This is a genomic window from Pseudomonas sp. Z1-12, from assembly GCF_051132015.1.
In the GTDB taxonomy this organism is placed as follows: domain Bacteria; phylum Pseudomonadota; class Gammaproteobacteria; order Pseudomonadales; family Pseudomonadaceae; genus Aquipseudomonas; species Aquipseudomonas zanjanensis.
In genome coordinates this window covers 2,927,852-3,389,224 of sequence record NZ_CP071647.1, presented here as the reverse complement: position 1 = coordinate 3,389,224, position 461,373 = coordinate 2,927,852, and the positions used below count along the sequence as shown (strand labels likewise).

General features: G+C 61.9%; 375 protein-coding genes, 3 tRNA genes and 3 pseudogenes (2 of these 381 only partly in view). 174 read left to right on the top strand and 207 right to left on the bottom strand.

Going from position 1 to position 461,373, the window contains the following annotated elements:
• The 8 genes from J3P85_RS14325 to ribBA all read right to left on the bottom strand — a co-directional run.
• Nucleotides 1–560, bottom strand: the 5' portion of a protein-coding gene (locus J3P85_RS14325) for an acyltransferase family protein (RefSeq protein WP_434706282.1). 439 nt of this gene lie to the left of the window's left edge; the window shows 560 of its 999 coding nt (coding positions 1–560); the start codon lies at nucleotides 558–560; its stop codon lies beyond the left edge, outside the window.
• Between the two features lie 519 nt (nucleotides 561–1,079).
• Nucleotides 1,080–2,123: an LLM class flavin-dependent oxidoreductase gene (locus tag J3P85_RS14320; protein WP_186710464.1), complete on the bottom strand. Its 1,044-nt coding sequence runs from the start codon at nucleotides 2,121–2,123 to the stop codon at nucleotides 1,080–1,082.
• 30 nt (nucleotides 2,124–2,153) lie between these two features.
• Nucleotides 2,154–2,639 carry a flavin reductase family protein gene (locus tag J3P85_RS14315; RefSeq protein ID WP_434706281.1) on the bottom strand — a complete coding sequence of 162 codons (486 nt, stop codon included), beginning with the start codon at nucleotides 2,637–2,639 and terminating at the stop codon, nucleotides 2,154–2,156.
• Nucleotides 2,640–2,685: 46 nt separating this feature from the next.
• A complete protein-coding gene (locus tag J3P85_RS14310; protein ID WP_434706280.1) occupies nucleotides 2,686–3,837 on the bottom strand; it encodes an ABC transporter ATP-binding protein in 1,152 nt (383 codons plus the stop codon).
• Between the two features lie 17 nt (nucleotides 3,838–3,854).
• Complete coding sequence (locus J3P85_RS14305) at nucleotides 3,855–4,664, bottom strand: ABC transporter permease (protein ID WP_434706279.1); 810 nt, start codon at nucleotides 4,662–4,664, stop codon at nucleotides 3,855–3,857.
• Nucleotides 4,665–4,670: 6 nt separating this feature from the next.
• A complete protein-coding gene (locus J3P85_RS14300; RefSeq protein ID WP_250965467.1) occupies nucleotides 4,671–5,603 on the bottom strand; it encodes an ABC transporter permease in 933 nt (310 codons plus the stop codon).
• The gene (locus tag J3P85_RS14295; protein ID WP_434706278.1) at nucleotides 5,600–6,625 is read right to left on the bottom strand and encodes an ABC transporter substrate-binding protein; all 1,026 of its coding nucleotides are present in this window, start codon (nucleotides 6,623–6,625) and stop codon (nucleotides 5,600–5,602) included. The genes J3P85_RS14300 and J3P85_RS14295 overlap by 4 nt, the downstream gene beginning before the upstream one ends.
• Nucleotides 6,626–6,958: 333 nt before the next feature.
• Nucleotides 6,959–8,068: a bifunctional 3,4-dihydroxy-2-butanone-4-phosphate synthase/GTP cyclohydrolase II gene (ribBA, locus tag J3P85_RS14290; protein WP_434706277.1), complete on the bottom strand. Its 1,110-nt coding sequence runs from the start codon at nucleotides 8,066–8,068 to the stop codon at nucleotides 6,959–6,961.
• 80 nt (nucleotides 8,069–8,148) lie between these two features.
• On the opposite strand from ribBA, the gene J3P85_RS14285 reads away from it, so the two are divergent.
• A complete protein-coding gene (locus tag J3P85_RS14285; protein ID WP_434570620.1) occupies nucleotides 8,149–8,442 on the top strand; it encodes a DUF1330 domain-containing protein in 294 nt (97 codons plus the stop codon).
• A 6-nt stretch (nucleotides 8,443–8,448) separates the two neighbouring features.
• Here the strand turns inward: J3P85_RS14285 and J3P85_RS14280 are convergent, their stop codons facing one another.
• The 7 genes from J3P85_RS14280 to J3P85_RS14250 form a co-directional block, all read right to left on the bottom strand.
• On the bottom strand, nucleotides 8,449–9,012 hold the full coding sequence (locus J3P85_RS14280) for an NUDIX hydrolase (RefSeq protein WP_053125541.1): 564 nt from the start codon (nucleotides 9,010–9,012) through the stop codon (nucleotides 8,449–8,451).
• Nucleotides 9,013–9,014: 2 nt separating this feature from the next.
• Nucleotides 9,015–9,767 carry a GntR family transcriptional regulator gene (locus J3P85_RS14275; RefSeq protein WP_434706276.1) on the bottom strand — a complete coding sequence of 251 codons (753 nt, stop codon included), beginning with the start codon at nucleotides 9,765–9,767 and terminating at the stop codon, nucleotides 9,015–9,017.
• 60 nt (nucleotides 9,768–9,827) lie between these two features.
• Complete coding sequence (locus J3P85_RS14270) at nucleotides 9,828–10,232, bottom strand: carboxymuconolactone decarboxylase family protein (protein WP_003201685.1); 405 nt, start codon at nucleotides 10,230–10,232, stop codon at nucleotides 9,828–9,830.
• A 134-nt stretch (nucleotides 10,233–10,366) separates the two neighbouring features.
• Nucleotides 10,367–10,852, bottom strand: a complete 486-nt coding sequence (locus tag J3P85_RS14265; RefSeq protein WP_186710455.1) for a flavin reductase family protein — start codon at nucleotides 10,850–10,852, stop codon at nucleotides 10,367–10,369.
• A gap of 12 nt (nucleotides 10,853–10,864) precedes the next feature.
• Nucleotides 10,865–12,346: an aldehyde dehydrogenase gene (locus J3P85_RS14260; RefSeq protein ID WP_434706275.1), complete on the bottom strand. Its 1,482-nt coding sequence runs from the start codon at nucleotides 12,344–12,346 to the stop codon at nucleotides 10,865–10,867.
• Nucleotides 12,343–13,176: an alpha/beta fold hydrolase gene (locus J3P85_RS14255; RefSeq protein ID WP_186710451.1), complete on the bottom strand. Its 834-nt coding sequence runs from the start codon at nucleotides 13,174–13,176 to the stop codon at nucleotides 12,343–12,345. Before J3P85_RS14255 ends, J3P85_RS14260 begins: the two co-directional genes overlap by 4 nt.
• A 45-nt stretch (nucleotides 13,177–13,221) precedes the next feature.
• Nucleotides 13,222–13,812, bottom strand: coding sequence for an amino acid synthesis family protein (locus tag J3P85_RS14250; protein WP_003182108.1), 591 nt, complete (start codon nucleotides 13,810–13,812; stop codon nucleotides 13,222–13,224).
• A 203-nt stretch (nucleotides 13,813–14,015) separates the two neighbouring features.
• On the opposite strand from J3P85_RS14250, the gene J3P85_RS14245 reads away from it, so the two are divergent.
• The 24 genes from J3P85_RS14245 to nudC all read left to right on the top strand — a co-directional run bounded on the left by J3P85_RS14245 (nucleotide 14,016) and on the right by nudC (nucleotide 45,953).
• Nucleotides 14,016–15,503 carry a hypothetical protein gene (locus J3P85_RS14245; protein ID WP_434706274.1) on the top strand — a complete coding sequence of 496 codons (1,488 nt, stop codon included), beginning with the start codon at nucleotides 14,016–14,018 and terminating at the stop codon, nucleotides 15,501–15,503.
• 493 nt (nucleotides 15,504–15,996) lie between these two features.
• A complete protein-coding gene (locus J3P85_RS14240; protein WP_434706273.1) occupies nucleotides 15,997–17,406 on the top strand; it encodes a circularly permuted type 2 ATP-grasp protein in 1,410 nt (469 codons plus the stop codon).
• A 3-nt stretch (nucleotides 17,407–17,409) separates the two neighbouring features.
• Complete coding sequence (locus tag J3P85_RS14235; RefSeq protein ID WP_003201699.1) at nucleotides 17,410–18,360, top strand: alpha-E domain-containing protein; 951 nt, start codon at nucleotides 17,410–17,412, stop codon at nucleotides 18,358–18,360.
• Entirely contained in the window at nucleotides 18,357–19,154 is a 798-nt protein-coding gene (locus J3P85_RS14230; protein ID WP_186710444.1) for a transglutaminase family protein, read from the top strand. The genes J3P85_RS14235 and J3P85_RS14230 overlap by 4 nt, the downstream gene beginning before the upstream one ends.
• 1,654 nt (nucleotides 19,155–20,808) lie before the next feature.
• Nucleotides 20,809–21,756, top strand: a complete 948-nt coding sequence (locus tag J3P85_RS14225; protein WP_434706272.1) for an IS110 family transposase — start codon at nucleotides 20,809–20,811, stop codon at nucleotides 21,754–21,756.
• 543 nt (nucleotides 21,757–22,299) lie between these two features.
• Complete coding sequence (locus J3P85_RS14220) at nucleotides 22,300–22,902, top strand: transposase (RefSeq protein ID WP_411384592.1); 603 nt, start codon at nucleotides 22,300–22,302, stop codon at nucleotides 22,900–22,902.
• Between the two features lie 68 nt (nucleotides 22,903–22,970).
• Nucleotides 22,971–24,533, top strand: coding sequence for a ShlB/FhaC/HecB family hemolysin secretion/activation protein (locus J3P85_RS14215; protein ID WP_434706371.1), 1,563 nt, complete (start codon nucleotides 22,971–22,973; stop codon nucleotides 24,531–24,533).
• A 17-nt stretch (nucleotides 24,534–24,550) separates the two neighbouring features.
• Nucleotides 24,551–26,350 carry a DUF2341 domain-containing protein gene (locus J3P85_RS14210; RefSeq protein ID WP_434706271.1) on the top strand — a complete coding sequence of 600 codons (1,800 nt, stop codon included), beginning with the start codon at nucleotides 24,551–24,553 and terminating at the stop codon, nucleotides 26,348–26,350.
• A gap of 10 nt (nucleotides 26,351–26,360) precedes the next feature.
• Nucleotides 26,361–26,786 carry an ExbD/TolR family protein gene (locus J3P85_RS14205; protein WP_003201710.1) on the top strand — a complete coding sequence of 142 codons (426 nt, stop codon included), beginning with the start codon at nucleotides 26,361–26,363 and terminating at the stop codon, nucleotides 26,784–26,786.
• Nucleotides 26,787–26,788: 2 nt separating this feature from the next.
• The gene (locus J3P85_RS14200; RefSeq protein ID WP_411384594.1) at nucleotides 26,789–27,493 is read left to right on the top strand and encodes an energy transducer TonB family protein; all 705 of its coding nucleotides are present in this window, start codon (nucleotides 26,789–26,791) and stop codon (nucleotides 27,491–27,493) included.
• A 39-nt stretch (nucleotides 27,494–27,532) separates the two neighbouring features.
• The gene (locus J3P85_RS14195) at nucleotides 27,533–29,224 is read left to right on the top strand and encodes a putative porin (protein WP_434706270.1); all 1,692 of its coding nucleotides are present in this window, start codon (nucleotides 27,533–27,535) and stop codon (nucleotides 29,222–29,224) included.
• Nucleotides 29,225–29,239: 15 nt separating this feature from the next.
• On the top strand, nucleotides 29,240–29,887 hold the full coding sequence (locus J3P85_RS14190) for a DNA repair protein (protein WP_434706269.1): 648 nt from the start codon (nucleotides 29,240–29,242) through the stop codon (nucleotides 29,885–29,887).
• 22 nt (nucleotides 29,888–29,909) lie between these two features.
• Entirely contained in the window at nucleotides 29,910–30,389 is a 480-nt protein-coding gene (locus tag J3P85_RS14185; protein ID WP_434706268.1) for a YbjN domain-containing protein, read from the top strand.
• Nucleotides 30,386–31,330: a peptidylprolyl isomerase gene (locus tag J3P85_RS14180; RefSeq protein ID WP_434706267.1), complete on the top strand. Its 945-nt coding sequence runs from the start codon at nucleotides 30,386–30,388 to the stop codon at nucleotides 31,328–31,330. The genes J3P85_RS14185 and J3P85_RS14180 overlap by 4 nt, the downstream gene beginning before the upstream one ends.
• A gap of 217 nt (nucleotides 31,331–31,547) precedes the next feature.
• On the top strand, nucleotides 31,548–32,528 hold the full coding sequence (locus J3P85_RS14175) for a LysR substrate-binding domain-containing protein (protein WP_434706266.1): 981 nt from the start codon (nucleotides 31,548–31,550) through the stop codon (nucleotides 32,526–32,528).
• A 278-nt stretch (nucleotides 32,529–32,806) separates the two neighbouring features.
• Nucleotides 32,807–33,304 (top strand): GNAT family N-acetyltransferase, encoded by a 498-nt coding sequence (locus tag J3P85_RS14170; protein ID WP_434706265.1) that lies wholly within the window; start codon nucleotides 32,807–32,809, stop codon nucleotides 33,302–33,304.
• Between the two features lie 86 nt (nucleotides 33,305–33,390).
• Nucleotides 33,391–34,062, top strand: coding sequence for a DUF3313 domain-containing protein (locus tag J3P85_RS14165; protein WP_186705747.1), 672 nt, complete (start codon nucleotides 33,391–33,393; stop codon nucleotides 34,060–34,062).
• Nucleotides 34,063–34,187: 125 nt separating this feature from the next.
• Nucleotides 34,188–34,688: a thiol peroxidase gene (gene tpx, locus J3P85_RS14160; protein ID WP_018602018.1), complete on the top strand. Its 501-nt coding sequence runs from the start codon at nucleotides 34,188–34,190 to the stop codon at nucleotides 34,686–34,688.
• A 191-nt stretch (nucleotides 34,689–34,879) separates the two neighbouring features.
• Nucleotides 34,880–36,196, top strand: coding sequence for an MdtA/MuxA family multidrug efflux RND transporter periplasmic adaptor subunit (locus J3P85_RS14155; RefSeq protein ID WP_434706264.1), 1,317 nt, complete (start codon nucleotides 34,880–34,882; stop codon nucleotides 36,194–36,196).
• Complete coding sequence (locus J3P85_RS14150) at nucleotides 36,193–39,288, top strand: MdtB/MuxB family multidrug efflux RND transporter permease subunit (RefSeq protein ID WP_434706263.1); 3,096 nt, start codon at nucleotides 36,193–36,195, stop codon at nucleotides 39,286–39,288. Before J3P85_RS14155 ends, J3P85_RS14150 begins: the two co-directional genes overlap by 4 nt.
• A 202-nt stretch (nucleotides 39,289–39,490) precedes the next feature.
• Nucleotides 39,491–42,595, top strand: a complete 3,105-nt coding sequence (locus J3P85_RS14145) for an efflux RND transporter permease subunit (protein WP_434706262.1) — start codon at nucleotides 39,491–39,493, stop codon at nucleotides 42,593–42,595.
• Nucleotides 42,592–44,073, top strand: a complete 1,482-nt coding sequence (locus J3P85_RS14140) for an efflux transporter outer membrane subunit (protein WP_434706261.1) — start codon at nucleotides 42,592–42,594, stop codon at nucleotides 44,071–44,073. Before J3P85_RS14145 ends, J3P85_RS14140 begins: the two co-directional genes overlap by 4 nt.
• 230 nt (nucleotides 44,074–44,303) lie before the next feature.
• Nucleotides 44,304–45,116, top strand: coding sequence for a crotonase/enoyl-CoA hydratase family protein (locus J3P85_RS14135; protein ID WP_434706260.1), 813 nt, complete (start codon nucleotides 44,304–44,306; stop codon nucleotides 45,114–45,116).
• 6 nt (nucleotides 45,117–45,122) lie between these two features.
• Complete coding sequence (nudC, locus tag J3P85_RS14130; protein ID WP_411384605.1) at nucleotides 45,123–45,953, top strand: NAD(+) diphosphatase; 831 nt, start codon at nucleotides 45,123–45,125, stop codon at nucleotides 45,951–45,953.
• On the opposite strand, the gene J3P85_RS14125 is transcribed toward nudC, so the two are convergent.
• The 3 genes from J3P85_RS14125 to J3P85_RS14115 all read right to left on the bottom strand — a co-directional run bounded on the left by J3P85_RS14125 (nucleotide 45,921) and on the right by J3P85_RS14115 (nucleotide 48,834).
• The gene (locus J3P85_RS14125) at nucleotides 45,921–46,700 is read right to left on the bottom strand and encodes a TSUP family transporter (protein WP_053188200.1); all 780 of its coding nucleotides are present in this window, start codon (nucleotides 46,698–46,700) and stop codon (nucleotides 45,921–45,923) included. The genes nudC and J3P85_RS14125 overlap by 33 nt on opposite strands.
• A 140-nt stretch (nucleotides 46,701–46,840) precedes the next feature.
• The gene (locus J3P85_RS14120) at nucleotides 46,841–48,013 is read right to left on the bottom strand and encodes a zinc-dependent alcohol dehydrogenase (protein WP_434706259.1); all 1,173 of its coding nucleotides are present in this window, start codon (nucleotides 48,011–48,013) and stop codon (nucleotides 46,841–46,843) included.
• The gene (locus J3P85_RS14115; protein WP_434706258.1) at nucleotides 48,013–48,834 is read right to left on the bottom strand and encodes an SRPBCC family protein; all 822 of its coding nucleotides are present in this window, start codon (nucleotides 48,832–48,834) and stop codon (nucleotides 48,013–48,015) included. The genes J3P85_RS14120 and J3P85_RS14115 overlap by 1 nt, the downstream gene beginning before the upstream one ends.
• Nucleotides 48,835–49,194: 360 nt before the next feature.
• Between J3P85_RS14115 and J3P85_RS14110 the strand changes: the two genes are divergently transcribed.
• From J3P85_RS14110 to J3P85_RS14100, 3 genes are all read left to right on the top strand, one after another.
• Nucleotides 49,195–49,268, top strand: a tRNA-Cys gene (locus J3P85_RS14110).
• Nucleotides 49,269–49,453: 185 nt separating this feature from the next.
• Nucleotides 49,454–49,540 (top strand) — tRNA-Leu (locus tag J3P85_RS14105).
• Between the two features lie 228 nt (nucleotides 49,541–49,768).
• Complete coding sequence (locus J3P85_RS14100) at nucleotides 49,769–50,236, top strand: hypothetical protein (RefSeq protein WP_250964701.1); 468 nt, start codon at nucleotides 49,769–49,771, stop codon at nucleotides 50,234–50,236.
• 96 nt (nucleotides 50,237–50,332) lie between these two features.
• Here the strand turns inward: J3P85_RS14100 and J3P85_RS14095 are convergent, their stop codons facing one another.
• On the bottom strand, nucleotides 50,333–50,695 hold the full coding sequence (locus tag J3P85_RS14095) for an NUDIX hydrolase (RefSeq protein WP_186705735.1): 363 nt from the start codon (nucleotides 50,693–50,695) through the stop codon (nucleotides 50,333–50,335).
• A 282-nt stretch (nucleotides 50,696–50,977) separates the two neighbouring features.
• On the opposite strand from J3P85_RS14095, the gene J3P85_RS14090 reads away from it, so the two are divergent.
• Together J3P85_RS14090 and J3P85_RS14085 are read left to right on the top strand one after the other, a co-directional pair.
• Nucleotides 50,978–51,163, top strand: coding sequence for a hypothetical protein (locus J3P85_RS14090; RefSeq protein ID WP_186705734.1), 186 nt, complete (start codon nucleotides 50,978–50,980; stop codon nucleotides 51,161–51,163).
• 85 nt (nucleotides 51,164–51,248) lie between these two features.
• Entirely contained in the window at nucleotides 51,249–51,476 is a 228-nt protein-coding gene (locus J3P85_RS14085) for a PLD nuclease N-terminal domain-containing protein (protein ID WP_186705733.1), read from the top strand.
• Between the two features lie 29 nt (nucleotides 51,477–51,505).
• Here the strand turns inward: J3P85_RS14085 and J3P85_RS14080 are convergent, their stop codons facing one another.
• The 3 genes from J3P85_RS14080 to J3P85_RS14070 form a co-directional block, all read right to left on the bottom strand.
• Entirely contained in the window at nucleotides 51,506–51,931 is a 426-nt protein-coding gene (locus J3P85_RS14080; protein ID WP_434706257.1) for a hypothetical protein, read from the bottom strand.
• Nucleotides 51,932–52,052: 121 nt separating this feature from the next.
• A complete protein-coding gene (locus tag J3P85_RS14075; protein WP_057450824.1) occupies nucleotides 52,053–52,283 on the bottom strand; it encodes a hypothetical protein in 231 nt (76 codons plus the stop codon).
• A 151-nt stretch (nucleotides 52,284–52,434) separates the two neighbouring features.
• Nucleotides 52,435–52,689 carry a DUF6555 family protein gene (locus J3P85_RS14070; protein WP_047226592.1) on the bottom strand — a complete coding sequence of 85 codons (255 nt, stop codon included), beginning with the start codon at nucleotides 52,687–52,689 and terminating at the stop codon, nucleotides 52,435–52,437.
• A 238-nt stretch (nucleotides 52,690–52,927) separates the two neighbouring features.
• Here J3P85_RS14070 and J3P85_RS14065 point away from each other — a divergent pair, with 238 nt between their 5' ends.
• Nucleotides 52,928–53,827, top strand: a complete 900-nt coding sequence (locus J3P85_RS14065; protein WP_434706256.1) for a polysaccharide deacetylase family protein — start codon at nucleotides 52,928–52,930, stop codon at nucleotides 53,825–53,827.
• Between the two features lie 85 nt (nucleotides 53,828–53,912).
• Nucleotides 53,913–54,104, top strand: a complete 192-nt coding sequence (locus tag J3P85_RS14060) for a DUF2188 domain-containing protein (RefSeq protein WP_434706255.1) — start codon at nucleotides 53,913–53,915, stop codon at nucleotides 54,102–54,104.
• A gap of 149 nt (nucleotides 54,105–54,253) precedes the next feature.
• On the opposite strand, the gene J3P85_RS14055 is transcribed toward J3P85_RS14060, so the two are convergent.
• The 3 genes from J3P85_RS14055 to J3P85_RS14045 all read right to left on the bottom strand — a co-directional run bounded on the left by J3P85_RS14055 (nucleotide 54,254) and on the right by J3P85_RS14045 (nucleotide 57,381).
• On the bottom strand, nucleotides 54,254–56,050 hold the full coding sequence (locus tag J3P85_RS14055) for a DAHL domain-containing protein (RefSeq protein ID WP_434706254.1): 1,797 nt from the start codon (nucleotides 56,048–56,050) through the stop codon (nucleotides 54,254–54,256).
• Nucleotides 56,051–56,314: 264 nt separating this feature from the next.
• Nucleotides 56,315–57,169 (bottom strand): prohibitin family protein, encoded by an 855-nt coding sequence (locus J3P85_RS14050; protein ID WP_250964684.1) that lies wholly within the window; start codon nucleotides 57,167–57,169, stop codon nucleotides 56,315–56,317.
• Nucleotides 57,170–57,293: 124 nt separating this feature from the next.
• Nucleotides 57,294–57,381, bottom strand: a tRNA-Ser gene (locus tag J3P85_RS14045).
• Between the two features lie 124 nt (nucleotides 57,382–57,505).
• On the opposite strand from J3P85_RS14045, the gene J3P85_RS14040 reads away from it, so the two are divergent.
• From J3P85_RS14040 to J3P85_RS14030, 3 genes are all read left to right on the top strand, one after another.
• Complete coding sequence (locus J3P85_RS14040) at nucleotides 57,506–58,177, top strand: Bax inhibitor-1/YccA family protein (protein WP_014338124.1); 672 nt, start codon at nucleotides 57,506–57,508, stop codon at nucleotides 58,175–58,177.
• 323 nt (nucleotides 58,178–58,500) lie between these two features.
• The gene (locus tag J3P85_RS14035) at nucleotides 58,501–60,027 is read left to right on the top strand and encodes an alpha-amylase family glycosyl hydrolase (protein WP_434706253.1); all 1,527 of its coding nucleotides are present in this window, start codon (nucleotides 58,501–58,503) and stop codon (nucleotides 60,025–60,027) included.
• A 10-nt stretch (nucleotides 60,028–60,037) separates the two neighbouring features.
• Nucleotides 60,038–61,645 (top strand): alpha-amylase family protein, encoded by a 1,608-nt coding sequence (locus tag J3P85_RS14030; RefSeq protein WP_434706252.1) that lies wholly within the window; start codon nucleotides 60,038–60,040, stop codon nucleotides 61,643–61,645.
• On the opposite strand, the gene J3P85_RS14025 is transcribed toward J3P85_RS14030, so the two are convergent.
• Together J3P85_RS14025 and J3P85_RS14020 are read right to left on the bottom strand one after the other, a co-directional pair.
• Complete coding sequence (locus J3P85_RS14025) at nucleotides 61,634–62,617, bottom strand: SDR family oxidoreductase (protein ID WP_434706251.1); 984 nt, start codon at nucleotides 62,615–62,617, stop codon at nucleotides 61,634–61,636. The genes J3P85_RS14030 and J3P85_RS14025 overlap by 12 nt on opposite strands.
• A gap of 29 nt (nucleotides 62,618–62,646) precedes the next feature.
• Nucleotides 62,647–63,060 (bottom strand): CBS domain-containing protein, encoded by a 414-nt coding sequence (locus J3P85_RS14020; RefSeq protein WP_434706250.1) that lies wholly within the window; start codon nucleotides 63,058–63,060, stop codon nucleotides 62,647–62,649.
• 558 nt (nucleotides 63,061–63,618) lie between these two features.
• On the opposite strand from J3P85_RS14020, the gene nirB reads away from it, so the two are divergent.
• From nirB to J3P85_RS14005, 3 genes are all read left to right on the top strand, one after another.
• Entirely contained in the window at nucleotides 63,619–66,180 is a 2,562-nt protein-coding gene (gene nirB / locus J3P85_RS14015) for a nitrite reductase large subunit NirB (RefSeq protein WP_434706249.1), read from the top strand.
• The gene (gene nirD / locus J3P85_RS14010; protein WP_186706795.1) at nucleotides 66,180–66,551 is read left to right on the top strand and encodes a nitrite reductase small subunit NirD; all 372 of its coding nucleotides are present in this window, start codon (nucleotides 66,180–66,182) and stop codon (nucleotides 66,549–66,551) included. The genes nirB and nirD overlap by 1 nt, the downstream gene beginning before the upstream one ends.
• A gap of 189 nt (nucleotides 66,552–66,740) precedes the next feature.
• On the top strand, nucleotides 66,741–67,181 hold the full coding sequence (locus J3P85_RS14005; RefSeq protein ID WP_018610425.1) for a CBS domain-containing protein: 441 nt from the start codon (nucleotides 66,741–66,743) through the stop codon (nucleotides 67,179–67,181).
• A gap of 236 nt (nucleotides 67,182–67,417) precedes the next feature.
• Here the strand turns inward: J3P85_RS14005 and J3P85_RS14000 are convergent, their stop codons facing one another.
• Nucleotides 67,418–68,455 (bottom strand): AraC family transcriptional regulator ligand-binding domain-containing protein, encoded by a 1,038-nt coding sequence (locus J3P85_RS14000; RefSeq protein ID WP_434706248.1) that lies wholly within the window; start codon nucleotides 68,453–68,455, stop codon nucleotides 67,418–67,420.
• Nucleotides 68,452–69,366 (bottom strand): GGDEF domain-containing protein, encoded by a 915-nt coding sequence (locus J3P85_RS13995; RefSeq protein ID WP_411384617.1) that lies wholly within the window; start codon nucleotides 69,364–69,366, stop codon nucleotides 68,452–68,454. Before J3P85_RS13995 ends, J3P85_RS14000 begins: the two co-directional genes overlap by 4 nt.
• Before the next feature lie 458 nt (nucleotides 69,367–69,824).
• On the opposite strand from J3P85_RS13995, the gene J3P85_RS13990 reads away from it, so the two are divergent.
• The 5 genes from J3P85_RS13990 to J3P85_RS13970 all read left to right on the top strand — a co-directional run bounded on the left by J3P85_RS13990 (nucleotide 69,825) and on the right by J3P85_RS13970 (nucleotide 76,485).
• A complete protein-coding gene (locus J3P85_RS13990) occupies nucleotides 69,825–72,353 on the top strand; it encodes a TonB-dependent receptor (RefSeq protein WP_434706247.1) in 2,529 nt (842 codons plus the stop codon).
• Nucleotides 72,354–72,524: 171 nt separating this feature from the next.
• Entirely contained in the window at nucleotides 72,525–74,441 is a 1,917-nt protein-coding gene (locus tag J3P85_RS13985; protein WP_434706370.1) for a phytase, read from the top strand.
• Nucleotides 74,442–74,505: 64 nt separating this feature from the next.
• A complete protein-coding gene (gene tolQ, locus J3P85_RS13980; RefSeq protein WP_411384619.1) occupies nucleotides 74,506–75,213 on the top strand; it encodes a protein TolQ in 708 nt (235 codons plus the stop codon).
• 13 nt (nucleotides 75,214–75,226) lie between these two features.
• Nucleotides 75,227–75,673, top strand: coding sequence for a protein TolR (gene tolR, locus J3P85_RS13975; protein WP_186706804.1), 447 nt, complete (start codon nucleotides 75,227–75,229; stop codon nucleotides 75,671–75,673).
• Nucleotides 75,670–76,485: an energy transducer TonB gene (locus tag J3P85_RS13970; RefSeq protein WP_434706246.1), complete on the top strand. Its 816-nt coding sequence runs from the start codon at nucleotides 75,670–75,672 to the stop codon at nucleotides 76,483–76,485. The genes tolR and J3P85_RS13970 overlap by 4 nt, the downstream gene beginning before the upstream one ends.
• A 187-nt stretch (nucleotides 76,486–76,672) precedes the next feature.
• Here J3P85_RS13970 and J3P85_RS13965 read toward each other — a convergent pair whose 3' ends face one another.
• From J3P85_RS13965 to J3P85_RS13945, 5 genes are read right to left on the bottom strand one after another with little or no spacing between them, the layout of a single operon-like run.
• Nucleotides 76,673–77,569, bottom strand: a complete 897-nt coding sequence (locus tag J3P85_RS13965) for a helix-turn-helix domain-containing protein (RefSeq protein ID WP_434706245.1) — start codon at nucleotides 77,567–77,569, stop codon at nucleotides 76,673–76,675.
• Between the two features lie 32 nt (nucleotides 77,570–77,601).
• Complete coding sequence (locus J3P85_RS13960) at nucleotides 77,602–78,069, bottom strand: response regulator (protein WP_053187808.1); 468 nt, start codon at nucleotides 78,067–78,069, stop codon at nucleotides 77,602–77,604.
• Entirely contained in the window at nucleotides 78,066–80,378 is a 2,313-nt protein-coding gene (locus J3P85_RS13955) for an ATP-binding protein (protein ID WP_434706244.1), read from the bottom strand. Before J3P85_RS13955 ends, J3P85_RS13960 begins: the two co-directional genes overlap by 4 nt.
• Complete coding sequence (locus tag J3P85_RS13950; RefSeq protein ID WP_411384622.1) at nucleotides 80,375–81,043, bottom strand: response regulator; 669 nt, start codon at nucleotides 81,041–81,043, stop codon at nucleotides 80,375–80,377. Before J3P85_RS13950 ends, J3P85_RS13955 begins: the two co-directional genes overlap by 4 nt.
• Complete coding sequence (locus tag J3P85_RS13945) at nucleotides 81,040–82,224, bottom strand: sensor histidine kinase (RefSeq protein ID WP_434706369.1); 1,185 nt, start codon at nucleotides 82,222–82,224, stop codon at nucleotides 81,040–81,042. The genes J3P85_RS13950 and J3P85_RS13945 overlap by 4 nt, the downstream gene beginning before the upstream one ends.
• A gap of 171 nt (nucleotides 82,225–82,395) precedes the next feature.
• Between J3P85_RS13945 and J3P85_RS13940 the strand changes: the two genes are divergently transcribed.
• The 4 genes from J3P85_RS13940 to J3P85_RS13925 all read left to right on the top strand — a co-directional run bounded on the left by J3P85_RS13940 (nucleotide 82,396) and on the right by J3P85_RS13925 (nucleotide 87,301).
• Complete coding sequence (locus J3P85_RS13940) at nucleotides 82,396–82,917, top strand: SgcJ/EcaC family oxidoreductase (RefSeq protein ID WP_186706812.1); 522 nt, start codon at nucleotides 82,396–82,398, stop codon at nucleotides 82,915–82,917.
• Nucleotides 82,918–83,195: 278 nt separating this feature from the next.
• A complete protein-coding gene (locus J3P85_RS13935) occupies nucleotides 83,196–83,705 on the top strand; it encodes a sigma-70 family RNA polymerase sigma factor (RefSeq protein WP_186706814.1) in 510 nt (169 codons plus the stop codon).
• Nucleotides 83,705–84,649, top strand: coding sequence for a FecR domain-containing protein (locus J3P85_RS13930; protein ID WP_434706243.1), 945 nt, complete (start codon nucleotides 83,705–83,707; stop codon nucleotides 84,647–84,649). The genes J3P85_RS13935 and J3P85_RS13930 overlap by 1 nt, the downstream gene beginning before the upstream one ends.
• Before the next feature lie 228 nt (nucleotides 84,650–84,877).
• A complete protein-coding gene (locus J3P85_RS13925) occupies nucleotides 84,878–87,301 on the top strand; it encodes a TonB-dependent siderophore receptor (protein ID WP_434706242.1) in 2,424 nt (807 codons plus the stop codon).
• A gap of 36 nt (nucleotides 87,302–87,337) precedes the next feature.
• Here the strand turns inward: J3P85_RS13925 and J3P85_RS13920 are convergent, their stop codons facing one another.
• From J3P85_RS13920 to J3P85_RS13910, 3 genes are all read right to left on the bottom strand, one after another.
• Entirely contained in the window at nucleotides 87,338–87,739 is a 402-nt protein-coding gene (locus J3P85_RS13920) for a hypothetical protein (protein ID WP_192260232.1), read from the bottom strand.
• A 329-nt stretch (nucleotides 87,740–88,068) separates the two neighbouring features.
• Nucleotides 88,069–88,548: a DUF1348 family protein gene (locus tag J3P85_RS13915; RefSeq protein WP_434570198.1), complete on the bottom strand. Its 480-nt coding sequence runs from the start codon at nucleotides 88,546–88,548 to the stop codon at nucleotides 88,069–88,071.
• A gap of 44 nt (nucleotides 88,549–88,592) precedes the next feature.
• Nucleotides 88,593–89,156 carry a TetR/AcrR family transcriptional regulator gene (locus tag J3P85_RS13910; protein WP_434706241.1) on the bottom strand — a complete coding sequence of 188 codons (564 nt, stop codon included), beginning with the start codon at nucleotides 89,154–89,156 and terminating at the stop codon, nucleotides 88,593–88,595.
• 121 nt (nucleotides 89,157–89,277) lie between these two features.
• On the opposite strand from J3P85_RS13910, the gene pssA reads away from it, so the two are divergent.
• The 7 genes from pssA (at nucleotide 89,278) to J3P85_RS13875 (ending at nucleotide 97,557) form a co-directional block, all read left to right on the top strand.
• Entirely contained in the window at nucleotides 89,278–90,621 is a 1,344-nt protein-coding gene (pssA, locus tag J3P85_RS13905; RefSeq protein ID WP_186705578.1) for a CDP-diacylglycerol--serine O-phosphatidyltransferase, read from the top strand.
• An 11-nt stretch (nucleotides 90,622–90,632) separates the two neighbouring features.
• Nucleotides 90,633–91,649: an AraC family transcriptional regulator gene (locus J3P85_RS13900; protein WP_434706240.1), complete on the top strand. Its 1,017-nt coding sequence runs from the start codon at nucleotides 90,633–90,635 to the stop codon at nucleotides 91,647–91,649.
• Between the two features lie 337 nt (nucleotides 91,650–91,986).
• The gene (locus J3P85_RS13895; RefSeq protein ID WP_434706239.1) at nucleotides 91,987–93,651 is read left to right on the top strand and encodes an AMP-binding protein; all 1,665 of its coding nucleotides are present in this window, start codon (nucleotides 91,987–91,989) and stop codon (nucleotides 93,649–93,651) included.
• A gap of 16 nt (nucleotides 93,652–93,667) precedes the next feature.
• Nucleotides 93,668–94,429: an SDR family NAD(P)-dependent oxidoreductase gene (locus J3P85_RS13890; protein ID WP_434706368.1), complete on the top strand. Its 762-nt coding sequence runs from the start codon at nucleotides 93,668–93,670 to the stop codon at nucleotides 94,427–94,429.
• A gap of 13 nt (nucleotides 94,430–94,442) precedes the next feature.
• A complete protein-coding gene (locus J3P85_RS13885) occupies nucleotides 94,443–95,633 on the top strand; it encodes an acetyl-CoA C-acyltransferase (RefSeq protein WP_434706238.1) in 1,191 nt (396 codons plus the stop codon).
• Between the two features lie 9 nt (nucleotides 95,634–95,642).
• Entirely contained in the window at nucleotides 95,643–96,770 is a 1,128-nt protein-coding gene (locus J3P85_RS13880) for an acyl-CoA dehydrogenase (RefSeq protein ID WP_250963739.1), read from the top strand.
• Between the two features lie 13 nt (nucleotides 96,771–96,783).
• On the top strand, nucleotides 96,784–97,557 hold the full coding sequence (locus tag J3P85_RS13875; RefSeq protein WP_024617255.1) for an enoyl-CoA hydratase: 774 nt from the start codon (nucleotides 96,784–96,786) through the stop codon (nucleotides 97,555–97,557).
• Nucleotides 97,558–97,949: 392 nt separating this feature from the next.
• Here J3P85_RS13875 and J3P85_RS13870 read toward each other — a convergent pair whose 3' ends face one another.
• The 12 genes from J3P85_RS13870 to J3P85_RS13815 form a co-directional block, all read right to left on the bottom strand.
• Complete coding sequence (locus tag J3P85_RS13870; RefSeq protein ID WP_434706237.1) at nucleotides 97,950–99,101, bottom strand: acyl-CoA dehydrogenase family protein; 1,152 nt, start codon at nucleotides 99,099–99,101, stop codon at nucleotides 97,950–97,952.
• A 3-nt stretch (nucleotides 99,102–99,104) separates the two neighbouring features.
• Complete coding sequence (locus tag J3P85_RS13865; protein ID WP_434706236.1) at nucleotides 99,105–100,211, bottom strand: enoyl-CoA hydratase/isomerase family protein; 1,107 nt, start codon at nucleotides 100,209–100,211, stop codon at nucleotides 99,105–99,107.
• 134 nt (nucleotides 100,212–100,345) lie between these two features.
• Nucleotides 100,346–101,053 carry an HPP family protein gene (locus tag J3P85_RS13860; protein WP_411384634.1) on the bottom strand — a complete coding sequence of 236 codons (708 nt, stop codon included), beginning with the start codon at nucleotides 101,051–101,053 and terminating at the stop codon, nucleotides 100,346–100,348.
• Nucleotides 101,054–101,229: 176 nt separating this feature from the next.
• Nucleotides 101,230–102,609 (bottom strand): UDP-glucose dehydrogenase family protein, encoded by a 1,380-nt coding sequence (locus J3P85_RS13855; RefSeq protein ID WP_434706235.1) that lies wholly within the window; start codon nucleotides 102,607–102,609, stop codon nucleotides 101,230–101,232.
• 93 nt (nucleotides 102,610–102,702) lie between these two features.
• A complete protein-coding gene (locus tag J3P85_RS13850; RefSeq protein WP_434706234.1) occupies nucleotides 102,703–103,476 on the bottom strand; it encodes a metal-dependent hydrolase in 774 nt (257 codons plus the stop codon).
• Nucleotides 103,477–103,479: 3 nt separating this feature from the next.
• On the bottom strand, nucleotides 103,480–104,448 hold the full coding sequence (locus J3P85_RS13845; RefSeq protein WP_434706233.1) for a fatty acid desaturase family protein: 969 nt from the start codon (nucleotides 104,446–104,448) through the stop codon (nucleotides 103,480–103,482).
• Complete coding sequence (locus J3P85_RS13840) at nucleotides 104,441–105,718, bottom strand: MFS transporter (protein WP_434706232.1); 1,278 nt, start codon at nucleotides 105,716–105,718, stop codon at nucleotides 104,441–104,443. Before J3P85_RS13840 ends, J3P85_RS13845 begins: the two co-directional genes overlap by 8 nt.
• Nucleotides 105,715–106,302, bottom strand: coding sequence for a hypothetical protein (locus J3P85_RS13835; protein ID WP_225917576.1), 588 nt, complete (start codon nucleotides 106,300–106,302; stop codon nucleotides 105,715–105,717). The genes J3P85_RS13840 and J3P85_RS13835 overlap by 4 nt, the downstream gene beginning before the upstream one ends.
• 297 nt (nucleotides 106,303–106,599) lie before the next feature.
• A complete protein-coding gene (locus tag J3P85_RS13830; protein WP_434706231.1) occupies nucleotides 106,600–107,520 on the bottom strand; it encodes a LysR family transcriptional regulator in 921 nt (306 codons plus the stop codon).
• Between the two features lie 199 nt (nucleotides 107,521–107,719).
• Entirely contained in the window at nucleotides 107,720–108,259 is a 540-nt protein-coding gene (locus tag J3P85_RS13825; RefSeq protein WP_434706230.1) for a hypothetical protein, read from the bottom strand.
• Nucleotides 108,260–108,289: 30 nt separating this feature from the next.
• A complete protein-coding gene (locus tag J3P85_RS13820) occupies nucleotides 108,290–109,081 on the bottom strand; it encodes a putative hydro-lyase (protein WP_434706229.1) in 792 nt (263 codons plus the stop codon).
• Between the two features lie 91 nt (nucleotides 109,082–109,172).
• The gene (locus J3P85_RS13815; RefSeq protein ID WP_186705595.1) at nucleotides 109,173–110,120 is read right to left on the bottom strand and encodes a LysR family transcriptional regulator; all 948 of its coding nucleotides are present in this window, start codon (nucleotides 110,118–110,120) and stop codon (nucleotides 109,173–109,175) included.
• Nucleotides 110,121–110,362: 242 nt separating this feature from the next.
• On the opposite strand from J3P85_RS13815, the gene J3P85_RS13810 reads away from it, so the two are divergent.
• Nucleotides 110,363–111,604, top strand: a complete 1,242-nt coding sequence (locus J3P85_RS13810) for an OprD family porin (protein ID WP_434706228.1) — start codon at nucleotides 110,363–110,365, stop codon at nucleotides 111,602–111,604.
• Between the two features lie 198 nt (nucleotides 111,605–111,802).
• A complete protein-coding gene (locus J3P85_RS13805; protein WP_434706227.1) occupies nucleotides 111,803–112,483 on the top strand; it encodes a phosphoglycerate mutase family protein in 681 nt (226 codons plus the stop codon).
• Here J3P85_RS13805 and J3P85_RS13800 read toward each other — a convergent pair.
• The 3 genes from J3P85_RS13800 to J3P85_RS13790 all read right to left on the bottom strand — a co-directional run bounded on the left by J3P85_RS13800 (nucleotide 112,454) and on the right by J3P85_RS13790 (nucleotide 114,565).
• Complete coding sequence (locus tag J3P85_RS13800) at nucleotides 112,454–113,125, bottom strand: class I SAM-dependent methyltransferase (protein ID WP_434706226.1); 672 nt, start codon at nucleotides 113,123–113,125, stop codon at nucleotides 112,454–112,456. The two genes, J3P85_RS13805 and J3P85_RS13800, sit on opposite strands and share 30 nt — an antisense overlap.
• Before the next feature lie 57 nt (nucleotides 113,126–113,182).
• Complete coding sequence (locus tag J3P85_RS13795) at nucleotides 113,183–113,812, bottom strand: LysE family translocator (RefSeq protein ID WP_434706225.1); 630 nt, start codon at nucleotides 113,810–113,812, stop codon at nucleotides 113,183–113,185.
• A gap of 135 nt (nucleotides 113,813–113,947) precedes the next feature.
• Nucleotides 113,948–114,565, bottom strand: a complete 618-nt coding sequence (locus tag J3P85_RS13790) for a TetR/AcrR family transcriptional regulator (protein WP_434706224.1) — start codon at nucleotides 114,563–114,565, stop codon at nucleotides 113,948–113,950.
• A 110-nt stretch (nucleotides 114,566–114,675) separates the two neighbouring features.
• On the opposite strand from J3P85_RS13790, the gene J3P85_RS13785 reads away from it, so the two are divergent.
• The gene (locus J3P85_RS13785) at nucleotides 114,676–115,674 is read left to right on the top strand and encodes an NAD(P)-dependent oxidoreductase (RefSeq protein ID WP_434706223.1); all 999 of its coding nucleotides are present in this window, start codon (nucleotides 114,676–114,678) and stop codon (nucleotides 115,672–115,674) included.
• Nucleotides 115,675–115,723: 49 nt separating this feature from the next.
• Here J3P85_RS13785 and J3P85_RS13780 read toward each other — a convergent pair whose 3' ends face one another.
• Nucleotides 115,724–116,482, bottom strand: coding sequence for an SDR family oxidoreductase (locus J3P85_RS13780; RefSeq protein ID WP_434706222.1), 759 nt, complete (start codon nucleotides 116,480–116,482; stop codon nucleotides 115,724–115,726).
• 122 nt (nucleotides 116,483–116,604) lie between these two features.
• Between J3P85_RS13780 and J3P85_RS13775 the strand changes: the two genes are divergently transcribed.
• The 6 genes from J3P85_RS13775 to J3P85_RS13750 all read left to right on the top strand — a co-directional run bounded on the left by J3P85_RS13775 (nucleotide 116,605) and on the right by J3P85_RS13750 (nucleotide 120,890).
• Nucleotides 116,605–117,183 carry a TetR/AcrR family transcriptional regulator gene (locus J3P85_RS13775; protein WP_186705757.1) on the top strand — a complete coding sequence of 193 codons (579 nt, stop codon included), beginning with the start codon at nucleotides 116,605–116,607 and terminating at the stop codon, nucleotides 117,181–117,183.
• Between the two features lie 80 nt (nucleotides 117,184–117,263).
• A complete protein-coding gene (gene gcvA, locus J3P85_RS13770; RefSeq protein ID WP_411384646.1) occupies nucleotides 117,264–118,169 on the top strand; it encodes a transcriptional regulator GcvA in 906 nt (301 codons plus the stop codon).
• A gap of 68 nt (nucleotides 118,170–118,237) precedes the next feature.
• Nucleotides 118,238–119,065 carry an EamA family transporter gene (locus J3P85_RS13765; RefSeq protein WP_434706221.1) on the top strand — a complete coding sequence of 276 codons (828 nt, stop codon included), beginning with the start codon at nucleotides 118,238–118,240 and terminating at the stop codon, nucleotides 119,063–119,065.
• A 34-nt stretch (nucleotides 119,066–119,099) separates the two neighbouring features.
• Complete coding sequence (locus tag J3P85_RS13760; RefSeq protein WP_434706220.1) at nucleotides 119,100–119,861, top strand: SDR family oxidoreductase; 762 nt, start codon at nucleotides 119,100–119,102, stop codon at nucleotides 119,859–119,861.
• Between the two features lie 122 nt (nucleotides 119,862–119,983).
• Nucleotides 119,984–120,472 (top strand): AAA family ATPase, encoded by a 489-nt coding sequence (locus J3P85_RS13755; protein ID WP_250963722.1) that lies wholly within the window; start codon nucleotides 119,984–119,986, stop codon nucleotides 120,470–120,472.
• Nucleotides 120,465–120,890, top strand: a complete 426-nt coding sequence (locus J3P85_RS13750; RefSeq protein WP_250963721.1) for a MarR family winged helix-turn-helix transcriptional regulator — start codon at nucleotides 120,465–120,467, stop codon at nucleotides 120,888–120,890. The genes J3P85_RS13755 and J3P85_RS13750 overlap by 8 nt, the downstream gene beginning before the upstream one ends.
• Here J3P85_RS13750 and J3P85_RS13745 read toward each other — a convergent pair.
• Genes J3P85_RS13745 through J3P85_RS13735 form a run of 3 tightly spaced genes read right to left on the bottom strand, consistent with a single transcriptional unit; the run spans nucleotide 120,887 to nucleotide 125,440 of the window.
• Nucleotides 120,887–122,002 carry an NAD(P)/FAD-dependent oxidoreductase gene (locus J3P85_RS13745; RefSeq protein WP_434706219.1) on the bottom strand — a complete coding sequence of 372 codons (1,116 nt, stop codon included), beginning with the start codon at nucleotides 122,000–122,002 and terminating at the stop codon, nucleotides 120,887–120,889. The genes J3P85_RS13750 and J3P85_RS13745 overlap by 4 nt on opposite strands.
• 46 nt (nucleotides 122,003–122,048) lie before the next feature.
• Nucleotides 122,049–124,970 (bottom strand): DUF4132 domain-containing protein, encoded by a 2,922-nt coding sequence (locus J3P85_RS13740; RefSeq protein ID WP_434706218.1) that lies wholly within the window; start codon nucleotides 124,968–124,970, stop codon nucleotides 122,049–122,051.
• Between the two features lie 29 nt (nucleotides 124,971–124,999).
• Entirely contained in the window at nucleotides 125,000–125,440 is a 441-nt protein-coding gene (locus J3P85_RS13735) for a hypothetical protein (RefSeq protein ID WP_434706217.1), read from the bottom strand.
• A gap of 299 nt (nucleotides 125,441–125,739) precedes the next feature.
• Here J3P85_RS13735 and J3P85_RS13730 point away from each other — a divergent pair, with 299 nt between their 5' ends.
• The gene (locus tag J3P85_RS13730; RefSeq protein ID WP_434706216.1) at nucleotides 125,740–126,285 is read left to right on the top strand and encodes a hypothetical protein; all 546 of its coding nucleotides are present in this window, start codon (nucleotides 125,740–125,742) and stop codon (nucleotides 126,283–126,285) included.
• A 42-nt stretch (nucleotides 126,286–126,327) separates the two neighbouring features.
• On the opposite strand, the gene J3P85_RS13725 is transcribed toward J3P85_RS13730, so the two are convergent.
• From J3P85_RS13725 to J3P85_RS13715, 3 genes are all read right to left on the bottom strand, one after another.
• Nucleotides 126,328–126,963, bottom strand: coding sequence for a hypothetical protein (locus J3P85_RS13725; protein ID WP_411384652.1), 636 nt, complete (start codon nucleotides 126,961–126,963; stop codon nucleotides 126,328–126,330).
• A 128-nt stretch (nucleotides 126,964–127,091) separates the two neighbouring features.
• Entirely contained in the window at nucleotides 127,092–128,123 is a 1,032-nt protein-coding gene (gene rtcA / locus J3P85_RS13720; protein WP_434706215.1) for an RNA 3'-terminal phosphate cyclase, read from the bottom strand.
• Nucleotides 128,124–128,127: 4 nt separating this feature from the next.
• Complete coding sequence (locus J3P85_RS13715) at nucleotides 128,128–129,354, bottom strand: RtcB family protein (RefSeq protein WP_434706214.1); 1,227 nt, start codon at nucleotides 129,352–129,354, stop codon at nucleotides 128,128–128,130.
• 205 nt (nucleotides 129,355–129,559) lie between these two features.
• Here J3P85_RS13715 and rtcR point away from each other — a divergent pair, with 205 nt between their 5' ends.
• Nucleotides 129,560–131,167, top strand: coding sequence for an RNA repair transcriptional activator RtcR (gene rtcR, locus J3P85_RS13710; RefSeq protein ID WP_434706213.1), 1,608 nt, complete (start codon nucleotides 129,560–129,562; stop codon nucleotides 131,165–131,167).
• Between the two features lie 29 nt (nucleotides 131,168–131,196).
• Here rtcR and J3P85_RS13705 read toward each other — a convergent pair whose 3' ends face one another.
• The 13 genes from J3P85_RS13705 to J3P85_RS13645 all read right to left on the bottom strand — a co-directional run bounded on the left by J3P85_RS13705 (nucleotide 131,197) and on the right by J3P85_RS13645 (nucleotide 141,271).
• Nucleotides 131,197–131,823, bottom strand: coding sequence for a hypothetical protein (locus J3P85_RS13705; RefSeq protein WP_434706212.1), 627 nt, complete (start codon nucleotides 131,821–131,823; stop codon nucleotides 131,197–131,199).
• Complete coding sequence (locus J3P85_RS13700) at nucleotides 131,823–132,521, bottom strand: hypothetical protein (RefSeq protein ID WP_186705612.1); 699 nt, start codon at nucleotides 132,519–132,521, stop codon at nucleotides 131,823–131,825. The genes J3P85_RS13705 and J3P85_RS13700 overlap by 1 nt, the downstream gene beginning before the upstream one ends.
• Before the next feature lie 93 nt (nucleotides 132,522–132,614).
• A complete protein-coding gene (gene pstB / locus J3P85_RS13695) occupies nucleotides 132,615–133,376 on the bottom strand; it encodes a phosphate ABC transporter ATP-binding protein PstB (RefSeq protein WP_025214260.1) in 762 nt (253 codons plus the stop codon).
• Between the two features lie 75 nt (nucleotides 133,377–133,451).
• Nucleotides 133,452–134,363: a phosphate ABC transporter permease PstA gene (gene pstA / locus J3P85_RS13690; protein ID WP_186705613.1), complete on the bottom strand. Its 912-nt coding sequence runs from the start codon at nucleotides 134,361–134,363 to the stop codon at nucleotides 133,452–133,454.
• Nucleotides 134,363–135,328: a phosphate ABC transporter permease subunit PstC gene (gene pstC, locus J3P85_RS13685; protein WP_434706211.1), complete on the bottom strand. Its 966-nt coding sequence runs from the start codon at nucleotides 135,326–135,328 to the stop codon at nucleotides 134,363–134,365. Before pstC ends, pstA begins: the two co-directional genes overlap by 1 nt.
• A gap of 67 nt (nucleotides 135,329–135,395) precedes the next feature.
• Complete coding sequence (gene pstS / locus J3P85_RS13680; protein ID WP_434570382.1) at nucleotides 135,396–136,427, bottom strand: phosphate ABC transporter substrate-binding protein PstS; 1,032 nt, start codon at nucleotides 136,425–136,427, stop codon at nucleotides 135,396–135,398.
• 165 nt (nucleotides 136,428–136,592) lie between these two features.
• A complete protein-coding gene (locus J3P85_RS13675) occupies nucleotides 136,593–137,177 on the bottom strand; it encodes a flavin reductase family protein (RefSeq protein ID WP_186728327.1) in 585 nt (194 codons plus the stop codon).
• A gap of 16 nt (nucleotides 137,178–137,193) precedes the next feature.
• Nucleotides 137,194–137,631, bottom strand: a complete 438-nt coding sequence (locus J3P85_RS13670; protein WP_434706210.1) for an SRPBCC family protein — start codon at nucleotides 137,629–137,631, stop codon at nucleotides 137,194–137,196.
• A 115-nt stretch (nucleotides 137,632–137,746) separates the two neighbouring features.
• Nucleotides 137,747–138,133, bottom strand: a complete 387-nt coding sequence (locus J3P85_RS13665; protein ID WP_250963709.1) for a nuclear transport factor 2 family protein — start codon at nucleotides 138,131–138,133, stop codon at nucleotides 137,747–137,749.
• 86 nt (nucleotides 138,134–138,219) lie between these two features.
• Nucleotides 138,220–138,606: a nuclear transport factor 2 family protein gene (locus J3P85_RS13660; protein WP_434706209.1), complete on the bottom strand. Its 387-nt coding sequence runs from the start codon at nucleotides 138,604–138,606 to the stop codon at nucleotides 138,220–138,222.
• 83 nt (nucleotides 138,607–138,689) lie between these two features.
• On the bottom strand, nucleotides 138,690–139,433 hold the full coding sequence (locus J3P85_RS13655; protein WP_434706208.1) for an SDR family oxidoreductase: 744 nt from the start codon (nucleotides 139,431–139,433) through the stop codon (nucleotides 138,690–138,692).
• A gap of 100 nt (nucleotides 139,434–139,533) precedes the next feature.
• On the bottom strand, nucleotides 139,534–140,637 hold the full coding sequence (locus J3P85_RS13650) for an alkene reductase (RefSeq protein WP_434706207.1): 1,104 nt from the start codon (nucleotides 140,635–140,637) through the stop codon (nucleotides 139,534–139,536).
• Between the two features lie 55 nt (nucleotides 140,638–140,692).
• Nucleotides 140,693–141,271, bottom strand: coding sequence for a TetR/AcrR family transcriptional regulator (locus J3P85_RS13645; RefSeq protein ID WP_434706206.1), 579 nt, complete (start codon nucleotides 141,269–141,271; stop codon nucleotides 140,693–140,695).
• 133 nt (nucleotides 141,272–141,404) lie between these two features.
• Here J3P85_RS13645 and J3P85_RS13640 point away from each other — a divergent pair, with 133 nt between their 5' ends.
• Complete coding sequence (locus tag J3P85_RS13640) at nucleotides 141,405–142,280, top strand: LysR family transcriptional regulator (protein WP_186728320.1); 876 nt, start codon at nucleotides 141,405–141,407, stop codon at nucleotides 142,278–142,280.
• A 103-nt stretch (nucleotides 142,281–142,383) separates the two neighbouring features.
• Here J3P85_RS13640 and J3P85_RS13635 read toward each other — a convergent pair whose 3' ends face one another.
• The 5 genes from J3P85_RS13635 to gabT all read right to left on the bottom strand — a co-directional run bounded on the left by J3P85_RS13635 (nucleotide 142,384) and on the right by gabT (nucleotide 146,933).
• The gene (locus J3P85_RS13635; protein WP_434706205.1) at nucleotides 142,384–143,634 is read right to left on the bottom strand and encodes a cation:dicarboxylate symporter family transporter; all 1,251 of its coding nucleotides are present in this window, start codon (nucleotides 143,632–143,634) and stop codon (nucleotides 142,384–142,386) included.
• A gap of 111 nt (nucleotides 143,635–143,745) precedes the next feature.
• A complete protein-coding gene (locus J3P85_RS13630) occupies nucleotides 143,746–144,171 on the bottom strand; it encodes a VOC family protein (protein ID WP_411384658.1) in 426 nt (141 codons plus the stop codon).
• A 188-nt stretch (nucleotides 144,172–144,359) separates the two neighbouring features.
• The gene (locus J3P85_RS13625; RefSeq protein WP_008146530.1) at nucleotides 144,360–144,848 is read right to left on the bottom strand and encodes an Lrp/AsnC family transcriptional regulator; all 489 of its coding nucleotides are present in this window, start codon (nucleotides 144,846–144,848) and stop codon (nucleotides 144,360–144,362) included.
• A gap of 46 nt (nucleotides 144,849–144,894) precedes the next feature.
• On the bottom strand, nucleotides 144,895–145,551 hold the full coding sequence (locus J3P85_RS13620) for an HAD family hydrolase (RefSeq protein WP_434706204.1): 657 nt from the start codon (nucleotides 145,549–145,551) through the stop codon (nucleotides 144,895–144,897).
• An 89-nt stretch (nucleotides 145,552–145,640) separates the two neighbouring features.
• Nucleotides 145,641–146,933, bottom strand: coding sequence for a 4-aminobutyrate--2-oxoglutarate transaminase (gene gabT / locus J3P85_RS13615; RefSeq protein WP_434706203.1), 1,293 nt, complete (start codon nucleotides 146,931–146,933; stop codon nucleotides 145,641–145,643).
• A gap of 286 nt (nucleotides 146,934–147,219) precedes the next feature.
• Between gabT and J3P85_RS13610 the strand changes: the two genes are divergently transcribed.
• The 3 genes from J3P85_RS13610 (at nucleotide 147,220) to J3P85_RS13600 (ending at nucleotide 149,969) form a co-directional block, all read left to right on the top strand.
• Entirely contained in the window at nucleotides 147,220–148,146 is a 927-nt protein-coding gene (locus J3P85_RS13610; RefSeq protein WP_434706202.1) for a 2-hydroxyacid dehydrogenase, read from the top strand.
• Between the two features lie 224 nt (nucleotides 148,147–148,370).
• Nucleotides 148,371–149,228, top strand: coding sequence for a GNAT family N-acetyltransferase (locus tag J3P85_RS13605; protein ID WP_434706201.1), 858 nt, complete (start codon nucleotides 148,371–148,373; stop codon nucleotides 149,226–149,228).
• A 36-nt stretch (nucleotides 149,229–149,264) separates the two neighbouring features.
• Nucleotides 149,265–149,969 carry a cupin domain-containing protein gene (locus tag J3P85_RS13600; protein WP_434706200.1) on the top strand — a complete coding sequence of 235 codons (705 nt, stop codon included), beginning with the start codon at nucleotides 149,265–149,267 and terminating at the stop codon, nucleotides 149,967–149,969.
• 624 nt (nucleotides 149,970–150,593) lie between these two features.
• Here the strand turns inward: J3P85_RS13600 and J3P85_RS13595 are convergent.
• From J3P85_RS13595 to J3P85_RS13550, 10 genes are all read right to left on the bottom strand, one after another.
• Nucleotides 150,594–151,673: a tartrate dehydrogenase gene (locus J3P85_RS13595; protein ID WP_434706199.1), complete on the bottom strand. Its 1,080-nt coding sequence runs from the start codon at nucleotides 151,671–151,673 to the stop codon at nucleotides 150,594–150,596.
• 34 nt (nucleotides 151,674–151,707) lie between these two features.
• Nucleotides 151,708–153,165, bottom strand: coding sequence for an NAD-dependent succinate-semialdehyde dehydrogenase (locus tag J3P85_RS13590; RefSeq protein WP_434706198.1), 1,458 nt, complete (start codon nucleotides 153,163–153,165; stop codon nucleotides 151,708–151,710).
• Between the two features lie 131 nt (nucleotides 153,166–153,296).
• Entirely contained in the window at nucleotides 153,297–154,454 is a 1,158-nt protein-coding gene (gene argE, locus J3P85_RS13585; protein WP_434706197.1) for an acetylornithine deacetylase, read from the bottom strand.
• Complete coding sequence (locus J3P85_RS13580) at nucleotides 154,451–156,292, bottom strand: ABC transporter ATP-binding protein (RefSeq protein ID WP_434706196.1); 1,842 nt, start codon at nucleotides 156,290–156,292, stop codon at nucleotides 154,451–154,453. Before J3P85_RS13580 ends, argE begins: the two co-directional genes overlap by 4 nt.
• 1 nt (nucleotide 156,293) lies before the next feature.
• Nucleotides 156,294–157,169 (bottom strand): ABC transporter permease, encoded by an 876-nt coding sequence (locus J3P85_RS13575; RefSeq protein WP_434706195.1) that lies wholly within the window; start codon nucleotides 157,167–157,169, stop codon nucleotides 156,294–156,296.
• Entirely contained in the window at nucleotides 157,166–158,122 is a 957-nt protein-coding gene (locus J3P85_RS13570; RefSeq protein WP_186728398.1) for an ABC transporter permease, read from the bottom strand. Before J3P85_RS13570 ends, J3P85_RS13575 begins: the two co-directional genes overlap by 4 nt.
• A gap of 40 nt (nucleotides 158,123–158,162) precedes the next feature.
• Complete coding sequence (locus J3P85_RS13565; protein ID WP_434706194.1) at nucleotides 158,163–159,809, bottom strand: ABC transporter substrate-binding protein; 1,647 nt, start codon at nucleotides 159,807–159,809, stop codon at nucleotides 158,163–158,165.
• An 83-nt stretch (nucleotides 159,810–159,892) separates the two neighbouring features.
• Nucleotides 159,893–161,167, bottom strand: a complete 1,275-nt coding sequence (locus J3P85_RS13560) for an NAD(P)/FAD-dependent oxidoreductase (RefSeq protein ID WP_434706193.1) — start codon at nucleotides 161,165–161,167, stop codon at nucleotides 159,893–159,895.
• Between the two features lie 36 nt (nucleotides 161,168–161,203).
• Nucleotides 161,204–161,872 (bottom strand): haloacid dehalogenase type II, encoded by a 669-nt coding sequence (locus tag J3P85_RS13555; protein WP_434706192.1) that lies wholly within the window; start codon nucleotides 161,870–161,872, stop codon nucleotides 161,204–161,206.
• Nucleotides 161,873–162,243: 371 nt separating this feature from the next.
• Nucleotides 162,244–163,569, bottom strand: a complete 1,326-nt coding sequence (locus J3P85_RS13550; protein WP_434706191.1) for an NAD(P)/FAD-dependent oxidoreductase — start codon at nucleotides 163,567–163,569, stop codon at nucleotides 162,244–162,246.
• A gap of 771 nt (nucleotides 163,570–164,340) precedes the next feature.
• Here J3P85_RS13550 and J3P85_RS13545 point away from each other — a divergent pair.
• Complete coding sequence (locus J3P85_RS13545; protein WP_434706190.1) at nucleotides 164,341–165,819, top strand: aldehyde dehydrogenase family protein; 1,479 nt, start codon at nucleotides 164,341–164,343, stop codon at nucleotides 165,817–165,819.
• Here the strand turns inward: J3P85_RS13545 and J3P85_RS13540 are convergent.
• Entirely contained in the window at nucleotides 165,808–166,785 is a 978-nt protein-coding gene (locus J3P85_RS13540) for a helix-turn-helix transcriptional regulator (protein WP_250963814.1), read from the bottom strand. The genes J3P85_RS13545 and J3P85_RS13540 overlap by 12 nt on opposite strands.
• Nucleotides 166,786–167,067: 282 nt before the next feature.
• Between J3P85_RS13540 and J3P85_RS13535 the strand changes: the two genes are divergently transcribed.
• Nucleotides 167,068–169,065: a TonB-dependent receptor gene (locus J3P85_RS13535; RefSeq protein WP_434706189.1), complete on the top strand. Its 1,998-nt coding sequence runs from the start codon at nucleotides 167,068–167,070 to the stop codon at nucleotides 169,063–169,065.
• Between the two features lie 24 nt (nucleotides 169,066–169,089).
• On the opposite strand, the gene J3P85_RS13530 is transcribed toward J3P85_RS13535, so the two are convergent.
• From J3P85_RS13530 to J3P85_RS13520, 3 genes are read right to left on the bottom strand one after another with little or no spacing between them, the layout of a single operon-like run.
• Nucleotides 169,090–171,237: a TonB-dependent receptor gene (locus tag J3P85_RS13530; protein ID WP_434706188.1), complete on the bottom strand. Its 2,148-nt coding sequence runs from the start codon at nucleotides 171,235–171,237 to the stop codon at nucleotides 169,090–169,092.
• Nucleotides 171,238–171,270: 33 nt separating this feature from the next.
• The gene (locus J3P85_RS13525) at nucleotides 171,271–174,366 is read right to left on the bottom strand and encodes a hypothetical protein (RefSeq protein WP_434706187.1); all 3,096 of its coding nucleotides are present in this window, start codon (nucleotides 174,364–174,366) and stop codon (nucleotides 171,271–171,273) included.
• The gene (locus tag J3P85_RS13520; protein WP_434706186.1) at nucleotides 174,363–175,247 is read right to left on the bottom strand and encodes an ABC transporter ATP-binding protein; all 885 of its coding nucleotides are present in this window, start codon (nucleotides 175,245–175,247) and stop codon (nucleotides 174,363–174,365) included. The genes J3P85_RS13525 and J3P85_RS13520 overlap by 4 nt, the downstream gene beginning before the upstream one ends.
• Nucleotides 175,248–175,549: 302 nt before the next feature.
• On the opposite strand from J3P85_RS13520, the gene J3P85_RS13515 reads away from it, so the two are divergent.
• From J3P85_RS13515 to J3P85_RS13455, 13 genes are read left to right on the top strand one after another with little or no spacing between them, the layout of a single operon-like run.
• Nucleotides 175,550–181,987 (top strand): amino acid adenylation domain-containing protein, encoded by a 6,438-nt coding sequence (locus J3P85_RS13515; RefSeq protein ID WP_434706185.1) that lies wholly within the window; start codon nucleotides 175,550–175,552, stop codon nucleotides 181,985–181,987.
• Between the two features lie 38 nt (nucleotides 181,988–182,025).
• Nucleotides 182,026–187,500, top strand: coding sequence for an amino acid adenylation domain-containing protein (locus tag J3P85_RS13510; RefSeq protein ID WP_434706184.1), 5,475 nt, complete (start codon nucleotides 182,026–182,028; stop codon nucleotides 187,498–187,500).
• Entirely contained in the window at nucleotides 187,497–189,236 is a 1,740-nt protein-coding gene (locus tag J3P85_RS13505) for an ABC transporter ATP-binding protein (RefSeq protein WP_434706183.1), read from the top strand. The genes J3P85_RS13510 and J3P85_RS13505 overlap by 4 nt, the downstream gene beginning before the upstream one ends.
• Entirely contained in the window at nucleotides 189,233–190,978 is a 1,746-nt protein-coding gene (locus J3P85_RS13500) for an ABC transporter ATP-binding protein (protein WP_434706182.1), read from the top strand. The genes J3P85_RS13505 and J3P85_RS13500 overlap by 4 nt, the downstream gene beginning before the upstream one ends.
• Complete coding sequence (locus J3P85_RS13495) at nucleotides 190,972–192,075, top strand: saccharopine dehydrogenase NADP-binding domain-containing protein (RefSeq protein WP_434706181.1); 1,104 nt, start codon at nucleotides 190,972–190,974, stop codon at nucleotides 192,073–192,075. Before J3P85_RS13500 ends, J3P85_RS13495 begins: the two co-directional genes overlap by 7 nt.
• Nucleotides 192,072–193,103: a class I SAM-dependent methyltransferase gene (locus J3P85_RS13490; RefSeq protein ID WP_434706180.1), complete on the top strand. Its 1,032-nt coding sequence runs from the start codon at nucleotides 192,072–192,074 to the stop codon at nucleotides 193,101–193,103. Before J3P85_RS13495 ends, J3P85_RS13490 begins: the two co-directional genes overlap by 4 nt.
• On the top strand, nucleotides 193,103–194,815 hold the full coding sequence (locus J3P85_RS13485) for a class I SAM-dependent methyltransferase (RefSeq protein ID WP_434706179.1): 1,713 nt from the start codon (nucleotides 193,103–193,105) through the stop codon (nucleotides 194,813–194,815). Before J3P85_RS13490 ends, J3P85_RS13485 begins: the two co-directional genes overlap by 1 nt.
• On the top strand, nucleotides 194,812–195,957 hold the full coding sequence (locus tag J3P85_RS13480) for a Gfo/Idh/MocA family oxidoreductase (protein ID WP_434706178.1): 1,146 nt from the start codon (nucleotides 194,812–194,814) through the stop codon (nucleotides 195,955–195,957). The genes J3P85_RS13485 and J3P85_RS13480 overlap by 4 nt, the downstream gene beginning before the upstream one ends.
• Entirely contained in the window at nucleotides 195,954–196,673 is a 720-nt protein-coding gene (locus J3P85_RS13475) for a VOC family protein (RefSeq protein WP_434706177.1), read from the top strand. Before J3P85_RS13480 ends, J3P85_RS13475 begins: the two co-directional genes overlap by 4 nt.
• Nucleotides 196,666–198,264, top strand: a complete 1,599-nt coding sequence (locus J3P85_RS13470) for a (2,3-dihydroxybenzoyl)adenylate synthase (protein WP_434706176.1) — start codon at nucleotides 196,666–196,668, stop codon at nucleotides 198,262–198,264. Before J3P85_RS13475 ends, J3P85_RS13470 begins: the two co-directional genes overlap by 8 nt.
• Nucleotides 198,261–199,019 (top strand): thioesterase II family protein, encoded by a 759-nt coding sequence (locus J3P85_RS13465; protein WP_434706175.1) that lies wholly within the window; start codon nucleotides 198,261–198,263, stop codon nucleotides 199,017–199,019. Before J3P85_RS13470 ends, J3P85_RS13465 begins: the two co-directional genes overlap by 4 nt.
• Nucleotides 199,016–199,324, top strand: a complete 309-nt coding sequence (locus J3P85_RS13460) for an isochorismate lyase (protein WP_411384686.1) — start codon at nucleotides 199,016–199,018, stop codon at nucleotides 199,322–199,324. Before J3P85_RS13465 ends, J3P85_RS13460 begins: the two co-directional genes overlap by 4 nt.
• Nucleotides 199,321–200,682, top strand: a complete 1,362-nt coding sequence (locus J3P85_RS13455) for an isochorismate synthase (protein WP_434706174.1) — start codon at nucleotides 199,321–199,323, stop codon at nucleotides 200,680–200,682. The genes J3P85_RS13460 and J3P85_RS13455 overlap by 4 nt, the downstream gene beginning before the upstream one ends.
• A gap of 268 nt (nucleotides 200,683–200,950) precedes the next feature.
• Here J3P85_RS13455 and J3P85_RS13450 read toward each other — a convergent pair whose 3' ends face one another.
• The 8 genes from J3P85_RS13450 to J3P85_RS13415 all read right to left on the bottom strand — a co-directional run bounded on the left by J3P85_RS13450 (nucleotide 200,951) and on the right by J3P85_RS13415 (nucleotide 207,670).
• Entirely contained in the window at nucleotides 200,951–201,643 is a 693-nt protein-coding gene (locus J3P85_RS13450; protein ID WP_434706173.1) for a type 1 glutamine amidotransferase domain-containing protein, read from the bottom strand.
• Nucleotides 201,644–201,749: 106 nt separating this feature from the next.
• Nucleotides 201,750–203,096, bottom strand: a complete 1,347-nt coding sequence (locus tag J3P85_RS13445; RefSeq protein ID WP_434706172.1) for an NTP/NDP exchange transporter — start codon at nucleotides 203,094–203,096, stop codon at nucleotides 201,750–201,752.
• 67 nt (nucleotides 203,097–203,163) lie between these two features.
• A complete protein-coding gene (locus J3P85_RS13440) occupies nucleotides 203,164–204,219 on the bottom strand; it encodes an oxidoreductase (protein ID WP_434706171.1) in 1,056 nt (351 codons plus the stop codon).
• Between the two features lie 45 nt (nucleotides 204,220–204,264).
• Nucleotides 204,265–204,525, bottom strand: coding sequence for a DUF2790 domain-containing protein (locus J3P85_RS13435; protein WP_434706170.1), 261 nt, complete (start codon nucleotides 204,523–204,525; stop codon nucleotides 204,265–204,267).
• 341 nt (nucleotides 204,526–204,866) lie between these two features.
• Entirely contained in the window at nucleotides 204,867–206,246 is a 1,380-nt protein-coding gene (locus J3P85_RS13430; protein WP_434706169.1) for a heavy metal sensor histidine kinase, read from the bottom strand.
• Nucleotides 206,246–206,950, bottom strand: a complete 705-nt coding sequence (locus J3P85_RS13425) for a heavy metal response regulator transcription factor (protein WP_207967290.1) — start codon at nucleotides 206,948–206,950, stop codon at nucleotides 206,246–206,248. Before J3P85_RS13425 ends, J3P85_RS13430 begins: the two co-directional genes overlap by 1 nt.
• Nucleotides 206,951–207,116: 166 nt before the next feature.
• Nucleotides 207,117–207,410, bottom strand: coding sequence for a type II toxin-antitoxin system RelE/ParE family toxin (locus J3P85_RS13420; RefSeq protein ID WP_434706168.1), 294 nt, complete (start codon nucleotides 207,408–207,410; stop codon nucleotides 207,117–207,119).
• Nucleotides 207,398–207,670, bottom strand: a complete 273-nt coding sequence (locus J3P85_RS13415) for a CopG family ribbon-helix-helix protein (protein WP_186705666.1) — start codon at nucleotides 207,668–207,670, stop codon at nucleotides 207,398–207,400. Before J3P85_RS13415 ends, J3P85_RS13420 begins: the two co-directional genes overlap by 13 nt.
• Before the next feature lie 525 nt (nucleotides 207,671–208,195).
• Between J3P85_RS13415 and J3P85_RS13410 the strand changes: the two genes are divergently transcribed.
• From J3P85_RS13410 to J3P85_RS13375, 8 genes are all read left to right on the top strand, one after another.
• Nucleotides 208,196–210,421, top strand: coding sequence for a type VI secretion system Vgr family protein (locus J3P85_RS13410; RefSeq protein ID WP_434706167.1), 2,226 nt, complete (start codon nucleotides 208,196–208,198; stop codon nucleotides 210,419–210,421).
• Between the two features lie 16 nt (nucleotides 210,422–210,437).
• A complete protein-coding gene (locus tag J3P85_RS13405; protein WP_250963841.1) occupies nucleotides 210,438–210,896 on the top strand; it encodes a DUF6484 domain-containing protein in 459 nt (152 codons plus the stop codon).
• 15 nt (nucleotides 210,897–210,911) lie between these two features.
• The gene (locus J3P85_RS13400; protein ID WP_434706166.1) at nucleotides 210,912–212,024 is read left to right on the top strand and encodes a DUF2169 family type VI secretion system accessory protein; all 1,113 of its coding nucleotides are present in this window, start codon (nucleotides 210,912–210,914) and stop codon (nucleotides 212,022–212,024) included.
• Complete coding sequence (locus J3P85_RS13395) at nucleotides 212,021–213,061, top strand: beta-ketoacyl synthase N-terminal-like domain-containing protein (protein WP_434706367.1); 1,041 nt, start codon at nucleotides 212,021–212,023, stop codon at nucleotides 213,059–213,061. Before J3P85_RS13400 ends, J3P85_RS13395 begins: the two co-directional genes overlap by 4 nt.
• Nucleotides 213,061–214,149: a PAAR-like domain-containing protein gene (locus tag J3P85_RS13390; RefSeq protein WP_434706165.1), complete on the top strand. Its 1,089-nt coding sequence runs from the start codon at nucleotides 213,061–213,063 to the stop codon at nucleotides 214,147–214,149. The genes J3P85_RS13395 and J3P85_RS13390 overlap by 1 nt, the downstream gene beginning before the upstream one ends.
• A 9-nt stretch (nucleotides 214,150–214,158) precedes the next feature.
• Nucleotides 214,159–215,067 (top strand): hypothetical protein, encoded by a 909-nt coding sequence (locus J3P85_RS13385; protein WP_434706164.1) that lies wholly within the window; start codon nucleotides 214,159–214,161, stop codon nucleotides 215,065–215,067.
• Between the two features lie 148 nt (nucleotides 215,068–215,215).
• Entirely contained in the window at nucleotides 215,216–216,400 is a 1,185-nt protein-coding gene (locus J3P85_RS13380; RefSeq protein WP_434706366.1) for a TIGR02270 family protein, read from the top strand.
• 59 nt (nucleotides 216,401–216,459) lie between these two features.
• Nucleotides 216,460–217,239 (top strand): SDR family NAD(P)-dependent oxidoreductase, encoded by a 780-nt coding sequence (locus J3P85_RS13375; RefSeq protein ID WP_434706163.1) that lies wholly within the window; start codon nucleotides 216,460–216,462, stop codon nucleotides 217,237–217,239.
• 149 nt (nucleotides 217,240–217,388) lie between these two features.
• On the opposite strand, the gene J3P85_RS13370 is transcribed toward J3P85_RS13375, so the two are convergent.
• Complete coding sequence (locus J3P85_RS13370; protein WP_434706162.1) at nucleotides 217,389–218,270, bottom strand: LysR family transcriptional regulator; 882 nt, start codon at nucleotides 218,268–218,270, stop codon at nucleotides 217,389–217,391.
• Between the two features lie 116 nt (nucleotides 218,271–218,386).
• Here J3P85_RS13370 and J3P85_RS13365 point away from each other — a divergent pair, with 116 nt between their 5' ends.
• The 3 genes from J3P85_RS13365 (at nucleotide 218,387) to J3P85_RS13355 (ending at nucleotide 222,616) form a co-directional block, all read left to right on the top strand.
• On the top strand, nucleotides 218,387–219,586 hold the full coding sequence (locus tag J3P85_RS13365) for an MFS transporter (RefSeq protein WP_434706161.1): 1,200 nt from the start codon (nucleotides 218,387–218,389) through the stop codon (nucleotides 219,584–219,586).
• 303 nt (nucleotides 219,587–219,889) lie between these two features.
• A complete protein-coding gene (locus J3P85_RS13360) occupies nucleotides 219,890–220,363 on the top strand; it encodes a (2Fe-2S)-binding protein (protein ID WP_250965082.1) in 474 nt (157 codons plus the stop codon).
• Between the two features lie 12 nt (nucleotides 220,364–220,375).
• Nucleotides 220,376–222,616, top strand: a complete 2,241-nt coding sequence (locus J3P85_RS13355) for a molybdopterin cofactor-binding domain-containing protein (protein WP_434706160.1) — start codon at nucleotides 220,376–220,378, stop codon at nucleotides 222,614–222,616.
• Nucleotides 222,617–222,990: 374 nt separating this feature from the next.
• On the opposite strand, the gene J3P85_RS13350 is transcribed toward J3P85_RS13355, so the two are convergent.
• Nucleotides 222,991–223,953: an AraC family transcriptional regulator ligand-binding domain-containing protein gene (locus J3P85_RS13350; RefSeq protein ID WP_434706159.1), complete on the bottom strand. Its 963-nt coding sequence runs from the start codon at nucleotides 223,951–223,953 to the stop codon at nucleotides 222,991–222,993.
• A 67-nt stretch (nucleotides 223,954–224,020) separates the two neighbouring features.
• Here J3P85_RS13350 and J3P85_RS13345 point away from each other — a divergent pair, with 67 nt between their 5' ends.
• Both J3P85_RS13345 and J3P85_RS13340 read left to right on the top strand, forming a co-directional pair.
• On the top strand, nucleotides 224,021–224,875 hold the full coding sequence (locus J3P85_RS13345; RefSeq protein WP_411384700.1) for a sterol desaturase family protein: 855 nt from the start codon (nucleotides 224,021–224,023) through the stop codon (nucleotides 224,873–224,875).
• Nucleotides 224,872–225,465, top strand: coding sequence for an NADPH-dependent FMN reductase (locus J3P85_RS13340; RefSeq protein WP_434706158.1), 594 nt, complete (start codon nucleotides 224,872–224,874; stop codon nucleotides 225,463–225,465). The genes J3P85_RS13345 and J3P85_RS13340 overlap by 4 nt, the downstream gene beginning before the upstream one ends.
• 16 nt (nucleotides 225,466–225,481) lie before the next feature.
• Here J3P85_RS13340 and J3P85_RS13335 read toward each other — a convergent pair whose 3' ends face one another.
• Entirely contained in the window at nucleotides 225,482–226,993 is a 1,512-nt protein-coding gene (locus J3P85_RS13335) for a methyl-accepting chemotaxis protein (protein ID WP_434706157.1), read from the bottom strand.
• A 179-nt stretch (nucleotides 226,994–227,172) separates the two neighbouring features.
• On the opposite strand from J3P85_RS13335, the gene J3P85_RS13330 reads away from it, so the two are divergent.
• Nucleotides 227,173–228,321: a MalY/PatB family protein gene (locus tag J3P85_RS13330; protein WP_434706156.1), complete on the top strand. Its 1,149-nt coding sequence runs from the start codon at nucleotides 227,173–227,175 to the stop codon at nucleotides 228,319–228,321.
• A gap of 174 nt (nucleotides 228,322–228,495) precedes the next feature.
• Here J3P85_RS13330 and J3P85_RS13325 read toward each other — a convergent pair whose 3' ends face one another.
• On the bottom strand, nucleotides 228,496–228,900 hold the full coding sequence (locus J3P85_RS13325) for a VOC family protein (protein ID WP_434706155.1): 405 nt from the start codon (nucleotides 228,898–228,900) through the stop codon (nucleotides 228,496–228,498).
• 187 nt (nucleotides 228,901–229,087) lie between these two features.
• On the opposite strand from J3P85_RS13325, the gene J3P85_RS13320 reads away from it, so the two are divergent.
• Nucleotides 229,088–229,945, top strand: coding sequence for an SDR family oxidoreductase (locus J3P85_RS13320; protein ID WP_434706154.1), 858 nt, complete (start codon nucleotides 229,088–229,090; stop codon nucleotides 229,943–229,945).
• Nucleotides 229,946–230,135: 190 nt separating this feature from the next.
• Here the strand turns inward: J3P85_RS13320 and J3P85_RS13315 are convergent, their stop codons facing one another.
• From J3P85_RS13315 to J3P85_RS13305, 3 genes are read right to left on the bottom strand one after another with little or no spacing between them, the layout of a single operon-like run.
• Nucleotides 230,136–230,585 carry a DUF421 domain-containing protein gene (locus tag J3P85_RS13315; protein WP_434706153.1) on the bottom strand — a complete coding sequence of 150 codons (450 nt, stop codon included), beginning with the start codon at nucleotides 230,583–230,585 and terminating at the stop codon, nucleotides 230,136–230,138.
• Between the two features lie 7 nt (nucleotides 230,586–230,592).
• Nucleotides 230,593–231,111, bottom strand: a complete 519-nt coding sequence (locus tag J3P85_RS13310; RefSeq protein ID WP_434706152.1) for a hypothetical protein — start codon at nucleotides 231,109–231,111, stop codon at nucleotides 230,593–230,595.
• Nucleotides 231,112–231,120: 9 nt separating this feature from the next.
• Nucleotides 231,121–231,621 (bottom strand): CinA family protein, encoded by a 501-nt coding sequence (locus J3P85_RS13305; RefSeq protein ID WP_434706151.1) that lies wholly within the window; start codon nucleotides 231,619–231,621, stop codon nucleotides 231,121–231,123.
• Between the two features lie 167 nt (nucleotides 231,622–231,788).
• Here J3P85_RS13305 and J3P85_RS13300 point away from each other — a divergent pair, with 167 nt between their 5' ends.
• Together J3P85_RS13300 and J3P85_RS13295 are read left to right on the top strand one after the other, a co-directional pair.
• A complete protein-coding gene (locus tag J3P85_RS13300) occupies nucleotides 231,789–232,400 on the top strand; it encodes a Yip1 family protein (protein ID WP_434706150.1) in 612 nt (203 codons plus the stop codon).
• Nucleotides 232,401–232,551: 151 nt separating this feature from the next.
• A complete protein-coding gene (locus J3P85_RS13295; RefSeq protein ID WP_434706149.1) occupies nucleotides 232,552–236,697 on the top strand; it encodes a CheR family methyltransferase in 4,146 nt (1,381 codons plus the stop codon).
• Nucleotides 236,698–237,016: 319 nt separating this feature from the next.
• Here the strand turns inward: J3P85_RS13295 and ligD (J3P85_RS13290) are convergent, their stop codons facing one another.
• The 4 genes from ligD (J3P85_RS13290) to J3P85_RS13275 are packed head-to-tail and all read right to left on the bottom strand — an operon-like array spanning nucleotide 237,017 to nucleotide 243,173.
• A complete protein-coding gene (gene ligD, locus J3P85_RS13290) occupies nucleotides 237,017–239,632 on the bottom strand; it encodes a DNA ligase D (protein ID WP_434706148.1) in 2,616 nt (871 codons plus the stop codon).
• Nucleotides 239,629–240,792, bottom strand: coding sequence for a carboxylate-amine ligase (locus tag J3P85_RS13285; RefSeq protein WP_434706147.1), 1,164 nt, complete (start codon nucleotides 240,790–240,792; stop codon nucleotides 239,629–239,631). Before J3P85_RS13285 ends, ligD (J3P85_RS13290) begins: the two co-directional genes overlap by 4 nt.
• Nucleotides 240,764–241,777, bottom strand: a complete 1,014-nt coding sequence (locus J3P85_RS13280; RefSeq protein WP_434570166.1) for a methyltransferase — start codon at nucleotides 241,775–241,777, stop codon at nucleotides 240,764–240,766. The genes J3P85_RS13285 and J3P85_RS13280 overlap by 29 nt, the downstream gene beginning before the upstream one ends.
• 10 nt (nucleotides 241,778–241,787) lie before the next feature.
• Nucleotides 241,788–243,173: an iron-containing redox enzyme family protein gene (locus J3P85_RS13275; RefSeq protein ID WP_434706146.1), complete on the bottom strand. Its 1,386-nt coding sequence runs from the start codon at nucleotides 243,171–243,173 to the stop codon at nucleotides 241,788–241,790.
• A gap of 337 nt (nucleotides 243,174–243,510) precedes the next feature.
• Here J3P85_RS13275 and J3P85_RS13270 point away from each other — a divergent pair, with 337 nt between their 5' ends.
• The gene (locus tag J3P85_RS13270; RefSeq protein WP_434706145.1) at nucleotides 243,511–244,848 is read left to right on the top strand and encodes a cation:proton antiporter; all 1,338 of its coding nucleotides are present in this window, start codon (nucleotides 243,511–243,513) and stop codon (nucleotides 244,846–244,848) included.
• A gap of 147 nt (nucleotides 244,849–244,995) precedes the next feature.
• Here J3P85_RS13270 and J3P85_RS13265 read toward each other — a convergent pair whose 3' ends face one another.
• Entirely contained in the window at nucleotides 244,996–245,532 is a 537-nt protein-coding gene (locus J3P85_RS13265; protein WP_434706144.1) for a hypothetical protein, read from the bottom strand.
• Between the two features lie 153 nt (nucleotides 245,533–245,685).
• On the opposite strand from J3P85_RS13265, the gene J3P85_RS13260 reads away from it, so the two are divergent.
• Nucleotides 245,686–245,916, top strand: coding sequence for a hypothetical protein (locus J3P85_RS13260; RefSeq protein WP_186706776.1), 231 nt, complete (start codon nucleotides 245,686–245,688; stop codon nucleotides 245,914–245,916).
• A 133-nt stretch (nucleotides 245,917–246,049) separates the two neighbouring features.
• Here the strand turns inward: J3P85_RS13260 and J3P85_RS13255 are convergent, their stop codons facing one another.
• The 3 genes from J3P85_RS13255 to J3P85_RS13245 form a co-directional block, all read right to left on the bottom strand.
• Nucleotides 246,050–247,978 carry a PAS domain S-box protein gene (locus J3P85_RS13255; RefSeq protein WP_434706143.1) on the bottom strand — a complete coding sequence of 643 codons (1,929 nt, stop codon included), beginning with the start codon at nucleotides 247,976–247,978 and terminating at the stop codon, nucleotides 246,050–246,052.
• A 165-nt stretch (nucleotides 247,979–248,143) separates the two neighbouring features.
• A complete protein-coding gene (locus J3P85_RS13250) occupies nucleotides 248,144–250,474 on the bottom strand; it encodes an ATP-dependent DNA helicase (protein ID WP_434706142.1) in 2,331 nt (776 codons plus the stop codon).
• Complete coding sequence (locus J3P85_RS13245) at nucleotides 250,471–252,225, bottom strand: VRR-NUC domain-containing protein (RefSeq protein ID WP_434706141.1); 1,755 nt, start codon at nucleotides 252,223–252,225, stop codon at nucleotides 250,471–250,473. Before J3P85_RS13245 ends, J3P85_RS13250 begins: the two co-directional genes overlap by 4 nt.
• Nucleotides 252,226–252,448: 223 nt before the next feature.
• Here J3P85_RS13245 and J3P85_RS13240 point away from each other — a divergent pair, with 223 nt between their 5' ends.
• Entirely contained in the window at nucleotides 252,449–252,673 is a 225-nt protein-coding gene (locus J3P85_RS13240) for a YgdI/YgdR family lipoprotein (RefSeq protein WP_186706770.1), read from the top strand.
• A gap of 127 nt (nucleotides 252,674–252,800) precedes the next feature.
• On the opposite strand, the gene J3P85_RS13235 is transcribed toward J3P85_RS13240, so the two are convergent.
• The 8 genes from J3P85_RS13235 to J3P85_RS13200 all read right to left on the bottom strand — a co-directional run bounded on the left by J3P85_RS13235 (nucleotide 252,801) and on the right by J3P85_RS13200 (nucleotide 266,425).
• Entirely contained in the window at nucleotides 252,801–254,654 is a 1,854-nt protein-coding gene (locus tag J3P85_RS13235; RefSeq protein WP_434706140.1) for a polyurethane esterase, read from the bottom strand.
• Between the two features lie 242 nt (nucleotides 254,655–254,896).
• On the bottom strand, nucleotides 254,897–257,917 hold the full coding sequence (locus J3P85_RS13230) for an autotransporter domain-containing protein (RefSeq protein ID WP_434706365.1): 3,021 nt from the start codon (nucleotides 257,915–257,917) through the stop codon (nucleotides 254,897–254,899).
• A gap of 699 nt (nucleotides 257,918–258,616) precedes the next feature.
• Nucleotides 258,617–259,966, bottom strand: coding sequence for a TolC family outer membrane protein (locus tag J3P85_RS13225; protein WP_434706139.1), 1,350 nt, complete (start codon nucleotides 259,964–259,966; stop codon nucleotides 258,617–258,619).
• Between the two features lie 14 nt (nucleotides 259,967–259,980).
• Nucleotides 259,981–261,315: an HlyD family type I secretion periplasmic adaptor subunit gene (locus J3P85_RS13220; RefSeq protein WP_434706138.1), complete on the bottom strand. Its 1,335-nt coding sequence runs from the start codon at nucleotides 261,313–261,315 to the stop codon at nucleotides 259,981–259,983.
• Entirely contained in the window at nucleotides 261,312–263,096 is a 1,785-nt protein-coding gene (locus J3P85_RS13215; protein WP_434706137.1) for a type I secretion system permease/ATPase, read from the bottom strand. Before J3P85_RS13215 ends, J3P85_RS13220 begins: the two co-directional genes overlap by 4 nt.
• A gap of 140 nt (nucleotides 263,097–263,236) precedes the next feature.
• Nucleotides 263,237–263,674, bottom strand: a complete 438-nt coding sequence (locus J3P85_RS13210) for an AprI/Inh family metalloprotease inhibitor (RefSeq protein ID WP_434706136.1) — start codon at nucleotides 263,672–263,674, stop codon at nucleotides 263,237–263,239.
• Nucleotides 263,675–263,730: 56 nt separating this feature from the next.
• Complete coding sequence (locus J3P85_RS13205) at nucleotides 263,731–265,185, bottom strand: serralysin family metalloprotease (protein WP_434706135.1); 1,455 nt, start codon at nucleotides 265,183–265,185, stop codon at nucleotides 263,731–263,733.
• Between the two features lie 343 nt (nucleotides 265,186–265,528).
• Nucleotides 265,529–266,425 (bottom strand): LysR family transcriptional regulator, encoded by an 897-nt coding sequence (locus tag J3P85_RS13200; RefSeq protein ID WP_434706134.1) that lies wholly within the window; start codon nucleotides 266,423–266,425, stop codon nucleotides 265,529–265,531.
• Nucleotides 266,426–266,556: 131 nt separating this feature from the next.
• Between J3P85_RS13200 and J3P85_RS13195 the strand changes: the two genes are divergently transcribed.
• Nucleotides 266,557–268,020: an MFS transporter gene (locus J3P85_RS13195; protein ID WP_434706133.1), complete on the top strand. Its 1,464-nt coding sequence runs from the start codon at nucleotides 266,557–266,559 to the stop codon at nucleotides 268,018–268,020.
• Nucleotides 268,021–268,213: 193 nt separating this feature from the next.
• On the top strand, nucleotides 268,214–268,492 hold the full coding sequence (locus J3P85_RS13190) for a DUF1652 domain-containing protein (protein WP_003201764.1): 279 nt from the start codon (nucleotides 268,214–268,216) through the stop codon (nucleotides 268,490–268,492).
• Between the two features lie 853 nt (nucleotides 268,493–269,345).
• Here the strand turns inward: J3P85_RS13190 and J3P85_RS13185 are convergent.
• On the bottom strand, nucleotides 269,346–271,811 hold the full coding sequence (locus tag J3P85_RS13185) for a UvrD-helicase domain-containing protein (protein ID WP_434706132.1): 2,466 nt from the start codon (nucleotides 271,809–271,811) through the stop codon (nucleotides 269,346–269,348).
• Between the two features lie 235 nt (nucleotides 271,812–272,046).
• On the opposite strand from J3P85_RS13185, the gene J3P85_RS13180 reads away from it, so the two are divergent.
• The gene (locus J3P85_RS13180; RefSeq protein WP_207966929.1) at nucleotides 272,047–272,742 is read left to right on the top strand and encodes a pirin family protein; all 696 of its coding nucleotides are present in this window, start codon (nucleotides 272,047–272,049) and stop codon (nucleotides 272,740–272,742) included.
• A gap of 163 nt (nucleotides 272,743–272,905) precedes the next feature.
• Here J3P85_RS13180 and pgm read toward each other — a convergent pair whose 3' ends face one another.
• From pgm to J3P85_RS13160, 4 genes are all read right to left on the bottom strand, one after another.
• Nucleotides 272,906–274,552, bottom strand: coding sequence for a phosphoglucomutase (alpha-D-glucose-1,6-bisphosphate-dependent) (gene pgm / locus J3P85_RS13175; protein WP_434706131.1), 1,647 nt, complete (start codon nucleotides 274,550–274,552; stop codon nucleotides 272,906–272,908).
• 91 nt (nucleotides 274,553–274,643) lie between these two features.
• A complete protein-coding gene (locus tag J3P85_RS13170) occupies nucleotides 274,644–276,041 on the bottom strand; it encodes a PLP-dependent aminotransferase family protein (RefSeq protein ID WP_434706130.1) in 1,398 nt (465 codons plus the stop codon).
• A gap of 96 nt (nucleotides 276,042–276,137) precedes the next feature.
• A complete protein-coding gene (locus tag J3P85_RS13165; RefSeq protein ID WP_434706129.1) occupies nucleotides 276,138–277,628 on the bottom strand; it encodes a hypothetical protein in 1,491 nt (496 codons plus the stop codon).
• Between the two features lie 680 nt (nucleotides 277,629–278,308).
• A complete protein-coding gene (locus tag J3P85_RS13160; RefSeq protein ID WP_053119386.1) occupies nucleotides 278,309–279,334 on the bottom strand; it encodes a zinc-dependent alcohol dehydrogenase family protein in 1,026 nt (341 codons plus the stop codon).
• A gap of 258 nt (nucleotides 279,335–279,592) precedes the next feature.
• Between J3P85_RS13160 and J3P85_RS13155 the strand changes: the two genes are divergently transcribed.
• A complete protein-coding gene (locus J3P85_RS13155) occupies nucleotides 279,593–280,507 on the top strand; it encodes a LysR family transcriptional regulator (RefSeq protein WP_072405519.1) in 915 nt (304 codons plus the stop codon).
• 105 nt (nucleotides 280,508–280,612) lie between these two features.
• Here J3P85_RS13155 and J3P85_RS13150 read toward each other — a convergent pair whose 3' ends face one another.
• Both J3P85_RS13150 and J3P85_RS13145 read right to left on the bottom strand, forming a co-directional pair.
• Nucleotides 280,613–281,167, bottom strand: coding sequence for a hypothetical protein (locus J3P85_RS13150; RefSeq protein ID WP_434706128.1), 555 nt, complete (start codon nucleotides 281,165–281,167; stop codon nucleotides 280,613–280,615).
• A 98-nt stretch (nucleotides 281,168–281,265) separates the two neighbouring features.
• Nucleotides 281,266–281,961 (bottom strand): B3/B4 domain-containing protein, encoded by a 696-nt coding sequence (locus J3P85_RS13145; RefSeq protein WP_434706127.1) that lies wholly within the window; start codon nucleotides 281,959–281,961, stop codon nucleotides 281,266–281,268.
• Nucleotides 281,962–282,126: 165 nt separating this feature from the next.
• Between J3P85_RS13145 and J3P85_RS13140 the strand changes: the two genes are divergently transcribed.
• Nucleotides 282,127–282,729, top strand: a complete 603-nt coding sequence (locus tag J3P85_RS13140) for a helix-turn-helix domain-containing protein (RefSeq protein WP_434706126.1) — start codon at nucleotides 282,127–282,129, stop codon at nucleotides 282,727–282,729.
• 40 nt (nucleotides 282,730–282,769) lie between these two features.
• Here J3P85_RS13140 and J3P85_RS13135 read toward each other — a convergent pair whose 3' ends face one another.
• The 3 genes from J3P85_RS13135 to J3P85_RS13125 all read right to left on the bottom strand — a co-directional run bounded on the left by J3P85_RS13135 (nucleotide 282,770) and on the right by J3P85_RS13125 (nucleotide 286,339).
• Nucleotides 282,770–284,218, bottom strand: coding sequence for an APC family permease (locus tag J3P85_RS13135; RefSeq protein ID WP_434706125.1), 1,449 nt, complete (start codon nucleotides 284,216–284,218; stop codon nucleotides 282,770–282,772).
• Nucleotides 284,219–284,600: 382 nt separating this feature from the next.
• Nucleotides 284,601–285,341: an IclR family transcriptional regulator gene (locus J3P85_RS13130; protein WP_434706124.1), complete on the bottom strand. Its 741-nt coding sequence runs from the start codon at nucleotides 285,339–285,341 to the stop codon at nucleotides 284,601–284,603.
• Nucleotides 285,342–285,370: 29 nt separating this feature from the next.
• On the bottom strand, nucleotides 285,371–286,339 hold the full coding sequence (locus J3P85_RS13125) for a helix-turn-helix domain-containing protein (RefSeq protein WP_434706123.1): 969 nt from the start codon (nucleotides 286,337–286,339) through the stop codon (nucleotides 285,371–285,373).
• A 214-nt stretch (nucleotides 286,340–286,553) separates the two neighbouring features.
• Here J3P85_RS13125 and J3P85_RS13120 point away from each other — a divergent pair, with 214 nt between their 5' ends.
• From J3P85_RS13120 to J3P85_RS13110, 3 genes are all read left to right on the top strand, one after another.
• Nucleotides 286,554–287,927 (top strand): aspartate aminotransferase family protein, encoded by a 1,374-nt coding sequence (locus J3P85_RS13120; protein WP_434706122.1) that lies wholly within the window; start codon nucleotides 286,554–286,556, stop codon nucleotides 287,925–287,927.
• A 39-nt stretch (nucleotides 287,928–287,966) separates the two neighbouring features.
• The gene (locus tag J3P85_RS13115) at nucleotides 287,967–289,427 is read left to right on the top strand and encodes an aldehyde dehydrogenase family protein (protein WP_186706734.1); all 1,461 of its coding nucleotides are present in this window, start codon (nucleotides 287,967–287,969) and stop codon (nucleotides 289,425–289,427) included.
• A 98-nt stretch (nucleotides 289,428–289,525) separates the two neighbouring features.
• A complete protein-coding gene (locus tag J3P85_RS13110) occupies nucleotides 289,526–290,089 on the top strand; it encodes a cytochrome b (protein WP_434706121.1) in 564 nt (187 codons plus the stop codon).
• A 63-nt stretch (nucleotides 290,090–290,152) separates the two neighbouring features.
• Here J3P85_RS13110 and J3P85_RS13105 read toward each other — a convergent pair whose 3' ends face one another.
• From J3P85_RS13105 to J3P85_RS13060, 10 genes are all read right to left on the bottom strand, one after another.
• Nucleotides 290,153–290,560, bottom strand: a complete 408-nt coding sequence (locus J3P85_RS13105; RefSeq protein WP_434706120.1) for a hypothetical protein — start codon at nucleotides 290,558–290,560, stop codon at nucleotides 290,153–290,155.
• Nucleotides 290,557–291,543: an acrylyl-CoA reductase (NADPH) gene (acuI, locus tag J3P85_RS13100; protein WP_434706119.1), complete on the bottom strand. Its 987-nt coding sequence runs from the start codon at nucleotides 291,541–291,543 to the stop codon at nucleotides 290,557–290,559. Before acuI ends, J3P85_RS13105 begins: the two co-directional genes overlap by 4 nt.
• Before the next feature lie 72 nt (nucleotides 291,544–291,615).
• Nucleotides 291,616–292,449, bottom strand: coding sequence for an oxidoreductase (locus J3P85_RS13095; RefSeq protein WP_434706363.1), 834 nt, complete (start codon nucleotides 292,447–292,449; stop codon nucleotides 291,616–291,618).
• Nucleotides 292,450–292,666: 217 nt separating this feature from the next.
• The gene (locus J3P85_RS13090; protein WP_434706118.1) at nucleotides 292,667–295,273 is read right to left on the bottom strand and encodes a M10 family metallopeptidase C-terminal domain-containing protein; all 2,607 of its coding nucleotides are present in this window, start codon (nucleotides 295,271–295,273) and stop codon (nucleotides 292,667–292,669) included.
• A gap of 115 nt (nucleotides 295,274–295,388) precedes the next feature.
• Nucleotides 295,389–296,702 (bottom strand): TolC family protein, encoded by a 1,314-nt coding sequence (locus J3P85_RS13085; RefSeq protein WP_434706117.1) that lies wholly within the window; start codon nucleotides 296,700–296,702, stop codon nucleotides 295,389–295,391.
• Nucleotide 296,703: 1 nt separating this feature from the next.
• Complete coding sequence (locus J3P85_RS13080) at nucleotides 296,704–298,014, bottom strand: HlyD family type I secretion periplasmic adaptor subunit (RefSeq protein ID WP_434706116.1); 1,311 nt, start codon at nucleotides 298,012–298,014, stop codon at nucleotides 296,704–296,706.
• A gap of 19 nt (nucleotides 298,015–298,033) precedes the next feature.
• Nucleotides 298,034–299,749, bottom strand: coding sequence for a type I secretion system permease/ATPase (locus J3P85_RS13075; RefSeq protein WP_434706115.1), 1,716 nt, complete (start codon nucleotides 299,747–299,749; stop codon nucleotides 298,034–298,036).
• Nucleotides 299,750–301,087: 1,338 nt separating this feature from the next.
• The gene (fabF, locus tag J3P85_RS13070) at nucleotides 301,088–302,374 is read right to left on the bottom strand and encodes a beta-ketoacyl-ACP synthase II (RefSeq protein ID WP_434706114.1); all 1,287 of its coding nucleotides are present in this window, start codon (nucleotides 302,372–302,374) and stop codon (nucleotides 301,088–301,090) included.
• Nucleotides 302,375–302,420: 46 nt separating this feature from the next.
• Nucleotides 302,421–305,501 (bottom strand): efflux RND transporter permease subunit, encoded by a 3,081-nt coding sequence (locus J3P85_RS13065; RefSeq protein WP_434706113.1) that lies wholly within the window; start codon nucleotides 305,499–305,501, stop codon nucleotides 302,421–302,423.
• Complete coding sequence (locus tag J3P85_RS13060; protein ID WP_434706112.1) at nucleotides 305,498–306,607, bottom strand: efflux RND transporter periplasmic adaptor subunit; 1,110 nt, start codon at nucleotides 306,605–306,607, stop codon at nucleotides 305,498–305,500. The genes J3P85_RS13065 and J3P85_RS13060 overlap by 4 nt, the downstream gene beginning before the upstream one ends.
• A gap of 212 nt (nucleotides 306,608–306,819) precedes the next feature.
• Between J3P85_RS13060 and J3P85_RS13055 the strand changes: the two genes are divergently transcribed.
• The gene (locus tag J3P85_RS13055; RefSeq protein WP_434706111.1) at nucleotides 306,820–308,280 is read left to right on the top strand and encodes an efflux transporter outer membrane subunit; all 1,461 of its coding nucleotides are present in this window, start codon (nucleotides 306,820–306,822) and stop codon (nucleotides 308,278–308,280) included.
• 115 nt (nucleotides 308,281–308,395) lie between these two features.
• Here J3P85_RS13055 and J3P85_RS13050 read toward each other — a convergent pair whose 3' ends face one another.
• Nucleotides 308,396–309,016, bottom strand: coding sequence for a TetR/AcrR family transcriptional regulator (locus J3P85_RS13050; protein ID WP_434706110.1), 621 nt, complete (start codon nucleotides 309,014–309,016; stop codon nucleotides 308,396–308,398).
• A 273-nt stretch (nucleotides 309,017–309,289) separates the two neighbouring features.
• Here J3P85_RS13050 and J3P85_RS13045 point away from each other — a divergent pair, with 273 nt between their 5' ends.
• The 7 genes from J3P85_RS13045 to J3P85_RS13015 all read left to right on the top strand — a co-directional run bounded on the left by J3P85_RS13045 (nucleotide 309,290) and on the right by J3P85_RS13015 (nucleotide 321,320).
• The gene (locus J3P85_RS13045; protein ID WP_434706109.1) at nucleotides 309,290–310,054 is read left to right on the top strand and encodes a substrate-binding periplasmic protein; all 765 of its coding nucleotides are present in this window, start codon (nucleotides 309,290–309,292) and stop codon (nucleotides 310,052–310,054) included.
• Between the two features lie 529 nt (nucleotides 310,055–310,583).
• Nucleotides 310,584–311,837: a multidrug efflux RND transporter periplasmic adaptor subunit MexE gene (gene mexE / locus J3P85_RS13040; protein ID WP_434706108.1), complete on the top strand. Its 1,254-nt coding sequence runs from the start codon at nucleotides 310,584–310,586 to the stop codon at nucleotides 311,835–311,837.
• Nucleotides 311,838–311,852: 15 nt separating this feature from the next.
• Nucleotides 311,853–315,032, top strand: a complete 3,180-nt coding sequence (locus tag J3P85_RS13035) for an efflux RND transporter permease subunit (protein ID WP_411384758.1) — start codon at nucleotides 311,853–311,855, stop codon at nucleotides 315,030–315,032.
• The gene (locus J3P85_RS13030) at nucleotides 315,029–316,453 is read left to right on the top strand and encodes an efflux transporter outer membrane subunit (RefSeq protein WP_434570052.1); all 1,425 of its coding nucleotides are present in this window, start codon (nucleotides 315,029–315,031) and stop codon (nucleotides 316,451–316,453) included. Before J3P85_RS13035 ends, J3P85_RS13030 begins: the two co-directional genes overlap by 4 nt.
• Nucleotides 316,454–316,753: 300 nt before the next feature.
• On the top strand, nucleotides 316,754–317,812 hold the full coding sequence (locus tag J3P85_RS13025) for a tetratricopeptide repeat protein (protein ID WP_434706107.1): 1,059 nt from the start codon (nucleotides 316,754–316,756) through the stop codon (nucleotides 317,810–317,812).
• Between the two features lie 338 nt (nucleotides 317,813–318,150).
• Entirely contained in the window at nucleotides 318,151–319,653 is a 1,503-nt protein-coding gene (locus tag J3P85_RS13020; protein WP_434706106.1) for an ATPase domain-containing protein, read from the top strand.
• The gene (locus J3P85_RS13015; RefSeq protein ID WP_434706105.1) at nucleotides 319,650–321,320 is read left to right on the top strand and encodes a response regulator; all 1,671 of its coding nucleotides are present in this window, start codon (nucleotides 319,650–319,652) and stop codon (nucleotides 321,318–321,320) included. Before J3P85_RS13020 ends, J3P85_RS13015 begins: the two co-directional genes overlap by 4 nt.
• Nucleotides 321,321–321,523: 203 nt before the next feature.
• Here J3P85_RS13015 and J3P85_RS13010 read toward each other — a convergent pair whose 3' ends face one another.
• The 5 genes from J3P85_RS13010 to J3P85_RS12990 are packed head-to-tail and all read right to left on the bottom strand — an operon-like array spanning nucleotide 321,524 to nucleotide 328,061.
• A complete protein-coding gene (locus tag J3P85_RS13010) occupies nucleotides 321,524–321,901 on the bottom strand; it encodes a response regulator (protein ID WP_053119494.1) in 378 nt (125 codons plus the stop codon).
• A complete protein-coding gene (locus tag J3P85_RS13005; RefSeq protein WP_434706104.1) occupies nucleotides 321,894–323,174 on the bottom strand; it encodes a hybrid sensor histidine kinase/response regulator in 1,281 nt (426 codons plus the stop codon). The genes J3P85_RS13010 and J3P85_RS13005 overlap by 8 nt, the downstream gene beginning before the upstream one ends.
• Nucleotides 323,175–323,179: 5 nt before the next feature.
• Nucleotides 323,180–323,767: a chemotaxis protein CheB gene (locus J3P85_RS13000; RefSeq protein ID WP_434706103.1), complete on the bottom strand. Its 588-nt coding sequence runs from the start codon at nucleotides 323,765–323,767 to the stop codon at nucleotides 323,180–323,182.
• Nucleotides 323,764–324,579, bottom strand: coding sequence for a CheR family methyltransferase (locus J3P85_RS12995; protein WP_434706102.1), 816 nt, complete (start codon nucleotides 324,577–324,579; stop codon nucleotides 323,764–323,766). Before J3P85_RS12995 ends, J3P85_RS13000 begins: the two co-directional genes overlap by 4 nt.
• Nucleotides 324,579–328,061 carry a response regulator gene (locus tag J3P85_RS12990; RefSeq protein ID WP_434706101.1) on the bottom strand — a complete coding sequence of 1,161 codons (3,483 nt, stop codon included), beginning with the start codon at nucleotides 328,059–328,061 and terminating at the stop codon, nucleotides 324,579–324,581. The genes J3P85_RS12995 and J3P85_RS12990 overlap by 1 nt, the downstream gene beginning before the upstream one ends.
• 261 nt (nucleotides 328,062–328,322) lie before the next feature.
• On the opposite strand from J3P85_RS12990, the gene J3P85_RS12985 reads away from it, so the two are divergent.
• The 10 genes and pseudogenes from J3P85_RS12985 to J3P85_RS12940 all read left to right on the top strand — a co-directional run bounded on the left by J3P85_RS12985 (nucleotide 328,323) and on the right by J3P85_RS12940 (nucleotide 339,868).
• Nucleotides 328,323–328,694 carry a response regulator gene (locus tag J3P85_RS12985; RefSeq protein ID WP_434706100.1) on the top strand — a complete coding sequence of 124 codons (372 nt, stop codon included), beginning with the start codon at nucleotides 328,323–328,325 and terminating at the stop codon, nucleotides 328,692–328,694.
• Between the two features lie 72 nt (nucleotides 328,695–328,766).
• Nucleotides 328,767–330,059, top strand: coding sequence for a glycosyltransferase (locus tag J3P85_RS12980; protein ID WP_434706099.1), 1,293 nt, complete (start codon nucleotides 328,767–328,769; stop codon nucleotides 330,057–330,059).
• Between the two features lie 70 nt (nucleotides 330,060–330,129).
• Nucleotides 330,130–331,035, top strand: a complete 906-nt coding sequence (locus tag J3P85_RS12975) for an AraC family transcriptional regulator (RefSeq protein WP_186709372.1) — start codon at nucleotides 330,130–330,132, stop codon at nucleotides 331,033–331,035.
• 299 nt (nucleotides 331,036–331,334) lie between these two features.
• Nucleotides 331,335–332,645, top strand: a complete 1,311-nt coding sequence (locus J3P85_RS12970; RefSeq protein WP_186709373.1) for an ABC transporter substrate-binding protein — start codon at nucleotides 331,335–331,337, stop codon at nucleotides 332,643–332,645.
• A gap of 167 nt (nucleotides 332,646–332,812) precedes the next feature.
• A pseudogene (locus J3P85_RS12965) lies at nucleotides 332,813–333,744 on the top strand (carbohydrate ABC transporter permease).
• A 10-nt stretch (nucleotides 333,745–333,754) separates the two neighbouring features.
• Nucleotides 333,755–334,585 (top strand): carbohydrate ABC transporter permease, encoded by an 831-nt coding sequence (locus J3P85_RS12960; RefSeq protein WP_434706098.1) that lies wholly within the window; start codon nucleotides 333,755–333,757, stop codon nucleotides 334,583–334,585.
• Nucleotides 334,586–334,624: 39 nt separating this feature from the next.
• Nucleotides 334,625–335,728, top strand: coding sequence for an ABC transporter ATP-binding protein (locus J3P85_RS12955; RefSeq protein WP_411384767.1), 1,104 nt, complete (start codon nucleotides 334,625–334,627; stop codon nucleotides 335,726–335,728).
• 15 nt (nucleotides 335,729–335,743) lie between these two features.
• Complete coding sequence (locus tag J3P85_RS12950; RefSeq protein WP_434706097.1) at nucleotides 335,744–337,225, top strand: mannitol dehydrogenase family protein; 1,482 nt, start codon at nucleotides 335,744–335,746, stop codon at nucleotides 337,223–337,225.
• Between the two features lie 204 nt (nucleotides 337,226–337,429).
• Nucleotides 337,430–338,917, top strand: a complete 1,488-nt coding sequence (xylB, locus tag J3P85_RS12945) for a xylulokinase (protein ID WP_434706096.1) — start codon at nucleotides 337,430–337,432, stop codon at nucleotides 338,915–338,917.
• A 12-nt stretch (nucleotides 338,918–338,929) separates the two neighbouring features.
• Nucleotides 338,930–339,868: a carbohydrate kinase family protein gene (locus J3P85_RS12940; RefSeq protein ID WP_434706095.1), complete on the top strand. Its 939-nt coding sequence runs from the start codon at nucleotides 338,930–338,932 to the stop codon at nucleotides 339,866–339,868.
• An 84-nt stretch (nucleotides 339,869–339,952) separates the two neighbouring features.
• Here J3P85_RS12940 and J3P85_RS12935 read toward each other — a convergent pair whose 3' ends face one another.
• From J3P85_RS12935 to J3P85_RS12920, 4 genes and pseudogenes are all read right to left on the bottom strand, one after another.
• Nucleotides 339,953–340,234, bottom strand: a complete 282-nt coding sequence (locus J3P85_RS12935) for a DUF1652 domain-containing protein (RefSeq protein ID WP_053119524.1) — start codon at nucleotides 340,232–340,234, stop codon at nucleotides 339,953–339,955.
• A gap of 566 nt (nucleotides 340,235–340,800) precedes the next feature.
• A pseudogene (gene ilvA, locus J3P85_RS12930) lies at nucleotides 340,801–341,799 on the bottom strand (threonine ammonia-lyase, biosynthetic); the annotation flags it as partial.
• Between the two features lie 347 nt (nucleotides 341,800–342,146).
• Nucleotides 342,147–343,295, bottom strand: a complete 1,149-nt coding sequence (locus J3P85_RS12925) for a PQQ-dependent sugar dehydrogenase (RefSeq protein ID WP_434706094.1) — start codon at nucleotides 343,293–343,295, stop codon at nucleotides 342,147–342,149.
• A 41-nt stretch (nucleotides 343,296–343,336) separates the two neighbouring features.
• The gene (locus J3P85_RS12920) at nucleotides 343,337–343,678 is read right to left on the bottom strand and encodes a hypothetical protein (RefSeq protein ID WP_434706093.1); all 342 of its coding nucleotides are present in this window, start codon (nucleotides 343,676–343,678) and stop codon (nucleotides 343,337–343,339) included.
• 262 nt (nucleotides 343,679–343,940) lie between these two features.
• On the opposite strand from J3P85_RS12920, the gene J3P85_RS12915 reads away from it, so the two are divergent.
• Nucleotides 343,941–344,831, top strand: coding sequence for a Ku protein (locus J3P85_RS12915; RefSeq protein WP_186709391.1), 891 nt, complete (start codon nucleotides 343,941–343,943; stop codon nucleotides 344,829–344,831).
• Nucleotides 344,832–344,864: 33 nt separating this feature from the next.
• Nucleotides 344,865–346,849, top strand: a pseudogene (gene ligD / locus J3P85_RS12910) (DNA ligase D).
• 15 nt (nucleotides 346,850–346,864) lie between these two features.
• Here ligD (J3P85_RS12910) and lpxO read toward each other — a convergent pair.
• Nucleotides 346,865–347,764: a lipid A hydroxylase LpxO gene (gene lpxO / locus J3P85_RS12905; RefSeq protein WP_434706092.1), complete on the bottom strand. Its 900-nt coding sequence runs from the start codon at nucleotides 347,762–347,764 to the stop codon at nucleotides 346,865–346,867.
• 406 nt (nucleotides 347,765–348,170) lie between these two features.
• On the opposite strand from lpxO, the gene J3P85_RS12900 reads away from it, so the two are divergent.
• Nucleotides 348,171–349,760, top strand: coding sequence for an ABC-F family ATPase (locus tag J3P85_RS12900; protein WP_003181279.1), 1,590 nt, complete (start codon nucleotides 348,171–348,173; stop codon nucleotides 349,758–349,760).
• A gap of 766 nt (nucleotides 349,761–350,526) precedes the next feature.
• Nucleotides 350,527–351,720, top strand: a complete 1,194-nt coding sequence (locus tag J3P85_RS12895; protein ID WP_434706091.1) for an MFS transporter — start codon at nucleotides 350,527–350,529, stop codon at nucleotides 351,718–351,720.
• A gap of 613 nt (nucleotides 351,721–352,333) precedes the next feature.
• Here the strand turns inward: J3P85_RS12895 and J3P85_RS12890 are convergent.
• The 3 genes from J3P85_RS12890 to J3P85_RS12880 form a co-directional block, all read right to left on the bottom strand.
• A complete protein-coding gene (locus J3P85_RS12890) occupies nucleotides 352,334–352,498 on the bottom strand; it encodes a hypothetical protein (RefSeq protein ID WP_163006746.1) in 165 nt (54 codons plus the stop codon).
• A 195-nt stretch (nucleotides 352,499–352,693) separates the two neighbouring features.
• A complete protein-coding gene (locus tag J3P85_RS12885) occupies nucleotides 352,694–353,731 on the bottom strand; it encodes an alpha/beta hydrolase family protein (RefSeq protein ID WP_434706090.1) in 1,038 nt (345 codons plus the stop codon).
• A gap of 183 nt (nucleotides 353,732–353,914) precedes the next feature.
• Nucleotides 353,915–354,523 (bottom strand): FMN-dependent NADH-azoreductase, encoded by a 609-nt coding sequence (locus tag J3P85_RS12880; RefSeq protein ID WP_434706089.1) that lies wholly within the window; start codon nucleotides 354,521–354,523, stop codon nucleotides 353,915–353,917.
• 129 nt (nucleotides 354,524–354,652) lie between these two features.
• Here J3P85_RS12880 and J3P85_RS12875 point away from each other — a divergent pair, with 129 nt between their 5' ends.
• Together J3P85_RS12875 and J3P85_RS12870 are read left to right on the top strand one after the other, a co-directional pair.
• Nucleotides 354,653–355,561, top strand: coding sequence for a LysR substrate-binding domain-containing protein (locus J3P85_RS12875; RefSeq protein WP_434706088.1), 909 nt, complete (start codon nucleotides 354,653–354,655; stop codon nucleotides 355,559–355,561).
• The gene (locus tag J3P85_RS12870) at nucleotides 355,558–355,920 is read left to right on the top strand and encodes an MmcQ/YjbR family DNA-binding protein (RefSeq protein WP_434706087.1); all 363 of its coding nucleotides are present in this window, start codon (nucleotides 355,558–355,560) and stop codon (nucleotides 355,918–355,920) included. Before J3P85_RS12875 ends, J3P85_RS12870 begins: the two co-directional genes overlap by 4 nt.
• Here the strand turns inward: J3P85_RS12870 and J3P85_RS12865 are convergent.
• Both J3P85_RS12865 and J3P85_RS12860 read right to left on the bottom strand, forming a co-directional pair.
• Nucleotides 355,912–356,331: a DUF1294 domain-containing protein gene (locus J3P85_RS12865; protein WP_434706086.1), complete on the bottom strand. Its 420-nt coding sequence runs from the start codon at nucleotides 356,329–356,331 to the stop codon at nucleotides 355,912–355,914. The two genes, J3P85_RS12870 and J3P85_RS12865, sit on opposite strands and share 9 nt — an antisense overlap.
• Nucleotides 356,328–357,158 (bottom strand): undecaprenyl-diphosphate phosphatase, encoded by an 831-nt coding sequence (locus tag J3P85_RS12860; protein ID WP_434706085.1) that lies wholly within the window; start codon nucleotides 357,156–357,158, stop codon nucleotides 356,328–356,330. Before J3P85_RS12860 ends, J3P85_RS12865 begins: the two co-directional genes overlap by 4 nt.
• Nucleotides 357,159–357,432: 274 nt before the next feature.
• On the opposite strand from J3P85_RS12860, the gene J3P85_RS12855 reads away from it, so the two are divergent.
• The 9 genes from J3P85_RS12855 (at nucleotide 357,433) to J3P85_RS12815 (ending at nucleotide 365,734) form a co-directional block, all read left to right on the top strand.
• The gene (locus J3P85_RS12855) at nucleotides 357,433–359,067 is read left to right on the top strand and encodes a methyl-accepting chemotaxis protein (RefSeq protein ID WP_434706084.1); all 1,635 of its coding nucleotides are present in this window, start codon (nucleotides 357,433–357,435) and stop codon (nucleotides 359,065–359,067) included.
• Nucleotides 359,068–359,197: 130 nt separating this feature from the next.
• A complete protein-coding gene (gene pnuC, locus J3P85_RS12850; RefSeq protein ID WP_186729858.1) occupies nucleotides 359,198–359,761 on the top strand; it encodes a nicotinamide riboside transporter PnuC in 564 nt (187 codons plus the stop codon).
• Nucleotides 359,758–360,282, top strand: coding sequence for an AAA family ATPase (locus J3P85_RS12845; protein WP_434576524.1), 525 nt, complete (start codon nucleotides 359,758–359,760; stop codon nucleotides 360,280–360,282). The genes pnuC and J3P85_RS12845 overlap by 4 nt, the downstream gene beginning before the upstream one ends.
• Before the next feature lie 310 nt (nucleotides 360,283–360,592).
• Nucleotides 360,593–361,039, top strand: a complete 447-nt coding sequence (locus J3P85_RS12840) for a hypothetical protein (protein WP_434706083.1) — start codon at nucleotides 360,593–360,595, stop codon at nucleotides 361,037–361,039.
• A 1-nt stretch (nucleotide 361,040) separates the two neighbouring features.
• Nucleotides 361,041–361,634: an adhesin gene (locus J3P85_RS12835; protein ID WP_186707661.1), complete on the top strand. Its 594-nt coding sequence runs from the start codon at nucleotides 361,041–361,043 to the stop codon at nucleotides 361,632–361,634.
• Between the two features lie 62 nt (nucleotides 361,635–361,696).
• A complete protein-coding gene (locus J3P85_RS12830; RefSeq protein ID WP_434706082.1) occupies nucleotides 361,697–362,686 on the top strand; it encodes a heme utilization protein in 990 nt (329 codons plus the stop codon).
• 235 nt (nucleotides 362,687–362,921) lie between these two features.
• Nucleotides 362,922–363,602 (top strand): C39 family peptidase, encoded by a 681-nt coding sequence (locus tag J3P85_RS12825; RefSeq protein WP_434706081.1) that lies wholly within the window; start codon nucleotides 362,922–362,924, stop codon nucleotides 363,600–363,602.
• A 58-nt stretch (nucleotides 363,603–363,660) separates the two neighbouring features.
• The gene (locus J3P85_RS12820; RefSeq protein ID WP_411384779.1) at nucleotides 363,661–364,407 is read left to right on the top strand and encodes a hypothetical protein; all 747 of its coding nucleotides are present in this window, start codon (nucleotides 363,661–363,663) and stop codon (nucleotides 364,405–364,407) included.
• Nucleotides 364,408–364,453: 46 nt separating this feature from the next.
• Complete coding sequence (locus J3P85_RS12815) at nucleotides 364,454–365,734, top strand: hypothetical protein (RefSeq protein WP_186707657.1); 1,281 nt, start codon at nucleotides 364,454–364,456, stop codon at nucleotides 365,732–365,734.
• Between the two features lie 161 nt (nucleotides 365,735–365,895).
• Here the strand turns inward: J3P85_RS12815 and J3P85_RS12810 are convergent, their stop codons facing one another.
• On the bottom strand, nucleotides 365,896–367,221 hold the full coding sequence (locus J3P85_RS12810; RefSeq protein WP_186707656.1) for a sigma-54 dependent transcriptional regulator: 1,326 nt from the start codon (nucleotides 367,219–367,221) through the stop codon (nucleotides 365,896–365,898).
• 341 nt (nucleotides 367,222–367,562) lie between these two features.
• Here J3P85_RS12810 and J3P85_RS12805 point away from each other — a divergent pair, with 341 nt between their 5' ends.
• The 3 genes from J3P85_RS12805 (at nucleotide 367,563) to nhaB (ending at nucleotide 370,899) form a co-directional block, all read left to right on the top strand.
• Nucleotides 367,563–367,829 carry a hypothetical protein gene (locus tag J3P85_RS12805; protein WP_013693488.1) on the top strand — a complete coding sequence of 89 codons (267 nt, stop codon included), beginning with the start codon at nucleotides 367,563–367,565 and terminating at the stop codon, nucleotides 367,827–367,829.
• 183 nt (nucleotides 367,830–368,012) lie between these two features.
• On the top strand, nucleotides 368,013–369,302 hold the full coding sequence (locus J3P85_RS12800; RefSeq protein WP_434706080.1) for a hypothetical protein: 1,290 nt from the start codon (nucleotides 368,013–368,015) through the stop codon (nucleotides 369,300–369,302).
• A gap of 94 nt (nucleotides 369,303–369,396) precedes the next feature.
• On the top strand, nucleotides 369,397–370,899 hold the full coding sequence (nhaB, locus tag J3P85_RS12795) for a sodium/proton antiporter NhaB (RefSeq protein ID WP_434706079.1): 1,503 nt from the start codon (nucleotides 369,397–369,399) through the stop codon (nucleotides 370,897–370,899).
• A 172-nt stretch (nucleotides 370,900–371,071) separates the two neighbouring features.
• On the opposite strand, the gene J3P85_RS12790 is transcribed toward nhaB, so the two are convergent.
• From J3P85_RS12790 to gnd, 3 genes are read right to left on the bottom strand one after another with little or no spacing between them, the layout of a single operon-like run.
• Nucleotides 371,072–371,893: an HAD family hydrolase gene (locus tag J3P85_RS12790; RefSeq protein WP_434706078.1), complete on the bottom strand. Its 822-nt coding sequence runs from the start codon at nucleotides 371,891–371,893 to the stop codon at nucleotides 371,072–371,074.
• Nucleotides 371,890–373,410 carry a glucose-6-phosphate dehydrogenase gene (gene zwf, locus J3P85_RS12785; protein ID WP_434706077.1) on the bottom strand — a complete coding sequence of 507 codons (1,521 nt, stop codon included), beginning with the start codon at nucleotides 373,408–373,410 and terminating at the stop codon, nucleotides 371,890–371,892. Before zwf ends, J3P85_RS12790 begins: the two co-directional genes overlap by 4 nt.
• Nucleotides 373,407–374,387: a phosphogluconate dehydrogenase (NAD(+)-dependent, decarboxylating) gene (gene gnd / locus J3P85_RS12780; protein ID WP_434706076.1), complete on the bottom strand. Its 981-nt coding sequence runs from the start codon at nucleotides 374,385–374,387 to the stop codon at nucleotides 373,407–373,409. The genes zwf and gnd overlap by 4 nt, the downstream gene beginning before the upstream one ends.
• Nucleotides 374,388–374,663: 276 nt before the next feature.
• Between gnd and J3P85_RS12775 the strand changes: the two genes are divergently transcribed.
• Both J3P85_RS12775 and J3P85_RS12770 read left to right on the top strand, forming a co-directional pair.
• Nucleotides 374,664–374,837, top strand: a complete 174-nt coding sequence (locus J3P85_RS12775) for a DUF6026 family protein (protein ID WP_434706075.1) — start codon at nucleotides 374,664–374,666, stop codon at nucleotides 374,835–374,837.
• Between the two features lie 367 nt (nucleotides 374,838–375,204).
• Nucleotides 375,205–376,944: a phosphoethanolamine transferase CptA gene (locus J3P85_RS12770; RefSeq protein ID WP_434706074.1), complete on the top strand. Its 1,740-nt coding sequence runs from the start codon at nucleotides 375,205–375,207 to the stop codon at nucleotides 376,942–376,944.
• Between the two features lie 24 nt (nucleotides 376,945–376,968).
• Here J3P85_RS12770 and J3P85_RS12765 read toward each other — a convergent pair whose 3' ends face one another.
• The 4 genes from J3P85_RS12765 to J3P85_RS12750 form a co-directional block, all read right to left on the bottom strand.
• The gene (locus tag J3P85_RS12765) at nucleotides 376,969–377,463 is read right to left on the bottom strand and encodes a GNAT family N-acetyltransferase (protein WP_434706073.1); all 495 of its coding nucleotides are present in this window, start codon (nucleotides 377,461–377,463) and stop codon (nucleotides 376,969–376,971) included.
• Nucleotides 377,464–377,519: 56 nt separating this feature from the next.
• Nucleotides 377,520–378,641 carry a cell division protein ZapE gene (zapE, locus tag J3P85_RS12760; RefSeq protein WP_434706072.1) on the bottom strand — a complete coding sequence of 374 codons (1,122 nt, stop codon included), beginning with the start codon at nucleotides 378,639–378,641 and terminating at the stop codon, nucleotides 377,520–377,522.
• Between the two features lie 250 nt (nucleotides 378,642–378,891).
• Nucleotides 378,892–379,233, bottom strand: coding sequence for a nuclear transport factor 2 family protein (locus J3P85_RS12755; RefSeq protein WP_053122268.1), 342 nt, complete (start codon nucleotides 379,231–379,233; stop codon nucleotides 378,892–378,894).
• A 51-nt stretch (nucleotides 379,234–379,284) separates the two neighbouring features.
• Entirely contained in the window at nucleotides 379,285–380,001 is a 717-nt protein-coding gene (locus J3P85_RS12750) for a helix-turn-helix transcriptional regulator (protein WP_434706071.1), read from the bottom strand.
• A 318-nt stretch (nucleotides 380,002–380,319) separates the two neighbouring features.
• On the opposite strand from J3P85_RS12750, the gene J3P85_RS12745 reads away from it, so the two are divergent.
• On the top strand, nucleotides 380,320–380,790 hold the full coding sequence (locus J3P85_RS12745; protein WP_250963548.1) for an LEA type 2 family protein: 471 nt from the start codon (nucleotides 380,320–380,322) through the stop codon (nucleotides 380,788–380,790).
• Nucleotide 380,791: 1 nt separating this feature from the next.
• On the opposite strand, the gene J3P85_RS12740 is transcribed toward J3P85_RS12745, so the two are convergent.
• On the bottom strand, nucleotides 380,792–381,715 hold the full coding sequence (locus J3P85_RS12740) for a carbon-nitrogen hydrolase family protein (RefSeq protein ID WP_186707645.1): 924 nt from the start codon (nucleotides 381,713–381,715) through the stop codon (nucleotides 380,792–380,794).
• Nucleotides 381,716–381,810: 95 nt separating this feature from the next.
• Between J3P85_RS12740 and J3P85_RS12735 the strand changes: the two genes are divergently transcribed.
• Entirely contained in the window at nucleotides 381,811–382,710 is a 900-nt protein-coding gene (locus J3P85_RS12735) for a LysR substrate-binding domain-containing protein (RefSeq protein ID WP_434706070.1), read from the top strand.
• A 3-nt stretch (nucleotides 382,711–382,713) separates the two neighbouring features.
• Here the strand turns inward: J3P85_RS12735 and J3P85_RS12730 are convergent, their stop codons facing one another.
• The gene (locus J3P85_RS12730) at nucleotides 382,714–382,968 is read right to left on the bottom strand and encodes a hypothetical protein (protein ID WP_003181187.1); all 255 of its coding nucleotides are present in this window, start codon (nucleotides 382,966–382,968) and stop codon (nucleotides 382,714–382,716) included.
• A gap of 160 nt (nucleotides 382,969–383,128) precedes the next feature.
• Between J3P85_RS12730 and J3P85_RS12725 the strand changes: the two genes are divergently transcribed.
• Nucleotides 383,129–383,446, top strand: a complete 318-nt coding sequence (locus tag J3P85_RS12725; protein ID WP_186707644.1) for a DUF883 family protein — start codon at nucleotides 383,129–383,131, stop codon at nucleotides 383,444–383,446.
• Between the two features lie 146 nt (nucleotides 383,447–383,592).
• On the opposite strand, the gene J3P85_RS12720 is transcribed toward J3P85_RS12725, so the two are convergent.
• From J3P85_RS12720 to J3P85_RS12710, 3 genes are all read right to left on the bottom strand, one after another.
• Nucleotides 383,593–385,470, bottom strand: coding sequence for a feruloyl-CoA synthase (locus J3P85_RS12720; RefSeq protein ID WP_434706069.1), 1,878 nt, complete (start codon nucleotides 385,468–385,470; stop codon nucleotides 383,593–383,595).
• A 141-nt stretch (nucleotides 385,471–385,611) separates the two neighbouring features.
• Nucleotides 385,612–387,060 (bottom strand): aldehyde dehydrogenase, encoded by a 1,449-nt coding sequence (locus J3P85_RS12715; RefSeq protein WP_434706068.1) that lies wholly within the window; start codon nucleotides 387,058–387,060, stop codon nucleotides 385,612–385,614.
• Between the two features lie 109 nt (nucleotides 387,061–387,169).
• Entirely contained in the window at nucleotides 387,170–388,000 is an 831-nt protein-coding gene (locus tag J3P85_RS12710) for a p-hydroxycinnamoyl CoA hydratase/lyase (RefSeq protein WP_003202420.1), read from the bottom strand.
• Between the two features lie 213 nt (nucleotides 388,001–388,213).
• Between J3P85_RS12710 and J3P85_RS12705 the strand changes: the two genes are divergently transcribed.
• Complete coding sequence (locus J3P85_RS12705) at nucleotides 388,214–388,699, top strand: MarR family winged helix-turn-helix transcriptional regulator (RefSeq protein ID WP_434570673.1); 486 nt, start codon at nucleotides 388,214–388,216, stop codon at nucleotides 388,697–388,699.
• A 174-nt stretch (nucleotides 388,700–388,873) separates the two neighbouring features.
• On the opposite strand, the gene J3P85_RS12700 is transcribed toward J3P85_RS12705, so the two are convergent.
• Nucleotides 388,874–390,181 carry an OprD family porin gene (locus tag J3P85_RS12700; RefSeq protein WP_434706067.1) on the bottom strand — a complete coding sequence of 436 codons (1,308 nt, stop codon included), beginning with the start codon at nucleotides 390,179–390,181 and terminating at the stop codon, nucleotides 388,874–388,876.
• A gap of 313 nt (nucleotides 390,182–390,494) precedes the next feature.
• On the opposite strand from J3P85_RS12700, the gene mhpT reads away from it, so the two are divergent.
• The gene (mhpT, locus tag J3P85_RS12695; protein ID WP_434706066.1) at nucleotides 390,495–391,721 is read left to right on the top strand and encodes a 3-(3-hydroxy-phenyl)propionate transporter MhpT; all 1,227 of its coding nucleotides are present in this window, start codon (nucleotides 390,495–390,497) and stop codon (nucleotides 391,719–391,721) included.
• Nucleotides 391,722–392,131: 410 nt separating this feature from the next.
• Here the strand turns inward: mhpT and J3P85_RS12690 are convergent, their stop codons facing one another.
• From J3P85_RS12690 to J3P85_RS12660, 7 genes are all read right to left on the bottom strand, one after another.
• A complete protein-coding gene (locus J3P85_RS12690; RefSeq protein WP_434706065.1) occupies nucleotides 392,132–394,552 on the bottom strand; it encodes an efflux RND transporter permease subunit in 2,421 nt (806 codons plus the stop codon).
• A gap of 52 nt (nucleotides 394,553–394,604) precedes the next feature.
• Nucleotides 394,605–395,708: a WD40/YVTN/BNR-like repeat-containing protein gene (locus J3P85_RS12685; RefSeq protein ID WP_434706064.1), complete on the bottom strand. Its 1,104-nt coding sequence runs from the start codon at nucleotides 395,706–395,708 to the stop codon at nucleotides 394,605–394,607.
• Between the two features lie 69 nt (nucleotides 395,709–395,777).
• The gene (locus J3P85_RS12680) at nucleotides 395,778–397,139 is read right to left on the bottom strand and encodes a DUF1329 domain-containing protein (protein ID WP_434706063.1); all 1,362 of its coding nucleotides are present in this window, start codon (nucleotides 397,137–397,139) and stop codon (nucleotides 395,778–395,780) included.
• A 15-nt stretch (nucleotides 397,140–397,154) separates the two neighbouring features.
• Nucleotides 397,155–398,804 carry a DUF1302 domain-containing protein gene (locus J3P85_RS12675; protein ID WP_434706062.1) on the bottom strand — a complete coding sequence of 550 codons (1,650 nt, stop codon included), beginning with the start codon at nucleotides 398,802–398,804 and terminating at the stop codon, nucleotides 397,155–397,157.
• A gap of 91 nt (nucleotides 398,805–398,895) precedes the next feature.
• The gene (locus tag J3P85_RS12670; protein ID WP_434706061.1) at nucleotides 398,896–399,663 is read right to left on the bottom strand and encodes a coniferyl-alcohol dehydrogenase; all 768 of its coding nucleotides are present in this window, start codon (nucleotides 399,661–399,663) and stop codon (nucleotides 398,896–398,898) included.
• Nucleotides 399,664–399,731: 68 nt separating this feature from the next.
• Nucleotides 399,732–401,204 (bottom strand): benzaldehyde dehydrogenase, encoded by a 1,473-nt coding sequence (locus J3P85_RS12665; protein ID WP_207966582.1) that lies wholly within the window; start codon nucleotides 401,202–401,204, stop codon nucleotides 399,732–399,734.
• Nucleotides 401,205–401,417, bottom strand: coding sequence for a hypothetical protein (locus J3P85_RS12660; RefSeq protein ID WP_434706060.1), 213 nt, complete (start codon nucleotides 401,415–401,417; stop codon nucleotides 401,205–401,207).
• A 72-nt stretch (nucleotides 401,418–401,489) separates the two neighbouring features.
• Between J3P85_RS12660 and J3P85_RS12655 the strand changes: the two genes are divergently transcribed.
• On the top strand, nucleotides 401,490–403,262 hold the full coding sequence (locus tag J3P85_RS12655) for a sigma 54-interacting transcriptional regulator (protein WP_434706059.1): 1,773 nt from the start codon (nucleotides 401,490–401,492) through the stop codon (nucleotides 403,260–403,262).
• 544 nt (nucleotides 403,263–403,806) lie between these two features.
• Here the strand turns inward: J3P85_RS12655 and J3P85_RS12650 are convergent.
• A complete protein-coding gene (locus J3P85_RS12650) occupies nucleotides 403,807–404,442 on the bottom strand; it encodes a hypothetical protein (protein ID WP_434706058.1) in 636 nt (211 codons plus the stop codon).
• The gene (locus J3P85_RS12645; protein WP_434706057.1) at nucleotides 404,426–405,355 is read right to left on the bottom strand and encodes a helix-turn-helix domain-containing protein; all 930 of its coding nucleotides are present in this window, start codon (nucleotides 405,353–405,355) and stop codon (nucleotides 404,426–404,428) included. Before J3P85_RS12645 ends, J3P85_RS12650 begins: the two co-directional genes overlap by 17 nt.
• 408 nt (nucleotides 405,356–405,763) lie before the next feature.
• On the opposite strand from J3P85_RS12645, the gene J3P85_RS12640 reads away from it, so the two are divergent.
• Both J3P85_RS12640 and J3P85_RS12635 read left to right on the top strand, forming a co-directional pair.
• A complete protein-coding gene (locus J3P85_RS12640; protein ID WP_434706056.1) occupies nucleotides 405,764–406,537 on the top strand; it encodes an L-iditol 2-dehydrogenase in 774 nt (257 codons plus the stop codon).
• A 193-nt stretch (nucleotides 406,538–406,730) separates the two neighbouring features.
• Nucleotides 406,731–407,585: a CAP domain-containing protein gene (locus J3P85_RS12635; protein WP_411384802.1), complete on the top strand. Its 855-nt coding sequence runs from the start codon at nucleotides 406,731–406,733 to the stop codon at nucleotides 407,583–407,585.
• A 254-nt stretch (nucleotides 407,586–407,839) separates the two neighbouring features.
• Here the strand turns inward: J3P85_RS12635 and J3P85_RS12630 are convergent, their stop codons facing one another.
• Nucleotides 407,840–408,736 (bottom strand): LysR family transcriptional regulator, encoded by an 897-nt coding sequence (locus tag J3P85_RS12630; RefSeq protein WP_434706055.1) that lies wholly within the window; start codon nucleotides 408,734–408,736, stop codon nucleotides 407,840–407,842.
• 101 nt (nucleotides 408,737–408,837) lie between these two features.
• On the opposite strand from J3P85_RS12630, the gene J3P85_RS12625 reads away from it, so the two are divergent.
• From J3P85_RS12625 to J3P85_RS12615, 3 genes are read left to right on the top strand one after another with little or no spacing between them, the layout of a single operon-like run.
• Nucleotides 408,838–410,187: an acyclic terpene utilization AtuA family protein gene (locus J3P85_RS12625; protein ID WP_434706054.1), complete on the top strand. Its 1,350-nt coding sequence runs from the start codon at nucleotides 408,838–408,840 to the stop codon at nucleotides 410,185–410,187.
• Nucleotides 410,187–410,510 (top strand): AtuA-related protein, encoded by a 324-nt coding sequence (locus tag J3P85_RS12620; protein WP_434706053.1) that lies wholly within the window; start codon nucleotides 410,187–410,189, stop codon nucleotides 410,508–410,510. Before J3P85_RS12625 ends, J3P85_RS12620 begins: the two co-directional genes overlap by 1 nt.
• Before the next feature lie 52 nt (nucleotides 410,511–410,562).
• Entirely contained in the window at nucleotides 410,563–411,870 is a 1,308-nt protein-coding gene (locus tag J3P85_RS12615; RefSeq protein ID WP_434706052.1) for a CitMHS family transporter, read from the top strand.
• A 16-nt stretch (nucleotides 411,871–411,886) separates the two neighbouring features.
• Here J3P85_RS12615 and J3P85_RS12610 read toward each other — a convergent pair whose 3' ends face one another.
• Nucleotides 411,887–412,783 (bottom strand): NAD(P)/FAD-dependent oxidoreductase, encoded by an 897-nt coding sequence (locus J3P85_RS12610; protein WP_434706051.1) that lies wholly within the window; start codon nucleotides 412,781–412,783, stop codon nucleotides 411,887–411,889.
• Nucleotides 412,784–412,929: 146 nt separating this feature from the next.
• Here J3P85_RS12610 and J3P85_RS12605 point away from each other — a divergent pair, with 146 nt between their 5' ends.
• Nucleotides 412,930–413,397, top strand: coding sequence for an Rrf2 family transcriptional regulator (locus J3P85_RS12605; RefSeq protein ID WP_434706050.1), 468 nt, complete (start codon nucleotides 412,930–412,932; stop codon nucleotides 413,395–413,397).
• Between the two features lie 251 nt (nucleotides 413,398–413,648).
• On the opposite strand, the gene mqo is transcribed toward J3P85_RS12605, so the two are convergent.
• The 10 genes from mqo to pedF all read right to left on the bottom strand — a co-directional run bounded on the left by mqo (nucleotide 413,649) and on the right by pedF (nucleotide 425,726).
• Nucleotides 413,649–415,292 carry a malate dehydrogenase (quinone) gene (gene mqo / locus J3P85_RS12600; RefSeq protein ID WP_434706049.1) on the bottom strand — a complete coding sequence of 548 codons (1,644 nt, stop codon included), beginning with the start codon at nucleotides 415,290–415,292 and terminating at the stop codon, nucleotides 413,649–413,651.
• 515 nt (nucleotides 415,293–415,807) lie between these two features.
• Nucleotides 415,808–417,178, bottom strand: a complete 1,371-nt coding sequence (locus J3P85_RS12595) for a hybrid sensor histidine kinase/response regulator (RefSeq protein ID WP_411384807.1) — start codon at nucleotides 417,176–417,178, stop codon at nucleotides 415,808–415,810.
• The gene (gene ercA / locus J3P85_RS12590; RefSeq protein ID WP_434706362.1) at nucleotides 417,162–418,319 is read right to left on the bottom strand and encodes an alcohol dehydrogenase-like regulatory protein ErcA; all 1,158 of its coding nucleotides are present in this window, start codon (nucleotides 418,317–418,319) and stop codon (nucleotides 417,162–417,164) included. Before ercA ends, J3P85_RS12595 begins: the two co-directional genes overlap by 17 nt.
• A gap of 132 nt (nucleotides 418,320–418,451) precedes the next feature.
• Entirely contained in the window at nucleotides 418,452–418,523 is a 72-nt protein-coding gene (gene pqqA / locus J3P85_RS12585; protein ID WP_003243383.1) for a pyrroloquinoline quinone precursor peptide PqqA, read from the bottom strand.
• Nucleotides 418,524–418,807: 284 nt separating this feature from the next.
• Nucleotides 418,808–420,328 carry an acetaldehyde dehydrogenase ExaC gene (exaC, locus tag J3P85_RS12580; RefSeq protein WP_186731009.1) on the bottom strand — a complete coding sequence of 507 codons (1,521 nt, stop codon included), beginning with the start codon at nucleotides 420,326–420,328 and terminating at the stop codon, nucleotides 418,808–418,810.
• A gap of 276 nt (nucleotides 420,329–420,604) precedes the next feature.
• Nucleotides 420,605–422,380, bottom strand: a complete 1,776-nt coding sequence (locus tag J3P85_RS12575; RefSeq protein ID WP_434706048.1) for a PQQ-dependent methanol/ethanol family dehydrogenase — start codon at nucleotides 422,378–422,380, stop codon at nucleotides 420,605–420,607.
• 282 nt (nucleotides 422,381–422,662) lie between these two features.
• Nucleotides 422,663–423,601: a quinoprotein relay system zinc metallohydrolase 1 gene (locus tag J3P85_RS12570; RefSeq protein ID WP_434706047.1), complete on the bottom strand. Its 939-nt coding sequence runs from the start codon at nucleotides 423,599–423,601 to the stop codon at nucleotides 422,663–422,665.
• Nucleotides 423,602–423,617: 16 nt separating this feature from the next.
• Complete coding sequence (locus J3P85_RS12565) at nucleotides 423,618–424,373, bottom strand: quinoprotein dehydrogenase-associated SoxYZ-like carrier (protein ID WP_434706046.1); 756 nt, start codon at nucleotides 424,371–424,373, stop codon at nucleotides 423,618–423,620.
• A 10-nt stretch (nucleotides 424,374–424,383) separates the two neighbouring features.
• On the bottom strand, nucleotides 424,384–425,259 hold the full coding sequence (locus J3P85_RS12560; RefSeq protein ID WP_434706045.1) for a substrate-binding periplasmic protein: 876 nt from the start codon (nucleotides 425,257–425,259) through the stop codon (nucleotides 424,384–424,386).
• A gap of 5 nt (nucleotides 425,260–425,264) precedes the next feature.
• Nucleotides 425,265–425,726 carry a cytochrome c-550 PedF gene (gene pedF / locus J3P85_RS12555; protein ID WP_434706044.1) on the bottom strand — a complete coding sequence of 154 codons (462 nt, stop codon included), beginning with the start codon at nucleotides 425,724–425,726 and terminating at the stop codon, nucleotides 425,265–425,267.
• Nucleotides 425,727–425,979: 253 nt separating this feature from the next.
• On the opposite strand from pedF, the gene exaA reads away from it, so the two are divergent.
• Nucleotides 425,980–427,845, top strand: coding sequence for a quinoprotein ethanol dehydrogenase (gene exaA / locus J3P85_RS12550; protein WP_434706043.1), 1,866 nt, complete (start codon nucleotides 425,980–425,982; stop codon nucleotides 427,843–427,845).
• Nucleotides 427,846–427,991: 146 nt separating this feature from the next.
• Nucleotides 427,992–428,636, top strand: a complete 645-nt coding sequence (locus tag J3P85_RS12545; RefSeq protein WP_434706042.1) for a pentapeptide repeat-containing protein — start codon at nucleotides 427,992–427,994, stop codon at nucleotides 428,634–428,636.
• Between the two features lie 179 nt (nucleotides 428,637–428,815).
• On the opposite strand, the gene J3P85_RS12540 is transcribed toward J3P85_RS12545, so the two are convergent.
• Nucleotides 428,816–429,454, bottom strand: coding sequence for a response regulator (locus J3P85_RS12540; protein WP_434706041.1), 639 nt, complete (start codon nucleotides 429,452–429,454; stop codon nucleotides 428,816–428,818).
• The gene (locus J3P85_RS12535; RefSeq protein WP_434706040.1) at nucleotides 429,454–430,707 is read right to left on the bottom strand and encodes a HAMP domain-containing sensor histidine kinase; all 1,254 of its coding nucleotides are present in this window, start codon (nucleotides 430,705–430,707) and stop codon (nucleotides 429,454–429,456) included. Before J3P85_RS12535 ends, J3P85_RS12540 begins: the two co-directional genes overlap by 1 nt.
• Nucleotides 430,708–431,085: 378 nt before the next feature.
• Here J3P85_RS12535 and J3P85_RS12530 point away from each other — a divergent pair, with 378 nt between their 5' ends.
• From J3P85_RS12530 to J3P85_RS12505, 6 genes are all read left to right on the top strand, one after another.
• The gene (locus tag J3P85_RS12530; protein ID WP_434706039.1) at nucleotides 431,086–432,252 is read left to right on the top strand and encodes an ABC transporter substrate-binding protein; all 1,167 of its coding nucleotides are present in this window, start codon (nucleotides 431,086–431,088) and stop codon (nucleotides 432,250–432,252) included.
• A gap of 26 nt (nucleotides 432,253–432,278) precedes the next feature.
• The gene (locus J3P85_RS12525) at nucleotides 432,279–433,283 is read left to right on the top strand and encodes a YVTN family beta-propeller repeat protein (RefSeq protein ID WP_434706038.1); all 1,005 of its coding nucleotides are present in this window, start codon (nucleotides 432,279–432,281) and stop codon (nucleotides 433,281–433,283) included.
• Complete coding sequence (locus J3P85_RS12520; RefSeq protein ID WP_434706037.1) at nucleotides 433,280–434,011, top strand: ABC transporter ATP-binding protein; 732 nt, start codon at nucleotides 433,280–433,282, stop codon at nucleotides 434,009–434,011. Before J3P85_RS12525 ends, J3P85_RS12520 begins: the two co-directional genes overlap by 4 nt.
• The gene (locus J3P85_RS12515; RefSeq protein ID WP_434706036.1) at nucleotides 434,008–434,799 is read left to right on the top strand and encodes an ABC transporter permease; all 792 of its coding nucleotides are present in this window, start codon (nucleotides 434,008–434,010) and stop codon (nucleotides 434,797–434,799) included. The genes J3P85_RS12520 and J3P85_RS12515 overlap by 4 nt, the downstream gene beginning before the upstream one ends.
• A 264-nt stretch (nucleotides 434,800–435,063) precedes the next feature.
• Nucleotides 435,064–435,597, top strand: a complete 534-nt coding sequence (locus J3P85_RS12510) for a PQQ-dependent catabolism-associated CXXCW motif protein (protein ID WP_434706035.1) — start codon at nucleotides 435,064–435,066, stop codon at nucleotides 435,595–435,597.
• A 59-nt stretch (nucleotides 435,598–435,656) separates the two neighbouring features.
• On the top strand, nucleotides 435,657–436,322 hold the full coding sequence (locus J3P85_RS12505; RefSeq protein ID WP_186731030.1) for a response regulator transcription factor: 666 nt from the start codon (nucleotides 435,657–435,659) through the stop codon (nucleotides 436,320–436,322).
• Nucleotides 436,323–436,494: 172 nt separating this feature from the next.
• On the opposite strand, the gene nahK is transcribed toward J3P85_RS12505, so the two are convergent.
• The 9 genes from nahK to J3P85_RS12460 form a co-directional block, all read right to left on the bottom strand.
• Nucleotides 436,495–439,137, bottom strand: coding sequence for a hybrid sensor histidine kinase/response regulator NahK/ErcS' (nahK, locus tag J3P85_RS12500; RefSeq protein WP_434706034.1), 2,643 nt, complete (start codon nucleotides 439,135–439,137; stop codon nucleotides 436,495–436,497).
• Nucleotides 439,067–440,224 carry a nitric oxide-sensing protein NosP gene (gene nosP, locus J3P85_RS12495; RefSeq protein ID WP_411384821.1) on the bottom strand — a complete coding sequence of 386 codons (1,158 nt, stop codon included), beginning with the start codon at nucleotides 440,222–440,224 and terminating at the stop codon, nucleotides 439,067–439,069. The genes nahK and nosP overlap by 71 nt, the downstream gene beginning before the upstream one ends.
• A gap of 607 nt (nucleotides 440,225–440,831) precedes the next feature.
• Nucleotides 440,832–441,359 carry a nitrous oxide reductase accessory protein NosL gene (locus J3P85_RS12490; RefSeq protein ID WP_434706033.1) on the bottom strand — a complete coding sequence of 176 codons (528 nt, stop codon included), beginning with the start codon at nucleotides 441,357–441,359 and terminating at the stop codon, nucleotides 440,832–440,834.
• A 32-nt stretch (nucleotides 441,360–441,391) separates the two neighbouring features.
• Nucleotides 441,392–442,222: an ABC transporter permease gene (locus tag J3P85_RS12485; protein WP_434706032.1), complete on the bottom strand. Its 831-nt coding sequence runs from the start codon at nucleotides 442,220–442,222 to the stop codon at nucleotides 441,392–441,394.
• A complete protein-coding gene (locus tag J3P85_RS12480; protein ID WP_434706031.1) occupies nucleotides 442,219–443,136 on the bottom strand; it encodes an ABC transporter ATP-binding protein in 918 nt (305 codons plus the stop codon). Before J3P85_RS12480 ends, J3P85_RS12485 begins: the two co-directional genes overlap by 4 nt.
• The gene (locus J3P85_RS12475; RefSeq protein ID WP_434706030.1) at nucleotides 443,133–444,446 is read right to left on the bottom strand and encodes a nitrous oxide reductase family maturation protein NosD; all 1,314 of its coding nucleotides are present in this window, start codon (nucleotides 444,444–444,446) and stop codon (nucleotides 443,133–443,135) included. Before J3P85_RS12475 ends, J3P85_RS12480 begins: the two co-directional genes overlap by 4 nt.
• Before the next feature lie 25 nt (nucleotides 444,447–444,471).
• Nucleotides 444,472–446,391, bottom strand: coding sequence for a TAT-dependent nitrous-oxide reductase (nosZ, locus tag J3P85_RS12470; RefSeq protein ID WP_434706029.1), 1,920 nt, complete (start codon nucleotides 446,389–446,391; stop codon nucleotides 444,472–444,474).
• Between the two features lie 53 nt (nucleotides 446,392–446,444).
• The gene (nosR, locus tag J3P85_RS12465; RefSeq protein ID WP_434706361.1) at nucleotides 446,445–448,595 is read right to left on the bottom strand and encodes a transcriptional regulator NosR; all 2,151 of its coding nucleotides are present in this window, start codon (nucleotides 448,593–448,595) and stop codon (nucleotides 446,445–446,447) included.
• 611 nt (nucleotides 448,596–449,206) lie between these two features.
• Entirely contained in the window at nucleotides 449,207–450,685 is a 1,479-nt protein-coding gene (locus J3P85_RS12460; protein WP_434706028.1) for a hypothetical protein, read from the bottom strand.
• Nucleotides 450,686–450,879: 194 nt separating this feature from the next.
• Between J3P85_RS12460 and J3P85_RS12455 the strand changes: the two genes are divergently transcribed.
• Together J3P85_RS12455 and J3P85_RS12450 are read left to right on the top strand one after the other, a co-directional pair.
• Nucleotides 450,880–453,534, top strand: coding sequence for an excinuclease ABC subunit A (locus J3P85_RS12455; RefSeq protein WP_434706027.1), 2,655 nt, complete (start codon nucleotides 450,880–450,882; stop codon nucleotides 453,532–453,534).
• A 389-nt stretch (nucleotides 453,535–453,923) separates the two neighbouring features.
• Nucleotides 453,924–454,652, top strand: a complete 729-nt coding sequence (locus tag J3P85_RS12450) for a helix-turn-helix transcriptional regulator (protein WP_434706026.1) — start codon at nucleotides 453,924–453,926, stop codon at nucleotides 454,650–454,652.
• 36 nt (nucleotides 454,653–454,688) lie between these two features.
• On the opposite strand, the gene J3P85_RS12445 is transcribed toward J3P85_RS12450, so the two are convergent.
• On the bottom strand, nucleotides 454,689–455,288 hold the full coding sequence (locus tag J3P85_RS12445) for a LysE family translocator (protein WP_434706025.1): 600 nt from the start codon (nucleotides 455,286–455,288) through the stop codon (nucleotides 454,689–454,691).
• A gap of 627 nt (nucleotides 455,289–455,915) precedes the next feature.
• Here J3P85_RS12445 and J3P85_RS12440 point away from each other — a divergent pair.
• Both J3P85_RS12440 and J3P85_RS12435 read left to right on the top strand, forming a co-directional pair.
• The gene (locus J3P85_RS12440; RefSeq protein ID WP_434706024.1) at nucleotides 455,916–456,689 is read left to right on the top strand and encodes an acyl-homoserine-lactone synthase; all 774 of its coding nucleotides are present in this window, start codon (nucleotides 455,916–455,918) and stop codon (nucleotides 456,687–456,689) included.
• A 29-nt stretch (nucleotides 456,690–456,718) separates the two neighbouring features.
• On the top strand, nucleotides 456,719–457,585 hold the full coding sequence (locus J3P85_RS12435) for a helix-turn-helix transcriptional regulator (RefSeq protein ID WP_434706023.1): 867 nt from the start codon (nucleotides 456,719–456,721) through the stop codon (nucleotides 457,583–457,585).
• A gap of 69 nt (nucleotides 457,586–457,654) precedes the next feature.
• On the opposite strand, the gene J3P85_RS12430 is transcribed toward J3P85_RS12435, so the two are convergent.
• Both J3P85_RS12430 and J3P85_RS12425 read right to left on the bottom strand, forming a co-directional pair.
• Nucleotides 457,655–460,729 (bottom strand): efflux RND transporter permease subunit, encoded by a 3,075-nt coding sequence (locus tag J3P85_RS12430; RefSeq protein ID WP_434706022.1) that lies wholly within the window; start codon nucleotides 460,727–460,729, stop codon nucleotides 457,655–457,657.
• On the bottom strand, nucleotides 460,726–461,373 hold the 3' portion of the coding sequence (locus tag J3P85_RS12425; protein ID WP_434706021.1) for an efflux RND transporter periplasmic adaptor subunit. The gene runs 456 nt beyond the window's last position; only the last 648 of its 1,104 coding nucleotides appear in the window; its start codon lies beyond the right edge, outside the window; it ends in the stop codon at nucleotides 460,726–460,728. The genes J3P85_RS12430 and J3P85_RS12425 overlap by 4 nt, the downstream gene beginning before the upstream one ends.

Here is a 461,373-nt window from a genome sequence, read left to right as displayed (position 1 = left end):
CTGCCGCAGAGGAAAATGAACAGTACTCCCGGCAGCAGGCGGTAGCCGTAGATGTCGGTGTCGAGGTAGCCCAGCGAGGCGACCATGAACACCGTCACGGACAGCGCAAAGGCAATACCCCGCGTCTTGTAGAGAATCAGGAACGGGATCAGCAGGTAAAAACCCATTTCCAGGCCCAGGGACCAGGCCGGTGGCAGGATCTCGGGTACGGTGATGCCGAACATGTAGAAGCCCAGCGGCAGGATCGGCAGGCTGGTGGCGATGTTCTCGAGGGTCAGGGCGGCGGCCTGGGGTGTGCCCGGCAGGAGGAAATGGATCACGACGCAGGACAGGACGAAGTACAACAGGAACTGCGGGTACAGCCTCAACAGTCGATCGATATAGAACAGGCCGATCTGGCCCGGGGTGTTGTAGGTCTTCTCGATCAGCGAGGTCATCACGAAGCCGCTGATGATCAAGAAGGACACCACGGCAACGACGCCGGGGTTCAATCCAAGAAAAGTCACGCCCATGTGCGAAACGGCCACCAACATGGCCAACAGCAACCGATAAGCCCCCAACGCGCATCATCCTTAATCAGAGTCGATCCGTTTGCGCGGTACGTTAGGTGGCTTTGCGAGCCGTTTATAGTGGTTTGCGAGGGGATGGCGGGGCAGTGGGGTCAATTGTCACATTTGACACATATGTGTCAGTGGGATGGCCATCGCGAGCAAGCTCGCTCCCACAGGGATCGGGGGGCATACACAAACATTGCATACACCGCAGGCCTCATTGTGGGAGCGAGCTTGCTCGCGAAAGCGGTGTAACTGTCACAGAGACGCTGAATGTGCCACCGCCATCGCGGGCAGCCCGGCTCCCACAGGGATCGGGGCATACATAAACATTGCATACACCGCAGGCCCCATTGTGGGAGCGAGCTTGCTCGCGAAAGCGGTGTAACTGTCACAGAGACGCTGAATGTGCCACCGCCTTCGCGGGCAAGCCCGGCTCCCACAGGGGGCGGGGGGCATACATGAACATTGCATACACTGCAGGTCCCATTGTGGGAGCGAGCCTGCTCGCGATGGCGATGTAACGGATCACCGAAACGCCGGCACCACCTGTTGGATGAACAGTTCCAGGGATTTTTTCTTCTCGGCATGGGGCAGGCTGTTGTCGCACCAGAAGCTGAACTCATCCACTCCCAGTTCCTGGTAATACTTGATCCGCTCGATGATCTGCTGCGGCGTGCCGATCATGGTGTTCTTGCGGATGTTCTCCAGCTGGAATTCCGGACGCTCGGCGAATTTTTCTTCCGGGCTCGGCGCGAGGAAGCCGTTTACCGGTACCTGCTTGTTGCCGAACCAGGCATCAAAGGTGCGGTAGAACTTCGAAATCGCCTGGGCACCGATTTTCCAGCCTTCGGGATCGTCCACTGCGTGTACGTGGGTATGGCGCAGCACCATCAATTGTGGGCGTGGCACGTCGGGGTTGTTGTCCAGGGCGGCCTGGAACTTGTTCTTCAGGTCCAGGACTTCCTCATCGCCCTTCATCAACGGCGTGACCATCACATTGCAGCCGTTGGCGACAGCGAAATTGTGGGAGTCCGGGTCGCGGGCGGCGATCCACATCGGCGGATGAGGCTTGCGGATTGGCTTGGGCACGCAGGTGGAGGTGGGGAATTTCCAGATCTCGCCATCATGGGCGTAGTCGCCTTGCCACAGGGCGCGCACCACCGGGACCATTTCCCGCAGGGCCTGGCCGCCGGAGGATGCGGGCATGCCGCCGGCCATGCGGTCGAACTCCACCTGGTAGGCACCCCGGGCCAGGCCGACTTCCATGCGGCCATTGCTGATCACGTCCAGCAGCGCGCATTCGCCGGCCACCCGCAGCGGGTGCCAGAACGGCGCGATGATGGTGCCGGCGCCCAGGTGAATGGTGGTGGTCTTGCCGGCCAGGTACGCCAGCAGCGGCATCGGGCTCGGCGAGATGGTGTATTCCATGGCGTGATGCTCGCCGATCCAGACGGTGCTGAAACCGCCGGCCTCGGCCAACAGGGTCAACTCGCTCAGGTCTTCGAACAGCTGGCGATGGCTGACGCTTTCGTCCCAGCGCTCCATGTGTACGAACAGGGAAAATTTCATGGCGCTTTCTCTTGTTTGTTGACGATCGGTTCAGGCGAGGACGGGCAGGGCGCCCATCTTGCCGTGGCAATAAACCAGCGGTCCCGGTGTGTGCTGCGGCACGATCAGGTTCTTCACTGCGCCGACCATGATGGCGTGGTCGCCGCCTTCGTATTCGCGCCACAGTTCACACTCGATGATGGCGGTGGCGTTGCTCAGCAGCGGATTACCCAGTTCACTCAAGGTCCATTCGATGCCTTGGGCCTTGTCCTTGCCTTTGCGGGCGAAGGCATAGGCTTCGTTCTGTTGGCCGCCGGAGAGGACATGGATGGCGAAGCGCTTGTTCTTGATCAGCACCGGGTAGGAATCGGAGCCGTAGTTGGGGCAAAACAACACCAGCGCCGGCTCCATCGACAATGAGCTGAAGGCACTGGCGGTGAGGCCGACGATCTGGCCGTCGTCATCGAGGGTGGTGATCACCGTCACCCCGGACGGGAACGAGCCCATGACTTGTTTGTACACGTTGGCATCGATCATCGGACGATCCTCGGGCTGTAGCGGTTGTGGGCGCGCGCGATGTTCATCAATGGGCACCCGCGGCTTTGTTCAGGTCGCTCTCGGCCCATTGGGTGTAGACGCACGCATCGGCGGTGGCCCAGCGCACGCGCACCGGGTCGCCAGCCTTGAGTGGCATGCCGGCGGCGGACAGCGCCTTGACGGTCATGGCCGTGCCGCCGGAGGTCACGACGCTGCAGGTCTGGCTTTCGCCTAGGAACAGCACTTCGACGACCTTGGCCGAGACCTCATTCCAGCCGGCCGCCAACGGTTCCTGGGCCGCTTGCGCGACGCTCAGGGCGAGGGCTTTTTCCGGGCGCACCATCAGCAGCACGTCCTGGTCCGTTTGCAGGCCGGCGGTCAGGCGGATCGACAGCGATTGGCCTTCGAAACTCGCCACGGCATTGCCCTGGGCCTTGAGCTTCAGGAAGTTGGAGTTGCCCAGGAATGACGCGACAAAGGCGTTCGGCGGGTTCTGGTAGAGGTCATAACCGCTGCCCAGGCCGACGATTTTGCCGTGGCTGAAAATGGCGATGCGCTGGGACAGGCGCATGGCTTCTTCCTGGTCGTGGGTGACGTAGACGATGGTGATGCCCAGCCGGCGGTGCAACTGGCGCAGTTCGTCCTGCAAATCTTCACGGAGCTTTTTATCCAAGGCCCCGAGAGGCTCATCCATCAGCAGGATGCGCGGTTCATAGACCAGTGCCCGGGCAATCGCCACGCGCTGTTGCTGGCCGCCGGACAGTTGCGAAGGGCGACGATGGGCGAACTCTCCCAGTTGCACCAGCTTGAGCATGGCGTCGACCCGGCGTTCGCGCTCGGCGCTGGCCAGTTTGCGAATCGCCAGGGGAAAGGCAATGTTGTCGCGCACCGAGAGATGAGGGAACAACGAGTAGCGCTGGAACACCATGCCAATGTCGCGTTTGTGCGGCGGCACGTTGACCAGGGATTTGCCGCTCACCAGGATCTCGCCGCTGCTGGGGGTTTCGAACCCGGCCAGCATCGACAGCGTGGTGCTCTTGCCCGAGCCGCTGGAGCCGAGGAAGGTCAGGAATTCGCCATCCTGGATCTCCAGGGAAATATCGTCCACGGCGGCAAAGTCGCCGTAGTGCTTGTTCAGGTTGCGCAGGCTGACCAGGGTCTTGTTGTTTTGTTGTGCGGGGTCTTTGACGGCACTCATCGTGTTCTCCTAGGCGCTCAGGCGCTGATTTCGTTGCGCCGGCGCAGGGCGGCGGCGATCACCATCACCAACACCGAGAGGCCGATCAGCAGCGTCGAAGCGACGGCGATCACAGGCGTCAGGTCCTGGCGCAGGGTGGTCCACATCTTGACGGGCAGGGTTTGCAAGGTCGGGCTGGCCATCATCACGCTCAACACCACCTCGTCCCACGACACCAGGAACGCGAACAGCGCACCGGCGACCATGCCCGGGCGAATCGCCGGGAATGTCACTTTGAACACCGCTTGCAGGCGCGAGGCACCGCAGATCACTGCCGCATCCTCGATGGATTGGTCGAACAGCTTGAGCGAGTTGATGATCGAGATAATGGTGAACGGCAGCGCGACGATCACATGGCTGACCACAAAGGCGAACATCGTCCCGGTGTAACCGAGCTTGAGGAACAGCGCGTACACCGCCACCGCAATGATCACCAGCGGCACGATCATCGGCAGGGTGAACAGGCCGTAGAGCATTTCCCGGCCCGGGAAGCGCCCGCGCACCAGGGCAAACGCCGTCGGCAGGCCCAGCGCCACGGCGCAGACGGTGGTCAGCAGCGCAACCTTGAGGCTGGTCAGCGCTGCGCTCATCCAGTCGGGGTTGGAAAAGAACTGGCCGTACCATTTCAGGGTCCAGCCCGGTGGGGGGAAGACCAGCCATTGGGACGAACCGAACGACAGCAGCACGATGAACACGATGGGCAACAGCAGGAACAGCGCGATCAGCCCGGTGGTGAAATACAGGCCGAACCGCATGCGCCGGCTCATGGCATTTGGGGTCAGGAGCATGACGGCTTACCTCGCGTTGCTGGCGCCCACCGGGGATTCCGGCTGGAGCTTCAGGTAGAAGTAGAACAACACCAGGGTGATCGCCACCAACAAGGCAGCACCGGCACTGGCCAGGCCCCAATTGAGGAACGACTGCACCTGCTGGATGATGAATTCCGGCAGCATCATGTTCTGCGCGCCGCCCAACAGGGCCGGGGTCACGTAGTAACCGAGGGACATCACGAACACCATCAGCCCGCCGGAGAACAGCCCCGGCCGGCACAGCGGCAGGAACACCCGGAAGAAGTTGGTCCAGGGGCTGGCGCCGCAAATCGAACCGGCCTGCAGGATCATCGGGTCGATGGCCTGCATGGTCGCCTGCAACGGCAGGACGATGAACGGGATCATGATGTAGCTCATGCCGATCACCACTCCGGTGAGGTTGTGCACCATCTCCAATGGTTGGTCGATGATGCCCAAGGCCATCAATGCCTTGTTCACTACCCCGGAGGCCTGCAACAGCACCAGCCAGGAATAGGTGCGGGCCAGCAGGCTAGTCCACATCGACAGCAGCACGATGTTCAACATCCAGCGGCCCCAGCCACGGGGCACCAGGGTGATGGCCCAGGCCAGGGGGAAACCCAGCAGCAGACTGAACAACGTCACGAGCCCGGCCACCGAAAAGGTGTTGAACAGCACCCGGGCATAGGCCGAGTTGGCGAACAATTGCTCGTAGTTGCCCAACCCGGGCACCGGCTCCAGCACGCCGCGCAGCAGCAGGCCGATCAGCGGCGCCAGAAAGAACAGGCCGAGGAACAGCAGGGCGGGCAACAGATTGCCGGCGCCGCGCCAGCGCTGCAGCCGCGACGGCGCTTGCGGTGCAATGGCCGGGACGGTCGCCACACCGGCAGCGCCAGCGGCGCCCCCGGTGTGCTGGGTTGCCGTTGCCGACATTTTCATTTGACCAGCCATTCGTTCCACCGTGTCGCGATGTCCTGACCGTTCTTGGCCCAGTACGCGAAATCAAGCGTGATCTGATCCTTGGCGTAGGCAGTCGGCAAGTTGGGGGCGAGCACCGAATCCAGGCGTGCGACGCTGTCGACGTTGACCGGCGCGTAGGCGGTCAGGTTGGAGAAATCGGCCTGGCCCTTGGCGCTGCTGGCATTGGCCAGGAACTTCATGGCGGCGGCCTTGTTTTTCGAGCCTTTTGGAATGACCAGGATGTCGGCCATGACCAGGTTCTGCTTCCAGCTCACGCCGACCGGAGCGCCGTCTTGTTGCAGGGCATAGATACGGCCATTCCAGAATTGGCCGATGCTGGCTTCGCCGGACGCGAGCAGTTGCTGGGACTGGGCGCCGCCGCCCCACCAGACGATGTCTTTCTTGATGGTGTCGAGTTTCTTGAAGGCGCGGTCCAGGTCCAGCGGATAGAGCTTGTCTTGAGACACGCCATCGGCCAGCAGGGCCAACTCAAGCACGCCGGGGCTTGGCCATTTGTAGAGGGCGCGTTTGCCGGGATAGGTCTTGGTGTCGAACAGTGCCGACCAATCCGTTGGCTTGCCCGCGCCGAGCTTGCCTTCGTTGTAGCCGAGCACAAACGAGAAGTAGAACGAGCCGACACCGTGGTCGGAGACGAAACGCGGGTCGATCTTGTCGCGTTGGATGACCGAGAAATCGAGGGGTTCGAGCAGGCCTTCGGCTGCGGCGCGCAAGGCGAAGTCCGCCTCGACGTCGACCACGTCCCACTGCACGTTGCCGCTTTCGACCATGGCCTTGAGCTTGCCGTAGTCGGTGGGGCCATCCTGGACCACGGTGATGCCGCTGGCCTTGCTGAATGGGTCGGCCCAGGCCTGCTTCTGCGCGTCCTGGGTGCTGCCGCCCCAACTGACGAAGTTGACGCTTTCAGCGGCCATCGTCGCCTGGCTGGTGATACTCAGCAGGCCGGCAAAAAGAATTGCGGCTGCACGTTTCTTCAACACCATTTTCACGCCCTCATTGTTGTGTTTATTGAGCGGGCTTTTGTTCGCCCACTTATCGGGAGCATTGGTCCAACTGGCCTTGCGGGGGACCGTGCCAAAGGTTGGCTGGAGCGTTCGGTCTATGGAATATCATATTATGGTATTCCAAACTTTCTGCAAGGGTTTTGCCGTACCGGCTATCTGTCCGGGGGAGATTTTCCCTTCCATTCCTGAGTCGAATCCTTGTGGGAGCGAGCTTGCTCGCGATAGCGGTGTGTCAGTCTCCATTCATGTCGGCTGGTTAATTGCTATCGCGAGCAAGCTCGCTCCCACAGGGGATTGTGCGTGGCCTCGGGTTTATCCAGTGAAGGGAATACTTTCCACCACTTCCAAGTCATAGCCGGTCAACCCCGCATACTTGAGCGGTGGTCCCAGGTGCCGCAATTTACCGACGCCCAGGTCCTGGAGAATCTGCGCGCCGGTACCTACTTCAGAATAGATGCGCGATTGCGACCGACTGAACTGTCGTGGCGGCTGGGTCAGTTGCGGCACACGCTCGAGCAGCGCCTGGGACGACTCGTGGTTGGCCAGCACGACCACCACGCCGCAACCTTCTTCCGCCACCCGCTGCAGGGCCGCCCACAACGTCCAATTGGACGGGCCGTTGTATTCGGCACCCACCAGGTCCCGCAATGGATCGATCACATGCACCCGCACTAGGGTCGATTCTTCCCGACGGATATCGCCCATCACCATCGCCATGTGCACGCCGCCTTCGATGCGGTCTTCGAAGGTGAACAAGCGGAAGGTGCCATGCACCGTCGGCAGTTCCCGCTCGCCGATGCGCACCACGGTGTGCTCGGTGCTCAGGCGGTAGTGGATCAGGTCGGCGATGGTGCCGATCTTGATGCCATGCTTGCGAGCGAAAATCTCCAGGTCCGGGCGGCGGGCCATGGTGCCGTCATCGTTCATCACTTCGACGATTACCGATGCAGGTGTGAAACCCGCCAGGCGCGCCAGGTCGCAACCGGCTTCGGTGTGCCCGGCCCGGGTCAGCACGCCGCCTTCCTTGGCCCGCAGCGGGAAGATATGCCCCGGTTGCACAATGTCGGTGGGCCCCGCATCGGCGGCCACGGCGGCGGCGACGGTGCGCGCCCGGTCGGCGGCGGAAATGCCGGTGGTCACACCGGTGGCAGCCTCGATGGACACCGTAAACGCGGTGCTGAACACGCTGCCGTTGCTCGGTACCATTTGCTCAAGTCCCAGGCGCTGGCAGTGCTCGTCGGTCAACGTCAGGCAGATCAGCCCCCGGGCTTCGCGCGCCATGAAGCTGATGGCCTGGGCATTGCAACAGTCGGCGGCCAGCAGCAGGTCACCTTCGTTTTCCCGATCTTCGTCATCCACCAGCAACACCATCTTGCCCAGGCGGTAGTCTTCGATGATTTCCTGAATGCTGTTAAAGGCCATGTCGGGCTCTCTTTGTTTTGAGGGGCTTGCTGGAACGATATTGTGGTATACCATAATACAAAACAAACCGAGAGGTCACTATGAAGGCGTACTGGATTGCTCATGTGGATGTCACCGACCCCGATCAATACAGCCAATACACCCAACGGGCGCCGGCGGCGTTCGCCTTGTATGGCGGTCGGATGTTGGCCCGGGGCGGGCGCAGCGAAGCGATGGAGGGCAGGGCCACGCCGCAGCGCAGTGTGGTGATCGAGTTCGATTCCTACGAACAGGCGCTGGCCTGCTATCACTCGGCGCAGTATCAGGAGGCCAAGACGCACCGTGAAGGCGTGGCCCGGGCCGAGGTGATCATCGTCGAGGGTGTGGCGCCCTGAGATTCGTCAGCGGATGAAATGAATCTTGCCGCTGTCGTCGTTGCCCATGTAGATGCCGTAGACCCCGGCCTGGCGTTCCTCGATATAACGTTCGAGGATCTGCCGGATGGCCGGGTAGTAGATGCTGTCCCAGGGAATGTCTTCAGGGGCGAAGAATTGGCAGGCGAGGGTTTCCGGGCCGAACTGGCCGGTGATCTCCAGCGCGATGGCGCGGAAGATGATGTACACCTCGCTGATCTTCGGCACGCTGAAGATCGAGTAGGGCGAGACGATTTCAGCGCGTACGCCGGTTTCTTCCCAGACTTCCCGCAGTGCCGCCTGTTCAGTGGTCTCGTTGCCTTCCATGAAGCCGGCCGGCAGCGTCCAGGTGCCCGGGCGCGGCGGGATGGCGCGCTGGCACAGCAGGTACTTGCCGTCCTGCTCGATGATGCAGCCGGCAATGATCTTCGGGTTGACGTAGTGGATGTAGCCGCAACCACCACACATCAGTCGCTCATGGGTATCGCCCGCTGGCAGGCGGTGATCGAGGTCACTGCCGCCGCACTTTGGACAAAAGCTCGGGCTGAACATGGCTAGCGACCTATGCGCGGTTCTTTGAGGGCGATGGGCGGGATGATCTCGGGGATTTCACCGGTCTCTTCCTGTTGGCGCTTGAGGTAGTCCAGGGCGACCTTGGCAGCGGCGCGCACGTGGTCGACGCAGGCTTGGTGGGCGGCCAGGGGGTCGCCGCTCTTGATCGCCTCGACCATCCGTTCCATTTCCTGGTTACTGCTGCCGCGACGGTTTTCCTGGGACACCGAGGTCGCCCGCAGATAGCTGATGCGCGCCTGCAACTGGCGCAACTGGGTGGCGGCCACTTGGTTGCCGGAGCCTTCGAGCAACACGTCGTAGAAGCCTTGCACCGAATCGATGACCTGTTGCAGCTCGCCTTCCTTGAGGGCCTTGCGGTTTTCCTCGAGGGCTTTCTCCAGGGCCTTGATGTCCTTGGCCTTGGCACGCAAGGTGAACAGTTGGACGATCAGGCCTTCGAGCACGCAACGCAGTTCATAGATGTCCACGGCATCGGCCAACGTGATGATGGCGACCCGTGGGCCCTTGGCATCGGCAAATTCCACCAGGCCTTCGGATTCCAGGTGGCGCAGCGCTTCGCGTACCGACGTGCGGCTCACGCCCAGGCGATCGCACAGATCCCGTTCGACCAGGCGATCGCCCGGCAGGAGCTGGAAGTTCATGATGGCGCTTCGCAACTTATCCAGCACGATCTCGCGCAGGGTAACGGGGTTGCGATTGACCTTGAAGCTGTCGTCGAGTGGCAGGCGTTTCATGGGGTCCGCTCTGTAATATGGCTGTCCATGCCAAACGGGCAACATCCGTGCACGTTCAGATCAAACAGCCGAGGGTTGACTGGAGGCCTCGGCATCGGCTTCGGCGAAGGCTTCACGGGCAAGCCGGAAACTGTCCACGGCAGCGGGAACGCCGCAATAGATACCGACCTGAAGCAGAATTTCGCGTATTTGCTCACGACTCAAGCCGTTACGCAAGGCGCCACGCACATGCAGCTTGAGTTCGTGTGGACGATTGAGCGCGGAGATCATCGCCAGGTTGATCATGCTGCGCTCCTTGAGCGATAAACCCTCGCGACCCCAGACATGACCCCAGCAATACTCGGTGACCATTTCCTGCAGCGGCCGGGTGAAATCGTCGGCGTTCTCGATGGAACGGTTGACGTAGTCCTGGCCCAGCACTTGGGTGCGGATCTTAAGGCCTTGTTCGTATTTATCATTGCTCATGGGCGATCCCTGGAAAAGTGCTGAACCTGTGGGAGCGAGCTTGCTCGCGATAGCGGTGTATCAGTCACAGTAATATTGGATGTGCTGCCGTCATCGCGAGCAAGCTCGCTCCCACAGGGGGATGTGTAGGGTCATCAGGCCAGCGCGGGCAGTGGGCCCAGCTTGCCCTTGTGGTAGATCATCGGCGTCACCGGCTGCGCGGGCAGGATCAGGTTCTTCACCGCGCCGACGATGATCGCGTGGTCGCCGCCATCGTATTCGCGCCACAGCTCGCATTCGATGATCGCCGTGGCTTTGCCCAGCAACGGATTGCCCAGCTCGCTCAGGTGCCAATCGATGCCCTTGGCCTTGTCCTTGCCTTTACCGGCAAAGGCGTAGGCTTCGGCGGTCTGGTCGGCGGACAGCAGGTGGATCGCGAACTGCTTGCTGTCGCGCAGCACCGGGTAGGTGTCAGACGCATAGTTGGGGCAGAACAGCACCAGCGCTGGGTCGATCGACAGCGCGCTGAACGCGCTGGCGGTGATGCCGACGATATTGCCCTCAGGGTCCAGGGTGGTGACCACCGTGACGCCGGACGGGAAGGAGCTCATGACTTCTTTGTAGATGCCGGGTTCGATCATTTTTCAGGACTCCTAGCGCATCACGAACGGATCAGGCATGGGCGCCTGGGACAGGTTGATCCACACCGTTTTCAGTTCGGTATAGGCCAGCACCGAATCGATGCCGCTCTCGCGTCCATAGCCGCTGTTCTTGAAACCCCCGATGGGCGCCATGGCCGACACCGCGCGATAAGTGTTGACCCAGATGATCCCGGAGCGCACATCCCGGGCCAGGCGATGGGCGCGGCCCAGGTCGCGGGTCCAGATGCCGGCGGCGAGGCCGAACTGCGAGTCGTTGGCGATTGCCAGGGCCTCGGCTTCGTCCTTGAAACGAATCACCGAGGCCACCGGGCCGAAGACTTCCTCCTGCATGATCTTCATCGAGTTGCGGTCGCATTCGAACAGGGTCGGCTCGTAGAACCAACCGTCGCCCAGGTTCGGCGGACGCTTGCCGCCCAAGCGCAGGCGCGCACCTTCGGCAATCGCGTCGGCCACCAGGCCCTCGACTACGGCCAGTTGCTGGGCGGTGGCCATGGGGCCCATTTCGCTGGCGTCTTCCTGAGGATTGCCGATGCGGATGCGCTGGGCGCGCTCGACCAGCCGCGAGACGAACTCATCATAGATCTCGTTCTGCACCAGCAACCGAGAGCCGGAGACGCAGCTTTGACCGGATGCCGCATAAATCCCGGCGATTGCCCCGTTGATCGCACTGTCCAGGTCGGCGTCGGCGAAAATGATATTCGGTGATTTGCCGCCCAGCTCCAGCGAAAGCTTGGCGAAGTTCTCGGCGCTGCTGCGCACCACATGGCGGGCCGTGGCCGCGCCGCCGGTGAAGGCGATCTTGCGCACCAGCGGATGGCGGGTGAGGGCGGCGCCGGTGCTCGGGCCGTAGCCGGTGATGACGTTGACCACGCCCGGCGGGATCCCGGCTTCCAGGGCCAGGCGAGCCAGTTCGAGAATGGTTGCCGAGGCGTGCTCGGACGGTTTGATCACAATGGTATTGCCTGCCGCGAGGGCCGGCGCCAGTTTGATCGCGGTGAGGTACAGCGGGCTGTTCCAGGGAATGATCGCCGCCACCACGCCCATGGCTTCATGCACCGTATAGGCAAACATGTCCGGCTTATCAAGGGGCAGGGTGCCGCCTTCGAGCTTGTCGGCCAGGCCTGCGGTGTAGTGGAAGAACTCCGGCAGGTAGCCGACCTGGCCGCGGGTTTCGCGAATCAGTTTGCCGTTGTCGCGGCTTTCCAACTGGGCCAATTGTTCTTTGTTTTCGGCGATCAGGTCACCGAGGCGACGCAGCAATTTGCCACGGGCGGTGGCGGTCAGCCCGCGCCAGGCCGGGCTGTCGAAAGCGCTTTGTGCTGCCTGGACGGCACGGTCCACATCGGCTTCGCCGGCGTCAGGCAACTCGGCCCAGGGTTGGGCCAGGGCCGGGTTCAGGCTTTCGAAGGTCTTGCCGGACAAGGCATCGACCCATTCACCGCCGATGCACATCGAAAAGCGTGCGAGTGTCATGCAACGATCCCCTTTATTTGGTTTTGTCGGGCGCTTGCCGTGTCGAGGAATTCCAGCAACAACTGGTTGACCAGGCGCGGCGACTCTACCGGCATCATATGCCGCTGTTCGGCGAGCACCGCAACACTGGCGCCGGGAATGCGCTCGGCCAGTTGCCGGGCCATTTCAGGTGTCGAGCCGGGGTCCAGTTCACCGGTGGCGATCAGCGTCGGAACCTGGATATTGCCCAGGTCATCGGCGCGGTACATGTCCTGGGTGGCGAACAGCTCGTAGGTAGTCAGGTAACCCTGGGGGTCATTCCCTGCCAGGGTCTGGCGCAGCGCGGCGATCTGCGCGGGGTTGGCGGCCTGGTACTCACGGCTGAACCAACGTGACAGAGCGGCTTCGGCGTTGGCGTCCGGCCCATGCTCGGCGGCCTGGGCGGTGCGGGCGATGACGCCGGCGCGCTGTTCGGCGCTGCGGTTGAACACACTGTTGAGTACCACCAGGCCTTGCAGGCGCTGCGGGTAATGCAAGGCAAACGCCCGGGCCACCAGGCCACCCATGGAAAAGCCGATCACCGTCGCCTGGGGCAGTTGCAAGTGATCGAGCAGCTCCAGCAACTGGTCGGCGTAGCCCAGCAACGCGGTACCGCTGGGTGGGCGCGGGCTGGCACCATGGCCGAGCATGTCGTAGGCAATCACTTGGTATTGCGTGGCCAGGCCAACGACCTGGCCACCCCACATTTCTTTGTTCAGGCCCACGCCATGGATCAAGACCACGGGTTGGCCTTGACCGGTGGCCAGGTAGCTGGTGCCGGCCGGGGTGAGTTCAGCGGTGAGCCGAATCATGGAGCGCTCCTGCATGGCTTTTTTATTGTGGTTGCCCAGGCTGGATCACTGCGCATTCTCGGCGGCCAGTTCTTCCAGGTCGATGTAGCGGTTACCGATGCGCGGGTGCAGGCGGCCGCCATCGGCGCAGCCCAGCACCACGACGATTTCGTCGGCGCGCGGGGCGTCTTCAATCTGCATTTCCAAGGTGATGTAATGCGAGCGCAGGCCTTCGTCGTCCTTGTGCATCATCGGGATCTGGATCGAGGTGCCAGGGCCGCCGCGCTTGTTGGTGAAGCTCAGGTAGCTCTTGGCCTTGACCGCTTCGCGGTAGTGGTTGCCGAAGCGCAGGGTGTGGATCACGGCGGAGGCGTGCTCGATTTCGCCGTCGGCACCCACCACCGCGGCCTTGCCATACGCTTCGATTTTCTCGGCGCCGCCGATGATGCCCACCAGGCGCTCGACCATCAGTGCACCGAGATCGGAGCAGTTGGCGCGGATCTCCGGTTTCAGGTCTTCGACGAAACCGCGGCCTAGCCAAGGATTCTTCATGACGACCGCCAGCCCGACCATGGTCACCGGTTTGTCGGTGGCTTTGCCGCCTTCAATGAATGTTTCTTCGACATAGCTGACGATCTTGCGAATTTCGAAACTCATGGGCTGCTCCGTCATTGGGTGAATAAGTGTATGCGTATGATGGTATACCATAATACTGGGTGCGCAAATCCCTACAACAGGTTTGTGTTCGGGAGGCGACCGAAGGCAGCTCGCCCGCGACCCCGAAAAAATTGGTCTACGCTTTGTGCGCGGACACTCGAATGTTTTTGGATAGCCCTGCAACGTGTCCCGGGGGAGGAAGGATGCCCTTCGAAATCGCCGATGTTTCAATTACCGTCTGGTCATTGTTGAGCCCAACCTACGTGACGCTCAAACCCCACGAAGCCCTCATCAAGCGTTTCCTGGGTAACGACCTGAAGGTTCGCTTTCTGACAACCCAGGCGGCCGTCCAGGCGCTGGCCCAGCCCGATCAAGCCTTTCCCCTCGAGTGGCGGGTGGGGGCTACTCCACCGGCCCAGGCCAATCAAAGCGTCAACCAGTGTCTGGAGGCGCTGGCGCTTTATTTACGGGGCCAGGACAAACGCAAATACCAAGACATGCTGGACGAGGCGAATACCAAGGGTGACTCGCTGTTCACCGATGCGCGGAACAACACACCGGCGCAATTCGTCGCCCAGAAGTGCATCTATTACTACCAGGGCGCGTACATGTCGGGTGATCAGTTCGCTGTCGGCGCGGCGTTGCGCCATGACCTCACCTCACAGCTGATCCTGTTCTACGCGGCCGCTGACGAGACGGCGGCCAAGCGGTTGGTCAAGTTCTATGGCACTTCCTGTGGGGTAAAGGCCGCTCGGTTGCTGCCGGTGTTGGTCACCGATGCCAAGGCTGCCTGCGAAACCTGTCGCCTGGTGGTCGACGCCAGGATCAATAAAAGTGCGCTGCCGCCCTTCACCGATGCGGCACTGGCATTCCTGGCCGGCGTCGCCAAGGGTGCAAAACTGTGCCCGGTGGGTGGCGCCACCACCGATGTGGCTGCGTCAGTGCTCAATGGCGACGGCAAGGGCAGCATCGCCCAGTGGGACAATGTCGATCCCAATGCCAATCGCTACTGGGCGTATCGCCTCGACAAGTTCCTGGGGCTCAAAGGGGTGGTCAAGGGCCAGAGCTACGTCATTGTCTGGACCCGCTTCAGCGGCAAGGACGGGGGTGCCCATCCGGAGCTGGACGACAGTTGGACGGGGTTGGGGCAGGTGTGTCACCAGTTGTTGAAAAAAGGGCGGAACGTCATCGTGGTCGGACGCCCGAGGACCAACCGGGACCTCAATGCGAAGCTGACGACCCACCTGAATAAACTCGACCAGGATGCGGGGGCGGTGTCCCGGGACAATCTTCAGGTCTGGGGTGAGTATTGGAAGCTGGACAACGGCAACCCCAACCAGAAGATCATCGGGCCCAACCGTGCTGCCGAATATGCCATTTTCCTGCGCATGAAAAGTGCCGAATGGAACTGCAAATTGGTGCACCTGGGCATGCGCAGCGGTGCGATGGATGCCGCGGCCTTGCTGGGGATGCGCACTCGATTCATCGAAGACGCCGGCAACCAGCAGATCGCGCGAACGACCAAATGGACCGGGGCGACCAATACCAACCGTCTCTACCAGCGTATCCCGGTGGCCGAATTGCCTACCTGGAGCGCGCGAGGCCATAAGGAAAACCTGGCGGTCAAGCGAGGTTACCTGCCCACTGACCTGGCGATGATCGTCGCCAGCGTCGAGGCTGCGTTTACTTGAGGTGAACGGCCGTGCTGCTTCAAGGTGGGGCGAGGGGTATGAATCCGTGCATTTTCCTGCAACGTTGCAGTGCGCTCAGGTTTTCGTCGTCTGGGGATGAGCGCGGGTAGCCATGGATGAATGAGTAAAAACTTCCCCCCTTGTGGGGCACGGCTTTCCCATTCCACCCGCTCAAGAGCCGTTCAAGCCGCGTTCGAGAGAAAGGGCGCCAGCATTTATGGTCATTGATGTCGCCAGATCGAAAAATAATTTCGCCTTTTAGTGGTTTTGCAATGCTTTTTCTATCCAGAGCCTGACGCCGTGACGCTTAGGCACACCCTTTGCTAAGCATTGAAAAGCCGGCCTCCCAGGCCAGGACACACCATCCATGAAGAAACAGAGGGGAATCCCAGGACCGCACTCGATAAAGCAGGGCTCAAAGCAAGGCAAGGCCGAACCGTCGGAATGACGAAGTGATAAGAAATGCCGTGTAGAACGCGGCAGGGAGTTGGCTATGCCCCACGCTTTTTTTAATGAAATGTATGACGCCCAGGGTGACTGCCGCCCGCACTACCAAGCCTTCTCGCGCTGGCTGGCGGACACGCCGCTGGAACTGTTGGAGCAACGCCGCCGCGAAGCCGACCTGCTGTTCCATCGCGCAGGCATCACTTTCACCCTCTATGGCGACGAGCAGGGCACTGAACGGTTGATTCCGTTCGACATCATCCCGCGCAGCATCAAGGCCAGTGAATGGCAAATAGTCGAGCGTGGTTGCATCCAGCGGGTCCAGGCCCTGAATATGTTCCTGGCCGACATCTACCATGGTCAACACATCCTCAAGGAAGGCATCATTCCGGCCGAGCAAGTGCTCGCCAACGAGGGTTACCAGATCGCGATGCAGGGCCTGGACCTGCACCGGGGCATCTATGCCCATATCGCCGGTGTCGACCTGGTTCGCGACGGTGACGGCAGCTACTACGTGCTGGAAGACAACCTGCGCACTCCCAGCGGCGTGAGCTACATGCTCGAAGACCGCAAGATGATGATGCGCCTGTTCCCCGAACTCTTCGCCGCCCAGCGCGTGGCCCCTATCGATCATTACCCGAACCTGCTGCTCGATACCCTCAAGACCTCGAGCCCACTGGAAAACCCTACCGCCGTGGTGTTGACCCCAGGACGCTTCAACAGCGCCTATTTCGAGCACGCGTTCCTGGCCCGTGAAATGGGCGTGGAGCTGGTGGAGGGGGCCGACCTGTTCGTGCGGGACGACCACGTGTACATGCGCACCACCGCTGGCCCCCGGCAGGTGGACGTGATTTATCGTCGCCTCGACGATGCCTACCTCGACCCACTGTCGTTCAACCCCGATTCGATGTTGGGCGTGCCCGGGCTGATCGCTGTTTACCGAGCGGGTAACGTGGTACTGGCGAATGCGGTCGGCACGGGCGTGGCCGATGACAAGTCGATCTACCCCTACGTCGACGAAATGATCCGTTTCTACCTCACCGAAGAGCCGATCCTGAAGAACGTGCCCACCTGGCAATGCCGCAAGCCTCAGGACCTGTCCCATGTGCTGGCCAACCTGCCGGACCTGGTGGTCAAGGAAACCCAGGGCTCCGGTGGCTACGGCATGCTGGTCGGGCCGGCCGCCACTGCCGCGGAAATCGAGGATTTCCGCGCACGTCTCAAGGCCCGTCCCGAAGCCTACATCGCCCAGCCGACCTTGAGCCTGTCCACGTGCCCGACCTTTGTCGAGAGCGGCATTGCGCCGCGCCACATCGACTTGCGTCCGTTCGTGCTGTCGGGCAAGGAAACGCGCCTGGTACCCGGCGGGCTGACCCGTGTGGCGCTGCGCGAGGGCTCGCTGGTGGTGAACTCGTCCCAGGGCGGCGGCACCAAAGACACTTGGGTAGTGGAGGACTAAGACATGCTTTCAAGAACTGCTTCGGACCTCTATTGGATGTCCCGCTACCTGGAGCGCGCCGAGAACCTGGCGCGCATGCTCGAAGTCAGCTATTCGCTGTCGCTGATGCCCCAGGCCGGCCGCAGCGATGGCCATGCCGAGCTGGCGATGTCGCTGCTGGCGGCCGGTACGCTGGATGACTACAACGCCCGTTATGACGCGCTCAACACCGAGCGCATGCTGCATTTCTTTGCCCTGGATGAAACCAACCCCGGCAGTATCTACAGCTGCCTGCGTGCCGCGCGGACCAATGCCCATGCGGTGCGCGGGCGCATCACTGCCGATATGTGGGAGAACATCAACGCTACTTGGCTGGAAATGCGCAACATCGCCAGCAACGGCCTGGGGCGCTACGGCATCAGCCACTTCTGCGAGTGGGTCAAGGAGCGTTCGCACCTGTTCCGGGGCGCAACGTCGGGCACCATCATGCGCAACGATGCCTACTGCTTCATTCGCCTGGGGACCTTTATCGAACGGGCCGACAACACCCTGCGCCTGCTGGATGCTCGCTACGAGATGTTCGGCGAGGAATCGGAGGAGGTCAGTGACAACTCGGCCCGTGGTTATTACCAGTGGAGTGCCTTGCTGAGGGCGTTGTCTTCGTTCGAGGCGTTCAACGAGATCTATCGCAACGCGCCCAATGCCGAGCAGGTGTCCGAGATGCTGCTGTTGCGGGCCGACGTCCCGCGTTCGCTGCATGCCTGTATCGAGGAACTGGACCATATCCTCGCCAGCTTGCCGGGCAACAACGGCCGGCCGGCGCAACGCCTGGCCGCCGAGCTGAATGCGCGACTGCGTTATTCCGGAATCGACGAGATCCTGGCCTCGGGCCTGCATCAATGGCTGACGGACCTGATCGGGCAAATCCGCCACTTGGGCCAGACGGTCCATGAGTCTTACCTGGAGGTCGTATGAAACTGTCCATACGCCACGACACCACCTACAGCTACGCCGATGAAGTCTGCACCAGCATCCAGTTCCTGCGCCTGACGCCTCGGGACACCCAGCGCCAGCGCATCCTGGAGTGGCACTTGGAACTGCCGCGTCTGGTGCGCAGCCAGCTTGATCCTTACGGCAACATCCTTCACGTCATGACTATGGACGAACCCCACGGTGCCTTGGTCTTGACGGCTTATGGCGAGGTTGAAATCCATCAGTCGATAGCGATGGAGCCGGACAGCCAGTCGCCGCTACCATTCTTGCGCACCAGCCGTCTCACCGAGGCGGATGAGACCCTCAGCGCCTTCGCCGTCGAGCAATGCGCAGGGCGACGGGATCGTTCGGCCTTGACCGATCTGATGAACGGCCTGGCCGCGCGGATGCCCTACAGCCCCGGCACGACGGCGGTCAACAGCACTGCCGCCGAGGCGTTTGCCGGTGGAACGGGGGTTTGCCAGGACCATACCCACGCCTTCCTGGCCTGCGCCCGCAGCCTGGGCGTTCCCGCGCGTTATGTATCCGGCTACTTGTGCACCGAGGATGAAAGCCACCTGGCGAGCCACGCCTGGGCGGAAGCCTGGCTCGATGACGGCTGGTACAGTTTCGACGTGACCAACCGCCTGACCCTTCCAGACCGCCACCTGAAACTCGCGGTCGGCCTGGACTACCTCGACGCCTGCCCGGTCCGCGGCATGCGCCGGGGTGGCGGGGCGGAACAGATGCAGGCGCGGGTGCAGGTGAGCTCGATGGTGCAGGTGCAGCACCAATAAAGGCGCAAAGCCTCATCGCGAGCAAGCTCGCTCCCACACTGGAGTTGACGGTGGACACAAACCTTGTGGTCACTCGAGGACCCAATGGGAGGGCCCTATGGTTTGTAGCCTCAACCAAACTGCCTTTGTGGCGAGGGAGCTTGCTCCCGCTGGGCTGCGCAGCAGCCCCAAAACCAAGCACCGCGTGGTGTCAGGCAGATCGCATGCAGATTATTGGGGCCGCTTCGCGCCCCAGCGGGAGCAAGCTCCCTCGCCACGGGGTTGAGTACCTGGCATCAGGTCTGGAAACACCCGAGTCCCCTGTGGGAGCCGAGCTTGCTCGCGATGACGGTTGCCCAGCCGACATCACCGCCAACGGACCCACCGCTTTCGCGAGCAGGCTCGCTCCCACACTGGAATTGGCGGTGGACACAAACCTTGTGGTCACTCGAGAGCCCAGTGGGAGGGCCATAGGATTTTGTAGCCTGAACGAAACTGCCTTTGTGGCGAGGGAGCTTGCTCCCGCTGGGCTGCGCAGCAGCCCCAAAACCAAGCACCGCGTGGCGTCAGGCAGATCGCATGCAGTTTATTGGGGCCGCTTCGCGCCCCAGCGGGAGCAAGCTCCCTCGCCACGGGGTTGAGTACCTGGCATCAGGTCTGGAAACACCCGAGTCCCCTGTGGGAGCCGAGCTTGCTCGCGATGACGGTTGCCCAGCCGACATCACCGCCAACGGACCCACCGCTTTCGCGAGCAGGCTCGCTCCCACACTGGAATTGGCGGTGGACACAAACCTTGTGGTCACTCGAGAGCCCAGTGGGAGGGCCATAGGATTTTGTAGCCTGAACGAAACTGCCTTTGTGGCGAGGGAGCTTGCTCCCGCTGGGCTGCGCAGCAGCCCCAAAACCAAGCACCGCGAGGCGCCAGGCAGATCGCATGCAGTTTATTGGGGCCGCTTCGCGCCCCAGCGGGAGCAAGCTCCCTCGCCACGGGGTTGAGTACCTGGCATCAGGTCTGGAAACACCCGAGTCCCCTGTGGGAGCCGAGCTTGCTCGCGATGACGGTTGCCCAGCCGACATCACCGCCAACGGACCCACCGCTTTCGCGAGCAAGCTCGCTTCCACACTGGAATTGGCGGTGGACACAAACCTTGTGGCCACTCGAGAACCCAGTGGGAGGACCATAGGGTTTTGTAGCCTCAACCAAATTGCCTTTGTGGCGAGGGAGCTTGCTCCCGCTGGGCTGCGCAGCAGCCCCAAAACCAAGCACCGCGTGGTGTCAGGCAGATCGCATGCAGATTATTGGGGCCGCTTCGCGCCCCAGCGGGAGCAAGCTCCCTCGCCACGGGGTTGAGTGCTCGGCATCAGGTCTGGAAACACCCGAGTCCCTGTGGGAGCCGAGCTTGCTCGCGATGACGGTTGCCCAGCCGACATCACCGCCAACGGACCCACCGCTTTCGCGAGCAAGCTCGCTTGTATGGTAGGACTTGAAGGGAGGAGGAGAGACAAAGCTCGATTCTGACTGTTAGCCGCAGTACAGACCGTGGGAGATTTCACCCCTCCTCCTTTCACCCAAGCGCCGATAAAGAATGCATCTGGCCTAGACCGACGATAGGAACAAGCCTGCGCCTCTGGGTGAACCCTTCAAGTGTTCAAACCTTAGCCCGGAGGATTTTCAATGGCAATGCCGGTTTCTGTCGCAAAGCCGATCGTGGGTGTCGATGTCGCCAAAGATGAGTTGGTGATTTATCACGCAGAAACAGATCGACTGGAAGCGATCCCCAACACCAAAACAGCGATCAAGAAGTGGCTCAAGGAATTGCCCGCGCCAGTGGATGTCGCCATCGAAGCCACCAATATCTATCACCAGGAATTCGCCGACCTGGCTTATGCGCAAGGCTGTGTGATCTACATGATCGGCGGCTACGAACTCAGCCATTACCGCAAAGGTGTGAAAGTTCGCGCTAAAACCGATGCGCTGGATGCTCGGTTGTTGGCTCGCTACTTGAACAACGAAGGTCACCAGTTGCACCCGTGGACCCCGCCATCGCCCCTGTATTGCCGGCTTATAAGCCTTTTCCGGCGCCGGGCAGCCTTGGTTCAGGCGCGTGTCAGCCTCAAGCAAAGTTGGTCGAACGAACCGTTGCTCAAAACGGCCTTTGAGAACCAGATAAAGGCCATGCAACGATTGGAAATCTTGCCCGAGAAAACAATCCAGACGCAGTTGGAAGTAGCTGGCTTGGGCGCTCAGCTCAAGCGTTGCATGAAAGTTGAAGGCATTGGCCTGTTGAGCGGTGCCCGTTTACTCACGTCGTTTCAGCGTGGGGATTTCAGAAATGCCGATGCCTTCATCGCTTTTCTGGGCCTAGACCTGCGTATATCGGATTCAGGTAAAAAGAAGGGACGCCGCTGCCTGTCTAAGCGAGGTGACCCGGAGGCTCGCCGATTGATGCACAACGCCGCGATGTCGGCGAGGCGCACAGCGGCATGGAAGGGTTTTTATGAGGCACTGAGGGCCCGGGGTCTCAGCACAACCGAAGCATTGGTGGCACTGGCCCGCAAGCTTGCCCGAGTGGTATTCGCCCTGCTGAAGAACCAGAGCGAATACTTACCGAAAGGCATTTAAGGGGTAGCCCTGCACCATAGAATCTCCCACACTGGAATTGGCGGTGGACACAAACCTTGTGGCCACTTGAGAACCCAGTGGGAGAGCCATAGGGTTTTGTAGCCCCAACCAAACAGCCTTTGTGGCGAGGGAGCTTGCTCCCGCTGGGCTGCGCAGCAGCCCCAAAACCAAGCACCGCGTGGCGTCAGGCAGATCGCATGCAGCTTATTGGGGCCGCTTCGCGCCCCAGCGGGAGCAAGCTCCCTCGCCACGGGGTTGAGTGCCCGGCATCAGGTCTGGAAACACCCGAGTCCCCTGTGGGAGCCGAGCTTGCTCGCGATGACGGTTGCCCAGCCAACATCACCGCCAACTGACCCACCGCCATCGCGAGCAAGCTCGCTTCCACAAAAAGCTCACTCACTCCAAACCCTCTCAAATGAAGCTTTCATGACAAAAGTTCGGTAGCACATCGCCATTCCCGTCATGCCTGTGTGACGTGTTCGAGGGGACCTTTCAGGTCGTTTGGAGCCGGGGCGCGAAGCCGGGAGTGAGGCGATGGGGACTATGGAACGTTATTCGAAAGTGGGCATGCAGGAGCTTGACCAGCGGCTGTCGAAGATCGTCGAGGCGGCGCGCAAGCAGCCGGTCTCGGTGTATCGCTACGGCGCGCCGTGGGTCTGGATCGTTTCCCAGGATGACTGGCAGGGCGCGCTCAAGGAAGTGTCCAGCTACATTCCGCAAGGCCATTCACTGGTCTTGCTGCGTCCGCAGATCGACGACCTGCTGGACGACCATCGCGATGTGCTGCAGGGCCTCAATGCCCGCGCCCAGATGCTGATCGCACCGCAAACCGCCATGCACATCCTCCTGCTGCAACTGCTCTATTCGGTGCCCAGCGAGCAGCAACTCTACGAACAACTCAATTACAACCTGCTGTTCCGCTGGTTCGTCGGCCTGGACCTGAACCAGAAGGTCTGGAGCTTCAACGTCCTGAGCAAAGACCTTGCCACGCTGCTGGGCGATGCGCAGGCGGTGCGGCTCATCCAGAAAATCATCGGTGAAGTGTTCTGTGGCGCCTTGCTGCAAATGCCGGAGTTCTCCTTGAACTTCGCGCTGCTGCACACCTGGCTAGCCCGGCACGCCACGACATCGACCGCAAGCAATTGAGCCGTACTTTGAATTCAGGGGGTGGTGTGGAGCATTTCTTCAAGTCGCGGCCAGCGCTGTGGGGCTGGCTGCTGTTGGCGGTCGGGGGACCGTCGGCAATCGCCGCCGAAGGAGGGCAGGAGGCCGAAGCGGCGCCGGCGCGCCTGGTGGACGTGAACGAGTATTTCGTGCGCGGCAACACGGTGCTCGATGCCCGGGCCATCGAGGAAGCGGTGTACCCGTTCCTCGGCCCGCAAAAGGCCTTGAGCGACATCGAGGGCGCCCGGGAAGCCCTGCAGAAAGCCTATCAGGCACATGGTTATCAATCGGTCTTCGTCGAGTTGCCGGAGCAGAAAGTCGAAGACGGCATCGTTTACCTGCAAGTCAGCGAGACCAAGGTCGGCCGGGTCCGTGTGGTGGGAGCCAAGCACTATTCTCCCGTGGAAATCCGCGAGGACGTGCCGGCACTCAAGGAAGGCGAGGTACCCGACTTCGCCCAGGTCCAGGCAGAGCTGGCGCAGTTGAACAAAACCCCGGGACGCCAGGTCATGCCGTTGGTGCGCGAAGGCCAGCGCCCCGGCACCATGGACGTGGATTTGCAGGTCGAAGACCAAGACCCCTGGCAAGCCAGCCTGGGCCTGAACAACGACTACAGCGCCGACACCGAAAAGCTGCGCACCGTCGCGAGCCTGGGCTACAACAACCTCTGGCAACTGGGCCACAGCGTTTCCCTGACGTTCTTCACCGCGCCCCAGGACACCGAAAACGCCAAGGTCTGGTCGGGTTCCTACACCGCGCCGCTGAGCGAACGCTGGAGTGTGCAATTCTCCGGTTACCAATCCGACAGCAACGTGGCCACCGTCGGCGGCAGCAACGTATTGGGCAAAGGCCATTCCTATGGGGTGTCGGCGATCTACAGCCTGCCATCCACGGGGGCGTGGGCCAACAGCTTTTCAGTCGGGGTGGATTTCAAGGACTTCGAGGAGGAACTCAACCTCGGCGGCGCCAGCGACAAGGCGCCGCTCAAGTACGCGCCGTTCACCTTCGCCTACAACGGCTTTCGCTACACCGAACACAGCCAGTTGGGCCTCGGCCTGAGCCTGGTGGCGGGTACCCGCAGCCTGCTGGGCTATGGCAGTTCCGACGAAGAGTTCGACTATAAGCGCTATCGCGCCAGCCCCAGCTTCGCCGTGCTCAAGGGCGACGGCAACTACACCTTCACCTTCGGCAACGACTGGCAGACCGCCTCCAAGGCCGCCTTCCAACTGGCCTCCGGGCCGTTGGTTTCCAACGAACAATTTTCCGCCGGTGGCGCCACCTCGGTGCGCGGCTACCTGGCCGCCGAGCGCACCGGCGATGACGGCTACCTGCTGTCCCAGGAGCTGCGCACGCCGTCCCTGGCCAAGTTCCTCGGCAGTTATGTCCAGGAGTGGCGCTTCTATGCCTTCGCCGAAGGCGCGCAGCTGTACCTACGCGACGAGCTGCCCGACCAGGAAGCCGACTACAGCCTCGCCAGCGTCGGCCTCGGCACCCGCGCGAGCCTGAGCAAATGGCTGTCCGGCAGCCTCGACTGGGGCTATCCGCTGCTCGACGGGCCGAACACCTCGAAACAGGAATCGCGCCTGCACTTCAACCTGCAAGCGACGTTTTGAACCCAGGAGTCATGTCCATGCAACGCTTATTGTTATCCCTGTTGATCTGCCTGGGGCTGGTGCTTCCGGCGACCGCCAATGCCTGGTGGCAGGACGATTGGCACTATCGCAAACAGATTTCCGTGGACACCACGCCCCAGGGTGCCGCCATCGCCCAGGCCTTGGGCCGCACGGCGCTGCTGGTGCGCCTGCACACCGGCAACTTCACCTTCGACGGCGTCAAGGACGACGGTTCGGACCTGCGTTTCGTCAGCGCCGATGACAAGACCGTGCTCAATCACCAGATCGAAAGCTTCGACCCGCTGATGGGCATGGCACTGATCTGGGTCGACGTGCCGAATGTGGAGGGTGGTCAACGCCAGGACCTGTGGATGTACTACGGCAACCAGAAGGCGCCGGCCACGGGCAGCGGCCAGTTGACCTTCGACCCGGACTACACCGCGCTGTACCACTTCGACGGCGCCACTGGCGTACCGCCCCGGGATACCACGGCCTACGGCAACAACGCCCAGGGCGCGGCTGGCGTCAGCATCGACGGGGTGATCGGGCGTGCCTTGCAGTTCAACGGCCAGCCGTTGCTGTTGCCCGCCAGCCCATCGTTGCAACACAGCGCCGGTGCGGCATTCACCTTCAGCACCTGGCTGCGCCAGGACCAGGCCAGTGGTGAGCAAATCATTCTGGCCCGTCGCGAAGCGGCGACCAGCCTGTTGGTGGGTGTCAACCAGGGCGTACCGTTCGTAGCGATCAACGACCAGCGCGCGGTCTCGACCCAACCACTGAACCCCGGCCAGTGGCAGCACTTGGCATTGACCGCCTCGGGCGACCGCGTCGTGCTGTACGTCAATGGGCGTGAAACCGCGAGCCTCGCCGTGGCGATGCCGGCATTGAATTCGTCGGCGGCCTTGGGCGCTGACGTTTCCGCCGGCACCTTCGCGCCTTTCAGCGGTGCCATGGACGAAGCGCGGCTGTCCAAGGTCGCCCGTCCGGCACCGCTGCTGTTGGCTGACGCCAATGCCCAGGGCGCCGAATCGAAACTGGTGGCCTACGGCGTCGATGAGGAACAGTCCGGCTTCGGTTTCGGCAGCCTGGGTTTCCTGCTCAACGCCGTGCCGCTGGATGCGTGGGTGATCATCGGCGTACTGGTGCTGATGATGTTCCAGTCGTGGATCATCATGATCCGCAAGAATCGCATGGTCAGCCGCCTCAGCGCCGCCAACGAAGCCTTCCGCGAGCAATTCGCCAGGATCGGTACGCGCCTGGAGATGTTCGCCGACGACCAGGACCTCGCCCAGCGCCTGCAACACTCGTCGCTGTGGCGCTTGTACCTGGTGGCGGTCAAGGAAATCCGCACCCGCCGCGAGCAGGGCGCTGACACCTCGTCAGTGTCGGCGGCCACCATCGAAGCGATCCGCTGCTCCATGGACGGCGTGCGCACCCGGGAGAACCAGGCGCTGAGTTCGAAGCTCTCGACCCTGTCCAACGCCATCGCCGGCGGTCCGTACATTGGCCTGCTCGGCACCGTGCTGGGGATCATGGTGGTGTTCCTCGGCACGGCCATGGCCGGTGACGTGAACATCAACGCCATCGCCCCGGGCATGGCTGCGGCCTTGCTCGCCACCGCCATGGGCCTGTTCGTCGCGATCCCGGCGCTGTTTGGCTACAACCGCCTGATCACCCGCAACAAGGAAGTCAGCGCCGACATGCGGGTCTTCGTCGACGAGTTCATCACCCGCCTGGCGGAGATGCACGGCGAAGGCCAGTCCGGTGAAGCGGCGCATCGCCGCGGCCATCACGTCCAATCGTCCGTACCGGCCTGAGGGAATCGCCATGGCTAGCGTAAACGCTTCACACGATGACGACGATGATGCGGCCGTCGACAGCATCAACATCACGCCGCTGGTGGATGTGCTCATGGTGGTGCTGGTGATGTTCATCCTCACGGCCACGGCCCAGGTGTCGGGTATCCAGATCAACCTGCCCAAGGCCAGCGCCTCGGTGTCGTTGTCCGAAGCCAAGACCAAGGCGATTTCGGTGAACGATGGCGGCCAGGTGTTCCTCGATGCCTATCCGGTGACCCTGGCCGAGCTGGAAGAGCGCCTGCGCATCGAAAAGGCCCAGAGCCCGGACTTCCCGGTGATCGTGCGCGGCGACGCGACGGTGCAGTACCAGAAAGTCATTGAAGTGCTGGACCTGTTACGGCGCCTGGAACTGTCCCAGGTCGGTCTCGTGACCGGCAAACCGAGCCAGGGCTGATCATGACCGCCAGACTTCCCATCGATCCGCCCCCGGTGAAGACCGCGCCGTTGCGCCTGCTCAAGTGGGCCGCCGGCCTCCTGTTGGGCGCTGTGGCGGCCTGGTTGCTGTGGCAGTGGGCCAACGACATGAGTGGCGTGCGCCGCGAAGCGCCGAAGGTGCCGACCATCATCCCGCTGCCACCGCCGCCACCGCCGCCGCCGGAAAAGCCCAAGGAACCGGAGCCCCAAGTCGAGGAGAAGGTGGTCGAGCCCGAACCGACCCCGGAACCCGAAGAGGTCAAGCCCGAAGAAGAAGCGCCGCCGTCGCCGGTCGATGACCTGGCGAACCCGATGCAGATGGACGGCGACGCCCAGTCGGGCAACGACGCTTTCAACATTGGCGCCGGCAAGGGCGGTGGCATGGCCGGGGCAGGGGGCGGCCGTCTGGGCAATGGCACCTACAGCCAGTTCCTGGCGTTCACCTTCCAGCGCTTGCTGCGGGAAAACCCCGACTTGCGCAGCCTGGCGTTCTCGCTGCAGGCCGATGTCTGGCTCAGTGCCGTGGGCGAAATCACCCGGGTCGAGCTGGTCAAGTCCAGCGGCAACCCGCAGGTGGACGAGCAAGTGATTTCCGCCCTGCGTACCGCGCCCCATTTGACCGAGCGGCCACCGGCCTCCCTGACCTTGCCCGTGCGCCTGTCCTTGCAGGGACGGCGGCCGGGTTAACCGACTATTTGACAGTTTGCCAACAGGAGTTGTGTGCAGATGATTTCCAATGTGAATCGATTGTCGTGGGCGATCGGCCTGGTGGTCTTGAGCCTGGCCGGACACGCGGCGGCCGCCCCGGCGCCGTCGGAAAACGCCACGATCAATCTGATCCGCCTGCTGGTGCAGCAGGGCGTGTTGAAGCAGGAGCAGGCCGATGGCCTGATCGCCCAGGCCGAACGGGAAGCCGTGCAGGCCCGCCAGGCGGCTACGGCAGTTGTCGCAACCCCGGCCGGTGCGCCGGGGGATGTGCGGGTGCAATACGTGCCGAACATCGTCCGCGAGCAGATCCGCGACCAGGTCAAGGCCGAAGTCATGGCCACCGCGAAGCAGGAAAACTGGGCCCAGCCCAACACCTTCCCGGATTGGGTCTCGCGCATCAGTTTCGATGGCGACATTCGCCTGCGGGATGAGTCGCGCTATTACTCGGGCACCAACAGCAACGAGATCGTCGACTTTGCCCGACTCAATGACAGAGGCCCTTACGATGTCAATCCCAACAGCAGCTCCAGCCTGCCGCCGTTGCTCAACACCCGCGAAGACCGGGAAAACCTGTTCCGCCTGCGCGCCCGCCTGGGCATGAAGGCTGTGATTGCCCCGCAATGGACGGCGGGCATCCGCATCGGCACCGGCTCGGACAACAACCCGGTGTCCACCACCCAGACCCTGGGCGGCGGCTTTGGCAAGAAAGACATCTGGCTCGACCAGGGCTACCTGAACTGGAAACCGTCGGACGAATTGACCCTGACCGGCGGGCGTTTCGCCAACCCGTTTTTCTCCACCGACCTGTTGTATTCCGGTGACCTGAACTTCGATGGCGTGGCGGCGAATTTCAACCACAAGCTCAATCAGGATTGGAGCGTGTTCGGTACTGTCGGGGCGTTCCCGGTGGAGTACACCAACGACACCAGCACCAGCAATGGCAGCGACAAGGAAGAGAGCGACAACAAGTGGCTGTACGGTGCGCAACTGGGGGCCAACTGGGCCATCAACGACAGCAACCGGATCAAGGGGGCCATGGCCTATTACCGCTTCGACGACATCGAAGGCCAGCGTTCCTCGCCGTGCGAGCCCTGGGCCGGTGATCCAGGCTGCGACAGCGACGGTTCGCGGGTGGCGTTCATGCAGAAGGGCAACACCGTGTTCCTGCTACGCGACATCACGCCCAATCCGCTCAACCCGTCCGCCACGCCGCAGCCGCAATACGTCGGCCTGGCCTCGGAGTTCAACCTGCTGGACCTGAACGTCGCCTGGGACACCGATCTGCCTGAAGATCTCAAGCTGCGCAGCCAGGCCCACTACGTCCACAACCTCGGCTACGACGAAGGTGAAATGCGCAAGCGCTCCGAAGGGCAGTTCGCCAACAACCTGGACGAAAACGGCGAGGTGGAAAGCGGCGCCAACGCCTGGATGCTCCAGTTCACCCTTGGCAACTCCCTGGAACTCAAGCGCGAGGGCGACTGGAACCTGTTCGCCGGCTACAAGTACATCCAGCCGGACGCCTTGCCGGACGGCTTCAACGATTCGTCATTCCATCTGGGGGGCACCAATGCCAAGGGGTATTTCCTGGGCGGCAACTATGGCCTGGCGAGCAACGTCTTTGCCACCGGCCGCTGGTTGAGTTCCGAAGCGGTGTACGGCGCGCCGTACGACATCGATGTCTTGCAGCTTGAAATCAACACGCGCTTCTAAGCGCTGGGAGGCCTCATGAAAAGGCGAGCCAATTATCAATGCCCGGCCGCGTTGCTGATGCTGGGCCTGGTGCTCAGCGGCATGGCTCACGGCGAAGGCCTGGAAGAGCGCTTGCGGGCACAATTGCGCAGCACTACCGCGCAGTTGCAAGCCCTGCAGAGCGAGCAGGCCCAGGCCAGCGCTGCCCGCCAGGCAGCAGAGAATCAGGCCAAGGACGCCCAGGCGCAGATCAAGCAATTGACTGCGCAACTGAGCAAGGCCCAGGCCCTCAGCGAACAACTGGCCGGGCACCAGCAAAACCTGCAAAGCCAGGCCCAAGCCCAAGTGGCGGCCAGCAATGAGCAAGTCGGCAAGTTCAAGAAAGCCTATGAAGAACTGCTGGCCCTGGCCCGTGGCAAAGAGGCCGAGCGCGCCCGCCTGGAAGGGCAATTGACCGAGCGTGACACACAAGTGCAGCAATGTTCGGTCAAGAATCAGCAGATGTACGAAGTCGCCAAGACGCTGCTGCATGCCTACGAAACCATCGATGTGACCGACATCATGAAGATCCGCCAGCCGTTCGCGGCCAAGGCCCGGGTGCGTTTCGAAGAGCTGGCCCAAGGGTTTGGCGATGATCTCTACAAGAACCGTTTCGATGCGCCCCAGGCCTCGATCACTCACTGAACAGCACAAGGAAGAACCGAACATGACCGCAATGATTGAATTCGTCGGCGCAAAATCCCTCACCGAGTTGTTGCAGGCGGCCGGTTATCGGGTCAATGAAACCGAGCAGAACGGCATTGTGCAGTTGCTCAGCGCCAGCCAGGGCATCGGCTTTGCCGTGCGATTCGGCAATCCGGCAGCGACGGCGGGCGAATACCTGGACTTCACCTTCAGCTGTGCCTTGCGGGTGCAGGGCGAATTGCCGGCCGGTCTGGCTGAACGGTGGAACGCGTCGCGGCGCTTTGCCCGGTTGTCGCTGCAGGGCGAATTCCTGGTGATGGAAATGGACGTGGTCGTCGCGGCGGGCGTGAGCGCCGATCATCTGCGCAGCCACTTGGAACTGTGGGACCGCCTGTTGCAGGAGTTCATTGTCTTCCTGCGTGAATACAGCCAGAACGCGGCGGGGATGCAAACCCCGGCCGAGCCCGTCGAGGCGCCGTTGGAGGAGGCCGTCGCATCGTGAAAAAGCCGACCGTCGTCATCAGCGCCGCGGCGCTGGGTCTGATCGCCGTGGCGCTGGTGCTGGGCCTGCGGCCGGGAAGCGATCCGGTCGCCGCGGTGCAGACTGCCAGCGTTGTTTCGGCCGACACGCCGGGTCTGGCCCGCTTGGGCAACCAGCAGGTCAGCCCCGACGAACTCAAGGCTTTGCTGGCTGCGCTGGCTCCCGAGGTTCGCCAGCAAATGCGTGGCAATCGGGCTGCGCTGGAAGGCTGGATCCGTGCGCGCCTGGCGGAAAAAGCCGTGTTGGAACAGGCCGATGCCCAGGGCTGGCGCCAGCGCCCCGAGGTGGAGCGTCAGACCCGAGCGGCGGCTGAGCAGATCGTGTTTCGGGACTACTTGCAGTCGGTTAGCCAAGTGCCGGCCGGCTACCCCAGTGAAGAGGAGTTGAAGCAGGCCTACGACGCAGGGAAAGCCAACTGGACCGCGCCAGCGCTGTACCGCGTCAGCCAGATTTTCCTGGCAGCCACCGAACCGCAGACCGTAGAGGCGGTGCGTCGGCAAGCGCTGGAGCTGAGCAAGAAGGCCCAGGCGTCGCCGGCCGAGTTCGGCGCACTGGCCAGTCGTTTTTCCCAGGACCGCACCAGTGCCGAACGGGGCGGGGACAGTGGTTATCAGCCGTTGCAGCAACTGGTTCCCCCTGTGCGTGAGGCAGTGGCGCGCTTGAAAGTCGGCGCGGTGTCGGACCCAGTGCAGAGCCCGGCGGGCTTCCATGTCATCAAGCTCACCGAACAGCAACCGGCCCGGGAAGCGACCCTGGACGAAGTCCGCGAACGCCTGACCCAGGCGCTGCGCGCCGAACGCCAGGAACAAATCGCCAAGGCGTACCTGGACGGCATGCTCGACACGGCGACGTTGAGCATCGATGGCGCGCAGTTGAGCAAGGTATTGGAGGAGGGGCTCTAGTGGAGTCCACACCCAGCCCGTGGCGAGGGAGCTTGCTCCCGCTGGGCTGCGTAGCAGTCCCACCGAAATGACCGCGATCTTTCAACAAGAATCGGGGACAGTCTTTTGGGGCTGCTGCGCAACCCAGCGGGAGCAAGCTCCCTCGCCACAGGGGTGCTTGCCTGGCTGAAGACCCCGCGCAACCTCATGTATTCGTACCACCGACAGGGAGTCACCCATGACCTTCATCGAGCCCGCAGGACGCCAGGCTGTCAGCCCATACCGCACACCGTTGCGTGCCCCCGACCCTTGGCTGGCCATGGCTGGCGATATCGAGCCGCAGGTGGTGCAGTGTTTCCTCGTCAGCGCCCGCTGCGGCTGCTTCATGCAAGCGGCCCGCAGCCTCAACGTCAAGGCGACCTGGCTGCGCAAGCAATTGGCGCAGTTGGAGGGGCGGCTGCAACGATCATTGTTCAGCTTCCAGGGCAGCGCCTTGACCCTCAGTCGCGAAGGCCGGCAGTTGCAGGCGCGATTGATCGGCCTGGCCCATGAAAACTCGCCGCCCCTGAACGATCAGCCCTTGATTCGCCTGGCCGTGGCCGAGTCGATTCTGCATGACATCCTCGGGCGTGACCTGATTTCGTTGTTGCGGCGCAACGCCAGCGTGCGATTGCAGATCATCACCCTGGACAGTGAGTTGGCGCTGCAAGCCGTCAGCGCCGACCTGGTGCTGTGGTTGAGTGATGCCCACGCGTCGGCGCCGGGGCCGAGCTTCGCCACATTGCCCGCGGATCGACTGGCGCGGTTGGATTATCTGCCGCACATCGCCAAACGCTATTCACGACCGGCCACGCGCCCGGACTGCCTGGACGACCTGAATGACTACATGCTGGTGCAATGGCAGCCGGATCGGCACGTGGACGGTTTCGCACCGTGGAACGCCCTGATAGAACAGCGCCGGGCCGGTGTGGTGCAGGTGCAATCCTACGAACTGATGCTGGAAATGATTCGCTGCAGCGCCTGCATCGGCCTTTTGCCACAGTACATGAGCCGCTTCGACCGAGGCCTGGTGGCGTTGCCGGACGTGTTCGGCCTGCCCATGCAGCGGCATTTGTGGATGGCCGTCAATGCCCAGGCCGAAGGCTCGCCAGAGGTGCAGATGCTGCGTGAGCTGATCCAACACACACTGGCTGAGCGCCGGGATTGGTTCCAGGCCTGACTGGCATCACAGTAACCCTGTGGGAGCCTGCTCGCGCTAGCGGTTGTTCATTCAACATCAATGCTGGCTGAAAGGGCCTCATCGCGAGCAAGCTCGCTCCCACAATGAGTGGTGTACCGGACACAAGATTTATCCTCGCTGAAGATCCAGGGTGGGAGCGAGCCTGCTCGCGATGAGGCCGGCAAATCTGGCATCACAGCAATTGGCCCACAGGTTCCCTCGGCAGACTGGCGCGGCTTATAGTGCTTGGCCTTGTCGCGCCTCCAGGAAGGAGCCCCATGTCTGACTCTTCGATCACCCTCGAACGCTTCACCGAAGTTCATATCCCCGGCGTCACCGCGCTCTACAACGACCCAGCGGTAACGCGTCAGGTTCTGCAAATGCCTTTCCAGTCCGCCGAAGTCTGGCGCAAGCGCCTGGCGACGGATGACGAGCGCCTGTTGAAACTGGTGGCCCTGCACGAAGGTGAAGTCATCGGCAACCTGGGGCTGGAGCAGTTCACACGGGTGCGTCGGGCTCACTGCGGCAGCCTCGGCATGGGCGTGGCCGTCGCCTGGCAGGGCGAGGGCGTGGGTTCGATGTTGCTGGCCGCCGCGCTGGATGTCGCGGACAACTGGATGAACCTGCGGCGGGTCGAACTGACGGTGTACGCCGACAACGAAGCGGCCATCGGGCTCTATCGCAAGTTCGGCTTCGAAACCGAAGGCCTGCTGCGCGACTATGCCGTGCGTGACGGTCGCTGGGTGGACACACTGGCCATGGCACGGTTGCGCTGAAAACCGCACCGGAACAGGCAAAAAACCGCCCATTGGCTATACCTGTAGTTCCGGCCCCGCCTCGTGTGGCTTACAGGAGTGACAGCATGAAGTTTTCGTCCATGATCGGCTGTGTTTGCATCGCCTCGCTCGCCTTGGCGGGTTGCTCGAGCAAAGTGACCCAGCCGGATGAGTATTCTGGCTTCCTCGGCGATTACAGCCGGCTCAAGGAAGAGAAGTCGCCGTCGGGGGCCGTGGTCATGCGTTGGATCGATCCGAAGATTGATCCGGGCAAGTACACCCATCTCTACATCGAGCCGACGCAGCTTTACCCCAAGCCGCAGCCGACCGTGAAAATCCCCCAGGCCACGCTGTCGGGTATCACCGCGTACTACGATCAGGCCCTCAAGCGGGAAGCGGAAAAATCCTTGCCCCTGGCGACCGCTCCGGGGCCGGGTGTTCTCGTGGTGCGTGCGGCGATCACGGCTGTCAGCAGCAAGACCGAAGGCTTGAAACCTTATGAGGTGATCCCGATTGCGCTGGTGGCGGCGGCTGTCAGCACCGCCAGCGGTATTCGCGACCAGGAAACCACCTTGGGCACCGAAGCGGTTTTCCTCGACGGTGGCACTCACGCGGTGGTAGCCCAAGTCGTGCGCAAAGGCACCGGCAAGCCGCTGTCCAACGAGTCCCAGGTCATGAAGCCCGATGACGTCAAAGGGGTCATCGATGGCTGGGCGTCGGATCTGCATCAGTCATTCCTGAAACTCAAGGCCAAATAGTCACCGTCGTGGTGCAGGAGGTGAGGTCGACGTCGTGTCTTTTTATGTCCGGGCGTAGGTCGCGCAAGCATTTCGTGGTTAACTCCGGCCTCACCATTTTCAAACCTGTCAGAAGGAATCCGTTCATGGCTCAAGTCACTCTCAAAGGCAACCCGGTCCAAGTCAACGGCCAGTTGCCACAAGCCGGTTCCAAGGCGCCAGCCTTTTCCCTGGTTGCCGGCAATCTGTCGGACGTTTCCCTGAAGGACTTCGCCGGCAAGCGCAAAGTGCTGAACATTTTCCCAAGCGTCGACACGCCGACCTGCGCCACCTCCGTGCGCAAGTTCAACGCCCAGGCCAACGAGCTGAACAACACCGTGGTGCTGTGCATCTCCGCCGACCTGCCATTTGCCCAGGCGCGTTTCTGCGGCGCTGAAGGCCTGGAAAACGTCCAGAACCTGTCGACCCTGCGCGGTGCCGAATTCATCCAGGACTACGGCGTAGCGATTGCCGACGGCCCACTGAAAGGCCTGACCGCCCGTGCCGTGGTGGTGTTGGACGAAAACGACACCGTGCTGCACAGCGAGCTGGTCAAGGAAATCGCGGAAGAGCCGAACTACGACGCGGCCCTGGCTGTCCTGAAATAAGTGGATTGAAATAAAGTATTTATTACAATTGTTAACGGCCTGGCCCTGCCCAGGCCGTTTTCTTTTGTGCTTCAAGGCGTTAGCCGACTATCCGAAAGGTAAGCCCAAGGTAAATTGCCGGTAAAGGCGCTTTGCTAAATAGCCGCCAGTGCTTATCGTTCAGCCTCCCGTAAAAGAAGCCCACGCGCCCAATGGTTGATCACTCCATGCAATCCTCTGTTTCCCGCAATTCCCGTCGCTGGCTGTTTGGCTTGTTCGTCCTGCTGGTCATCGCAGCGCTGGCCTGGAAGTTCTGGCCCAGTGGCTCGGCCGAAAAAAATGGGGCAGGGGAGAAAGCAGCCGCGGGGCATGTGGGACGCTCCGGTAGCATGCGCCCGGGGTTCGGTGGGGCGACGGGGCCGATTCCGGTGCGCGTGGCGCCGGTGGCGACCGGGGACTTCCCGCTGTACTTCAAGGCGCTGGGTACGGTCACGGCCCTCAACACCATCAACGTGCGCAGTCGCGTGGGTGGCGAACTGGTCAAGATCGCCTTCGAAGAGGGGCAAATGGTCAAGGCCGGGGACTTGCTGGCCGAGATCGACCCACGCCCGTACCAGAACGCCTTGCTCCAGGCCGAAGGCACCTTGTTGCAGAACCAGGCCCAACTGAAAAATGCCCAGGTAGACCTTGAGCGCTATCGCGGCCTGTACGCCGAAGACAGCATTGCCAAGCAGACCCTCGACACCGCCGCGGCGCTGGTGGGCCAGTACCAAGGCACGGTCAAGACCAATCAGGCGGCCGTCAACGACGCCAAGCTCAACCTCGAATTCACCAAGATCCGCGCACCGATTACTGGCCGCGTCGGCTTGCGTCAACTGGACGTCGGCAACCTGGTGTCGGCCAACGACACCACCGCCCTGGCGGTCATCACCCAGACCCAACCCATCAGCGTCGTGTTCACCTTGCCGGAAAACAACCTCGACACGGTGCTCGCCCGTTACCGCAGCGGGGCGAAACTTCCCGTCGAAGCGTGGGATCGCGGCGACGTGAAGCGCCAGGCCAGCGGCGTATTGCAGAGCCTGGACAACCAGATCGACGTCACCACCGGCACCCTGAAGTTCAAGGCCCGCTACGAGAACCGTGACCAATCGCTGTTCCCCAACCAGTTCGTCAACGTCCACCTGCTGGCCGACACCCTCAAAGGCGTGACCCTGGCGCCGACGGCCGCCATCCAGTTCGGCACCAACGGCACCTTTGTCTATGCCCTGGAAGGTGACAACAAGGTCACCATCAAGAAGCTGAAGATCGGCGCCAGCGACGGCACCAGCACCGTGGTCACCGAAGGCCTGGCCGCCGGCGATCGGGTGGTGCTCGAAGGCACCGATCGCTTGAAGGAAGGCAGCGAAGTGGAAGTGGTCAATGACAGCCAGGACGTGCCCACCACGCCCACCGAGCACCTGCAGGGCAAGTCCGCGGCAGCACCGACTGAGCCGGCCGCGGCCGACAAGGCGAACAAGGGCGGCGCATGAATATCTCGCGGCTGTTCATCCTTCGCCCGGTCGCCACCACCCTGAGCATGCTGGCGATCATCCTGGCTGGCCTGATCGCCTATCGGCTGCTGCCGGTGTCGGCGTTGCCCCAGGTCGATTACCCGACCATCCGCGTGATGACCCTGTACCCGGGCGCCAGCCCCGACGTGATGACCAGCGCTGTCACCGCGCCCCTGGAGCGGCAGTTCGGGCAGATGCCAGGCCTGACGCAGATGGCCTCCACCAGTTCCGGCGGCGCCTCGGTGATCACCCTGCGCTTCAACCTCGACATCAACATGGACGTCGCCGAGCAGCAGGTGCAGGCCGCCATCAACGCGGCCACCAACCTGCTGCCCACGGATCTGCCGGCGCCGCCGGTGTACAACAAGGTCAACCCGGCCGACACCCCGGTGCTGACCCTGGCGATCACGTCCAAGACCATGCTGCTGCCCAAGCTCAATGACTTGGTGGACACCCGCATGGCGCAGAAAATCGCCCAGATCAGTGGCGTCGGCATGGTCACCATCGCTGGCGGCCAGCGCCAGGCGGTGCGCATCAAGGTCAACCCCGAGGCCCTGGCGGCCAACGGCCTCAACCTGGCGGATGTGCGCACGCTGATCGGTGCGTCCAACGTCAACCAGCCCAAGGGCAATTTCGACGGCCCGACCCGGGTCTCGATGCTCGACGCCAACGACCAGCTGACGTCGCCCAAGGACTACGCCGAACTGATCCTGGCCTACGCCAACGGCGCGCCGTTGCGGCTCAAGGACGTGGCGCAGATCGTCGACGGCGCCGAAAACGAACGCCTTGCCGCCTGGGCCAACGAAAACCAGGCCGTGCTGCTGAACATCCAGCGCCAGCCCGGCGCGAATGTCATCGAGGTGGTGGACCGGATCAAGGCCCTGCTGCCGAGCATTACCGACAACCTGCCGGCCGGCCTGGACGTCACTGTGCTGACCGACCGTACCCAGACCATCCGTGCCTCGGTCACCGATGTGCAGCATGAACTGCTGATCGCCATCGCCCTGGTGGTGATGGTGACGTTCCTGTTCCTGCGTCGCGTCAGTGCCACGATCATTCCGTCGGTGGCCGTGCCGTTGTCGTTGATCGGCACGTTCGGCGTGATGTACCTGGCCGGTTTCTCCATCAACAACCTGACCTTGATGGCCCTGACCATCGCCACCGGTTTCGTGGTGGACGATGCCATCGTCATGCTGGAGAACATCGCCCGTTTCATCGAAGAGGGCGACAGCCCGATGCAGGCTGCGCTCAAGGGGGCGAAGCAGATTGGCTTCACGCTGATTTCCCTGACGTTGTCGCTGATTGCCGTGCTGATCCCGCTGTTGTTCATGGCCGACGTGGTCGGGCGCTTGTTCCGCGAGTTCGCCATCACCCTGGCCGTGGCGATCCTGATTTCCCTGGTGGTGTCCCTGACCCTGACGCCGATGATGTGCGCTCGCTTGCTCAAGCGCGAGCCCAAGGCAGAAGAGCAGGGCCGTTTCTATCGCGCCAGCGGCGCCTGGATCGACTGGCTGATCGCCGCCTACGGGCGCAAGTTGCAATGGGTGCTCAAGCATCAGCCACTGACCCTGCTGGTGGCGGTGGGTAGCCTGGTGCTGACGGTGGTGCTGTACCTGGCCGTGCCCAAGGGCTTTTTCCCGGTACAGGACACCGGGGTCATCCAGGGCATTTCCGAAGCGCCGCAATCGATCTCCTTTGCCGCCATGAGCGAGCGCCAGCAGCTACTGGCCAAGGTGATCCTCGCCGATCCGGCGGTGCAGAGCCTGTCGTCCTACATCGGCGTGGACGGCGACAACGCCACGCTCAACAGCGGGCGCCTGCTGATCAACCTCAAGCCCCATAGCGAGCGGGATGACAGCGCCACCGAAATCATTGCCCGTTTGCAGCCCCAGCTGGACCGGCTGGTGGGCATTCGCCTGTTCATGCAACCGGTGCAGGACCTGACCATCGAAGACCGGGTCAGCCGTACCCAGTACCAGTTCAGCCTGTCATCGCCGGACGCCGAGTTGCTCAGCCTCTGGAGCGGGCGCCTGGTCGAGGCCCTGGGCCGCCAGCCGGAACTCACCGACGTCGCCAGCGACTTGCAGGACAAGGGCCTGCAGGTCTACCTCGTGATCGACCGCGACGCGGCGTCACGCCTGGGCGTCTCGGTGTCGAACATCACCGATGCGCTGTATGACGCCTTCGGCCAGCGGCAGATTTCCACTATCTACACCCAGGCCAGCCAGTACCGCGTGGTGCTGCAAGCCCAGGCCGGGGAGCGGATCGGTCCGCAGGCGCTGGACCAGATTCATGTCAAGACCACCGATGGCGGGCAGGTGCGGCTGTCGAGCCTGGCCCGGGTCGAAGAACGTCAGGCTCAGTTGGCGATTGCCCACATTGGTCAGTTTCCCGCGGTGATGATGTCGTTCAACCTCGCGCCGGGGGTGGCCCTGGGGCATGCGGTGGAGGTGATCGAAAAGGTCCAGCAGGACATCGGCATGCCGGTGGGGGTGCAGACCGAGTTCCAGGGCGCGGCCCAGGCATTCCAGGCGTCGTTGTCGAGTACCTTGCTGCTGATCCTGGCGGCGGTGGTGACCATGTACATCGTCCTGGGCGTGTTGTACGAAAGCTACATCCACCCGATCACCATCCTTTCCACCTTGCCCTCGGCGGCTATCGGTGCCTTGCTGGCGTTGATCCTCAGCGGCAATGACCTGGGGATGATCGCGATCATCGGCATCATCCTGCTGATCGGCATCGTCAAGAAAAACGCGATCATGATGATCGACTTCGCCCTCGACGCCGAACGCAACCAGGGCATGGACCCGCAGACGGCGATCTATCAGGCGGCGTTGCTGCGCTTCCGCCCGATCCTGATGACCACCCTGGCGGCGTTGTTCGGTGCCGTACCGCTGATGCTCGCCACCGGTTCCGGCGCCGAGCTGCGCCAACCCCTGGGTCTGGTAATGGTGGGCGGGTTGTTGGTGAGCCAGGTCTTGACGTTGTTCACCACGCCGGTGATCTACCTGTATTTCGATCGGCTGGGGCGCCGGTTTGCCAGGCCTGAGGCGGATGAGGTGCGAGTATGACCGCTTCCCTGGAATGTAGCGGGCTTTTGTGGCGAGGGAGCTTGCTCCCGCTGGGCTGTGGGAGCAAAGCTTGCTCGCGAAACAGACGCCTCGATTCTGCGAGACCGCATCGCCTTCATCGCGGGCAAGCCTTGCTCCCACATAGCGTGAGCAAGCTCCCTCGCCACAAAAGCCTGTCCGTTGAAGCAAGGGGCTGTGGCCGATGAACCTCTCCGGCCCCTTCATCCGCCGCCCGGTAGCAACCATGCTCCTGAGCTTCGCGATCATGCTGCTCGGCGGCGTGTGCTTCGGCCTGCTGCCGGTCTCGCCCTTGCCGCAAATGGATTTCCCGGTGATCGTGGTCCAGGCCAACCTGCCAGGCGCCAGCCCCGAGGTGATGGCTTCGACGGTGGCCACGCCACTGGAGCGTTCCTTCGGCGCCATCGCCGGGGTCAACACCATGAGCAGCCGTTCCAGCCAGGGCTCCACGCGGGTCATCCTGCAATTCGACCTGGACCGCGACATCAACGGCGCGGCCCGGGAGGTGCAGGCGGCCATCAATGCCTCGCGCAACCTGTTGCCCAGCGGCATGCGCAGCATGCCTACCTATAAGAAGGTCAACCCGTCCCAGGCGCCGATCATGGTGCTGTCGCTGACCTCGGATGTGTTGGAAAAAGGCCAGCTCTACGACTTGGCGTCGACCATCCTGTCCCAGAGCCTGTCCCAGGTGTCGGGCGTCGGCGAGGTGCAGATCGGTGGCAGCTCGTTGCCGGCGGTGCGCATCGAACTGGAGCCGCAGTTGCTCAATCAGTACGGCGTCGCCCTGGACGATGTACGCACCGCCATTGCCGATAGCAACGTGCGCCGGCCCAAGGGCTCGGTGGAGGACGACCGGCGCATGTGGCAAGTCCAGGCCAACGACCAGTTGGAAAAGGCCAAGGACTACGAAACGCTAATCATCCGTTACCAGGATGGCTCGGTGCTGCGGCTCAAGGACGTGGCGAAAGTCACCGACAGCGTCGAGGACCGTTACAACAGCGGTTTCTTCAACGACGATGCCGCCGTATTGCTGGTGATCAACCGCCAGGCCGGCGCCAACATCATCGAGACGGTCAACGAGATCAAGGCGCAACTGCCGGCGTTGCAGGCGGTGCTGCCGGCCAGCGTCAAGCTGAACCTGGCGATGGACCGCTCACCCGTGATCAAGGCCACCCTGCATGAAGCGGAAATGACCTTGCTGATCGCCGTGGCCCTGGTGGTGCTGGTGGTGTTCCTGTTCCTCGGCAACTTCCGCGCTTCGCTGATCCCGACCCTGGCGGTGCCGGTGTCCCTGGTGGGCACGTTTGCGGTGATGTACCTGTACGGTTTTTCCCTGAACAACCTGTCGCTGATGGCGTTGATTCTGGCGACCGGGTTGGTGGTGGACGACGCCATCGTGGTGCTGGAGAACATTTCCCGGCACATCGACGAAGGCGTGCCACCGATGCAGGCGGCGTACCGGGGGGCCGAGGAGGTGGGCTTTACCCTGCTGTCGATGAACGTCTCGCTGGTGGCGGTGTTCCTGTCGATCCTGTTCATGGGCGGCATCGTCGAGAGCCTGTTCCGTGAATTTTCCATCACCCTGGCGGCGTCCATCGTGGTGTCGCTGGTGGTCTCGCTGACCCTCACGCCGATGCTTTGCGCCCGCTGGCTCAAGCCCCATGTGCCCGGGCAGGAAAACCGCTTGCAGCGTTGGAGCCAGGGGATCAATGAACGGATGGTCCGTGGTTACGCCACCAGCCTGGACTGGGTGCTGCGCCATCGACGCCTGACCTTGCTGAGCCTGCTGGTGACCATTGGCGTGAACGTCGCGTTGTATGTGGTGGTGCCGAAGACCTTCATGCCCCAGCAGGACACCGGCCAACTGATCGGTTTTGTCCGTGGCGACGATGGGCTGTCGTTCGGCGTGATGCAGCCGAAGATGGAAATCTTCCGCCGCGCCGTGCTCAAGGACGAGGCCGTGCAAAGCGTTGCCGGCTTCATTGGCGGCAACAACGGCACCAACAACGCCTTTATGTTGGTGCGCCTCAAGCCGATCAAGGAACGTAATATTTCCGCGCAAAAGGTCATTGAGCGCCTGCGTAAGGAAATGCCCAAGGTACCCGGTGCCCAATTGATGTTGATGGCCGACCAGGACCTGCAGTTCGGTGGCGGTCGCGAGCAGACCACTTCCCAATATTCCTACATCTTGCAAAGCGCCGACCTGGCGTCGCTGCGCACCTGGTACCCCAAGGTCGTGGCGGCCTTCCGGGCCTTGCCGGAACTGACCGCCATCGACGCCCGCGACGGTGGCGGGGCGCAGCAGGTGACGCTGGTGGTGGACCGCGACCAGGCCAAGCGCCTGGGCATCGACATGGACATGGTCACGGCGGTGCTCAACAACGCCTACAGCCAACGACAGATTTCCACCATCTACGACAGCCTCAACCAGTACCAGGTGGTGATGGAAGTCAATCCCAAGTATGCCCAGGACCCGAGCACCCTCGAACAGGTCCAGGTGATCACTGCCGATGGCGCGCGGGTGCCGCTGTCGGCCATTGCCCATTACGAGAACAGCCTGGAGGACGACCGGGTCAGCCATGAAGGCCAGTTCGCCTCCGAGGGCATCTCCTTCGACATGGCCGAAGGCGTGACGGTGGAGCAGGGCACCGCGGCCATCGAGCGGACGATCGCCAAGCTCGGGATGCCCGAGGATGTCATCGTGAAAATGGCTGGCACCGCCGACGCGTTCGCCGCCACCCAGAAGAGCCAGCCGTTCATGATTTTGGGCGCGTTGCTCGCGGTGTACCTGGTGCTGGGGGTGCTGTATGAAAGCTACATTCATCCGCTGACCATCCTGTCCACCTTGCCGTCGGCCGGGGTCGGCGCGTTGCTGTCGATCTACGCGCTGGGCAGCGAGTTCAGCCTGATCTCGTTGTTGGGGCTGTTCCTGCTGATCGGCGTGGTGAAAAAAAATGCCATCCTGATGATCGATCTGGCCTTGCAACTGGAACGTGCCGGGCAGACGCCGCTGGAGTCGATCCGCAGCGCTTGCCTGCTGCGGTTGCGACCGATCCTGATGACCACGCTGGCGGCGATCCTTGGCGCCTTGCCGTTGCTGCTCGGCGCCGCCGAAGGCTCGGAAATGCGCCAGCCGCTGGGCCTGACCATCATCGGGGGCCTGGTGTTCAGCCAGGTCCTGACCCTCTACACCACGCCAGTGGTTTACCTTTATCTCGACAAGCTGCGCCATCGCTTCAACCGCTGGCGTGGCGTGCGCACTGATGCTGCCCTGGAAACTCCGCTATGACCGACCGTTCGCCTTTCAATCTTGTCGCCGTGCTGGCGACCGCCCGTGGCTCGCGGGTGCTGAGCCTGGCGCTGTGCGTGGCGATGCTCAGCGCCTGCGCCATCGGCCCGGATTACCAGCGTCCCGCGGCCGCCGCCCCGGTGCAGTACAAGGAGGCCCAGGGCTGGCGCCAGGCCAACCCCAGCGATGCGATGGCCCGGGGCGCCTGGTGGGAGCTGTACGGCGATGCGCAACTCAATGGCCTGGTGGACACGCTCAATACATCCAACCAGACCGTGGCCCAGGCTGAAGCCCAGTACCGGCAGGCCCGGGCGCTGGTGCGTAATGCCCGTGGCGCCTTCTTCCCCACCGTGGACCTGACCGTTGGCAAGACGCGCTCCAGCCAGGGCACCGGTAGCAGCAGTTCGAGCCTGAGCAGTTCCTCCAGCGGCATTCGCGACACCTACAGCGCCCAGGCCGGCGTCAGTTGGGAGGCGGATGTGTGGGGCAAGTTGCGCCGCACCCTGGAAGCCGACGAGGCGAGTGCCCAAGCCAGTTTCGCCGACCTGGCGGCGATGCGCCTGAGCCAGCAATCGGAACTGGTGCAGAATTACTTGCAGTTGCGGGTGATCGACGAACAGAAGCGCTTGTTGCAGACCACCGTCGACAACTACCAGCGCTCCCTGAAAATGACCGAAAACCAGTACCGCGCCGGGGTGTCCGACAAGGCCGCGGTGGCCCAGGCGCAGAATCAGCTCAAGACCACCCAGGGCGACCTGATCGACCTGATCTGGCAACGGGCCCAGTTTGAAAATGCCATCGCCGTGCTCATCGGCCTGCCACCGGCCGAATTCAACCTGGCCGAGACCCGAGACATCCCGACCCTGCCACAAATCCCGGTGGCGCTGCCCTCGCAACTGCTCGAACGCCGGCCAGACATCGCCTCGGCAGAGCGCTCGGTGATGGCCGCCAACGCCAACATCGGCGTCGCCAAGGCCGCGTATTACCCGGACCTGACCCTGAGCCTCAGCGGAGGCTACAGCAGCAGTACCTATGACAACTGGGTGAGCGTGCCGAACCGCTTCTGGTCGGTAGGCCCGCAACTGGCGATGACACTGTTCGATGGCGGCCAGCGTTCGGCGGAAGTCGACCGCACCGTCGCGGCCTATGACCAGACCGTCGCCACCTACCGCCAGACGGTGCTCGACGGCCTGCGGGAGGTGGAAAACTACATGATCCAGCTCAAGGTGCTGGAAGACGAAGCCCGTGTGCGCCAGGAAGCCCTGGACGCCGCCCGGGAATCCCTGCGCCTGACGCAGAACCAATACAGGGCCGGGCTGATCGCCTACCTCGACGTCGTGACTGTCCAGGCCACGGCGCTGAGCAACGAACGCAGCGTGCTGAGCCTGCAACAGAGCCGCTTGATTGCCAGTGTGCAATTGATTGCGGCGCTGGGCGGGGGGTGGGATGGGCAGTTGCAGGCGGAGGAGAAACCCTGAGTGATTGGGTAGCGCCGCAAGGTGCTTTTGTGGCGAGGGAGCTTGCTCCCGCTTGAGTGCGCAGCGCTCATAAAATGGGGACTGCTACGCAGTCCAGCGGGAGCAAGCTCCCTCGCCACAGAGTTAATGAGTGTCAAACAGTCCCGCTTTTGGCCGATGCACTGCCTACGTGCCATCGCGATGGCTTGTTATAGTTCAGGCCTCTTTTCAGCCGGTAAAGGATCCCTGCCATGTCGCAATACCAAGCGTTCAACGTCGAACTTGCAGACAACATCGCCCATGTGCAGATCAATCGGCCGGAAAAGATCAACGCGATGAACGCTGCCTTCTGGCGCGAGATCATCGAGATCTTCCAATGGATCGACGACACCGATGAGGCGCGGGTGGTGGTGCTCAGCGGTGCCGGCAAGCATTTTTCCTCCGGCATCGACCTGATGATGCTGGCAGGCGTGGCCAACGAATTGGGCAAGGACGTGGGGCGCAATGCGCGGTTGCTGCGGCGCAAGATCCTGCAGCTGCAAGCCTCGTTCAATGTCGTGGACAATTGCCGCAAGCCGGTGCTCGCGGCCATCCAGGGCTATTGCCTGGGCGGTGCCATTGACCTGATCTCTGCTTGCGACATGCGTTATGCCACCGAGGACGCCCAGTTCTCCATCAAGGAAATCGATATCGGCATGGCCGCCGATGTTGGCACATTGCAACGCTTGCCGAGGATCGTCGGGGACGGCATGCTGCGTGAACTCGCTTATACGGGGCGCACTTTTGGTGCCGACGAAGCGCGCAGCATCGGCCTGGTCAATCGTGTCTACAGCGACTCCGCCAGCCTGCTCGACGGTGTGATGGGCATTGCCCGGGACATCGCCGCCAAGTCGCCGATTGCCGTGACCGGCACCAAGGCAATGATCAGCTACATGCGCGACCACAGCATCGATGACGGCCTGGAATACGTCGCCACGTGGAACGCCGCCATGTTGCAATCGACCGACCTGCGCGTGGCCATGGCCGCCCATATGAGCAAACAGAAACCCGAATTTCTGGATTGACTGATCATGATTTCACGCTGGACCACCGCAGTACTCGACACCGACGTTCCCGGCGGCTGGGCCGTGGCCCGTAGCCCGGAAGGCTTTCTGTTCGATGACAACGGCGCGCTGTTTCCCCGCGAATGGCTCAAGCGCCAGGACCTGTCGATCCTCGCCGAACACGGCATCGGTCACCTGGATGGCGAGCCGGTCTACCTGCTGGAATTGCACAGCCCGCTGGACATCCCCGGCTGCAACTGGAAAGGCCTGCGGGCGTTCATGCTCGAGGACGACCACACGTTGTACAAGGTGTTGGGTTATGCGGCACAGATTGGCACCTGGGCCCGGGAGCATCGCTTCTGTGGCAGTTGCGGCAAAGCCATGAGCCAGATTCCGCTGGAGCGGGCGATGTATTGTGATGCCTGCGACCTGCGCCATTACCCGCGGATTTCACCGAGCATGATCGTGTTGATTACCCGTGGCGATGAAGTCCTGCTGGCCCGTTCGCCGCGTTTCGTCACGGGTGTCTACAGCACCCTGGCGGGGTTTGCCGAACCCGGCGAGTCGGCCGAGGACTGCCTGGTCCGCGAAGTGCGTGAAGAAGTCAGTATCGAGGTGAAGAACATCCAGTACATGGGCAGCCAGTGCTGGCCGTTTCCCCATTCGATGATGCTCGGTTTTCACGCCGAATATGCCAGCGGCGACATCGTGCCCCAGGAAGATGAGATCGAGGACGCCCAATGGTTCAACGTCCACGACTTGCCACCGTTGCCGGCCTCGCGCTCGATCGCCCGCTACCTGATCGACCTGTATGTGGCGCGGCGCTTAGGCCACGCTGAACCAGTGCTGCCAGGCTAGGCGCACGGTCAAGCCCAGCACCACGGTGATGAACACCGGTCGGATGAACTTCGCGCCGCCGCTGATGGCGGTGCGAGCGCCGAAGAACGCGCCGACCATTACCGACAGGCCCATGCTCAGGCCGATGACCCAGTCTACCTGCCCGGAAAAGATGAACACCGACAGCGCCGCGATGTTGCTGACGAAGTTCATGCTGCGGGCCACGCCACTGGCCTTGACCAGGTCGATGGGGTAGAGCAGCAGGCTGCTGACGGTCCAGAACGCACCGGTACCCGGCCCGGCCACGCCGTCATAGAAACCCAGGCTGAAACCCTGGGATGACTGCCACGTCTTCTTGATCGGCGCATCGCTGTCCAGCGGCGCTTTGGGCGTGCCGCCAAACAACAGGTACAGGCCGCAGGCGAAGACGATCACCGGCAACATCTTGTTCAGCCACTCGGCTGGCAGGTAGTGGGCGACGATGGCGCCGGCCAGGGCACCGACCAGTGTGCCGACGAGGGCATGGGTCCACTGCCTTGGGTGGAACAGCTTGCGCTTGTAGAACGTGAAGCTGGCCGTCGCCGAGCCAAAGGTCGAACTGAGCTTGTTGGTCCCCAGGACCAGGTGGGGCGGCAAACCCGCAGTCAGCAGCGCTGGCGTGGTCAATAGCCCACCGCCCCCGGCAATGGCATCGATAAAACCGGCAATGAAGGCGACAACGGCGAGGATAGCGAGGGTAGTGAGGTCAACGCTGAGTTCGAAAGGCATGGAATGGGCTTATTTGGCAGGACGCAGAAGGGCTGCGGGAAGGCCGGTATGTTACCCATAATGGTGCAGGGCTGCGACTGCCTAAGGCCTGTGACATTCCCGTGGCGAGGGAGCAAGCTCCCTCGCCAAAGGTTCGATCGTCACTCCGGCCGAAACACCGCTCGCAGACAGTTCTGCGTCTTCTCCTTGAACATTGCATAACCTTCCACCGACTGCTCCAGTCCCATCGGATGGGTCAGCAGATAGGACGGGTCCAGCTCACCTTTCTGGATGTGCTCGAACAACCGTCCCACGTAACGCTGTCCAGGCTGTTGGCCGGAGCGCAGGGTCAGGGATTTGTTGACGATGGCGCCCATGGGGAATTTGTCCAGCAGGCCGCCATAGACACCGACCACCGACACGGTGCCGCCTTTGCGACAGGCGCGGATCGACTGGCGCAGCACCGTCCCGCGTTCGGTGTGCAGACGCATCATTTGCTTGGTCTTGTCGTAGAAATAGTCGATCTCTGTGCCGTGGGCCTCCATGCCCACGCAGTCGATGCAGCGATCCGGGCCCCGGCCACCGGTCAGTTCCAGCAAGGCGGCATGCACGTCAGTCGTTTCATAGTTAAGGGCGATGGCACCGGCCTTTTCTTCCGCCAATTGCAAGCGATCAGGCAGGCGGTCGATGGCAATCACCCGTTCGGCTCCCAGCAGATAGGCACTGGCAATCGCCATCAACCCGACTCCGCCGCAACCCCATACCGCCACGGTATCGCCCCGTTGGATGTCGGCGTTATCGGCGGCGAAATAACCAGTGGGCACCGCGTCGGAGACGAATACCGCCTGTTCATCAGTGATGCCCTCGGGGATCTTGAACAGATTGACGTCGGCGAACGGCACGCGGATATAGGTTGCGTGGCTGCCGGCATAACCGCCAAACGCATGGCTGTAGCCGATGATGCCGCACGCCGGTTGGCCGTAGGCGATGTCCGTTGCACTGGGATTGGGGTTGGAGTTGTCGCAGCAGGAAAAATCCGAGCGCCTGCAATGTTCGCATTCTCCGCAACCGATGATCGAAACGGTGACAACCCGGTCGCCTTTGTCGAAAGCCCTGACGGCGGAGCCGATCTCCACGACTTCACCCATGAATTCATGGCCAATGATGTCGCCGGCCTGCATGGTCGGCACATAGCCGCCCAGCAAATGCAGGTCTGACCCGCACACCGACGACATCTGCACCCGCACGATCGCGTCGCGGGGATTGAGAATGGACGGATCATCGACGGTTTCAACTTGTAGCTTGTTCGGGCCTTGCCAAGTCAATGCGCGCATCAGGCGTTACCTCCGGTGGAAGGCGTGTGGACGGACGTGTGAGGGGCCTCTGTGGCCGGATGAACGAACAGGAAATCCTTCGTGCCGGCGGCGTGCATGCGGTTGGTGCTCACCTCGCCGGTTTCCAGTTGTTGCTTGATGCTGCGCAGCAGGTGCAACAAGGCTTTGTCCGAGAACTTGGAAATCGCCGCGGCCAAGGCATAACCGGCGGCACCGAGGGGCGCTTGGCAGGCGATAATGACCTTCAACTGCGTGCCACGGCCGGCCGGCGCGTCGCTGAAGTGCATCTGGATGTCATGCTTGAATCGTGTCTCCGGGCCGGCAGTCCAGTGCAGCTTGCGACCGTCCTTGGGCTCGTCCTGTTGGATGTCACAGTGCAGGGTCTTGTCCATGGGACCGTGGGCGACCCAGCGGTAAGTGCCTTCACCGGTTTGTTCGATGGCATCGACCCAGGGCACCAGCGCACCCAGGTTGCCCGGGTTGCGACAGAACGCGAAGACCTCTTCCCTGGGTTTGCCCACGGTAATGCTGCGAGAAATGACTTTGCTGCCGCTCCAGTCCCGATCCTGTTCAAAGGCTTGTTCGAACGGACTATGGGTCAGCGCGTGCTTGATCCTGCATGTGCCTGAATAGCCGCGCCAGGCGGCACAGGCGCCGAGCAGCACCTGCGGCCAGCCCTGGAGCCCGCCTTGGCGTAGGCCGTTAGCGATCAACAAGGTGCCGGCCAGTAGCGATACGGCACGTTCCGGCGTGCCGAGATTGGGGTGCGACGGGGTCGGCACCGTAGCCCGGCTCGCAACCAGTTGGGGTCGTTCAGACATGATGGTTTCCTCATTCTCCAGGGGCGACATAAGGAATGAACCGAGGGGAGGCGCGGTTGTTCCATCAACGTGGGGGCTTTCCGATGAGGCGAATGCTGGCGGCGGTTCAAGCGTTCGCCAGGACAGTCCGGGATTCGCCGGCAGGTTTGGCCAGGGAAGGGCAGGCCGACCGTTCGACGATTTTTTTTTGAAATCAAGGGGTTGTCAGCCTAGGCAAATGAGTACATAATTGCGCCCATCGAACGCACTGGGACGTAAAAAATCTCAATGTTTTCAAGGAGATAGCGCTGAGTAAGTGCCATGTTTCCCGATCAGGTTTGTACTGCGGTTGATGTAGCGACATCGCATCAAGCGTCTTGAGGCCGAATAGCAAAATGGTTATGCAGTGGATTGCAAATCCACCTACGCCGGTTCGATTCCGACTTCGGCCTCCACTATTAAAAAGCTCTGTAGATCTATGATTTACAGAGCTTTTTTATTTTCGAAGCCTTGAAAGGTTTTGTCTTGAAAAGGGCATAAGCTGCCTTGCTTCAAAGAGGAGGGATGTATATATTCCCCCTCTTGCTGCACCAGCCAGGTCATCGGTTTTTGCCGATGCCCCATGGCTAACCGCGCTACCGCCCGAATGGCGAAACTGGTAGACGCATGGGACTTAAAATCCCCCGCTCGTAAGGGCGTGCCGGTTCGATTCCGGCTTCGGGCACCATCTAAAATCAAGGGTTTGCGGGCGAAAGCTAATGCAAGCCCTTGTTTGTTTCTACTACTGAAAACTACCGAAGTAACGGAGCCCAGCCTCCGGGTATTTTCATGGGCAAACCTCTACACTCGGTGTTGAGATTAGCAAGGTGTGGCCAGGCGGTATCTTCCGTCCCGGCCAGCCCGGTGCGCTAATCCTTTGACCATGGAGAGGTATCAAGTGAAAATAATCGCAACGATGAGCCTGTTGGCCTTGATGAGCAGCGGCGCCGCATACGCTGGGGAGACAACGTCCGCCGATGGGAAAACCCTTGCCGTTAACTTTGGCGAGCCGACCGTCAAGCAAGTGCTGCACTATCGGAAAATGTACGACAAGAAGCCCTTTCCCGATGCGGAAATTTATTACTACAGCAACGGTTTGTACAAAATCATCTCCCAGGGAGAGAATCACTACGGTGTCTACGTCTTGCAGGGTCAACACACTGACGAGACCTATACGGTGAAGTTTATCTCCCTGCCTTCCCCGGACTGGGGAAATAAAACTGCGTTTCACCAGCTCACCTTCATTCGAGGTGATGGGCAGAACGTGTTTATCCAGAACGCGATTGTCGACACTGGCGAGGCCATAGCGCAGCAGAACGGGACCTATACGCAGGAAAAGAACACGGTGCTCAATCCCATCAGTACCGCTTGGCGCAAGCAGTGAGTCCGCCGTACAAAAGCTGATATTTATCAGTCTAAACAATAGGTTGTGTGAGTATTCTCATGCAACCTGTCAGGTGTAAACCATAGGCGTCGGCTTTCACAATCGTCGGCGAAACGCCTCAAGAATATCCCGCGTGCCCTTTTTCATTTGCAGTTGGGCAATGGCATCCAGCGGGTGCCAGAGGCAATCGCTGATTTCATTCTGTGGCCTGGCCGCCGTCAAGTCGCTGACCGACGCTTCGAATACGTGATGCTCGGTTTGCCCGTCATTGATTCGCATCAGGTAGAGCAGGTTTTCGACGTCCAGGCCCGTTTCTTCTGCCAGTTCCCGGATGGCTGCCCCAGCATGGGTTTCGCCGCGTTCAACGGCACCGCCTGGCAGTGCCCAGCGGCTGTTGGCTTTGCGAACCAGCAAAATGTGGCGATTGTCCTCGCAGATGACGGTCGCTCGAATTTTCATGGCGGTACTCGATCTGTGACTGTCATTAAATTGAAATATATCTGCAATATTTGAGCTTGGCATTACTTGCTCGTTCAAATAGGATTTTTTCAGAGTCTTATCAGTACGACCGTGGCGGGGCGGGAAAGACTGAGTTCATTTGCGCTGTCATCCTTCTGATCGGTCTGCTCGACCGCCAGCGCCAGGCTTTTGACCGGTTATCGCCTCAAATTGAATCAGCTGCAAAAAAATGAATCCATGTTGGGTGCAATGGCTGGCCCCGGCATGGGGAAGGACAGGCAGATGACCACCGTTGAAGACTTCAAGATCAAATCCCATGAGCTCCTGGTGGAGCTCGATACGGCCACAGCGGAAATGATGAAGCTCATATGTGTCCATCAAATGAGCGGATCGACCTGGGATGAGGCGGTCCAGCGTCAACATGAAGCCTATGAGCAATGGGTCGCTTATCTGAATGGGCGGGAATAGGTGTCACGCCCGCCCTGGGCGCAAATTCTTTGAACGGCGCTTGAACGGCTGTGCCTAATCCTTAAACCGCCAAGAGGATTGAGCCATGTCTGAATTAGCCAGTTACTTCTGGATCGCTGTCGCGGTGCTTCTGCTGCTCGTGGACCTATGGGCGATCATCAGCGTGTTTCGAAGCGACAAGTCGGCCGGAACCAAGGCTGGCTGGGCGCTGCTGCTGATCATCCTGCCGGTGTTGGGCCTTGTCATCTGGGGCGTGGCCGGGCCGCGCGGTATCAAGGAGCCACCGTCGTCACCGGAGCACAGCAAGGGCTAGCGAGAACACTGCGCTGCGTGACCGGCCCGTCACTGGTTCTTCCACTCGCCGCCGGTGGTTTCGCAGTCTTGCTGAGCCTGCTGCAACTGCTCGACCCCATAGTAGTACCACGTCACTTTGGCGTTGTCGGGAAGGTTGGCCGATCCACCGCTCTTGTCTTTACTGGTTGAGCGCGGGTTGGCCAACGCTTCCTGGGTCAGCCTGGCTTGGCATGTCGCCACATACCCCGCGTCACAACGCTCGACTTTGTGCTTTTGGGTACTGACCGTTCCCTTGCTTTCATTGCTGCAAGACCAGTCCAGGGTTTCGGCGGGCACGCCTTTGTATTCGTAGCAGCTACGGCTTTCGATCACCGGAACCGACTGGCTCTGGGATCGGGTGATGACGTCGCAGCCTTGGGCCATGACGGCGGTGGGGCTCGCACAAGCGATCAATAGCAGGATTCTGGCATTCATGTGATTCTCCCTTTGCGGCTTTTGCACCGGTGCCTATCCATTTCGAGGCGCAAAAAAAGCCCGCGTTCCATCAGTTTTCCAACCGGTAGAACTCAGGGGGAAACATCGCTGGCGTGGCGCGTCAGCGGAACTTGGGCAGCGGCGGTTCAGTGGGCTTGAGCGAGGTCAGTGCGCTCTGGATCGACGGGGCGTCCTTGTCGATGTCGTTGAGCCGGTCTCGAATGCGCACGGCGGTGGGGTGCCCGCCTTGGTGGTCGACCCAGTCGGCGATTTCCTTGCAGGCTGCCGTGAGCCTGGCCTGACGCGATTCCAGCAAGGTGAGCAGGGTGGTGATGGACTCTTTTTCGGACATGTCACACCTCCATTCAGGGTTGATGAGGCAGCACAAGACCCGCCAGGGGCGGGTCTTGCTGTGGTTTAAGCGTAGTTGAGTTATTTCGGATCTGTCGAAGAAACCGGCGCTCGGTCGGACAACCGGTGGGCCGGAAACGGTACGCGATATTTCAGCCGGATTCCTTGACCCAGGCCGGCGCGACGCTTGCCCGCCAGCGCACGTCGGTAATGCCGTATTTTTCCGCAAGGGGCTTGGAAACCCGCTTGACCTTCTCCCTGCCGAATTTCGGTATGCGTCCGACCCCCGCATCGCAGCTGGCCCAATGCCAAGCCTCGGAGTTATTCATTACTTCTGCACGAATAATGAATGACTTGGGTTCGCCATGAAGCATGTAGTCAATGATGTAAAGCGATGGCCCGCCCATAAATCCTCCCTAATTAGTCCTATACGGATGGATACAAAGGCATTCGGAAAATTCCATCGAATTTCCAGACGGTCAAATTTATGCCGCCGAGGCTCAAGCGCGGTGCAAGCGCAAACTTTGCGAGCAGCCATTGTTCACAGCAAGGAACCAAACCCGGTTACCCTTCTCCAAGGTGGGCTTCAACACCGTCGGCCAGGGATCTAAGGCGAGGCAACGCGGCATCAATTAAAGGCAAAACATGAAAAACATCGCCAGGCTGCTGTTCATCGCAGCCCTCGCCATCGGTTTGTCGGGCTGCATTGGCGCCCCCATCGAACTGACGCCGCAAACCGAGCAACGCTTGCATGAACAACCCCCGATCCGTTTCCTGCTGACATTCGATGATGGGCCCAGCGCATCGTCTTTCTGGAACCCTAGCCTGGCGGTGCTGGACGCCCTGGCGGACAACCCGGTACAGCCCGGCATCAAGGCAGTGTTTTTCCTGCAGACCCGCTCGCCACGCGCCGGTGGCAGCGAGATTGGCCGCTCGATCATGCGTCGGCAGCAGGAGGAGGGCCATGTGTTGGCCTTTCATACGGCCACCTACTGGCACACCAATCACCGGTTCCTGAGCCCTGATGAGCTGGAGCAATCGCTCGTCCACGGTGGCAGTGATATTGCCGCCATGACCGGCGCGGCGCCGTCCCTGGTCAGGCCACCGTTCTGGAGCTTCGACAGGCGCACTGCCGCGGCTTACCGAGCACATGGCCTGCACATTCTGCTGACCGACTTGAGCGCAAATGATGGCAAGGTCTGGGGTGTCACGATGAGCCCCCGGCGGCGCATCAACCTGGTCCGACAACTCTCCGAGGTGCGCGAGCGCATCGCGGCCGGGCAACTGCCCGCGGTGGACGGGGTGATCCCGGTGGTGGTGACGTTTCACGACATCAATCGTTATACCGCGCGGCATGCCCGCGAATACCTGCAGATACTACTCGACAGCGCCAACGCGACCGGCATGAGGACCGCCGCCAAGCCATTCTATGATGACCATCAGGCGCTGGAGCGAGCGGCGCTGGCCCGGACGGTCGATCACAGCACTGAGCCCGTACGTTTGCCGGGGCTGTGGGACTGGTTGTGGGATTCCGACGCCCACTGAGGTCGCGACCGACGTCCGGTCGCTACCCATGGACAATCAGCGTGTATGGTAGGCGATGCACCCTTGGTTGAAGTCGGAGGTGACTATGAGTACAGCGATGATGACGAAAATGCACATCAATGGTTATGACGTGCTCAGCGTAAACAGCGGTCCGTGGAGGGTCTGCACCCAGGCTGACCGGTTGGGCTCCTTCGCTTCTCGCGAGGAAGCGCTGGCCTACGCCGCCGCGTTGCCGACCCGGAGAAGCCGTAGCGGCCGGGCTGGGAACACGAAATAGGTGGATGCTCACCAATACTGTTCAGGCGACAAACCCGTGGCGAGGGAGCTTGCTCCCGCTTGAGTGCGAAGCGCTCACAAAAGGGGCCGCTACGCGGCCCAGCGGGAGCAAGCTCCCTCGCCACAGGGACGCGTTTTTCTCCGACCCAGTCAGGTACGCGCCAACTCCAACGGGATCTCCAAGGTAAACAGCGCCCCTTGCCCCGGCCCATCGCTATGGACATGCAAGCGGCCATTCATTTCTACCGCCGCCAGGGCGCAGCTGTGCAGGCCAAACCCATGGCCGTCCTTGCGTGTCGTAAAACCGTGATTGAAGATGCGCGCCAGATTTTCCGCGGAAATCCCTTCGCCACGGTCCTTGACGCTCAGGCAAAGCGTTGTTTCGTCGAGAATGCGAATCCCCAGGGTTATTTCCCTTGGGTGTTCATTTATGTGCGACATGGCAAACTTGGCATTGCTGATCAGATTGATCAGGACCAGCAACAGCCTGTGCTTGTCGCCCATGATCATGGGAACGTCCTGGTAATCCTTGATGACGGTGACGTGGTGCCTGCTGAGGGCGCCCGAATTCATTCGTAGTGCATCTTCGAACAGGTCGCTGACCTTGAGCGGTTCGATCAGCCTGGCGGCGCCCGCATAGGTTTGTTGGGTCGTGACGATTTCCTTGATGTGATCGATGCTCTTGGTCAACTGCGCCAATTCATCGATCAGCAACGTCTGTTCGGCGGCGATGGAATCGACCAACTCGTTGAAATAGCGCGGCAGCAAGCGGCCTTTTTCATCGTGGCTAATGAAGTGGCCAAGGTCCTCCGCATGTTCATTCATCATGTTGACCGCTTTCGTGAGCCCGAGCGTCTTGCTGTGCCTCAACTTGCGGGTTACCACCTCGGCTGAAATATTGACGCTGTTGAGCACATTCCCGACGTTGTGCAGCACGTTCGTCGCGATTTCGGCCATGCCCGCCATCCGGGCCGCCTCCACCAGCTCGCGTTCGGCTTCCATCAGCTTACGGGTGCGCTCCTGCACGCGCTCTTCCAGGCGTTCGTTGGACGATTGCAGCGCCTGGTTGATCTGGTTGATCGTGGCGTAGCTGCGAACCAACCGCACCGCCAGGTAGATCATCAACAGCGCCATCAGGCTTGCGCACACGGCCAGGTAGATGTGGTATTGACGGTCCGTTGCGGCGGTCCTGCGCTGCGTCTCGTTCAACAATTCATTGATGCTGTCCAGTTCCTGGGCAACCGGAATGACGCTGATGCGGTCAAGCAGGTCGTTGACGACCGGTTGTTCCTGGACGATGGTCTTGACGTGCTGGGTCAGGGTTATGAAGGGCGCCTGGTCAGTCGCGGGCAATCGTTCGATGTAAGGCTCCAGCTCAGTTAACTTGCCTTGCAACTCCCTGGCTTTGTCCGTCGTGACATAAAGCGCGAACTCCAATGTTGTCAGGGTCAACTCAAGCACATTGGACGCCACGGTCATGCGTTCCAGCGGGCTTTCGATATTCATGTCCTTGAGCCGCGTTTGTATCTGGTCTTCAACCTGCGGCAGCGCATCCAGGGAGGTGCGTAGATCGGCGTTGTGTCGTTCGAATTGCTCCACCAGCAAGGATTTGTTCTTGACGGCTTCCACATAGCCCTGGCGCCGAGACATCCAAAGTGTCGCCAAGGGCCCGGTGTTGTTGAGCTGCTCCAATTGCTGCCAGCGACTGTCGGCCTCCGGTGGCGGGGCCAGGGAGAGGTTGTTGTTGATGCCGATCTTTTTCCTCAGGATCTTGCTGTTCCAGTTCGCATCGGATTGTTTGAGTTGGCGAATGAAGTCGCGGGATTCGAAGTAGGTCGATGAGTCGTAGGTGTATGACTTGATCAGAAAGAATATCAGCGCAGAAAACACAATAAGCGCGACGGCCAACAGGGCGGGCCATTTATATTTTTTTATAAGCGTGGTCACGCTGTTCTCCTATGCGGGGTGCTGATCGATGCGTAGGTGAATTCCCGAGGCGGGAGATGCTCAAGACTTGAGCCGAAGGGGAGGCGAGGTAATCGTCGTATGGTGGGTCGTGTCGGTCTGCTTTTGCCTGGATGCACGTTGAGCTCCCTGCTAACGATGAACGTCGGGTTCATTGCCGAGTGTAGCGCTAACGAGCGGGATGATGTCTGTCGGGGGGGCTCCCGGGATGGAGCAGGCGCGGCCAGGCAGGCCGCGCCGATGGCGTTACTTGATGTCGATGAAGGGCAGGGCGCTGTTTGGCAGCACCGTGGTTGGCAGCACGCCATTCCAGCGCTCGGCCTTGGTCAGCTCCACCAGGTTCTGGTTGCTGGCCAGGGCCTGGGCCCGCGCCTTGATGGCCTCGGCTTCGGCTTTGCCGCGCAGTTCGGTCGCCAGCGCGTCTGCCTTGGCCTGGGCCACTTGCGAGTCAGCTTCGGCCTGGGCCTGGGTTACCCGGATCTGTGCCTGGACCTGCTCGGTGGCGAGCTGTTGTTCGCGGGTCTTGACTTGGACTTCCGCGGCCATGCGCGCTTCGATGGCCTTTTCGTAGGCGTCACTGAAATCGATGTTCTCGACCTGGACACTGTCGATGATGACCGGGCCGGTAATGGTGGCCTTGATAGCCGTGGAAATATCGTTGACCAGTTGGACGCGGTTCTGCACGGCAGCCACGGCGTTGAACTTGCCAAAGACGTTTTCCACCTGGGTCGGCACCTGGCGGCTGATCATCCGGTCGCGGATGCCTTCGAGGTCCTTGAACTGGGTGTAGACCTTCGCCACATCGGAAGGCGCGATATGCCAGGACACGGACACCTTGAGCTCGGCGGACTGTTGATCCTTGCTGTAGGCCTGCAGGTCTTCGTAGGCCGTGACCTGGCTCTGGACGCTGATCATGCGTACGGATTCGATGAATGGCGTCTTGAAGGACAGGCCCGGTTCAACCACCCCGACCAGCGCACCGTTACGCAGCAGTACACCGCGCTCGGTCTCGTCGACCGTATACCAGCTGCCGAACAATACACACAACAGGACGATGCCCATGATTGCAGCAACGATGGAGCCGATGGTTTTGCTGGTCACTTTTCTTTCCTTGAGTGGCGGGGTGGGGGTTGCCATAGCGTTGTCCGATGCTGAAGCTGCAATAGGCATTCTGAATGCCGGACACGAAAAAGCCCTGATAAATCAGGGCTTTAACGTTAGAAGATGGCGGAGGCGATGGGATTCGAACTCATGGACCTGTTACAGTCGACGGTTTTCAAGACCGTTGCCTTAAACCACTCGGCCACACCTCCGTATTGCGTTGCGGGCGCCATAATACCCGAATGAAACACACTGTCAAACTCTCTACGTAGCTTGTTACAGAGCGTCTGTTATGATCCTTGCCACTGAATGTTTCAAAACCGGAGGAGTGTCGCCATGCGCGAACAGGATTACGCAGTGAACAACAGCGTGCAGGCTGAGCAGCTAGAGGTTAGCCGCGTCCTGCGCAACACTTATGGCCTGCTGGCACTCACACTCGCTTTCAGCGGTGTGATGGCCTACGTCGCACAACAGATGCGGGTGGGTTACCCGAACATCTTCGTCGTGCTGATCGGTTTCTATGGCCTTTTCTTCCTTACCAACAAACTCCGTGACTCGGCATGGGGCCTGGTGTCGGCTTTCGCCCTGACTGGTTTCATGGGCTTCCTGCTCGGCCCGATCCTCAATCGCTACCTGCAAATGCAGGGCGGCGCCGAAGTGGTCAGCTCGGCCTTCGCAATGACTGCCCTGGTATTTGGCGGCCTGTCGGCCTACGTGCTGATTTCCCGCAAGGACATGAGCTTCCTCGGCGGTTTCATCACCGCAGGTTTCTTCGTCCTGCTGGGCGCGGTGCTGGCCAGCTTCTTCTTCCAGATCAGCGGCCTGCAACTGGCGATCAGCGCCGGCTTCGTGCTGTTTTCGTCGGTCTGCATCCTGTATCAGACCAGCGCCATCATTCATGGCGGTGAGCGTAACTACATCATGGCGACTGTCAGCCTGTATGTATCGATCTACAACCTGTTCGTCAGCCTGCTGCAGCTGTTTGGCCTGATGGGGCGTGACGACTGATTGCTTGCGATGAGTGAAGAGTCCGCTTTGGCGTGATGCTGTTCACATAGAGACAACGGCGCTTCTTTCAGCAATGGGAAGCGCCGTTTTTTTTTGGCGCATTTGGAAGGGATGATGGGTATCCCCGTTTTTTCGGTAACGGCCAGTTAGGGGCCGCAGCAACACCGTCAACAATCCCCGGCTGACTATAAGGTCGCCTGGCCCCTCAAGAAAAAACGAACCCCAAGTGATTTATCGGGTTCTTACACTATGTTCCGCGATAAACGGGGCGTCCGGCGGGGCTGCGGTCTTGCCCACCAAACACTGCGATCAAAGGAGGCGACATGCCCAACTCCTTCCCTTCGCCCTGGTGGAAGAACGCTGTGATCTACCAGGTTTATCCACGTTCCTTTGCCGATGCCAACGGCGACGGCATCGGCGATCTTTCCGGCTTGACCGCACGCCTGGATCATCTGCAACGCCTGGGCGTCGATGCGTTGTGGCTGTCCCCGGTCTTTCGTTCCCCCATGTGCGATGCGGGCTACGACATTTGCGACTACACCGATGTCGACCCGCTGTTCGGCACCCTGGCTCACCTGGATGAATTGATCGCCCAAGCCCACGCGCGAGGCCTGAAGGTGTTGCTGGATTTCGTGCCCAACCACACTTCGGACCAACATTCCTGGTTCATCGAGTCGCGCGCAAGCCGCGACAATCCCAAGCGCGACTGGTACATCTGGCGCGACCAGCCGAACAACTGGCGTGCCTCGATCGACGGCGGCAGCGCCTGGACCTGGGACGAAACCAGCCAGCAGTACTACCTGCATTTTTTCCTGCCGCAACAACCCGACCTCAACTGGCACAACCCCGACGTGGTGGCGGCCATGCACCAGGTGTTGCATTTCTGGCTGGAGCGAGGCGTGGACGGGTTCCGTGTCGATGTGGTGCATTGCGTCGGCAAGGACCCGAGCTTTGCCGATGATCCGCGCTGCATGGCCGGTGAAACCATGGTCAAGATCAACGACCAGCCATACAGCCACGAAGTGTTGCGCGGCTTGCGCCGGTTGGTGGACAGCTACCCCGGCGAGCGGGTGTTGATCGGCGAGGTGAACATTCGCTCCACGGCCCAGGTGGCGGCCTATTATGGGGCGAGCGACGAACTGCACATGTCGTTCAATTTCCCGCCTTTGGACGCCCCCTGGGACCCGGTGGTATTCCGGATGTGCATACGCGAGGTGGAGAACGATCTTGGCCCGTTGCAGGCGTGGCCAACCTGGGTGCTGTCCAATCACGACAATAGCCGACATCGCAGCCGCTACGGCGGTTCGCTGCGCCGGGCCCAAGCCGCTGCGGTCCTGCTGCTGACGCTGCGCGGCACGCCGTTTATCTATCAAGGCGAAGAGCTGGGCCTGGAAGACACCGTGGTCACGGCCCAGACCCGCGTCGACCCGGGCGGCCGGGATGGCAGCCGGGCGCCGTTGCCCTGGACCGTCCAGGCGCCCCATGGCTGGGCCGGGGCCGCGCCGTGGTTGCCCTTTGCGCCACAAGCCGGCGTGTTGGCCGTCGAGGCGCAGGAACGAACACCCGATTCCACCCTGGCGCTGTACCGGCGCCTGCTGGCCTGTCGTCGCGCCAGCCTGGCGTTGCGCCTGGGCGCCTGGGAGGAACTGCCATCGCACCCACAAGTGCTGGCCTATCGTCGCCACTGTGAGGGCGATGAACGGCTGGTCTGCATCAACTTCGCCGACAGCGAACATACGTTCCCCCTGGCTGACGCCTGGCAGGTCGAAATCGCCAGCGACGGGGCGGGCGAAGGTCAAGTGTTCAGCGGCCGACTGGCTGCCGAGCAGGCTGTGATCCTGTGCCGATGAGGAGTGACCGATGAAAGCCAACTGGCACCGAAAGACCCTGATTTACCAGATCGATCCGTCCTTGTTTTCCGACAGCAATGGCGATGGCCGCGGCGACCTGAAGGGCATCATCCAGCGCTTGGATTATCTGAAGGCACTGGGCGTTGGCGCTCTCTGGCTGATGCCGGTGTACCGCTCGCCATTCAAGGACGCGGGTTATGACGTCAGCGATTTCATGGCCCTGGACCCACGCTTCGGCAGCGAAGAAGACCTGCGCCAGTTGATTGTCCAGGCCGGGGAGCGCGGCATGCGCGTCATCCTTGAACTGGTGGCGCAACACACCAGCGACCAACATCCCTGGTTCCAGAGGGCGCGGCGCGACAAGGACAGCGTCTACCGGGATTATTACGTCTGGTCCGACACTCCGGTGGACGACGGCAACCAACCGATCTTTCCGTCGGTGGAAGACAGCATCTGGCAATGGGACGAACAAGCCGGGCAGTACTACCGCCATCTGTTCTATCGCCATGAGCCGGACCTCAACCTGGCGAACCCACGTGTGGTCGAGGAAATCGAGCGCATCATGGTCCACTGGCTCGAGCTCGGCATCGCCGGTTTTCGCCTGGATGCCGCTTCGCACCTGGTGGAACAGGCCGGTGGCGAAGATGAAGAGAAGGGCGTCTGGGTACTGGACCGGCTGTTCAAGTGCATGACCGCCATCAACCCCGAAGGCGTGTTGCTGGGGGAGGTCGACGTCGAACCGGAGCGCTATAGCCATTACTTCGGAAACGGCGAACGCTTGGGGTTGGTGCTGGATTTCTGGGTTAACAACCATGTGTTCCTGGCGTTGGCTCGCGGCCAGGCCGAACCCTTACAGCGTGCCATCGCCCGGCGTCCCGCACCGCCGGACGGTGCCAGCTATGCGGTGTGGCTGCGCAACCATGACGAACTCGACCTGGAGCGCTTGAGCGCTGAGGAACGTGAGGAAGTGATGCAAGTCTTTGCCCCGGACCCGGACATGCGCCTGTATGGCCGGGGCATTCGCCGACGCCTGGCGCCGATGCTGGACGGCGATGTGCGCCATCAAGCGCTGGCCCAGGCCTTGCTGTTGTCGCTGCCCGGCACGCCCATCGTGCGTTACGGTGAGGAAATCGGCATGGGCGACGATTTGTCCCGTCCCGAGCGGCTCTCGGTGCGCACGCCCATGCAGTGGAGCAGCCAGGCCAACGCGGGCTTTTCATCGGCCCAGCGCCTCGTCGCTCCGGTGATCGATGAAGGCGCGTTCGCCTACACCCAGCTCAATGTCGAGGACCAGCTGAATGCCCCAGAGTCGTTGTTGGGCCGGGTGCGGCCATTGCTGTTGGCCCGCGCCGGCCTGCCTGAGGTGGGCGACGGCGAAGCCCGGCTGCTGACGGTCGATCACCCGGCGGTATTCGCCGTGGCCCATGTCGGCGAGGCCACTTCGGTGATGCTGGCCAACCTGAGCAACGACACGCTGACCGTGAAGCTGGACGGCCTGGACTTGCAAGGCTTCAAGGAAATCATTTCGGACAGCCAGTACCCGGCCGCCTTGGATCGGCAACTGACCTTGAATGGCTATGGCTATCGTTGGTGGCGCCGCACCGGATCAGAACAATAGCAGCACTACGGCCAACACCCCGCCGATTGCCAGCAACAGCGCCGATACTTGGGTGGAACTGAGGGCCAGCGCCGTATCCCGCGAACGACCGGAGAACCGCCCGCGTGTGCGGTGCAGGGACTCCTGCGGTTCGAACAGATTGTCCGGCCGTTGGCTGTTGTCGTCTTCGTTGGTCATTTGTCCGGAATACGCGTTGCGGGCCATCAGGCGATCGAGCAGTCCCGGCATCAGGCAGGTGCCAACGATGGCTTTCACGGAGGCGGCGCCGAGCCACAGCTCCCGGGGTGTGCGCTTGACCACGCTGAAAATCGCCCGGGCGGCCACGTCTGGATCGTGAATCGGCGGCACCGGCTGCACGCGCTTGCTCAACTTGTTGCGTGCCCAATCGAACTGCGGTGTGTTGATCGCCGGCAGTTGCACCATGCACACCCGGATGTCGCTGTGGTCGTGGAGCAGTTCGCAGCGCAGTGAATCGGTGAAACCCCGCACCGCGAACTTGGCCGCGCAATACGCTGCTTGCAGCGGAATGGCTCGGTAGGCCAGCGCGGAGCCGACTTGGATGATCACGCCGCGATTACGCGGGGCCATGAGCTCCAGCGCTGCCAGGGTGCCGCGCACGGTGCCCAGGTAGGTCACGTCCGTAACCCGGTGGATCTCGTCGGCACTCAGTTGGCGAATGGGAGAGAACACAGTGACCATCGCGCAATTGACCCAGACGCTGATCGGGCCGAGTTCGCGCTCCATTCGCTGGGCCGCGTCGGCTATCGCCTGGGCATCGGCCACGTCGACGCTGATCGCCAGGCAGGTCGCTCCCAATTGCGTCAACTCTTCTGCCGTGGCCGCCAGCGCCTGTTCGCCCCGGGCCAGCAACCCGACCCGGTAGCCGGCGACGGCAAACCGATGCGCCGTGGCGCGGCCGACGCCGGCGGTGGCACCACAGATCACCACGACAGGTGGGCTTTTTTCCTCCATGGCGCTCGCTCCGCAGTTCCTTGGCTGAGTCAGTGAGGCCGCGCGACGCCGCGCAGCAGGTTGGCGCTGAGCTTGTCGGCGTTGCAACTGGCGACATTGGCCAGCGAGACCATGCCCACCAGGCGCTTGTCGCGATTGACCACCGGCAGGCGGCGTTTTTCGATCTGGGCCATGTTCTTGGCCACATGGTCGATCTCTTCGTCGTCGAAGCAGTAGCGCACCTCATCGCTCATGATCCGACTGACGGGCATGTTCAGGTCCATGCCGTCGGCCATGGCCCGGACCACCAGGTCGCGGTCGGTGATCATCCCGGCCATGCGGTCGTCCTGGTTGATGATCAAGGCGCCGATGTCGGCCTGACGCATGATTTGCGCAACTTCGCTCAGGGGGGTATCGGGGGAGATCGTGCGTACTTCCCGACTCATGATTTCATTGATTTTCATCGTTGAATCTCCTTTCTCTCGGGTTTGACAGTGAGCCACGGCCCGGGCGGCGTGAGTGGCTTTACGGCGACCGGACGGGCTCCTCACTTATTGTGAAAATCCGGGTTGGCGATGGTTCAGGATTTTTGCCGGTGGGTTTGAAAGGCTGCACTTTTATGAAGCCGCTCGTGCAGGCTCGCACCATCGCAAGGCAGTTGTTGGCGCTTGCGAGACCGAAGTGAATACCGCTCGGCTTGCGGTGACTGGGCGGGCGTCTTCGCGGGCAAGCCCGCTCCCACAGGGGATCGTCGGTGGAGGGGAGGGCGTGGATAGGGTTGCCGATGAGGTTTGGCACGCTCGCTGCAAGAGGCTATCCAGGCCCGCCGCGAACACAGTCGAGTGGGCAGCCCCGTCGGTCAACGAAGATCGAGTGCCAGCAGGCCGGGGGATAACGGTAGGTCGGGGCGCAGTCGCCGGGCCGATACCGCACAGAACAGGCAAAGACGCCTGGAACCGCAAGGTTTCAGGCGTCTTTTTTTTGCTTTCAAAATCGTGATGGGCTTTTGTCGGGTGCTTTTTATGAATTCCAACGTTGCTTCTCTGAACAAGCTGCAAACGCTGATCGTGATCGGCAATGGCATGGTCGGCCATCACTGCGTCGAACAATTGATCGAGCGCGGTGCCCTCAATCATTACCGCGTGCATGTGTTCAGCGAAGAGCCGATGCGTGCCTATGACCGCGTGCATCTGTCCGAGTATTTCTCCGGGCGTGATGCCGAGTCCCTGGCCTTGGGCGAAGCGTCGTTGTACCAGACCCCAGGCGTCACGTTGCACCTGGGTGTACCGGTGCTGGAAATCGACCGCCAGGCCCGTGAAGTCGTGACAGCCGGCGAGCGTGTCAGCTACGACAAGCTGGTGCTCGCGACCGGTTCCTATCCCTTCGTGCCCCCGATCCAGGGCGCTGAAGGCGATTCGTGCCTGGTCTATCGCACCCTGGAAGACTTGGACGCGATCCGCGCCGCCGCCAGCAACGCCCGCCGTGGCGTGGTGGTGGGGGGTGGTTTGCTGGGCCTGGAAGCGGCCAACGCCCTCAAGACCCTCGGCCTGGAAGCCCATGTGGTGGAATTCGCCCCACGGCTGATGCCGGTGCAGTTGGATCCGCAGGGTGGCTTGGCCCTCAAGGCGCGCATCGAAAGCCTGGGCGTCGGCGTACACCTGTCCAAGGGCACCCAGTCCATCAGTGCCGGTGAGCAGTACCGTTATCGGATGAATTTCGGTGACGACGACTTCCTGGAAACCGACCTTGTCGTGTTCTCTGCCGGTATCCGCGCCCAGGATGCCCTGGCTCGCCAGAGCGACCTGCAGATCGGCCCACGCGGTGGCGTGGCGATCGACGATCATTGCCAGAGCAGCGATCCGGACATCTACGCCATCGGCGAATGCGCGGCCTGGAACGGCAGCATTTTCGGCCTGGTCGCCCCCGGCTACCAGATGGCCCGCAATGTCGCGGCCACGTTGTGCGGCGAAAGCGCTGAAGCCTTCACGGGTGCCGACATGTCCACCAAGCTCAAGTTGCTCGGTGTGGATGTCGGCTCCATCGGCGATGCCCATGGCAACACGCCGGGTTCGCGCAGCTTCCAATTCATCGATGAAACCAGCGCCAGCTACCGGCGACTGGTGGTGGACGCCGCCGGCAAGCACGTGATCGGCGCAGTGCTGGTGGGTGACAACAGCTACTACGACACCTTGCTGCAATACATGCAGAACGGCATCGCCTTGCCCAAGGATGCCGCCAGCCTGATCCTGCCATCGTCCGAGGGCGCTCCGACCCTGGGCCCGGCGGCGCTGCCCGAAACCGCTACTATCTGCTCGTGCCACAACGTCACCAAGGGCTCGATCTGTTCGGCCATCGACGGCGGTTGCACCGATCTTGGCCAGCTCAAATGCGACACCAAGGCCGGTACCGGTTGCGGCGGTTGCGCGGCGCTGGTCAAGCAGGTGTTCGAGCATGAGTTGATTGCCCGTGGCGTCAGCGTCGACAAGAGCCTGTGCGAGCATTTCGCCTACACCCGCCAGGAGTTGTATGCACTCGTGCGGGTGGAAGGCATCATCAGTTTCGAAGAACTGTTGGCCAAGCACGGCCGTGGCCACACCGGCTGCGACCTGTGCAAACCGGCGGTGGGCTCGATCCTGGCGTCGTGCTGGAACCAGCCGATCATGGACCCGTCCCTGGTGGCGTTGCAGGACACCAACGACACCTTCATGGCGAACATGCAGAAAAACGGCACCTACTCGGTGGTGCCGCGGATTGCCGGTGGGGAGATCACCGCTGACAAACTGATCGCCATCGGTGTGGTCGCCAAGAAATATGACCTTTACACCAAGATCACCGGCGGCCAGCGCATCGACCTGTTCGGCGCCCAGTTGCACCAGTTGCCGGACATCTGGTCCGAGCTGATCGAAGCCGGCTTCGAAACCGGTCACGCCTACGGCAAATCCACGCGCACGGTGAAATCCTGCGTGGGCAGCACCTGGTGCCGCTACGGCGTGCAGGACAGCGTGCAAATGGCGCTGACCATCGAGGACCGCTACAAAGGCCTGCGCTCGCCGCACAAGCTCAAGTTCGCGGTGTCCGGTTGCACCCGCGAGTGCGCCGAGGCCCAGAGCAAGGACGTCGGCGTGATCGCCACCGAGAAGGGCTGGAACCTCTACGTGGCCGGTAACGGTGGCATGCGTCCGCGTCACGCCGAGCTGTTCGCCACGGACCTGGACGACGCCACGCTGATCCGCTACATCGACCGCTTCCTGATGTTCTACATCCGCACCGCCGACAAGCTGCAACGCACATCGGTCTGGCGCGAAAGCCTGGAGGGCGGCCTGGACTACCTCAAGGACGTGATCATCCACGACAGCCTGGGCCTGGGCGCCGAGCTTGAAGCGCAAATGCAACTGGTGGTCGACCGCTACGAATGCGAATGGGCCAATGCCCTGAAGGATCCGGAGAAGCTCAAGCGTTTCCGCACCTTCGTCAACGACAAGCGCGGCGATCCGGACGTTCACTTCGTCCGCGAGCGCGGCCAGCGTCGGCCAGTGCATGCCCATGAACTCCACCTGATTCCCGTTACCGAGGAGGTGCTCTGATGAGCCAGTCAAACGTCGTTCGTATCGCTCAAGAATCCCTGCAATGGCGCGCCCTGTGCAGCCGTGAGGACCTGGTGCCCAACTCCGGCGTGGTCGCCTGGCACGACGGCAGCCAAGTGGCGTTGCTCTATCTGCCGGAACATGAGGACAAGCCGCTGTACGCCATCGACAACCGCGACCCGAAGTCCGGCGCGAACGTCATCGGCCGCGGACTGTTGGGCAGCATCAAGGGTGACCTGGTGATTGCCTCGCCGATGTACAAGCAGCATTTCCGCCTGGAAGACGGTCATTGCCTGGAATACCCGGAACAAAGCCTGCGGGTGTGGCCGGTGCGGCTCAACGGGGATGTGGTGGAGATTGGTGAAGACTGATCCACACCTGTGAATGAGTTAAAACCGCATGAAAACCTGTGGGAGCGAGCTTGCTCGCGATAGCGGTGTATCGGTCATTACTGATGCTGCTGACCCAGCGCCATCGCGAGCAAGCTCGCTCCCACAGGTAATGCCTTGACTGACAGGCCTGGGTTCAACCATGCCTTTAGCTGAATCTGGGGATGAACAATGAAAACCGCCGCCCAACTGGTCAGGCTCAAGAGCGTGCAGAACCAGCAGGTCCACAGCATCGCCCCCGAGCAGACGGTGCTCGAAGCCCTGCAAATCATGGCCGAGAAAAATGTCGGCGCATTACCCGTGATCGAGGACGGCCAGGTGGTGGGGGTGTTCAGCGAGCGGGACTATGCACGCAAGATGGTGCTCAAGGGACGCTCATCGGTGGGCACGACCGTGCGCACCATCATGAGCGCCCCGGTGATCACCGCCGACAGCCAGCAGAGCATCGACCGCTGCATGGAAGTCATGACCGACAGCCATTTGCGGCACCTGCCGGTGCTGGATAACGGGCAATTGATCGGCCTGTTGTCCATCGGCGACCTGGTGAAAGAGGCGATTGTCGAGCAGGCGGACTTGATCCGGCAGTTGGAGCATTACATTCGCGGGCATTGACCCCGATTCGTTGTCGCGGTGAATCGCTCCGCTGTTGTGGCGAGGGAGCTTGCTCCCGCTGGGCCGGTCCGACGCTTCGGGCGCAGCGGCCCCAAGCTTTTGCGGTTGCTGCACAACCGAGCGGGAGCAAGCTCCCTCGCCACAACAGCAGTTCACCGCAAGCCTACTTTGCATCCACCCCAATCCAGTGTGGGAGCGAGCTTGCTCGCGATAAGGCCTTTTTCAAGCCGCTCCCTTCAGCCCAACATCAACAATTGCCGAACCAGATTCGGTGTACTGCCAGTCCAGCGCTTGAACGAGCGCCGGAAGTTCGCCGTGTCGTTGAAGCGCAGGTACTGCGCCACTTCCTCGTTGCTGAACCCCTTGATCTGATACAGATACAAGGCCACATGGGTGTGCACCCGGTCCACCTGTTGCTGGAACCCGGTGTGGTGCTTGTGCAATTTGCGCTTGAGGGTCGCCGGGCTCATGGCGAAGGCCTGGGCGGTCTGTTCCAGGCTCGGCGTCTGCTGCACATGGGCGTGCAGGTAGTCGTAGAGGCAATCCAGGAAACTTGAGGCGAAACCCAGTTGATCGAGCTGGTCCCGGGCTTCGATCCGCGCCACCTGGCCGGCGGTGGCCGAGACGTTGGGCCAGGGCTGGGCAAGGCAGCGGCGGGGCAGGCGCATCAGGTCCAGCGGGCGGTCGAATTGGGTGTGCTCACCCAGGTGCACCCAATATTGTTCGACGTAACGCGGCTCGCCGTGGCGAAAACTGCACTGCCAGGGCAGGCGTTCGCCGCTGAGCCAGGCACTCATCGCCACCATTGAGGTCATGCTCGCTTCCAGCACGAAGCGCCATTGTTCGTCGGCACCGCAGCTGTCCAGCCAATGGACATAGGCGTAGTGCTCGTCCAGCAACAGGCGCGGAGCCGCCAACGGGCTGAGCAGCGTCTGCTGGTCGATCAGGGTCTGCAGGGCCTGATGCAAGTTCTGCGCGTGACGCAAAGCGTGGCTCGCGGGGCCGTAATGCCCCGGCAACAGCCGCTGGCCAAACAGGAAACTGCTGTCGCTGGCATCCAGCAGGCGCCGGCTGTTGTCGATCAGGCCGAGGAACTGCTGCGGGCTGATGCGGCTCTGCCCGGCGAGAATATCGTCATGGAACAGCCCGGTGCCGCGCAGGAGGCGGTGGCTGTCGATGTCCCGCGACAATGCCAGGTCGATCAGCGCGGCGGGTTGATAGTGTCCCGGAATGAAGCGGCTGTCGGTTTCGTACCAGCAGGTCTTGAGCGTCATGCACTTTTCGCCAACAGGGTCCGGGACTGGGCGAGCGCCAGGTTCAGGCGTTTGAGCAAGGCGTCGGGGGATTCGTCGAACGCCATCACCACCGCTGTGCTGGCGGCCAGTTGGAGCCGCTCGCCGTGTTGTCGAGTCTTGTGAGCCAGGCTGCGCACTGCGATTTCCAGTTCCAGGGCCAGGCGTCGGGCCTGGCTTTCGCCGGTGTCGGGCAGCAGCACCACGAAGCGATCACCGGCCAGGCGGCACAGCAGGTCCTGGCGGCGCAGGTTCAAGACCAGTAACTGGCTGATCGCCTGCAATACCGCATCGCCTTCGCCGTGGCCGAAACGCTGGTTGATAGCGGTGAAGTTATCCAGGTCCAAGGCCAGCAGCGACAGCGGTTGTTGGCGACGGCGGCTGTCCTCCAGGCTGGCGGACAGCTCATGCTTGAGAAAATCAGCGCCACCCAACGGTGTGAGCTTGTCGAACAGACGGTGCTCACGGAACAGTCGCTCGCGCTTCTCCATCTGACCATTGATTGCCAATTGTTCGCGGTGCCAGTGGTAGATGCCGAGGGTCAGCAGGATCATGCCCAGCGGCATCGGTCCGGATTCGAGCCAGTGATCCCAGGTGATGCTATCGGGCAGGCGGATGAATTCGTCGAGGCTGTCGATCCACCAGGAAAAGAAGATGCAGCCCAGGCCCAGGACCAGGTAGTTGGTGACCCGGCCAGCCGGGCGGCTTTTGAGTACCAACCCCAGCCAGACCAACGCCAGCAGCGCCGAGCCACCTTCACCGAGGATATCCAGCCAGACCCATTCGGCGATGGGTTTGAGTTCGCCGCTGGCCAAGTGCAGGAGCAACCCGAAGTTGGCCGCCAGCAGGAGCAGGGCGAGTTTGAAACGGTGCGGGCGGAGCACGGAGAACATGGCCGGAATCCTTTGCCAGAAGCGGAATGCGGCCCAGCACAGCAGATGAATGTGACAGTGCGGTGACGGCAGGTAATGGGGTGGGGGAGGTCGAATCAGCTCATCGGTTATCCGGATTTTTTTGACGCAATCCTTGTGTCGAGGGAGCTTGCTCCCGCTGGGGTGCGAAGCGCCCCTCCAAAAAACCAAGCGCCACGATACTTGCAGGTACGCCGCATCGTCCGATCTGCGGCTGCTGCGCAGCCGAGCGGGAGCAAGCTCCCTCGCCACGAGGACCCGCACCCGTCGTAAAAGAGGGTCGTATCAGCTCATTGTGTGCCACGAATCCACTCAAAACCTACCCGCTTGGCTTCTGCGACCCCTGCCTGTCACAGAACCGTCATTCCCCACCCCTAGCGTGCCCTCCCAGTTGCCGGGCCATTGCCTGGCGGATTTCCGGATTCCTGGGGAGGATCACCATGTATCACCGCACAAGCACTGTCGGGCTCGTCGGTTTCACCTTCACCGCGTTGGCCATGGCGATTGCCAGTGAGCGACTGAGCGCCGCCGAGCAGGCGGCCGGTGCCATGGAATACGTTGAAGTGGTCGGCCAGGCGGCCAGTATCGACCAGGCCCTCAAGGAGCAGCGCAGCGCCGACAGCATCAAGAGCGTGGTGCACGCCGACGGCGTGGCGCAATTGCCCGATGAAAACGTCGCCGAAGCGGTGCAGCGCCTGCCCGGTGTCAGCGTCGAGCGCGACCAGGGCGAAGGCCGGTTTGTCAGCGTGCGCGGCCTGGGGCCGGACCTCAACAGCGTGACCATCAACGGCACCCTGGTACCGGCGCCGGAAAGCGAGCGTCGCGCCGTTGCCCTGGACGTGTTGCCGTCGGAGCTGGTGCAGTCGTTGTCGGTGATCAAGACCCTGACGCCGGACATGGACGCCAACTCCCTGGGCGGAACGGTGGACGTCAAGAGCCTCTCGGCCTTCGATCACAAGGGCCTGTTCTATACCGGCAGCGGCGAAGCCAGCTACGACAAGAACACCGGCCAGACCAGCCCGAAATTTTCCGGCGCCATCAGCGACCGTTTCAGCCTTGGCGATGGCATCGACAACTTCGGCGTGGCCGCGGCACTGAGTTGGCAGAAACGTGACTTCGGCTCGGACAACGTCGAAACCGGCGGCGCCTGGGACTTCGAACAAGGCTCACGCCTCGAAGAGTTCGAACAGCGCGACTACGACATCCGTCGCGAGCGAGCCGGCGGCGGCTTGAACTTCGATTACAAGCCCGATGACGTCAGCAGCTATTACCTGCGCACGCTCTACAGTCGCTACAAGGACAGCGAAACCCGCAACGCCACCAGCATCGCTTTCGAAGACCCGCAGGCCGCCGGTGAACTGGGCGACGCCGAGGGCCAGCGCAGGCTCAAGCAACGGGAAGAGACCCAGGAAATCCAATCCTACGTGCTCGGCGGCGAACGGATGTTCGGTCTGTGGACCCTGAGCGGCCAGGGTGGCTACAGCCAATCCAGCGAAGACAGCCCCGGCCACATTGCCGGTGCCACCTTCGAAGGTATCGATGGTTTCGACGGCGGTTTCCATGACAACGACAAGCCGCGGCCAATCATCGGTTCGGGCTTCTACGATCCGGCCAACTTCAGCCTCGACAAGGTGGACTGGGAAGCGCAAAAAACCACCGATACCGAGAAAAACCTGCGCCTGGACCTGGCCCGGGACTATGACCTCGGGGGATATGCCTCCCAGGTCAAGTTCGGCGGCAAAGTCAGCCGGCGGGACAAGGACAACGACCTGAACGCGTGGGTCTACGAGGACTTCGGCGACCTGGGTTTCACCGACGAGCAACTGAACCTTGGGCAGTTCCAGAAAGGCAACGTGGATTACCGCCTCGGCCGCTTCGGCCCAGGCATCAGCGCCGATGCCATCAAGCAGTTGTTGGGCGGCCTCAATCGCGATGATTTTTTTGATGAGCAAGAGTCGCGTGTCAACGACTTCAAGATGAGCGAGGACATCAACGCCGGCTACCTGATGAACACCGTCGACATCGATGACTGGCGTTTCATCGCCGGCATGCGCTACGAAGGCACCGAGTTCGAAGCCAAGGGCACCGGCGCCACCGATGGGGTATTTACCGATACCGAGACCCGACGCAAGTACCACCACTGGCTGCCGGGACTGCATGCACGCTACCAACTGGACAAGAACACCCAGGTGCGTGCTGCGTGGACCAAATCCGTGGTGCGCCCGACCTTCGGGCAACTGGCGCCGGGGTTTGTCATCGACGATGACGAGGCCACTTTCGGCAACCCGGACCTCAAGCCGCTGGAATCGAGCAACCTGGACCTGGGCATCGAGCACTTCATGGGTCACGCGGGCACGGTCTCGGCCTTTGTGTTCTACAAGGACATCAAGAACTTCGTCTACAACACCGACCTGGCCGGCACCGGCGCCTGGGCTGATTTCGCCGAAGCCCACAGTTACGCCAATGGCGACAGCGCCAAGCTGTATGGCCTGGAATTGGCCTACTCGCAAAAATTCGATTGGCTGCCAGCACCCTGGAACGGCCTGCTGCTCGGCGCCAACACCACCTTCAGCCGTTCGGATGCCGAGATCGAGGGTTTCGACCAGGCCAGTGGCACCCAGCGCAAGCGCAGCATCGACTTGCCGAATCAGTCGGACACGGTCGGCAACCTGATGTTGGGTTGGGAAAACGACAAGCTGAGCCTGCGGTTGTCGGCCAACTACAAGTCAGCGTACCTGTTCGAGCTGGCATCCATCAGCGACCGCGACCATGACCTGCACGTCGACGCCCAGACCTTCGTCGATTTCAGCGCGCGTTATTCCCTGACCAAGAACCTGCAAGTCAGCCTCGAGGCCCAGAACCTCACCGACGAGTCGTATTTCGTCTACACCGGCCACCGCTCCTATAACGGCCAGTACGAAGAGTACGGCCCGACGTACAAGCTGGGGCTGACGTTTACCCATTTCTGACCACCGATGCCAATCCCTGTGGTGAGGGCGCTTGCTCCCGCTGGGCTGCGCCGCAGACCTTTCTTGTGGGCGCTACGCACCCAAGCGGGAGCAAGCTCCCTCGCCACGGAAAATAGCGAACCTGCGATTTCTGAGTTCGGCCCAACGACAAGGATTTTCCCGTTGAACACGATGTTGTCTTTACCCACACGCTACCTGCTGGCGATGCTTGTCAGCCTGGCATCGGTCACCGCCCTGGCCGCTTCCCCAGCGCCCAAGCTGAAGCTGCGACCTTGGCCTCAAGCCCAGCAACTGTCGCTCAATACCCTGGGATTCTTGCCAGGCGCTGCAACGACCGAGCGGCTGGCCAGTGCCCGCGAAGGCTTGTTCTTGCTCGATGACCAAGGTCGCGAATTGACGCGCCTGAAGGGCGCCTTCGACGGCCTCGACAGCCGTGCGCTTGGCGCGAACGTGCTGGTCGCCAGCCTCGACAGCACGCGCCAGCAAGCGTTGGTCGTCAGCCTCGATCCACACCACCGCCAGTGGGGTACGCCGTTATACCTGCCCACGCGGGACTTCCCGGTAAACGGTCTATGCCTGTACCGCGACGAAGCGAGCAACGTGTTTGTGTTCCTGGTGGGCGAAGAAGGCAAGGGTGAGCAATGGCTGGTCGGCGCGGGCGAGCACCTGAGTGCGACTGCCCACCGAGTACGTGGCTTGCCGCTGCCACCCGATGCGAAGACCTGCCAGGTACAGGACGACAGCCAGCAATTGTTTGTCAACGAAGAACAGGTCGGCTGGTGGGCCTACCCGGCATCCTCCGAAGCCGAGACCGTGCGGTTGCCGGTGGCGATGCGTGCGCCGTTCGGCGATATCCAGCAGGCGGCCGGCGCCCTGGCCGTGGTGTCCGGCGGTGTAGTGGGCCTTGACCCCAACGCCGCGCAGTTGCATCTGTATCAGCAGGACGGTGAACGCTGGGCACCACGCGCCAAGCTGTCGTTACCAGGCCTGAAGGAGCCGGAAAGCCTTGCGGCACGCCGGACGATAACCGGTATCGAAGTGCTGCTGCGCGACGATGACGACGGACACCTGTACCAGGGTGAACTCGACTGGCAACCCAGCCCCGCGCCGTTGGCGCCGGTCCTGCCGAGTGTCGCCGCCATCGCCCAGAGTGAACCAGTGGCCCGTCAGGGTGATGCCGCGGATGACCCGGCGATCTGGGTACATCCGACCGCGCCCGGGTTGAGCCGGGTGTTGGGCACCAACAAGAAGCAAGGCCTGCTGGCCTACGACCTGCAAGGCAAGTTGCTGCAGGAGCTGCCAGTCGGGCGCCTGAACAACGTCGATGTGCGGCCTGGCTTCAAGCTGGGCACGCAAACCGTCGACCTGGCGGTGGCCAGCAACCGTGATCGCAACAGCTTGAGCCTGTTCAGCATCGACCGTGCCAGCGGCGAGTTGCGCGAAGCTGGGGAGATTGCGACGTCCTTGAAAGACATCTACGGCATCTGCTTGTACCAACCGGCCGAAGGTGAACTGTATGCCTTCGCCAACGGCAAGGACGGGCGCTTCGAGCAGTACCGCCTCAGCGCGCCGGACGGCGTAGTGCGCGGCCAGTTGGTGCGCCAGTTCAGCGTCGCCAGCCAGCCCGAAGGGTGCGTGGCCGATGAGCAGCGCCAGCGCTTGTTTCTGGGTGAGGAGGACGTGGGCGTCTGGACAGTGGATGCCCGGGCCGAACAACCGGCCACGTTGAACAGTGTGATCAAGGTCGGCCCGTCGTTGCACGCTGACGTCGAAGGCATGGCCTTGTATCAGGCCGAGGGCCGCGACTACCTGGTGATCTCCAGCCAGGGCAACGACAGCTACCTGGTGCTCGATGCCGAGCCGCCCTTCGCCGTGCGCGGCGCCTTCCGAGTCGGCCTGAACGCGGCCGCAGGGATTGATGGCGCGTCGGAAACCGATGGCCTGGAAGTGATTTCGGTGAACCTCGGCGGGCCGTGGAGCCAGGGGATGCTGGTGGTCCAGGATGGCCGCAAGCGCATGCCCGAGCAGACCCAGAACTTCAAGTTCGTGCCCTGGGCCGACGTCGCGAAAGCGCTGGGCCTGCCTTGAGCGACGTTGTCATCAACCGGTCACGAACATTTCATCGAATAACCGCCAGACAGGAGTTTCAACCATGCAAGCCACTTTGGAACACATGACGATCTGGGGCCTGATCAGCGATGCGAGTCTGCTGGTCAAGGCGGTCATGCTCACGTTGCTGCTGGCCTCGTTATTGAGCTGGTACCTGATTATCCAGCGCAGCGCCGTGCTGCAGCGCTACGAGCGGCAGCTCAACGGTTTCATGCAGCGTTTTCGCGGCGCACAGGACCTGTTGCCCTTGTACCGGGAACACGCACAAGTGCGCGAAGAAGACGGTGGCGTCACGCCGATTTTCCAGGCGGGTTTGCTGGCTTTCACTCAGCTCAACCAGCCTTCCAGCACGCCCGAGGTGGTGCTGGAAGGCGTCGAGCGGTCGCTGCAGGTGGCGATCAGCGAACAGGAAGTCCACTTGGAGAAGGGTTTGCAGTTTCTTGCCACCGTCGGCTCGGTCAGTCCTTACATCGGTTTGTTTGGCACGGTGTGGGGGATCATGAATGCGTTTATCGGCCTGTCCCAAGTGCAGCAGGCCAGTCTCTCCACCGTGGCGCCGGGCATCGCCGAGGCGTTGATCGCCACGGCCATCGGCTTGTTCGCCGCGATCCCGGCGGTGATTGCCTATAACCGTTTCGCGGCCCGTGGCCAGACGCTGCTGACCCGTTACTACGCGTTTGGCAACGAGCTGCAGGCGCGTCTGCACCGCAAGCTGCACGGTGCCCCGGCGAACATGGCCGCGGCCGCTTGAAAGGAGAGGGCAAATGCTCGTCAAGCCACAACGAAAGCACGGCCCGAAGGCCGAAATGAACGTGGTGCCGTACATCGACGTGATGTTGGTGCTGCTGGTGATTTTCATGGTCACCGCGCCGATGCTGACCCAGGGCGTGAAGATCGAACTGCCCAAGGTCGCCAGCGAAGCATTGGCCACCGACAGTCGCCAGCAAATCCTCACCCTGTCGGTCAAGGCCGAGGGCGGTTACTACTGGAACCTGGGCGGTGAACTGGACACCCATCACCAGACCGACAGCGCCGTGGATCTGGAACAGATGCGCGCCAAGGTGGCGCAGGTCGTGGCCGAGCGCAGCGATACCCAGGTGTACATCCGAGCCGACGAGCATGCCGATTACGGCCGGGTCGTCGCGGCCATGGCCGCGTTGCAGCAGGGCGGCGTGAGCAACCTGGGACTGGTGACCGAGGCGCCGCAATGACGGCGATGATCATGCACAGTCCTTCCTTGAGTGTGCCTGCCCTGGGGCGCAGCTTCTGGAAAAACAGCCTGGCGGCAGGGCTCGCCGTGGCTTTGCACGCCGCGATAGTCGGGGCGTTGGTGTTGGGATGGCGCGTGGAGAAACCCGCCGCCGAAACGCCGCGGGTGCTGCGCACGCAACTGGTGATGCTGCCGGCGGCAGCGGTACCCGAAGCGCCTGTACCGGCGGCTGTGACCCCTGTTGCACCCGCCGCGGTCGAATCTGTTCCGCCACCCATGGACGCGCCGCGCCCTGTCCCCACCAAGCCATCGGTGGACCCGCGAGTCCAGGCGCAGAAGCTGGAACAGGCGACACTGGCCCGCAAACGGGTCGAGGAGCAAAGGCGCGAGCAACAGGCCCAGCAGCAGCGCGAACGCCAGGAAAGCGAACGACGCAGGCAAGACGCCGAGCGGCAGGCTGCCGAACAGCAGCACCAGGCCCGGCAAGCGCAGGAACTCGCCCAACAACGCCACGCTGAGCAGGCGCGCCAGGCCGCCGCCGACAGCCGCAGCTACCAACCGCTGAGCAAGCAAGCCCCGGATTATCCGCAACGCGCGCTGGACAAGGGCCTGGAGGGCGATTGCACGGTGGAATACAGCGTGATGCCGGACGGGCGGATCGACAGCCCCAAGGTCATCGACGGTTGCCATCCATTGTTCATCCGCCCGTCCCTGGCCGCTGCCCAGGCGTTTCGTTATCAGCCACGGATCATCGATGGCAAGGCGGTGACGGTGCCAGCGGTGCGCAATACGTTTCACTACCGGATCAAATGAAATACCTGTTCCGGGCAGGCACCGAAATACCTGTGGGAGCGAGCTTGCTCGCGATAGGGCCAGGCCAGTCAACATCAACGGTGGCTGATGCACCGCTATCGCGAGCAAGCTCGCTCCCACAGAAGTCTGTGTGTCGCCAGTCGATCGCCCCTGCACTCAAGAGCCTGATTGCTGCGCTATAAGGCCTTTACTTACGGTAATGACTCGGCGCCACGCCCACTTCGCGGCGGAAGATCTGCGAGAAGTGACTGGCGCTGCCATACCCGACTTCCAGGCCGATATCGATGACGCTGCGCTCGGTTTCCATCAACAATTGGCGGGCCCGGGCCATTCTCAGCTGGATGAAGTACTGCGAGGGTGAGCGGCCGGTGGCGCGCTTGAACTGGCGGCTGAAGTGGTACTCGCTCAGGTCAATGGCCTGGGCCAGGTCAGCGAGGCAGAAAGGTTCGGCCAGACGTTGCTCCATCAAGCCGATGACGCGCTTGAGCTTGAAGGCGGGCAGGGCGTTGCGGCCGGACATGTCCTCGGCCTCGGCATCGAGGTAATGCCGCGCCAAATGCACCGCCACACATTGCGCCACGCCCTGGATCAGCAAAGCACTGGGTTCACCGCGTCGGGTCAACTCTGCCCGAATCTGTTCGAGCAAGGCCGAAAGGACTTCGTCCTGCCCGCCGGAGACTTCCCGCAACTGGATTGCGCCGCTGCCGCCGGCTTCGGCGATGGCGCGCTCCAGCAATGCCAAACCCAAGTACACGTGCATGACCACGAACGGCTCGCGGCTGGTCACGTGCCAGCGCATCTCATAGGGATCTGGGGACGCGGTCAGGAAAAAATCTGCGCGGCGCACCGTATTCGCTTCCCACTCACCGTGGCCGGCGCGTTCCTCGACAATGGCCTCCCCGGATAACACCCAGACGAGCAACGGCTCGGCCACCGCCGGCACGACGACGTGGGCTTCGCTGCGCTCACGGACAAAGATCTCCACCAGGATATCCTTGCTCGATACGCCGTCGGAAGTGGCCAGGCGTTCGCCGCGAATGTGCGCTTGCAGGCCGTTTGCCGATGTTCGTTCGGTGACTTCCATGCTTCGATGGCCTCGCTGAAACGGCCGCCAGGCTAGGCCGGGTCGGCGGCGGGACGGTGCTGGCGCAACAGTTCGATCTGCTGGGACGGGATCAACTCGCGCAACGCTTTATAGAGCGCGCGAGTTTCCAGCAGGTTCCAGATGCGCAGCATGGTTTCCAGCGCATCCAGGGGTTTGCTGATGAAATCCCGGGCACCGAGGGCCAGGGCCCGCAGGCGGGTATCACGGGTCGCGTCGGCGGTGAGGACCAGGATCGGCAGGTAATCGTTGGCCGGGATGCGCCGGTTCAGTTGCTCCAGCACGGCGAAGCCGTCGAACGCCGGCATGTGCAGGTCGAGGATGACCAGGTCCGGCTCGAAGCTGTTGAACAGGTCCAGCGTGCGCAACGGTTCGGTGCTGCTCAGCACGTTGTGCAACCCTTCGCGGGCCAGCAGTTGCTCCATCAGGTCCAGGTTGGGGCGCTGATCGTCGACGATCAGAATGCGCAAGTCGCGATTCATGCGGGCTCCGGTAGATAGTGTTCGAGGTGGCCGAGGAAGGCCTGGATATGGATAGGTTTGGTCAGGATCGCCGTGGCCCCGGCGTCACGCAGGGCACGATGGGTCAGGTCGCTGGCATCGGCGGTGATCATCAGCACGGGCGTGGCCGCAGTGGCCGGGGACTGGCGCAGGCGCCGCAGAACTTCCAGGCCTTCCAGGTCCGGCAGGGTGACGTCCAGCAGGATCAGTTGCGGGCTGTGCTGGCGGGCCAGGTCCAGGCCCATCTGGCCTTGCATGCTCGACAATAGCTGGATGCCGGGCCGGCGCTGCATCAGGGTCTCGATCAATGCGAGGCTCGACAGGTTGTCTTCGATGCAGAGGATTTTGCCGTGATAGTCCACGGGGGCGCGCGTCACGGCCAAGGCGGCGATGGGTGGCAAGTGCATGCCGATCACCTGGGTGGCGGGCAGTTGCAGGGTAAAGCAACAGCCGTGCCCGGGCTCACTGTGGACCTGCAGGTTGCCCTGCATCATCTCCAGCAGGTTCTTGCTCAAGGACAAGCCAAGGCCGGTGCCTTCGACCTGCGGATCGGCGCCCAGGCGTTCGAAGGGCTTGAACAGTTGGCCCAGCTGTTCCGGGGCGATGCCATGGCCGGTATCGTGGACGGCGATGCTCACCTGATGGGGCTGGACGTTCACTTCGATGCGCACCTCGCCGCCGGGCCGGTTGTACTTGATGGCGTTGGACAGCAAATTGAGCAACACCTGTACCAGGCGCTGGCGGTCGGCAAGCACCCCGCTGTCGTCGGGCAGTGCGGGCAGGTCGACCAAGTGGATCCCGGCGTCGGCGGCCATGGGTGAAACCAGCGTCAAGGCTTCGTGCAGCACCGTCGCCAGGGCGATCGGTTCGATGTTCAAGGGCAGGCGCCCGGCCTCGATCCGGGCGATGTCCAGCACCTCGTTGATCAACGCCAGCAAGTGCTGGCCGGCCCGAAGGATGTGGCTGACCTGGGGGCGTTGACCGGCGGTGGAATCCATGTCCAGCAGTTGCGCGAAACCGAGGATGGCGTTCAAGGGCGTGCGCAGTTCGTGGCTCATGCGCGACAGGAACTCGCTCTTGGCCCGGCTGGCGCTTTCCGCTTCCTCGCGGGCGGTGCGCAGGGCGATTTCGGCGGCGCGTCGGTCGGTGATGTCGCGGGTGATCTTGGAAAAACCGCGCAACGCGCCCGTGCCGTCGTACTGGGCGGTGATGACCACGCTGGCCCAGAAGCGGCTGCCATCCTTGCGACAACGCCAGCCTTCTTCCATGTAGTGGCCGTCGCGGGTGGCTTCGCGCAGGGCCAGGTCCGGGTGTGCCGGGCATTCCTCGGGCAAGTAGAACAGGGAGAAATGCTGGCCGAGGATTTCCTGCTCGGTGTAGCCCTTGATCCGCTGCGCGCCAGCGTTCCAGGTGGTGACGTAGCCTTGGGCATCCAGGGCGAAGATCCCGTAGTCCTTCACCCCGTCGATGATCAGCCGCAAGCGCTCTTCGTTATCGCGCAGGGCCCGCTCGCGTTCGGCGAGCAACTGCCCGGCCTCCACCAGGCGCGTGCCGAGCTGGCCGATTTCGTCCTGCTCCGGCGGTTGTGGCAACAACGGTTGGCCCAAGGCCAGGCGCTGGGCGTTGCCTTGCACCTGCTGGACCCGGGCGACAATGCCCTTGGACAGGAACAGCACCGCGACAATGGCCCCCAGCAGCCCGCACACCGCCGCCAGCAGCGTGGCGAACAACAGCCGCATGCGCGTGGCCGAGGCGGCGGCGCTGCGTTCGGCCAGCAGGCCATCCTCGCGTATGCGCATGGCGCTGATCTGCTCGCGCAGCACGTCCAGCACCTGTTTGTTTTCGATCAGGATCGCGGTGATGGCCTCGGGGTCGTCGCGCTTGCCGTTGCGCAACGCGAGCAAACCGTCGAGCTTGTCGGCGATCAGTGGGGTGATGGTCTTGAGATGCTCGCGCATCCTGGCATCGCGAATGTTCTGGTCCAGGCGTTGCAACGCAGCCTGGATCAACGGCGTGGCCTGTTCGTAGCTGGGCAGGAAGTCTTCGCGCCGGGTCAGCAGGTAACCGCGCACGCTGGCCGCGGCCTCGGCCAGCAGGGTATGGACCGTCTGGATATCACCCTGGACCAGCAGCACCCTGCGCACGTCTTCTTCGGCCCGTGCGGTCTGGCGTTCGGTGATATAGATCAGCACCAACGACAGCAGCAAAACCACCAGGGGCAGGGAAATCACCACCAGGGCCTTGCCCCGCAACGGCAGGTCGGCCCAGCGGCGGGCGGCGAGAAACCTCATGGCCATTGCCCGGCAGGTTGTGCCACCAATCCGAGGGCCACGCCGCGCACGGCGGCCTGGGTCCGGTCGGCGGCGCCCAGCTTGCCGATGACGCGCTCGACATGGGCCTTGGCGGTGCCGGGTGCGATGCCCAGTTTTTCACCGATTTCACGATTGCTGAAACCGCTGGCCACCAACCCCAATACCTGGCGCTCGCGGGCGGTCAGGGCCTGGACCTGTGGGGCGTTACCGGCACCGCGCTCGGCCATGCGGCGCAGCAGGCGCGCGCTGACCGAGCTGTTCAGCGCCTCGTCGCCTTGGGCGACCCGCTTGAGGGCATCGAGCACTTCATCGCGACTGGCATCCTTGAGCAGGTAGCCGACCGCACCCGCACCAATGGCGGCTTCGAGGTGATCGGGGCTGTCATCCATGGTGAAGATCACCACCTTGATCCCGGGCTGGCGCTGCTGCAGGATCCGCGCCGCGCCGAGGCCGTTGAGGACGGGCATGCGGATGTCCAGGATCGCGATGTCCGGCTGTAGCCGCTCGCACAGGTCGAGGGCTTCTTGACCGTCGCGGGCCTGGCCGACGACCTCGAATCCGGGGCTGTCGGCCAGCATGCTGATAAAACCGGTGCGGGTCACTTCGTGGTCATCGGCCAGCAGCAGGCGCAAAGGGCGGTTCATGGCTGTACTCCGGGGGACGGTAGCGGCACGCTGGCGAGCAAGCGAGTGCCACCGCCGGGTTGGCTGCAACAGGCCAGATGGCCCCCCAGCAAGTTGGCGCGCTCCTGCATGGCGGCCAACCCCAGGTGGCAGCTGCCGTTGGTCTCGACGGGTTGTTCCAGGGCAAAGCCACGCCCATCGTCTTCCACTCGCAGGCACGCGTGGCCATCTTTCACCGCCAGCCCCAAGTGCACATGGCTGGCCTGGGCGTGCTTGAGGATGTTGTTGATACCCTCCTGGGCGATGCGAAACAGGGCGATCTCGGTGTTCCCCGGCAGGCGCGCGCTGCTGTGCTCGGTCCAGCTTACGCTCAGGCCCGCGTCGCGCAGGCGATCGGCTTCCTTGTCGACGGCTTTGTACAGGCCGAAATCATCCAGCACATGAGGGCGCAGGCCCCCGATCAACTGCCGCCCCTCGCCGACGCAGCCTTGGGCCAGGTCGAGGATGGCCTGCAACTCGCTCGCCAGCGCCGGTGGCAGGGATGGACAGCGACCGGCGAAACCCTGCAAACGCTGGTGCAACCCGGCCAGGTTTTGCGCCAGGCCGTCGTGCAGGTCGTAGGCCACGCGCTTGCGTTCGTCTTCCTGGGCGCTGAACAAGCGGTGGACCAACTCGGACATGGTCCGCTCGCGGGCTTGCAGGGCTTCGACCAGACGACTGTTTTCCAGATGCGCCGCCAACAGCGTCGCCAGTAATTGCAGCGACTCGATGTCTTCGTTGTCTGGCGCGCCGAGGGCGACGCTGTTGCCCAGCAGCAAGGCCCCGAACGTCACGCCATCGGAGGTACGCAATGGAATCCGCAGGACCTGGGGCAAGGTGCTGCCGGGGGATTCGAGCCAGTGCGGGCCGGGTGTCTGCGGCTGGGCCAGCTTGGCGAGCAGGTCGACGCGTTCCGCGCTGCCGTGGCTGGCGAGGGTGCGCAACGTGTTATCCGGTGCCCACTCCAGCAGCAGGCCATGGTCCATCGCCATGAACGCGCACGCCCGTTGCAGTGCCCGCTGGCGCATGGCCGGCAGCGGCAACTGCATCAGTTCATGGCCGGTGCCCAGCAACAGCCCCAGGCGCGCCGCGCGGCTTTGCGACTGGCGATACTGACTGCGGATGGCCAGGGCACTGCCGGGATCATGGGGTGGGCTTTGCATGGGGAACTCCAGCGTGAAAAAGATCGGACGGTTCGCGGTGGCGCCATTAAAACGTGTCACCGGCAACGGGCCTATCTGCCGAATGGCATAGGCGATTGGCACCGGTTGGCCGATGGCGAAGGTGGGGAAGGCCGGCAAAGTGGGCTCATTGAAACCCAAAGGAGCCTTCCGATGAAAATGAAAACCTGTGCCATCGCTGCTTTTTTCCTGCTGACCGCGCCGCTTGTCCAGGCTGTCGAGGCCACACCCTACGTGTATCGCACCGTGGCCGAACAGCCCAAGAACGTGAATGATCGGGAAATCGCCGCACTGTTCGACCGCTGGAACGCCGCGCTGCAAACCGGTAGCGCCACCGCCGTGACCGGTCTCTATGCCCCGGATGCGATTTTGCAACCGACCGTTTCCAACAAGGTGCGCAATACGCCGGCGCTGATCCAGGATTACTTCGAGCACTTCCTGGCGGGCAAGCCGGTGGGGCAAATCAACTACCGCGAGATCCGTCACCTGGGGCCTGACGCGGCGATGGACAGCGGTGTCTATACCTTCACCCTGACCCAGGCCGATGGTTCCAAGCGCGAAGTCCAGGCGCGCTACACCTTCCTTTACGAGCGCCTCGATGGCCAGTGGAAGATCATCAACCACCACTCTTCGGCCATGCCGGAAGTGCCGAAGACGTTGCATGCCAGTCACTGATGGCATTGCTCGCAAAGCTCGGGCTGTGGGACCCAACTGTGGGAGCGAGCTTGCTCGCGATGGCGGCAGACCAAACGGCATTGAAGCAAGCTGACCCACCGCTATCGCGAGCAAGCTCGCTCCCACAATGTAGTGTCTCTGAGTTCCCTCCTGTGGCGAGGAAGGCGTAGCAGCCCCATCAATCCCCTTTTAGACACACTTTGCATAAACAACTTGGATTCATGCGCGAACATTAATTAGAATCAGTCTCATTTAAGACCTTGCGCAGGCTTCTGGACATGTGTGATGCAGTTACGCCGACGGAGCAATCCCTCCATGCGTTGTACCGTGACCACGGGAGTTGGCTGGAAGGCTGGTTGCGACGGCGCATGGGCAATGCCTGGGATGCGGCGGACCTGCGCCAGGATACCTTCCTGCGGGTGCTTTCCAGTGCCCAGCCATTGGCTGACCTGCAAGAACCCCGGGCTTACCTGCTGACTGTCGGCAAGCGCCTGCTGAGCAACTTCTACACCCGCCGCAATCTGGAGCAGGCGTACCTCGACGCGTTGGCGAACCTGCCTGAAGCTTGCGCGCCGTCGCCGGAACAGCGTTGGCTGCTGCTGGAAACCCTGCAAGCCCTGGACGAATTGCTCGATGGCCTGCCGCCCTTGGTGCGGCGGGCTTTTTTATGGAGTCAGCTCGAAGGCCTGGGTTATCGCGAGATCGCCGAGCGCTTGCAAGTCTCCGAGCGCACCGTGAAGCGCTACATGGCCCAGGCCTACGAGCATTGCCTGTTGGTGGACTTCTGATGTCGTCGACGCCATCACCCGAGGCCCGTGAAGCGGCACGGGCGGCTGCCCGCTGGTTGACCCTGATGGAATTCGACGGCGACGCGTTCGACTCGGCGGCCCTGCAACGCTGGCGCGACAGCAGCGCTCACCACGAGGCGGCCTGGCAGAAGGCCCAGCGATTGCGCCAGCGCTTTGCCGGGGTGCCAGCCTCCCTGGGCATGGCCACCCTGGACCGTCCGGCGCTGGCCCGGCGCGCGGTGCTCAAGCGCGCATTGGGCGTCGCTGCATTGGTCCCGGCTGCCTGGCTGTTGGGGCGAGAGCTGCCGTTGGAGGTCTGGCGCGCCGACTTGCACACCGCCACGGGGGAGCAACGGCGCTGGACGCTGGTCGACGGCAGTGCGCTGCAACTGAACACCGACAGCGCCGTTGACCTGGATCTCAACGCTCGGCGCCTGGTGTTGGTGCGCGGGGAGATGGCCCTCAAGCTCGCCGGGAGCACGCCGCTGTCCGTTCAGTCCCTCTATGGGCTCATCACCCTCAATCGTGGCGAAGTCTGCCTGCACTTGGGTGAGGGTGACTGCCGGGTGTCGGTGCTCAGCGGCTCGGCGCAACTGCAACCCTTGCGCGGGCCTTCGCTGAGCTTGGAAGAGGGCCAGCAGGTCAACTTCCAGGCCTCGGGCGCAGGGCCGGTGCGGGCGTTCGATGTGGCCCAGCTGGGTTGGCGTGACGGGATACTGGTTGCGCAGGACCAGCCGCTGGGGCATTTCCTGCGGGAGCTGGACCGTTATCGTCCTGGTGTTTTGCGCTGGGACGAAACCCTGGAACCGCTGCGAATCACTGGCAGCTTCCGCCTGGACAACACCGATCGAATCCTCACGCTGCTTGCCGCCAGCCTGCCGTTGGACGTGCACATGCGTACTCGTTACTGGGTGACGTTGACGCCTCGCAAAAAAATGGCCTGAGGCCGCCCCCTGTGGCGAGGGAGCTTGCTCCCGCTGGGTTGCGCAGCGACCCCTAAGCCAGCCGCCGTGGTGTGTCAGATGGATGCTATTTGCTTCATTTTGGGGGCGCTTCGCACCCCAGCGGGAGCAAGCTCCCTCGCCACGGAGGGGTGTCGTTTCGAGGCCTGTCCCCTTTTTTTGTCTCGCTTGTCATTCAAGGCAACTGAACAAAAACGAGAGCGCTTTCCAATGTCCGCAGTTGTTCCTTTGCGTTTGCGCCCGGCCTTTGCCGGCTGGCGTCCGCTGTTGAACCTGAGCCTCATGCTGAGCCTGGGTGCCAGCCCTTTTTTCATCTCATCGAGCCAGGCCGAAGAAACCGTCCGGCGCAGTTACCAGGTGCCGGCTGGCAGCCTCAGCGCGGCGTTGACCCGGTTTGCCGGGCTGGCCGGGGTCAACCTCTCGGTGGACCCAGCCTTGGTGAGCGGGCGCAACAGCGCCGGGCTCTCGGGGGAGTTTGGTGTGGAAGAGGGGTTTGCCCGGCTGTTGCGAGGCTCGGGCCTGCAATTGCAGCCGGTGGGGGAGCAGGCGTACATCCTGATGCCGGCGCCAGAGGGCGGCAGCCTGCAGTTGGCGCCCACTTCTATTTTCGGCGCCGCGGCGTCGACGGACAGCCCGGTGTATGCCGGCGGCCAGGTGGCACGGCGCGGTTCCCAAGGCTTGCTGGGCTCGCGGGATTTCATGGAAACGCCGTTCAGCATGACCACTTACACCAGCACTACGGTCAAGAACCAGCAGGCGCGGACCCTGGGCGACCTGATCGCCAGCGACCCCTCGGTCCGCGCCACCAACCCGGCGGGCGGACGCTACGAGCAGTTCACCATTCGTGGGTTCAGCCTGTTCAACAGTGATGTCGCCTACAACGGCCTCTACGGCATCCTGCCGACGTACACCATCGATATGGAGATGGCCGAACGCGTCGATATCCTCAAGGGGCCGAGCCAGCTCATCAACGGTGTCTCGCCGCGGGGCAGCGTGGGGGGCGGGATCAACGTGGTGCCCAAGCGCGCCACCGACAAGCCCATCACCTCATTCACCGGCAGCTACGCCTCCAATAACCAGTTGGGCGGGGCGGTGGATGTCGGTCGGCGCTTTGGGGAGGAGGACAAGTTCGGTATCCGCTTCAACGGCGTGAAGCAGGCGGGCGACACCGAATGGGATCACCAGAGCGTGGACCGCGAGATGGCGGTGCTGGGCCTGGATTTTCGCGGGGAACGCCTGCGACTGTCGACCGACATTGGCCACACCGAACGTAACACCGACGCGCCCCAGGAACGTGTGCAGGTCGGCGCCAACGCGCAGGTTCCTCACGCCAGCGATGTGCGCGACAACTACGCTCAGCGGTGGAGCAAGGCGCGCACCCAGGACACTTTCGGCGCCGTGAATGCTGAGTTCGATCTCAGCGATTCCGTGATGCTGTATGGCGGTGTCGGCGCGCGTAAAAGTGACCACGACTTCCTTCGGCACAACGTTTCGGTCACCAATGACGCGGGCGACTTCACCGTCCAGCCCCGTGACTTTACCCGGGAGGAAAATGTCCGCACGGCCACGGCCGGGGTACGCAACTGGTTCCATACCGGTCCGGTGAGCCATGAGGTCAACCTGGCGGCCAGTTATTTCTATATGGACTTCGAAAATGGTGGCGCTCGTTACGCCAACGGCCGCAGCAACCTGTACGACCCGGTGCAGACCCCGACGCCGAGCAACCCGACGCGACAGGACGATAAGGTCTACACCGAGAACCGCTTCAGCGGCGTGGCGTTGTCTGACACCCTGGGGCTGTTCGAGGACCGCTTGCTGCTGACCCTCGGCGCTCGCTGGCAACGGGTGAAGGTTGACGACTGGACCAATGACGTCAAGGGCGACACCGCCTACGATGAAGAAAAGGTTTCGCCGTCGGGCGGCATCCTGTTCAAGGCGACGGACAAGCTGTCGCTGTATGCCAACTACATGGAAGGCATGAGCCAGGGCAAGATCGCGCCGTCGACCTCGGTGAACGAGGATGAGATTTTTCCGCCGTTCATCAGCCGTCAGGTCGAGGTGGGCGCCAAGTACGACGCCGGCCCGTTCGCGGTCACCGCCGCGGTGTTCCGGATCAAGCAACCGGCCTACGCGACTGACGCCACGACTCGCGTCTTCGGCCCCAACGGCAAGCGCGAAAACACCGGCGTGGAGTTGAGCGTGTTCGGCGAACCGCTGAAGGGCACCCGCTTGCTCGGCGGTGTGATGTTCATCGACAGCGAACTGACCGACACCACCAATGGCGCCTTCGATGGCAACCGTGCACCGGCCACGCCCAAGTACAACGTCAACCTCGGTGCCGAATGGGACGTGCCGACTGTCCAGGGCCTGACATTGACCAGCCGAGGCATCTACTCCAGCGGGCAGTACCTGGATCAGTCCAACACCAAGGAGATCGATGCCTGGACGCGTTTCGACGTGGGCGCTCGCTACGGCTTCAAGATCGACGAGAAGAACATCACCCTGCGGGCCAACATTGAAAACGTGGCCGACAAGCGCTACTGGAGTTCGGCCGGTGCGTCGGATGACAGTGAGCCTGGGCTTACGCTGTCGACTCCGCGCACCTACCTGCTGTCCGCGACGGTGGATTTCTAAGTCGACGTGCCGCTCCAGGGAGGGAGCTGCCCGGGTTCAGGTATCGCGAAACAGGTCGTGGGCATCCAGCAGTCGCCAGGCGATCTCGGGGCGTTTTTCCAGGCCGCGGCGAATGGCGGCAGGGATCGACTGGCGGATCTTGCGACACAGGCCGGGCTGGTCCTGGAATTCGATGGCGATGCCGCGCATGGTCCGCACTTCGTTGTAGCCGGGCTCGACGCGCAAGCGGATACCCAGGTTCTCGTACAAGCGTTGTTGCAGGCGCTGGAGTTCATCGAGGCTCTGGATGTTCTCCAGGCGTTCGAGCAGGCGTTTTTCTTCCTGGCGGTTCAGGCAAAGGATGCGCAGGTCGCTGCCGGGCGCTTGCAGCAACGCATCACGCCCGCAATCGCAGACGCCGGGCGGGCAGGGGGGACGGATCGGAATCGACGCGGTCATGGGCTCCACAAAAAATGCTGCACAACGAAACAGCAGGCTTATCGCCGACCCAGGCAATGTGATGCCTGGCGGCATGTGGGTCAAGCCTGTTGGAGGGGCCGCTGGTCTGGCGTTGCTGTGCACTCCACAGTTTCACTGTGGGGGCGAGCTTGCTCGCGATAGCGGTGGGTCAGCTTGCAGGGATGTTGAATGTTCCACCGCCATCGCGAGCAAGCTCGCTCCCACATTTGAATTTCTGTGAACACAAAATGCTGTGCTCGACCTGGATTCTCTGTGGGAGCGAGCTTGCTCGCGACGACGGCGGTTCAGTTGGCGAAAATGCCAGCAAATTACAACCCCAACTCAGACAACCCCGGATGATCATCCGGCCGGCGGCCCAGGGGCCAATGGAACTTGCGCTCGCTTTCCTTGATCGGCATGTCGTTGATGCAGGCGTAGCGGTTGGACATCAGGCCTTGCTCGTCGAACTCCCAGTTTTCGTTGCCGTAGGAACGGAACCAGTTGCCCGAGTCGTCGTGCCATTCATAGGCATAGCGCACGGCGATGCGGTTATCGGTGAAGGCCCAGAGCTCCTTGATCAGCCGATAATCCAACTCCTTGGCCCACTTGCGGGTCAGGAATGCCTTGGCTTCTTCGCGGTTATGGGCGAATTCGGCGCGGTTACGCCATTGGGTATCCAGTGTGTAGGCCAGGGATACTTTTTGTGGGTCGCGAGCGTTCCAGCCATCTTCGGCCAGGCGAACTTTCTCGATCGCCGATTCACGGGTAAACGGCGGCAACGGCGGACGAACTTCAGAAGAGGCAGACATGGCGGATCTCCAGTGAGGTGATGAACTGCACAGGGCTTAACGGGTCAGGCGTGTAACAACTTTTTCAGCATGTCCTGGGCATGATCAGCCGCGCTGTGGTCGCCCATGACCAGCGCCACGGTAATCGCGCCATCGATCAGGATCAGCAGTTGGCGGGCCAGGGTATCCGGGCGCTCGACACCTTGTTCGACACATAGCCGGGTCACGTAGTCGAGCAACTTCTGTTTGTGCAGCTTCGCCACCTGGCGGACCGGATCTTGCGGATCACCGGTTTCGCCGCTGGTATTGATGAAGGCACAGCCACGAAAGCCGTCGCTGTCGAACCAGCCCTTGAGCACGGTGAACAGGTTGAGCAGCCGTGCGGTGGGGGTGGGCGCCTTGTCCACCTCGCTGCTGAACCATTGCATCCAGCGCTCGTCCCGTCGCTTGAGGGCGGCCACGATCAGGTCGTCCTTGTTGGCGAAGTAGCGATAGACACTTTTCCTGGAGACGCCGGCGGTTTTCACCAGAAGGTCCATGCCGGTGGCAGCGATGCCACTTCTATAGATCAACTTTTCGGCGACATCGAGGATGATGTCTCGTGTTTCATTACCAGTGATATCGTTCATGAATTGAAAGTAGAATGATCGTTCTCCTTGGTCAAGTCTTTTTTTCTTGACGACAGGAAGACCCGAACCCATCCATGGTGTAAGCTCATCCGTTCTTCGGAATCGACCTTTTGCGAGCCCTATGCCGTCGCTCTTCAAACGCTCCCTGCTGCCCAAGCTGCGCAGCTTTGCACTGACCGCCGACGCGGTGACCATCCTCGATGGCGCTGCTCAATTCCGCCGTTGCCTGCTGGAGAAAATCGCCCAGGCGACCCAGCGCATCTACATCGTCGCCCTGTACCTGCAACAGGACGAGGCCGGCCAGGAAATCCTCGACGCCCTGCATGCCGCCAAAGCGGCGCGTCCGGAACTGGACGTGGTCGTGGTGGTGGACTGGCTGCGGGCCCAGCGCGGGCTGATCGGCGCCAAGAAGCAGCCCGGCAACTCGGCGTGGTACCAGGAGCAGACCCGCACCCATGCCAGCGAAGTGCCGATCTACGGCGTGCCGGTGCAGACCCGCGAGCTGTTCGGCGTGCTGCATTTGAAAGGTTTCGTGATCGATGACTGCGTGCTGTACAGCGGCGCCAGCCTGAACAACGTGTACCTGCACAAGTTCGACAAATACCGCTACGACCGCTATCACCTGTTGCAGAACACGGCATTGGCCGATTCGATGCACCACCTGGTGCAGCATGGCCTGGTCACGTCCCGGGCCGTGCATCGCCTGGACCTGCCGAACCTGCCCAGCACCCGCAGTTTGCGCAAGGACATCGGTGACCTGCGCAGTCGCTTGAAGTACGCGACCTATGACACCAGCGCCGGCAGCCTCGACAAAAGCGGCCTGTCAGTGAGCCCACTGCTGGGCGTGGGCAAGAACAATCCCCTGAGCCGGGTGATCGGTGAACTGATCGCCAGCAGCCGCCAGCAACTGACGATCTGCACCCCATATTTCAACCTGCCCCTGGCCGTGACCCGGGAGCTCAACCGCGCCCTGGCCCGCGGGGTCAAGATCGACATCATCGTCGGTGACAAGACCGCCAACGACTTCTACATTCCGCCAAGCGAGCCGTTCAAGATCATCGCGGCGCTGCCCTACCTCTACGAAATCAGCCTGCGTCGCTTCGCCAAGCGACATCAGCGGGCGATCGACAGCGGTCAACTGAACCTGCACTTGTGGCGCGACGGGGACAACACCTATCACCTCAAGGGCATGTGGGTCGACGAGCGCTACACCTTGCTGACCGGCAACAACCTCAACCCCCGGGCCTTTCGTCTGGACCTGGAAAACGCGCTGTTGCTGGACGACCCCAAGGGCGAGCTGCTTGCGCCGCGCCAGGCCGAACTCGAGCAGATCTACCGCCACACCCAGCGAATAGAGCGTTACCTGGACCTGGAAACCCTGCCGGACTACCCCGAGGCCGTGGCCAGGTTCCTGAAGCGGGTCAGCCGGGTGCGGATCGAACGGCTGCTCTACCGGATCCTGTGAACATCCGCGCCATGTCGGAAAAAGACACCATTTCCATCCAGTTGGTACGTGAGGCGCTGCTGCAAAGCTGCGCCCCCGGGGCCGCTACCGATGAGGTCCTGAGCAAGGTCGGCATAGCCCCGGCACTGCTCGACGATCCCCAGGCGCGGGTCCCGGCCCATGCCTATGCGCGGCTCTGGCGTTTACTGGCCCGGCGGTTGGATGACGAGTTTTTCGGCATGGACCCGCGCAAGCTCAAGTCCGGCAGCCTGGCGTTTCTCTGCCAGTGCGCCATGGCCCAGCCCACGCTGGCGACGGGTTTGACGGCGGGGCTGGGGTTTCTGTCGCTGATGCTCGAACACCTGCCGGCTCAATGGGTGCGCCAGCAAAGCCTGGCGGAGATCGTGCTGCTGGAAGATGACCAGGCGCCGCGCCGGGCCTTTACGTATTTCACCTACTGGATGATCGTCCATGGCGTGGCCTGTTGGCTGGCCGGGCGACGTATTCCCATTCTGTCCGTCGAACTGCGCTGCCCGGCGCCGGATTTCTGCGACGACTATCGCGTGATGTTTTCCCAGAACCTGCGCTTTGACCGGCCACGCACGCGGATGATTTTCGCCGCCGAATGCCTCGACCTGCCTATCCGGCGCAACGCCGATGAGCTCAAGCGCTTCCTGGCCCAGGCTCCGGCCAACATCCTGGTCAAATACCGCAACCCGCAAAGCCTGGCCAGCCGTATCCGCCACGACCTGCGGCAACTGCCCGCCGACCAGTGGCCGGAAACCGAGGCCCTGGCCCAGCAGTTGTGTGTGTCCGCCTCGACCCTGCGTCGACGCCTGGCGGAAGAGGGCCAGACTTACCAAGGGCTCAAGGACAGCGTGCGCAAGGACCTGGCGATCACCTGGCTGGCCGAGCCCTCCATCAGCTTCGTCGAAATCGCCTCGCGCCTGGGTTTCGCCGATGCCAGTTCCTTCTACAAGGCGTTTCGCAAATGGTCCGGGTCCAACCCGGGGCATTATCGCAGCCTGATTCTCAACGAGAGCGACTGATCCGCTGAATCCGACACTGCCCTCCTGTGGGAGCGAGCTTGCTCGCGATAGCAGTGTGTCAGTCGACATCAATGCAACTGATCCGGCGCCATCGCGAGCAAGCTCGCTCCCACAATGGATTGGAGGTGGGCCGCGACTCTGTGACTGCCCAAGCCTCCCTGTGGGAGCGAGCCTGCTCGCGATAGGGCCATTACAGGCAACACATCCCTCCAACCATGGCCAAACCAGTCAAGCAACTTGATGGCTTTGACCATTGCCGCCACCGCCCTTCGGCGCGAGTATTTACCTGCTCTTCACGGTTCCCCCACCCAATAAAAAGTACAGAGGGATTCTGGTCATGCGCGATTATTCGTCCGCCACGTCGCAGTTCGATTACCTGCACACCGTCAACGCCGCATTGCACGGCTCGCTCGAGGCGCTCAATGCCTGCGTCGAGTGTTGCGACCGGCATGCGTTGCCGGGGCGCATCGCCTTGTTCTGGGAGGGCCGTGACGGCAGCGAGGCCACCTGGACTTACCGCGACCTGCAGGACAACGCCGCGCAGTTCGCCAATTTCCTGCGCGCCCAAGGCGTCGGCAAGGGTGACAAAGTGGCCGGCCTGCTGCCGCGCACCGCTGAACTGCTGATCGTGGTCCTCGCCACCTGGCGTATCGGCGCGGTGTATCAACCGTTGTTCACTGCGTTCGGCCCCAAGGCCATCGAGCACCGCCTCGGCAGCTCAGGGGCGCGCATTGTCGTCACGGATGCCGTCAACCGTCCCAAGCTCAACGAAGTCGCCGGTTGCCCCACCGTCGTGACGGTCGGCGGCGAAAAGGGCCAGGGCATCGTGCGCGGCGACTATAGTTTCTGGGCCGAAGTGGCGAACCAATCCAGCCAATGCGAACCGCTGATGCTCACCGGTGAAGACCCGTTCCTGCTGATGTTCACCTCTGGCACCACGGGGCCTGCCAAGGCGCTGTCGGTGCCGCTCAAGGCCATCGTGGCGTTCCAAAGCTACATGCGTGACGCGGTGGACCTGCGCCCGGAAGACGCCTTCTGGAACGTCGCCGACCCGGGTTGGGCCTACGGCATCTATTTTGGCGTGACCGGACCGCTGGCCATGGGGCATCCGATCACCTTCTACGATGGCCCATTCACTCTCGAAAGCACCTGCCGAATCATCAACAAATACGGCATCACCAACCTGACCGGCTCGCCCACGGCCTATCGCTTGTTGATCGCCGGCGGCGAGCAGTTCGCCCGCTCCATCAAGGGCAAACTGCGCATCGTCAGCAGCGCCGGCGAGCCGTTGAACCCCGAGGTGATCCGGTGGTTTGCCGACAACCTCAACGTGGTGATCCATGACCATTACGGCCAGTCCGAACTGGGCATGGTGCTGTGCAATCACCATGGGCTGGAACATCCCGTTCACCTGGGCGCGGCCGGTTTCGCCTCGCCGGGCCATCGCATCGTCGTGCTGGATGAAAACCAGCGCGAACTGGGTGTGGGCCAGCCGGGTATTCTCGCGGTGGACCGCAGCCAGTCGCCCATGTGCTGGTTCGCCGGTTACGAAGGCGGACCGACCAAGGCCTTCGTCGGTGACTACTACCTCAGTGGCGACACCGTGGAGCTGAACCCGGACGGCAGCATCAGCTTCGTCGGCCGCAGCGACGACGTGATCACCACCTCCGGTTACCGGGTCGGTCCGTTCGATGTGGAAAGCGCGCTGATCGAACACCCAGCCGTCGTGGAAGCGGCGGTAATCGGCAAGCCGGACCCGGAGCGTACCGAGTTGGTGAAGGCCTTCGTGGTGCTCGGCGCCCAATACCGCGCCTCACCGGAGCTGGCCGAGGAGCTGCGCCTGCACGTGCGCCAGCGCCTGGCGGCCCATGCCTATCCCCGTGAAATCGAATTTGTCAGCGACTTGCCGAAAACCCCAAGCGGCAAGTTGCAGCGCTTTATCTTGCGCAACCAGGAAATCGCCAAGGTTCAAGAGACTTTGGCGCAGAACGTTTCAGCTTGAATCCAAGGAAACCATGATGCAGATCGACAACAAGATTTTCCTCGTCAGCGGCGGTGCTTCCGGCCTCGGCGCGGCCACCGGTGAAATGCTGGTCAAGGCCGGCGCCCAGGTGATGCTGGTGGACCTCAACGCCGACGCCGTGGCTGCCCAGGCGCAAAAACTGGGTTGCCGGAGCGTGGTGGCTGATATCAGCAACGAGGCGGCGGCAGAAGCGGCGGTCAAGGCCACGGTCGATGCGTTTGGTGGTCTGAATGGCTTGGTGAATTGCGCCGGTATCGTGCGCGGCGAAAAGATCCTCGGCAAGAACGGCCCCCACGCTCTGGATAGCTTCAGCCAAGTGATCAATGTCAACCTGATTGGTAGCTTCAACCTGCTGCGCCTGGCCGCCGCGGCCATTGCCGAAACCGAAGCCAACGCGGACGGCGAGCGCGGGGTGATCATCAACACCGCTTCCGTGGCGGCCTTCGACGGGCAGATCGGCCAGGCGGCTTACGCGGCCTCCAAAGGCGCCATCGCCAGCCTGACGTTGCCGGCCGCTCGTGAGTTGGCGCGCTTCGGTATTCGGGTAATGACCATTGCGCCGGGGATCTTCGAAACCCCGATGATGGCCGGCATGACTCCGGAAGTGCGCGATTCCCTGGCCGCCGGCGTGCCGTTCCCACCGCGCCTGGGCAAACCTTCCGAGTACGCGGCACTGGTCAGGCATATCATTGAGAACAGCATGCTCAACGGCGAGGTGATCCGTCTCGACGGTGCCTTGCGTATGGCAGCCAAATAAGTCAGGAGGATTCATGATGTCCAACGATCCTATTGTTATTGTCAGCGCCGTCCGCACCCCCATGGGCGGTTTTCAGGGCGAATTGAAAAGCCTCACCGCGCCACAACTGGGTGCCGCCGCCATCAAGGCCGCCGTGGAGCGTGCCGGCGTCGCGCCGGACGCGGTTGAAGAGGTGCTGTTCGGTTGCGTGCTCGCCGCCGGCCAAGGCCAAGCCCCGGCGCGTCAGGCCGCGCTGGGCGCCGGGCTCGCCAAATCGACCCGCTGCACCACGCTCAACAAGATGTGCGGTTCGGGCATGGAAGCGGCGATCCTGGCCCATGACATGCTCATCGCCGGTAGTGCCGAGGTGGTGGTGGCCGGTGGCATGGAGAGCATGTCCAACGCGCCGTACCTGCTGGACCGTGCCCGCGGTGGTTACCGCATGGGCCATGGCCGGGTGCTTGACCACATGTTCCTCGACGGCCTGGAAGACGCCTACGACAAAGGTCGGCTGATGGGCACCTTCGCCGAAGATTGCGCCGAGGCCAACGGTTTCAGCCGCGAGGCCCAGGACGCCTTCGCCATTGCTTCCACGACCCGCGCCCAGCAGGCGATCAAGGACGGCAGTTTCGACGCCGAGATCGTGCCGTTGCAAGTCATGGTCGGCAAGGAACAAGTGACCATTCGCCACGACGAACAACCGCCGAAAGCGCGGATCGATAAGATCGCCTCGCTCAAGCCGGCGTTCCGCGACGGCGGCACGGTGACGGCAGCCAACGCCAGTTCCATTTCCGATGGCGCCGCCGCCCTGGTGCTGATGCGCCAAAGCCAGGCAGCCGAGCGTGGCCTCAAGCCATTGGCGGTGATCCACGGTCACGCGGCGTTCGCCGATACCCCGAGCCTGTTTCCCACTGCGCCGATTGGTGCCGTGAAGAAATTGATGCAAAAGACCGGATGGTCGCTGGATCAAGTCGATCTGTTTGAAGTCAACGAAGCCTTCGCCGTGGTGGGGCTGGTGACCATGGCCAAGCTGGAAATCGCCCATGACAAGGTCAACGTCCACGGCGGTGCCTGTGCGTTGGGCCACCCGATTGGCGCGTCTGGCGCACGGATCCTGGTGACGCTGCTGTCGGCCCTGCGCCAGAAAGGCTTGAAGCGCGGCGTCGCGGCGATCTGCATCGGCGGCGGCGAAGCCACGGCCATGGCCGTCGAATGCCTGTATTAAGGAATCACCATGCTCCCGACTGAAGAACAGACCCAAATCCGTGACATGGCCCGGCAGTTCGCCGAGGAGCGGCTGAAACCGTTCGCCGCCGAATGGGACCGTGAACACCGTTTCCCCCGGGAAGCCATCGGTGAAATGGCCGAACTGGGCTTTTTCGGCATGCTGGTGCCGGAGCAGTGGGGCGGTTGTGACACCGGTTACCTGGCCTATGCCATGACCCTGGAGGAAATCGCCGCCGGCGATGGCGCATGCTCGACCATCATGAGCGTGCACAATTCGGTGGGCTGCGTGCCGATCCTCAAGTTCGGCACCGATGAGCAGAAGGCGAAATTCCTCACGCCCCTGGCCAGCGGCGCGATGCTGGGCGCGTTCGCCCTGACCGAGCCCCAGGCCGGGTCGGACGCCAGCAGCCTCAAGACACGGGCGCGGCTGGAGGGTGATCATTACGTGCTCAACGGTTGCAAGCAGTTCATTACCTCCGGGCAGAACGCCGGGGTGGTGATCGTGTTCGCGGTGACCGATCCGAGCGCCGGCAAGCGGGGCATCAGTGCCTTCATCGTGCCGACCGATTCGCCGGGCTACAGCGTGGCGCGGGTGGAAGATAAACTCGGCCAGCACGCGTCCGACACCTGCCAGATCCTGTTCGAGGATGTGAAGGTGCCGGTGGGCAATCGCCTGGGTGAGGAGGGCGAGGGCTACAAGATCGCCCTGGCCAACCTGGAAGGCGGCCGGGTGGGCATCGCGGCGCAAGCGGTGGGCATGGCCCGCGCCGCGTTCGAAGCGGCCCGGGACTATGCGCGGGAACGCTCCAGTTTTGGCAAGCCGATCATCGAGCATCAGGCGGTGGCGTTCCGCCTGGCGGACATGGCGACCCAGATCGCCGTGGCCCGGCAAATGGTGCATTACGCCGCCGCCCTGCGGGACAACGGCCAGCCAGCGTTGGTGGAAGCGTCCATGGCCAAGCTGTTCGCTTCGGAAATGGCCGAGAAGGTCTGCTCCATGGCGTTGCAGACGCTGGGCGGTTACGGTTACCTCAATGATTTCCCGCTGGAGCGTATCTACCGCGACGTGCGGGTCTGCCAGATTTATGAAGGCACCAGCGACATTCAGCGCATGGTCATTTCGCGCAATCTTTGAATAGGAGTCCTGCATGAGCTACGAAACGATTCTATTGGAGATCAAGGACCGCGTCGGCCTGATCACCCTCAACCGTCCCCAGGCCTTGAACGCCTTGAATGCGCAGATCGTCAGCGAGCTGAACCAGGCCCTGGACAGCCTGGAGGCGGATCCGAAGATTGGCTGCATCGTGCTGACCGGCTCGAAAAAGGCCTTCGCCGCCGGAGCCGACATCAAGGAAATGGCTGAGCTGACCTACCCGCAAATCTACCTGGACGACCTGTTCAGCGACAGCGACCGCGTGGCCAACCGCCGCAAGCCGATCATCGCCGCGGTGAACGGTTTTGCCTTGGGCGGTGGCTGCGAGCTGGCGTTGATGTGTGATTTCATTCTGGCCGGGGACAACGCCAAGTTCGGCCAGCCGGAGATCAACCTCGGCGTCCTGCCGGGGATGGGCGGCACCCAGCGCCTGACCCGTGCGGTGGGCAAGGCCAAGGCCATGGAAATGTGCCTGACCGGGCGTTTCATCGACGCGGTGGAAGCCGAGCGTTGCGGCATCGTCGCGCGGATCGTACCGGCCGATGAACTGCTGGACGATGCGCTGAAAACTGCAGCGTTGATCGCCTCCAAGTCGGTGCCCATTAGCATGATGGTCAAGGAAAGCGTCAACCGCGCCTTTGAAGTCAGCCTGTCCGAAGGCGTGCGTTTCGAGCGCCGGGTATTCCATGCGGCGTTTGCGACGCAGGACCAGAAGGAAGGCATGGCGGCGTTCGTGGCCAAGCGTGCGGCGGAGTTTCAGGACAAGTAATGCGGCGTTCCGACTGGCGCCATCGCGAGCAAGCTCGCTCCCACAGTGGATCGGGGGTGTGCGCAGCCTGTGTACGCCGCTGAACCCTGTGGGAGCTGGGCTTGCCCGCGATAGCGGCGGTACATTCGGCATTGTTGTGACAGATGCACCGCTTTCGCGAGCAGGCTCGCTCCCACAATGGATCTGGGGTGTACGCAGCATTTGAGTACGCCGCTGAACCCTGTGGGAGCTGGGCTTGCCCGCGATAGCGGCGGTACATTCGGCATTGTTGTGACAGATGCACCGCTTTCGCGAGCAGGCTCGCTCCCACAGTGGATCGGTGGTGTACGCAGTATTTGTGTACGCCGCTGAACCCTGTGGGAGCGAGCTTGCTCGCGATGCTTTTCCTGCCGCTACACCAGGTAGTGTTTCAGTTCCCGGGCGATGACCATTCGCTGTATTTCGCTCGACCCTTCGTAGATCTGGGTAATCCGTGCATCGCGGTAGTAGCGTTCTACCGGATAATCCTCGAGATACCCGTACCCGCCATGAATCTGTATGGCCGAGGAGCAGACCTTTTCGGCCATTTCCGAGGCGAACAGCTTGGCCTGGGAGGCTTCCGACAGGCACGGCTTGCCGGCGCTGCGCAACCGGGCGGCGTGGAGGATGAGCAGGCGGGTGGCGTTGATGCGGGTGTGCATGTCGGCCAGCAGGTTGGCGATGCTCTGGTGCTCGATGATCGGCTTGTCGAACTGGACACGATCGCGGGCGTAGGCCAGCGCCGCTTCAAACGCTGCGCGGGCGATGCCCAGGGCTTGCGCCGCGATGCCGATGCGGCCGCCTTCCAGGTTGGACAGGGCAATGGCCAAGCCCTTGCCACGCGCGCCCAGCAGATTGGCCTCGGGAATGGTGCAATTGTTCAAGGTAACCGCGCAGGTGTCCGAGGCGCGGATGCCCATCTTGTGTTCAGTGCGATCGACGATGAATCCCGGCGTATCGGTAGGCACCAGGAACGCCGAAATACCTTTTTTGCCCAGCTCCGGATCGGTGACGGCAAACACAATCGCCAGTTTCGCCCGCTTGCCGTTGCTGACGAACTGCTTGGCGCCACTGATCACCCATTGGCCATCGCGCAGTTCGGCCCGGGTGCGCAGGTTGTGGGCTTCGGACCCGGCCTGGGGTTCGGTCAGGCAGAAGCAGCCAATGGCCTGGCCACTGGCGAGCTCCGCCAGCCACGTCTGCTTCTGTTCATCGGTGCCGAAATTCAGCACCGGCCCGCAACCCACCGAGTTGTGGATGCTCATCAGCGCCCCGGTGGCACCGTCGCCCGCGGAGATTTCCTCCACCGCCAGGGCATAGGCCACGTAGTCGACATAGGTGCCGCCCCATTCTTCCGGCACCACCATCCCCAACAGGCCTAGTTCGCCCATCTTTGCCACCAGGCCGTCATCGATCCAGCCGGCCTTTTCCCAGGCCTGGGCATGGGGGGCGATTTCACCACGGGCGAAGTCCCGGGCCATGTCGCGGATCATCACTTGTTCTTCGGTCAGTTCGAGGTCGTGCATGGCTCAGTTCCCGTGGTCATCGAAGCCGTCGAAGAAACTCGCCACATGGTCGGCGTCCAGCGCCTCCAGGGTCGGCGGGTTCCAGCGCGGGTTCTTGTCTTTGTCGATCAGCAAGGCGCGCACGCCTTCGATCAGGTCTCCGCGTTCGAACCATTGCCGGTCCAGGTGCAGCTCCAGGGCAAAACAGTCTTCCAGGCTCAAATGTCGGCCGCGCCGCAGCATTTGCAAGGTCACGGCCATGGCCAGGGGCGAGCGGCTGTCCAGCAGGTCGGCGGTCTTCACCGCCCATTCATGGCTGTTGGCGACGGTGACCTGGCGCAACTGCTCGACCATGCTCGGTACGTCGGGCAGGGCAAAGAAATGGTCGATGGCTGGGCGCAAGTCGGCCAGGGGCGGGGCAGGGAGCTGTTGCTGGCCGAGTTTGGCCAGCAGGCTTTGCAGATCCTTGAGCGGTGTGTCGTGCCATTCCAACCGATCGAGGCGCTCGTCCAGTTGCTTGAGCTTGCGGCTGTCGAGGTACCAGTCGGCAAGCCCGCAGTACAACGCGTCGGCGGCGCGAATCTGTACGCCGCTGACCCCCAGGTAGATCCCCAGCTCACCGGGAATGCGCGGCAGGAAATAACTGCCGCCGACGTCGGGGAAATAACCGATGGCGACTTCTGGCATGCCCAGGCGACTGCGTTCGGTCACGACCCGCAGGTCGGCGCCTTGCACCAGGCCCATGCCGCCGCCCAGCACGAAGCCGTCCATCAAGGCGAGGATCGGTTTGCGGTAGTGGTGGATCGTCAGGTCGAGGGCGTATTCCTCGACGAAGAAATCTTCATGCAGGGTATCGCCTTGTTTGTGACTGTCGTAGAGCGAGCGGATATCACCGCCGGCGCAGAACGCTTTGTCACCGGCGCCACGCAGTACCACGGCGCGGATCTGTGGGTCGAGTGCCCACGTATCGAGTTGTTGTTGCAAGCTGCGCACCATGCCCAGGGTCAGGGCATTGAGGCCGGCGGGGCGGTTCAGGGTCAAGTGGCCGACGTGATTGCGAACGTCGACCAGCACCTCATGGGCCACGGCTTCGATGGTTTCCGCAGCTTGGGATGAAACCTGAGCTGTCATCGCTAACTCCCTGCTTTTATTGTTTTTTATGAATTGTGTCGCGCGTACCCGATCAGGATCGTACCAGTGCAAATTTGCCTTGCACAACCGGGATACGTGCAGGTCCTGTCTGCATATTTATAGCAGCCACAGGCTCAACCGCGACTTGAAAGGACCTCCGTGATGCTGCGGCGCTTGGCATTTCGCTCGCTGACGTGGATGAGTTGTTCCAGATCTTCCGGGGTGACGTCGAAGAATGCCTCCATTTCCGCCAAGGCCAACTTCAGGTCTTCGGCGGTGATGGCCTGGCGGTCGACGGGAGGGTGGTCAGCCGGTATGACGGCCACCGGTTCGCTGGCGCGCTTGGGATAGCGCACCCGCGTCAGGTTGTTGTAGGCCAGCGCAAAGGTGAGCAACCCGGAGCCGGCCAGCATGGCCGCGCCAACCGCCTGCCAGTCCAGGGCAACGATAGACGGATCCGCCAGCACCAACGTCGCCGCCAGGGCACCAGCCGGCGGGTGCAGGCAACGCAGCCAGCACATCAGCACCAGCGCCATGCCGGCCGCCAGGCAGGCGCTGCCCAGCGTACGCCCCAGCACATGGGCCACCAGCAGCGCCACGACCGACGCACACAGGTAACCGCCGACAATCGACCACGGCTGGGCGAGGGCGCCCGATGACACGGCAAACAACAGCACGGCCGAAGCCCCGAGGGGCCCGATCAGGTGTTGTGCCACCTCAAGGCCAAAGACCTGGCCACATAGCCAGACGCTGAACAGTGTCCCCAATGCCATGCCGATGGCGGCGCGGCTCCATTCGGTGGGACGGGTATTGATGGCGGCGGGGATCCAGCGAGAAAGCATTAAGCGAAAATCCAAAAAACGAACAAAAAAAGGGGCTTACGGGGAGGTCCCAGAAAGCCCTTTAAGTGTTCCAACAGTTGGGGGAGGAACGGTGCACAGTGTGCCGGTCACAACCCTCGCTTACAAATTCATATTAATGCTGCTTGAGTGCATTAATTTTGAGGTAACGATCTCGCTCAAGCACTTCTGGAGGCAGGGAACCAGGTCTGCTGGGCAATGGGCAGGCCGCGGGATTGCCCGCGGCCCATCGGGAAATAGGTGAAGCCCTTGTCGGCCATGCGCTCCGGGTCAAACAGGTTGCGACCGTCGAAAATCACCGGGGCCTTGAGCCGCTGCCGGAGCAGGTCGAAGTCCGGCGCCTTGAAGGGCTGCCATTCGGTGCAGATGACCAGCGCGTCGGCGCCCGGCAACACCGATTCCGGCGTGCCCATCAACATGAGTCGGGTCTCGTCGGGGTAGAGCAGTTGCGTCTGCTGCATCGCCTCCGGGTCATACGCACGGACGCTGGCCCCCGCGGCCCAGAGCGATTCCAGCAGGGTGCGGCTCGGTGCGTCGCGCATGTCGTCGGTGTTGGGCTTGAAGGCCAGGCCCCATAGCGCGAACGTCTTGCCGCGCAGGTCGCCCTGGAAGAACGCGTTAATCCGTTCGAACAGTTTGTGTTTCTGCCGCCCGTTGATGGCTTCCACTGCTTGCAGCAAGTCGCTGGAACAATGGGCCTGCTCGGCGGTGTGGATCAAGGCGCGCATGTCCTTGGGAAAGCACGAGCCGCCGTAGCCGCATCCCGGGTAGATGAAGTGGTAGCCGATGCGCGAGTCGGCGCCAATGCCCAGGCGCACGGACTCGATGTCGGCCCCCAGGTGTTCGGCCAGTTCGGCGATCTGGTTGATGAAGCTGATCTTGGTCGCCAGCATGCCGTTGGCGGCGTATTTGGTCAGTTCGGCGCTGCGCAGGTCCATGAACAGGATCCGGTCGTGGTTGCGGTTGAACGGCGCGTACAGGTCACGCATGGTTTCGCGCACTTCATCGCGCTCGCACCCGATCACGATGCGGTCCGGACGACGGCAATCGGCGACCGCCGAGCCTTCCTTGAGAAATTCCGGGTTGGAGACGATATCGAACTGCAGCAAGCGACTGGCCTTGAGCAGGCATTTGTCGATGTGCGCCCGCAGGACGTCGCCGGTGCCCACCGGCACGGTGGATTTCTCCACCACAATGAGCGGTTGCTCGCGATAACGGGCAACCGCCTCGCCGACGGCCAGGACCTGGCTCAAGTCCGCGCTGCCATCGTCCCTGGAGGGCGTGCCCACCGCGATAAACAACACCTGGCCGTGTTGCACGGCAAGTTGTTCGTCACAGGTGAAGTGCAAGCGCCCGGTCTCCAGCCCTTCACGCACCAGCGCGGCCAGGCCGGGCTCGAAAATACTCACCTGGCCTTGCCGCAGGCTGTCGACCTTGCGCTCGTCGATGTCCATGCACACCACGTCATGGCCCACTTCGGCCAACACGGCGGCTTGGACCAACCCTACGTAACCACTTCCGAATACACTGATCTTCATGGCGGATTCCCTGGATCATTCCGAGTGGGCGACCTGCACAACCCGCGTTCGCCGCAGTGCGCTGGGCTCAGAATAAGTCGGGGATATTGCAGTTCACTTACAGTCCGCCGCCGCAGGTGCTTTCAGCGGTAGAAAGTAGGCGGCCCATCCAGCGGCCAGCAACGCCAGGTTTGCGCCATCGCGTAGCAGCAGCCGGCCCGTCGCCTGTCGCAGTCGTTTAGCGCTGACGCGGCCTCGGGCGATGTCCAGGCGAGCAAAGCCGTACAGATGACGCAGGACATCGAATGTCATGAGCGCCGACGCTGCCAGAAAATAAAGAATGCGCTGCCAATAGGGGACACCCAGCGCCTGCAGCAGGTCGGTGGTGACATGCTGATGGGCGACTTCCTCGGCGCAATGCCAGCGCCACAGGCGTGTTTGTGGTGAGACGCGGGTTGATAGCAGCCCGCCGTCGCGCAAGGCGATCCGGGACGTGACCGCTGTCACGTGTTCAAACGCAGCGGCCAAGGACAACTGCGCATTGAGTGACAATTTGCTGCGCAAGGCATCGAGATCCTTTTCGATCCCGTGTTCGTATTTTCGGACCTCAAACCCCTGCTTTTCCAATTGCTGGTTGTACAACCGGTGCGCTCGCTGGTGGGCGCGTTCCTCGGCCACGAAGCGGCGCGATTGTTCAGCCAGCGTCGAGGTTGGCGGCAAGCGCAAGGCGGATGACTCCACCACCAATATCACGAACTGTTCGCCAGCGGGCAGCAGCACCGAGAACGCGTCGAACAGGTAGGTCTTGATCGGTGTGTCGTTCCAGAAGGGTTCAATGCAGATGCCAGCGTCAGGACGATCGGTGGCCTGCTGTCGGATGGAGTCCATCGGTCAGTTCCTCGTGCGTGAGCTTACAGCGGTATAGGCAGCGACTTCGCGTATCAGCCCCGTGCAATAGCCACGGGTGACGTGCGCTCGCTCGACGTACGCCGGGTCTTCCATGAGCGCCGTGTGCACCTGTGCCAGGCGAAAACCGGGTACGGCGGGATACCGATGGTGCTCGGCATGAAAGCCCACGCCATGAGGAGCAATCAACAGGCGCTCCCACCAAGGGGCAATGACGGTTCGAGAAACACCGTGGCCGGGTTGGGGCAGTGCAAAGTGTTCGGCCACATCGCGCCAATACAACAGCGCCATCAGCACCGTGAACATAGGAACCAGCCAGTACACCAGGGCCGCCAGCCATAAGTGGAACCCGGTGAGGAGCGCGGCCACCACGATTGCAAAGATCCATTGCCGGTATTGAGTAGAAGGGGGACATTGCGAGGCCATTTTCGACGTCACCAAGGCCGTTTTGAATTCGTGCAGGCTGTACAGGCCGCCGCAATGCTTGATCAGCAGGATGACCACATCGAAACTGGACTTGGGGAAGGTGAACCGATCCTGTCCTATGCACGATGCCCAGTTGGGATCACGCTCGGTGGCCGTATGCAGGTGGTGGGCGGCGTGGTCTCGCCGGAAGCCGAACAAGGTGATGGTGAAAGGAAGCGCCGTCAGGAGATCCCCCAGCGTGTCGTTGAGTACCGGGCGGGTCCGGCTGAATTGGCGGTGTGAAAACTCGTGCATGAGAATGAGCAACGCATGTTGCCGGGTGCCGATGAGCACAACGGCCAGCACCGTGGCGAAAATCGATTCCGCCTGGATAGCCAGGCCAGCCGCCCCCACAATGAGCACCCATTCGAAAACCGTACAGGCAAGCAGGCGCAACGGGGCGGGGCGTCCCCACTCCAGCAACCGGGCGCGTTCAACGCTACGGTCGGGCCGCGAGGCTTGGACAGGTTCATGGGTTTGGTTAAACATCCGAGAGCCTCCTCAGGCCTGACCCGAAATAGGAGAAAAACACCACCGCCAGGAGTAGGGCGCCAGTGGCCAGGAACAGGATCTCGATGGAAGCCCATTGCAAGACCCAACCCGATATCGCCGCCGAGACGGGTGCCAACCCAAAAAACACCAGCATGAACAGGCTCATGCCGCGTCCAAGCAAATGTGCTGGCAAGGCCCGCTGCAGCCAGGTGAACGCCATGACCTGCACGAAGCCGCCAAAGACGCCAATGGCAAACAGCAAGGCCACCCCTTGCCAAAGGGCATGGACCCACCCCAGCGGCATTACCAGCAAGGCGATGGCGGCGTCGACAGCGAGTAGCGTGACGCCCAGGTTGACGATTCGCAGTTTTGGGCTGGCGGTAAACATCAGCATGCCGAGTAGCGTGCCGGCCCCTTGGGCGCCGAACAGCCATCCCAATGCGGTGGCCTCAGGCGTGAAGCGTGCGTGAGCCAGCAATGGCAAGGCGACCTGCACCGGCCCGCTCATGAGCAGTGTCATGGCTGCCATGTAGCTCAGGTACGTGCGCAGAGGGCGATTGTGAAAGAAATAACGCAAGCCTTCTGTGGTGCTATGGCGGCTTGTTTCGGCCCCAGGAATCAGACGGATAGGCAAGGTTCGCAACCCGAATGCGGACAGCGCGAAGGTCAGCGCATCGAGGGCAAACGCGATGACATAACCGTCCAGGGCAGCGTTGGCCGCCGGTCGCGTGCCGAGGGGTAGGAAGGCATGGGCGATGAGCCCGCCGGCGGCGACCGGTCCGATGGCGATGGTCAACTGCCTGAGGGCCAGGAAAATGCCGTTGGCCCGTTCTAGGTTGCGCGGGTCCACAATACCAGGCACCAGCGCGCTGCCCGCCGGCAGCGTGAGCGCGCTAAACAGCCCCAACAGTGCCGCCGCCCCATAGATGATCGGTAACGTGGCATGGCCGGTGTAGAGCGCCCAGGCCAGGCCGACCAGGGTCAGCGCACTGCCGTAGCAGCCGGACATCCAGATCGAACGGGCACCGAACCGGTCGACCAGCGAGCCGCCGGTCAACAGGAACAGGGCCCGCGGCAGAGCCAGCGCGGCGAATGCCCAGCCAAGCGTCATGGGCTCTGGCGATATCGCCATGATGAGCAAGGGAAAGGCGACCAGGGTGAATTGATCGCCCACCATCGATGCCACGGCGCACGCCAGCAGACGGCGGAAATTGCGATCATGAGCCAGTGGTCGCGCCTGGCCCTCCAGCGCAAGGGAGGTATTCACAAGCACACGAAAAACAGTTTTTTCATGCGCTGCAACCAGCTCAGCGGGAGCCTTTTCCAGATGAACGACAGCCCCGACAGCGGCACCTTGCCCTGGATCAGCACGCCGACGTCCAATGAGGGCTCATGGGGAAAGTAGTTGTCCCGGATCGCGACAATTCGCCGAAATCCCTTTTTGAAGTAGTAGCGCAGTTGGGGATCCAGTGGCAGCCCCTGGCGCTGGCTTTGCACGTAGCGGGTGACCGGTGTATCCGGATTCTTCGACAGCCAGTCGCGCAGGCCCGGAACGGGGGAACCAAGGTAGACGTCCGACCAGCCCTGTTTCAGGGCGTAGGGCCAGAAAAACTCGAAAACGGCGTTCGCGGCCTTGGGGTCGACACTGCTCAGGCTGATGCCAAACAGCGCGCCAGTCCTGGCGGATTCATCGCCGTGCTGCTTCCTGGCGCAGTCGGCCCAGGTCGAGCATTGGCGAATGTGATCGTGCCGGGTCGGCTTCATGAACAACGACGCCCGCGCCGTGCCGCTGCGTGCGCAAAACGCACCGACACTCAGGGCCGGGAATGCGGCGATTCGCGATGCAAGCATGGCGGCATCGGCTCGTTGATCGTCCGTCCATTTCTTTTGTTCGAGCTCCAGCAAGGAAGGGATGTCTGCGCATGACAGGAACCGAACGCAGACCTCCTCCTCACGGGACATCTCGCCGCGCTGCGCGTCATGTCTGCGTGGCGGGTGAATCGGGGTTTTAATCGGTGCTTTGGGCGTTCTGTTTTTCAGGAATGCTTGCATCAGCTGGAGGGCTCACCGATTGAAGTGGACGGGGATCAATCGGTGCCCACGGTATGTCAGCGGTGTGAAAATCTGATGACGGAATGAATGCCCGGCTTAATTCATGTCGAGCCGATAGCCGGCCGGCAGTTGCGCGACGAACTCGCCAACCACTTCCCGGGTCAGGCTGACGATGTCCTCCACTCGCTCCATGCCGGCACCGGTTCGCCAACTGGCGACGATGTCCATGACCGAGGGCAGCGGCACGCCATCCACCAACGTCAAGGTGCCTTGGGCCAGTTCACCGACCACCAGCGCCGCGGGCATGGCGCCAATGCCGAAGCCGTCGCGAACCAGGCGCGTGATGGCCGATGCCGAGTTCACGCAGTTGATGCGTGGCGAGACGATGTTGGCCAAGTGCAGCAGGTTGAGGATGTCCTGGTGGGGCCGGGAGTTGCGCGAGAAGGTCACGATGCGTTCCTGGGACAGATCTTCCAGCGACCCATAGGCGCGGTCGTAGGCGGAGCCGGTGCGTACCACCCAGTGCATCGGATAACGGGTCAGCACTGCATTGCGCACGCTGTCCAGGCGCAGGATGTCGGTCTGGAAAATGATGTCCTGGTAGCCTTTTTCCAGTTGTGAGCAGAGGTTGCTCGCGGTGTCGGCCGACAGTTCGATTTCCAGGGCCGGGTAGCATTCCATCAGGCGTGTGACCAAGGGGCTGAGCCAGGTGTGGATCACCGTATCCATCGCACCGATGCGGATCCGGCCGCGCACCTGGCGCGGATCCTTGATCGCGGCTTTCATGCTTTGCATGGTATCCATGATGCGCTCGGCGTATTCCAGCACGCGCTGGCCTTCGGAGGTCAGCGACACCCCTTTGGAGTCGCGCACGAACAGCCGCACACCCATTTCGTCCTCCAGGGCGGCGATCCGGCTGGAAATGGACGCCTGGGTGGTGAACAGCTTCTCCGCGGTGAGGCGAAAGCTCTTCAGGCGGGCCACCCAGACGAAGGTTTCGAGAAACTTGATGTTCACTTGGGGCGGTTCCTTGGCGCAGTCATGGAAAGCATGGAAACTGTGGCGAGAGGAGTATCACCCACCCTCTGTGGGAGCAAGGCTTGTCCGCGATGAAGACAACTCGGTCTTACTTGAACTCGAGGTGTCCGTATCGCGAGCAAGCTTTGCTCCCACAGGGAAGTCTCCTCCCACAGTCGCTAGGCAGGTTTCATATTCTTCACTGTTCGGCATTAGCCATATACAAGACCACTTCTTGCAACTCATGCAGATCCGGCACGTTATCGACAGCCGCCTCCGGCAGGCACCACGGATAGTCCAGCCTCGATGCCCAGGCCATGATCATCGGCAGATCGGTCGCCGGCAGGGTCTTCATGTGTTCAATGGTGATGGTCAATCCCTCGGCCAGTCGCGACTGCGGATCGAACTGCCAGTCATACAGGCCACAACCGACCCGCGCCTCGCCACTGCTCTTGTCCGACATCGCGACCAGCCATTTGCACTGGAACGTTTCGGCGTCTACTGGCGGCGGGGCGGCCAGGCAGAACGTGTAGACGTTTTCGAAGGTCTGGCCGAAGCGACTGACCAGCACATCGCCAATGGCGGTACGGCCTTCAACGTGGCCAGGAAACGTAATGGCGCCGGTGCGCACGACCATGTCCAGAATAGCAGTCGGCGTAAAGGCCTGGTCCAGCAGGTGCGGGCGATTGCCGTCCTTGGCATTGATGTACTGTTGAATCGATTGCTGAGTCGTGTTCATCGTGTATCCCTTCAGATTGTCATGCGTGGCTTACAAATCACTGTTCCACAAGTCCGTCACCAGCATGCAGCCCGGGGCGTGGGTGATGCACAACGGTGGGCGCGAGGCCTGGACCACCGATTGAGGCGTCACGCCGCAGGCCCAGAAGACCGGGATTTCGTCCGCTTCCACTGGCACGGCGTCGCCGTAATCCGGCGTGTCCAGGGATTGAATGCCGATCAGTGACGGATCGCCGATATGCACCGGAGCGCCGTGAACGTTGGGCATGCGTCCGGTGATCTGGATCGCCTGGATGGCCGCGGCGGCCTTCATCGGCCGCATGGTCACCACCATCTTGCCAGACAGTCGGGCGGTGGGGCGTGTGTCGATGTTGGTCTGAAACATCGCCACATTGCGCCCCAGTTCAATGTGCCGCAAACGGATGCCGGCCTCCAGCAAGGGTTGTTCGAAGGAGAACGAACAACCGAGGGCGAAGGCCACCAGGTCATCCTGCCACAAGTGTTCGATGTCCAGCGGCGACTCGCTCAACTCACCGTTGCGGTAGACCCGGTATTGAGGCACTTCATGACGGATATCGATGGCGGCACCCAGGTTGCGAAAGGACGGGTCCCCTGGCTCGGTCACGTCCAGCACCGGGCAGGCCTGGCGGTTGAGGGTGCAATAGCGCAGGAATTCATTGGCCCAGTCGCCGGGCAGAATCACGATATTGGCTTGCACGCGACCCTGGCCCAGGCCGCTGGTATGGCCTTGGTATTGGCCGGCGGCGATGCTTTGGCGCAGGGCAACGGGTGAGCATTGTTGTAATTGTTCGAAGGACGTCATCACGGGTTCTCCAAGTGTTCGTTCGCTACTTTGAGAACAGCGTGGCGATGCCGTCCAACAAGGAATATTGGTACCCCGCAACAACTAAAAGTTATTCGAGAGGCGCTTGGCTGTTCAGCCCGGGGGCCGCCACCATGCGCAATGGCCCGACATCGACGGCGTACTGACTGACCACCTGGCGGCTCATCTGGACGATGTTTTCGATCAACTCCAGGCCGACACCAGCGCGCCAGGACGCCACGACGTCCAGTTGGGGCAGGGCGGTGCCGGGGTCGAGTTGGATCAATTCGCCACTGGCCAGGGGCTTGGCCACCAGCGCGGCCGGCAAGGCGCCGATGCCGAAGCCGTCGCGAATCAGCCGGGTCATGGCCGAGACCGAATTGACGCAACTGACCCGCGGCGCACTCACGCCGTGGGCGTACAGCAGGTTGAGCACGTCCTGGTGCGGACGCGAATGCTTGACGAAGGTGATGATGCGCTCGCCGGCCATCTCCACCAGCGACGCATAGGGCCGGGCATAGATCGATTGGCTCGCGGCGATCCAGTGCATGGGATAGTGGCCCAGTTCCAGGTTGCGCACGCTTTCGTGGCGGACCAGATCGGTCTGGAACACGATGTCCAGGTAGCCTTTCTGCAATTGCTCACAGAGGTTGCGCGCGGCATCGGCGGTGATCTCGATTTCCACGGCGGGGAAGGCTTGCATCAGCATCGACATCAGCGGGCTGAGCCAGGTGTGGATCACCGTATCCATGACCCCGATGCGCACCAGGCCTTGCTGCGGGCTGCTGGTGTCCAGGGACTGCTTCAACGCGCGCTGGACGTCGAGCATCTGCTCGGCGTAATCGAGCACCTTGAGGCCTTCGGGCGTCAGCGAGACCCCACGGGAATCCCGCACGAACAGGCGCAGGCCCAACTCCTCTTCCAACGAGGCGATCCGGCTCGAGATCGCCGCCTGGGTGCTGAACATCTTCTCGGCGGTGAGGCTGAAGCTTTGCAGCCGGGCAACCCAGACGAAGGTTTCGAGAAATTTGAGGTTCATGGAGGCTCTCTGGGGGCGTGTGGTTCTTATGGTTGCAATTGTTACTCCAGATCGGGCCATCGGGCGCATCAAATTTTCTTATGGCCGATCCGGCTTTTTTCCCGTTTGACGCTGCGCCGATTCGACACAAAGAATCCGCTCCACGACGCAAGCCCACTGCGCCGGCATCCCCAATGACAACAATAACGAGGCGTGCGCAGAGCCCCTGGGGGGTTCGCTCGCGTCCATAAAAGGAGCGCGCCATGCAACACGCCACATTCCCTCGATGGACCTGGACCTCGGCGGGCACCTTGCTCGGCCTGAGCCTGATCGGCGTGCCGAACGCCCAGGCCGATTTCATCGCCGACAGCAAAGGCAACCTGGAAGCTCGTAACTTCTATTTCAACCGCGACTTCCGCCAGGACGGTGCACGGGACAAGGCCGAGGAATGGGCCCAGGGTTTGCTGCTGCGAATGGAATCGGGATACACCGCCGGAACCTTGGGTTTCGGCCTCGATGCCTTGGGCATGGCCGGTTTCAAACTGGATTCCGGCGGCGGCACGGCGGGCACCAATCTGTTGCCGGCGGATCTGTCGGGCGGTTCCCAGGACCGTTATGGCGAACTGGGCGTGACCGCCAAGGTGCGCCTGTCCAAGAGCACCTTGAAGCTGGGCACGTTGCAGATCAAGGACCCGGCGGTGAGTTCCAACGACACGCGCCTGTTGCCGGGCACGTTCAAGGGTGGCTTGCTGAGCATGCAGGAAATCGATCGCTTGAAGCTGACCGCCGGACAACTCACCCAGATCAACGTTGTCGACTCCACCGACTACCAGGACATGACCGCCAACCGCATTGGCGGCAGCAGCGAAAGGTTTCAGTTCGCCGGGGCGGACTATCAGTTCCTGCCGAACCTCACGGGGCAATACCGCTATAGCCAGTTGGAAGACATCTACCAGCAAAACTACCTCGGGTTCGTCCACACGCTGGACCTGGGCGCAGGACAGTCATTCAAGAGTGACGTGCGTTATTCGCGCAGTACCGAAGACGGCAGTTTCCGCGAACTCGACAACCAGGCTTTCGGCGCCTTGTTCACCTACAGCCTGGCGGGTCATGCGTTGGGCCTGGGTTATCAGCGCATGAGCGGTGACGATCCGTTCCCCTACATCGGCCGCAGCGATCCGTACCTGGTCAACTTCGTGCAGATCGGCGATTTCGCCAACGTCGACGAGCGTTCCTGGCAAGCGCGTTATGACTACAACTTTGCCGCCTTTGGCGTACCCGGGTTGACCTTCATGACCCGCTACATCACTGGCGACAACGTTCAGCGCAGCGCCCCTGGCGAAGGCAAGGAGTGGGAGCGCAACACCGATATTGCCTATGTGGTGCAAGACGGCAGGTTGAAAGGGCTGGGCTTGAAATGGCGCAACGCGACGGTGCGCTCCAATTTTGGCAATGACCTGGATGAGAATCGGTTGATCGTTAGCTACACCGTGGCGCTTTGGTAAGAAACCCTGCGGTACATTGTGGCGAGGGAGCTTGCTCCCGCTCGGCCTGTAGGAGCTGTCGAGCGGAGCGAGGCTGCGATCTTTCAGCAGCCACTTGAATCTCAAGCGAAAGATCAAAAGATTGCAGGCTTCGCCAGCTCCTACAGCCCAGCGGGAGCAAGCTCCCTCGCCACAGATGTATCCCCTGGATAAAACGGCATGGCACTCGCTGAATGGCGTCGTAGCCTGTATACAGGTGCGCTTCGAAAGGGATTTGCCGGGAAACAAGGAGCTGTTGCCGTGATTTACCTGATACGCCATGCCACACCATTGATCGATTACAACTCCTGCAATGCCCGTTCGGCCAAGCTTCGGCTGGATGAATACAACCAGACCTCATCCATCGATGAGGCTGAAATTGCAGCCTTCCTGAGCCAGCCAAACGTATCTCAGATGCTCCTGGCGAGCGAAGCCAACATCATGTCCTCGCCCGTCAACAGAGCCTACGCGACGGCCTGCCGGTTGTTCGACGTGGCGCGTATCCAACAGGATGCTCGATTGCGTGAGTTTGACCTGCGGTTGAGCAACATTCCCGTCCTGAAGATGGGCTTGAGGCATTGGTTCGCGTTGCACAGGATCCTTTGGGTGTTGGGGATTTCACTGGGGGCCGCCAGCCGAATAGCCGAACACCAGCGGGCGCTCGGTGTGGCCGCTGAGCTTTACAAAATCGGCGGCGAGGCTGGGAAGACCACAATCATCGTCTCCCACGGCATGTTCCTCAGAACCATCAGGAAAGCCATGCAAAAGCGCGGCATGCAGGCGCACAGGGTGTTTCGCTCGGGCTGTTTTACCGTCGAGTCGCTAACGCCATCAGCGGGATTGCTCGGCCACCAGCAATAACGACTGCGGCACCGGGCTTTGCGGGTGCTGTGGCTCCTGCAGGCTTACCAGTCGGAAACCCGCCATCTCCAAGGCATTGAACCAACTGGATAAGGTGCGCAAGTACCATGGCATGGGCTGCCATTGGCCTTTGAACCCATCGAAGGTTTCTTCTCGCCAACCGTCCTGATAATTGCCCGCCGCCACGGTCCAGGGATGCAGCGTCTGGAGCACCAGCGCGCCGCCTGGGCTGAGCAGGGCGTTCATCGCGGCGAGCAAAGGGATGATGTCCTGATGCAACAGGGCGAAGTTGGCGCAGATCAGGTCGTAGCCGCTGCCGACGTCCACCGTCGCCTCCACCAGTGCTTCATAACTTGCCAGATGCACCGGCGAGGAACCTGACGCCCGCGCCGCTTCGACCAGCGTCGCGTCGCCATCCACACCCACCGCTTCGATGCCCCGTTCCGCCAGCGCCCGCAACAACCAACCTTCGCCGCAGCCCAGATCCAGCGCGCGTTCGGGTCGGCGGCTCTGCACTGCCAATAGCATGGCCTGGTCGGTGACGGTCCGGCGGCTTTCGATGGCACCGCTGCGGATGGCTTCGATCCAGGCCTGGGCATTGTGGTGCCAACTTTGGAGGAGTTTGGTTTCGGGTGACGACATTGATCCAGCTCCGCAGTGGATGAGCTAAGCATAGGACAGCCCCTGAGGCGTCGCGGGTCAAAGCGGTCGATCAAGAAACAACAGGCGTGCCGCCAGCGCTGCCATGACCCCGGCAAAACCATACGTGCCCAGGCGTCTTGAAATCCCGCCGTTCGCCAGTTTCGTCCTGAGCTGTGCGGCGCAAACACCCAGCAGGGTATGGAAGACGAGGGCAATCAGTGCCAGCAACGCTCCGAGGAAGATCAATTGCAGGCCCACGCCGCCAGCCTTGACGTCAACGAACTGAGGCAGGAACACCATGAAGAACAGCAGCGCCTTGGGATTCAAAAGGCTGTTGAGGGCGCCTCGGCAGAAGATTTTCCACAGCGAAGCTGCCTGCAGTTGGCTGTCCTGAGTCGCGGCCGGCGTTCTCAGTGCTTGCCAGGCCAGCCACAGCAAATAACCGGCCCCGGCCAAACGTAGCACATCGAACGCCGGCGCCCAGCTCATCACCAGCGCGCCAATGCCAGCGCTGACCATCATCGTCATCAGCAGGTCCGAAAAGGAAATGCCGAGGGCCGCAGCGACGCCGGCACGCCAGCCGTGGGCCAACGCATGGCTGGTGACAAAGGCCATGTTGGGCCCCGGAACGATCAGCAGAAGCACGACAGCAACCACGAACAGGTAGAGATTGGCGGTGTCCGGCATGGGGATCACTCCGAGGGAAGAGCCTCGACAGTAAGCGAAGGACGAGGAGGGCGTCAGTTACAGTGCGGGACTATCTGATAGCAACAGTCGTCCGGACATGTAAGCATCCCGGGGCCGTTACCGCAGCGCCCAAAGCTACGCCACCGTCGGCTTTACGACGCTGCGAATCAGGGAAGCGAATGTGCCAATGACCTTGTCCTCGTCGTGCCGCCCCCGCACCAACGCGCCGGACAGGGCTTCTCCCGCGCCGATGAGGCCAATGCAGCATCGCTCAAGTTCGTCAGTCGACCACATTGTGTGAGGCTCGAGCACGGCCATGAACATCTGCACACAGTTGTCCAGAAGCTCTTGGAACACCGCCGCCTTTTCCTCGCTGCCTGCCAGGGCTGCGCCCACTGCATGGAATTCGTCGGTGTTATCGGCCGCGCAATGAATGTAGGCGCTGGCCAGGACGAGGGCCGTTTCCTCCAGGCTCCGCGCAGTGTTGGACATGGCGTCACGAAAAGCGGTGACCCGCTCGGTATCGATCCACTTGTAAAGCTCGATCAACAGACCCGAGCGAGTGCCGAAATGATCGTAGACGACCGGTTTGGACACGCCAGCGCGAGCAGCCAAATGCCCCAAGGTCAACCGATCGGCATCTTCCTCACGCACGATCAATAGCGCGGTATCCAGCAATTGTCGCCGCCGTTCGGCTTTCGCTAGCCGGCGGGGAGGGTAGCCGAGAGGGCTATGCTCAGTGTTTTTCTGCACGTTTTCGTTCCTGGTCGATAAAAACCTACCAATGGTAGGTTTAAGTACGTGATGGTGTGTTAGCTTACCTACTGAAAGTAGGTTTTAACCAGAGACAAGGAGAACACACCATGTCACTTGATCCTATCTTGCTAATGGGCGGTTCCGGCGCTATTGGCCATCACACCGCCCGGGCGCTACGAGCCGCCCATCCCGACGTACCCCTGCTGATTGGTGGCCGCGACCTTGCCAAGGCTCAGCGGGCCGCAGAGCACATTGGCGGGGCACAGGGTGTGGTGATCGACTCCACCGCAGACGACCTCGGTCTCGGCGATCACCCGGTCAGCGCCGTCGTGGTCTTTTACATGGACCATGCCCTTGCCGGATTGCGTTTCGCGCAAAAGCGCGGCGTGCCGCACCTCAGCATCTCCTCCGGCGTTTTCGAGATCGCGCCGGAAATCGCAACGTACATGCACACGCCTGATGCTTCGCCGATTGTCCTCGGTTACGAATGGATGGCCGGCGCGACGACAGTGGCGACACTAAGCATTGCCCGAGCCTTCGGCCGAGTCCAAGACATCCGTATCAACGCCCTGGTCGATGAGCAGGATACTGGCGGTCCGACCGTCGCCACCGATTTTGAACATTTGAACAAGATGCTGCCCGCCGCGCTGACACGGCGCGACGGTGTGTTCGTCTGGCGCGAAGGAGAGGATTCCAAGGCAGGATTCCACGCGGTGGATGGTACGAAGATCGAGGCCACCGGCTTCTCGTCCATTGATGTCGTTGGCCTGGCGGCTGCGACGGGCGCGCCGGATGTCCAGTTCAACCTGGCCACCGCAGTAAGCTCAACCCGCCGCCAGGGCAGGCCGATGTCCACCGAGATCATTATCGAACTCGTCGGCGAAGACCGCCAGGGCGAGCCGCTGCAGACACGTCATGCGCTCATCCATCCGGCAGGCGCGGCCCCCTTGACCGGCCTCAGCGTCGCGATGATTCTTGAACGTTTGATCGGGTTGGACGGCCAGCCACCGATTCCGCCAGGGCTGTACTTTCCTTATCAACTGCTGGATGCCACTGCGTATCTGGAGCGTCTGAAGCAGGAGGGTGGCGAATTGCGCAAGCTATAGGGGCCTCGCTGCAGGCCATTTCCGGACTGCAGCGATGGCATGGTCAATATCACTCTGTCGGTGGTTTGTAGCCCGCAAGCATGTTCAATATCTCATCATGCGAGCCGCTCGCCTCAGCAAACCGCAAGGGTTTTGCGCGCTCGACGACAAGCTCTTGTGGGGTTGGAGAGATCTCGAGCAGCTCGAAGATTTCATTCAAGAACTCATCCAAAGGCATCGCGTGCTCGTCATTTTCCTGACCGAGCAACGTGGTGCGCACACCTGGCGGTGCAAGCTCGATCACCTGGACGGGCGAGGCTTCCAGTTGCACGCGAAGGCTTTGAGTGAACGAATGGACGGCCGCTTTGGTTGCGCTGTAAGTCGGTGTCGCAGGTAGCGGGACGAATGCCAAAGCCGAACTGACGTTGATGATTGTCGCACTGGGCTGCTTGATCAGTTGGGGGATGAATGCGTACACCATGCGAATCGTGCCGAGCAGGTTCGTTGTCACGATATTTTCGGCGATGCTCAGGTCTTGCGCAGCGGTCAGATCCTCCCAGTGCATGATGCCGGCGTTGTTGATGAGAACGTTCAGTTTCGGGTGACTGATCGCCAGCGTTTCGCAAGTGCGCTGGATGGATTGCGGATCAGAGACGTCCAGTAATACCGATTCAATACCTGGATGTTCTGACACGATCTTGTCGAGCAGCGCCTTGCGACGTCCCGCGATGATGACGGTGTTACCCGCCTTGTGCAGCCTGAGCGCCAAGCCAAGGCCTATGCCTGAGGTGCTGCCGGTAACCAGGATCGTGTTGCCCGTGCTGTTCATAGTAAACTCCGGTAAGGGTACGCAAGCGGACAGCTGTCCACTTGCTAAAAAAACTACCGGACAACTGTCCGCTTTGCAATGCAGCGCAGGAAAGAACTTTGCCCAAGAATGATGAATTGGCGATGCGTTCTGACGCCAAGAAAAATCGAGAACGAATTCTGAAGGTCGCTGTGGCAGAGCTGACACTCGATCCTGCGGTCCCGCTGAGCGCGCTTGCGAAGAAAGCCGGCGTGGGGCAGGGCACGTTCTATCGCCATTTCGCCAATAGGGAGGAGCTGGTATTCGAGGTTTATCAATTCGAAATGCAGCAAGTGGCCTCGTTGGCGCAAGAGCTGCTCGCGACAAAACCCCCAAAGCAAGCCCTCCGGGAATGGATGGACTGCCTCGCGGAATATGCAATGACCAAGGCTGGGCTTGCGACCGCGATACGACAAGCCGCCTCCACTTACGAGTTCCCAGGGAAGTCGGGATACGCCCCCGTCCAGGCCGCTGCCGAGTCGCTTTTGAGGGCTAATGAAAAGGCCGGAACGATTCGTAGCGGGGTTACCCACGATGACTTTTTCCTAGCCACTGCCGGAATTTGGCAAATCGATTCCCAGAGCGATTGGCGCTCGCGTCTCGCCAGATTGATGGACCTGGTCATGGATGGTCTCTGCGCTGGCAGTCCCGAAAGCCGGAAGGATCAACCGTCTGACACCTGACTCAGTGGCTGGCGAACAGCTGGCTATAATGAGCGATGCAAAGGCGCTAGCATGAAGGTTTACTCATGGAAGGGACCTTCATGCGAAACCTCCCGCCCTCTTCGAGCCTGCGAGCCTTTGAAGCCGCCACGCGGCACGCCACGTTCACCGCGGCAGCAGAGGAATTGCATGTCACACAAAGCGCAGTGAGCCACCAACTCAAGCATCTGGAGCAGCTCTGGGGATTGCAGTTGTTTCATCGCGGTAACGCGCTGCACCTGACTTCGGCCGGTGCAGCACTCGCGCCCATCGTGCGCGAGTTCTTCATGAAGCTCGAGGCCACCCTGGCCGATTTGCGCGAGCAAAACGGGCGGCAGCGGTTGAGCGTCAGCACGACCTATTCCTTCGCCTTGAAGTGGTTGCTGCCCCGGCTTGCGGATCTGGCGCAAGCTCATCCGGAAATCCTGCTGACCCTGGACAGTACCGACAACCCCATTAACTTCTCGACGGCAGACCCAGACGTTGCTATCCGCCTGGGCAACGGTCATTTCCCTTCGCTGTTCTCAGAGTTTCTGTTCCGCGAGCAGATTTTTCCTGTCGCCAGCCCAGCGTTGCTCGCACGTTTTGGTACGCCTCAAACGGCAGCCGAATTGCTGCGCTATCCACTGCTGACGCGCGATGGCGCAGCGCTGGTGCCGAAATGGGAGCAGTGGTTTGCCCAGGTGGGTGTCGAGGTCACGACCTTGAAGGAAAGCATCCGCTACGCCGACACCAACATGACCATCGAGGCGGCGCTGTTGGGGCAAGGTATCGCCCTGGCACGCAGCGGGCATGTCGAAGCCGAGCTCAATGACGGCCGCCTTGAAAGGCTTTTCGAACTGCCGGTCGCATCGCCCTTGGCGTATTACTTTGTCTGTCCCAAAGGGATCGAGACCCAACCGCACATTGCCAGCTTTCGTCGTTGGCTGGTGACCCAGGCAGTTGGCGCTCAGCAGGCTTATGCATGAGCTTTTCATCATGTACGGATGAAGAGACTTTGCTTCTATAGCGCTACTTTAGCGGTCTAGGATGATGCATGCCCTTACACATCATCTGCCTCGTCTTGTTCGCCGCGCTGCTGCACGCCAGTTGGAATGCCATGCTGCGCGGGGGCGCCGACCGTTTGTGGTCCATGACCATCATGTGCATGGCGATCGCTGTGGCGAGCGTCATCGTGGCGGCGCTACTGGCGCCGCCCGCCCGGGCAAGCTGGCTTTACGCCGGCCTCTCCGCGGTATTGCACGTGGGCTACAACCTGTTCCTGGTGCGCAGTTACAAGTCCGGGGATCTCGGCCAAACCTATCCCATCGCCCGCGGTGTCTCTCCGATCCTGATTGTCCTGGCCGCTTCGCTGTTCGCCGGTGAGCGGGTCGCGCCGAGTGGACTGCTGGGGATTACGTTGGTGTCGACTGGAATCCTATCGCTGGCCTTTACCAGGCGTCGGCGGACGTTGCCCAACTTGCCCTACGCACTGGGAACCGGTTTTTTCATCGCCGCCTACAGCGTTGTCGATGGCATCGGTGTTCGCCTCTCCGGGGCGCCGATGGCCTACACCGCCTGGATGTGCCTGTTGTGGGGCGTGATGATGCCCGTGGTTTACATCGGGCTGCGAGACACTCAAAGCCTCTTTGCCCTGCGACCAGGGTTCGCTGTGGCCGTCGCTGGCGGGCTGGTTTCGTTATTGGCCTACGGGGTCGTGATCTACGCCATGGCTCATGCACCGATGGGCGCGGTGTCTGCGTTGCGAGAAACCAGCGTCATGTTCGCGGCGTTGATCGGGTACGCCTTTCTTGGCGAGGCATTGACCTTGCGCAAGCTGCTGGCCTGTGCCGTCATTGCCCTCGGTACGCTGGTCATCGGCTGACGTTGCTTTTTTCATCCAGTCGTGAGGATTGACCATGAATGAACGTTCGCAAAAGCCCGTAATCCTGATCACCGGAGGCGGGCGCGGGATCGGGGCGGCGACGGCCATACTGGCTGCTGAGCAAGGTTACGACGTCGTGCTGACCTATATCGCCCATGAAGCGTCGGCTTTGGCGGTGGCCGCGAAGGTCGAGGCCAAGGGCGCTCGTGCCTTGGCAGTACGTGCCGATAACGCCGAACCAGCACAGGTTGCCGAACTGTTCGCCACCCTTGACCTGCACTTCGGGCGAATCGATGTGCTGGTCAACAACGCCTCGATACTCGCCCAGCAGTCTCGCTTGGAGGATCTTGGCTTTGAGCGCATGCAGCGAATATTCGCGGTGAACACCTTGGGCCCGATGCTTTGCGCGCAGCAGGCTACCCGGCGCATGGCCTATCGTTATGGCGGGTGTGGCGGTGCCGTCGTCAATGTCTCCTCGGCGTCAGCCCGTCTCGGTAGCCCGAATGAATACGTCGACTACGCAGCGTCCAAGGGCGCGGTCGAAACGTTCACGACCGGTTATGCCAAGGAAGTGGCACGGGAAGGTATTCGGGTCAATTGCGTTCGACCCGGGCATATCTATACCGAGATGCATGCGAGCGGGGGAGAGCCGGGCAGAGTCGATCGGGTGAAGGACACGATTCCCATGGGGCGCGGTGGCCAGCCGGAGGAGGTCGCGCGGGCCATTCTCTGGTTGGCGGGGGAGCAGGCTTCGTTTGTGACGGGAACCTTCCTGGATGTGACTGGAGGGAAGTAGGCTGAGGGGATATCGGCTGCCTCATTTCATGTTCGGGTAACTTCAGCCGTTCGTCGACCATAGGTCACGTCATTCTTATTTCTTGATACTGTAGCATTCAAGTATCTAGAAAGTAGAAAGTCATGCAATCAGTCCATATGGTTTTTGGCCCTTTGGGGGCAGGGAAGTCGACGTTCGCCAGGCAACTGAATGCCGAAGTGACTGGCGTACGCTTCTCCATCGATGAGTGGATGAACGAGCTTTATGGCCCGGACCTGCCGAAGCCCATGAACCTGGCGTGGATCATGGCCCGTGTACAACGCTGTGAAGCCCATATATGGAAGACGGCTATACAGGTCCTGGGAGCAGGGCGCGACGTCGTGCTTGATCAAGGCTTCATGAGTGAAGCTGATCGCACACGCATTCGTTTGTTGGCCGGCCAAGCGGGCTATCAGGTGTCCAGCTATTTCATCGATGCTGCCCCCCAACTGCGGCGTGAGCGGGTCATGCAAAGAAATAGTGAAAAAGGCGAGACCTACGCTTTCGAGGTAACGGGGCCAATGTTTGATTTCATGGATTCCCGATTTGAACGTCCTTCCCCACAAGAATTGGAGCAATGCTGCAATGTCTGACAACGAATCTACCGCACCTGCCGCGAATGGCTCGATACTCGACCGCTGTGTTCGTTTCTCACGCGCCTACACTTCAGCCGCACGGCGAGTGGATGCCAAGCTCTCTGCCGTGCACGGCCTGAGCTTCAGCGATTTCATGATCCTGTACCACTTGAAACATGCACACAATGCTCGACTGCGGCGAGCGGACCTGGCTGACAGCATGGGGCTGACGGCATCGGCGGTCACCAAATCCCTACTGCCGCTTGAAAAAATAGGCTTGGTGTCTCGCCAAAGTGACCCACGGGATGCGCGCGTAGGCTACGCCTGCCTCACGTCAGCAGGCGACCAGGTTTTTGCCGATGCGAAGGTCTCGGCGGAGTTCGCTTGCCAAGAGGTTTATGAGGCGATGGTGGGGGAGTGGAGCAAGCCTGGTTAAGCGTGACGCCGTTCAATCAGCTCACGTACGTGCTTGGCAATGGCCAGGCATGACGTCAGTCCGGGAGACTCTATGCCAAACAAATTGATCAGCCCCGGGACGTCGTGCTCGCGCTGGCTGCTGATCATAAAATCGCGGGCTGGCTCGCCAGGCGCCGAGATCTTCGGGCGAATCCCGCTATAGGCCGGCTGCAGGCTACCGTCCGGCAAGTCGGGCCAGTAGCTGCGAATGGCCGCATAGAAACTGTCTGAGCGAGCCGGATTGACTTGGTAGTCCTCGGTTTCGACCCATTCGGTATCTGGACCAAAGCGTGCCTGTCCGCCCAAGTCGAGGGTCATGTGCACCCCGAGACCATCGGCTTCCGGCGCCGGGTAAATGAGATGGGTGAAGGGCACTCGTCTGGACACGTTGAAGTAACTGCCCTTGCACAAATAGTCACGCGGCACCGCATCAGACGGCAATCCGTCTATTCGCCGTGCCAATGCCGGCGCATGAAGGCCCGCGGCATTGATTAGCCGGCGGCATGCAAGCTCCATGGGAGCTTCCCCACCCACATGAAGGAGAAAACCGTCCGCTGTCACCTTTGCACCGAGGAACGGGGCATGGAACGCGATGCTGGTGCCGGCCGCCTCGGCGTCCCCTTGCAACGCCAACATCAGCGCATGGGAGTCGACGATGCCGGTCGAAGGTGAATACAACGCAGCGATGCATTCAAGCGCAGGCTCCAGCGCCATGGCCTGATTACGATCAAGCAGGCACAGATCATCCACACCGTTTTCATGCCCTCGCTTGAGCAAGAACCGAAGCTGATCTACCTGCGCGTCAGTATTGGCGACGATCAGCTTTCCAATTCTGCGCGTACTGACACCGTGACTATCGCAATACTCGTAAAGTGCCTGTCTGCCCTCGACGCACAGCCGGGCTTTCAAGCTCCCGGGAGGGTAATAAATCCCCGCGTGGATGACCTCCGAATTACGCGAGCTTATGCCAATACCGATTGCCGCCCCAGTTTCAATCACCAGGACTTCGTGACCCGCCAAGGCCATTTCCCGCGCGATGGCAAGACCGACGACACCCGCACCCACGACTATGCAATCGATATCGACACTCACCGTCACGGCTCCTTTCAAATCGTTAGATGTCATCGAGCAGGTACCCTCAACCGAGTTGTATCTGCTCCAGTATCAGGCTGTCGGTGATGTTCATGTCGTCCAGCAACAGAAACATCTTGCTTAGCACCTCAGCCATTTTCTTGTCGGTATCGGCAAACGGCAGGTAGAACTCGGTAAAACTGCTACCAGCGGGCACGATGCACAGGTAGTTGCCAGGTTCGATATGGATGGCGGCGCTGCCCAGGTGAATGCGGTAGTTCGCACGCCGACCGGTAATATGCAGAAAATGTCCTTCGCATCCAACGTTTTGCAAGCCCAGCTCTTGGATCAACTCGCCGATCAGTTCCGCGCGTCGTTGCACGGTTTCGTGGCTAGTGCTGTAGTCGTCTGCGGCGTGGGCTACGGAGACCAGCAGATCGGCGTCACGCATGACTTCTGAGAACAGCAGCGGTGGTACTTGCTCAAGGGGGATAGCTTTCTGGTCGCGATGGAATGCAATGGTGTCGAAGGTAAAGTGTTCCGTTTCCGAGAGGTAATGACCGGTATCCAAAAAGTTGAACAGGGCGTAAATGCCGTGCTCTTTGCTCTCGTAATAGATCTCCTCGACGCTGGAGGTCGACCAGTTGCGGACCTGCAGCAACCGCGCGGCAACTTGGGCTTTCAGGCGGTGGCCGGCAAATCGATTGGACCACAGGCCGGTGTCTCGCTCTGCAGGTGTGAGCAGGTACAGCTCGCGAAAGGCCTGTTTGAACGGCTGCACGCGGCGATGGGTCACCACGTCTTTCTGCCAGGCTGACAGTTGCCCTGCCGTGAACAGATGAAAGGGGTGAGCGATACGCATATTCCTCTCAGCGACGTGTTGGCGGCCTTCAAGATCAGTCACCGTCAGCGTCGCGGCATCAAGCCAGCCCAGCACCGCGTCGTCGACCTGCACAATCAGTTGCTCCAGCAGCAGACGAACAGCAGGCATTTTCAACAATTGTTTCAGATCGTCCAAAGCCAGGGTTTCGCCGCTGCTCATCATCGTTTCCAGGGTGCGGCCGAAGCGGGCGATCTGTTCCTTGAGCTGGGTCTGCTGCGCTTTGAGGGCAATGAAGTCTGCGTGTTTGCGAACCGCAGGCGGTGCGGTCTTGAGCGTCTTTGCGGCTTTGCTGATGTGCAACGTGGGCGACAAGCCGTCGATGACGAGCGTGACGTCATAACCATCGATGGTAGCGGCCGTCAGGGCGGATTCGGCGATTTCCGATTCCATGGCCCATTCCAGTCGGATCGCCGAGGGGTAACCGGCGACACGCGCCAAGTTTTCCAGTCCAGCCTGCACCGCTGCGTGGGAGTTGGCTTGTCGTTCGGCGCCGTATTTACGCACCTCGTTGTGCAGCTTCTTGAGCCTCAGATAGCGCTGGCGTACGTCGTCCGAATCCGTGACGGGCAGCACGCCGTAGATGCGCATAGCCGCCTGTGCATGGCGGGCCAGCTTCTTTTCCAGGGTCGGTCGGCCGATGCCTTGGTAGGCGTCGAGCAGCACACGCGTCTCGGGAAACGCCCAGGGCGAGGGTTCGAGTGCCCCGAGGTACTCACGCAAGTGGTCCGGGTTGGCCTCGGCCAGCGCCTTGTCCAGCAGATAGCGGTCCACCACGCCCACGGTTTCATCCAGCGTATTGGGCAGGTCGGTGCCCCAGCCGGAGCGAGGCGCCAAGGCCATGTTCAGGTACTCACGCTGGAAGGCTCGCAAATCACTCCAACCGAGCGCGTCGAGCATCACCCGGCTGGCTTGTCCAGCATAGGGCAGGGCGGCCAGCAGGGTATTTCTTGAAAAACCGGTCAGCACTGGGAGCAGTTCTGCCGATTGATCCTTGGGCAGTGCCTGAAGCAACAGAAAACGTTCGAGCACCGCGGCCGTATGGCCGAAGCCGTCGAGGAAGTTATCCGGCGTCATGCCCAGTCGCTCAATGACCGCCAAGGACTGCAGTAACCAGCGGGTCTCATAAACCTCGACCGAACGGAAGGTGTCAGCCAGTCTCTCGGCGTTATAGGGCAATCCAGCCAGGGCTTCCTCGACATAACGAACGGTGAAGTTCGCCAGTTCAGGGGAGGCGACAGCGGATTCTTCAGTGGGAATTTCCTCACTTTGGGATGACTCGACATCCATGTCTTCCGAGGCCTCGTCGCTTGAATCGTCCTCGTCAAACTCCTCATCCGCGTACTGATTCAGGTCCACATCATCGCTGCCCAGTCCGGCGTCGCCTGCGTAGAACATCATGGCGCGGCCCCAGGTATTGGCTGCCCGGACGAAGCGAGGGTAATCGAGGCGGCCCGCTTCCATCAGGCCCCGCGCAATGCGCTTGATTTCCTTGTGCCCGTAGATATACGCGTCGGCGATTTTCCTTTGTTCACCACAAGGCGCGGACGGGGGCTGCTCGCGGTTCCAGCTGCCGTCCAGTAACCATTCGGCGAGGGTCTGCCAGGCCGGGGTGGACGGGTAATTGCTCAGACGATTGATGCAGGCCTGAACATCAGGGAAGGCCCAGGCCTGGTCCGGACTTCTTCGGTAGTAGGCAGGTCCATCTTCGTCAGTGGGCAGCGGATAATCACTGTCCTCGAAGGCAAATTGCAGCATATGCCGTAGTCGCGCCCCGATCTGCTCCAGTGCATAAGCATCTGGGCGGGCCGTGATCCACGCATCGCAGAGTCGATATTGCAGGCCATAGCGCTGTTGATCGCGGCGGTCCTCCAGATCGTCCCACACGGTAGGGAACACAAAACCATCAGCCAGTGCCTTGGGCCCATCCTCGGGATGCTGCCTGACCCAGTCAGCCGCTATATATAGGCAGTCGATGCCGTCCCAGAAATCGGGCTCGAATTCGTCATATAGATCAAGCTCGGGATAGTCATCCAATGCTCTATCGCAGAATGCTCGCAGCGCTGCGAGACGTTCGGTTTGTTCGGGTACTGGACGGCGTGATTGCATAAGGATATCCGAGAACTGAGTGACGAGGATCAACCGCCAACCAGCGGCACCAGGCGGATAAACGCGAGCGTGGAAGGAAGACTCAATTCGATTGACTCGTCGAGTCTTTGCAGCATGACGCCATTGTGCAGAACGCGGAACGCACGGGTTTCAAAACCCTTCAAAGCTCGCTCGACCTCAACGCTGACATCCAGGACTGGAGGCGCGCTGGCCTGAGGCATGACAATCGCGCCTTCACTGGCTTGCTGAAGAATATCCCGCTCGCTCAGGTATTGGCGGTCGAGCACTTCACGCATCGACGCTTGTTCCAGCCCGTGCTGAGCTGACAGCGCGGCGATCTGTTCGGCAACGGTCAGGCGAATGAGCTCGGCGACCGTCAAGGTCAATGAAATGGGTGCGAGGGTGACAGGAGGCAGTAAAAGCTCCTGGCGTGCGCCTTTAAAACAATAGCTGTGAACCACGAACTCCATGACCCATTCCTTGCAAGCCGGGTTAGTCGAGCGGATGGGACCTTAGCATAATCGTTCATTAGGCATGAGCCAGTCGCTCGGCGAGCGCCTGGTAAAGGCACAACATTATTCACCGTCGTGGTCGACAACGGCGGCGCAGCGGAAAAAGCCTGCAAAGGACGTCGACTGGTCCAGCATATGAGTACACATAATGTATATTATGTTAAACGAGATGTTTACGTATCCCACAAACCCTCATTGATGGCTTAAGGCTATCCAACGATAATCACCCCTTCTCAAAAAGCACATAAGGATTTGCTGTGAAGAAGCTCTACCTGGTTCTACCGTTCTGCGCGCTGCTGCTTCAAGGCTGTGGTGTGACCATGACCCGCTATGAACCCAACTTTCAAAACGTTCAGCAGCTCAAGAAAAATGAGCCCATGCAACTCCTGCGCGAAACACAGGTGAATGCTGATTCTGGTCAAGGGTCTTTGATGGTTCGCCTGAACCCGATTTCTTCGCCCGTGGGCAGCGTTCCACTGCACATCCAGGCAGCGATCAACGATGAGCTCCGTCAGGCTGGTTTGCTGGACCCTCGTGCTGACCGACAACTGCAGATTCAATTGGTCAAGAGCCAGCTCACCGCTGGCATGAGCAACGGCCATGGCGAGCTGGCTGCGCGCTTCACATTGCGTAAAGGTGACCAGGTTTTATACGAAACCACCAAAGACGTGCAGCGTGATTGGGACAGCAGTTTCTTCGGCCCGATCGCCATTCCGGCTGCGGCGAACAACTACAACCCTATGGTGCAAGACTTGCTCAAGAGCTTGTACAGCGATCCACAGTTCACTCAAGCGTTGAAGTGATCAAAAAAAGAGCCGCGGTTGCGGCTCTTTTTCTGTCGGCTGTCAGCCCCGTGGAATGTGGGTATCGACAGCGGAGTATTTCATGCGGTTGTTGTCGACCCAGTTTTTCAACAGCGCATTGACCTGCCGGTTGAAGGTATCGGTGATGGCAGCTTTGGGCGTATTACCTGCCAGGGGTAGGAACCAGATACCCAGCCACGTGTTGACCGCATCGTGGTTGCTGGTCTTGCCCACCGGCTGACCCTGCTCATCCAGGGTTTCCAGGCTCACCGTGTACTGGTCGGTTGCCAGCGCAGGAATGATCGTGAACGTGAAGCCGCTGATGAATGCCAGGACCATTTGCCCACCACCTGGTGCGTGGTTGTAGACCTTCAATCGAAGACTGTAGTCGCCCGGTTGCTTCTGGAATTCGTCGAAGACTACGCGCCCGAAAAGCCCTGATTCGTCGAAGGTCCGCTTCAGATCAGGCTTGAGCATGTCCCGAGCCTGCGGCACCTCGGTGGCTTTGGCATTGCCAGGTTCGCCCTGATAGAAATCGAAGTCGACATAGACGTTCGGTTTGTTCGAGTAGCTGGCCATCGAAGGCAGATTCACCGGGGCTACTTCATCTTTGGTGAAACTGGCACATCCACTGAGGCTCAAGGCCAAGACGAGGCCCATGGCTTTTGCAAATTGCATATCGACTTCCTTGCGTAATTTTTACTAATGCCGCTCACAGAGAGGGGGGCGAATTCTAGCGGGATCCGTTTATAAGCAAAAGGCCATCATGCCGCGCTCCCCCACCCGTTTTTTTCCAATGCGTGAAATTAACGAGTATGAAGCTCAACAACAGCGCTCCCTTGATCACAAGATTGAGCAAGGCACACCTCAACATTGAGGAACTGCTGGATAACAGCGGCGTTCGTTCGAATATGATTGCTCAGGCGTACCGTCGTTAGTTTGCCAGCGCCGGCGATGGCCATCGGCAACATCAATTGATCCGCCAGGTGGTTTCCCACCGCCGTGTTCGAATGGGCCCATTCTGTGAATTCGTCTATCGCCACGTCAGCGAGCTGCTCCGCGCGAACGCGTTCTTGGCCAATGCTGGCGAACACTTCGGTAACGCCAGCTTTCATGGCCGTGATCGACACGACATTTCCGGGCCCTGCCTGGTCACCCAGGTCGTTGACAAAGAGATCGTGCCGTCCGATCTTCAGCCTCGCTGAAAGCCGATCGACTTCTCGGTTCCCAATCGATACCGGAATGGCCGAAACCAGCGCTCCGGCCGACACGATGGTGACGGGGTCCATTCCACCGTCCAGCTCCAGCGGCTTGAGAATTGAAGGTTCAACAGTGGCTTCGACCAGCCCCCCTCCGCCGGGGACAAAGCCATGATTGAGCAGCGTCAGTTCCACCTGCGCGCCCATACGCCGTACCAGCGGTAACCAAGCGTGTTGTATGAATTCGAAGGGCGGCGCCGCGGGGTTATGCGTCCCTCCAGTGATCCGGACGGTGCTCGGCCCATCAGCACGCAAAAGTGCAGGCAACAGCGTCTGCAATACCAACATCGTGCTGCCCGCCGTTCCGATTGCGAATGAATATTCTCCGGCTTTTACACGTCCGGGATGGAACTCAATGGCTGTCGAGTTAAGTTCCGCCCCAAGGGTTTCAGCGCCACAAATCTCAGTCGCCGCGCGTACGGCGGTCAGGTGCTGGCGCAACAATCCGGGACGGGAACGCTTGCCGCGTATCCCCGTCATCCGGAACGCCCGCCCGGTGATTATCGAGAGACTGAGGGCCGTACGAAGCACCTGCCCTCCTCCCTGGGTGCCGTCGATCAGAATCAGGTCCTGGTCCATCACGTCACCCCTTCACGCATACGACTTGGCGCAAGGTATGAACCACTTCGACCAGGTCGTGTTGGGCAGCCATCACCGCATCGATATCCTTGTAAGCCATCGGAATCTCATCGATAACAGCCGCATCCTTACGACACTCCACATGAGCGGTCGCCCGCACCTGGTCCTCGACCGTAAACACCGCCTTCGCCTTGGTGCGGCTCATCACCCGGCCCGCACCATGGGAACAACTGCAGAATGCCTCCTCGTTCCCCAGGCCACGCACGATGAAGCTCTTTGCGCCCATCGATCCCGGAATGATCCCCATCTGCCCCTTCTGTGCGGAGACGGCGCCTTTGCGGGTGAGAAGAATGTCCTCCCCAAAATAAGTGCCCCGCTCCACGTAGTTATGGTGGCAGTCGACAGCGATCAGCCGTGCGTCGAAGGGCTTGGTGATAATCGATCGGACGGCGTCCAACACCGCCACCATCATCACCGCGCGGTTCTGTTTGGCGAAGTCCTGGGCCCACTCAACAGCCTCGACGTAATCATCGAAGCTGGACGTTCCTTCCCGCAGGTAGGCGAGATCCCGGTCGGGCAAGTTCACCATGTGCTTGCGCATCTCTTCACGGGCCTTTTCGATGAAATAGGTGCCGATCATGTTCCCTACGCCACGGGAGCCGGTGTGCAGCATGACCCACACGTGGTCGGTCTCGTCCAGGCACACTTCTACGAAGTGGTTGCCTGTGCCTAGCGTTCCGAGGTGTTTGCGGTTGTTGGATTTTTCCAGGCTGGGGTGTTTGTCGGTGATGAGGTTGAAACGCCCCTCAAGGGCCGACCATGCCTGATCGACAAGCGCCGGGGCGGTCTCCCAAGCGCCTTTATCCCGGCCGCTACGCCCCGAGGTGCGTCCGTGCGGCACCGCCTTCTCGATTGCGCTACGCAGGCCAAACAGACTGTCGGGAAGATCGCCGGCGCGCAGCGAGGTGCGCACAGCCGACATCCCGCAACCGAGGTCGACCCCGACGGCAGCGGGAATCACCGCGCCTTTGGTAGGAATCACGCTTCCGATGGTCGAGCCTTTTCCCAGATGAACGTCGGGCATGACAGCCATGTGCTTGAACACGAACGGCATCTGCGCTGTGTTCATCAATTGTTGCTTGGCTTCCGGCTCAACCGGGACGCCTCGGGTCCACATTTTGATGGGCTTGCCGTTTTCGACCTCAAGCAGCTCGAAGGTTTGAGTGGTCATTATTTTCGCTCCTGTGATGTTCTGTTTGGAGCTCTATAGCGAGCGGCATGCCAAAGTCACTAACGGTGAACTATATTTTCTGTATTTCATTGATATATAACGATTAATTAAGAAATGACGACCTACAGCCCAGTGAAGTCTATTCAATACAAAGACATAAAAACTATACTGCATTATCGAATGCTATCTTTTGAGATATCCCGCAATGCAAATCAAGAAGACAGTCGCCATTGGAATCCTGGGCTCGAAGCTCGACCGCGTTGGCAAGGGTGAGCAGCGCTGGAACAAATGGCGCCCGACTGTCTCACTTTGCCAGCAGCCCGACCTGGTGATTGATCGCCTTGAGCTGATTCACGGGGAGGCGCGTTTTGACACGGATCTGGCGTTGAAGGTAGCGGCTGATATCGCTCAGGTGTCGCCAGAGACCGAAGTCCGCCTGCACACCATGGCGATGCGAAACGCCTGGGACTTCGAGGAAGTGTATGCCGCACTCCATGACTTCGCGGCTGACTACCCCTTTGACACAGAGCGTGAGGATTATCTTGTTCACATCACCACGGGCACCCATGTTCAGCAGATCGTCTGGTTCCTGCTGGCCGAGTCCCGGCACGTCCCGGCCAAACTGATACAGACACAGCCGAGCAGCCTGCGGAATGATGACTCGGTGCCGGCTGGCAAACACGTTGTCACCGACCTGGATCTTCAGCGCTACGACCAGATCGCGAAGCGATTCCACGCTGAGCGGCTGGAAGGTACGCAACTGCTCAAGTCCGGCATTGCTACCCGCAACACGGCCTTCAACCGTACGATAGAGCAGATCGAACGGGTCGCCGTTCGATCCAAGGCGCCGATTTTGATCAGCGGCCCCACAGGCGCCGGCAAGTCCTTTCTGGCACGACAGGTCTATGAGCTTAAACGGGGCCGACACCAGATCGGTGGCCCGTTCGTCGCAGTGAACTGCGCCACGTTGCGCGGTGATACCGCGATGTCGACGCTTTTTGGCCATGCCAAAGGCGCGTTCACTGGCGCTCAACAGGCGCGCGAGGGCTTGCTGCGCTCGGCTCACAAAGGGGTTTTGTTCCTTGATGAGATTGGAGAGCTGCCGCTCGATGAGCAAGCGATGCTCCTGAAGGCGATTGAGGAAAAGCGGTTCCTGCCGATGGGTTCTGACAGGGAGGTCGAGTCCGATTTCACCCTGATAGCAGGTACCAATCGAGACCTGCAAACACGAGTGACCGAAGGCCAGTTTCGCGAGGACTTGTTAGCCAGGATCAACATTTGGACATTTGTACTGCCCGGGTTGGCCAACCGAAGGGAAGACATCGAGCCGAACATCGATTTTGAACTGCAGCGCTATGCCCGGGATCACGGCTACACGGTTCGTTTCAATGTCGAAGCTCGGCGCCGATATGTGTCCTTTGCTACCGGCGGGGACGCCCGTTGGCCAGGAAACTTCCGACAACTCTCTGCGTCGATCACCCGGATGGCTACCTTGGCCGACAGCGGCCGGATCGACATGGCGCTGGTGGAGGATGAATTGGAACGACTGCGCCTGGACTGGCGGATGCCGACCACCTCCGACCCGCTGTCGGAGCACCTGGCGAAAGCAGGTCTTGAAATTGATCTGTTCGATCGCCTTCAGCTGGAGTCGGTCTTGAAGGTGTGCAGCACAGCGGCAAGTCAGGCGGAGGCCGGTCGCAAGCTCTTTTCACAGAGCCGATCAGCCAAGGCATCGCCTAATGATTCCGATCGTATCCGTAAGTTTCTGGGTCGATTCAACATCCCATGGAGCCAAGTCAGCGAGCTTGTATAGAAGGCACGCGGTACGGAATCACTCACCGGTTAAATAGTCGGCACCCGGCGCAAGGAAGCTCGCTGTACAGGCCTCTGCTGCCAAGCCAATTGCGCCTGGACAACGGCGACCGCGTCCAGCACTTTGTGCGCCCAACCCTCATCCTCCGGATGCACCACGACCACGCGAAAGCCATGGTCATCCCCTTCAATCTGCACCCCTTCGGAATCATCGACGTGCAAGTCGATATCGAACGCTGGCGGATATTTCGAAGGCGAGTTGGACAGTCCATGCACCGTCAGCGCACGATTGTGCAGCACGCTGTTGACCACGCCATCGACGCGAATGCCATACAGCAGCAGCCAACGACGGATATAGGACGGTGTGCGACCGGACGAGGTATAGACCCAGATGCTGCAATCCTGGCGGCGCAGCTCTCGGATCAACGAACGTGTGCCCCTGCGCAACGGTTCACCCAACCAACGATGGACACTGGCCGGCAGTCTGCTGTGTTCAACTTCGCAGTGGTGGAGCTGGCAGGCGAGCGTGTCATCGATATCAAACGAAATGCGGATGCGTTGGCGCCTGGACATTTGCAGCGGGACAGCGTTGCGGATGGCCTGCCCTACCCGGCTACCGACGGTTTTGCATTTGGCGAGCGCGGTATACCTGCCCATCAATGGCCACCTAGAGAGAAGGACGACGGCTTGCCCTTGAGAAAGAACTTCATCGGGTCAGGCGCCTGTTCTTCCAGGAAAGCTGCGTATTTTTTCTTGATCTTGGGCAATTCGTACAACGCCTTGACTCCATGTTTGGCAGAGTTGCGTATGACTGATGAGGGGTTGAAGTAGCCCTCGGCGTTTTCCAGCGTCAACACGAAAGGCGGCAAGCCCGCGCGCATGAGCAGGTAGCTGACGATGAGCGACCCGCTGCGGTTGTTGCCTTCAATGAACAACTGCGGCTTGCTGAGAATGCGCACATAGACGCCAGCCGCACGCTTCCAGACGGATTCGCTGCGATACGCACAATACCAGTTGTACAAGTCCTTGATGCCTCCCTCAACGTTGTTGAAGAAATGCGCCTCGGTCGCGGCCAGGTGCTGGGCGTACTCCAAGCGGCGCGCCGGGTCTCGGCCACACAGCACCGTGGCGTTGATCTCAAGCATCAGGTTCAGTTGCTGGAGGTCGAACAGATCAACGCCGCGGGCAACATAGTCGTCAACCAGCGCATAACCTTCAAGCACATTGTGCAGCACCTCGTCGGTCAAGGGATCGCGCGGCTCCGTGAAGTGTCGGCTCAGCGCGGCGAAGCGCTCTTGCACTTCCCGCAGTGCACGTTCAATCGCAGGCAAATCAAGGCGGTGCGTAGCAGGCATTGGTGCTCCTTGGAAACGCTTGGTAAATGTCTACCGGATGCCCGCCAAATCCATTTGGCTTCTGCAGGTATGCGGCCTTGACCGGAAGTGGGCTCAGCTGAACTTGCCGCTGATGTAGTCGCCGGTCATCTGTTCACGAGGGTTGTCGAAAATCTGCGTCGTCGGGCCCATTTCGACCAGGTAGCCGGTGCGCGTGCCCTGGGAAATATCCACCGAGAAGAACGCCGTGGTATCAGCGACGCGGATGGCTTGCTGCATGTTGTGGGTGACCAGCGCGATGGTGTAGTCCTTCTTCAACTCGACCATCAACTCTTCGACCCGCCGGGTAGCGATCGGGTCGAGCGCCGAGCACGGCTCATCCAGCAGCAGGACTTCAGGCTCGGTGGCGATGGCGCGGGCAATGCACAGTCGTTGTTGCTGGCCGCCGGACAGCGACAGGCCACTGACCTTGAGCTTGTCCTTGACCTCATCCCACAGCGCGGCGCCTTGCAGGGCATGTTTGACCCGATCGCCGATATCGCCCTTGTAGCGATTGAGGCGCAGGCCAAACGCGACGTTGTCGAAGATGCTCATCGAGAACGGGTTGGGCTGTTGAAACACCATGCCGATGTAGCGGCGCACGACCACCGGATCGACGCCCTTGCCATAGACGTCTTGGCCAAGGAAGTGCACGTGGCCCTCGAAACGGAAACCTTTCACCAGATCGTTCATTCGGTTGAGGCTGCGCAGCACGGTGCTCTTGCCACAGCCGGAAGGCCCAATGAAGCCGGTGATCTTGTTTTTTTCGATCGGCACATGGCTGTCACGTACCGCCATGAAGTTGCCGTAGAAAATCTTGTCCAGTTTGCAGTCCATGACGACAGGGGCCTGGGTGACAAACGGAGCGGCTATTTGCGCAGTGGATACGTTCACGATCAGATGCTCCCGTTCTTAATACTTGGGCTTGCCGAAAATACGGCTGATGATGTTCACGACCAACACGATCATCACCAGCACCAGGGAGGCCGCCCATGCGAGCTCAAGCTGGTTGTCGAACGGCATGCCGGAGAAGTTGTAGATCAGTACTGCCAGCGATGCCGTCGGGTTCATCACCTCGAGGCTGCCTTGGTGGTAGATCCAGTAGTTGCTGAACAGCGCGGTAAACAACAACGGCGCGGTCTCGCCCGCGGCACGGGCCACGGCCAGCATGACGCCGGTCAGGATCGCTGGCATGCCGGTGGGCAAGATGATTTTCCAGATGACCTGCGAGCGGGTGCAACCCATGCCGTAGGCGGCATCCTTCATGATCTTGGGCACCATCCGCATCGACTCTTCCGCCGTCAGCACGACGATAGGCAGCATCAGTACCGCCAGCGCGACGCCGCCCGCCGGTGCCGAATAGGTTCCGGTGGTCATCACCACCAAGGCGTAGGCAAACACCCCGGCCAGGATCGACGGCAGCCCCGTGAGCATCTTGGCCGCAAAGCGCGCGGCATTCGCCAGCTTGCTGTCCGGCCCCAGTTCAGCCAGGAAAATCGCCGCCATGATGCCGACCGGCACCGCGATTGCCGCCGCGATGCCCACCATCACAAACGTACCGGCCAGCGCGTTGCCGAAGCCCCCACCCATCTCGAAACCGGTCGGCGGCAGTTCGGTAAAGACTTCCAGGTTCAGGCGCGCGCCGCCGCGGGTGATCAGCATGTAGAGCACGGAAATCAACGGCACGCTGGCCAGCAGCGCCCCGCTCCAGACCAGTGTGGTCAAGATCAGGCTGCGCAGGGCACGGCCCTCGAACTTGCGCTGCAGGCTGGGCATCGCGCCTGCTGGAGCCGTCAAGTCTGTTGCAGCAGTGAGATCGGTCATCACTTATTACCCCGTTGGGCATACATCATGATCAAGGAGCCGAAGACGTTCACGACCAACGTGATGAACATCAGCACCAGCGCGGCATACATCAGGACTTCAATCTCGTTCGGTCCGGCTTCGGGGAAGTTCAAGGCCAGCAAGGCCGCCAAGGTGTTGGCCGGGGCGAACAGCGAAAGGGAGATGTTGTTCGCGTTGCCGACCAGCATGGCCAGTGCCATGGTTTCACCCAGCGCACGCCCCAGGCCCAGCACCAGGGAGCCGAAAATACCGGTGGCGGCGGACGGCACCATGACCTTGAGAATCGCTTCCCAATGGGTGGTCCCCATGCCGTAGGCAGCCTGCTTGGTTTTCATCGGTACGGCCGTGAGCGCATCCTGCGAAACGGCGGCAATGGTCGGCAGGATCATGATGGCAAGCACCAACGCTGCGGGAAGCAGCCCCGGCCCGCTCAAGGACGTGCCGAAGAACGGTATCCAGCCCAGCTCGCTGTTCAACCAGGTGGTCAGCGGCCGAATTGCCGGGATCACCACGTAGATCCCCCACAGGCCGTAGACGACGCTGGGGATGGCCGCGAGCAATTCGACGATGGTGCGAAAAATGGCGGCGAGCTTGGGGGGGAGGAAATCCTGGGTCAGGAAAATCGCCATGCTGACGCCGAAGAACCCGGCGATCAGCAACGCGATAAAGGCGCTGTAGAGTGTGCCCCAGATAGCCGGCAGGATGCCGTATTTACCCTGGTTGACGTCCCAGACAGTGCCGAGCAGCACATCAAACCCGTGCTTTTCCATGCCGGGAAGCGCCTTGCGTCCGACCTCGAACACGAGGGCAAACACCAGCGCCAGAACCAGGACCACCCCTATGCGAGCAATCGCACGAAAGGTGCGATCCACCAGGAAGTCCTTCGCGGACGGTGGCTGGCAGGCAGAATCTGGATTAACCGGTACGACAAAGGGAGTGTTCATTGGCTAATTCCGGAACAGGGGGAAAGCTCTCCCAGCATGGCTGCCACACCGGGAGAGGCCTCAGGCGTTACTGAATGTTGGCGGAAGCTTTGCGAACCTGATCGACAACCGACGCCGGCAACGGGATGTACCCCATCGAGTCGGCAATTTTCTGGCCTTCGGTCAGGCTGTATTCGACCATTTCACGCATGGCCTTGGCCTTGGCCGGATTGCCGTTGTCCTTGCGGAAAATCATCCAGGTGTAGGACGTGATCGGGTACGACTTGGCGCCGTCTGGATCAGGCAACCAGGACACCAGGCTTTCTGGCATCTTCACCGCCGCCAGGGCCTCGGCACCACTCTCGGCGTTTGGCACGACGTATTGGCCGGCCTTGTTCTGCAACTGGGCGAAGTCAACCTTGGCGAGCTTGGCGAAGCCGTATTCGATGTAGCCAATCGCGCCCGGGGTCTGACGCACGGTAGCGGTCACACCATCATTCTTCGGCGACTTGATGAATTTGTCACTGGCCGGCCAGTTGACGGTGTTGCCCTCCCCCAGCGCCTGTTTGAAGTCTGGGTTGATGGTCGCCAGGTGTTTGGTGAATACCGCAGTCGTACCGCTGGAATCGGCACGCACGACAACCGTGATCGGCGTATCGGACAGCTTCAGGTCCGGGTTGGCCGCCACGATTTGCGGATCGTTCCAGCGAGTGATCTTGCCGAGGAAGATGTTGGAGTACACGTCCCGTGGCAACTTCAGGCCCTTGGGATTGCCCGGCAGGTTATAGGCCAGCACGATTTCCCCAGCGGTCATCGGCAGCAACTGCACGCCTTCGGCGACCTTGGCGATGTCTTCGTCTTTCATCGCCGAATCGCTGGCGGCGAAATCAACGGTCTTGTTCAGAAAGTCCTGTACACCCGCACCGCTGCCCTTGGACTGGTAATCCACGGTGACGCCGTCGGATTTCTTGCTGAAATCCTTGAACCAGGTGAGGTAGATCGGCGCTGGGAAGCTCGCGCCGGAACCCGTCAGACGGACGTTCTCTGCAGCGAAGGTCGCCGAAGTGGCACAAAGAGAAAGCGTAACGGCGAGCGCAGCAGACTTCATCAAACTTTTCATTGAAAGAAATTCCTTGTGATGACGGGCCGGAGAACTCTGCAACAGTTGTGTTACGTTTTTATGAAAATCGAATGGCAAAAGGGAGCAAATGCTCCCTTTTGTGCAGCCGCACCGATGGGCGCAGCTGGAACTGTTTGGCAAGACACTGAAACGGTGTGCTGCTGATCAGTCGAGTTTGTCTCGCGAGTCCAAGGCCTCACCAATCGCGTAGAAACGCCCACCCGCAATGTAGTGCAGGCTACGCCAGGCCGGTTCGGCGCTCTCGAAATGCCAATGACCGTCGCGAAATACCCGAGTGTCGGCCCAGGCGCCGATAACCTCGCCAATGAACAGGTCGTATCGCTCCTGGTTGTGTGGTTCGGCGATCAAGCGGCAGGCCAGCCAGGCCGAGCAGCCGCTCACGAACGGCACGTCTTGGCCATCGATGGCGAACAACTCAACGCCGCTACGCGTCAGCTTGTCCGCCTCGTCAGACAGGCTGCGGTGGCCCACTTGGTACGTGAGGTCGAGCTGGGCGAGCGTGGGCACCTGGATAACGAAGTGGCCGCTGTGCTCTACCAGCTCTCGCGTCTTGGCGACCTTGTCCAGCACCACGGTCAACTTTGGCGGTGAGTAGTCCAGAGCGCAGGCCCAGGACGCGGCCATGACATTGTCCACGCCGTCGTGACGGGCGGAGACGAGGACGGTGGGGCCGTGATTGATCAGGCGAAAGGCCTTCTCCAGCGGTACCGGGGCGATGTGTTTGTTCATCGGCAACCTCCAGCGTTCAACGATCCAGATACGCTTGCAGGCTGTCATGCCCACTGACAATCAGACCACGGATAATGTCCAGCTGCAGCCCTTGGGGATCCGGCTCTTGGTTGTCGAAACACGCCGACCACTGGATCAAGGTCTTGTCCTGGCCACTGACGGGGATCAGCTTTACCGTCATCACGTAGTCGTCCACCGGCAATGGCGCCTCCTCGAAACGGTAGGAAAAGCTCAACTGACTGTCGTCCATCGCCAGCAGGCGCTCGCGCAAGATGGCGCCATCCTGCAAGGTCAGGGTGCGGATGCAGCCGACCAGGCCGTCGGGCTGGCCGTCCTCGATCAGGCTCCGGGTAACGACCGGATGCCATTGGCTGATGTTTGCGAATTGCTTGATGACGCTCCACACCTGGGTGGCGTCGCTGTTGACCAGCGCGTTGTGGTGAACCGAAGGCATAGCAGGACTCCTGACAGGCCGCTGCCTGCCTGATTTCAATGAGAATAAGGGTGGGGAACGTCTGGGGTCACGCGCTCGGCGGGCATGACCCCAGACCAGTGGTTCGTGACGGCGCTCAGCCTTCGAACTGGTGATAAACCTTGGCGATGACCTTCCACGTGCCATCAATCCGGATCAACGTCAGATAGTCGTTGTAGTCGGCGCCGATGGCGTCTTTTTCCATGTCCACACGTACTACCGCGGTGGTTGGCGTAATCGCCAACACATCCAGGCGGGTCTTGATCTCCGGGGCTTTACCGTTCTTCTCGATGAAGCCAAACAGATTGGCAATCGGGCCACCCAATAGCGCCCCGTTGGTGAAGCCGTACATGACCGCATCCTTGTGGAATGCCTGCGCCACATCTTCAACGCTACCGATGCGCAGGCCATCGACATATTTCTGCGCTACCGCGATCACAGCATCGTATTCGGCCGTAGGAACGGCCTTGATGTTCTTGCTCATGATTTTCTCTCCAGTCAAATGCGACGCAGGACGCGCCAGTGGGACGCCGGCATCGCTTGACGCCGGGCTCATTGAAAAACCGCCAATTACGGAGCGATATGGGTGTGGTAAATCTTGCTGACCACCGTCCACTTGCCTTCAACCTTCAGCAAGTTGAAGAAATCGGTGAAACAGAAGCCCGAGATATCGTTGGTATCGATGCGGGCACTGGCGGCGGTACCAACGATGTCAACGTTGACGATGACACCTTGGGCTTCCGGGGAAGGACGGAACGGTGGGTTGTCGATGGTATCGAACAGACCTTGGATCGCACCGCCGACCAACTTGGCTTCGCCATCGACACCGAAAATGGTTGCCTGCTCGCTGAAGGCCGGTTTCATGACGCTGCTCTTGGCCTGCTTGCCGCCTTCGTTGTACTGGTTCAGCACGTCGACGATGGCTTGGTATTCCTGCACGTAATTGGGTTTGTTCATGGTGTTTTTCCTGGTTTTAAATGTGTGAAAAGTGCTCGGGCGTCCACGGGGGAATCCCGTCGGGTTTCCAGCACGATGCGCCCTTACCAATCCTGCCGGGTCGGGGACACAATCAGGTCGTTTACAGTGACGTTGGCAGGTTGATTGAGGGCGTAGACCACCGCCCTGCCGATGTCGTCCGGGGAAATGGCGATCTTGTTAAGCGCCCTTGCGGCGTTGCGGCCCTCGGGGTCTTCAACCTTGTCCGCCCAACCGGTGTTGATCACGCCGGGGCTGATCGTGCCGGCACGAATACCGTGCTTGACCCCCAGCTCCTTGCGCATCGACTCGGTCATCGCTTGCACGAAAAACTTGCTGGCGCTGTACACGCCAGCGGCCTCGCCTACCTGATGGCCAGCCACAGAGGCCATGTTGAGAATGTGGCCAGACTTCTGCTCGAGCATCTGTGGCAGTACCGCGGCGATCATGTTGAGATAGCCCTTGATGTTGACGTCGATCATCTTGTTCCAGTCGTTGACAGCCATATCGGTCCAGTTGGAGAACAGCATCAGGCCGGCGTTGTTGACCAGGATGTCGAGGGCGCCGTAGGTATCCATGGCGAATCGAGCCAGGGCGCGGGACTCGTCCAGGTCGGTCACGTCAGTGACCTTGCCAACTGCGTCCACACCGCTGGCACGCAAATCCGCAACGAAAGCGTTCAGCCCTGGCCCATCGATGGCGGCTGCGACGATACGTACTCCACAAGCAGCCAAGGCACGCGCGGAAGCTGCGCCGAGACCGGAAGAGGCACCGGTGATGACGACGACTTTCTGATCCAGATAATTCATGTTTTGATCCTTCTACCTGCGCCCGGGAATTGGGCACATGGGGGTAACGAGAGCCGTGGCGATCCCCATGGACAGCACTGGGGTTACTCCGCCAGCAGCCTCAGTAGTTGCCATTGGGCCAGTCGATGTAGCCCTTGGCGCCGCCACCGTAGTAACTCTCACGCGGAGCAATCGTCAGCTCGGCACCCAGGCGCAGGCGCTGGACAAGATCAGGGTTGGAGATGAACAGGCGGCCGAAGGCCACGGCGTCGATCTTGCCCTGAGCGCGGCGTTCGATGGCCATGTCCAGGTCGTAGTTGTTGTTACCGATATAAGGCCCGGTGAACAGGCCGCTCAAGGCATCCATATCGACGCCTTCGGGCACTTCTCGGCTGGTCGCCGTGGCGCCCTCGACAAAGTGCAGGTAGGCAAGGTCGAGCTTGTTCAGCTCGGGCACAAGGTAACCGAACAGGCCCATGACGTTGCTGTCCGGCGGCGTGTTACCTGCGTCGGGCGTCACTGGCGAAAGACGGATACCGACTCGGTCGCTGCCCCAGATATCGATCACCGCGCGAGTGACTTCAAGGGTCAGGCGCGCCCGGTTTTCGATCGAGCCACCGTAACGGTCGGTACGCTGGTTGGTGGAGTCACGTAAGAACTGGTCGAGCAGATAGCTGTTGGCCGAGTGCACTTCTACCCCGTCGAAACCGGCGCGCTTGGCATTCCGTGCGGCCACGCGATATTGCTCAATGATTCCGGGAATTTCGTCGGCTTCCAGAGCTCGCGGCATGGACACCGGAACGAAACCTCCGGCCGTGTAGGTACTGCCTTCGGCCTTGATTGCAGACGGTGCCACCGGTGCCTGGCCGTCAGGCTGTAGTTCGACGCTGGAGAAGCGGCCGACGTGCCACAACTGCAGCACAATCTTGCCCCCTTCAGCGTGCACGGCCTCGGTGACTTTCCTCCAGCCAGCGGTTTGCTCATCGCTCCAGATTCCCGGGGTGGCGGCATAACCCCGGCCCTGGGCGGAAATATTGGTCGCCTCGGCAATGATCAGGCCGGCCGACGCGCGCTGGGCATAGTAGGTGGCGTGCAGTTCGTCAGGGACACCGTCTTCGGCGTAACGGCTACGAGTAACCGGCGCCATTACGAAACGGTTGGCGAGTTCGATGGCCCCCATGCGAGTGGGCTCGAACAGATCAGTGCGGGGATTGTGATCAATCATATGTGCCTCACTTTAGTAGACCAGTCGTCTAGTTCCCAGGCAAAAAAAAGCGAGCTCAACCGAGCAAGCTTTTTGTCAGGGTCATTGCCGATTCAAAGGGTTGAGTGGAACGGTTCACTTTCGCCATCAGCGAGGCGCCCAACCACAATTGGTAAAGCGACTCAGCCAGCGCAACACTGTCACGGGTAACGATGCTGCCGTCCTTGATACCGCGCTCGATGCTGTCCGTGATCAGCTTCACGATCCGGGTCGTGCCTTTCTCCAGCACCTGCCGCATAACCTCGGAGAGGTCGCAGACTTCAGCGCCAAGCTTCACGACCAGGCATTTGTTATCGACCGAGTCGTCATGCTGGGTTTCGCTCCAATACTGGAAGTACGTCAGAAGACTCTCTGCCCCGCTGGCCGGTTGCTTGAGAATCGGGCCGATACGCGACAGATATTCGTCAAAGTACTCATCAAGGAGTGCCTGGCCGAATTCTTCCTTGGATTTGAAATAGTAATAGAACGACCCCTTGGGCACACCCGCCGTGCTCAACACTTCATTGAGACCTACGGCGGTATAGCCTTTATGGGTCATGAGCGCCCTGGCTACATCAAGGATGTGCTCGCGCATTTCATTAGCGGGTTTCTTCATAGTGAGTGCAGCCTACCGGAAATTAGACCAGTCGTCTACAAGCTTCTAAGAAGGATAGGCGATGACGAAGTCTGCCCTGCAACCACAAAAAAAATGAATATGTTTCCCGCCAAAACAACATTATTATTTTCGAATGATCAAAGAACTGAAAACACTTATCGCGGTGGCCAGAGAAGGCACGTTTGCTGCGGCGGGCAGCAAAATCGGGCTTACCCAAGCCGCCGTCAGTGCACAGATGCAACGTCTTGAGGCGGAGCTTGGCGTGGCGTTATTCGACCGCAAGGGACGCTCCGCCCAGCTCAACCGCATGGGACATCAAGTGCTATTGCAGGGCCAGGAGCTGGTGCGCCAGTTCCAAAACCTGGGTACGACATCGGTGGGCCTATCGGCCAGTATCTTGGTCACCATTGGCGCGATTGCCTCCGTTCAACGCTCCTTTTTGCCGGAAGCACTCGCTGAGTTTCACCAACGCTCCCCACAATGCAGGACCCGCGTCGTTCCCGGCCTTTCGATGGAACTGGTGAACCAGGTCGATTCAGGTGAAATCGATATGGCCGCAATCATCCGCCCACCCTTCTCCCTGCAGAGTGACCTGCGCTGGACCACCTTGGCCCGTGAACCGTACCGCCTGATCGTTCCTGCCGATATGCCAGGAGACGACTGGGCGGAGCTGTTATCAAGCCAGCCCTTCATTCGGTATGACCGCTCATCTTTTGGCGGGCGTCAGGTTGATCGGTTCTTGCGAGAAACTCATATACCGCTGCATGAAGTCTGCGAGCTCGATGAGCTGGATGCGATTATCAAGCTGGTGGCAAACGGAGTCGGCGTGGCGTTGGTGCCGGAAATGGCAGCCCACCAGCAATGGTCTGCCGGGGTTCGCCCCATCGACCTGAAACAACGCACATTTCATCGCGACATTGGCCTGGTCCATCGTGCGCGCCGTAGCCTCAGCGAGCCGGTAAAGTTATTAGTCCAGTTGATTACCGACCAGGTTCTGAAAAGCCCGTAGGGCAAGGAGCGATGTCTGCCCGACGATGAACCTTATCAGCAATAAAATAAGGGCTCTCGACGCTGTTACGTGGAGAGCCCTTTTGTGTCGCTGCCCCGGCGTTCTAAGCGCCCACGGCATTTTTCCGTACAAGCGGTGCCTTTTCCCACTTGGCGATCACCAAGGGCGCAATCGCGTTACCCAAGACGTTCAAGGTGGTGGTTCCACTGTCGATAATCCTGAAAACCCCGGCGATCAACGCGACCCCTTCCAATGGCAGCCCGGCTGACGCCAGGGTCGCAGACAGAATAATGATCGCGAAACCAGGCACACCTGCAGCGCCCTTCGACGTCAATACCATCGTGACTACGAGCAAGATCTGCTGAGTCAATGAAAGATCGATGCCGTACAGCTGGGCAATGAAGATCGTCGCCACACCGAGGAAAATCGAAGCCCCGTCCAAGTTGAAGGCATAGCCCACTGGCACGACGAAACTGACGATACGCGCAGGGACGCCGTACGCTTCAAGCTTGGTCATCAATTGTGGCATGACCGCTGCTGAGGCAGCGCTAGAAAACGCCAGAATCAACTCATCCCGGAAATACTTGATCAACTTGAATACATTCTCACCGATCAAGTAGCAAACGCCCCCCAGTAAAACCAATGCAAAAGTAATCAGCGCGAGATAGACCACGCCAATCAACTTGAGCAAGGGTAACAACGAGGCGAATCCAAAAGTCGCAACGGTTGCTCCGATCATGCCAAACACACCAATCGGTGCATACGCCATGACAAACGACACGACCTTGAACATGGCATCAGAAAAGCCTTGGATGATTGCAATGACGGGTGCGCTCTTCGCTTTGGGCAATGTATTCAGCGCCATTCCGAGCAGGACGGAAAAAAACAGCACCGACAACAACTTCGCTTCCGACATCGCCACGATCACGTTATCCGGCACGATGTTTTGCAGGATGACCAGTGCACCTTTGGACGGTTCAATGGTGACCGCCGAGCTACCGCTGTGGGCGATGCCAGCAATCTGGGTGCCCTGACCAGGCTCGAACAGATTGGCAAAGCACAGCCCCAGCACGATGGCCAGGGTGGTAATCGCAAAAAAGTAAATCAGGGACTTTGCCCCCATAAGACCGAAGGACTTGTTATCGCCGCCCCCGGCAATGCCGAGGATCATGCAGCAAAAAACAATGGGAACAACGACCATTTTCATCATCTTGATGAAAATGTCGCCGAGGGGTTTAAGCACTTCGGTACTGACCCAAACCTGATGTTGCGGGTGGGTATTGAAGTACCAACCAACGAGCACGCCGAGCAACAGACCCGCAACGATCTGCCAAACCAATGGGATACGTTTCATGTCTAGCCTTTTTTTTGGAATGAAAGGACTGCTTAAGGGCAGTAGCTAGATTCATGAGCTTCCAGCTCATTTGAAATTTCCTGGCGCGATGTATTCGCGCCAGGTTTTTTATTATTTTGCGAAGAGCTGACTCATATCTTTGAAGGCTTTGAACTCAAGTGCATTACCACAGGGGTCGAACAAGAACATGGTGGCCTGTTCCCCCACCTGCCCTTTGAATCGGATGTAGGGTTCAATGACGAACTTGGTGTCGAAGGCTCTCAAGCGCTCGGCCAGCGCTTCCCATTGTGCCCATTCCAGAATGATCCCGAAATGAGGCACCGGTACGTCGTGACCGTCCACGGGGTTGCTATGGACGCTTTCTTGAGAAGCGGTTTTAGGGTGCTCATGGATGACCAATTGATGGCCGTAGAAATCGAAGTCTACCCACTGGGTGCTGGAGCGCCCTTCGGAAAGACCAAACACTTCACCGTAGAATGTGCGTGCGGCGGCCAGGTCATACACGGGGATTGCGAGGTGGAAAGGAGAAAGACTCATCGGGACTCCGGGCTGCAATTTTTATTGATTTCCAAACGGACAACGGGCTCGCTGTCTGCCGGGCTTCTTAGGCCATATTCATGCTAAAGCCGCATACGCCTAAAAAAAATCAATATAAATTTTCTACAAGCACAAATTTTTTTGTTGCTTGTGAGCAGTCCAAAAGCTCGGTTTGCCGCCAGGATGTATCAGTGACGCAACAACCTACGCAACGGCACCCCATCCTTTAGCACCGGAGACTTGATGACGATGTAACTGAAGTACTTGGAAATGCCGATGTTCTTGTCCAGCAACCCTTCGATGACTTCCTGATAATGCTGGATGCTGCAGGTCATGAAACGCACGAGGTAGTCGTAGCCGCCGCTGATCAGATGACACTCCAGTACCTCATCGACCAAGCGAATATTGGATTCGAACTTGGCGAAGTCCTCCCGCTTGTGGTCGCTCAGCGTGATTTCAGTGAAGACCGTGACCGAGTCAGTGATCTTGGCCAGGTTGAGATGAGCCCTGTAGCCGGAAATATAACCCGCCGACTCAAGCCGCTTGACGCGCTGCAGGCAGGGGCTGGATGACAGCCCCACGGCATCGGCGAGACTGACGTTGGTCATTCGACCGTCCTTTTGAAGTTCAACAAGGATACTGATATCAATTCGGTCTAGTTTTATTAAACCTTCCATCGTGTACCCCTCGGTTGTCTTCAGGTTGACAGTGGTTTTAGCAAATTCAACGGCGCAAAGATAGCTGATGCTGAGCGACCAGGTCGGCCATGCTGGTGATGTAGAAATCGGCAGAATATTCTTGATTATCAGGCTCATGGCCACGGCGGATCAGGCACAGGCCCGCTGACGTTGGCGCTTGTGCCGGTGGCCTGGACACTTGCATGATGTTTTCTGGCTTGAGCGTGTTCGCCTGCAGCCATGCCCCATCTTCCAATGGATTGTTCGCTCGGGAATGCAAGTCCTCGGGAGGGATTCCCAAACGCTCGCAGAGGGGCTCGCGATCCTCGGCATCGCGGTCGCAATACACCAGCAACCGATAGAATTTGCGCAGGTACAACATCGCGCCGGGCGCGTCCTCGAACAGCGACCAGTTGCCTGCCGAACGGGCAAAGCTCATGCCCTCCTCCCAACTGACCTTGAGCCCCAGTCGCTCTGCCAGTTGACGATGGGCAAAGCACAACAAACCACTGAAGCCGAGTTCGGAGAAACGCGGATAAAGCCCGCGCACCGCCGCGTCGAATTCCGCCAACACGGCGTCCCTGTCCGGCATGCCCGGGTGGTTGTCGAGCAAGGGTTGCAGGGCCGTCCAGACACCGGAGTCCCTATCGACCAGGACTTCGTCGCAATCGATCAGCAGCGCACGATAATCAGTCAGGTGCATGTGTCGCCTCCCATGATGCATTCATCAATCCATCTGCGCTAAATGCCCTCGGTCGGCACCTCGTTACAGGCGCCGACCGAGACCTGAGATTAATCCAACACGCGTAGCAAAGCTGCTTCAAGAATGTTCAGTGCTTCGTCGATCTGGCTTTCTTCGGTGACCAAGGGAGCCAAGAAGCGCAGGACATTGCGGTACACCCCGCATTTGATCACCAACAGCCCGCCTACCCTGGCCTGGTCGATCAGTTGCTGGGTGAGTTCGGCGTCGGGGCTGCGGGCCTCATCGTCCTTGATCAATTCGATGGCGAGCATGAAGCCGGTGCCGCGTACGTCACCGATACGTGGGTGACGTGCCTGCAAGCGCAGCAGGCCCTGACGCAGCCGCTCGCCCAAAGCCTTGCCACGCTCGAGCAGTTGCTCCTGTTCGTAAGCTTCGATCACCGCCAACGCGGCCGCACACGCCAAGGCATTACCGCCGTAGGTGCCGCCGAGGCCGCCGGGCAATGGCGCGTCCATGATGTGTGCTCGCCCCACTACGCCGGAAATGGGCAAACCACCTGCAAGGCTCTTGGCGACAGTGACCAGGTCCGGCTGAATTCCGGCGTGCTGGAAACCGAACCACTTGCCGGTACGGCCGAAGCCGGTCTGGATTTCATCAAGGATGAGCACGATGCCGTGTTGCTCGGTCAGGGCCCGCAGCGCCTGGAGAAATTCTGGCGGCGCGGACAGGAAGCCGCCGTCGCCCTGCACCGGCTCGATGATGATTGCTGCAACGCGATCCGGAGCGACTTGGGTCGCCAGCAATTCGTTGAGGGCCTTCAACGCCATCTCGCTGCTGAAACCGCGGTAGGCATTCGGGTACGGAGTATGGAAGACCTCCGGCGCGAGGGGACCGAAATTCTGCTTGTAGGGCTGGCTCATGCCCGTCAGCGTCGTACCCAGCAAGGTACGCCCATGGAAACCGCCACGGAAGGAAATGATGGCGGGACGATTGGTGTGGGCGCGGGCGATTTTCACCGCGTTCTCCACCGCCTCCGCGCCGGACGTGAACAGCGCCGCCTTGTAGGCCTGCTCGCCACCCACCAGTTCGCACAGGCGCTTGACCAGGTCGAGGTAGGGTTTGTAGGCCACGACTTGGAAGCAAGCATGGCTGACCTTCTGCAGTTGGGCCTGCACCGCCGCGACCACCTTCGGGTGATTGTGGCCAATGTTCAAGACGCCAATGCCGCCGACGAAGTCCAGATAGCGCGCCCCGTCCACGTCCCACAGCTCGGCACCCTGGGCCCGGTCGATGACCAGTGGGTGTGCGGTGACCAAACCCCGTGGCACGAATTGATCGCGTTGACGGAGCAAGCTTGGGGTTTCTTCGACTTTACTGTTCATGGCATCTCCCACAGTGAACCAGGCAACCGGGAAACGGTTGCGATGTGTTCCACAGGTTAAGCGTTCGACGCAATTGTCTAAGCCGAACTTGGCCTCTGGGAAATTCGGATCGACTGTTTTCACCCTGGCAAACAGCAGATTCCTTCAGCCGCCTCCAGCCCCATGGAATCTGCCGGCAAACGCCCCATACAACGCAGTGTCGCCGGATTACGCAGGCTCTTTTGATACATCCTGCTTTACCACTCGGGCATGCTGGATGTTCCCTATCCTTTACGAGAAGTGACCCATGGCCCTGCTTTATAAAGCCGACCCGGTACGCGGCGAACAATGGAAACGTCTGTTCGCCGAGCACGCGCCGGATATCGAATGGCGTGCCTGGCCGGAGATCGGCGATCCGAAGGACATTCGCTACCTCGCCGCTTGGCAGGCGCCGGACGACCTCGAAGCATTGTTGCCGAACCTGGAAGTGCTGTTTGCGTTGTCGGCCGGGGTCGACCAGCTTGACCTTGATCGCCTGCCGATGTCCTTGCCGGTGGTGCGTCTGCTCGACCCCGGCATCACCCGGGGCATGTGCGAATACGCCAGTTTCGCCGTGCTCAGCCTGCACCGGGATATGCTCCGTTATCGCCAGCAACAGCTCGCCCGGTGCTGGCAGGCGCACTTGCTGCAACCGGCGGCCCAGCGTCGGGTCGGTGTCATGGGGCTTGGCATGCAGGCCCAGCAGATCCTGGCCACCTTGAAGACCTTTGGTTTCGCCTTATCCGGCTGGGCTCGCAGCGAACACACTATCGTTGGCGTGGATTGCTTTGCCGGTGACGAACAACTCCCGGCGTTCCTCGGCCAATGCGACATCGTGATCTGTGTCTTGCCATTGACCGAGCAGACCCAAGGGATTCTCAACCGTCGATTGTTCCAACACCTGCCCAAGGGCGCAGCCCTGGTCAACATGGGCCGGGGTGGGCACCTGGTAGAAGAGGACCTGCTCGAGGCGTTGGCCAGCGGCCAGCTCAGTGCCGCGGTGCTCGACGTCTTGCAACAGGAGCCGGCCGCACCGGATCACCCGTTCTGGCAACATCCTCAGATATTGCTGACGCCGCATATCGCGGCGATGACCCAACCCGAAAGTGCCTTTGGCGTGCTGCTGGAAAATATCCGTCGGCATCAACGCGGCGAATCGATGCTCGGCCAGATTGACCGTCAGCGACGTTATTGACCCGCGCAGCCCATGCGCCTGCATAAGCACCGACGAAAAAACCACTGATATTTGCTGCTGGGCCGGCTGCGGATTTGAGCAATAACTGCGGCGCGTGAAGCCGCAACTTATGCAATCTACCGAATCGATGCCGGCCTCTTGTCAGGCCTGGCGGCAGGTGAGATACCCATACTTTCAGCGGAGAAATCCGACCGGTCACGCTCCCTTGTCCATGGAGATCTGTCATGTCCAACTCGCAACGCCCTGTCTATGCCTATCGCCCCATGACCGCTGCCGATGTGGCGGCGGCCCATGCCTTGTCCGTGCAGTTGAAATGGCCCCACCGTTTGGAAGACTGGGCCATGCTGCAGCGTACCTCCCAAGGCTTTGTCGTAGAGGACGAAGGGCGTTTGATCGGTACCGCGTTCACCTGCCCGCAGGGTGATTACGCCACGATTGGCCTGGTGATCGTCAGCGATGAGTACCAGGGCCAGGGCATCGGGCGCAGATTGATGGAGCTGGCGCTCGAAGCGTGCGGTTCGCGGACCGCCGTGCTCAATGCGACGCTGGCCGGCGCGCCCCTTTATGCCAGCCAGGGATTCGTTGACTTTGGGCATATCCAGCAGCATCAGGGCAACGTATTGCCCCCTGCCCCCACGGACCTGCCATCCGGTGAGCGCCTGCGCCGCCTGACCGACACCGATCGAAACGAGGTGATCGAACTCGCCAATGCCGGCAGCGGCCTGGACAGGCATGCCGTGCTCAACGATCTGTTCGACAGTGTCGACGACATCGTCGGCATCGAGCGCGATGGACAACTGCGCGGATTCGCCATTCTGCGTCCCTTCGGCCGCGGTCGTTACATCGGCCCGGTCGTGGCAGAAAATCCAGAGCAGGCCAGGTCCTTGATCGCAGTGTTATTGGCGCAAGTACCGGATGCTTTTGTGCGCATGGATGTACCGCCCGACAGCGGCCTCGGTCCGTGGCTGGAAACAGCCGGGCTGAAGCAAGTCGACACCGTCGCCCAAATGGCCCGCGGGACCCCGCCCCAGGCCAGCGGCGGCGTGTACCAATTTGCGCTGGTGACCCAGGCCATCGGCTGATCCCCCTATACCGTCCACTCCCGGAGAAACACCCTCATGCTAGAACCCACTGCCATGCTGTTGGCCCATGCCAACGGCACTCCTGCGTCAACCGCATTCACCACCGGCTCATTGGGAGCCAACGATCCTTTTGACCGGCGGATCGCTTATATCGGGACGGATGACATGGCTGCCGGCATCGTCCAGGCGAGCGGGCAATTCAGCGTTGATGAATACCCCTACAGTGAAACGATCGTGGTCCACGCGGGGCACGTCACCCTGCAGAGCCAGGATCACTCGCTCCAACTCAACCCGGGTGACAGCGCCGTGATTGCCCGCGGTACTTCGGTTCGGATCGAGGCGCAACCTGGTTCGCTCTGGGCGTTCTGTGCCGATATCCAGCCTGTTGAAGTGGGTAATGTCGGGCTGACCGCTTTGCCCCCGCACACCCTGCTCTCCCCTTCGACGCCACCGCCTGAGGAGTTTTTGCTAAGCCCGACACCGCAATGTCGCTCGAACAACTTGTTCGTGGAGGACGCGACCAACCTGCGCATCGGCATTTGGGATTCGACACCTTATGTCCGTAGGGCGCGGCCACATACGATGCATGAGTTGATGTACCTGGTCGAAGGCAGCATCACTCTCCAAGTCGATGGGACCCAACTGGCGGTCAACACGGGCGATACAGTGTTCGTACCGCGAGGCGCTCCCTGCGCGTGGAAGAGCAGTGTCTATGTGCGCAAGTTCTATGTTTGCAAGTGATCGCCTGGTGTAGCTTTTCTTGGTGTGAATATCCGTTCCCAGTCGAAAGTAACCAAAGCGCTCCTGCCCCACCACTCGGTGCTGAGGTCAGGCGGCCTTAAAGCTGACCTGGCTCTCCCAGTCGTATACCCATCAGATCCGTGGGAGCAAAGCTTGCTCGCGATAACGGTGGTTCAGTCGCATGGATGCTGGGCTGACTGGCCTCATCGCGAGCAAGCTCGCTCCCACAGGGGCTCTGTATTGGACATGAGTTTTGTGTTCACTGGAGATTGCATGTGGGAGCGAGCCTGCTCGCGATGGCGATGGCTCATTCAATGAAAATGTTGAAGGTGCCGGCCCCTTCGCGAGCAGGCTCGCTCCCACAGGGAAACTGGGCGCATATGTGTTAAGTGTCTGCCGAAAATCCAGTGTGGGAGCGAGCTTGCTCGCGATGGCGGTGGTTCAGTCACATGGATGCTGGGCCTGCTGGCCTCATCGCGGGCAAGCCCGGCTCCCACAGAGACCGGTGACGTACACAAATTTCGTGTACACCACAGCCCCCCCTGTGGGAGCGAGCTTGCTCGCGATGGCGGTGGTTCAGTCACATGGATGTCGGACTTGCCGGCCTCATCGCGGGCAAGCCAATCAAAGCGCCATCGCCACAGCCAGACCAACCTCCTGGGTAGAACCCTGCCCGCCCAGATCAGGCGTAATCGGCCCCTCGGCAATAACCTGTTCGATAGCCTTGAGAATCCCATCATGAGCCGCACGATAACGCTCATCGCCATTGCCAAGGAAATCCAGCATCAAGGCCCCAGACCAGATCATTGCAATCGGATTAGCAATGTTCCGCCCATAGATATCCGGCGCCGAACCATGAACCGGTTCAAACAGCGAGGGAAAACGTCGCTCCGGGTCGAGATTGGCCGACGGGGCGATGCCGATGGTGCCGGCGCAGGCCGGCCCGAGGTCGGACAGGATGTCGCCGAACAGGTTCGAGGCCACGACCACATCGAAACGATCAGGCTGAAGCACGAAGCGCGCGCACAGAATGTCGATGTGTTGCTTGTCCCAGGTGACGTCCGGGTACTGCTGTGCCATGAGGGCCGTGCGTTCGTCCCAGTACGGCATGCTGATGGAAATGCCGTTGGACTTGGTCGCCGCGGTCAGGCGCTTGCGCGGCCGGGTCTGGGCCAGGTCGAAGGCGAACTTGAGAATCCGGTCCACGCCACGGCGGGTGAACACCGACTCCTGCAGCACGAACTCGTGCTCGGTGCCTTCGAACATTTTGCCGCCAATCGAGGAATACTCGCCCTCGGTGTTTTCGCGAATCACCACGAAATCGATGTCCCCGGCTTCGCGCCCTGCCAACGGGCACGGCACACCGGGAAACAACCGCACCGGACGGATATTCACGTACTGGTCGAAGTCCCGACGAAACTTCAACAGCGAACCCCACAGGGAAATATGATCCGGCACCTTGTCCGGCCAGCCCACGGCGCCAAAGTAGATCGCGTCGAAGTCCTTGAGCTGCTCGAACCAGTCGTCGGGCATCATCTGCCCGTGCGCCAGGTAATAATCGCAGTTGGCCCAGTCGAGCACTTCGATGCTCAAATCCAATTGCCATTTCTTCGCGGCCTGCTCCAATACCCGCAGCCCTTGCGGCAAGACTTCCTTGCCAATGCCGTCACCGGCAATCGCGGCGATTCTGAATGGTTTGCTCATCAACCGTGCCTCCTCTCTTCAAACGCTGATCGGATCACAACCCACCCATATGGAAGGCTTTGACTTCAAGGAATTCGTCCAGGCCGTACTTGCTGCCTTCACGCCCCAGGCCCGATTGCTTGATCCCACCAAAGGGCGCGACATCCATGGAAATGAGCCCGGTATTGAGACCGATCATGCCGAACTCCAACGCCTCGCCGAACCGCCATGAACGGCGCAGGTCCTGGGTGAAGAAATACGCGGCCAAGCCATAAGGCGTTGCGTTGGCCGAGGCCAGGGCCTCTTCTTCAGTGCTGAAGCGCATCAGCGGTGCCACTGGGCCGAAGGTTTCTTCGTTGGCCAGCAGCATCCCGGCATGGGTTTCGCCGAGCACCGTCGGCTGGACGAACTGGCTGTCGCCCTGGGGAATCTCACCACAGAGTAGACGCGCGCCCTGGCTCAACGCCTCGTCGATGTGTCGAGCGACCTTGCTGACCGCCGCCGCGTTGATCAGTGGGCCTATGTTTACGCCGTCCTTCAGGCCGTCACCGACCTTGAGTTTGCCCACCTCCTCCACCAGGCGCTGGGCGAAGCGCTCGTAGATCCCGTCCTGCACCAGGATTCGGTTGGCGCAGACGCAGGTCTGTCCCGCGTTGCGGAATTTGCTGAGCATGATGCCGGTCACCGCCTGTTCCAGGTCGGCGTCGTCGAACACGATGAACGGCGCGTTACCCCCCAGCTCCAGGCTCAAGCGCTTGATGTGTTCCGAACTCTGGCGCATCAGCAGCCGACCGACCGCGGTGGATCCGGTAAAGGAAAGCTTGCGCACCGTTGGGTTGCCGGTCAGCTCTTCACCAATGCCGACAGGCATGCCAGTGACGACATTGAACACCCCGGCGGGAATGCCGACCCGCTCGGCCAGTACGGCCAGGGCCAGGGCCGACAGCGGGGTCAGGTCCGAGGGCTTGACCACGATCGTGCAGCCGGCGGCCAGGGCCGGCGCGCATTTGCGGGTGATCATCGCGTTGGGGAAGTTCCACGGGGTGATCGCGGCGCAAACGCCGACCGGTTGCTTGAGGGTCAGCAAGCGGCGGTCACCGCTGGGGGCCTGGATGGTTTCGCCGTACACCCGCCGGGCTTCTTCGGCAAACCATTTGACGAAGCTGGCACCGTAGCGAATCTCGCCCTGGGCTTCCGCCAGTGGCTTGCCCTGTTCGCAGGTCAGGATCAACGCCAGGTCGTCGAGGTTGTCGATCATGGCCTGATACCAACGATCCAGCAGCGCTGCCCGTTCTGCTGCCGGACGTGCACGCCAGGCCGGCCAGGCACGGTCGGCGGCTTCGACGGCGCGCCGGGTTTCGCTGCCTTGTATTGCCGGCACCTTGGCGAGCACTTCGCCGGTGGCCGGGTTGATGACGTCCAGGGTCTCGGCGTTGTCGGCGCCGACCCATTGACCGTCGATGTAAGCGAGTTCTACCAGCAGGCTGGGGTCGTTCAGGCGATTCTTGAGCATGATGTCGAGTCCTGTTTTGAGACAGGCTTCAGTCTATTGTTTCGCCCTGGACGAGGATGCTGAAAACGCTGTTCCTACAGCCGTCGAATGCTGAAAATCAGCATTCGACGGCAGGCTTTACCGCGAAGGGTTCAAAGGCGGATTGAGCCCAGCAGACCTTGCAGAAAATGCTCGCCAGCTTGCATCTGGCTGATCTCGATGAACTCGTCAGGCTTGTGCGCCTGTTCTATCGAGCCCGGGCCGCAGACCACCACCGGCACGTCCAGGCGTTGTTTGAACAACCCGCCCTCGGTGCCGAACGAGACTTTGGCGGTGCCGGTATCCGGGGCAGCAAAGTTTTTCAGGAAACTCACCGCTTCGACGCTCGGATGGGTATCGAGGCCCGGGTAGACATTCAAGGTCTCGATTTCGATGGCGGCCACGCTGGAAAGCTTCTTGGCTTCGTCCACGATCGTTTCGGCCCGCTCGCGCATCTGTTCCAGGAAGCGGTCCAGGTCGTCCGCCGGCAGGTTACGCACTTCAAAGTCCAAGGTGCATAGGTTAGGCACGATGTTCAGTGCCTTGCCGCCGACGATCTGTCCAACATGAACCGTGCTGTAGGGCACGTCGTAATCGGTATCCCGGGCGCCCTGTTCTTGCAACTCCTGCTGGCTCTGGCGCAGCGCGGCGATGAAATCGCAGGCCACGTGAATCGCATTGACCGAGCGCGGCGCCAGCGATGAGTGCGCCTCCAGGCCACGGCAATAGGTGCGATAAGAGCCCTTGCCCTTGTGCCCAAGCACGAACTGCATGTTGGTTGGCTCGCCGATGACGCACAGAAACGGCCGCACCGGTGCCAGGTGCAGCACATCGAGCAAACGACGCACCCCTACGCACCCGATCTCTTCATCATGGGACAGCGCCAGTTGCAATGGCCGGCTCAATGGCTGCTCGCTGGCATCGAGCATGGCGTCGATGGCCAGTGCGATAAAGCCCTTCATGTCGCAACTGCCGCGGCCGTAGATCCGTCCGTCCCGTACCGTCGCCTCGAACGCAGGGAAAGTCCAGGCCTGCCCCGCCGCCGGCACCACGTCGGTATGCCCGGACAGGAGGATCCCCGGCACGTCCCGTGGTCCGGTGCTGGCAAACAGGTTGGCTTTCTTGCCGCTTTCATCCTGGACAATCAGTGACTCGATGCCCTTGGTCAGCAGCAGATCGCGCACATACTCGATCAGGGCCATGTTCGACTCCGAAGAGACGGTATCGAAGGCCATCAGCCGTTTGAGAATCTCCAATACACGGGGTTTCATGCGTACGCCGCCACGGTCAGATTGTTCGATTGCTGGGTTTTCATCAGTTCGGCGCTGTCGTGATGGCATAGGATTTCACTGCCGCCGACAATCATCCGCCGCTCCGGCGCGACGCAATTGCACAGCCCGTCTACCCGTACCGGGCAGCGACTGAGGAAGGTACACAGCCCGGGCACGTTGGCTTTCGGGCCAACGGGCGGCAGCGTCTGGCACGTCGTAGCCCCGCAGGTTTCCAGCCAGCCCTGGCGCAGTTCCGGTACGGAATGGATCAGCAGATCGGTATACGGATGGAACGGTGCTTCGGCATAGGATTGGCGAGTTCCAGCCTGGATCTTGTGCCCGCTGTACATCACCACGATGTCGTCGCACAAGGCGCGTACGGTGGAGATGTCGTGGCTGATGAACAGATAGGAGACCCCCAGTTGCTGGCGCAGATCGCGCAGCAGTTCGAGAATCGCCGCGCCGACCACGGTATCCAGCGCCGACGTCACTTCGTCGCAGAGGATCAGGTCCGGCTTGGCCGCCAAGGCCCGGGCCAGGTTGACCCGCTGCTTCTGGCCGCCGGACAGTTCGTTCGGGCGTCGGTCCGCCATCGTGCGCGGCAAACGCACCAGGTCCAGCAATTCGCCGATACGCTCGCGCAACGCCGCGCCCTTGAGGCCGAAGTACATCTTCAGCGGACGGCTCAGGATCGTGCTGACGCTGTGCATCGGGTTGAGGGCAGTGTCGGCATTCTGGAAGACCATTTGAATACGTCGGAACTGCTCATTCGTGCGCGACGACAAGCTGCCACCCAAGGGTTGACCATCGAAGGTCAATCCGCCCAGGGCCGGCACCAACAACCCGGCCACGACCCGCGCCAGGGTCGATTTGCCAGAGCCTGACTCGCCAATGACGCCAATGGCCTGGCCTCGGCGAACCGTCAGGTCGATGTCTTCCAATACGCGAATGGCTGGCATGCCCTGGGCATTCTTGTTGCCGTAGCCGGCGGTCAGCCCCTGGATGGTCAGCAGTGGCGTGTCCTGGGCGATGTCGCTCGGCGGACGGATCGTCGTGTCCGGCCGCGCCGCCGCCAACAAGCTGCGAGTGTATTCGTGGGCCGGGCCCTTGAGCAAAGGGGCCGTGGCGCTGTGTTCGAAGATTTCGCCGCCATTGAGCACGACGATCTGGTCAGCCATCTGCGCCACCACCGCGAGGTCGTGGGACACGTAGACGGCCGTGGCCCCCCGTTCACGCACCACTCGTTTGAAGGCCCGCAGTACATCGATCTGGGTCGTCACGTCCAGGGCCGTGGTCGGCTCGTCGAGCACCACCAGCAACGGATCGCTGATCAGCGCCATGGCCGCCATCACCCGTTGCAGTTGCCCGCCGGACACCTGGTGGGGATAGCGCTGGCCGATGCGTTCAGGGTCTGGCAAGGCCAGGTCGCGGAACAATTCGATGGCCTTGGCCTCAAGCTCCGCGCTACTACCCAGGCCATGAATCAGGGCGCCTTCCACCACTTGGTCGATGAGTTTTTTCGCCGGGTTGAACGCTGCTGCGGCGCTCTGGGCGATATAGGACACCCGATTGCCGCGCAACTTCTGCAACTGGCTTTCGCCCAACGCCAGCATGTCATGCTCGCCGATTTGCACGACGCCGCCCGCCAGCCGACACCCGCGCCGGGCATAACCGAGCAGCGCCAGGGCGATGGTGGTCTTGCCGGAACCGGACTCGCCGATCAACGCCAACACTTCGCCTTTTTCCAAGGAGAAGCTGACGCCCTTGACGATGTCCACCTCACCACGCTCGCCACAGGCGACCACGCGCAGGTCCTGTACTCGAATCAACTCGCTCATTTCAATGACCTCCCGAACGTCGGCTACGTCGCGACGACAACCGGTCGATGAACAGATTCACGCCGATGGTCAGGGTGCCGATGGCCAATGCTGGAATCACGATGGCCGGTGCCCCTTGATTGAGCCCACCGATGTTCTCGCGCACCAGCGAGCCCAGGTCGGCATCCGGCGGTTGCACGCCCAGCCCGAGGAAACTCATGCCACTGAGCAGCAGCACGATGAAACCGAAGCGCAGGCCCAGGTCCGCCAGCACCGGGTTGAGGATGTTCGGCAGGATTTCCACGCAAGCGATGTACAGCCGGCGCTCGCCCCGGGTACGGGCCACTTGCACGTATTCCAGGGCCTCGATATTCACCGCCATGCTGCGGGCGATGCGGAAGGCGCCGGGGGTGTAGCTCAACACCGCCGTGCAGATCAGCAAGGTGACCGAAGAGCCGAAGGCCGAAACCATGATCAGCGCGAGCATCTTGCTGGGGATCGAAATGAACGCGTCCATCAGGCGACTGACCAACTCATCCAGCCACTTGGGCGACACCACCGACAACAGCGCCAGACTGGTTCCCAGGGTGCTGGACAACACTGCGGCCACCAACGCCAGGCCGACGGTGAAGCGCGCGCCGACGAGGATCCGGCTGAGCATGTCGCGGCCCAGGTAATCGGTGCCTAACGGGTACGTGGCGCTGAGGCTGTCGAACACGTTGTCGGAGACCACCTCCCCCACCGGATGTGGCGCCAGCCACGGGCCGAAGATGGCCACCAGCAACCAGATCACACACATCGCAGCACCAACCAGGCCCAGCCAGGACTTGGCGTGGGCGTCTTTGCCCAACCCCAGCGCAACGGCCGCCGTCGGGGACTTCACAATGAGGTTGTTCATTGGTTTCTCAGCCTCGGGTTGGAAAGAATCGCGCACAGGTCGGCAATCAACACCAACGCCAGGTACGCCGTACAAAACAACATGGTGCAGGCCTGGACCAGGGCCATGTCGCGGTTGGTCACGGCATCGACCATCAGGCTGGCGATGCCGGGGTAGTTGAAGATCGTTTCGACGATCACCACCCCGCCCAACAAGTAGGACAGGCTCAGGGCGATGGCATTGGCGATGGGACCGATGGCGTTGGGCAAGGCGTGCCGAAGCACGATCCGAATATTGCTCACACCCTTGAGACGGGCCATCTCCACGTAAGGGCTGTCGAGCTGATCGATCACTGCGGCCCGGGTCATGCGCGACATTTGCGCGACAATCACGCAGCACAGCGTCATGACCGGCAATGCGTAGGTGCGCATGAATTGCCAGGGTGAGGTGATGTCACTGGCGTAGGACAGCGCCGACAACCAGCCCAGGTTCACCGCGAAGATCAACACCGCCAAGGTGGCGACCAGGAATTCCGGCACTGCCACCATGGTCAAGGTGAAAAAACTCAGGAAGCTGTCGATGCGCCCGCCCCGGCCCATGGCGGAACCGATGCCCAGGGCCAAGGCCACGGGCACCGACACCAACGCGGTGGCAGCCGCCAGCATCAACGTGTTGGGGACCCGGCCGGCCATCAGGTCGATGACCGGCATGGCGTTGGACATCGACATGCCCAGGTCACCGCTGAGCAGGCTGGTCAGCCAGTGCAGGTATCGCAACACACCGGGCTGGTCCAAACCCATTTTCGTCCGCAGGGCCGCCACTTGTTCCGGCGTGGCGAACTGCCCCAGCGCCTGTTGCGCCGCGTCTCCCGGCAGTACCGCCGTGATGGCGAATACCACCATGGAGACAATCAACAAGGTCACGACCGCCGCCCCCAGGCGGCGGCCAATCAACCAGAGTGTGTTGCTGTTCATCATCCGACCCTCATGCAATATGGCCCAAACCCGACGTTCATCAGGCGTCCAGCCAGACTTGCTCGGCAAACATGTAGCCCATGAAACCGCCCAGGGGGTTGGCGCCGTAGCCCTTGACTCGCTGGTCGGCGCCATCGATGTTGCTGATGAACACCGGTACGCCAATACCGCAGTGCTCATGCACCAGCACTTGCATGTCGCCGTACATCTTGCCGCGCTTGGCCTCGTCGGTTTCACCGCGGGCCTGGATCAACAACTGGTCGAACTGTTCGTTTTTCCAACCGGATTCGTTCCACGGTGCACTCGACTGGAAGAACTGCGAAAACAGCATGTCGGCATTCGGCCGTGGGTTGATGTTGCCAAAGCTCAGCGGGTGCTTGGCCCAGTGGTTGGACCAGTAGCCATCGCTCGGCAGGCGGTTGACGTTGAGCTTGAGCCCGGCCTCCTTGGCGGACTGCTGCAGCAACACCGCGACGTCCACCGAGCCGGTCGCCGCTGGCGAGCACATCAGCGGCATGCTGATGTCTGCCATGCCGGCCTTCTTGAGCAGGAACTTGGCCTGTTCCGGATCGTAGGCCCGTTGTGGCAACTCGGCATTGTAGAAGCGTGCACCAGGCGCGATCGGATGATCGTTGCCGACCCTGGCGTAACCCCGGAAGATCGCCGACTTGATCTGTTCCCGATCCAGCAGCAGCTTCATGGCCTGGGTAAATTCCGGACTTTTGCCAGGCATCTGGTCCTGACGGATGATCAAGTCAGTGTAGTTGCCCGACGGCGAGTCAATGACCCGGTGCTTGGCACTGTCCTTGATGCGAGTGGTCGAACGCGGGTTGACCTCGTTGACGATGTGCACGTCCCCCGACAACAGGGCGTTGATCCGCGAGGATTCGTCGGCAATGCCGATGAATTCGATTTCGTCCAGGTACGGCAAGCCGGGTTTCCAGTAATTGGTATTGCGCACGCCAATGGAACGCACCCCCGGCTTGAACTCCTTGACCTTGAACGGACCGGTCCCGATGCCCTGGCTGAAATCGCTGGTGCCTTCGGGAATGATCAGCATGTGAGAAACGGCAAGCACCGACGGCAATTCAGCGTTGGGGCCGGTCAACTGGATCTGCACTTCATGGGGGCCGACGGCTTTGACGTCAGCGAACTGCGACGCCAGCGGCAAGACCTTGGAGCCGGTGATCGGGTCCTTGTGCCGCAACAGCGAAAACACCACGTCGGCGGCGGTCAGTGCCTTGCCATTGTGGAAGGTCACTTCCTTGCGCAGGCTGATCACCCAGAGCGTGGCGTCGGTGGTTTCGATACGCTCGGCCAGTTCCAGTTGCGGCACCATGTGGCTGTCGAAACGCGTCAGCCCGTTATAGAACATGTAGTGGCGCACATAATCGGTGGACGACGAACCTTTGGCCGGGTCCAGGGTGTCGGCGGTGGAACTGGTCGAGCCTGCGACACGGATGCGACCGCCAGGCTTGCCTTTGCCAGGGGTTGCGGCCTGCTCATCGGCGAACAACTTGCCGGCGACGCCGAACAGGCTACCCGCGCCCGCCACCGTCACGCCGGCCAAGCCGAGCATTTGCAAAGCATTGCGGCGTGACATGCCGCGATTGAGCCCTTCGAAGATGCGCAGACTTTCCGTACCTGTTATCAGCTGGGTGTCGATACTGTTTTTTTTGTCAGTCATGTCAGTTCTACCTTTCGGAAGTGATAAGGCTCGATGGCTCGCGATTAACGCAATGTGTTGAAACGTGAAGCGTCCCCCGCAACTCAGTGCAAATAGTCTTGAAGGCGGTAATACGCACCGACCAGAGGCAGGAACCAGGGCTTGCCAAAATGTCCGGGGATGGCTGGCCAGTCGAGTTCGCGCCAAGGGTTGGCCTCGACCTTGCCGGCCATGACGTCGGCCATGACCTGGCCCATGTGCACCGACATCTGCACACCATGGCCGCTGTAGCCCATGGAGTGATAGATGCCACCGTGCTGGCCGGCCCGGGGCAGTCGGTCGGACGTCATGTCCACCAGTCCACCCCAGCAATAATCGACCTTCACGTGAGCCAACTGCGGGAACATCTGCACCATCGCCGCGTGCAGGACTTTGCCGCTCTTGGCATCCGACACGCTGTCAGACATGGCGAACCGCGCACGCCCACCAAACAGCAGGCGGTTGTCCGGCGTCAGGCGAAAGTAGTTGCCGATCATGCGGCTGGTGACATAGGAGCGATGGGCCGGCAGCAAGTTGTCGATCAGCGCCTGGGGCAACACTTCGGTGGCGATCACGAAACTGCCCACGGGCACGATCCGCCGCCGATACCAGCCCAACCCACCCTGCTGAGAGGTGCCAGTGGCCAGCAGGACCTGCGTGGCCTGGAGCGAACCCTTGGTGGTATTGACCCGATAGCCGCCGGCACTGGCTTTCCAGTCCGTGACGGACACGCCCTGGAAGATCAACGCGCCGTGACGGGCTGCGGCTTCGGCCAACCCGACCCCGAAGCGCCCGACATGCATCTGCACGCCGTTGCGTTGCAGCAAGCCGCCATGGAACTGGGCCGAATTGACTTCAGCGCGGGTCTCCTGGGCAGACAGCAACTCGACCTCGGCATCGACCTCCCGCCGGATCAATTCGCAGGTGCGCGCCAAGCCTTCGTAATGCAGGGGCTTGGCCGCCAGCTTGAGCTTGCCATTGCGCTTGAGGTCGCAGGCAATCTGCTCCTGCTCCACCAGCGAGACAACGCTTTGCACGGCGCTTTCATAGGCCTGGTAATAGGCGCGAGCTTTATCGGCGCCGAGACTGGCGCTCAGTGCCGCGTAGTCCTGGGCAACGCCGGTATTGCATTGGCCGCCATTGCGCCCCGAGGCTTCGCCAATGACCCGCCCGCCTTCCAGCACCACCACATTGGCGCCCTTCAAGGCCAGGGCCCGGGCCGCTGCCAGGCCAGTGAAACCACCCCCGACGATGGCCACGTCGACCTGCCCAGGCAACGCACCGAGCTGGGCACCGGTGAATGTCGGTGCGGTATCGAGCCAATAAGACTCACTGCCCATGTCTAACCCCTTATGCCTTGAAGAGTGCCCAGAGACTCAGAGACCGACCAGACCGGCCAATCCGCCGATATCCGGGATCTGGTGGTAGCTGTAGCCAACGTTCCCAGGCAGCTCATGACCGCGGGCCACGAACGCTTTGTTTTTGATCTTCATGTCGTGGGCCGACATCAGGTCATAGCGGAAGCTCGACGACACGTGCAGGACATCCTCCGGCCCGCAGCCAAGGTTATCGAGCATGTACTCGAAGGCGGCCAGGCGCGGCTTGTAGGCTTGGGCTTGTTGAGCCGTGAAGACTTTATGGAAAGGCGCGCCGAGCTTGTCGACGTTGGACATGATTTGCTCGTCCATCGCGTTGGAGAAAATCACCAGGGGAATCTTGTCGGCGATTTTCGACAGGCCTGCCGGTACATCGGCATGGGGGCCCCAGGTCGGTACGGCATCATAGTAGAGCTGACCTTCCTCTTTGTACTCGACGCCCCAACGCTTGCAGACCCGGGCCAAGGCCGTCTTGAGGATTTCATCATACGGCAGCCAGTCACCCATCACCTGGTCCAGGCGATAGGCCGAGAAATCCTTGACGAACTGGTCCATCTGCTCGGCAGGGACCCGATCGGCGAACAGCTCGCGCGTCATCGTGCCCATCTGAAAGTTGGTCAACGTGCCGTAGCAGTCAAAGGTAATGAACTTGGGGCGAAGGAAGCTCATGAGTGCAGTCCTGAGTGATGGTAGAGGTCATGAGGGGCAAGCAGTTGCGCCGTTCTGGAAGCTCGGGAGCAACGCTGCATCACGGATTTATTACAGCATCATGAGACCGTGGATAAACTGTTAAAAGTATAGGTCGCTTGGCACAAACCACCGTTTTTCGGGGCCTGCTCAGCAGACTGTGCGGGATGCGCCAAGCGCGGGCATTTGCGCCGTTTTCAAGGGATTTACGGGCGCAAATGGTGCGCGAAAATCCACGTGAACCGCTGCGTGCGGCAGAATCTACGCCCGCGCTACTCCTGCAAAACGAGAACGGGCGCATCCCTTTCAGGAGGCGCCCGTTCATGGTGTCGTGGCTCAGATAGCCGTTGCCCTCAAAATTCCGCGACCTTGCCCCAGGCTGAAGACTGGAAGCGGTCCGGGTGATAGGGCCGCGGATCGACCAGTGGGGTCATGTCACAGACAATGTCGGCGATCAAGTGGCCCGCGCCCGGGCCGATGCCGAAGCCGTGACCACTGAACCCCGCCGCCAGCACCAGGCCTGGGAGGCTCGCCATTTCGCCGATGCCGGGGACGCCATCCGGCGTGCTGTCCACATAACCTGCCCAGGCCGCGGTGATCGATGACGCCTTCAGCACCGGGATGAGGTCTACCGCGCGCTTGTAAGTCAACTCAACCGCCGAGGCGTCTGCTTTCGGATCCAGGATTCGCATGCGCTCCATCGGCGTGGGCTGGTCCAACCGCCAGCGGCCCAAGCCTTCGTGTCCCGACCGGAAACCCTCCAGGCCACCAGGAGCCAGCTTGCGCCACCTGCGCTGGAACATCGGCAGGAACTGCGGGGCGAAACGCAGCAGCTGCAAGGTCGGGTCCACACGCCCTTTGCCACTGATGGCCAACGTCATCCCGCCATCGGCGCGACGGGTCATGGAAATTTCATCCGTGTGGAGCGCATCCGGTATCTCTTTGGCGCCCTTGGACACCGACAGGATCGTTTGACGAATGGACGCCTGGGGAAAGCGAATGCCGTACTGACGGCAGAAAGAGGATGCCCAGGCACCACCGGCGAGCACCGCGAGCTGGGTGCGAATGGTGCCCTTCTCGGTGACCACTGCGGATAACCGTCCGCCTTCAGTCTCGAGGCCACGGGCGGCGCAGCCCTGGTGCACGGTGCCGCCCAACTTGATGATGGCCCGTGCCACAGCCGGCGCGGCACGGGATGGATCTGCTGTACCGTCGGTCGGTGAAAAGACCCCGCCTTTCCATGGCTTGCCGGTCACCCGACCATGCTCGGCGGCCTGCTCCGCCGTCAGCATGTGGGTTTTCACATTGACGGTACGGGCGAACTCACCCCATTTTGCCCAACCGGCCAGTTCTTTCTCGTTGTTGCTCAGGTAGAGCAGGCCACATCTCCTGAATCCGGTGTCTTCCCCTGTTTCTGCCGCGAATTGCTCCCACAGATCCAGGCTTTTGGTCGACAGTGGCAGCTCGCGTGCGTCTCGATTCTGCTGGCGGCACCAGCCCCAGTTTCGACTCGACTGCTCTGCCCCCACGCGACCTTTTTCCACCAGCGCGACCTTCATGCCGCGCTTGGCCAGGTAATAGGCCGTGAAGGTCCCGATAATGCCGCCGCCGATCACGACTACGTCAGCGTGTGTCGGAAGTTCAGAATGCGTCTCTACGGAAATTAACGGTGCTGGCATTTTAGGGATGTCCATTGAGGGCCGGGGGCGTTTAAAAAAGCATCTTCTTCAGGCCGGTCGGGTGCATTGGGCTTGCACTGAGGATGTATGACCAGGGCACGCCGCTACTCCGTTCTGGAAGCATCAGTGCCATGCTGAATCTGGTGTTTATTACAACACCAAGAAACCGTGCATAAACGGTTAAAAGTATAGGTCGGCTGGTACAAAGCACCGTTTTGTGGGATGTGTTCAGCAGACTTTGCGGGGAGGCTTTTGGATTTGTTCCTTTGGAGACGTGGTTGCGTGTGTATATCCGTTGCTGCGGTAACGGCCACTTAGGGTTCCGCCCTGACGGCGGGTCACTTTTGGAAGAATATCCAACATCTTCATTGACTGAACCACCGCTATCGCGAGCAAGCTCGCTCCCACATTCGGTCTTCAGTGGCCCCAGAATTTATATCCAACACAGAACCCCTGTGGGAGCGAGCTTGCTCGCGAAGAGGCCGGCACACCCAACATCACCGCAAACTGACACGCCGCCTTCGCGAGCAGGCTCGCTCCCACAGGAGGAACGCGGTCCCACCAAGAACCGGGTCGGCTATCACTCATTCAACACCTCTTCCAAAGTGACGATCAGGCGGGAGCAAGCTCCCTCGCCACACGCTAATGACCAGTTAAACAGGCAGATACGGCAGATTCTCCTTTGCGCCCTTGAAGAACGGCATATCTTCCCTGGGCTGCTTTGTTAGCGTATTGAGCAGACTCGCATACGGCTCGAAAGGAACGCCCTGGATGACTACCCAATCTTCAAATCGCTACAGCGTTGATCCGCAAACCGCCTCTCTGTTCTACATCAATGGCGGTTGGTCCGCGCCGGTCAGCCCGGCCAGTTTGCCGGTGGTCAATCCGGCAACCGAGGAAATCGTTGCACAGGTCGCCAGCGGGTCTGCCGAGGATGTCGATCGGGCGGTCGCGGCGGCGCGTGCCGCGTTTGCCGATTGGTCTGCCACTTCCACAGCGACGCGCGCAGGGGTGCTGGGCAAGCTCCATGAGCTTATCCTCGAGCGCAAAGAGGCGTTTGCCCAGGCGATTTCCCTGGAAATGGGCGCCGCCATCGGTTCTGCACGGGCGATGCAAGTGCCCCTGGCGGCCGAACACGTTCGGGTCGCCCGCGACCTGCTGGCCACGTATCGTTTCCAGACCGTCGAGAACGGCACCGCGATCCAACGCGAACCTATCGGCGTCTGCGGCCTCATCACGCCGTGGAACTGGCCGCTTTATCAGATCACCGCAAAAGTCGCCGCGGCGCTGGCGGCCGGTTGTACGGTGGTGCTCAAGCCCAGTGAACTATCGCCTCTGAGCGCCCTTCTGTTTGCCCAAGTGGTCCATGACGCGGGCCTTCCACCGGGCGTCTTCAACCTGGTGAACGGCAGCGGCCATGTGGTCGGCGCGGCGATGGCCGCACACCCGAGTGTCGACATGATTTCCATTACCGGCTCGAACCGCGCAGGTGCGCTGGTGGCCCAGGCGGCCGCGCCGACGGCGAAGCGGGTCGGGCAGGAATTGGGCGGCAAATCCCCGAATATCCTGCTGCCCGATGCCGACTTTGCCAAAGCCGTCCCACTGGGCGTCATGGCGGCGTTTCGCAACGTCGGGCAATCGTGCAGCGCCCCCACCCGGATGATCGTACCCAAGGCCCGGCTGGCGGAGGTCGAAGCGCTGGCGGCCGCCACCGCCAATGCGATCATCGTCGGCGATCCGCAATCACCGGAAACGGTACTCGGCCCCATCGCCAATGAAGCCCAGTTCAATCGCGTGCAAGCCATGATCGAGGCCGGCCTGCATGAGGGCGCCAAACTGCTGTGCGGCGGACTGGGGCGCGTGCCGGGTTTTGAAAAGGGTTTCTACACCCGCCCGACGGTTTTCTCCGAGGTGGATAACGCCATGCGGATCGCCCAGGAAGAAATCTTCGGGCCGGTGCTGTGCATCATTGCCTACGAAACCATCGATGAGGCAGTCGCTATCGCCAACGATACGATCTATGGCCTCGGCGCCCATGTTCAGTCACAGGACCTTGATCTGGCGCGCGCCGTGGCTTCTCGTATCCGCGCGGGGCAAGTGCTCCTGAACTACCCGGCCTGGAATCCCATGGCGCCATTCGGTGGCTACAAGCGTTCGGGCAATGGTCGTGAGTACGGCGTCTTCGGCCTTGAGGAATATCTGGAAACCAAGGCGATCATTGGCTTTGGTGGCCCTGACCTAGATCGATAGCTTGTTTCTTCCGCCATGCTTGAGGAGCGAAGGATTGATGCCGAATTGCTTGCGAAAGGCTGTGGCGAAATGGCTGGCATTGGCATAGCCGAGGTCCGACGCGATTCGCATCACCGACTCATCGCCGTTCAACAAGCGGCTACGGGCCTGGATCATCCGCGCTTGCTGGAAAACGCCGTAGACACTGTTGAAGAACAGCTGGCGGAACCCGCGGGTGAGCTTGGGCTGGCTCATGCCCGACTCGCGCGCCAGTTCCGATAAGCTGGGGGCCTTGCCCAGGTCGGCCAGCAGGCGTTCGCGCGCACGCAACAGGCGTTGGCGGTCGATGTGGCTGACACGGCAGGTGCATTCCACGTTACGGCGTGCTTCCAGGAACAGGCTGACCAGGGTGACGCTCTGGCCATACAGCCAGAGGCCGCTTCGGGGCTGGCCCATCGGCAAGTCTGGGCTCGGGTCCATGGCCTTGCACAACAGATGCGCGGTCGCGCTCATTTCGCCACTGCGGTGGCCGTCCAGGAAACAATGATCGCAGGCCAGTGCCTTGTTCAGCAGCGGGTCGAGTTTCAACTCCCACTGTGACAGCACCTCGGGCCGGATCATGACCGTGATGTTGTCGATCTCGCCATGCTGGTGGTAGAGGCCATCGCGACGGCGGCCATAGCTGATGCAACCCGCGCCTTCGTCAATCACATAGCGGCGCTGCCGACGACCGTCACGGAAACTGCAGGCGGCCTTGCCCTTGAGCAAGTTGGTGAAGCTGAAATGAATGCAGTCGCTGTCATCCTGCAGGGGCAATTCGATTGGCTGCTCGAACTTGCTTTGCCAGCGCACGATGTCGAGTCCGTCCTGCAGGGCCATGCGCGTCACCCGACAATGCGCCCCGGGTCCGAGGTCGCTTCCATATTCCCCCGTAATGATTCGCGAGACCGGCATCGGCTCTCCTGCGCCTCCTTGAACGACTGACATCGTGAATCTCCTGGTTGACCGGATACGGCTCGAATCAGATCACATCGGGGTAGAGTTACGCAATTGATAATTATTAGCATCTGGCGCGTCGCACACGCTGCGCTTATTCGTGACTGCCGACGCTAACGCGCACCGCTCAAAACCCTCAGTCAAGGCCCCATTATGTCTGCACGACGCAACACGACGACCCCTCGATCTTGCTATAGGTGTAATACTATAACAATAGTTTTAACTTGGACACTGGCCAGTCCAGTCCTTGCCGCCACCGGCGAAATCCTTGAATTGCCCGTTTCGACCGTGACTGCGCGCATGGAGCAGGAAGACCCCAAGAGCCTGCCCATCAGCCTTAGCGTGATCAGTGGCGAGCAACTGCGTACCCAGCGCCTCGACACGCTGGAAAGCGCCCTGCGCAATACCTCCGGGGTCAATGTCAATTCATCCGGCGGCCCCAATGACTTCAACGTGCTGATCCGTGGCGTCGGCTCGCTGTACCAGATGTCGATGGATGACAGCTCGGTGGCCTTCAACATCGACGGTGTGCCAGTCGCCTCCCGCAGCCTCGGCTTCGGCACCCTGGATATCGACCGCATCGAAGTGCTCAAGGGGCCCCAGGGCACGATGTCCGGTGCGATTGGCCAAGCGGGCGCGGTGAACATCACCACCCGCCAGCCAACCCGGGAACTGGAAGGCTATGTGCGTGGCGAAGTCGGCCAGGAGGGCCAGTTCCTCAGCGAAGGGGCCATCGGCGGACCGATCAGCGACAGCCTCAGCGGCCGCCTGGCGGTGCGCCGTGCCGGCTATGACAGTTGGATCGACAATGACCGGAACAACGATCCCATCACCCAGCCGCGCAATGAGGCTTATCGCGCCAGCCTGCTCTGGGACCTCAACGATGAGACCCAGGTGCTGTTCAGTGCCGAACGCCAGAAAACCGAGCGCGCCACCAACTCGCTGGTGCTGCGCCCCTACGGCAGCGACCCCAGCCTGGACCTGACGCCCGGCCTGTTCGACGACAATTACAAGACCACCGAACGCTATACGGTCAAGGTCGATCATGACTTCGCCAACAGTCGCCTGACCTCTACAACCGCCACCTCCACCGCCGACTTCGAGGGTTTGATCGCCTATGACAGCAAACTGATGGGCGCCCTGTACGGCACGCCCAGCGAGTACTGGGTGGTGGACACATCCTTCGAGCGCAGTTGGAGCCAAGACCTGCACTTGAGCTCACTGCCCGATTCCGAGACATTCTGGATCGCCGGCCTTGCCGCCAGCCGCAACGAGCGCAGCTACGACACCCCGCGCAACACCTATGGCACTGACAGCGCCAGGCTCCGCGATTTCACCACCACCACCTATGCCGGCTACGGCGAAGTCACCTTCCCGCTCAGCGAGCGCCTGAAACTCACCACGGGCTATCGCCATTCCTGGGATCGCAAGACCTACGATGGCCAATACATCAATGGTGCCAGCACCGTGGATGATTCACGCCAGCTGACCGACCATTACGGCACCGGCCGCGTGGCCCTGAGCTACGCGCTCACCCCGCAAACCAACGTCTACGTGCAACTGGCGCGAGGTTATAAATCCGGGGGATTCAATGACTATGCATCGCAGGTCAGCGACAGCGAGCCCTACAAGGCCGCCGTCAGCAGAGCCGCCGAACTCGGCTTCAAAAGTGAAACAGAAGACCGCCGTGGCAGCTTGAACGGTGCGCTGTTCTACACCCGCGTGCACGACGACCACCTGCTGGGCTACAACGCGGCCACCTTCGCGACCAATGCGTTCAATGCCGATACCCGCACCCGCGGCGCCGAACTGGAAGGCACCTGGCATTTCGACCACGGCCTGACCCTGGCCGCCAGCGCCACTTACCTCGACGCCAAGATCACCAGCGCCGTCCACGGCATCCAGGCCGGCGACATCGCCGCCGGCAACCGTACCCCGGATGTGCCGCGCTGGAGCGGCAACTTCAACATCAATTGGCAGCACCCGTTGGGCACCTTCGCCAGCCTGGGCGAAACCACCCTGAATACCAGCCTCAATTACCGCCTGGTGGGCGAACGCGCCGCCGATCCGCAGAATCATTTCAACCTGGACAACTACGAGAAACTCGACCTGCGCGCAGGCCTGGAAAGCCGCTTCGGCGAAGTCTATGCCTTCGCCGACAACCTGCTGAACCAAACCTACGACACCTATGGTTTCTACAGCGACCCGGTGGCCTACGGTGCGCCGGCACGGCGGCGCACCTTGGGGGTCGGCTACACCTATCAGTTCTAACCTGCCCTTTGACTCAAGGGGCACTCAGAACGAATAGCTGTACCCCACGCCGGCCGAGCGTCCTCGGCCCGGCATGCCGGTCAGCACCTGGTCGGTGGAATACGAACCATACAAGTCATAGCGCGCATCGAGCAGGTTATCGCCCCACAGGTAGACTTCCGAACCGCCACTTTCCAGGCCCAGGTGCAGGTCCAGCTTGGCGTAGCCCTTGAGGTCGTAGTGATTCTGCGGGTCGGCCGGGCGATTTTTCTGCACGCGATAGTTGATCAACGTATTCAGGCGCGGCGCCGGCAAGCCCAGGAACGCGCCCAGCTCTTTCTGCCAGGCGACGCTGAAGTTGCCGCTCCACAGCGGCACATCCGGCACGCGACTTCCCGACGCGACATCACCACCAGAAACCCCCGGTGCGTCGGAGGTCACCACCGCGTTGATGTAGCTGATGGCGCTGCCCACCGTCAGCTCATCCGTGACATGCCAGGTGCTCGACAGCTCGGCGCCCTTGCTGCGGGTGTCGGCATTCACGGCGCTGACCGCCAGGGTGTTGAAGTCATACCCCAGCAGGTGATCGTCCTGCACGCGGGTCAGGAACAACGCCCCCTCGAGACTCAAGGCCCCCTCGGCGCTTTCGTGCTTGAAGCCGACTTCGACAGCGTTCACCTTGGCGGCTTTGTAGGGTTCGCTGTCCTTGACCGAGGTGGCGTAATCGTTGAAACCGGCGGATTTATAGCCTCGCGACAGTACCGCGTACAGGTTCGTCTGCGGCGTCAGTGTGTAGCTCAGCGCCACGCGCCCGGTGCTGTAGTTGTCCTGCAACCGACGGTTGTCGCCAACGGTATTGCCGCCGCTGGAATAGTCGGCCCCATAGGTCTTGCGATCCCAGGTGTGGCGCAGGCCGGTGGTGAGTTTCCAGTCTTCGGCAATCGGGTACGTCACCTCGCCGTAGGCGGCATAACTGTTGGTGCTGAAATCGCGCCTCTGTTGTGCGCCGTTGGTGAAGTTGTCGGAATCGAAACTGCGCTCGGAGCGTGACAGGTTCACCCCGGTCACCCAGAACACATCGGCATCGGCCAGCGACCCCAAGCGCAGGTCCTGGCTCCACACACGCTCTTTGGCAGAATCCTCGATCAGGTATTCGAACGGCGAACCGTACAGCGCCTCGGTGATGTTGCGGTCGTAACCTTTGACCGCATTGAGGTCGGTGCTGGTGTAGGCGCTGATCGAGGTGATCCGCGACTGCGCCAGGTCATGGTTGAGTTCGAAGGAATAACGCTCGTTGGTTTTCTGGTTGCCATCGAACGTGCCGGGCGTGTAGTCCAGGCTGGGGCGGTTGCCAAAGGGGCGCAGCATCTCCAGGCCGGCATAATGCTCGGCGCGCTGGCGCTCGGCGGTCAGCAGGCCGGTCGTGCCTTGGTCGTTGTCCCACAGCAGGCTGCCGCGCAGGGCCAGGTCCCGTGGCTGGGTCAACGGGTCGCCATCCTGCTGGTCATCGACCCAGTTGTCGAAGCCACTGCGGCGCACGGCAATGCGCCCCGCCAGGGACTCGGTCAATGGCCCGCCCACGGCGCCTTCGGTCATGAACTGGCCCTGGCTGCCGACTTCGCCGCGCACATAACCTTCCCGTTCGCGGGTCGGCTTGCGCGTGGTGACGTTGATCGCGCCCGCCTCGCTGTTACGTCCCAACAACGTACCCTGGGGGCCCTTGAGCACTTCCACCTGCGCCACGTCGAGGGTGGCCATCGCCGCGTTGCGCACCGACATCGGCACCCCGTCCACATTCAGCACCACCGAGCCGTCGTCCATGCTCATCTGGTTCAGCGAACCGACACCGCGGATGCGCACATTGGCGTCGTTGGCGCCGCCCCAGGAATTCACATCCACCCCCGGGGTGGTGCGCAACGCGTCTTCCAGGGTGCGCAAGCGCCGGGTTTCGAGGGTTTGCCCGTCGATCACGGTAAGCCCGAAGGGAATATCCTTGGCGCTTTCTTCGTTCAACCGAGCGCTGACCATCAACGGAGCCAGCTCGATCACCTCCGTGCTGGCGACAGGTTGATAATCAGCGGCATAGGCCGCGCACATCTGGCTGGACAAGGCCAGTGCCAGGGTTTGGGTCAAGACATTCTCCCGCCAGCCGAGGGGACGGCGCAGCGGTTTGATCGACAGCGGTGCTGACATGGAACAACTCCAGGCAAAAGGGATGGTTCGAATTCATTGCGCAGGCCCCCAGCGCTTGAGCGCTGCGGTGATCGCCTGGTCAGAGGGCGCGCCCAACAGGTGCTGGATCGCGGCGGGCCATCCCTGGCCATTTCGGATGCTTGCGGTCATTGCCGCCAGTTGTTCGGCGCTTTGTCCGGCCACCCAGTCCAGGCTGGCCAGCGGTGCATACGTCGCGACCCAGCCCTGTTCCCGGGCAGTGGCCAAGGTGCCGACGGGCTCGCCGTCATTGCTCAAGGCGCGGGTCAAATCATCGGCCATCAACTTCACCAAGGCCGAGCGGGCCTCAACGCCGTCGACGTCACCAACACACAGCAAGCCGATCGCGCCCGCCACACCCTGGCTCAGCCAGAGGTAACCCGGGGCCTGGCGCAGGTCGCTGGCATCGCTCAGCATTCGCCGCGCGAGCAGTTCGGCGATATGGGCACGGCGCGTCCAGCGCCCGACACCTGCCTGCGCCACATCCCAGTCCGGCGTCTGGCTGAGCACCAGATGGGCCTGGCTCAGATGACTGGCCCCCATGCCGGTCGGCCACTGGCTCAGGGCCTCGACGCTTGGGCGACTGCCCAGGCGCCGAGCCACACAGGCGGACATGACCTCCAAGTCTTCGCGCACCTCACGGGCGGCTTGCTGCCGGCCGGCATCGGCGAGCATTTGCACACCGTCGATGTCTTGTGTCACGGCCGTGTGATAGGCGAAATCCAGCGGTCCTGCGCCTTGGCCATTGAACGCCTGGCCATCCACCTCGATCAGCCATTGCCACGACCCCGCCGGTGCCACCGCGTCCACGGCGACGGCCGCTCCCGCCGGAAAACTCGGCACCTGCGGCGGCAAACCGGCTTCGGCACGGTGGACCGGCGCGCGCAGCAAGCGCTCGCTGTCCAGGCCCAGGCGCGGCATCACGCGGCGCGCTTGCAGCCACACCCCTCGCGGCCCCAGCCAGAATGCGTCACCTTCGGACGGCCAGCCGGCGACATCCAGCGTCCAGTTCAGTTGCACGCTGCAGCCGCTCGCCGCGCACTCCGCCAAAGGCATACGCAAATGCCCGGCGGCCTGTTCAAAAAGGACCGGTCGGCCCATGACGCTCACCGCCGTGACGTGCAACCCCGGCGGCAATTCTGCGTCCAGGTGCTCGTTGGCGGCGATTACGGTTCCCAGCGTCCACTCGCCGTCGATACGTCGCGCAACGCTGTCGATGCGCAAGTGCAAGCGCCCGTCCGCCACCTGCCAGGCGCCCGCCCCGGCCAGCCATCGCTGTTCCCATTCGGCGTGCTCGGCCCGTTCCTCGGCCACCGACCGGTAGTCGCCCTGCTCCACCAGATGCCGATGCAACAGCGCGCCGCTGCCCAGCAAACCCACGGTCCCCAACACCAGCAACGCACCGGGCAAGCCCAGCAGGCTGCGGCGCACATCCGTCAGACGACGTCGCTCCGGCCCACGGGGCAAGGCCAACGCCGCCACCGCAACCATCACCAGGCAGCCGGCCAGTTTCCAGCTGGTCAAAGTGGCGAGATAAGGCAGCCAGGGCGCCCAGCCCGTGAGTTGCGACAAGGCCACGTGGGCCGGTATCGCCATGGCATAGGCGGGATAGCTGACCAGCCCCAATTCATGGTTGAGCACCAGGAAAAACGTCAACAGCATGGACGTCGCATACGCCAGGCCGGATCGACGGATCAAGGCATGCACCAGCACCGTGAGCATCGCCAGTTCCAGCAACGGCGGCGCGAACACCAGTGTCTGATAGATCAGCACAAAGCCCGGTGCCCAGTTGTCGGGGGCGACCAACGCGCTGATCACCAGGCTGGCAACCCCCGGCACCAGCGCCAAGGCCAGCGTCGCCACCAGCACGCAGGCCACCCGTCCCAACAAACGCAGCCACGCCGGCGCCGGGGTGGCCTGTAGCATTGCGCCCAGGCCTTCCACGTCATCGCGCCGGCAGACCAGCCCCACCAGCGCCGCGACAATGAAGGCGATCACCAGGAACGACGCGCTCGATAACAACGGCAAGATCAGGTCCGGTCGCGGCACCATCGGCCCGCGCGCATGCCACACGATATGAACAAACCCGCTGAGTATGCCCATGGCCAGCAACAAGCCGAGGGCAACCCAGCCGATGCGCCGGGCAAACAACTGCCGCACCTGCCAGCGAACCTCGCACCACAACGCCCGCGGCCAGCGGCTGGCGGGTAACGGGCCAGGCAAGCGCACGTGGCTCGCCAATAGCATCGGCGGCTCGGCCAACACGGCGCCACCGCGGCGCCCCATCAAGCCCTGGCGGCTGGTGCGGGCCAGGACGACGGCCAGCAGCAGCAACGGCAACCCACACCACAGCGCGCGGTTAAGCCAGAACCCCGGGGTCAACGCCAACAGCGATTGGGATTTCTGCGCGGCGTTCCAGGTTTCCACTTGGGCCTGGGCAAAGGTGAACAGTGACGGATCGAGGCTGGCCGCCAACAGCGGGTTGATGTGCCCGCCCTTGAGCACCACCACGGCGAACATCCACAACAGCATCAGCACCGTCGCCAAGGCAAACGGTGCGGCCAGGCCTCGGCTGCGCAAGGCCAGCAAGTAATACAACGCGCCAATCCCGGTGCTCACTGGCAACAGCAAGGCGACCCAGGCAAACCCCAGCGCCGACCACATGGGTGCGCCGATGCTCGCCGCCGGCACCCAGCCGAGCCAGCCCAGCACCGGGCTGACGAGAAAGCCGACGATCAATGAACTGGCGAGCAAGCCCCCCACCAACGCCGCGCCGATAAAACGTCCCCACAGCAGCGCCGGCAGCGACAACGGCAAGGCCAACAGCACTTCTTCCAATTGTGCCTTGCGGTCCCTCAGGGCCGGCTGGGCAAACACCCAGGCCCAGGCAAAAAACAGGAAGAACATACAGCCGCACGACATCAGGTAAATCAGGCTCGGCGCATTGCGGGCGATATCGCTGGCGCCCATCTTCTGCACATAGTCGGCGTTGGTCAGGGCCATCAGCAGGTAGCCGGTCAGGCCAAGGAACACCAGCAACGGAATGCCGCTGCGCAACCCGGCGCGCACTTCCACCCAGGCCTCGCGCATCAGCAGAGCAAAGGTACTCATGCGTCGAGCGCCTCACCCGCCTGGGCCAGGGCCAGGTAATAGATGTCTTCCAGGCGTGGCGCGTGGGGCACGAAACGTGGATCGGCAGGACGCTCGCCATGGACGATGACGCGGCTGCCCTGGGGGCTGGCGGCCACATGCAAGGCAACGGGCAGCGACTCGCCACGGTCGAAGGACGCTTCCCACAACCGGCCCTGCTCGGCCGCCAGCAACTGCGCCGGGCTCCCTTCCACAATGATCTGCCCAGCGGCCAGCACGGCCAGTCGACTGCAGAGGTTTTCGACGTCTTCGACGATGTGGGTCGAAAGCAACACGATGGACTCGGCGGCGACATCGGCCAACACCCGATGGAAACGGTTGCGCTCCGCCGGGTCGAGGCCCGCCGTGGGCTCATCGACGATGAGCAAGCGTGGCGAACCGACCAACGCCATGGCGATGCCGAACCGGCGCAGCATGCCGCCCGAATAGGTGGCGAGCGCCCGATGGGCGGCCTGCTGGAGGTTGACCTTGTCCAGCAGGCCCTCGATTTCCTCGCGGCGCTGGCGATTGTCGGTACGACCCTTGAGCCAGGCAAAACGATCGAGAAAGTCCCGTGCACTCACGCCCGGGTACGCACCCAATTGCTGCGGCAGATAGCCCAGGCGGCGGCGCAAATGATCGGAATCGGCCAACACATCCGCCCCGTCCAGGTGAATGCTGCCGGCGTCGGGTTGCTGCAGGGTCGCCAGGGTCCGCATCAAGCTGCTTTTGCCCGCGCCATTGGGCCCCAGCAAGCCATACATCCCGGGGCCGACACTCAGGTCCACGCCGCGCAGCGCCTCGACGCCGTTGTGGTAGCGCTTGCGCAGGCCGCGCACTTGTAAACCCGAATCGACAGACATCCGTAACTCCAATCAGAGGGACACAGGCCCGGCAAGGGGCGGCGAGCGACGGTAGTCAAGGGCATGGGGCGGGCTCTACCCGATTCAAGTCATTTTCCAACCGCATCCTGCGAGCGATTGGCGTTGTGCGTAGCCAACACGGCACTGCAACCGGTGAGCGAGACGCGGATGCGGGGCAAAAACGATTCGATCCGGGTAGTTGGCAAAATGAGAATGACTAGCATCTTCCCCCAAGCAACTGCCTGCCCCCAGCGCCTGGGCCAACCCCGGTCCGGGCCCTAGCAATGAGAAGACGTTGAGCCATGGCCACTCCCAGCACCTCAACCGCAACACTGCTGCGCCAATCCCTGTCCCAGGCCCTCGACCTGCCCGCCGACCAGATTCCCCTGGAGGCGAACCTGATCGAATGGGGGCTGGATTCCGTCACCCTGATTCGCCTCGCCGGCCAATGGCGCCGCCATGGCCTGGCCGCGCGTTTTGCCGACCTGATCGCCGACCCGCGCCTGTCAGCCTGGCTGGCCATGCTTGAGGTGGCCCCCCAAGTCCCGGCGGCGGTTACCGCGCCTGCGGACGACGGCCAGCCTTTCGAACTGGCGCCGATGCAACACGCCTATTGGATCGGACGCGCCCCCGGCCAGCAGTTGGGCGGTGTCGCCGCGCACTTCTACAACGAATTCGATGGCCGCGACGTCGACCCGATCCGCTTGGAAGCCGCCGTACGGGCGTTGCTGGCGCGCCACCCGATGTTGCGCGCACAGTTTCTCGACGACGGTCGCCAGCGGATCCTCGCCCGCAGCCCCTGGCCGGGATTGAAGGTGCATGACCTGCGCCAGGCCAGCGCCGAGCAACAGCAACAACGGCTATCGGCGTTGCGCACTGAGTTATCCCACCGCCAATTGGCCGTTGAACAAGGCCAGGTGCTGGACATCCAGTTGTCGTTGCTGCCCGACGGGACGCGCCTGCATTTGAACCTCGACATGCTCGCCGCCGATGCGCTGAGCCTGCGCACCCTGCTCGGCGACCTGGTGCAGCTGTATCGCCAACAGCCCCTGGCCGCGCTGGGCTACAGCTTTGCCCGTTACCTGGCCGACCTGCGCCGTGAACACGCCAGTCCCGAGCAACGTGCGCTTCATCAACAGGCCCGTGACTATTGGTTGCAGCGCCTGGATCGGTTGCCCGGCGCCCCGCGCTTGCCCATCAAGCCCCAGGGCGACGATCGCCAAGTGCGACGCCGTCACCACTGGCTACCGCCGTCCCAGCGCCAGGCCTTCGAGCGCCACGCCCGGGAGCACGGCCTGACGCCGGCGATGGCCTTGGCGGCGGTGTTCTGCGAAGCCCTTGGCGCCTGGTGCGAGACGCCCGAGCTGCTGCTCAATTTGCCGCTGTTCAACCGCACGCCACTGCATGCCGACGTCGAGCGCCTGGTTGGCGATTTCACCTCATCGATCCTGCTGGCGTGGGACGGTCACGTCAGCGGCACGTTCGCCGCCCGTGCCACGGCCCTGCAACGGCGCTTCCACAGCGATGCGGCACACAGCGCGTTTTCCGGCCTGGAGGTGTTGCGCGAACTGTCCCGCCAACGGGGTGAGCAAGTGTTGGCGCCGGTGGTGTACACCAGCGCCCTGGGGTTGGGGGAATTGTTCGCCGAGGGCGTGCAAGGGTGTTTCGGCCAACCGGCCTGGATCATTTCCCAAGGCCCGCAAGTGTGGCTCGACGCCCAGGTCACCGAGCTGGACGGCGGTGTCCTGGTCAATCTCGACGCCCGTGAAGGGTTGTTCGCCGACGGGGTACTGGATGGATTGTTCGAGGCGTATACCGGGCTGTTGCAGCGCCTGTGTTTTGAAGCCTCGGCCTGGGACCTGTCGCCTCCGGCGCTGATCCCTGCCAGCCAACTTGACGTCCGCAATGGCGTCCAGGGCCAGGCGGCGCCGCTGCCGGTACAACGCTTGCACGAAGCCTTTTTTGCCCAGGCGCGCCTGACCCCCACCCTGCCCGCGTTGCTGCACGGCGACCATCCCGTCATCACCTACGGCGAACTCGCCGAACGTGCTCTACACGTGGCGGCCTACCTGGAAGGCCAAGGCGTGCGGCGCGGTGACGTGGTGGCGTTGCAACTGCCCAAGGGGCCCGAGCAGGTGATCGCGGTGCTGGGCATCCTGGCGTGCAGCGCCACGTACCTGCCCATCAGCGTCGATCAACCAGCGGCGCGGTGCCGGAAAATCTGTGATTCGTCGGGCGCGCGCTTATTGCTCACGCAACTGCCCGCCGCCAGCACGGCGCTGGACGCCCCCCGGCCCGGAGCGATCAGCGACCTGGCGTACATCCTCTATACCTCCGGTTCCACAGGTGAACCCAAGGGCGTGGAAATCAGCCATCAGGCCGCCGCCAACACGCTGGAAGACCTGCAACGGCGCTTGCAACTGAACAGCGACGATCGAATCCTCGCGCTGTCGGCCCTGGAGTTCGACTTGTCGGTATTCGACCTGTTTGCCGCGCTGTCGACTGGGGCGGCGGTGATCGGTATCGAACCCGAGGCCCAGCGTGATGCCGGACGCTGGCGTGCACTGGCCCTGCGGCATCGCGCCAGCGTGCTCAATTGCGTGCCAGCGTTGCTCGACATGCTGCTCGGTTGCGCCCCCGCCGGTGCCAGCCTGCCCCTGCGCGCGGTATTGCTTGGCGGCGACAAAGTCGCTCCGGACCTGGCGCCACGGTTGTGGACCCAAGCCCCCGGCTGCCGTTTCATGGCCTTGGGCGGCGCCACCGAAACCGCCATTCACTCGACCCTGTTCGAAGTGCTGCCCGGCCAACCCTTGCCCTGGCACTGCCTGCCCTATGGCACGCCGCTGGACAATGTCCGCTTGCGCATCGTCGACCCACACGGCCACGACTGCCCCGACTGGGTGGCCGGCGAACTGTGGATCGGCGGCGCCGGTGTTGCCGAGGGTTATCGCGGCGACCGGGTGCGCACAGCTGAACGTTTCGTCGACTATCAAGGCTTGCGTTGGTACCGCACCGGCGACAGTGCGCGCTATCACCCCAACGGTAACGTCGAGTTCCTCGGGCGCACCGATTTCCAACTCAAACTGCACGGCTACCGCATCGAAGCCGGGGAAGTCGAAACCGCCTTGCTGGCCTGGCCCGGCGTCGAGCAGGCGGTGGCGCTGCTGGCCGGCCAGCAGTTGGCAGCAGTGGTACGCCTGACGGACGGCCCCGTGATGCCCACACGCCTGGCCCCACAGGGACTGGCCGAACATCTGGCCGAGCGCCTGCCGGGCTACATGATTCCCAGCACTGTCCTGGGCTGCGCGCAGTTGCCCTTGACCGGCAATGGCAAGGTGGATCGCAAGGTACTGAACGACTGGCTGGCGGCCAACAGCGCCCCGGTGCAGGCCAACCTGTCCGCTCCCTGCGGCGACATCGAAACCCTGGTGGCCCATGCCTGGCAGCAATTGCTGGGCTGTGCTGAGGTCTGCCGTGAACACAACTTCTTCGCCCTGGGCGGCGACTCCCTGAGCGCCACCCGCCTGGTGCGTTTGCTTGCAGGGCAAGGGCTGGGAGGCGCGCGGATCGCCCAGGTATTCGCCAAACCGGTGCTGGCGCATTTTTGTGCCGATTTGCATCGACAGGCCCAGGCCGAACCGCGGCACACGATTGTGCCCGACCTGCCGCAACGCCACGCGCCCTTCCCCATGACCGAGGTGCAACAGGCCTATTGGCTGGGCCGCGACCCGAGCCTGGTACTGGGCGGCGTCAGCTGCCACTTCTATCGCGAGTACGATGTCGAGGACCTCGACCTGCCGCGCCTGCAGACCGCGCTGGATCGCTTGATCGAGCGCCACGAAATGCTCCGCGCCGTGTTCGATCAATGCGGCCAGGCGCGCATCTTGCCCCTGCAACAGCTGCCGTCCTTCGAAATCGGCCAGGGCTACACCAGCCTCGACGACTTGCGCGAACACTGTGCCCATCGCGTGTTCGATCCGGGCCAGTGGCCGCTGTTCGATGTGCAGGCCGTGACTCATGGCCGCTATACGCGGTTGGCCATCAGCCTGGACAACCTGATCCTCGATGCCCTGAGCATCCTGCGCTTCTACGCAGAACTCGATGCCATTTACCGTGACCCTGGGTTGACGCTGGCGCCGCTGGAACTGTCGTTCCGCGACTATCAACTGCAATCCGCCGTGGACGCGGGCGAGCTGCAAGCCGCGCAACACTTCTGGCAAGAACGCCTGCCCGAGTTGCCGCCGCACCCGCAACTGCCGCTGGCGGCGGACCCCGCCAGCCTGGGTCAACCGCGCTTCGAACGCCTGCAAGGACAAATCGACGCCCAAGCCTGGCGGGCGATCCTGGCCAAGGCCCAACAACAGGGCCTCACCGCCTCGGCCGTGCTGCTCTGCGCGTTTGCCGAAACCCTCGGCCGCTGGAGTGCACGTCCCGACCTCAGCCTCAACCTCACGCTGTTCGATCGTCGGGCGCTGCATCCCCAGATCGATCAGGTCATGGGCGATTTCACCTCCCTCACGCTGCTCGGTTATGTTCCGCTGCCCGGCGAACGCTGGGTCGACCGCGCCCGGCGTACCCAGCGCACCCTGGGCGAGGCACTGGAGCACCGTTGCCTCGGCTCGGTCAGCCTGTTGCGGCAGCTGGCCCGGGGCAATGGCGAGCAACAGGTGAGCATGCCCGTGGTGTTCACCAGTGCGCTCGGGGTCCCGGATGGCACGGCCGCGCCGGTGGACGGGCCGTTTGCCCGGCAAGTCTTTGGCCTGACCCAAACCCCGCAGGTCTGGCTCGACCATCAGGTGGTGGAAGCCAACGGCGGCATCGCCCTGAACTGGGACTACGTGGTCGGCCTGTTTCCCGAAGGCCTGGTCGAAGGGATGTTCGATGCCTACTTGTACAGCTTGAACTGGCTGGCCGAGCACACCTGGGACAACCCACCGCCCGACCTGCTGCCCCAAGCCCAGGCGCAGTTGCGCGCCCAGCTCAATGCCCCGGGGCCGAGCGTACCGGGTGACCCGACCTTGCACCAAGGCTTCTTCGAACAGGCACGCCAAGCGCCCCAACGCCCGGCGTTGTTGTGGGGTGAGCACGGCATGCTCAGCTATGGCGAGCTGGCCGAACAGGCACTGCGCATTGCCCGCCGCCTGGTGGATGCCGGCGTGGTGCCGGGGGATCTGGTGGCGGTGTCCCTGGCGAAGGGGCCACGACAGATCGCCAGCGTGCTGGGCATCCTGGCCGCGGGTGCCGCGTACTTGCCGGTCGGGGTCGACCAACCGCTGCAGCGTTGCCAGCGCATCCTGCAGCAGGCCGGCGTCACCCTGATCCTGGCCGGGCATGACCCGCAATTGCCCAGCGTCAAACACCTCGACCCGCTCCACGCGCTGGACACTGAACCGCTGTCGGCACCGCTCGCCGTCTCGGCCGCAGAGCTGGCCTACGTGATCTACACCTCCGGCTCCACGGGCCAGCCCAAGGGTGTGGAAATCACCCACCGCGCCGCGATGAACACCGTGGCCGAGATCAATCGCGGCTATGACATCGACGCCAGCGACCGCACGCTGGCCTTGTCAGCGCTGGATTTCGACCTGTCGGTGTACGACCTGTTCGGCCTGCTGTCGGTGGGCGGTGCGCTGGTCTTGATCGAGGAGGACCAGCGCCGTGATGCACGGGCCTGGCTCAAAGCGTTGCAACACCATCGCGTGACCCTGTGGAACAGCGTGCCGGCCTTGCTGGACATGCTGTTGGAAGCCAATGCCCATGACCGCCAGCCACTGGGCCTGAACGTGGCGTTGCTGTCGGGCGACTGGATTGGCCTCGACCTGCCCCAGCGCCTGCGGCAACAGGCCCCTGACTGTCGTTTTATCGCCCTGGGCGGCGCCACCGAAGCGGCGATCTGGTCGAACCATTACCCGGTGGAGCAAGCGCTGCCGGGTTGGCGCTCGATCCCCTACGGCGTGCCACTGACCAACCAGGCTTACCGAGTGGTCGATGCCCTGGGCCGCGACTGTCCGGATTGGGTCACCGGTGAGCTGTGGATTGGTGGCGCCGGCGTCGCCCGCGGCTATCGCCACGCGCCACAGTTGAATGCCGAGCGCTTTGTCGATGGCTGGTACCGCACCGGCGACCTGGGTCGCTACCACCCCGATGGCCTGCTGGAGTTTCTCGGGCGCGCCGACAGCCAGGTGAAGATTGGCGGCCATCGCATCGAACTGGGCGAAATCGAGGCAGCCCTCGCTCGCCACCCCTGCGTCAGCAGGGCCGTGGCGCTGGTCACCGACAACCGGCTGATGGCCGCCGTGACGGCCAGCACCGACGCACAGGTCTTGGCACGACACCTGGAGCAGTGCTTGCCCGGGTACATGCGCCCGGAACACGTCCTGGTGCTGGAACACTTGCCCCTGAGCAGCAACGGCAAGATCGATCGCCGAGCACTGCAGGGGCGATTGGCCGACGCCGCCCAGTCGCGCCCGGTGGCGGACGAGCAACCGCTGCGCCCGGAAGAACAACTGATTGCCGAGCTCTGGCAGCAATTGCTCAACGTGCCGAGCGTGTCGCGCCACGACAACTTTTTCCGCCTCGGGGGCGACAGCCTGCTGGCCACGCGCTTCCTCGAAATGCTGCGTAACCGCGTGGGCCTTGAACTGCCCATGGGCCAGTTGTTCGGCGCCGCCACCTTGACGGAGGTGGCGCAAATCCTTGAGCGCCAACCTGCCTCGGACACCGTTGAAGAGGGCGTCATCTGATGCCCGCACAACCCCTCTTTTCTCCAGGAGCTGTACCCATGCCCGCCGCCAAACTGCTAAGTGAACTCAAGTCCCTGGGCGTCGAACTCTGGCCCCAGGACGGACAATTGAAATTCCGCGCACCCCAAGGCCTGCTCAATGCCGAGCGCCTGGCACAACTGCGTGAGCACAAAGAACAGATCCTGCACCTGCTCGAAACACAGGAACGGCCACTGGTACAGGCTGACCCGGCGAACCACCACGCGCCCTTCCCGCTCACCGACGTGCAGAACGCTTACCTCCTGGGCCGCCAATCATCCTTTGGCTACGGCAACGTCGCCTGTCACGGCTATCTGGAACTGAGTTGGCCGCGGCTCGATCCGCAGCAGGTGGAACAGGCGTGGAACCGTCTGATCGAGCGTCACGACATGCTGCGCGCGGTGATCGCCAGTGAGGGTTCCCAATGCGTCCTGGCCAACGTTGCCCACTACTCGCTGGCCGTCGCGGACTTGCGCGGCGTCACGGCTGAACAACACCGGCACGGCGTGCAACAGATCCGCCAGGCCATGGAACAGAAGCTCTACCCCACCGATCGATGGCCGCTGTTCGAATTGCGCATGAGCCGCAGCGACAGCGGCGACACCCTGCATTTCTCCATGGATTCGCTGATTGCCGACTGGGCCAGCGCACAGTTGCTGTTCAACGAGTTGGAACAGTTGCTGGACGATCCCCAGGCCTCCCTGCCGCCCCTGGACATCACCTTCCGCGACTACCTGCTGGCGGAGCGTGGCTTGCTCGAAGGCAGCCGCCACCAACGCGACCGTGAGTATTGGCTGGGGCGCGTCGACGAGTTACCCGCCGCGCCGCAACTGCCGGCGCCCCTGAGCGGTGAAGACACGGCACCGCCGCGCTTCCAGCGGCATTCGGCCCAGCTCGATCATCAGCAATGGAACGCCCTGAAAAAAGCCGCCAACGAACGCGGCCTGACCCCTTCCATTGCGGTCCTCGCCGCCTACGTCGGAACCTTGCAACGCTGGAGCCAGCGCCCTGCCTTCAGCCTCAACCTGACGCTGCTCAACCGCTTGCCACTGCACCCGCAAGTGGATCGGCTGGTGGGGGACTTCACCTCCGTGAGCCTGCTCCAGGTCAACGATCCGCAAGGCCAGGACTTCACCCGGCAGGCCCGGCAACTGGGCGGCCAATTGTTTGCCGACCTGGAGCACCGGCTGTTTTCCGGCATTGAAGTGATGCGTGAAATCGGCCGTCGGCGTGGCCGTGAAGCCGCGGCCATGCCGGTGGTGTTCACCAGCGCCATCGGCCTGGCGATCGAACCCCTGGCGGCCAGCCAGCGCCGGGTGGGCCACGGCATTACCCAGACCCCGCAAGTCACCCTCGACTGCCAGGTGATGGATGACCGCCACGGTTTGCACATCCATTGGGACGTTCGCCAAGGCGTGTTCCCCGACGGTTTGGTCAACGACATGCAGCAGGCGTTCCTGGCGCAGTTGCAGCGATTGGCCATGGAACCGGTCGCCTGGGAACAACCCATGCAGGTACCGCTGCCGGCCTGGCAACAGCGTGAGCGCCTGGCGGCGAATGCCACCGCCGCGCCGCTGCCCACCGGTCGCTTGCACGACGGTCTGCTGGTCATGGCCAAGGCACATCCGCAAGCGCTGGCGGTGATCGATGCCAACGGCAGCCTGACCTATGCCGCACTCGTCGAGCGCGCCTTGGCCGTCGCTGCCACCCTGTGCCAGGCCGGTTGCGGCGCCCAGGAACCGGTGGCAATCCTCATGCCCAAAGGCCTCGACCAGGTCGTGGCGGCCTACGGTGTATTACTTGCCGGTGCCGCCTACCTGCCACTCGATAGCAATGCTCCGGCCGCCCGCCGCGACCGCGTACTGCGCAGCGCCCAGGTGCGTCATGTACTTGGCCAGTCCCAGAGCCTGCCCGATACGCCGCTGCCGGACGGGTTGCACTGGCATGCGGTGGATCGACTGGCGCCGGCGGCGGCCGACTTCCAAGCGGTCGACAGCAACCCCGATGACCTCGCCTACGTGATCTTCACCTCAGGCTCCACGGGTGACCCCAAAGGCGTGATGATCAGCCATCGCGCCGCCCTCAATACCGTGCAAGACATCAACCGGCGTTTTCACGTCGACGCCAAGGATCGCGTGCTGGGGTTGGCACAGTTGAGTTTCGACCTGTCGGTGTACGACCTTTTCGGCCCCCTCGCCGTGGGCGGCGCGCTGGTGCTGCCCGACCCGGCACGCGGCGCCGACCCTTCGCACTGGGCCGAACTGGTGCAGCGGCATCAGGTGACGCTGTGGAACTCGGTGCCTGCGCAACTGCACATGCTCGCCCACTACCTGCATGCCGAGCCCCGGCCACTGGACAGCCTGCGCCTGGCGTTGTTGTCCGGTGACTGGATCCCGCTGAACCTGCCGCCGCAACTCCAACAACTCTTGCCTGGCCTGGCCCTGGTGGGTCTCGGTGGCGCGACCGAAGCCTCGATCTGGTCCAACCTGCACCCGATCGACGAGATTGACCCGACGTGGCGCAGCATTCCCTATGGCCTGCCCTTGGCCAACCAGGGCTTTCGCGTGCTCGACAGCCAATGGCGCGACGCCCCGACCTGGGTGCCCGGCGACCTGTACATCACAGGTGTCGGCCTGGCCAACGGTTACCTTGGCGACCAGGCACTGAGCGACGCGCGGTTCTTCGCCCATCCCGTGGACGGCCAGCGCCTGTATCGCACCGGCGATCGGGGTCGCTACCTGCCCGGCGGCGAACTGGAGTTCCTCGGCCGTGAAGACGGCCAGGTGAAAATCCGTGGGCATCGCGTTGAACTGGGCGAAATCGACGCCGCATTGCTCGCCATCCCCGGCGTGGACAACGCAATCAGCCTGGTCACCGGCGAAGCCACCGGAGAGCGCAGCCTGCTGGCCTTTGTCATTGCCGCGCGGACATCGCCAACACCGTTGCCGGACGCGTCCTTGCTCACGACGATCAATCGTTATGCCGACAACCAGGTCGGCGCCTTTGACGCCCAACAGGTTGGCGATTACCAGGCAGACCTGAGTGCCGCGGCGCTGAGCTCGATGCTGGAGGTGATGCTCAAGGCCGGGTTGTTCAGCGGCGAGTTGGCCGAACCCGATGCCCCGGCCATTCTCCACGCGTTGCAGGCACAGCCGCGCCATCACTGGCTGGTGCGCCGCTGGTTGGGCGCGCTGTGCGAGGCGGGCCTGCTGCAACTCGAACAATCGCGTTATCGCCTGGCGCAACCGGCACCCGAGCCGGCGCTGGCCTGGGGCCGGGTGGAACAGGCCGTCGCCTCGGGGCTGTGCAGCCAGGCGCTGTTCGATTATCAGCTCAACCACGTCTGGCAATTGCCGCCGTTGCTCAAGGGCGAGGTCAACCCGTTCGACCTTTTGTTTCCCCAAGGCCAACAGGACCTGGCATTGCAGCTGTACGGCGGGGACGCCGTCTCGCGCTACAACAATCACAGCATCGCAGCGCTGATCAACCGCCTCGCCACCCACCATGACGGCGACGGGCCGCTACGCATCCTGGAAATCGGCGCCGGCACCGGGGCCACCAGCGCGCCAGTGATCGGGCTGCTCGATGGCCTGGACGTCGATTACCTGTTCACCGACATGACCGCTTTTTTCTTGCCGGCGGCCAAGCAACGGTTTGCCGAGCACGCCTGGGTGCGCTACGGCGTGCTGGACATCGACCAGGACATCCGGCCCCAAGGGCTGGCCAGCAACAGCGTCGATGTCGTGTTGTGTGCCGGCATGCTCAACAGCGTCAAGGACATCGACAAAGCCCTCGGCCAAATCACCGAGCTGCTCAGCCCCGGCGGCTGGTTGGTGTTCAGCGAACCCACCGGCGAATGGCCGCCGATCCTGTTGACCCAGGGCTTCATGATGTCCCCGGTCAACGACGACCACGACCTGGGCCGTAGCGGTTTGCGCGACGCACAGACCTGGCAGGCGCGGATCCAGGCGTTGGGCGGTGAATGCCTGCCCGCCCTGCCCCAGGCCGATCACCCGCTGGCGGCCCTCGGCATGCAGGTGTTCGCCGCCCGTTTCAAGGCTGGGTTCCAGCGTCTGGACGTCGACAGCCTGCGCCGCGCCTTGGCCCAGCGCTTGCCTGAATACATGCTGCCGGCGCACCTGCAAGTGCTCGACCGCTTGCCGTTGACCGCCAATGGCAAGGTCGACCGCAAGACCCTGGCCGGCTTGCGCCCCGCCGTTGATGCCCACGTGTCCGTGGGCCAGGCGACGCCGACCGATCCCCTCACCGCCGAGCTGTGCCGGCTGTGGGCCGAGGCCTTGGGATTGACGCAAATTGGCGTCGACGACAGCTTCTACGAAAAAGGCGCCGACTCGCTGATCCTCGCCCGTGTCGCCGGTCAACTGCGTGAACAACTGCCCCAGGCCCAGGCCTTGAGTTACGACACGCTGCTGCGGCAGATGCTCAACGAGCCGAATGTCACCGCCCTGGCGCGCCTGCTCAACCACGGCGAAGCCGCGCCAGCGCCCACGGCGGCGGGCGGCGAAGCTCAGCGCTCGTCAAACAGCAATGCGTTGGTGGTGCCATTCGGCGGTGGCGAGGTCGGCCCGGTGCGGGTGATGTTCCACGCCGCCCTCGGCACCTTGGATTACTTCCAGCACTTGGGGCGCGCCCTGGCCGAGCAACAGGCCGGCCCGGTGATCGGCTTTGCCGTGGCCGACACCGAGCGCTACCTGGCCCTGGAGCCCAAGCGCCTGATCGAAAGCGTGGCCCAGGATTACGCAGAACGCTTGATCGCTGATGGTCACCAGCGCTTCCAGCTGATCGGTTATTGCCTGGGCGGGCTGCTCGCCACCGAGGTCGCCCGGCGCTTGCTCGAACGGGGCATGGACGTGGTGGACCTGAGCCTGATCGACAGCATTCCGATGTTCATCGACACCGACGAGGAGCTGGCCTACGAGGCGATCTTCGTGCCCAACCTGAACCTGGATCCGGTGAAAACCGTGTTCGGCCCGCACATCGAAGACTATGACGTGTACCGCGCCATCGATCTGCTGATGGCCCGTGACAATCGCCGCGTGCCCACCGGGGCCATGGCCGCCTTGAGCGGCGACCCGGGCCTTGAAGCCCTGGCGCTGGCGGTGCGACAACAATCGGCGCGCAGCCAGGAACAACGCCTGGCCGAATATGCGCGCCTGGCGTCGGGCCAGGCCGGGGTGCCCATCGGCCCGGAGCTGGTGCCGACCTTGTTCCGCGTCTGCCGCCACAGCATGCGCGCGGCACGGTTCGACCCGCCGCCGTTCCTCGGCAACATGACCTACCTGCGCTGCCTGGAGCAGCAATCGTTCGGCATCACCGGCGGCGTTGGCCACTTGGCGGCACCGTTCTGGGAAGACGCGTGCCTGGGACGATTCGACTTGATCGATGTGCCCGGCAATCACTTCAGCGTGATCGAACCGCCTCACGTCCACACCGTCACCGCGCACCTGCTGGACGCCCTACGGAAAAACTCATGACCACCGCCCTGGATACCCTGAAACGTCCGGTCAACCGCCTGATTCACTTAGGCGTAGCGTTTGCCGCGGTCGGCGCACTGGTCAACCTGGTGCCCTTCATCGGCCTGACCGAGCTGGGCCGGTTGCTGCTGGCCGGTGGCTTCGACGCTCAAGCCTTGTGGCGCTGGGCGGCGCTGGTGGTGATCGCCTTGAGCCTGGGCTGGGTGGCCAACGGCGTGGCCCTGTGGTTGACCCACCTGGCGGACCACCGCCTGCAAGCCAGCCTGCGCGAAGCCATGGTGCGCAAGCTGGGGCGCGTGCCCCTGGGTTGGTACACCGACACCACCTCGGGCGCGGTGCGCAAAGTGGTGCAGGACGATCTGGAAGACCTGCATCACCTGGTCGCCCATCACGCGGTGGAACTTACCGCGGCCATCGTCACGCCCGTGGCGGGGCTGGTGTGGCTGGTCACGCTGAACTGGCGCCTGGCGCTGCTGGCGGTACTGACCTTGCCGGTGTATGCGCTGGCCTACGCCCTGATGATGCGCGGCTTCGGCGCGAAAATGCAGTTGCTGGACAAGAGCATGAGCCGGGTCAGCGCCGCCATCGTCGAGTTTGTCCACGGCATTGCCGTGGTCAAGGCGTTCGGCCAGGTGGGCCAGGCCCATCGCAGCTATCAGCAGGCGGTCAACCAGTTCAGCGAGCAATACGCCGGTTGGGTCAAGCCGCTGCTGCGCCTGGAGGCGTTTTCCTCGATGGCCTTGAGCGTCCCGGTGATTCTGCTGGTGAGCCTGGGGGTGGGCAGCTTGTTGTTGGCCAAAGGCTGGATCACGCCGCTGCAATTGTTCGCCGAGACCTTGGTGGCGGTGGTGATTCCGCAGTCGCTGTTGGTGATCAATCAAAGCCTGACCGCCCAACGCACCGCCCTGGCGGCCGCCGACCGCATCGAAGTACTGCTCAAGGTCGAAGAACTGCCCGCGCCGAAAGTCGGCAAGCAGCCCCAGGGCAATGACATCACCTTTGAACACGTGCAGTTCGGCTACGACCCCGAGCACCCGATCCTCAACGGTGTCGACCTGCACTGTCCGGCTGGCAGCGTGACCGCCCTGGTCGGCGCGTCCGGTGCGGGCAAGTCGACCCTGGCCAAACTGGTGCCGCGCTTTCACGACGTCAAGGCTGGCTGCGTGCGGGTGGGCGGTGTCGATGTGCGGGACATCGATCCGCGCCAGTTGTATCGGCAGGTCGGTTTCGTCTTGCAGGACGCGCAACTGGTGCACGGGACGGTGGCCGACAACCTGCGCCTGGGCCGCCCCGAGGCCAGCGACGCGGAGGTGGAGATGGCGGCCCGCTCGGCGCAGATTCACCTGCGCATCGAGGCCCTGCCCCGTGGCTATCAGTCGGTGATCGGCGAGGATGCGATTTTCTCTGGCGGTGAAGCGCAACGCCTGTCCATCGCCCGCACGCTGCTGGCCGACACGCCGGTGCTGATCCTCGACGAGGCCACTTCCCACGCCGACCCCGAATCCGAAGCGTTGATCCAGGACGCCCTGTCGGCCCTGGCCCGGGGCCGTACGGTGCTGGTGATCGCCCACCGCCTGGCCAGCATCAGCGGCGTGGACCAGATCGTCGTCCTCGATCAGGGCCGCGTGCTTGAAAGCGGTCGCCATGAATCCCTGCTCCAAGCCAACGGCGCCTATGCCCAGCTGTGGCGCGCCGGCGCCAAGCACTCCGTCCCCGAGTTGGAGATGTCCCTGTGATCCGCAGTCTTGTCACGTTACTGGGGCCGGCCCATGCCGCCCGCCTTTACCGATACCTCGCGTGGCTGGTGACCAGCGCCGTGCTGCAAGGCCTGGCCGTGGCTTTCCTGGTGCCGATCCTGCACGCGCTGTTTGCCGGTGATCCAGCCACGGCGCTGGCTTGGCTGGCCGGCCTGGCGGCGATGGCCGTGCTGACCTGCATCGCCCATTACCAGCAAGCGATGAAGGGCTTTGCCCTGGCGCTGGTGGTGCTGACCACCCTGCATGATCGCCTCGGCCAACACCTGACCAGCCTGCCCCTGGGCTGGTTCAATTCGGAAAAAATCGGCCGCTTGTCACGCAGTGCCACCAGCGGCACGCTGATGGTCACCGGCCTGTTCGCCCATTACCTGGGGCCGGTGGTGTCCGGAGTGGTGGTGCCGGCCACGGTCGCGCTGACCTTGTTCATCTTCGACTGGCGCCTGGGCCTGACCGCCGTGCTGTGCGCGCCGCTGATCTACTTCACCCACCACTGGTCCGCTGCCGCCATCGGCAATAACGACGCCCGGGTCGAAGCCGCCGCGACCTTGGCAGGTAACCGCGTGGTCGAGTTCGCCCGCTACCAGCAAGTGCTGCGCGCCTTTGGCCGGACCCAGGACGGCTACGCGCCCTTGCAGGCAGCCAACCTGGCGCAGAAACAGGCCGGTGGTTCGATGTTGGCCCAGACCTTTCCCAAACTGCTGGCCGGCGGCCTTACCGTGCAATTGGCCTTTGCGCTGCTGGTGGGTGTGGGCGTCGCCCTGGCCGTCCGCGGTGATATTGACGCCATCCAACTGGTCGCGTTGCTGGCCCTGGCGGCCCGTTTTGTCGGGCCACTGGCCGAGGCGGCGGCGCGCAGCGGCCTGCTGCGCATGGCCGGTAATGACCTGGAGCAACTGGTCGGCATCCTGCGCGAGTCGCCATTGCCGCAACCCGCTGTCAGTCAGCCGTTGACCGCCCCCGGCAGCTTTGCCTTCGAACACGTCAGCTTCGCCTACGCCAGCGGCCCGACGGTGCTGCGCGACCTGAGCTTCACTGCACCGGCCCATTCGATGACGGCGATTGTCGGCGCCTCGGGCTCGGGCAAGACCACCGTCACGCGCCTGCTCATGCGGTTTTTCGATGCGACAGAGGGCAGCGTCAAGGTCGGCGGCGTCGATGTGCGCGAACTGTCCAACGAAGCCTTGATGGCGCAATTGTCGCTGGTAATGCAGGACGTCTACCTGTTCGACGACAGTCTCGAAGCCAACATCCGTGTCGGCAGGCCGGACGCCACTGCGCAGCAGGTGGCTGAAGCGGCGCGACTGGCCGGCGTCGATGAAATCGTCGCGCGCCTGCCCCAGGGCTGGCACACCCCGGTGGGAGAAGGCGGCGCGTCATTGTCCGGCGGCGAACGCCAACGGGTGTCCCTGGCCAGGGCCTTGCTCAAGCGCGCGCCGATCGTGCTGCTGGATGAAGCCACTGCCGCCCTCGATCCCCAGAACGAAGCCTTTGTACAAGCGGCGATTCGTAGCCTGAAGCAAAGCTCGACCGTATTGGTCATCGCCCATCGCCTGCCGACCATCATGGCCGCCGAGCAGATTCTGGTGCTGGACCAAGGCCGGTTGGTGGAAGCAGGCACTCACTCGCAACTGCTGGCCCTCGACGGCCGTTACGCCGGGTTCTGGCGCGATCGCCAGCGTGCCGGCGGCTGGCGCCTGAATGCGCAGGCCCAACCATGCTGATCGGGGTGCTGGGCGCCAGTGGCGATGTCGGTCTGGCCAGCGCTCGGGCGCTGTTGAGCTTGGGCGTGAACGAACTGCGCCTGGGCGGGCGTGATGTCCGCAACGGTGCCCGCTGCCTGGCATCGCTCCAGCAGCAATGGCCCGACGCGCGCCTGCACTGGACCGCGGTGGACTTCGATGATGCCGCTGCCCTGGCCGGGTTCGCCCATGGCTGCGGCGTGCTGCTCAACTGCGCTGGGCCTTCCTGGCGACTGGAAGATCGGGCCGCCCGGGCGGCGTTGCAAACCGATGCGCACTACGTGGATGCCGCCGGCGAGGTGACACTTGAGCCGAGCCAGTGGCACAACCGTTGCGCCGTCCTCGGAGCCGGCCTGCAACCAGGGCTTACCGGCTTGCTGCCCCGTTGGCTGGCCCAGCAGGCTTTCTCTGAAGTCCAGGGACTGACCAGCTATTTCGGCCTGCGTGACCAATTCACCGCCGTGGCCGCCGACGACTTCCTGCAAGGGGCGGTGGACGGCACCAGTGAACCCCTGGCGGCCTGGCGCAACGGACGTTGCAGTCGGGCGCTGCGCCGCAGCCGGGATGTGCTGCTGCCGTGTTTCCCCGGCCAGGTTCACTTGCTGCCCTATTTGAATCGGGAAGGCGAGTGCCTGGCCATGGACCTGCGCCTGGACGTCGGCCATTGGTTCAACGTGATCACCGACGGACATGTGCTCAAGGCGCTGGACCTGGCCCACAGCCTGCCGCGCGCCGATGCGGTGCAGCGGTTGTGCGAGGCCAGCCGGCTGGACCTCAGCGGCCAGGCCCCTTTCGTCACGTTGCTGCTGCAACTCGACGGGGTGTGGAACGGCCAGGCACGCACCCGCAGCCTGGTGCTCAGCGGCGCAGGCAACGCGGCGCTGACTGGAGCAATGGCCGCCGCCACGGTGGTCAGCGTGGCGAACGGTGAGATCAACACCGGCTGCCATTACGCCGCCCAGGTGTTGCTACCCGCCGCCAGCCTTGAACGCCTGCAACGCACCTCGGCGATCCGTGCCCTGAACCTGCTGCCCGGCCCGCTCGATCATCTGCACACCGTTGAAGAAGGTTGCCTATGAACAGCGCCCTGAATGAACTCGAACACGTGAGCCTGGGGGTGATGGCCCAGGTGTTGCTGCACACCCAGGCTTTGCCGGTGCAGGCCTGGCACAGCGCCGGGCAGATCAACCAGGCCTTGGGCACGGCGCCCCGCCATGCCTGGATCGTGCGGCGCTGGCTGGCGGCGCTGACCCGCGCCGGTGCGCTGCGCGAAGACGCCGGACGCCTCGCCTGGCAAGGCACGCCATCCCCGGCCGCGGTCGAAAACTTGCCCGGGCTGTACGCCGAACTGGGCTTCCCGGCCAGCATGGCGCCCCTGCACCGCCAGGTCATCGAGTGCCTGCCCGACCTGTTGCGCGACCAACTCGCCTTGGCACCGTTGCTGGTGCAATCGGGTGACCCCGTCGCGGTGCTGGGCGCCTACCAGCGCAACCACTTCACCGCAGCGATCAATCAAGCCCTCGCCGCACGGGCAAGCGAAGTCCATGCCCTCGGCGATGTACTGCGGGTGCTGGAGTTGGGCGGTGGTGCTGCCTGTACTACCCGCGCCGTGCTGGCAGCGTTGCAAGCGCGGGAAAAGGACTATCGCTTTACCGACATCAGTTCGCTTTTCACCGGGGCGGCCCAGCGTGAGTTTCGCCTGGAACCGGGGATGCACGTCGGTTTGCTCGACCTGGACCGGGACTTCGCCGAGCAAGGCATCGAGGCCCGCAGCCAGGACCTGGTGGTCGCTGGCAACGTCCTGCACAACGCTCGCGACTTGCCCCGCAGCCTCGGGCAGATACGCGCCTGCCTGCGGGACGGCGGGCGCTTGTTGTTCAGTGAGTCCATCGCGGACAACCCGGCGATGCTGACCTTCATGCACCTGCTGCTGTCGCCGCCTGCCGGTGCGCCGTTGCGCAGTGCCGATGAAGTGTTCATCCCGCCTGATGCATGGCGCCAGGCCTTGCAGGCCCAGGGTTTCCAATTACTCGAAGTTTGGCCCGCGGCCACCGACCCGCTGGCGGCCGCCGGGCAACGTTTGTTTCACGCCGTAGGAGTTTCATGATGACGCTGCACGTTGACATCCTGCTGATCGAGCTACCCGCCGGCGCATTTCCCTGGCATTTACCGGCCCTGACGGACCTGGGCATACATCAGCGCTCCCCGGCACGCCTGTTGGCGGTGATCGAACGCCAACGCCCCGCCGTGGCGGTCATGAACGCCGAACAGCTGGAACGGCTGCTGGACTTCCCCGCGTTGCCATTGACCGACCTGAGCTACCTGGAACAGGTGCTGTTCATCACGGCGCAACCGGGCGACTGGCAGCTGGCCGAGCGGGCGGCGGCACAGCTCAATTGCGGCGTCCAGGGGTTTACGGATGCCCTCGGCGAATGGCGCGACCTGGCCAGCGTCAAGTTCAAACATCAACGTTGGCGCGAGCGGGCCCTTGGGCATCCCGACGTGAGTAGTGTCGCGCTGCACGGCCAGACCTTGTTCGCCGTGCCTCACCCTTGCGAGGCCACCTGGGTCGAGGATCACCTCGATGCGACCGAAGCGGCCCTCGACCTGCAGTTTTCCAGCGAGCAACTCGTCGAAGCGGTACGGCTCAATGATCGGCTGGGCCACGCCGCGTTGCTGTCGATGCTCAACGGCCTGGACCATTGTGGTCTGTTGCCCGCCCCGTTGAACGATGTCGCCCAGGGGCTGGCCCATGGGGGCATCGCGCCGGGTCATCGGCCGTTGATCGCGCGCTGGCTCGACGTGTTGCAGGGGCAAGGGCTATTGCGCCGCCAAGGCACCCGCCTGCACCCGACTCTCGACACCAGCGCCTGGAGCGACGAAACCCTCGAAGGCATCTGGACGCAACTGACCCTGGACTGGGCGCGCAACACCGGCGGCAGTGGCACCCTCGACTATGCGCGGGACAACGCCCGTCAATTACCGGCGCTGATGCGCGGCGACTGCGCGGCGGTGCACCTGTTGTTTCCCGAGGGGCGCACCGAACGTGCGGCAGCGTTGTACCGCGAAAGCCTGGCGGCCCAGTACCAGCATCGCGCCGTAGCCCACTGGGTCGGGGCCTGGGCCGCACGCCAGAGCGCCGCTGTGCCGTTGCGCGTGCTCGAAGTCGGTGCCGGCACCGGGTCGACCACCCAGGCGGTGTTGCCGGCCTTGGCCGACGCTGCGGTGGACTACCTGTGCACCGACGTGTCGCGCTATTTCAGCGAGCAGGCCGCCGAGCGCCTGCAAGACTGGCCGTGGGTTCGCCACGGCGTGTTCGACATCGACCGCCCTGCCCTGGCCCAGGGTTACCGCAGCCAGGATTGGGACCTGATCATCGCCGGTGGCGTGCTCAATGCCGCTCGCGATACCGAGCGCTCCCTGGCGAACCTGCTCGTCCTGCTCAAGCCAGGCGGCTGGCTGGTGTTCAGCGAACCCACGCAAGAGGAATTCTGGGTGATGGCCTCCCAGGCCTTCATGCTCAACCAGGCCGACGATGAACGTCAGCTCAGCAGCACCACCTTCCTGAACCTCACCCAGTGGCAAACCGCGCTGGCCAGGAGCGGATTCCAGGGCAACCGCAGCCTGCCCGCCGCCGGACACCCATTGGCGCGCCTGGGCCATCGCGTCTTCGTCGCCCAGGTCCCCAACCATCGCCTGAGCCGCGCGGCACTGGCCGCGCACCTTGAAGAGCCCGTCCTGGATCTTGAACTACTCGACCAATTGCCCGACGACCCTACGCTGGCCCAGTGGGCTCGCCTCCCGGAGACTTGCCCATGAACAGCGCCCCTGCGCGCAAACGCGTGATCGTGGCCGGCACCGCGTTCGGCCGCATCTACCTGCAAGCCCTGGCCCGCGCCCACGATCGCTACCAACTGGTAGGCATCCTGTCCCGCGGCAACGCCTACTCGAAAGCTTGCGCCGAGCATTACGGGGTGGCGCTGTACGAGACCGTGGAACAGGTGCCGGATGAGGTCGATATCGCCTGCGTGGTGGTGCGCTCCGGGGCAACCGGGGGCGCTGGCGGTGACTTGGCCCAACAATTTCTGCGCCGCGGCATCCACGTCTTGCAGGAACACCCGGTGCACCACCGCGAAATCGCCGCGTGCATGCAGGCCGCGCGCCAGGGCCAGGCCGCCTATGCAGTGAACACGCTGTACCCGAATATCCTGGCGATCCGGCGCTTTCTCGCCGTGGCCGCTTACCTGCGCGATCAACAGGGGCTGGCGTACATCGAAGCCGCCTGCAACAGCCAGGTCGCCTACCCGCTGCTGGATATTCTCGGGCGCCTGGCCGGTAGCCTACGGCCCTGGTCGTTCGCGGCCCCGGCCCCGACGCTCGGGGAGCATCCCTTCACCCGGCTCGAAGCCCGTTTCAACGGTGTCCCCATCAGCTTACGAATACAGAACCAGGTGCACCCCAAGGACCCGGACAACCACTCGTTCCTGCTGCATCGCCTCGAAGTCGGCTGCGAAGCCGGGGTATTGAGCCTGGGCGACACCCACGGCCCGGTGCTGTGGAACCCGCGCCTGCATGCGCCAAGGGACAGCACTGACCGGCTGATCATGGCCGGCCCCGGCAGCGAACGGCTGGCCGGGCCAACGATGGTGCTTCTCGATCCGCAGGTGCCCCTGAGCTACCGGCAGGTGTTCAACCAGGTCTGGCCCGACGCGGTCAGCGTCGCCCTGGACGCGTTATGCCGCGACATCGACGAACCTTCGCGGCGCCTGCACAGCGGCGTCTGGGCCACCGAGGTGTCCATGGCCTGGCGCGAAATGAACAACCTGATCGGCATGCCCACCCTGATTGAGCCACCCGTGCCCCGCGCGCTGCCCCTGGCCGAACTCCAGGCGCTGGCCGGCGCCGTGCAACCCCCTTGCGGTGACGACACCGCCCAACTGCTCGGAGCGCTGCCATTTTGAACACTGCCCAACCTTTGTCCAATTGCAGCCACGTGTTGCTGTGGGTGCGCGACTTGCACCAGGCCGTGGCGAACTTTCGCGCCGCCGGTTTCGAAGTCACCTACGCCACTGCCGAGGCTCGCGCGCAACACGCGCACATCTGGTTCAGCCAGGGGCCGATCATCGAGTTGCTCACCACACCGCGTCACGCCTGGCTGTTCAAGTGGCCCATCGACTGCCTGGCCGGCCGTGGCGCCGGACGGCGGATGTTGCGCTGGGCCGCCCAGGGCGAAGGGTTCTGCGACCTGGCGCTGCTGTGCGATACCCCGGCCCTGGCGCCGCGCCTCAAGGGCCTGGCGGGCTGCGGCGTGGCCATGGGGCGCACGGTGAACTGGCGGCGTACCTGTGTGGATGGCCGCCAGACCCGATTTCGTTTCGTCTATCCACGCCACGACCGCCTGCCCTTCCTGGTCACGCCCTATGAGCCGGCCCAGCACCCGCCCCAAATGATTCACCCCAACGGCGCGACGGGCCTGGCGGCGATCCACATGGGCGTCCATCCCGCCGACCACACCGCCCTCAGCTTGCTGACCGGCGACGACCCGTTGCTGCGTATCCAGGCGGCCGAATACACCGGCGTACAGGCGGTGCGAATCGCCGGCCTGGCGCACCCGCTGATTCTGCACGGCGCCCGTTTGCTAGGTTGCCCGACCGTTCAAGGAGATTGCCATGCTTGATGGATGCACCGACTGGCCCGACGACTTCGTCCGCCGCTATCGCGAACACGGTTATTGGCAAGGCGTGCCGCTGGGCCAGCTGTTGCGCGAGCAGGCGCTGCGCACGCCGCACAAAGAGGCGCTGGTGGACGGCCATCGGCGTTGGCGTTACGCCGAGCTCGATCTGCAGGCCGACCGCTTGGCCGCCGGGCTCGCCGACCGGGGCTTGCGCGCTGGCCAACGGGTACTGGTGCAACTGCCCAACATCGCTGAATTTTTCAGCCTGACGTTCGCCCTGTTGCGCCTGGGCGTGATTCCGGTGTTCGCCCTGCCGGCCCATCGCGAACATGAACTGGTCCACTTGGCCCAACTGAGCCAGGCCGTGGCCTATGTGATTGTCGATCGACACCTGGGCTTCGACTATCGACCGCTGGCACGGGCCCTGTGTAAACAAGCGCCGAGCCTGCGACAGGTCTTTGTGGTCGGGGCGGCCGAGGCGTTCGTCGCCCTGGGCGACTGCGTTGCTGAACCTCGTCCGTTGCCGGCGCCAGACTCACGGGAAGTCGCTGTGCTGCTGCTGTCCGGTGGCACCACCGGCCTGCCCAAGCTGATCCCCCGCACCCACGACGACTACGCCTGCAATGCACGCCTGGCGGCCCGGGCCTGCGGCTTCGACAGCCACACCCGCTACCTGGCGGCGTTGCCCGTGGCCCATAACTTCCCCTTGGCCTCACCCGGCGCGTTCGGGGTGTTCAGTGTCGGCGCCACCCTCGTGCTGGCGCCGGAGCCCAGCCCGGACACCACCTTCGAACTGATCGAAGGCGAACGCATCACCCACACCGCGTTGATCCCGCCGCTGGTCCTGCTGTGGCTGGAGATGGCGCAATGGTCCGACCACGACCTGAGCAGCCTGCAAGGGTTACAGGTCGGTGGTGCCCGGCTCAAGGCCGAGATCGCCGCGCGTATCGGCCCGGCCCTGGGCTGTGGCCTGCAACAGGTCTACGGCATGGCCGAAGGGTTGCTGTGCTTCACGCCGCTGGATGACCCACAAGCACGCATCTTCGAAACCCAGGGCCTGCCGCTCACCGCCGACGATGAGATCCGCATCGTCGACGCCGATGACGTGCCAGTCGCCCCAGGCGCCGTGGGCGAATTGCTGGTGCGCGGCCCCTACACCATTCGCGGTTACTACAACGCCGCCGAACAGAATCTGCGCGCCTTCACCGCCGACGGTTTCTACCGCAGCGGCGATCTGGTGCGGCGTTTGCCCGAGGGCCATTTGATCGTCGAGGGGCGGACCAAGGATGTGATCAATCGCGGCGGCGAGAAAATTCCCGTGGAGGAAATCGAGAATCTGCTGCTGGGCCATCCGTTGATTCGCGATGTCGCCCTGGTGGCCTTGGCCGATGAGCTGCTGGGCGAGCGCAGTTGCGCCTGTGTGCTGGCCCATGGCGAACAGGTCGAACTGGGCACGATCAACGCCTGGCTGCGGGAGCGTGGACTGGCCGCCTACAAACTGCCGGACCGCTTGCAGGTGCTGCGCGAATTCCCGCTGACGCGCCTGGGCAAGGTCAACCGCAAAGCCCTGGCGGAACAGGTGCAGGCGTTATGAGCAGCGAAATGTCCCCGTGGTTGCGCGTGCTGCGTCAGGGCGACCAACCCCGGGCCCGCCTGGTGTGCCTGCCCCACGCCGGAGGCAGCGCGAGTTTCTTCCGTCCGTGGCTGACGCACCTGCCAGGGGATATCGACTTGCTGGCCGTGCAATATCCCGGACGAGAAGAACGGTTCAACGAGACGCGTATTGCCTGCCTGGCCCGCCTGGCTGAACACATCAGCCAGGCCCTGTTGAGTCTGCCCTTCCGCCCGCTGTGGCTGTTTGGCCACAGCATGGGCGCGGCGCTGGCCTACGCCGTCGGTGTGCAGTTGGAGGCGGCAGGCGTCGGTGCCGAGCATGTGTTTGTCTCGGCCCACCCGCCACCGCACCGGCAACCAGCCAGTGACCTGCACCGCCAGGACGATGCCGCACTGATCGCCGACATCCTGCGCCAGGACGCCGAGGCCACGAGCCTGTGGGGCAACCCGCAACTGCGCGGGTTGTTCCTGCCGACCCTGCGCAGCGATTACCAGGCCATCGAAACCTGGCAACCGGCGCGGCTTGACCGTTTGGCGGCGCCCATCGACGTGCTTCTGGCCCGGGCCGACACCGATGTCAGCCTTGACCAGGCCCGGGCCTGGGCGGACCTGAGCGAACACACCCCGGATATCCGCCAGTTCGACGGCGATCATTTTTACCTCAAGCAACAGCCGCGCCCCGTGATCCATCACTTGCTGCAACGCACGGCCTACCTTCAAGGAGACTCGGTATGAAAACCCCGGAACACTGCACCGGCCTGCCGGACATTCGCCACGCCATCGACACCCTCGACCGGCAGATCATCGATGCCCTGGGGCTGCGCATGCAGTACGTCAAGGCGGCCTCGTCGTTCAAGCCCGACCAGGCCAGTATCGCCGCACCAGACCGCGTCGCGGCGATGTTGCCGCAGCGCCGGCAGTGGGCGCAGGAGGCCGGGCTGGACGGTGAATTCGTCGAGGGCCTGTTCAATCAGGTCATCCATTGGTACATCGCGGAACAAACGGCGTTCTGGCTGCAAAAAAAGAGCGCGGCCGTATGAACGAAGCCGCCTTACTGAGTGTGTTCGAAGCTGCGCACCAGCTCGCGCGGAAACATCAGCGGCCCGTTGTCGCTGTGAGTTCGCGCCCTGCACCGAACCTTGATCCCTTGGCGCTGTACGAAGCGCTCCAGCAGGGCTTTTTCTGGTGTGCTCATTCACCGGGGCTGGCTCTGTTCGGTCTGGGCTGCGCCTGGCAGATCGAAGCCACGGGCCCCCAGCGATTGGCCGAGGTGAACCGCCAATGGTTCGCGCTGTGTGCCGACGCGGTGATCGACGGCCCCCATCCACCGCTGCTGCTGGGCGGCATGCGTTTCGACACGCAGCAACCTTGCGCGCCGCATTGGGTGCCGTTCGCCGATGCCAGCTTTCACCTGGCCCAATGGCTGCTCAGCGAGGACGGCGACGGCCGCTGGCTGCGTTGCCAATGCGTGGTGGAACCCGGCAGCGATCCGGCCGCATTGGCGCGCGCCAGCCTGGCGGCGCACCAACAGCTTTTCGCGTCGCCACGCTCGCCCGCATCGCACCCGGAGGTGATCGAACGCACCGCATTGCCCGCGCCCCAGTGGCAAGCCAAGGTCGCCAACGCCTTGCAGGCCATCGACAGCGGCGAGCTGAGCAAAGTGGTGCTCGCCCGCCATATCGAATATCAGCTGGACGCCGCCCTCGATAGCGGCGCCGTCATGCGCCGGCTGCACGAGCGGCGCAACTCCTCCCATCTGTTCGCCTTGCACCGCGCAGGCAGCTGTTTCATGGGCGCCACCCCGGAGCGGTTGCTCAGTTGCCAGGAAGGCCACCTGAGCACCCACGCCCTCGCCGGTAGCGCACGGCGCGCCCCAACGCCCGCGGAAGACCAGCAAGTGGGCGCAGGCTTGTTGGCAGATTCCAAGGAACTGCATGAACATCAATTGGTGGTGCAGACCATCCTGCAAGGCTTGAGTGGCATCGTCACCGACCTGCAAGCAGCCACCCGACCCGAACTGCTGAAACTGGCCACGGTGCAGCATCTGAGCAGCCCGATCAGCGCCCGGCTTGTAGAGGGGGGTAGTTTGCTGGACGGCATCCAGGCCTTGCACCCCACCCCAGCGGTTGGAGGTTTGCCAGCGGCGACGGCCATGGGCTTCATTCGCCGGCACGAGGGCTTCGACCGGGGCTGGTACGCCGCGCCCGTGGGTTGGCTGGACGCCCGGGGCAACGGCGATTTCCTGGTGGCCCTGCGTTCGGCACTGATGACACCTTTGCATTGCCACTTGTTCGCAGGTTGCGGGATTGTCCAGGGGTCTCGACCGGCCGATGAGTACGAGGAAACCCAAATCAAACTGGCGAGCATGGAGCAGGCCTTGCACCTCGCTCCACGCTAACGGCGAGCCAATGATGGACCTGTGGCCAGAGATTGCTCCCGCTGGGTTCCGTAGGAGCTGGCAAAGCCTGCGATCTTTTGATTTTGATCTTTCGCTTGAGACTCAAGTGTCGGGGGAAAGATCGCAGCCTCGCTTCGCTCGACAGCTCCTACAGGCCCAGCGGGAGCAATCTCCGGCCACGGGTTTGTCGATTGCCTTAAGTGAACAGCGTTACCTTCAAGGCCCCTTTGTCCCTGCCCCCGTTAATAGGCCGCTCCGTAAAGATGATTCAATCCGCGTGTTCCTGCTTCAGTCGCTTGAGCAATGCCTTGGCCGCAGCTTCCGATGAGGCGGGATTCTGCCCCGTGATCAGGTGCCCGTCCTCAACCACATAACTCCCCCAATCCGCACTTTTGGAGTACTCGCCGCCCTTGGCCTTGAGCATGTCCTCCACCAGGAACGGAACCACATGAGTCAGCCCCACCGCCTCCTCCTCGGAGTTGGTGAATCCAGTCACTTTCTTACCCTTGACCACGGGTTCGCCGTCTGGGGCGTTGACGTTCTTGAACACACCTGGCGCGTGGCAGACGGCCGCGATGGGTTTGTTCGCCGCATAAAACGCCTCGATGAGCGTCTTGGAATCGGTGTCCTCGGCAAGATCCCACAGCGGCCCATGGCCTCCGGGATAAAACACGGCATCGAAGTCATAGGGGTCGACCTCGCCCAGCGGGACGGTGTCGGCCAACGCCGCTTGGGCCCTGGTATCGGAGGCGAAGCGACGGGTCGCAGCGGTCTGGGCGCCCTCTTCGTCGCTCTTGGGGTCCAGCGGTGGTTGCCCACCCTTTGGAGAGGCCAGCGTGATCGTCGCCTCGGCGTCGGCGAACACGTAATAAGGCGCGGCAAACTCCTCCAGCCAGAAACCGGTTTTCTTGCCGGTGTCACCCAACTGATCGTGGGATGTAAGCACCATTAGAATCTTCATTGAACCTCTCCTCCGTGCATGGATGGGCGAACCGTGCTCGCCCCGCATTAATGTCAGAGGCTGCGGTTTGCCAGACGTTCAAGTGAGCATGGCCCGCACCATGAAGTTACGACGCGACAGTCGAGGTGTTTAGCTCCCTGGCCGAGATCGCCGCCAAGCGCTGTTCCCTGGAAGCGGCATAATCGGCCTGTCGTCCCAGTTGCCAACCCAAGTAGCCCCACAGCAACGCGCAACCCGCGCCCACCACAGCCACCGGGCCGGCGCCTTGCCCCAGCAGGTCAAGCAGACTCTTGATCCAGCCGCTCATGGCGTCACCCGCGCGATAGACCACGGTGTCGATAAAGTTCTTGGCCTTGTATTTACTCTCGGCATCCAGTGGCGCGAACAGCATTTCCCGGCCCGGTCGGACGAACGCGTACTCGCCGATCCGCCGCACGATCATCAGCGCCACCAGCAGCGCGAACCCCGGCGCCAACGCCAGGCCCAGGAAGCCGATGCACATCAGCAGCGGCACGATGGCCAGCAAGGCGCGCACCCCCAGTTTCGGTGCGATACGGCCGGTGATGAACAGCTGGGACAGCAACGCCCCGGCCTGCACGACGATGTCGATGGTGCCGAAGATGCGCACTTGCGCTTCGCGATCCGGATAATGCTCGGCCACCAGGCGCGCCTGCTCGAAATAGAGAAAAGTGCTGACCGTCGCCAACAACACGACAAACCCGGCAATGCCCAACAGGTAAGGCGACCCGAGCACGGCCGTCAAACCGCTGAACGGGTTGCCCTGCAAGGGCTGCCGGGGATTTTGCGTCGGCGCGGCGCCAACACGGCCAGCCCCGCCCTTTTCGCGCCATGCCATCAACGCCCGTTTCAACACCAGCGTGACGCCGAGCAACAAGGCCGCCAGAAACATCAACCCCGAAGCGCCGAGCGGACCGATGAGCAACGCGCTCAGGGCCGGCCCCAACAGGCCGCCGACGCTGGCGCCTGCGGCGATGAAGGCAAACAGACGCTTGGCCTGCTCGCTGTCGAATACATCCGCCATCAGGCTCCAGGCCACGGAGACGACGAACAAGTTATAGACCGAGATCCAGACGTAAAAGACCCGGGCCAGCCAGACACTGTCCGGCTGGAACTGGAACAGCTCGACGAACATCAGCAGGTTCAAGCCGAAGAAGCCATAGACCCAGTCGATCAGGCGCAGGCGCGGTACTCGGGAGCTGAGCCAGGCGAACAACGGCACGGCCACCAGCATGACCAGGAAGGTCGCGGTAAACAGCCATTGCAAGTTCTCCACTCCCGCCGCGATGCCCATCGATTCACGGATCGGGCGCAGCATGAAGTATCCGGTGAAGAGGCAAAGGAACAGCAGGAACCCGCACAGCGCCGGACGCAACTCACCGTCGCGGGCGTTGAGGGCGAGACTCAGCCGGTGCAAATAGGAAGGCGCACTCATAGGGACTCCAGGGAGACGGCAATAAGAAAGGTCAAGCGCGGGACGGACGCCCGCGCCCAGGGTTGCATCAGCGATAGATCACGCCGGTGAGGCGCTCGGAGACGGCCCAGAGCCGCTCGGCATCCGCCTGCGCGCTTGCGGCGGGCGGCGTCTTGGCGAAGCCCAACGGACCACGTCTTTCAGCGTCCCCGGTCGGGCCGTAATACGCTCCGCCCACGGCTTGCGCAGCCGTGGCGGCGTACAACGTCGGCAACGCCCCTTGTGCCGCTGAGTGGTAGGCGTCGCGGTCCTTGGCCCAGCGCCGACCGAACTCGCTGTCCAGGCCAGGACCGCGTTCGACCAACTCGGTGACCGCCACGCCGGGGTGCGCCGCGATGCTGCGAATGCCCCAGTTTTCAGCGTCGCTGCGCCGCTGCAAGGCAAAGGCCCAGTGCAGGACCGCCAGTTTCGATTGCGCGTAGGCCGCGTACGGGTCGTATTTCTGCTCGCTCTGCAGGTCATCGAGGTTCATCGTGCCGCGTGTCGCAGCAATGCTGGACAGGCTCACCACGCGGGCATCCTGGCTTTGACGCAAGAGCGGCACCAACAGGCCGGTCAGTGCGAAGTGCCCCAGGTAGTTGGTGGCCAACTGAAGCTCAAAGCCATCGGCGGACGTGCCCCGCTCGGGCGGCGCCATGACGGCGGCGTTGTTGATCAATACGTCGAGGCGCGGCAGCCGCTGGTTGAGACGCTGGGCCAGGTCGCGCACCGATGAAAGATCGGCCAGGTCCACGTTCTCGAACTGCACCTTGGCGTCGGGCACGGATTCACGGATACGCGCGATGGCCTGGGCGCCGCGCTCCGGATTGCGCGCGGCGATGATGACCTCGGCGCCGGCACGGGCCAAGGCCAGCGCGTCTTCGTAGCCCATGCCACTGGTGCCGCCGGTGACCAGGACAATCCGGCCTTTCTGGGACGGTATGTCGTGGGTCGACCAGTCCGGTTTCGGTGCTGCGCGATCGGACGCCTCGACACTCACCGAAGCGAGCAACGCGATGCCGGCAGCAAGGGTTCTCGCCAGTCTCGCCAGCCGGCCCCTGTGACTCACGCAGCCAAGGGTGGGTATTGTTGTGTTATTCCACATGGTGATAGTCCCTGTTTGAAGAAATGAACCGGCATCGCCGGACGGTCACTGTCTGGAGCACGCCTCGGCCAACTGCAGAAAGCTGACGTGCTTCTTGGTGCCTTGGCTGTTCAAGTAGGTCATCTTGGCTTGCACGACCTCGCACACCGGCGATGTCGCCTCCTCGATATGGATGACCCTGGCGATGTCCAGCGGCATGCCATATTCGTAGGCCGGGATCTGCGTTTGTTCTTTGGCGAGCAGCGGCGAGCCGCTCAAGGAGATGACGGCCAGCAGGCCGGCAATCGACAGGTTTCGAATATTCATAGTGGGCTCCACGACACGGTCCTCGTTGGGATGGTCGTAGCACTCTAGGAGGGGGCGACTGACGTCAAGGTGACTGCTGGCTGACGGGAAGATGTCAAACGCGAGCGCAATGCTGTGCACTTAAGAAAAATGATGGACCTGTGGCGCGAGAGCTTGCTCCCGCTCGGCTGCGAAGCAGTCGTAAATCGGCGGGTGCGGTGTGTCTGATACGCCGCAATTGGCAGGTTTTGGAGCCGCTTCGCGGCCCAGCGGGAGCAAGCTCCCTCGCCACGGGTTTGTCGATTGCCTTAAGAGAACAGCATTGCAAACGCGAGCGGGCTTTTACTCGCGGGGGGCGACGACTAAGGCGCCGCCTGGTTCATCAAGGAAAAGCCGAAGGTATTGAAGCCATTTTCGCTATGGGCGAACACACGCCCGCCGTGCATGGACGCCACCGCTCGCACGATGGAAAGGCCCAGGCCATGGTGCGCATCACTTCGCGCCCGGGCGGCGTCGGCGCGATAGAAACGCTCGAACAAACGCTCCAGGTGCACCGTGTCGATGGGCTCCCCGGCATTGGAAACGCTCACCTCGACCTGCATGCCGTGGCTGACCAGGCTCACGGTGATGATGCTGGTCGGCACCGCGTAGCGCGCCGCGTTCTGTATCAGGTTGGCCAGGGAACGGTGAAAAAGGCGTCGGTCGATGCACACGCGCATGTCGCCTTGGATCTCCACGCTCAGTTGTTTGTCGTGCAGCACCGGTTCCAGGTATTCCACCGTCTTCGACGCCTCTTCATACAGCGAGACATCACTGAGTTCGGTGGCCCGCTGCCCACTTTCCGCCCCGGCGAGGAACAGCATGTCGTTGACGATGCCGCCCATCCGTTCCAGCTCTTCGAGGTTCGACTGCAGCAGGTCCTGGAGCTCACCCACATCTCGTCCATGGGCCAAGGCCACCTGGGTCTGGCCGATCAGGTTGGTCAGGGGTGTGCGCAACTCGTGGGCGACATTGGCGTTGAACCCTTCGAGCTGACACCACGCCGTTTCCTGGCGCGCCAGGGCGCCGTTGAACGACACCGCCAACTCCTGCAATTCCGCGGGCAACGCCTCAGTGTCCAGTCGCTGCTTCGAATCCCCCGGCGGCAGGCTATTGGCCTGACGGCTCAAGCGCCGCACCGGCCCGAGGCCGAAACGCGCGATCAAGTAACCGAGCAGCGCAACCAGGCCGATGCCCAACGCCGAAGTCAGGATCAATATCTTGGTGAAATGGTTCAGGGTCTTCCTGAACGGCGTCGAGTCCAACCCCACGATGAAGCGCAGTTCCGGGCGATTGCCCATGGCGGGAATGGTCTTGAGCAAAACCATCATGGGGCACTCACGCTCTCGCCCAGGCAATTGGAGGCTGAAGAGTCCATCGGCGCGCTTGGACCAATCCTGGCCGTCCGGCATCGGCCCGCCATAGCTGAAGGCCGGGTTATCCACCAGAATCCAATAACGGACCCGTTCATCCGCGGGCGTCAGGCCGTCGAGCTTCTGGCGCAAGCCGACCCAGAACGTCGGCGAATCGTATTTCGCCAGCACCGGGTCCAGCACCGAATGGCGCAGGACCAGTTCGTTCTGCATCTGTTCATCGAGCGATTGCTTCAAGGACGAACGCAGCAGTGTCGCGCTGATCGACATGATCAGCAGGACAGCGAGGGCGAACATCAGGGCCAGCCGCTTGGCGATGGAAATCTTCATCACAACGCACCACTTTGCCTGCCAGGTTCTTCCCGGCTTTCCAGTACATACCCCATGCCGCGGACGGTATGCAGCAGCTTGCGCGGATACGGCGCGTCCACCTTGGCGCGCACGCGCTTGATCGCGACCTCCACCACATTGGCATCGCTGTCGAAATTCATGTCCCAGACCTGTTCGGCAATCATCAATTTGGACAGAATCTCGCCCTGATGTCGCGCCAACAGGCTCAACAGACAGAACTCCTTGGCCGTCAGGTCCAGCCGCAGCCCACCCCGGGTCACCTTGCGTGCTTGCAGGTCGACCTCCAGGTCGTCGATGCGCAAATGCGTCAGGTCGGCCGTGTCACCGGCGCGGCGACGGATCAAGGCCTGGACGCGCGCGACCAGTTCGGCAAATGAAAATGGTTTGCCCAGGTAATCATCGGCGCCCTCGCGCAGCCCTCGAATGCGGTCATCCACGGTTCCCCTGGCGGACAACATGATGACCGGGGTTTTCTTGTGCAGGCGCAGCCCTTGCAGCACGTCGTAGCCGTCCTTGCCCGGCAGCATCACATCCAGGATCACCACGTCGTAATCCCATTCCAGCGCGTAATGCAGGCCATCGATGCCATTGGTGGCAACGTCGACGATGTAGCCGAGCTCGGTCAAGCCTCGATGGACGTAGGAGGAGGTTTTTTCTTCATCCTCGACAATGAGCAGGCGCATCAGGTGACTCCTCTACGGAAGCAAGGCAACCCAGTGAGTCTAGGCAGTGAAGGTGTCTGGAGGCTGACGGCTTCCTGACATTTTTGTCAGAAAGGGTTCGAGGACTGAGTATCACCCCAACAGGCTTGCGAAACTGAGCAGCCTTCGGGGATGACTTTGTGTCTCATCAGTAACCCGCTTCCTTTTGGTGTCGGAACGCCAATACGTACACGTTTTCTTCCGCGGGAACAAAACGGTAAAGCGCGACGTAGCCCGCGTCACCAAAAGTAATGATCAACTCTCGTAGTTCGGGTGACTCGGCGAGGGGGCGACCTATGCGGGGGTCGGTTTCCAGGCGCATCAACTGCTGCTTGATGACTTGAGCCGCCCTGCGCGTCACCTGTACGTCTTTTTCCAACAGGAAACGACGACAACGCTCCAGACCCTCAGCCGCCCCTGCTGTCACAATCAATCGTGGCATGCAGGAAGCTCCGACTCTTCCTCGGTTCCCCACGTTTTAAGCCAGTCTCGAGTCTCCGCCCCGGTCAGGTGCAGGCCCGTTTCCTGGTAGGCCTTCCACGAAGCCAACGCTTCCTGCTTGAAATTTTCCCGCGCTTCCTCCCGTACCACATACTGAGAAAGGGCTTCTCGCATGATCCAATGGGCCGAGCGCTGCCGCGCATTCGCCAACTGCTGGATGCGATATTTCAGATCTTCATCGATTTTGATCGACGTCGCCATAACGGCCCTCCAATATCAATAGGTATTACCTTTGAATACGATAGCACACTGAAACGTGCCTGGTCCTAACGAGGGTACACGTAGAAGCAATACATCAAGACGTGCGCAATCGGTTGGGAGCCAGGTTTTACAAAGGCATAGCGCGGATCGCCATGCTGATCCCCGTTTCACCGTTATTCGATTTAAGAATCGAATATATAGCGAATGAAACTAAGCAAACGATCTTCGAGTCACCTATCTTGACCCCATCAACTGCCAATCTGGCTGACGCCGGAACGTTACCCAACGGCCCAGAGGCGCCATCAAACGGCGCCGGACAAACGTTCATCCGCAGGATACGGATCCGCTCGTACGTTCACATTGATTGAAAACCGCAAGACCGATAAGGAGATCACCCCTGTGGTGGATGTACAGCAATCGTTGGATTCAATTTCCCCTGGCATCTCCTCTGGCGACGACCCTTACGGCGCCACCTTCCTTGCAACGGCCCACTGACACCCAAACAAGAGCCAAAGGAAGTCGTTCATGGCAATCACGCAAAACAGCCGTCTGGTGCAGGTCGACAGTCCGCTCGGCGGCGATGTCCTGGTGCTGCAGGGCATGGAAGGCAGCGAAGAACTGGGGCGGTTGTTTCACTACGAATTGGACCTGACGTCCGAAGATCGGGCGATCACCTTCGATCAATTGCTGGGCAAGCCGATGGGCCTGACCCTGGAGCTGTATGACGGCGGCAAACGCTACTTCCACGGCATCGTCTGCAGCTGCCGGCAGTTGACCGGGCACGGTCAGTTCGCTGGCTACCGCGTCAGCCTGCGCCCCTGGTTCTGGCTGCTCACGCGCACCTCCGATTGCCGGATTTTCCAGAACAAGACGGTGCCGGACATCATCAAGCAGGTGTTCCGCGACCTCGGTTTCTCCGATTTCGAAGACAGCCTGAGCGGCAGCTACCGCGAGTGGGAGTATTGCGTGCAGTACCGCGAAACCAGCTTCGACTTCGTCAGTCGGCTGATGGAGCAGGAAGGCATCTATTACTACTTTCGCCATGAAAAGGGCCGTCACGTGCTGGTCCTCGCCGATGCCTATGGCGCTCACTCCACGGCGGCGGACTATGCCTCGGTGCCCTTCTACCCGCCCGATCGGCAAATGCGCGAGCGCGATCATTTCTACGACTGGCAACTGGCGCGGGAAGTACAGCCCGGCTCGCTGGCGCTGAACGACTATGACTTCCTGCGCCCACGCGCCAGCCTTGAGGTGCGTTCCAGCGTGCCGCGCAACCACACCAACGCCGACTACCCGCTCTACGACTACCCGGGTGAATACGTCCAGAGCAACGATGGCGATCACTACGCGCGGACCCGCATCGAAGCCATTCACAGCCAGTTCGAGCGTGTGCAATTGCGTGGCCGCGCCCGCGGGATCGGTTGCGGTCATCTGTTCACGCTGACGGGTTACGACCGCGAGGATCAGAACCGCGAGTACCTGGTGGTGATCGCCCGTTATCAGATTCGTCAGGACGCCTACGAAAGCGGGCAGTCGGAGGTCGCCGAACAGTTCGTCAGCGAGCTGGACTGCATGGATGCCAACCAGACCTTCCGCTCCCTGCCCCTCACGCCGATGCCCATCGTCCGAGGGCCGCAGACTGCCGTGGTGGTGGGGCCCAGTGGCGAGGAGATCTGGACCGATCAATATGGCCGGGTCAAAGTGCACTTTCATTGGGATCGTCATGACCAGTCCAACGAAAACAGCTCCTGCTGGATTCGCGTGTCCCAGGCCTGGGCCGGCAAGAACTGGGGCTCCGTGCAGCTTCCGCGGATCGGCCAGGAAGTCATCGTCAGTTTCCTGGAGGGCGATCCGGATCGACCGATCATCACCGGCCGCGTCTACAACGCCGAACAGACCGTGCCCTACGCGCTGCCCGCCAATGCCACCCAGAGCGGGACGAAAAGCCGTTCAAGCAAGGGCGGCTCACCGGCGAACTTCAATGAAATCCGCATGGAGGATAAAAAAGGCGCCGAACAGCTGTTTATCCACGCCGAGAAGAACCAGGACATCGAAGTCGAGAACGACGAGACCCACTGGGTCGGCCACGACCGCCGCAAGACCATCGACAACGACGAAACCGTGCACGTCAAGCACGACCGCACCGAGACCGTCGACAACAACGAAACCATCACCATCGGGGTGGATCGCAAGGAAAAGGTCGGCAATAACGAAACCATCTCCATCGGCGTGAACCGCACCGAGGATGTCGGCAGCGACGAGAAAATCACCATTGGCGCCAATCGCACCGAGAACGTGGGCAGCAACGAGACCATCACCATCGGCGCGGACCGCACGGAAAAGGTCGGTGCCAACGAGACGATCACCATTGTCAGCAACCGCACCGAGGACGTGGGCGGCAACGAAACGATCGGTATCAAGGGCAACCGTAACGAGACGGTCCAGGGCAACGAAGGGATCGAGATCAACGGCAACCAGAGCACACAGATCGGCCAGAACGAATCCCGCGACGTCACCCAGAACCGCAGCACCAACATCAAGCAGAACGACACCCTGGACGTCGGCAAGCACTTCGCCCTCACCGCTGGCGACTCCATCAGCCTGACCACGGGCGCGGCCAGCATCACCCTGAAGAAGGACGGCACCATTGTGATCAGTGGCAAGAACATTACCATCGACGGTTCCGGCGCCATCAACATCAAGGCGAACAGGAACGTTGTCGTCAAAGGCCAGAAAATCCTGCAGAACTAGCCACGGAGTGGGCGCCATGACCGTTGAATATCATTTACCCGCTGCCTCTACCGCCACCCCCGCCCGCGTGGATGGCGTCGTGATCGGGGTGCTGCTGGATGTGCCCAGTGCAGATGCGCCGGTGGTGGCCTTCCCGGGCTGCCCCGGCGAAACCGGCCTCGCCGCGCGCACCACCACGCCGCTCTCCCGTGAAGACATCGGCGCCCAGGTCGCCCTGATGTTCGAGGCCGGCGACCTGAGCCGACCGCTGGTGATCGGTCGCATCCAGCGCCTGCCGCACACCACGACGCCAGCCGTCGCCCACTTGGACGGCGAACGCCTGGAGTTTACGGCAGAGCGGGAAATCGTCCTGCGCTGCGGCAAGGCGAGCATCACCCTCACGCGCGAGGGCAAGGTGCTGATTCGAGGGACCTACCTCTCGAACCGGTCATCCGGCGTGAACCGTATCAAGGGTGGTTCGGTGCAGATCAACTAGGCAGGTAGTCGACTCATGGAACTGCTCAACGCCAGCAAACTGCTTGCTGCCTACACCCAAGGCCTGGAGACCGATGGCCGTGAATCCCTGGTGATCGTGGCCAAAGGCACTTTCAATTTGCCGCTGGACGGTCGTGCGGCAATTCTCGCCGACACCCAGCAACCGCTGTTGATGGCCGATACTTTCTTCGGCGAGCCGGGGCTCAGCGCTCCGCTGCAGGAAATGGACTTCGCCCCGGTCAAGCCGTTCTGCGATGTGCTGGTACGTGGCAAGGCCTACGCCCCGGGCGGGCGGCCCGTGACGCAGTTGGCCGCAGGCATTCGCATCGGTCAGATGAGCAAGGCCTTTTCCGTCCTCGGTCCCCGACAATGGCAACCGGGGCTACTCGGGGTTTCTCCCGGTTTACCGCAGCCGTTTACCGAGCAGGACATCTCCTATGCCCAGGCCTACGGAGGTTCCCATCCCATGGCCAAGAATCCGGAGATGCGTCATTGCTACCCGGACAACCCAAGCGGTTGCGGTTGGTTCCCAGGCAGCATCGACAGTGCTGAAATCGCTTACAAGCCAATGCCGAATACGGAGGAACTGGGCAAGCCGATCGACAGCCCCTCCGGCGACTTCCGCCCCATGGCTCTCGGCCCCCTGGGTCGCAGCTGGCCGCAACGCGCCCGCTTTGCCGGTACGTACGACGAAGCCTGGCTGGCCGACAGCTTTCCGTTTCTGCCGCAGGATTTCGACAACCGCTACTTTCAGGCGGCCCCTGACGATCAGCAGATTCCCTACCTGCGTGGCGGCGAGGAGGTGCTACTGCTCAACCTCACGCCCCGGGAGCGCGCTAGCTTTCGCATCCCCGAAATGGACGTGCCGGTGACCTTCTTTCTGAAAAAAGGCGGTCATGAAACTGTGCAGGCGGTGATCGACACCCTGCTGATCGACACAGACGCGCGCCAGGTGCAACTGACCTGGCGTATCTCCCGTCCGCTGCGGCGCAACCTCTTCGAGATCGCTCAGGTGCTGGTCGGCACGATGTCCAGGGGCTGGTGGCGCGCCCGTGAACTGGGCAAGGATTATTACCCGTCGCTCTCCTCCCTGGTAAAAGCCAGGCGCGCCCCCGAGGAGACGGACTGATGACCGCACTTTGCATCATCGGCTCCGGCATGGTCAGCGCCGTTGGCCTCAGCGCACCCGCGAGCTGCGCGGCGATCCGCTGCGCCATCGACAACTTCCAGGAAACCCGTTTCATCGACCGAGGTGGCGAATGGCTGATCGCGGCCAGCGTCCCGCTGGAACAGCCCTGGCGCGGCCGCACCAAGTTGATCAAGTTGGCCGCCCGCGCCATCGCCGAGGCGTTACAGACCACTCCCGGGGTCGACACGGAAAAGACCCCGTTGCTGCTGGGCGTGGCCGAAGCCGAACGCCCCGGCCGCCTGGATGGCCTGGATCGAACACTGTTGCAGGACATCGAAGCTGAACTGGGCCTGCGCTTTCATCCAGACTCCAATATCATCGCCCGCGGCCGAGTCAGCGCTGCCGTGGCCCTGCTCAATGCGCGGACGTTGATTTACCAGGGCGGCCATCGCCACGTGCTGGTCGCTGGCGTCGACTCCTTCCTGTGCGGAGCTACCCTGGCTGCATTCGAAGAGCGCGAACGCCTGCTGACCAGCGAGAACTCCAACGGTTTCATTCCCGGCGAAGGGGCTGCGGCCGTGGTACTGGCCGCCCTGGTTGCCAGTGCAATACCGCAATTGGCCTGCATTGGCCTGGGTTTCGGCGTGGAGAAGGCCACGGTGGAGGCCGAAGACATTCCCCTGCGTGCCGAAGGTCTGACCCAAGCGGTACGGGGGGCCCTGAGTGAAGCCGGGTGTGGATTAGAGCTGATGGACTATCGGCTCACGGACATCTCTGGCGAGCAGTACTACTTCAAGGAAGCGTCCCTGGCCCTGAGCCGCACCCTGCGCGTGCGCAAGGAGTTCTTCCATCTCTGGCACCCAGCCGACTGCATCGGCGAAGTCGGCGCCGCCATCGGCCCGGCCATGCTCGCCGTGGCGTTGGCCGCCAGTCGCAAGGGCTATGGCGAGGGTCCGAATATCTTCTGCCACCTTGGCAACGATGCCGGCGAGCGCGCCGTCGCCCTGCTCAGTTACCAGACTGTGAGGGCTGCGTAATGGCCAACCAGGTCTTTGCCAACAATATGGAGATCTCCTGCAAGGCGGCCGACGGCAAATCGATTGCCTGCTTTCCGGATGTCTGCTTCACGCCGCCGCAGGCCCCGCCCACCCCGCTCGGCGTGCCCATCCCCTATCCCAATACCGGTATGGCGAAGGACACGGCCAAGGGTAGTCGGACGGTGAAGATCACCCGTAAAGAAGTCATGCTTAAAGACAGAAGTTACTTTAAGACCAGCTATGGCGACGAGGCCGGCTGTGCGCCGAAGAAGGGCGTGATCACCAGTAGAATCAAGGGCAAGGTGTACTTCACCTCATGGTCGATGGATGTGAAGTTCGAAGGCCTGAACGTGGTGCGGAACATGGACCTGACCACACACAACCATGCATCGCTTCCCGGAAACACACCGACCTGGCCCTATTTGGACGAAATGGCCCTCGCCGACGATAGTGATCATGCCTGTGCACCTCTGGCTAAAAAGCTCAAGACCCATTGCGAAAAGCACGTTAAACGGACCAAGAAAGGCCAGGTGAAAAGGAAGTCATCAAAGGAAGCCATGTGTGCCGATCGAAAATGTAACGCCGCGATGAAGTGTTCTCTATCACCCTATTCGCCCTCGAATTGCTGCGATGGGAAAACCCCCCATCATGTAATACCCAAGCACTGCATCCAGAAGCCTAATCAAGGAAACTCTTCCAACCCTGACGTATATACCGGCTGCGAGGGATATAACTCCAAATTAGCCCCCTGTGTATGCGTATCTGGACATGACAAGAGCACCGGGCAGCACAAAAAAGTGCACGACATATTTGACAAGGCCGAGGATAAAAACCTTGTTAACGGCAAGGCAGGGACATGGACTTATGAAGCCGCAGCCAATAGCGGAGCAACGGCGGTCAGCCAAGTATTACGATGCGACCCGAAATGTACACGGTCCCAGTTGGATGCTTATCACCAGCAGCCCAATAGATCGACGGCTCCTCCAAAAGGCCCCAACATCAGCAATACCACGAATCTACGTGCCGACAGCAGCGGAAACAGGACCCCGGAAAACTTCTCGACAGTTTCCAGCAGCACATTTGGATAAGGAGCAACCATGACATCATCCAGACATTATTTCATTGATGGATTCACGCCCACCAAGGGGCTTCTGGGCTTAGTAGCCTTTCCATATGCACTCAAAGGCGAGGACACGGAGTACACCACGTTCTATACGACCCTCGACGGCCAGTGGGGGCAGCAAAAATTCGACTTTGACAGTCGCTCAATCACCTATCTGATACAAGGCGAATATCGAGCATGGTGGATTCTCGGAAAGCGCGGAGAAGTGGTGGAGATCAAACAGGGAACCCCCTCCTTCGAGTTGATCGCTGACGCAGGGACCGGCGGTAAACAATTAGGCTACATGAACAAAATCACTGTTATCGATGGGGAACTACACGCCTGTGGCTATAACCGCCAGGTGTATCGTCGAAGCAACGGAGTCTGGGCGCACATGGACCAGGGGCTGCTCTATACCGGCACAAGAGATGGCATAAGCCTGGAGTCCATGGCGGGCCATTCCAAAAGTGACATTCATGCCGTAGGCAATGCCGGTGAGATATGGTTTTTTGATGGCTCACTCTGGAGACAATGCGATAGTCCAACGAACCTCGATCTGAATGAAGTGGCGACGTTCGCTCAGAACAAGTACATCGCCTGTGGCGATGATGGGATGGTATTAGTGGGGTCCAAAGATTGTTGGACAGTTATCCAGAATGACGAAGTCGAAGGTGATCTATGGGGGGCTGTTTCCTTTCAAGATCGACTTTATGTTGCCGGATTCGAAGGCATAGGCGTCATCAATAACCATCAGGTGAAAAAACTCGCCATCCCCGGCGTGAAAAAAATCGATGGTTATCGCCTTCGGACGTGTGGCAATTATCTATGGTCCATTGGTAACGATCAGATCATGCGATTTGACGGGGCTCACTGGGTAGAGATCATATGCCCTGACAATATATGAAACCCGTTTGCGCATGCGAGGGTGAAATCATCGCGCCTACTCAGGGATGGCCCCTCGGAGTTATTCTGAATTGAAAACCGAACTTTCGGTCCTAGCAGACCAACACGCCGAAGAAGCCAGCTTCCTCGCCGTCCTGCGCGACTACGCCATGCGCGCACCGCACTACGATCTAGACCACTTGAGCAAACTCGACGATCGCCTCGACGCCCACCTCGACGGCCTTAGAATCGCCGGAACCACTGGCCTGGAAACCCTCCTGACCCAACTCAGCCCACACGCCATCGGCGAGATGTTCGCCAGTGTGGTCCTGGCCTTCGAGGCAGGTAACGCCCCAGTGCTGTCGCGGCTCAGCGAGCATCTGCGCAGTGCCTTGGAAACCGAGCGCGGTTACCTGATGGCCCTGGGTTGGCTCGACTGGGACCGGGTCTCGCCCTGGATCGAGCGCATGCTCGCCTCTCCCGAGCCCCTGTTCCGTCGCCTCGGCCTTGCGGCCTGCGGCATGCATCGCCACGACCCAGGCCCCGCCCTGCTGGCCGGACTGTCCGATGCCGACCCAAGCGTGCAGGCACGTGCCGCCCGCACCGCTGGCGAGCTGCGCCGCCGGGACCTGCTGCCAGCGATTCGTGCCCACCGTCAGCATGAAAATGCCGCCACGCGCTTCTGGGCCAATTGGGCCACCGCCCAAATGGGTGATCAGCAGGCCTTGGAGCCTCTGCGCACATTTGCCGAACGACCGGGCGAGTTTCAATACCGCGCGCTTTGCGTGTTGTTGGCCTGGCAGGAGCGCGAACCCAGCATCGCCTGGATACGCCAATGGGTACAGGATCCCAGGGATCGGCGCATCGGTATCCAGGCCCTTGGGCTATTGGGCGATCCGGTCTGCGTGCCCTGGTTGATCGAGCAGATGAGCGACCTGCCCTATGCCCGGGTCGCCGGTGAAGCCTTCAGCCTGATCACCGGCGCGGACCTGGCGCTACTCGACCTGGAACTGCAGGCCTTGCCGGATTTCGATGCAGGCCCGAACGAAAATCCCGAAGATCCCAATGTGACCATGGACCCCGATGAAAACCTGCCCTGGCCCGACCCGCAGCTAATCGAAAGCTGGTGGCAAGCCAATGGTGGCGATTTCCAGGTGGGTACTCGTTATATGCTGGGGCTGGCCCATGGCGAACACAGTTTCCAGCAAGCCCTGGTCCACGGCCAGCAAAGCCAGCGCATCGCCGCCGCCTGCGGCCTCGCCCGCTTTCGTCCCACCGAAGTGCTTTTCCCCACCAGCGCACCGGCCTGGCGGCAAAAGCGCTTGTTGGGGATGACCGCGGCGTTCGGGCGATGATCACGGTGTTTGTATAGCGCTGCGCCCCCCGACAATCATTTACACCCTTTGGAGGCACCATGCCGCACGTCATCGGAAAGAACCCCGTGGCACTCATCAGTGGGGTTGGCAGTGAGGTCGGAATCGGCATGGCAATCGCCCGCAGGTTGGGTGCCGCCGGAGCCAGACTGATCATCACCGCCAGCAGCGCACGCATCCTCGAACGCGTCGCAGAGTTGCGTGCCGAAGGGTTCGATGTCGAAGGACGGGCCCTTGATCTTACCGATGAAAACCAGGTCCGTGAGTTTATGGCGTGGGCGGAATCCGTCTGGGGGCAGGTCGATATTCTGGTGAACAACGCAGGCATGGCCATGCAAGGCAGTCCGGAGTTTTTTTCCGGCTTGGCGACCATGGACCTGCACACCTGGAACCTGACACTGGCGCGAAACCTCACCACGGCCTTTCTGCTTACGCGGGCGGTCCTGCCCGGCATGCGGGCGCGTCGTTACGGGCGCATTGTCAACATCAGTTCCACGACCGGCACCCGCTGCAGCAACCCCGGTGAAGCGGCTTACAGCGCCGCGAAAGCCGCAATGGTTGGCATGAGCATGAGCCTGGCGCTGGAAGTCGCCCAGCAAGGGATCACTGTCAACAGCGTCGCGCCCGGCTGGATTACCACGGGATCGACCACCGACGAGGAAGCCAAGGCAGCCGGTTACACGCCGATGGGCCGGGCCGGACGTCCCGAAGAGGTGGCGGCATTGGTGGCTTTCCTTGCGTCGGCAGAGGCCAGCTACCTCACTGGCGAAGTCATTGTGGTGGATGGTGGGAACTGCCTGGTCGAAAACAAGGCGCCTTGATTCCCCTGTGGGAGCGAGCTTGCTTGCGATGGCGGTGGTCCAGCTAAATGAGTGTTGGATTGGCTGGCCTCTTCGCGAGCAAGCTCGCTCCCACAAGCGCTGCGCACTCAAGCGGGAGCAAGCTCCCTCGCCACAAAAATGCCCAAGCGTCACTTGAATAATTCACTGCTCATGAAATCGATGAACACCCGCAGTTTCGGCGCCAAATGTTTGCTGGAAGGCCAGAGCATGCGGAAGGTGTTCTGATACCGGTTGAAGTCATCCAGGACGGTGACCAGCTCACCGCCGGCGATGGCCTCACGCACGGTGAAGTCCGGCACGCAAGCGATCCCCAACGCATCGTGCACGACATGCAGCAACGCCTCGGTGGTGTTGCAGACCAGGGTGGCGGGCAAATTGAGATCCGGCGCCCCATCCCCGTTTACCGGCCAGACTTGCATCCTGCCAGTGCTGGGGAACTTGTACAGCAGGCAGGCATGACGCAGCAGATCCGCCGGCACCTGGGGGGTGCCGTGTTCGGCGAAGTACCGGGGCGACCCGACCACAACCAGCGTGAACGTACCCAACGGGCGAGACATCAGCCGAGAGTCGTTCGGTTCTCCGGTCCGAATGACCGCATCGAAACCTTCCTCGATGATGTCCACCAGCCTGTCGGAAAAATCCAGATCCAGTTCGATACTGGGGTAGCGGCGCATGAAGGCGATCAGCGTCGGCATGACCAGATCCGCAACCAGGGGCAAGCTCACGCGCAGCTTGCCCCGGGGCGCTTCATGGGTTTGCGACAACTCCTGCTCGGCCGCTTCGACTTCGCAGAGAATGCGCCGGCAACGTTCGAGGAACAGTGCACCTTCCGCCGTCAGCGTGATACTGCGCGTACTGCGATGAAACAGGCGTACACCCAGTCGTTCCTCGAGCCGCGCCACGCTTTTGCCCACTGCCGAAGACGAAATGCCCAGCGCCCTGCCCGCCTCCGAAAAACTGCGGGTTTCGGCCGCACGCACAAAAAAATCAATCCCGCTCAGTGATTCCAAGTCAGCCTCCATTGCGGACATTTTTTCCGATGTGTTCAGCACTCTAGCATTCTTGTCTCGTGAAAGACGCGCACTTACCGTGGTCGACACTTATCAGCGCTTCAGGCAGGTGCCCCATGACGATTGCCAATACCCATATCGATGCAGAGGTTGCTCAAGACACGGCACCGCTCCCCATCGGTTCACTGTTTGCCCTCGCGCTCGCCGCCTTCGTGACGATACTCACCGAAGCCTTGCCCGCAGGCCTGCTCTCGCAGATCAGCGAAGGGCTGGCGATTTCCGAAGCCTTGGCCGGCCAGTTGGTCACGGTCTACGCGATAGGCTCCTTGCTGGCAGCCATACCGCTGACCGCCGCGACTCAAGGCATGCGGCGCAGGTCGCTGTTGCTGCTCGCCATTGCCGGTTTCGCCGTTGCCAACACGGTCACGACGCTTTCCACCCACTATGGTTTGACGATGGTCGCGCGCTTGCTGGGTGGCGTATCGGCCGGGTTGCTGTGGGCCTTGCTGGCCGGCTACGCCGCGCGCATGGTGCCCGAGCACCAGAGAGGCCGGGCCATTGCGATTGCCATGGTAGGCGCGCCCCTGGCGTTATCCCTGGGCGTGCCCGCCGGCACGCTGCTCGGCAACCTGATCGGTTGGCGGATGAGCTTCGCCATCATGAGCGTGTTCGCCGTCGCCTTGATGGTCTGGGTCCGACTCAAGGTGCCCGACTTCCCTGGACAAGCCACCCATAAGCGCCTTGCCTTGGGTCAGGTTTTCACCCTCCCGGGCGTTCGCTCAGTGTTGTTCGTGGTACTGGCATTTGTCCTGGCGCACAACATTCTCTTTACCTACATCGCGCCGTTTTTGACGGCGGCGGGCCTGGGTGAGCGGATAGATCTGGTCCTGCTGGTCTTCGGTGTCGCGTCGTTGCTGGGGATCTGGGTCGTCGGCGTGCTGATCGATCGCCATCTGCGGGTGTTGACGCTGGCCGGCACGGTGCTGTTCGCCCTTGCGGCATTGACACTCGGCGCAATGAACGACACGCCTGCAGCGGTTTATGTCGCGGTGGCGGCTTGGGGAATCGCTTTCGGAGGAGCTGGGACGCTGTTCCAGACGGCCATCGCCAAGACGGCTGGGGACGCGGCGGATCTCGCCCAGTCCATGCTGGTCACGGCCTGGAACCTGGCCATTGCCGGTGGCGGGATCGTCGGTGGTCTGCTGCTCGATCACTTGGGGGTCGTGGCGTTTGCGCCGGTCTTGGTCGTTCTCCTGCTGCTGACGTTGGCCGTGGTGTGGTCCGCAGAGCGCCATGGCTTTGCGCAGAGCATCTAGTGGCCTGTGTGGCTAATTCGTGCACTCAACTTCGGCGCCAGAACTTGCCAGTCTGCGTTGCCATTCCTCGCCGTAGCGGGCTACGACTCGTCATGGCGCCTTGCCTGGCAAGCCCTGGCACTCGAATTTGAGTACTCGAATTAACCGTACAGGCCACTAGCCACACGGTTCTACTACGCTTGGGGACTGATATCCCGGTTTGGTTTGCAAGATCAGGCAAGAATCAGCCCGGATCGTGCAACCCACCCCAACCATTCCTTCCTATAGTTAACCAGAGCCAAACCATCTGGAGCTGGTCCCCCTATGAGCGCCCTGAACATAAACGGCCGTGAATACACGGTCGACGTAGACCCTGGCACCCCGATTCTCTGGACCCTGCGTGACACGCTGGGCATGACCGGCACCAAGTTCGGCTGCGGCGCGGCGTTGTGTGGTGCCTGCACCGTGCACCTGGACGGCCAGGCCATTCGTTCCTGTGTGACGCCCATTGCCGCTGCCGAAGGCAAGAAGATCACCACCATCGAAGCGGCCACCAACGGCAGTGATCCGGTGGGTAGCGCCGTGCACGACGCATGGGTCAAGCACGACGTGGCGCAATGCGGCTACTGCCAGAGCGGCCAGATCATGAGCGCGACCGCATTCCTCAAGGCCCAGCCCAAGGGCAAGCAGCCCACGGTGGCCGAGATCGACTCGGCCATGGCCGGCAATATCTGTCGCTGTGGCACCTACGCCCGAATCCGCGCCGCGGTGGCTGATGCCGCCAAGACCCTTGCCTGATCGGAGCCGACCATGTTGAACGAGATATTCCCGAACGAGCTCCCCCGCGCCTTGCAACAGATGCTTGAATGCGACGAGGCTGACGGCCCAGCAGCCCTGCCCCGGCGCAGTTTTCTCAAGATCGTCGGCATCGGCGGGCTGGCCTTGGGCGCGTTCCCGCACCTGGCCTTGGCTCAGGAGGCCAATGGCGCCGCCGCAACGTCGCTCAAGCCGACCCAGCAACCCTCCGCATTCGTCCAGATCGCGTCCAATGGCGAAGTCACGGTGACCATCAACCGCTTGGAGTTCGGCCAGGGCGTACAGACCGGCCTGCCGATGATTCTCGCCGAGGAACTGGATGCCGACTGGAGCCTGGTGCGCAGTCGCAACGGTAGCAACGACGCCGCCTACATGGACCCGGCCTTCGGCATTCACCTCACCGGTGGCTCCAACACGATCAAGAACAGCTACACCCAGTACCGTGAACTCGGCGCCCGTGCGCGCGCCATGCTGTTGAGTGCGGCTGCCGCCCGCTGGAATGTGGACGTGGCGAGCCTGCGTACACAGGCCGGCATGGTACTCGGGCCCGAGGGCCGCAAGGCGAGCTACGGCGAACTGGCCGAAGCCGCCATGGCGATGCCCGTGCCTGAGCAGATCACGCTCAAGGATCCCAAGGATTTCCGCATCATCGGCCAGGCCACCACCCGCATCGATGCCAAGGCCAAGAGCAGCGGCCAGCAGGATTTCGGCATCGACATGCACCTGCCGGGGCAGCTCACGGCGGTCGTCGCTCGACCACCGGTGTTCGGCGCCAGGATTGCGTCCCTGGATGACAGCGCCGCGCGGGCCACGAAAGGCGTCAAAGCGGTGTTGCGCGTGCCGCTGGACGGCGGCGCCGAAGGTGTCGCCGTGGTCGCCGACGGTTACTGGCAGGCGAAGTTGGCCCGGGATGCACTGAAGGTGGAATGGAACACTTCTACCGTGGAAAAAGTCGACAGCGAAAAACAACTGGCTCAATACCTCGAGCTGGCCGGCCAGCCCGGCCCGTTGCACTTCGATGCCGATATGACGCCGCTGGCCAGCGCGCCGCATCAACTGGACGCCGAGTTCGTGTTTCCCTACCTCGCCCACGCCCCGATGGAGCCCCTGAACTGCACGGTGCAACTCGCCCAGGACAGCGCTCAGCTGTGGGTCGGCACGCAGTTTCCCGGCGGCGACGGTGCCGCGGCAGCCAAGGTACTGAACCTCAAGCCCGAGCAGATCCAGGTCAACGTACAGACCGCTGGCGGTGGCTTTGGCCGGCGCGGCGTGCCCACCAACGATTTCGTGGTAATGGCCTGCGAAGTCGCCAAGGCCGCCCGCACCGCGGGAGTCAATGCCCCTATCCGCACCCTTTGGAGCCGGGAAGACGACATCAAGGGCGGCTACTACCGCCCCATGCATCTGCACCGTGCGCGCATCGGTTTTGACGACAGCGGCAAGGTCCTCGCCTGGGATCACGCCTTGGTGGGCCAATCGATCATCACCGGTACCGTATTTGGCGGGCAGGTAAAAAATGGAATCGACCCGACCGCCACCGAGGGCATGCGCGCCCCCTATCCGCTGCCCATGCGCCTGACGGTTCATCATCCCAAGCTCAACGTGCCCGTATTGTGGTGGCGCAGCGTGGGCTCCACCCATACGGCATTTGTGATGGAGACGTTGATCGACGAGATCGCCCGCACCACCAAACAGGATCCGGTGGCGTACCGGATGAAGTTGTTTGGCGACCAGAGCCCACGCCATCGCGAAGCGCTGCAGTTGGCCGTGGACAAAAGCGAGTACGGCAAGCGCCAGCTACCGGCGGGCCGTGCCTGGGGCGTGGCGGTCCACGAGTCGTTCAGTTCGGTGGTGGCTTACGTGGTCGAAGCCTCCGTACAGGATGGCCGTCCGGTGCTGCACAACGTGACCGCCGGCGTGCACTGCAACCTGGTCGTCAACCCACGCAGCGTCGAGGCCCAGGTCCAAGGCGCGGCGCTGATGGGCCTGTCGATGTGCCTGCCCGGTGGCGCCGTCACCCTGAAGGACGGCGTGGTGCAACAGAGCAATTTTGCCGACTTCAGCGTGCCGCGCATTACCGACATGCCGGAATTCGCCGTCCACATCGTGCCCAGCGCCGAGCCACCTACGGGAATGGGCGAACCCGGCCTGCCAGCGTTGGCCCCCGCTTTTGCCAACGCCGTGGCGAGCCTGACCGGTAAACCGTTGCGAGAGTTGCCTTTCAGATTGGCGTGATGGGCGTGGAGCGGTCAACGTGGTGCGCCAGGTTGACCGCTCCACTGGTTTTGGGGGCGCTTCGCACCCCAGCGGGAGCAAGCTCCCTCGCCACAAAAGCGGGGTTTGCCATAGGTGGGTGGTTGCACCTGATGGCGCTTGAATACCCCGCATTTCCCCAGCCAAACACACAACGTGGCGAGGGAGCTTGCTCCCGCTGGGCTCTGTAGGAGCTGGCGAAGGCTCGGGCCGCGTTCGGACGATCTTTTGATCTTTCGCTTGAGGTTCAAGTGTCTGGAAAAAGATCGCAGCCTCGCTCCGCTCGACAGCTCCAGGCCCAGCGGGATCAAGCTCCGTTGCCACAATGTGCCCACGCCTGCAATGCACGGAGTGGCTTACTTCACCGCACGCCACCGGTTTCGTGCATGCAGGTAGGCGGTCGTATCGCTGTAGCCCAGTTGGGCGGCGATCTGCGCTATAGGTTCGCCTTGCATTTCCAGGAGTTGCTCCAGTTCGGCGCGCACCTGGTCGAGCAATTGCCTGAAGGTCGTGCCTTGTTCTTCAAGGCGCCGGCGCAGCGTCCTGGGCGTCTGATGCAGCGCGTGCGCCAGATCCACCAGCGTCGGTGTCTCGCCTTTGGCCAGCGATTGTCGAACGCCATCGGCGAGCCGGGCCGACCAACCGCTGAAATGACCATGGGCGGCCAACCGACGGTCGAGCTCCTGGGTCAGCAGCTCCAGCAGTCCGTGATGACGCGTTTGCATTGGCAGACGTGTGCTGGGGGCATCGAAGTAGAAACGGTTGACCGGGCAATCGAACTCGACACGGTCGCCGAACCAGTGGCTGTACTGGAGGTAGTACGAGGGTCGCGAATGGGCGAATTGGGCGAGAACCGGTTGTACGTCCCTCCCCGTTCCTTGTCGTAGTTGCGTAATGGCCATCACGCCGTAGTGCTCGACCACATACCGCGCCAGATCACCCGGCGCGTCGACATTCAACTCGACCCCCAGGCCGTTCTCATCATTGACCAAGCGCACCGTGTCGGTGTCGGCGGCCAGCGGTGCGTACCGCGCCCAGAGCTGCATGGCCGACAGGACGTCAGGACTGTACAGGCAAAGGTAGGCCAGGACGTGCCAGTCCTGCGGCGTGAATAACCCGAACAAGTTCAAGCCGATCGCCGAATCGACCCGCGCAGCCTCGCGCCAGAGCTGATCCAGTTCGATCAGGTTGTAGTCCTTGTGCCTCCCGCCCGCATGACTGTCCAGGAACCGCTCCAGCACCTGGCCCAATTTGCCCCGGTGAAAGCGTTGGGGCGCGCGATTGACCGCTTCTCGCTCGATTCTGTCCGTTTCGCGCATTGGGAGGGCTGACTCGCTGGCTTCTAATGAAATGGCATTGCCCGCTGGGGCCTTAATCGAGAGTGCCATGAATACAACAATGCTCGCCAATAATCCTTCCGCTGTCGTGGCCGGGATATTCCTCGCCTTCATTTTGCTGGAACTTGCTTGCTCGGCCCTGCGCCAGTCATCGGCCGGCAGGCGTGACGTACTGATTGAAGTCATCGGCTCCGGGATCCTGGTGGCAATCACCTTCCCTGCCGTCATGTGGCTGAGCGGCAAGCTGCTCGGCCTGGCTGCCCCGCAGATGAAGGATGCGCTGGTGGCAATCCCTTGGGCCGCGGGTTTCGTGTTGTTCCTGCTGCTGGACGACATGACGCAATACTGGTGGCATCGCCTGACTCACCGGGTGCCCGCCCTCTACGCGCTGCATCGTGCCCATCATTCCGCGCCCTACATGAGTGTCCGGATCGTTTACCGCAACAACAGCTTCTACTACCTGCTCATGCCCGGTATCTGGCTGTCCGGCATGCTGATCTACCTGGGCCTTGCGCCGGTCTACTACGTCTATTTGATCATCAAGATGACCGTCATTTTCGCCGCGCACAGCAGCGTGGCCTGGGATGACAAGCTTTATGGCGTTCGCGTGTTGCGGCCCCTGGTCTGGATCCTGGAGCGGACGATCTCGACCCCGGCCACCCACTCGGCCCACCATGGCTTGACGGCCGAGGACGGTGTCACCCATTACAAAGGCAACTTCGGCAACCTGCTGTTTCTATGGGACGTCTTGTTTGGGACCGCAAAGATCACGCGCCGACGTCCACCCGCCTACGGCATCGAGCATCTGTCGCCGATCAGTTGGCAAGAAGAATTATTCTGGCCCGTCGTACGCGCTCGCCGTACCGCGCCCAAGACCCGCGTCCAACCGGAGGTGACGCCGTGAGCCGCCGTATCGTCGTGCTGTCGGGCTCCAATCGGGCGGGCAGCCAGTCGCTCAAAGTGGCAAATCATCTGCGACAGCGACTGGCAGATCTGAACCTGTGGGAGGCCAGCGACTTGATTGACTTGGCCACCAGCCGACTACCGCTTTGGCCGGAACAAGACCGCGACCAGCTGTGGCCCGCTCAACAAGCGATCCTTGCCAAAGCGACGGCGCTGATCGTGATCAGTCCGGAATGGAACGGCATGGCCTGCCCGGCGCTGAAGAACTTCTTCCTGTACGCGGGGATCAGCGAGCTCGGGCACAAACCCGCGCTGTTGGTGGGTGTCTCGGCGGGCCTGGGCGGCGCGTACCCGATCGCCGAGTTGCGTGCGTCGAGTTACAAGAATTGCCGGCTCCTGTACTTGCCTGAACACCTGATCATTCGAAACGTGGAATCGATGCTCAATGACCAGGCGCCGGCCAACGAAGACGACAAGCGCATTCGCGAACGTGCTGATTGGGCGTTGCGCCTGCTCAGCCAGTACGACGTTGCATGTGGCGAGATAAGGCGGGCCCTTGAACAGCCTCCGGCTTTTTCTACCGGTATGTAGGCGGTAAGTCCTGCGCTCAGGCCGCCCCGGATTTCCCATGAAACGCCTGCCCCAGCACCGCCAATCGCTCCGCCAACGGTGGCAAGCATTGGCTGCTGCGGGTCAGGACGCCGATGTTGTCAGCGTTGCGTTCGGCCACGGCCTGCACGCTTTGCAGGCGCTGGCTGATGCCGATCGACGCCTGGGATTGCTCCTGGGTGGTGCTGGCAATCAGGTCGTTGAAATGGTTGATCACGGCGATGTCTTCGACCACGGCATGCAACAATTGCGAAGCCATTTGGCTGGCGGCCACGCAGCGTTGTACCCCGTCGCGGCTGTCTTGCATCGCGACGGCGGCCTGGCGGCTGCCTTGTTGCAGCTTGGCGATGATCTGCTGAATCTCGGTGGTGGACGTCGAGGTCTTTTGTGACAGGGTGCGGACCTCGTCGGCCACGACCGCGAACCCGCGGCCCTGATCACCGGCACGGGCAGCTTCGATGGCAGCGTTGAGGGCCAGCAGGTTGGTCTGCTCGGCGATGCCGTTGATCACATCCAGCACCTGGCCGATTTGCTGGGCCTGCTCGGCCAGCACCTGCACGGTGTCGTTGGTCAGGTTGATGCGCCCTGCCAGCTCGACGATCTCTTCCCGGGTCTGGTCAACCGTGCTGCGTCCGCGGTTGACCTGCTCATTGGCCTGGCCGGCACGCTGCAAGGTCTGGTCGACGTGGCCGGCGATGTTCTCCATGGCTTGGACCAGATGGCCAATCGCACCGCTCATCTGCGCCACTTCGTCGAGTTGGTGGCGGGCGCCGGTTTCCAGGGTCTGGCCAACCTGGGACAAGTCCTGGCCCAGGTCCGAGAGGTTGCGGGTGTCGCGCACCACGCCGTCCACCAGCTGGGTGACCTGTTGGAGGAAATGATCGAAACGCTCGCTCGAAGAGACCTTGACGCCCTCACCGCGCTGCGTGTCGGTGTCATGGCTCAACTGAGCGGCCGCTGCCAATACCTTGTCGAGCACTTCCTGGTTTTCCGTGGCGTCGGCCAGGCTCTGGTTCGCCAGGTAAATCAGGATCACGCTTTCCACCACCACGTAGAACGCGTGGAGGAAGATCATCGACCAGCCGCCGTGAGTCTCCATGACGAACACCGGATAACCCTGGTGTTGAAGCCAGTGGAAGCTGAGGTGATGAACCGCGATGGTGGCGGCAGCCACGACAATCGGCAGCCAGTCACGGTAGAACGTCAGCACGGCCAGCAGCACGAAGATCCCGAAGTGGAACTCGGTCACGCCGTGGGTCTGGTTGATGTGCAGTGCCGCCATGACCATCAACGCCACCGCAATGACACAGCGCATGGCCCGCGTACCAGCCAGGACGCGATAAAGCCCGGTGCTCGCCACGCAGGTGGTCGCCCCCACCAGCAACGCCTGGGTGAACGTCGAGTGCAGGAAGGCCAGGCCCAGGGAATACAGCAACGTGAGCCAAAGCAGCCCCAGCATGATGCGGTCGGCTTTACGGTGGTGGTCGTTAAAGCGCACGGGCGATGTCATGAGGTCGTCCTTTTCAAAGACTTGGAGGTCCGTTACCAAATGCCGTAAACGGCTTAGCGGCGTTTCGAGAGGGAACTTTAACTGATTATCATCAATTAATGGCACTGCGCCACCAAGCTTTTCTCAGCGGCCTTTGCTTTATGATGTCCGCCATCTCATGACTGACTGATGGAACCCCCATGACTTTCGATTTCGACACCGTATTGGAGCGCCACGGCACCGGCAGTACCAAATGGAGCCGCTACCCGGCGGATGTGTTGCCGATGTGGGTGGCCGACATGGATTTCGCCGCCCCGCCGATGGTCATTGACGCACTGCACAAGCGCCTCGAACATCCGATGCTCGGCTACAGCGTCGCCCAGGACGATCTGCGTGCAGCCATCACGGCTGACCTGTGGAGCAAGTACGCCTGGCGCGTCGAGCCTCAGCAGATCGTGTTCCTGCCCGGCGTCGAGCCAGGTTTCAACATGGCGTTGCATGCCTTGGTGGAACCCCGGCAGAACGTCGTGGTGCAGGTGCCCAACTACCCGCCGCTGCGCCACGCCCCTGGTCACTGGCAATTGAACAAAGTGGAATTGCCGTTCACCCCGGTCAACGGTGAGTTCCATACGCCGTTGGCGGCGTTGCGCGAAGCGTTGCAGGGCGGCGGCGCCTTGTTGCTGAGCAATCCCCACAACCCGCTGGGCAAAGTGTTCGAGCGTGAAGAACTCCAGGCCGTAGCCGACATTTGCCTGGCGCAGGACGCCTGGATCATCTCCGACGAGATCCATGCCGAACTGTGCTTCGACGGTCGCGTGCACATACCGACTGCGTCCCTCAGCCCCGAGATTGCCGAGCGCACCATCACCCTGATGTCCGCCAGCAAGGCCTACAACATCGCGGGGCTGAAAACCTCGTTCGCGATCATCCAGAACGCCAAGCTGCGCGAACGGGTCAACAGCGCCCGGGCCGGCATGGTCGACAGCGTCAATGCCCTGGGCCTGGAAGCGACCCGCGCGGCCTACAGCGAAGCCGGTCCGTGGCTGGAAGCCCTGAAAGCCTACCTGCAAGCCAACCGTGATTACCTGGTCGAGGCGGTGAACACTCGTCTGCCGGGCATCACCATGACCGTGCCCCAGGGCACTTACCTGGCGTGGCTGGATTGTTCAGGCTTGGAGCTGGATGACCCGCAAGGATTTTTCTTGAAGGCAGCCAAGGTCGGGCTCAGTGCCGGGCTGGATTTTGGTGACGATGCCGGGCAGTTCGTGCGCCTGAACTTCGGCTGCCCGCGGGCGCTGCTGGAGGAAGGGATCGCGCGGATGGAGCGCAGCCTGAAAGCCAGGGGTTGATCCAACCGGCGACGCAGATCCCTGTGGCGAGGGAGCTTGCTCCCGCTGGGTCGCGAGGCGGCCCCCAACGACCACACAACTCGGTGTTGGTGAGAACTGAGGGGGCTGCTGCGCAGCCCAGCGGGAGCAAGCTCCCTCGCCACAGAGGCTTCTGCGCCGCGTTGGATCGGCGCTTTATTCCTCCATATCCGGCGCATAAACAAAACACAGCTTGTTCCCCTCCGGATCGCGGCAATACGCGCCAAAATAACCTTCGCAATATTGTGGCCGCGGGCCGGGTGGGCCTTCGTCGGTACCGCCCATGGCCATCGCCTGCTCCCAGGCGGCGCGGACGATTTGCGGGGAGGCGGCGGCGAAGCTCACTTGCATGCCATTGCCCCAGGTCGCGGGCAAGCCGTTGAACGGCAGTTGGACAAACACCTGGGGCCAGTGCTTGCCCGGCTGACGCCAGCCTTCCCCCGGCGGGCCCGAGTCGTTTTCGCTCTCCATGCGCTCCAGTCCCAGGCAGCCGAGGACTGCGTCATAAAAAGCGACCATTTTCGGCAGGTCGCGGGCGCCGATCTGGATGTGGCTGAACATGGCCCTGCTCCTCTTTCAAATCCGTACGTGGATTGGAGAATACCGCAACCGCCAATGTTCGCCCGATGCCGCCTATTCACCGACGAAACAGCCCTCGTCACGCTCATCGACTGACCAGACAATCCGACCGAACTCCGCCCGACACCCCAAAGTCCACCCTCCATCGCAACCCAACTGGAGAACGACAATGGCCGACTACCCTTTCCCGCCCTTCCCGAAACAAAGCCAGCCGGTGCCCGGCACCCAGCGCAAAATGGATCCGTACCCGGACTGCGGTGAACAGAGCTACACCGGTTCCGGACGCCTGGCGAACAAGATTGCCCTGATCACCGGCGCCGACAGCGGCATTGGCCGCGCCGTCGCCATTGCCTTCGCCCGTGAAGGTGCGGACGTGGCGATTGCCTACCTGGACGAGCACGAAGACGCCAAGGAAACCGCGCGCTGGGTCGAACAAGCCGGCCGCCAGTGCCTGTTGCTGCCCGGTGACCTGGCGGACAAAGGCCTGTGCCGCAAGATCGTCGATGAAACCGTCGCCCGCTTCGGGCGTATCGACATCCTGGTCAACAACGCCGCGTTCCAGATGACTCACGAAACCCTCGAGGAAATTCCCGACGAGGAATGGGTGCGCACCTTCGATATCAATATCACGGCGATGTTCAGGATCTGCCAGGCCGCCGTGCCGCACATGAAGTCCGGTGGCTCGATCATCAACACCACCTCGGTCAACTCCGACATGCCCAAGCCGACACTGCTGGCCTATGCCACCACCAAGGGCGCCATCGCCAACTTCACCGGCGGCCTGGCGCAAATGCTCGGGCCCAAGGGCATCCGGGTGAACAGCGTGGCGCCGGGACCGATCTGGACGCCGCTGATCGTGGCGACCATGCCCGAGGAAGAAGTGCAGAATTTCGGCTCGCAGACACCCCTTGGCCGTCCTGGCCAGCCGGTTGAGGTGGCGCCGATCTATGTGCTGCTGGCCTCGGACGAAGCCAGCTACATCACCGGGGCCCGGTATGGGATTACCGGTGGCAAGCCGATGCTTTAAGCAAAGCGCAGTGTTTTACCTGTGTTTTACCTGTGGCGAGGGAGCTTGCTCCCGCTGGGCTGCGAAGCAGCCCCTCAATTCTTGCCAACACCGAGTTGTCTGGTCGTTGGGGGCCGCTTCGCGACCCAGCGGGAGCAAGCTCCCTCGCCACAACAGCCCCCTTGCCACAAAAAGTGTCTAGTGACGGTGCTCAGGACGACTCCTTGGCAATCACCGAAATCTTCCCGTTACGCTCGATAATCGCAAACTTGATTTGCTCCAGGGTCTCGATGCCTTGGCTGGAGCGCGCTGCTTCCATGATGTCCGCCTCGATCAAGCGGGCATGGCGCATCCGACCACGGAGGATGCGCCCGTCCTCGACGATGATGGTCGGGCCGCCATCGATCAGCCGTGAAACCCACTGCGAGCGCAACTTGAGCAATGAAAAACCGACATCGATGGCAATCAGCGTCACGATCACCATCAGCGCGTTGGTCATCGAGAAGTCATCGCCCAACAGCGCCTGTTGAGTGGCCTCGCCGATGATCATCAACAACACGAAGTCGAACGTGGTGATCTCGGCCAGGGAACGCCGCCCGGCGATCTTGAACAACACCATCAATGCCGCGTACAACGCGGCGGCTCGCAGTACCGAATCCATAGGTCACCTAAGGAAAAATGAACTGTTTGAAACTGACCGTGGCGCCGCCCGGGGTGGCGATGCGGCTGTGATAGGTGCCGAACCCTTCGCCTAGCAATGACAGATACAGGCTGGCCTGCCCTTGCTTATCCGCTTGGACCCAGAGCGTCATGCCCTGCCCCGCGCCCGCCGAACGCATCGGTGGCGGTTGCAGCGCTTGCACCTCGAAACCTTCCAGCCAATCGCCGCCCAACTCCACTTCCAGCACGGCGTTGGGTTGGCCCTTGAGCCGGATGGTCATGGCATTCGCGGAGCCGTTGCGGTGGAACGCCTGGTATTCAACGCCCAGGCTACCGTCGCTGCTGTACAACTCCCGGTCGCTCAACGGGCCCCGGGAAAACAGGCCCAGCAAGGTCAGGATCACCAGCAGCACCAGCAGATACCAGCCCACGCGCTCAAAACGCCAGACCTTGTGCTGGAAGACCATGTCTTCGCGCACCGGGAATTGGCGGCTGCGGTGATCGTCCTGCTCGTCTTGATCGGTCATGGTCGGCCCCTATCGACGCTCACCCGTCACGGCGCGTTGGTGAAAAGTGGGCAATTGCTGCAACACGTATTCGGCAGCCCACAATTGCACCTGGCTGCGGTTGCCGAAGAACCGCTCGCGGCGACTGAACAAGGCGCGCTGGCCGCTCACCTCGAACGCCCAGGCAAAACAGACGGTGCCGGCGGGAATACCGTCCTTATCCTCTGGCCCGAGCAGGCCGGTGGTCGCCACTGCTACGTTGGCATTGGCATCGCGCAAGGCACCAAGAGCCATCTCCTCGGCGACTTCACGACTGGTGAGATTGAACGTCTCGATGGTGCGTGGACTCACGCCAAGCAAGCGCTGCTTGGCTTCAGGGGAATACACCACATAGCCGCTTTCGATCAGTGAACCACTGCCGGGCACCTCGGCCAGCAGCGTGACAATCTGCCCGGCGGTGCAGGATTCGGCCGTGGTCAGGCGCAGGTCATGTTCGCGCAGATAATCAACCAGGGTTTGGGCAACAGTCATGGCATACGGTCCTTCAGGGATGCTGATGGGTTGACCCCTGCCGTTTTGATTCATTCCCTTTATCGCACCGTCAGCCAGATCCTGGAAATAAATGAAACCCCTGTCTGTAGCCGTACCTCAAACCTACATGGGCCTCATGCAGAGGCCGTCCTGATCAGGAGGTCGTCATGTCTGCACCTTTCGTCAAACTGTTCACGCATCCTGAGTTCGCCTGGGCCGACATCCGCGAACAGGAACAGGCGCATCCACGCCACTACCTGGCTCACTTGCTGTTGCTCGCGCTGATCCCAGCAGTGTGCCTGTTCATCGGCACCACCTGGACCGGTTGGAGCCTGGCCGAAAACGAAACGGTACGCCTCAGCAGTGCCAGCGCGTTCCAGCTGTGTGCGCTGCTGTACCTGACCATCGTGGTCGGCGTCATGCTGATGGGGCTGTTCATCCGCTGGATGTCCCGCACCTTCGAGGTGCGTCCGACGGTCAACCAATGCATCGGTTTCGCCGCCTACACAGCCACGCCCTACTTTTTGGCCGGGATTTTCGGGTTGTATCCGAGCCGCTGGCTGGCCGTGACGGTGTTGTTGCTGGCGTCGGCCTACTCGACCTTCCTGCTGTTCGTCGGATTGCCCAAGTTCATGGGGCTCAAGAAAGAACAGGGCCTGCTGTATTCGGCAAGTGTCTGGGGCGTCGGTTTGCTGGTCCTGGTGACGATCCTGGTGGAAATGATCCTGCTCTGGTTCAACTACCTGCAGCCGGAATATCTGCGTGTGCCGGTGGGCTGAGGGCGTTTTCGGGGCGCACAATGCCGGTGACGGCGGTTTTGCAGTGCCCGGTCTTCGCAATCTTCGTGCAACCGGACTATCCTGCGAGTTTTTGCTCCCTGAATTCGATGTGGCGGGACTGGACTGCCCCGCCCTTTAAGGCCAAGAATTTATGTCTCCATCAAGCAAACGCTCTCCCAACGTGCCACAGCGACGAGAGCTGAGCCCCAGTGACCTGAACTTCCCGGTGGTGGGAATCGGCGCTTCGGCGGGCGGCTTGCAGGCCATCAAACAGTTTTTCGAGCACATGCCCAAGGACAACGGCATGGCGTTCGTCATCGTCCTGCACCTGGCGCCCGATCATCAGAGCCTGGCCGGCAAGATCATCCAGGAAACGACCAAGATGCCGGTGCTGCAAGTCACCGAAGCCGTGCCGATCCGCAAGAATCATGTCTATGTGATTTCCCCCGCCCAAAGCTTGCGCATGAATGACGGCTATCTGCATGTCACCCCGGCCGAACCACGCCAGGGCGGGCACGTGGCCATCGACCTGTTTTTCCGCGACCTGGCGGATGTACACAAGGACCGGGCATTTTGCCTGGTGCTGTCGGGCACCGGCTCCGACGGCGCCGTGGGCCTGTCGAGGATCAAGGAGCAAGGTGGCGTGACCATCGCGCAATCTCCCACGGACGCCGAATTCGATGGCATGCCCCAAGCGGCCATTGATACCCAAATGGTCGATCTGGTGCTGCCAGTAGCGGAAATGCCGCAGAAACTGCTGGAGCTGTGGAGCAACGCCCAGGCAATCCGCCTGCCTACCGCCAATGATCCGGAAATCAACACCCAGCCGCCGACCTCCGAACGCGAGGCCGCCGCGGCCGAACAGTCGCTGATGGATATCCTGATGCAACTGCGTGCCGGCACCGGTCATGATTTCAAGCATTACAAACGCGCCACGGTGCTGCGCCGTATCGAACGGCGAATGCAAGTCACCGCCCAGGCGGATTTGCCGTCCTATTACGCCTACCTGCAAAACCACCCGGAAGAAACCAAGGCCTTGCTCGGCGACCTGCTGATCGGCGTGACCAACTTCTTTCGTGACCGTGAGGCATTCGAGGCCTTGGAGCGGGACGTGCTGCCCAGCCTGCTCCAACCCGTCGAGCCCGGCAGCGTACCCCCCGAGGAGATACGCGTGTGGTCGGCGGGCTGCTCCACCGGCGAAGAGGCCTATACCCTGGCGATGCTGGTCAGCGATCAACTGGTGCACGAAGCCAGCTCCGCCAAGCTGCAGGTGTTTGCCACCGATATCGACGAAAGAGCCATTACCGTTGGCCGTAGCGGCGCCTATCCGGAAGCGATCGTTACCGACGTGCCGCCGACCCGGTTGCGCCAGTATTTCCTCAAGGACGGCGCCAATTACCGCGTACGCAAGGAAATCCGCGAGCGGGTGCTGTTCGCCAAGCACAACCTGCTGTCGGATCCGCCGTTCTCGCAGATCGACCTGATCGTCTGCCGCAACCTGTTGATCTACCTCGACCGCGAGGTCCAGCGCGAAATCCTGCAAATGTTCCACTTCGCCCTGCGACCGGGGGGCTATCTGTTCCTCGGCTCGTCGGAGTCGGCCGATGCCTGCCATGAACTGTTTACGCCGGTAGACAAGCGCAACCGGATCTTCCGCAGCAAGTACGGCACCGCCAGCAGCCGCCGCACGCCGACCATGCCTCGCGGTGGTTATGTGCGCGCGACGTCCTCCCCGACAGCTCCACTGGCCCCACCGGCACGCAAGGTGTCGTTTGCCGACATCCACTTGCGCGCCATCGAACACTCTGCGCCGCCGAGCATGATCGTCGACGCCAACGCCGACATCCTGCACATGTCCGAAAGCGCCGGTCGCTTCCTGCGCCATGTCGGCGGTGAAATGTCACGCAACTTGCTGACGCTGATCAATCCGCAGTTGCGCCTGGAGATCCGCACCACGCTGTTCCAGGTCAACCAAAGTGGCCAGGCGGTCAAGTCGCGCCAGGTCAACCTTGAGCGGGATGGCCGACGTTTCCTGGTGGATCTGCTGGCCCAGCCCTATCGCGACGACCAGTCCGACGGTGACTTTGTCTTGGTGGTGTTCGATGAGGTGGAAGTCGACGCGGCCGAACAGCTTGAATCCAGCACCAACCAGACCGAGAACCAGGTCCTCTCCAACCTTGAGCGGGAACTGCAGCGCACCAAACTGCATCTGCAGGACACCATCGAGCAGGCCGAGGTCTCCAGCGAGGAGCTCAAGGCTTCCAATGAGGAAATGCAGGCGATCAACGAAGAGTTGCGCTCAGCCACCGAAGAGTTGGAGACCAGCAAGGAAGAGCTTCAGTCGATCAATGAAGAACTGTTGACGGTCAATTACGAGCTCAAGACCAAGGTCGAAGAAACCGACAAGATCAACGACTACCTCACCAACCTGATCGCCTCCACCGACATCGCCACGGTGTTCGTCGACCGCAGCGTGCGGATCAAGTGGTTCACGCCAAGGGCCACGGAAATCTTCAGCATGCTGCCGGTGGACACCGGGCGTTCGCTGCTGGACATCACCCATCGCCTGGACTACGCCGACATGGCTGCCGACGCCACCCAGGTCTTCGAATCCTTGAACATGATCGAACGGGAAGTCAGCAGCAACGACGGCCGCTGGTACATCGCCCGGCTGCTGCCGTACCGCTCCAGCGAGGACCACATCGACGGCACGGTGTTGACCTTCATCGACATCAGCAAGCGCCGGGCGGCCGAGGAAGAACTGCGCCTGGGAGAAGAACGCATGCGACTGGTGGCCGAAAGCACCCGGGACTACGCGATCATCCTGCTGGATGAACATGGCGTGATCACCCGCTGGAACACCGGCGCCGAATTGATCTTCGGCCATTCCAAGGCCGAAGCCGAGGGCGCCTATTACGACTTCATCTTCTCACCCCAGGACCGCGCCGACGGCGTGCCGGAAAACGAACTGAGACTGGCCCGAACCAACGGGCGCAGCGAGGACGAGCGCTGGCACCTACGCAAGGACGGCAGCCGCTTTTTCTGCAGTGGCGAGGTCACCTTGCTACAAGGCGACCACCTGCAGGGCTACGTGAAAATCGCCCGCGACCTGACCGGCCACAAGCGCCTGCACGAAGAACAGACCCAACGGCTGATGGAAACCCAGAACACCAGCCATCTGAAGGACGAGTTTTTCGCGGTCATGTCCCACGAGCTCAAGCACCCGCTGAACCTCATCCAGCTCAACGCCGAATTGCTACGACGCTTGCCGGTGACCAAGACCGTCAGCGCGGCGGCCAAGGCTGTCAACACGATCTGTGACGCGGTGACCAGCCAGGCGCGAATCATTGATGATTTGCTCGATGTGGCCCGGGTGCGCACCGGCAAGCTCAAGCTCAAGCGCCAGGCCGTGGACCTGGGCCGAGTGCTCCAGGACATCTACACGGTGGTGATCAATGACAATCACCCGAACAAGGTGACCCTGGAACTGCCCGAGGGGCCCGGCGAGCTGATCGTCAACGCCGACCCGACCCGGCTGGAGCAGGTCATCTGGAACCTGGTGAACAATGCCCTGAAGTTCACCCCCAACGGTGGCCGCGTGCAGTTGATCGCCAGCAAGGACGGCACCATGGCGCGGCTGGACGTCAAGGACTCCGGCGTGGGCATCGAAGCCGAGCATTTGAACGAAGTATTCGACCTGTTCGGCCAGGCCGAGACCCAGCACGCGACCCATCAACGCGAAGGGCTGGGCATCGGCCTGTCCTTGGTGCGGCAGTTGACCGAGGCCCATGGCGGCAGCGTGGAGGTCAAGTCCGATGGGTTGGGCAAGGGCTGCACATTTACCATTCGCCTGCCCTTGAGCAAGCTCGAAGAACCACAAGCCAAGCAAACGTCCAGCAGTGAGCAATCCGGTCGTCTGAGCGGCCTGACCGTTCTACTGGTGGACGACTCTCCCGAAGTGCTGGATACCCTCAAACTGCTGTTGGAGATGGAAGACGCCCAGGTCCTCGCCTTCGACCTGCCGCAAGAGGCCTTGCAAAGCGCCCGGGACGCCCGTTTCGATGTGGTGATTTCTGACTTGGGCATGCCGGTGATGAACGGGCATGAGCTGATGCAGGCATTGCGCAAGTTGCCCCATGTCAAACACATTCCGGCCATTGCGTTGACGGGATATGGAGCGTCGGTGGATATGCAGAAGTCCCGGCAATCGGGATTTGATCAGCACATTGGCAAGCCGGTTTCCTATGATGAGCTGATTGATACGATTGAGCAGTTGTTGCGGTCGCAGGTTTATTGAGACGGGCTGCGCTCTCAGGCAATAAAGATGTTGGATGTGCCGGCCCCATCGCGAGCAAGCTCGCTCCCACAGGGGGGACTGGGTGGGCATGAGTTTTATGGCTGCCGAAGATCCAATGTGGGAGCGAGCCTGCTCGCGAAAGCGGTGGCTCAGCAATGAAGATGTTGAATGTGCCGTCCTCTTCGCGAGCAAGCCCGCTCCCACAGGGGACGGGGGGTACATGAATTGTGTGGCTGCCGAAAATCCAGCGTGGGAGCGAGCTTGCTCGCGATGGCGGTGGTTCAGCCACATGGATGTAACGGATATACACCCCAATACCTTAAACCTTCCTCATACCAATACGCCGACGCATCTCAGCCGTAATACTCTGCCGGGTCTTCTTCAGCCCAGCCCAAGGCTCATGCCCAACCTCCGCCAGACGCTCATGGACATTGTGCACATTCCAAAGATTGGCCCCCTTGAGCTCAGCCACCTCCTCACGAAAAATCGGCACCGACACCGGCAGCCCTTCCCGGGTCCGAGCGGCATACGCGCAGATGGTGGTAGCCCCCAACCCATTGCGCAGATAATCGATAAAGATCCGCCCTACCCGGTTCTTCGGCCCGGATACCGCCGAAAACCGGTCCGGCAACAACTTGGCCATATGGCTGACAATCGCATGGCTAAAGCCCTTCACCTCATCCCAACCGAGCTTGCGCGTCAACGGCACCACCACATGGATGCCCTTGCCGCCGCTGGTCTTGAGAAACGCCTTGAGCCCCAGCTCATCGAGCACCGATAGCGTGAGTTGCGTCGCCTCGACCATGCTTTTCCAGGGCAGCGCCGGGTCCGGGTCAAGGTCGAGGACGAAGCGGTCGGGCTTGTCCAGGTCGACGGAGGTGGCATTCCAAGTGTGCAGCTCCACCGTACTCATCTGCACCGCACCGATTAGCGCTTCGGCGTTGTTGATGATCATCACCGGTTGTCCGGTCAGGTCCTTGTCCAGGCTGGTGATGCCGGGAATCGCCAGGCGCTCGGGGTTCTTCTGGAAAAACAGCTCGCCGGCGATACCTTCCGGCGCCCGGACCAGGGCCACCGGGCGCTCCGCCAGTTCCGGCAGGATGAATTCGGCCACGCTGGCGTAGTACTCGGCCAATTGCAGCTTGGTGGTGCCGCTGCTGGCGTCGATGACCCGGTCCGGGTGGGTGATACGCACTTTGCCGTCCATGGCCGGCGTCTTGGCTTTTGTCTTCGACTTGCCCTTGGCCGGCGTCGCTTCAGGCGCGTCCTGGGTGCTGGTTTTCTTCTTCGCGCTGGTTTTCTTCACGGGTTTGGCAAGCTCCTGGGTAATGGCCTCGGCCGGCTTGTCGTCACGCAAGCCATGGAAAACCGCATGGCGCACCGAGCCTTCCTTGGTCATCTCAGCAAAGGCCACTTCGGCCAACAACGTCGGTTCGAGCCAGTGCACGCCCTTGGCTTCGTAGCCGGTGGGCGGATTTACCACGGCGGGCTTTTTCGTCTCCAAGGGCAGCAGTTGCTGGTAGATGCTTTTAAGGGTGGTTTCGTTGAACCCGGTGCCGACTTTGCCGGCGTAGCGCAACTGGCCGCTGTCGGCATCGTGCAGGCCTAGCAGCAAGGCGCCGAAGGCACTTCGCGCGCCCTTCGGATCGCTGAAGCCCACCACCACGAATTCCTGGCGATTCTTGCACTTGAGCTTGATCCAGTCATTGCTGCGCCTGGACACATAGGCACTGCCGACGCGCTTGCCGATCAGCCCTTCCATCCTCATCTGGCAGGCGCTGTTGAGCAGTGCATCGGGGGTTTCCTCAAACGCATCGGAAAACCGCAGCAAGGGGCTTTCGTTGGGCTCCAGGACCGCGGCCAATGCGGCCCGGCGTTCTTGCACCGGCACTTTGCGCAAGTCCATGCCATTGAGATAAGGCATGTCGAACAGGTAATAGGCGATCTTGCCGCTGCTGCCGGCCTCGAAGGCGTTTTGCAGGGCCTGGAAGTCCGGCACGCCCTCCTCGTTGGCCACCACCATCTCGCCATCGAGCCAGGCCGATTCCAGCCCCAGCGCGGCCAAGGCCTCGGCCTGTCTTGGCAACTTGTGGGTCCAATCATGGCCGTTGCGGGTCAGCAGCCTGACGTCGCCGTTTTCGATGCGTGCCATGACCCGGTAACCATCGAACTTGATCTCATACAACCATTCACCGTCAGGCGCACTTTCCACCAGCGTCGCCAGTTCCGGCTTGAGGGTTTCCGGCAGCGGCCCGGGGATTGCGCCGCTGAGGGTGGTTTTCGAGGTGCGCTTCGGTGATTTCGCCTGGGGGGCTTTTTCCGGTTTTTTCACCGCGTTGGCCGCCGCGGCCTTGCCTCGGCGCTTGGGCACGATGGTGCGATCGCTGAGCACGCTGTCCGGCTCGGCCTGGACCACATCGTATTCGCTCTCGGGGCGGGCGGCCGAGTCCTGATGCTTGATCAGGAACCATTGCTCCTGCTTGCCGGGCATGTGGGTACGCACCAGGTTCCACAGGCCGCTGAGTTTTTCGCCTTGCAGTTCGAACTTGAGCCGGCCTTTTTCATAGGCCTCGTGGGGATCCCCTTGGGGAATCCAGACGCCCCGGTCCCAGACGATCACGTCACCGGCGCCATAGTGGCCTTCGGGAATGCTGCCCTCGAACGTCGCGTAGTCCAGCGGATGATCTTCGACATGCACGGCCAGGCGCTTGGCCTTCGGGTCCAGGGAGGGCCCCTTGGGCACTGCCCAGCTCTTGAGCGCGCCGTCCAGTTCCAGCCGGAAGTCATAATGCAGTCGCGTGGCATCGTGCTTTTGAATGCAAAACTGCAAGGCATAGGCGCTTTTTGCCGATTTTCGCGAGCGTTTCGCCGCCGGCTCCGGGGTGGCGGCGAAATCGCGCATGCGGTTGTAGTCATCCAGGGTCTTGCTGCTCATGGACCACCTGCCACTTGCTGCAACGCTGGATCGGCGACGGGCATCCCGGCGGTTTCCGCGAGCAACTGATCGACCACGCGGCTCAAGGCCTGTTCGACCGAATCACCCAGCAGCAGGCCTTGTTCGTAGAGCACGATCTGCCGATCGGCGCTGGAGCCTTCCTGGATGATCCGGCGGGCCTGCTTGAACACGTCCTGGACGCCCAACTCGGCAGCGGTTTCACCGAAGGTCTGCTCCGCCAGGGTGAGCCATTCACCGATCAGCATCGGTTGCTCCTGCCCCTCGACGATAAACTCGGCGAGAATCCCGTGGCGCTTGGCCCGCCAGCGGTTTTCCTTGAGGATCCACTGGGACATCTGGCTGTAGTGGGCGCCGGGCCGGCGCAGCGTGACGGCATGGGCTACCATCAGGCGAAACAACGAGACCAGGCACAGCACGTCCTCTGCCCGAGGGCAGGCATCGCAAATGCGCAGCTCCAGCGTGGGATAACGTGACGAAGGTCGTATCACCCACCAGCAATCGCTGGCCTGGCGAATGGAACCGGTGCGCATGAGCATGTCCACGTAGCCGGCAAACGCCGACTCATCTTCGAAATACTCCGGCACGCCCATGCGCGGCCATTCATCGCAAGCGACTTGTCGATAGCTGCTGAAACCACTGTTGCCACCGTTCCAGAATGGCGAGGACGCGCTCAGGGCCAAGAACATTGGCAACCACGGCAGGATCTCATTCATCACCCGCACCCGGTCCTGGGTCGCGGGCACTTCCACGTGGACGTGCAGGCCCGAGAGCACGCTGCGCCGCGCCACCCGCTGATAGTCATCGAACAGTTGCTGGAAATGCAGCTCATCGGTGGGCTGCAGCACCTGGGTGGCCATCGGATGCGAACCCGCGCTGAGCAGACCCAGGCCATGCTCGGCCAAGCGCTTGGTCAGGCCGCTGCGCACCTGGGCCAGGTAATCGGCCGCTTCGGGCAGGCTACGAAAGATGGGCGAGGCCATCTCCACCTGGCATTGGAACATTTCATGGGCGAAATGCTTGCCCAGCTCGGCCTGGCACGCCGCGATCACATGCGCGGGGGGTTCACCCGGCATGCAACGGGTTTGCAAATCAGTGATGAAATACTCCTCTTCAACGCCGAACTTCATGCGCCTGTTCATCGATAGTCCCTCCGATAGCCCCGCCGAGACCTGCGCCGATGCGGGTTACAACCAACGCCACCACGGCGATCCTTTCCACGTCCTGATAACCCGGCGTGAGCAATTCCTCACCGAACACGTCCGGGTCCAATTCCTTGTAGGTCCAGCCGAAATCCGCTGAGTCACGCCACTGCCCCAGCGCTTCCAGGAACGGGTCGCGTCCGTCCACCATCGCCACGCCGGTGTAGAGCACCAGCGAGCCGCCCGGTGTGAGCCGGGGCAAGGCCTGCTCGACGATGCGCAGCGACAGCCCGGCGCCCAATGTTCCGCCACCGTGGCGATAGGCGCGCTCGGAGGGATCGGCCATGTACGGCGGGTTGGCGACGATCAGGTCGAAGTCGCCGACCACGTCTTGCAGCACGTCGCTGCGGCTGACCTCGACGTTGGCCACCTCCGCCAGCGCGGCGTTCACCGCGCACAGGCGCAGGGCTTGAGGGTTGATGTCCACGGCCAGCACTTGCGCTTCACGGCGGGCGCGGGCAATCACGATGGCACCGACACCGGCGCCGCAACCGATGTCCACGGCGCGCTGCACGGCGGTGAAGTTCTGCTGCAGATGAGTATGGATCAGTTGGGCGAAGCGGTAGCTGTCAGGGCCGAAAAACACCGCATCATTGGCCTGGGTGGGAAATTGCGAATGGGCAAACAGCAAGCCATCCAGGCTCGACCAGCGTACCCGGCTATACAGCAAGCCATCGCGTGCTTCCAGCACCTGGGCGTCTTGCAGTTGCCGCTGTTCGTCGGCGCTGATCAGCCCCGGCGCAAACGGCCGCGACCAGCCGAACACGTCCCGCAAAGTCTTGGAACGCTCATTGCCGGGCCGCTGGTTGACCCGTTCGTGGGTCAAGGGCGTCGGGGTGATGAAACGGTAGCCGTCGGCTTGCAGGCGTCGGCCCAGTTGTAACAGCGCAAGGTCCGGTTCGGACAGGCGTGCTTCCTCAGTCATGCAGGGCTCCCTAGCGAAGTGCGGATTTGAGTTCGATGAACCGGCGAGTCGCCAACAGTCCGGCCGGATGGCTGTGGCAGCGGGCGCAAAGCCAGGGCACCAGAGCCTGCATCTGCTCGTCCGGCGTGCGGCCTTGCAGCGCCAGTTGCAGGCTTTGCACATCGGGATCGTCCATCGGCGTCACGGGCTCACATACGGTGCCCGAACCACGCCGGGCAGCGGATTTCGCGCCCTCATCCCGCCAGTCACCGGCAATCCAGTCGTGCAGCAGTTGTTTTTCGTAGGGGCTGAACACCCCGAACATGGCCGCGCCTGGCCCATCGATCAGCGTCCAGAAACGGCTGTTTTGCGGATCTTCATGACGCTTGATCCAGCCTTTGTTCTGCATCGCCCCCAGGAACCCTTGCAACTGGCCCGGTTCCGAAAGCCACTGGTTGACGGTCTTGCCTTCGAACTTGCAGTAGTCGGAATGCATGTGCTGGCCGAACGGGCGTTTGCGTTCGAGCATGTCCAGCACTTCGCGATCCAGGTCGAACGCGCCGATGATGGCCCGGCTACCCTGCCCCAGGTCATTGAGCCGATAACCCAGCGTGACTCGTTGCCAGAAGGCCTCCCGGTCGGCTTCCATCGGCATCAGTTGCAACAGCGACTGCACGGCCTTGTGGGCGTGGCCGGTGCTGGCGTTGTCGATGGTGACGTGGAGGGTGAAATAGTACGGATCGATGTCCAGCTCGCTCAGCTCGTAAGCACTGATCAGCAGATGCAGGGGCAATTGCTCGTAGCCCAGGTTGTAGCCGATGACCTCCGGCAGGTACTCGTCGCCGGCATAACCCAGGGCCAGTTGCACGCTGCCTTGCAGATACAGGTCATCGTCGATGTCCGGGGCGTCGGACAGGTCGTGTTCGGCGAGCAGCTTGCGATAAAGCACCACGTGGTTCTGTGACGGATGACCGTCCCCCAACTCTTCCAGGTAGGTGCACAGCAACCCTTCGAAACGGTGGTCGTGCCAATGCTTGACCACGCCATACAGCCAGGCGCCGTCCACCCGTTTGGTCGGCGCAACGGCTTGCAGGAAGTACAGGGCGTGAGCCTTGTTGCTGAAGAACTCCCGGGGGCCGCCGTTTTTTCGCCGCTCCAGGTAATCCGCGTATTGCCGGGCGACGCCGGCGCTGTGGTGCCCGACCCAGGCCGACAGCGCCATGGGATCGTCCGGCATCTCCTGGGGCAGCGCCGCAGCCTTCGCGAGGCATTGCTGGAGGAACGCTTGGGCGACGGCTTGCTTGTCAGCGTCGTCAGGACCTTGGAACAGCCGCTCATAGCATTGGCGCACCTGTCCCCCATGGGTGACAGGGTGCACGGTGGCTGGCCGGGATTGGAGGGGTGTCAGCGCAGTCATAAGGGCCTCTTGGGTTCTTGGCGGACGCTGAATCAGAACGTCTCTTTTGTTGCTGAGCGCTGGGAACGGCGAAAAATTCCATTGAGTTGAACGCCAGGCGGATAAACGGGGCGATGCGTAGATGATGGGAACCCTCGTTTCGCTTCAGCCCTCGAATACTGAGAACCACCTCGCTGAGCCACCCCGCTGTTGAATGTGGCAGAAACGCTGTTGTGGCGAGGGAGCTTGCTCCCGCTGGGTCGCGAAGCGACCCCAATGCCGCGAGCGCTTCGCACTCGAGCGGGAGCAAGCTCCCTCGCCACGGGTTAGTCGGCACCCGGTTATCCAAGGAGCAACGATGACGTTCACAGTATGGGTAGCGGTGCTCGGTGCGGTGTTGCTGACCCTGGCGCTGACTTCCTCTTATCTGCGCTGGATGCCGGTCACCACCTCGGCGATGTGCCTGGTGCTGGGCGTTGCCATCGGGCCGCTGGGGTTGGGCGTGCTGAGGCTGGACATCAGCGACTCGTCGGTGTGGATGGAACACCTCACGGAAGTCGCGGTGGTGTTTTCGCTGTTCGTCAGCGGCCTCAAGCTGCGCCTGCCCCTCAACGACCGGACCTGGCGCGTGGCCTATGGGCTGGCCGGGCCGGTGATGATCCTGTGCATCGCCGGCCTGTGCCTGGCGCTGCACTATCTGTTGGGTCTGAGCTGGGGCGTGTCGATGCTGATCGGCGCGATGCTGGCGCCCACCGACCCGGTACTGGCGGCGTTGGTGCAGGTCAACGATGCCCGGGATGACGACCGGGTGCGGTTCGGCCTGTCGGGCGAAGCGGGACTGAACGACGGCACGGCGTTTCCCTTCGTGATCCTCGGCCTGTTGATGCTGCGTGAAGACGGCAGCGGTTTTCTCGGTGAATGGCTGCTGCGCAACGTCCTGTGGGCCGTGCCGGCCGGTTTGCTGGTCGGCTACTGGATGGGCCGTGGCATCGGCAAGTTGACTTTGTCGATGCGCATCAGGAATGCCGACAGCACCTTGTCGCCCAACGACTATCTGGCCCTGGCGCTGATTGCCTTGGCTTACGTCGTGGCCGAGTGGATCCAGGGCTACGGTTTTCTCTCGGTGTTCGCCGCCGGGCTGGGGCTGCGTCAGGCCGAGGTCAAATCCACCGATGAAACGGCACCGCCGGCGGAGCACCTGGTGCAACCGGTGGTGGGCCACGAAACCGTCGATCCCCAACAAGCCGTCGCAGGCGATACCGAGTCGCTGGACGATGGTCAACTGGCCGCCGGGGTCATGATGAGCGACATGCTGGCGTTCGGCAGTCTGGTGGAACGGTCGATGGAGGTGTTCCTGGTGACGTTGCTGGGGGTCGTGCTGGCCAGCCATTGGGATTGGCGGGCCTTGGCGCTCGGCGCCCTGTTGTTTGTCGTGATTCGCCCGTTGAGTGTGCTGGTGGTGCCCTGGCGGCGATTGCTCGACGGACCGCAACGGCTGCTGATCGGCTGGTTTGGCATCCGCGGGATCGGCAGCCTGTTTTATCTGTTTTTCGCCTTGAACCATGACCTGCCGCCAGACGTGGCGCAACTGTGCATCAACCTCACCCTGTCGGTGGTGGCCTTGAGCATTTTGATTCATGGGGTCACGACCCAGCCGACCCTGGCATGGTACGAGCGCCGCAAGCATCCGGGTTGAGCCACTGTGGCAGGAAATGAACGCTGTTGTGGCGAGGGAGCTTGCTCCCGCTAGGCTGCGAAGCGGCCCCAAGCTTTGCGGTTGCTGAGCAACCGAGCGGGAGCAAGCTCCCTCGCCACACTGATGCCCGACTTCAAAAGGTGTGCTTCAACCGCCAGGATCACTTACTTGGATATAAACCGAATACGCCCCCAGCAACACCCAGAACGTGGCGAAGATCCACGGTGTACGCAGTGAGAACAGCAATGACTTGCGGTACCCCTTGTGGGTCGATTCCCGTTCGCTGAACAAGGGCGATTCGTCATAGGCCAGGCCCATCAGGGGTTCGGCGCGCAATAGCTCGCTCTGCTTGAAATGCCAGTGATCGATGATCTCGTAGGCCGCCTTGATGCCCGGCCAGGCGTTGAGCGAGCTCAGGAACCCCAGCAAGGCCAGGAATGGCGGCACGATCAACGTGAACAACTTGCCCCACTCCGGGTTCAGGTTGGCCATGCACGAGGCGAAGGCGATCACCAGAAAGGACTGGGCGGCCAGGTAGGCATCGGTTCGGTTGGCCAGGATGCTGGTTTCGTATTGGATCTCCCGGCGGTAGAAATCCAGCCGCTCCTTGGGCGAGCCGAACAGTTTGGCGTTGTGTTCCGTCAGTTCTTCTTCCGGGGTGGACCCGGTGAGTATTCTGGGCATTGCGCAGGCTGGGCCTCGGTGATGATTCGGACTTATTAGAAGAACCCGGCACGCGGCAAGTTCAAGCCAATGGACCACAGGTGCGGCGAAATCCGAGGAAACGCTGCGCAACGGCAAAGGTCTCTAATGCGTAAGGGCAAGAGGACGGTTTGCGTGGATTATCTTGGATGGGTGCAATGGCCAGCGATGCTCGTGACGGTGCTGGCCGCCTGGCTGATCGGCTCACGCCAACCCCGACGTCGGGTGGCGGGCTTCAGTTGTTTTATCGCGAGCAATATTTTGTGGGTGATCTGGGGTTTGCATACGGATGCGTATGCGCTGATCGTGTTGCAGTTTTGCCTGTGTGCGATGAATTTGCGTGGGTTCAAAAAGAACACCGAATAGGCGAAGGCGGCTGCTCTTGTGGAGAGGGAGCTTGCCCCGCTCGGGCGCGTAGCGCTCGCCTGCTTTTGGGGCCGCTTCGCAGCCCAGCGGGAGCAAGCTCCCTCGCCACAGGAGACAACCATTGCCTTCCTGGCTATTTCATCGTCTGCCCAATGATCTGCATCAGATCGATCTGCTTGAACGGTTTGATCAACCGAGGCAGTTGCGCGGCGAAACCTTCCAGGCGTTCGGCATAACCGGTGGCCAGGATGATGGGCAGGGTCGGTTGACGGTCGCGCAACACTTTCGCCAACTGCGCGCCGTCCATCTGCGGCATGGCCATGTCGGTAATCACCAGGTCGATGTCCAGGTTGCGCTCATACAGTTCCAGCGCCTGGGCCCCCGACGGCGCGCAAAGGACTCGGTGCCCCAGGTCCTCGATCAACAGGCGCGTGCTGGTCAGCACCAGACTGTCGTCATCGACCACCAGCACTTTCAACTCGTGAACCGGCGGCGCCGCTTCCTCGATCGCCGCTTTGCCAGGGGCCGAATCGCCGGCCACTGGCAACCACAGTTCGGCGGTGGTACCGACACCTTTCTGGCTCTTGAGCGTCAGGCGGCCACCCAACTGTTCCGCCAAGCCATGCACCATCGACAAGCCGAGGCCGGTGCCCTTGCCGACGCCCTTGGTGGTGAAGAACGGATCCACGGCCGAAGCCAGCGTGGCTTCGTCCATGCCCTCGCCCTCATCGGTTATCGTCAGGCAAATGTAGCGCCCGGGGGCCATCGGCTTGTCCGGCGCGGCATCAGCCCCTTGCCGCTCATCGGCGGCGATGATGATCTGGCCGCCATGGGGCATGGCGTCCCGGGCATTGGTCGCAAGGTTGAGAATCGCCAGTTCCAATTGGTTGACATCCGCCAGCACCGGCGACAGCGCCTCGTCGAAACGGGTCTGGATGTGGATCGACGGGCCCAGGGAGCTTTGCAGCAATCCGCTGATGCCCTGCACCAGGGCGGACAGTTCGACCGATTCGTAGGTCAGTTTCTGCCGACGGGCAAACGCCAGCATGCGTTGGGTCAGCGAAACCCCGCGCAGCGCGCCCTGGGTCGCGTTTTCCAGCAATTGGGTGAGTTTCGGCTCGCTGGGCATGCGCTTGCGCACGATTTCCAGATTGCCAAGGATCACCGTCAACAGGTTATTGAAATCATGGGCAATCCCCCCGGTGAGCTGGCCGATGGCTTGCAATTTCTGGGATTGAAACAACGCCTCGCGGGCCTGTTCAAGGGCCTGCTGGGCTTGGGTGGCATCGGTGATGTCGCGGGTGATCTTGGCAAAACCCAACAGCGTGCCGGTGTCGCTGCGAATCGCATCGATGACCACGTGGGCCATGAAGCGCGTCCCATCCTTGCGCATCCGCCAGCCTTTTTTCTCGAATCGTCCTTCGCTGGCAGCGATGCTCAACGCCCGCTGCGGCTCGCCGGCATCGCGATCCTCGGGGGTGTAGAACATCGAGAAATGCCGGCCGATGGCTTCCACCGGCATATAACCCTTGATCCGCTGTGCCCCCTGGTTCCAGTTGGTGACCTGGCCTTCCGGGTCTAGCATGTAGATGGCGTAATCGGTGACGCTTTGCACCAGCAGGCGAAACTGCTGCTCGCTTTGCTTGAGGGTTTCCTCGGCCATCTTGCGGTCGGTCAGGTCGCGGGTGATCTTGGCGAAGCCGAGCAAGGTGCCGCTCTGGCTGTCGATGATCGGATCGATCACTACATGGGACCAGAACAGCGTGCCGTCCTTGCGCACTCGCCAGCCCTCGCCTTCGAAACGCCCCTCGCGCACGGCCGTGTCCAGTGCCCGTTGTGGCAGGCCGGCGGCGCGGTCCTGGTCGGTGTAGAACCGGGAGAAATGCTGGCCAAGGATCTCGGCTTCCTCATAGCCCTTGAAACGCCTGGCACCGGAGTTCCAGCTGGTGATGATGCCCGAAGGGTCGGTCATGTAGATGGCATAGTCGACCACCGCGTCGATGAGCAAGCGAAAGCGCTGTTCCTCGTTGATGAGCGGGGTCTTTGGGTCGTTCTCGAGCATCTGGCCGGGGCATCCGTGTGGATTTTTTGCGGATTATGGAACAAGTCTGGCGTCAGGAAAAATGATTGAGTGATCAGCAGCTCTCCAGACAGCTCACAAACCCGAGTCCTACTCAGTTCCCTGTGGGAGCGAGCTCGCTCGCGATAGCGGTTTATCCGCCAGCCTTCATGTCACTGACAGACCGCTATCGCGAGCAAGCTCGCTCCCACAGGGTGCACACTGTGTTTCCGGGGTGACCGACCACCAACGCGGCAACAGTTGCTGCACCCTGGCCTCGCCAAACCGATCGTCGATCAGCATCACTACCCCGCGATCCTGCTGGGTACGGATGACCCGGCCGGCCGCCTGTACGACTTTTTGCAATCCCGGATATAGGTAGGTGTAATCGTAGCCGTCGCCAAAAATCGCCGCCATGCGCTGTTTCATCTGCTCATTGACCGGGTTGAACTGCGCCAGCCCCAAGGTGGCAATGAAGGCGCCGATCAGGCGTGAGCCCGGCAAGTCGATGCCCTCCCCGAACGCCCCGCCCAGCACCGCGAAACCAATGCCCTGGCTGTGCTCCATGAAGCGTTCGAGAAACGCCTGCCGAGGGGCTTCGCCCATGCCCCGCGATTGCGTCCAGAGGTCAATCCGTGGGTATCGCTCGGCAAACAGCCCGGCCACTTGCTGCAAGTAATCGAAGCTGCTGAAAAAAGCCAGGTAATTGCCCGGGCGCTCGCTGAACTGGCGGGCCATCAACGTGACGATCGGCTCCAGGGACGCCTGGCGATGGGCAAAACGGGTGGAAATACGGCTGACAACCTGTACGTCCAACTGCTCGGCCTTGAACGGCGACTCCACGTCGATCCACACCGTGTCGCCCGGCGTCCCCAGCAAATCCGCGTAGTAATGCCGAGGGCTCAGGGTCGCCGAGAACAGCACGGTGCTGCGGGCCGCCGTCAACCTGGGCCGCAGGAATGCGGCCGGCACCACATTGCGCAGGCACAGCGTCGACAGGCTGCGCTGGCGGCCGAGCTCACGCTTGTGGATGTCGAACAGGAAGTGTTCGTCGAAGGTTTCTGCCACCCGGCCGAACTGCAAGGCGTCGAAGTAAAACGCCTGCAGTGCGCTGTCCAGGCCCTGGGGGTGATCGTTGAGGTAATCGCCAATCGCCGTGGTACAGGTGGCCAAGGCCTGGAGCAGTTTTTCCGGAAGTTTTTCATAGGCCTGGTAGGCCGCCACCTGGGGCGCATGCAAAGCGTTCCACTGGCGATTGACCCGTTCCAGGGATTTCTTCAGCGCTTCGGGGGCGGTCTTGCGCACACCGTTCAACGTGGCCTGGTCGAGGGTCGCGCTGTACATCTGCCGTCCGCGCTCCACCAGGTTGTGTGCCTCGTCCACCAGGGTCGCGACGGTCCAGTTATTGGCCTGGGCCAGGCCAAAGAGCAAGGCACTGAAGTCGAAGTAATAGTTGTAGTCGGCGACCACCACGTCGGTCCAACGGGCCATTTCCTGGCTGAGGTAATACGGGCACACCTCGTGGGCCAGGGCAATTTCGCGCAACGCCGCCTGATCGAGCATGGCGACTCGACTCGCCGCTGCCCGGGCGCCCGGCAGGCGGTCATAAAACCCGCGGGCCAGCGGACAGGATTCGCCATGGCAGGCTTTGTCCGGGTGCTCGCAGGCCTTGTCCCGGGCGATCATTTCCAGCACCCGCAACGGCATCGACGGCGCGCTGTCGGTGATCACGCGCGCCGCGTCCAGGGCCAGCTTGCGTCCCGGGGTTTTCGCCGTGAGGAAGTAGACCTTGTCCAATTGCTGCGGCGCCAGGGCCTTGAGCATCGGGAACAAGGTGCCAACGGTCTTGCCGATGCCGGTGGGCGCCTGGGCCATCAGGCAGCGGCCGGTGCTGACCGCCTTGAATACCGATTCGGCCAAGTGCCGTTGCCCCGGCCTGAAACCCGCATGGGGAAATACCAGCGCCTGGGCGCCGAGGTTACGGGCCTGTCGATGGGCCATTTCCTGCTCGGCCCAGGCCAGGAACGAGGCGCATTGCTCCTCGAAAAAGGCTTGCAGCTGTAGTGCCTCGAAGCGTTGCGCGAAGCGGCTTTCCTTTTCGCTGATGATGTCGAAATACACCAGGGCCACATCGATGTGCGGCAACTGCAGCTTCTGGCACATCAGCCAGCCATAGATTTTCGCTTGGGCCCAGTGCAACTGGCGGTGGTTGGCCGGCTGTTTGCTCAGGTCGCCCCGGTAGGTCTTCACTTCTTCAAGGCACTGGCGGGCCGGGTCATAGCCGTCGGCCCGGCCTTTGACTTTCAGTGTCTGGTAATGACCTTCGAGGGCCACTTCAGCCTGATACCCCTCGCTGCGCCGCGAAGCGACGGTGCGGTGGCCGGCAATGCCTTCCAGGGCCGTGGGCGACGGCGTGAAGCGCAGGTCCAGGTCGCCCACCTTGGCGGTGAACTCACACAGCGCCCGCACGGCGATGCTGTAGCTCGGTGCAGGGTTCATGCGGCCCCATCGCGAGCAAGCTCGCTCCCACAGGGGATCGGTGGTGCATCCCCCTGCTCATTTCCACAAGGTTCACCCCCTGTGGGAGCGAGCTTGCTCGCGATGGCGGACTCCGCCCATTGCACATAACAAACGGCAACGGGCATCTGGTGCTCATGACAGAACTCCAGCCAGCGCAGTTGGTTGTCTTGCAGGCGATCGCCGGGGCCTTTGACTTCGATCATGCGGTAGGTCTTGAGCTGCGGCCAGAACTGAATCAGGTCCGGCATACCGGCGCGGTTGGCCTTGATGTCCAGCAGCAGGCGCTGGAACCAGTGCTTGAGATGTTCGGCCGGCAGGCAATCGAGGGCCTGTTCCAGCAAGGGTTCGGACAACGCGCCCCAGAACACGAACGGCGATTGCACGCCCCACTTTTCGGCGTAACGGCGGCCGATGGTCTGTCGATAGCGACCGTCGTCCAACTCCGCCAGGCAGACCGCGAACAACTCGGCGCGACGGGCATGAAAGTCCTCGTTGAGCAGATCGACCGGCCCGCGCTGGAACGGATGGAAAAACGCGCCCGGCAACGGCGCGAAGATCGCCGGCCAGCACAACAGGCCGAACAGCGAATTGATCAGGCTGTTCTCGACGTAATGCACCGGCGCGGTTTCGTCGTGCAGATGGGCCTGGACGTGGTATTCCACCGACAAGGCCGGATCGACGCGAGGCAGATGCAGGTCCAGGCGCTCCACTTCCCGGGCGATTGTCCGTGGCACTGGCGGGCCGCCCAGCTTGCGCCGCAGGCGAGGCACGATCCGCAGCAACGCCTGGATTTCAGCAGCGCTTTGCGGTGCCTGCGCCGCCGCCTCACCCAGTTCAAGGGCCAAGGCATATTCGCCCATGCGCTCCAGCACTCGGACCCTCCGCAGCCGCGCGCCTGGGTAGGTGCAATCGCGATAGATGCACAAGGCCAGGGCGAAATCGCCGATGCGCTCGCCGTACTGGCCGATCTGGAACAACAACTTGCCCCGGCGCCGTTCCAGCCATGGATTATCCAGGGACAGGTCGTTGACCTGGGCGACGATCTCTTCCACGGGCTCGCCGGCTTCGAAGCGCAGTTGGCAGTCGTGCAGGAACAGGCAGGCATCGACGTCTTCGCGGCTGCGCAAGCCCCGTGACTCGGTGCTGAATTCGACGGTTTCGTAGGTGAAGATGCCCAGGTCCGCCAGGACGAATTCCGACCAGTCCTGGTAAAGGTTGCCAAAGAACATCAAGCGCAGCCTGTCGCACAGGTCCATGATCGTCAGGCTGTACAGCCGATCATCGAGCTGCGGACACCAGGCACGGAACGGCTGAGGTGGGCTGGAGTGATCCTCCAGGGCCTGGAGCCATTCGGTCTTTTTGCCCTTGGGGTATTCGATCAGGTGGCCCAGGCATTGGAGGATTTCCGCCTTGAGCAACACCTCGAACAGTTCGACGAGCCCGACCGGGGCCTGTTCCTCGACCCAACCCAGCGCCAGCAAAGGCTCGACGGCGACGCCAATGTCGCCGATTTCCGGGTAGTTGAGCTTGTTATGACGGAACCGCAGCCCTTTGCGCATCACCATCCGCACCAGCAAGCCTTGGGAGGCACGGGGTAACGCCGCGAAATCGTCGATGAAGCGCTGCTCTGCGCTGCTGAGCACATCGGCATAACGCTGGGTCAACCACGCCAGCACTTGCTGGAAGTTGTTCAGGTAGTAAAACGGATCGTCGAGAGAACGGGCTGCCACGGAAAGAAACGCCAAGGATGTCGAGATACTGGTTATGCATACAGATAGCAGCTGTAAACCAGCCAGGCAACCGCAAAAGATGAACGGTCTCCTATATTTAAGGTGAAATCCTTCAGCTAGCGATGAACTTTCCTACGGTAAGCGAGACCAATGGCGGTTGACTAAGATGATGGCGCGGTCGAATCAGCTGCTCCGTGTCCTTTGGATTTGAGAGGTTATGGTTATGAACATGAAGTTTGTGGGCCTGCCCCTGGTTGCCGTGGCATTTATGGCGCTGGCTGGCTGCGCGTCGCCCACGGTGGTGACTTTGCAGAACGGCACCCAATATTTGACCAAGGACACCCCCAACACCCGCACCGTCGATGGTTTCTATGAGTTCGAGGATATTTCCGGCAGACAAGTCCGAGTCCGCGCCGATGATGTGGCCACCATTCGCAAGGAAGACTGATTCCAGTGATTCGCCCGGTAGGCCGCCATCGCGAGCAAGCTCGCTCCCACAAAGGCTCGGTGGTGAACACAAATGCTGCATCCACCCATAATCCACTGTGGGAGCGGGCTTGCTCGCGATAGCGATATCAGGCGAACACGATCCCGTCGCCACCAACCTGACCGAGACCAACCCCCACCAGGGTCACGGAACTGTCACCAACCTTGAGCAGCGTGTCATTGCCCACCTGTAACAGGTACTCGCTGTCGTCATGACCTGTCCCGGCGCCCGGTACACCGAGGAACACCAGTTTATCCCCCGCCTCATACCCCGTGATCCGGTCCTGGCCGAACGAGCCGTTGAACAGGAAGGTGTCACCGCCAGCGCCCGCTTGCATCAGGTCATTGCCCGCACCGCCGACGAAGGTGTCGTGACCCGCGCTGCCTACCAGCACGTCGTTGCCGTCCAGGCCAAACAGCCAGTCCCCCTTCGCACCCGCCACCAGGGTGTCGTTGGCCGCGCTGCCCTTGACCGATGACGCATACGCCGTCAGGTTGGCGCCGGCCATCAAGCCGTTGGCGGTGACGCTGTGGTTCACCTCATCCTTGAGCAACCCCCAGAACAATCCGGACTCTTTACTGATCAGGGTGCCGATGTCGCGGGTGACGCTGATCCCGCCATGGGCATCGCGCAGGTACAGCGTCCCGGCGCCGTCATGGGCGAAACTGAAATCCTTCACCGACTGCTGCAACTGCAGACTGTTGCTGCCCTGCCCGCCCTCGATCACGTTGTAGCCGCCGCCATCGCGAAAGGTGTCGTTGCCGGCGCGCCCTTCCAGGTAGTCGCTGCCCTGGCCGCCCTGGATCAGGTCGTTGCTATCGCTGCCGATGATGAACGTGCTGCCGGTGTGGGTTTCAGCGTTGCGGTTGAGGTCCTGCACCCAGGTGTTGGCGCGCGCGGGGTCCGACAGGTTGGCGACAATGAGGGTGGAGTCTTTTTCGGTGAGGTCGTAGAACGCCGAGTCCATGATCCGGCCCAGGCCATCGCTGTAGCCGCTGGGCAGGTGGGAAATCCAGGTGGGGATGTTGAGGATGGAAAACGGCAACACGTTCCAGGCCGCCGAAGCGTAGTGGTCATTGAAACTGACGATGTTGTTGGTGGCGGATTCCTGTTGCCCATCGTGCACACCCACCGAGGCGAGGTTGAACGTCGAGCCGTCCAGGGCGCGGAACACCGGATCGTTCTCGTAGCCGATGTTCAAGACCTTGTCGGTACTGCTCTGGGTCGGCGAGGCGTAGGCGATGTAATTGGCATCGGCATAGAAGCCTGACCATTGGTGGGAGCTCAAGTCCGCCAGGCTGTTGACCGCCAGCCCACCCAGGCTGTGGCCGCTGACCAGCACGTCCGCGCCCGTGAGCCCATGGGCCTGGGCAAACTTCGCGACATCCTCCAGCAGGCTGCCAAAGGCTTCGCCGACGTAGTTTTTCGCATAATCCTTGGGGCCCAGCGCGGCCATCAGGTCGTTGATCACGTCGCCAATGGAATCGCCAATCAGGTTTTCCCGAGGGCCACTGGTGCCGCGAAACGACACGCCGATTTCCTGCAACTGCCCCGTTGCGTCGTACTTGCCAAGGATCTCGACCTGCGCGGTGGTGTAGCCAGCCTTTTCGCCAAAGAACGTCCCACGAGCATCCACCTTGCCGGCGTAGCCCAGTTGCTCGGCGCTGATGGGTGTCCAACCGGCTTTCTGCACCGCCTCCAGGGCGAGTTTTTCCGAATCGGGATTCCACGGCACGCCGGCAATCACCCCTTGGGAATCGGTACCCCCCAACAGCGCGGTGACCAGGGTCGCCGGCAGGCCGGCACCGAAGCCGTTGTGCTGGTACCCGGCGGCAAAGCCGTGGTCGAGGTTGTGGTAGGAATACAGCATGATCGCCATTGCGTCGCTGACCAACGCCTTGGATTCGGTGGTGCCGAGGTTCTTGTAGTCGTAGATACCCATGGTGGTTGCTCTCTTTTTGTTGTTGGAATGCTAAAACCATCTGATGGAGGATCATTGTGGCGAGGGAGCTTGCTCCCGCTGGGGTGCGCAGCAGCCCCAACACGGTTGTCGCGGTGTGCCAGGTTGATCCGGTCAGCCTGTTTGGGGGTGCTTCGCACCCCAGCGGGAGCAAGCTCCCTCGCCACAGAAGACCTGTTCAGACCTTCCCTCTGCAGAAGTGCCTGTTCAACGCCTTCTCTTGGTCAGAACTGCCAATCCAGGGTCAAGCCCACCCCATGGGTTTTATCCCGGGCGCCGAGCAGGCCGTTGTAGTCCAGGTTGACCCGCACATCCTTGGCGACGGCGAGCCCGGCACGGGCGCCGATCACGGCGGCGTTACGGTCCATGGACACGCTCTGCACCGCGAAAGTGTTGCTGCTGCCGGCGAAGGCCAGATCCTGTTCGGACGAGGTGCTGCTCAGGTTGTGCTGCCAGCCGAGGGAGCCGGACAGTTGCAGTTGCTGTTGATCCGACAGCGCCAGGGTGTGGCTGGCCCGCACGCCCAGGGTCGAAAGCACGGCATCGCGCCGGTCGTCACCCCCGTGCAGGGCCGCGTTGTCGCCTTTCTCATGGAAGCTGTCGCTGTCCAGGTGCACATAGGCCAGGTTGGCGAACGGTTCCAGGGCCACCGGTTGCACATCGAGGCGGTACGCCGCTTCAGTGAAGAGTTGGGTGGTCCGCGCATCACGCTTGGCTTTCTCCCGGCCACTGACGTCGCCCCATTGCAGGTCGCGCTTGACGTCGATGCGGTGCCAGCTGTGGGCGCCGCCGACGGTCAGGCGCAGCGCGTCGATCTCATGCCCGAGGTAGGCACCCAGGTGATAGCTGTCGGCCTTGGCCGAGGAATGGGTGCCGTCGCCCATGCCCAGCGAACTGTCGCTGTAGCCGGTGACGAAACCCAGTCGCGTCTGCTCACTGATCAGGCCATCGACACCGGCCAGCAAGCCGCCGATGGAGCTGGTCGTGCCGGCGCTATCATGCCGACCCTCGTTCTTGCCCCAAGCGCCCAGCACCTTGAACCAGGCATTGCTGCTGGCATCGGTCGGTGTACCGGCGTCGTAGAGGGCGTCCTGGCGCAGACGATCGCCCACGGCGTCACGCAAATGGCGGCTGTCGTTGATCAACTGCGTGCCGATGGCCGGGTGGATTTCGCCGGACAACTGCTGGAACGCCTGTTGTGCCACAGCGGCATTGGGCGCCAGCAGCAAGGCCTCGTACAGCCCGTTGCCCGCGCCCAGTTGCTCGGCGGCAGTGGCCACGGAGCGCTGGTTGGGCGTCAGGCCGAGGCTGGCAAATGACGCGTCGTTACGCTGGACCGCCAGTTGGATGCCGCTGGCGCCGTACGCCAGGTCGCCCCCCAGGAACGCGTAGTTGGGCAACACTTCCGCAAAACGCCCATCAATGCCACCGGCAGCCTGCAGGATATTGAACTGTCTACCCAGCAGACTTTTCACTTCGCCGGCCGTGAGCAGCGTCGGGCTGTTTTCCAGGGACAGCGACACCGTCGCCCCGTCAATGGACGCCTTGCCGCCAGCCACAATCAGGTCGCTGGAACTGGGCGAGACTTCCACCGCGTAGTTCGAACCGGGTTGGAACGTCACGTTGCCGGCCACCTGCAAGGTGCCGATGGAGTTGCCCGGCGCCACGCTGCCGCCGCGGTTGGCGGTCAGGCTGGCGATGCGGCCGTTGCCGCCGAGGACGCCGCCGTCGTTGACCGTCACGGCCGATGCCAGCGAACCATTGATCGCCAATCGTCCTTGATTGACCAGGGTCGGCCCGCTGTAGGTATTTTCACCGGTGAGCACCAGGGTGCCGATGCCTTCCTTGGTCAACCCGCCGTGGCCGGCGATGTCGTTGCGCCAAACGTCCAGGCCACATTGGATGCCGCTGCACACCCGCTCCGTGGGTTTTCCGGCATCAATGATCGCGCCGATGCCCGGCAGGTCCGCCACGAACTGACCTGAACCGTAGGCGCCGTCGATGCGAAATTCTTCGGGAATGTCCTGTTCGGTCACCAGCATCGATGGGCCGTCGATGGCCTTGCCCAGGTTGATCATGCCCCAGCCATACAACGAATCGACGCCCGGCGCGCCCATGTCGGTGGCGGTAGTGCGCAGCACGCTGGCGACCTGGGCACCGGTCATGTAGGGGAAACGCTCCATCAACACCGCCACGCTGCCGGCGACATGGGGCGCGGCCATGGAGGTGCCACTCTTGTTGGCGTAGCCCACGGTCAGGTCGTCGGCATTGGTACCGCCTATCACCGCGCTGTAGACCCGGGTGCCCGGTGCCGACACGCAGAAACTGGCGGTGTAACCGCAGCGCGACGAGAAGGTACTGATGGTGTACGGATCGGGGCTGGCGGTGTCCGGGTTGACTTGCAGCGCCGCCACGGTGAGCCAGTTCGGCGCGATGTCCGGGACGAAATACGCCAGGCCTGCGATAGCATCGGGGTTATTGAGGTTGTAGTCGTTGCCGGCGGCGAAGATCGTCACGATCCCGCTGCGAGCCGCGGCGATGGCCCCTTCGTAGGCACCGCCGGGCTTGGTGCCCAGCAACGGCTGGATCTGATCGAATTGCAGTTGCGCATCCTGCACAGTGAAGTGCGGGAACGCCGGATCGCGACCGCCCTGGTCGAAGCGGTCGGTGATACCGATGCCCCAGCTGTTGTTGATGATCCGTGCGCCGCTGGCGATCAACGCGTCCCAGCCCGCCTTGTACACCGCGCCATCGTTACCCCGAATGATGCCATCCTCGGGGCCCGGGTCGCCGTTGTCGGCGCTGATGATCTGCGCATCGAACGCCACGCCATGCATCGGGCCGCCATCGCGACTGCCGGCGGCGATCCCACCGACGTGGGTGCCATGGGAGCCCAGCTTGCCGTCGGAGCCGACGGTCGGCGAGCCGTCGTAGCGGAACGGATCGCCGGCTTTCACCGGGATGTAGGGGTCGGTGTATTCGCGGATGCCGCTGGTGACCAAGGTCACGACCTTGTCAGTACCGGAGAACTCGGGGTGCGCCGCATAGACCGGCTGGTCGAAGATCCCCAGCTTGACGCCCTTGCCGGTGTACCCGGCGGCGTAGGCCTGCTGCGCGTTGATCGCACCCAGCCCCCATTCGGCGTCAAACTCGCTGCTGCGCCAGCTGTCCGGGTCACCCGCCCTGCCGCCCTCGACATAAGGCGCCGCCTGGGCCGTGCCCAAGGTCGCCAGGGCGCAGAGCATGGCGCGGTTGAGGGTCTTGAGCAGAAACACGCGACCTGTCGGTCTGGGTTGTTTTTTGTTTTCGATTTTCATCACGAACCATCCTTAGTTGTTGCAAAAATCCTGTGGTGTTCCTGGCTTTGTGGCTTGCCATGGCTTTTGTGGCTTGCCCCAGCTTCTGTGGCTTGCCCAGCTTCTGTGGCGAGGGAGCTTGCTCCCGCTGGGCTGCGCAGCGGCCCCCAAAAATACCTGCGAGCGCTTCGCACTCGAGCGGGAGCAAGCTCCCTCGCCACAAAAGCAACGTGCCGGTCATGGAACGGGGCTCCGGGACACAAACGCCTCGTCCACCTTCGCCAAATCCTGCGCACCGAGGGTGCCGGCGCTTTGTGGCTTGCCCAGCTTCTGTGGCGAGGGAGCTTGCTCCCGCTGGGCTGCGCAGCAGCCCCAAAAATACCTGCGAGCGCTTCGCACTCGAGCGGGAGCAAGCTCCCTCGCCACAAAAGCATCCTCACTGTCATCGAGCGTCCACGGGGGACACAAACGCCTCGTCCACCTTCGCCAAATCCTGCGCACCGAGGGTGCCGACGCTTCTGTGGCTTGCCCAGCTTCTGTGGCGAGGGAGCTTGCTCCCGCTGGGCTGCGCAGCAGCCCCAAAAATACCTGCGAGCGCTTCGCACTCGAGCGGGAGCAAGCTCCCTCGCCACAAAGGCATCCTCACTGTCATCGAGCGTCCACGGGGGACACAAACGCCTCGTCCACCTTCGCCAAATCCTGCGCACCGAGGGTGCCGGCGTAGTAATGCAGCTTGGTCCAGGCCATGAGGTAGTCGTAGCGGGCCTGGGCCAGGTCGCGGCGGGTGGTGTAGAGCTGCTGCTCGGCGTTGAGCGCGTCGAGGTTGACCCGCTCGCCGCCAAGAATGCTTTGCCGGGTCGAGACCACCAGCGCTTCGGCGGAGCTCAGGGCTTTCTGGTAGGCCCGCAGTTTGTTCACCCCCGACACGCACGCGCTGAACTGCCGGCGCAGCTCGATCAGCGTCTCGCGGGTCTTGGCCTCCAGCTCATATTCGGCTTGTTCCATGTTGCGGCTGGCCTGGCGGGTCGACGCAGAGACCCCGCCGCCGGCATACAGCGGCACACTGACTTCCAGGCCGATGGTGTTGGTGTCGTAGCGCTGGTTGTAGGTATTGCCGCTTTCCGATTCGTTCTGGCGCATGGTCGCGTAGGCATTGATCTTGGGCAGGTGCCCGGCACGGTTGCGTTCCACCTCGAAGCGCGCCACGTCCACCGCCTGGCGCTGGGACGCCAGGCTGGGGTTATTGCTCACCGCCAGCTCATGCCACGTGTCGAAACTGGCCGGTTGCAAGGCAAAGACCTGGAAGGTGTCGTGCAAGGGCGCCAGGTCGCCGATGTCCAGGGCCGGGACGCCAATCAACGAGCCGAGTTCACGCAAGGCGGCATCCTGCTCGTCCCGCGCCTCGATTTCCTCGGCGATTGCCAGTTCATAGCGCGCCTGCGCCTCGAGGATGTCGGTGCGGGTGCCTTCACCCTGGCGAAACAGCTGTTCGTTCTGCTGGAACTGTTGCTCGAACGCCTTTTTCTTGGCCTGGGCGATGTCGATCTGGTCTTGGGCGAACAAGGCCTGGGTGTACTGGCTCAGTACCCGCACCAACAGCGCCTGGCTCTTTTCCCGAAAGCTTTCGTCGGCGAACAGCGCCTGGGCCACGCCCTTTCGGTAAGCCGCGTACGCCTCATAGTCCAGCAAGGGTTGCTGCAGCGTCAGGCCGGAGCCGTAGCTGCTGTAGTTGCGATCGTCGTGCTGACTGGCACCACGGTCATTGAGGTACGTGACCTTGGATTGGTTGCGACCCTTGTTGTAGCTGTAACCCAAATGCGGCAACAGCCCGGCACGGCCAATAGCGCGGTTCTCCAGGCCCGCATCGCGCTCCTTGATCGCGCCCAGGTAGACCGGGTCATTGCGCAAGGCCTGCTCGTAGAACTCGAACGGCCCCATGGCCCAGGCGTTGTTTCCCACGGAAAAGGCCAGCAAGGCCATCCAATAAAAACGCTTCATACCGCCGGACATCCTTATTCTTCGGTCAACGCAGAGCCGGCTCGGTCGAGCAGCGGTTTGAACAGGTAGTTGAGCAACGAGCGCTCGCCGGTGCGCACGAACATCTCAGCCGGCATGCCGGGCTTGATCACCAGGCCGTTGAGCTTGTCCATGGCCACGTCGCTGACGCTGCTGCGCAGCACGTAATACGGCGCGCCGGTTTTTTCATCGAGCATCTGGTCTGCGGATATCAGGCTGACTTCCCCCGGCACTCGCGGCGTGCGGTTCTGGTTGAAGGCGGTAAACAGGATGTCCACCGGTAAATGCGGGCCGACCTTGTCGATCAGGTGCACCGGCAGGTGCCCTTCCACCTCCAGCCGCGTGCCCTGGGGCACGATTTCCAGCAAGGTGTCGCCCTGGCGCACCACCGCGCCTTCGGTGTGCACCCCCAGGTTCACGGCGATGCCATCGGCGGTGGCGAGGATTTCGCTGTGTTGCAACTCGAACCCGGCGGATTTCAGTTGCTGTTGCAGGGTTTCGCTCTTGAGTTGGGCGTCGGCCAACTGGCTGCGCACTTCTTTCTGGTACTCCTCGTTGTGCTGCTGCAGCTTCAGCCGCGACTCGACGATCCCCTGCTCCACCCGCCCGCTTTCGCCGCTGTTCTGCGCCAGTTCCTGCTGCACTTGCGACAACTGGCGCTGATAGTCCAGCAGGCGGTTGCGCGGAATGTAGCCGTTGTCGGCCAAGGGTTGCAGGTTGCCCAGTTGCAGGCGCAGGGATTCGGCCTGGGCAATCAAGTCGCTGCAGGCCCGGCGCATGCCCGCCAGTTGCGCCGTGGCGCCCTCGATGCTGGCGCGCAACGCCGCCTGTTCCCGGGCGAACGCTTCACGGCGACTGCTGAACAGTTGCCGCTGGCCTTCGAGCACCAGGGCCAGGCCTGGATCGGGATCGCGGCTCAGTTCGGTCGGGAAACTCACCTGCAACAGGTTGTCCCGCTCACTTTGCCAGCGCGCCAGGCTGGCCCAGGTCATCCGGTACTGCGCCTGCAGCGATTGCACGTCGGCGGCGGCCTGGGTCTGGTCCAGGCGGAACAGCGGCTGGCCCTGCTTCACCGCTTCGCCTTCGCGCACCTGGATCCGGCTGACCACACCGCTGCTCATCGATTGCACGGCCTTGCGCTTGCCTGAAACCACCACGGTGCCTTGTACGGGAATCCCTTGGTCCAACGGCGCCAGGCTGGCCCAGGTGAAAAAACTGCCCGCGCCCACGAGCGCCAATGCCCAGCCCATGCGGGTGAAGAAACGGGCGTCGCGCTCCGGGCGTTCGACGTCCTGTGAATGTTCGAGATTCATCTCGCGATCCTTGCTCATGCGCCGCTCGGTTTGCTGGCGGCTTGGTACTGGCGACTCAGGCTCAGTCCGTTGGGCGCCTGGGGCGCGCCGGCTTGTGCACTGCGTTGTGGCTCCGGCTGGCCGGACAGGATCCGCAGCACTTGCTGGCTCGGGCCGAAGGCTTGTAGCCGGCCGTCATCGAGCACCAGCAACTTGTCCGCCTGGGCCAGTGCCGACGAGCGATGGGTGACCAGCACGACACTGGTGCCTTGGGCCTTCATCTGCGCAATGGCATTGGCGAGCGCCGCTTCACCCACCGTGTCGAGGTTGGAGTTGGGCTCGTCGAGCACCACCAGGCTCGGCCGGTCGTACATCGCCCGCGCCAGGGCGACCCGTTGCTTCTGCCCGCCGGACAAACCACCGCCGTCCTCCCCCAGCACCGTGTCGTAGCCCTGGGGCAGGCGCAGGATCAGTTCATGAACCCCGGCCTGTTGCGCGGCAGCGACGACTTTCTGCGGATCGGCTTGGCGAAACCGGGCGATGTTCTCGGCGATGCTGCCGCTGAACAGCTCGATGTCCTGGGGCAGATAGCCGATGTGCGGGCCGAGTTGCTCGCGATTCCAGCGATGGATGTCAGCCCCGTCGAGGCGCACCGTCCCGGCGAGGGTTGGCCACACGCCGACCAAGACCCGGGCCAGGGTCGACTTGCCGGAACCGGACGCCCCCAGCACGCCGAGCACCTCCCCGGCGGCCAGGCTGAAGCTGACCTGCTGCAACGTCGCGTTGCGTTGTCCTGGCGGTCCTGCGCTCACTTGTTCGAAGCTCACCTGGCCCTTGGGCGCTGGCAGCGTCAGGCCGTCATCCTGGGGCGCAAACGCCTGCAACAGCGCATCGAGACGGCGATAAGCCAGCTTGGCGCCGCTCCACTGCTTCCACACGGCAATCAACTGGTCGATGGGGCTCAGCACCCGTCCCATCAGGATCGAGCCGGCAATCATCATCCCGGCGGTCATGTCACCCTTGATCACCAGCAGCGCGCCCAAGCCCAGCACCAAGGATTGCAGGCACAGGCGCAGGGTCTTGCTCAGTGAGCTGATCACCGCGCCGGTGTCGCTGGCCTGGTTTTGCAGGCCGAGAAAGCGCGAATGCACGGCAAACCAGCGGCTGCGCAGCGCCCCGAGCATGCCCATGGCCTGGATCGTCTCGGCGTTGTGCAAGTGGCTGGTGGCCAATTGGCTGGACTGTTGCGAGTAGACGCTGGCCTGCCCCAAGGCTTTTTTGGTCATGGCCTCGTTCAGGCACGCCAAGCCGATCAGCAGCAGCGTACCGACGGAAGCGAACACGCCGAGCCACACGTTGAACAGATAGATGACCAGCAGGTAAATGGGAAACCACGGCGCGTCGAAGAAGGCAAACAACGCCGGCCCGGTAAGGAATTGACGAATATGCGTAAGGTCGCCCAGGGATTGCCCGGCGTTGCCTTCACCCTGGCGCAGATTGCGCTCGAACGCGGCCCGGTACACCTGGAGGTTGAAGCGCCGTTCCAACTGGCTGCCGATGCGGATGACCACGAAGCTACGGACCATTTCCAGCAGCCCGATGAACACGAAGAAGCCCACCACCATCAGCGACAGCATCACCAGGGTGGTTTCGTTCTGGGATGACAGCCCGCGGTCATACACTTGCAGCATATAAATCGAAGGCGCGAGCATCAGGACGTTAATCAGCGCGGTAAAACAACCGACACTGATCAGAATATTCTTATAATCGCCCAGCGCTTTAAACAGCGGCACTGCGGCAGCGCTCCTTGCCCTATTCATGATCTTCCTTGCTGTTGGCTTTGCCGGCGAACCGGCTGTTAGTTCAACTTACCAATCTTTAAATGTTGATTCAGTGCACACCGACATCCACACCTGTTCGAACAAGCGTGACTCGCTGATTGCCCAACCGTACAAGTCCGTTAATCCGCACTCTGGGACTTATTCCGTTCAAGCCTGAGTATCAAACCAGACTTCAAGGTCATTTGGTAATGATGTTCCCGGCGCAGCCCCAAGTGAGTCCTGGAGTCTTGCCTGCCAATCAGGGATAGACCGTCGGGTTCGGTGAACCAACGAACCGGCTCATCTCCCAGCCAGTGCCCCAGGCACTCGATTTGCCCACCGAGGGTCTGGTCCGCCTTGAGTTCGACCAGACAGGTGTTGGACGGTTTGTCCTGCATTGACTGGCTTTGCGTGGTGTCCTGCGGGCTCAACAAAACGGCCTGCCACTGACCGGCCAACTGCGAGGGTTCTGCTAACAACAGGCTGCGCGCCATGGCAACTTCTCCACAAAACATCATCAGCGTAGCGAGCAACCCGGCGGTCGCCTGAACACTACAGGGCAACGATTTTCTATGCATTGGCTTGATCCTGGCCGAAGTCCCGCAGGAGCCAGGGCCCCCACGGGACAGGGACATCAGGCCACGATATCCGAGGCCGCCGCCTGGCCAACGGTGCTGACCAGGAAGTCAGCCACGCCATGCCCGGAGAAGTCCACCGACAGCAGGCTGTTGCCACCCGATGTCGACAGCACCGCATCCCCCGCCGCACCGGTGAAGGCGCTGACGAAATGCAGGCCCGCGCCCTGGGTGATACCGGTCAGGTCGATCTTGTCCAGGCCACTGACGAAATCGAGGATCTGGTCGGTTGCCCCCGGCCGCGAATCGGAACTTGCAGCGAACACGAAGGTGTCCGAACCCGAGCCGCCCCAGAGCTTGTCCGCACCACCGGCGCCCCAAAGGATATCGTTGCCGGCGCCACCCTTGAGCTCGTTGGCCACCGCGTTGCCGATCAACAAGTCACTGCTCGAGCCACCGATGGCATTCTCGATGGTTGCCCCCTGGGCGATGGACACGTTGCCGACCATGCCGCCAACATCGGAGAACGAGGCGTCATTGAGATTGATCTTCTGGTTTTGGGTAAAGCCAGAGAAATCCAGGGTGTCACGGCCGCCCGCATCCCATACCGAAAACACGACTTTGTCCGAAGATGAAGAGGCACTGAGGAAATCGCGACCGGTGTTGGAGTTGAAACCGTAGGTCGAATCGCCGGTACGGGTCGTGGTGTTGGCACCGTAGAGTTTCTGGATGGCCGCGATGTCATCCATCAGCGGACCCGAGGCGTAGGCTTCGACGCCGCCCTTGCTGAAGTTCTGGTCGGTATTGCTTTCGCTCCAGTAACTCATGAGGCTGTAGCCACGGGTGTCCTCGCCATAGGTGGCGTCATCGTAGGTCGGGCTGCCTTCGCCGGCGTTGTAGTCACCGGGGTGGGCCAGGCCGAGGGTGTGACCGATTTCGTGGGTCAGGGTCTGGCGGCCGTAGTTGTTCAGGTCCGGGTTCTTGTTCTGGGTGTAGCTGCTGTTGATCAGGTACCAGGACGTGCCGTCATAACCGGCGCCAGTCCCCGGCAGATAAGCGAACGCCGCGGCGCCATCCTGGCCGCCGCTGTAGTTACCGAAGGTCATGTGACCGTCGCCACCGCTGGCCTTTTCGGTGAAGGTGACATTGGCCACGTCCGCCCAGGATTGCATGGCCAGAGCGGCCTGGCCCTTCTGCTGGGTGCTGAACTGGCTGAAGCCACTGATTCCATGCTTGTTCATGGTGCTGGATGAGGCTGACGTCAGGAAGGTGTAGGTCAGCTCGATCTTGCCGCTGCCGTCCCGGTCCTGGTAAGCCGCACCGTCGCGCAGCAACTGGGTGGCCGCCTCGTCGACGGAGTACGACGGTTTGCCGTTGACGGTCAGGTTACCGCCGCGGTCATATTGATGACTGAAACTATTGATCTGGTTGAACGCATTACTGGGAGCGGCCAGTTGCGGCGCCCAGAGCAGTTGCTCGGTAGAATCGATAGCGCTGTTTTTGACTTTCGACATAAACACACTTCCTTGTTTGCAAATGGAACAGTTTTAGTCAGACAGACGATCTCTGGCGAGATCGTCCTATCACTCGCCCAATGAGGACGTAAGAAACCTGACACAATTGGAAATCAAACGTCTAGCAATTTTTTTCGTTCAATTTCATGCCCTGCCCCTTAACACCCCTAAACAATAGGCTTCGGCCTCGCTAGTCTCCGCTTGCAACTGCCGAAACTGCAGATTGTCGGACAAAACCATATTTAAATATTAAATATCGATAACTCGCCATTTGCGAACGACATCGCACTTTTCACAACTAAGTGCCAGCGAAATGCTATTAATTAATACCTACCAAGTCACCTCAAGATTTACGTGCACACACTGCCCGCAGACAGCCCCGAAGCCAGCGATGCACCGGGTCGGCGTCCATTCGCGGATGCCAGAGCATGGCGATCGTGAATTCCGGCACCGGAAACGGCAGCGTAAAACTGTAGAGGCCGATCCGCAGGCCGGTGGTGTAGCGCTCAGGCACGCTGGCGATCAAGTCGCTGGACCGGGCCAGCCCCAACGCCGAGGAAAAACCTGGCACGCTGGTGACGATTTCCCGGGACAGTCCCAACGCTGCCAGGGCCTGGTCGATGAGGCCGTGATCCAAGCCGCGCATCGAGACCCCGATATGTCCGCCCGCTGCATAACCGGTAGCGCTCATCGCCGCCTGGCTCAACGGGTGTCCGGCACGCGTCACCCCGATCAGGCGGTCGCTGAACAACGCCTGGGTTCGCAGTTCCGGGCTGGTGTCCTTGTCCACTACGGCCGTTTCCAGGTCCACGGTGCCTTCGCGCAGCGCTGTGCTGTCCCGGTCGGTCTTTTCCACGAAACGCAGCCGCACGCCGGGCGCTTGTTCGTGAATGCGGGCGATCAGGTCGATGGCGAAGTTTTCCACGAAGCCCTCACGGGTGCGCAGCGTGAAAGTCCGATTCAAGCGCCCAAGGTCCGGGATCGCCACTGGGCGCAGCACCGCCTGGGCCTGTTGCACCAAGAGACTGACCTGTTCGCGCAATTCCAGCGCCCGGGGCGTCGGCACCAGCCCTCGCCCGGCCCGCACCAACAGCGGATCTCCAGTGGTTTCTCGCAACCGCGCCAGTGCCCGGCTCATGGCCGACGGGCTGAGCCGCAGCCGCCGGGCGGCCCGGGCCACGCTGCCTTCGCAGAGCAGTACATCGAGGGTGACAAGCAGGTTGAGGTCGGGCGAAGACATGGCGCAATCTCGAATTGGGTATAAGGCGTTTTGTGCAGCTATAACCTGCAAACGCTGCGTCTTCCGCCATGTTATGCCCAGCGGTAACGTTGTGACAGCGCCGTATTGAGCGCGCGGAGACAGGTGACACGATGAAACCCATCAACACGCAACCAAACCCGCCGGCAACCGCACCCGCGAGCCGGTTCTTTTCACCTCGCTGGGCCTTGGCGAGCCTTGCGCTCTCGACGCTGCTGGCCTCCCTGGGCGCCAGCGTGGCCGCAGTGGCGTTGCCGACACTGGCCCAGGCCCTCAATGCCTCTTTCCAGCAGGTCCAATGGGTGGTGCTCGCCTATCTGCTCGCCATGACCACGCTGATCGTCAGCGCCGGCCGCCTGGGCGACCTGATGGGCCGGCGCAAGCTGCTCTTGGCCGGCATCGCCTTGTTCACCTTGGCCTCGGTGCTTTGCGGCCTGGCGCCTTCGCTTTGGTTGCTGATTGCAGGTCGGGCGTTGCAAGGCCTGGGGGCCGCCATCATGATGACGCTGACCTTGGCCCTGGTTGGCGAAACGGTCGCCCAGGAAAAAACTGGCAGTGCCATGGGTCTGCTGGCCACGCTGTCGGCGGTGGGCACGGCCCTGGGTCCCTCCGTCGGCGGCCTGCTGATCAGCGGGTTCGGCTGGCAGGCCTTGTTTCTGGTCAACCTCCCCCTTGGCCTGTTGACCTTAGGGCTGGCCTGGTACGCGCTGCCGGTGCGGCAGGTGCCGCCAAAGGCCGGAACGGCCCGCTTCGACATCACCGGCACCGTGTTGTTGGCGTTGACGCTCGCCGCCTATGCCTTGGCCATGACCTCAGGGCGCGGGACCTTTGGCGAGTCGAATATTGCGCTACTGCTGGTAGCGCTCGTGGGCGGCAGATTGTTCATTCGTGCCCAATCCCGGGCCGTGTCGCCGCTGATTCCGCTGACTTTATTTCGCGACAGATCATTGGTCTCGGGCCTGGCGACGAGCGCCCTGGTCGCGACGATCATGATGGCAACGCTGCTGGTCGGGCCTTTTTACCTGTCCATCGCCCTCGGGCTGCCGGCGGCCCTCGTCGGGCTCGTGCTGGCGGCTGGGCCATGCGTCGCGGCGCTGGCCGGGGTGCCTGCCGGACGCCTGGCTGATCGGTTCGGCGTGCAACCCATGCGGCTCACCGGCCTGGCGACCATGGTCCTCGGCTGCCTGATGCTGTCATGGGTACCCCCCGCCCTTGGCATCGCCGGCTACCTGCCGGCCATCGTGGTAACGACCCTGGGCTACGCGTTTTTCCAGACGGCCAACAACACGGCGGTCATGGCCGATGTGGCGGCCCAAAGGCGGGGCGTCGTCGCGGGGCTGCTCAACCTGTCGCGCAACCTGGGTTTCTTCACCGGAGCCTCCGTACTCGGTGCGGTGTTTGCGGCCGCAGCGGCGACGAATGACATCACCCGTGCCAGCCGCGAGGCGGTGACGAACGGTCTGCACACGACCTTCGCCGTTGCCTTGGGCATGGCGATCCTGGCCCTGATCATCGCCCTGAAATGCCGCGTGCCAGAGCGGTTGGGCGAACCTGAGGAGACCCCCGGTCAAGCGTGATGGCATTCTGGGCATTGCCGTTTAAGTCGTGATCCAGATCAAAAAAAGTGAACCAATCGCAAAACGGACTGAAAAAATCCACATGAGCTTCATTTTCAGGTGCTATTTTTAGGTCTCACTGGTAGAGCCAAGATGGCTCTTCCTTCCTGACATGAGCAAAAGGAAGCGCTCGATTGAAGAAGGCGGGCAACACATGAATAAAGGATCTTTCAGCAAGGTTACGTTCCCCAACGCTTGCCAGTTGATGCGCTGGCACTTCCATCCCATGGGATTCGAAGCGAGCATGGATGCGCCGGGCAGCATGGTTGCCCGGTTGTTTGATCGAGCCAGCGGCGAGACGATGATCGCCATTGCAGGGATCCCCTGTGCGACGGTGATGAATGCGCCGGATGTGGAACGAATAATCGAGGCGGTTGAGGCCGAGCTGGAAGCCTTTGTGCCACCGGTAGGGTTGCGGCGGTTTGCTTCCTGATCGGGTTGGTTCTTTTTAATGCTAGATAAACGGCGCCTCCCTTTTTGGGAAGGCGCCGTTTTTTTGAGGTACATAACCGTTGCTGCGGTAACGGCGGCTTATGGTTCCGCTTTACGGCGGGTCACTATTGCAAGGCGGCCTGAGACCCGACCTGGCTCTTCAGGTCGTGCACCCATCAGAGCTGTGGGGGCAAAGCTGGCTCGCGATAGCGGTGGCTCAGTTAATGAAGAGGTTGGATGTGCTGGCCTCATCGCGAGCAAGCTCGCTCCCACAGGTAATCTTGGGTGTTCATGAATTATGTGTTCATTACCCGGCCCATTGTGGGAGCGAGCTTGCTCGCGATAGCCGTTTCACAGTCGGTGAGGGTGTTGGATGGGCCGGCCTCTTCGCGAGCAGGCTCGCTCCCACCGGTAATCTTGGGTGTTAATGAATCTTGTGTTCACCGCCCGACCCTTTGTGGGAGCGAGCTTGCTCGCGATTGCGGTTGTTCAGCCACAGAGAGGCTGGATGTGCCCCTCTTTTGCTTTGCTTTGCTTTGGATCTTGATCTTGATCTGGGCGCCCCGTTAAACCACGCTGGCCGAACGCAGGCATTGCGCAGTGGGCATCCCGGCATGGATGCCGGGATAGCCGCGCTGGGCCATGGATGGCCCTTCGCGGCGGCCCACGGAGTAATGCCGGAGTGAGGGCACACCGAGCCTAGGCGAGGTGCCGAGTGGTGGGGCAAAGCGCTTTTGGTTACTTTTGGCTGGTCCGGCTCCCGGCTCTTCCAAAAGTGACCCGCTGTAAAAGCGGAACCCTAAGTCGCCGTTACCTAAATAACGGATATACACACATACCCAGGAATAGAAACCCTACCCCTTACGAACACGCCGATGGTCAACAAAAAAAGGCTTATCCGCAGCAACACGATCCGAAGCCTTAGGCCCATTGGCCGCCTGCCCATCCTGCCCATCGACATACCAATAGCAATGCTGCACCGCACGAGTAATCCCCACATACGCCAAACGCAAGATTTCATCTTTTTGCGCCGTGTCGTAAGGCTCGGCATCCCCGTCCTGCCCCAGCCCAGCCATTCGATAAACCTGATTTTTGTAGGGCGAACTGCTCAAGTGCTGACAGTCACCCAACAAGAACACCGCATCAGCCTGGAGCCCCTTGGCACTGTGGTAAGTCATTTGCCTGAGCCGCCGAGCCTCATAAGGCAAGCTAGAATCCACATTAACTACTGACTGAATATTATTTTCTATCAATAGCTTATCGCTACTTTTTCGATACAGCATCAAGATGGAATCACCCTTGCGATAATGCTCCTCCAATCGCAGGGCCAGTCCTTCATCGTCTCGATCCAGTACATTGACCGGACTCAGCGAACGAGGCATGCCGCTGGCCTTGGCCTTTTTACCAGGGATCGCCGCAGCGGCGCGCACGATGTGCTCGGCCGCGTCGATGATGTGCTGGTGGCTGCGGTAGTTGTCGGTGAGCATGACCCGAGTTGTCGCCGGTGACGGGAATTGCTTGTTGAACGCCATGAAATAGCTCGGCGAACTGCCGCGCCAGCCATAGATCGATTGCCAATCGTCCCCGACACACAGCAAGGAGGAGCGCTGGGCGCCGCGCCCCACATGCAGCGCTGGGCCACGGCTACGGACCTCGCGGAGACTGGCGCGAAGCCAGGAGACGATCTGCGGCGACACGTCCTGGAATTCGTCGATCATCAGGTGCGAAAGCGGCCTGAGCAAGGCATCCCCCAGCAACTTGAAGTTTTCCGGCGAATGTTCGCTGAACAACGCGAACATGCGGTTGTAGGTCATGATCGGTGGCGATTGATCGAGTAAATGGTCTTCGAAGGCTCGCCAATAGCGACTTAACGCCTCGAAAAAATACCGATCAGGGTCATCTTGGGCGAAGGACATCCGGCCCACGGCATCCGGGACGTCAAGCCCAAGGTTCTCGATAAAGCCTGCCGCCGCGACAAAACAGTCCAGCAATGGCGCCGAACCCAGCTCGCCCTTGACCTTATAGTCGAACCCGGGCCCGGCACTGGCATCGCCGGCCATTGTGGCCACCACACGCCTTGACACCTCATAACTTTCCAGCCAGATCAGCGGCTTACGGCAGAAAGCTTGAAACAAGGTACGCTTTACCACCCACTCCGCGCGGATACTCAACTTGGCGCCCGGACGGCTGAGCCGCGCGTCTTCCCGCGGATCGAAGCCCAGCATCACCCAGGCATCGAGTGACGGTGCGTAGCCGTGGCAATGGAATCGAGAACCGTTGATTTCAAAAGTCTGTCGCTTTGGCTCGATTCCCTTGATTGGCCAGGCACCGGCGCGAAACCACAGGTCTTCGACGGCGTCGCACAATTCTTCGTCGCGCTGGGCCGCCAGCTCGGTGACGGCCACCCGTTTTTGCACATCCGGGTGATCGCGCTCCAGTTCCTTGAGCTGCAGGGCATGGCGGGACAACGGCTGGATCAGCTCACGGAAACGCGCGTCTCGCTGGTAAAGGCTGTAATAACAGGCGTTGAGTTGCTGGCGCTGGACATCATTGATGCGCAGGTCAAAAGGGTTGTCTTGGGCGTCGTCCGCTTCGGCGCGATGACTCAGGGTCTCGAAGGCCTGGAGGCGCTCGAACCCAGGCAAGCTGCGCACCATGGGCAAGATACGCGAATGGAAGGTTCGAACCAGATCGCGAGCTTCCTTGAGGCTCACAGTTCGCCCCCACAGGCCGAACACTTCGATCAGCTTTCGAATGAAATCCTTGCGCGACTCCCGGGTAAACGTCACCACGGTCATCGAATCCAGTTCGAAGCCCAAGTAGTGGGACAGCAGCACGATGCGCAGCACCAGGGTCGTGGACTTGCCCGCACCCGCCCCGGCGACCACCGACGTGGACGGTGTGTCGCTGAAAATCATCTTCCATTGCGCGACACTGGGTTGTGCATGCGCCGGCAGCAATCGAGCAACGTCCGCCTTGATGCGTTTCTTCAACTCGGCGGTCAGTGGCAGACGCCAGTCGTCGAACAACAAATCATCCACCTGGGGTGCCGGGTGCTCCGTGCTACGCGAATCGCGGATCAACAGCACCTGACGGCCCTCTTCGAGTCCTTCGGCCCTGCCTTCCTTATAGCCATAGTCGAAACCGGCGGTATGGCCGCTGCGAAAGCCATCGGCCTGGCCGTGCAACCAGGACGCCCGGTGCTGGGCACGCAGGCGCGTCAGGCCATGGCCGAAGAATCGAGCGGCCAGGCGCTTGAGCAACGGCATCTGGGCCAGGGGTAACAGCTCGGGGGGATGATCGGGAGTGTGTTGCGACACGTGGGACTCCGGTGTTCAAGAACCATGACGGCTATGGTGTCTGTATTTGCCGCCAGGTTCCACCAAAAAGCCTTTAAGTCATGGGCTTAGGCGATGAAGTGAAAGTTGGCTCGCGATTTTATATCTAAATAAGCGATAGGATTAAAACGTTTTTTACGCTTTTTATCGATGGTTTCCTTGGCGAAAATAGCGCCATCAACCCTCGCTTTCGCTCTTCAGCGAAAAGGACACGAACATGCTCGAACTCAGGCCCTTCGCCACCTTGGGTGCCGCCAACCACGGCTGGTTGGATGCCCACCATCATTTTTCGTTCGCCGAGTACTACGACCCGCAACGCATGCATTGGGGCAATCTGCGCGTCTGGAACGATGACGTCATTGCCCCCGGCAGTGGTTTTCCTCAACATCCGCACCGGGACATGGAAATCATCACCTATGTTCGCGAAGGCGCCATCAGTCATCAGGACAACCTGGGCAACAAGGGCCGTACTGAGGCTGGCGACGTACAGGTCATGAGCGCGGGCACCGGGATTGCCCACAGCGAGTACAACCTGGAATCGACGGCCACGCGCATTTTCCAGATATGGATCATTCCCAACGAAGAAGGCCTGGCACCGTCATGGGGCGCCAAACCGTTTCCCAAGGACTCGCGCGAAGGCTTCGTGACCCTGGCCAGCGGCAAGGCCGGCGATGACCAGAGCCTGCGCATTCGCGCCAACGCGCGGTTGGTAGCGGCCAACCTCAAGGCGGGTGAAAGTGCGGAGTATCGGCTGGACGCCGGGCGACGAGCTTATCTTGTGCCAGCCACGGGATTGATAGAAATCAACGGTTTACGCGCACAAGCTCGAGACGGTGTTGCGATTGAAGCTGAACAGGTATTGCGAGTGACAGCGATCGAAGACAGCGAAATCGTGCTCGTAGACCTGGCTTGACCCCTGCGCCACTAACAGCACTGCGCCTCTTGCTCTTGTGGCGAGGGAGCTTGCTCCCGCTCGGTTGCGCAGCGACCGCCAAAAAAGCGGGGCCGCTGCGCAGCCCAGCGGGAGCAAGCTCCCTCGCCACACGTTCACATCACAGGCATCACTTGCCCAGGCATTACTTGCTAGCGATAGCCCCATCCACCAACGTTTGCGCCTCAGCCACCAACTGCTTGAGGTGCGCATCACCAATGAAGCTTTCAGCGTAGATCTTGTAGATATCTTCAGTACCGGACGGACGCGCCGCGAACCAGCCGTTTTCGGTCATGACCTTCAGGCCGCCGATGGCCTGGTCATTGCCCGGCGCATGGCTGAGGATGCTCTGGATCTTCTCCCCAGCCAGTTCGGTAGACGTCACCTGATCCGGCGACAGCTTGCTCAACAGCGCCTTCTGCTGCGGGTTGGCCTTGGCATCGACGCGAACCGAGAACGGTTCGCCCAGCGCGTCGGTCAAGGCGCGGTAGGCCTGGCTCGGATCGCGACCGGTGCGGGCCGTCATCTCCGCCGCCAGCAACGCCGGAATCAGGCCGTCCTTGTCGGTACTCCAGACGCCGCCATCCTTGCGCAGGAACGAAGCACCGGCACTTTCTTCACCGCCAAAGCCCAGGGAGCCATCGAACAGGCCATCGGCAAACCATTTGAAGCCCACCGGCACTTCATAGAGTCGACGTCCCAGGCGCTTGGCGACGCGATCGATCAGGCCGCTGCTGACCACCGTCTTGCCCACGCCCGCATCGGCGCGCCATTGCGGGCGATTCTGGAACAAATAGTCGATCGACACTGCCAGGTAATTGTTCGGCGCCAACAGGCCGCCGGACGGCGTCACGATGCCATGGCGGTCATGGTCCGGGTCGCAGGCGAAGGCCACGTCGAAACGCTCCTTCAGGCCAATCAATCCTTGCATGGCATGGCTGGAGGATGGGTCCATGCGGATCTGCCCGTCCCAGTCGACGGTCATGAAACGAAAGGTGGAATCCACGTGGGTATTCACCACTTCCAGGTCCAGGCGGTAATGCTCGGCAATGGCTGGCCAGTAGCGCACGCCCGCGCCTCCCAACGGGTCGACACCCAGGTGCAGCCCGGCGGTGCGGATGGCATCGAAATCGATGACATTGATCAGGTCCGCCACGTAAGTGTTGACGTAGTCATGGCGGTGGGTGGTATCGGCCTTCAGGGCCTGCTCGTAACTGACGCGTTTGACGCCGGCGAGCTGGTTGGCCAGCAGTTCGTTGGCCTTGGCTTCGATCCACTTGGTGATGTGGGTATCGGCCGGGCCACCGTTAGTAGGGTTGTACTTGTAGCCACCGCTTTGCGGCGGGTTGTGGGACGGCGTGATGACGATACCGTCCGCCAGGCCCGACGTGCGGCCACGGTTGTAGCAGAGAATGGCGTGGGAAACCGCTGGCGTCGGGGTGTATTCATCCCCCTCGGCGATCATGACGGTCACACCGTTGGCCGCGAACACTTCCAATGCGCTGGCGCCCGCCGGGGTCGACAGCGCGTGAGTGTCGATACCGACGAACAACGGTCCATTGATCCCCTGGGCTTCGCGGTACAGGCAGATCGCCTGGCTGATTGCCAACACGTGCCACTCGTTGAAGCCCAGGTCAAAGGAGCTGCCGCGGTGGCCGGAGGTGCCGAACGCCACGCGCTGGGTTGCAACCGAGGCATCGGGTCGGCCGGTGTAGTAGGCCGTCACCAGTCGCGGGATATCGATCAACAACTCTGCCGGTGCCGGCTTGCCCGCAAATGGACTGACTGTCATGCAAAACCTCTGAGTGGAATGGCTCGGGAAATGGGGTGCAGTTTACTGACAGTTCGACCATGGCGCGATGGGTTCGATCCATCGCCGCCGATTACGATTGCTCAAGCCTCAGGGCGTCGGTCAACGCGCAGAGTGCCGCATCCAGGTCCTGCGGCCCATTGAGCGTATGGGTCAGGCGCATATGTTGCCCATACAGGCCATGAAGGCTGAACAGTTCTCCGGGCGCGATGACGATTCGCTGGGCCAGGAGCCGACGAAACACCCGCCGCAAGTCGACCCTTCGCGTCGAGCGCATCCAGATCGTCGCGCCACCTTGGGGGTCCACCCATTGCACGCTATCCCCCAGCCGCTCGCGCAGCAGTTGTGTGGTCGAAACCGCACTTTCGCGCAGCAGGCGCCGCAACACCAGCAAATGCTGGTCAATCCGACCGTTGCTGTACAGCCGGGCGATGGCTTTCTGGCGAATCGGCGACAGGCGAAACGCACGGAGCAGGAAATGTCGCTGCAGCTGCAGGGTCAACTGGCGCGACAACACGTAGCCATATGGCGCCTCTGGGCCGATGGTCTTCTCGAAGGTGGAATAGACGATCAGCCGGTCCGGGTCGAGCAAGTCCCGAAAAGGCGTCGCCCCGGCCTCGAACGCCAAGTCTGTATGGCTGTCGTTCTCCAGCACCCACGTGCCGTGCCGTTCCAGCAACTGCGCGATGGCACGACGGTTTTCCTCGGGAACGAACGACCCCGTTGGCATGTTCAGGACCGACGACAACATCACCAGGCGTACCGTTTCGCTTTCCAACAGTTGTTCCAACTGCTCGATATCGATTTCCCCGCCGGCCAGCAGTGGCAACTCGATGAGGTTGATGTCAGCGGCCTGGAGCAGGCGCAACACGACCCAGTCACAAGGCGATTCGATCAGCACGGTGGCGCCCCGAAGTGCCAGTACGCCAATCAGTATCTCCAGGACACCCCGCAGGTCGGCACCGATGTAGACGTCATCGGCATTCCAGCAACGGGCCGGCGAAGACGTGTAGCGGGCCGCCAGCGCGGTGCGCAGTTCCAGCTCGCCCCAGGGTTGCGAAGGCATCTGCGAGGAACGTGGATACTGGCGCAGCAGCTCGCGCTCGAGCAACAACATCGGACTGTCCAGTGGCTGCATCGACGCCGGCTCATCCGCGCTGAGCACAAGCATGCCTGGCCGTCGGGCGTTGACATACAAGGTTTCGAGTAGATCGCCGCCGCCGTCCAGGGTAGTCGTGCTGGGCGCCGGCAGTGCGTAATAACCGGACTTGGCGATCGAATAGACCCGCCCTTCCTTCTCCAGCAATGAATACGCGTACTGAATGGTGGATATCGACACATTCAGACGCTCGGCCAATTGCCGCAACGAGGGCAGGCGCACCCGCGCATCGACCTCCAGTTCGTTGATCAGCGTGGTCAGGTAGCGATAAACCGCCTGGTAGGCGAAGTCTGTCTCCCGGCAACCTTTCATCGGATCACGCCAGGAGAGCGGATTGCAGCCGGCCAGGTCGCAACACCGGGCATCATGATCGGGCGGGAGGTAGACGACTCCATCAAACCGCGTTCCTCAGTGCCTTGCCGAGTGTTCGTGCGGCTCATCGGCGGCCCGCCCGGCTTCTGCCGTGTCGATGTCGTCGAGGGCCTGTTGCAGATCGCCGCCCGGAACCGTTTCCGGTTGGTCCGGCGATGCCACGCTCGCTTGGTACAGTTTGCCAAGGACACCGACGGGCAGGCCACTGACGTCGACCATCCAATGTGCGATCTGATCGGCAACGGGCGCGCCCTGCATGGCCTTGTGCAGGTCCGGCAGTGCCACCAGCATGCCGGGGTGGCAACAACGCAGAAAATCTTCCAGGCCCGCGCCCTGCCCCACGAACGGGGCGAACAGCATGCACACCAGTTGCGTTTCACTGAGCCCGAGGATTTTCTGCGCTTCGAGGGCGGCGTAGGCGCGGCGTTCGGGAATCGACGAAGGTGAGCCAAACAGCACCCGAGCCTGCTCGCAGGCATGTTCCGGCAACTGCTTGCGATGCATGATCATGATCGCCCGCTGCACGTAGTCGCCGTACCCCGTTTCGTAGCTGCGCCCCTGCACGTAGCAGGCCTGCAGCCCATGCAGATGAGCCGACAGCAGCGGGCTGAGGTACTCGTTTTCGATCGACGAGGGCATAAGGTGGTCGGTCCGTACTCGCAGGAATTCGTTGAACAGCGGCCAATTGGTGCCTTCCTGACGATCGACGATCAGGTCGTCGATGCCAATGTGGCTCATCCGCCGACAAGCCTCGTAATGCCCCTCGGGTTTCCATGCGCCAAGACGCTCGGGACCGTAGAAATGTTCGTAGAGATCGTTGTTCAAGGTATCGAGGTGCGCAAAGAGACTGTCGAAACAGCCAATGTTGTCGATCGGCAGGCCGATCTTGCGGGCCGCGCGGCGCAGGCCTGAAATAAACAGTTTTTGCTGGCGCGGCGTATCGCTGCTGACCATCGAATCCACGCCAGGCTCCCAGCGGGCCATGTGCCGATAGAACTCGGTCATCGCCAGGTAGCCTTCCCCTCCGATTTCAAGGGGGCTGTCGACCGAGCGAAGATGCCCCAGCGCCAGCAGATCCATGCGATTGGCCTCGTGCCCCGCCACCGACAAGGGCTGCCGGTGATTGAACGGCAAAACCTCGCGGTTATCCGCCATCAGCAATTCGACCCGGGGATCGTCATAGACAAACAGCGCGCTGTAGCAGCGATGGATGTTCTCCAACGTCGCCTGGGTAGTCTCGCTCAAGCGCGGCGTGGCGACGCGTAAAGCGAAGGTCACCGGATGCCGGCCCGCGATGCTGAGCTGTGCGGCCCGCAACGCGGTCAGCACGTAAAAGCCCTCCCGGCTTCCGTTCTGGACCGTCAACACCCGATAATCGCCAATCCGGTCGATGCCTCCGGCGGCGACAATCAATCGTTGGATCAGAAGCTGCAACGCAGTCCGTTCGCCCCGCGAATAAAAACCCAACAAGCGTTGCAGTATCTGTTGATACACGTGAGTCATTGCCTGCTCATGAATTGCACTCATAGCTATTTACCTGAAATTCAACTATCGGCGCCGCACCCGCACCAACGTGACCGCGCGACGTGTTGATCTGAATGGATCGTTCTAGTACTCAAAGAGTATTAGCAATACGCTCAAGCGGTGCTTGCCGTAATTATTTGATACATACGCAGAGAGCCACCCGACACTCCTTGACTCCCCCGCCGCGGACCGCGTAAATACGGGGCCTCGCCAAGCCAGGGGCACGTCCTAGGAGAATTCCGACAACGTCCCACAGATAATGAGTACGCGAAATAAGGAACTTGCCGAACTTGAATAGACCCTCTACCCCGCCTCGTTTTCCAAAGGTTTGATAGATAGCCCCGCTCCAATAAACGCTCGTTGCACCTTGAATGTGCCTTGAAGGATGAAGGCCTTCGAAAAAGTTATACCGCACCACGACTTCTTCCTTGATATGGAAATCAAGCGTTCAATTATCAGGACTTAAATAACGATTAGAAGATACAGATTGGGGGCAAAAACCAGTTCAGATGTTGACCTGCCGGCCGTTTCGGCCCTGAGCGAACCGGTACAGGCCATTGATGGGTGCTGCAAGGCACGTACACACCGCCGCCAGCCAGCGGGTGCAGAGAGGAAAGGAAGGACGGGGATAAAGCCGAAGGCGGCGCAAGAGCCCGGGCGATGACTCTTGCGCAAGACAGGTATCAGGCGGGGTCGACGACCTGAAGGGCAACGCGCTCGCGGCAAGGGCATTCGCCCATGTACCGGTGAGCTTCGACAAACTCGGAGAACGGGAAGACCCGCGTCTTGAGGGGCAACAGCACGCGATCGGCGGTCAGTTGATTGATATCACGCAATGCGCGCTGCAACGCCACCTGGTCCTGAAGGATGCCCAGTTCCGGTTTGCCGGTAAAATTGCCGATACAGTGCACGAAGAACTGAATGTTCTTCTGGAACGCCGCGCAGGCCGGGAACGGTGTCTGGTTGCCACCCTGCAAGCCGTACAACACCAGGCTGCCACGGGGTGCCAGCACATCGCCCAACAGCGACATCTGCGGCCCGCCAAGGCCGTCGAACACTACATCGACGCCACGGTTGTCGGTGAGCTTGTTGATTTGCATCAGCAAGTCCTGCTCTTCGGTGACGATGACTTTTTCGGCACCCAGCGACAGCAGGTATTCACGTTCGTCAGCCGTCTTGGTCGCCGCAATCACCCGCACACCCAGGGCCTTGCCCAGTTGGACAAAGGACGGGCCGGCACAATGGCTGGCATCGGTGACCAGGGCGAATTGCCCCGGCTTGACCCGCGCCAGGTCCATGTAGGCGAAGTAGGCGATCAGCAACGGCGTGTAATGCACGGCGGCTTCGATCGGGCTGAGCACGTCGGGATAACGGGTCAGAGCGGTGCGCGGCAGCACGATCACTTCGCCGTACACGGGATAATCATTCGGGCTCTCGGCCGGGAAACTGGCGACCTTATCGCCCACGGCCAAGTCATCGATGCCGTCGCCCACGGCCGTGACCACGCCGGCCATCTCATGGCCCAGGCCCGAAGGCAGGCGTGCCTGGGACGACGCCAGGTTCTGGCGCCATAAGGTGTCGTACCAACTGATGCCGATCGCTTCGACGCGGACCTGCACTTCTCCTGGCGCAGGAAGAGCCGCCGCATGCTCTTCGCATTTGAGCACCTCGGCACCACCAAACTTGTGAAAACGGATCGTGCGGGACATCGCAAACCTCGTCAAAGTAACCTCTAATGCCATGAACTCTATCCGGGCTTTGTGGCCAAGACCATCAGTGGCTATTAATAGTCGACATGCCTGTCATTGATTCCGCAGCAAGAAAAGCGAACCAGTCCTGTAAGACTTATCCCTAAGAAAATGCATTTACCCGATGCAGAGTACCAGCCTTTCCCCGTAAGATTCATGCTGGCCATTGTTCCCATATGGCCGCCGACGTCAAGCTTGCTGAACCTGCCAGGACCCCAGATGAATCGTAATGACCTGCGGCGTGTCGACCTGAACCTGTTGATCGTGTTCGAAACACTGATGCATGAACGCAGCGTGACCCGCGCGGCCGAGAAGCTGTTTCTCGGCCAACCGGCCATCAGCGCAGCGCTGTCGCGCCTGCGCAGCCTGTTCGATGACCCGCTGTTCGTGCGCACCGGCCGCAGCATGGAGCCTTCGGCCCGGGCGGTCGAGATCTTCGCCCTGCTCTCCCCAGCCCTGGATTCGATTTCCACGGCGGTGAGCCGCGCTGCGGAATTCGACCCGGCCACCAGCACCTCGGTGTTTCGCATCGGCCTGTCGGACGACGCCGAATTCGCCCTGCTGCCGATGCTGCTCAAGCGCCTGCGGGCCGAAGCGCCAGGCATCGTGCTGGTGGTGCGCCGGGTCAACTACATCCTGATGCCAGGCTTGTTGGCCTCCGGTGAAATTTCCATCGGCGTCAGCTACACCGACGACCTGCCGGCCAACGCCAAGCGCAAGGTCTTGCGGCGCAGCATGCCCAAAGTGCTGCGGGCCGACACCGCGCCGGGGCGATTGACCCTGGACGAATTCTGCGCCCGCCCCCACGCCCTGGTCTCCTTCGCAGGGGACTTGAGCGGTTTCATTGATGAAGAATTGGCGAAACTCGACCGCAAGCGCCATGTCGTGTTGGCCGTGCCGCAGTTCAACGGCTTGAGCACGCTACTGTCGGGCACCGACATTATCGCCACCGTGCCCGACTACACCGCCGACGCACTGACCGCCGCCGGTGGCGTACGCGCCGAAGACCCGCCCATACCAGTACGCAGCTTCGAACTGCACATGGCCTGGCGCGGGTCCCAGGACAACGATCCGGGGGAGCGGTGGTTGCGGTCGCGGATTCAGATGTTTTTCGGCGACCCCGATAGCCTGTAATAGAGTTCCAGCACATCACAGCCCACGGCTTTCGCGCCACCTCGCAAAACGCTGGGCACGTGGCCTCAGATTGAGGCTACAGCGCAAGGAATCAGGAGATGGGGTTTACTCGCCCAGAATGTTGTTCAACGCAGCGGTATGGCCGGCCGGGTCGTTTACGCTGGACATCACTTCGATGATGGTGATCTTCTGATCGTTCATCGTCATCAACGAGGCCATCAGTAGCTGCAGGCCATTGAAATCGTCGGTGCCGTCCAGGCGGTGCATCTTCAAGCCGTTCACCTGAATGATCTTCTCGCTAGTCATGCGAAAGTTGGATGACGCGGCCTGCTGCTTTTCCTTCACGGTATCCACGGCAAGGCGAAACGCAGCGTCCGGGGTGGTACCCGCAGTCGGCGCCGGACCTTCGGTAACGATGATGGCCCGCTCGCTTTTCGGATCGAAGTACATCGTGCTGCCGTTCTCGCTGTTCAAGATACGGGTCTCGACGCCGTTGAGCACGAACTTCAGCTTGCCGCCTGCCAGGGACACCGATTGCGTGTCCGATGCCGCCGTAGCGGTTTGTTCAGGCGAGGCAGCAACTGCCAGGGTGGCCGCGCCGCTCAAGGCAGCAAGCACGCACAAGGAACGGGTCCAACCCAACAGCGAATGTTTCGACATTGATAGCGCCTTTGTTTTCAGGCCGTCGAATACCGACGGCCTGTCGTGCGAACAGCCTAGCTTACTTGCCTGCTCACTTGCCCAGGATTATCTGTCGACTATTTAGCCCCAGGCCCCATCAACGAACTCTCGATCTGGACGCCAGGCATCATTCGTTGCAAACCTTCGATCAGTTTGTCCCCCGCTTCCGTCAAGGCTTCAAGCGGCATCGCCGGCAAACTTTCCAGAATGAACCACATGCACTTTGCATCGGCATCAAGACGGGTCCTGACACCTTGCCGCCAGTTCCAGCGACGGCAGGTCACGCCTTTGTCGTCGCGCCAGACCACTTCGCCGGCGTCTGGATACTCGACAGCAGGAACCCCTTCTTTCAGGGTGTCGAAGGGCTCGGTGCCATCGGCGACTACCAACCGTGGGGAGCCCACATAAGCTTCGATGTTTTCCCCGCCAACAGGGATGGCGTACTCAAGACTGATGGCGTTGTAGAGATCGACGATGGGATCCAGGCTGGGCAAGCTGCCGTCGCGCAACACCCGTTTACGCAACGCCTCGGCTGAACAAGGCGTGCGCTGCGGCTTGGCTCCAAACTTTCGGAATGTATCGGCCCATGCGGCCAAATGTGCTTCGCCCCAGCCTGGCCCACCCTCCCGCACTGCCTTGCACGCCCGGTCCAGTGCGGCCTGAGCAACCTCAGGATGGGTCAGCGGCGCAGCTTGCACCGCAATGCTCAGAGCCCTGAACCCCGGGACCAGCTCTGCAACGGCTCGATCGATTAACGGCAGTACGGACAGCATCAAGAACCTCCAGGAATCCAAATGTCATTTCATGCTATCCAGCGCCGACCAACAAAGTCAATATAATGACCATTATCAACTACTATAACGAATGGGTCGATTGACGGGCCTATCGCTATAGACCGAGAATCCCGGCACATTTTCTTCTCAGCATGACCCTCATCAATGACCATGAATACCAGCCTGTCGACGACCCCGGGTGCTGACGCTCAAGCCGTCAGCCTGGCTGTCGCGCGCACACTCAAACAGGCACGCAAGGCACAGAAAATCACACTGGATGAGCTTTCCCGGCGCTCAGGGGTGAGCAAAGGAATGGTCGTTGAAATTGAAAAATGTACGGCAAACCCCAGCATTGGCATCCTGTGCAAAATCGCAGCCGCGCTGGGTTTGTCCGTTGCAGACATCGTCAATGTGACCGAAGCCCCCTCTGCCCATATCATCGACAGCCAGGACATTCCCACGCTCTGGACCGGGGACCAGGGAGGGACGGCGCGACTTCTGGCAGGAACGTCCGGCCCCAATATGATCGAGCTGTGGCGTTGGGAAATGCATCCAGGCGAGGCCTTCGCGTCACCTGGGCACCCTCAAGGCACGCTTGAACTTTTTCATGTGGAGAAAGGCACGCTCAAATGCGTGGTAGGGGAAACGGAGTTGGTCATCCCTGCGGGAAGCTCGGCAGTGGCCAAGACCGATGTTCCCCATTCCTACTCCAACGCTGGCAAATCCAAGTTGGTATTCACCATGTCCGTGACGGAGATGCATCCGTAAGTGCTCACCGGAGCTTGCGCCATCGATACGGTGCAGGCACCTAGAGCTTATGGCTCCCCAACACCCAATACCGCTGCGGCTCTACCTTGCGCAGTCGCGCCGCCAGGAACACACCCACCAGCAACGCCGCCGGAATGATCGCGCAGAGGCCATATGACAAAGCCTTGCTCGCACCTGTCAGCACATCGAAATGCACCACCGCGATAAACAGGACCGCCAACAGGGCCACGCAAGAGAAACCAGGAAAAATCCGCCCACGCCATATTCCCAGCTTGAGTTCGGGGTGGCGCTGGGCAAAGACCCAGACCGCGGCGGAAGTCAGCGCCATCAGCAGAATCACGCACAATGTCGCCAGGTTGGACAGCCAGGCGAACAGTTGCAGGATCGGGTCGGCATCCATGGCGGCGAAAATCAGTACCACCACGGCAGAGATCAAGCTCTGCAACGCTGAGCCCATGTGCGGGCTCTGGTGGACACGGTGGGTAGTGCCCAAGCGGCTGGGCAGCAAACCGTCACGTCCGATGGCATAGAAGTAACGGGCCGCGGCGTTGTGGAACGCCAGCAGTCCGGCGTAGATGCTGACCATGAACAGCACGCGGATGACCTGGGTCAGCTGCGGACCGACAAAGTGGTCGGACATGCCATAGATAAACGTCGTCGGGTCCTGCAAGGTCTGGAGCGTGGACACGATCTTGTCCGCCCCAACACCGATGACCATCGACCAGACCGACAGCGCGTAAAAACCACCGATCAGCAATACCGAACAATAGGTGGCAATCGGGATCGTCCGTTCCGGGTTCTTGGCTTCTTCGCCATAGATGGTGGTGGCCTCGAAGCCGATGAACGCAGCGAAGCAGAACAGCAAGCCGATGGACGGCGTACCGCTGAACACGTGGCTGCGATCGAACGAATCGAGGTTGATGCCGCTGTCGCCACCGGTCCTCAGGATCGCAAAATCCAGGAGCAGGATCGCCAGGTATTCGGCGATCACGATCACCGACAGCACCCGGGCCGACAGGTCGATCTTGCGATAACCAAGGATCGCGATGCTCGCCATCGCCAGGAGTGAATAGGTCCACCATGGCAAATCCAGGCCAAAGACGCTGGCCATCGTGCCGCTGACCACGCCGCCGAACATGCCGTACAGGCCGACCTGGAGAATGTTGTAGGCAAACATCGCCAACACTCCCGCTGCGCCACCGGCCAAGCCACCCAAACCGCGGGAGGTGAACGCGTAGAAACCGCCGGCGTTGGTCACATGCCGGGACATGGTGGTGTAGCCCACCGAAAACGCCAGCAACACCAGCAAGGCCAGGATCAGCAACGCCGGTGTGCCGGCGCCGTTGCCCAGCATGATGCCAATGGGGAAGCCGCCGGCGATGACACTCAAGGGGCTCGCCGCCGACACCACGAAAAAGATGATGAAGCCGACACCCAAGGCCCCACGCTTGAGCTCCGTGGAGCTATTGACCGGGAGAGGTACACTCATGTTTTCTTGACCTTATTGTATGAGGCAGGCGCTGTAGGATCGGTGCAGTCAAATGCTCACCGTCACCCGATAGCGTTATTGTTCTTGTTGCACGCTGGATTCGATCCTATGCCTCTCCCTGAACGCCCCATTAGCCCAAATCGGTAATCGCCGCGCTCGCCTCAAAAAAGCCTGGCGTGGGGCTAATGCCAGTTAGTTAAGTGGATACCACAGGCAAACACACAAACCGTGGCGAGGGAGCTTGCTCCCGCTGGGCTGCGTAGCAGCCCCAGAAACAGGGACGCTTCGCGACCCAGCGGGAGCAAGCTCCCTCGCCACAGGGTTATTGCCCGGCTTTGTTTCGCTTAACTGACAGACATCAGGGCGTGTGGCCCCTCTCACTTCACTGCAAGGCAATACGCGCCGTCAGTTGCGACGCCGCGCCGGTGACCAGGTCGCACAGGTAGCCCTGCTGAAACGCTCGGAACCGCTCGCTGCGCCCCACCAGGGTCATGCTCCCGAGGACTCGGCGTTTTTCGTCGAAGATCGGTGCCGCGACGCCACTGCGTCCCGGGTGCAGCTCGCTTTCGCTGATGCAATAGCCCTGTTTGCGGATGGCGAGCAGCCCTTTGGTGAACGGCTTCCACTCCAGTTCCTGATGCTGCACTTGCGCCGGATTGGCGTGGAAGTCGTAGAGGCGGCGAATCTGGCGCGGCAGCAGATAGGCCAATACGACCCGAGCGGTCGCGCTGTGAAAAAGATCGATCGGCCGTCCCCGGTCGCCCCCCTCCGGGCCGGCGTCCGAGCCCCGCTGGATCAGCACATTGACCACCGAGTCGCCATGCCATTCGCTGACCAGCGCATCCAGGCCGGTGTCGGCAACTAGTCTGTCGACCAAGCCCCGGCTGCAGGCCAGCAATGGATCGTAGTGGGTCATCTGATGCTCCAGCGTGACGATACGTGGGCCGAGCGCATAGCCCCGTGGCAATCGCTTCAAGAAACCCGCGTCGCCGAGTTCGCGCAGATAACGATAGGCGGTGGCAGGCGTGTAGCCGAGCTCCCGGCAAATGACGTCCACATCGATGACCGGCCGTTCAGGGCGAAACAAGTCGAAGACCCTGAGCAGGCGGCGAAGGCTATTCATCTTTTCTACGTCCTTGTGCAGGCAAATGCTCAAGCAAGCGCACAACCGCCGATGGCAGCGCGCGCGGTTTGGGAGGGCAGCTCGGCGAACAGCGCCTGGTACTCGGCCGCAAAATGGCTGAGGTGAAAGAAGCCCCACTGGGCTGCGGCATCGCCAATGGAGAGATGCGTCGCTGGGGTGGACATCAAGGTTCGGCGCACGCCGTTGAGCCTTACGGAGCGCAGGTAATTGACCGGCGTCGTCTCGGTCACCGAACGGAAGCTGTTCTGCACGGTACGGCGACTCACCTGGAGTCGCTGGCACAACTCGTCCACGCTGGGCACGTTGTTCGATTGCGCGGTCGCCAGGCGGTGACATTTTTCGACAATGTAACTGCGCGTGGAGCTGGGCGCGCGCTGGTGTTTGTCGCAGGCGGGGTCGGTCATCAACTGGAGCAACTCGTCGAGCATGGTCTGCTCCAGTGCCATCTCCCGGTCTTGTGCGTTGTCGAGTTCTTCGCTCAAGAGCGCCTGGGAGAACGCCGCCAGCATTCGACGACGAGCCTCGGCGTAGCGTTGGGTGGAAAGCCTGATCACCGGCTGGCGTAGCAACTGCCCGATTTCCTTGGCCGACGCGGTTTGCGCCAACGCCTGCTCGAATAACTCACGCTCGAAGGTGATCGCCAGCAGCTCCATGCCCATCGGCATGTGGAACATGAACTCCTCGCCACCATGAAGAAAGAACAGGCTGCTGTCGTCCACTTCCCGCCCCTGCATACGGATCGTACCCGGGACGGTGATCGGTACGGCGAAGCACATCTTGCCCCGAGGAGCGACGCCGTGCTGCACGACACGCTGGTTGATCTGCTCGCGAAAGACGTGGCAGCGCGGCGTCGTCAATTGGATCAGTGAGCTCTCAGCCGAACCAGCGGTCAGCTGGTTGTAGTCCTGGCTCCACTCCTGGACGGTGGCGGCGTGGACATGAATGTCGTGGAAGTGGCTGATGTTCAGGTTTTTCATGATGACGAAAGCCTCGGCCAATATTCTTGTTTTTAGATCGCCTTCACGACCGATATTCTCACATTAAGAGAATTCTGCAAATTTTCTTTCATGACCGCCAGATCTTCGAAAGGAAGGTACGCGGCAGCCTCCCAATGTGCCGATTCGGGCTACCGGCCAGGAACGGGCCACGAGGATGATCGAGACACTGAAACCGACATCCTGAGAGACCGTCATGAGTGAAGCCAAACTTGAATCCCTCCATTTCGCGGACGCCCCGCAGATAACCTCCACCATCCCCGGCCCCAAGACCACCGAGGCCCTGGCGCTATCGGCGCGTACCGAGTCGATGGCGCGCGGCGGCGGACGCATGCCGGTGGCCATGGACCGGGCGTTCGGCGCGACCTTCAAGGACGCCGACGGCAATACCTACATCGACCTGTCCGCAGGCGTGGGCGTCAGCAGCGTGGGTCGCTGCCACCCGAAGGTGGTGCAGGCCATTCGCGAACAGTCCGAAGTGCTGATGCACGCCCTGGAAGTCAACAGCACCCGGCGCACCGAACTGGCCGCCAAGCTCTCCGAGATCGCACCCGACGGCTTGCGCGGCGACTGCATCACGTTCTTCACCCAAAGCGGTAGCGATGCGCTGGAGGCGGCCATCAAGTTCGCCAAGCGCGTCACCGGGCGGCACCAGATCATCGCCTTCCACGGTGGCTACCACGGCGTGTGGAACGCGTCCGGCGCGCTCACCACAGGCACGGCTTACCGCAAGGGCTACGGCGCCCAGATGGGTGGCGTCATTCACGCGCCCTACCCTTATGCCTATCGCTTCCCCTTCGACACCACCCACAAAAGCGCCGAGCAGATCGCCGGTGAGTACGTGGATTACCTGCTGAACACCCCCTACACCGCCGCCGACGACGTGGCTGCCGTGATCGTGGAGCCGGTGCAAGGCGAAGGCGGCTACGTGCCCCCCTCGCCAGAATTCCTGCAACTGCTGCGCAAGGCCTGCGACCGCAGCGGTGCACTGCTGATCGTCGATGAAGTGCAGTCCGGTGCGGGGCGTACCGGCAAGATGTGGGCGGTCGAGCATTCCGGCGTAAAGCCCGACATGCTCACTTTCGGCAAGGGCATCGGCAGCGACTTGCCCATGGCCGGCCTGATCATGCGCTCGGACCTGGCGGCGGCGATTCCGGACGGATCGATGCCCAACACCTTCGCCGCCAACTCGTTGTCCGCGGCAGTGGCATTGACCAACATCAGCATCCTCCAGGATCCGGAGCTCGATCTGCTCAACCGCGCTCACACACTGGGGCTGGAAGCGCAGGAGCGTATCCGTGGCTTCGGCAGCCCGCTGGTCGGCGAGGTACGCGGTCGCGGCCTGATGATCGGCATCGAGCTGGTCTCGGACCCGACCACCAAGGCGCCACTGGCACCGGAAAAGATCGGCCAGCTCATGGGTTACCTGCTCAGCCACGGCGTGCTGATGATTCCCTGCGGGCGCCACAGCAACGTGATGCGGGTCATGCCTTCGCTGACGATTTCACGAGCGCTGTTCTTCAAGGCACTGGACATCTTCGGCGACGCCCTGGACGCCCTCGAGGCGTGAGATGTCTCGACGCTGCCCATCACCCCATGGACTCCAAAAATGACTAAGCACTTAAAACACTTCATCGCCGGTACGTCCTTCGAAGCCTCCGACGGGCGCCGCATCAACCTTGTCAACCCGGTCACAGAACAGGTCTACGGCAGTTGCGCCCAAGGCACCGCTGAAGACGTGGACCGTGCCGTAGCGGCCGCACGCAACCAGCTCGAACGTGGCGCCTGGAGCCAGCTTGACGGCGCCCAGCGCGCTCGACTGCTGTCGAAACTGGCCGACCTGGTGGAGCGCGACACCGACGTGCTGGCCGATATGGACGCCGACGCCATCGGTCGCTCGCCGATCGAGCCACGCCGGCTGGACGTGCCCAATGCGGTCGCCAACCTGCGCGCCTCCGCCGGCTGGGCCAACCAGCTCGAGGGACGGACCATTCCCTCCGGCGGCTACTTCGGCACCCAGTCCCTTTCATACACGGTGCGGGAACCCGTGGGGGTGGTCGGCGCCATCGTTCCCTGGAACTCACCGCTGATGATCACCGTCTGGAAGCTCGCCGCTCTGCTGGCGGCGGGCTGCACCGTGGTCATCAAGCCGTCGGAAGAGACACCCCAGTCGGCCTTGCACCTGGCGACGCTGGCCCAGGAAGCGGGTTTCCCTGACGGCGTGATCAACGTCGTGACCGGCTACGGCAACGAGGTGGGTCGTGCCCTGTGCGAACACCCTCATGTCGACAAGATCAGCTTCACCGGCAGCCCTGAAGCCGGCCGCGAGATCCAGCGCACCGCCGGCGTGCTGTTCAAGCGCGTGGCCCTGGAGTTGGGCGGCAAGAGCCCGCAGATCGTCTTCGACGATGCCTCCTTCGACGACGCGCTGTTCGGCTGCACCCTCGGCCTGTTCGCCAACCAGGGCCAGGTCTGCGCAGCCGGCTCGCGCATCCTGGTCCAACGCAATCTCGCCGATCGCTTCGCCGCCGCGCTGGCCGATGCCGCGCGCGCCGTCAAGGTGGGCGACCCTCGCCAACCGGGCGTGCAGATGGGGCCGGTGGCCAAGAAAGCGCAATTGGATCGCGTCAACCGTTACATCCAATTGGGCATCGACCAAGGTGCGACACTGCTGGCCGGCGGTGTATCGAACCCCGAACAAGGCTGGTTTGTCCGGCCGACGATCTTCGCCAACGCGCGCAATGACATGGCGATCGCCCGGGATGAGATCTTCGGCCCCGTCGGCACGGTGATCACGTTCGACAGCGAGGATGAGGCGATCGCCTTGGCCAACGACTCCTCCTACGGCCTCGCGGCCACGGTCTGGACCAGTGACTTGGCGCGAGCGCACCGCGTCGCAGCGGCAATCAAGGCCGGTGCCGTAGGCATCAACTGCTGGAGCCCACTGGACGCCAACCTGCCCTGGGGCGGCGTCAAGGCCAGCGGCATTGGCCGAGAAGGCGGATTCAGCGGCGCGCTGGCCTACACCGAGGAAAAGGTCATTACCGTACTGCTGCCCAGCTCCAAATAACCCGCATTGGCCCGGCCACCTTCCAAGCCGCTGTGCCGTAGAGGGTGGCCGTTCTAACGCGCATTTTCGATGCCTTGATGATGGATGGAGAGACCGCGATGAATCCGGCAAATCAAACAATAATTGATCGGTATCCGACGTCCCTGCGGATTTTGCACTGGGTGCGCGCCGTGCTCATCGCCGGCCTCCTCTGGGCGGGCTGGCACATGACGGGGCTCGATGACGAAGTGGCGAGCAAATATGAGCTCTACTACCCGTGGCACAAATCCTTTGGGGTGCTGGCATTCCTGGTGGTCCTGGTCCAGATCGCCCTGAGGGTGAAAACGGCCAGGCTGCCGCAACCGCCGGAGACGCTGGCGCGCTATGAGCGGGTTTCGTCACGACTTGCGCACCGTACGCTGTACACGCTACTGGTGATCGTGCCGTTGATGGGCTACTCGATGTCGAGCACCTACACGATGAGCGACGGCGTGTTTTTCTTTGGGGTGAACCTTCCGGAGCTGCTGGGCAAGAATGACGACTGGTTCGTCGTCTTCCAGTGGCTGCACAAAGTGCTCGCCTATACCCTGCTCGGCCTGATCCTGGTGCACGTCGCCGGCGCCCTCAAGCACCGGTTTTATGACCGCGACCCTCGAAACGATGTCCTGCGCCGCATGCTGTGACTTGATGAGGCGTTGGAAGAGGATGCCAATACGTTGTGGTGCTTAGCGTCATCCGCAGGGGTTTTACCCATGGGCCTTCGCCCTGCCCTCGGCACGAACGACGAACAAGAACCCCAGCGCCAGGGCAACTTCCATCAGCACCGCTGGCAAGATGCCCGCCTCGACATGGCCCACGGCCCACTCGCCCAGCCCCACCAGCGCAAGCAGCAGGCACGTGGTGACGAACCCCGCCACCACGGCGGTTCGTCCTGGCGAGGGCGGCGCATTGCGCGCCAACAGCAGCGCAACCCCGACGCCTGCATAGAGCGGTGCCGCACGCCGGCCTACCAACCCCGTGACACCGCCGTCGAAGACCACGCCCCAGTTGGCCAGCAACGTGGCCGGGGTGAGCAACCAAATGATCGCCAAGGCAAAAAACAACAGCGCCGAAACGGTCGCCAGGTAACGGAAAGCGCGGGAAGCGTTGTTCATGCGTTGACGTCCACGACCGTGCGTCCGCGCACCTTGCCTTCCAACACCCGACCGGCAACGGCCGGAACCTCTGCCAGGCCAACCACCTGGGTGGTGCGGGCCAGCTTGCTCAAATCCAGGTCCTGGGCAAGTCGCGACCAGGCTTGCAAGCGCACCGCTTGTGGAGCATTGACCGAATCGATACCGGCCAGGGTCACGTTGCGCAGGATAAATGGCAGCACCGAGCCCGGCAGATCCGCGCCCTGGGCCAGGCCGAAGGCAGCGACAACGCCACGGTATTGGGTTTGCGCCAAGGCATTGGCAAGGGTGTAGCTACCCACCGAATCAATGACGCCGGCCCAGCGTTCCTTGCCGATCGGTGCGCCCGCCTGGGACAAGGTGTTGCGGTCAATGACCTGCGCCGCGCCGAGACCGTGCAAATAATCGGCTTCCTCTTGACGCCCGGTTGAGGCAACCACTCGATAACCCAGGCCCGACAGCAGCGCGATGGCCACCGAGCCGGCGCCACCGCTGGCGCCAGTGACCAGGATATCGCCCCGATCCGGAGTCAGCCCGCCTTGCTCCAACGCCAACACGCTGAGCATCGCCGTGTAACCGGCGGTGCCGATGGCCATGGCTTCGCGGGTGGAGAATACCTGCGGGACTTTCACCAGCCAGTCGCCGCTTACCCGTGCCCTCTGCGAAAAGCCGCCATGGTGGGTCTGGCTCAGCCCCCAACCGTTGACCAGCACGCGGTCGCCAGTCTCGAAGCTCGGGTGGCTGGACGTTTCGACGATTCCGGCGAAGTCGATGCCCGGAATCAGCGGAAACTGGCGTATGACCGGCGAGCGCCCGCTCAGGGCCATGGCGTCCTTGTAGTTCACGGTCGAGAACTCAATCGCAACGGTGACGTCACCGGCCATCAGGTCCTCGTCCTTGAAGTCGACCAGTTGCGTAGAGATCGCTTCGCCGGTTTTGCTCGTGAGCAGCGCCTTGAATGTCATGTTTTTTATCCTGTTCGTTCAAACGGATCGTCAGCGCTGCCCTGCAATGCAGCAGGAGCAACAACCGTAACCTCAGTGTGCCTGGGACGGCCATTTGGTTTCGAGCTGCAGCGCCTTGCGGATACCCGAGTCCAGCAAGCGCGCCGGAGCAAAGCTGCGCAGGAACTGCAACTGACCGGCCGCCTTGCCAGCGGTATAGCGCAACTTCGGCCGTGCGGCGCGCGCGGCCTGGAGCACCACATCGGCCACCACGTCGGGACCGTCGGCGGTCGCCATGGCCTGGTTCACCACTTTCGTCACTTTTATCCGAATGTCCGCGTACACGTCGAGCTTGGCGTCGGGCTGGAGGTTGTTGTTCTCGAATTGGGTCTTGGTATAGCCGGGCTCGACCACCGTGACCCTGATACCGTGTGTACGCAACTCGTGATCCAGCGCCTGGGAATAACCTTCCACTGCATGCTTGCTGGCCGAATAGAGCGCGGCATAAGGAACAGGCACGACGCCGAGGATGGAACCAATGTTGATGATGCGACCGACACCCTGGCGTCGCATATGCGGCACCACCGCACGAGTCGTGCGTACGATGCCGAGGAAGTTGGTATCAAAAAGGGCCTTGGCCTGCTCGATTGAGCTCTCTTCCGCCGCTGCGGGCGCAATGCCAAAGCCAGCGTTGTTGACCAGCAGATCGATCCGCCCCTCCAATCGCAACAGCTCCTGGATGGCCGCTTCGACGCTGGCGTCGTCGGTGACATCCAGCACTAGCAATGGAAAGCCCTGCTGACCGGCGCGCGCGCCTCGCCGGCTGGTGCCATAGACGTTGTAGCCTGCCGCAACGAGCTTATGGGCGATGGCTTCTCCGATGCCGGATGAAGCGCCAGTTACCAACGCCACGGGTTTGTTGATCATCATGAGTTTCCTTCCGGTTATCGAGGTTATCCGGTCAGAAGATCGCAACTGTAGCTGTCCAGGATCCGACATCAGCGCGTTTCATCGACTGGCAGGCTTATGATGATGATCATAATCGTAGCAGTCAATGATTTTGATGCCGATCGACATCAATAAAGCCAAGCGCCGCACTCAGCGATCAAGGGCCCTCTTTTTCACAGGGCCCGAAACCGCTTCATCAAGCGATCAGATCGTTGGCATTGAGGGTGTTGACGCCCGTCAGCTGGATTTCAAAATCCGCCGCCAAATCACCATTGACGTTGCCGTACAGCACCTGGTCGACGAAGCGCAGTTGCCCTGCTGCGGTGAAGCCATTGGAATCGATGAAGCTGAACGTGTCGGCAAACGCTGTCAGGAGATTGGCATCGAGTTTCGACAGATCCAGCTTGTCACCCTGCAGGCTGCTGAAGTCGGAAACGGTGTCACGCAAACTCCCTATGCCCAGCTCACCCAGCGTATTAAAGACAAAGCGGTCGCTTCCGGTTCCGCCGGTGAGGCTGTCAGTTCCCAGGCCGCCGCTCAACATGTCGTTGCCCGCCCAACCGCTCAGCACGTTGTTGCCGTCGTTGCCGATCAGCACGTTGTCCAGGGCATTACCGCCGCCTTTGAGGTGAGCGCTACCGGTCAAGGTAAGGTTCTCCAGATTGGCGCCCAGGCTCCACTTCTGTGAGGAGCGCACGGTATCGATTTCACCGGCCAGGGTGCTGGTTTCGCTAACGATATCTTCGAGGTTATCGACCACATAGGTGTCGTTGCCGGTACCGCCAACAAGCGTGTCGATACCGCTGCCGCCGTCCAATGTGTCGCTGCCCGCCCAGCCGCTCAGCTCGTTGTTGCCGGCGTTGCCAATCAGTACGTTGTCCAGGGCGTTACCGCCGCCTTTGAGGTGAGCGCTACCGGTCAAAGTAAGGTTCTCCAGATTGGCGCCCAGGCTCCACTTCTGTGAGGAGCGCACGGTATCGATTTCACCGGCCAGGGTGCTGGTTTCGCTGACAATATCCTTGAGGTCGTCGACCACATAGGTGTCGTTGCCGGTACCGCCAACAAGCGTGTCGATGCCGCTGCCGCCGTCCAGCGTGTCGCTGCCTGCCCAACCGCTCAGCTCATTGTTGCCGGCGTTGCCGATCAGTACGTTGTTCAGGGCATTACCGCCGCCTTTGAGGTGAGCGCTGCCGGTCAGCGTGAGGTTCTCCAGATTGGCGCCCAGGCTCCATTTCAGTGAGGAGCGCACGGTATCGATTTCACCGGCCAGGGTGCTGGTTTCGCTGGCAATATCCCTGAGGTCGTTGACCACATAGGTGTCGTTGCCCGCGCCACCGATCAGTGTGTCCCACCCGGCTCCACCGTTCAGCACGTTGTTGCCGGCGTTGCCGGTCAGCACGTTGTTCAGGGCATTGCCACTGCCGTTAATAGACGCGGAACCGGCCAGGATCAGGTTTTCCAGGTTGGCGCCCAGCGTCCAGCCTACCGAAGAACGCACGGTGTCGATTTCGCTGGCCAGAGCGCTGGTTTCGCTGACGACATCCTTGAGGTTGTCGACCACGTAAGTGTCATTGCCCGCCCCTCCCATCAAGTTATCGATACCGCTGCCGCCATCCAGGGTATTGGCGCCGGCGTTGCCGTCGATGCGATTGTTCAAGGCGTTACCCGTGCCGTTGATATTGGCGCTTGCGCCCAGCCTCAACGTCTCGATGTTGGCACCCAGGACGTAACTGACGGACGAAATGACAGCATCGATTTCGCTGGCCAAGGTGCTGCTTTCCTGCACCTTGTCACCGATGCTATCGACGACATAGGTGTCGTTGCCAGCCCCGCCGATCATCGTATCCTCACCGGCGCGACCGTTCAGAACGTTGGCCAATGCATTGCCGATCAGTGTGTCGTCATTGGCCGAGCCGAATGCGTTTTCAATTTTGGCACCGTAGGCGATCGCCAGTCCTTCATTGAAGGCCGTCTGGGTGTCGAGGTTCAGAAACGCTTGGCCGATCTTGCTGAACTGGCCTTCATTCAAGTTGATACGGACCGCTGCCAACTGGTTGCTCGCATCGATCGTGTCAACGCCGCCGGCGTCCCAGATCGTTTCGAAAACCGATTGGCCGACAGCCCAGCTGTAGGTGTTATTACCCGTCTGCCACTGGGTGTTAGCGCCATAAAGACTCTGGATAGCGGCAATGTCCAACAGCATGGGCGTGGTGGGCTCATAGGCGTACGCGGTGTTGTAACTCATGATCGTGTAGCGGACGTCGTCGAACTGAGTGGCAAGTACGTTGGAATTCGACGCACTTGTCGAGAACGGATGCTTGAGGCCCAGGGCGTGGCCAATCTCATGCATAAAGACCAGGTAGTCGTAAGTGCCCTTGGCGGGATCCGGATTATTCGTGATGGGGCCCAGCCAGACATCACCCGCGCTGGGGGTGTTGCCCGGGAAATAGCCCCAGGCAGCGGTGTCATAGTCCATATACAGATAACCGCTGAACCGCAAATCACCGACGTTGCTGGCTGTCTCGCTCACCTGCTGGAATTTGATGTTGGCAACCGAACTCCATGTTCCCAGCGCGCTGACGATGCCATTCTTCTGCGCCGATGAAAGGACATAACCAGCCTCGTATTCACTGTCGATGCTGTAGTTGCTGGCGAAATATGAACTCGTGGTCAGGAAGCTGTACGTCAACGACGTGGTGCTCAAGCTACCAGCCCAATAAGTGCCATAGAGCAAGCTATTGACCTGTGCGTTGCTGGTCAGCGTTGCGTACGAAATGGATGAGTAACCTAATGGACTGGGCATGTATGTTTCCTGTGGGCTGTCTGCGGACCTTCCTGGATGCGGCCGCTACATAGGGTTATTTTGCATGAGAACAGCGGCTTTGACATCACTTAGCCACTATTTTTAGTTTTGTAATTCACAACGATGGCGCAACCAACCACTCATTGGCCCGGCGAATATCACCATCTCCCAATCGCCCGCTCCAGCGATGCAACACCAGCAAACTGGTCACGAACTTGTATTGGGACTGATAGAAATCACGCCGTGCACGAAACTCTTCTTTGATGCTATCGAGCACATCGACCGCATTCTTGACGCCGTAGCCGAAGGCTTTTTCCGTGGCTATCCGTGACTTTCCAGCCGATTCCAGCGCGCGACGCGTTGCCTTGATCCGACTGAGTTCGGCCGTCATGCCAAGGTAAGCCGTGCGGGTTTCCTTGATGACCTGGCGTCGCAAGGCTTCCAGTTCTTGCTGGGCGACTTCCTTGTCACTTTCGGAACTCGATACCCGTGCACGGGTAGAACCGCCGCTGTAGAGCGGCATTTGCAAGTCCAGGGAAGCAACGAGGTTGTCCGAGCGCGGCGTCACGGCGCCTTCATAGCCGATGTCACTGCGTTGCGCCGTCAAGTTCAGCCCCAGCCGAGGCAGATGCCCCGCCTTGTTTTCAGCGATGGCCGCCTCGGCGGCGCGGACACTGTGCTCGCGGGCGTGCAGCGCCGGGTTGCTGTCCAGCGCCGCCTGCACCCAGTCGTCTTGTGCTTGCGCCGGCAGACTGAAGGCTGGATTGTCGCCAATGCGCTTGAATCGCTCGCTGACATCTCGCCCCACCAGTTCAGAGATGGCTTCACGACTGACCAGAACCTTGTTGCTGGCTTCGATCTCGTCAGCCTTGAGCGCATCCACCCGCGCCTCAAGATCCAATGCGTCGGTGACCATCGCCATCTGCCGGGCGTACAAGGCCTTGACGCGCTTGAGGTTACGCTCGGTCGCCTCCAGTTCGCTGCGCACCAGCGACAGTTCGTCTTCCGCCGCAAGCACGGCGAAGTAGCGCTCGGACAGATCAATGCTGGCCTGCACCCGGCTATCGTCGGACTCATAGCCACTCTGCCGGGTCAACTCGATGTACTTCTGATAACTGCGCCAGACCTGCGGGTCATAGATCACCTGGTTGAGCACCACGGCCATACGCTTGCCGTTGTACTGGATACGGTTCAGGTCATCGTCGCGCCGGCTGCGGTTGAGGCTGCTGCTGGCATTGAGCTGCGGCAGCAATTGGCCAAAGGCTGCGCGCTCCTTGCCCTCGCCGCTCCGGGCCAGGGCTTGTGCCCGCAAGACGCGCGGATCGGCCCCCTGCGCTTCCTGGTGCAATTGCCACAGGTCGACATACGTGTCGTCAGCGAGGACTCCCAACGGCACGAGGGCCAGGCACATCATGATCAAGCACTTCATCTCAGTCCTCGATCAACGAACGAGCGAACACGTTGCTCGCCGGCTGTAGCAAGTATTGCAACAGCGTCCGCGCACCCGTATTGACCAGCACTTCGACCGGCATGCCCGGCACCAGGGTAAGGTTGCCCAGCGTCTGGCGCCCTTTGTCCGTCAGGGCCACGCGTGCCAGGTAATAGGCTGCGCCAGTGTCCTTGTTGATCAGGCGGTCAGCGGAAATCTGCACCAACCGTCCCTCGATGACGGGCGTGGTGCTGCTCTTGAATGCGCTGAAGCGAATGTCCGCCAACTTGCCCAAGGCAATGCGGTCGATGTCCATCGGCGACACTTGGGCCTCGACGATCAGCTCCTCGTTGGCCGGGACGATGTCCAGCAGTGCAGTGCCCGGGCTGACCACGGCACCCAGGGTGTGGACGGTCATGCCCATGACCATTCCGGACTCCGGCGCGAGGATATCGGTACGCTGATCGCGGTCCTGCAGGGTTGCCAATCGCTCGCGCAATTCGTATACCTTGGTCCGCGCATCGCCCAGCAAGCCGGCGACCTCGCTGGCGAAGGCCTTCTTCAACTGCAGGATCTTCAACTTCGCCTCGTCGACATGGACCCGCGCTTGCGCGATTTCGGACTGGCTTTCAGCGATTTCGGTTTGCAGTCGAGCGAGGCTGCGTTCCTGCTCGCGCAGGCGCTGTTTGTCCACGTAGCCTTCGGCAAGCAGTGCCCGCAAGTCGACTATTTCCTCTTGATAGGAGGCGGCCAGCATCTGTTTGCTGGCGATGATGGCCTTGAATCCGCGGACCTGTTCCTCGATTTGTCCGATGGTCGCCTCCTGCAAGCCGATTTCGCCCAGCAACGAGGTCCGTCGAGTCTGGAAAATTCGCGCTTCACTGTCGCGGGCTTCCTGTACCCGCGGGTCCGCGAGGTCCAGGGTCGGCACCGCCACAGGTTCGGGCAGCGCGTCACGTTCAGCCTCCAACCGGGCCTGCAATTGGAGCGCGGCGATCAACTGGCTGCGGGTCGTTTCCATTTCCGAACGTGCCTGGGTATTGTCGAGCACCAACAACACATCACCGGTTTTTACCAAGTCCCCGTCGTGCACCCGCAGTTCGCGCACAATGCCACCTTCCAGATGCTGCACCGTCTTGCGGTAACTCTTGACCGTGACCACGCCCGGCGCGAGTGCCGAGCTGTCGAGCGGGGCCAACGCCGCCCAGCCACCGAACAGGCCAAAGGTGACCAGCAGCATGAGGTAGCCGACGCGGCGTATCGGCCTGTCATCGATGGGCAACGCAGCGGATGAGTGTTGAGTGTTTTGCATGAAATGGCTCATCCGTTTCCTACGGTTGAATCGCGGCAGTTTGGCGGGCCGCGGGTGTTGCGTCTCGCAGGCGTGCCAGGACCTGGTCCCGCGGCCCGAACAGACTCAGTTCGCCTTGATTGAGCACCAGCAGTTTGTCCACCTGCGCCAGCACCCCGGATCGATGGGTAATGACAAACACCGTGGCCCTGCTCTGCCTGAGCTTTTGCAGCGCCTCGGCGAGCATTTTTTCGCCGGCATCATCCAGGTTGGAGTTCGGCTCATCTAGCACCACCAGGCGCGGTTCGCCATACAAGGCGCGGGCCAGGCCGATACGTTGCCGCTGGCCGCCGGACAATCCACCGCCATTGGCACCGATCAAGGTGTCGTAGCCATCGGGCAGTTGCAGAATCAACTCATGTACCCCCGCCATGCGCGCGGCGGCGACCACGGCCGGTGCGTTCACCGTGCCAAAGCGGGAAATGTTCTGGCTGATCGAGCCTTCGAAAAGTTCGATGTCCTGGGGCAGATAACCGATGTACCGGCCCAACTCCTCCCGACGCCATTGGCTGATGTCCGCACCGTCCAGGCGCACGGTGCCGGCCAGGCTGGGCCAAACGCCCAGCAATGCCCTGGCGAGGGTCGACTTCCCCGCCCCGCTGGGACCAATGATGCCCACCACCTCGCCTGCGCTCACCTGGAAATTCACGCCGCGAATAATCGGTTTGCGCGCGTCCGGAGCCCCCGCCGAGAGGCCCTCGACGCGAATCGCCCCTTCAGGTGCCGGCAGCGGCATGCGTTCAGGCTCGGCGGCCACCTTGAGCAGCAACTCGTGCAACCGAGCGTATTGCGAACGGGCGCCCAGGAAGCCTTTCCATACGCCGATCAACTGATCGATGGGCGCCAACGCACGCCCCAGCAAAATCGAGCCGGCAATCATCAGCCCGGACGAAATCTCGTGATTGATCGTCAAATAGGCGCCCAGGCCCAGCACCAGCGACTGAACGATTTGCCGGAACGTCCTGGACACCGAGGTCATGGTCGCGGCGCGGTCGCTGGCCAGGCTTTGCAGGGCAAGAATCTTATGGGTTCGCCCGCTCCAGTGCTGGCGCAGGCTGGCAAGCATGCCCATGGATTCCACCACTTCGGCATTGCGCAAGCTTTTGTGGGTGAGCGCAGTGGCTGCCATCTGTTCACGGTTGGCCGCCTGCAGCGGCGCATGGGTGAGCTTTTCATTGGCGAAGGCCAGCGCCCCCAGCAACACGGCACTGACGATTCCCATCCAGCCGTACCAGGGATGGAACATGAACATGACCGCGAGGTAGATCGGAATCCACGGCACGTCGAAAAACGCGAACAGGCCGTTGCCCGTCAGAAACTGGCGCAAGCCGTTCAGGTCGCTCAAAGGCTGGGCCGTGGCATTCAGGCCACTGGTATTGAGCGCCTGCTTGAAACTGGCATCGAACAGACGCTGGCTCAGCAGCGTATCCAGACGCGTACTGATCCGTACCATGATCCGCGAACGGACCCACTCCAGGCCGCCCATGGTGATCATCAACAGCAACATGATCAGCGTCAGCATCAACAGCGTCGACACGCTGGCGCTGCCTACCGCGCGGTCATACACCTGCAGCATGTAGAACGAAGGAACGAGCATCAGCAAATTGACGAAAAAACTGAAAAAACCAACGGAAAGAAAACTACCCTTGCAGACGGCAAGGGCGCCTTCCAGTTCGGTCCTGGCGTGGGCTGACATGGTTTATCACCTGAGGTCCGATTCTGGTCAAACCTGAAAATTCACATGGGCATAGGCGTGTGAACGCCTGGGATATCTTTCGGCGGGTTCCCGCTAGGGCGCCCGCGCAATCGGATCTACCGCGTTGTATCGGCATGCTTGTGTGGTTCTTAAGGAAAAATTGGCGGGTAGGCCGTGCGGCGTGGGCGCCCAAGATCAATGTCCTCCCCGAGGCGGCCTGATAGCCGACCTGGTTCTTGATGGGATCGCGTTTGTCCTGTGGGAGCTTGCGCGCGAAGGCGGTGTGTCAGTTTGCAGTGATGTTGGATGGGCCGGCCTCATCGCGAGCAAGCTTGCTCCCACAGGGTTCTGCGGCGCATGTGCATTTTGTGACTGTCGAAAATCCAGTGTGGGAGCGAGGCTGCTCGCGAAGGCGGTGTGTCAGTTTGCAGTGATGTTGGATGGGCCGGCCTCATCGCGAGCAAGCTCGCTCCCACAGGGTTCTGCGGCGCATGTGCATTTTGTGACTGTCGAAAATCCAGTGTGGGAGCGAGGCTGCTCGCGAAGGCGGTGTGTCAGTTTGCAGTGATGTTGGATGGGCCGGCCTCATCGCGAGCAAGCTCGCTCCCACAGGGTTCTGCGGCGCATGTGCATTTTGTGACTGTCGAAAATCCAGTGTGGGAGCGAGGCTGCTCGCGAAGGCGGTGCGTCAGTTTGCGGTGATGTTGGATGGGCCGGCCTCATCGCGAGCAAGCTCGCTCCCACAGGGTTCTACGGCGCATGTGCATTTTGTGACTGTCGAAAATCCAGTGTGGGAGCGAGGCTGCTCGCGAAGGCGGTGCGTCAGTTTGCGGTGATGTTGGATGGGCCGGCCTCTTCGCGAGCAAGCTCGCTCCCACAGGGTTCTGCGGCGCATGTGCATTTTGTGACTGTCGAAAATCCAATGTGGGAGCGAGCTTGCTCGCGATAGCGGTAGCCCAGCCACATAGATGCCGGCCTGTGCCCCGCTCTTGCTCTTGCTCTTGCTCTTGCTCTTGCTCTTGCTCTTGCTCTTGCTCTTGCTTTGGATCTTGATCTGGAAGCCCCATTAACCACGCTGGCCGAACGCAGGCATTGCGCAGTGGGCATCCCGGCATGGATGCCGGGATAGCCGCGCTGGGCCATGGATGGCCCTTCGCGGCGGCCCACGGAGCAATGCCGGAGTGAGGGCATGCCGAGCCCTAGCGAGGCACCGAGTGGTGGGGCAAAGCGCTTTTGGTTACTTTTGGCGCTCTTCCAAAAGTGACCCGCCGTAAGGGCGGAACCGCAAGCGGCCGTTACCTAAATAATGGATATACACACCACCTTAACTACCCAAACTCACGCCTCCCAACGACGAAACAACACACTGGCATTAACCCCACCAAACCCAAACCCATTGGAAAGCGCATGGGTAATCGGCATCTCCCTGGCACAAAGACCAACCAGATCAAGCCCCGCAGCCCCCTCGTCAGGATGAACCAGGTTCAAGGTCGGCGGAACAATCTGGTCCCGAAGCGCCAACACCGTAAAAATAGCCTCGATACCACCCGCCGCCCCCAACAGATGCCCAGTGGCAGACTTGGTGGAGGTGATCGCCACATCGCAACCGCGCCCGAACACCGAGCGAATCGCCGCCAGCTCACCGTTGTCGCCAACCTGGGTGGACGTCGCATGGGCATTGATATGCTGCACGTCTGAAGGGCTGACCGCAGCCTGGCGCAACGCCTGCTCCATCGCGCGCCGGGCGCCATTGCCATCTTCCGGGCCGGCGGTCAGGTGGTAGGCATCGGCGCTGGTGCCGTAACCGACCAACTCCGCCAACGGCTTGGCGCCGCGGGCAAGGGCGTGTTCCAGCGACTCGATCACCAGCAGCCCTGCCCCCTCGGCCATGACAAAGCCGTCGCGATCTCGATCGAAAGGCCGCGACGCCTCTTGCGGGCGCTCGGCAAAACCGGTGGACAGCGCGCGAGCGGCGGCAAAACATCCCAGGGTCACTCGATCTATCGCGGCTTCCGTCCCGCCGCATACGGCGACATCCGCCTCGCCGCTGCGGATAAGCCTGGCCGCATCGCCAATGGCCTGCACCCCCGCCGCACAGGCAGTGACCGGCGCACCGAGCGGGCCTTTGAAACCGTGACGGATGGACACGTGCCCAGCCGCCATGTTGGCAAGAAAGGCCGGCGCCGTGAACGGTGACAATCGGCGCGGACCACGCTCATCAGTGGTGCGAACCGCACCGGCAATCGCGCCAAAGCCACCCACGCCCGAAGCAATGATCGTCGCCGTCCGCTCCTGGTCGTGGGCATCGGTCGGTTGCCAGCCCGCCTGTTGCAACGCTTCTTCGGCCGCCACCAGGGCGAACTCAATGAAGCGATCCATTTTCTTGCGATCCTTGGCTGGGATGATGCGCTCGGGGTCGTAGCCGGCGATGGGGTCTTCTTCCAACGACGGCACCTGGCCGCCCACGGCCACGCCCGTCCCCTCGGTAATATCGCCAGACAGGAGACGAATACCGGAGCGCCCAGCCAGCAAGCGCGGCCAGACTTCCTCCACGCCACAACCCAGCGGGCCGACAATGCCCACGCCAGTGACGACGATGCGTTTTTGCCCTTGGGAAGTCATCATTTGAAACCTCTTCATTTGCTCAGTCGACGTTCATTCAATGGCTGGCTTACGCCAACGGTGCTGCCGGGGTGTGCGCTGGCGCGTCAGGACGGATCTTGAACCAGATGGCGTACATCGCCGGCAGGAACACCAACGTCATGATGGTGCCGACGAACGTGCCGCCGATCAGCGTGTAGGCCAGCGTGCCCCAGAACACCGAGTGCGTTAATGGGATAAAGGCCAGGATGGCCGCCAACGCCGTCAGCAGGACCGGGCGCGCCCGTTGCACCGTGGCTTCGATGACCGCATGGAAGGGTTCCAGCCCCTCTTGCTTGTTATGATGGATCTGCCCGATCAGGATCAGCGTGTTGCGCATCAGGATGCCCGAGAGCGCGATCAGGCCGACCAGGGCGTTGATCCCGAACGGCTGCTGGAAGATCAGCAACGTCGGCACCACCCCAATCAAACCCAGGGGCGCGGTGAGGAACACCATGATCATGGCCGAGATCGAACGCACCTGCACGATGATGATCAGCAGGGTCAGGGCCACCATGATCGGCACCAGCGGCACGATCGCCTTGCCGGCCTTGCCCGACTCCTCGATGGCGCCTGCCTGCTCGATCCGATAGCCGCTCGGCAGGGTGTCGATGATCGGCTGCAGGGCCTTGATGATCGCGCTCGATACGTCCGGTGGCTGCAAGCCTTCGGCAATGTCGCCGCGCACGGTCATGGTCGGGGTGCGGTCTCGACGGCGAAGAATCGGATCCTCCATGCGCACATCGACCTCGCCCACCTGGGACAGCGGAATACGCTGGCCCGCCGCACCCACCAGGGTAAAGCCCTCGATCCTGGCCGGGTCGAGGCGAATATCACCGGCCGCACGACCGACCACCTGCACCGAGCGGATGTCCTCGCGAACCGCCGTGATCGGCACCCCCGCCAGCAGGAATTGCAATTGCTGCGCGACCGCATTGGACGTCAGGCCTACCGCCTGCAAACGGTCCTGGTCCAGGGTGAAATGCAACGTCGGCGTCAGTGGCCCCCAGTCGGTATTGACGGTCCGCATCAACGGGCTCGCCTGCATGACGCCCTGGACCTGCGCCGCGATCTCGCGCAACTTCGACGGATCCGGCCCCATCACCCGGTAGGCAACCGGATACGGTGAATACGGGCCGAACACCAGTTGCGTCACGCGGATACGCGCCTCCGGGGCAAGCCCCTCGGCTGCCGCCTCGCGAAGACGAAACTTGAGGGTCTCGCGCGCTTCCTGGCTGTCGGTCAACACGACGATCTTGGCGAACGATGGATCGGGCAGTTCCGGCGCCATCGCCAGGTAGAAACGTGGCGCCCCCTGGCCGATGTAGGCCGTGACGATTTTCGCCTCGTCCTGTTTCTGCAACCAGGCCTCGACCTTGACGGTGGTGGCGCTGGTCTGCTCGATGGAAGTGCCATAGGGCATTTGCACTTCGATCAGCACCTCGGGGCGGTCGGAGGTCGGGAAAAACTGTTTCTTGACCAGGCCCATGCCGAGGATCGCCACGACAAATGTCGTGACCACTGTGCCGGCCACCCACCATTTGCCCGCGATGACCCGGGTCAGGACCTGGCGAAAACGATTGTAGTGGCGAGTGTTATAGATGGCTGCGTGGCCACCCTCGACCTGTTTGATGTCCGGCAACATCTTCACCCCCAGGTAAGGGGTGAACGCTACCGCCACCACCCAGGACGCGATCAGCGCGATACCGACGATCCAGAACATGTTGCTGGTGTACTCGCCGGCGGTCGATTGGGCGAAACCGTTGGGCATGAATCCGATCGCTGTCACCAGCGTACCGGACAACATCGGCGCGGCGGTATGGCTCCAGGCATAGGCGGAGGCCTTGATCCGGTCGTAGCCCTCCTCCATCTTCACCACCATCATTTCGATGGCGATGATGGCATCGTCCACCAACAACCCGAGCGCCAGGATCAGTGATCCCAGGGTGATGCGGTCAAAATTCTTGCCAGTGGCCGCCATGACCACGAACACCACGGCCAACGTCAATGGCACCGCCGCCGCGACCACCACCCCCACACGCCAACCCATGCTGAGAAAGCAGACGATCATCACCACCAGCAACGCGACGAAGAACTTGACCATGAATTCGCCGACGGCCGAGTCGATGTTCACCGATTGGTCGGTGACTTTGGTGAGGGTCATGCCCAAGGGCATGTCTTGGTTGATCTTGGTCGTCTCCGCATCCAGGGCCTTGCCCAGGTCCAGGCCGTTCCAGCCTTCACGCATCACGACGCCCAGCAACAGCGCGTCTTCACCGTTATTGCGCACCAGGAACGTGGCTGGATCCTCGTAGCCACGCTCGACGGTCGCCACGTCCGAGAGCTTGAGCGTGCGCCCTTGAATCGCCAGGGGCGTGTCGCGAATTTTCGCCAACTTATCGAACGCGCCGTCGACCCGAAGGAAAACCTGCGGTCCATTGGTTTCGATCGAACCGGCTGGCGTGAGCGCATTTTGGCTGTTCAACGCCGCGAAAATATCCTGGGGCGAGACGCCCAGGGTGGCCAGCCGATCATGGGAGAAGGAAATGAAGATTCGCTCGGCCCGCTCGCCGATGATGTTGACTTTTTTCACCCCCGCCACGTGCAGCAGGCGCTGGCGCAACGCTTCGGCATCACGCACCAGCAATCGCTGCGGCTCGCCCTTGGCTTTCAGGGCGAACAGCGCGAACGTCACATCGGAAAACTCGTCATTGACCATTGGCCCGATGACGCCGGCCGGCAACTTGAGCGCTTCGTCCTGGAGTTTTTTGCGCGCCTGATAGAACTCCTCCTGCACCTGCGAAGGTGGCGTGCGATCGACCAGCGACACCATGGTGAAGGCCAGGCCGGGACGGGTGTAGGTTTCCGTGCGGTCGTACCACTTCAATTCCTGCAAGCGTTTTTCAAGCGGCTCGGCGATCTGGTCCTGCATTTCCTGAGCGGTTGCGCCCGGCCATGCGGTGATGACGGTCAACTGCTTGACCGTAAACGGTGGGTCCTCGGCGCGCCCCAACTGGAAGAACGCCAAGGTCCCCGCGACGGCGATCAGGAAAATCAGAAACACGGTAATGGATCGCTCGCGAACGGCGAGTGCCGACAGATTGAGGCTCATGGACGGCCCCCGGCAACCTTCACGTCACCCGGTTGCGCCAGCCGCACTTCTTCACCCTCGCGCAGCAGATGGGCGCCGAGCCCGACAATGCGCTCGCCCACGTTGAGATCACCGGTGACGCGCGCGGCGTCGTCGCTCAGACCCAGGACTTGCACAGGTCGCCAGATGACTTTCGCCGGTTCGCCGTCAATGCTCCATACGCCGGTACCTTTTCCCGAATCATAAATGGCCGCTATCGGCACTTGCAGCGCTTGCCGTTGCGCGGAACCTTCGGCGATGCGCAGCGTAACGGTCGCCCCCAGCGGTGCATTCGCCAACGCTCCCTCCAGCACATACCGGGCCTCGAAAGTGCGCGTCACGCGGTCGGCCGAATCCGACAGCAGCCTCAACTTTGCGGTGACGGCACCCGTGCCAGCGCCATACAGCGTCGCCTGGGCGGTGGCACCTGCGGCAGGTCGCAGGGTCTCAGGCAACTGCACAACCGCTTCACGCTGCCCGGCCCGCGCCAGTCGAACCACGGTTTGCCCGGGGCTGACGACTTGCCCGGGTTCGGCCAGCGTGTCCATCACGACACCGTCGGCATCGGCAAGCAACACGGCATAACCCGATGCGTTCCGGGCGACGTCAGCCTGGGCCTGAGCGGCGCTGAGTTGGGCCTTGGCGGTGTCGGCGGCGGCTTTGATCTGGTCGTAACCCGATGCGGAAATAGCGCCTGCGGCAACCAGATCGCGATAGCGCGCTTCGTCATCGGCGGTCTGCTTGGCCCGGGCCCTGGCGGCAGAGACTGCTTCTTGCTGCGCTCGGGCTTGCAACCCCAGGTCGATGGGGTCGAGGCGCATGAGCGGCTGACCGCGTTTTACCGCCTGCCCGGTATCGACCAAACGTTCGAGCACCTTGCCCGACACCCGGAAGCCCAGGTCACTTTGGACACGAGCGGCCACCACGCCAGTAAAAGAACGCGTGGCGTCGGACGAACCTTGAATTTGGGCGACCCGCACCAACGGGGCAAGGGTGCGCGGGTCTTGGGTGGTGGAGGAGTCGCCACACGCCGTCAGGACGAGCGGCAACAAGCAAGCGGCAAAGGTGACAGGTCGGAGCCGGCGCATAGGTTCCCTTTTTGGCAAATGAGGACAGAAAGACCGCATTCTCAATCTCGTGACTATTACTGTCAATGGTCACAATCCGATTCACACCCTAATTAACCTCCCTCGTAACCTTTATTCAGTCACATTACAAATGTTTGCCCATGAGTGCTCATTGACAGGAAGTGACCACAATATAATATGGTCACAAATCATCCACAACTCCAGGAATCCCAATGTCGCCCCTACGCCCCGCTGCTTGGTTGGTGAGCTTCAGCATGATGGCAGGCTGCACTGTCGGTCCGGATTATCAACGTCCAGACACTGCGCTCGCCCATCGCTACCTGGGCCAGGCCTCTGTCGAACAAAGGACCGCAGCGACGCCGGCCAGCCTGGCTACATGGTGGGAAGGTTTTGCCGATCCGGTGCTCAGCGAGCTGATTGCCAAGGCGCTCGATCAGAACCTGGACCTGGCGCAGGCATCGGCCCGTGTCACCCAGGCGCGGGCCGGCCTGGGGGCTGCCAATGCGGCGTTATTGCCCTCTGGAAACATCAACGGCCAGGCTGCGCGCGCCTACCAATCCGTGGAAACGCCACTGGGCCAAGTGCTGGACTCGACACCTGGCTACGATCGCTACGGCAGCGCCTACGAACTCAACCTGGGCGCCAGTTGGGAAATGGACCTCTTTGGCGGCCTGCGCCGCGGACGCGAAGCGGCGCTGGCCGAGTACCAGGCCAGCGAGGCAGGTGTCGCGGCCACACGCCTGGCCGTCGCCGCACAGACTGCCGACCTCTACATCACTGCCCGGGGACTGCAGGCGCGGCTGGACATTGCCAACCGACAAGTCAAGACACAGCAGGACCTGTTGGAGAAAGTCCAACTGCTCTACAGCAAGGGCCTTGCGGCCAGCTATCAGGTTCATCAGGTCGAGGGCACCCTCTCGCAGGTCCAGGCGACGAGGCCCGTGCTGCAAACGGGCCTGGACGCGGCCATTAACGCCCTGGATGTCATGCTCGGCACCCCGCCCGGCACCTATCGCGGGCAGTTGGCAAATGGACGGAGCATCCCTTTGGCGCCACAGATAACGACCATGGGCGCCCCTGCCGATCTATTGCGCCGCCGGCCAGACCTGATCGCGGCCGAGCGTCGTTTGGCCGCCTCCAATGCGCGTATCGGCGAGGCCATCGCCGAGTACTACCCGACATTTTCCCTTAGCGCGTTGCTGGGCAGTGCCACGGCAGTTTCCGCCGGCAACCTTTTCACCGGTGATGCCAGCCAGGCGGCGGGCGCGCTGGGACTGCGCTGGAGACTCTTTGACTTTGGCCGCATCAATGCGCAAATCGACCAGGCCAAGGGGCAGGAAGCCGAAGCGCTGGCGGCTTATCGCCAATCCGCACTGCGCGCCACCGAGGACGTCGAGAACGCCTTTTCCGCGCTGGTGAATCGAGAATCCCAGGCGAACACCCTCACCCAGGGCGAAACCTCGCTGACGCAAGCCCGCCAATCCTCGTTCATTGCCTATCAAAAAGGCACCGCCAGCCTGATCGACGTCCTCAATGCCGACGCGACGCTGCTGCAGGTCTCCGACGCACGGGTGCAAGCACGCACAGAATCGGCACGGGCCGCGGTGGCGGCATTCAGGGCGCTGGGTGGTGGCTGGGAGCCTGCTGAAGGCCAGCCGGTGGCGGCTCGCTGACTGAATCGACCCTCATGACCAACTATGTGATTGGTCACAAAAATGGCGGATCCACTCAAGAGAAAGGCAAAGCCGTTACAGCTGGTACTGATGCGCGGTTACCGTCAGCCAAAGCTCACGGCATGAGGCTACGCAAGATGAGATTACAGGTAAGCGTGGGGGCATCGTCGACGTAATCGAGGTTGTGTTGCAACAGCAAAGGATTGACGAACGGCCGCAGCGCCAGATGGATCGCGTCGACCGTCTCATCCAATGGCGTCTTGCGCTCGAACTCTCCAAGCTCCCGCCCCTCACGCACGATCTGCAGCACGAAGTTCTTGATCCGTGCGTTATAGACTTGCGAACTGGGCCAGCGCTCCGACGCGGAAAACGCCGCAATGTCATAGAGCTTGCGATCATTGAAAAACAGGTTCACACCCGTAGTGATCAGGGCCTTGACCAAGCGGCGAAAACGCTCCGTCGCCGAAAGCCCGTCTTCACTGATGGCCTGCTCCACCGCCGCGACGATTTCGGCCAGGCACTGGCTACAGATGGCCTCGCCAATCGCCTGCTTGGAGTCGAAGAACTTGTAGATGTAGGCCTTGGAGAAACCGATGGCCTTGGCCAGGTCGGACACCGTGGTCTTGCCATAACCGTATTGACTGAAATGCTCATTGGCCGCCGCGACAATCTGGTGGCGAATGTCATGATCGACTGGGCCGCGGGTACTGGGCGAAGGTAGGGATGGCTGGTTCATGGGGGCAGCTTACGCATCCTGAAGATCGTTGACAACTTGTGACCACTCATTGATATCGTCACAAAGCACCAGATTAAAGGCTTTTGTCGATGCAATGATCTATACCTTCAGATACACGCAGTCAGGCCAACGCAACAGACTGGCGTGTCCTGATAAAACGACTGCGGCGAACCCACTCGGGGTGCGCCGCATCACATAAAACGGCCTGCAGCACGCTGTTTCCGGCGCCGCCCCGTAGAATGGCGCCACTTTCCAACGCCTGAAGTATCGACCATGAGCCTGAGCAAACGCGTTTTGAATGTTCCCACCAAGGCGCTATCCAGGCTTTGTCTATTGGTACCGTTGCTGGTCGTGCACAACGCCGGCGCTGAAACCTTGGAAATTGAACTGCACATTCTCGACGCTCCGCCCCTGACGTTCGTCAACGATCCCAGGGGCTACGGCATCGTGGGCGATGTCGCCGCGGCAGCCATGACCAAGGCTGGCTATACGGTAAAGATCCATGTGCTTCCCTGGGCCCGGGCACAAAAGCACGTCAGTGAAGAACATGACCACCTGATCGCACCTCTTTCGCGCATCCCCACCCGAGAGGATCGTTTCACCTGGATCGCCTCGATCATGCCCATGGAGCGAGCTTTTTTCAGCCTTGAACGACGGGTGAGCAGCTTCGCCCAGGCCAAGGAAACCTACCGCAAGATCGGCGTCGGCCTGGGCAGTGCACAGGAAGATATCCTGCGCACCGAAGGCTTCAGCGATGAACAGATCTACCCGCTGGCCATTGGCGACAATCCCGCCCAGATGCTGTTGATGGGGCGTATCGATGCCTGGTTCAACGGCGTGCCGGAGAGTCGATACATCTGGCCGAAGGTGTCCAAGCGCAAACTGCTCATGAGCAAGGTCGGCAGCAGCGCCGACCTTTACCTGGCCTGTTCGAAGCAATGCTCGCCAGAAATGGTCGAGCATTTGCGCGAAGCGGTTGAAGCGCTTCGCGCGGATGGGACCGTCAAGCGTGTCCATGACCTGTATCTGCCGCATTAGGCTTGGGTCAAGCTCACCCGGCGAACATCAATAAGCTTGATAACAAGAAAGCAAAGCCCGCCCTTGGGCAATCCACTCACTCAAGACTTGCCGAAGCCATTGTGGGAGCGAGCCTGCTCGCGAAAGCGGTGGGTCAGCTGGCGGTGATGTTGGCTGGGCAACCGTCATCGCGAGCAAGCTCGGCTCCCACAGGGGGCTCGGGTGTTTCCAGACCTGATGCCGGGCACTCAACCCCGTGGCGATGGAGCTTGCTCCCGCTGGGGCGCGAAGCGGCCCCAATAAGCTGCATGCGCTCTGCCTGACGCCACGCGGTGCCTGGTTTTGGGGCTGCTGCGCAGCCCAGCGGGAGCAAGCTCCCTCGCCACGGGCCCATCGGTTCCCAAAAAAAGCGGTGCATTGCCCGGACTAGAGGTCTCATTGATGGCTTATATCATTCTGAATGATAGTTACCTTTGCTTCATTCGATTCGTTCCGGTGTCTTGCGCCACGCATCATCCGCCCATTCTCAATACATTGGCGGATGCTATCCATGGAACATTCACTTTCAAAACTGCGTTTTCCCCTCGCGCTGCTGGCGGTGCTGGTGATGAGCGCCTGCGGCAAGACTCCCGACACGGCAGCGTCCATGCCGCCGGCCAAAGTCAGTGTGGCCAAGGTGTTGGAGCAACCTGTCAACGAATGGGATGAATTCACCGGTCGCCTCGAAGCGCCAGAAACCGTTGAGATCCGTCCGCGGGTTTCCGGGCAGATCGACGAAGTGGCCTTCACCGAAGGCGCGCTGGTCAAGAAGGGCGACCTGTTGTTCCAGATCGACCCTCGCCCCTTCCAGGCTGAAGTCCGTCGTCTCGAAGCGCAACTGGCCCAGGCCCGCGCCACCGCCACCCGCAGCGAGAATGAAGCCCAACGTGGCGAACGCCTGCGCTTGAGCAATGCCATTTCCGCCGAGCTGGCGGATTCGCGCACCAGCGCCGCCCAGGAAGCCCGCGCCGCTGCCGCAGCCATCCAGGCGCAATTGGACCTGGCGAAACTGAACCTGAGCTTCACCCGGGTTACCTCGCCCATCAGTGGTCGCGTCAGCCGGGCGGAAATCACCGCCGGCAACCTGGTAACCGCCGACGTCACGCCGCTGACCAGCGTCGTGTCCACCGACAAGGTCTACGCCTACTTCGACGCCGACGAGCGGGTCTTCCTCAAGTACACCCAACTCGCCCGCCAGGGCCAGCGCGGCCAGGCCACGCCGGTCTACATGGGCCTGTCCAACGAGGACGGCAACCCGCACCTGGGCCAGATGAACTTCGTCGACAACCAGGTCAACCCGCAGACCGGCACCATCCGTGGTCGCGCGGTGTTCGACAACAAGGATGGCGCCTACACCCCAGGCCTGTACGCCCGCTTGAAGCTGGTGGGCAGCGGCACCTACGCCGCCGTGCTGATCAACGACGAAGCGGTGGGCACCGACCTGGGCAAGAAATTCGTCTTGGTGATGGACGCCGAAAACAAGCCGGCCTACCGCGCCGTCGAGCTGGGGCCGAAGATCGAAGGCCTGCGCATCGTGCGCAGCGGCCTGAACAAGGACGACACCATCATCGTCAAGGGGCTGCAACGGGCTCGTCCGGGTGCACCGGTCACGCCTGAAACCGTGCCGATGGCCAGCGAAGAAACCATTGCCGCCCTGGCACAACAACGTAAAGCGCTCGAAGCCAGCAACCTGCCCCAAGTCGCGCCCTCCAAGGCGGCGTCAGGCTCGGCAGGCAAACTGGCCGCTGCGACCCCACGCGACTAAGGGACTGAATCCAAGATGAAATTTTCCCAGTTCTTCATTTCGCGGCCGATCTTCGCAGCAGTGCTTTCGCTGCTGATCCTGATCGCCGGCGCCATCTCGCTGTTCCAGCTACCGATCAGCGAATACCCGGAAGTCGTGCCGCCGACCGTGGTCGTACGCGCCAACTTCCCGGGCGCCAACCCCAAGGTCATCGGCGAAACCGTGGCCGCGCCCCTGGAGCAGGCCATCACCGGCGTCGAGAACATGTTGTACATGTCCTCGCAGTCCACCGCTGACGGCAAGATTACCCTGACCATCACCTTCGCCCTCGGCACCGACCTGGACAACGCCCAGGTGCAGGTGCAGAACCGCGTCACCCGGACCGAGCCCAAGCTGCCGGAAGAAGTGACCCGGATCGGCATCACGGTGGACAAGGCATCGCCCGACCTGACCATGGTCGTGCACTTGACCTCGCCGGACCAACGCTACGACATGCTCTACCTGTCCAACTATGCCCTGCTCAACATCAAGGATGAGCTGGCGCGCCTGGGCGGCGTGGGTGATGTGCAATTGTTCGGCATGGGCGACTATTCCCTGCGCGTCTGGCTGGATCCGAACAAGACCGCCTCGCGCAACCTGACCGCCACCGACGTGGTCACCGCGATCCGTGAGCAGAACCGTCAAGTGGCCGCCGGTGCCCTGGGTGCGCCGCCGGCGCCGAATGCCCAGGCTTTCCAGCTATCGATCAACACCCAGGGGCGCCTGGTCAATGAAGAAGAGTTCGAGAACATCATCATTCGTTCCGGCGCCAACGGTGAAATCACTCGCCTGAAGGACATCGCCCGGGTCGAACTGGGCTCCAGCCAGTACGCCTTGCGTTCGCTGCTGGACAACCAGCCGGCGGTGGCGATCCCGATCTTCCAGCGGCCGGGCTCCAACGCCATCCAGATCTCCAATGACGTTCGCGAGAAGATGGATGAACTGAAGAAAGGCTTCCCGGCCGGGATGGACTACAGCATCGTCTATGACCCGACGATCTTCGTCCGCGGCTCCATCGAAGCGGTGGTCCACACCCTGTTCGAAGCCCTGATCCTCGTGGTGCTGGTGGTGATCCTGTTCCTGCAGACCTGGCGCGCCTCGATCATTCCGTTGGTGGCGGTGCCGGTTTCGCTGATCGGTACGTTCGCGGTGATGCACCTGTTCGGCTTCTCGTTGAATGCCCTGTCACTGTTCGGCCTGGTACTGGCGATCGGTATCGTGGTGGACGACGCCATCGTGGTGGTGGAAAACGTCGAGCGAAACATCGAACTGGGCCTCACCCCCGTGGAGGCGACGAAGCGCGCCATGGGCGAAGTGACCGGCCCGATCATCGCCACCGCCCTGGTGCTGTGCGCGGTCTTCGTTCCGGCAGCGTTCATCAGTGGCTTGACCGGTCAGTTCTATAAGCAGTTCGCCCTGACCATCGCCATCTCCACGGTGATCTCGGCAATCAACTCACTGACCCTGTCACCCGCCCTGGCTGCCGTATTGCTCAAAGGCCATGACGCGCCCAAGGACCGTTTCTCCAAGTTCCTCGACAAGCTCTTCGGCGGCTGGTTGTTCCGTCCATTCAACCGCTTCTTCGAGCGCGCCAGCCATGGCTACGTGGGCACCGTCGCGCGGGTCATCCGCAGCAGCGGCATCGCCCTGGTGCTCTATGCGGGCCTGATGGTGCTGACGTTCTTCGGTTTTTCCACTACCCCGACCGGCTTCGTGCCCGGCCAGGACAAGCAATACCTGGTGGCCTTCGCCCAACTGCCGGACGCCGCGAGCCTGGATCGCACCGAAGATGTGATCAAGCGCATGTCCGACCTGGCGCTCAAGCAACCGGGCGTTCAAAGCGCCGTGGCCTTCCCGGGCCTGTCGATCAACGGTTTCACCAACAGCCCGAACGCCGGCATCGTGTTCGTGACCCTCAAGCCCTTCGACGAGCGCAAGGACCCGAGCATGTCGGCCGGCGCCATCGCCGGTGCCTTGAACGGCAAGTACTCGGAGATCCAGGAAGCCTACATGGCGATCTTCCCGCCGCCGCCAGTACAGGGCCTGGGCACGATCGGTGGTTTCCGCCTGCAGATCGAAGACCGGGGCAACCTGGGCTACGACGAGCTGTACAAAGAAACCATGAACATCATCACCAAGAGCCGCAGCGTGCCGGAACTGGCCGGGTTGTTCACCAGCTACACCGTGAACGTACCCCAGGTCGATGCTGCCATCGACCGTGAAAAAGCCAAGACCCACGGCGTGGCCGTCAGCGACATCTTCGACACCCTGCAGATTTACCTGGGTTCGCTGTATGCCAACGACTTCAACCGCTTCGGCCGTACTTACCAGGTCAACGTCCAGGCCGAGCAGCAGTTCCGTCTCGAGTCGGACCAGATCGGCCAGCTCAAGGTGCGCAACAACCGTGGCGAGATGATCCCGCTGGCGACCTTCATCAAGGTCAGCGACACCTCGGGCCCAGACCGCGTGATGCACTACAACGGCTTCATCACCGCTGAAATCAACGGTGCTGCCGCCCCGGGCTACAGCTCCGGCCAGGCCGAGAAAGCCATCGAGAAACTGCTCAAGGACGAACTGCCCAACGGCATGACGTACGAGTGGACCGACCTGACGTACCAACAGATCCTCTCGGGCAATACCGCGCTGTTCGTGTTCCCGCTCTGCGTACTGCTGGCGTTCCTGGTGCTCGCGGCACAGTACGAAAGCTGGAGCCTGCCATTGGCGGTGATCCTGATCGTACCGATGACCCTGCTGTCGGCGATTACCGGGGTGATCCTCTCCGGTGGCGACAACAACATCTTTACCCAGATCGGTTTGATCGTACTGGTGGGGCTTGCCTGCAAGAACGCGATTCTGATCGTCGAGTTCGCCAAGGATAAACAGCTCGAAGGCATGAGCCCGCTGGCAGCGGTCCTCGAAGCGTGCCGCCTGCGTCTGCGGCCGATCCTGATGACCTCCTTCGCCTTCATCATGGGCGTGGTGCCCCTGGTGTTCTCCAGCGGCGCCGGTGCGGAAATGCGCCATGCCATGGGTGTGGCGGTGTTCTCCGGGATGCTCGGCGTGACCTTCTTCGGCCTGCTGCTCACCCCCGTCTTCTATGTACTGATCCGCAACTTCGTCGAACGCAGCGAGGCCCGCAAGGCGGCCCGGGCTTTGAAACTGGAGGCGCAACAATGAGTTTGAAAGCGTTCGTGCCGAGCTTGCTGGTCCTGGCATTAAGTGCCTGTGCCGTAGGCCCGGACTACAAGGCACCGCAAACGGAGGCGGCGAATATCACCACCGCCACCGACGGCGCCGCCGGCCAGAAGAACTTCGACCGCGCCCGTTTCGAAGGCGTCTGGTGGCAGCAGTTCGACGACCCGACCCTCAACGCGTTGGTGACCCGTTCCCTGGACGGCAACCGCGAGTTGCGCGTGGCCTTCGCCCGTTTGCGGGCCGCACGGGCGATTCGCGATGACGCCAGCAATGACGCCATGCCGACCATTACCAGCCGTGCCAGCAGCGAACTGGGCAAAGGCCAGAACCCGATGGGGCAGACTGACGAGCGAGTCAACTCCGAGCGTTACGACCTGGGCCTGGACATGGCCTGGGAACTGGATTTGTTCGGGCGCATCCAGCGCAACCTGGAAGCCACCGATGCCGATCAACAGGCGATCGAAGCCGATCTCTATCAGTTGCAGGTGACGATGATCGCCGAGCTGGTGGATGCCTACGGTCAACTGCGCGGCGCGCAACTGCGGGAAAAGATCGCCCTGGCGAACCTGAAGAACCAGCAGGATTCGCGCAAGATCACCGAAAGCCTGCGTGATGCCGGCGTCGGCGATCAGCTCGACGTGGTCCGTGCCGATGCGCGCCTGGCCTCGGTGGAAGCCAGCGTGCCACAGCTGCAGGCCGAGCAGGCGCGCCAACGCAATCGTATCGCCACGCTGTTGGGCGAACGCCCGGACAAACTCAGCGTGGACCTGAGCCCGAAACAGTTGCCGGCCATCGCCAAGGCCCTGCCCATCGGCGACCCGGGTGAACTGCTGCAACGGCGCCCGGACATCCTCAGTGCCGAACGCCAACTGGCCGCCGCCACGGCGCGCATCGGCGTGGCCAAGGCCGACCTGTTCCCACGGGTCAGCTTGAGCGGTTTCCTCGGTTTCACCGCCGGACGCGGTTCGCAGATCGGTTCCTCTGCCGCCAACGCCTGGGCGCTGGGCCCGAGCATTACTTGGGCCGCTTTCGACCTGGGCAGCGTGCGGGCGCGCTTGCGCGGTGCCGACGCCGAGGCGGACGGTGCCCTGGCGAACTACGAACAGCAAGTGCTGCTGGCCCTGGAAGAGTCGGAAAATGCCTTCAGTGACTATGGCAAGCGTCAGCAACGGCTGATCTCGCTGATCCGCCAGAGCGAATCGAGCCGCGCCGCCGCCGACCTGGCAGAGATTCGCTACCGCGAAGGCACCGTGGATTTCCTCGTGCTGCTCGACGCCCAACGTGAACGCCTGGCGGCCGAAGACACCCAGGCCCAGGCCGAAGTGGACCTGTACCGCGGCATCGTCGCGATCTACAAGGCCCTGGGTGGCGGCTGGCAACCGGAAACCGTCGCCAGCAACTGACCCGCCCGGCTCAACCGAGCTCCTTTGGTTGGCCGCAACCAGCCAAATTTTTGCCCCGCTTCTCATTTGGACGCGGGGCTTTTTTTTATTTATCGCCCAGGGTCCACTGTGGCAAGGCCCTTTGTGGGAGCGAGCTTGCTCGCGATAGCAGTGTGTCAGTCAATCTCTACCTCACTGATCCGACGCCATCGCGAGCAAGCTCGCTCCCACAGGTTCATCACTGCTGTCACAAGGTTTGACTCAGGCCGCCACCTGACCGAAGCTTGCGGCATTTCACGCTTCTGGTAATGGATTCCCTGCATGCCCTCGCCTCGCCGCCGCTATCTGCTCCTCAGCCTCTGTGTCCTGTTGTTGATCGGTCTTGTCGCGGTGTGGCTACGCAGCACCACGCCGCAGATCCCCGAGGCGATCAAGCGTGGCTACAGCGAAGCCTTGGAAAGCGCCCGCAACGGACAGCCGGGGGCGGCGCGGATGCTTTACCAGCAACTGGGACGTCCGGATCTCTCGCCCAAGCGCCGCGTGTGGCTACACGCCGAACTGCCCAACTACCCCAGCCCCCAAGCCCTGAAACTGGCGGACGCCGACCTGCACAGCGAGTCGCCGGAGGTGCGCCGGGCCGCCATTGGCAGCGTCGTCGGGCTGGTCCCGACAGGCCAGCGCAGCCTGTTGCTCGGTCCGCTTCTGGACGATGACGACCCGAACGTCCGGTTCGCCGCCGTGAACGCGCTGCTGGGCCTGTCGCCAGATGACCTCGGCTTGTATTTCGGCGCGATGCAGATCGCCATCGACACTTGGGAGCAGGTGCTCGAAGACGGCCCGAAAACCGCTGACTCCCACTACCAACTCGCCCGGCTGCACCTGCACAACGCCGAATTGAAGAAAGCCCAATTGGCCCTTGAGCAGGCCTTGCGCCTGCAACCGGACAACCTGCCAGCGCTGGTCATGCAGATCGAAGTGCTGGACAAACAGGGCCAGGGCGAAGCCGCACGACAATTACTCGCCCGACAGTTGCAAACCCAGCCAGCGTCGGCTTATCTGCAACATGCGCTGGGCATGTGGCTGCTGCAACATGGCCAGAGCGAGTATGCCGTGCTCGGCCTGGCAAAAGCCGTGGAACTGGAACCCGAGAACCGCCATTACCGCTATGACCTGGCAACCACCCTGCATGCCGAACAGGAAGTGGAAGCCGCGCAGAAACAGCTGCAGGAAATCGTCCAGCGCTACCCCGCCGACCGCAAGGCCCGGGTGTTGCTGATCAACTATTGGAAGGAGACCGGCCAGTTGCAGAACGTTCAGATCCTGTTGGCGCAACTGGAACAGCTGAACCCCGATGACCCGGCCCTGCAACAGGGTCTCTAGGCCTAATGCCTAGCGGTTAAGTGAAACCTTGGGCAAACACACAATCCGTGGCGAGGGAGCTTGCTCCCGCTGGGCTGCGCAGCAGCCCCAAAACAGGGCCGCTTCGCGACCCAGCGGGAGCAAGCTCCCTCGCCACAGGATGACTGCTCGGCTTGATTTCGCTTAGCTGACTGGCATGGGTCTGTAGGCCCTCGTAGCATGCCGAAAGTTGTGCAGTAACTCGCGTTTTGTCGATGTAAGCGGAACCGCCATCACCGCCAAAGGTCAAGTGTTCAGGCAGTCGATTTCAGGCGTTACCCCGCCTGCTGCCTACTTCCCTAGTCATGAGAGGGCTATTTTTGTCTACATCTAACGAGTTGATCAGTGCAAAAGCCGCCACCGGCATCGAAGGACTGGACGATATCCTCTCCGGTGGTTTGTCCCGCGGCCATGTGTTCCTGCTCGAAGGGGAACCGGGGACCGGTAAGACCACGGTCGCGCTGCATTTTCTGTTGGCCGGCGCCAAGGCTGGCGAGCGCTCGTTGTACATCACGCTCTCGGAAACCGAGCGTGAACTGCGTCAAGGCGCGGCCTCCCACGGCTGGACCCTGGATGAGAACATTCATATTTTCGAGCTGACCCCGCCCGAAAGCCTGCTCAATGCCGAGCACCAGCAGAGCTTGCTGTACTCCTCGGACCTGGAGCTGGGCGAAGCGACCCGGCAGATTTTCGAAGTGGTCGAAAGGGTCAAGCCGACCCGGGTCGTACTCGACAGCCTGTCGGAGATCCGCCTGCTGGCGCAAAGCTCCCTGCGCTACCGCCGCCAGATCCTCGCGATCAAGCATTACTTCGTGCGCTACGACGCCACAGTCCTGTTGCTCGACGACCTGACCACCGAATCCCTGGACAAGACCGTGCACAGCGTCGCCCACGGCGTGGTGCGCCTGGAAGAACTGACCCCCAACTATGGCGCCGAACGGCGGCGGGTCCGGGTGGTCAAGTATCGCGGGCAGAAATACCGCGGCGGTTTCCATGACTTCACCATCATGGGCGACGGCGTGCACGTGTTCCCGCGCCTGGTGGCCGCCGAACACCGCGGCCAGTACCTGCGCCAACAACTCTCCAGCGGCATCGGCGAAATGGACCTGCTGCTGGGTGGCGGTATCGAGACCGGCTCCAGCACGTTGATCCTGGGGCCAGCGGGAACTGGCAAGTCGCTGATCGCGCTGATTTTCGCCGCAGCCGCCGTGCATCGTGGCGAGAAGGCCGCGCTGTTCATCTTCGACGAAGAGTTGGGCTTGCTGTTCGCGCGCATGAAAAACATCGGCATCGACCTGCAAGCGCTGCAGGAGACCGGCAACCTGCTGATCGAACAGGTGGACGCCGCCGAGCTGTCCCCCGGCGAGTTCTCCCACCGCGTACGTCGCTGCGTCGATGAAGGCGACATCAAGACCGTGGTCATCGACAGCATCAACGGCTACCAGGCAGCCATGCCGGAAGAGAACGCCCTGGTGCTGCACATGCATGAGCTGTTGCTGTATCTCAACCGCAAGGGCGCGGCGACCTTCATGACTGTCGCCCAGCACGGCCTGGTCGGCGACATGCAGGCCCCGGTGGACATTACTTACCTGGCCGACACGGTGATTCTGTTGCGTTATTTCGAAGCACTGGGCAAGGTTCGCCGGGCCATTTCCATTATCAAGAAACGCACCGGCAGCCACGAGTCGACCATCCGCGAATACCGCATCAGCGGCTCGGGCATGACCATTGGCGAACCACTGGAAGCATTCCAGGGTGTCTTGCGCGGGGTCCCCACCTACATGGGCGAGAGCAACCCGCTGCTCAAGGATGAACACCGGTGACGCTGGCCGAGCCCCTGTCCGAGCGGGCGCTGATTCTCGCGCCGCTGGGACGGGACAGCCAGATTGCCCTGATGATCCTCAATGAAGCCGGCTTTGCCGGCCTCATCTGTCGCCACCTGGGTCATTTATGCGAAGAGCTGGAAAGCGGTGCCGGCCTGCTGGTGATCTCGTCGGAGGCCTTGGTCGGGCCTGACCTGGAAACGCTGTTCCTGCAAATCGAGCAGCAGCCCGCCTGGTCCGACCTGCCCATTGTCTTGCTGACCCATCACGGTGGGCCGGAACAGAACCCGGCGGCGCGGATCGGCATGCAGTTGGGCAACGTGACGTTCCTCGAGCGTCCTTTCCACCCCGTTACGCTGATCAGCCTGGTCACCACCGCCCTGCGCGGGCGTCGAAGGCAGTACGAAGCCCGCGATCGCCTGATCGACCTCAGCAACAGCGAACTGCGCCTGCAAACCACCCTCGAAACCCTCGAACAGCAGGTGGAAGAGCGTACCGCCCAGTTGCGCCACAACGAAGAAGCCCTGCGTCAGTCGCAGAAGATGGAAGCGGTCGGCCAGCTCACCGGCGGCATCGCCCACGACTTCAACAACATGCTCACCGGGATCATCGGCAGTCTCGAACTGTTGCGCCGTCGCCTGGCCCGGGGCCGTACCGAGGACCTGGACAGCCTGATCGACCTGGGCGTGACCTCGGCCAACCGCGCCGCCGGCCTGACCCATCGCCTGCTGGCGTTCTCCCGGCGGCAATCGCTGGACTCCAAGGCGGTCCAGATGAATACCCTGGTGCTCTCCATGGGCGAATTGTTGCAGCGCAGCCTCAACGAAAGCATTCGCCTGGACATGCAACTGGACGAACAACTCTGGGTCGCCGAAGCCGATCCCAATCAACTGGAAAGCGCCCTGCTCAACCTGGTGCTCAACGCCAGGGATGCCATGCCCAACGGCGGCAACCTGGTGGTGCAGACTCGCAATCGGCACTTGGATGCCGACTTCACCGAGGCCTACCCCAACCTCGCGCCCGGCGACTATGTGGTGCTGAGTGTGCAGGACACCGGTTGCGGCATGCCCGAAGCGGTGATCAGTCGCGCTTTCGACCCGTTCTTCACCACCAAGCCGATCGGCCAGGGCACCGGGCTGGGCCTGTCGATGATCTATGGCTTCAGCAAACAATCCCGTGGCCACGTGACCATCGACAGCGAAGTCGACAAAGGCACCACCGTGAACCTCTACCTGCCACGCTTCGTCGGTGAAGAAATCCACGAGCCCCAGGTTGCCACCCAGCACGCGCCGTATGCGCAGGATGGCGAGACCGTGCTGATCGTCGAGGACGATCCGGCGGTGCGGGTGTTGGTGAGCGCAGTATTAAGCGAGTTGGGCTATGCCTTTGTGGAAGCGGCCGATGCCAACGGTGCGTTGCCGATCCTCCAGTCAAACCAGCGCATCGACCTGCTGATCAGCGACGTTGGCCTGCCCGGCATGAATGGTCGGCAACTGGCGGAGATCGGCCGGCAGGTCCGCCCGGACCTGCGGGTGCTGTTCATCACCGGCTACGCCGAGCATGCGGCGGTGCGCGGCGGCTTCCTTGACCCGGGGATGCAGATGATCACCAAGCCGTTCACGTTTGATTTGTTGACGGCGAAGGTGCGGGAGATGATCCAGGTTTGAGGTGATGAGCGCTTTTGAGCTTGGGCATTGCACACAGTGTGGCGAGGGAGCTTGCTCCCGCTGGGCTGCGAAGCAGCCCCAATTAAAGTCGACTCAATGAACCTGACACATTGAGGTGTCGGGTTTTGGGGCGCTGCGCACCCCAGCGGGAGCAAGCTCCCTCGCCACAGGGGGCTCGCCTGATCTGCCGGGATGTCTCCTGCCTACGACAACATCGACTGCATGATGCGTTGCAGCTCATCCAAGTCGAACGGCTTGTCCAGGATCGGTGCCTTGCGGGTAATCGGGCTATCGGTGTCGCGCACTTCCTGCGCGTAGCCACTGATGAAAATCACCTTCAGCTCGGGGCGCAACTTGACCGCGGGCTCGGCGATCTGCACTCCGGAGATACCGCCCGGCAGGCGGAAGTCGGTAATCATCATGTCCAGATGAGGCTTGCTCGCCAGGATCTCGAACGCCTGCTCACCGTTTTCGGCCTGCAGCACCCGGTACCCCTCGTTCGACAGGTGGGCCGACAGCACCATCAGGATCGACGGGTCATCCTCGACGACCAATACAACATCTTGCGCATCTTCACTCATGAGAAGCCTTTGTTCGATCAATAGCTGCTGATACGACCTTGGGGTCTCTCAGAGGTTGCGTCTGTTCGGCGGTTTTGTCCAAGACAGTTTTCTGCAAGGGCAGGCAAACACGAAACAACGCCCCTTCATTGAGCCGACTGTCCACCGTGATCGTCCCGCCATGGGCCGTGACGATCTGCTCGGAAATGAACAACCCCAGCCCGAGCCCCGAGGCGGCGGCCTTGGACGATACGCGCTCGAACTGCTGGAAGATACGTTTCTGGTTCTCCTCGCTGATGCCGATGCCGTGGTCCTGGACCTCGATGCAGGCGTGATCGGAGGTCTTGTAGACGCGCACTTCGATCGGCCCCTTGCCGCCGTAGCGCAGCGCATTGGTCAACAGGTTCGAGACCACCTGCTCGATGCGAAACTCGTCCCAAAGCCCCTCCACCGCCGGCTCGGCCATGCACGTCAACGAACACTCGGCCACGGCGATCTGCGGCTGGAAGTTGCGCAGCAGGTTTTCCACCAATGCCGTCAGGTTGAAGCGGGTCGGCCGGATCGACAGCTTGCCGGTACGAATCCGCGACACATCCAGCATGTCCTCGATCAGCCGGATCAGGCTCTTGATCTGGCGCTCGTCGCGCTCGACCATCGCGCGCACCTTGTCCAGGCTGAAGGCGGCGGCATTGTCCCGGGCCAGGTGCATCTTGCGCAGTTGGGTCTCGAGGATGAGGCCATTGAGGGGCGTGCGCACCTCGTGGGCGACGATGGACATGAAGTCGTCTCGCATGCGCACCGCCTGTTCCAGCTCGCCGCGGGTGGCCTCGAGCTGCTGCAACAGGATCTCCTGCTCGCGACGACTCTGTTCCAGGGCCACGACTTGTTCCTTCATGGCCTTTCGTTGGCGATACAGCTCGACGAACACATTGACCTTGCTCTTGACGGCCTGGGTGTCCAGCGGCTTGTGCAGGAAGTCCACCGCGCCATTTTCATAACCGGTGAAGGCATAGTTGCGCTCACGCCCGGCGGCGCTGACGAAAATGATCGGGATGCTGCGGGTCTTTTCCGTGCCGCGCATCAGCTCGGCCAGCCCGAAACCGTTCATCTCCGGCATCTGCACATCGATGATGGCCAGGGCGAAGTCGTGTTGCAGCAGCAGGGACAGCGCTTCGTCCGCCGACAGGGCCTTGAAGACCTCTCGGTCGTCTCCCCTGATCAACGCTTCCAGGGCCAACAGATTCTCAGGCAGATCGTCGACGATCAGCAGTTTGGCTTGAATATCTCTTGGCATGTGGTTCATTCCAGCCCGGCCAGCAATTGGCCGATGCCTTGCAAAGTAAGGATATGGTCGGGCTCGTGCAGGGCCAGCGCCGCTTCGGGCATGGTCGAGACCTGGGCTTCCACGGGATCCTGGACCACCGTGATCCCGCCCAGGGCCTTGACCCTTGCCAGGCCCCGGGCGCCATCGTCGTTGGCGCCGGTCAGCACCACGGCCAGCAACGTCTCGCCGTAGACATCGGCGGCCGATTCGAACAGCACGTCGATGGACGGTCGCGAATGGTGTACGGGGGCCTCCAGGCTCAGCGACAGGCTACGGTCGGCCTCGACCGACAAGTGATAACCGGGCGTGGCGACGTACAAGGTGCCCGGGGCGATGTCCTGCTTGTCCCGGGCTTCTTCTACCGGCACCGCCAGACGATGGCCGAACACAGAGGCCAACTGGCTGTCACGCTCATCCGGCAAATGCAACACCACCAGGACGGGCACGGCAAAACCCTTGCGCAGGTGTCCGAACACCCTGAGCAATGCTTCGACACCGCCGGCCGATGCGCCGACGACAATGGCCTCGATGGCCGGCCTGGATCTGTCCTTCGTCTGGTTCATAACTTGCGATAGATCCGTTCCTGTTTGACCAACGGCTCGAATCGATGGCCGTAAGCCGAAAAATCCAATGTCTCCTTACTGCCCAACACCAGGAAACCACGGTAACAGAGGGACTCATGGAACAGTCCAAACGCACGATCTTGCAATTTTTTATTGAAATATATCAATACATTGCGGCATGAAATTAATTGAGTTTCTGAGAAAACGCTGTCAGTCGCCAGGCTGTGATCGGCAAAGGTCACGTTCTCGCACAGGGTTTTGTCGAACATCGCATAATCGTAGGCGGCGGTGTAGTAATCGGCAAATGACCGCCGTCCACCGGCGTTCTGGTAGTTCTGGGTATAGGTGCGCACGCTGTCCAGGGAGAAAATCCCCTGCTTGGCTTTTTCCAGCGAGCGCGGGTTGATGTCGGTGGCGTAGATGAACGTGCGGTCCAGCAGGCCTTCTTCGCGCAGCAGGATCGCCATGGAGTAGACCTCCTCCCCCGTGCTGCAACCGGCGATCCAGATCTTGATCGAAGGGTAGGTCCTGAGCAGCGGCACGATTTCCTCGCGGATCGCCAGGAAATGCGAGGGGTCGCGAAACATCTCGCTGACAGGGATCGTCAGCAGTTGCAACAACTGCATGAACGCGCCCGGATCATGCAATACGCGCTCCTGCAAGGCTGAAATGGTCTTGCATTCGAACTGGCTCAGCGCATGGTGGACCCGGCGCTTGATGGAAGCGCCGGAATAATCGCGAAAATCGTAGCTGTACTTGAGGTAGATCGCTTCGATCAACAAACGAAGTTCAATGTCAGTGTCACGGTCCACTAAATTCTTTCCATATTCGGCAACCACACGCGAATCAGCGAGAACAGACGATCCAGATCGATCGGCTTGGCCAGGTAGTCGTTGGAACCCGCCGCCAGGCAGCGCTCCTGATCATCCTTCATGGCCTTGGCCGTCACGGCGATGATGGGAAGCTTGCGCCAGCGCGGGTCCTTGCGGATCAGCGCGGTGGCTTCGAAACCATCCATTTCCGGCATCATGACATCCATCAGCACCAGGTCGATGTCGTCGTACTCATTCAGGCGATCGATCGCCTCCAAACCATTGCGGCCGATGACCACGATCGCCCCTTTCGCCTCCAGCGCGCTGGTCAGGGCAAAGATGTTGCGCACATCGTCATCCACCAGCAGCACCTTGCGGCCTTCGAACACCTTGTCGCGGCTGCGGGCGGTCTTGAGCATCCGCTGCCGTTCATGGGACAACCGGGATTCGACTTTGTGCAGAAAGAGTGTCACTTCGTCCAGCAAGCGCTCTGGCGAACGGGCGCCCTTGATGATGATCGAGCGGGAATACTTGCGCAGTTCGGCTTCTTCGTCCCGGGTCAGGTTGCGCCCGGTGTAGACGATCACCGGCGGGAACGAACAGATGTCTTCGCTGGACATGCGCTTGAGCAGGTCGTTGCCGAGCATGTCCGGCAACTTGAGGTCGATGATCATGCAGTCGTAGACATTGGTCCGCAGCAGGTCCAGAGCTTGCTGAGCCAGGCCAACGGCGGTGATCTCGATGTCATCGTCGCCGATCAGGCGAGTGATGCTGTCGCGTTGCAGGTCATCGTCCTCCACCAGCAGCACCCGCTTGACCTTCTGGGTCAGCTTGGCTTCCAGGCGGGCGAACACGTCCTTGAGTTCTTCGCGGGTGGTCGGCTTGACGGCATAACCGATGGCGCCCATGTGCATAGCGGCTTCGACCCGGTCTTCGACGGAAATCACGTGCACCGGGATATGCCGGGTCTGGGCCTGCTCCTTGAGCCGCTGCAGCACCGTCAGCCCGGAATGGTCCGGCAGGCGCATGTCCAGCAAGATCGCGTCGGGGGCCAGTTGCAACGCCAGGTCGAAGCCTTCGTCGGCACCGTGGGCCACCAGGCACTGGTAACCGAGTTCATGGGCCAGGTCGAACAGGATCCGGGCAAACTTGGGCTCGTCCTCGATCACCAGGATGCAGCGGGTTTCGAACGGTGCCTTGTCGCGGTCGTCGGCGAATCGGGCAATCGGCGTGTCCACCTCGGCGATCAGCGGCGCGGGTGCGGCCTTGGGTGCGACGGGCGCTGGCGCGGTGGCCGTCGGGGTGAAGGTCATCGGTTCCACCGGCGTGTCCCCGGGCTCGACGTAACGTTCCGGCAATACCAGGGTAAAGACGCTGCCCTGCCCCGGCTCGCTGGAAACCGAGATCGAGCCGCCCAGCAGCGTGGCCAGGTCCCGGGAAATCGATAATCCCAGGCCCGTACCGCCGTAGCGACGGTTGGTGGTGCCATCGGCCTGGCGGAACGCTTCGAAGATGCTTTGCTGCTGGTCGGCGGCGATCCCGATTCCAGAGTCGCGCACCATGAATGCAATGCCCGAGCCCGGCTGACCGGCCACGGACAGGCTGACAGCGCCTTGCTCGGTGAACTTCACAGCGTTGGACAGCAGGTTCTTGATCACCTGTTCCAAGCGCTGGCGGTCGGTGTAGAGCATCGCCGGCGCATCAGGCTGCACGTGCACCTCGAAACTCAGGCCCTTGTCAGCTGCCAACGGCTCGAACATATCCCCCAACCCGTCCACCAGACGCTGCACGCTGGTGTTTTCCGGGCGCACTTCCAGTTTTCCGGCCTCGACTTTGGAGATGTCGAGAATGTCGTTGATCAGGTTCAGCAGGTCGTTGCCGGCGGAGTAGATCGACTCGGCAAACTTGACCTGCTCCTCGCTGAGGTTTTGTTGCGGATTCTCCGCCAGCAACTTGGACAGGATCAGCGAGCTGTTGAGCGGCGTGCGCAGCTCGTGGGACATGTTGGCCAGGAATTCGGATTTGTACTTGCTCGAACGCTGCAGCTCTTCGGCGCGCTCCTGCAATTGGATCTGGGCCAGGTTCAGCTCGCTGTTCTTCTGGTCCATGGCGTCGCGTTGCTCGGACAATTGCTCATTGGTCTGCTCCAGCTCCTGTTGCTGGGCTTCCAGGTGGGCCTGGGATTCCTTGAGGATGCGCGACTGTTCTTCCAGCTCTTCGTTGGCGGTCTTGAGTTCTTCCTGCTGGACTTGCAGTTCCTCGTTCAACTGCTGGGTTTCGGCTAGCACTTCCTGCAAGCGTTGACGATAACGGGCGGCCTCGATGGAGGTGCCGATATTGCCAGCAATCAGTTCCAGCAGCTCGACGTCTCGCTCGGTCAAGGGCCGCAGGAACCCCAGTTCGACGACACCGTTGATCCGGTCATCGTCACTTGTAGGCACCACCAACACGCTGTTGGGCAGGCCCTGTCCCAAGCCGGAGCTGACTTTCAGGTAGTCGTCCGGCACGTCGTCCAGGCGGATGAGGCGCCCCTGTTGCACGGCCTGGCCCGCGATGCCTTCACCGGCGACGATCACCTGTTGCTGTTCTTCATCCTCCCGGGACAAGCCGTAGGCGGCGACGCGCCGGAGGACACCGTTTTCTTCCCGCACATAAAGTGCCGCGACAGCGACGTCCAGGTATTTCGCGCAGAACTGCAGGATGTTGCGACCCAGCAGGTTCAGCGACAGTTGTCCCAGGACTTGCTCGGCCAGTTGCGTCTGGCCATTACGCAGCCAGGCTTGCTTCTCCAGGTGCAAAGCGCTGCGTTGCTGGACTTTCAGGCTGGCGCTGTAGCTCTCGGACAGGTTCAACAGGTCCCGGCGACCGACGTAGGCCAGCAGTCCGCTGACCGCCGCGACAAACAACAGGTAAAGGGCAATGCTCCAGACGGTCGTGGTGCGCACATCCAGGTTACGCGCCGCACGCAACTGCTGCTCGGTCTCGACGACCTCTTCGAAGGACTGACGAATTTCGTCAGTCAGACGCTTACCGCGCCCGGCCTTCACCGCGCCCCGGTAATCGCCGCTGCTGCGCTGCAGGTCGATCATGCCCTGGGCGTAATTGGACCACTCCGTCTGGAGTGCCTGGATCTTGTGCAGGCGATCGACCTGGACGGGGTTGTCGGCTGTCAATTCCAGCAAAGTGTCCAGCGCCACGGCGATCCGTGGCTTGGCCACTTCGTAGGGGTCGAGGAAATGCTCGTCCCCACTCAACAGGTAGCCGCGCATGCCGGTTTCCAGGTCCACGCTCAGCTTGAGCGCTTCGTTGGCGTTATTGATCACCCTGTCGGTGTGGCCGACCCATTGGATCACCGACAGCAGGTACGTGATAAGGATGATGAAAAACACCGCGCTGAGCGCGCCCATGCCCAGCGGCAGGCTGATGTTGCGGCTCAGGAGTTTGCGAAAACTTTGTTCGTCAACCGAAGACGAAGGAGTCATGGAAAAGGGCCTTGGTGGACAGTTGAAAACCGTGGAGTTTGCCCGAAAAACCGCGCGTGGATCCACATTTTCTGACGAGTCAAAGGCGCAGATCCCGCGACGGCCTGCCTTGTAGCAAGGAAGCGACTATCCTTGTCAGCTCTTGTACTATAGATCCTTTCTTGTACAACCTAGGGAACTTGTGCTGCCTTGGCACTTACTCATGAATGAGGCCGTTTCTTTTCATACTCCCTCCCGTTTCCATCTTTCGAGAATGTATCTATGTCCACCGCCAATGCCGCCACCCAGCCCACCATCCTGGTAGTTGAAGACGACGATATCGTGCGGATGTTGATCGTCGACGTGCTGGAGGAGCTGGAATATCAGGTGCTGGAGGCGGACGGTTGTGAGCAGGCGCTGACGTTTTTGAACGATGACCAACAGGACATCGCTCTGATGATGACCGACGTCGGCCTGCCGGTAATGGACGGCCGGGAACTGGCCAAGCAGGCTCGACTCGTTCGGCCGCAACTGCCGGTGCTGTTCGCCAGCGGTTATGCCGAAAGCATCGATGTACCTGAAGGGATGTCGGTGATTGGCAAGCCCTTCTCCATTGATCAGTTGCGGGACAAGGTCAAACGCATTCTTTCTTGAGCCGGAACGCATTCTTGGTCACTATCGGCGCCCCGCGCGCCGATGGCGCATGTACCAAGGAACTCTCCGCTCATGCACCACCCCACCGCCACCAAGGTCCTGGTTATCGGCTATGTCTGGCCCGAGCCTCGCTCATCGGCTGCCAGTGGGCACGTCATGCAGATCCTCGACACCTTCCTTGGCGAAGGCTGGGACATCACCTTCAGCAGCCCGGCCGGCCCCGGCGAGCAGCGTGCCGACCTGGTCGCGCTGGGCATCCGTGAAGTACCCATCGAACTCAATAACAGCAGCTTCGACGCGTTCATTCATACGCTTGCGCCCGACATCGTGCTGTTCGACCAGTTCATGATGGAAGAACAGTTCGGCTGGCGGGTCGAGAAGCACTGCCCCGGTGCCCTGCGGGTGCTGGAGACCTCCGATCTGCAAAGCCTGCGCCACGCCCGGCATCAGCGCCTGAAGGAGCGCCTGAAGCGCGATGACGCGAGCGAAAATTTCAGCGACCTCTTCGCCCCGGCCCTGGACGAGGAATTCCAACGAATGGCCGATACCGACCTGGCCAAGCGGGAAATCGCCGCCCTGTACCGCTGCGACCTCAACCTGATGGTGTCCGAGGTTGAGATCGAACTGTTGGTGGAACACTTCAAGCTGCCCCGCAACCTGCTGCACTGGTGCCCGTTGATGCTGGAACTGCCCAGCGACCCGCCGGTGCCATTCGCGGACCGGGCGCATTTCCTGAGCATTGGCAACTTTCGCCACGCGCCGAACTGGGACGCCGTGCTCTGGATGAAAAACGCCATCTGGCCGCTGATCCGCCAACAACTGCCCGGCGCGCAACTGCACCTGTACGGCGCCTATACCCCGCCGAAGGCCGCCGCGCTGCACAACCCGGCCCAAGGTTTTCACATCATGAACTGGGCCGAAGACGCCTTGCAGGTCATGTCGGCCGCACGCATCTGCCTGGCACCATTACGTTTCGGCGCGGGTATCAAAGGCAAGCTGATCGACGCCATGCTCTGCGGCACGCCCAACGTCACCACGCCAGTGGGGGCCGAAGCCATGCACGGCGAGCTACCCTGGCCCGGGGCGATTGCCCAGAGTGCCGAAGCCATCGCCCGCGAAGCCGTGCAGTTGTACAGCGACCCGGAGCGCTGGGCTCAGGCTCGGGACGCGGGCCTGTCGCTGCTGGCGAGCCGCTACCGGCGACAGGTGCATGGGCCGGCGCTGATCGACAGCCTCAACGCTTGCCGGGCGGACCTGGCGCAACGACGCCGGGACAATTTCACCGGCAGCATGCTGCGTCACCACCAGCATAAAAGCACCCAATACATGTCCCAGTGGATCGAAGAAAAAAACCGCAACGGTTAGACACCAGGGTGGCACCTGCCTGGCGAAGGGGGCATTATTCAGCGGCGATAATAATAAAAGCGCCAGGCCCATGACCCGAACAGCCAGAGTCACCGACCCTTCCTACGAGTTGATGGACGACCATAACGGGCTGTCCATCATCTACCGCCAGCACGGTTTCCCCTGTCCGCTGGTGCGTTGGCATTTCCACAAGGAATACGAGCTGCACCTGATCGTCGCCAGTTCCGGCAAGGTGTTCATTGGCGACTACATCGGCAACTTCTACCCCCAGTCGTTGTTTCTCACCGGCCCCAACCTGCCCCACAACTGGATCAGCCAGGTGGCCGAGGACGAAGTGGTGCCCAAGCGCGACATGCTGGTGAACTTCACCGACGAGTTGTTCGAAAGCGGCCATCAGGTATTCGCCGAGCTCAAGACGGTCGCACCGTTGCTCGAACGCGCCCAATACGGCATCGAGTTCCGTTGCAAGCGCACCATCCGCCAGGCCATGACCCTGATGCAGCGCATCGCCGACTCCCAGGGCATGAGCCGCCTGGGGCACTTTTTCATCCTGATGGAGCTGCTGGCCGCCACGGATGACTACCAACTGCTATCCGGCACGAACGCCCCGCAAACGGCGGACGAGCACAGCATCGACCGCACCAACCGTGCGGTGGACTACATCTTTGCCCATTACGCCCGGGAACTGCCCCTGGAAGAAGTCGCCGAGCACCTGGGCATGAAACCCACCTATTTCAGCCGGGTGTTCAAACAGGCCACTGGCCGCTGCTTCATCGAATTCGTCAATCGCCTGCGCATCAGCAAATCCTGCGAGCTGCTGGCCGACGGCGACAAACCGGTGACGGACGTGTGCTTTGAATCGGGCTTCAACAACATCTCCAACTTCAACCGGCGCTTCCAGCAGCTCAAGGGCATGACCCCGTCCCACTACCGGCGGCTGGCGGTGCAGCGGTTGACCGAGCAGAATCAGGGCTGACCTTTTTGCCCTGACACGCCGCCTCTGTGGCGAGGGAGCTTGCTCCCGCTGGGCTGCGCAGCAGCCCCAAAAGACAGGGCCGCTGCGCGCCCCAGCGGGAGCAAGCTCCCTCGCCACAAGAGCTCCTTGCTCGCCTCACTCCCTCTTCAGTGCAAAAAAGTATCAGTCAAAGTGCGACGGATGATTTGTCACGCCGTCCATAGAAGGCTGTAATCAGCGCACATTCTTCCCTTCATCCGGAAGACACAAAAACAATAACTGTCCTTCTGCAGCCTTCGGGCGCGGAAAAGGAGTGCGCGATGAAACCTTCGGTAAAAGTTCTGCTTGTCTCCACCTGCATGACCCTCAGCAGCGTCAGCTTCGGCGCAGAGACCCTCACCATTGCCACCGTCAACAACAGCGACATGATCCGCATGCAAAAGCTCTCGAAAACGTTCGAGGCCGAGCATCCGGACATCAAGCTCAATTGGGTGGTGCTTGAAGAAAACGTGCTGCGCCAACGCCTGACTACCGACATCGCCACCCAAGGCGGACAGTTCGACGTGCTGACCATTGGCATGTACGAAGCCGCACTCTGGGGTGCCAAGGGTTGGCTGGAGCCGATGAAAGACCTGCCGGCCTCCTACGACCTCGATGACGTCTTCCCGTCCGTGCGCGATGGCTTGTCGGTCAAGGGCTCGCTGTACGCCCTGCCGTTCTACGCCGAAAGCTCGATCACCTATTACCGCACGGACCTGTTCAAGGACGCCGGGCTGACCATGCCCGAACACCCGACCTGGACCCAGATCGGTGAGTTCGCGCAAAAGCTCACCGACAAATCCAAGGAGCAATATGGCCTGTGCCTGCGGGGCAAGGCCGGGTGGGGCGAGAACATGGCGCTGGTCACGACCCTGGCCAACGGCTTTGGCGCGCGCTGGTTCGATGAGAAGTGGCAGCCGCAGTTCAACGGGCCGGAGTGGAAGGATGCCCTGAACTTCTACGTCGACAACATGAAGAAATCCGGCCCGCCGGGTGCTTCCAGTAACGGTTTCAACGAAAACCTGGCGCTGTTCAACAGCGGCAAGTGCGCCATTTGGGTGGATGCCAGCGTCGCCGGCTCGTTCGTGACCGACAAGACCCAGAGCAAGGTGGCCGATCACGTCGGTTTCACCTTCGCCCCCCACGAGAAAACCGACAAGGGCACCTCGTGGATGTACTCCTGGTCCCTGGCCATCCCGACCAGCTCCAAAGCCAAGGACGCGGCCAAGGTCTTTACCACTTGGGCAACGTCCAAGGAGTACAACCAATTGGTCGCCAAGACCGACGGCATTGCCAACGTACCACCGGGCACCCGCACTTCGACCTATAGCGACGAATACATGAAGGCCGCGCCGTTTGCCAAAGTGACGCTGGAATCGTTGAAAGTCGCCGACCCGAAAGCCCCTACCCTCAAGCCTGTGCCCTACATCGGCATTCAGTTGGTGACCATCCCCGAATTCCAGGCCATCGGCACCCAGGTGGGCAAGTTCTTCTCGGGCGCGCTGACCGGCCAGCAGACAGTGGACCAGGCGTTGACCGCCGCACAGTCCACCACCGAACGCGAGATGAAACGCGCTGGGTATCCCAAGTAAAGACCTGTAGACATCCATTTGTGGCGAGGGAGCTTGCTCCCGCTGGCGGGCGAAGCCCGCCCTGGCGATCAGAAGGATTGCCTATCGGCATGGGCCCGCTGCGCGGTCCAGCGGGAGCAAGCTCCCTCGCCACAGGGAATGTGTCGCATAAGAGTAAGCGCTCATGAATAGCTCAACTACAACCGCCAAAGCCCCCATCGAGATCGCTCCGCCGCCGGTGCGCAAGATCCGCCTGGCCAACCCCGGCTGGTTCCTGGTCAGCCCTTCGGTGGCCTTGTTGCTGCTGTGGATGATCGTGCCGCTGGGCATGACCGTCTACTTCTCGATGATCCGCTACAACCTGCTCTACCCCGGCGAAAACGAATTCGTCGGACTGGAGAACTTCACCTATTTCCTGACCGATTCGGGTTTCATGCCCGGCGCCACCAATACCCTGCTGCTGGTGGGCAGCGTGCTGTTGATCAGCATTGTCCTCGGGGTATTGATCAGCGCGCTGCTGGAGGCCAGTGAGTTTTTCGGTCGCGGCATCGTCCGTGTGCTGCTGATCTCGCCGTTCTTCATCATGCCCACGGTCGGTGCGCTGATCTGGAAAAACCTGATCTTCCACCCCGTGTCGGGCATCCTCGCCTCGGTGTGGAAGCTGTTCGGCGCCCAGCCGGTGGATTGGCTGGCCCATTACCCGCTGTTGTCGATCATTATCATCGTCAGCTGGCAATGGCTGCCCTTCGCGATCCTGATCCTGATGACGGCCATGCAGTCGCTGGACCAGGAACAGAAAGAAGCCGCCCGCCTGGACGGTGCCGGCCCCATCGCGATTTTCTGGCACCTGACCCTGCCGCACCTGGCCCGGCCGATTGCCGTGGTGCTGATGATCGAGACAATTTTCCTGTTGTCGGTGTTCGCCGAGATCTTCACCACCACCAACGGTGGCCCCGGCTACGCCTCCACCAACCTGGCGTACCTGATCTACAACCAGGCGCTGGTGCAGTTCGACGTCGGCATGGCGTCTGCCGGTGGCCTGATTGCCGTGGTCATTGCCAACATCGCCGCCATCATCCTGGTCCGGATGATCGGCAAAAACCTCACCGACAAGCATTGAGGCCGTCGCCATGACTCTTCAACAATCCCGTCGCCTGCAAAGCCTGTTGCTGGGCACGCTGGCCTGGGCCATCGCGATCCTGATCTTCTTTCCGATCTTCTGGATGGTGCTGACCAGCTTCAAGACCGAAATCGACGCGTTCGCCACGCCGCCGCAGTTCATCTTCGCGCCGACCCTGGAGAATTACCTGCACATCAACGAGCGCAGCAATTACTTCAGCTTCGCCTGGAACTCGGTGGTGATTTCCTTCAGCGCCACCGCCCTGTGCCTGCTGATCGCGGTGCCGGCGGCCTACTCCATGGCGTTCTATGAAACCCAGCGCACCAAAGGCACGTTGCTGTGGATGCTCTCCACCAAAATGCTGCCACCGGTGGGTGTGCTGATGCCGATCTACCTGCTGGCCAAGCAATTTGGCCTGCTGGACACGCGGATCGCGCTGATCATTATCTACACCTTGATCAACCTGCCTATCGTGGTCTGGATGATTTACACCTACTTCAAGGACATCCCTCGCGACATCCTCGAAGCGGCACGTCTGGATGGCGCCACGCTCTGGCAGGAAATGGTCCGCGTGCTGCTGCCGATCGCCAAGGGCGGCCTGGCGTCCACCGTGTTGCTGTCGCTGATCCTGTGCTGGAACGAGGCGTTCTGGTCGCTGAACCTCACCTCCTCCAAGGCCGCCCCGCTGACAGCGCTGATCGCCTCCTATTCCAGTCCGGAAGGTTTGTTCTGGGCCAAATTGTCGGCCGTCTCGACCCTGGCCTGCGCGCCGATCCTGATTTTCGGCTGGATCAGCCAAAAACGGCTGGTGCGTGGTTTGTCCTTCGGCGCGGTGAAGTAACGCGCCCTACACAATAATCAGAAGTGGAGGCCCATCATCATGGCCAACCTGAAAATCAAGAATCTGCAAAAGGGTTTCGAAGGCTTCTCCATCATCAAGGGCATCGACCTTGAGGTGAACGACCGCGAGTTCGTGGTTTTCGTCGGCCCGTCGGGCTGCGGCAAGTCCACGCTGCTGCGACTGATCGCCGGCCTGGAAGAGGTCAGCGACGGCACCATCGAACTGGATGGCCGGGACATTACCGAAGTCAGCCCGGCCAAGCGCGACCTGGCGATGGTGTTCCAGACCTACGCCCTGTACCCCCACATGAGCGTGCGCAAAAACATGTCCTTCGCCCTTGATCTGGCCGGCGTGCCCAAGGCCGACGTCGAGAAGAAGGTCAACGAAGCGGCGCGTATCCTCGAACTGGGGCCGATGCTCGAGCGCAAGCCCAAGCAATTGTCCGGCGGCCAGCGCCAGCGCGTGGCGATCGGCCGGGCCATCGTGCGCAACCCGAAAATCTTCCTGTTCGACGAACCGCTGTCCAACCTCGACGCGGCCCTGCGGGTGCAGATGCGCCTGGAACTGGCGCGCCTGCACAAAGAGTTGCAGGCGACCATGATCTACGTGACCCACGACCAGGTCGAAGCCATGACCCTGGCTGACAAGGTGGTGGTGCTCAACGGCGGGCGCATCGAGCAGGTCGGCTCGCCGCTGGAGCTGTATCACCAGCCGGCCAACCTGTTTGTCGCCGGGTTCCTCGGCACACCGAAAATGGGCTTCCTCAAAGGCAAGGTTACCGCCCTGGACGGCCAGGGTTGTGAAGTGCTGCTGGACGCCGGTACACGCATCAACCTGCCGCGCAGCGGCGCCAACCTGAGCGTCGGCGCTGCGGTAACCCTCGGGATTCGCCCGGAACACCTGAACCTGGCGCAACCGGGCGATTGCACGTTGCAAGTCACCGCAGACGTCAGCGAGCGGCTGGGCAGCGACACCTTCTGCCACGTCGTCACGGCCTCCGGCGAAGCCTTGACCATGCGCGTTCGCGGCGACTTGGCGAGCCGTTTCGGCGAGCAGTTGAGCCTGCACCTGGACGCTGAACACTGCCATTTATTCGATGCCGAGGGCGTCGCGGTGAACCGCGCGCTGCGCGCCGCCGCCTGATTGCCGAGACTTGCGATGAAACTCAACCGACAAAACCTGCACAACCTCAACCCCGAAGTCGCCCTGCCGGCCTACCCCTTGAGCGATATCCGCCAGGGCATCGCCCACATCGGCGTCGGTGGTTTCCACCGAGCGCACCAGGCGTACTACACCGATGCGCTGATGAACACCGGCGCTGACCTGGACTGGGCCATCTGCGGCGTGGGCCTGCGGGCCGAGGATCGGCGTGCCCGGGATGACCTGGCCAGCCAGGACTACCTGTTCACCCTGTACGAACTGGGCGACACCGATGACACCGAAGTCCGCGTGATCGGCGCGATCAATGACATGTTGCTGGCCGAAGACGGCGCCCAGGCGCTGATCGACAAACTGGCCGAGCCGCAGATCCGCATCGTCTCGCTGACCATCACCGAAGGTGGCTATTGCATCGACGACAGCAATGGCGAGTTCATGGCCCACCTGCCGCAGATCCAGCACGACCTCGCCCACCCCGAGGCACCGAAGACCGTCTTCGGCTTCCTCTGTGCCGCCCTGGCCAAGCGCCGCGCCGCGGGGACGCCAGCGTTCACGCTGATGTCCTGCGATAACCTGCCCCACAACGGCGCCGTCACGCGCAAGGCGCTGCTGGCGTTTGCCGCGCTGCGCGACCCGGAACTGGGCCAATGGATCGACGGGAACGTGAGCTTTCCCAACGCCATGGTCGATCGCATTACCCCGATGACCAGCGGCGCCCATCGCTTGCAGCTGCATGACGAACACGGCATCGACGACGTCTGGCCGGTGGTCTGCGAACCGTTTGTGCAATGGGTGCTGGAAGACAAATTCGTGAGCGGTCGCCCGGCGTGGGAAAAGGTCGGCGTGCAGTTCACCGATGACGTTTCCCCCTATGAAGAAATGAAAATCAAGCTGCTCAACGGCAGTCACCTGGCGCTGACCTACCTGGGCTTCCTCAAGGGTTATCGCTTCGTCCACGAGACCATGAACGATCCGCTGTTCGTGCGTTACATGCGCGCCTACATGGACCTGGACGTGACGCCGCAACTGGCGCCAGTACCGGGCATCGACCTGACCGACTACAAGAACACCCTGGTGGAGCGTTTTTCCAACCAGGCGATTGCCGACCAGTTGGAACGGGTCTGTTCGGACGGCTCGTCGAAGTTTCCAAAGTTCACCGTCCCAACCATTAACCGCTTGATCGCCGACGGCGGCGAAACTCGCCGTGCGGCGCTGGTCGTCGCAGCCTGGGCGGTGTACTTGAAGGGCGTGGACGAGAACGGCGTGACGTACTCGATCCCGGACCCACGGGCGGCGTTCTGCCAGGCCCTGGTGGCCGACGATGCGCTGGTGACCCAGCGGGTGCTGGAGGTGGAGGAAATCTTTGGCACCGCGATCCCCCGCTCTCCGGAATTCGTGGCAGCATTCCAATGGTGCTGCAACAGCTTGCGCGAGCACGGGGTCACACGAACACTTGAGCGGGTACTGGCCGAGGCGAACTAACCCTCGACCGCGAACCGCTTTTGTGGCGAGGGAGCTTGCTCCCGCTGGGTTGCGAAGCGACCCCATGGGTTTGTCAGGCTCACCGCGTCGCCTGGACTCGGGGCTGCTGCGCAGCCCAGCGGGAGCAAGCTCCCTCGCCACAGCTGTGTTTGCTGACTGAACTGCTATTACCTGCTGGTTATTGATCTAAGACCGAGGATTTCCATGGCAAACCAACAACTGTTCCTGGGCATCGACTGCGGCACCCAAGGCACCAAGGCGCTGATCCTGGATGCGCTCAGCGGCCAGGTCCTCGGCCAGGGCGCCGCTGCCCACAGCATGATCAGCGGGGCCAACGGTCGCCGTGAACAAGACACCCAGCAATGGCTCGATGCATTCACCCAGGCAACGCACCAAGCCTTGGCTGCCGCCGGGGTCGATGGCCAGGCGATCCTCGGCATCGGCGTGTCCGGCCAGCAACACGGCCTGGTGCTGCTTGACGACCAGGGCCAGGTCCTGCGCCCGGCCAAGCTGTGGTGCGACACCGAGACGACGCCGGAAAACGATCGGCTCCTGACCCACCTGGGCGGCGAAGACGGCAGCCTCGAACGCCTCGGCGTGGTAATCGCGCCAGGCTACACGGTTTCCAAACTGCTCTGGACCCGGGAGCAGCATCCCCAGTTGTTCGAACGCATCGCCAGCGTCCTGCTGCCCCACGACTTCCTCAATTACTGGCTCACCGGTCGCCATTGCAGCGAATACGGCGATGCCTCGGGGACCGGCTACTTCAACGTGCGCACCCGCCAATGGGACGTGCCGTTGCTGCAACACATCGACCCCAGCGGACGCTTGCAAGCGGCGCTGCCGGAGCTGATCGAGGCCCATCAGCCGGTGGGACGCATCCTGCCAGCCATTGCCCAGCACCTGGGCATCAACCCCGACGCAGTGGTGGCCAGTGGCGGCGGCGACAACATGATGGGCGCCATCGGCACCGGCAATATCCAGCCCGGCGTGATCACCATGAGCCTCGGTTCCTCCGGCACGGTCTACGCCTATGCCGCCGAGCCCACGGTCAGCCCGCAACCGTCAGTGGCGACGTTCTGCTCTTCCAGTGGTGGCTGGCTGCCGCTGATCTGCACCATGAACCTGACCAACGCCACCGGAGCGATCCGCGAGCTGTTGGACCTGGACATCAACACCTTCAACGCCTTGGTGGTCCAGGCCCCGATTGGCGCAGAAGGTGTGTCGATGCTGCCGTTCCTCAATGGCGAGCGGGTGCCTGCCCTGCCCCATGCCACGGGTAGCCTGCTGGGCCTGACCACCACCAACCTGACCCGGGCCAACCTGTGCCGCGCCGTGGTCGAAGGCACGACCTTCGGTTTGCGCTATGGCTTGGACCTGTTGCGGGCCAACGGGCTCAAGGCCCAGAGCATTCGCCTGATCGGCGGCGGCTCGAAGAGCCCGGTGTGGCGGCAGGTCGTCGCCGACATCATGGACACCACCGTCATTTGTACCGAACAAAGCGAAGCAGCGGCGTTGGGTGCGGCGATCCAGGCAGCGTGGTGCCATTCAGGCCAACAAGACGGCCTGGCCGAATTGTGCGAGCGCTGCGTCAAGCTCGACCCGGCCAGCGAAACCCGGCCAGTCGCCGCCCATGTCGCGGCGTCCCAGCAAGCTTATGAACGTTATCGACAACACGTCGCAACCCTTTGAGAGCGGGCAACTATGTATCTGGTGTGTGGTGAAGCGCTGTTTGATTTTTTCAGTGAGACCGAGGCGGACGGCCCTGCCTCGCAGGTGAACTACAAGGCGATTGCCGGCGGCTCGCCGTTCAACGTGGCGGTGGGGTTGCGCCGCCTGGGCATTGAATCGGCACTCTTTGCCGGCCTGTCCACCGATTACCTGGGCCGCCGCCTGCAGCAGGTGCTGCTCAACGAAGGGGTCAGCGCTCGATACCTGGTGGACTTCGACGCCCCGACCACCCTGGCGATGGTCGCCGTAGGCGCCAACGGTTCGCCCCACTACAGCTTTCGTGGCGAAGGCTGTGCCGACCGACAACTGAGCCTCGCCGATCTACCGGACCTCGGCCCTGAAGTGCGTGGCTTGCATGTCGGCTCGTTCTCGCTGGTGGTGCAGCCCATTGCGGACACGCTCCTGGCCCTGGTGCAACGGGAAAGTGGCCAACGCCTGATCAGCCTCGACCCGAACGTGCGGCTCAACCCGCAACCAGACATTGAGCTGTGGCGCTCGCGAATCGCGACACTGGTGCAATACGCCGACCTGATCAAGGTCAGTGACGAAGATCTGGACCTGCTCTATCCAGGCATCGAGCCGCAGGCGGTCATCGAAGGTTGGCTGGGGCACCGTTGTCAAGTCGTCTTCCTGACCCGTGGCGGCCAGGGGGCTACGGTCTTCAGTCGCCAACACGGTACATGGTCGCTGCCGGCGTGCCCGGTGAAAATAGCCGACACCGTGGGTGCGGGCGACACCTTCCAGGCCGCGCTGATTGCGTGGCTGACCGAACAGCAATTGGATTCGGTCGAAGGCGTGCGCACCCTGCCCCGGGAGCAGATCAGCGCAATGCTTGAGTTCGCTATTCGAGCCGCCGCCCTGACGTGCGGCAAAACCGGTCCGGACTTGCCTTACCGACAGCAACTGTGCTGAGGTGCGCAGGACCGCTGGAGAACTGTACGCCGGGTTCGGACATCGCCGGACCCGAGCGTCAGATTGACAAGGACAAGGCCGTACTCAGCGCCCGGTCATCCGCTGGTGTTGCTGATGAAAATGATTGCCAGCGGCAGGGTTGTGGTCAAGCTCGGTACGCAACTCGGCGATCAGGTCGTTGATGGCCCGGCAGCCGGTGAGTTTCCTGGCATCGATGTCGGTTTTGACCAAGGCCACGTGATCGGTCTTGTGGTCATCGAAGATCTTGATCGTCATCGTCAGCTCAGGTGACAACGTGCATTGCGAGCGCTTGGGCAGCAAGCTGCTTTCAATGATGTTTCGCATTTCGAGGGCAGATAAAAACATGGCGACTCTCTCCTGTTGAGGCGGCCAATTTATGTTCACGACGGCGGTATGTTCGTCCGTTTACTTCCCTGCGGACTGGGACTATGAATACCGTGCCGTTCGTTCTTTTTGGCGTTTCTATTATTGAGCTCGTGAAGCGAACTCCCTGATCGAACTCCAAGACTATCCCGCAAAAAATATGCCCTTATTGACGAGACAGCGCACTGATATAAATCAATCGCTTAGCGTCGAGACCAATCGAACCTCTCGTGCAAAATGCAAGGAAACGGCGGTTTTTCCATGCAAAGTGCAATCGTGGCGAGCATGTCGAAAGCTAGAGTAGCCTCAATTGCAGGCACCTGGGCGGGCGCCCGTCGCCTTGTTCAAAAAATGTTCGACGCACGCGGGTTTGCTCGTGCTCTCAGTGGATCAGCTTGCATTGATGTTGAATAGGCTGCCGTCATCGCGAGCAAGCTCGGCTCCCACAAGGGGTCGACGGTGTAGCTGAAGTTTATGACCTCACCACAAATCCTTGTGGGAGCGAGCTTGCTCGCGATAGCGGTGGGTCATGCGGCACTGTCCGTTGCGCCTAACGCGGCCCGCTCCGCTACATGGCGCAAACTGTCGAAGTTGATGTTGGCGCCGGAATCGATCGCCACCAGGGTCTCGCCTCGCACGCCCGTGCGCGCCACGTATTGCTTGATCCCGGCCACCGCCAACGCGCCTGAGGGTTCGGTGATGGAACGGGTGTCGTCATAGATGTCCTTGATCGCAGCGCACAGTTGGTCGTTGGTCACCGTCATCACCTCATCGACACAGAATCGGCAGATATCCAGGCCATGGGCGCCGATCTGCGCCACGGCCACGCCGTCGGCAAAGGTTCCCACCTCGGGCAAGGTGACCCGCTCCCCAGCGGCCAGCGCAGCCTGGAGACAGGCGGAGTGCTGCGACTCGACACCGATGATGCGAACGTCCGGGCGCAGGTATTTGACGTAGGCCGCGATGCCCGCGATCAGCCCCCCGCCGCCGACCGGGACGAAAATCGCGTCCAGCCGGCCCGGATGCTGACGCAGGATCTCCATGGCGACGGTGCCCTGCCCGGCAATCACATCCGGGTCATCGAAAGGCGAGACGAACTCCCGCCCGGTCTGCTCGGCCAAGTCCAGCGCATGGGCCAAGGCAAACGGAAAACTGTCGCCGTGCAGCAGCGCCTCGGCGCCGCGGTTGCGCACCCCCAGCACTTTCAGCTGCGGGGTGCTCACGGGCATGACGATGCTGGCCGAGATACCCAGTTCCCGTGCCGCCAGCGCGACGCCCTGGGCATGATTGCCGGCAGAGGCAGTGATGACGCCACGGGCCCGCTGCTCCGCGGTCAGGTGCACGAGCTTGTTATAGGCGCCGCGGATCTTGAAGGAAAAGGTCGGTTGCAGGTCTTCGCGCTTGAGCAGGATCCGGTTGCTCAGGGCCTCGGACAGCGCAGGTGCCGCTTGCAGCGGCGTACGCACCGCCAGTTCGTAGACCGGCGCGGCGAGGATTTTCTTGACGTAGTGCTCAAGCAGGGCTTGCTCGGTGTGGACTGTGGTCATGGCGATCTCCTGGTTCGGTCGGAGCCCAGGAGACAGAAAGAAAAAACCCGCCTCCAGGGCGGGTTCGGTGTAGCCGTCAGCTAGCCCGCCAAATAAGGAATGGCGGTAATAATGCTTGGCTGGCTACGCAGTACGGTTGAATTCATGCCTGGAAATTAGCGGTGCGTTGGCGGCAAGTCAATGGCAAAGATCAAATGCTATCCAGTATTGGCTCTTGTGATGAGGGCCTCAAGTGAACAGCATTACTGTGGGAGCGAGCTTGCTCGCGATAGCGGCGCGTCAGTCAGCGTCAATGCCGACTGACCCAAAGCAATCGCGAGCAAGCTCGCTCCCACGCTGTCCTCCAATTACTTGAGTCCGATTTTGTACAACGCCCCGTCGTCCTCATCCGTCAGCACATACAGGTACCCATCCGGCCCCTGGCGAACATCGCGGATTCGCGCCTTGAGTTCACCCAGCAGGCGCTCTTCATGAACGACCTTGTCATCCTGCAATTGCAGGCGGATCAGTTCACCGGACACCAGGGCCCCGATGAACACGCTGTGTTGCCAGGCCTTGAAGCGCTCATGGTCGTAGAACGCCATGCCGCTGAGCCCGGGAGACACCTGCCAGACATGGAAGGGGTCAACGCCGCCTTCGATGCTCTTGCCCTGGGCTTCGGGAATCGGGGCGCCAGAATAATTGATGCCGTGGGTCGCTAGCGGCCAGCCGTAGTTCTTGCCACGCTCGATGAGGTTCAATTCATCACCGCCCCGGGGCCCATGCTCGTTCTCCCAAAGGGTGCCGTTCCACGGGTTGAGGGCGGCGCCCTGGGGGTTGCGAACGCCGTAGGACCAGATCTCGGGACGGACGCCTTTCTGGCCGACGAAGGGATTATCGTCGGGGACCTTGCCGTCGGGGTAGATGCGCACGACCTTGCCTTGCAACTTGTCCAGGTCTTGGGCGGTGGGTCGGTCGTTGTTCTCCCCCAGGGTGATGAACAGATAGCCGTCGCGGTCGAAGACCAGTCGCGAGCCAAAGTGGTTGCCCGTGGACAATTTGGGTTGCTGGCGGAAGACCACATCGAAGTTCTTCAGGCTCTTGAGGTCTTCGGACAATTGCCCGCGCCCCACGGCGGTGCCGGCCTTGCCGTCTGCACCCGCCTCGGCATAGGACAGGTAGACGGTGCGGTCCTGCTTGAAGTCCGGCGACAGCACCACGTCCAGCAAGCCGCCCTGGCCCTTGGCCCACACCTCGGGCACGCCGCTCAGGGGCGCGGACAACTTACCGTCGGGACTGACCACGCGCAGGTTGCCCTCTCGCTCCGTCACCAGCATGCCCTGTTGGCCAGGCAGGAATGCAACGGACCAAGGGCGCTCCAGCCCCTTGACCACGGTGGTCACTTCCAGGGTGCCCTCTTCGCTTTTGAATGACTGGGTTGGCACGGCGATGGCCGGCGAGGCAAGGGTCAGGACAGCACTGGCGCAGAATGCGGCCAGGAGTGTTTTACGCAACATGCACATTTCCTTCTGCGGTGTTGAAAGAGAAGCTCCAGCGCCTAGCGATTGCCATTCTGGCTGTTCCGGGGAGGCGTGGGAGACTCGATGGTCGGTCGCGGCGAACCCGACGGCTGGCCGGACCGGGGGTAGCCATTGCCAATGCCGCCGTTTTCCAGGGTCGGAGGCCGTGGCACCGGCACGGTCGGATTGTCATGAATCGTCGGCACGTTGGGCCGGGTGCCCTGCATGCTGTTGGGATTGGCTCGACGCGTCGGGCTGTTATAGGGATTGTTGTTGCCCGGCAGGTTCTGGGCCAGGACCATCGGGCCATCGCTGGGCGTCGTGGCCTGGGCAGTGGCGCTCAGCAGTAGCGTCATGATGGCAATCATCAGCCTGTTCATTCGCAGACCTCCTTGAGTTCTGGCATATCGAAAGCACGCTACGCCGCAGGTTCGACCTTGTTAAGCAAATGTCTCGGTGAAGATGTAACCAAGCGTCTCCGAACCATTGTGGGAGCGAGCTTGCTCGCGATGGCGGTGGGTCAGTTTGCATCAATGGCGCCTGTACCGGCGTCATCGCGAGCAAGCTCGCTCCCACAGGGGAAACTTTTCCCAAGGCCCGAAGGTCACCAGAGAGACACCCACCGGCAAGGAAAACACTCCCATGGCACGGGCAATCTGGAAAGGCGCAATCAGTTTCGGGCTGGTCCACATTCCCGTGGCGCTGGTATCGGCCACCGCATCCCAAGGCGTGGATTTTGACTGGCTGGACAAGCGCAGCATGGACCCGGTGGGCTACAAGCGTGTCAACAAGGTCACCGGCAAGGAGGTGACCAAGGAAGATATCGTCAAAGGCGTGGAATACCAGAAAGGCCAATACGTGCTCATCAGCGAAGACGAGATCCGCGCCGCCCACCCCAAGTCCACCCAGACCATCGACATCTTTTCTTTTGTCGACAGCGAAAAAATCCCCCTGCAAAACATCGACAAGCCCTATTTCCTGGCGCCCGACAAACGCGGCGGCAAAGTCTATGCCTTGCTGCGCGAAACACTGGTCAAGACCAACAAAGTAGCGCTGGCCCATGTGGTGCTGCATACCCGCCAGCACCTGGCCGCCCTCATGCCCCTGGAAACGGCACTGGTATTGGTGATGCTGCGCTGGCCCGCCGAGGTACGCGAACTGGATGTCCTGGAGCTGGGCGACGAGGTCACGAACCCGACCCTGGCCAAGGGCGAGTTGGAAATGGCCAAGCGCCTCGTGGAAGACATGAGCGGCGACTGGGAGCCCCAGGCGTACCGCGACAGCTTCGAGGACAAAATCATGGAACTGGTGGAGAAGAAGGCCAACGAGGGACGGCTCGAAGCGGTGGAAACCGATCCTGGCGAAGAACAACGCAAGACCGCCGATGTCATCGACCTTACCGAGTTGCTCAAGCGCAGCCTCGGCGGCAAGGGCAAGGCGCCCGATAAATCAGCCGGGAAGGCCCCGGCAAAACCTGCGAAAACCCGCAAATCCGCTCCTGCCAAAAAAGCCACCAAGGCCTCCCGGGGTTAACCCCCTGGCGTGTGCAATACAAGGGAATCTGTCATGGCCAACGCCGAGAGTGAATCTGCTCGTTTGTCCAATGCCGAGCCGGACGCAACGACACCCCGAAACCCTGGCCAAGGCGCAACGACAGCCCTGCCCGAACGCCTGGCGCCGCAGTTGGCCACGCCCGTGGAGGAGCCCCCCACCGGTGAATGGCGCTACGAAGTCCAATTCCACGGATATCGACTGCTGACCCGCATCGAAGACGGCGAAGTCCGGTTATACAACCGCAATCACCAGGACTGGACCGATCGGCTGAAGTTGCATGCCGACGCCTTGGCCGGGTTGAACCTGGGGGACAGTTGGCTCGACGGCGAACTGGTCCTGCTCGATGAGACCGGCCATTCCGATTTTGCTGCCCTGCGCGAGGCCTTCGAGATCAGCCGCACCGTCGACATGGTGTATTTCCTGTTCGATGCGCCCTTTCTCAATGGCGTCGACCTGCGTCAGGCGCCGGTGGAAGAACGCCGTGCGGCGCTGAAAAAAGCCCTCGGCAATAACGCCAGCAAGCGTCTGCGCTTCTCCGAATCGTTTTCCGCCAGCCAACACGATATGTTCGAAAGCGCCATCGCGCTCTCATTGGACAGCGTGGTCGGCAAGCGCCTGGGCAGTCCTTACGTTTCCAGGCGAAGCGACGATTGGGTAAAGCTCAAGTGCCGGCTGCGCCAAGCCTTTGTCATCGTCGGGTTCACCCGCCCCCAAGGCAAACGCAGCGGTTTCGGCGCGTTGTTGCTGGCCGTCAACGGGCCAACGGGCCAACGGGGCTGGCGTACGCCGGCCGGGTCGGTACCGGGTTCAGCCAGGCGCAAATCAAGCAATTGCACGAGCAACTGTGTACCCAGCAGCGCGATACTCCGCCACTGGCTGAGCCGCTCAACGGTACACAGGGACGCGGCGTGCAATGGGTCGAGCCGACCCTGACCTGCGAGATCGAATTCACCGAGTGGACCCGCGACAACCAGGTGCGGCAGGCTATTTTCCTGGGCTTGCCGCCTGATACGCCCGCCAGCAAGGTTGTTCGTGAGCAGCCCCTGCCGATAAAACCCACTGCGCCAAAACCCCAGCGTCGTCACAAAGCCAGCGCGGCCAAGGTGGACGGTGTGACGATCACCCACCCTGATCGGGTCATCGACAGTGTCAGCGGCGTGCAAAAGGCCGAGCTGGCCCAGTATTACCTGGACATCGCCCCTTGGATCCTGCCGCACCTCAAGCTGCGTCCGGTCGCGCTGCTGCGGGCACCGGACGGTATCGGTGAAGAACTGTTCTTTCAAAAACACGCCGACCGACTGGAGATTCCCCACATCAAGCAGCTGGATCCGCATCTGGACCCGGGTCATGCCGCCCTGATGGAAATCGACGACATCCACGCGCTGGTTGGCGCGGCGCAGATGGGCGCGGTGGAGCTGCACACCTGGACCGCGACCCACGACCGGATCGAGACGCCTGACCTGTTTGTCCTCGATCTGGACCCGGACCCGTCACTGCCCTGGAGCGCGATGATCGAGGCGACCCGCATGACCTTGGCGGTGCTGGACGAGCTGGGTTTGCAGGCCTTCCTCAAGACCAGCGGTGGCAAAGGCATGCACGTGATCGTGCCATTGGCGAGAAACGAGGGCTGGGACACCACCAAGGCGTTTGCCAAGGCCATCTCCCAGTTCCTGACCCGGCAAGCGCCGGAGCGCATCACCGCCACCATGGGGCCGAAGAATCGCGTCGGGAAAATATTCGTCGACTACCTGCGCAACGCCCGCGGGGCCAGCACGGTAACCGCTTATTCAGTGCGCGCCAGGCCAGGCCTGCCGGTCTCGGTGCCCATTGCCCGCGCCGAACTGTCGACCCTGCGCAACGCCCAGCAATGGGATATCTATACCGCGCTGGAGCGGGCCAGGGGCTTGGGCGCCGATCCTTGGGAAGGTTATAACCACCGCCAGCGGATTACCGCCAGGATGTGGGAGCAGTTGGATGCGCAAAAACCCGAGGCATGAGGACGAATCTCGCGCTCAAATCCAGACGAAGATCGCCAGCAATCCACCGAAAAATGCCCACTTCTGCAGGTAGTACAACCTGCGGTTGCGTTTTTTCAGGGCCTTGCCTTGCAAACGTATCTTGTAGAGCCTGGAGAATGCCCGGTTCAGGCCGCCCGTCCTGTCGCCCGCGTCGTTGGGCGCGCCAGCCGCCGCCATCACGGTGCGGCTGAACCAGCGGTTGAACGCCGTGGCCCAGGGAAACTTCATCGGCCGCTCCACGTCGCAGAACAGGATGATGCGGTTCTGGTCGGTGGTGTTCTCGGCGTAATGAATGAACGTTTCGTCAAAAATCACCGCTTCCCCATCACGCCAGTGATAAGCCTCGCCATCGACATTGATGTAGCAGCCGGCATCGTTGGGCGTTTCCAGGCCCAGGTGATAGCGATAGGACCCGGCATACGGGTCGCGGTGCCGGACCAGCTTCGACCCTGGCGGCAACTCGGCAAACATCGCCGCCTTGATCGACCCGATGCTCTGCACCAATTCGGTGGTGCGTGGGCACAATTTCATCGCCGACGGATGGCTGTCGCCGTACCACTTCAGGTAGAAGCGCTTCCAGCCGGTCTTGAAGAATGAGTTGAAACCCACGTCGTCGTACTGATTGGAACGCTTGATCTCCCCCGCCCGCAGCAGGCTCTGGCCTTCGGCCCGGATTTCTTCCCAATGAGCCTGCAGCGGACTCAGGTCCGGGAACTGCGCCGGGCTCAGGAAAGGCCTGTTGGGCAGTTTCGAGCACAGGTAAAGCAGGCAATTGATCGGTGCGAGAAAAGACGAGTGATCGCTCAGCTGGCGTCCGACCTTATGCCGCACGCGTCCACGCAGGTGAACGTAGCCGATGGAAAGGAGGTAGATCGCGACAATGATGAGCTTCACGAAAGTCCGTCACAATGCTGGGAGTGAACAGGCTGCGTCTCCGGGCCAACCAAGCGGCAAGGGAGATGGCATTGGGTGAGGTGGCATTTTAGCCAGAGTTTGTAACCAAAAGTTATCCTGAAGTTGTGAAAAACTGTCTTGTCCGGGCAATACCCTATCGTTAATGCGGCCAGATCAGTACAATCGCCGCCAATTATCACGCGCTCCCTTTGGCCGATGCCGCAAACCGCGGCTTCGGCGCACGTCTACCCGGGCCGGGCGCTCCGTATGCTGCTGTCCTCTTATGCCGGATGGACCCTTGCGCTTGCGACCGCGACGCCTTTGCGCGGTCGGGACGTGCGCAAACAGGTACTGAACAGGTACTGCCGCACCCTTAGCTACTCTGAATGTTCCGCAGGATAAACCTTTGATCTCTACAGCTAACATCACGATGCAGTTCGGCGCCAAGCCACTGTTCGAAAACGTCTCTGTCAAATTCGGCGCGGGCAACCGCTACGGTCTGATCGGCGCCAACGGTTGCGGCAAGTCGACCTTCATGAAAATCCTCGGTGGCGACCTCGAGCCGTCCGGTGGCCAGGTCATGCTCGAGCCGAACGTGCGCCTGGGTAAACTTCGCCAGGACCAGTTCGCCTACGAAGAATTCACCGTGATCGACACCGTGATCATGGGTCACGAAGAGCTGTGGAAGGTCAAGGCCGAGCGCGATCGCATCTATTCGCTGCCGGAAATGACCGAAGAAGACGGCATGGCCGTGGCCGAGCTGGAAACCGAATTTGCCGAGATGGACGGCTACACCGCCGAATCCCGCGCCGGTGAACTGCTGCTGGGCCTGGGGATTGGCATCGAACAACATTTCGGCCCGATGAGCGAAGTATCGCCTGGCTGGAAACTGCGTGTACTGCTGGCCCAGGCACTGTTCTCCGACCCGGAAGTGCTGCTGCTCGACGAACCGACCAACCACCTGGATATCAACACCATCCGCTGGCTGGAAAACGTGCTGACCCAGCGTTCGAGCCTGATGATCATCATCTCCCACGACCGTCACTTCCTGAACAGTGTCTGCACCCACATGGCGGACCTGGACTACGGCGAGCTGCGCCTGTTCCCAGGCAACTACGACGAGTACATGACCGTGGCGACCCAGTCCCGCGAGCAACTGCTGTCGGACAACGCCAAGAAGAAAGCCCAGATTTCCGAACTGCAATCGTTCGTCAGCCGTTTCTCGGCCAACGCCTCGAAAGCCAAGCAGGCCACCTCCCGCGCCAAGCAGATCGACAAGATCCAACTGGCCGAGGTCAAGCCATCGAGCCGTGTCAGCCCGTTCATCCGCTTCGAGCAGACCAAGAAACTGCACCGCCAGGCGGTCATTGTAGAACGCATGGCCAAGGGCTTTGACGGCAAGCCGCTGTTCAAGGACTTCAGTTTCACCGTCGAAGCTGGCGAGCGCGTGGCGATCATTGGCCCGAACGGTATCGGCAAGACCACCTTGCTGCGCACCCTGGTCAATGAACTGGAACCGGACGCCGGCACCGTGAAATGGACCGACGCCGCGGAACTGGGCTACTACGCCCAGGACCATGCCCATGACTTCGAAGACGACGTCAACCTGTTCGACTGGATGGGCCAGTGGACCCAGGGCGGCGAACAACTGGTTCGTGGCACCTTGGGCCGCATGCTGTTCTCCAACGACGAGATCCTCAAGTCGGTCAAGGTCATTTCCGGTGGTGAACAGGGCCGCATGCTGTTCGGCAAGCTGATCCTGCAAAAGCCGAACGTGCTGGTGATGGACGAACCGACCAACCACTTGGACATGGAGTCCATCGAAGCGCTGAACCTGGCGCTGGAAAACTACCCGGGCACGCTGATCTTCGTCAGCCATGACCGAGAGTTCGTATCGTCCCTGGCCACCCGCATCATCGAGCTGAGCGCCGACGGCGTGGTCGACTTCAGCGGCACCTATGACGACTACCTGCGCAGCCAGGGTGTGGTGTTCTAAGGGCAGCCCTGAGTTGCAAGCTTCAAGCGGCAAGTCAAAAGCCCCGTCCACTGTGACGGGGCTTTTTGCATTCCAAGGGTAACGCCCCTGTGGGAGCGAGCTTGCTCGCGATTCGGCATGCCAGTCGAATATCATTGCCTGATCCACCGCTTTCGCGAGCAAGCTCGCTCCCACAGGGTTTAGTGGCGTACACAAATGCTGCGTACACCCAAATCCATTGTGGGAGCGAGCTTGCTCGCGATTCGGCATGCCAGTCGAATGACCATTGCCTGATCCACCGCTTTCGCGAGCAAGCTCGCTCCCACAGGGTTTAGTGGCGTACACAAATGCTGCGTACACCCAAATCCATTGTGGGAGCGAGCTTGCTCGCGATTCGGCATACCAGTCGAATGATCATTGCCTGATCCACCGCTTTCGCGAGCAGGCTCGCTCCCACAGGGTTTAGTGGCGTACACAAATGCTGCGTACACCCAAATCCATTGTGGGAGCGAGCCTGCTCGCGATTCGGCATGCCAGTCGAATGACCATTGCCTGATCCACCGCTTTCGCGAGCAAGCTCGCTCCCACAGGGTTTAGTGGCGTACGCAAATGCTGCGTACACCCAAATCCATTGTGGGAGCGAGCTTGCTCGCGATGGCGGCGGCACACACAGCATCCATCCCGCCTGAACACCCAGTCTGCCCAATACATTTAGTTAGCCTGCTTTCTTTTATCCCCACCTCGCGCCATGATGAGGCTCTCTTACCGCTGCCCGCGAACGAGCCCCATGCCCACGCCCTCCTCTGCTCCCAGCTCCTTGTCGATCACGCTGCAGATCGTCTCCATCGTTTTCTACACCTTCATTGCCTTCCTCTGCATCGGCCTGCCCATTGCCGTGTTGCCTGGGTATGTCCACGAACAGTTGGGCTTCAGCGCGGTGGTGGCCGGGTTGACCATCGGTTCACAGTACCTGGCGACCCTGCTCAGCCGGCCCATGGCCGGGCGGTTGTCGGACAGCGCCGGCACCAAGCGGGCGATTGTCTACGGGTTGTCGGGGATTGTGCTCAGTGGCGTGCTGACGCTGATTTCGACCTTGTTGCAAAGCTTTCCCCTGACCAGCCTGCTGATTCTGATTGCTGGCCGCTTGTTGCTCGGCGTGGCCCAGGGGCTGATTGGCGTGGGCACCATCAGTTGGTGCATGGGCCAGGTGGGGGTGGAGCACACGGCCCGCTCGATTTCCTGGAACGGCATCGCCTCGTATGGGGCCATCGCTATTGGAGCACCGCTGGGGGTGGTGATGGTGGGTGAGCTGGGGTTTGCCAGCCTGGGCATTGCGCTGTCGTTGCTGGCGGGTGCTGCGCTGTTGATGATTCGCAACAAGCCGTCGGTGCCGGTCATTCGCGGCGAGCGCTTGCCTTTCTGGGCGGTGTTTGCGCGCATTGCCCCGTACGGCGCGGGCCTGAGCCTGGCGTCGATCGGCTACGGCACGCTCACCACGTTCATTACGCTGTTTTATGTCAGTCGCGGCTGGACTGGCGCGGCCTGGTGCCTGACAGTCTTCGGCATCTGCTTCATCCTCGCGCGGCTGTTGTTCATTTCCAGCATCGCCCGCTTCGGTGGCTTCAACTCGGCCATCGCTTGCATGAGCATCGAAACCCTTGGGCTGGTACTGCTATGGCTGGCGCCGTCCACTCCGTTCGCTCTGGTTGGCGCCGGGTTGGCCGGTTTCGGGTTGTCGCTGGTGTACCCGGCGCTGGGGGTGGAGGCCATCAAGCAAGTGCCGAACACCAGCCGGGGGGCGGGTTTGAGTGCTTATGCGGTGTTTTTTGACTTGGCGCTGGCGATTGCCGGGCCGCTGATGGGGGCGGTGGCGTTGAACCTGGGTTATTCGTCGATTTTTTTCTGTGCTGCGTTGTTGTCGGTTAGCGGGCTGGGGCTGACGTTGCTGCTGCGGCGTCGGGCCATGAATGCGTCTTTTTAATACTGTTCGTTTTTTGGCTTTTGAGAAAGCCCGGTGCTCTGGTGTGTATATCCGTTTCTTCGGTAACGGCTGCTTATGGTTCCGCCCTTACGGCGGGTCACTTTTGGAAAAGCGCCAAAAGTAACCAAAAGCGCTTTGCCCCACCACTCGGTGCCTCGCCTAGGCTCGGCATGCCTGAACGAAGGCATTGCTCCGTGGGCCGCCGCGAAGGGCCATCCATGGCCCAGCGCGGCTACCTCGGCATCCATGCCGAGGTGCCCACTCCACAATGCCTGCGTTCGGCCAGCGTGGTTTAACGGGGCGTCCAGATCAAGATCAAGATCAAGATCAAGATCAAGATCAAGATCAAGATCAAGATCCAAAGCAAAGCAAAGCAAGAGCCATGTATCCAGTATCTATGTGACTGAGCCACCGCTATCGCGAGCAAGCTCGCTCCCACATTGGATCTTCAGCAGACACAAGATTCATGTGCACCACAAAACCTGTGGGAGCGAGCTTGCTCGCGATGAGGCCGACACATCCAACATCAACGCAAACTGACACACCGTCTTCGAGAGCAAGCTTTGCTCCCACAGATCTGATGGGTGTACGACCATGAGAGTCAGGTCGGCTGTTAGGCCGCCTCGCGGTGGACGTTGATCTCGGGCGCCCCGTTAACCACGCTGGCCGAACGCAGGCATTGCGCAGTGGGCATCCCGGCATGGATGCCGGGATAGCCGCGCTGGGCCATGGATGGCCCTTCGCGGCGGCCCACGGAGCAATGCCGGAGTGAGGGCACACCGAGCCTTAGCGAGGTGCCGAGTGGTGGGGCAAGAGCGTTTTGGTTACTTTTGACTGGGCCGGCTTCCGGGCTTTTCAAAAGTGACCCGCCGTAAGGGCGGAACCATTAGCAGCCGTTACCGCAGAAACGGATATACACACCAAACAACTCGAAACGGAAGATCAGCCCGAACGCTAAGTGAACAGCATGACCTTACTGATCAGCCGTCTTCATCCCCGCCCGGGTCGCCTTACCCAAGGCCTCGCCGAAAAAGCGGCTGGCCTCGGAAATCATGGTGCGGTGAATGTCCTTGCGATCAACGCCATCGGCATCCGTGCAGAGCGCCGGCATCGCGGCGATCTGCTCGTCGGTGCACGGCGCCAGGAAGACAAAATGCCCCGCGCCGGCCAGGGTCTTGAAATCTGGAGCGGTGGGCAGTTTACGAGCCAACGCGGCGGCATTTTTGTCGAAAGCCACGAGATTGTCACCATCGCCGCTGTACAGCAGCACCGGCACATGGACATCGGCCAATGTATGACGGCCGAACTTCAGGCTCAACGGAGCCATCAGCAACAATGCCCGGACCCTGGGGTCGGCCACGGGTTGCAGGTCATCGCGGTCGGCGATCAACTCGCCCTGGGTATTGCAAGCGTCACGGTCCTCCGGCCGCTCCTTGCAATAGCGGCGCAAGCGATTGAGGTCCGGCGTCGCACCGGACAGGATCAGCGCGGTCTCGCCACCCGCCGAATAACCGATCACCCCGACCTGCCCGGCGTTGACGAACGGCGAGAGCATCGGGTCATTGAGCGTCGCGGTGATGGCTTCGGAAATCTGGATCGGCCGCCCGTACAGGTTGCTCAGGGTGCCAAGCCGGCTGTGGTCCTGGACATTGTCGCCGGGATGAATCACGGCCACCACGACGAACCCCTTGCGCGCCAACGAGGTGGCGAGGTCATGCAGGGCCAATGGGGTGCCGGTATTGCCATGGGACAGCATTAACAGCGGAAAACGGCCGATGGCGATCTGAGCCTCCGGCGCGGCATCGATCTGGTAGCCGCCGAGCAGGCTGGATTGTTCGCGGTCGGTGGACGGATAAAAGGCGATGGCGTGCATCGGCTGCTGATCCAGCGGATCAAGAAAATTCAGCTCATGGAAACCGGCGCTCCAATGCGGATGCGGCCCCGGTGCGGCCTGCACTGAAGCGAAACTGGCAAACAAGCAAAGCAGCAACGCTGCACCAAAACGTGCCATCGAATTTTCCACCCTCACCAGCGCACGGGAAGGCCCCGTCGCTCGCAGTCTTGGCCGTGCATAACCTGCGCCAGATCCCCGGCGCCGAATGCAGCAAAACCCTGCATCCCGGCCATCCAATGACGACGAGAATACAGGGTTTTGCGAAGGTTGCCTGAAGCGCTTGCTGCCTTTACGCAGGATTTACGCAGCGGCGAACTGCTGACCGATCTGCAACGTGGCTTCGCTCAGGGCTTTGGTACGCATGTCGTCACCGTAGGCCAGGCCTTCGGCACGGACAACTTCGATATCGGTGATACCGAGGAAACCGAACACCAACTTGAGATAGTCCTCGTGACCCACGCCGCTCGGTTGGCCGGCATGCAAACCACCCGAGGTGGAAACGATCACCAGTTTCTTGCCACCGCACAGGCCTTCAGGGCCGGCTTCGGTGTAGCGGAACGTCTGTCCGGCCACGGCAATGCGGTCAATCCAGGCCTTGAGCTGGGTCGGAATGCTGAAGTTGTACATCGGCGCCGCGATGACTACGGCATCAGCCGCGAGGAACTCGGCCATCGTCGAGGCGCTGAGATCAGCTTCGTGCTTCAGCGCCGCGTCGCGCAATTCGGCGCTGGTGCCGGCGGCAACCAGCGTCTGGGCGGAGAAGTGGCTGATGGCGTCGGCGGCCAGGTCACGGTAGGTCACGGTGATGCCTGGCTCCGCAGCTTTCCAGGCTTCAACCACTTCGCGGCTCAATTGGCGGGAAGCGGAGTGGTCGCCGAGGATGCTCGAATCGATGTGCAGCAGTTTCATATCAGTGCTCTCCAAATGAGGACCGCAACCAGGCGATCAATTGGCGACAATCCTATCGATGATGCGAATGATCGATAAGTCAGCAAAAATGCGATAGTTTGTCCCACTGACAGGACAATTGAATTCAACATGCAAGACCTCAATGATTTGTATTACTTCGCCAAAGTCGTCGAAGCCGGCGGTTTCGCGGCGGCCGGGCGCTTGCTGGGCATTCCCAAATCGCGGTTGTCACGGCGCATCGCCGAGCTGGAAGAACGCCTCGGCGCCCGCCTGCTCCAGCGCACCACGCGGCAGTTGAAACTGACGGCGGTCGGTGAGCGTTATCTGCGCCATTGCCAGGCCATGTTGCTGGAAGCCGAGATGGCCGACGAAGCGGTGGCGAGCATGTCCAGCGAACCCCGCGGCCGATTGCGCGTGTCGAGCCCGGTGGGCCTGGCCCATCAGTTTCTGCCGGTGGTGATCGAAACCTTCCTGGTCAAATACCCCTTGGTGCAACTGGAAATGACCCTGCTTAATCGCCGGGTGGACCTGATCGGCGAAGGCATCGACGTGGCGTTGCGCGTGCGCGACCTGGGGGATGAGGATCCGCTGTTGATGACCCGGCGCTTACGTCGGGCACGGCTGACGCTGGTGGCCAGTCCAGCCTTCGTCGAAGGGCGGCGAATCGAAACCCCGGACGATCTCAAGCAGTTGTCGGTGCTGGGGGCGCTGGAAGCCGATCGCCTGGTGCATCTACGCCTGGTCAAGGCCGATGGGCAGCAGGCCGAACTGAGCCTGGAAGCCCGCCTGGGCATTGACGACTTCATCGTGCGCCGGTCCTGCACCCTCGCCGGCCTGGGTTTCACGTTATTGCCAAGCATGTATTGCGAGCAGGAATTGCGTGACGGCACACTGGTGGAACTGTTGCCTGGATGGTCATTGCCCGACGGCTGGCTCCAGGCGGTCTACCCCCATCGGCGTGGCATGTTGCCGGCGGTGCGCGCCTGGATCGATCATTTGGTGGAAGCCTTCGAGGGCTGTGGAGAAAAAACGCTATGAGGTTGAGCGAAGAGGATGTCGCGCGGTTTTGCCTGGGTTTGCCCGGTGCCCGGGAAGACTACAAATGGGGGGGCGTGCGGGTGTTTTCCATTGCCGGGAACAAGATGTTCGCCCTCCAGGGCCTGCGGGGCGATTCGTTGGCGTTCAAGGTCGACAAGGACCTGTTCCTGGGGCACTGCGACCGGCCGGGCATTCACCCCGCGCCTTATTTGGCGCGGGCCCAGTGGGTCATCATGCAGGTGCCTTATCCACTGGGGGCCGAAGAACTGCGTGGGCTGCTGCAACGCTCACATCAATTGGTCGTGAGCAAATTGCCCAAGCGCACGCAGGTGGGCTTGTTGCTCCAGCCTTCACAATAGATAGCTGCCCAGGAACAACTGGTCGATCCAGAACACCTGGTGCAGCAGCACGATGAACCAGAACACCACTTGAAACGAGACTTTGCGGGTCTTGTGGCGAAACAGCTGCTGGGCGAGCAAGGCCCCGGGCCAACCACCGGCCAGCTCCAGCGCATGCAGCACGTTCTCCGGGGTACGCCAGGCGTCGGCGCGGGCCTTGCGCTTGTCGTTCCAGTACAGCAGGAACGCCACCAGGCTGACGACACCATAGGCCGCCATCGGCACCCACGACACGCCCCGCAGGCCGAACAGCAGCGAGCCGAACAGCGGCAAGGCGCAGACCAGCGCCAACACCATCAATTTGAGCCGCAGGTTTTGCACCGCGCCACCGGCATTGCCCCCAGCGCGTTTGCGGGTGCCTGACTCGTTCATGGCTTGGCGGCCGTCCAGTCCACCCAGCCGAACTGCCAGGTGGCCAGGATCAACAGGCCGAAGGCGATGCGATACCAGGCGAACACCGCGTAGCTGTGGCTGGCGATGAACCGCAGCAGGCCCTTGACCGCGATCATGGCGAAGATGAACGCCGTGACGAAACCAATGGCGAACACCGGGAAATCCGCCGGCACGAACAGCTCACGGTACTTGTAGCCCGAGTACACGGCCGCACCGACCATGGTCGGCATCGCCAGGAAGAACGAAAATTCGGTGGCGGTCTTGCGCGACAGCCCGAACAGCAAGCCCCCGATAATGGTCGCACCGGAACGGGAAGTACCCGGGATCATTGCAATGCACTGGGCCAGGCCGACCTTCAACGCATCCTTCCAGGAAATATCGTCCACCGTTTCAGCATGTACCGGGTGCTGGCGCTTTTCGGCCCAGAGCATCACCAGACCGCCCACCACCAGAGCGGCGGCCACGGTGACCGGGTTGAACAGATAGTGATGGATCCAGTCGGCAAACAACACGCCCAATATCACGGCCGGAAAGAAGGCAATCAGCAGGTTGGCGGTGAACCGGCGGGCGCTGGGTTGCGTCGGCAGGCCCAGCACCACGTCGAAGATCTTGCGCCGGAACTCCCAGACCACCGCGAGGATCGCGCCGAGCTGGATGATGATGTTAAATGCCATTGCACGTTCGCCACCGAACTCGAGCAAGTCGGCGACGATGATCTGGTGCCCCGTGCTGGAAATCGGCAGAAACTCCGTCAAACCCTCTACTACGCCAAGAATCAATGCCGAAAAGGCCGTCCACAAATCCATTCATCCCCCAAAAAAGACCCTGCTCATGCGGGTCTTATCGCTATTCAAGTGTCATACAGGTCCACGCAGCGGCTGCACGATAGCTGCGATCATCCAAAAAAAACCAATGAAAAAATCAGAACAGGCTCAGGTTTTGCGCCGCGGGGCCGAAATCCTATCAGACAAGCCCTGATAACGCTGCCGCGTTATGACTCAGGTCAATCATGAATAGCCGCCAGGCGCTAAAGTGCCGCCCGTCGTTAATGACAAGAATAAGAAACCGGAGTGACAGCGTATGAATAGCTTGCGCAGTGTGTCGATCAGCCGACGCTTGTGGCTCATCCTGGTGGTGGCCATCGTGATGTTGTTCACGCTCGGCGCCTTTATGCTCAAGCAGATCCACACGGATCTGTATCAGGCCAAGGTGCAGAAGACCCAGCATGTGGTGCAGACCGCCAGTGGCGTATTGAGCTACTACCATGGGCTGGAAACCGCCGGCACCCTGACCCGCGAGGCGGCGCAGAAGCAAGCCCTCAGCGCGGTGCGAGGCCTGCGCTATGACCAGAGTGACTACTTCTGGATCAACGACCTGACGCCGGTCATGGTCATGCACCCGACCAACCCGAAGCTTGAAGGCCAGAATCTCTCGGCGATCCGCGACCCGAACGGCTACGCGTTGTTCAACGAGATGGTCGCCATCGCCAAGGCCAAGGGCGCCGGCATGATCAACTACCTCTGGCCGAAACCGGGTGCCGAAGCACCTGTCGGCAAGACTTCCTACGTCAAGTTGTTCGAACCGTGGGGTTGGATCATCGGCTCAGGGGTTTACATCGATGACGTGCAGGCTGAGTTTCAATCCCAGATGATCAAGGCCTCCTTGATCGGCTTGGCAATTACCGTGCTCATGAGCCTGTTCTTGACCTTGATCGTACGCAGCATCGTCCGCCCGCTCCAAGAGACCGTCAACGCCATGGCCAACATCGCCAGCGGCGAGAGCGACCTGACCCGCACCCTGGACACCCACGGCCAGGACGAAGTCACGCAACTGGCCCGGCACTTCAACGCCTTTACCGCCAAACTGCGTCAAGTGGTGAGCCAACTGCAAGACTCGGCCAGCGCACTGGGACAATCTTCCAGCGAGTTGGGCAACGACGCGGCTCAAGCCCAGGAACGCAGCCAGCAGCAGTCGCAACAAATGGAGCTGGTGGCCACCGCGATCAATGAAGTGACGTATGGCGTGCAGGACGTGGCCAAGAACGCCGAGCACGCCGCCAGCGAGATGCGCGACGCCGAATCCCAGGCCCAGCAAGGCCAGGTCAACATTGACGGCAGCTTGCAACAGATCGATCGCCTGTCCCAGACCATCGACCAGGCGGTGGAAGTGATTCGCACCCTGGCCAGTGAAAGTACCCAGATTGGCAGCGTGTTGGAGGTGATCCGCTCCATCGCCGAACAGACCAACCTGCTGGCCCTGAACGCTGCGATCGAAGCCGCCCGCGCTGGCGAGCAAGGCCGGGGTTTTGCGGTGGTCGCCGATGAAGTGCGGCTGCTGGCCCAGCGTACGCAGAAGTCCACCGCTGAGATCCAGTCGATGATCGAGCGCCTGCAAACCCATTCCGAAGCCGCCGTGAAAGTCATCGGCGACAGCAGCCGTGCCTCGCAACTGACCATCGAACAGGCGGGCCTGGCCGGTGCCAGCCTCAACGCCATCGGCCAGGCCCTGCGCAACCTCAACAGCCTGAACGCCTCCATTGCCAGCGCCACCCTGCAACAGGCCCATGTAGTAGAAGACATCAACCAGAACGTCACCCAGGCCGCCGGACTGTCCCACAGCACCGCCATGGCCGCCGAACAGTCCAGCCAGGCAAGCAGTCGCCTGAAGGCGCTGAGTGAACAGCTTAACGGGTTGCTCAAGCAGTTCCGGGTCTAAAAACCGGTAAATCACCCTGTGGGAGCGAGCCTGCTCGCGAATGCGCCAGCCCATTCAACAATGGTATTGGAGCTCTCCACACCATAGCGTTTACAATCGCCGCCCCCTCCTCTTTCCCCAAGGAACCGCCATGTCCGGGCTTGAACTGTTTGCCGCAGCCCTCGGCGTGATCGCTGTCTGGTTGACCGTCAAGCAGAACCCCTGGTGCTGGCCGATCGGCCTGGTCATGGTGTTGCTGTACAGCTGGATTTTTTTCGAGGTGAAGTTGTACTCGGACATGCTGCTGCAGGTAGTCTACGCAGTGCTGCAACTCTACGGCTGGTGGCAATGGACCCGCGCCGGGCACAATCATGATGGGCGTCAGGTCAGCCATCTCGGTGGGCCGTCGGTGCTGCTCGGCCTGGCCATCGGCGCGGCGGGCAGCCTGCTGTTGGGCGCCGCCATGGCCCACTGGACCGACGCCGCCCAGCCCTGGCTCGATGCCGCGCTTACTGGTTTCAGCCTCGTCGCTCAATGGTGGATGGCGCAAAAACGCGTGCAATGCTGGCCGTTGTGGATCGTCCTGGACGTGATCTTCGTCGGCCTGTTCATCTACAAGGGCTTGCACCTGACCGCCGCGCTTTACGCCCTGTTCACTTTGCTGGCCGTGCAAGGCTGGCGGGAATGGCGCGCCGACCCGGCCCTGCGCGCATGAAGGTGGTGGTCCTGACCGGCCCGGAATCCAGCGGCAAGAGCTGGCTGGCGGCGCAACTCCAGGCACATTTTGGTGGCGTGCGGGTGGACGAGTACGTGCGCCACTTCATGGAGCAGACCCAGCGCGATACTTGTCTGGCGGACATTACCGACATCGCCTCCGGCCAGTTGGCCTGGGAAGACGAGGCACGTGCCCGCCGACCCTCGCTATTGATCCTCGACACCCACCTGTTGAGCAACATCCTCTGGAGCCAGACCCTCTTTGGCGACTGCCCGGACTGGCTCGAACCGGCGTTGCTGGCCCGTCATTACGACCTGCACCTGCTGTTGAGCCCCGAGCAGGTCGAATGGACTGGTGACGGTTTGCGTTGCCAACCCGAGTTGGCAGAACGACTGGCATTTTTCGACGCCATCGAGGCATGGCTGAGTCGACATCGGCAACCGTTCCAGATCATTCGGGGCAACTGGGCGCAACGCCAGCGGCAAGTGTTCGCGGCCGTCGCCCAACTGACCGCAGGATGATTTGTCTCACGTTTGAAACATCACGCTCGCGGCAAACCCGGATCCAACATCGTTTCAGATGATTGTCATCAAGACTGTCAAGTCACTGAAACACCCACCCAAAAACCTGGATCCAGAGCCCTGGAACAGCGTGCAGCCGGTTGGCCATCATTTGCGTTGTCTCAGCGCTGAAACAGGTTTCTTCCCCCGCTGCGCGCCCCTGAACTCAACTCATTGAATTCACAGGCAATTCAAAACCCGGCACAACACCTGCTCTTCCCCACTTCGCAACGCTGACTAGGGCCAGCGTACCGAAGAAGGAATCGATGCCATGGGGATATTCGACAGGGGTATGACCTGCCTGCTATTCATCGGCTGCACCGCCGGCGCAACGTTCAGCCTGCCCGCGCAGGCCGAGGGCAACGGCGTCATCGTACTCAACCGTGACGTGCAACCCATCGCAATCGGTCGCAACGGTGGCAAAGATCCTTACCCGACCACCGTCAATGCCAATCCCTCCGAACGCATCAACCAGGCGACCAATAGCACCGAACTGAGCGATGGCGAATTCGCCAGCGTGGCCAGCGGTTCGTCGATCCGCAACATCGTCACCCCCAATACCGGCGTGCAGGGCCTGAACGTGGTCACCAACCCCAACGGCATGCCGGGCATGAATGCCGGCCACGGTGGCGGCAGCGGCGGAGCGATCTCTGGCACCATCAACCGCTCGCTGAGTTCCGGCCTGGCCCCGCTGGGCCGGCTGGCGGGAGGTCAGTGACATGAAACCCGTCCTGTTTCTACTCGCCCTGGTCATGCTGTCCCTGCTCAGTTCTTTCACCGTATTTGCCGATTCGGGCGTGGCGGTGGTCAGCAACGCCAACCTGCAGGATTCCGGCAGCCAGTACACCGGCAACTTCAACGTCAACCAGGCGGCCGGCGACCAGATCCAGCAAACCAACACCCGGGCCATTGCCATTGGCAGCCACGCCCAGGCCAGCACCCGCGTACAGCAAAGCGTCGACACCCAGGCCAACCCCTCCATGAACGCCACCGCCCGTATCGGTGGCCACTCCTTTACCAACGGCAACGGCGTGCTGGGCGTGAACCAGTCCGCCGGGGCCAACAACCAGATGGCCAATGTCATGCGGGTGGGCATCAGTGCCCATCCGCAGAGCATTGACGACAGCGCCCTGTCCCAACAGAACGTGGCGTTGCTACCGAACTCAGGCGCAACTGGCGCCCCAACCGGCAGTCGCCAGGTCGTCACCAGCGACCAGGCCTTCACCGGCAGCCGAGGGGTGATTCAGGTGAACCAGAGTGCCGGGGTGGGGAACCGCATGGCTAACACCCTGAGCATCCGGGTCGCTGACTGATCCGGCGCAGTGGGCATAAGAAAGTACCAACACTTAACCAACGACACGCAAGGAGAAACACCATGAAACCTACAATGGCACTCAAACCATTGGTTTTCGCTCTCGCCGCTGTCATGGCAATGGCTGCACAGGCCGATGGACGTGGCAACGGTAACGGCCACGGTAACGGCCACGGTAACGGCCATGGCAATCAAGGCCCAAGAGGTCCCTCGTTCGAGCAGTTGCTCTCGATCACGGCCGGGGCTGGTGCGACCGTGCTGGATGTGCAGAACAGCAATGACAACACCGTGACCAACCAGGCCACCCGCAACACCGCTGAAGCCACTGATTCGCTCAATGGCAGCAACGGCAACATGGGCGCCAACATCGCGGGCGGCGACGGTAACCAGCAAGACAACGCCGCCGCGCTGGCCACCGCTGATGAAAGCTTCATCTTCGGTTCGGCTGTTGCTGTTTCCAGCGCCACGCAAGTCAATAGCAACAACTATGTCAAAAACAACTCGACTCACAACAATGCCTCGCTCACCAATGCCGGCAACGATGGCTCCGGTAATATCGGCATCAACGTGACCGCCGGCAACTTCAACCAGCAGAAAAACAACCTGGCCATTGCCGTATCGGGTGGCCGTGTCGCAGAAGCTGCCGCTTCGGCCGATCAGTCCTCCAGCGGCCTTGTGGTGGACAACAAAGGCGTGCGCACCTACAAGACCGATACCCTTACCAGCACCTCCAGCGCCTCCGGCACGTTCAAGGCCAAAGGCACCGGCACCGTCGAAGACGACGGTGGCTGGGGCAATAAAGGTGGCTACGGCGGCGGCCACGATGACGACAAGTTCAAGTTCTCCGCCGTGGGGACCTTCGAACTGGCCGGCAGCAACACCCAGCAAGTGCTGACCCGCGACGGTTGGAAAAACCCTGTGATCAACAACGCCACCATGACCAACTCCATGAACGGCTTCTCCGGTAACGGCGGCGCCAACGTGTCGGCGGGCGTGGGCAACCAGCAAAGCAACTCGCTGTCCATCGCGGCTGGCTGCAAGGCTTGCATGTAAGCGCGGGTGAAACGGAGCCCCGGCAACAGCAATGCTGTTCCCCTAGGGTTTGGATGAATCTTGTGGCGAGGGAGCTTGCTCCCGCTCGGTTGCGCAGCAACCGCAAAAACCTGGGGCCGCTCCGCAGCCCAGCGGGAGCAAGCTCCCTCGCCACGGACTCATTTCAATGCTCTAGACGAACGGTGCCGCTGGGAAACGGGGCTTTTTTCCCGGATGTCCATCAGGCGTATTGATCATGCGTGTCACTGCCGTTTCCCTGCTGCTCTGCCTGGCCTGTATGGCCGAAGCGGCGCAGATGCCGGTCGCTGCCCTGCCTGGCGGCATGCTGGTCTACAAACCGGTGCAAAGCGTACGCGAGCGCAAGTTCAGCGACATCGTCGAACAGAAAACCGACTTCAGTTGCGGCGCCGCCGCGCTGGCGACGGTGCTACGCCAAGCCTATTGGCTCGACGTCGATGAAGAGCACGTCATCAAAGGCATGCTGGTCAATGCCGACCATGACCTGGTTCGCACCCAGGGCTTTTCCATGCTGGACATGAAGCGCTACGTGGAAACCATCGGCATGCGTGCCCGAGGCTACCGGATACCGCCGGAGAAACTCGAAGCGGTGACGATCCCGGTGGTGGTCCTGATGGAAATACGCGGCTACAAGCACTTCGTGGTGTTGCAGCGAACCGACAAGCAATGGGTCTACATCGGCGACCCGGTGCTGGGGCACAAACGCTATTCCCACGATGAGTTCGTCAAAGGCTGGAACGGCATCGTCTTCGCGATCGTCGGCCCGGGCTATGACAAGACCAATGCCCTACGCAGCCCTCCTCAACCCCTGACGGCCCGTAACAAGCTGGACGGTTTCAACCCGGTCAGGGATGCGGAACTGATGGATTTCGGCTTCATACAGAGCGACTTTTTCTAATCGCCGACCACTGCCAACAATAAGTACAAAAAGGAGCAGGACGCTCCGGGAGCAGCACATGAAAACTTCACACTGGCTGTCGCTGGCCTGCCTGCTCGCGACCGCCTCGGGCTATGCCCATGCCGGTTTCAAACCCATCGAGGTCAAGGACCAGGAGCTCGCCGAGCTGCGCGGTCGTTATGTCATGCCCGGCCGCGTCATCAGCTTCGGCATCGTCATGAGCAGTACTTGGCGCAACGCCAGCGGCGACCTGATCGGCGCCAGCAGCACCATGCAAATCCAAGCCGCCACTGTCAAACCCGAGTTCTATGTCTCCACCATCAAGCAAACCGGTAACGGCAGCGTCCCGGAACAGGGCAGCGGCAACATTACCGGTGGCGCCGGCCTTGGCACGAGCCAGGGCGTGACCCAGAGCGTGCGTGCCGCCGGCGACGGCAACACGGCCTACAACAACGTCAACATCAATGTGAAGGAGAGCAACCAGGCGCCCGCGCTTGTCCCCTCCCAAGGTCAGCTGTTGACCAAGGGCCAGACCATCAGCGGCAGCAATGCCGCCGGCAGCGTCGCGGTCACTGCCACCGGCAACGGCGTGCAGATGGCGATCCAGGCCAGCCACAACCAGGGCGGCACCTTGCAACAAGTGGCCCAGGGCGGCTTGCTGCAAAACACTCGCCTGTTGGGCAACAGCAACCTGGTCAACAACATGACGCAGCTCAACGTGGTGCTGAACAACAACGGCCCCAGTGCCGGCGCATTGGACTGCAACCTGACCCAACTGCGTGGCCTGCGTAACCTCGGTTATTGAACTACGCTGGTTTCCGATCATTGGGCAAATAGGGACGGCATATTTCATGTATCGATCCGTATCGTTGCGCGCTGTGATGTGTTTAAGCACGTTATTCCCGGCGGCCGTGTTACAGGCGGCCCCGGATGCCGAAATAGAAGCCCTGAAACAGCAGCTTCTAGAGCTCAAGCAACGATACGAGGTCCAGCAAAAGGCCCTGGCGGTGCTCGAGCAGCGGGTTCGCCAAGTGGAGGACCAACCCGCCGCGCCACAACCCAAGCGCCTGGCCAAATCCCCAGCCGACATGAAAGGCAACCAGACCGCCGGCGGTGCTGCGACAACAGCGGGCGGCAGCGGCTACGGGCAATCCCTGGCCGACGACTCCCAGCCGGCCCAAAGTGTCTCCAACCTCTATGACGAGGCCAGCGGCTTCTTCGGCGGCGGCAAGTTCAGTTTCGAGACCGGCGTGACCTATTCGCGCTATGACACGCGGCAACTGATCCTCAACGGTTTCCTGGCCCTGGATTCGATTTTCCTGGGCAACATCAACCTCGACCGGATCAAGGCCGACACCTGGACGCTGGACCTTACCGGTCGCTACAACTTCGACAATCGCTGGCAGTTCGACCTCAACGTGCCGGTGGTCTACCGCGAATCCACCTACCAGTCAGGCGGCGCGAACAACGGTGCGGCCGGGGTCACCAGCGAAGAAACCGTGACCCGCGACCCGACCATCGGCGACGTCAATTTCGGCATCGCCTACAAGTTCATGGATGAGTCGATCAACTCTCCGGACGCGGTGGTCACCCTGCGGGTCAAGGCCCCCACCGGCAAGGATCCGTTTGGTATCAAGCTGCGCCAATCCCAGGCCAACACCAACCTGTTCGTGCCTGACGACTTGCCCACCGGTAACGGCGTCTGGTCGATCACGCCCGGGCTCTCGCTGGTCAAGACCTTCGACCCAGCCGTCCTGTTCGGCAGCCTTTCCTACACCCATAACCTCGAAGAGTCATTCGACGACATCAGCTCCACGGTCAACCAGAAGACCCCGGGCAAGGTGCGGATCGGCGACAGCTTCCAGATCGGCGCGGGCGTTGCCTTTGCGTTGAACGAGAAGATGAGCATGTCGTTCTCGGTCTCCGACCTGATCCAGAAGAAAAGCAAGCTCAAGCAGGACGGCGGCGACTGGGAATCGGTGACCTCCAGCGACGCCAACGCCGGTTACTTCAATATCGGCATGACCGTCGCTGCGTCCGACAACCTGACCATAGTGCCCAACCTGTCCATCGGGTTGACCGACGATGCGCCGGATTTCACCTTTAGCCTGAAATTCCCGTATTACTTCTGATGTCCTTAAGGGTATGTGATGAGCACATACCCCAAGGGCACTGCAAAACTACTGTGGGAGCGGGCTTGCTCGCGAAGGCGGAGTGTCAGGTTAATCAATATCACTGACACACCGCCTTCGCGAGCAAGCCCGCTCCCACAATGAGTTGTGTGTAGGCAGTTCTAGCGAATCTGATGCTTGTGCAGCAGGCGATAGAACGTCGGCCGAGACACGCCCAATACCCGCGCCGCCACGCTCAGGTTGTCACTGTGACGGTTGAGCACATCGCTCAGGGCCTGGCGCTCGGCGCGGGTCTTGTAATCCTCCAGCGTACCCATCGGCGCCGCGATGCCCTGTTGGCTGGCCAGGCCAAGGTCCCGGGCTTCGATCTGGCGCCCTTCGGCCAGCACCAACCCGCGGCGGACGCGATTGGCCAACTCCCGCACGTTGCCGGGCCAGTCGTGCATGCCCATCGCCACCAGGGCATCGTCACTGAAACTGCGCGGACGACGGCCGGTTTCCCGGCTGTAGAAATGGGAAAAGTGACTGGCCAACATCGCCAGGTCGCCATGGCGTTCGCGCAAGGGTGCCATGACCACTTGCAACACATTCAAGCGGTAATACAAGTCCTCGCGAAATCGCTTGTGCTCGATGGCCGCCTCAAGGTCCACATGGGTAGCCGCCAAGACCCGCACATCGACGGCGATCGGCTGGCTGCCGCCAACTCGCTCAATGTGTTTTTCCTGGAGGAAACGCAGCAAGTTGGCCTGCAACTCCAACGGCAGGTCGCCAATCTCATCGAGAAACAACGTGCCCCCATGGGCCGCCTCGATCCGTCCGATCTTGCGTTGGTGAGCGCCGGTAAATGCGCCCTTCTCATGACCGAACAATTCGGACTGGATCAAGTGCTCCGGAATGGCGCCGCAGTTGATGGCAATGAACGGCTTGTTGCGCCGATGCGACTGGCAATGCAGGGTGCGCGCCACCAATTCCTTGCCGGTGCCGCTCTCACCGCGAATCAACACAGGCGACTCGGCCGGCGCCAACTTGCTCAACAACTTGCGCAGTTCGCGAATCGGCTTGCTGTCGCCCAGCAGTTCATGTTCGGGCTGGTCGATGTGAATCGAGCCCTGGCCCCGCAAACGCGCCATGCCAAACGCCCGGCCCAGGGTCACCTGGACCCTGGACACGTCAAAGGGCAAGGTATGGAAGTCAAAAAACCATTCGCAGACAAAATCACCGACGTTTTGCAGGCGCAAGACTTCCTGGCTGAGCACGGCGATCCACTCCGTGCCGCTACGGCTGATCAATTCCTTGACCGCTTCCGGACGCTCCAGGTGAAACGGTTGCAAACGCAGCAGACCGACGTCACAGGTCCGATCGCCGGCGTGTTCAAGGGCGCAACTGTCCACATCCCAACCAATGCTGCGCAGCCCTGGCAACAGGCGATGGCAATCGTCGCAGGGATCAACCACGAGCAGACGACGTGACGTACTGGCTTCGATCATGACTGATCCTTGGCGCCAAAATAAGGAAATATGATTAGAAACAGTCGTTTGGCAAACCTGCATGTAACAGTAGCAAGAAGTTGACGCGCCCTTGTATCAATTGATTATCGAGATCACGTTAAAACGGTTATAAGCGAGCGTTTCGTTAGTTGTCACAGGCGTTTTTCTTTCAGGGCGCTTTCAAACAAAAGTGCAAAAGCCTGGTCTGAAAGAAAATCGAAATTTATTTAAATAATGTGTGACCCGCCTACGGGTTCGGGACATCAGTACAAGTAACCAGCCGCACGGTACGCCCAACCGACGGCACATCATTTGTTTGGGCACACTGAAGAGAAAACGCCATGAACGCCCCGCTCCGTATCAACGAAGCTCTTTTGATTGCCGACCGCGCATTCCGTCCATTCCAATGCGTGGCCTGGGCTCCACAAGACGGTAACGGTGAACTTAGCCTGACCGTCATCGACCGCACCAATACCCATATTGGCCGCACTCAGATTCCAAGCAGCGCCTATACCGACCCGGTCCAACTGGCCGATCTGTTGAAACAGGCCCGTGCCGAATTGAGCCAAGAAGGCTACACCTTGCAATCCTGGTCGATGCCGGAATAAACCTCGATAAAGCCTGTTATCGATTGCAGGCTTGGCATTGGGTTGTAAAGCCATTGTTATGGCACGCATCGCCGCAGCATCTGTAGAACCTGACAGTTGTGCATTGGCCCGTTCAGGGATTGAATGTTGCCCTCATGCAGTCATCGCCCTTTCGGGCCGGTCGACACGCAAGGAGAGGCAGGCATGCTCAACCAGTTCGCGTTCGTGCTCCCCAAGGCCATGGCCCATCCCGGGCAACTTGACCCAGGCTTTGCCGCCAATGGCAAAGCCTGGGTTCATTTCGAAGACAGCACTTCGAGCCTGATCACCGGATTGACCCTCGACCGAGCCGGACGACTCCTGGTGGCAGCCAGGATCGAGACGGCCCACGGCAGCCGATTCGGGCTGGCACGACTCAACCCTGACGGTTCGACCGACCCGGTTTTCGGCACCCGCGGCTGCGTGATCGACGCGTTTGACCACGGCTTCGAAGCGACGGCAGGAAAAGTGATCGAGCTGCCCGACGGGCATATCCTGCTGTCGGGCCTGCACTACGAAAACAACGAGCACACCCTGCCTGCCCTGGCGCTGTTCGACCCGCAAGGCCGTGCCGTCCAGAGCTTCGGCAACGCCGGCCGGCACATCATCCGGCTCTGCGGCAATCTCTCCCAAGGCCTGCGTGATCCCTGGCTGCCGCCCGGCGTGCCAGGTCTCGAGGCCTGCGACATGCAAGTGCAAGCCGATGGCCGGATCCTTTTGCTCGCCAACCATCATTACCAATTGTCCGACCATGTCGGCGTACTGATCCGACTCCTGCCGGACGGGGCCCTGGACACCTCATTCAACGGTCGCGGTTTCGTGATGGTCCGACGCTTGTTGAAAAATACCTGGCTCGGCTGCCTGACGCTCCAGGCTGACGGCCATATTGTCGTCGGTGGCGCCATCGACCTGCCCCAGCATGGCTTGATAGCCCGCTATGACAGCAGCGGCAGGCTCGATGACAGCTTCGGCGAAGAGGGCTTCCTGTCCATCCTGGCCCAGGGTCACAGCGCGATGATCAGCCAGATCGTCGAGGATGCGAACGGTGATCTGCAGGCGTTCGGCAGCAGTCGCGATCCGATGCATAGCCTGTCCCTGAAAGTGCGTCCGGACGGCAAGCCGGACCGTCATTGCAATCAGGGCCAGTGCCGGCTCATGGCGATCGGGCGCAACGCCAGCCAGTGGACCGCCGCCCAGCTTCAAGCGGACGGAAAACTGGTTACCGCCGGCGCCACCATCGGCGGCATCGAGGCAGACTTCGTGCTTGCCCGGCATTTGCCGGATGCGAGCCTCGACCCGGATTTCGGCCAGGGCAAAGGCTGGGTACGCACGCGACTCGGCTACAGTTTGGACACCGCCACCGCCGTGGCGGTGCAGGCTGACGGCAAAATCCTGGTGGGCGGCTACTCACTCCAGGGTCATTATCGAGCGGTGGTTGCGCGTTATTGGGCCTGAGTCAGATTGTCGCGGGCGAACGGTATTCATCCTACGCTTGATATTCCTCATTTCTTACGGCAAGTTGCGCGCTTCTAATTAAAAGGAGCAGCCAATGTCCGGTCCAATGGCTAAGGCTTTCGCGCATAACTTTCTGGGGAATTCCCCGCGCTGGTACAAGGCGTGCATCATCACCTTCCTGGTCCTCAATGCCGTCGTGCTGTGGACCCTGGGCCCAGTCGTTGCCGGTTGGATGATTGTGCTGGAGTTCATCTTCACCCTGGCCATGGCCCTTAAATGCTACCCGCTGATGCCCGGCGGCCTGCTGATGGTCGAGGCCCTGGCGTTGGGCATGACCACCCCCAAGGCACTTTACGACGAATTGCTGCATAACTTCCCGGTCATCCTGCTGCTGATGTTCATGGTGGCGGGGATCTATTTCATGAAGGACTTGCTGCTGTTCCTGTTCTCGCGCTTGCTCCTGGGTGTGCGTTCCAAGGCCATCCTGGCCTTGATGTTCTGCTTTCTCTCGGCGTTCCTGTCGGCCTTCCTCGATGCCTTGACCGTCACGGCAGTGATCATCAGCGCCGCCGTGGGCTTCTATTCGGTGTACCACCGCGTGGCGTCGGGTAACGACCCGCGCCAGGACAGCAGCGTCGACGAAGACCACGATTTGCCTTCGCTGCACCAAGGCGACCTGGAGCAGTTCCGAGCCTTCCTGCGCAGTCTGCTGATGCATGGTGCCGTCGGCACCGCGCTGGGCGGCGTCTGCACGTTGGTGGGCGAACCGCAGAACCTGCTGATCGGCCATGAGATGGGCTGGCATTTCGCCGAGTTTTTCCTGCAAGTCGCGCCGGTGTCGCTGCCGGTACTCGCAGCCGGGCTGGCAACCTGCGTGGCGCTGGAAAAGCTGCGCTGGTTCGGTTATGGCACGCTGTTGCCGGACAATGTGCGCGCCGTGCTGGCCGATTATGCCGAGCAGGACAATCTGGAGCGCACGGCTCGTCAACGCGCGGCCCTGATCGTCCAAGGCCTTGCCGCACTGCTCTTGATCGTCTGCCTGGCCCTGCACATTGCCGAAGTCGGCCTGATCGGCCTGATGATCATCGTATTGATTACTGCCTTCACTGGCATCACTGACGAACACCGGCTGGGCAATGCGTTCAAGGACGCCATGCCGTTCACGTCGCTGCTGGTGGTGTTCTTTGCGGTGGTGGCGGTCATTCACGACCAGCAACTGTTCACGCCGCTGATCCAATGGGTCCTGGCCCTGCCCGCCGACCAGCAGCCTGGCATGTTGTTCATTGCCAACGGCCTGCTCTCGGCTATCAGCGACAACGTGTTCGTGGCGACCATCTACATCACCGAGGTCAAGCAGGCCTTCGTCTCCGGTCACATGAGCCGCGAACAGTTCGAGACCCTGGCGGTGGCTATCAACACCGGCACCAACCTGCCGAGCGTCGCCACACCCAACGGCCAGGCGGCTTTCCTGTTCCTGCTGACCTCGGCAATTGCGCCGCTGATTCGCCTGTCCTATGGCCGGATGGTCTGGATGGCATTGCCCTACACCGTGGTGATGGGTGGGTTGGGGTGGTATGGGGTGACGTACTGGTTGTAAACCACAGCCCCCCCCTTGTGGGAGCGAGCTTGCTCGCGATAGCGGTCCTTCATTCAACATCAATGCTGACTGAAAGGGCCTCATCGCGAGCAAGCTCGCTCCCACAGGAGGTTCTCGGGCATGGCCAGGCTTGTGTCCCACAGCCAAATGGGGGCAGGCTCCCCACGGCGGTCTATCGCGGCAGGATGTACCGCTCGATCGCCAAGGCCGCGCCGTCTTCGGTCACGGCGGCAGTCACGACATCGGCCTGGCGCCTGATCGCCTCTTCCGCCTGCCCCATGGCAATCGACAATCCCGCCCGGTGAAACATCGCCGGGTCATTGCCGCCGTCGCCCATCGCTGCGGTCTGCTCCAGCGGCACCCCCAGGAACTCGGCGAGCGTCGACAACGCCTCACCTTTGTTTGCCTTCATCGCCGTCACGTCGAGGTAGATCGGTTGCGAACGCGACACCTGGGCCTGGCCCTTGAGCAGCGGGTGCAGCCGAGCCTCCAATTCCACCAGCAGGTCGGTGTTGGCGCTGGTGGCGACGATCTTGTCGATCCGCTCCAGATACGGCTCGAAACTCTCGACTTCTACTGGCGGGTAACCCAGGCCACGGGTCTCCACCGGCACCATCGGGCCGTTGGCGTCGCGCACCAGCCAATCGCCATCGGCGAAGACCCAGACCTCGATGCCGGGCTGATCGGCGTACAGCGCCAGCGTGGCCAGCGCGGCCTCGGGCGGCAGGTAATGGACCGCAAGGAAGCTGCCGTCGGGATGAACCAGCGTGCCACCGTTGAACGCCGCCGTAGGCAGGTCGACGCCCAGGGCCTCGATCTGCTGCAACATGGCCCGCGGCGGTCGCCCGGTGGCGAGGCTGAACAGCACGCCGGCCTCACGCAACGAGCGAACCGCTTCAACGGTGCGCTGGTTGAGACTGTGATCAGGTAGCAGCAGCGTGCCGTCCATGTCGCTGAGTAAGAATCGGATGGGATGCTTCACCAGATCACTCATCCGAGGCCATGCCAGACGCGACTGTCGCGGGTGAGCAAATCATCGGCGGCCGCCGGGCCATCTTCCCCGGCCTTGTAGGGCTGAACCGTTGCGTCCTGTTGCCAGGCATCAAGGAACGGCTGCACGGCGCGCCAGCCGTTTTCGATGTTGTCGGCGCGCTGGAACAGCGTCTGGTCGCCAGTCAGGCAATCGTAGATCAGGGTCTCGTAACCCGTGGATGGCTGCATTTCGAAGAAATCCTTGTAGGCAAAGCCCAATTCGATATTGGCCATGTCGAGGGCCGGCCCCGGCCGCTTGGCCAGCAGGTCGAACCACATGCCTTCATTGGGCTGAATCTGGATTCTCAAGTACGTCGGTTGCAGTTCGTCGACTTCGGTGTCGCGAAACTGCGCGTAAGGCGCCGGCTTGAAGCAGATGACGATCTCCGTGTCCCGCACGCTCATGCGCTTGCCGGTGCGCAGGTAAAACGGCACGCCCACCCAGCGCCAGTTATCGATCATGACCTTGAGGGCAACGTAGGTCTCGGTGTTGCTGTCGGCAGCGACGTTGGCTTCCTGGCGATAACCGGTCACGGCCTTGCCGCCGATTTCACCAGCGGTGTACTGGCCGCGGATCGAGTTGGCGCGGGCCTGTTCCACCGACCAGGGCCGGATCGCCCCGACGACCTTGGCCTTTTCCCCACGTACCGCGTCAGCACCAAACGCCGCTGGCGGCTCCATGGCCACCATCGCCAGCAATTGGAAAAGATGGTTCGGCACCATGTCCCGCAGGGCGCCGGTGTGTTCATAAAAACTGCCACGGGTTTCCACGCCGACGGTTTCGGCGGCGGTGATTTGCACGTGGTCGATATAGTGGTTGTTCCAGAACGCCTCGAACAGGCTGTTGGAGAAGCGACTGACCAGAATGTTCTGCACCGTCTCCTTGCCCAGGTAATGGTCGATGCGATAGATCTGTTTCTCGCTCATGACCTTGAGCAGGCAGGCGTTCAGCGCTTCGGCGGTTTGCAGGTCGGAACCGAAGGGTTTTTCGATCACCACCCGCCGGAAAGCCCCCTCCTGCTCCTGAAGCAGCCCGGCCGCACCGAGGCGGCTGACCACTTCACTGAAAAAGCGCGGCGCGGTCGCCAGGTAGAAGACCGCGTTGCCGGTGCCGCTGGCGGCGATTTTTGCCGCCAGCGCCTGGTAGGTACCGTCATCGAGGAAATCACCCTGGACGTAGCTGATGCCCTGGGCCAGCGTGGCCCACAGCACCGGGTCGAGCGCGCGGTCGGCATCACCGCCCTTGCTCGCCGCTTCGTTGCGGATGAAATCCTCGAGTTTCTTGGCAAAATCCACATCGCTGATGGCGTTGTGGTCAACCCCGATGATGCGCAGCCCATCGCCCAGCAGACCGTCGCGACTGAGGTGGTACAGCGCCGGCATCAGCAGGCGCTTGACCAGATCACCATGGGCACCGAACAAAAACAACGTGGTCGGCGGCGCGGGTTCTGCCTTGGATTTGCTGGCGATCGAGGTCATTTTTTCGGCGTCTCCACGTGGCCGCCAAAGCCGAAGCGCATGGCCGAGAGCATTTTGTCGCCGTAGGTGCTTTGCTGGCGCGAGCGGAAACGGGCGAACAGCGAACTGGACAGGACCGGCACCGGCACCGCTTGCTCGATGGCCGCCTCGATGGTCCAGCGCCCTTCACCGCTGTCGGCGACTTCGCCGGAAAAACCATCCAGTTTCGGATCGCTGGCCAAGGCGTCGGCGGTCAAATCCAGCAGCCAGGACGAGACCACGCTGCCACGGCGCCAGACTTCGGCGATATCGGCCACGTTCAGGTCAAAACGCTGCTCTGGTGGCAGGCTTTCGCTGGATTTGGTCTTGAGGATGTCGAAGCCTTCGGCGAAGGCCTGCATCATGCCGTACTCGATGCCATTGTGGATCATCTTCACGAAATGCCCGGCACCGGCCGGGCCTGCGTGGATGTAGCCGCGTTCGGCGCGGTCATCGTCGGATGTGCGGTCACGGGTGCGCGGAATGTCGCCCATGCCCGGTGCCAGGCTGTCGAACAGCGGGTCCAGGCGCTTCACCACCTCGGCCTCACCGCCAATCATCATGCAGTAGCCGCGCTCCAGGCCCCAGACACCGCCGGAAGTACCGACATCGATGTAGCTCAGGCCTTTTTCCGACAGGGCCTGGGCGCGACGAATGTCGTCCTTGTAGTACGTGTTGCCACCATCAATGATCACGTCGCCCGGCTCGAGCAGCTCGCTGAGGACGTTGATGGTGTCTTCGGTGGGTGCGCCGGCCGGCAGCATGACCCAGACCGCTCGTGGCTTGTCCAGGCCGGCGACCAGTGCCGGCAGGTCCACGACGCCCGTGGCGCCCTCCTGGCTCAGGTTTTCGACAAAAGCGGTATTGCGGTCATAGACGACGGTGGTGTGCCCATTGAGCATCAGGCGCCGCGCAATATTGCCGCCCATGCGGCCCAGTCCAATGATCCCGAGTTGCATGTGCTGATGCTCCCTACTACAAATAAAGGTGTGTCAAAGGTTTAGCTCAAGGTGACTTGTGGAGGTTAGTCCAGAGCATTGCTGCATAGTTTCCGGGTAAATCGCCCGATCACAAAGGATAACGTTCAAAAACCGGCCGAAGACACGGCGACCATGAAAAATAAAAAAGTTCCATTCACGAGCAAAAGTATTCAGAATCGGCGCCGATAAAGAGGTGTCGACCAAAAAAACTGGCGACATCTCTCTAGTTGATGTACGCCATTTGCGAGGTGAGCAATGGGCCCAGTCGTTACCGCACGTCCCCCCCAAACCCTTTATGTGACCATTCGTCGCGATGAATTGCGCCTACTCAAGGAAGAACGCGATCTACTGCTTGATGAAGTGACGCAACTGCGCATGCAGCTGCAATACGCACAGCTGTCCCACCAGAGCCAGTCCCTGGCTCGGTAACCGCCCAAGAGGCATACCGTCGGGAAGTGGCACCAGCCCCAAGCCGGTGTCACTCATACGCCCTCTATATAACTGCATAACTGCCCAGCTGTGGCGAGGGAGCATGTTCCCGCTCGGTTGTGCAGCAACCGCCGAACCTTTGGGGCCGCTACGCGACCCAGCGGGAGCAAGCTCCCTCGCCACAGGATGGGGCGCCTCTCGCCTGTCTTGATTGCCTGATTCACCCCCGCCTGCGTTTTGTAACCGAAAAACTAACAAAGTTTTCACAACCGGCTCGTAATACTCCCCGCCTTTAAGATTGCTCGGCGTATGCCTGCGGTCACCAGTCCGGTGCCAGCAGCTTCGTCGACAGAGGCTGGAGCGCTTGATGAGCTTGTTCAAACGCAGCAAAACGACTGCGAAAGGTTTCGACTGGGCCGGATTCGGCTGGCTGTTTCTGTTCTTCTGGTACTTCTCGGGTATCACCCAACTACTCATTCTGCTCAGCGACACCTCGGGTTTCGCCGGCTTTCGCCAAGCGTTCGTGATGAGTGCGGTGTGGCTGGCGCCCCTGCTGCTCTTCCCTGCCCGTACGCGCTTGCTGGCGGCATTGATCGGCGTGGTGTTGTGGGCTTGCTCCATGGCCAGCCTGGGCTACTTCTTCATTTACCAGCAAGAATTTTCCCAAAGCGTCATCTTCATCATGTTCGAATCGAACGTGTCTGAAGCCGGCGAGTACCTGACCCAGTATTTTGCCTGGTGGATGGTGGCGGCGTTCCTGGCCCATACCGCCGTGGGTTATTGGCTCTGGACCCGCCTGCGCCCGGTGTACCTGCCCCGGCGCCAGGCCGTGGTTGTCGCAACCGTCATCGTGCTCGCCGTGGTCGGTTATCCGCTGGTCAAGCAGACCCTGCGCACCGGCAGCTTCGCTCGTGGCCTGGAGAAGTTCGAAAACCGGATCGAGCCGGCGGTGCCCTGGCAGATGCTGGTGGCCTACCGTCGCTATGGTGAGCAGTTGGAGAACATGCGAGGCATGCTCCACAGTGCCAGCAAGATCCCTCCCCTGAGCAACCTCAAGGACGGCATGGCAGAACAGCCGGCCACCCTGGTGCTGGTGATCGGTGAGTCCACCAACCGCCAGCGCATGAGCCTCTACGGTTACCCGCGGGAAACCACACCGGAGCTGGATAAGCTCAAGGACCAGCTGTCGGTGTTCGACAATGTCATCACCCCGCGCCCCTATACCATCGAAGCGCTGCAACAGGTGCTGACCTTCGCCGACGAACAGAACCCGGACCTGTACCTCAGCACGCCTTCGCTGGTGAGCATGATGAAGCAGGCCGGCTACAAGACTTTCTGGATCACCAACCAGCAGACAATGACCAAGCGCAACACCATGCTCACGACCTTTTCCCAACAGGCCGATGAACAGGTGTACCTGAACAACAACCGCAACCAGAACTCCGCGCAGTACGATGGCGACGTGATCGAGCCGTTCAACAAGGCCTTGGCCGACAGCGCCCCGCGCAAGCTGATCGTGGTGCACCTGCTCGGCACCCACATGAGTTATCAATACCGGTACCCGCCGACGTTCAACAAGTTCACTGATCGCCAGGGCGTACCGGCGGGCCTGCGTGATGATCAGGTCCCGACCTACAACAGCTACGATAACGCGGTGTTGTACAACGACTTCGTCGTCTCCAGCCTGATCAAGGATTACGCCAGGACCGACCCCAACGGTTTCCTGCTGTACCTCTCGGACCATGGTGAAGACGTGTTCGATTCGCAGGGTCACGGCACGCTGGGTCGTAACGAAGCCAAGCCGACAGCGCCGATGTATACCATTCCCTTCATGGCCTGGGCTTCGCCCAAGTGGCGCGAAAACCATGACTGGAACTTTGCCGGCGATCTGTCACGGCCCTACAGCAGCTCGCACCTGATTCACACCTGGGCAGACCTGGCCGGCCTGAGCTTCGATGAACTGGACCGCAGCAAGAGCCTGGTCAGCGATGACTTCAAGGCCCGTCCGCTGCTGATCGGCAATCCATATGAAGCCCCGCGCAGGGCCCTGATCGACTTCAGCCTGATGCAGCCCAAGGCGCCCTTGGCTGAAGTGGTGCAAAAATAACCGCACCCCACCACAAGCCCGCTTTTACAGGGGCTTGATCCAGAACTGCATAATGCCGTGGGCCGGGTCGAACATGCCGGCGGCAAAGCCGAACTTGGCGTAGCTGCCCTGGGCGACGGCGTTGCCTTCAAGCACTTCCAGGGTGATCTTGCAGCAACCGCGCTGACGGGCAATGTCCTCGACCTTCTGCAGCATCTTCTGGCTCAACCCGAGGCCGCGAAATTCCGGCATGACCGCCACGTCGTGGATATTCACCAGGGGCCGGCAGGCAAAGGTTGAAAAACCTTCGAAGCAATTGACCAGCCCGGCCGGTTCGCCATTGACGAACGCCAGCACGCTGAAGGCATGGGGCCGCTTGGCCAGTTCCTCCGGCAAGTGCAGCAGCACCTCGGCCGGCAACGAATGCCCCCCACCCATCGGATCCTGCGCATAACCGTTGAGCACATGACAGATCGCTTCGGCGTGGACCGGGTTGGTGTAGCTGGCTTGCAGAACAAGGATGTCCTTGGCTTCTTCCATGACCTTCCATCTCACTTCAGTAGGACCGCGGCACAATGCCGTCGGCGGGATACAGGTCAGGCGTACTGACCAAAACGTTGCATTTGCATTTCCTGGAGGCGACTGAGCGTACGGCGAAACGGGAATTGCAGATAGCCCTCGGTGTACAACTCATCCATCGGCACCGCGGCCGAAAGACACAGCGGCACCTTGCGGTCATAACATTCATCGACCAGGGCGATGAATCGCCGCACGCCGTCGTCGTGGACCGACAACTGCGGCAACTCACGATCACCGGCCACGACCCGTTCGACGCCGTCCTCGGTGCCACGAGCAATGCGCCCTTCGCGCTGTTCAGCGCTCAGACAGGGCACGTCACTGAGCAGGATGACATTGAAGCGGTCGCACAGCGCCATGAAATCCAACGCTGAAAACGGTTGCTCGCATAAGTCGGCGTAACGGCTCCACAGCACGGCATCGCTGGCCTGGACCGGTTCCAGCAGACGATGGCCCACTTCAATCGGCGCTCGGCTCGACACCTGCCCGGCGGTCAACAGCTCGAAGACATCGCCCAGCGGGTCGGGTTGCCCTGGATCGCGCAACCAGTAACGCTGCTGCAATTGGCCTGGGTGTTGGCGATGGTCTTGCCAGCCGTTCACCGGCACGATCTGCATGTGCTGCTTGATCGCGGTGATGGTCGGCAGGAAGCGCTCGCGGTTATGGCCGTTGGCATAAAGCTCTTCCGGGGGCAGGTTGGAGGTACTCACCATCACCATGCCCAGCTCGAACATCACCTGGAACAAACGCCCGAGGATGATCGCGTCGCCAATGTCGTTGACGAACAGCTCGTCAAAACACAGCACCCGTACCTCCGCGCTCAACTCCCTGGCCAGGGCCTGCAAAGGGTCCGGCGTGCCGGTGAGCTGGAACGAACGCTGGTGCACCCACGCCATGAAATGATGGAAGTGCTGACGGCGCGCCGGCACCTTGAGGCTTTCATAAAAGCGGTCCATCAGCCAGGTCTTGCCACGCCCCACCGGCCCCCAGAGATAAACGCCCTTGATCGACCTGCGTCCTTCGTGCAACGCCTGGTGGCATTGCTCCAGGGCCATGATGGCCAACTCCTGGGCCTCATCCTGGACGAAACCGCGGTGTTCGATGGCGTGCTGCCAAGCACTCAGGGGGGAGTCGAAAGTCATACAGCCCGGGTCCGGAAAACGAAGGTGGGGAGTATGCCATGGCAGCATGGGGTGATGAGTCATTCATCTGCTTGTGGACTCAACGCCGAGCCCTGTGGCGAGGGAGCTTGCTCCCGCTCGGTTGCGCAGCAACCGCAAAAACTTGGGGCCGCTGCGCAGCCCAGCGGGAGCAAGCTCCCTCGCCACAAAGGCGTTCAACTCCTGGCACAACAGCGTTCAACTGCTGGTGTAACAGCGTTGGGGCAGGATGCTAAATCGAAATATCCAACCGACTGATCTTGCCCTGCTCATCGAGCCGGAAGGTATAGCGCAGCTCCAACGGGCTGCCGGGGAATGTGCCGGAGATCAGGTTGTGCACCAGCACCTTGCCTGTGCGTTGCTGCACATTGAGAACCTCGACTCGCGGCTGGAAGCGCTGGGCGGTGTCTTCCATCCATTGGGCGATGGCCTGGGTGCCGACACGGTGTTGGCCTTCATCGAACACATTGGCGTCCTCGGCGAAGAAACGCGTCACCGCCGAACTGTCACGGGCATTGGCAGCCGCGATGTAGCCGGCGATGGCCGGGGCCAGGGAAGAGACGGGGTTGGACATGGCATGGCTCCTTGTTTTATCGATCTGGCACCATGCTAGAACAGCGCTGTGTCAGTTTTTGTCAGGAGTGAAACGCCCGATTTCGTCCAGCTTCATCAGCGCAAACCAGTCCCGCAGCAAATCGCTGCGCCGGCCTGGATAGCGCTCGCCCTGCTCGGAGGCCGAGGCAATCCGGTCGGTGCGAAAGGTCCGATAGGCGCCGCGCAGTTCGCACCAGGCCACCACCACCCGCGCCTCATTGAAAAAGCCCAGGGCCAGCGGCCAGATCAGCCGTTGGCTCGGGGTCTTGTTCACGTCGGCGTAGTCGATGTGCAGCTTGGCCTGGGCGCGAATGGCCTGGCGGTAGACATTCAGTTCCACGGTGTTCTGCGGATAGCCATAACCCGGCGGGCCAGGCAGCACTGTGGGGTTGCGCAACGCGTCCCGCACATCCGGGGCCAGCACCGCGGCGACCTTCGCCAACGCGTCGGCGGCCGCCTTGCCCAGCACCTCGTCTGCGCGCTGATCCACGTAGCGCAAGCCCAGCACAATGGCCTCGATTTCATCGGCGGTGAACATCAGTGGCGGCAGGAACAGGCCGCTGCGCAATACATAACCGATGCCCGCCTCGCCCTGGATCGGCGCGCCAAGGGCCGTGAGTTCGGCAATGTCGCGGTACAAGGTGCGCTCGGAGACGTTCAGTTCACCCGCCAATGTCGCGGCGGTGACTGGGCAACGCTTGCCTCGCAGGACTTGCAACAAAGTGAGCAGCCGAGTGGTACGCGACACGATGGACTGTCCGCAAAGAAAAGATGACGCAGATTAGCAGAGGCTGGTGTCAGAAACTGTCAGGAGCCCTTTGACTATGTCGATGAGCCTTTGTGGTATGAACCCTGTGGTATGAGCTTTTGTGGCGAGGGAGCTTGCTCCCGCTCGGTTGCGCAGCAACCGCAAATGCTTGGGGCCGCTGCGCCCGAAGCGTCGGACCGGCCCAGCGGGAGCAAGCTCCCTCGCCACAAAAGCGCTCTCGCCAAGGGTTCGTTGGTTGCCGCGTGGTCCCTGTGGGGTATCGTGCTCAATGACCGCCTTTTTTTGAGAATTTATCCAATGCGCAGAATCCTCGGCCTTTCCGTTTTCCTGATCATGCTCAGCCTGAGCGCCTGCGCCCTCTTTCCGCACCGTGACCCGCTGAACATCAACGTGGTGGGCATCGAGCCATTGCCCAACCAGGGCCTGGAAGTGCGTTTCGCCGTGAAACTGCGTGTGCAGAACCCCAACGAAACCGCCATCGACTACAACGGCATGGCCTTGGACCTGGAGGTCAATGGTCGTACGCTGGCGACCGGGGTCAGTGACCAGGCCGGTTCGATCCCGCGCTTTTCCGAAGCGATCCTGAGTGTGCCGGTGAGTATTTCGGCGTTTTCCGTGCTGCGCCAGACCCTGGGCCTGAGCCAGACCCAAAGCCTGGACAACCTGCCCTATGTACTCAAGGGCAAGCTCGCCGGCGGCGTGTTCGGCACGATGCGCTTCGTCGACCGCGGGACCCTCGAGCTGCCGGGTTCCGCGGCGACGTGGTGAATCACGCCGTGAAGCGCACGCCGGGCTTGGCGCGTTCGTCCACCACCAGTTCGAACACGTCCGGCCTGGCGTAATGCCCGACCACATCGTAGTCATAGCGCGCCCGCACCAGATCATCGGTGTCGATTTCGGCGGTCAATAACCCTGCGGTGTCTTTCAGCGGTCCGGCGAGTACATCACCCATGGGCCCGACAATCACACTGCCACCGGCGATCAGCGGCCGTTCGGCCGGCCAGTGCGCGACGTCAATGCCCAGGGACTGCGGCGACGCCTGGACCTGACAGGCACTGACCACAAAACAGCGCCCTTCGTGGGCGATATGGCGCATGGTCACCTGCCACATCTCCCGCTCATCAACTGTCGGTGCGCACCAGACTTCCACGCCCTTGGCGTACATCGCGGTGCGCAGCAGCGGCATCATGTTCTCCCAGCACACCGCCGCACCAACCCGGCCGACCTGGCTGTCGATTACCGGCAAGGTCGAACCATCGCCCTTGCCCCAGATCAGTCGCTCGGTGCCGGTGGGCATCAACTTGCGGTGCCGGGCCACGAGGCCTGCATCGGGTTCGAAATACAGTGCGGTGCAGTACAGGGTACTACCGACGCGCTCGATGACGCCCAGCACCAGGCTCGCCCCGGTGCGCGCCGACAGCCCGGCCAACGCTTCGGTTTCCACGCCGGGCACGTCAATGGCGTTGGCAAAGTAGCGGGCAAACGCCTCGCGCCCCTCCGGCAATCGGTAACCCAGTTGCGTCCCGAACCCCTCGCCCTTGGGATAGCCACCCAACAGCGCTTCAGGCATGACCACCAGGCGCGCACCGGCTTGGCGAATGGCGTCTTCATAGGAAAGGATCTGCGCCAGGGTCTCGCCCTTGCCACCCGGCAACGAACCGATCTGCAGGGCAGCCACAATGGATTTGGGCATGGTTTTTCAACTCCTTGATCATCAGGTGTTGCTGATTCTCAAGCAGCGGCCGATCATGAATAAAGCCCCGAATGCTGCTAAATGATATGAGCCTCATGAATATCGCCGACATCGACCTCAACCTGCTCAAGACCTTCGAAGCCCTGCATGACGAGTCCAGCGCCAGCCGCGCCGCCGTGCGCCTGGGCGTGACGCAATCGGCCATCAGCGCTGCATTGCGCAGGCTTCGCGATGTGTATGGCGATCAATTGTTCGTGCGTACGGGACGGGGGTTGGCGCCGACGTTGCGGGCCAATCAACTGAAACCGGTGATCAGCGAAGCCCTGGACAAATGTCGCCAGAGCCTGGCGATGATCGACCCGGACGCCAGTCATTATGACGGTCGTTCGGTCATCGTCGGCCTGTCGGACGATTTCGAGATTGCCCATGGACGCCGCCTGATCGAGGAAGTGGCCCGCCGCGCGCCGGGCCTGCGCTTGATTTTCCGCCAGACCCACAGCCAGATCGTCGGCAGCGCCTTGATGGAGCGCGACGTTGACCTGGCGATCACGGCGGGCGGTTTCGCCCAACGGTTGCTCAGCCGCCAGGTGTTGGGCGAAGGCGACTACGCCTGTCTCCTGGACGCGGCGAGCCTGGCCCAAGGCCAACAAACCCTCAGCCTGGAGGCGTTCGTGGCCCGTGAGCATCTGCTGGTGTCTTCGGGGGGCTTCATCGGCATCACCGACGAAGGGCTGGCCGGGCTTGGCCTGAGTCGGCGCGTCTGTGCCTCGACCACGCATTTTGCCGGGTTGCCGTTCCTGCTCAAGGGCAGCCAGGCCGTGGCGACGATTCCGACCCACGCCGCCCGGGCCATCGCCAACCTCAGCGGCCTGGCCTTGCTGCCCTGCCCCCTGGCCTTGCCCCGCTACCCCATCGAACTGGGCTGGCGAACCCACACGCAAATGGACCCAGCGGTGGTCAAGGTGCGCGAGGCCATTACCGCGACGTTCGCCTGAGGCTTACTTGTTGGCGGCCATCAGGCGATTGACTTCACTGCGCACCATGTTGGCGTATTCCGGCGGCGACATGCCGTCCAGCTCGGCACGCACCCACTCGGCCCACTTGCCCTTGCGCTTGGAGCGCTCGCCGAACAGCCGGGCGGCATCGCCCTTGGCCTTGCCCAAATTGTTTTGCCACAGTTCAAAGAGTCGGGATTTTTCGTCTTCCAGCGCAGCGCGCTCGGCCAAGGGCTTGTCAGCCAGATTGAAGCTCATGGGAATTACCTGTTGCGTAAATAGGCGCCATCTTACACCTTGCAGGGAAACGTCTTAACCACGATTTGCGATGGAATGCCTTGCCAGGGCCGCGCGCTGCAACTTTTGTACAAGCGCGACACTCCATTGTTCAATGCCATCATCCACAAGGAGCATTTCCATGGCCCGTAAAGGCACCGTGCAAACGAACGGAGAGCAAATCAAGGATCAGGCTTTCAGCGAACTGAAGGCATTGATTGAAGAATCGGAGAAGCTGCTCAAAAGCAGTGCCTCGCTGGTGGGCGAAGAAGCCGAAAACCTGCGGGGCCAGGTCTCCCAGAAACTGCAACAGGCCCTCGATTCGGTCGCCAGCGCCCGGGAGCGCACCCGTCCGATGGTCGATGCCACCGAGGTCTATATCGGCGGCCACCCCTGGCAGACCGTGGCGATTTCCGCTGGGTTCGGGCTGGTGGTGGGCTTGCTGTTGGGGCGGCGTTAAACCACATCCTCAGCAGGAGTTGTGCGTGGTTAACAACTGTGGGAGCGAGCTTGCTCGCGATGGCGGTGTGCCAGGCAACATCAATGCTGCTGGGCCGCCGCTATCGCGAGCAAGCTCGCTCCCACAGGGGGTATGCAGTTCTTGCGTTAAGCCACAGGCCCCGCCCGCAGGATCGACGCATCCTCCCCGCGATACAACGCCTCGACCTTCCCTGCCCGCCACTGCAATACCGCCCGCTGGTTGATCGAGCCCTTGTCGGTGATTTCACCGCGGTCGATGGAGGCCGGCTCATCGAGCAAGGCAATCCATTCCACGCGACTGGCGTTGCCACTGGCTTCGCGGTTCAGGCGTTGCAGCCAGTCGGCGAACCATCGGCGTACCGGCGGGCTGCCAAGGACCTGGGCATCGCTAGCCGCCGCACCCAGGCCTGACAGGCGTCGGCATTCCGCAAGGCGTGGAAACACCAGTGCGCCCAGGCACTCGCGATCCGGTGCGGTGATCACCAGGTCCTGGACATAGGGCGTGCCTTCCAGCACCGCTCGGTTGCGCAACGGGCCGACGCTGACGAATACCCCGGAGGACAATTTGAAATCCTCGGCGATCCGTCCATCGAACATCAGCCCCAGTTGCGGATTGCTGGCATCGGCCAGCTTGATCGCATCCCCGGAACAATAAAAACCGTCTTCGTCGAACACGTCAGCGGTCTGCTGCGGCGAGCGCCAGTAGCCAGGCATGATATGCGGCCCGCGAAAGCGCCCTTCGAACTTGCCGTCCACTGGCACCAGCCGGACTTCGCAACCAGGCGCCGGTAGACCAATGTAGCCGGCCATGGACAAGGGCCCGGTGGTGAAGGTGCAGGACGGCGACGCCTCGGTCATGCCCAGGCCGGCCATCATGCGGATACGTTCGCCGCAATGCTGCTCGGCGACCTTGTCGAGCCGGTCCCAGGTCGTTTGCGACAGGCCCGCCGCGGCAAAGAAGAACAGGCTGATGCGCTTGAAGAAACGCTCGCGCAATTCACCGTCCTGCTCCAGGGCGCTGACCAATTCCTCCCAGCCCTTGGGCACGGTCAGGTAGGCCGTCGGCGAAATTTCCTTGAGGTTGCGCAGGGTCTCGGCAAAGCCTTGGGCGGTGGGTTTACCGTCGTCCAGGTAGAACGTCCCGCCGTTGTACAGCACGATGCCGAGGTTGTGGCTGCCACCAAATGTGTGGTTCCACGGCAGCCAGTCCACCAGCACCGGCGGCGTTTCGCCGAACACTGGAAAGGTCTGAAGCAGCATCTGCTGATTGGCGCACAGCATGCGTTGGGTGGTGATCACCGCCTTGGGCAGCTTGGTGGAGCCCGAGGTAAACAGGAACTTGGCAATGCTGTCCGGCCCGGTGGCGGCGAACGCCTGCTCGGCTTCAATGCCGCCGGGTTGGGCCAGCAGGCTGGCAAAACGGGTCCCAGGCCGGCCCGCCATCTCGCCACGCACGGTGATCAAGGGGACGTCCGCCGGCAATACGGCATTGATCGCCCGCTCGAACGGTGCGGCTTCGCTGACAAACACCAGACCCGGCTGCAACAGATCGCAGACGTGGCGCAGCTTGGCGAAATCCTGGGACAGCAATGAATAGGCCGGTGAAACCGGGCAATAGGGAATGCCGGCGTACATTGCGCCGAGGGCCATTTGCAGGTGCTCGATGTCGTTGCCGGAGAGCAACGCCAGGGGTTTTTCCGCCGACAATCCGTAACTCAGCAGGCCTTGGGCGATGGCCCGGACGCTGTCGAGCATCTGCGCATAGCTGACTCGACGCCAGTCGCCACCCGCTTCACGGGCCGCGATAAACGTCTGCTGTGGGCGCACCTCGGCCCAGTGCACCAGGCGCTCGAGCAAACGCGCCGGCAAGGGGGCCAGGGGCTCCAGGGAACGCATGTGCAAGATGCCACGCTCTTCCCGGACTTCGACGGCAGGGTGACCAATCGACACCTGGCGATAACGCCCGGCCTCGGGTCGGGAGGACGATCTGGACTCGGAACTCACGTACATTTCCTCCACCAAGGCACACTCGGGTCGCAATGCGAGCGGAGCGTGGCAACACAGGGCTGCAGCCTTGTCATTATTATTCTGGCCTGCATCCGGGCGGCGGCCTTCATGGCCGGGCCGCCCGCGATGCGACGGGTTTCAGATCGGGTAATGCCGCGAACCGTTCTGCAAGGTCACCCAACGCAACTGAGTGAAATGCTCGATGGACGCCTTGCCACCAAAGCTGCCGTAACCGCTGGACTTGACCCCACCAAAAGGCATCTGCGCCTCGTCGTGCACGGTCGGGCCGTTGATGTGGCAAATGCCCGACTCGACCCGCTGGGCCAAGGCCAGCGCACGGCTGGTGTCGCGACTGAAGATGGCGGCCGACAGGCCAAACTCGGAATCGTTGGCCAGGCGCAGCAGTTCTTCATCGCCGTCACCGCGCAACAGCACCGCCACCGGCCCGAAGGACTCTTCACGGTACAGGCGCATGTGTGCGGTGACGCCGTCGAGCAAGGTCGGCTGCAGGATGCTGCCTTGCAACTGCCCACCGCTGACCAGCGTCGCGCCTTTGGCCAAGGCATCGTCGATCAGCCCCTTGATGCGCTGGCCGGCACTGGCATCGACCAACGAGCCCAACACCGAATCGCCAGCCGCCGGATCGCCGGCACGCAAGGTGGCGATCTTGGCGGTCAACTTGGCGACGAACGCATCCGCCACGCGGGCATCGACGATCAATCGCTCGGTGGACATGCAGATCTGGCCCTGGTTGAAGTAAGCCCCGAAGGCGGCCGCTTGCACCGCTGCATCCAGGTCAGCGTCGTCCAGCACCAGCAGCGGCGCCTTGCCGCCGAGCTCCAGCAACGCCGGCTTGAGATGGCGCGCCGACAGTTCGCCGACGATGCGCCCGACGTGGGTCGAGCCGGTGAAGTTCACTCGACGCACCGCAGGGTTGGCGATCAACCGTTCGACAATGGCTGGCGCATCCGCCGGGGCATTGCAGATCACGTTGACCACGCCGTCGCCCAGCCCGGCGTCTTGGAGCACCTGGCCAATCAAGCGGTGCACCGCCGGGCTGATCTCGGAAGCCTTGAGTACCACGGTATTACCGCAGGCCAGGGGCATGGCGATGGCGCGGGTCGCAAGAATCACCGGGGCGTTCCAGGGGGCGATGCCCAGCACCACGCCGCAAGGCTGACGCAGGGCCATGGCGAAACTGCCGGGCACGTCCGAAGGAATGATTTCGCCGTTGATCTGGGTGGTCATGGACGCGGCTTCGCGCAGCATGTTCGCCGCCAGGTGCACATTGAAGCCGTACCAGTTGGCCATGGCGCCGGTCTCGCCGGCAGCGGCGATAAACTCGCCACTGCGGGCCTGCAACTGCTCGGCCGCACGCAACAGACGCGTACGGCGCTCGTTGGGCGCCAGCGCGGCCCAGGCGGGAAACGCCGCTTGGGCGGCGGCCACGGCGGCATCGGCGTCTTCCAGGGTGGCGGCAGCCACGCGAGACACCACCTCACCCGTCACCGGGTTGCAGCGTTCGAAGGTCCGGCCATCGCGGGCCGGGCACGACTGGCCGCCAATCAACAGGGGCACGTCCAGCATGGTGATTCCTCTTTAATTGTCTTTATCGGGAACACATTGCAGCGATGTAACAGTAGCGTCAGGGCGACGCAGCGAACAGCGGGATGCGGCCCACCGTTCGCCGGTCGACTCAGCGCTTATAGGTTTGCAGGCCCGGCTTGATGCTCTTGTCGTCCAGGAACTGTTTCATGCCCTGCTCGCGGCCACCCTCGGTGTCGAGCAGGCGCGACTGGTCGAGCTTGGCGTACAGGTAATCCTCGTTCTGCTCCCAGGTCAGTTCGCGGCAGCGCTTGAAGCCATGTTTGGCGGCCCGCAGCACCACCGGGTTTTTCTCCAGCAGGTTGCGCGCCAGTTCCACGGTGACTTCGCGCAGCTGCGCCAGGGGCACGCTTTCATTGACCAAGCCCATCTCGGCGGCTTTCTGCCCGCCGAAGGTCTTGCCGGTCATGATGTAGTACAGCGATTGGCGATGGCCCACGGTATCGGCCATGGCCTTGCTGACCAGGTTGCCCGGCGGGATGCCCCAGTTGATTTCCGAGAGACCGAAAGTCGCTTCGTCGGCGCAGATCGCCAGGTCGCACGCCACCAGCGGGCTGAAACCGCCACCGAAGCACCAGCCATTGACCATGGCGATGGTCGGCTTGGCGTACATGCGCAACAGTTTCCACTGCCACTGCGACGCTTCGCGACGGATCTTTTCCTGGAGGATCTCCGGCCCGGCATCCACTTCGCGGAAGTATTCCTTGAGGTCCATGCCGGCAGTCCACGCATCACCGGCGCCGGTCAGCACCAGAACGCCGGCGGCGGGATCCTGCTCCAAGGTCTCGAGCACGTCGATCATCTCGCGATTGAGGGTCGGGCTCATGGCGTTGCGTTTTTCCGGGCGGTTGAGGGTGACCCAAGCGATGCCCTCTTCGATATCGACCTTGACCGTTTTCCAGCGACCTTCGTAATTGCTCATGATGCGTGCTCTCTTGTTCTTGGCTGAAGATGATCAAAAACTAAACCGGAAAAATAGTTATGTCAATTAACTATTAATCGATTTACCTGTATTTTTCAGAGGCTGGGTTGAAGATTTAAAAAACTGAATGTGCCCAAGCCCATAGCCAGCGCGCCGCAACCTCGGCAAACTGGATAGCCTTATTAATCACTTACCTTGAGGAAGCTCACTTCGATGGCCAAGTCTTCCAAGCTTGCCGAACCCGCCGAGCCCCTGGTCGCCGGTACCGACGCGCAGGCACCGCTGGACTCCGCGCTGGACGACCTGATCGGCTATGCCCTGCGTCGCGCCCAGTTGAAACTGTTCCAGAACCTGATCGGCCGGCTCGCCGTCCACGACCTGCGCCCCGCCCAGTTCTCGGCCCTGGCGATCATCGACCAGAATCCCGGCCTGATGCAGGCCGACCTGGCCAAGGCCCTGGCGATCGAACCGCCGCAGGTGGTGCCACTGCTGAACAAGCTGGAAAGCCGCGCCCTGGCCGTGCGTGTGCGCTGCAAACCGGACAAGCGCTCCTATGGCATTTTCCTGAGCAAGACCGGCGAAACCCTGCTCAAGGAACTCAAGCACATCGCCGTCCAGAGCGACCTTGATTCCACCACGGCCCTCTCAGCGGCTGAGCGTGAGGAGTTGCTGCGGTTGTTGAAGAAGGTTTACCAATAAGGCGCAGCGCTCCCCCTGTGGCGAGGGAGCTTGCTCCCGCTGGGTTGCGCAGCAGCCCCAACGCTAGCCAATGCGGTGCGTCAGACTGACCGAGTCGACGGTTTTAGGGTCGCTGCGCAACCCAGCGGGAGCAAGCTCCCTCGCCACGAAAGCACTGCGTCGCACCTCAATGCATCACCAGATCGGCACGCTGTACGTCACCAGGAACCGGGTCTGGTTTTCATCGCGAAACGCCGCCGTACCCGGGAAATCGTTGCGGTAGATCGATTTTCGCGCCAGCAGCCCGACGTTTTTCAGTGGGCCGCTCTGGACCACATACCCCAGCTCCATCTGGAACTCGCGCTCCTTGCGATCCTCGGCATTGAGGGCCGCCAGCTCGATGTGGTCACCACGCACATAACGCAATCGGCTCCTCAGGCACGGCACGCCCACGGCAGCGAAATCGTAGTCATGAATGGCCTGCCAGGTGCGTTCCTTGGCATTGAGGAAATCCGAACTCATGGTCATTTCACTCAAGCCCATCAGCTCGGTGCCGGACACATACGGCGTGGCCGTATCGCCACTGGCGTGCATGTAGCCCAGGCTGACGCGATGCCCGCCCAGGCGATAACCGACCAGCGCCGAAACGTTGCGGTTATCCACCTTGCCTGCCTTGGCCGCGCCGTCTTCATCACTGAAAAAGCTGCGCAGGTCGGTGGTTAGCACACCGTCGCCCAATGGCAGGTTGTGCAGCAATGCCAGGGTATTCTGTTGGTACAGATCCGCGACTTCGGCGTGGTAGGCCCGCAAGCTGAGGTCTTTGTTGACCTGGTAGTCGCCGCCCACATAGGCCATATGGGATGAAGTCGCCGCACCGTTGAAACGACGATTGGGCGAGGCGATGCTCATGGGCTGGTAATCGGTGGAATCGCGCCGGGCGATGCGGTCGATGTAACCCGTGTTCAACACCAAACCGTCGAAATCCTTGGAGCTGAGGGTCGTACCGCGAAAGGTCTGAGGCAACAGCCGCGACGGGCTGGCGAAGGCAAACGGCAGGAAAATCGACACGTCGCCGGTCTTCACTGTGGTTTGCGCGAAACGCAGCTTGCCGGTCACGCCCAGGCGCGAATACTCATCCGCCGCGCGCTTGTCGCTGCTCGACACAGGCAGCAGTTCAGTACCGCTTCGGTCCGGCGACGAGTCGAGCTTGATGCCCAGCAATCCCCTCACGTCGAGGCCGAACCCGACCGTGCCTGGGGTAAACCCCGACTCGACGTTCATGAACACGCCTTGGGCCCATTCCCTGGCCGCGGTCTTGGCGCCGTCGTCCTTGTAGTCGCGGTCCATGTAGTAGTTGCGCAAGGTCAGGGTGCCGTGGCTGTCGTCGACGAAGCCTTCCGCCCACGAAACCGGAGAACCCAGGCTCAATCCGAGACAGGCCAGCAGAGGGACAAGCGATGAAACAGGGCGCGCCTTCAGCGCATCCCGGGCAAGGTTTGGCATGTTTGGTGTCCATTTATTGTTGTTGTTTTGATCGGCCCAACCTTGGCGAGGGGGGCCGCGCGAACAAAGAATGGAAACGGTACGGGCGCTTCGTCAATCCAGAATGTCCGATAATCGAACATTAATGTAATTAACTAATTGACTAATTCGCTCGGAGTTTCTTGCCAACCCTCTGATTTTCATCATGAACTGGTCGATTGTTGACGTCCTGTCCGCACCCTTCATTTTTTAGTTAGCTTTGTTAATCTTAAATGCACCCACCGGTTTTCCTTCGAGCCGGTGTTCCCTCACAAAAACAATAAGAGGATTTGCCATGGACCGTCCGGCGCGTCGTGCGACGCTGACCATCGCCTTGTGTTTCATCGTTGCGTTGATCGAGGGTTTCGACCTGCAGTCAGCCGGCACCGCCGCCGCAGGGTTGCGACAGACGTTTGCCCTCGACCCGAAAATGATGGGCTGGGTGTTCAGCGCCGGCATCATCGGGTTGTTGCCGGGAGCCTTCTTCGGTGGCTGGATCGCTGATCGCATCGGTCGCAAGAAAATCCTCATCGCCGCAGTCTTGCTGTTCGGCGTGTTTTCCCTCAGCACCGCTTATGTCGAACATTTCTCCAGCCTGTTGCTGGTGCGCTTCATGACCGGCCTGGGTCTTGGGGCCGCCCTGCCCAACCTCATTGCCCTGTGTGCCGAAGCCGTGGGCGAGCAGCGCCGAGGCACGGCCATCAGCGTGATGTACGCGGGGGTGCCGTTGGGTGGTGCGTTGGCCGCCGTGGTCGCCATGCTGTTTGGCGAGCACTGGCAGATGACGTTTTTTATCGGTGGGTTGGCACCCTTGCTGGTGGTCCCGTTGATGCTCCTGTGGCTTCCCGAATCCAGCGCCTTTCGCCAGGCACAGGGTGACAGCGGCTCCTCGCGCGGCTCCACCGCCCAGGCGCTGTTCGGCGAAGGTCGCGGTCGTACTACCTTGGCGCTGTGGCTGAGCTACTTCTTCACCCTGACGGTGATGTACATGTTGCTCAACTGGCTGCCTTCGTTGTTGCTGGAACAGGGCTTCAGCAAACCCCAGGCCGGCCTGGTGCAGATGCTCTTCAACATTGGCGGAGCCCTTGGCTCGCTGCTGGGCGGCCTGTTGCTGGACCGTTGCAATGGGGTCAAGGTGGTGCTGTTTGTCTACGCTGGTCTGCTGAGCGCCCTGGCCGGGGTCGGGTTGTCCGTTGGTATCGTGCCGATGGCCATCGCCGGGTTTGCCGCCGGGTTGTTTGTCATGGCTGCGCAGTTGGTTCTTTATGCGTTGGCGCCGCCCTCCTATCCTACGGCGGTGCGTGCGACGGGGGTGGGTGCCGCGGTGGCCATCGGGCGCCTGGGATCGGTGGCCGGGCCTCTCGCCGCTGGGCAGATCCTGGCGGCCGGGGGCGGGACCACGGCTGTACTGCTGGCGACTTCGCCTGGGTTGGTGGTTGCGACGTTGGCTGTTCTTAGTGTGATTCGTTATTCGGCTGGGCCGGGGTTGAGGGCTAGGAATCCGATGCCGGAGAACTCCTGACTGGATGTGAGTATCCGTTATTTTGGCTGAATCACCGCTATCGCGAGCAAGCTTTGCTCCCACAGATCTGATGGGTGTACGAGCGGAAGAGCCAGGTCGGCTTTAAGGCCGCCTCGGCTTGGCTTTTGATCTTGAGGCCCCGTTAACCACGCTGGCCGAACGCAGGTATTGCGCAGTGGGCATCCCGGCATGGATGCCGGGATAGCCGCGCTGGGCCATGGATGGCCCTTCGCGGCGGGCCCACGGAGCAATGCCTGCGTTCGGGCATGCCGAGCCTAAGCGAGGCACCGAGTGGTGGGGCAAGCCTTTTTTGCTTACTTTTTTTGGCGTTTGAAAAAAAGTGAGCCGCCGTAAGGGCGGAACCCTAAGTAGCCGTTACCCAAATAACGGATATTCACCCTAAAGAAACATCACCCCCTAACCCACCGCTCCCGCCGACTAAGCACAGGCTTTTTTACAAACACCCTCTGCGGCAACAGCAACCAAGCCAAGGCCGGCAGCAGAATCAAGGCCCCAAGCATGTTCACCAGGAACATAAACGCCAGCAACACCCCCATGTCAGCCTGAAACTTGATCGGTGAAAACGCCCAGGTCGACACCGCCACCGCCAATGTCATGCCCGTCAGCAACACCACCTTGCCGGTAAACAGCAGCGCCTGGTAATACGCCTGGGCCAAGGTGTCGCCAGCACGCATCCGCGCCAGGATCACGCTCAACACATAGAGCGCATAATCGACGCCAATGCCAACGCCCAAGGCAATGACCGGCAATGTCGCGACTTTCACCCCCATGCCCAGCCCCACCATCAGCGCCTCGCACAGGATCGAGGTGAGCATCAGCGGCAGCATCGCGCACAGGGTCGCCCGCCAGCTGCGGAAGGTCAGCAAACACAGCAGGCTGACCGCACCGTAGACCCAGAACAGCATCTCGCGCATGGACTTCTTCACCACGATATTGGTCGCCGCTTCGATCCCCGCGCTGCCGGCCGCCAGCATGAACTTGACCTCCGGCATCTGATGCCCGGCAATGAACTGCTCACTGGCCTCCACCACCCGGTTCAAGGTGTCTGCCTTGTGGTCGGCCAGGTAGACGTACAACGACAGCATCGAACACCCCTGGTTGAACAACTCCCGCGGTGCACGGGTTTGCACGGCACCCAGCGCGCCGTCGTTGGGGATCAGTTCATACCATTTGAAGTTGCCTTCGTTATAACCGGCCGTGGCGATCTTGCTCAGTGCCGCCATCGAGGTGGTCGACTCCACGCCGGGCAACTGCTCCAGTTGCCAGGCCAGCGCGTCTACCGCGGACAGGCTGGCGTAACGGGTGCACTGATCCTCCGGGGTCTTGATCATGACCACGAAGATGTCCGAGCTGGCCGCATAGTTTTGCGTCATGAACAGCGCATCGCGGTTGTAGCGCGAGTCGGCCCGCAGCTCCGGAGCGCCGGGGTCCAGGTCGCCGATTTTCAGGTGCAGGCTCACGGCAAAACCAAACGCGGCCAACAGCAAGCCAACCAGCATGGCGCCAATGGCCCAGCGCCGTTGGGTGAACAGATCGAGCACGCGCCACAGCGGATGCTTGATCTGCGCCTGTTGCTCATGGGTTTCCGCACTCAGGCTGCGTTGCGCCGCTGCCGGGCTGACGCCGATGTAGCTGAGCAGGATCGGCAGCAGAATCAGGTTGGTGAAAATCAGCACCGCCACACCGAGGCTGGCGGTGATCGCCAGGTCCTGGATCACTCGGATGTTGATCAGCAGCAACACCGCAAAACCGACCGCATCACAGAGCAACGCGGTGATGCCGGCAGCGAACAACCGGCGGAAGGTATAACGCGCGGCGACCACCCGGTGAGTGCCACGGCCGATGTCCTGCATGATGCCGTTCATCTTCTGCGCGCCATGGCTCATGCCAATGGCGAAGACCAGGAATGGCACCAGTGCCGAGTACGGGTCCAGCTCATAACCGAGCAAGGCAAGCAGCCCCAGTTGCCAAAGCACCGCGGCCAGTGAACACGTCACCACCACCAGGGTGCTGCGCGCGCAACGGGTGTAGCCGAACAGCACCAGCACCGTCACCAGGACCGCCACCACGAAGAACAGCAGGACTTGGGTCATCCCTTCGATCAAGTCGCCGACGATTTTGGTAAAGCCGGTGATGTGAATCCTCAGATCGTCGGTCTGATACTTGTCCCGCAGCGCCTCCAGTTGCCGGGAGAATTCGCCGTAATCCAGCGCCTTGCCCGTCTGCGGATTGATTTCCAGCAACGGCACGAAGATCACGCTGGACTTGAAGTTGCCCGCGACCAATTGCCCGACCTCCCCGGAGCGGCCCACGTTGGTCCGCACCTGCTCGATGCTGACGGCCGACCCGTCGTAGTCGTCGGGGATCACCGTGCCGCCGTCCAGACCTTCTTCGGTCACGGCGGTCCAGCGCGTGGTCGGGGTCCATAGCGACTTCATGTAGGGACGGTCGACGCCCGGCAACAGATAAAGCTCGTCGTTGAGCTTGGCCAGGGTGTCGAGGTAATCCTTGGTGAAAATACTCCCCTGCTTGACCTCCACGGCAATGCGCAGCGAGTTGCCCAGGCCGCTCAACTCGCTGCGGTTCTCGAGGAAATTGGCGACATAGGGATGCCCGGTGGGAATGGTCTTCTCGTAGCTGGCATTGATGCCGATGCGGGTGGCTTGCCAACCAAGCACCAAGGTCACCAGCAGGCACAGCAGGATCACCAGCGGACGATGGTTGAAGATCGCCCGCTCGGCGAAGTTGCCCGACGCCCGGTCGAAGTCTTCCTGGCGGCCGATCACGGTTTGGGTTCTGTCGTCTTTCAAGTTTGACTCCTGTTGCACGAGCCGTGGCCCGATAGCGCTACACCGTGAAGTTTCAAGGTTTACCCGAGGCGCGCGGATCCTGGTCAGCGGCCACGCCGCTCAAGCCGACGCTGGCCAGGCTGCCATCGACCGCCTGTTGCACGGCAGCGACGGTCCCGCCACTGCGACTCTGACGTTTGTCGAAGCTGCGTCCCTGGTCATGACTGAAGAGAAGCTCGCCACTCTGGCTGGCCAACAGCAGGCCGCCGTCGCGCAGTTCGAGGGCGCTTGCCAAGGTTGACTCGATGCCGGTTTCCAGACGTCGCCAACTGCCGCCACGGTCATCGGACCACCAGGCGTTGCCGCGCAAGCCATAGACAATCAGGGCCCCATCGCGGGTGCCGAGCAGGCCGAAAAAGCTGCCTTCATAAGGCGACTTCAAGGCCTGGAATGACTGCCCTGCATCGGTCGAACGCAACAAAAGGCCGCGCTCCCCCACCAGCAGCAAATCCTTGCCCAAGGCACGGATGCCATACAGGTTCAAGCCCTGAGGATTGTCCACATGCTGCATCCACGGTTGCCAACTTCGGCCGCCATCGTCGGTGCGGTAGATCTGGTTGTAGGCGCCCACGACGTAGCCGTGCAGACGGTCGCTGAAGTACAGGTCAAGAAACGGCTTGTCCGGCCCGTCATCGAGCATGTGCCGTGCCTGCGCCAAGTGGCTGGCACCACCAGGTTGGTTGGCATCGCGCTCAGCGACTTGCACCGCCAGGGCGATGGCACGCTCGCCGTCGAGTTGCTTTTGCCAGGTTTCGCCGCCGTCCTGGGTGTGCAGCACCACGCCCAGATGACCGACCGCCCAGCCCTGCTCGGCATCGACGAACTGCACTGCCGTCAGGCTGACGCTGACCGGCACCTTGGCCTGGCGCCAACTCACGCCAGCGTCATCGGAGAGCAGCACGATCCCGCGCTCGCCCACTGCCACCAGGCGTTCGCCGGCCCGGCCCAGCCCGAGCAAGACCGCGCGCGGGGCCTTGGCCGTCGACAGTGCCGGTTGCTGCAGCACCGCCAGGGTCGTGGCCTGTACGACCCAGGGCACGCTCGCCAACAGGCATCCGAGCAAGGCGCAAGCTCCCCATAACGGACCGCGGCGCGCAAAGATTTTTTCAACGTTCATATCGTCATTCCGCCTGGAAAATCGTAAGCGACCGCGACGAACCCCCTCCTCGCCACGACCGCCACCGGTTCAACGCATGTTTTCGTTGGCCATGGCATCCGGGGTGAAATAGGACGCCGAAGGCTTCGGGACTTTCTGGTACTGAACCGTCAGGTCGTTGCTTGATGAGTTGAGGAAGTAGGCCCCCGTGTCGAGGTTGTAGCTGCCCCACATGACCTGTGCGGTCAGGGCCGGCAGGTCCGGTGCCAGCAGCGTCAGCGAATACATCTGCCGGCCGAGCTTGCCCTGGGCGTCATATCCGTCGGCCATCAGGATCTGCCAGGAGTCCTCATCGACGTAGTAAGTGCGACGTGGCACGACATGGCGCTTGCCGGATTTGAGCGTGGCCTCGACCACCCAGACCCGATGCTTCTCCCAACGCACCAGATCGGGGTTGAGGAAGTTCGCCTTGACCAGGTCGTCGCTCTTGGCCAGCGCGGCGCGGTTATTGTTGTAGGCGACGATCAGCTCTTTCTTGCCCACCAGCTTGAGGTCATAACGATCGGTCGGCCCGAACAGCATGAATGCTTCGTCGAACAAGCCGACGCCGGAGGTCACGAAGTCCGGCGTGTCATAGGCAATGTTCGGCGCCCGACGAACCCGACGCTGACCGACCAGGTACTGCCAGGCCGCCCGATTGGCCGGGTCCAGGTCCCAATGGGTCATCAAGCCTTCGCCGGCCTTGGATGACGGCAACTCGGTGAACAGCTTGCCCAGCAGGTACTTGCCCGAATAGTTTTCCAGGCTGCCGCCTTCGACGTAGTAGGGAAACTGGTAGGTGTATTGGGCCCGGGTCGCCTGGACTTTCTTGCCACCGGCGGTCATCAGCCAGGTATCGAAAGGCGAGCTGATGGTGTCACCGCCCTGCCAGGACAACCGATAATTCCATAGCACCTGCGCACCGTTTTCCGGGATCGGGAACGGGATGCCGCCGTACGCACTGGAGACCTTCTCACTGTCCACGTCCAGCGTGGCGCGGGTGGCGTTCTTGCTGGTGTTGTCATAGACCCATTGCGGCGCGGCGGCCGAGCGATGGGTCGGGTACACGTCCAGGCGGTAGTCCGGGTACTTTTTCAGCAGCAACTGGGTGCCTTCGGCCAATTCGCCGGCGTACTGCTCCATGTTCGCGGCCTTGATCGAGTACAGCGGTTTCTCGCTGGCGAATGGATCGGGACGCTTGTCGCCCGGTTTATAGCCGGGCGTGACCTGGGTGTAACCGCCCTGCCATGCCGGGATGCTGCCATCGGCGTTGCCGGCACGCTCGCCGCCCAGGGGGGTCAGATCGGTTTTCAAACGGGCGGCCTGTTCAGGCGATACCGCCGCCTGCGCCAGCCCCATGCCGGCGAGGACCAGGGTCAGGACGCAGGTGTTCAGGAAAGCTGTGTTCTGCATGGCGAATCCACCTTATTAGAATGAGGTTTTCACGTAGAGCGAGACGAAGTCGCGGTCGGCCAACGACTGTCCGTAACTGAAATTGCCGTCCTCGCGCAGCCCGGCTTTCGGGGCGCCGAAGAAGTTCACGTAATTGAGGCCAACGTCCCAGCGTTGCAGGTAGGTGGCTTTGAGCCCGACACTCCAGTCACCGGAATGGGTGTTGCCGAAGCCGGATTTGTTGACGGCCGATGAGCGCCCATCGAGCACGATCCCCATGCCGATCGGCACCGTCAGGTCGATCCCGTCGATGATCTGGAAGTACGCGGGCTCCAGCAGCACGCGCAGCGCCGTGGCATCGCGGGTGGTGTTGGCATCCAGGGCGGCCGGGTTCTTGGTCACGCTCAGGGTGCGGTTCCAAGCCAGTTCGGCCAGGGCCGAGCCGCCGTCCCAGAACGCATTGGGCGACAGCAGGTAAATCGCCGACAGGTTGGCGTGGGCGGTCTTGCCCCTGGCGAACAATTCATTGTCGCCACCATCGGCCTCCACGCCGGGGGCCACCACTTGCAGGTTGCTCACCAGCGGCGCGTTCCAGCGCAACGACGTTTCACCGGCAAAGTTGAACGGGCCATAGGCGGTGGAGAAACTGACGCCGGCCGTCTTGATGTCTTCGGCGTAGACCTGACGATAGGAGCCCAGGATGGGCAAGCCAGTGGCCGCTGCCGCCGGACCGTCCAGGTAGGCATACAACCCGATCGGCGCTTTATCGTGATACTGGGCCGCGTAGAAACCCAGCTCCAGCTCAGTGCCGCTCGGCTTGAAGCGGATCTGCATGCCGCCCTGCCCTGAATTGCGCGGTTTCAGGTCGCCGCCATTCACCGTGTCATTGCCAAAGACTTCGCGCAGCGGACCGCTGCCGTAACCGATGGCATCGACGTCGCTCAGGTAACTGCCGGCACCGGGCAGGTTGGAACGCTCCCACTCGAACTGATAGTAAGCGCCCACGGACAATTGCGGGTTGATCTGCAACTGCCCGGAGATCTGATTGACCGGGCGCAGGATCTCCTTGAACTGCGTGCCCGGCACGCTGAGCAACTTGACGACGTCGGTCGGCCCCTGGGCATTGGCGATGCCGTTACCACCGTAGAACAGGCTTTCGCCGTAGATCAGGCTGTGGCGGCCCAGGCGCGCCACGCCCTGGGAGTCTTCACCCAGATCACCGCGCACGAACACGAAGGCATCGAGAATTTCCGCGTCGCGACCGTGGAGCTCGCGGGTTTCGCTGAGGAAATGCGGTTGCTCGCTGCTGTCGGTGTCCTGGTTGTAGATATCGTCGTACCAGGCCGCGCCGCTCACCCGCAGGCCATAGTTTTGCCGGCTGAGGTCCATTTCGGAGAACAGGTCCAAGCGGTTGGAGACCAGGCCGCGGCTGAAGTTCTTGTCACCCTGGCTCTGGATCGAGGGGTACAGGCCGTTGGCGGTCGGCGCGTTGACCAAGCGGCTGTCCTGCCCTTGCAGACGCCAGGCCTGGCTGTACTTGATGGTGTTGTCCCAGCGCAGTTTCCAGTCGGAGTCACCCAGGTCCATTTGCATGGCTTCGACCCGATCGACCATCACACCGGTGCTGCATAACGCCAGGAACAGCGCGCAATGCTTGAAACGAAAGCTCTCTTTGACGTTATCCATGGACGCTTCTCATTATTGTTATTGTTGGGCATGGCTTTGGCAGCCAACACGCTCAGGTCGCGGCTTGCGCCGCTTTCCACAGGTGCGCATTTCAGATGTAGGTGGAGGCCAATCCCCCATCGACCGGCAGGTTCACGCCGTTGATCCAGCGCGACTCGTCGGCACACAGGAACGCGATCACCGCCGCCACCTCATCGGCGTAGGCGGGACGTTTCATGCGGTGGGCATCGGCCTGGGTCCGCGCCTCGCCGAGCATGCTCACGAAGTCATCAAGGATGGGCGTGAACACCGGGCCTGGGGCGACACTGTTCATGCGCACCGAATGCTCAAGGAACCAGGGCTGGGCCTGCAGGTAGTTCCAGACGATCAAGGCTTCCTTGAAGTACTGGTAGCAGGTCTGTTCCGGCACCGGGTGGTCGGCCAGCCAGGCTTGCGCGGCGGCGAAATCCTCGATGCGCGCCAGCGCCTTGTGCTGTTCCAGGCGTAGCGGCCATTCGGCGCCAAGGATCGAGGCGATATTGACGATGCTGCCGCCCGCGCTGATGCGCGGCAGCAGCGCACGGCTCAGGTGGCGCAGCCCAAGGTAGTTGACCCGCGCCAGCAGTCGCGGATTGGCGGTGCCCGGCACACCGGCAATGTTGCATAGGCTGTCGAGCCGTGCGGGCAGCTGTGGCAGCAAACGGTCGATGTTCTCGGCGCTGCTCAAGTCACCCTGTACAAAACCGTCCAGGGTCATGTGCGGTGCCTTGAGATCCACGCCGATCACCTGGGCGCCGTGGGCACGCAGCAAGCTCGCCGTGGCAGCACCGATACCCGACGAGACACCCGTCACCAGCACAATCTTGTTGTCGAGTTTCATGTTGAGTCCTCTTCTTATTGTTGTGTACTCGCCGGGCCCAGCTCATCGGGCCCGGTAAAAACGGCCGGTCAGAACGGGTACACCGGCGCCGTGTCCTTGACCGTGACCCACTGCCATTGGGTGTATTCGTCCCAGTCCGCCGGGCCGCCGACACTGCCGCCATTGCCCGAGGCGCCGCGTCCGCCGAACGGGTTGACGCACTCATCGGCGACGGTCTGGTCATTGATGTGCAACATGCCGCACTGCAACCGCTCACCGATGGCCATGGCCCGGCCCACCGACGGTGAAATGATCGCGGCGGCCAAGCCGTACTCGGTGCGATTGGCCAACTCGATGGCTTCGTCGTCGGTGGCGAAGCTGACCACCGTGGCCACGGGCCCGAAGATCTCTTCGTCGAAAGCACGCATGCCCGGCTTCACGCCGCTGAGCACAGTGGCCTCGTAGAACAGCCGATCGTGGTCGCCGCCCGCTTCCAGCCGAGCCCCGGCAAGCACGGTGTCGCTGACGATGTCGTGGACCCGTTGCAACTGCCGCTGATTGATCAGCGGCCCCATCGCGGCTTCTTCCCGGGCAGCGTTGCCAGTCGTCATGGCCTGGGCCTTTTCCACCAGTTTGCGGGTCAGCTCGGCGGCGATGGATTCATGGGCGAGGATCAAGCCGGTGGCCATGCAAATCTGCCCTTGGTGCAGCCAGGCGCCCCAGGCCGCGTTCCGGGCCGCGAGGTCGAGGTCGGCGTCTTCGAGAATGATCAGGGGGTTCTTGCCACCCAACTCCAGGGCGACCTTCTTCAGGTTGCGCCCGGCCACTTCAGCCACCTTGCGCCCGGCGCCGGTGGAACCGGTGAAGGCGATCATGCGCACGTTAGGGTCGCGGCACAGCGCCTCACCGGCATCCGCCGCGCCGGGCAACACTTGCAGCAAGCCCTTGGGCAGGCCTGCTGCCTCGAACAAGCAGGCGATGAGGAAACCGCCGCTCACCGGCGTCTGCGGATCCGGCTTGAGCACCACCGCGTTGCCCGCCGCCAGGGCCGGCGCGACAGAGCGCATGGACAGCACCAAGGGAAAGTTGAAGGGTGAAATTACCCCGACCACGCCGTGGGGCTGGCGCCGCGCATAGGACAGGCGCCCCGCCTCGCTGGGCAAGACCACCCCATGGGCCTGGGACAACAGGCCGGCGGCCTGGTGCAACAGCACGATGGCTTCGCGTACCTCGTGCTGCCCCTTGAACAGTGCAGCGCCGGTTTCCCGGGCCACGTACAACGCCAGTTCGTCGAAGGACTGCTCGGCCACGTCGGCGGCCTTGCGGAAGATCGCCGCCCGTTGCCGCGGGCCCAGGGCCGCCCATGCCGGCTGAGCGAGTGCTGCGTCGCGACTGGCCTTGGCGATGTCGGCGGTGTCGGCCGTGGCACAGCGCATCAGCCGCTCACCGGTGGCCGGTTCGATGATCGTTTGCAGCGGGCCCGAGGCAGGCACCCAGTCACCGTTGAAGACACATTCCGACTCGATCACCTGAGACAACAGGTGGCTCTTGGATGCAGACATTTAACACTCCCGGCTCTTTGTTGTTGTCATCGTTTGCCGCACCTGGACGGTGTCGACGCAAACGCCGTGCAAGTGCTTGAGCAAGCGCTGTGCCGGTTTTGCCCGCAGGCTTTGATAAACCTGGCGCAGGGCTCTGGTCCGGGGTTCTTCGCCGGACACGACGGGTCGGGAGCCGCCGCCGACCTGGCCGTTGGCCAGCTGTCGCTTGTTCATTTGATAAAGTTATGCTTAATAACTATCTTGCCAGGTGATCATTTCGATCACTGCACCATCAGGGGCATAACAATGAATAATCCCCACTGCCAGTTGCCGGATCGGATCGCCACCGAGCATTTCCATCCACGGGGCGACAGCAAAGAGCTGAGCGACAGCAGTTCGCCCACTACGGCAGAGCTCACCGCGTGCCTGTTTTTCTCCCCCGATGATGGCCGTATCTGGCTCAACGACCAGCGCATGTTGCTGCTGCACAGTTCCTCCTTCGGTGCGTTGCGCCGGGAAATCATCGAGCGCCAGGGGCTGGAGCAGGCCCGCGGCATGCTCACCCGCACCGGCTATTCCTCCGGCGCCCGCGACGCCCGGCTGATTCGTGAACGCTGGCCCCACGCCGATGCCGCGGCGGTGTTTCGCGCCGGCACGCATCTGCATACCCTCGAAGGCATGACCAAGGTTGAGCCGCTGCATTTCAAGTTCGACGCCGACTCGGGATTCTATGAAGGGGAATTTCTCTGGCATCACTCCTGCGAGGCCGATGAGCATGTCGCCGCCTATGGCATCGGGCAGGACCCGGTGTGCTGGACCGAACTGGGCTACGCCATCGGCTTCGTCAGCGGGCTGTTCGGCCAACTGGTGGTATTTCGCGAAGTGGAATGCCGGGGCATGGGCCATGAACGCTGCCGAGTCGTCGGCAAGACCGCCGAGCAATGGGGTGACATCGAGCAGGACCTGAACTACCTCAATGCTTCACCGACGACGGTCGTTCCGCGCGCCGATACTCAGTCCGACAATGTCGCCGGAACCGCCCCGCTGCCGGACAGCGAACAGCCACTGATCGGTGCCAGCGCCGCCTTCAACGCCGCAACCCAGGCCTTGCAGCGGGTGGCCTTGACCCCCGCCACCGTGCTGGTCAGCGGCGAGTCCGGCGTCGGCAAGGAGATGTTCGCCCGCCAGTTGCACCAACTGAGTCGCCGCCGTGACGGTCCGTTTATCGCCCTCAACTGCGCGGCCATCCCCGACAACCTGATCGAGGCCGAACTGTTCGGCGTCGAGCGCGGTGCCTACACCGGCGCCACCCATTCACGCCCCGGGCGTTTCGAACGCGCCCATGGCGGTACGTTGTTTTTGGACGAGATCACCTGCCTGAGCCTGGCCGGGCAAAGCAAGCTGCTGCGTGCCTTGCAGGAGCGGGAGATCGAACGGGTTGGCGGCGGCCATGGCATCAAGGTCGATGTGCGAGTCGTGGCGGCCACCAACATCGACCTGCGCAAGGCCGTGGCGGACGGCGCGTTCCGTGAAGACCTGTTCTACCGGCTCAACGTCTACCCCATCGCCCTGCCGCCCCTGCGCGAGCGTCGCGACGACATACCGTTGCTGATCAATGCCTTCCTCAAGCGCTTCTGCCAGGAATACGGCCGCACGCCGATGGGGCTGACCATGCGCGCCTTGAAGGTGCTGTTGCGTTATGACTTTCCGGGCAACGTGCGGGAATTGCAGAACCTCATCGAACGCGGCCTGATCGCCAGCGAAGAGGGCCAGGCGATCGATCTGGTCCACTTGTTTCGCAATGAGCAATTGCCGGTGGATGCGTACTCCGTGGACCACCTCGGCGGCCTCTCGACCATGGGCCTGGTCGGCAACGACGTGGCAGAAAAACCGGCGCTGCTCCAGTCACTCAGCCAACTGGACGCGGATTTCTCCATTGACGGGCTGGAATCGCGGCTGATCAACGAAGCCCTGCAACTGAGCAGCGGCAACCTGGCGGCAGCCGCGCGCTCGCTGGGGCTGAGCCGGGCGCAATTCGCCTATCGGTTGAAGAAGCATCAGAAAGGTGTCCAAGACTAAACACCGAACTAATGTGGGGGGCTTGCTCGCGAAAGCGGTGGGCCAGCTTGCATGTATGTCGAATGTGCTGACGCCTTCGCGAGCAAGCTCGCTCCCACACTGGTTTCTGGGTGGCCGCACGATCTGTATCCGCCTCAAATCTCCTGTGGGAGCGAGCTTGCTCGCGATGGCGGTGGGTCAGTTGGCGTCGATGTGGGCTGGGCTGACGCCTTCGCGAGCAGGCTCGCTCCCACACTGGTTTCTGGGTGGCCGCACGATCTGTATCCGCCCCAAATCTCCTGTGGGAGCGAGCTTGCTCGCGATGGCGGTGGGTCAGTTGGCGTTGATGTGGGCTGGGCTGACGCCTTCGCGAGCAAGCTCGCTCCCACACTGGTTTCTGGGTGGCCGCGCGATCTGTATCCACCCAAAATCTTCTTGTGGGAGCGAGCTTGCTCGCGATGGCGGTGGGTCAGTTGGCGTTGATGGGGGCTGGGCTGACGCCATCGCGAGCAGGCTCGCTCCCACAGGGGTTCCCGGGTGGTTTTAAGGTCTGTGTTCAGGCCGATCAATCCGTCGTACTTGCAGCCAACACGGCAAGCGTGCGGCGCTTGGGGTTCCAGATGCTCAGGCACCATACACCCCACCACTCCAGGCCATCGTCGAAATAATCGCTCCAGGGCTCCCGTGCCGGATCGGCTTCGTCGCTGGCGGTCCAGTTGACGTTGAAGTTGTCGACCCAGTTCAACACCACGACATCCTCCCCTTCTTCGAGCCCGAGCAAATCGAGCCATGCCTTGAACAGCGCTTGCGGCGTGTCGTCGCTGAAACGGGTGCCATAGGGCGGTTCGCAGAAGTCCGCGTACAAGGCGTAGGGCTGCTGATTGTGTTCGCCCACGTCGGTGCGCATGAGTCGGGTCACCTCTTCGCGGGTCAGCGGCTTGGCGACAGCCTTGTCCAGATCCCAACTCATGATGGGCGACGCAACCTCGGCATAGCGCGGATCGAGGGTCAGTTGGCGGTGACGCTCCAGCCATTGGGCCTTGATCTGCTGGAACAACAGATCCACGGCCTGGCGATGGAGCGCCTCGTCAACCGCCTCATTCGCCTCAGGCGCAAGCACCAGGAATTCGAAGGCGCAACCGGCCCTCTCCATTCGTTGGCGCAACGATGCGCTGGTTGGCTGTTCAACGACGTTCAACATGACCGTCTCCGTCAGACAAGGGAAAAGCGCCCCGCCGATACTCGCTGGGGGTCTGGTTCATTTCGATGCGGAAATGCCGGTTGAAGTTGGACAGATTGTTATAGCCCACTTCAAAACAGATGTCGGTCACCGGCATTTCGCTTTGCAACAGCAAGCGGCAGGCGCGCTGAACTCGCAACTTGCGCATCAGGTCGATGAAACCGTGCCCGGTGATGCGCTTGAAGAATCGCGAGAAGCCTGGCTCGCTCATGTCCAATTGGCGGGCGATCACCGACAGTCTCAGGTCGCCGGTGAGTTCGGCTTGCAGGTACTCGAAGGCTTTGTGGATACGCTCGGAACTGCGGGCGTCGAGGGTCGGCGCGTAGCATGGGCTCGCCAGGCTCAGGGCCTCGTCACCGGGAGCCTGGTTGAGGGTGTGGAGCAACTCCAGGAACAGCGTCAATCGCGCCAGCCCCTGGGCCGGGCCGATGGTTTCCAGCAGGTGCGCAGCCCTCAGTGCGGTGTCACCTGCGAAGACCAGGCCACGGCGAGCCCGTTCGAACAGCCCCTGCAGATCCCCCAGTTCAGGCAGGGTGCGGCGTATGGTCAGCAGCGTGGCGCCGTCGAATTGCAACACTACGTCACGTCCGGTCAAGTATTCCCCCGGTGCCAGGTCGCCCATCCAGTCGTGGGGCAAATCCGGCCCGATCATCGCCACATGACCGGGGCCAAACGGGCCGATGTAGTCGCCCGCCAACAGTTTGCCGCTGCCCTGGCGAATCAGGTGGATCTCGAATTCAGGGTGATGGTTCCAGCGCGCCAGCGGGTACGGGTAATCGTGCTCGTACCAGCGAAAACTGTGTTCGGGCTCGGGCAGGATGACTTCCAGTTCGGCCGGTCGCTGCTCGAACAGGGGCGTTCGGTGATCAGGCATGTCGCGCCTCTTTTAGCGTTATAGCGGGCACCTTACGCCGAGTGCGCAGCGCTTAGCCAGCCTCGGCCTGACCGTCCGCTGGTACTTTTTTAACCCGCGCGTGTCACGTTCAGCGACGTTAAAAAAATATCAGCCCACGATTCTCCCCGCGTTTGTCCTCCTCCACGGGCGCTGCTGTAATCGGCTTACCCATGACCGCAATGCTGTTCACTTAAGGCAATCGGCAAACCCGTGGCGAGGGAGCTTGCTCCCGCTGGGCCGCGAAGCGGCCCCAAAACCTGCCAAGTGCGGCGTATCAGACACACCGCACCCGCCGGTTTACGACTGCTTCGCAGCCGAGCGGGAGCAAGCTCCCTCGCCACAAGGGCTGTGTGCACCGCCTACTCCCTAGACTGACAGGAAAACCCCATGAAACGACTCGAAGGAAAAAGTGCCCTGGTGACCGGCGCCGCCCGTGGTATCGGCAAGGCATTCGCCCAGGCCTATATCAACGAAGGCGCCACCGTGGCGATCGCTGATATCGACCTTGACCGAGCCCAGGCCACCGCCGCCGAGCTGGGCGACTGCGCCTACGCCGTCAAAATGGACGTGACGGACCAGGCGTCGATCGACCAGGCCATCGAGGCCGTGGTGGCCCGGGCGGGCAAGCTGGATATCCTGATCAACAACGCCGCGCTGTTCGACCTGGCGCCCATCGTCGACATCACCCGCCAAAGCTACGAGCGACTGTTTTCCATCAACGTCGCCGGCACGCTGTTCACGCTGCAGGCGGCGGCGCGGCAGATGATCCGCCAGGGCCATGGCGGCCGGATCATCAACATGGCCAGCCAGGCCGGTCGGCGTGGCGAGCCCCTGGTGGCGGTCTATTGCGCCACCAAGGCCGCGGTGATCAGCCTGACCCAGTCCGCCGGGCTGGACCTGATCAAGCACCGGATCAACGTCAACGCCATCGCCCCCGGCGTGGTGGATGGCGAGCATTGGGATGGCGTGGACGCGCTGTTCGCCCGTCACGAAAACCTGCCGCTGGGGGAAAAGAAGCGCCGGGTTGCGGAGCAAGTACCCTATGGCCGGATGGGCACTGCGGAAGATCTCGCTGGAATGGCGATTTTCCTGGCCTCGGCGGAGAGCGAATACGTGGTGGCACAGACGTATAACGTCGATGGGGGTAACTGGATGAGCTGATAATCGAGGTTTTTATGGCCTTGAAACGACGGAAATGGACTTATTCGCTTGAAAACTGATCCCACTACTTGAGGATTGTCCCGAACGGTGCCCAACGGTACCGTTCCAAGGATTTCAAGAGAGCGTGAATACCGTTGCCCCGGCGGGGCAAAAATTGCGCATCATAGGCGCCGTCCGCTCAAGGGAGATTTACATGCGTGCCATTTCATCCGTCATGGGTCTTGTCGTGCTGTCGCTGGGCCTGGCGTTCACCACCAGCGCCACGGCCACCGAAGAGACGCAACTGGTCGAGTCCATCAACCTTTACCGCAGCCAATCCCAAAGCTGTGCCGGCCAGGCCTCGTTGGAGCTGCCCCCGCTGGCGATGGACTCCCGGCTGATCCTGTCGGCCAATGGCATCGGCGACCTGCAACAGGCGCTGGCGCGGGCGGCCTATCCCATGGTCAACGTACAAGCCATCAGCCTGTCCGGGCCGCGCGATGCGCAATCGGCCATGAAAGCCGTGCAGGAAAGCTTCTGCCAGGTGGTGCTCGACCCACAGTTCGTCGACATCGGCGTCAGCCGCCTGGATCGCGAATGGCGCATCGTGCTGGCGCGCCCGTTGCTGTCGGCGCGCCTGGGTGATTGGCAAGCGGAGGGCCAGAAACTGCTGAAGCTGATCAACAGCGCCCGCGCCCAGCCGCGTCGCTGCGGCACCGAAGCCTTCGCCGCTACAACGCCGCTGGCCTGGAACGCCACCCTGGCCCTGGCCGCCGTCACGCACACCCGGGCCATGGCCAACAACAACTTCTTCGACCACAAGGACCGGGACAATCGCACGCCGGGCGACCGCGCCGAACTGGCGGGCTACCTGGGCCAATTGATCGGCGAGAACATTGCCGCCGGCCAAGACACCGCGCTCAAGGTGGTGGATGGCTGGTTGGCGAGCCCAGGGCACTGCGCCAACCTGATGAACCCGCAGTTCCGCGAATTGGGCGCCGGGTATGCGACCGATCCGAAAAGCGATGCGGGGATCTATTGGACGGCGATGTTTGGCACGCCGCAGTAGCGGAGCCATCGCGAGCAAGCTCGCTCCCACAGGGGGATTTTTGGCGGCCATGCAATCAAGTCCCACCGCCAGCCAGTGTGGGAGCGAGCCTGCTCGCGAAGCGGCGGCATATTCAACATCGATGCAGTCTGAACCACCGTTTTCGCGAGCAGGCTCGCTCCCACAGGGGATTGGTGGTGTTCATGAATAATGTGTCCAACGCCCCTCCCCCTGTGGGAGCGAGCTTGCTCGCGATAGCCAGTGCCCGAACAACCTCAGCGCCCATGGCTGACCTCATCCTGCCGCAGCACCTGCCGCACATGCCCCATGAACTGGCTCAACGAGGGTGATGGGGCCACCGGCTTGCGCTGCAACAGGCCGATCGAGCGTTTCGCCGGCTGGTCGATGGCAGTGACCATGCACTGCTCGCCAATATTGAACACGGCCGTGCAACTGGCCGGCAGCAGGGAGAATCCCAATCCTTCGCGCACCAACGCCGTGGCGGTGCTCATGTGCGCGACCTCCCAGGCCGGAACCGCATCGACGTTCAGATAGCGCAACGCAGCGTCAGCCAGGGGACGGATGCTGGTGTCGGGCGTAAGCGCGATGTAGGGCTGGCGCTTCCAGTCGTCCAGGCCTTCGCGCAGGTGATCCTTGTGGCTCAATAGCACAAGGTTGTCATCCAGCAGTCGCTCGAAACTCAATCCGGAAAGATCGTCAGGCAGCGAACTGATGCCGGCGTCCACCTCGCCTCGCTGCACCCAGCCCATGATTTCCCCCGCGCGGCCATCCAGCAAGCTCACCGTCACGCCCGGGTTCTCACGCTGGAAAGCAGCAATGGCGATCGGCAGGAACGATGCGGCGGCGGTAGGCAGGGCCGCCAGCCGGAGCGTACCCCGGCTCAGGTTGAGGGTGTCACGAGCATCGCGTACGGCATCGTCCATGTCCCGGAGCATGCGCCGGGCCTGGGGCAAGAAGTGCTCACCGGCGGGCGTCAGTTCGACGCTGCGGGTGTTACGCGCGAGCAGTTGCAAGCCCATGCTCTCTTCCAATTTGCGAATGCTGTAGCTCAACGCCGGTTGGGACAGGTGCAGTTGTTCTGCCGTGCGGGTAAAGCTCGACGTCTCGGCGATCAGGATGAAGGCACGAAGCTGACGAAAAGAAACGTTCATGACCCACTCATAAAATTACTGAATCAATTGATTCTATCTTTAAAATTCACAGAATAATCCAGTCCCTCCACTATGGAGCCACCCTTCAGTGGAACTCGGACATGACAAAAACAATTCTCGTCGGGTGTGGCGCCGGTTTCGCCAATGATCGACCCGACGCCGCCCTGCGCCTGGCCCGGGACCTGGCGCAACGCAGCGGCCAGCGCTACATCATGCTGGAGCTACTGGCTGAGCGGACCCTGGCCGAGGCCCAGCTACGCAAACGACTTGATCCAGAGACAGGCTACTCCGCCCGCCTGTTCGATTTCCTCGAACCCATGCTCGACCTGTGCATCGAGGCCGGCATCCCGATCATCACCAACGGCGGCGCCGCCAATCCCCGGGCGGCCGCGCGACGGCTGCGACACGGGTTGGCGGGTCGCTTCCCTGAGCTGAAAATCGCCTGTGTACTGGGCGATGACCTGTTGGAAGAAACGCCTCCCCGCTACGAACGATGGTTGTCATCGGCCCCCTTGGAGCACCCCGTTTCGGTGAACGTCTACACCGGGGCCGACGGTATTGCCCAAGCGTTGGCCGAGGGCGCCGGGATCGTGCTGTGTGGCCGGGTCGCGGATCCGTCGCTGGCGGTGGGGGCGATCCGCCATGGGCTGGGTTGGGCGGCTGACGATTGGCAGAAAATGGCCGTCGCCACCACGGCCGGGCATCTGCTGGAATGTTGCACCCAGGTCACTGGCGGCTACTTTGCCCATCCTGGGGTGAAGGACATTCCGGACCCGGCCAATCTCGGTTGTCCGATAGCCGAGGTTCATCAGGACGGCCGCCTGATCATCGGCAAGACTCGCAAAAGCGGTGGCCGGGTCAGCGAACAGACCGTCAAGGAACAACTCCTCTACGAAGTACATGACCCTCGACGCTATCTCACGCCGGACGTGGTGCTGGACCTGGGCCAGGCTCGCGTAGAGGATCTGGGCGAGGACCGTGTCGAGATCAGCGGCCTGCTTGGCCATCCGCGTCCCTACACGCTCAAGGGCTTGGCGGGGGTGCGCGGCCTGTGGTTCGGCGAGGCGGAAATCTCCTACGCAGGCCCCGGTGCCGTGGCGCGTGCCGCACTGGCGCGGGAGATCCTGCTGCAACGTTTTGACCAATTGGCACCGGGAATACAGCCCTGGATCGACCTGTCCGGAGTTGCCAGCCTTTTCAACGACCAGGGCGGTCGTTATCTGCAAAAGCAACTGGCCCAGGCGCCCTCCCTGGAGGATGTGCGCGTGCGCATCGGCTTGACCCACACCGACCGATTGCTGGTGGAAGCGCTGCTGGCAGAGGTTGAGTCGCTCTATACCAACGGGCCCGCGGGCGGCGGTGGCGTGCGCCGGCACCTCGCCGAGACCGTCACCACTCGCAGCTTCCTGCTGCCGCGAAATGAAATCCACACAACCCTGGAGTGGTATTGATGAACCTGGTCACCCTCGCTGACTATGCCCATGCCCGTGCTGGCGACAAAGGCAACATTCTCAGCATCGCACTGTTTCCCAACGATCCTGCCCACTACCCCTGGCTGCTACGGGAACTGACCTGCGCCCGGGTGGCCGAGCAATTCGCGACGCGCCAGCCCACCAAGGTGCATCGCTATGAGCTGCCGAACCTGAACGCATTGAATTTCGTACTTGAGGACGCCCTGGAGGGTGGAGTGAACCGCAGTTGCGGTCTTGACCGCCACGGGAAAAGCCTGAGTTACCTGCTGCTGGCCTTGCGTTTGCCAGGCCCGCAAGGCTGACCGAGCCACCGCCCGCGCACCATCCGACAACAATAAAAAGAGAGGCTGCAACATGATTACAACCCTGGGTTTCCTGATGATGTTCGCCATCATCGGCTTGATATTGCTGCGCAGGATCAGTCCGGTTGTGGCGTTCACCACCCTTCCCGTGGTCGTTTGCCTGCTGGCCGGTTTCAATCTCGGACAGATCGGCGAGTTCATCAAGTCCGGCCTGATTACAGTGGCCCCGACCGCCGCACTGTTTCTGTTCGCCATCCTGTTTTTCGGCATCATGCGTGACCGCGGACTGTTCGATCCGTTGGTCAATCTGCTGATCCGCAGCACGGGCGGCAAGCCGTTGGCCGTGGCGTTGGTAACGGTATTGGTGACGTCGGTGGTTCATCTCGACGGCGTCGGCGCCGCCACGTTCTTGCTGACCATTCCGGCCCTGCTGCCCTTGTACAAACGCCTGAACATGAGCCCAGCGATGCTGTTGTGCCTGGTCGGCACTACCGCCGGTGTCATTAACATGGTTCCTTGGGGCGGCACGACCGCACGGGCCGCCGCGGTGTCGGGGCTGGATGCCACGCAGTTGTGGCTAGGCTTGCTGCCGGTGCAGATGGTGGGCCTGGCGTGCATGCTGCTGGTCGCGACCGTATTGGGCCTGCGCGCCCAGCGTCGCCAACCGATGTCCCTCGGGGCGGCGGCGACGTGCGACCTCGACGGCCTGCAACCTCAGGACCGGGAATTCAGCCTCTCGCCCCGGGAGCTGCGCTACTGGCTGAACGTGGCGCTGACCGCTGGGATCCTGGTGTGCCTGTTCACCGGTATTTTCCCCCTGTACGCCTGTTTCATGGTGGGCCTGGGCATCGCCCTGCCCTTGAACTTCCCGTCCCTGGACGCCCAGGCCGAACGCCTCAAGGCCCATGCCGCCGACGCGCTGCAAATGGTCCTGGTGATGATGGCCGCTGCCGTCCTGTTGGGCGTGCTCTCCGGCGCGAAGATGTCCGACGGCATGGCCTTGGCACTGATCGATATCCTGCCGGCGGGATCCGCCCAATACCTGCACGTGATCGTCGGTTTCTTCGGCGTGCCCCTGGGCATGATCTTTTCACCGGACGCCTATTATTTCGCCCTGCTTCCGGTGATCAAGGACGTGGCCGCCGCCGCGGGTGTTCCTCTCGAAGCCGTGGCCCGGGCCATGCTGATCGGGGAGAACACCGGCTTTTCCATCAGCCCGGTGGTGCCCAGCGTCTATCTAGCGCTGGCGTTGTCCGGGGTGGAGCTGCGCAAGCACATCACCTATACGTTCTTCTGGGCCTGGGGCGTCAGTCTGGTGATGCTTGCCTTTGCCGTGGCAACCGGCGCGGTACAGGTATAACGCTCAAGGGCGGGCTTCAATGCGCATCGAAGATCAGCGAACGATGCACCCCGGAGCCCGCCCTCACCCCATCGCCGACCGCCAACGCGACCGAGCCGAACGGCATCGCCGCATCGCCACAGACAAAAACACCCGGGACGCTGGTTGCACGCGTCATCGGGTCGGCCTGGATGAACGCCCCGAGCGGGCCGTCTTCAAAAACACAGCCCAAGGACGCCGCGAGTGAACCGGCCACCTGGATGCGCGGCAAGACAAACAAGCCGTCAATGGCGATCACCCGTCCGTCCGCCAGCACCACGTCGGCCCGGTCGCCTTCAATACGTTCGACACGCTCCGGCACCAGGGTTACGCCGCGTCGGGCCAGGCTGTCCTGTTGCTCAAGGTCGGGCTCGAACACGCCATTGGTGAAGAACGTCGTCGGGCCCCAGTCGGGCAGCATCAAGGCATGGTGGAGCGACATCGGCGAGGTCGCCAACACCCCGATGGGACCTTGTTCCAATTCATAGCCGTGGCAATACGGGCAATGGAAGACGCTTTTGCCCCAGCGCTGCGCCAGCCCTTCCACGTCGGGCAACTCATCGATGACCCCGGTGGCCAACAACAGGCGCTGGGTGCTGTAGCGTTGCCCGTCATGGGTCTCGACGATGAAGCCGCCCGCCTCCTGGCTGGCCTTGCTCGCGGTACCCGATACCCACTCCACCGTCGGGTAGGCCAACAGCTGGCGGCGGGCATCATCGGCAATGTCTCCGGGGGCGCGGCCATCCTGTCCGAGAAAACCATGGGCGCTGGCCGCGTACCGGTTGCGCCGCTGGCCGGCATCGATGACCAGCACTTTGCGGCGGGCACGGGCCAGTTGCAGGGCTGCGGACATACCGGCGTAGCTGCCGCCCGCAATGATGACGTCGTAGTGCATGATCAATCTCCTGGGGTGGTCTGGCGGAATTGATAAACTCTCGACACATCGTAAGTTCCTTGAAAAGCGCCTGTCAACGATCTCGTAACTTTTGCGATTACAGGCGATACTCAGGCCGGTCTTCGCCACGGAACGCTGCAACGCTCATGAGAACCGACACCCGCCTGTCCCGCATGCTCCACGTATTGATCCACATGGACCGTCACCAACAATCGGCCACGTCCGACACCCTCGCGCAGATGCTGGGCACCAACCCGGTGGTGGTGCGCCGGACCATGGCGCTGCTCAAGGAACGGGGGTATGTCACGTCGGAAAAAGGCCATCGTGGCGGCTGGACCTTGAGCAAGCCGCTGTCGGAGATGACCTTGCTGGACATCCACCAAGCCTTGGGCAGCACGTCGATCTTCGCCATTGGCCTGTCCACCGATCATCCGCAATGCCTGGTGGAACAGGCGGTGAATGGCGCGCTGACGGATGCGTTCGATGAGGCCCAGGCGTTGCTGCTCAAGCGTTTGGGAGCAATTACCCTGGCGCAGTTGGCGGAGGATTTTGACGCGCGGTTTCGACAGGTGTGCGCAGAGGATGGGGCTGACCCTTCGCAGATGGGGCACTGATGTTGACAGGCCCGCCGCTATCGCGAGCAAGCTCGCTCCCACAGGGTTCAGCCTTGACCACAAGCCGTCCATTCGCCGCGAATCCCTTGTGGGAGCGAGCTTGCTCGCGATAGCGGCAGCACATCCAACATCATCATTCAGATAAACCGCATTCGCGAGCAAGCCCGCTCCCACAGGGGTTAACCGAGCGCCCAATAAAAACGCCGCTCATTTGAGCGGCGTTTCTTGTACTACTTCAGACAGCGTCCGGCTTACAGCGCCATGTCGGCCGCTGGATTGGCTTGCGGGGCAGCGCCCGGCTTGGCCGGTGCCACGGTAATGCCAGGCTTGCCGATCACCGGCGGTGTGTCCAGTTGCAGGACCTCGCTGGTGTACGCCCATTCCTGGGCTACGCGCTCAGGACTATCGTTGAGCTTGGTGCCGTAGCTTGGCACGATCTGGCGCAGTTTTTCCTGCCAGGCCGGGCTGGCGACCTTGTCCTTGAAGACCTTCTCAAGCACGTTCAGCATGATCGGTGCGGCAGTCGAGGCGCCTGGCGAGGCACCCAGCAGGCCGGCGATGCTGCCGTCCTGGGAGGCAACCACTTCGGTGCCGAGTTTCAGCACGCCGCCCTTCTCTTCGTCACGCTTGATGATCTGCACGCGCTGGCCCGCCTGCCACAGGCGCCAGTCTTCCTGCTTGGCGTCCGGGAAGTACTCTTTCAGCGCGTTGAAGCGGTCTTCGTCCGACAGCATCAGCTGGCCGGCCAGGTATTCGACCAGTGGGTACTGTTCGATACCGACCTTGGTCATCGGCCACACGTTGTGACTGGTGGTGCTGGTCAGCAGGTCGAAGTACGAACCGTTCTTCAGGAACTTGGTGGAGAACGTTGCGAACGGGCCAAACAGGATCACGCGCTTGCCGTCGAGCACACGGGTGTCCAAGTGCGGAACCGACATCGGCGGTGCGCCCACCGAAGCCTTGCCATACGCCTTCGCCAGGTGCAACTGGGCGACGGTCGGGTTTTCGGTGACCAGGAACGAACCACCTACCGGGAAACCGGCGTATTCACGCGCTTCCGGGATGTCGGACTTCTGCAGCAGGTGCAACGCACCGCCGCCAGCGCCGATGAACACGAACTTGGCGTCGGTCTCGGTTTCGGTACCGTCTTTCAGGTTCGTGTACGAAACGCGCCAGGTGCCATCTTCGTTGCGGGTGATTTCTTCCACTTCGCTGGACAGCTTGAGGGAGAAGTTCGGCTTGGTTTGCAGGTAAGTCGCGAATTGGCGGGTGATTTCGCCGAAGTTCACGTCAGTACCCAACGGGCTCCAGGTGGCCGCGACTTTCTGGCTCGGGTCACGCCCTTGCATCATCAGCGGAACCCACTTGCTGATCTGCGCAGGGTCTTCGGAATACTGCATGCCGGCGAACAACGGGCTGGCCTGGAGCGCTTCGTAGCGCTTCTTCAGGAACGCGATGTTGTCATCACCCCAGACGAAGCTCATGTGCGGCGTGGAGTTAATGAACGAGCGCGGGTTCTTCAGCACACCGTTCTTGACCTGCCAGGACCAGAACTGACGGGAGATCTGGAACGCTTCGTTGATCTCGATGGCCTTGACGATCTCGACCTTGCCGTTCTTGTCTTCCGGCGTGTAGTTCAGCTCGGCCAGTGCAGAGTGACCCGTACCGGCATTGTTCCAACCGTTGGAACTCTCTTCGGCAACACCGTCCAGGCGCTCGACCATTTCCATGGTCCAGCCCGGCTCCAGCTCATTGAGCCAGACGCCGAGAGTCGAGCTCATGATGCCCCCACCAATGAGCAAGACATCCACTTTTTTTGGCTCGGCGGCGTGCGTGGTCGCAAGACCCATCGCCATCGCCAGGCCCAGTAGCGCCGTGTGTGTTTTCTTCAACATGTGTGTATCCCTAGGATGAACGCCATTCCGTCCACCGGTCCTGATCAAGGATAGATCACATCCACGGCCAGCAAATGCTGGGGGATGGATCGAGACGGACTGGAGGATGGACCTACAGGGCCGAGCATATTTGTCGGCCTCTCGTTTATGTCTCTCCGGCGCTGACTTCTTGTAGGTCTTGGCTTCAGCTGGGTGAGGGACGCTGCAAACGGTGTTCATCGGGCCTGGCGTGGCCGTGCCCGATTGTCGCAGCGGGGGGAGTTTACATAAGGAAATAAACAGACCGAAGCGCATTTTTACATTCTTGGCAAAAACGCCGACCAAATGACGGCATTTTAATGGCCTTGATCGACAGTGAGCCTGGATTCAAGCCTCTTTGGCCCGATGCAGACCTCCTGTGGGAGCGAGCTTGCTCGCGATGAGGCCGGGACATTCAAGATTGATGTTGATTGATCGGCCTCTAATCGCGAGCAAGCTCGCTCCACAGGGATGGGCGGGGTCTGCAGGTTTGGGCGCTAACCGAGGATCTGACTCAACACCGCCCGCAACTTGCCAGGCTTGACCGGTTTGTTGAGCAGCGGAGCATCCAGCTTGCGCAGGGCGCGGCGGCACTGGTCGCTGCGGTCGGCGGTGATGATGACCGCCGGGATTGCCTGGTGAAAATGCTCGCGCAGGTGCTTGACCACTTCACAGCCGACGACCCCATGATCCAGGTGAAAATCCGCCAGGATCAACTCCGGCGCGCGGTTTTGCAGCACGTCAAGGGCGCCCGCCTCGTCGGTGGCGGTCAACACCTCGCAACCCCATTGCCCCAACAGCGCTGCCATGCTTTGCAGGATGCTCAGTTCGTTGTCGATCACCAACAAACGCCGCCCCGGCAGTGGGTTGCCGACGACCGCCTGGGCCGGGGCCTGGGACACGGGTTGCGGTTTTTCACTGGACAGCGGCACCTCGATGCTGAACACCGAGCCCCGCCCCGGCCGCGAACGCACCTGTACCCGGTAACCGAGGATATGAGCGATGCGTTCGACGATCGCCAACCCCAGGCCCACGCCTTTGCGATCCGCCGCCCGGCCGACGTCCAGTTGGTTGAACTCAAGGAAAATCGACTCCAGGCAATCGGCCGCAATGCCCCGCCCCGTGTCCCAGACTTCCAGGCTCAGGCGCCCTCCCCGACGTCTGGCCGCCAGGAGAATGCCGCCCTGGTTGGTGTAGCGGCAGGCATTGCTCAGCAGGTTGCGCAGGATACGGCTGATCAATCGCAGGTCGGTCAGCACCGCTTCGTCGCCAAACCGCACCCGCAGCTCCAACCCGGCGGCACCGGCCACCGATTGAAACTCCGACACCAGCGGCCCCAGCAACTCATCCAGCCGATACGGCGCCAGGTCGGGCTTGACGGCGGCCTGGTCGAGCCGGGAAATGTCCAGCAGGTCAGTGAGCAGGTCTTCGGCGCCTTCGAGCGCTTGATGAGTGCGTTCCACCAGCACGTGCTCGGCGGCAGGCAACTGGCGTTCACGCAAGGTGGCGATCAGCAGGCGGGCCGCGTTGAGGGGCTGCAACAGATCATGGCTGGCGGCGGCCAGGTACTTGTCCTTGCTGCGGTTGGCGGCCTGGGCGACATCCCGGGCATCGCGCAATTGCTGCTCTATCTGCTCGCGCTGGGCAATCTGCTGCTGCAGGTTGTGGTTGGCTTCCAGCAACGCATCGGTGCGCTCGGCCACCCGTTGCTCGAGTTGGTCATTGAGTTGTTGCAGGTGTCGGCGGGCCTGTTCCAGCTCATCGAGACGGGCCGTCAGCTCCGGGTAGTGACTCTTGCGCGTCGAGTGATTGCCCAGCCCCAGCAGCCCGGCCAGGGCTTTTTGCTGCTCGTCAGAGGGCTTCGCCATAGACGACCTCGACATCCCGCTGGCTCGACTCCCGAGGATTGGTGAGGATGCACGGGTCGTGCATCGCATGTTGCGACAGGAACGGAATGTCCGACGTGCTGACACCGTGCAGGCCCAGGGTCTCGTGGAAACCGATGGTGCGCTTGAGGGCAATCAGGTGCTCCACCAGCCGGCCGCGGATCTGCCGGTGGTTGAGCCCCCGGCAATCGATGCCCAGGGTCTCGGCAATCACCTTGAAACGCTCCGGTGCCGAGTTGTAGTTGAACGCCACCACATGCTCCACCAATACCGCGTTGCACAAGCCATGGGGCAAATCGAGGAAACCGCCCAGGCTGTGGGACATCGCATGCACCGCCCCGAGGATCGCGTTGGAGAACGCCAACCCGGCCTGCATGCTGCCCAGCATGATTTTTTCCCGCAGGGCGACGTCTGCCGGGTTGGCGATCATCTGCACCAGGTTGTTGTTGATCAGGCGCATGGCTTCCAGTGCATGGGGGTCGGTCAACGGGCCGTGGCCGGTGGACACGAAGGCCTCGATGGCATGCACCAGGGCGTCGATGCCGGTACAGGCGGACAGGAACGGGTCCATGCTCAGGGTGGTTTCCGGGTCGATCAACGACACGTCCGGCACCGCCGCCTTGCTGACGATGGAAAACTTCATGCGTTCTTGCTGGTTGGAGATGATCACGAACTGCGACACGTCCGCCGACGTCCCCGCCGTGGTGGGAATCAAGATCAGTGGCGGGCTGGGCACGTGCAGGGTATCGACGCCTTCGAACTGGAGGATGTTGCGGCCGTGGGCGACGACAATGCCGATGCCTTTGCCGCAATCCATCGGGCTGCCACCGCCCACCGCAACGATGACATCGCAATGGTTTTCCCGGTACAGGTCAGCACCGAGCATCACTTCCTCGACCCGGGGATTGGGCGAGACCGCGCTGTAGATGCAGTAATCGATACCCTGGGCCTGGAGGCTGGCTTCGACGTCCGCCACCCAACCGGCGGCGATGACCCCGGGGTCGGTGACGATCAGCACTTTGCGTGCGCCGAAGGTCTTGGCGTAGTTGCCGACATTGTGCCGACAACCGGCACCGAACATGATTTCAGGGGAAACGAACTTGCGCAGCGGGCTGAGGCTCATCTTTTCAGTGACGTGGCTCATCGGTAAGCCTGTTGTTATTGTCTGGGATACCTTGAGCCTAAAGCATCCCACCGTGATTGCAATCAGACCAATGGGGTAGCCCGGCCTGAACGCCCCAGGCCGGGCCGGCACTCATCGGTTGGCGAAGTACATCGTCACTTCAAAGCCGATACGCAGGTCGGTGTACGCGGGTTTAGTCCACATGGGTCTTTCCTCTTCTTGTACCGGGCGATTCCGGCAAGGTCATTAATGCACGCCACGCTTGGGGCTCGAATGCTACTTTCGAAGCGGTGGGTGGGGTGCGTTGGTACTACTGGAGCAGCGAGCACTTGTGGCGAGGGAGCTTGCTCCCGCTGGGCTGCGCAGCAGCCCCAAAAACAGCAGCCACACAATCAATATGTGCATCAAGGAAAGGGCCGCTTCGCGGCCCAGCGGGAGCAAGCTCCCTCGCCACAGGGTCACTGCAACTGCCTTGTTATCTCCCAGGGTTAGAAGAAGCCCAGCGGATTGATGTCGTAGCTCACCAGCAGGTTCTTGGTCTGCTGGTAGTGGTCGAGCATCATCTTGTGGGTTTCACGACCCACGCCGGACTTCTTGTAGCCACCGAACGCGGCATGGGCCGGGTACAGGTGGTAGCAGTTGGTCCACACGCGACCGGCCTTGATCGCCCGGCCCATGCGGTAGGCGCGGTTGATGTCGCGGGTCCACAGGCCGGCGCCGAGGCCGAATTCGGTGTCGTTGGCGATGGCCAGGGCTTCGGCTTCGTCCTTGAAGGTAGTCACGCCCACCACCGGACCGAAGATTTCCTCCTGGAACACGCGCATTTTGTTGTGGCCCTTGAGCAGCGTCGGCTGGATGTAATAGCCGCTCGACAGATCACCCTCGAGTCGCTCGGCAGCACCGCCGGTGAGCAGCTCGGCGCCTTCTTGCTGGGCAATGTCAAGGTACGACAGGATCTTGTCGAATTGCTGCTCGGACGCCTGGGCGCCGACCATGGTCTCGGTGTCCAGCGGGTTGCCGCGCTTGATCTTGGCGATCTTTTTCATCACCTCGGCCATGAACGGCACGTAGATCGACTCTTGCACCAAGGCGCGAGATGGGCAGGTGCAGACTTCGCCCTGGTTGAAAAACGCCAGCACCAGGCCTTCAGCCGCCTTTTCGATAAAGGCCGGCTCGGCTTGCATGATGTCTTCGAAGAAGATGTTTGGCGACTTACCGCCCAGTTCCACGGTAGACGGGATGATGTTCTCGGCGGCGCACTTCATGATGTGCGAGCCCACCGGGGTGGAGCCGGTGAAGGCAATCTTGGCGATGCGCTTGCTGGTGGCCAGGGCTTCACCGGCTTCGCGGCCGAAACCATGGACGATGTTCAACACCCCGGGCGGCAGCAGGTCGGCGATCAGTTCCGCGAAGACCATGATCGACAGCGGCGTCTGTTCCGCTGGCTTGAGCACGATGCAGTTACCGGCGGCCAGGGCCGGGGCGAGTTTCCAGGCGGCCATCAGCAGCGGGAAATTCCACGGGATGATCTGCCCGACCACGCCCAGCGGCTCGTGGAAATGATAGGCGGTGGTCAGTTCGTTGATCTCGGCCGCCCCACCCTCTTGGGCGCGAATGCAGCCAGCGAAGTAACGGAAATGGTCGGCCGCCAGCGGCACGTCGGCATTGAGGGTCTCGCGCACGGCCTTGCCGTTGTCCCAGGTCTCGCTGACGGCGAGGACTTCCAGGTTCTGCTCGATGCGGTCAGCGATTTTCAGCAGCACCCGCGAGCGGTCCTGCACCGAGGTCTTGCCCCAGGCGTCGGCGGCGGCATGGGCCGCATCCAGTGCCTTGTCGATGTCGGCGGCGTTGGAGCGTGGGAATTGTGCAATGACTTCGCCGTTGACCGGGGACGTGTTGGTGAAGTACTCACCGTTGACCGGCGCGACGAATTCGCCGCCGATGAAATTGCCATAGCGCGGCTTGAAGGAAACGACGGCGCCTGGGGTTCCGGGTTGTGCGTAGATCATGATGGGGCCTCTGCCTGGTCGATGCCTGTCACGGGACAGGCGATAGGCCGATGGTAGAGAGCCCCGTGCCGTCGACGAATGCGTCATTGGCAGGGGGCTCTCTCGTTATTTGGTCGTAGGTTTTGCCGCGATCCGAGGATAAACGGAGGGCTTTTGTGGGAGCGAGCTTGCTCGCGATGGCGGCGGATCAGTCAACATCAATGCAAGATGTACTGGCCTCATCGCGAGCAAGCTCGCTCCCACAGGTTTTGCATTTACAGGGAATACGAGTTCAACTCAGCGCTTGGCGACAAGCTCTTTCGGCAACTTGAAGGTCCAGAGCATGCCGCCCTGGTTGAAGTCCTTCACGCGCTTCGCCACCTCGCCGCCCCACAGCGGCACCGCACCGCCCCAGCCGGAAACCACGGAGACGTATTGCTCACCGTCCATTTCCCATGTGATGGGCGAGCCAAGCACGCCGGAGCCGGTCTGGAATTCCCAGACTTTTTCCCCGGTCTTGGCGTTGAACGCCTGGAGGAACCCTTCAGGCGTGCCGGTGAACACCAGGTTGCCCTTGGTAGTCAGGACCCCGCCCCACAGCGGCGCGAAGTTCTTGTGGCGCCAGACTTCCTTGCCGGTCTTGGGGTCGATGGCCCGCAGCACGCCGATATAATCCTCGTTCAGCGGCTTGATGGTGAACCCGGCCCCAAGGAACGCCGCGCCTTTCTTGTAGGCGATGCCTTCGTTCCAGATGTCCATGCCCCATTCGTTGGACGGCACGTAGAACAGGCCGGTGTCCTGGTTGTAGGCCATGGGCATCCAGTTTTTCGCACCGAGGAAGGCCGGGGCGACGAACACCGAACTGCCCTTGGCTTCGCTGCCCGGTGCGCCCGGACGGCTGGCCTCGTTATAGATCGGCCGCCCGTCCTTGTCCAAGCCAGTGGCCCAGGTGATCTTGTCGACAAACGGGAAGCCGCGGATGAATTTGCCGTTGGTGCGGTCGAGCACGTAGAAGAAGCCGTTCCGGTCGGCCGTTGCCGCAGCCTTGATGTCCTTGCCGCCTTCCTTGTAGTTGAACGAAATCAGTTCATTGACGCCGTCATAGTCCCAGCCGTCGTGGGGCGTACTCTGGAAATGCCACTTGATGGTCCCGTCGTCCGGGTTCAGGGCCAGGCGCGACGACGAATAGAGGTTGTCGCCAGGCCGCAGGTGGGAATTCCAAGGGGCCGGGTTGCCGGTGCCGAACAGCAGCAGGTTGGTTTCCGGGTCGTAGTAGCCGCCCAGCCAAGGCGCCGCGCCGCCGGTTTTCCAAAGATCGCCCGACCAGGTCTTGCCCGCCTCGCCACCGGAGATACCGTTCTCGACCGCCTTGCCATCCTTGTAGACGTAACCCATGTGGCCTTCCACCGTCGGGCGGGTCCACAGCAGCTCGCCATTCTTCGGATCGTAGGCGCTGATCTGGCCGACCACGCCGAATTCGCCACCGGCCACACCGGTGATCAGCTTGCCATTCACCACCATGGGCGCGGCGCTGATGGAATAACCTTCCTTGTGGTCGGCCACCTTCTTGCTCCACACCACTTTGCCGGTGTCCTTGTTCAAGGCCACCAGCTTGGCGTCGAGGGTACCGAAGAACACCAGGTCGCCATACAGCGCCACGCCGCGGTTGATCACATCGCAGCAAGGGCGGATGTCATCGGGCAGGCGAGCATCGTACTGCCACAGTTTCTTGCCGGTGCGCGCATCCACCGCGAACACCCGCGAATAGGAACCGGTGAGGTACATCACCCCATCCTTGATCATCGGCTGGGCCTGCTGGCCGCGCTGCTTTTCGCCACCGAAGGAGAACGCCCAGACCGGGCGCAAATCCTTGATGTTATTGACATTGAGGCTGTCGAGCGGGCTGTAGCGCTGGCCCTGGACCCCCAGGCCGTTGGTCACGACCTGCTGCGGGTTTTTCGGGTCCTGGAGAATTTCCTGATCGGTCACGGCGGCCAAGGCCGAACCTGACAGCAGCATGGCACTGAGCAGCAGGCTCACGGCGAAGGGTTGGCGACGTGCGGGATGAGTCATGACGGCTACCTCTGCGGTTATTGTTATACCCGGGAAATTTTCCCGGTCTGCCACAGATTCTTGGGCTCGCGGCCCTCGCCAACAATTGCCCGCTGTGTTGAGTTTTCTAGTTCCTTGGTACACATGGAGTAAGCGGACGCCTCTGTGGCGAGGGAGCTTGCTCCCGCTGGGGCGCGCAGCGGCCCCAAAAATAGCCCAGCCAACATTGATAGCCAGGTTGACCGACAGGGGGCTGCTGCGCAGCCCAGCGGGAGCAAGCTCCCTCGCCACAGGGGTATGTGTTCAGTCAGGATCGTGGGTATCCACCCGCTTCATCCCCGCCCGCTCATAACGCGGATAAAGATGACTGACACTGCGAATCAACTCGTACCGAGTCAAGCTGATCCCCGCAAAGCGCTCGGGAATAGGGCTGCGGATCATCTCGGCCATGTCGTCGCCCCGGGTAGCACCGTCGCGCATCAGTTGGTCGAGCCAGCCCAGGTAATCACGCATCTGCGCGAAAGGCTGGGCGTCACTCGCGACCGGGCCGTGGCCAGGCACGATCTGCTTCCAGGGCAAGGCCTGCAAGGTGTCCAGGTCCTTGAGCCAGACTTCCAGACCGGGGCTGTTGGGGGTGGTCAGGGCCCGTTCGTAGAACACCAGGTCGCCGGCGAACAGCACGCCAGTGGTGTCATCCAGGATCGCCAGGTCCGCACCGGTGTGCCCGGCCAATGCCAGCAGACGCAACGAATGATCGCCCACCTTCAACGTCTCGGCCGCCAGCACTTGGGTTGGCAGTACCACCTCGGTGCCGCGCATCCAGTCGCCCACCAGCCGGTACATGTTCTCCGCCAGCGCATCACCCTGTTGTCGCAGCAGGTCGGTGGTGCCCGCCAAGGCACCGATAGGCACGTCGCTGAACGCCTGGTTGCCCAATACGTGGTCAGGGTGATGATGGGTCAGCAAGACCTGGATGACCGGCTTGTCGGTGGTCGCGGCAATGGCCTGGCGCAGCGCCTCGCCGTAGCGTTTCGACGGCCCGGTGTCGATCACCACCACGCCGGCCTCGGTGACGATGAACGCCGTATTGACGATGTTGCCGCCGTTGGCCTTGGCAAAATTCTCGGTGCTGCCTTCCAGCAGCCAGGTGCCTTCGGCGATCTGCCGGGGCTTGAGTGAATAATCGGTGGCGGACCATGCCGGCAGGCACAGGCCAAGACAGAGCAGTAACAGCCAGCGCATGGCGCGCTCCTTCTGGTCAGGGAATGGCCGCCTCGAACGCGTTGCCGCTGTTGTCGCGCAGCACCAGGCGGGTCTGTCCCGGGCCTTGGATATCGAAGCCCAGGTTGGGGTTTTCGCTGACCGCCGGGAACAGCTCCAGGCGCGCCAACACCTGGCCGTCGGCGTCCAGCAGTTGCGCGTGGTTGAGGAAAAACTCCGGAATGCCGCTCACCAGGCCGTTGTCCATTGGATGGTTGACTTGCAGGCGCAAGCGACTCGAATCCCCTCGCGGATAACGGCCGCCCAGCACCTCGCCCAAGTGTTCCTCCCAGCCCGGCTGGGTGCGCACCACGCTGGGCGCGGTGCAGCCGCCACCGGCTGCATCGATCAGGGTCGAACCGACGTGCCAGAGGCCATCGCGGGTTTGCACGGCGGCGCGCAACGGCGTGGCTTGCTCGATGCGAATACGGACCGACAGCCAAGGCAGCACCCGCTCCCCGGGTTGGAAATCGACAATTTTCGGCAAGGGGTTCAGCTCGGCCCAGGCCAGCACCCGTACGACGTCGCCGGCAAAGGCCCGGGCATCGATTTCCAGTGGCACCTGGCGCGCGTCTTCGGCAAACGGTGGCGCCAGCAGCCGCACTCGGTCGTCGAACACGAACGGCGCGTCCCCCAGCAACTGCTTGTGATAAAAGGCCCACATCACCGACGGCACCGGATCCTTCCCCGGCTCGACCGCCATCGCCAGCCACGGCAGGCACCCTAACAGCAGGCCATACGCTCGCCAGTTCATCCCTGCACTCCTATTGGTACATTTCGGGTACGTCGTAGCGCAGGCCATAGCGGGCATACATCGCCTTGAGGCTGCCGTCGCGGATCAAGCCTTCCAGCGCCTCTTCCACCGCGTAGGCCAACTGACGGTTGCTTTCGTGCACCGCCATGCCGATTTCCCAGCGTTGCTTGCCCATGTTCGGATAGGCATTCTCCGCCAGCGCCAGTTGCTGATCGGCCGCCTCATGCACCTGCCAGTCAACTTCCCCGCGCATCGCCATGACGGCGTCGACCTCTCCGGCCTGCATGGCCCCGAAAGCCTTGGCGACGCTGGGGTAATGGCGGGTCTTGGCGCTGAGCATGCCGTTGAACACCGAGGTCAGGTAGAACGACGGCACACTGTCGACCTCCACCCCGATGGGGTGTTGCTGGAACACGGCGACACTGCCCACCGACTCCAGCCGGCGACGGTCATACGCCACCTGCCAGCATTCCTGCTGATAAGGACCGAACATCACCACCTGGGCGTTTTCCAGTTCCCCGATGTCGTTGCGCCTTTGCACGTAGTCGTGATCGTACGGCACCCGCATCATCAGGTCGGCCAGTTGCCGGCCGTGCAACGGGCTGCTGCGCCAGATGTAGTCGCGCAGATCGTCGTCGAGCTTCTCGCCGGGTGGTGCCCACATCAGTTTCAGACGCACGCCCATGGCCTTGGCCAAGGCTTGCGCCAATTCAACATCGACACCCCGGGGCTGGCCCTGGTCTTCAAAACTGTAGGGCGCGAAATCCTTGTAGACCGCCACCTTCAACTCCCCGGCGGCGATCATCTGGTCGTAGCTGCGCACCTGCGCCTGCACCGCCTGGCCAAACAGCAAGAGGCTGCACATCACCCACGCGAACAGGCGCATGGCGATCACTCCTCGACGTGCACGCTGTCGAGGTAGGTGCGCACCGCCCACAAGGCCTCCTGGCTCAGGTAGTCGGCCATTTTCGGCATGTAGACCCGGCCGTCGCGCACCGCACCGTGGCGCACGCGTTCGACGAACCACTCATCGCCGGCTTCGGCGGCGTCGAGCATGCGCAGGTCCGGGGCGATCCCGCCGGACTTGGCCTCCAGGCCATGGCAGGCCGCGCAGTTCTGGTTGTAGGCCGAGGCGCCGATCTCCACGGCTTTTTCACGCTCGGGAGCATTGCGATACGGGTTCTGGGTAGCCCACCCATCGGCGTCCAACGGCAGGTTGGTGTCCTTGATCGGGGTCAGTCCCTTGGTTTCCACTGCTTGGGGCACTACGTTGCCATGGGCCCATGCGGAGCCTGCGCCGGTCAGCCCCATCCATAATGCGGTAGCGATGATGGCGTTGCGTTTTGTTGTCATTGTTATGCCCTCTGGATTGCACGCAAGACCTCTTGGCAGAGGCCGTGCCGTCATCTTAGGAACCCTGTGCCGCCAGCCGAATGCTGCTTTGGTGGCCGGGGTCTAGTTCCTTGGTAGCAGGCCATCCGACGCAAGTCGCAAAGACAGGCGGTTTGGGAAATCTTCCCGGCAAAGGCGGGACTTTTTCCGTATCGGCAGCCCCCGGCACGACCCAACCTAGTTAGGCCAAAACCTTTCACTGGGAACTGCCACCATGACAATAAAAACGCTACCCGCCCTCTCCTCCCTGACGGTTGCCTTGCTGCTGGCCGGCAGTCTGTCGCTAAGCCCCTTGGCCAGCGCCGCAGCGCCAGGGGTCAGTTGGGAAGACATCGCCAACGACCACCTGACCACCCAGGACGTGTTGCAATACGGCATGGGCACCAACGCCCAGCGCTGGAGCCCGCTGGCCCAGGTCAACGACAAGAACGTGTTCAAGCTGACCCCGGCCTGGTCCTACTCATTCGGCGACGAGAAGCAGCGCGGCCAGGAATCCCAGGCAATCGTCAGCGACGGCGTGGTGTACGTCACCGGTTCGTACTCGCGGGTGTTCGCCCTCGACGCCAAGACCGGCAAGCGCCTGTGGACCTACAACCACCGGCTGCCGGACAACATTCGCCCGTGCTGCGACGTGGTCAACCGCGGCGCGGCCATCTACGGCGACAAAATCTACTTCGGCACCCTGGACGCGCGAGTCGTCGCCCTGGATAAAAACACCGGCAAGGTGGTGTGGAACAAGAAGTTCGGCGATCACGCCGGCGGCTACACCATGACCGGCGCCCCGGTGCTGATCAAGGACAAGACCAGCGGCAAGGTCCTGCTGATCCACGGCAGTTCCGGTGACGAGTTCGGTGTGGTGGGGCAACTGTTCGCCCGCGACCCGGACACGGGTGAAGAAATCTGGATGCGTCCGTTCGTCGAAGGCCACATGGGCCGCCTCAACGGCAAGGACAGCACGCCGACCGGCGACGTCAAGGCGCCCTCCTGGCCCGACGACAAGACCACCGAGACCGGCAAGGTCGAGGCCTGGAGCCATGGCGGCGGCGCACCTTGGCAGAGCGCCAGCTTCGATCCCGAGACCAACACCATCATCGTCGGCGCGGGCAACCCCGGCCCCTGGAACACCTGGGCGCGCACGTCCAAGGACGGCAACCCCCATGATTACGACAGCCTCTACACCTCCGGCCAGGTCGGCGTCGACCCAAGCACCGGCGAGGTGAAGTGGTTCTACCAACACACGCCCAACGACGCCTGGGATTTCTCCGGCAACAACGAGCTGGTGCTGTTCGACTACAAGGACAAGGACGGCAAGGTGGTCAAGGCCACCGCCCACGCCGACCGCAACGGTTTCTTCTACGTGGTGGATCGCAACAACGGCAAGCTGCAGAACGCCTTCCCCTTCGTCGACAACATCACCTGGGCCAGCCACATCGACCTGAAGACCGGCCGCCCGGTGGAAAACCCCGGCCAGCGCCCGGCCAAGCCATTGCCCGGTGAAACCAAGGGCAAACCGGTGGAAGTCTCGCCGCCCTTCCTCGGTGGCAAGAACTGGAACCCCATGGCCTACAGCCAGGACACCGGCCTGTTCTACGTCCCCGGCAACCAGTGGAAAGAGGAGTACTGGACCGAGGAAGTGAACTACAAGAAAGGTTCGGCCTACCTGGGCATGGGCTTCCGCATCAAGCGCATGTACGACGATCACGTCGGCAGCCTGCGAGCGATGAACCCCACCACCGGCAAAGTGGTCTGGGAACACAAGGAACCGCTACCGCTGTGGGCCGGCGTGCTGGCGACCAAGGGCAACCTGGTGTTCACGGGCACCGGCGACGGCTTCTTCAAGGCCTTCGACGCGAAGACCGGCAAGGAACTGTGGAAATTCCAGACCGGCAGCGGCATCGTCTCCCCGCCCATCACCTGGGAGCAGGACGGCGAGCAGTTCATCGGCGTGACCGTCGGCTACGGCGGCGCCGTGCCGCTGTGGGGCGGCGACATGGCCGAACTGACCAAACCCGTGGCCCAGGGCGGGTCGTTCTGGGTGTTCAAGATCCCGAGTTGGGATAAGGCGACGGCGCAGAAATAGCCCGAACCCACCTGGGCCCCGACCCACACCATAACCCCTGTGGGAGCGAGCTTGCTCGCGATAGCGCAGTGTCAGTCAACATCAATGCCGGCTGAACCACCGCCATCGCGAGCAAGCTCGCTCCCACAGAAAAGCGAGTTCGAGTCATGAAATTTTTGCCATTGCTACTGCTGTTCATCGGCACCTTTGCCCATGCCGACGACCCAGACACCCCACTGGCCATCAACGGCTGCACCATCGCCGAATCTAGCCAATGCCCCGGCGCCAACCTGCGCGGCGCACAACTGGCGAACCAGGACCTGCGCAAGATGAACCTCAGCGGCGCCGACCTGCGCGATGCCGACCTGCGGCACGCGCGGCTGGACTTGGCCAACCTTGAGAAAGCCCAGCTACAGGGCGCCAACCTGACCCGTGCCAGCCTGCAACAAAGCAACCTGCGCCTGGCGGACTTCAGCGGTGCCAACCTCATGGCGATCCAGGGTTGGGGCCTGTTCGCCCAAGGCGCGCAATTCCAGCGTGCCGACCTGACGGCGGCCTACCTGCAATTCGCTCGCCTGTCCGGGGCCCGCCTGCACGAGGCCAATCTGCAAGCCGCGGACCTGGAAATGGCCTGGCTGAGCAAGGCCGACCTCAAGGGCGCCAACCTGCGCGACGCCAACCTGCAAGAAACCAAGCTCGGCGAAAGCAACCTGGAACAGGCCAACTTGAGCGGTTCTCGCCAGCATTATGGGAGTTTCCAGGATGCGAATATGCAGGGCTGTACCGGGTGCCCAACGTCCTGGGATCAGTGAAGGCTCTGGATCAACAAATCCTTGTGGCGAGGGAGCTTGCTCCCGCTGGGGTGCGAAGCAGCCCCCAATAGGGTCAACTCAATGAGCCTGACACACCGAGGTGCCGGGTTTTGGGGGCGCTCCGCACCCCAGCGGGAGCAAGCTCCCTCGCCACAGGTGATCGCATTTCAAATCAAACATTAACCGGCCACCCGCACCACGCCCATATCGATCCCCAAATGCACCAGTTCGGCATGGGAGCTGACCTGCAACTTGCTCTTGAGCAGCGTCAGGTGGTTGGACACGGTCTTGGCGCTGATGCACAGCTGTTCGGCGATGGTCCGGGCCGGGGTGCCCTTGGCGAGCATGACGAAAATCTCCAACTCCCGTTGGGTCATGCATTGCAGGCGTGGATCGACAGCCTGTCGCGAGCTGGCGCAGGCCAGTTGCGTGGCCAAGGACTGTTCGATGTAGGCATGGCCCCCAAGCACCCGCCGCACCGCTTCCACCAGCACCTGGGGCGCCGAGTTCTTGGTCAGGTAGCCCGCCGCACCCGCATCCAGCGCCTGGCGCACCAGCGGCAGTTCGTCGTGCATGCTGAAGAACAACACCCGCAGTTGCGGCAGTCGCTGGCGCAGCCGCCGGGTGGTTTCCAAGCCACTGATCCCCGGCAAGCCAAAGTCCATGATCACCAGATGAGGCACCTGCTCCTGCACCTGGCTCAGCGCCTCTTCACCCGTGGCTGCTTCGCGGACCTGCAGGTCCGGCATCAATACCCGCAACAAGCTGGCATAGCCCTGCCGCACCACCGCATGGTCATCCACCAACAAAATGTTCATCACGCCTCCCAGGCAATATTCAAGGCCAGCGCCCAACCGGCACCGGGCTGGCTGATGACGCGCAACTCACCGCCAAGGCTGCGTGCCCGTTCGGCCATCGAGTGCAGGCCCACGCCCGCACGCGGTGGTTGCGGCGCACCCTGACCGTTGTCGCGCACCAGCAAGCGCAGGCGTCCGGCGCGATGTTGCAGGCGAATCCGTACCTGCGTGGCACCGGCATGTCGGGCAACGTTGGTCAACGCTTCCTGCAACAAGCGATACAGATGGGTCTTGTCGGGCCCCGACATGGGCGGCAGGGCTGTATCGATCCGCAACTGGCAGGCGATGCCCTGGGTTGCCTGCCATCGCCCGGCCAACACCTCGATGGCCTCACATAACGGCAGGTGCTGCAACACCACCGGGTACAAGTCATGCACCAGCGCCCGGAACCCCTGCTGCAAATGCTCGCAATGGTCTTCAAGCTGGCTGACGGTCTGTTCCAGCGTCGGCGGTTGATCCATCACCAGCCGCAGCAGGCAGGCACGGGCACGAATACCGGCCACGTATTGGCCCAGGTCGTCGTGCAGGGTCTGGGCCAACCGAGTGCGCTCCTGCTCCTGCACCGCCAGCAAGGCCTGGGTGAGCCGGGCGTTATCGGCCTGGGCCTCGGCCAAGGCAGCGGTCATGCGGTTGAAATGCCCCGCCAGTTGCTGCGCCTCCGGCACACCTTCGGTGCCCAGGCGCACCTGCAGGTTTCCCGCAGACACCTGGCGCAGCGCTTGCAGTAGCTCGTCGAGCAAACGCATGCCACGCCGTACCGCCCAGCGGATCACCAACAGGCTGAGCAACAACGCCAAGGCGCAGACGTACAACAGTTGCACCAACGAATCGAGGATCTCGTCAATCTCGTCCCGCGGATCGACGGCAATCCACGCCCGTCGACCGTCAGGCAAATCCACCACCTGGGCCGCCGGGCCATCGTCCAGCAGCCGGCGGCCGAGCCAGGCCTTCACCCCGTCCTCATCCACCGGGAACAACTCGCCGGCAGCCAGCCAACGGACCCGCACATGACGCAGGCTGCCGGTCAACCGTGGCTGGAGACTGGCCGGGTCGCGCTCGGCGGTTTCGCGCAGGTAATGCACCACCGACTCGGCTGATTGCAGTTCGCGTTTCACATCGGCCGTGGCCTGGTGCAGCAGCAGGACGGCACAGGCCAGGGTGACCAGGGCGAAGAAGGCGCAAACCCAGAGGTTGATTCGCCAGAGGGCTGACATGGCTAGCGTTCCTGCCCTGAATTGACACCCATCCCCTGTGGGAGCGAGCTTGCTCGCGATGACGGCGGCACATTCAATACCGTGGTCGACTGAACCACCGCTATCGCGAGCAAGCTCGCTCCCACAGGGGGGCTTGGGGGTTTCCAGGTTTTGGGACGATCCACACCGACCAAGCTCAGGATCAACAGGAACGGCAGCAGCAGGGTCTTGAGAATCCGCATGGTCTGTCCGCTCCTGGTCAATGACGATTGCCTTGCATCCTAAAACCCCGGCCGCCAAGGTGAGTTACTACCTTGGTACTGCCCCGGCGGTACTTTCTGCATATTTCCCCTTGGCCGTGGCCTTCCTATGCTGGCGCTACCCGCAATGGAGAATGTCATGCGCCGGCTCGTCAGTTACGCCCTGGTTTTTCTGCTGGCAGCGACAACCGCTCACGCCGGCGATGCCGCGCCGTTGCAAGTGCGCATCGGCTACCTGGGTTATCGCCCCGACCCGGGCCCGCTGCTCTCCAATGTCATCGCCGAACCGGCCGATGCCGGCTTGCGCGGCGCTGAGCTGGCGATCGTCGACAGCAACAGCACCGGGCGTTTTCTCAAGCACGACTACCGCCTGGAAAACGCCAGCGCCGACACGCCCGAAGCCCTGCTCCAGGCCGCCCGAACCCAACACGACCAAGGCCTGCGGTTGTTCGTGGTCAACGCACCGGCTGCCAGCCTGCGCCAACTCAGCGCCGCCCTGCCCGACAGCCTGCTGTTCAACGTCGGCAGCCCCGACGACAGCCTGCGCACCAGCGACTGCCTGGGCAACGTGCTGCACAGCCTGCCCGACCGCGCCATGCTCGCCGATGCCCTGGTGCAGTTCAGCGTCGTGCGCAAATGGCAACGGGCCTTGCTGGTCGTCGGCCAGACGCCCGAGGACCTGGCCTACGCCGCTGCCTTGCGCCGGGCCATGAAGCGCTTCGGCATGAAGATCGTCGCCGAGAAGGCCTGGCAGTTCGACAACGACCAGCGCCGCAGCGCCCAGGCCGAAATGCCGCTGTTCACCCAGACCGCCGAGTACGACGTGGTGCTGGTGGCCGACGAACGCGGCGACTTCGGTGAATACCTGCCCTACCAGACCTGGTACCCGCGCCCGGTGGCCGGCACCCAAGGGCTGACGCCCACCGGCTGGCACAAGACCGTGGAAACCTACGGCGCGGCGCAGTTGCAAAAACGCTTCGAAGCCTTGGCCGGGCGCTGGATGAACGACCGCGACTTCGCCGCCTGGATCGCCGTGCGCAGCATCGCCGCCGCCGTGAGCAAACTGCGCCAGGACGACCCGTTCGCCATCCGCCAACTGGCCCTCAGCGATCAGTTACCGCTGGACGGTTTCAAGGGGCGCAAGCTCAGCTACCGGCCGTGGAACGGCCAACTGCGCCAGCCGATTCCCCTGGTCCAGCCCCGGGCCCTGGTCAGCACATCGCCCCAAGACGGCTTCCTGCACCCTTCCAATGAAATGGACAGCCTGGGCTACGACCAGCCCGAAGTGAGCTGCCGTTACCCCTGATCGATAACAACAATAAGGAAACCACCATGCGCCGCGCCTTGATTTACCCGGCCCAGCTCCGCCCGACCTTGCTATGCAAAGCCCTCGCCCTGGGCGCTGCATTGCTCGCCGCCGGCCCCGCCGCCGCCAGCATCGCCTGGGTCTCCAACGAAAAAGACAACAGCCTGAGCCTGATCGACCTGCAGCGCCTGGAAGTCATCGAGACCCTGCCGGTAGGCCAGCGTCCCCGGGGCCTGCTGCTGTCCCATGACAATCGCCTGCTGTACATCTGCGCCAGCGACTCGGACCGGGTCCAGGTGATGGACGTCGCCACCCGCAAAATCATCAAGGAACTGCCGTCCGGCAAGGACCCGGAGCAGTTCGCCCTGCACCCCAACGACCGCTGGCTCTACGTGTCCAACGAAGACGATGCCTTGGTCACCGTGATCGACACCCAGACCTCCGAAGTCCTGGGCCAGATCGGCGTCGGGGTCGAGCCCGAAGGCATGGCTGTCAGCCCCGACGGCAAGTGGGCGGTCAACACCAGTGAGACCACGAACATGCTGCACTGGATCGACACCAGCACCCAGACCCTGGCCGACAATACCTTGGTGGACCAGCGCCCGCGTTTCGTCGAATTCAATCGCGACGGTACGCAGCTCTGGGCCTCGGCGGAGATCGGCGGCACCTTGACCATCCTCGACGTCGCCACGCGCCAGGTGCTCAAGACCTTGACCTTCCAGATCAAAGGCGTGCACCCGGACAAGGTCCAGCCGGTGGGCATCAAGCTCAGTGCCGACGGCACGCTGGCGTTCGTCGCCCTGGGCCCGGCCAACCATGTGGCGGTGATCGACGCCAAGACCTTCGAAGTGCTGGACTACCTGCTGGTGGGCCGGCGGGTCTGGCAACTGGCGTTCACCCCAGACCAGAAGCAACTGCTGGCGACCAATGGCGTGAGCGGCGATGTCTCGGTGATCGATGTAGAGCGCCGCAAAGTCCTGAAGTCAGTGAAAGTCGGACGCTATCCATGGGGTGTGGTGGTGACGCCATGAACGCCCTGGAGGTCAACGACCTGAGCTTCGCCTATGGCGCACGGGAAGCCCTGAAGCAGATGAGTTTCCGCCTGCCCGCTGGACGTTTCGCCGCGCTGCTGGGGCCCAACGGCGCCGGTAAGTCGACGCTGATCGCCCTGCTCACCCGCCTGTACGACCTGCAACGTGGCGAGATCCGCATCGGCGGTCATTCTCTGCGAAAATCTCCGCATCCGGCCTTGCGCCAGTTGGGTGTGGTGTTCCAACAAAGTACCCTGGACCTGGACCTGAGCATCGAACAGAACCTGTGCTACCACCTGGCGCTCCATGGTTTTTCCCGACGCCAGGGCAGCGCCCGCCTCGATGCCGAACTGACCCGCCAGCACCTGATCGAGCGGCGCCATGAACGGGTGCGCGACCTCAACGGCGGCCATCGGCGCCGGGTGGAAATCGCCCGGGCCCTGCTCCACGAACCGCGCTTGTTGCTGCTGGACGAACCCAGCGTCGGCCTCGATCCGGCCAGCCGCCTCGCCCTCGGCCTGCACATCCGGCAACTGTGCCGCGAGCAAGGCATCAGTGTGCTCTGGACCACTCACCTGCTGGACGAAGTGCAGCCCAGCGATGACCTGTTGATCGTGCACCAGGGCCGCCTGGTCGCCAGCGGCCAGGCCGATGCGGTGAGCCAGGAACACGGCGGCACCCTCGGTTCGGCCTTCACCCATTTGACCGCTTCGGGAGCCCGGCCATGAGCGCGTATTGGCACTGTTTCAGCGGCATCGTCATGCGCGAATGGCTGCGCTTCGTGCTGCAACGCACCCGGCTGCTCAGCGCCCTGGTCCGGCCATTGCTGTGGCTGCTGGTGTTCGCCGCCGGCTTTCGCGCGGCACTGGGCATCGCCATCATCGCCCCCTACGACACCTACATCCCCTACGAGGTATACATCGTGCCGGGGCTGGCCTGCATGATCCTGTTGTTCAACGGCATGCAGGGTTCGCTGTCGATGGTCTACGACCGGGAAATGGGCAGCATGCGCGTGCTGCTCACCAGTCCCCTGCCCCGGGCGTTCCTGCTGGCGAGCAAGTTGCTGGCGACGTCGCTGATCTCGCTGTTGCAGGTCTATGCCTTTCTCGCCATCGCCTGGTTGTACGGCATCCAACCGCCGGCCATGGGCCTGCTGCTGGCCTTGCCGGCCCTGCTGTTGGTAGCGCTGATGCTCAGTGCCCTGGGCCTGTTGTTGTCCAATGCCATCCGGCAACTGGAGAACTTCGCCGGGGTGATGAATTTCGTGATCTTCCCGATGTTCTTCCTGTCCTCGGCGCTGTACCCGCTGTGGAAAATGCAGGAAGCCAGCCCGTGGCTGTACTGGCTCTGCGCGGTCAACCCGTTCACCCATGGCGTGGAGTTGGTGCGTTTTGCGCTGTATGCACAGTTCAACCTGCTGGCGATGGCGGTGTGCGTGGGCTTGACCCTGCTGTTCGCGCTGTTGGCGGTGTGGACGTTCAATCCGCAGCATGCAGCGTTACGCAAGGCCAGTTGAACCGGCCCCAAGCCAATCCTCCTGTGGGTGGAATCCCCTGTGGGAGCGAGCTTGCTCGCGATGGCGGCGGGTCATCCAGCAATGATGTTGACTGACACACCGCTATCGCGAGCAAGCTCGCTCCCACAAGGGTTCTTCACAAGGGCTCAGCCCAGGGTCCATGGCCAAAATTACTACTTTAGTACCGGTTTTCCTGTCCATGGTCGCATTCACAAGACCTCGACCCTGGCATGTAATGGGCGCATAACAAAAAGGATAAATCCTATGCCCCGTTTGCTGGCGATCCTCCTGCTGGGCCTGGCGCTGAATGTCGCGCGGGCCGAGACCGCGCTGTTTTCAGCCCAGGGCTATCGCATCGCCCAATACCGCAGCCCGACACCCGCCACCGTCGACGGCGCCCAGACCCTCGACACCCAAGCCCTGCAACGCCTGCTCGATCAAGCCCAGCCCCCGCTGCTGATCGACGTCTACCGTCGTCCATGGGTCCAAGGACGTTTCATCGACAACGAACCCCATGCCAACCTCCCCGGCAGCCTGTGGCTGGCCAATACCGGGGACGGCGACCTCGACCCGACCTGGCAGGACTACTTCAGCCATCACCTGCGCACGGCCACCGGCGGGCGGCTGGATCGACCGCTGGTCTTTTATTGCCGCTCGGATTGCTGGCTGAGCTGGAACGCGGTAAAACGCGCCGCTGCCATGGGCTATAAGCATTTGTATTGGTATCGCGATGGCCTGGACGCCTGGGAGGCGGCGAACCTGCCCCTGCAAGCGGCCCGGCCCGAACCCCTTCCCTGAATGTGCAAGAAATGCGTGCAACTGCCCTGCCCCACACGACAATAACGAGGTGAATGGCCATGTATAAAATCCTGATAGCCGACGATCACCCACTGTTTCGCGAAGCCATCCACAACGTCATCAGCGACGGTTTTCCTGGCAGCGAGGTCATGGAGACCGCCGACCTCGACAGTGCCCTGGCCTTGACCGCCGAGCACGACGACCTGGACCTGATCCTGCTGGACCTGAACATGCCCGGCATGCACGGGCTCAATGGCCTGATCAACCTGCGCAACGAAGCACCAACGATCCCCGTGGTAATTGTTTCTGCCGAGCAGGACAAGCAAGTGGTGTTGCAGGCCATCACCTATGGCGCGGTGGGTTTCATCACCAAATCCTCGCCACGCTCGCAAATGACTGACGCCATCGAACAGATCCTCAACGGCAACGTGTACCTGCCGCCCGACATCATCCGCACGCAAAAAAGCCCGACGGGCCGCCGCCTGAACGAAACCCCGGCGTTCCCACCGGAACTGCTCCAGGCGCTGACTCGCAAGCAACTGCTGGTACTCGAACGCATGACCAAGGGCGAGTCGAACAAGCAGATCGCCTACACCCTGGACATCGCCGAAACCACGGTCAAGGCCCATGTCTCGGCGATCCTGCGCAAGCTCAATGTGCACAACCGGGTGCAGGCGATTCTCAGCGCCGGGGATATTGATTTCGGGGCTTATTTGCGGCGTTGATCAGCTGAACACTACAGGGACAGGTATACACCCCTGTGGCGAGGGAGCTTGCTCCCGCTGGGCTGCGAAGCAGCCCCATTCTGAACAAGCCTGACACACCGAGGTGCCTGGATTTTGGGGCCGCTTCGCGCCCCAGCGGGAGCAAGCTCCCTCGCCACAAAAGCCGTTCGGCTCAATGACCCTGGGATTGGCCTAGCAGATGACTCATCGCAATCTTGAGCTTCATCGGCCGCACCGGCTTGTGCATCAGGGTGTGGCCGCGCTCGCGGATCTGCTGCTTGAGTTCGTTGCTGTAGTTGGCGGTGATCATCATGGCCGGGATCGGTGAGGCCCGGCGGGCGTTGATCCGGGCCACGGCGTCCACACCGTTCTGATCATGGTCCAGGTGATAATCGGCGATCAGCAGGTCGGCCTCGGCGTGATAGTTATCCACTTGGCGGGCCAGGTCCTGCTCCGACAACGCCGTCACCACCTGGCAACCCCAGCCCTCCAGCAAGGTGCGCATGCCGGCGCAGATCGCCGCATCGTTATCCAGCACCCAGACCCGTGCCCCCCGCAGTCTTTCCAGCATCGGCTCGCTCATGTCCAGGCATGGCAACGGCTTGGGTGCGGTGGCGCTCAGCGGCACGTCGATGGCGAACATCGAGCCCTTGCCCGGCCAGGAGCGCACCTGGATCCGGTGCCCGAGGATCCCGGCGATTTTCTCGACAATCGCCAGGCCCAGGCCCAACCCACGGTCCTGGTTCGGGCGCTGGACGTCGCCGCGCTTGAATTCCTGGAATATTTCCTCCAGGCGATTCTCGGCAATGCCGATGCCGCTGTCCCAGACCTGGATCGACACGCGCTGGCGATGCCGCCGGCAGCCCAGCACCACCCGACCGCTGGGGGTGTAGCGAATGGCATTGCTCAGCAGGTTGCGCAGGATCCGCGCGAGCAATTGCATGTCGCTGCGCACCAGCACCGAACAGCCGACATAGTGCAGCTCCAGCCCTTCGCTGCGGGCGATCTGGGCGTATTCGGCGGCCAGGTTGTCCAGCAATTCGCTAAGGCCGAACGGCGCGACATCGGCCTTGATCACCCCGGCGTCCAACTTGGAAATGTCCACCAGGGTGCCCAGCAGGTTCTCGACGTCCTGCAACGAATTGCTGACGTTGCGCACCAATTGCGCGTTGGCCACTGGCTCGCGACGTTCGAGCAAGGCACTGGTGAACAAGCGTGCGGCGTTGAGCGGTTGCAGCAGGTCATGGCTGACCGCTGCGAGAAATTTGGTCTTCGACAGGTTGGCTTGCTCGGCCTCGCGCTTGGCCTCCCGCAGGCGCAACTCCACCCGGCTGCGCTCGTCGATCTCCCGCAGCAACTGGTCGTTGAGGGTGGTCAGTTCGGCCGTGCGCTCCTGGACTCGCTGTTCCAGGTTCTGGTAAGCCTGGTGCAATGCCTCGGCGGTGCGGCGGCGTTCGGTGATGTCGCGGATCAGCACGAAGATCCCGACCACTTCGCCGTTGGCCAGGCGGTTCGGCACGTAGGAGCGCAGCATGTAGCGCTCCTGGTTGTTGATGTTGGTCTCGGCGAATTCGAAGGTGACGCTCTCGCCCGCCAATGCCCGGGCCACGTAGGCTTCCAGGCGCTGGTAATGCTGCTCGCTGTGGGCTTCGCGCAGGCTCTGGCCGAGCATCACGCCGCGGGGCCAGCAATACCACTGCTCATAGACCTTGTTGGTGAATTCGTAGACCAGGTCGGCGTTGAGGTAAGCGATCAGCGCCGGCACATGGTCGGTGATCAGGCGGATCCAGCGCTCGCTTTCGCTCAGTGCCTCGGCGTGCTGGTAGCGCTCGGTGATGTCGGTGAAGGTGTTGACGTAGCCGCCGGTGGGCAATGGATGCGTGCGGATTTCCAAGACGCGGCCATCGGACAGGCGCTGCTCGCACTCATGGATCAACCGGCCGTTGCTGTCGCGACTGGCCGGGGTCAGCAGTTGTAGCTCACTGTCGCCGATCACTTCGTTGAAGGGCCGGTGGGCCGCCACCGGGGCCAGGCCACTGAGTTCAAGGAAGCGCCGGTTCCACAGTTCCAGCACGCCTTGGGCATTGACCATCGCCACACCCTGGGACAGGTTGTCCACCGCCCGCTGCAACAGGTGGGACTTCTGCGCGATAGCCTGCTCGCGGCGCACGGTTTCGCTGAGTTTGACGTCGGTGATGTCAGTAAACAGGATCACTCGCCCGCCTTCCTGGGTCGGCCGCTCGCTGACTTGCAGCCAACGGCCGTTCTGCAAGCGATACAACACATGCTCGTCGGCCTGGCCGCGAGGCTCTTCGCTGAACAAGCCGTTGGCGGTCATCAAGCGCTTGACCTCGCAAAGACGCATCCCGGCGATGATGCGCACCCGGCTGTTGGCCCAGAAGGCCTTGAAGCGGCTGTTGAACAGGACGATGCGTTGCTGCTCGTCGAACAGCACAAACGCATCGGAGATGCTCTCGATGGCGTCGATCAGGTGCCGGTGGGCAGTTTCCGCCCGCAGTCGCGCCTCGCCCAGCAAGTGATTGCCGGCCTTGAGCTCGGCCATGGCCTGGTTCAGCGCGTCGGTGCGCTCACGCACCTGCTCGGCCAGCACCACCGAGTGCTGGAACGCCGCATAGGGGTCGTTGCCGCGGGTCACGCCAGACTCCACCCGCTCGATCAGCGCCGCGTTGATGCGCCGCAACTTGCGGTTTTCGTGTTGCAGGCTGGCGAGCTGGGCCTGTAGGTCAGCGATGGCCGGGGACGCGATGTCGGGCAATGGCAACTCCGGTGAACGTCTGGTTGATGTGCATGCCATTGAACTGTTCTCCATAGGTGTTGAACCCCATCACCCGTTGTTCGCGCAGGAACTCGCCGATCTGTTCCAGGCCGCCGCGGTCTTCCAGCTCCAGGCGCCGCAGGAAGCAATCGCAGCCGATGGTCAGCAGCAAATCGCCGAGGCGTGCCTGCAAACCGTCGAACAGTGTTTGCAGGTTGTGCAGCAAGGGACCGGGCGTCATGGCGGTGAGGACGATGCCGTTCTCCACCGCACAGTAGAAACTCAGGCTCAGGTCCGGGTGCACCTGCTGGATCGCCCGCACGTAGTACTGGTCGTTGATCCGCACCGCCAGTGGATGGGCGGCGAAGACTCGGTAGTCGAGGGCGCTCACTGGAACGCCGATATGCCGGGCGTATTCCTCGGCGGCGGGTTCGGCGTTGAGCTCATAGACCCGGCGCGAAGCACTGTCGGCGCCGGTCACCACCAGTTTCTCGTCCCGGGGCAGGATGTGGTGGGTGGTGAAGACTTCGAACTCCAGCCACGTGTTGATCAGCACCACCACGGCCGCGCCGCTGTGGAACTGGCCTTCGAAGTAGACGTGGGTGTGGGTCAGGTAGTTGTCATCGCCGGCCGAGCCGCCGAAATGCGGAATATCCCCCAACGCGGCGCTCAAGGCCGCCAGCACCATTTCCTCGCGGCTGGACAGGCCGTCGAGCAGGGTCAAGGCGAAACTGTGGCCCTTGATCGGTGCCAAGGCATTGCTGCGACAGCCGCTGGCCAGGCGCTCGACCATTTGCTGGGCGTCGATCAGGCTGAAGTGCTCCATTTCACCGATCAGCTCGGCGGCAATGGAAAAGTGTCGATGATCGAATCCCACCGCCGTCACACAGTTGCGACCGTAGCCCTGGGCGGTGATTTCCCCGGCGCTGGTGCAGCCCACCAGGCGAATCCCGCCGAAACTCTGGGACAGCGCCTGGCCCAGGGCCGGCAAGTCGTATTCGGCGGAACAGAAAAACAGCACGAACCCCAGGTGCGGGTGCAACAACTGCCGCGCCAGCGCCTGGGCCACCTGCTGGACGTCGGTCGCCTGGGACATGGCGCTCACCACACCTTCGCTCTGCTGCATCGTCGCCTCCGGCGGGTGCGTGATAGGAGCCCTGAGTGTACGAAGCCGCGCCGGGGCGACGAATGCTACTTGGGTAGTGGGTGGACACTTCCATGGGATGAGAAGGTGATACGCACCGCGCCCCCTCCTCCTGGCTTGGAATACCTTTGTGGCGAGGGAGCTTGCTCCCGCTGGGGTGCGAAGCGCCCCCATGAGGCTGACGACACCAGCCTGACACACCGCGGCGCCTGGCCTTGGGGCTGCTTCGCAGCCCAACGGGAGCAAGCTCCCTCGCCACAACAGCCGTTCAGCTGTGTGTCAGGGGCTGTCGATCGTTCCCTCGCTCCTGCGTGAAAATGTCGCCAGGGACGCTCCGAGTTCCACTTCTTCAAAAACTAAACTCCCCATCCGTGAGCACACGCGGACGTCCAGCAAACGAAGGCCGCTTTTGTGGCGAGGGAGCTTGCTCCCGCTGGGGTGCGAAGCGCCCCCATGAGGCTGACGACACCAGCCTGACACACCGCGGCGCCTGGCCTTGGGGCTGCTGCGCAGCCCAGCGGGAGCAAGCTCCCTCGCCACAAAAAGCGGTTCGGTGCTGGCAATAGAGCGGTTCAGTGCCCAGGCAATATCAGTGGTTCATCGGCGCCATGGCGCTCACCTGCCCCAGCAGTTTCTGATCGATGTCTTCCAGGCGCAGCACCCGGCCGCCGGTATCGCTCGCCAGTTTTTCTGCCGCCTGGGGATCGGAGAACGAAGCCAATACCACGCCCATGGCGCCTTTGAGCCCGCTGCCAATGACGAAGTACGCGCTGCGGGCGTCGATCAGATGGGCATCATCCGGCGCATCCCAATGGCTGCGCCCCATGTCGTGGACATACAGCTTGACGTCGGCCCGATGGTTTTCCGGCTGCAACCACCACCCCAGCATTTCCGCCGGCGAGCAGAACTTCTTCACGCCTCCTGCGCCGACTGCCGCGCCCTTGGGCCCGGGAAAGTCAGTGATGACCATGCCGCACACATGGCACTCATCACTGGAATGGAACGCCAGCGCCGCCTCGCTGGCCGCAGGTGGCTCGGCCTTGTCGCACGCCGCCAACGCCAGGCACATCAATAACCCGGCCAAGAGACGGCCCGTCTTCAAAGACACTTTATTCATCGTTGCATGCTCCCTTGATCAAGATCAGACATTCACGGGCACCGGCGATTGAACAACCGATAGGCCAGCCACAACGGGATTGCCATCCACAGGCCCAGGCACAACCAGAGCAAAGGCGCCGACACCGGCAAATCGCTGCCCAGGGTCAACACCGCGGCACCGCTGGACGCCGCATCGAACCCGGACAAGTTGATCAGCCGATACACATCCGTAGGGTTGAACAGCAGCAGCCATGGCAGCAGCTCCGGGCTGAACCGCCCCTCGCTCAGCACCAGCAGCGCCAGCAAGGCCAGGTCGAACACCAGCACGAAGAAAAACCACACCCCGAGCGCCAATCCGGCGGCGGTGGATTTCTCTGCCGACACGCTGCTCAGCACATAGGCCAGCCCGAGGAACACCCAGCCCAGCAGCGTGCTGGACAACATGAACCGGCCAAAGGCCCAGAGCAGCAAGCTCAACTGAACATCGTCCACTAGCAGAGCGACGGCCAGCATCGCGCAGCCAAAGCCGATGATGGTGGCCAGGGCCAGGATCAAGCCGTGCCCGACAAACTTGCCCAGCAGCAATTGGCCGCGCCCCAACGGGTAGGTCAGCAACAGCAGCAGCGTGCCGTTCTCGTCCTCGCCGACAATCGCGTCGTACGCCAGCAGCAAGGCAATCAGCGGCATCAGGAACGTCGCCAGGCTGGACAGGCTCGCCACCGTGGCGGGCACCGAGGTAAACCCCAGCTGACCGGCCGCCGCCGCGCCGAGCCAGGCGATGCCGATCGCCAACACCGCGAACAACAGGCTGATCGCCAACAACCAGCGATTGCGCAGGCCATCGCTGAATTCCTTGCGGGCCATGTTCCAGACCGGGTTCATAGGCTGGCCTCCTCGGCGGCGGCACGGACCATGTAATGACGGTACAGATCCTCCAGGGACGGCGGCTTGATCTCGACATCCGTCGGGTCGTCCTGGGCCAGTAACTGGCGCAGCAATTTCAGTTTGCTGCCGTCCGGCACGGACACCTGCACCCCTTCCGTGCCCCAGCCCTGGGTGGCGTGCCCTTCGCTGCGCCAATGCTGGCGAAGCCAGTCGGCCCGTGACAGGCCGGAGGCGCGGATCAGCGTTGGCAGCCCGGCATCCTCCCGCAGGCGGGCCAGGCTGCCCAAGGCCAAAAGCCGACCCCGGGTCAGAATCGCGGCGCGGTTGATGTGCGCTTCCACCCCTGGCAAGACATGGGAGCAGAGAATGATGCTGGTGCCCTGCCAACGCAGGCGGTCGAGCAGTTGATAAAGGTCCTGGGTGGCGATGGGGTCCAGGCCCACGGTCGGTTCGTCCAGCAATAACAGGCGCGGCTGGCCGAGCAGCGCCTGGGCCAGGCCGAGGCGCTGGCGCATGCCCTTGGAATAGGTCCTCACGCGCCGCCTGGCGGCGCCCGTCAACCCCACGTCCTCCAGCAGACGCTCCACCTGCTCCGGTGCCGCGCCTTTGAGCCGGGCGAAATGGCGCAAGGTTTCCAGCCCGCTCAACTGCGGGTAGAACATCACGTTCTCGGGCAGATAACCGAGCATCTGCCGCACACTCGGGTCGCTGGGTGCACGACCGAAGACACGCACCTCCCCCTCGCTGGCCCGCAGCAAACCGAGGATCAACTTCATGGTGGTGGTCTTGCCCGCACCGTTGTGCCCGAACAACCCGAGCACCTCGCCTTGGGCCAGGGTCAAGTCCAGCCCGCGCAGCACGGCGACATCGCCATAACGCTGGCTGACCCCTTCGATCTCGACGACGTTCAAGACGCGTTCTCCTGGGCACTGTTGCGTGGTGGGGGCTGGACAGGGGTTTCCATCAGCGGATGGCTGTCCATCACCCCGGGAGATTTCATCACCGGGAAGGCCCGCTGCACCCAGCGCAGCAGCTCGATCCCCGGACTGTTCATCAACAACCGCACCTGGGGATACAGCCACAGCAGGCGATCGACGTTGTCGTTGGGTTCATAGGCCACATCGCCCAGGCCGTCGCCGTTGCGATCCCACCCCAGGTAATCGCTCCAATAGTTGCCGCGCCCCTCCGCCGACCACTCCTGCAGCCGCGTGGCCACGTATTTGACCTGGCGCTGGTTGTGGACGAAGGCATTGCCGGCGATGCGGTTGTCCTCCGAGCCGGCCGTCAGGTGGATGCCCACGGCGCTGCGCTCGAAATGATTGCCTTCGATGCGGTTGAACAACGAGTTGTAGATGAACAGGGCCTTGCCCTCGGCGCCGGTGATCATGGTGTCGCCGGTGGACCCGTCGCGCACGTCGCTGACAAAGTTATCGCGCAGGCTGGAATAGGTGATGTAGTTCATCAGGATCCCGTAGTTCTGGTCCTGTTCGGAGCGATTGCCGATCACCGTCAATTGGCGGCTTTGCATCAAGGCATAACCGGTGCGGGTACGCCGGGTGACGTTGTCCAGCAGGCGGTTATCGTTGGCGAACATGTAATGCACGCCGTAGCGCAAATCCTCCAGCGTGTTGCCCTGGAGCAGGTTGCCGTTAGAGGTGTCGATGTAGATGCCGTCACGGGTTTCGCGCACCTGATTACCGATGACCCGGGCGCCGTGCACCGCATACAAATGGATGCCGTTGCCCCGGTCCTGGGAGCGCAGGCTGGGGTCGCCCTGGATGCGGTTGTCGATCAGGCTGACGTCCCGCGTGCCATCGACCCAGATACCGAAGCCCTGGCCTTGCATCCGATTACCGCGCACCACGGCGCCTGTTGCCCCGGGCTGGATGAACACGGCGGCGTTCATGGCCGTAAGGTCGTGGCCCCAGTCCAGGAAGGTGCAGCCCTGGACCTGCACGTTCGGCGCGCGAATGGTCAAGCCATTGCCCTCGCCTTGCGCCTCGAATACCGCTTCTGGCGCGCAAGTGAGCGTCATCGGCTGATCGATACTGAACGAGCCTTGGTAGTGCCCCGCAGGCAGACGCCAGTGCTGCTCGCCCTCAGCCTGCAAAGGCAGATTCGTCATCGGTTGCGGCGTGCCAAACGCACCGCCCGACAGCAGGCAGGACACCAGGGCAATAACCGGTCGACGAACGTTTGCATGCTGCGTTTTCCCGGTCATTGCGCCTGTCTCCTTCATGAATGACTCAGGCCTTTTCAACCAGCATGCGGCCGACCATTTCCATGTGCAGGGCGTGGCAGAACCAACTGCAGTAGTACCAATGCAAGCCGGCCTTGTCGGCGGTGAAGGTGATGGATGAGGTCTGTTGCGGGCTGATCTCCATGCTGGCGCCGTGGTTGGTCATGACAAAACCGTGGGACACGTCCTCGATCTGGTCGATGTTGGTGATGGTCACGGTCACCTCGTTGCCTTGCTTGACGGTGAACTCCGTCAGGCCATAGGCCGGCGCCATCGAGGTCATGTACACCCGCACCTTATTGCCATCGCGGATGACCTTGTTGTCGGTTTCGAGATTGATGCCGTCCTTCTTCGCCAGGGCCACGGTGTCGGCGAAGAACGGATCGTTGCGGTTCCAGATTTTCTGGGTCTTGATCTGGTCGCGCCGCGCGAGAATGCAGTCATGGGGTTCGGCGAAGGCCGGGCCGTCGTGCACCAGCTTCATCTCTTCACCGGAAATGTCGATCAGTTGATCGTTCTCCGGGTGCAACGGGCCGGTGGGCAGGAAGCGGTCCTTGGAGAATTTGCACAACACCACCAGCCACTTGCCGTCCGCCTCGCTGGTTTCGGTGAGGGACGCATGGTTGTGGCCCGGCTGGTACTGGACGTCGAGTTTCTGCTTGATGTAGTTGACCTTCTCGCCCTTGTAGGCGCGGATGGCCTCGTCCATGTTCCACTTCACCACCTGGCTGTCGATGAACAAGGTCGTGTAGGCGTTGCCGCGCCCGTCGAACGTGGTGTGCAGCGGCCCCAGCCCCAGTTCGGGCTCGGCGACGATCACTTCGCGCGGGTCCTTGTAACGGTCGTTGAACAAATCATCCAGACGGTCGATGGCGATCATCGAGACCGTGGGCGACAACTTGCCGTTGGCGATGAAGTACTTGCCGTCCGACGAGGTATTGAGCCCGTGGGGGTTCTTCGGCACCGGAATGTAGCGAGTGAACTCGGAGTCCTTGCCGTCGGTCTTGCGGCCATCGACCACCGGCACCTTGGAACCGTCCAGGGTGATGAATTTGCCGGCCTTGATCGCCGCCTCGATCCGCGGGACGTTGAACACCACCACCCAGTCGCGCTCGTTGCGCATCATGCCGCCCAGGTCGTAGGCCTTCTCGGAGTTGTAGCAGGTGCTGGCGGCGTATTTGCCGGTGTAGTCGGCGTCGGAGTTGTCCAGGTTGCCGTCGACGATCACCTGGAAGGCCATTTCCATTTTTTCGGCATCGATGGCGTTGAACATCGTGAAGCTGTTTTTGTCCTGCAGGTCGAAGGTATGACCGTCGTTGGGGTGCGGGATCACGAACTCGGCGTTGGCGAACACGTACTTGGTGTACGGCACCTTCTGCAGGCGCAGGCCGTGGATGGCCTGGACGTTGGGCACGGTGAGGATCTTGTCGCACTTCATGATGTCCAGGCGAATGCGCGCGACCCGGGAGTTGGCCTTGTCATTGATGAACAGGTATTTGCCGTCGTACTTGCCGTCGGTCATGGAGATGTGCGGGTGGTGGCAGTCGCCGTTCTGGTATTTGGCGCTGTCACCGAGGATGCGCTTGCTCTCGTTGGTCAGCCCCCAACCGGTGGCCGAATCGACGTTGAACACCGGGATGCGCATCAACTCGCGCATCGACGGTACACCCAGCACTCGCACCTCGCCTTGGTGGCCGCCGCTCCAGAACCCGTAGTATTCGTCCAACTCACCGGGCCCGACGTGGATCTTGGACCTGGCCTCCTTGGCCGCCGCTGCCCAGGACTCACGGGTGAACGTCCCTGCCCCCAGCGCCGTGGCGCCGGCCAGCACCGCGCCCGTTACCGCACCGGTGCCGAGAAAACTGCGCCGGCTGACACCCCGGGGCGCTTCCACCGCGCCAGGGACTTGGTCTTTTTTGTCGCTCATGCTGTGTGCTCCATGAAGAATGAAACGGTCAAGGGACAGGCCATTGGGGTGCCTCAAGGCGCCGGGTTCACCTGCACCACGGGAATCAGTTGCGCATCGGTCACGGTCGCCTTGCCGCGCTTCTTGCGCTTGTTGATCAGCGGCGGGCATTTGTTTTCGTTGTGCCAGGTCATCTGGCAGTCGAGGCAGTAATGGCATTCGTTGGCGTTGATCCGGCCATCGGGATGGATCGCCTGGATCTCGCATTCCTTGGCGCACAGTTGGCAGGGGTTGCCACATTCCTTGCGGCGCTTGAGCCAGTCGAACAATCGCAGGCGGGTCGGCATCGCCAAGGCGGCACCCAGCGGGCAGACGTAGCGGCAATAGACTTTGCGGGTAAAGACATTGATCACCAGCAGGCCCGCTGCGTATGCCACGAACCACCACTGGCGGTCGAACTTGAGGGTGATAGCGGTCTTGAACGGCTCCACTTCGGCCAGCCGTTCGGCGCTGGACATCGATTCCAGCGAGACGCCGAACAGCACCAGCAAAATGATGTACTTGATCGCCCATAGCCGCTCATGCACGGCGAACGGCAGCTCGTATTGCGGCACCTTGAGCTTGCGCGCCAGTTCGTTGATCAGCTCCTGCAACGCGCCGAACGGACACAGCCAGCCGCAGAACACCCCGCGTCCCCACAACAGAATGCTGCCGGCGGTGAACACCCAGAGGATGAAGATCAGCGGATCGGTGAGGAACAGTTCCCAGCGAAAGCCTTCGAACAGGGCGTGGACGAAGGTCAGCACGTTGACCACCGACAACTGCGCCAGCGCAAAGCCGCCCAGGAACACCACGGTGAACACCAGGTAACCGCGACGTACCCAGTGCAACAACGTGGGCCGCCGGGCCAGGGAGTCCTGGAAAAACAGGATCGCGGTGAGGACCAGCAACGCCGCACCCAACACCGAAATCTCCACGCTTTTCTGATACCAGAGTGTCAACCACATTGGCCGGCTGGCTTCTTCAGCGGCCGCCAGTTGCTCGGCGGTGGGCAATGGCCGTTCCAGGTAGGGTTCGGGCAGTTGATAGGCCAGCTCGAAACTGCTGAAGGTGCCGCTGACCGGACCGGTCTGGCGGCGCACCAGCAGCTCCAGGTTCCAGGGCGAACCGGGGTCGAAACGGTGGGCGGCGCGGATGATGAAAATCGCCATTTCATCGAAGTCCGGCATGTCATCAAGGGCCACATCATTCAGGCGCTGGAAATCCAGGTCGCGAAAACTGATGGTGTCGCCGGACTGACGCAACTGCACCCGGTCGAAAATGCCGCCGCGTACGTAACCCGAGCCCTTGAAGGAATAACGCCCGCTGCCCATCACTGCAATGGCTTGTTCGCCCGGCTTGAGCTCGGCCATCAGCGTGCGGTATTGCGCCTCGCCCAGCAGGTTACGGCCAATGGTGGGTGGGTTGAGGTGGGTGGTGTAGAGGTCGATGAAGGTGTCATTCACTTGCTCGCCGCTGGCGGTCTCGACCTGTTCGGCGTCGGTGCCCTTGAAGGACGCGTCGACCTGGCCACGGGTCAGGTGCAGGCGACGGACCGCGCCGTTGCCGGTCAAGGTCTTCCAGTCGGCAGCCTCGTAGATATCCGTGCGCACCCGCGCCGGTGCCACGGCCAATCCCGCATCGCCCTTGACCAGGCCGAGGGACACCGCGACATCGTGGGCGGCGCGCATGATCACTTCGTTGACCACCATGGCCGTCACCGTGGCGCCGGCGATCGCATCGACCGTCACCGCATTCGGGTCGCTGGAATGCCCTACCACCACTCGCTGGTTGACCTTGATGCCGCTGTAGCGCGCGCTGAAGCCGTGGAGTTTTTCTTCGGCGATGCCGATCAGCAGGATCGGTTCGTGGTGTTCAAGCACATAGGCGTCGAGAATCACCCCGGCAGGATCGAGAATGACCTGGACGTTGATCGGCTTGCCGGAATACGCCGGAATGTCCACCACATCCAGGCTCTGGAACACGTAGCCCGCGACCTTGCCAGCGGCGGACAGCTTGCGAACCTTGAAGGGACCGTCGGGTTCGGAGATCGAATCGACCGAGCCCAGGACGTGGTGGATGCGTTGTCGCGGGAGGTCGCCGTAGTCCTTGGCCTGGACGATTCCAGCGAACATCAGCAGTAGAACGAACAGCCCGGGGAGCCAGGAGCGGGATAGGTGCAACATCACAGAGGGACGGGTCATGAGCGCCATGGCTTGAAGACAGGATCTTGGCGATCATTGTGGGGCCCGCCCCTGGCATGGGCCCTTGATTGAAATCAACTCGGAAAAACTAAACTCCCCATCCGTGAGCAGACGCGAACGTCCAGCAGATGAAGGCCGCTTTTGTGGCGAGGGAGCTTGCTCCCGCTGGGGCGCGAAGCGCCCCTCCATGAAGCGGCCCACATCAACCTGACACACCGTGGCGCCTGGTCTTGGGGCCGCTGCGCAGCCCAGCGGGAGCAAGCTCCCTCGCCACAACAGCCGTTCAGCTGTGTGTCAGGGGCTGTCGATCGTTCCCTCGCTCCTGCGTGGGAATGTCGCCAGGGACGCTCCGCGTTCCACTTCTTCAAAAACCAAACTCCCCATCCGTGAGCACACCCGGACGTCCAGCGGATGAAGGCCGCTATTGTGGCGAGGGAGCTTGCTCCCGCTGGGGCGCGAAGCGCCCCCCATGAAGCGGCCCACATCAACCTGACACTCCGTGGCGCCTGGTCTTGGGGCCGCTGCGCAGCCCAGCGGGAGCAAGCTCCCTCGCCACAACAGCCGTTCAGCTGTGTGTCAGGAACTGTCGGGGTTCAGCGCAACCCATAGGAATAGACGCGGCCGTCATTGCTGTCGTACCAGTTGCCGTTGGCCCAGATCACCCGGTCCTGCGCGGGTTGAAAACCAAGGATACCCAGGTAGCCGCCAATCGCGAGGCGTTGCCAGGAGCGGCCCCAATCCTTGGAATAAAACACCCCGTTGGCTGAGATGTTCGCGTCCGACCACCCATAGAGCCAGCGCGGTGGATGGTGCTCGCTGGTGGTGTTGATCAGCAGGGTGTCTTGTCCCATCCAGAGATTGTCACCACGCACCTGGGTCTGCGACGCCAGGGGTGAAAACACGCTGGGCAGTTCCCCCATGGGGTTCCAGGTCAACGCGGCGGTGTCCAATTCGGCGACAACAGCTTGCCCGTAGTCGCCCTGGTCAATCAGCCCCATCACCCGCCCGGCGTCGTTCTGCAGCACCTTGTTCACGAACAGGTTGTCGGCACGCTGCACCTCCACGACCTGCCACTGCCCAGCCTTGGCTTGCAGCCGCGCCCGTGTCGTGACGTTAACCGCGATGTTGTCACCGACGCCATCCGGGTGGCTGCCCCAGAAGCGTTGGGAGACCCAGATAAAGGCCGTCTGCGCGTCCAACTGCAGGACACTGGTCTGGACGGTCCCATTTGCGCCTTCGCTGGTGTGCCACTCCGTGATGTCCGGGCGTTTGCCATGGGCGTATTCGGCAGATACGAGCAGCGACTCGGGAGCCATGATCGGCGAGCTGTGCGCACCGCGATCAGCCGAGTAAAAGACGCCGGTGGAAACGGCAGTCGGCTTTGCTTCATCGCCGTCCTCCTTCACCCCGTCCGGCGTGCCTACGGCCCAGACTTCATTCACGCCGTGGAAATAGGGAACCAGGCTCCAGGCCAACGAATCGGCCTCGGGGAACCAACCCTGGGTCAACCACGTCCAGCGCTGGCCTTGATCGTCGCTGCGAAAGACCACGGTCTGATCGGGCTCAGGGGCATTCACGGTCTCAGGTCGACGCAGGCCTGTGAGCAGGAACACACTGGTCCCATCGGGACTGGCCACAAGACAAGCGGCGCCGCTGACATGGGCCACAAGCTGAAACTGCCCTTTGTCATCCAGGCGGGAAATGAAGGAGGTTTCCGTTTCCCCACGAGAGAACAAACGGGAAAAGGCGCCGGGCTCCTCCGGTTCTTCAGTTTCGGCGGGCTTGCCATAAACCACCGCATCCAGGTTTACGACGTCAGCGGACGGTTCGAACGTTTGGGCCTCTTCCTCCAGCCGCCCCACCAGCCAAGTCCCCTGCGGTGTCACCGTCACGCCCGTGCAATACTGGGTCATCGCCCGCAGGCGGGTATCCTTCACGGTGCCCACTTGCTGCTGATCGGGGCCGTCGCCGCCCCACTCCAGCTTGGCACTGGTCAGCATCCACATGTACCACAGCGCCGCGCCGACCAGCAGCGCGACAAATAATCGAGAGAGCAGTTTTGAACGAGACATGGGGAGGTCCGTATCCAGGGGAAAACTGCGAAGCTTTTCTCATCTCTTTTGTCCGGAGTAAATTTTTATCGCACGAGAATGGCCAAACCCGGTCGCATAAATGCCAGCGCTGTGATCCAGGTTACATTCTTCCCGTGACGCCGCCTCACCTGACCGCCCCAGTGCGACAAGCAGATGCCCACAAGGAACGCTCCATGCCCCCACGCTCCGGCCCCGCCGCCTCTTCATTGCCTCAAACCACCGGTTTCGTCCGGGTACGCGGCGCTCGAGAACACAACCTCAAGAACGTCGACGTGGACATCCCCCGCGATGCCCTGGTGGTGTTCACGGGAGTGTCGGGTTCCGGCAAGTCGTCGCTGGCATTTTCCACGCTCTATGCCGAGGCCCAACGTCGTTATTTCGAGTCCGTCGCGCCCTATGCGCGGCGCCTCATCGACCAGGTGGGCGTGCCAGACGTGGACAGCATCGAGGGCCTGCCCCCGGCCGTTGCCTTGCAGCAACAGCGCGGCACACCCAGCGCGCGCTCGTCGGTGGGCAGCGTCACCACCCTGTCGAGCCTGATCCGCATGCTCTATTCACGCGCCGGCAGCTATCCGGCCGACCAACCGATGCTCTATGCCGAGGATTTCTCGCCCAACACGCCCCAAGGCGCCTGCCAGGAATGCCACGGCCTGGGACGAGTCTACGAAGTGACTGAAGCCTCCATGGTGCCGGACCCATCGCTGACCATCCGCGAGCGCGCCGTGGCCGCCTGGCCCATGGCCTGGCAAGGCCAGAACCTGCGGGACATCCTCGTGACCCTGGGCTATGACGTCGACATCCCCTGGCGCGACCTGCCGAAAAAGCAACGGGACTGGATTCTTTTCACCGAGGAAACCCCGACCGTTCCCGTCTACGCGGGACTGACTCCGGCCCAGACCCGCGAAGCACTCAAGCGCAAGCTCGAACCCAGCTACCAGGGCACCTTCAGCGGCGCCCGACGCTACCTGCTGCACACCTTCATGCACTCGCAAAGCGGGCAGATGCGCAAACGCGTGGCCCAATACATGCGCGCCAGCCCCTGCCCGGTGTGCGAGGGCAAACGCCTCAAACGCCAGGCACTGACCGTGACCTTTGCCGGCCTGGACATCGCCGAGCTGTCGCACCTGTCCCTGCTCGAACTGGCCGAGGTGCTCAAGCGGGTCCAGGCCCCTGACTACCTTGAACAAGCCGAAGAAACAGGGGATGTCCTCAGTCACCAGCAAACCCGAAAGGCCCGGGAACAACGCGCCGCCCGGGGCGAAAATCCCCACGCCGGTGGACCGGACGCCCGCCACACACCCAACCTTTCCCTGGAGAAACGCCTGGCCGCACAGCGCATCGCCGCCGAGCTGCTGGAACGGATCACCACCCTGATCGACCTGGGCCTCGGCTACCTCGCCCTGGAGCGCAGCACGCCGACGCTTTCGTCCGGCGAACTGCAACGCCTGCGCCTGGCGACCCAACTCAATTCCCAACTGTTCGGCGTGATCTACGTGCTGGACGAACCCTCCGCCGGCCTGCACCCGGCCGACAGCGAAGCGCTGTTTGGCGCCCTGCAACGCCTCAAGGCAGCGGGCAATTCGGTGTTTGTGGTCGAACATGACCTCGATACCATGCGCCGCGCCGACTGGCTCATCGACGTCGGCCCGGATGCTGGCGAACAAGGCGGGAAAGTCCTCTACAGCGGCCCGCCAACAGGCCTTGCTCAGGTGTCTGAATCACGCACCCGCGCCTACCTTTTTGGCGAAGAACACGCCGCGACACGCAGCCCGCGCGCCCCCAAGGATTGGCTGCGCCTGGAAGGCATCACCCGCAACAACCTCGACAACCTGAGCGCGGCCTTCCCGTTGGGCTGCTTCACCGCCGTGACCGGCATCTCTGGCTCAGGCAAATCCAGCCTCGTCAGCCAGGCCCTGCTGGATCTGGTCGGTGCCCACCTGGGCCAGGCCAGCCCCAACGCCGAGCCCGACGAGCAAAGCCTGGAAGACGAACCCGTGCAAACCAGCGCCGGACGCGTTACTGCAGGGCTCGACGCGGTCAAGCGGCTGGTCCAGGTAGACCAGAAACCCATCGGCCGTACCCCGCGCTCCAACCTCGCCACTTACACCGGGCTGTTCGATCACGTGCGCAAACTGTTCGCTGCCACTGAGCAGGCAAAGGCGCTGGGGTTCGACGCCGGGCGGTTCTCCTTCAACGTCGCCAAGGGTCGCTGCGAGACCTGCGAAGGTGAAGGTTTCGTCAGCGTCGAATTGTTGTTCATGCCCAGCGTGTACGCCCCCTGCCCCACCTGCCACGGCGCGCGCTACAACCCGCAGACCCTGGAGGTTCGCTGGCAGGGCCTGGACATTTCCCAGGTCTTGCAACTGACCGTGAACCAGGCGCTCGAGGTGTTTGCCGAGCAAGCGGCGGCCAGGCGCTCATTGCAAGTGCTGCAGGATATCGGATTGGGCTACCTGCGCCTGGGCCAGCCGGCTACGGAGCTGTCCGGCGGCGAAGCCCAGCGGATCAAGCTGGCGACGGAACTGCAGCGCCAGGCCCGGGGCACGACGTTATATGTATTGGACGAACCCACCAACGGGCTGCATCCCCAGGACGTGGACCGCTTGCTGGTGCAGTTGAATCGCCTGGTGGATGAAGGCCATACGGTGGTTGTGGTGGAACATGACATGCGGGTGGTGGCGCAGAGTGACTGGGTCATCGATATTGGCCCAGGCGCAGGAACCCAGGGCGGAAAGGTGGTCGCTTGTGGGGCTCCGAGGAATGTGGCGAAGTCCCGGGAGAGTCGAACAGCAGGGTTCCTGAAAAGGGCTTTGCAACGTGAAAAATAAAGGTTTTTCAATGTTTCTCGCTGTTGCGGAAAAGCTGTCTATACTGTCCCCAGTTAATCGTTTCAGTCGATGTAATTAACTGCAACCTCAGGGGGCGATGGGCTGAGGCTGCACTGGCAAGGACGCAAAATGACATCACCCCAACTGAAAGAACAAGCCTTACACTGCGGGATGAGGGGTTACTATCGCGCGCTGAAGCGCCCCCCGATGAATTGGATGTGCCCTCCCGATATACCTATCCCCTCCGCAGCTCCGACAGCGGCCACAAAACAACCTGTGGTGATCGGCGCTGAGATTGTAAAACTCATCTACTCCGCTTGGCGAATATCAAGGTGATATACCTGACTGTGCAAAGGTATTCACATTAATATTTATCGAGCGCATCCATTATGCTCAAGCCTATTCCAAGCCACCTGTTCAATTTAATTCAAGAGGTGGAGAATAATATCCCAGGGAAAAGCCACGACGAGTACACCGAGATACTCGGTTGGATGTTCTCGAAACTAGGGCTTGAAAAGTTTGCTTATGTTCATCTGGACGCCGCACCCTTCGATAATGCCAAAGTCTCCATCCACAGCAATTACCCCGCTGAATGGGTGGACACTTACCGCAGAAATTCATTGCATAAATCAGATCCGGTCATGGCCAACACAGCCATTACCGCCACGCCATTTTTCTGGGATGAAATTCCACAAGAACTGGACAATAACCCGGAAATATTTGATCAGTCCGCGTCCTATGGCATCAAACAAGGGTTCACCATTCCGATTCATGAGCCGGGCAGATCGTTCGGTTCTATTCACCTATCCTCGGAAGAGAATGATCCTGACTTCCCAACTATTGTCAGGGAGAATATGGTCATTATTCAGACGCTCAGCATCATCGCCAACCAGCACCGCCCGATTGAGATCGGTGTAGAAAGCACGCTCAAGCTATCGCCCAGGGAAATAGAATTCTTGCACTGGCTTGCGCTTGGAAAAAACTATAAGGAAATTGGCTTGATCATGAATATCACCGAACGAACAGTGAAATTTCATGCCAAGCAAATGACTGAAAAAATGGAGTGCACCAACGTCAAGCAAGCCATGTTCAAAGCGGCGCAGTTGAACCTCATCTAACATTCGTCGCCACTCAACCTTAATACCAGAGCACACTCAGGCGAAATTCACCTGGGATGCGATATTGAAAAGCATGCCGCAGGCAAACAACCCAATCACCAGGGAAATGGCTCGATTTAAAAATCGTCCGGATACAATCGCGTGAAACTTTCGACCACAAAAAGCGCCCGCCGCAATCCACACCAACCCCACCGGAAAAATAATGGCTGAAAATAGCAGCATGAACGACAGCCAGCTATCCAGCGACAGGAATGTTCCCGCCGGCGCAACGAAGGAAACAAAAAACAAGCCTTTTGGATTTGTCAGCGTTGCCACGAACAAATCTGGAACGGTAATACCCGTCGTTGCGCCAGGCCCATGGTCCTTTACCGAAAACCAAAGTTTCAAGGAAATATAAAACAGAAAACACACAGCAAAGATCTTGGTGGCGATCACTACCCACGAGTGTTCGGTTATCAGTAAATCAATGAATACGCCCCACATCGTCATTTGAATAATGTATGCCAACCATTCTGCTGCAACGAAGCGCATCGAAAGCGAATTGAGCCCTCTACTTATTCCCGCTTGCAACAACAATGAGTTCGTTGGTCCCGGGACCAACAACACGGTCAACAACGAAAGCGCAATATAATTCATAGTATCCATCCATATCAGGAGCCGGTACGGCCAGTTTCCAGGGTCAGATCGATCCGTCATCCTTCCACATGACTTCAGGCAGAGCCATGTGAAGTCAGCAACTCAGTCATACGAGGTCAGACAACCAACTTAAATAGAGCAATCACACTAGACCACCATCAATGTGCCATACCTCTTCGAACCGCTTGCCAATCCATAATTCTTGGGCCCCCTGTCCGTGAGTCAACCCGCGATAAAAAGTCACCGAGCCCACGACTAGATGACCTTTTGTTTACAGGCACTAGAGTTTATTTCAGCGCGTCAATTTTTTGATCAAAACAATATCAATCCTTTACAGAACAACACTTCAAGATCGTCAAAAAAACAATAGACCAGATTTATTTCATTTTCAGGCGACACCCTTTAATCAACACCAGTTTGCCACCATTTCGCGCCTATACTTTTTTGGATTCCCAGCAATACAAATCCACAACTAACGAATTCACACCTACTTACTAAGGCGCCTCGCCAGCACACCGCCCTAATTAGGCTACACGCTCTATTAATCAAAGACTGTACTTTAGGACAGTTGAAATACCTTAGTGCAAAGTCAACAGTAGCTTCACCTGCAGCCAAGAAGTCGCACCGATGAACTACTCCCCGTGCACCTATGAATTTTCCGGCGTATCCACCCGCATCGTAAGCTACTCAAACATCCCCCTCGACACCCTCGAACAAATATTGTCCATTCGAAAACTCGCCTTCATCGATCGAAAGAAATGGGACATTAAAAGTTATCAAGGCAGCGATTATGAGTGGGATGAATACGACGACCCCGACGCACTCTATCTCTACGCCCATGAAAACGACCGCGTCACCGGCTGCGTTCGACTACGCCCCTCCAGCAAACCCACATTGATGAGTGGGTCCCTGAGCTTTATTCTTCCCACCGAAAAAACCAGACCGCCTTTGAGTCACTGTTGGGAAGCCACTAGATTTGCACTTTCAGCCAATAATTTTTCCACGAGAAAACTCACCCGAGCTAATGTAGACATTCGCACAGCGGTACTTTTCCTGTCAATGATTAAGTTTGCCCAACAACAAAAAATTCACACGTATGAGATTGTCGTTGACACCCTGATGGCAAAAATCCTGAAACGTTCTGGTTGGCCAATTGAAAGAATCAACAGCGCATTAGGCTCGAAGGGAGAACAGATCATCTACGGCACATTGCCATGCACTTTGAAAACTTATGAGGAGGTCCTCAGCAAAAACGCCATATATCGAACAACTGTACTTACCCACTCGCGCATGGCACACCGCTCGTCAGATAGACTCCATAAATCCCTGGACACTCCCCAGCTACTCGCCGGCCGAAACATTCCGGCAAAGATACCCATGCACACTGAGCTGCAGCTTTAATCAAATAATTGGATGATTTTGGAGAAAGGATGAACCTACAACGATTATTCCCGCACGTTGGCAAAGTCATTGCCAGTACCGGCAGCCGCAACTTCCCTCGGATGTTGCACGACCTGATACTCACGGAAATACCCGTGGACGCAACCCATATTACCGAGCAACGGATCGGCACAAGTAACATGTCTGAACCGAGCGCCTCCAGCATCGGCTGCGTCGGTATGGACAACGCCTGTATCGGTGCCCTCATGGACACGCATACCGCCAAGCCTTTCTTCCTGGCCGACGATATTCTCTTTGAAGACGCAGCACCGCAAAAAATACCCAACTTCTCCCGATGCCTGCTTAAATGCGAGCGCTCGGAAAAATTGCCTGCCTACAGCACAACGACCCAGTTACACCTGAGCACCCGAAAGAATGGCCGTCGTTATGTACTGTCTATTTACCGTTCGCCTCTTTCAAAAGGATTTACCGCCCAAGAACATGCATTGTTGAAAGATTTTTCCTGTCTTTTATTGCCGATGGTCGAAGAGCATGTAGCGGCCCTTGTTCCACCGGAGTCCACTCGGCCGGATCCTTTCCTGGCATTGGACGCTTCGGAAAACGGCGGCATGGAAGCGCTGCGCCAAAGGTTCGCCGATCGACTGCTTTTATCGGGCTTGAGTTTGTCCTCTCGTGAAACGGAAGTCTGTGTGGGTCTGCTGGCCGGGCGTACCGCTCCTGAACTTGCCGAGCAACTGAACCTGAAAGTCAATACCGTCGAAAGTTATCTAAAGCGTGCCGCTATCAAGATGGGAATTGGCGGGCGTCGTTCGCTGATCCGCTGGATGCATTCGATGGATGCCACACCGGCCCACCTGGAATGGAATGGCAGTAACGCCATTCAACAAGCCGTGTAAACCCACCCCCAACGATTGCTCATTCATTGACCGAATCGAGTATTTGTTGGGGGAATATTGTTTTCCCCCTCAACCCTCCCCCGCCACACCGGCTTCCACTGATGTTCGAGTGCGACGCTTCAACCATTCCAACGCATCGTCCACATAAGTAAAAATCACCGGCACCACCAATAGGCTCAACAGCGTCGACGTCAGTAACCCTCCCATGACCACTACCGCCATCGGTTGCCTGAAACTCGGGTCTTCGCCCATTCCCATCGCCGTCGGCAACATCCCGGCGCCCATCGCAACGGTCGTCATCAGGATCGGGCGGGCACGTTTGTGGCAAGCATCCACCAACGCATCGTATCGACCCAGGCCGTAATCGCGGCGAGCCACGATGGCGTACTCCACCAACAAAATGGAGTTCTTGGTCACGATGCCCATCAGCATCAACAAGCCGATGACCGATGGCAGGGAAAAACTGAAATTGCAGATCAGCAAGGCCAATAACGCGCCACCCAGCGAGAGCGGCAGTGCCGAAAGAATCGTGGCCGGTTGCAAGAAGTCGTGGAACAGCAACACCAGGACCGAGTAGATACAGAACACGCCAATGGCCATGGCCAGGCCGAAGCTGGCGAACAGTTCCGTCATCAACTGCAGTTCGCCCTGCTCCACCAACTTCACTTCGGCTGGCAAGTTGCGCATCACCGGCAGTTGGCGGGCCTCGGCCATGACCTCACCCAGGTTGCGACCATTGAGTCCTACAGACAGGGTGACATTGCGCAGGCGGTCCAGCCGGCTGATTTGCGCCGGCCCGCTGCCCATGCTGATGTCCCCCAACGAGGCCAGGGCGACCTGGCCGTCTCGTCCGGTTACCCGCAATTGGCTGATCGCCTGCAGGTCGTCGCGCAACAGCGAATCCATGCGCACCCGCACATCCACCTGGCGCTGGGACAAATTGATCTTGCCCAGTTGCGAAGAGTATTCGCCATAAGTCGCCATGCGCAATGTATCGGCGATGTCCTGGCTGGTGATGCCCAGTTCCGCTGCCCGGGCAAAATCCGGTCGCATTTGGATCTCCGGTCGTTGCAAGGCGCTACTGGACGAGACATTGCCGATCCCGCGCAGCTCACGTAACTGGGGCTCAAGGGCGCTTGCCGTGCGCTCCAGCAGATCGCCGTCATCGCTGGCAAGGACGATATTGAGCTTCTCTCCGCTGCCATCGCCGCCCACGTTGATGCGCACGCCCGGGAGTGTGCGCAACACCTGGCGCATCTGCGCTTCCACCTCCACCTGCTTGCGATCGCGGGCATCCCGGGGAGCAAGTTCCACCGTCAGGACCGCATCGCCAGCGCCGGTGATATCGGCAGGGCTCGAGCCGGAACTGCTGGCGGTCCCCACCGAGCTGAACACATGCGTAACGTCAGGAAGCTCACGCAGCCGCTCGCTGGCCTGCAAGGCCATTGCGCTGGTGTGTTCCAGCGTCGTTCCTGGCGGCAACTCCAACGTGATTTTGCTACGGCCGGTGTCCTGGGCTGGCAGGAAACTGGTGGGCAGCAAGGGCACCAACGCCAGAGCTGCGACGAAGCACAGGCCGGCCAGAGCCATCGTTGTCTTGCGCCGAGTCAGGCTGAGATGAATCCAGCCCAGGTAACGGGTCATCAAGGCGCTGTCATGGTCGGCTTCGTTCCTTGCCTTGAGGAAATAAGCCGCCATCATCGGCGTCAGCAGCCGCGCCACCAGCAGTGAGAACAGCAGCGCAACCGACGCCGTCACACCGAACTGGCGGAACAGCTTCCCGGCGACGCCCCCCATGAACGCCGTGGGCAGGAAAACCGCGACCAGGGTGACCGTCGTGGCGAGCACCGCCAGGCCGATTTCATCCGCAGCCTCGGTGGCGGCCTGGAGCGGGGTCTTGCCCATGCGCAAGTGCCGAGCGATGTTCTCGATCTCGACGATGGCATCGTCCACCAGCACACCGATGACCAACGCCAGGGCCAACAACGAAACAGCGTTGAGGGTAAACCCGGCCAGGTACATCACGCCGAAAGTGGGGATGATCGACAGCGGCAACGCCGTAGCGACGATGAGGGTGGCGCGCCAGTCCCGCAGGAACCACCAGACCACCAGCACCGCCAGCAGCATGCCTTCGTACAGCAAATTCATCGAGTCGTGATAATTGGCGAGCACGGCCTTGACCGTGTCACTGACCTCAACGATCTGCACGTTGGGATGCTGTTTCTCAAACGCGGTCATGGCCTTGCGCACTTCATTGGCGACGCCGACATCGGAGAATCCCAGGGAGCGCGTGACCTGGAATCCGATCACCGGCCGGCCATCGCGAAACGCCCGCGAGCTACGTTCAGCATGGGTGTCACGAATGTCGGCCAACTGCCCCAGGGCAAGCAGGCGCCCGTCGCCACTGGGAATATCGATAGCGCCGAGGGCCGCCGGATCATCAATGGCGCCCAAGGTGCGCATGGCTTGCTGACCGCTGCCCAGATTGCCCTGGCCGCCGGAGTTGTCCTTCTGCATGGCCCGCAACTGGTTGGCGACGTCCGCGACGCGAATGCCCAGGCCCGCCATCAGCGCAGGGTCGAGATCGACCTGGACTTCCCGATCGACGCCGCCCGTACGTGCGATCATGGCCACCCCGGGCACCGCCAACAACTGTTTGCTCAACTCATTGTCGACGAACCAGGACAAGGCTTCTTCATCCAGGTTGTCGGAGTCAATGACATAGGTCAGCAACGCCGAGGCGCTGGTGGTCAGCCGGGCAACCGACGGTGTATCCAGGCTCGCCGGCAGTTGCGCCATGGCACTGTCGACCGCATTGCGCACCTCGTTGAGCGCCTCGTTGCCATCCTTGTCGATGTCAAAGCTGACGTTGATGTTGACGGCACCGTCGGTGATGCTCGTCGTCACGTGCTTGAGCAGGCGCAGGGACGTCAGCTTGTCCTCGATCTTGCGCGCCACTTCCGTTTCCAGTTGCTCCGGGGCCGCACCTTCCAGCGAGGCGCTGATCACCACCGTCGGCAGGTCCATGTCAGGGAAATCCTGGATGGCGAGCTTTTCAAAACCCGACAGGCCAAAGAGCGTCAGCAGGATGAACAGCATGACGGCCGGGACCGGGTGACGGATCGACAAGGCTGAAATGTTCATGGCTGGGCGACCTGGGATTGGACGAGGGTCACGCTCGCGCCATCGTTGAGGAACGCACCGCCGGCACGCACGATGCGCGCCGGCTCATCGAGGCCGCTGAGGATTTCCACGGCCTGATGCATGCGTCGGCCAACCACCACCGGCCGCTGGACAACGTGCATATCGTCATTGAGCGTGAATACATAGGAGCGCCCGTCCCGCAGGATGACGGCAGTGTCTGGCACCGTGACAGCCTCGCGCGGCGCCAATTCGATCTGGCCACTGGCATACATACCGGCCTGGGCGGCGCTGTCGATTGGCAGGGAGACGTAGATCAATCCTCGGCGAGTCTTGGTATCCAACGTAGGCGACACCAGCCGCACGCGCCCTTCCAGGCTCTGGCCGTCAGGCAATGTCATACGGGCGACCTGGCCAGGCTGCACGTGGGCCAGTTGACGGGCATCCAGCTCGGCCTGCCATTCGATGCGGCCGTCGCGCACCATGCGAAACAGCTCGTCGCCGGCAGAAAGCACCTTGCCGAGCAACGCCGTGCGCGCCGAAATGACGCCATCGTCCACGGCGACGATGCGGGTTTGTCCAAGCCTGATCCGCGTACTCTGCAATTCGGCACGGGCGCTGGCGAGGTCAGCCTCGGCGAGCGCGAC

What these genes read in the sequence shown, in the direction of transcription:
- J3P85_RS14320 (WP_186710464.1), bottom strand. Translation starts at nt 2,123, where the DNA reads ATGAAATTTTCCCTGTTCGTACACATGGAGCGCTGGGACGAAAGCGTC.
- J3P85_RS14315 (WP_434706281.1), bottom strand. Translation starts at nt 2,639, where the DNA reads ATGATCGATGCCAACGTGTACAAACAAGTCATGGGCTCGTTCCCGTCC.
- J3P85_RS14310 (WP_434706280.1), bottom strand. Translation starts at nt 3,837, where the DNA reads ATGAGTGCCGTCAAAGACCCCGCACAACAAAACAACAAGACCCTGGTC.
- J3P85_RS14305 (WP_434706279.1), bottom strand. Translation starts at nt 4,664, where the DNA reads ATGCTCCTGACCCCAAATGCCATGAGCCGGCGCATGCGGTTCGGCCTG.
- J3P85_RS14300 (WP_250965467.1), bottom strand. Translation starts at nt 5,603, where the DNA reads ATGAAAATGTCGGCAACGGCAACCCAGCACACCGGGGGCGCCGCTGGC.
- J3P85_RS14295 (WP_434706278.1), bottom strand. Translation starts at nt 6,625, where the DNA reads ATGGTGTTGAAGAAACGTGCAGCCGCAATTCTTTTTGCCGGCCTGCTG.
- ribBA (WP_434706277.1), bottom strand. Translation starts at nt 8,068, where the DNA reads ATGGCCTTTAACAGCATTCAGGAAATCATCGAAGACTACCGCCTGGGC.
- J3P85_RS14285 (WP_434570620.1), top strand. Translation starts at nt 8,149, where the DNA reads ATGAAGGCGTACTGGATTGCTCATGTGGATGTCACCGACCCCGATCAA.
- J3P85_RS14280 (WP_053125541.1), bottom strand. Translation starts at nt 9,012, where the DNA reads ATGTTCAGCCCGAGCTTTTGTCCAAAGTGCGGCGGCAGTGACCTCGAT.
- J3P85_RS14275 (WP_434706276.1), bottom strand. Translation starts at nt 9,767, where the DNA reads ATGAAACGCCTGCCACTCGACGACAGCTTCAAGGTCAATCGCAACCCC.
- J3P85_RS14270 (WP_003201685.1), bottom strand. Translation starts at nt 10,232, where the DNA reads ATGAGCAATGATAAATACGAACAAGGCCTTAAGATCCGCACCCAAGTG.
- J3P85_RS14265 (WP_186710455.1), bottom strand. Translation starts at nt 10,852, where the DNA reads ATGATCGAACCCGGCATCTACAAAGAAGTCATGAGCTCCTTCCCGTCC.
- J3P85_RS14260 (WP_434706275.1), bottom strand. Translation starts at nt 12,346, where the DNA reads ATGACACTCGCACGCTTTTCGATGTGCATCGGCGGTGAATGGGTCGAT.
- J3P85_RS14255 (WP_186710451.1), bottom strand. Translation starts at nt 13,176, where the DNA reads ATGATTCGGCTCACCGCTGAACTCACCCCGGCCGGCACCAGCTACCTG.
- J3P85_RS14250 (WP_003182108.1), bottom strand. Translation starts at nt 13,812, where the DNA reads ATGAGTTTCGAAATTCGCAAGATCGTCAGCTATGTCGAAGAAACATTC.
- J3P85_RS14245 (WP_434706274.1), top strand. Translation starts at nt 14,016, where the DNA reads ATGCCCTTCGAAATCGCCGATGTTTCAATTACCGTCTGGTCATTGTTG.
- J3P85_RS14240 (WP_434706273.1), top strand. Translation starts at nt 15,997, where the DNA reads ATGCCCCACGCTTTTTTTAATGAAATGTATGACGCCCAGGGTGACTGC.
- J3P85_RS14235 (WP_003201699.1), top strand. Translation starts at nt 17,410, where the DNA reads ATGCTTTCAAGAACTGCTTCGGACCTCTATTGGATGTCCCGCTACCTG.
- J3P85_RS14230 (WP_186710444.1), top strand. Translation starts at nt 18,357, where the DNA reads ATGAAACTGTCCATACGCCACGACACCACCTACAGCTACGCCGATGAA.
- J3P85_RS14225 (WP_434706272.1), top strand. Translation starts at nt 20,809, where the DNA reads ATGGCAATGCCGGTTTCTGTCGCAAAGCCGATCGTGGGTGTCGATGTC.
- J3P85_RS14220 (WP_411384592.1), top strand. Translation starts at nt 22,300, where the DNA reads ATGGAACGTTATTCGAAAGTGGGCATGCAGGAGCTTGACCAGCGGCTG.
- J3P85_RS14210 (WP_434706271.1), top strand. Translation starts at nt 24,551, where the DNA reads ATGCAACGCTTATTGTTATCCCTGTTGATCTGCCTGGGGCTGGTGCTT.
- J3P85_RS14205 (WP_003201710.1), top strand. Translation starts at nt 26,361, where the DNA reads ATGGCTAGCGTAAACGCTTCACACGATGACGACGATGATGCGGCCGTC.
- J3P85_RS14200 (WP_411384594.1), top strand. Translation starts at nt 26,789, where the DNA reads ATGACCGCCAGACTTCCCATCGATCCGCCCCCGGTGAAGACCGCGCCG.
- J3P85_RS14195 (WP_434706270.1), top strand. Translation starts at nt 27,533, where the DNA reads ATGATTTCCAATGTGAATCGATTGTCGTGGGCGATCGGCCTGGTGGTC.
- J3P85_RS14190 (WP_434706269.1), top strand. Translation starts at nt 29,240, where the DNA reads ATGAAAAGGCGAGCCAATTATCAATGCCCGGCCGCGTTGCTGATGCTG.
- J3P85_RS14185 (WP_434706268.1), top strand. Translation starts at nt 29,910, where the DNA reads ATGACCGCAATGATTGAATTCGTCGGCGCAAAATCCCTCACCGAGTTG.
- J3P85_RS14175 (WP_434706266.1), top strand. Translation starts at nt 31,548, where the DNA reads ATGACCTTCATCGAGCCCGCAGGACGCCAGGCTGTCAGCCCATACCGC.
- J3P85_RS14170 (WP_434706265.1), top strand. Translation starts at nt 32,807, where the DNA reads ATGTCTGACTCTTCGATCACCCTCGAACGCTTCACCGAAGTTCATATC.
- J3P85_RS14165 (WP_186705747.1), top strand. Translation starts at nt 33,391, where the DNA reads ATGAAGTTTTCGTCCATGATCGGCTGTGTTTGCATCGCCTCGCTCGCC.
- tpx (WP_018602018.1), top strand. Translation starts at nt 34,188, where the DNA reads ATGGCTCAAGTCACTCTCAAAGGCAACCCGGTCCAAGTCAACGGCCAG.
- J3P85_RS14155 (WP_434706264.1), top strand. Translation starts at nt 34,880, where the DNA reads ATGGTTGATCACTCCATGCAATCCTCTGTTTCCCGCAATTCCCGTCGC.
- J3P85_RS14150 (WP_434706263.1), top strand. Translation starts at nt 36,193, where the DNA reads ATGAATATCTCGCGGCTGTTCATCCTTCGCCCGGTCGCCACCACCCTG.
- J3P85_RS14145 (WP_434706262.1), top strand. Translation starts at nt 39,491, where the DNA reads ATGAACCTCTCCGGCCCCTTCATCCGCCGCCCGGTAGCAACCATGCTC.
- J3P85_RS14140 (WP_434706261.1), top strand. Translation starts at nt 42,592, where the DNA reads ATGACCGACCGTTCGCCTTTCAATCTTGTCGCCGTGCTGGCGACCGCC.
- J3P85_RS14135 (WP_434706260.1), top strand. Translation starts at nt 44,304, where the DNA reads ATGTCGCAATACCAAGCGTTCAACGTCGAACTTGCAGACAACATCGCC.
- nudC (WP_411384605.1), top strand. Translation starts at nt 45,123, where the DNA reads ATGATTTCACGCTGGACCACCGCAGTACTCGACACCGACGTTCCCGGC.
- J3P85_RS14125 (WP_053188200.1), bottom strand. Translation starts at nt 46,700, where the DNA reads ATGCCTTTCGAACTCAGCGTTGACCTCACTACCCTCGCTATCCTCGCC.
- J3P85_RS14120 (WP_434706259.1), bottom strand. Translation starts at nt 48,013, where the DNA reads ATGCGCGCATTGACTTGGCAAGGCCCGAACAAGCTACAAGTTGAAACC.
- J3P85_RS14115 (WP_434706258.1), bottom strand. Translation starts at nt 48,834, where the DNA reads ATGTCTGAACGACCCCAACTGGTTGCGAGCCGGGCTACGGTGCCGACC.
- J3P85_RS14100 (WP_250964701.1), top strand. Translation starts at nt 49,769, where the DNA reads ATGAGCCTGTTGGCCTTGATGAGCAGCGGCGCCGCATACGCTGGGGAG.
- J3P85_RS14095 (WP_186705735.1), bottom strand. Translation starts at nt 50,695, where the DNA reads ATGAAAATTCGAGCGACCGTCATCTGCGAGGACAATCGCCACATTTTG.
- J3P85_RS14090 (WP_186705734.1), top strand. Translation starts at nt 50,978, where the DNA reads ATGACCACCGTTGAAGACTTCAAGATCAAATCCCATGAGCTCCTGGTG.
- J3P85_RS14085 (WP_186705733.1), top strand. Translation starts at nt 51,249, where the DNA reads ATGTCTGAATTAGCCAGTTACTTCTGGATCGCTGTCGCGGTGCTTCTG.
- J3P85_RS14080 (WP_434706257.1), bottom strand. Translation starts at nt 51,931, where the DNA reads ATGAATGCCAGAATCCTGCTATTGATCGCTTGTGCGAGCCCCACCGCC.
- J3P85_RS14075 (WP_057450824.1), bottom strand. Translation starts at nt 52,283, where the DNA reads ATGTCCGAAAAAGAGTCCATCACCACCCTGCTCACCTTGCTGGAATCG.
- J3P85_RS14070 (WP_047226592.1), bottom strand. Translation starts at nt 52,689, where the DNA reads ATGGGCGGGCCATCGCTTTACATCATTGACTACATGCTTCATGGCGAA.
- J3P85_RS14065 (WP_434706256.1), top strand. Translation starts at nt 52,928, where the DNA reads ATGAAAAACATCGCCAGGCTGCTGTTCATCGCAGCCCTCGCCATCGGT.
- J3P85_RS14060 (WP_434706255.1), top strand. Translation starts at nt 53,913, where the DNA reads ATGAGTACAGCGATGATGACGAAAATGCACATCAATGGTTATGACGTG.
- J3P85_RS14040 (WP_014338124.1), top strand. Translation starts at nt 57,506, where the DNA reads ATGCGCGAACAGGATTACGCAGTGAACAACAGCGTGCAGGCTGAGCAG.
- J3P85_RS14035 (WP_434706253.1), top strand. Translation starts at nt 58,501, where the DNA reads ATGCCCAACTCCTTCCCTTCGCCCTGGTGGAAGAACGCTGTGATCTAC.
- J3P85_RS14030 (WP_434706252.1), top strand. Translation starts at nt 60,038, where the DNA reads ATGAAAGCCAACTGGCACCGAAAGACCCTGATTTACCAGATCGATCCG.
- J3P85_RS14025 (WP_434706251.1), bottom strand. Translation starts at nt 62,617, where the DNA reads ATGGAGGAAAAAAGCCCACCTGTCGTGGTGATCTGTGGTGCCACCGCC.
- J3P85_RS14020 (WP_434706250.1), bottom strand. Translation starts at nt 63,060, where the DNA reads ATGAAAATCAATGAAATCATGAGTCGGGAAGTACGCACGATCTCCCCC.
- nirB (WP_434706249.1), top strand. Translation starts at nt 63,619, where the DNA reads ATGAATTCCAACGTTGCTTCTCTGAACAAGCTGCAAACGCTGATCGTG.
- nirD (WP_186706795.1), top strand. Translation starts at nt 66,180, where the DNA reads ATGAGCCAGTCAAACGTCGTTCGTATCGCTCAAGAATCCCTGCAATGG.
- J3P85_RS14005 (WP_018610425.1), top strand. Translation starts at nt 66,741, where the DNA reads ATGAAAACCGCCGCCCAACTGGTCAGGCTCAAGAGCGTGCAGAACCAG.
- J3P85_RS14000 (WP_434706248.1), bottom strand. Translation starts at nt 68,455, where the DNA reads ATGACGCTCAAGACCTGCTGGTACGAAACCGACAGCCGCTTCATTCCG.
- J3P85_RS13995 (WP_411384617.1), bottom strand. Translation starts at nt 69,366, where the DNA reads ATGTTCTCCGTGCTCCGCCCGCACCGTTTCAAACTCGCCCTGCTCCTG.
- J3P85_RS13990 (WP_434706247.1), top strand. Translation starts at nt 69,825, where the DNA reads ATGTATCACCGCACAAGCACTGTCGGGCTCGTCGGTTTCACCTTCACC.
- J3P85_RS13985 (WP_434706370.1), top strand. Translation starts at nt 72,525, where the DNA reads ATGTTGTCTTTACCCACACGCTACCTGCTGGCGATGCTTGTCAGCCTG.
- tolQ (WP_411384619.1), top strand. Translation starts at nt 74,506, where the DNA reads ATGCAAGCCACTTTGGAACACATGACGATCTGGGGCCTGATCAGCGAT.
- tolR (WP_186706804.1), top strand. Translation starts at nt 75,227, where the DNA reads ATGCTCGTCAAGCCACAACGAAAGCACGGCCCGAAGGCCGAAATGAAC.
- J3P85_RS13970 (WP_434706246.1), top strand. Translation starts at nt 75,670, where the DNA reads ATGACGGCGATGATCATGCACAGTCCTTCCTTGAGTGTGCCTGCCCTG.
- J3P85_RS13965 (WP_434706245.1), bottom strand. Translation starts at nt 77,569, where the DNA reads ATGGAAGTCACCGAACGAACATCGGCAAACGGCCTGCAAGCGCACATT.
- J3P85_RS13960 (WP_053187808.1), bottom strand. Translation starts at nt 78,069, where the DNA reads ATGAATCGCGACTTGCGCATTCTGATCGTCGACGATCAGCGCCCCAAC.
- J3P85_RS13955 (WP_434706244.1), bottom strand. Translation starts at nt 80,378, where the DNA reads ATGAGGTTTCTCGCCGCCCGCCGCTGGGCCGACCTGCCGTTGCGGGGC.
- J3P85_RS13950 (WP_411384622.1), bottom strand. Translation starts at nt 81,043, where the DNA reads ATGAACCGCCCTTTGCGCCTGCTGCTGGCCGATGACCACGAAGTGACC.
- J3P85_RS13945 (WP_434706369.1), bottom strand. Translation starts at nt 82,224, where the DNA reads ATGCAAAGCCCACCCCATGATCCCGGCAGTGCCCTGGCCATCCGCAGT.
- J3P85_RS13940 (WP_186706812.1), top strand. Translation starts at nt 82,396, where the DNA reads ATGAAAATGAAAACCTGTGCCATCGCTGCTTTTTTCCTGCTGACCGCG.
- J3P85_RS13935 (WP_186706814.1), top strand. Translation starts at nt 83,196, where the DNA reads ATGTGTGATGCAGTTACGCCGACGGAGCAATCCCTCCATGCGTTGTAC.
- J3P85_RS13930 (WP_434706243.1), top strand. Translation starts at nt 83,705, where the DNA reads ATGTCGTCGACGCCATCACCCGAGGCCCGTGAAGCGGCACGGGCGGCT.
- J3P85_RS13925 (WP_434706242.1), top strand. Translation starts at nt 84,878, where the DNA reads ATGTCCGCAGTTGTTCCTTTGCGTTTGCGCCCGGCCTTTGCCGGCTGG.
- J3P85_RS13920 (WP_192260232.1), bottom strand. Translation starts at nt 87,739, where the DNA reads ATGACCGCGTCGATTCCGATCCGTCCCCCCTGCCCGCCCGGCGTCTGC.
- J3P85_RS13915 (WP_434570198.1), bottom strand. Translation starts at nt 88,548, where the DNA reads ATGTCTGCCTCTTCTGAAGTTCGTCCGCCGTTGCCGCCGTTTACCCGT.
- J3P85_RS13910 (WP_434706241.1), bottom strand. Translation starts at nt 89,156, where the DNA reads ATGAACGATATCACTGGTAATGAAACACGAGACATCATCCTCGATGTC.
- pssA (WP_186705578.1), top strand. Translation starts at nt 89,278, where the DNA reads ATGCCGTCGCTCTTCAAACGCTCCCTGCTGCCCAAGCTGCGCAGCTTT.
- J3P85_RS13900 (WP_434706240.1), top strand. Translation starts at nt 90,633, where the DNA reads ATGTCGGAAAAAGACACCATTTCCATCCAGTTGGTACGTGAGGCGCTG.
- J3P85_RS13895 (WP_434706239.1), top strand. Translation starts at nt 91,987, where the DNA reads ATGCGCGATTATTCGTCCGCCACGTCGCAGTTCGATTACCTGCACACC.
- J3P85_RS13890 (WP_434706368.1), top strand. Translation starts at nt 93,668, where the DNA reads ATGCAGATCGACAACAAGATTTTCCTCGTCAGCGGCGGTGCTTCCGGC.
- J3P85_RS13885 (WP_434706238.1), top strand. Translation starts at nt 94,443, where the DNA reads ATGATGTCCAACGATCCTATTGTTATTGTCAGCGCCGTCCGCACCCCC.
- J3P85_RS13880 (WP_250963739.1), top strand. Translation starts at nt 95,643, where the DNA reads ATGCTCCCGACTGAAGAACAGACCCAAATCCGTGACATGGCCCGGCAG.
- J3P85_RS13875 (WP_024617255.1), top strand. Translation starts at nt 96,784, where the DNA reads ATGAGCTACGAAACGATTCTATTGGAGATCAAGGACCGCGTCGGCCTG.
- J3P85_RS13870 (WP_434706237.1), bottom strand. Translation starts at nt 99,101, where the DNA reads ATGCACGACCTCGAACTGACCGAAGAACAAGTGATGATCCGCGACATG.
- J3P85_RS13865 (WP_434706236.1), bottom strand. Translation starts at nt 100,211, where the DNA reads ATGACAGCTCAGGTTTCATCCCAAGCTGCGGAAACCATCGAAGCCGTG.
- J3P85_RS13860 (WP_411384634.1), bottom strand. Translation starts at nt 101,053, where the DNA reads ATGCTTTCTCGCTGGATCCCCGCCGCCATCAATACCCGTCCCACCGAA.
- J3P85_RS13855 (WP_434706235.1), bottom strand. Translation starts at nt 102,609, where the DNA reads ATGAAGATCAGTGTATTCGGAAGTGGTTACGTAGGGTTGGTCCAAGCC.
- J3P85_RS13850 (WP_434706234.1), bottom strand. Translation starts at nt 103,476, where the DNA reads ATGGACTCCATCCGACAGCAGGCCACCGATCGTCCTGACGCTGGCATC.
- J3P85_RS13845 (WP_434706233.1), bottom strand. Translation starts at nt 104,448, where the DNA reads ATGTTTAACCAAACCCATGAACCTGTCCAAGCCTCGCGGCCCGACCGT.
- J3P85_RS13835 (WP_225917576.1), bottom strand. Translation starts at nt 106,302, where the DNA reads ATGCTTGCATCGCGAATCGCCGCATTCCCGGCCCTGAGTGTCGGTGCG.
- J3P85_RS13825 (WP_434706230.1), bottom strand. Translation starts at nt 108,259, where the DNA reads ATGAACACGACTCAGCAATCGATTCAACAGTACATCAATGCCAAGGAC.
- J3P85_RS13820 (WP_434706229.1), bottom strand. Translation starts at nt 109,081, where the DNA reads ATGACGTCCTTCGAACAATTACAACAATGCTCACCCGTTGCCCTGCGC.
- J3P85_RS13815 (WP_186705595.1), bottom strand. Translation starts at nt 110,120, where the DNA reads ATGAACCTCAAATTTCTCGAAACCTTCGTCTGGGTTGCCCGGCTGCAA.
- J3P85_RS13810 (WP_434706228.1), top strand. Translation starts at nt 110,363, where the DNA reads ATGCAACACGCCACATTCCCTCGATGGACCTGGACCTCGGCGGGCACC.
- J3P85_RS13805 (WP_434706227.1), top strand. Translation starts at nt 111,803, where the DNA reads ATGGCACTCGCTGAATGGCGTCGTAGCCTGTATACAGGTGCGCTTCGA.
- J3P85_RS13800 (WP_434706226.1), bottom strand. Translation starts at nt 113,125, where the DNA reads ATGTCGTCACCCGAAACCAAACTCCTCCAAAGTTGGCACCACAATGCC.
- J3P85_RS13795 (WP_434706225.1), bottom strand. Translation starts at nt 113,812, where the DNA reads ATGCCGGACACCGCCAATCTCTACCTGTTCGTGGTTGCTGTCGTGCTT.
- J3P85_RS13785 (WP_434706223.1), top strand. Translation starts at nt 114,676, where the DNA reads ATGTCACTTGATCCTATCTTGCTAATGGGCGGTTCCGGCGCTATTGGC.
- J3P85_RS13780 (WP_434706222.1), bottom strand. Translation starts at nt 116,482, where the DNA reads ATGAACAGCACGGGCAACACGATCCTGGTTACCGGCAGCACCTCAGGC.
- J3P85_RS13775 (WP_186705757.1), top strand. Translation starts at nt 116,605, where the DNA reads ATGCGTTCTGACGCCAAGAAAAATCGAGAACGAATTCTGAAGGTCGCT.
- gcvA (WP_411384646.1), top strand. Translation starts at nt 117,264, where the DNA reads ATGCGAAACCTCCCGCCCTCTTCGAGCCTGCGAGCCTTTGAAGCCGCC.
- J3P85_RS13765 (WP_434706221.1), top strand. Translation starts at nt 118,238, where the DNA reads ATGCCCTTACACATCATCTGCCTCGTCTTGTTCGCCGCGCTGCTGCAC.
- J3P85_RS13760 (WP_434706220.1), top strand. Translation starts at nt 119,100, where the DNA reads ATGAATGAACGTTCGCAAAAGCCCGTAATCCTGATCACCGGAGGCGGG.
- J3P85_RS13755 (WP_250963722.1), top strand. Translation starts at nt 119,984, where the DNA reads ATGCAATCAGTCCATATGGTTTTTGGCCCTTTGGGGGCAGGGAAGTCG.
- J3P85_RS13750 (WP_250963721.1), top strand. Translation starts at nt 120,465, where the DNA reads ATGTCTGACAACGAATCTACCGCACCTGCCGCGAATGGCTCGATACTC.
- J3P85_RS13740 (WP_434706218.1), bottom strand. Translation starts at nt 124,970, where the DNA reads ATGCAATCACGCCGTCCAGTACCCGAACAAACCGAACGTCTCGCAGCG.
- J3P85_RS13735 (WP_434706217.1), bottom strand. Translation starts at nt 125,440, where the DNA reads ATGGAGTTCGTGGTTCACAGCTATTGTTTTAAAGGCGCACGCCAGGAG.
- J3P85_RS13725 (WP_411384652.1), bottom strand. Translation starts at nt 126,963, where the DNA reads ATGCAATTTGCAAAAGCCATGGGCCTCGTCTTGGCCTTGAGCCTCAGT.
- rtcA (WP_434706215.1), bottom strand. Translation starts at nt 128,123, where the DNA reads ATGGACCAGGACCTGATTCTGATCGACGGCACCCAGGGAGGAGGGCAG.
- J3P85_RS13715 (WP_434706214.1), bottom strand. Translation starts at nt 129,354, where the DNA reads ATGACCACTCAAACCTTCGAGCTGCTTGAGGTCGAAAACGGCAAGCCC.
- rtcR (WP_434706213.1), top strand. Translation starts at nt 129,560, where the DNA reads ATGCAAATCAAGAAGACAGTCGCCATTGGAATCCTGGGCTCGAAGCTC.
- J3P85_RS13705 (WP_434706212.1), bottom strand. Translation starts at nt 131,823, where the DNA reads ATGGGCAGGTATACCGCGCTCGCCAAATGCAAAACCGTCGGTAGCCGG.
- J3P85_RS13700 (WP_186705612.1), bottom strand. Translation starts at nt 132,521, where the DNA reads ATGCCTGCTACGCACCGCCTTGATTTGCCTGCGATTGAACGTGCACTG.
- pstB (WP_025214260.1), bottom strand. Translation starts at nt 133,376, where the DNA reads ATGGACTGCAAACTGGACAAGATTTTCTACGGCAACTTCATGGCGGTA.
- pstA (WP_186705613.1), bottom strand. Translation starts at nt 134,363, where the DNA reads ATGACCGATCTCACTGCTGCAACAGACTTGACGGCTCCAGCAGGCGCG.
- pstC (WP_434706211.1), bottom strand. Translation starts at nt 135,328, where the DNA reads ATGAACACTCCCTTTGTCGTACCGGTTAATCCAGATTCTGCCTGCCAG.
- pstS (WP_434570382.1), bottom strand. Translation starts at nt 136,427, where the DNA reads ATGAAAAGTTTGATGAAGTCTGCTGCGCTCGCCGTTACGCTTTCTCTT.
- J3P85_RS13675 (WP_186728327.1), bottom strand. Translation starts at nt 137,177, where the DNA reads ATGAACAAACACATCGCCCCGGTACCGCTGGAGAAGGCCTTTCGCCTG.
- J3P85_RS13670 (WP_434706210.1), bottom strand. Translation starts at nt 137,631, where the DNA reads ATGCCTTCGGTTCACCACAACGCGCTGGTCAACAGCGACGCCACCCAG.
- J3P85_RS13665 (WP_250963709.1), bottom strand. Translation starts at nt 138,133, where the DNA reads ATGAGCAAGAACATCAAGGCCGTTCCTACGGCCGAATACGATGCTGTG.
- J3P85_RS13660 (WP_434706209.1), bottom strand. Translation starts at nt 138,606, where the DNA reads ATGAACAAACCCAATTACGTGCAGGAATACCAAGCCATCGTCGACGTG.
- J3P85_RS13655 (WP_434706208.1), bottom strand. Translation starts at nt 139,433, where the DNA reads ATGAATTATCTGGATCAGAAAGTCGTCGTCATCACCGGTGCCTCTTCC.
- J3P85_RS13650 (WP_434706207.1), bottom strand. Translation starts at nt 140,637, where the DNA reads ATGATTGATCACAATCCCCGCACTGATCTGTTCGAGCCCACTCGCATG.
- J3P85_RS13645 (WP_434706206.1), bottom strand. Translation starts at nt 141,271, where the DNA reads ATGAAGAAACCCGCTAATGAAATGCGCGAGCACATCCTTGATGTAGCC.
- J3P85_RS13640 (WP_186728320.1), top strand. Translation starts at nt 141,405, where the DNA reads ATGATCAAAGAACTGAAAACACTTATCGCGGTGGCCAGAGAAGGCACG.
- J3P85_RS13635 (WP_434706205.1), bottom strand. Translation starts at nt 143,634, where the DNA reads ATGAAACGTATCCCATTGGTTTGGCAGATCGTTGCGGGTCTGTTGCTC.
- J3P85_RS13630 (WP_411384658.1), bottom strand. Translation starts at nt 144,171, where the DNA reads ATGAGTCTTTCTCCTTTCCACCTCGCAATCCCCGTGTATGACCTGGCC.
- J3P85_RS13625 (WP_008146530.1), bottom strand. Translation starts at nt 144,848, where the DNA reads ATGGAAGGTTTAATAAAACTAGACCGAATTGATATCAGTATCCTTGTT.
- J3P85_RS13620 (WP_434706204.1), bottom strand. Translation starts at nt 145,551, where the DNA reads ATGCACCTGACTGATTATCGTGCGCTGCTGATCGATTGCGACGAAGTC.
- gabT (WP_434706203.1), bottom strand. Translation starts at nt 146,933, where the DNA reads ATGAACAGTAAAGTCGAAGAAACCCCAAGCTTGCTCCGTCAACGCGAT.
- J3P85_RS13610 (WP_434706202.1), top strand. Translation starts at nt 147,220, where the DNA reads ATGGCCCTGCTTTATAAAGCCGACCCGGTACGCGGCGAACAATGGAAA.
- J3P85_RS13605 (WP_434706201.1), top strand. Translation starts at nt 148,371, where the DNA reads ATGTCCAACTCGCAACGCCCTGTCTATGCCTATCGCCCCATGACCGCT.
- J3P85_RS13600 (WP_434706200.1), top strand. Translation starts at nt 149,265, where the DNA reads ATGCTAGAACCCACTGCCATGCTGTTGGCCCATGCCAACGGCACTCCT.
- J3P85_RS13595 (WP_434706199.1), bottom strand. Translation starts at nt 151,673, where the DNA reads ATGAGCAAACCATTCAGAATCGCCGCGATTGCCGGTGACGGCATTGGC.
- J3P85_RS13590 (WP_434706198.1), bottom strand. Translation starts at nt 153,165, where the DNA reads ATGCTCAAGAATCGCCTGAACGACCCCAGCCTGCTGGTAGAACTCGCT.
- argE (WP_434706197.1), bottom strand. Translation starts at nt 154,454, where the DNA reads ATGAAACCCCGTGTATTGGAGATTCTCAAACGGCTGATGGCCTTCGAT.
- J3P85_RS13580 (WP_434706196.1), bottom strand. Translation starts at nt 156,292, where the DNA reads ATGAGCGAGTTGATTCGAGTACAGGACCTGCGCGTGGTCGCCTGTGGC.
- J3P85_RS13575 (WP_434706195.1), bottom strand. Translation starts at nt 157,169, where the DNA reads ATGAACAACCTCATTGTGAAGTCCCCGACGGCGGCCGTTGCGCTGGGG.
- J3P85_RS13570 (WP_186728398.1), bottom strand. Translation starts at nt 158,122, where the DNA reads ATGAACAGCAACACACTCTGGTTGATTGGCCGCCGCCTGGGGGCGGCG.
- J3P85_RS13565 (WP_434706194.1), bottom strand. Translation starts at nt 159,809, where the DNA reads ATGACTGACAAAAAAAACAGTATCGACACCCAGCTGATAACAGGTACG.
- J3P85_RS13560 (WP_434706193.1), bottom strand. Translation starts at nt 161,167, where the DNA reads ATGGGCAGTGAGTCTTATTGGCTCGATACCGCACCGACATTCACCGGT.
- J3P85_RS13555 (WP_434706192.1), bottom strand. Translation starts at nt 161,872, where the DNA reads ATGAGCTTCCTTCGCCCCAAGTTCATTACCTTTGACTGCTACGGCACG.
- J3P85_RS13550 (WP_434706191.1), bottom strand. Translation starts at nt 163,569, where the DNA reads ATGCCAGCACCGTTAATTTCCGTAGAGACGCATTCTGAACTTCCGACA.
- J3P85_RS13545 (WP_434706190.1), top strand. Translation starts at nt 164,341, where the DNA reads ATGACTACCCAATCTTCAAATCGCTACAGCGTTGATCCGCAAACCGCC.
- J3P85_RS13540 (WP_250963814.1), bottom strand. Translation starts at nt 166,785, where the DNA reads ATGTCAGTCGTTCAAGGAGGCGCAGGAGAGCCGATGCCGGTCTCGCGA.
- J3P85_RS13530 (WP_434706188.1), bottom strand. Translation starts at nt 171,237, where the DNA reads ATGTCAGCACCGCTGTCGATCAAACCGCTGCGCCGTCCCCTCGGCTGG.
- J3P85_RS13525 (WP_434706187.1), bottom strand. Translation starts at nt 174,366, where the DNA reads ATGAGTACCTTTGCTCTGCTGATGCGCGAGGCCTGGGTGGAAGTGCGC.
- J3P85_RS13520 (WP_434706186.1), bottom strand. Translation starts at nt 175,247, where the DNA reads ATGTCTGTCGATTCGGGTTTACAAGTGCGCGGCCTGCGCAAGCGCTAC.
- J3P85_RS13515 (WP_434706185.1), top strand. Translation starts at nt 175,550, where the DNA reads ATGGCCACTCCCAGCACCTCAACCGCAACACTGCTGCGCCAATCCCTG.
- J3P85_RS13510 (WP_434706184.1), top strand. Translation starts at nt 182,026, where the DNA reads ATGCCCGCCGCCAAACTGCTAAGTGAACTCAAGTCCCTGGGCGTCGAA.
- J3P85_RS13505 (WP_434706183.1), top strand. Translation starts at nt 187,497, where the DNA reads ATGACCACCGCCCTGGATACCCTGAAACGTCCGGTCAACCGCCTGATT.
- J3P85_RS13495 (WP_434706181.1), top strand. Translation starts at nt 190,972, where the DNA reads ATGCTGATCGGGGTGCTGGGCGCCAGTGGCGATGTCGGTCTGGCCAGC.
- J3P85_RS13490 (WP_434706180.1), top strand. Translation starts at nt 192,072, where the DNA reads ATGAACAGCGCCCTGAATGAACTCGAACACGTGAGCCTGGGGGTGATG.
- J3P85_RS13485 (WP_434706179.1), top strand. Translation starts at nt 193,103, where the DNA reads ATGACGCTGCACGTTGACATCCTGCTGATCGAGCTACCCGCCGGCGCA.
- J3P85_RS13480 (WP_434706178.1), top strand. Translation starts at nt 194,812, where the DNA reads ATGAACAGCGCCCCTGCGCGCAAACGCGTGATCGTGGCCGGCACCGCG.
- J3P85_RS13470 (WP_434706176.1), top strand. Translation starts at nt 196,666, where the DNA reads ATGCTTGATGGATGCACCGACTGGCCCGACGACTTCGTCCGCCGCTAT.
- J3P85_RS13465 (WP_434706175.1), top strand. Translation starts at nt 198,261, where the DNA reads ATGAGCAGCGAAATGTCCCCGTGGTTGCGCGTGCTGCGTCAGGGCGAC.
- J3P85_RS13460 (WP_411384686.1), top strand. Translation starts at nt 199,016, where the DNA reads ATGAAAACCCCGGAACACTGCACCGGCCTGCCGGACATTCGCCACGCC.
- J3P85_RS13455 (WP_434706174.1), top strand. Translation starts at nt 199,321, where the DNA reads ATGAACGAAGCCGCCTTACTGAGTGTGTTCGAAGCTGCGCACCAGCTC.
- J3P85_RS13450 (WP_434706173.1), bottom strand. Translation starts at nt 201,643, where the DNA reads ATGAAGATTCTAATGGTGCTTACATCCCACGATCAGTTGGGTGACACC.
- J3P85_RS13445 (WP_434706172.1), bottom strand. Translation starts at nt 203,096, where the DNA reads ATGAGTGCGCCTTCCTATTTGCACCGGCTGAGTCTCGCCCTCAACGCC.
- J3P85_RS13440 (WP_434706171.1), bottom strand. Translation starts at nt 204,219, where the DNA reads ATGTGGAATAACACAACAATACCCACCCTTGGCTGCGTGAGTCACAGG.
- J3P85_RS13435 (WP_434706170.1), bottom strand. Translation starts at nt 204,525, where the DNA reads ATGAATATTCGAAACCTGTCGATTGCCGGCCTGCTGGCCGTCATCTCC.
- J3P85_RS13430 (WP_434706169.1), bottom strand. Translation starts at nt 206,246, where the DNA reads ATGAAGATTTCCATCGCCAAGCGGCTGGCCCTGATGTTCGCCCTCGCT.
- J3P85_RS13425 (WP_207967290.1), bottom strand. Translation starts at nt 206,950, where the DNA reads ATGCGCCTGCTCATTGTCGAGGATGAAGAAAAAACCTCCTCCTACGTC.
- J3P85_RS13420 (WP_434706168.1), bottom strand. Translation starts at nt 207,410, where the DNA reads ATGCCACGATTGATTGTGACAGCAGGGGCGGCTGAGGGTCTGGAGCGT.
- J3P85_RS13415 (WP_186705666.1), bottom strand. Translation starts at nt 207,670, where the DNA reads ATGGCGACGTCGATCAAAATCGATGAAGATCTGAAATATCGCATCCAG.
- J3P85_RS13410 (WP_434706167.1), top strand. Translation starts at nt 208,196, where the DNA reads ATGGCAATCACGCAAAACAGCCGTCTGGTGCAGGTCGACAGTCCGCTC.
- J3P85_RS13405 (WP_250963841.1), top strand. Translation starts at nt 210,438, where the DNA reads ATGACCGTTGAATATCATTTACCCGCTGCCTCTACCGCCACCCCCGCC.
- J3P85_RS13400 (WP_434706166.1), top strand. Translation starts at nt 210,912, where the DNA reads ATGGAACTGCTCAACGCCAGCAAACTGCTTGCTGCCTACACCCAAGGC.
- J3P85_RS13390 (WP_434706165.1), top strand. Translation starts at nt 213,061, where the DNA reads ATGGCCAACCAGGTCTTTGCCAACAATATGGAGATCTCCTGCAAGGCG.
- J3P85_RS13385 (WP_434706164.1), top strand. Translation starts at nt 214,159, where the DNA reads ATGACATCATCCAGACATTATTTCATTGATGGATTCACGCCCACCAAG.
- J3P85_RS13380 (WP_434706366.1), top strand. Translation starts at nt 215,216, where the DNA reads ATGCGCGCACCGCACTACGATCTAGACCACTTGAGCAAACTCGACGAT.
- J3P85_RS13375 (WP_434706163.1), top strand. Translation starts at nt 216,460, where the DNA reads ATGCCGCACGTCATCGGAAAGAACCCCGTGGCACTCATCAGTGGGGTT.
- J3P85_RS13365 (WP_434706161.1), top strand. Translation starts at nt 218,387, where the DNA reads ATGACGATTGCCAATACCCATATCGATGCAGAGGTTGCTCAAGACACG.
- J3P85_RS13360 (WP_250965082.1), top strand. Translation starts at nt 219,890, where the DNA reads ATGAGCGCCCTGAACATAAACGGCCGTGAATACACGGTCGACGTAGAC.
- J3P85_RS13355 (WP_434706160.1), top strand. Translation starts at nt 220,376, where the DNA reads ATGTTGAACGAGATATTCCCGAACGAGCTCCCCCGCGCCTTGCAACAG.
- J3P85_RS13350 (WP_434706159.1), bottom strand. Translation starts at nt 223,953, where the DNA reads ATGCGCGAAACGGACAGAATCGAGCGAGAAGCGGTCAATCGCGCGCCC.
- J3P85_RS13345 (WP_411384700.1), top strand. Translation starts at nt 224,021, where the DNA reads ATGAATACAACAATGCTCGCCAATAATCCTTCCGCTGTCGTGGCCGGG.
- J3P85_RS13335 (WP_434706157.1), bottom strand. Translation starts at nt 226,993, where the DNA reads ATGACATCGCCCGTGCGCTTTAACGACCACCACCGTAAAGCCGACCGC.
- J3P85_RS13330 (WP_434706156.1), top strand. Translation starts at nt 227,173, where the DNA reads ATGACTTTCGATTTCGACACCGTATTGGAGCGCCACGGCACCGGCAGT.
- J3P85_RS13325 (WP_434706155.1), bottom strand. Translation starts at nt 228,900, where the DNA reads ATGTTCAGCCACATCCAGATCGGCGCCCGCGACCTGCCGAAAATGGTC.
- J3P85_RS13320 (WP_434706154.1), top strand. Translation starts at nt 229,088, where the DNA reads ATGGCCGACTACCCTTTCCCGCCCTTCCCGAAACAAAGCCAGCCGGTG.
- J3P85_RS13315 (WP_434706153.1), bottom strand. Translation starts at nt 230,585, where the DNA reads ATGGATTCGGTACTGCGAGCCGCCGCGTTGTACGCGGCATTGATGGTG.
- J3P85_RS13310 (WP_434706152.1), bottom strand. Translation starts at nt 231,111, where the DNA reads ATGACCGATCAAGACGAGCAGGACGATCACCGCAGCCGCCAATTCCCG.
- J3P85_RS13305 (WP_434706151.1), bottom strand. Translation starts at nt 231,621, where the DNA reads ATGACTGTTGCCCAAACCCTGGTTGATTATCTGCGCGAACATGACCTG.
- J3P85_RS13300 (WP_434706150.1), top strand. Translation starts at nt 231,789, where the DNA reads ATGTCTGCACCTTTCGTCAAACTGTTCACGCATCCTGAGTTCGCCTGG.
- J3P85_RS13295 (WP_434706149.1), top strand. Translation starts at nt 232,552, where the DNA reads ATGTCTCCATCAAGCAAACGCTCTCCCAACGTGCCACAGCGACGAGAG.
- ligD (WP_434706148.1), bottom strand. Translation starts at nt 239,632, where the DNA reads ATGAGCAGCAAGACCCTGGATGACTACAACCGCATGCGCGATTTCGCC.
- J3P85_RS13285 (WP_434706147.1), bottom strand. Translation starts at nt 240,792, where the DNA reads ATGAACAGGCGCATGAAGTTCGGCGTTGAAGAGGAGTATTTCATCACT.
- J3P85_RS13280 (WP_434570166.1), bottom strand. Translation starts at nt 241,777, where the DNA reads ATGACTGAGGAAGCACGCCTGTCCGAACCGGACCTTGCGCTGTTACAA.
- J3P85_RS13275 (WP_434706146.1), bottom strand. Translation starts at nt 243,173, where the DNA reads ATGACTGCGCTGACACCCCTCCAATCCCGGCCAGCCACCGTGCACCCT.
- J3P85_RS13270 (WP_434706145.1), top strand. Translation starts at nt 243,511, where the DNA reads ATGACGTTCACAGTATGGGTAGCGGTGCTCGGTGCGGTGTTGCTGACC.
- J3P85_RS13265 (WP_434706144.1), bottom strand. Translation starts at nt 245,532, where the DNA reads ATGCCCAGAATACTCACCGGGTCCACCCCGGAAGAAGAACTGACGGAA.
- J3P85_RS13255 (WP_434706143.1), bottom strand. Translation starts at nt 247,978, where the DNA reads ATGCTCGAGAACGACCCAAAGACCCCGCTCATCAACGAGGAACAGCGC.
- J3P85_RS13250 (WP_434706142.1), bottom strand. Translation starts at nt 250,474, where the DNA reads ATGAACCCTGCACCGAGCTACAGCATCGCCGTGCGGGCGCTGTGTGAG.
- J3P85_RS13240 (WP_186706770.1), top strand. Translation starts at nt 252,449, where the DNA reads ATGAACATGAAGTTTGTGGGCCTGCCCCTGGTTGCCGTGGCATTTATG.
- J3P85_RS13235 (WP_434706140.1), bottom strand. Translation starts at nt 254,654, where the DNA reads ATGGGTATCTACGACTACAAGAACCTCGGCACCACCGAATCCAAGGCG.
- J3P85_RS13230 (WP_434706365.1), bottom strand. Translation starts at nt 257,917, where the DNA reads ATGCTCTGCGCCCTGGCGACCTTGGGCACGGCCCAGGCGGCGCCTTAT.
- J3P85_RS13225 (WP_434706139.1), bottom strand. Translation starts at nt 259,966, where the DNA reads ATGAAGCGTTTTTATTGGATGGCCTTGCTGGCCTTTTCCGTGGGAAAC.
- J3P85_RS13220 (WP_434706138.1), bottom strand. Translation starts at nt 261,315, where the DNA reads ATGAGCAAGGATCGCGAGATGAATCTCGAACATTCACAGGACGTCGAA.
- J3P85_RS13215 (WP_434706137.1), bottom strand. Translation starts at nt 263,096, where the DNA reads ATGAATAGGGCAAGGAGCGCTGCCGCAGTGCCGCTGTTTAAAGCGCTG.
- J3P85_RS13210 (WP_434706136.1), bottom strand. Translation starts at nt 263,674, where the DNA reads ATGCATAGAAAATCGTTGCCCTGTAGTGTTCAGGCGACCGCCGGGTTG.
- J3P85_RS13205 (WP_434706135.1), bottom strand. Translation starts at nt 265,185, where the DNA reads ATGTCGAAAGTCAAAAACAGCGCTATCGATTCTACCGAGCAACTGCTC.
- J3P85_RS13200 (WP_434706134.1), bottom strand. Translation starts at nt 266,425, where the DNA reads ATGTCTTCGCCCGACCTCAACCTGCTTGTCACCCTCGATGTACTGCTC.
- J3P85_RS13195 (WP_434706133.1), top strand. Translation starts at nt 266,557, where the DNA reads ATGAAACCCATCAACACGCAACCAAACCCGCCGGCAACCGCACCCGCG.
- J3P85_RS13190 (WP_003201764.1), top strand. Translation starts at nt 268,214, where the DNA reads ATGAATAAAGGATCTTTCAGCAAGGTTACGTTCCCCAACGCTTGCCAG.
- J3P85_RS13180 (WP_207966929.1), top strand. Translation starts at nt 272,047, where the DNA reads ATGCTCGAACTCAGGCCCTTCGCCACCTTGGGTGCCGCCAACCACGGC.
- pgm (WP_434706131.1), bottom strand. Translation starts at nt 274,552, where the DNA reads ATGACAGTCAGTCCATTTGCGGGCAAGCCGGCACCGGCAGAGTTGTTG.
- J3P85_RS13170 (WP_434706130.1), bottom strand. Translation starts at nt 276,041, where the DNA reads ATGAAAGGTTGCCGGGAGACAGACTTCGCCTACCAGGCGGTTTATCGC.
- J3P85_RS13165 (WP_434706129.1), bottom strand. Translation starts at nt 277,628, where the DNA reads ATGAGTGCAATTCATGAGCAGGCAATGACTCACGTGTATCAACAGATA.
- J3P85_RS13160 (WP_053119386.1), bottom strand. Translation starts at nt 279,334, where the DNA reads ATGTCCCGCACGATCCGTTTTCACAAGTTTGGTGGTGCCGAGGTGCTC.
- J3P85_RS13155 (WP_072405519.1), top strand. Translation starts at nt 279,593, where the DNA reads ATGAATCGTAATGACCTGCGGCGTGTCGACCTGAACCTGTTGATCGTG.
- J3P85_RS13150 (WP_434706128.1), bottom strand. Translation starts at nt 281,167, where the DNA reads ATGTCGAAACATTCGCTGTTGGGTTGGACCCGTTCCTTGTGCGTGCTT.
- J3P85_RS13145 (WP_434706127.1), bottom strand. Translation starts at nt 281,961, where the DNA reads ATGCTGTCCGTACTGCCGTTAATCGATCGAGCCGTTGCAGAGCTGGTC.
- J3P85_RS13140 (WP_434706126.1), top strand. Translation starts at nt 282,127, where the DNA reads ATGACCATGAATACCAGCCTGTCGACGACCCCGGGTGCTGACGCTCAA.
- J3P85_RS13135 (WP_434706125.1), bottom strand. Translation starts at nt 284,218, where the DNA reads ATGAGTGTACCTCTCCCGGTCAATAGCTCCACGGAGCTCAAGCGTGGG.
- J3P85_RS13130 (WP_434706124.1), bottom strand. Translation starts at nt 285,341, where the DNA reads ATGAATAGCCTTCGCCGCCTGCTCAGGGTCTTCGACTTGTTTCGCCCT.
- J3P85_RS13125 (WP_434706123.1), bottom strand. Translation starts at nt 286,339, where the DNA reads ATGAAAAACCTGAACATCAGCCACTTCCACGACATTCATGTCCACGCC.
- J3P85_RS13120 (WP_434706122.1), top strand. Translation starts at nt 286,554, where the DNA reads ATGAGTGAAGCCAAACTTGAATCCCTCCATTTCGCGGACGCCCCGCAG.
- J3P85_RS13115 (WP_186706734.1), top strand. Translation starts at nt 287,967, where the DNA reads ATGACTAAGCACTTAAAACACTTCATCGCCGGTACGTCCTTCGAAGCC.
- J3P85_RS13110 (WP_434706121.1), top strand. Translation starts at nt 289,526, where the DNA reads ATGAATCCGGCAAATCAAACAATAATTGATCGGTATCCGACGTCCCTG.
- J3P85_RS13105 (WP_434706120.1), bottom strand. Translation starts at nt 290,560, where the DNA reads ATGAACAACGCTTCCCGCGCTTTCCGTTACCTGGCGACCGTTTCGGCG.
- acuI (WP_434706119.1), bottom strand. Translation starts at nt 291,543, where the DNA reads ATGACATTCAAGGCGCTGCTCACGAGCAAAACCGGCGAAGCGATCTCT.
- J3P85_RS13095 (WP_434706363.1), bottom strand. Translation starts at nt 292,449, where the DNA reads ATGATCAACAAACCCGTGGCGTTGGTAACTGGCGCTTCATCCGGCATC.
- J3P85_RS13090 (WP_434706118.1), bottom strand. Translation starts at nt 295,273, where the DNA reads ATGCCCAGTCCATTAGGTTACTCATCCATTTCGTACGCAACGCTGACC.
- J3P85_RS13085 (WP_434706117.1), bottom strand. Translation starts at nt 296,702, where the DNA reads ATGAAGTGCTTGATCATGATGTGCCTGGCCCTCGTGCCGTTGGGAGTC.
- J3P85_RS13080 (WP_434706116.1), bottom strand. Translation starts at nt 298,014, where the DNA reads ATGCAAAACACTCAACACTCATCCGCTGCGTTGCCCATCGATGACAGG.
- J3P85_RS13075 (WP_434706115.1), bottom strand. Translation starts at nt 299,749, where the DNA reads ATGTCAGCCCACGCCAGGACCGAACTGGAAGGCGCCCTTGCCGTCTGC.
- fabF (WP_434706114.1), bottom strand. Translation starts at nt 302,374, where the DNA reads ATGATGACTTCCCAAGGGCAAAAACGCATCGTCGTCACTGGCGTGGGC.
- J3P85_RS13065 (WP_434706113.1), bottom strand. Translation starts at nt 305,501, where the DNA reads ATGAGCCTCAATCTGTCGGCACTCGCCGTTCGCGAGCGATCCATTACC.
- J3P85_RS13060 (WP_434706112.1), bottom strand. Translation starts at nt 306,607, where the DNA reads ATGCGCCGGCTCCGACCTGTCACCTTTGCCGCTTGCTTGTTGCCGCTC.
- J3P85_RS13055 (WP_434706111.1), top strand. Translation starts at nt 306,820, where the DNA reads ATGTCGCCCCTACGCCCCGCTGCTTGGTTGGTGAGCTTCAGCATGATG.
- J3P85_RS13050 (WP_434706110.1), bottom strand. Translation starts at nt 309,016, where the DNA reads ATGAACCAGCCATCCCTACCTTCGCCCAGTACCCGCGGCCCAGTCGAT.
- J3P85_RS13045 (WP_434706109.1), top strand. Translation starts at nt 309,290, where the DNA reads ATGAGCCTGAGCAAACGCGTTTTGAATGTTCCCACCAAGGCGCTATCC.
- mexE (WP_434706108.1), top strand. Translation starts at nt 310,584, where the DNA reads ATGGAACATTCACTTTCAAAACTGCGTTTTCCCCTCGCGCTGCTGGCG.
- J3P85_RS13035 (WP_411384758.1), top strand. Translation starts at nt 311,853, where the DNA reads ATGAAATTTTCCCAGTTCTTCATTTCGCGGCCGATCTTCGCAGCAGTG.
- J3P85_RS13030 (WP_434570052.1), top strand. Translation starts at nt 315,029, where the DNA reads ATGAGTTTGAAAGCGTTCGTGCCGAGCTTGCTGGTCCTGGCATTAAGT.
- J3P85_RS13025 (WP_434706107.1), top strand. Translation starts at nt 316,754, where the DNA reads ATGCCCTCGCCTCGCCGCCGCTATCTGCTCCTCAGCCTCTGTGTCCTG.
- J3P85_RS13010 (WP_053119494.1), bottom strand. Translation starts at nt 321,901, where the DNA reads ATGAGTGAAGATGCGCAAGATGTTGTATTGGTCGTCGAGGATGACCCG.
- J3P85_RS13005 (WP_434706104.1), bottom strand. Translation starts at nt 323,174, where the DNA reads ATGCCAAGAGATATTCAAGCCAAACTGCTGATCGTCGACGATCTGCCT.
- J3P85_RS13000 (WP_434706103.1), bottom strand. Translation starts at nt 323,767, where the DNA reads ATGAACCAGACGAAGGACAGATCCAGGCCGGCCATCGAGGCCATTGTC.
- J3P85_RS12990 (WP_434706101.1), bottom strand. Translation starts at nt 328,061, where the DNA reads ATGACTCCTTCGTCTTCGGTTGACGAACAAAGTTTTCGCAAACTCCTG.
- J3P85_RS12985 (WP_434706100.1), top strand. Translation starts at nt 328,323, where the DNA reads ATGTCCACCGCCAATGCCGCCACCCAGCCCACCATCCTGGTAGTTGAA.
- J3P85_RS12980 (WP_434706099.1), top strand. Translation starts at nt 328,767, where the DNA reads ATGCACCACCCCACCGCCACCAAGGTCCTGGTTATCGGCTATGTCTGG.
- J3P85_RS12975 (WP_186709372.1), top strand. Translation starts at nt 330,130, where the DNA reads ATGACCCGAACAGCCAGAGTCACCGACCCTTCCTACGAGTTGATGGAC.
- J3P85_RS12970 (WP_186709373.1), top strand. Translation starts at nt 331,335, where the DNA reads ATGAAACCTTCGGTAAAAGTTCTGCTTGTCTCCACCTGCATGACCCTC.
- J3P85_RS12960 (WP_434706098.1), top strand. Translation starts at nt 333,755, where the DNA reads ATGACTCTTCAACAATCCCGTCGCCTGCAAAGCCTGTTGCTGGGCACG.
- J3P85_RS12955 (WP_411384767.1), top strand. Translation starts at nt 334,625, where the DNA reads ATGGCCAACCTGAAAATCAAGAATCTGCAAAAGGGTTTCGAAGGCTTC.
- J3P85_RS12950 (WP_434706097.1), top strand. Translation starts at nt 335,744, where the DNA reads ATGAAACTCAACCGACAAAACCTGCACAACCTCAACCCCGAAGTCGCC.
- xylB (WP_434706096.1), top strand. Translation starts at nt 337,430, where the DNA reads ATGGCAAACCAACAACTGTTCCTGGGCATCGACTGCGGCACCCAAGGC.
- J3P85_RS12940 (WP_434706095.1), top strand. Translation starts at nt 338,930, where the DNA reads ATGTATCTGGTGTGTGGTGAAGCGCTGTTTGATTTTTTCAGTGAGACC.
- J3P85_RS12935 (WP_053119524.1), bottom strand. Translation starts at nt 340,234, where the DNA reads ATGTTTTTATCTGCCCTCGAAATGCGAAACATCATTGAAAGCAGCTTG.
- J3P85_RS12925 (WP_434706094.1), bottom strand. Translation starts at nt 343,295, where the DNA reads ATGTTGCGTAAAACACTCCTGGCCGCATTCTGCGCCAGTGCTGTCCTG.
- J3P85_RS12920 (WP_434706093.1), bottom strand. Translation starts at nt 343,678, where the DNA reads ATGAACAGGCTGATGATTGCCATCATGACGCTACTGCTGAGCGCCACT.
- J3P85_RS12915 (WP_186709391.1), top strand. Translation starts at nt 343,941, where the DNA reads ATGGCACGGGCAATCTGGAAAGGCGCAATCAGTTTCGGGCTGGTCCAC.
- J3P85_RS12895 (WP_434706091.1), top strand. Translation starts at nt 350,527, where the DNA reads ATGCCCACGCCCTCCTCTGCTCCCAGCTCCTTGTCGATCACGCTGCAG.
- J3P85_RS12885 (WP_434706090.1), bottom strand. Translation starts at nt 353,731, where the DNA reads ATGGCACGTTTTGGTGCAGCGTTGCTGCTTTGCTTGTTTGCCAGTTTC.
- J3P85_RS12880 (WP_434706089.1), bottom strand. Translation starts at nt 354,523, where the DNA reads ATGAAACTGCTGCACATCGATTCGAGCATCCTCGGCGACCACTCCGCT.
- J3P85_RS12875 (WP_434706088.1), top strand. Translation starts at nt 354,653, where the DNA reads ATGCAAGACCTCAATGATTTGTATTACTTCGCCAAAGTCGTCGAAGCC.
- J3P85_RS12870 (WP_434706087.1), top strand. Translation starts at nt 355,558, where the DNA reads ATGAGGTTGAGCGAAGAGGATGTCGCGCGGTTTTGCCTGGGTTTGCCC.
- J3P85_RS12865 (WP_434706086.1), bottom strand. Translation starts at nt 356,331, where the DNA reads ATGAACGAGTCAGGCACCCGCAAACGCGCTGGGGGCAATGCCGGTGGC.
- J3P85_RS12860 (WP_434706085.1), bottom strand. Translation starts at nt 357,158, where the DNA reads ATGGATTTGTGGACGGCCTTTTCGGCATTGATTCTTGGCGTAGTAGAG.
- J3P85_RS12855 (WP_434706084.1), top strand. Translation starts at nt 357,433, where the DNA reads ATGAATAGCTTGCGCAGTGTGTCGATCAGCCGACGCTTGTGGCTCATC.
- pnuC (WP_186729858.1), top strand. Translation starts at nt 359,198, where the DNA reads ATGTCCGGGCTTGAACTGTTTGCCGCAGCCCTCGGCGTGATCGCTGTC.
- J3P85_RS12845 (WP_434576524.1), top strand. Translation starts at nt 359,758, where the DNA reads ATGAAGGTGGTGGTCCTGACCGGCCCGGAATCCAGCGGCAAGAGCTGG.
- J3P85_RS12840 (WP_434706083.1), top strand. Translation starts at nt 360,593, where the DNA reads ATGGGGATATTCGACAGGGGTATGACCTGCCTGCTATTCATCGGCTGC.
- J3P85_RS12835 (WP_186707661.1), top strand. Translation starts at nt 361,041, where the DNA reads ATGAAACCCGTCCTGTTTCTACTCGCCCTGGTCATGCTGTCCCTGCTC.
- J3P85_RS12830 (WP_434706082.1), top strand. Translation starts at nt 361,697, where the DNA reads ATGAAACCTACAATGGCACTCAAACCATTGGTTTTCGCTCTCGCCGCT.
- J3P85_RS12825 (WP_434706081.1), top strand. Translation starts at nt 362,922, where the DNA reads ATGCGTGTCACTGCCGTTTCCCTGCTGCTCTGCCTGGCCTGTATGGCC.
- J3P85_RS12820 (WP_411384779.1), top strand. Translation starts at nt 363,661, where the DNA reads ATGAAAACTTCACACTGGCTGTCGCTGGCCTGCCTGCTCGCGACCGCC.
- J3P85_RS12815 (WP_186707657.1), top strand. Translation starts at nt 364,454, where the DNA reads ATGTATCGATCCGTATCGTTGCGCGCTGTGATGTGTTTAAGCACGTTA.
- J3P85_RS12810 (WP_186707656.1), bottom strand. Translation starts at nt 367,221, where the DNA reads ATGATCGAAGCCAGTACGTCACGTCGTCTGCTCGTGGTTGATCCCTGC.
- J3P85_RS12805 (WP_013693488.1), top strand. Translation starts at nt 367,563, where the DNA reads ATGAACGCCCCGCTCCGTATCAACGAAGCTCTTTTGATTGCCGACCGC.
- J3P85_RS12800 (WP_434706080.1), top strand. Translation starts at nt 368,013, where the DNA reads ATGCTCAACCAGTTCGCGTTCGTGCTCCCCAAGGCCATGGCCCATCCC.
- nhaB (WP_434706079.1), top strand. Translation starts at nt 369,397, where the DNA reads ATGTCCGGTCCAATGGCTAAGGCTTTCGCGCATAACTTTCTGGGGAAT.
- J3P85_RS12790 (WP_434706078.1), bottom strand. Translation starts at nt 371,893, where the DNA reads ATGAGTGATCTGGTGAAGCATCCCATCCGATTCTTACTCAGCGACATG.
- zwf (WP_434706077.1), bottom strand. Translation starts at nt 373,410, where the DNA reads ATGACCTCGATCGCCAGCAAATCCAAGGCAGAACCCGCGCCGCCGACC.
- gnd (WP_434706076.1), bottom strand. Translation starts at nt 374,387, where the DNA reads ATGCAACTCGGGATCATTGGACTGGGCCGCATGGGCGGCAATATTGCG.
- J3P85_RS12775 (WP_434706075.1), top strand. Translation starts at nt 374,664, where the DNA reads ATGGGCCCAGTCGTTACCGCACGTCCCCCCCAAACCCTTTATGTGACC.
- J3P85_RS12770 (WP_434706074.1), top strand. Translation starts at nt 375,205, where the DNA reads ATGAGCTTGTTCAAACGCAGCAAAACGACTGCGAAAGGTTTCGACTGG.
- J3P85_RS12765 (WP_434706073.1), bottom strand. Translation starts at nt 377,463, where the DNA reads ATGGAAGAAGCCAAGGACATCCTTGTTCTGCAAGCCAGCTACACCAAC.
- zapE (WP_434706072.1), bottom strand. Translation starts at nt 378,641, where the DNA reads ATGACTTTCGACTCCCCCCTGAGTGCTTGGCAGCACGCCATCGAACAC.
- J3P85_RS12755 (WP_053122268.1), bottom strand. Translation starts at nt 379,233, where the DNA reads ATGTCCAACCCCGTCTCTTCCCTGGCCCCGGCCATCGCCGGCTACATC.
- J3P85_RS12745 (WP_250963548.1), top strand. Translation starts at nt 380,320, where the DNA reads ATGCGCAGAATCCTCGGCCTTTCCGTTTTCCTGATCATGCTCAGCCTG.
- J3P85_RS12740 (WP_186707645.1), bottom strand. Translation starts at nt 381,715, where the DNA reads ATGCCCAAATCCATTGTGGCTGCCCTGCAGATCGGTTCGTTGCCGGGT.
- J3P85_RS12735 (WP_434706070.1), top strand. Translation starts at nt 381,811, where the DNA reads ATGAATATCGCCGACATCGACCTCAACCTGCTCAAGACCTTCGAAGCC.
- J3P85_RS12730 (WP_003181187.1), bottom strand. Translation starts at nt 382,968, where the DNA reads ATGAGCTTCAATCTGGCTGACAAGCCCTTGGCCGAGCGCGCTGCGCTG.
- J3P85_RS12725 (WP_186707644.1), top strand. Translation starts at nt 383,129, where the DNA reads ATGGCCCGTAAAGGCACCGTGCAAACGAACGGAGAGCAAATCAAGGAT.
- J3P85_RS12715 (WP_434706068.1), bottom strand. Translation starts at nt 387,060, where the DNA reads ATGCTGGACGTGCCCCTGTTGATTGGCGGCCAGTCGTGCCCGGCCCGC.
- J3P85_RS12710 (WP_003202420.1), bottom strand. Translation starts at nt 388,000, where the DNA reads ATGAGCAATTACGAAGGTCGCTGGAAAACGGTCAAGGTCGATATCGAA.
- J3P85_RS12705 (WP_434570673.1), top strand. Translation starts at nt 388,214, where the DNA reads ATGGCCAAGTCTTCCAAGCTTGCCGAACCCGCCGAGCCCCTGGTCGCC.
- J3P85_RS12700 (WP_434706067.1), bottom strand. Translation starts at nt 390,181, where the DNA reads ATGCCAAACCTTGCCCGGGATGCGCTGAAGGCGCGCCCTGTTTCATCG.
- mhpT (WP_434706066.1), top strand. Translation starts at nt 390,495, where the DNA reads ATGGACCGTCCGGCGCGTCGTGCGACGCTGACCATCGCCTTGTGTTTC.
- J3P85_RS12685 (WP_434706064.1), bottom strand. Translation starts at nt 395,708, where the DNA reads ATGAACGTTGAAAAAATCTTTGCGCGCCGCGGTCCGTTATGGGGAGCT.
- J3P85_RS12680 (WP_434706063.1), bottom strand. Translation starts at nt 397,139, where the DNA reads ATGCAGAACACAGCTTTCCTGAACACCTGCGTCCTGACCCTGGTCCTC.
- J3P85_RS12675 (WP_434706062.1), bottom strand. Translation starts at nt 398,804, where the DNA reads ATGGATAACGTCAAAGAGAGCTTTCGTTTCAAGCATTGCGCGCTGTTC.
- J3P85_RS12670 (WP_434706061.1), bottom strand. Translation starts at nt 399,663, where the DNA reads ATGAAACTCGACAACAAGATTGTGCTGGTGACGGGTGTCTCGTCGGGT.
- J3P85_RS12665 (WP_207966582.1), bottom strand. Translation starts at nt 401,204, where the DNA reads ATGTCTGCATCCAAGAGCCACCTGTTGTCTCAGGTGATCGAGTCGGAA.
- J3P85_RS12660 (WP_434706060.1), bottom strand. Translation starts at nt 401,417, where the DNA reads ATGAACAAGCGACAGCTGGCCAACGGCCAGGTCGGCGGCGGCTCCCGA.
- J3P85_RS12655 (WP_434706059.1), top strand. Translation starts at nt 401,490, where the DNA reads ATGAATAATCCCCACTGCCAGTTGCCGGATCGGATCGCCACCGAGCAT.
- J3P85_RS12650 (WP_434706058.1), bottom strand. Translation starts at nt 404,442, where the DNA reads ATGTTGAACGTCGTTGAACAGCCAACCAGCGCATCGTTGCGCCAACGA.
- J3P85_RS12645 (WP_434706057.1), bottom strand. Translation starts at nt 405,355, where the DNA reads ATGCCTGATCACCGAACGCCCCTGTTCGAGCAGCGACCGGCCGAACTG.
- J3P85_RS12640 (WP_434706056.1), top strand. Translation starts at nt 405,764, where the DNA reads ATGAAACGACTCGAAGGAAAAAGTGCCCTGGTGACCGGCGCCGCCCGT.
- J3P85_RS12635 (WP_411384802.1), top strand. Translation starts at nt 406,731, where the DNA reads ATGCGTGCCATTTCATCCGTCATGGGTCTTGTCGTGCTGTCGCTGGGC.
- J3P85_RS12630 (WP_434706055.1), bottom strand. Translation starts at nt 408,736, where the DNA reads ATGAACGTTTCTTTTCGTCAGCTTCGTGCCTTCATCCTGATCGCCGAG.
- J3P85_RS12625 (WP_434706054.1), top strand. Translation starts at nt 408,838, where the DNA reads ATGACAAAAACAATTCTCGTCGGGTGTGGCGCCGGTTTCGCCAATGAT.
- J3P85_RS12620 (WP_434706053.1), top strand. Translation starts at nt 410,187, where the DNA reads ATGAACCTGGTCACCCTCGCTGACTATGCCCATGCCCGTGCTGGCGAC.
- J3P85_RS12615 (WP_434706052.1), top strand. Translation starts at nt 410,563, where the DNA reads ATGATTACAACCCTGGGTTTCCTGATGATGTTCGCCATCATCGGCTTG.
- J3P85_RS12610 (WP_434706051.1), bottom strand. Translation starts at nt 412,783, where the DNA reads ATGCACTACGACGTCATCATTGCGGGCGGCAGCTACGCCGGTATGTCC.
- J3P85_RS12605 (WP_434706050.1), top strand. Translation starts at nt 412,930, where the DNA reads ATGAGAACCGACACCCGCCTGTCCCGCATGCTCCACGTATTGATCCAC.
- mqo (WP_434706049.1), bottom strand. Translation starts at nt 415,292, where the DNA reads ATGTTGAAGAAAACACACACGGCGCTACTGGGCCTGGCGATGGCGATG.
- J3P85_RS12595 (WP_411384807.1), bottom strand. Translation starts at nt 417,178, where the DNA reads ATGGCGAAGCCCTCTGACGAGCAGCAAAAAGCCCTGGCCGGGCTGCTG.
- ercA (WP_434706362.1), bottom strand. Translation starts at nt 418,319, where the DNA reads ATGAGCCTCAGCCCGCTGCGCAAGTTCGTTTCCCCTGAAATCATGTTC.
- exaC (WP_186731009.1), bottom strand. Translation starts at nt 420,328, where the DNA reads ATGATCTACGCACAACCCGGAACCCCAGGCGCCGTCGTTTCCTTCAAG.
- J3P85_RS12575 (WP_434706048.1), bottom strand. Translation starts at nt 422,380, where the DNA reads ATGACTCATCCCGCACGTCGCCAACCCTTCGCCGTGAGCCTGCTGCTC.
- J3P85_RS12570 (WP_434706047.1), bottom strand. Translation starts at nt 423,601, where the DNA reads ATGCGCTGGCTGTTACTGCTCTGTCTTGGCCTGTGCCTGCCGGCATGG.
- J3P85_RS12565 (WP_434706046.1), bottom strand. Translation starts at nt 424,373, where the DNA reads ATGAACTGGCGAGCGTATGGCCTGCTGTTAGGGTGCCTGCCGTGGCTG.
- J3P85_RS12560 (WP_434706045.1), bottom strand. Translation starts at nt 425,259, where the DNA reads ATGCGCCTGTTCGCGTGGGTGATGTGCAGCCTCTTGCTGTTTGGCCAG.
- pedF (WP_434706044.1), bottom strand. Translation starts at nt 425,726, where the DNA reads ATGACAACAAAACGCAACGCCATCATCGCTACCGCATTATGGATGGGG.
- exaA (WP_434706043.1), top strand. Translation starts at nt 425,980, where the DNA reads ATGACAATAAAAACGCTACCCGCCCTCTCCTCCCTGACGGTTGCCTTG.
- J3P85_RS12545 (WP_434706042.1), top strand. Translation starts at nt 427,992, where the DNA reads ATGAAATTTTTGCCATTGCTACTGCTGTTCATCGGCACCTTTGCCCAT.
- J3P85_RS12540 (WP_434706041.1), bottom strand. Translation starts at nt 429,454, where the DNA reads ATGAACATTTTGTTGGTGGATGACCATGCGGTGGTGCGGCAGGGCTAT.
- J3P85_RS12535 (WP_434706040.1), bottom strand. Translation starts at nt 430,707, where the DNA reads ATGTCAGCCCTCTGGCGAATCAACCTCTGGGTTTGCGCCTTCTTCGCC.
- J3P85_RS12530 (WP_434706039.1), top strand. Translation starts at nt 431,086, where the DNA reads ATGCGCCGGCTCGTCAGTTACGCCCTGGTTTTTCTGCTGGCAGCGACA.
- J3P85_RS12525 (WP_434706038.1), top strand. Translation starts at nt 432,279, where the DNA reads ATGCGCCGCGCCTTGATTTACCCGGCCCAGCTCCGCCCGACCTTGCTA.
- J3P85_RS12520 (WP_434706037.1), top strand. Translation starts at nt 433,280, where the DNA reads ATGAACGCCCTGGAGGTCAACGACCTGAGCTTCGCCTATGGCGCACGG.
- J3P85_RS12515 (WP_434706036.1), top strand. Translation starts at nt 434,008, where the DNA reads ATGAGCGCGTATTGGCACTGTTTCAGCGGCATCGTCATGCGCGAATGG.
- J3P85_RS12510 (WP_434706035.1), top strand. Translation starts at nt 435,064, where the DNA reads ATGCCCCGTTTGCTGGCGATCCTCCTGCTGGGCCTGGCGCTGAATGTC.
- J3P85_RS12505 (WP_186731030.1), top strand. Translation starts at nt 435,657, where the DNA reads ATGTATAAAATCCTGATAGCCGACGATCACCCACTGTTTCGCGAAGCC.
- nahK (WP_434706034.1), bottom strand. Translation starts at nt 439,137, where the DNA reads ATGGCATGCACATCAACCAGACGTTCACCGGAGTTGCCATTGCCCGAC.
- nosP (WP_411384821.1), bottom strand. Translation starts at nt 440,224, where the DNA reads ATGCAGCAGAGCGAAGGTGTGGTGAGCGCCATGTCCCAGGCGACCGAC.
- J3P85_RS12490 (WP_434706033.1), bottom strand. Translation starts at nt 441,359, where the DNA reads ATGAATAAAGTGTCTTTGAAGACGGGCCGTCTCTTGGCCGGGTTATTG.
- J3P85_RS12485 (WP_434706032.1), bottom strand. Translation starts at nt 442,222, where the DNA reads ATGAACCCGGTCTGGAACATGGCCCGCAAGGAATTCAGCGATGGCCTG.
- J3P85_RS12475 (WP_434706030.1), bottom strand. Translation starts at nt 444,446, where the DNA reads ATGACCGGGAAAACGCAGCATGCAAACGTTCGTCGACCGGTTATTGCC.
- nosZ (WP_434706029.1), bottom strand. Translation starts at nt 446,391, where the DNA reads ATGAGCGACAAAAAAGACCAAGTCCCTGGCGCGGTGGAAGCGCCCCGG.
- nosR (WP_434706361.1), bottom strand. Translation starts at nt 448,595, where the DNA reads ATGTTGCACCTATCCCGCTCCTGGCTCCCCGGGCTGTTCGTTCTACTG.
- J3P85_RS12460 (WP_434706028.1), bottom strand. Translation starts at nt 450,685, where the DNA reads ATGTCTCGTTCAAAACTGCTCTCTCGATTATTTGTCGCGCTGCTGGTC.
- J3P85_RS12455 (WP_434706027.1), top strand. Translation starts at nt 450,880, where the DNA reads ATGCCCCCACGCTCCGGCCCCGCCGCCTCTTCATTGCCTCAAACCACC.
- J3P85_RS12450 (WP_434706026.1), top strand. Translation starts at nt 453,924, where the DNA reads ATGCTCAAGCCTATTCCAAGCCACCTGTTCAATTTAATTCAAGAGGTG.
- J3P85_RS12445 (WP_434706025.1), bottom strand. Translation starts at nt 455,288, where the DNA reads ATGAATTATATTGCGCTTTCGTTGTTGACCGTGTTGTTGGTCCCGGGA.
- J3P85_RS12440 (WP_434706024.1), top strand. Translation starts at nt 455,916, where the DNA reads ATGAACTACTCCCCGTGCACCTATGAATTTTCCGGCGTATCCACCCGC.
- J3P85_RS12435 (WP_434706023.1), top strand. Translation starts at nt 456,719, where the DNA reads ATGAACCTACAACGATTATTCCCGCACGTTGGCAAAGTCATTGCCAGT.
- J3P85_RS12430 (WP_434706022.1), bottom strand. Translation starts at nt 460,729, where the DNA reads ATGAACATTTCAGCCTTGTCGATCCGTCACCCGGTCCCGGCCGTCATG.